General features: G+C 68.6%; 398 protein-coding genes and 1 tRNA gene (2 of these 399 only partly in view). 189 read left to right on the forward strand and 210 right to left on the reverse strand.

Annotation, left to right across the window (positions count from 1 at the left end; translation table 11 throughout):
- From pheT to V5740_RS10610, 7 genes are all read right to left on the reverse strand, one after another.
- Window positions 1-1,628, reverse strand: the 5' portion of a protein-coding gene (gene pheT / locus V5740_RS10580) for a phenylalanine--tRNA ligase subunit beta (protein ID WP_347302442.1). The gene continues 763 nt to the left of window position 1, outside the view; only the first 1,628 of its 2,391 coding nucleotides appear in the window; its start codon is at window positions 1,626-1,628; the stop codon falls past the left edge of the window.
- On the reverse strand, window positions 1,625-2,749 hold the full coding sequence (pheS, locus tag V5740_RS10585; RefSeq protein ID WP_347304505.1) for a phenylalanine--tRNA ligase subunit alpha: 1,125 nt from the start codon (window positions 2,747-2,749) through the stop codon (window positions 1,625-1,627). Before pheS ends, pheT begins: the two co-directional genes overlap by 4 nt.
- Window positions 2,750-2,830: 81 nt before the next feature.
- Complete coding sequence (locus V5740_RS10590) at window positions 2,831-3,748, reverse strand: helix-turn-helix domain-containing protein (protein ID WP_347302443.1); 918 nt, start codon at window positions 3,746-3,748, stop codon at window positions 2,831-2,833.
- Window positions 3,749-3,950: 202 nt separating this feature from the next.
- Window positions 3,951-4,313: a 50S ribosomal protein L20 gene (gene rplT / locus V5740_RS10595; RefSeq protein WP_347302444.1), complete on the reverse strand. Its 363-nt coding sequence runs from the start codon at window positions 4,311-4,313 to the stop codon at window positions 3,951-3,953.
- Window positions 4,314-4,349: 36 nt separating this feature from the next.
- Window positions 4,350-4,553, reverse strand: coding sequence for a 50S ribosomal protein L35 (gene rpmI, locus V5740_RS10600; RefSeq protein ID WP_347302445.1), 204 nt, complete (start codon window positions 4,551-4,553; stop codon window positions 4,350-4,352).
- A 120-nt stretch (window positions 4,554-4,673) separates the two neighbouring features.
- On the reverse strand, window positions 4,674-5,072 hold the full coding sequence (locus tag V5740_RS10605) for a gamma-glutamylcyclotransferase (RefSeq protein WP_347302446.1): 399 nt from the start codon (window positions 5,070-5,072) through the stop codon (window positions 4,674-4,676).
- On the reverse strand, window positions 5,069-5,827 hold the full coding sequence (locus V5740_RS10610; RefSeq protein ID WP_347302447.1) for an SDR family oxidoreductase: 759 nt from the start codon (window positions 5,825-5,827) through the stop codon (window positions 5,069-5,071). Before V5740_RS10610 ends, V5740_RS10605 begins: the two co-directional genes overlap by 4 nt.
- Before the next feature lie 143 nt (window positions 5,828-5,970).
- Here V5740_RS10610 and V5740_RS10615 point away from each other — a divergent pair, with 143 nt between their 5' ends.
- Window positions 5,971-6,723, forward strand: coding sequence for a DUF6683 family protein (locus tag V5740_RS10615; RefSeq protein ID WP_347302448.1), 753 nt, complete (start codon window positions 5,971-5,973; stop codon window positions 6,721-6,723).
- Between the two features lie 33 nt (window positions 6,724-6,756).
- Here the strand turns inward: V5740_RS10615 and V5740_RS10620 are convergent, their stop codons facing one another.
- From V5740_RS10620 to glpX, 5 genes are all read right to left on the reverse strand, one after another.
- Complete coding sequence (locus V5740_RS10620; RefSeq protein WP_347302449.1) at window positions 6,757-7,551, reverse strand: inositol monophosphatase family protein; 795 nt, start codon at window positions 7,549-7,551, stop codon at window positions 6,757-6,759.
- A gap of 204 nt (window positions 7,552-7,755) precedes the next feature.
- Complete coding sequence (locus V5740_RS10625) at window positions 7,756-8,691, reverse strand: ribose-phosphate pyrophosphokinase (RefSeq protein ID WP_347302450.1); 936 nt, start codon at window positions 8,689-8,691, stop codon at window positions 7,756-7,758.
- 78 nt (window positions 8,692-8,769) lie between these two features.
- The gene (locus tag V5740_RS10630) at window positions 8,770-11,301 is read right to left on the reverse strand and encodes a DUF2235 domain-containing protein (protein ID WP_347302451.1); all 2,532 of its coding nucleotides are present in this window, start codon (window positions 11,299-11,301) and stop codon (window positions 8,770-8,772) included.
- Window positions 11,302-11,400: 99 nt separating this feature from the next.
- Window positions 11,401-11,904 carry a hypothetical protein gene (locus tag V5740_RS10635; RefSeq protein ID WP_347302452.1) on the reverse strand — a complete coding sequence of 168 codons (504 nt, stop codon included), beginning with the start codon at window positions 11,902-11,904 and terminating at the stop codon, window positions 11,401-11,403.
- Between the two features lie 59 nt (window positions 11,905-11,963).
- The gene (gene glpX / locus V5740_RS10640) at window positions 11,964-12,965 is read right to left on the reverse strand and encodes a class II fructose-bisphosphatase (RefSeq protein ID WP_347302453.1); all 1,002 of its coding nucleotides are present in this window, start codon (window positions 12,963-12,965) and stop codon (window positions 11,964-11,966) included.
- Between the two features lie 140 nt (window positions 12,966-13,105).
- On the opposite strand from glpX, the gene V5740_RS10645 reads away from it, so the two are divergent.
- Window positions 13,106-13,519, forward strand: a complete 414-nt coding sequence (locus tag V5740_RS10645) for a hypothetical protein (protein ID WP_347302454.1) — start codon at window positions 13,106-13,108, stop codon at window positions 13,517-13,519.
- Here V5740_RS10645 and V5740_RS10650 read toward each other — a convergent pair.
- Together V5740_RS10650 and V5740_RS10655 are read right to left on the reverse strand one after the other, a co-directional pair.
- A complete protein-coding gene (locus tag V5740_RS10650) occupies window positions 13,516-14,817 on the reverse strand; it encodes a homoserine dehydrogenase (RefSeq protein WP_347302455.1) in 1,302 nt (433 codons plus the stop codon). The two genes, V5740_RS10645 and V5740_RS10650, sit on opposite strands and share 4 nt — an antisense overlap.
- A 63-nt stretch (window positions 14,818-14,880) precedes the next feature.
- The gene (locus tag V5740_RS10655; RefSeq protein ID WP_347302456.1) at window positions 14,881-15,828 is read right to left on the reverse strand and encodes a hypothetical protein; all 948 of its coding nucleotides are present in this window, start codon (window positions 15,826-15,828) and stop codon (window positions 14,881-14,883) included.
- Between the two features lie 394 nt (window positions 15,829-16,222).
- On the opposite strand from V5740_RS10655, the gene V5740_RS10660 reads away from it, so the two are divergent.
- From V5740_RS10660 to V5740_RS10675, 4 genes are all read left to right on the forward strand, one after another.
- On the forward strand, window positions 16,223-16,909 hold the full coding sequence (locus tag V5740_RS10660; protein ID WP_347302457.1) for a TonB family protein: 687 nt from the start codon (window positions 16,223-16,225) through the stop codon (window positions 16,907-16,909).
- Window positions 16,910-16,944: 35 nt separating this feature from the next.
- Complete coding sequence (locus tag V5740_RS10665; RefSeq protein ID WP_347302458.1) at window positions 16,945-17,742, forward strand: MotA/TolQ/ExbB proton channel family protein; 798 nt, start codon at window positions 16,945-16,947, stop codon at window positions 17,740-17,742.
- 96 nt (window positions 17,743-17,838) lie between these two features.
- The gene (locus V5740_RS10670) at window positions 17,839-18,378 is read left to right on the forward strand and encodes a biopolymer transporter ExbD (RefSeq protein WP_347302459.1); all 540 of its coding nucleotides are present in this window, start codon (window positions 17,839-17,841) and stop codon (window positions 18,376-18,378) included.
- A gap of 26 nt (window positions 18,379-18,404) precedes the next feature.
- Complete coding sequence (locus V5740_RS10675) at window positions 18,405-18,833, forward strand: biopolymer transporter ExbD (RefSeq protein WP_347302460.1); 429 nt, start codon at window positions 18,405-18,407, stop codon at window positions 18,831-18,833.
- Window positions 18,834-18,926: 93 nt separating this feature from the next.
- Here V5740_RS10675 and V5740_RS10680 read toward each other — a convergent pair whose 3' ends face one another.
- From V5740_RS10680 to V5740_RS10690, 3 genes are all read right to left on the reverse strand, one after another.
- The gene (locus V5740_RS10680) at window positions 18,927-19,304 is read right to left on the reverse strand and encodes a hypothetical protein (RefSeq protein ID WP_347302461.1); all 378 of its coding nucleotides are present in this window, start codon (window positions 19,302-19,304) and stop codon (window positions 18,927-18,929) included.
- Window positions 19,301-20,302 carry a hypothetical protein gene (locus V5740_RS10685; protein WP_347302462.1) on the reverse strand — a complete coding sequence of 334 codons (1,002 nt, stop codon included), beginning with the start codon at window positions 20,300-20,302 and terminating at the stop codon, window positions 19,301-19,303. Before V5740_RS10685 ends, V5740_RS10680 begins: the two co-directional genes overlap by 4 nt.
- A 111-nt stretch (window positions 20,303-20,413) precedes the next feature.
- Entirely contained in the window at window positions 20,414-22,852 is a 2,439-nt protein-coding gene (locus V5740_RS10690) for a ligase-associated DNA damage response DEXH box helicase (RefSeq protein ID WP_347302463.1), read from the reverse strand.
- Between the two features lie 9 nt (window positions 22,853-22,861).
- Between V5740_RS10690 and V5740_RS10695 the strand changes: the two genes are divergently transcribed.
- From V5740_RS10695 to V5740_RS10715, 5 genes are all read left to right on the forward strand, one after another.
- Window positions 22,862-23,077 carry a hypothetical protein gene (locus tag V5740_RS10695; protein WP_347302464.1) on the forward strand — a complete coding sequence of 72 codons (216 nt, stop codon included), beginning with the start codon at window positions 22,862-22,864 and terminating at the stop codon, window positions 23,075-23,077.
- Complete coding sequence (locus tag V5740_RS10700; protein WP_347302465.1) at window positions 23,061-23,936, forward strand: BON domain-containing protein; 876 nt, start codon at window positions 23,061-23,063, stop codon at window positions 23,934-23,936. The genes V5740_RS10695 and V5740_RS10700 overlap by 17 nt, the downstream gene beginning before the upstream one ends.
- Before the next feature lie 108 nt (window positions 23,937-24,044).
- On the forward strand, window positions 24,045-25,535 hold the full coding sequence (locus tag V5740_RS10705; protein ID WP_347302466.1) for a diguanylate cyclase: 1,491 nt from the start codon (window positions 24,045-24,047) through the stop codon (window positions 25,533-25,535).
- A 75-nt stretch (window positions 25,536-25,610) separates the two neighbouring features.
- A complete protein-coding gene (locus tag V5740_RS10710; protein WP_347302467.1) occupies window positions 25,611-26,018 on the forward strand; it encodes a host attachment protein in 408 nt (135 codons plus the stop codon).
- Between the two features lie 105 nt (window positions 26,019-26,123).
- The gene (locus V5740_RS10715) at window positions 26,124-27,185 is read left to right on the forward strand and encodes a serine hydrolase (RefSeq protein WP_347302468.1); all 1,062 of its coding nucleotides are present in this window, start codon (window positions 26,124-26,126) and stop codon (window positions 27,183-27,185) included.
- A 70-nt stretch (window positions 27,186-27,255) separates the two neighbouring features.
- On the opposite strand, the gene V5740_RS10720 is transcribed toward V5740_RS10715, so the two are convergent.
- From V5740_RS10720 to V5740_RS10730, 3 genes are all read right to left on the reverse strand, one after another.
- A tRNA-Leu gene (locus V5740_RS10720) sits at window positions 27,256-27,340 on the reverse strand.
- Between the two features lie 35 nt (window positions 27,341-27,375).
- On the reverse strand, window positions 27,376-27,657 hold the full coding sequence (locus V5740_RS10725) for an integration host factor subunit beta (protein WP_347302469.1): 282 nt from the start codon (window positions 27,655-27,657) through the stop codon (window positions 27,376-27,378).
- A 163-nt stretch (window positions 27,658-27,820) separates the two neighbouring features.
- The gene (locus tag V5740_RS10730; protein WP_347302470.1) at window positions 27,821-28,159 is read right to left on the reverse strand and encodes a GntR family transcriptional regulator; all 339 of its coding nucleotides are present in this window, start codon (window positions 28,157-28,159) and stop codon (window positions 27,821-27,823) included.
- Window positions 28,160-28,304: 145 nt separating this feature from the next.
- Here V5740_RS10730 and V5740_RS10735 point away from each other — a divergent pair, with 145 nt between their 5' ends.
- Window positions 28,305-29,918, forward strand: coding sequence for a peptide MFS transporter (locus V5740_RS10735; RefSeq protein WP_347302471.1), 1,614 nt, complete (start codon window positions 28,305-28,307; stop codon window positions 29,916-29,918).
- Between the two features lie 18 nt (window positions 29,919-29,936).
- Here V5740_RS10735 and V5740_RS10740 read toward each other — a convergent pair whose 3' ends face one another.
- Window positions 29,937-31,259 (reverse strand): VOC family protein, encoded by a 1,323-nt coding sequence (locus V5740_RS10740; protein WP_347302472.1) that lies wholly within the window; start codon window positions 31,257-31,259, stop codon window positions 29,937-29,939.
- A gap of 6 nt (window positions 31,260-31,265) precedes the next feature.
- Window positions 31,266-31,739, reverse strand: coding sequence for a DUF3429 domain-containing protein (locus tag V5740_RS10745; RefSeq protein WP_347302473.1), 474 nt, complete (start codon window positions 31,737-31,739; stop codon window positions 31,266-31,268).
- A gap of 140 nt (window positions 31,740-31,879) precedes the next feature.
- Between V5740_RS10745 and V5740_RS10750 the strand changes: the two genes are divergently transcribed.
- Window positions 31,880-34,372 carry an EAL domain-containing protein gene (locus V5740_RS10750; RefSeq protein WP_347302474.1) on the forward strand — a complete coding sequence of 831 codons (2,493 nt, stop codon included), beginning with the start codon at window positions 31,880-31,882 and terminating at the stop codon, window positions 34,370-34,372.
- Between the two features lie 7 nt (window positions 34,373-34,379).
- Here V5740_RS10750 and V5740_RS10755 read toward each other — a convergent pair whose 3' ends face one another.
- From V5740_RS10755 to V5740_RS10765, 3 genes are read right to left on the reverse strand one after another with little or no spacing between them, the layout of a single operon-like run.
- Window positions 34,380-35,531 (reverse strand): glutathionylspermidine synthase family protein, encoded by a 1,152-nt coding sequence (locus V5740_RS10755; RefSeq protein WP_347302475.1) that lies wholly within the window; start codon window positions 35,529-35,531, stop codon window positions 34,380-34,382.
- Window positions 35,532-35,534: 3 nt separating this feature from the next.
- Window positions 35,535-36,179 carry a DUF1190 domain-containing protein gene (locus tag V5740_RS10760; protein WP_347302476.1) on the reverse strand — a complete coding sequence of 215 codons (645 nt, stop codon included), beginning with the start codon at window positions 36,177-36,179 and terminating at the stop codon, window positions 35,535-35,537.
- Entirely contained in the window at window positions 36,173-36,580 is a 408-nt protein-coding gene (locus V5740_RS10765) for a DUF350 domain-containing protein (RefSeq protein WP_347302477.1), read from the reverse strand. Before V5740_RS10765 ends, V5740_RS10760 begins: the two co-directional genes overlap by 7 nt.
- Window positions 36,581-36,684: 104 nt before the next feature.
- Between V5740_RS10765 and V5740_RS10770 the strand changes: the two genes are divergently transcribed.
- The 3 genes from V5740_RS10770 to V5740_RS10780 are packed head-to-tail and all read left to right on the forward strand — an operon-like array spanning window position 36,685 to window position 38,929.
- The gene (locus tag V5740_RS10770) at window positions 36,685-37,662 is read left to right on the forward strand and encodes a YihY/virulence factor BrkB family protein (protein ID WP_347302478.1); all 978 of its coding nucleotides are present in this window, start codon (window positions 36,685-36,687) and stop codon (window positions 37,660-37,662) included.
- A 23-nt stretch (window positions 37,663-37,685) separates the two neighbouring features.
- Complete coding sequence (gene fabI, locus V5740_RS10775) at window positions 37,686-38,510, forward strand: enoyl-ACP reductase FabI (RefSeq protein ID WP_347302479.1); 825 nt, start codon at window positions 37,686-37,688, stop codon at window positions 38,508-38,510.
- Window positions 38,511-38,527: 17 nt separating this feature from the next.
- Window positions 38,528-38,929, forward strand: a complete 402-nt coding sequence (locus V5740_RS10780; protein WP_347302480.1) for a GFA family protein — start codon at window positions 38,528-38,530, stop codon at window positions 38,927-38,929.
- On the opposite strand, the gene wecB is transcribed toward V5740_RS10780, so the two are convergent.
- The 5 genes from wecB to V5740_RS10805 all read right to left on the reverse strand — a co-directional run bounded on the left by wecB (window position 38,926) and on the right by V5740_RS10805 (window position 43,232).
- Window positions 38,926-40,056 (reverse strand): UDP-N-acetylglucosamine 2-epimerase (non-hydrolyzing), encoded by a 1,131-nt coding sequence (wecB, locus tag V5740_RS10785; RefSeq protein ID WP_347302481.1) that lies wholly within the window; start codon window positions 40,054-40,056, stop codon window positions 38,926-38,928. The two genes, V5740_RS10780 and wecB, sit on opposite strands and share 4 nt — an antisense overlap.
- 42 nt (window positions 40,057-40,098) lie before the next feature.
- A complete protein-coding gene (locus tag V5740_RS10790; RefSeq protein ID WP_347302482.1) occupies window positions 40,099-40,773 on the reverse strand; it encodes a hypothetical protein in 675 nt (224 codons plus the stop codon).
- A gap of 97 nt (window positions 40,774-40,870) precedes the next feature.
- Window positions 40,871-41,416 (reverse strand): demethoxyubiquinone hydroxylase family protein, encoded by a 546-nt coding sequence (locus V5740_RS10795; protein ID WP_347302483.1) that lies wholly within the window; start codon window positions 41,414-41,416, stop codon window positions 40,871-40,873.
- Window positions 41,413-41,889 carry a disulfide bond formation protein B gene (locus tag V5740_RS10800; protein WP_347302484.1) on the reverse strand — a complete coding sequence of 159 codons (477 nt, stop codon included), beginning with the start codon at window positions 41,887-41,889 and terminating at the stop codon, window positions 41,413-41,415. The genes V5740_RS10795 and V5740_RS10800 overlap by 4 nt, the downstream gene beginning before the upstream one ends.
- 5 nt (window positions 41,890-41,894) lie before the next feature.
- On the reverse strand, window positions 41,895-43,232 hold the full coding sequence (locus V5740_RS10805) for a S41 family peptidase (RefSeq protein ID WP_347302485.1): 1,338 nt from the start codon (window positions 43,230-43,232) through the stop codon (window positions 41,895-41,897).
- A 138-nt stretch (window positions 43,233-43,370) separates the two neighbouring features.
- Here V5740_RS10805 and V5740_RS10810 point away from each other — a divergent pair, with 138 nt between their 5' ends.
- Window positions 43,371-43,826 (forward strand): DUF6766 family protein, encoded by a 456-nt coding sequence (locus V5740_RS10810; protein WP_347302486.1) that lies wholly within the window; start codon window positions 43,371-43,373, stop codon window positions 43,824-43,826.
- Here V5740_RS10810 and V5740_RS10815 read toward each other — a convergent pair.
- From V5740_RS10815 to V5740_RS10830, 4 genes are all read right to left on the reverse strand, one after another.
- A complete protein-coding gene (locus tag V5740_RS10815; RefSeq protein WP_347302487.1) occupies window positions 43,811-44,233 on the reverse strand; it encodes a 23S rRNA (pseudouridine(1915)-N(3))-methyltransferase RlmH in 423 nt (140 codons plus the stop codon). The two genes, V5740_RS10810 and V5740_RS10815, sit on opposite strands and share 16 nt — an antisense overlap.
- A gap of 23 nt (window positions 44,234-44,256) precedes the next feature.
- Window positions 44,257-44,658 carry a ribosome silencing factor gene (gene rsfS / locus V5740_RS10820; protein WP_347302488.1) on the reverse strand — a complete coding sequence of 134 codons (402 nt, stop codon included), beginning with the start codon at window positions 44,656-44,658 and terminating at the stop codon, window positions 44,257-44,259.
- A gap of 130 nt (window positions 44,659-44,788) precedes the next feature.
- A complete protein-coding gene (locus tag V5740_RS10825) occupies window positions 44,789-45,487 on the reverse strand; it encodes a nicotinate-nucleotide adenylyltransferase (RefSeq protein ID WP_347302489.1) in 699 nt (232 codons plus the stop codon).
- A gap of 37 nt (window positions 45,488-45,524) precedes the next feature.
- Window positions 45,525-46,802 (reverse strand): glutamate-5-semialdehyde dehydrogenase, encoded by a 1,278-nt coding sequence (locus V5740_RS10830; RefSeq protein ID WP_347302490.1) that lies wholly within the window; start codon window positions 46,800-46,802, stop codon window positions 45,525-45,527.
- 232 nt (window positions 46,803-47,034) lie between these two features.
- Here V5740_RS10830 and V5740_RS10835 point away from each other — a divergent pair, with 232 nt between their 5' ends.
- A complete protein-coding gene (locus tag V5740_RS10835) occupies window positions 47,035-48,180 on the forward strand; it encodes a M23 family metallopeptidase (protein ID WP_347302491.1) in 1,146 nt (381 codons plus the stop codon).
- Between the two features lie 2 nt (window positions 48,181-48,182).
- Here the strand turns inward: V5740_RS10835 and V5740_RS10840 are convergent, their stop codons facing one another.
- Entirely contained in the window at window positions 48,183-49,631 is a 1,449-nt protein-coding gene (locus tag V5740_RS10840; protein ID WP_347302492.1) for an AMP nucleosidase, read from the reverse strand.
- Window positions 49,628-50,074, reverse strand: a complete 447-nt coding sequence (locus tag V5740_RS10845) for a DUF3429 domain-containing protein (RefSeq protein WP_347302493.1) — start codon at window positions 50,072-50,074, stop codon at window positions 49,628-49,630. Before V5740_RS10845 ends, V5740_RS10840 begins: the two co-directional genes overlap by 4 nt.
- Before the next feature lie 84 nt (window positions 50,075-50,158).
- Here V5740_RS10845 and V5740_RS10850 point away from each other — a divergent pair, with 84 nt between their 5' ends.
- Together V5740_RS10850 and V5740_RS10855 are read left to right on the forward strand one after the other, a co-directional pair.
- Window positions 50,159-50,887, forward strand: a complete 729-nt coding sequence (locus V5740_RS10850) for an SDR family NAD(P)-dependent oxidoreductase (RefSeq protein ID WP_347302494.1) — start codon at window positions 50,159-50,161, stop codon at window positions 50,885-50,887.
- A 17-nt stretch (window positions 50,888-50,904) separates the two neighbouring features.
- Entirely contained in the window at window positions 50,905-51,063 is a 159-nt protein-coding gene (locus V5740_RS10855) for a DUF2256 domain-containing protein (RefSeq protein WP_347302495.1), read from the forward strand.
- Window positions 51,064-51,066: 3 nt separating this feature from the next.
- On the opposite strand, the gene V5740_RS10860 is transcribed toward V5740_RS10855, so the two are convergent.
- A complete protein-coding gene (locus V5740_RS10860) occupies window positions 51,067-52,899 on the reverse strand; it encodes a rhamnogalacturonan lyase (protein ID WP_347304506.1) in 1,833 nt (610 codons plus the stop codon).
- A 262-nt stretch (window positions 52,900-53,161) separates the two neighbouring features.
- Window positions 53,162-53,779 (reverse strand): DUF6250 domain-containing protein, encoded by a 618-nt coding sequence (locus V5740_RS10865; RefSeq protein WP_347302496.1) that lies wholly within the window; start codon window positions 53,777-53,779, stop codon window positions 53,162-53,164.
- Between the two features lie 141 nt (window positions 53,780-53,920).
- Here V5740_RS10865 and V5740_RS10870 point away from each other — a divergent pair, with 141 nt between their 5' ends.
- Window positions 53,921-54,889, forward strand: a complete 969-nt coding sequence (locus V5740_RS10870) for an alpha/beta hydrolase (protein WP_347302497.1) — start codon at window positions 53,921-53,923, stop codon at window positions 54,887-54,889.
- On the forward strand, window positions 54,886-55,926 hold the full coding sequence (locus tag V5740_RS10875) for a glycoside hydrolase family 43 (RefSeq protein WP_347302498.1): 1,041 nt from the start codon (window positions 54,886-54,888) through the stop codon (window positions 55,924-55,926). Before V5740_RS10870 ends, V5740_RS10875 begins: the two co-directional genes overlap by 4 nt.
- Here V5740_RS10875 and V5740_RS10880 read toward each other — a convergent pair.
- Entirely contained in the window at window positions 55,891-57,003 is a 1,113-nt protein-coding gene (locus tag V5740_RS10880; RefSeq protein WP_347302499.1) for a glycoside hydrolase family 43 protein, read from the reverse strand. The two genes, V5740_RS10875 and V5740_RS10880, sit on opposite strands and share 36 nt — an antisense overlap.
- Window positions 57,004-57,088: 85 nt before the next feature.
- On the opposite strand from V5740_RS10880, the gene V5740_RS10885 reads away from it, so the two are divergent.
- On the forward strand, window positions 57,089-57,883 hold the full coding sequence (locus tag V5740_RS10885; RefSeq protein WP_347302500.1) for a rhamnogalacturonan acetylesterase: 795 nt from the start codon (window positions 57,089-57,091) through the stop codon (window positions 57,881-57,883).
- Window positions 57,884-57,895: 12 nt separating this feature from the next.
- Here V5740_RS10885 and V5740_RS10890 read toward each other — a convergent pair whose 3' ends face one another.
- The 9 genes from V5740_RS10890 to phhA all read right to left on the reverse strand — a co-directional run bounded on the left by V5740_RS10890 (window position 57,896) and on the right by phhA (window position 66,692).
- Entirely contained in the window at window positions 57,896-58,891 is a 996-nt protein-coding gene (locus tag V5740_RS10890; RefSeq protein ID WP_347302501.1) for a GGDEF domain-containing protein, read from the reverse strand.
- 85 nt (window positions 58,892-58,976) lie between these two features.
- Window positions 58,977-60,536 (reverse strand): alpha,alpha-trehalase TreF, encoded by a 1,560-nt coding sequence (treF, locus tag V5740_RS10895; protein ID WP_347302502.1) that lies wholly within the window; start codon window positions 60,534-60,536, stop codon window positions 58,977-58,979.
- Window positions 60,533-60,835: a 4a-hydroxytetrahydrobiopterin dehydratase gene (locus V5740_RS10900; RefSeq protein ID WP_347302503.1), complete on the reverse strand. Its 303-nt coding sequence runs from the start codon at window positions 60,833-60,835 to the stop codon at window positions 60,533-60,535. The genes treF and V5740_RS10900 overlap by 4 nt, the downstream gene beginning before the upstream one ends.
- Window positions 60,828-61,490 (reverse strand): SDR family oxidoreductase, encoded by a 663-nt coding sequence (locus tag V5740_RS10905; RefSeq protein WP_347302504.1) that lies wholly within the window; start codon window positions 61,488-61,490, stop codon window positions 60,828-60,830. The genes V5740_RS10900 and V5740_RS10905 overlap by 8 nt, the downstream gene beginning before the upstream one ends.
- Window positions 61,491-61,558: 68 nt before the next feature.
- Window positions 61,559-62,209, reverse strand: a complete 651-nt coding sequence (gene maiA, locus V5740_RS10910; RefSeq protein WP_347302505.1) for a maleylacetoacetate isomerase — start codon at window positions 62,207-62,209, stop codon at window positions 61,559-61,561.
- On the reverse strand, window positions 62,206-63,507 hold the full coding sequence (gene fahA, locus V5740_RS10915) for a fumarylacetoacetase (RefSeq protein WP_347302506.1): 1,302 nt from the start codon (window positions 63,505-63,507) through the stop codon (window positions 62,206-62,208). The genes maiA and fahA overlap by 4 nt, the downstream gene beginning before the upstream one ends.
- Window positions 63,504-64,775 carry a homogentisate 1,2-dioxygenase gene (gene hmgA / locus V5740_RS10920; RefSeq protein WP_347302507.1) on the reverse strand — a complete coding sequence of 424 codons (1,272 nt, stop codon included), beginning with the start codon at window positions 64,773-64,775 and terminating at the stop codon, window positions 63,504-63,506. Before hmgA ends, fahA begins: the two co-directional genes overlap by 4 nt.
- A complete protein-coding gene (hppD, locus tag V5740_RS10925; protein WP_347302508.1) occupies window positions 64,768-65,805 on the reverse strand; it encodes a 4-hydroxyphenylpyruvate dioxygenase in 1,038 nt (345 codons plus the stop codon). The genes hmgA and hppD overlap by 8 nt, the downstream gene beginning before the upstream one ends.
- Before the next feature lie 20 nt (window positions 65,806-65,825).
- The gene (phhA, locus tag V5740_RS10930; protein ID WP_347302509.1) at window positions 65,826-66,692 is read right to left on the reverse strand and encodes a phenylalanine 4-monooxygenase; all 867 of its coding nucleotides are present in this window, start codon (window positions 66,690-66,692) and stop codon (window positions 65,826-65,828) included.
- 94 nt (window positions 66,693-66,786) lie between these two features.
- Between phhA and V5740_RS10935 the strand changes: the two genes are divergently transcribed.
- A complete protein-coding gene (locus V5740_RS10935; protein WP_347302510.1) occupies window positions 66,787-67,260 on the forward strand; it encodes an Lrp/AsnC family transcriptional regulator in 474 nt (157 codons plus the stop codon).
- Window positions 67,261-67,267: 7 nt separating this feature from the next.
- On the opposite strand, the gene V5740_RS10940 is transcribed toward V5740_RS10935, so the two are convergent.
- From V5740_RS10940 to V5740_RS10960, 5 genes are all read right to left on the reverse strand, one after another.
- Window positions 67,268-71,782 (reverse strand): hypothetical protein, encoded by a 4,515-nt coding sequence (locus tag V5740_RS10940; RefSeq protein WP_347302511.1) that lies wholly within the window; start codon window positions 71,780-71,782, stop codon window positions 67,268-67,270.
- A 1-nt stretch (window position 71,783) separates the two neighbouring features.
- A complete protein-coding gene (locus V5740_RS10945; RefSeq protein WP_347302512.1) occupies window positions 71,784-75,494 on the reverse strand; it encodes a hypothetical protein in 3,711 nt (1,236 codons plus the stop codon).
- A gap of 199 nt (window positions 75,495-75,693) precedes the next feature.
- On the reverse strand, window positions 75,694-77,004 hold the full coding sequence (locus V5740_RS10950; protein WP_347302513.1) for an MFS transporter: 1,311 nt from the start codon (window positions 77,002-77,004) through the stop codon (window positions 75,694-75,696).
- A 22-nt stretch (window positions 77,005-77,026) separates the two neighbouring features.
- Window positions 77,027-78,475: a mannitol dehydrogenase family protein gene (locus V5740_RS10955; RefSeq protein ID WP_347302514.1), complete on the reverse strand. Its 1,449-nt coding sequence runs from the start codon at window positions 78,473-78,475 to the stop codon at window positions 77,027-77,029.
- Complete coding sequence (locus V5740_RS10960; protein ID WP_347302515.1) at window positions 78,472-79,989, reverse strand: altronate dehydratase family protein; 1,518 nt, start codon at window positions 79,987-79,989, stop codon at window positions 78,472-78,474. The genes V5740_RS10955 and V5740_RS10960 overlap by 4 nt, the downstream gene beginning before the upstream one ends.
- A gap of 67 nt (window positions 79,990-80,056) precedes the next feature.
- On the opposite strand from V5740_RS10960, the gene uxaC reads away from it, so the two are divergent.
- The 3 genes from uxaC (at window position 80,057) to galA (ending at window position 85,055) form a co-directional block, all read left to right on the forward strand.
- Entirely contained in the window at window positions 80,057-81,472 is a 1,416-nt protein-coding gene (gene uxaC / locus V5740_RS10965; RefSeq protein WP_347302516.1) for a glucuronate isomerase, read from the forward strand.
- 14 nt (window positions 81,473-81,486) lie between these two features.
- The gene (locus V5740_RS10970; protein ID WP_347302517.1) at window positions 81,487-82,503 is read left to right on the forward strand and encodes a LacI family DNA-binding transcriptional regulator; all 1,017 of its coding nucleotides are present in this window, start codon (window positions 81,487-81,489) and stop codon (window positions 82,501-82,503) included.
- 71 nt (window positions 82,504-82,574) lie between these two features.
- Window positions 82,575-85,055, forward strand: coding sequence for a beta-galactosidase GalA (gene galA / locus V5740_RS10975; protein ID WP_347302518.1), 2,481 nt, complete (start codon window positions 82,575-82,577; stop codon window positions 85,053-85,055).
- A gap of 31 nt (window positions 85,056-85,086) precedes the next feature.
- Here galA and V5740_RS10980 read toward each other — a convergent pair whose 3' ends face one another.
- The 3 genes from V5740_RS10980 to V5740_RS10990 all read right to left on the reverse strand — a co-directional run bounded on the left by V5740_RS10980 (window position 85,087) and on the right by V5740_RS10990 (window position 87,094).
- A complete protein-coding gene (locus V5740_RS10980) occupies window positions 85,087-85,437 on the reverse strand; it encodes an endonuclease domain-containing protein (RefSeq protein WP_347302519.1) in 351 nt (116 codons plus the stop codon).
- 170 nt (window positions 85,438-85,607) lie between these two features.
- The gene (locus V5740_RS10985) at window positions 85,608-86,237 is read right to left on the reverse strand and encodes a 2-dehydro-3-deoxy-6-phosphogalactonate aldolase (RefSeq protein WP_347302520.1); all 630 of its coding nucleotides are present in this window, start codon (window positions 86,235-86,237) and stop codon (window positions 85,608-85,610) included.
- Window positions 86,234-87,094 carry a 2-dehydro-3-deoxygalactonokinase gene (locus tag V5740_RS10990; RefSeq protein WP_347302521.1) on the reverse strand — a complete coding sequence of 287 codons (861 nt, stop codon included), beginning with the start codon at window positions 87,092-87,094 and terminating at the stop codon, window positions 86,234-86,236. The genes V5740_RS10985 and V5740_RS10990 overlap by 4 nt, the downstream gene beginning before the upstream one ends.
- A gap of 106 nt (window positions 87,095-87,200) precedes the next feature.
- Between V5740_RS10990 and V5740_RS10995 the strand changes: the two genes are divergently transcribed.
- Window positions 87,201-87,929 (forward strand): FCD domain-containing protein, encoded by a 729-nt coding sequence (locus tag V5740_RS10995; RefSeq protein WP_347302522.1) that lies wholly within the window; start codon window positions 87,201-87,203, stop codon window positions 87,927-87,929.
- Window positions 87,930-87,944: 15 nt separating this feature from the next.
- Window positions 87,945-88,397 (forward strand): tRNA (cytidine(34)-2'-O)-methyltransferase, encoded by a 453-nt coding sequence (locus V5740_RS11000; protein WP_347302523.1) that lies wholly within the window; start codon window positions 87,945-87,947, stop codon window positions 88,395-88,397.
- Between the two features lies 1 nt (window position 88,398).
- Here V5740_RS11000 and manD read toward each other — a convergent pair whose 3' ends face one another.
- From manD to V5740_RS11045, 9 genes are all read right to left on the reverse strand, one after another.
- On the reverse strand, window positions 88,399-89,607 hold the full coding sequence (gene manD, locus V5740_RS11005) for a D-mannonate dehydratase ManD (protein ID WP_347302524.1): 1,209 nt from the start codon (window positions 89,605-89,607) through the stop codon (window positions 88,399-88,401).
- A gap of 89 nt (window positions 89,608-89,696) precedes the next feature.
- Complete coding sequence (locus tag V5740_RS11010; RefSeq protein WP_347302525.1) at window positions 89,697-90,056, reverse strand: iron-sulfur cluster assembly accessory protein; 360 nt, start codon at window positions 90,054-90,056, stop codon at window positions 89,697-89,699.
- Window positions 90,056-90,508, reverse strand: coding sequence for an SUF system Fe-S cluster assembly protein (locus tag V5740_RS11015; RefSeq protein WP_347302526.1), 453 nt, complete (start codon window positions 90,506-90,508; stop codon window positions 90,056-90,058). Before V5740_RS11015 ends, V5740_RS11010 begins: the two co-directional genes overlap by 1 nt.
- Window positions 90,505-91,692, reverse strand: coding sequence for a cysteine desulfurase (locus V5740_RS11020; protein ID WP_347302527.1), 1,188 nt, complete (start codon window positions 91,690-91,692; stop codon window positions 90,505-90,507). Before V5740_RS11020 ends, V5740_RS11015 begins: the two co-directional genes overlap by 4 nt.
- On the reverse strand, window positions 91,689-92,435 hold the full coding sequence (locus V5740_RS11025; protein WP_347302528.1) for a SufD family Fe-S cluster assembly protein: 747 nt from the start codon (window positions 92,433-92,435) through the stop codon (window positions 91,689-91,691). Before V5740_RS11025 ends, V5740_RS11020 begins: the two co-directional genes overlap by 4 nt.
- Window positions 92,435-93,175, reverse strand: a complete 741-nt coding sequence (gene sufC / locus V5740_RS11030) for a Fe-S cluster assembly ATPase SufC (RefSeq protein ID WP_347302529.1) — start codon at window positions 93,173-93,175, stop codon at window positions 92,435-92,437. Before sufC ends, V5740_RS11025 begins: the two co-directional genes overlap by 1 nt.
- Window positions 93,159-93,698 carry a DUF559 domain-containing protein gene (locus tag V5740_RS11035; RefSeq protein WP_347302530.1) on the reverse strand — a complete coding sequence of 180 codons (540 nt, stop codon included), beginning with the start codon at window positions 93,696-93,698 and terminating at the stop codon, window positions 93,159-93,161. Before V5740_RS11035 ends, sufC begins: the two co-directional genes overlap by 17 nt.
- On the reverse strand, window positions 93,695-95,194 hold the full coding sequence (gene sufB / locus V5740_RS11040; protein ID WP_347302531.1) for a Fe-S cluster assembly protein SufB: 1,500 nt from the start codon (window positions 95,192-95,194) through the stop codon (window positions 93,695-93,697). Before sufB ends, V5740_RS11035 begins: the two co-directional genes overlap by 4 nt.
- Window positions 95,191-95,607 carry an SUF system Fe-S cluster assembly regulator gene (locus tag V5740_RS11045; RefSeq protein ID WP_347304507.1) on the reverse strand — a complete coding sequence of 139 codons (417 nt, stop codon included), beginning with the start codon at window positions 95,605-95,607 and terminating at the stop codon, window positions 95,191-95,193. Before V5740_RS11045 ends, sufB begins: the two co-directional genes overlap by 4 nt.
- A 389-nt stretch (window positions 95,608-95,996) precedes the next feature.
- Between V5740_RS11045 and V5740_RS11050 the strand changes: the two genes are divergently transcribed.
- Complete coding sequence (locus V5740_RS11050; protein WP_347304508.1) at window positions 95,997-97,022, forward strand: quinone-dependent dihydroorotate dehydrogenase; 1,026 nt, start codon at window positions 95,997-95,999, stop codon at window positions 97,020-97,022.
- Window positions 97,023-97,039: 17 nt separating this feature from the next.
- Here V5740_RS11050 and V5740_RS11055 read toward each other — a convergent pair whose 3' ends face one another.
- Window positions 97,040-98,779 (reverse strand): gamma-glutamyltransferase family protein, encoded by a 1,740-nt coding sequence (locus V5740_RS11055; RefSeq protein ID WP_347302532.1) that lies wholly within the window; start codon window positions 98,777-98,779, stop codon window positions 97,040-97,042.
- A gap of 148 nt (window positions 98,780-98,927) precedes the next feature.
- On the opposite strand from V5740_RS11055, the gene V5740_RS11060 reads away from it, so the two are divergent.
- From V5740_RS11060 to V5740_RS11080, 5 genes are all read left to right on the forward strand, one after another.
- The gene (locus V5740_RS11060) at window positions 98,928-100,736 is read left to right on the forward strand and encodes a long-chain fatty acid--CoA ligase (protein WP_347302533.1); all 1,809 of its coding nucleotides are present in this window, start codon (window positions 98,928-98,930) and stop codon (window positions 100,734-100,736) included.
- 155 nt (window positions 100,737-100,891) lie between these two features.
- Window positions 100,892-102,001 carry a Gfo/Idh/MocA family oxidoreductase gene (locus tag V5740_RS11065; protein ID WP_347304509.1) on the forward strand — a complete coding sequence of 370 codons (1,110 nt, stop codon included), beginning with the start codon at window positions 100,892-100,894 and terminating at the stop codon, window positions 101,999-102,001.
- Window positions 102,001-104,292, forward strand: a complete 2,292-nt coding sequence (locus V5740_RS11070; RefSeq protein ID WP_347302534.1) for a glycoside hydrolase family 3 N-terminal domain-containing protein — start codon at window positions 102,001-102,003, stop codon at window positions 104,290-104,292. The genes V5740_RS11065 and V5740_RS11070 overlap by 1 nt, the downstream gene beginning before the upstream one ends.
- A 3-nt stretch (window positions 104,293-104,295) precedes the next feature.
- On the forward strand, window positions 104,296-105,636 hold the full coding sequence (locus V5740_RS11075; protein ID WP_347302535.1) for a gluconate:H+ symporter: 1,341 nt from the start codon (window positions 104,296-104,298) through the stop codon (window positions 105,634-105,636).
- Window positions 105,633-106,691 (forward strand): SMP-30/gluconolactonase/LRE family protein, encoded by a 1,059-nt coding sequence (locus V5740_RS11080; RefSeq protein ID WP_347302536.1) that lies wholly within the window; start codon window positions 105,633-105,635, stop codon window positions 106,689-106,691. The genes V5740_RS11075 and V5740_RS11080 overlap by 4 nt, the downstream gene beginning before the upstream one ends.
- 34 nt (window positions 106,692-106,725) lie before the next feature.
- On the opposite strand, the gene V5740_RS11085 is transcribed toward V5740_RS11080, so the two are convergent.
- A complete protein-coding gene (locus V5740_RS11085) occupies window positions 106,726-111,237 on the reverse strand; it encodes a Calx-beta domain-containing protein (protein ID WP_347302537.1) in 4,512 nt (1,503 codons plus the stop codon).
- Window positions 111,238-111,443: 206 nt separating this feature from the next.
- Between V5740_RS11085 and V5740_RS11090 the strand changes: the two genes are divergently transcribed.
- Genes V5740_RS11090 through V5740_RS11100 form a run of 3 tightly spaced genes read left to right on the forward strand, consistent with a single transcriptional unit; the run spans window position 111,444 to window position 113,507 of the window.
- On the forward strand, window positions 111,444-112,169 hold the full coding sequence (locus tag V5740_RS11090; RefSeq protein ID WP_347302538.1) for a sterol desaturase family protein: 726 nt from the start codon (window positions 111,444-111,446) through the stop codon (window positions 112,167-112,169).
- Window positions 112,154-112,627: a DUF2141 domain-containing protein gene (locus V5740_RS11095; RefSeq protein ID WP_347302539.1), complete on the forward strand. Its 474-nt coding sequence runs from the start codon at window positions 112,154-112,156 to the stop codon at window positions 112,625-112,627. Before V5740_RS11090 ends, V5740_RS11095 begins: the two co-directional genes overlap by 16 nt.
- A 40-nt stretch (window positions 112,628-112,667) precedes the next feature.
- On the forward strand, window positions 112,668-113,507 hold the full coding sequence (locus V5740_RS11100) for a hypothetical protein (protein ID WP_347302540.1): 840 nt from the start codon (window positions 112,668-112,670) through the stop codon (window positions 113,505-113,507).
- Between the two features lies 1 nt (window position 113,508).
- Here the strand turns inward: V5740_RS11100 and V5740_RS11105 are convergent, their stop codons facing one another.
- Window positions 113,509-115,083, reverse strand: a complete 1,575-nt coding sequence (locus V5740_RS11105) for a M56 family metallopeptidase (protein WP_347302541.1) — start codon at window positions 115,081-115,083, stop codon at window positions 113,509-113,511.
- Window positions 115,080-115,475, reverse strand: coding sequence for a BlaI/MecI/CopY family transcriptional regulator (locus tag V5740_RS11110; RefSeq protein ID WP_347302542.1), 396 nt, complete (start codon window positions 115,473-115,475; stop codon window positions 115,080-115,082). The genes V5740_RS11105 and V5740_RS11110 overlap by 4 nt, the downstream gene beginning before the upstream one ends.
- 114 nt (window positions 115,476-115,589) lie before the next feature.
- On the opposite strand from V5740_RS11110, the gene V5740_RS11115 reads away from it, so the two are divergent.
- From V5740_RS11115 to V5740_RS11130, 4 genes are read left to right on the forward strand one after another with little or no spacing between them, the layout of a single operon-like run.
- Complete coding sequence (locus V5740_RS11115; RefSeq protein WP_347302543.1) at window positions 115,590-116,960, forward strand: M48 family metalloprotease; 1,371 nt, start codon at window positions 115,590-115,592, stop codon at window positions 116,958-116,960.
- Window positions 116,961-116,970: 10 nt separating this feature from the next.
- Window positions 116,971-117,657 (forward strand): DsbA family protein, encoded by a 687-nt coding sequence (locus tag V5740_RS11120; protein ID WP_347302544.1) that lies wholly within the window; start codon window positions 116,971-116,973, stop codon window positions 117,655-117,657.
- Window positions 117,658-117,692: 35 nt separating this feature from the next.
- A complete protein-coding gene (locus tag V5740_RS11125) occupies window positions 117,693-118,919 on the forward strand; it encodes a histidine kinase (RefSeq protein ID WP_347302545.1) in 1,227 nt (408 codons plus the stop codon).
- Entirely contained in the window at window positions 118,916-119,710 is a 795-nt protein-coding gene (locus V5740_RS11130; protein ID WP_347302546.1) for a LytTR family transcriptional regulator DNA-binding domain-containing protein, read from the forward strand. The genes V5740_RS11125 and V5740_RS11130 overlap by 4 nt, the downstream gene beginning before the upstream one ends.
- 15 nt (window positions 119,711-119,725) lie before the next feature.
- Here V5740_RS11130 and V5740_RS11135 read toward each other — a convergent pair whose 3' ends face one another.
- The 13 genes from V5740_RS11135 to V5740_RS11195 form a co-directional block, all read right to left on the reverse strand.
- Window positions 119,726-120,412, reverse strand: coding sequence for a PIG-L family deacetylase (locus tag V5740_RS11135; RefSeq protein ID WP_347302547.1), 687 nt, complete (start codon window positions 120,410-120,412; stop codon window positions 119,726-119,728).
- Complete coding sequence (locus V5740_RS11140) at window positions 120,409-121,617, reverse strand: glycosyltransferase family 4 protein (protein ID WP_347302548.1); 1,209 nt, start codon at window positions 121,615-121,617, stop codon at window positions 120,409-120,411. Before V5740_RS11140 ends, V5740_RS11135 begins: the two co-directional genes overlap by 4 nt.
- Window positions 121,614-122,447: a sugar phosphate isomerase/epimerase family protein gene (locus tag V5740_RS11145; RefSeq protein ID WP_347302549.1), complete on the reverse strand. Its 834-nt coding sequence runs from the start codon at window positions 122,445-122,447 to the stop codon at window positions 121,614-121,616. The genes V5740_RS11140 and V5740_RS11145 overlap by 4 nt, the downstream gene beginning before the upstream one ends.
- A complete protein-coding gene (locus V5740_RS11150; protein WP_347302550.1) occupies window positions 122,444-123,943 on the reverse strand; it encodes a YcaO-like family protein in 1,500 nt (499 codons plus the stop codon). Before V5740_RS11150 ends, V5740_RS11145 begins: the two co-directional genes overlap by 4 nt.
- On the reverse strand, window positions 123,940-124,755 hold the full coding sequence (locus tag V5740_RS11155) for a hypothetical protein (protein ID WP_347302551.1): 816 nt from the start codon (window positions 124,753-124,755) through the stop codon (window positions 123,940-123,942). The genes V5740_RS11150 and V5740_RS11155 overlap by 4 nt, the downstream gene beginning before the upstream one ends.
- On the reverse strand, window positions 124,746-125,738 hold the full coding sequence (locus V5740_RS11160; protein ID WP_347302552.1) for a Gfo/Idh/MocA family oxidoreductase: 993 nt from the start codon (window positions 125,736-125,738) through the stop codon (window positions 124,746-124,748). The genes V5740_RS11155 and V5740_RS11160 overlap by 10 nt, the downstream gene beginning before the upstream one ends.
- Entirely contained in the window at window positions 125,738-126,850 is a 1,113-nt protein-coding gene (locus V5740_RS11165; RefSeq protein ID WP_347302553.1) for a methyltransferase domain-containing protein, read from the reverse strand. Before V5740_RS11165 ends, V5740_RS11160 begins: the two co-directional genes overlap by 1 nt.
- Window positions 126,847-127,734, reverse strand: a complete 888-nt coding sequence (locus tag V5740_RS11170) for a hypothetical protein (protein ID WP_347302554.1) — start codon at window positions 127,732-127,734, stop codon at window positions 126,847-126,849. Before V5740_RS11170 ends, V5740_RS11165 begins: the two co-directional genes overlap by 4 nt.
- The gene (locus tag V5740_RS11175; protein WP_347302555.1) at window positions 127,731-128,918 is read right to left on the reverse strand and encodes an inositol-3-phosphate synthase; all 1,188 of its coding nucleotides are present in this window, start codon (window positions 128,916-128,918) and stop codon (window positions 127,731-127,733) included. The genes V5740_RS11170 and V5740_RS11175 overlap by 4 nt, the downstream gene beginning before the upstream one ends.
- A gap of 116 nt (window positions 128,919-129,034) precedes the next feature.
- Window positions 129,035-129,820 carry a Crp/Fnr family transcriptional regulator gene (locus V5740_RS11180; RefSeq protein ID WP_347302556.1) on the reverse strand — a complete coding sequence of 262 codons (786 nt, stop codon included), beginning with the start codon at window positions 129,818-129,820 and terminating at the stop codon, window positions 129,035-129,037.
- A gap of 10 nt (window positions 129,821-129,830) precedes the next feature.
- Window positions 129,831-133,001: an efflux RND transporter permease subunit gene (locus V5740_RS11185; RefSeq protein WP_347302557.1), complete on the reverse strand. Its 3,171-nt coding sequence runs from the start codon at window positions 132,999-133,001 to the stop codon at window positions 129,831-129,833.
- The gene (locus V5740_RS11190) at window positions 132,998-134,404 is read right to left on the reverse strand and encodes an efflux RND transporter periplasmic adaptor subunit (RefSeq protein ID WP_347302558.1); all 1,407 of its coding nucleotides are present in this window, start codon (window positions 134,402-134,404) and stop codon (window positions 132,998-133,000) included. Before V5740_RS11190 ends, V5740_RS11185 begins: the two co-directional genes overlap by 4 nt.
- Window positions 134,401-135,960, reverse strand: a complete 1,560-nt coding sequence (locus tag V5740_RS11195) for an efflux transporter outer membrane subunit (protein WP_347302559.1) — start codon at window positions 135,958-135,960, stop codon at window positions 134,401-134,403. The genes V5740_RS11190 and V5740_RS11195 overlap by 4 nt, the downstream gene beginning before the upstream one ends.
- Before the next feature lie 80 nt (window positions 135,961-136,040).
- On the opposite strand from V5740_RS11195, the gene nadC reads away from it, so the two are divergent.
- Together nadC and V5740_RS11205 are read left to right on the forward strand one after the other, a co-directional pair.
- Window positions 136,041-136,901, forward strand: coding sequence for a carboxylating nicotinate-nucleotide diphosphorylase (nadC, locus tag V5740_RS11200; RefSeq protein ID WP_347302560.1), 861 nt, complete (start codon window positions 136,041-136,043; stop codon window positions 136,899-136,901).
- 10 nt (window positions 136,902-136,911) lie between these two features.
- Window positions 136,912-137,301, forward strand: a complete 390-nt coding sequence (locus V5740_RS11205; RefSeq protein WP_347302561.1) for a hypothetical protein — start codon at window positions 136,912-136,914, stop codon at window positions 137,299-137,301.
- On the opposite strand, the gene V5740_RS11210 is transcribed toward V5740_RS11205, so the two are convergent.
- Complete coding sequence (locus tag V5740_RS11210; RefSeq protein ID WP_347302562.1) at window positions 137,285-137,740, reverse strand: nucleoside deaminase; 456 nt, start codon at window positions 137,738-137,740, stop codon at window positions 137,285-137,287. The two genes, V5740_RS11205 and V5740_RS11210, sit on opposite strands and share 17 nt — an antisense overlap.
- A 123-nt stretch (window positions 137,741-137,863) precedes the next feature.
- Here V5740_RS11210 and rpmB point away from each other — a divergent pair, with 123 nt between their 5' ends.
- From rpmB to V5740_RS11230, 4 genes are all read left to right on the forward strand, one after another.
- Entirely contained in the window at window positions 137,864-138,154 is a 291-nt protein-coding gene (gene rpmB / locus V5740_RS11215) for a 50S ribosomal protein L28 (RefSeq protein WP_347302563.1), read from the forward strand.
- A gap of 177 nt (window positions 138,155-138,331) precedes the next feature.
- Window positions 138,332-139,240 carry a TonB-dependent receptor plug domain-containing protein gene (locus tag V5740_RS11220; protein ID WP_347302564.1) on the forward strand — a complete coding sequence of 303 codons (909 nt, stop codon included), beginning with the start codon at window positions 138,332-138,334 and terminating at the stop codon, window positions 139,238-139,240.
- Window positions 139,125-140,960, forward strand: a complete 1,836-nt coding sequence (locus V5740_RS11225) for a TonB-dependent receptor (RefSeq protein ID WP_347302565.1) — start codon at window positions 139,125-139,127, stop codon at window positions 140,958-140,960. The genes V5740_RS11220 and V5740_RS11225 overlap by 116 nt, the downstream gene beginning before the upstream one ends.
- Complete coding sequence (locus V5740_RS11230; protein WP_347302566.1) at window positions 140,960-142,057, forward strand: Ca2+-dependent phosphoinositide-specific phospholipase C; 1,098 nt, start codon at window positions 140,960-140,962, stop codon at window positions 142,055-142,057. Before V5740_RS11225 ends, V5740_RS11230 begins: the two co-directional genes overlap by 1 nt.
- Before the next feature lie 3 nt (window positions 142,058-142,060).
- On the opposite strand, the gene V5740_RS11235 is transcribed toward V5740_RS11230, so the two are convergent.
- The 3 genes from V5740_RS11235 to V5740_RS11245 are packed head-to-tail and all read right to left on the reverse strand — an operon-like array spanning window position 142,061 to window position 148,202.
- Window positions 142,061-143,275, reverse strand: coding sequence for a dipeptidase (locus V5740_RS11235; protein ID WP_347302567.1), 1,215 nt, complete (start codon window positions 143,273-143,275; stop codon window positions 142,061-142,063).
- Window positions 143,275-145,392 carry a penicillin acylase family protein gene (locus V5740_RS11240; RefSeq protein WP_347302568.1) on the reverse strand — a complete coding sequence of 706 codons (2,118 nt, stop codon included), beginning with the start codon at window positions 145,390-145,392 and terminating at the stop codon, window positions 143,275-143,277. Before V5740_RS11240 ends, V5740_RS11235 begins: the two co-directional genes overlap by 1 nt.
- A 14-nt stretch (window positions 145,393-145,406) precedes the next feature.
- The gene (locus V5740_RS11245) at window positions 145,407-148,202 is read right to left on the reverse strand and encodes a TonB-dependent receptor (protein WP_347302569.1); all 2,796 of its coding nucleotides are present in this window, start codon (window positions 148,200-148,202) and stop codon (window positions 145,407-145,409) included.
- 177 nt (window positions 148,203-148,379) lie between these two features.
- Between V5740_RS11245 and V5740_RS11250 the strand changes: the two genes are divergently transcribed.
- The 7 genes from V5740_RS11250 (at window position 148,380) to V5740_RS11280 (ending at window position 156,403) form a co-directional block, all read left to right on the forward strand.
- Complete coding sequence (locus V5740_RS11250; protein ID WP_347302570.1) at window positions 148,380-148,988, forward strand: sigma-70 family RNA polymerase sigma factor; 609 nt, start codon at window positions 148,380-148,382, stop codon at window positions 148,986-148,988.
- The gene (locus tag V5740_RS11255) at window positions 148,951-149,883 is read left to right on the forward strand and encodes a FecR domain-containing protein (RefSeq protein ID WP_347302571.1); all 933 of its coding nucleotides are present in this window, start codon (window positions 148,951-148,953) and stop codon (window positions 149,881-149,883) included. Before V5740_RS11250 ends, V5740_RS11255 begins: the two co-directional genes overlap by 38 nt.
- Window positions 149,884-149,933: 50 nt before the next feature.
- Window positions 149,934-151,268 (forward strand): MFS transporter, encoded by a 1,335-nt coding sequence (locus V5740_RS11260; protein WP_347302572.1) that lies wholly within the window; start codon window positions 149,934-149,936, stop codon window positions 151,266-151,268.
- 4 nt (window positions 151,269-151,272) lie between these two features.
- Window positions 151,273-152,832, forward strand: a complete 1,560-nt coding sequence (locus V5740_RS11265) for a CRTAC1 family protein (RefSeq protein ID WP_347302573.1) — start codon at window positions 151,273-151,275, stop codon at window positions 152,830-152,832.
- 151 nt (window positions 152,833-152,983) lie between these two features.
- Window positions 152,984-153,922 (forward strand): 5-dehydro-4-deoxyglucarate dehydratase, encoded by a 939-nt coding sequence (gene kdgD, locus V5740_RS11270; RefSeq protein ID WP_347302574.1) that lies wholly within the window; start codon window positions 152,984-152,986, stop codon window positions 153,920-153,922.
- A gap of 40 nt (window positions 153,923-153,962) precedes the next feature.
- Window positions 153,963-154,850 carry a LysR substrate-binding domain-containing protein gene (locus tag V5740_RS11275; protein ID WP_347302575.1) on the forward strand — a complete coding sequence of 296 codons (888 nt, stop codon included), beginning with the start codon at window positions 153,963-153,965 and terminating at the stop codon, window positions 154,848-154,850.
- Entirely contained in the window at window positions 154,850-156,403 is a 1,554-nt protein-coding gene (locus V5740_RS11280; RefSeq protein WP_347304510.1) for a carboxylesterase/lipase family protein, read from the forward strand. The genes V5740_RS11275 and V5740_RS11280 overlap by 1 nt, the downstream gene beginning before the upstream one ends.
- Before the next feature lie 4 nt (window positions 156,404-156,407).
- Here V5740_RS11280 and V5740_RS11285 read toward each other — a convergent pair whose 3' ends face one another.
- The gene (locus V5740_RS11285; RefSeq protein WP_347302576.1) at window positions 156,408-158,255 is read right to left on the reverse strand and encodes a hypothetical protein; all 1,848 of its coding nucleotides are present in this window, start codon (window positions 158,253-158,255) and stop codon (window positions 156,408-156,410) included.
- On the reverse strand, window positions 158,255-159,568 hold the full coding sequence (locus tag V5740_RS11290; RefSeq protein ID WP_347304511.1) for an MFS transporter: 1,314 nt from the start codon (window positions 159,566-159,568) through the stop codon (window positions 158,255-158,257). Before V5740_RS11290 ends, V5740_RS11285 begins: the two co-directional genes overlap by 1 nt.
- 276 nt (window positions 159,569-159,844) lie before the next feature.
- On the opposite strand from V5740_RS11290, the gene V5740_RS11295 reads away from it, so the two are divergent.
- Together V5740_RS11295 and V5740_RS11300 are read left to right on the forward strand one after the other, a co-directional pair.
- Entirely contained in the window at window positions 159,845-162,673 is a 2,829-nt protein-coding gene (locus tag V5740_RS11295) for a TonB-dependent receptor (protein WP_347302577.1), read from the forward strand.
- A gap of 429 nt (window positions 162,674-163,102) precedes the next feature.
- Window positions 163,103-164,833: an amidohydrolase family protein gene (locus V5740_RS11300; RefSeq protein ID WP_347302578.1), complete on the forward strand. Its 1,731-nt coding sequence runs from the start codon at window positions 163,103-163,105 to the stop codon at window positions 164,831-164,833.
- 23 nt (window positions 164,834-164,856) lie between these two features.
- Here V5740_RS11300 and V5740_RS11305 read toward each other — a convergent pair whose 3' ends face one another.
- The 8 genes from V5740_RS11305 to V5740_RS11340 form a co-directional block, all read right to left on the reverse strand.
- Window positions 164,857-165,783 carry a ParB/RepB/Spo0J family partition protein gene (locus tag V5740_RS11305; protein WP_347302579.1) on the reverse strand — a complete coding sequence of 309 codons (927 nt, stop codon included), beginning with the start codon at window positions 165,781-165,783 and terminating at the stop codon, window positions 164,857-164,859.
- A complete protein-coding gene (locus V5740_RS11310; RefSeq protein ID WP_347302580.1) occupies window positions 165,780-166,550 on the reverse strand; it encodes a ParA family protein in 771 nt (256 codons plus the stop codon). The genes V5740_RS11305 and V5740_RS11310 overlap by 4 nt, the downstream gene beginning before the upstream one ends.
- A complete protein-coding gene (gene rsmG, locus V5740_RS11315; protein ID WP_347302581.1) occupies window positions 166,547-167,170 on the reverse strand; it encodes a 16S rRNA (guanine(527)-N(7))-methyltransferase RsmG in 624 nt (207 codons plus the stop codon). Before rsmG ends, V5740_RS11310 begins: the two co-directional genes overlap by 4 nt.
- Window positions 167,167-169,014 carry a tRNA uridine-5-carboxymethylaminomethyl(34) synthesis enzyme MnmG gene (mnmG, locus tag V5740_RS11320; protein ID WP_347302582.1) on the reverse strand — a complete coding sequence of 616 codons (1,848 nt, stop codon included), beginning with the start codon at window positions 169,012-169,014 and terminating at the stop codon, window positions 167,167-167,169. The genes rsmG and mnmG overlap by 4 nt, the downstream gene beginning before the upstream one ends.
- A 61-nt stretch (window positions 169,015-169,075) precedes the next feature.
- Entirely contained in the window at window positions 169,076-170,344 is a 1,269-nt protein-coding gene (gene mnmE, locus V5740_RS11325) for a tRNA uridine-5-carboxymethylaminomethyl(34) synthesis GTPase MnmE (RefSeq protein WP_347302583.1), read from the reverse strand.
- Window positions 170,345-170,361: 17 nt separating this feature from the next.
- Window positions 170,362-170,628 (reverse strand): DUF6489 family protein, encoded by a 267-nt coding sequence (locus V5740_RS11330; RefSeq protein WP_347302584.1) that lies wholly within the window; start codon window positions 170,626-170,628, stop codon window positions 170,362-170,364.
- A 66-nt stretch (window positions 170,629-170,694) separates the two neighbouring features.
- Window positions 170,695-171,951 (reverse strand): transcription termination factor Rho, encoded by a 1,257-nt coding sequence (gene rho, locus V5740_RS11335; protein ID WP_347302585.1) that lies wholly within the window; start codon window positions 171,949-171,951, stop codon window positions 170,695-170,697.
- A 143-nt stretch (window positions 171,952-172,094) separates the two neighbouring features.
- Window positions 172,095-172,538: a CopD family protein gene (locus tag V5740_RS11340; RefSeq protein ID WP_347304512.1), complete on the reverse strand. Its 444-nt coding sequence runs from the start codon at window positions 172,536-172,538 to the stop codon at window positions 172,095-172,097.
- A gap of 120 nt (window positions 172,539-172,658) precedes the next feature.
- On the opposite strand from V5740_RS11340, the gene V5740_RS11345 reads away from it, so the two are divergent.
- Window positions 172,659-175,052 carry a glycoside hydrolase family 2 TIM barrel-domain containing protein gene (locus V5740_RS11345; protein WP_347302586.1) on the forward strand — a complete coding sequence of 798 codons (2,394 nt, stop codon included), beginning with the start codon at window positions 172,659-172,661 and terminating at the stop codon, window positions 175,050-175,052.
- A 29-nt stretch (window positions 175,053-175,081) separates the two neighbouring features.
- On the opposite strand, the gene V5740_RS11350 is transcribed toward V5740_RS11345, so the two are convergent.
- From V5740_RS11350 to rpoZ, 3 genes are all read right to left on the reverse strand, one after another.
- Entirely contained in the window at window positions 175,082-175,810 is a 729-nt protein-coding gene (locus V5740_RS11350; protein ID WP_347302587.1) for a ParA family protein, read from the reverse strand.
- 54 nt (window positions 175,811-175,864) lie between these two features.
- Complete coding sequence (locus V5740_RS11355; RefSeq protein ID WP_347302588.1) at window positions 175,865-177,112, reverse strand: GGDEF domain-containing protein; 1,248 nt, start codon at window positions 177,110-177,112, stop codon at window positions 175,865-175,867.
- 147 nt (window positions 177,113-177,259) lie between these two features.
- The gene (rpoZ, locus tag V5740_RS11360; protein WP_347302589.1) at window positions 177,260-177,604 is read right to left on the reverse strand and encodes a DNA-directed RNA polymerase subunit omega; all 345 of its coding nucleotides are present in this window, start codon (window positions 177,602-177,604) and stop codon (window positions 177,260-177,262) included.
- A 115-nt stretch (window positions 177,605-177,719) separates the two neighbouring features.
- Here rpoZ and V5740_RS11365 point away from each other — a divergent pair, with 115 nt between their 5' ends.
- Window positions 177,720-178,301, forward strand: a complete 582-nt coding sequence (locus V5740_RS11365) for a hypothetical protein (protein ID WP_347302590.1) — start codon at window positions 177,720-177,722, stop codon at window positions 178,299-178,301.
- Between the two features lie 3 nt (window positions 178,302-178,304).
- Here V5740_RS11365 and V5740_RS11370 read toward each other — a convergent pair whose 3' ends face one another.
- Both V5740_RS11370 and V5740_RS11375 read right to left on the reverse strand, forming a co-directional pair.
- The gene (locus V5740_RS11370; protein WP_347302591.1) at window positions 178,305-179,966 is read right to left on the reverse strand and encodes a M20/M25/M40 family metallo-hydrolase; all 1,662 of its coding nucleotides are present in this window, start codon (window positions 179,964-179,966) and stop codon (window positions 178,305-178,307) included.
- Between the two features lie 32 nt (window positions 179,967-179,998).
- The gene (locus V5740_RS11375; protein WP_347302592.1) at window positions 179,999-181,525 is read right to left on the reverse strand and encodes a replicative DNA helicase; all 1,527 of its coding nucleotides are present in this window, start codon (window positions 181,523-181,525) and stop codon (window positions 179,999-180,001) included.
- Window positions 181,526-181,702: 177 nt separating this feature from the next.
- On the opposite strand from V5740_RS11375, the gene V5740_RS11380 reads away from it, so the two are divergent.
- The 3 genes from V5740_RS11380 to V5740_RS11390 are packed head-to-tail and all read left to right on the forward strand — an operon-like array spanning window position 181,703 to window position 183,358.
- A complete protein-coding gene (locus tag V5740_RS11380) occupies window positions 181,703-182,200 on the forward strand; it encodes a UPF0262 family protein (protein ID WP_347302593.1) in 498 nt (165 codons plus the stop codon).
- A 41-nt stretch (window positions 182,201-182,241) separates the two neighbouring features.
- Window positions 182,242-182,937, forward strand: coding sequence for a glycoside hydrolase family 25 protein (locus tag V5740_RS11385; protein WP_347302594.1), 696 nt, complete (start codon window positions 182,242-182,244; stop codon window positions 182,935-182,937).
- A 10-nt stretch (window positions 182,938-182,947) separates the two neighbouring features.
- The gene (locus V5740_RS11390; RefSeq protein WP_347302595.1) at window positions 182,948-183,358 is read left to right on the forward strand and encodes a cytidine deaminase; all 411 of its coding nucleotides are present in this window, start codon (window positions 182,948-182,950) and stop codon (window positions 183,356-183,358) included.
- A gap of 8 nt (window positions 183,359-183,366) precedes the next feature.
- Here the strand turns inward: V5740_RS11390 and V5740_RS11395 are convergent, their stop codons facing one another.
- The 4 genes from V5740_RS11395 to xseA form a co-directional block, all read right to left on the reverse strand.
- Entirely contained in the window at window positions 183,367-184,350 is a 984-nt protein-coding gene (locus V5740_RS11395; protein ID WP_347302596.1) for an esterase-like activity of phytase family protein, read from the reverse strand.
- A gap of 1 nt (window position 184,351) precedes the next feature.
- On the reverse strand, window positions 184,352-185,176 hold the full coding sequence (locus V5740_RS11400; protein WP_347302597.1) for a M23 family metallopeptidase: 825 nt from the start codon (window positions 185,174-185,176) through the stop codon (window positions 184,352-184,354).
- A gap of 101 nt (window positions 185,177-185,277) precedes the next feature.
- Window positions 185,278-185,481 carry a DUF2093 domain-containing protein gene (locus V5740_RS11405; protein WP_347302598.1) on the reverse strand — a complete coding sequence of 68 codons (204 nt, stop codon included), beginning with the start codon at window positions 185,479-185,481 and terminating at the stop codon, window positions 185,278-185,280.
- A 27-nt stretch (window positions 185,482-185,508) separates the two neighbouring features.
- Window positions 185,509-187,002, reverse strand: coding sequence for an exodeoxyribonuclease VII large subunit (xseA, locus tag V5740_RS11410; protein ID WP_347302599.1), 1,494 nt, complete (start codon window positions 187,000-187,002; stop codon window positions 185,509-185,511).
- On the opposite strand from xseA, the gene purD reads away from it, so the two are divergent.
- The 4 genes from purD (at window position 187,001) to V5740_RS11430 (ending at window position 191,267) form a co-directional block, all read left to right on the forward strand.
- On the forward strand, window positions 187,001-188,275 hold the full coding sequence (purD, locus tag V5740_RS11415; protein WP_347302600.1) for a phosphoribosylamine--glycine ligase: 1,275 nt from the start codon (window positions 187,001-187,003) through the stop codon (window positions 188,273-188,275). The genes xseA and purD overlap by 2 nt on opposite strands.
- Window positions 188,276-188,369: 94 nt before the next feature.
- Complete coding sequence (locus V5740_RS11420) at window positions 188,370-189,464, forward strand: MBL fold metallo-hydrolase (RefSeq protein ID WP_347302601.1); 1,095 nt, start codon at window positions 188,370-188,372, stop codon at window positions 189,462-189,464.
- Window positions 189,465-189,481: 17 nt separating this feature from the next.
- Window positions 189,482-190,492 (forward strand): MBL fold metallo-hydrolase, encoded by a 1,011-nt coding sequence (locus tag V5740_RS11425; protein ID WP_347302602.1) that lies wholly within the window; start codon window positions 189,482-189,484, stop codon window positions 190,490-190,492.
- 37 nt (window positions 190,493-190,529) lie between these two features.
- A complete protein-coding gene (locus tag V5740_RS11430) occupies window positions 190,530-191,267 on the forward strand; it encodes a glutaredoxin (RefSeq protein ID WP_347302603.1) in 738 nt (245 codons plus the stop codon).
- Window position 191,268: 1 nt separating this feature from the next.
- Here the strand turns inward: V5740_RS11430 and mntR are convergent, their stop codons facing one another.
- Window positions 191,269-191,712 (reverse strand): manganese-binding transcriptional regulator MntR, encoded by a 444-nt coding sequence (gene mntR / locus V5740_RS11435; RefSeq protein WP_347302604.1) that lies wholly within the window; start codon window positions 191,710-191,712, stop codon window positions 191,269-191,271.
- Between the two features lie 51 nt (window positions 191,713-191,763).
- Window positions 191,764-192,759: an adenosine kinase gene (locus V5740_RS11440; RefSeq protein ID WP_347302605.1), complete on the reverse strand. Its 996-nt coding sequence runs from the start codon at window positions 192,757-192,759 to the stop codon at window positions 191,764-191,766.
- A gap of 91 nt (window positions 192,760-192,850) precedes the next feature.
- Between V5740_RS11440 and V5740_RS11445 the strand changes: the two genes are divergently transcribed.
- Both V5740_RS11445 and V5740_RS11450 read left to right on the forward strand, forming a co-directional pair.
- Window positions 192,851-193,546, forward strand: coding sequence for an EI24 domain-containing protein (locus V5740_RS11445; protein ID WP_347302606.1), 696 nt, complete (start codon window positions 192,851-192,853; stop codon window positions 193,544-193,546).
- Window positions 193,546-193,992, forward strand: coding sequence for a hypothetical protein (locus tag V5740_RS11450; protein WP_347302607.1), 447 nt, complete (start codon window positions 193,546-193,548; stop codon window positions 193,990-193,992). Before V5740_RS11445 ends, V5740_RS11450 begins: the two co-directional genes overlap by 1 nt.
- Before the next feature lies 1 nt (window position 193,993).
- On the opposite strand, the gene V5740_RS11455 is transcribed toward V5740_RS11450, so the two are convergent.
- The 3 genes from V5740_RS11455 to V5740_RS11465 form a co-directional block, all read right to left on the reverse strand.
- Complete coding sequence (locus V5740_RS11455; RefSeq protein ID WP_347302608.1) at window positions 193,994-195,232, reverse strand: GDSL-type esterase/lipase family protein; 1,239 nt, start codon at window positions 195,230-195,232, stop codon at window positions 193,994-193,996.
- Between the two features lie 13 nt (window positions 195,233-195,245).
- Window positions 195,246-198,293 carry a sugar-binding domain-containing protein gene (locus V5740_RS11460; protein WP_347302609.1) on the reverse strand — a complete coding sequence of 1,016 codons (3,048 nt, stop codon included), beginning with the start codon at window positions 198,291-198,293 and terminating at the stop codon, window positions 195,246-195,248.
- Between the two features lie 90 nt (window positions 198,294-198,383).
- Complete coding sequence (locus V5740_RS11465; RefSeq protein ID WP_347302610.1) at window positions 198,384-200,249, reverse strand: gamma-glutamyltransferase; 1,866 nt, start codon at window positions 200,247-200,249, stop codon at window positions 198,384-198,386.
- 112 nt (window positions 200,250-200,361) lie between these two features.
- Here V5740_RS11465 and lldD point away from each other — a divergent pair, with 112 nt between their 5' ends.
- The 6 genes from lldD (at window position 200,362) to V5740_RS11495 (ending at window position 207,103) form a co-directional block, all read left to right on the forward strand.
- Window positions 200,362-201,519, forward strand: coding sequence for an FMN-dependent L-lactate dehydrogenase LldD (gene lldD, locus V5740_RS11470; RefSeq protein WP_347302611.1), 1,158 nt, complete (start codon window positions 200,362-200,364; stop codon window positions 201,517-201,519).
- The gene (locus tag V5740_RS11475; protein ID WP_347302612.1) at window positions 201,516-202,697 is read left to right on the forward strand and encodes a rhamnogalacturonan acetylesterase; all 1,182 of its coding nucleotides are present in this window, start codon (window positions 201,516-201,518) and stop codon (window positions 202,695-202,697) included. Before lldD ends, V5740_RS11475 begins: the two co-directional genes overlap by 4 nt.
- A gap of 124 nt (window positions 202,698-202,821) precedes the next feature.
- Window positions 202,822-203,115 carry an L-rhamnose mutarotase gene (locus V5740_RS11480; RefSeq protein WP_347302613.1) on the forward strand — a complete coding sequence of 98 codons (294 nt, stop codon included), beginning with the start codon at window positions 202,822-202,824 and terminating at the stop codon, window positions 203,113-203,115.
- Window positions 203,082-204,344 (forward strand): glycosyl hydrolase 53 family protein, encoded by a 1,263-nt coding sequence (locus V5740_RS11485; protein ID WP_347302614.1) that lies wholly within the window; start codon window positions 203,082-203,084, stop codon window positions 204,342-204,344. The genes V5740_RS11480 and V5740_RS11485 overlap by 34 nt, the downstream gene beginning before the upstream one ends.
- A 32-nt stretch (window positions 204,345-204,376) precedes the next feature.
- On the forward strand, window positions 204,377-205,492 hold the full coding sequence (locus V5740_RS11490; RefSeq protein ID WP_347302615.1) for a glycoside hydrolase family 88 protein: 1,116 nt from the start codon (window positions 204,377-204,379) through the stop codon (window positions 205,490-205,492).
- Window positions 205,493-205,588: 96 nt separating this feature from the next.
- Window positions 205,589-207,103: an MFS transporter gene (locus tag V5740_RS11495; RefSeq protein WP_347302616.1), complete on the forward strand. Its 1,515-nt coding sequence runs from the start codon at window positions 205,589-205,591 to the stop codon at window positions 207,101-207,103.
- 70 nt (window positions 207,104-207,173) lie between these two features.
- Here the strand turns inward: V5740_RS11495 and V5740_RS11500 are convergent, their stop codons facing one another.
- From V5740_RS11500 to rhmD, 6 genes are all read right to left on the reverse strand, one after another.
- The gene (locus V5740_RS11500) at window positions 207,174-209,423 is read right to left on the reverse strand and encodes a TonB-dependent receptor (protein ID WP_347302617.1); all 2,250 of its coding nucleotides are present in this window, start codon (window positions 209,421-209,423) and stop codon (window positions 207,174-207,176) included.
- An 80-nt stretch (window positions 209,424-209,503) separates the two neighbouring features.
- Complete coding sequence (locus V5740_RS11505; protein ID WP_347302618.1) at window positions 209,504-212,239, reverse strand: Tat pathway signal sequence domain protein; 2,736 nt, start codon at window positions 212,237-212,239, stop codon at window positions 209,504-209,506.
- Between the two features lie 67 nt (window positions 212,240-212,306).
- A complete protein-coding gene (locus V5740_RS11510; RefSeq protein WP_347302619.1) occupies window positions 212,307-213,212 on the reverse strand; it encodes an amidohydrolase family protein in 906 nt (301 codons plus the stop codon).
- Between the two features lie 16 nt (window positions 213,213-213,228).
- Window positions 213,229-213,981: an SDR family NAD(P)-dependent oxidoreductase gene (locus V5740_RS11515; protein WP_347302620.1), complete on the reverse strand. Its 753-nt coding sequence runs from the start codon at window positions 213,979-213,981 to the stop codon at window positions 213,229-213,231.
- Entirely contained in the window at window positions 213,978-214,835 is an 858-nt protein-coding gene (locus tag V5740_RS11520) for a fumarylacetoacetate hydrolase family protein (RefSeq protein WP_347302621.1), read from the reverse strand. Before V5740_RS11520 ends, V5740_RS11515 begins: the two co-directional genes overlap by 4 nt.
- Window positions 214,836-214,847: 12 nt before the next feature.
- Window positions 214,848-216,035, reverse strand: a complete 1,188-nt coding sequence (gene rhmD, locus V5740_RS11525; RefSeq protein WP_347302622.1) for an L-rhamnonate dehydratase — start codon at window positions 216,033-216,035, stop codon at window positions 214,848-214,850.
- 139 nt (window positions 216,036-216,174) lie between these two features.
- Between rhmD and V5740_RS11530 the strand changes: the two genes are divergently transcribed.
- Together V5740_RS11530 and V5740_RS11535 are read left to right on the forward strand one after the other, a co-directional pair.
- Window positions 216,175-217,008, forward strand: a complete 834-nt coding sequence (locus tag V5740_RS11530) for an IclR family transcriptional regulator (RefSeq protein ID WP_347302623.1) — start codon at window positions 216,175-216,177, stop codon at window positions 217,006-217,008.
- A 29-nt stretch (window positions 217,009-217,037) separates the two neighbouring features.
- Entirely contained in the window at window positions 217,038-217,805 is a 768-nt protein-coding gene (locus tag V5740_RS11535) for an SDR family NAD(P)-dependent oxidoreductase (RefSeq protein WP_347302624.1), read from the forward strand.
- 290 nt (window positions 217,806-218,095) lie between these two features.
- On the opposite strand, the gene V5740_RS11540 is transcribed toward V5740_RS11535, so the two are convergent.
- The 4 genes from V5740_RS11540 to hemE are packed head-to-tail and all read right to left on the reverse strand — an operon-like array spanning window position 218,096 to window position 222,371.
- Entirely contained in the window at window positions 218,096-218,878 is a 783-nt protein-coding gene (locus V5740_RS11540; RefSeq protein WP_347302625.1) for a FadR/GntR family transcriptional regulator, read from the reverse strand.
- Window positions 218,879-218,921: 43 nt separating this feature from the next.
- Window positions 218,922-219,506, reverse strand: coding sequence for an ADP-ribose pyrophosphatase (locus tag V5740_RS11545; protein WP_347302626.1), 585 nt, complete (start codon window positions 219,504-219,506; stop codon window positions 218,922-218,924).
- Window positions 219,503-221,293, reverse strand: coding sequence for a DUF885 family protein (locus V5740_RS11550; protein ID WP_347302627.1), 1,791 nt, complete (start codon window positions 221,291-221,293; stop codon window positions 219,503-219,505). Before V5740_RS11550 ends, V5740_RS11545 begins: the two co-directional genes overlap by 4 nt.
- A gap of 49 nt (window positions 221,294-221,342) precedes the next feature.
- Complete coding sequence (hemE, locus tag V5740_RS11555) at window positions 221,343-222,371, reverse strand: uroporphyrinogen decarboxylase (protein WP_347302628.1); 1,029 nt, start codon at window positions 222,369-222,371, stop codon at window positions 221,343-221,345.
- A 296-nt stretch (window positions 222,372-222,667) separates the two neighbouring features.
- Here hemE and V5740_RS11560 point away from each other — a divergent pair, with 296 nt between their 5' ends.
- The 12 genes from V5740_RS11560 (at window position 222,668) to V5740_RS11615 (ending at window position 232,719) form a co-directional block, all read left to right on the forward strand.
- A complete protein-coding gene (locus tag V5740_RS11560; protein WP_347304513.1) occupies window positions 222,668-223,519 on the forward strand; it encodes a pyruvate, water dikinase regulatory protein in 852 nt (283 codons plus the stop codon).
- A 10-nt stretch (window positions 223,520-223,529) separates the two neighbouring features.
- The gene (locus V5740_RS11565) at window positions 223,530-224,117 is read left to right on the forward strand and encodes a Maf family protein (RefSeq protein ID WP_347302629.1); all 588 of its coding nucleotides are present in this window, start codon (window positions 223,530-223,532) and stop codon (window positions 224,115-224,117) included.
- Entirely contained in the window at window positions 224,114-224,971 is an 858-nt protein-coding gene (locus V5740_RS11570; protein ID WP_347302630.1) for a shikimate dehydrogenase, read from the forward strand. The genes V5740_RS11565 and V5740_RS11570 overlap by 4 nt, the downstream gene beginning before the upstream one ends.
- On the forward strand, window positions 224,968-225,594 hold the full coding sequence (gene coaE / locus V5740_RS11575; RefSeq protein ID WP_347302631.1) for a dephospho-CoA kinase: 627 nt from the start codon (window positions 224,968-224,970) through the stop codon (window positions 225,592-225,594). Before V5740_RS11570 ends, coaE begins: the two co-directional genes overlap by 4 nt.
- 7 nt (window positions 225,595-225,601) lie before the next feature.
- Window positions 225,602-226,300 (forward strand): DNA polymerase III subunit epsilon, encoded by a 699-nt coding sequence (dnaQ, locus tag V5740_RS11580; protein ID WP_347302632.1) that lies wholly within the window; start codon window positions 225,602-225,604, stop codon window positions 226,298-226,300.
- A gap of 86 nt (window positions 226,301-226,386) precedes the next feature.
- Window positions 226,387-226,956: a ribosome-associated translation inhibitor RaiA gene (gene raiA, locus V5740_RS11585; RefSeq protein ID WP_347302633.1), complete on the forward strand. Its 570-nt coding sequence runs from the start codon at window positions 226,387-226,389 to the stop codon at window positions 226,954-226,956.
- A gap of 75 nt (window positions 226,957-227,031) precedes the next feature.
- A complete protein-coding gene (locus V5740_RS11590) occupies window positions 227,032-227,493 on the forward strand; it encodes a PTS sugar transporter subunit IIA (protein ID WP_347302634.1) in 462 nt (153 codons plus the stop codon).
- On the forward strand, window positions 227,494-227,817 hold the full coding sequence (locus V5740_RS11595; protein WP_347302635.1) for a DUF1491 family protein: 324 nt from the start codon (window positions 227,494-227,496) through the stop codon (window positions 227,815-227,817).
- Between the two features lie 228 nt (window positions 227,818-228,045).
- Window positions 228,046-228,681: a cell wall hydrolase gene (locus V5740_RS11600; RefSeq protein WP_347302636.1), complete on the forward strand. Its 636-nt coding sequence runs from the start codon at window positions 228,046-228,048 to the stop codon at window positions 228,679-228,681.
- A 191-nt stretch (window positions 228,682-228,872) separates the two neighbouring features.
- Window positions 228,873-231,218 carry a TonB-dependent receptor gene (locus tag V5740_RS11605; RefSeq protein WP_347302637.1) on the forward strand — a complete coding sequence of 782 codons (2,346 nt, stop codon included), beginning with the start codon at window positions 228,873-228,875 and terminating at the stop codon, window positions 231,216-231,218.
- 76 nt (window positions 231,219-231,294) lie between these two features.
- Window positions 231,295-232,026 (forward strand): TonB family protein, encoded by a 732-nt coding sequence (locus tag V5740_RS11610; RefSeq protein ID WP_347302638.1) that lies wholly within the window; start codon window positions 231,295-231,297, stop codon window positions 232,024-232,026.
- A gap of 9 nt (window positions 232,027-232,035) precedes the next feature.
- Entirely contained in the window at window positions 232,036-232,719 is a 684-nt protein-coding gene (locus tag V5740_RS11615) for a Fe2+-dependent dioxygenase (protein ID WP_347302639.1), read from the forward strand.
- Between the two features lie 9 nt (window positions 232,720-232,728).
- On the opposite strand, the gene thiS is transcribed toward V5740_RS11615, so the two are convergent.
- A complete protein-coding gene (gene thiS / locus V5740_RS11620) occupies window positions 232,729-233,733 on the reverse strand; it encodes a sulfur carrier protein ThiS (RefSeq protein ID WP_347302640.1) in 1,005 nt (334 codons plus the stop codon).
- Window positions 233,734-233,851: 118 nt separating this feature from the next.
- Here thiS and V5740_RS11625 point away from each other — a divergent pair, with 118 nt between their 5' ends.
- The 5 genes from V5740_RS11625 (at window position 233,852) to V5740_RS11645 (ending at window position 237,719) form a co-directional block, all read left to right on the forward strand.
- On the forward strand, window positions 233,852-234,940 hold the full coding sequence (locus V5740_RS11625; RefSeq protein ID WP_347302641.1) for a COX15/CtaA family protein: 1,089 nt from the start codon (window positions 233,852-233,854) through the stop codon (window positions 234,938-234,940).
- A 19-nt stretch (window positions 234,941-234,959) separates the two neighbouring features.
- Window positions 234,960-235,736, forward strand: coding sequence for a hypothetical protein (locus V5740_RS11630; RefSeq protein WP_347302642.1), 777 nt, complete (start codon window positions 234,960-234,962; stop codon window positions 235,734-235,736).
- Between the two features lie 153 nt (window positions 235,737-235,889).
- Entirely contained in the window at window positions 235,890-236,369 is a 480-nt protein-coding gene (gene rplM / locus V5740_RS11635; RefSeq protein ID WP_347302643.1) for a 50S ribosomal protein L13, read from the forward strand.
- The gene (gene rpsI, locus V5740_RS11640) at window positions 236,369-236,902 is read left to right on the forward strand and encodes a 30S ribosomal protein S9 (RefSeq protein WP_347302644.1); all 534 of its coding nucleotides are present in this window, start codon (window positions 236,369-236,371) and stop codon (window positions 236,900-236,902) included. Before rplM ends, rpsI begins: the two co-directional genes overlap by 1 nt.
- Window positions 236,903-237,026: 124 nt before the next feature.
- Window positions 237,027-237,719, forward strand: coding sequence for a hypothetical protein (locus V5740_RS11645; protein WP_347302645.1), 693 nt, complete (start codon window positions 237,027-237,029; stop codon window positions 237,717-237,719).
- Window positions 237,720-237,743: 24 nt separating this feature from the next.
- Here V5740_RS11645 and V5740_RS11650 read toward each other — a convergent pair whose 3' ends face one another.
- From V5740_RS11650 to V5740_RS11660, 3 genes are all read right to left on the reverse strand, one after another.
- Window positions 237,744-238,364, reverse strand: a complete 621-nt coding sequence (locus tag V5740_RS11650) for a hypothetical protein (protein ID WP_347302646.1) — start codon at window positions 238,362-238,364, stop codon at window positions 237,744-237,746.
- Between the two features lie 12 nt (window positions 238,365-238,376).
- The gene (locus tag V5740_RS11655) at window positions 238,377-239,447 is read right to left on the reverse strand and encodes a sterol desaturase family protein (RefSeq protein WP_347302647.1); all 1,071 of its coding nucleotides are present in this window, start codon (window positions 239,445-239,447) and stop codon (window positions 238,377-238,379) included.
- A 110-nt stretch (window positions 239,448-239,557) separates the two neighbouring features.
- Window positions 239,558-240,493, reverse strand: a complete 936-nt coding sequence (locus V5740_RS11660; protein ID WP_347302648.1) for a YncE family protein — start codon at window positions 240,491-240,493, stop codon at window positions 239,558-239,560.
- A 238-nt stretch (window positions 240,494-240,731) separates the two neighbouring features.
- Here V5740_RS11660 and V5740_RS11665 point away from each other — a divergent pair, with 238 nt between their 5' ends.
- Together V5740_RS11665 and V5740_RS11670 are read left to right on the forward strand one after the other, a co-directional pair.
- The gene (locus tag V5740_RS11665; protein WP_347302649.1) at window positions 240,732-241,064 is read left to right on the forward strand and encodes a UrcA family protein; all 333 of its coding nucleotides are present in this window, start codon (window positions 240,732-240,734) and stop codon (window positions 241,062-241,064) included.
- A gap of 292 nt (window positions 241,065-241,356) precedes the next feature.
- Window positions 241,357-243,837 (forward strand): TonB-dependent receptor, encoded by a 2,481-nt coding sequence (locus V5740_RS11670; RefSeq protein ID WP_347302650.1) that lies wholly within the window; start codon window positions 241,357-241,359, stop codon window positions 243,835-243,837.
- 40 nt (window positions 243,838-243,877) lie between these two features.
- On the opposite strand, the gene V5740_RS11675 is transcribed toward V5740_RS11670, so the two are convergent.
- The 3 genes from V5740_RS11675 to V5740_RS11685 are packed head-to-tail and all read right to left on the reverse strand — an operon-like array spanning window position 243,878 to window position 247,822.
- Window positions 243,878-245,434: a sulfotransferase gene (locus tag V5740_RS11675; RefSeq protein WP_347302651.1), complete on the reverse strand. Its 1,557-nt coding sequence runs from the start codon at window positions 245,432-245,434 to the stop codon at window positions 243,878-243,880.
- Entirely contained in the window at window positions 245,431-246,357 is a 927-nt protein-coding gene (locus V5740_RS11680; protein WP_347302652.1) for a response regulator transcription factor, read from the reverse strand. The genes V5740_RS11675 and V5740_RS11680 overlap by 4 nt, the downstream gene beginning before the upstream one ends.
- Window positions 246,347-247,822, reverse strand: coding sequence for an ATP-binding protein (locus tag V5740_RS11685; protein WP_347302653.1), 1,476 nt, complete (start codon window positions 247,820-247,822; stop codon window positions 246,347-246,349). The genes V5740_RS11680 and V5740_RS11685 overlap by 11 nt, the downstream gene beginning before the upstream one ends.
- A 245-nt stretch (window positions 247,823-248,067) precedes the next feature.
- Between V5740_RS11685 and V5740_RS11690 the strand changes: the two genes are divergently transcribed.
- Genes V5740_RS11690 through atzF form a run of 8 tightly spaced genes read left to right on the forward strand, consistent with a single transcriptional unit; the run spans window position 248,068 to window position 258,101 of the window.
- Window positions 248,068-249,126 (forward strand): putative urea ABC transporter substrate-binding protein, encoded by a 1,059-nt coding sequence (locus V5740_RS11690; protein WP_347302654.1) that lies wholly within the window; start codon window positions 248,068-248,070, stop codon window positions 249,124-249,126.
- Between the two features lie 12 nt (window positions 249,127-249,138).
- On the forward strand, window positions 249,139-249,954 hold the full coding sequence (locus V5740_RS11695) for an ABC transporter permease subunit (RefSeq protein ID WP_347302655.1): 816 nt from the start codon (window positions 249,139-249,141) through the stop codon (window positions 249,952-249,954).
- Window positions 249,951-250,730 carry an ABC transporter ATP-binding protein gene (locus V5740_RS11700; protein ID WP_347302656.1) on the forward strand — a complete coding sequence of 260 codons (780 nt, stop codon included), beginning with the start codon at window positions 249,951-249,953 and terminating at the stop codon, window positions 250,728-250,730. The genes V5740_RS11695 and V5740_RS11700 overlap by 4 nt, the downstream gene beginning before the upstream one ends.
- Window positions 250,727-251,218 (forward strand): CopG family ribbon-helix-helix protein, encoded by a 492-nt coding sequence (locus tag V5740_RS11705; RefSeq protein ID WP_347302657.1) that lies wholly within the window; start codon window positions 250,727-250,729, stop codon window positions 251,216-251,218. Before V5740_RS11700 ends, V5740_RS11705 begins: the two co-directional genes overlap by 4 nt.
- Window positions 251,218-252,057 (forward strand): urea amidolyase associated protein UAAP1, encoded by an 840-nt coding sequence (locus V5740_RS11710; protein WP_347304514.1) that lies wholly within the window; start codon window positions 251,218-251,220, stop codon window positions 252,055-252,057. Before V5740_RS11705 ends, V5740_RS11710 begins: the two co-directional genes overlap by 1 nt.
- A 7-nt stretch (window positions 252,058-252,064) precedes the next feature.
- Complete coding sequence (locus V5740_RS11715; protein WP_347302658.1) at window positions 252,065-252,718, forward strand: urea amidolyase associated protein UAAP2; 654 nt, start codon at window positions 252,065-252,067, stop codon at window positions 252,716-252,718.
- Window positions 252,715-256,320: an urea carboxylase gene (gene uca / locus V5740_RS11720; RefSeq protein WP_347302659.1), complete on the forward strand. Its 3,606-nt coding sequence runs from the start codon at window positions 252,715-252,717 to the stop codon at window positions 256,318-256,320. Before V5740_RS11715 ends, uca begins: the two co-directional genes overlap by 4 nt.
- Window positions 256,317-258,101, forward strand: a complete 1,785-nt coding sequence (gene atzF, locus V5740_RS11725) for an allophanate hydrolase (protein ID WP_347302660.1) — start codon at window positions 256,317-256,319, stop codon at window positions 258,099-258,101. The genes uca and atzF overlap by 4 nt, the downstream gene beginning before the upstream one ends.
- 19 nt (window positions 258,102-258,120) lie before the next feature.
- Here atzF and V5740_RS11730 read toward each other — a convergent pair whose 3' ends face one another.
- The 4 genes from V5740_RS11730 to V5740_RS11745 form a co-directional block, all read right to left on the reverse strand.
- Window positions 258,121-258,591 carry a GreA/GreB family elongation factor gene (locus tag V5740_RS11730; protein ID WP_347302661.1) on the reverse strand — a complete coding sequence of 157 codons (471 nt, stop codon included), beginning with the start codon at window positions 258,589-258,591 and terminating at the stop codon, window positions 258,121-258,123.
- Between the two features lie 76 nt (window positions 258,592-258,667).
- Window positions 258,668-259,522, reverse strand: coding sequence for a metallophosphoesterase (locus V5740_RS11735; RefSeq protein WP_347302662.1), 855 nt, complete (start codon window positions 259,520-259,522; stop codon window positions 258,668-258,670).
- Window positions 259,519-260,370, reverse strand: coding sequence for a diacylglycerol kinase family protein (locus tag V5740_RS11740; RefSeq protein ID WP_347302663.1), 852 nt, complete (start codon window positions 260,368-260,370; stop codon window positions 259,519-259,521). Before V5740_RS11740 ends, V5740_RS11735 begins: the two co-directional genes overlap by 4 nt.
- A gap of 55 nt (window positions 260,371-260,425) precedes the next feature.
- On the reverse strand, window positions 260,426-260,686 hold the full coding sequence (locus tag V5740_RS11745; RefSeq protein ID WP_347302664.1) for a hypothetical protein: 261 nt from the start codon (window positions 260,684-260,686) through the stop codon (window positions 260,426-260,428).
- 196 nt (window positions 260,687-260,882) lie between these two features.
- On the opposite strand from V5740_RS11745, the gene V5740_RS11750 reads away from it, so the two are divergent.
- Complete coding sequence (locus V5740_RS11750) at window positions 260,883-261,197, forward strand: UrcA family protein (protein WP_347302665.1); 315 nt, start codon at window positions 260,883-260,885, stop codon at window positions 261,195-261,197.
- 19 nt (window positions 261,198-261,216) lie between these two features.
- On the opposite strand, the gene xth is transcribed toward V5740_RS11750, so the two are convergent.
- The 3 genes from xth to V5740_RS11765 are packed head-to-tail and all read right to left on the reverse strand — an operon-like array spanning window position 261,217 to window position 262,863.
- Window positions 261,217-261,987: an exodeoxyribonuclease III gene (gene xth, locus V5740_RS11755; protein WP_347302666.1), complete on the reverse strand. Its 771-nt coding sequence runs from the start codon at window positions 261,985-261,987 to the stop codon at window positions 261,217-261,219.
- A 19-nt stretch (window positions 261,988-262,006) separates the two neighbouring features.
- Window positions 262,007-262,381 carry an iron-sulfur cluster assembly accessory protein gene (locus V5740_RS11760; RefSeq protein ID WP_347302667.1) on the reverse strand — a complete coding sequence of 125 codons (375 nt, stop codon included), beginning with the start codon at window positions 262,379-262,381 and terminating at the stop codon, window positions 262,007-262,009.
- A 32-nt stretch (window positions 262,382-262,413) separates the two neighbouring features.
- Window positions 262,414-262,863 (reverse strand): CBS domain-containing protein, encoded by a 450-nt coding sequence (locus tag V5740_RS11765; protein ID WP_347302668.1) that lies wholly within the window; start codon window positions 262,861-262,863, stop codon window positions 262,414-262,416.
- Between the two features lie 125 nt (window positions 262,864-262,988).
- On the opposite strand from V5740_RS11765, the gene V5740_RS11770 reads away from it, so the two are divergent.
- Window positions 262,989-263,288: a hypothetical protein gene (locus V5740_RS11770; RefSeq protein ID WP_347302669.1), complete on the forward strand. Its 300-nt coding sequence runs from the start codon at window positions 262,989-262,991 to the stop codon at window positions 263,286-263,288.
- Window positions 263,289-263,291: 3 nt separating this feature from the next.
- Here V5740_RS11770 and V5740_RS11775 read toward each other — a convergent pair whose 3' ends face one another.
- Genes V5740_RS11775 through V5740_RS11790 form a run of 4 tightly spaced genes read right to left on the reverse strand, consistent with a single transcriptional unit; the run spans window position 263,292 to window position 266,367 of the window.
- Entirely contained in the window at window positions 263,292-263,690 is a 399-nt protein-coding gene (locus V5740_RS11775; protein WP_347302670.1) for a (2Fe-2S) ferredoxin domain-containing protein, read from the reverse strand.
- A complete protein-coding gene (locus V5740_RS11780) occupies window positions 263,683-264,126 on the reverse strand; it encodes a DUF2497 domain-containing protein (RefSeq protein ID WP_347302671.1) in 444 nt (147 codons plus the stop codon). Before V5740_RS11780 ends, V5740_RS11775 begins: the two co-directional genes overlap by 8 nt.
- 41 nt (window positions 264,127-264,167) lie before the next feature.
- Window positions 264,168-265,697, reverse strand: coding sequence for a TolC family outer membrane protein (locus V5740_RS11785; RefSeq protein ID WP_347304515.1), 1,530 nt, complete (start codon window positions 265,695-265,697; stop codon window positions 264,168-264,170).
- A gap of 49 nt (window positions 265,698-265,746) precedes the next feature.
- A complete protein-coding gene (locus tag V5740_RS11790; protein WP_347302672.1) occupies window positions 265,747-266,367 on the reverse strand; it encodes a protein-L-isoaspartate O-methyltransferase in 621 nt (206 codons plus the stop codon).
- Between the two features lie 178 nt (window positions 266,368-266,545).
- On the opposite strand from V5740_RS11790, the gene V5740_RS11795 reads away from it, so the two are divergent.
- A complete protein-coding gene (locus V5740_RS11795) occupies window positions 266,546-267,865 on the forward strand; it encodes a histidine kinase (protein WP_347302673.1) in 1,320 nt (439 codons plus the stop codon).
- Window positions 267,862-268,650, forward strand: coding sequence for a LytTR family DNA-binding domain-containing protein (locus tag V5740_RS11800; RefSeq protein ID WP_347302674.1), 789 nt, complete (start codon window positions 267,862-267,864; stop codon window positions 268,648-268,650). Before V5740_RS11795 ends, V5740_RS11800 begins: the two co-directional genes overlap by 4 nt.
- Window positions 268,651-268,695: 45 nt before the next feature.
- Here V5740_RS11800 and galU read toward each other — a convergent pair whose 3' ends face one another.
- Window positions 268,696-269,571 carry a UTP--glucose-1-phosphate uridylyltransferase GalU gene (galU, locus tag V5740_RS11805; protein ID WP_347302675.1) on the reverse strand — a complete coding sequence of 292 codons (876 nt, stop codon included), beginning with the start codon at window positions 269,569-269,571 and terminating at the stop codon, window positions 268,696-268,698.
- Window positions 269,572-269,640: 69 nt separating this feature from the next.
- Window positions 269,641-269,874: a twin-arginine translocase TatA/TatE family subunit gene (locus tag V5740_RS11810; protein WP_347302676.1), complete on the reverse strand. Its 234-nt coding sequence runs from the start codon at window positions 269,872-269,874 to the stop codon at window positions 269,641-269,643.
- A 200-nt stretch (window positions 269,875-270,074) separates the two neighbouring features.
- Here V5740_RS11810 and V5740_RS11815 point away from each other — a divergent pair, with 200 nt between their 5' ends.
- Window positions 270,075-270,314, forward strand: coding sequence for a hypothetical protein (locus V5740_RS11815; RefSeq protein WP_347302677.1), 240 nt, complete (start codon window positions 270,075-270,077; stop codon window positions 270,312-270,314).
- Here the strand turns inward: V5740_RS11815 and V5740_RS11820 are convergent.
- The 4 genes from V5740_RS11820 to V5740_RS11835 form a co-directional block, all read right to left on the reverse strand.
- Window positions 270,308-270,529 (reverse strand): ribbon-helix-helix domain-containing protein, encoded by a 222-nt coding sequence (locus tag V5740_RS11820; RefSeq protein WP_347302678.1) that lies wholly within the window; start codon window positions 270,527-270,529, stop codon window positions 270,308-270,310. The two genes, V5740_RS11815 and V5740_RS11820, sit on opposite strands and share 7 nt — an antisense overlap.
- 35 nt (window positions 270,530-270,564) lie before the next feature.
- Window positions 270,565-271,959 carry a class II fumarate hydratase gene (fumC, locus tag V5740_RS11825; RefSeq protein ID WP_347302679.1) on the reverse strand — a complete coding sequence of 465 codons (1,395 nt, stop codon included), beginning with the start codon at window positions 271,957-271,959 and terminating at the stop codon, window positions 270,565-270,567.
- Between the two features lie 103 nt (window positions 271,960-272,062).
- Window positions 272,063-272,785: an acetoacetyl-CoA reductase gene (gene phbB, locus V5740_RS11830; protein WP_347302680.1), complete on the reverse strand. Its 723-nt coding sequence runs from the start codon at window positions 272,783-272,785 to the stop codon at window positions 272,063-272,065.
- Window positions 272,786-272,909: 124 nt separating this feature from the next.
- Window positions 272,910-273,653: a hypothetical protein gene (locus V5740_RS11835; protein WP_347302681.1), complete on the reverse strand. Its 744-nt coding sequence runs from the start codon at window positions 273,651-273,653 to the stop codon at window positions 272,910-272,912.
- 391 nt (window positions 273,654-274,044) lie between these two features.
- On the opposite strand from V5740_RS11835, the gene V5740_RS11840 reads away from it, so the two are divergent.
- The 6 genes from V5740_RS11840 to asd all read left to right on the forward strand — a co-directional run bounded on the left by V5740_RS11840 (window position 274,045) and on the right by asd (window position 281,059).
- A complete protein-coding gene (locus tag V5740_RS11840; RefSeq protein WP_347302682.1) occupies window positions 274,045-274,494 on the forward strand; it encodes a DUF3576 domain-containing protein in 450 nt (149 codons plus the stop codon).
- A 13-nt stretch (window positions 274,495-274,507) separates the two neighbouring features.
- A complete protein-coding gene (leuS, locus tag V5740_RS11845; protein WP_347302683.1) occupies window positions 274,508-277,048 on the forward strand; it encodes a leucine--tRNA ligase in 2,541 nt (846 codons plus the stop codon).
- A complete protein-coding gene (lptE, locus tag V5740_RS11850; RefSeq protein WP_347302684.1) occupies window positions 277,045-277,539 on the forward strand; it encodes an LPS assembly lipoprotein LptE in 495 nt (164 codons plus the stop codon). Before leuS ends, lptE begins: the two co-directional genes overlap by 4 nt.
- A gap of 10 nt (window positions 277,540-277,549) precedes the next feature.
- On the forward strand, window positions 277,550-278,602 hold the full coding sequence (locus V5740_RS11855; protein WP_347302685.1) for a DNA polymerase III subunit delta: 1,053 nt from the start codon (window positions 277,550-277,552) through the stop codon (window positions 278,600-278,602).
- Between the two features lie 129 nt (window positions 278,603-278,731).
- Entirely contained in the window at window positions 278,732-280,138 is a 1,407-nt protein-coding gene (locus tag V5740_RS11860) for an exopolysaccharide biosynthesis polyprenyl glycosylphosphotransferase (protein WP_347302686.1), read from the forward strand.
- Between the two features lie 69 nt (window positions 280,139-280,207).
- On the forward strand, window positions 280,208-281,059 hold the full coding sequence (gene asd / locus V5740_RS11865; RefSeq protein WP_347302687.1) for an archaetidylserine decarboxylase: 852 nt from the start codon (window positions 280,208-280,210) through the stop codon (window positions 281,057-281,059).
- A 7-nt stretch (window positions 281,060-281,066) separates the two neighbouring features.
- Here the strand turns inward: asd and V5740_RS11870 are convergent, their stop codons facing one another.
- Window positions 281,067-283,541, reverse strand: a complete 2,475-nt coding sequence (locus tag V5740_RS11870; protein WP_347302688.1) for an NAD-dependent epimerase/dehydratase family protein — start codon at window positions 283,539-283,541, stop codon at window positions 281,067-281,069.
- A gap of 125 nt (window positions 283,542-283,666) precedes the next feature.
- Between V5740_RS11870 and V5740_RS11875 the strand changes: the two genes are divergently transcribed.
- Window positions 283,667-284,092 (forward strand): hypothetical protein, encoded by a 426-nt coding sequence (locus V5740_RS11875; RefSeq protein WP_347302689.1) that lies wholly within the window; start codon window positions 283,667-283,669, stop codon window positions 284,090-284,092.
- 71 nt (window positions 284,093-284,163) lie between these two features.
- Complete coding sequence (locus V5740_RS11880; RefSeq protein WP_347302690.1) at window positions 284,164-284,352, forward strand: DUF3008 family protein; 189 nt, start codon at window positions 284,164-284,166, stop codon at window positions 284,350-284,352.
- A 6-nt stretch (window positions 284,353-284,358) separates the two neighbouring features.
- Here V5740_RS11880 and V5740_RS11885 read toward each other — a convergent pair whose 3' ends face one another.
- Genes V5740_RS11885 through V5740_RS11905 form a run of 5 tightly spaced genes read right to left on the reverse strand, consistent with a single transcriptional unit; the run spans window position 284,359 to window position 291,191 of the window.
- Window positions 284,359-285,339 carry a DUF2891 domain-containing protein gene (locus tag V5740_RS11885; protein WP_347304516.1) on the reverse strand — a complete coding sequence of 327 codons (981 nt, stop codon included), beginning with the start codon at window positions 285,337-285,339 and terminating at the stop codon, window positions 284,359-284,361.
- 2 nt (window positions 285,340-285,341) lie between these two features.
- Entirely contained in the window at window positions 285,342-286,295 is a 954-nt protein-coding gene (locus V5740_RS11890; protein ID WP_347302691.1) for a DUF979 domain-containing protein, read from the reverse strand.
- On the reverse strand, window positions 286,292-286,963 hold the full coding sequence (locus V5740_RS11895; protein ID WP_347302692.1) for a DUF969 domain-containing protein: 672 nt from the start codon (window positions 286,961-286,963) through the stop codon (window positions 286,292-286,294). The genes V5740_RS11890 and V5740_RS11895 overlap by 4 nt, the downstream gene beginning before the upstream one ends.
- Window positions 286,960-290,535, reverse strand: a complete 3,576-nt coding sequence (locus V5740_RS11900; RefSeq protein ID WP_347302693.1) for a hydantoinase B/oxoprolinase family protein — start codon at window positions 290,533-290,535, stop codon at window positions 286,960-286,962. Before V5740_RS11900 ends, V5740_RS11895 begins: the two co-directional genes overlap by 4 nt.
- A 14-nt stretch (window positions 290,536-290,549) precedes the next feature.
- Entirely contained in the window at window positions 290,550-291,191 is a 642-nt protein-coding gene (locus V5740_RS11905) for a TetR/AcrR family transcriptional regulator (protein ID WP_347302694.1), read from the reverse strand.
- Window positions 291,192-291,423: 232 nt separating this feature from the next.
- Between V5740_RS11905 and V5740_RS11910 the strand changes: the two genes are divergently transcribed.
- Genes V5740_RS11910 through V5740_RS11925 form a run of 4 tightly spaced genes read left to right on the forward strand, consistent with a single transcriptional unit; the run spans window position 291,424 to window position 297,915 of the window.
- Complete coding sequence (locus V5740_RS11910) at window positions 291,424-292,602, forward strand: efflux RND transporter periplasmic adaptor subunit (RefSeq protein WP_347302695.1); 1,179 nt, start codon at window positions 291,424-291,426, stop codon at window positions 292,600-292,602.
- Between the two features lie 6 nt (window positions 292,603-292,608).
- The gene (locus V5740_RS11915; RefSeq protein ID WP_347302696.1) at window positions 292,609-295,824 is read left to right on the forward strand and encodes an efflux RND transporter permease subunit; all 3,216 of its coding nucleotides are present in this window, start codon (window positions 292,609-292,611) and stop codon (window positions 295,822-295,824) included.
- Window positions 295,825-295,867: 43 nt separating this feature from the next.
- A complete protein-coding gene (locus tag V5740_RS11920) occupies window positions 295,868-297,298 on the forward strand; it encodes an efflux transporter outer membrane subunit (RefSeq protein WP_347304517.1) in 1,431 nt (476 codons plus the stop codon).
- Window positions 297,299-297,315: 17 nt separating this feature from the next.
- Window positions 297,316-297,915, forward strand: coding sequence for a TetR/AcrR family transcriptional regulator (locus tag V5740_RS11925; RefSeq protein WP_347302697.1), 600 nt, complete (start codon window positions 297,316-297,318; stop codon window positions 297,913-297,915).
- Window positions 297,916-297,986: 71 nt separating this feature from the next.
- Here V5740_RS11925 and V5740_RS11930 read toward each other — a convergent pair whose 3' ends face one another.
- Complete coding sequence (locus tag V5740_RS11930; RefSeq protein ID WP_347302698.1) at window positions 297,987-298,271, reverse strand: hypothetical protein; 285 nt, start codon at window positions 298,269-298,271, stop codon at window positions 297,987-297,989.
- Window positions 298,272-298,491: 220 nt separating this feature from the next.
- Here V5740_RS11930 and polA point away from each other — a divergent pair, with 220 nt between their 5' ends.
- Window positions 298,492-301,359, forward strand: coding sequence for a DNA polymerase I (polA, locus tag V5740_RS11935; RefSeq protein WP_347302699.1), 2,868 nt, complete (start codon window positions 298,492-298,494; stop codon window positions 301,357-301,359).
- Window positions 301,360-301,367: 8 nt separating this feature from the next.
- Here polA and V5740_RS11940 read toward each other — a convergent pair whose 3' ends face one another.
- A complete protein-coding gene (locus tag V5740_RS11940; protein WP_347302700.1) occupies window positions 301,368-304,016 on the reverse strand; it encodes a glycoside hydrolase family 3 C-terminal domain-containing protein in 2,649 nt (882 codons plus the stop codon).
- Window positions 304,017-304,151: 135 nt separating this feature from the next.
- A complete protein-coding gene (locus tag V5740_RS11945; RefSeq protein ID WP_347302701.1) occupies window positions 304,152-306,458 on the reverse strand; it encodes a CDC48 family AAA ATPase in 2,307 nt (768 codons plus the stop codon).
- 433 nt (window positions 306,459-306,891) lie between these two features.
- Here V5740_RS11945 and V5740_RS11950 point away from each other — a divergent pair, with 433 nt between their 5' ends.
- Together V5740_RS11950 and V5740_RS11955 are read left to right on the forward strand one after the other, a co-directional pair.
- Window positions 306,892-307,599, forward strand: a complete 708-nt coding sequence (locus V5740_RS11950; RefSeq protein ID WP_347302702.1) for a CoA transferase subunit A — start codon at window positions 306,892-306,894, stop codon at window positions 307,597-307,599.
- A complete protein-coding gene (locus V5740_RS11955) occupies window positions 307,599-308,249 on the forward strand; it encodes a 3-oxoacid CoA-transferase subunit B (protein ID WP_347302703.1) in 651 nt (216 codons plus the stop codon). Before V5740_RS11950 ends, V5740_RS11955 begins: the two co-directional genes overlap by 1 nt.
- Window positions 308,250-308,255: 6 nt before the next feature.
- Here the strand turns inward: V5740_RS11955 and msrB are convergent, their stop codons facing one another.
- Genes msrB through acnD form a run of 9 tightly spaced genes read right to left on the reverse strand, consistent with a single transcriptional unit; the run spans window position 308,256 to window position 322,448 of the window.
- Window positions 308,256-308,732: a peptide-methionine (R)-S-oxide reductase MsrB gene (gene msrB, locus V5740_RS11960; protein ID WP_347302704.1), complete on the reverse strand. Its 477-nt coding sequence runs from the start codon at window positions 308,730-308,732 to the stop codon at window positions 308,256-308,258.
- A gap of 43 nt (window positions 308,733-308,775) precedes the next feature.
- Entirely contained in the window at window positions 308,776-310,032 is a 1,257-nt protein-coding gene (locus V5740_RS11965) for an FAD-dependent oxidoreductase (protein WP_347302705.1), read from the reverse strand.
- On the reverse strand, window positions 310,029-314,702 hold the full coding sequence (locus tag V5740_RS11970) for an NAD-glutamate dehydrogenase domain-containing protein (protein ID WP_347302706.1): 4,674 nt from the start codon (window positions 314,700-314,702) through the stop codon (window positions 310,029-310,031). The genes V5740_RS11965 and V5740_RS11970 overlap by 4 nt, the downstream gene beginning before the upstream one ends.
- A gap of 33 nt (window positions 314,703-314,735) precedes the next feature.
- Window positions 314,736-315,716, reverse strand: coding sequence for an LLM class flavin-dependent oxidoreductase (locus V5740_RS11975; RefSeq protein ID WP_347302707.1), 981 nt, complete (start codon window positions 315,714-315,716; stop codon window positions 314,736-314,738).
- Window positions 315,713-316,450, reverse strand: a complete 738-nt coding sequence (locus V5740_RS11980) for an alpha/beta hydrolase (RefSeq protein ID WP_347302708.1) — start codon at window positions 316,448-316,450, stop codon at window positions 315,713-315,715. Before V5740_RS11980 ends, V5740_RS11975 begins: the two co-directional genes overlap by 4 nt.
- A gap of 52 nt (window positions 316,451-316,502) precedes the next feature.
- Window positions 316,503-317,426 carry a methylisocitrate lyase gene (prpB, locus tag V5740_RS11985; protein ID WP_347302709.1) on the reverse strand — a complete coding sequence of 308 codons (924 nt, stop codon included), beginning with the start codon at window positions 317,424-317,426 and terminating at the stop codon, window positions 316,503-316,505.
- Between the two features lie 48 nt (window positions 317,427-317,474).
- On the reverse strand, window positions 317,475-318,629 hold the full coding sequence (gene prpC / locus V5740_RS11990; protein WP_347302710.1) for a 2-methylcitrate synthase: 1,155 nt from the start codon (window positions 318,627-318,629) through the stop codon (window positions 317,475-317,477).
- Window positions 318,630-318,663: 34 nt separating this feature from the next.
- Window positions 318,664-319,827 carry a 2-methylaconitate cis-trans isomerase PrpF gene (gene prpF / locus V5740_RS11995; RefSeq protein ID WP_347302711.1) on the reverse strand — a complete coding sequence of 388 codons (1,164 nt, stop codon included), beginning with the start codon at window positions 319,825-319,827 and terminating at the stop codon, window positions 318,664-318,666.
- Window positions 319,824-322,448 carry a Fe/S-dependent 2-methylisocitrate dehydratase AcnD gene (gene acnD / locus V5740_RS12000; protein ID WP_347302712.1) on the reverse strand — a complete coding sequence of 875 codons (2,625 nt, stop codon included), beginning with the start codon at window positions 322,446-322,448 and terminating at the stop codon, window positions 319,824-319,826. Before acnD ends, prpF begins: the two co-directional genes overlap by 4 nt.
- 65 nt (window positions 322,449-322,513) lie before the next feature.
- On the opposite strand from acnD, the gene V5740_RS12005 reads away from it, so the two are divergent.
- The 3 genes from V5740_RS12005 (at window position 322,514) to V5740_RS12015 (ending at window position 326,144) form a co-directional block, all read left to right on the forward strand.
- Window positions 322,514-323,950 (forward strand): short-chain fatty acyl-CoA regulator family protein, encoded by a 1,437-nt coding sequence (locus tag V5740_RS12005; RefSeq protein ID WP_347302713.1) that lies wholly within the window; start codon window positions 322,514-322,516, stop codon window positions 323,948-323,950.
- A gap of 230 nt (window positions 323,951-324,180) precedes the next feature.
- Window positions 324,181-325,839, forward strand: a complete 1,659-nt coding sequence (locus tag V5740_RS12010) for a C1 family peptidase (protein ID WP_347302714.1) — start codon at window positions 324,181-324,183, stop codon at window positions 325,837-325,839.
- Entirely contained in the window at window positions 325,827-326,144 is a 318-nt protein-coding gene (locus V5740_RS12015; RefSeq protein WP_347302715.1) for a protease inhibitor I42 family protein, read from the forward strand. Before V5740_RS12010 ends, V5740_RS12015 begins: the two co-directional genes overlap by 13 nt.
- On the opposite strand, the gene V5740_RS12020 is transcribed toward V5740_RS12015, so the two are convergent.
- Genes V5740_RS12020 through V5740_RS12035 form a run of 4 tightly spaced genes read right to left on the reverse strand, consistent with a single transcriptional unit; the run spans window position 326,141 to window position 328,868 of the window.
- Complete coding sequence (locus tag V5740_RS12020) at window positions 326,141-326,434, reverse strand: DUF3325 family protein (protein ID WP_347302716.1); 294 nt, start codon at window positions 326,432-326,434, stop codon at window positions 326,141-326,143. The genes V5740_RS12015 and V5740_RS12020 overlap by 4 nt on opposite strands.
- A complete protein-coding gene (locus V5740_RS12025) occupies window positions 326,427-328,115 on the reverse strand; it encodes a PepSY-associated TM helix domain-containing protein (RefSeq protein ID WP_347302717.1) in 1,689 nt (562 codons plus the stop codon). The genes V5740_RS12020 and V5740_RS12025 overlap by 8 nt, the downstream gene beginning before the upstream one ends.
- 6 nt (window positions 328,116-328,121) lie before the next feature.
- Window positions 328,122-328,430, reverse strand: a complete 309-nt coding sequence (locus V5740_RS12030) for a hypothetical protein (RefSeq protein ID WP_347302718.1) — start codon at window positions 328,428-328,430, stop codon at window positions 328,122-328,124.
- 45 nt (window positions 328,431-328,475) lie between these two features.
- Window positions 328,476-328,868 (reverse strand): DUF6491 family protein, encoded by a 393-nt coding sequence (locus tag V5740_RS12035; RefSeq protein WP_347302719.1) that lies wholly within the window; start codon window positions 328,866-328,868, stop codon window positions 328,476-328,478.
- A gap of 98 nt (window positions 328,869-328,966) precedes the next feature.
- On the opposite strand from V5740_RS12035, the gene V5740_RS12040 reads away from it, so the two are divergent.
- Window positions 328,967-329,716, forward strand: a complete 750-nt coding sequence (locus V5740_RS12040; protein WP_347304518.1) for a sulfite exporter TauE/SafE family protein — start codon at window positions 328,967-328,969, stop codon at window positions 329,714-329,716.
- Here the strand turns inward: V5740_RS12040 and rarD are convergent.
- Both rarD and V5740_RS12050 read right to left on the reverse strand, forming a co-directional pair.
- A complete protein-coding gene (gene rarD / locus V5740_RS12045; protein ID WP_347302720.1) occupies window positions 329,713-330,606 on the reverse strand; it encodes an EamA family transporter RarD in 894 nt (297 codons plus the stop codon). The two genes, V5740_RS12040 and rarD, sit on opposite strands and share 4 nt — an antisense overlap.
- 79 nt (window positions 330,607-330,685) lie before the next feature.
- On the reverse strand, window positions 330,686-331,549 hold the full coding sequence (locus V5740_RS12050) for a BadF/BadG/BcrA/BcrD ATPase family protein (protein ID WP_347302721.1): 864 nt from the start codon (window positions 331,547-331,549) through the stop codon (window positions 330,686-330,688).
- 140 nt (window positions 331,550-331,689) lie between these two features.
- Here V5740_RS12050 and V5740_RS12055 point away from each other — a divergent pair, with 140 nt between their 5' ends.
- From V5740_RS12055 to V5740_RS12085, 7 genes are all read left to right on the forward strand, one after another.
- A complete protein-coding gene (locus tag V5740_RS12055) occupies window positions 331,690-332,577 on the forward strand; it encodes an N-acetylmuramic acid 6-phosphate etherase (protein ID WP_347302722.1) in 888 nt (295 codons plus the stop codon).
- Window positions 332,574-334,022 (forward strand): permease, encoded by a 1,449-nt coding sequence (locus V5740_RS12060; protein ID WP_347302723.1) that lies wholly within the window; start codon window positions 332,574-332,576, stop codon window positions 334,020-334,022. The genes V5740_RS12055 and V5740_RS12060 overlap by 4 nt, the downstream gene beginning before the upstream one ends.
- A complete protein-coding gene (locus V5740_RS12065) occupies window positions 334,019-335,044 on the forward strand; it encodes a serine hydrolase (protein WP_347302724.1) in 1,026 nt (341 codons plus the stop codon). Before V5740_RS12060 ends, V5740_RS12065 begins: the two co-directional genes overlap by 4 nt.
- A gap of 55 nt (window positions 335,045-335,099) precedes the next feature.
- Window positions 335,100-337,145, forward strand: coding sequence for a prolyl oligopeptidase family serine peptidase (locus V5740_RS12070; RefSeq protein ID WP_347302725.1), 2,046 nt, complete (start codon window positions 335,100-335,102; stop codon window positions 337,143-337,145).
- A complete protein-coding gene (locus V5740_RS12075) occupies window positions 337,142-338,980 on the forward strand; it encodes an amidohydrolase family protein (RefSeq protein WP_347302726.1) in 1,839 nt (612 codons plus the stop codon). Before V5740_RS12070 ends, V5740_RS12075 begins: the two co-directional genes overlap by 4 nt.
- Window positions 338,980-340,401, forward strand: a complete 1,422-nt coding sequence (gene dacB, locus V5740_RS12080) for a D-alanyl-D-alanine carboxypeptidase/D-alanyl-D-alanine-endopeptidase (protein WP_347302727.1) — start codon at window positions 338,980-338,982, stop codon at window positions 340,399-340,401. Before V5740_RS12075 ends, dacB begins: the two co-directional genes overlap by 1 nt.
- 275 nt (window positions 340,402-340,676) lie before the next feature.
- Window positions 340,677-343,526, forward strand: coding sequence for a TonB-dependent receptor (locus tag V5740_RS12085; protein WP_347302728.1), 2,850 nt, complete (start codon window positions 340,677-340,679; stop codon window positions 343,524-343,526).
- Here the strand turns inward: V5740_RS12085 and V5740_RS12090 are convergent.
- The gene (locus tag V5740_RS12090; RefSeq protein WP_347302729.1) at window positions 343,523-344,851 is read right to left on the reverse strand and encodes a dicarboxylate/amino acid:cation symporter; all 1,329 of its coding nucleotides are present in this window, start codon (window positions 344,849-344,851) and stop codon (window positions 343,523-343,525) included. The two genes, V5740_RS12085 and V5740_RS12090, sit on opposite strands and share 4 nt — an antisense overlap.
- Before the next feature lie 85 nt (window positions 344,852-344,936).
- Window positions 344,937-346,529, reverse strand: a complete 1,593-nt coding sequence (locus V5740_RS12095) for an amidohydrolase family protein (protein ID WP_347304519.1) — start codon at window positions 346,527-346,529, stop codon at window positions 344,937-344,939.
- Window positions 346,530-346,641: 112 nt separating this feature from the next.
- Here V5740_RS12095 and V5740_RS12100 point away from each other — a divergent pair, with 112 nt between their 5' ends.
- The 4 genes from V5740_RS12100 to V5740_RS12115 all read left to right on the forward strand — a co-directional run bounded on the left by V5740_RS12100 (window position 346,642) and on the right by V5740_RS12115 (window position 350,805).
- A complete protein-coding gene (locus tag V5740_RS12100) occupies window positions 346,642-347,526 on the forward strand; it encodes a LysR family transcriptional regulator (protein WP_347302730.1) in 885 nt (294 codons plus the stop codon).
- A 77-nt stretch (window positions 347,527-347,603) separates the two neighbouring features.
- Entirely contained in the window at window positions 347,604-348,602 is a 999-nt protein-coding gene (gene dgcN / locus V5740_RS12105; protein WP_347302731.1) for an N-acetyltransferase DgcN, read from the forward strand.
- Window positions 348,599-349,576, forward strand: a complete 978-nt coding sequence (dgcA, locus tag V5740_RS12110; protein ID WP_347302732.1) for an N-acetyl-D-Glu racemase DgcA — start codon at window positions 348,599-348,601, stop codon at window positions 349,574-349,576. Before dgcN ends, dgcA begins: the two co-directional genes overlap by 4 nt.
- Before the next feature lie 11 nt (window positions 349,577-349,587).
- Complete coding sequence (locus V5740_RS12115; protein WP_347302733.1) at window positions 349,588-350,805, forward strand: dicarboxylate/amino acid:cation symporter; 1,218 nt, start codon at window positions 349,588-349,590, stop codon at window positions 350,803-350,805.
- Here the strand turns inward: V5740_RS12115 and V5740_RS12120 are convergent.
- Window positions 350,802-351,437: a DedA family protein gene (locus V5740_RS12120; RefSeq protein WP_347302734.1), complete on the reverse strand. Its 636-nt coding sequence runs from the start codon at window positions 351,435-351,437 to the stop codon at window positions 350,802-350,804. The genes V5740_RS12115 and V5740_RS12120 overlap by 4 nt on opposite strands.
- 213 nt (window positions 351,438-351,650) lie before the next feature.
- On the opposite strand from V5740_RS12120, the gene V5740_RS12125 reads away from it, so the two are divergent.
- The 19 genes from V5740_RS12125 to V5740_RS12215 all read left to right on the forward strand — a co-directional run bounded on the left by V5740_RS12125 (window position 351,651) and on the right by V5740_RS12215 (window position 366,169).
- Complete coding sequence (locus V5740_RS12125) at window positions 351,651-352,154, forward strand: hypothetical protein (RefSeq protein ID WP_347302735.1); 504 nt, start codon at window positions 351,651-351,653, stop codon at window positions 352,152-352,154.
- Complete coding sequence (locus tag V5740_RS12130) at window positions 352,141-353,499, forward strand: terminase family protein (protein ID WP_347302736.1); 1,359 nt, start codon at window positions 352,141-352,143, stop codon at window positions 353,497-353,499. The genes V5740_RS12125 and V5740_RS12130 overlap by 14 nt, the downstream gene beginning before the upstream one ends.
- 85 nt (window positions 353,500-353,584) lie before the next feature.
- Window positions 353,585-354,751, forward strand: coding sequence for a phage portal protein (locus tag V5740_RS12135; protein WP_347302737.1), 1,167 nt, complete (start codon window positions 353,585-353,587; stop codon window positions 354,749-354,751).
- 14 nt (window positions 354,752-354,765) lie between these two features.
- Window positions 354,766-355,059, forward strand: coding sequence for a DUF6127 family protein (locus V5740_RS12140; protein WP_347304520.1), 294 nt, complete (start codon window positions 354,766-354,768; stop codon window positions 355,057-355,059).
- Window positions 355,056-355,466: an HK97 family phage prohead protease gene (locus tag V5740_RS12145; RefSeq protein ID WP_347302738.1), complete on the forward strand. Its 411-nt coding sequence runs from the start codon at window positions 355,056-355,058 to the stop codon at window positions 355,464-355,466. Before V5740_RS12140 ends, V5740_RS12145 begins: the two co-directional genes overlap by 4 nt.
- Window positions 355,467-355,591: 125 nt before the next feature.
- Window positions 355,592-355,939 carry a hypothetical protein gene (locus V5740_RS12150; protein ID WP_347302739.1) on the forward strand — a complete coding sequence of 116 codons (348 nt, stop codon included), beginning with the start codon at window positions 355,592-355,594 and terminating at the stop codon, window positions 355,937-355,939.
- A gap of 138 nt (window positions 355,940-356,077) precedes the next feature.
- Entirely contained in the window at window positions 356,078-357,214 is a 1,137-nt protein-coding gene (locus V5740_RS12155; protein ID WP_347302740.1) for a phage major capsid protein, read from the forward strand.
- Window positions 357,215-357,345: 131 nt separating this feature from the next.
- Window positions 357,346-357,891, forward strand: coding sequence for a phage head-tail connector protein (locus V5740_RS12160; RefSeq protein WP_347302741.1), 546 nt, complete (start codon window positions 357,346-357,348; stop codon window positions 357,889-357,891).
- The gene (locus V5740_RS12165) at window positions 357,888-358,046 is read left to right on the forward strand and encodes a hypothetical protein (RefSeq protein WP_347302742.1); all 159 of its coding nucleotides are present in this window, start codon (window positions 357,888-357,890) and stop codon (window positions 358,044-358,046) included. Before V5740_RS12160 ends, V5740_RS12165 begins: the two co-directional genes overlap by 4 nt.
- Before the next feature lie 11 nt (window positions 358,047-358,057).
- A complete protein-coding gene (locus V5740_RS12170) occupies window positions 358,058-358,456 on the forward strand; it encodes a DUF3168 domain-containing protein (RefSeq protein ID WP_347302743.1) in 399 nt (132 codons plus the stop codon).
- Complete coding sequence (locus tag V5740_RS12175) at window positions 358,453-358,854, forward strand: phage tail protein (RefSeq protein WP_347302744.1); 402 nt, start codon at window positions 358,453-358,455, stop codon at window positions 358,852-358,854. Before V5740_RS12170 ends, V5740_RS12175 begins: the two co-directional genes overlap by 4 nt.
- The gene (locus tag V5740_RS12180; protein WP_347302745.1) at window positions 358,851-359,168 is read left to right on the forward strand and encodes a gene transfer agent family protein; all 318 of its coding nucleotides are present in this window, start codon (window positions 358,851-358,853) and stop codon (window positions 359,166-359,168) included. Before V5740_RS12175 ends, V5740_RS12180 begins: the two co-directional genes overlap by 4 nt.
- Complete coding sequence (locus V5740_RS12185; RefSeq protein WP_347302746.1) at window positions 359,169-359,363, forward strand: phage tail assembly chaperone; 195 nt, start codon at window positions 359,169-359,171, stop codon at window positions 359,361-359,363.
- The gene (locus V5740_RS12190; protein WP_347302747.1) at window positions 359,356-359,931 is read left to right on the forward strand and encodes a tail tape measure protein; all 576 of its coding nucleotides are present in this window, start codon (window positions 359,356-359,358) and stop codon (window positions 359,929-359,931) included. The genes V5740_RS12185 and V5740_RS12190 overlap by 8 nt, the downstream gene beginning before the upstream one ends.
- A gap of 19 nt (window positions 359,932-359,950) precedes the next feature.
- Window positions 359,951-362,272, forward strand: a complete 2,322-nt coding sequence (locus V5740_RS12195) for a DUF2460 domain-containing protein (RefSeq protein ID WP_347302748.1) — start codon at window positions 359,951-359,953, stop codon at window positions 362,270-362,272.
- A complete protein-coding gene (locus V5740_RS12200) occupies window positions 362,269-363,090 on the forward strand; it encodes a DUF2163 domain-containing protein (RefSeq protein ID WP_347302749.1) in 822 nt (273 codons plus the stop codon). The genes V5740_RS12195 and V5740_RS12200 overlap by 4 nt, the downstream gene beginning before the upstream one ends.
- Window positions 363,087-363,500 carry an NlpC/P60 family protein gene (locus V5740_RS12205; protein ID WP_347302750.1) on the forward strand — a complete coding sequence of 138 codons (414 nt, stop codon included), beginning with the start codon at window positions 363,087-363,089 and terminating at the stop codon, window positions 363,498-363,500. The genes V5740_RS12200 and V5740_RS12205 overlap by 4 nt, the downstream gene beginning before the upstream one ends.
- Before the next feature lie 13 nt (window positions 363,501-363,513).
- Complete coding sequence (locus V5740_RS12210) at window positions 363,514-365,676, forward strand: hypothetical protein (RefSeq protein ID WP_347302751.1); 2,163 nt, start codon at window positions 363,514-363,516, stop codon at window positions 365,674-365,676.
- A gap of 19 nt (window positions 365,677-365,695) precedes the next feature.
- Window positions 365,696-366,169, forward strand: a complete 474-nt coding sequence (locus V5740_RS12215; protein ID WP_347302752.1) for a DUF2793 domain-containing protein — start codon at window positions 365,696-365,698, stop codon at window positions 366,167-366,169.
- Here the strand turns inward: V5740_RS12215 and queC are convergent.
- From queC to V5740_RS12240, 5 genes are all read right to left on the reverse strand, one after another.
- Window positions 366,157-366,837, reverse strand: coding sequence for a 7-cyano-7-deazaguanine synthase QueC (gene queC, locus V5740_RS12220; protein WP_347304521.1), 681 nt, complete (start codon window positions 366,835-366,837; stop codon window positions 366,157-366,159). The two genes, V5740_RS12215 and queC, sit on opposite strands and share 13 nt — an antisense overlap.
- 4 nt (window positions 366,838-366,841) lie before the next feature.
- Window positions 366,842-367,750, reverse strand: a complete 909-nt coding sequence (locus V5740_RS12225) for an Hsp33 family molecular chaperone HslO (RefSeq protein WP_347302753.1) — start codon at window positions 367,748-367,750, stop codon at window positions 366,842-366,844.
- Window positions 367,751-367,801: 51 nt separating this feature from the next.
- Window positions 367,802-368,734: an ornithine carbamoyltransferase gene (argF, locus tag V5740_RS12230; protein ID WP_347302754.1), complete on the reverse strand. Its 933-nt coding sequence runs from the start codon at window positions 368,732-368,734 to the stop codon at window positions 367,802-367,804.
- Complete coding sequence (locus V5740_RS12235) at window positions 368,734-369,924, reverse strand: aspartate aminotransferase family protein (protein ID WP_347302755.1); 1,191 nt, start codon at window positions 369,922-369,924, stop codon at window positions 368,734-368,736. The genes argF and V5740_RS12235 overlap by 1 nt, the downstream gene beginning before the upstream one ends.
- A 137-nt stretch (window positions 369,925-370,061) precedes the next feature.
- Entirely contained in the window at window positions 370,062-370,865 is an 804-nt protein-coding gene (locus tag V5740_RS12240) for a cold-shock protein (protein WP_347302756.1), read from the reverse strand.
- Window positions 370,866-371,093: 228 nt separating this feature from the next.
- Between V5740_RS12240 and V5740_RS12245 the strand changes: the two genes are divergently transcribed.
- The gene (locus tag V5740_RS12245; protein WP_347302757.1) at window positions 371,094-371,537 is read left to right on the forward strand and encodes a TIGR01244 family sulfur transferase; all 444 of its coding nucleotides are present in this window, start codon (window positions 371,094-371,096) and stop codon (window positions 371,535-371,537) included.
- Here the strand turns inward: V5740_RS12245 and V5740_RS12250 are convergent.
- Together V5740_RS12250 and V5740_RS12255 are read right to left on the reverse strand one after the other, a co-directional pair.
- Entirely contained in the window at window positions 371,534-372,784 is a 1,251-nt protein-coding gene (locus V5740_RS12250; RefSeq protein WP_347302758.1) for an aminotransferase class I/II-fold pyridoxal phosphate-dependent enzyme, read from the reverse strand. The genes V5740_RS12245 and V5740_RS12250 overlap by 4 nt on opposite strands.
- Complete coding sequence (locus tag V5740_RS12255) at window positions 372,784-373,032, reverse strand: acyl carrier protein (protein ID WP_347302759.1); 249 nt, start codon at window positions 373,030-373,032, stop codon at window positions 372,784-372,786. Before V5740_RS12255 ends, V5740_RS12250 begins: the two co-directional genes overlap by 1 nt.
- 141 nt (window positions 373,033-373,173) lie before the next feature.
- Here V5740_RS12255 and V5740_RS12260 point away from each other — a divergent pair, with 141 nt between their 5' ends.
- From V5740_RS12260 to V5740_RS12295, 8 genes are read left to right on the forward strand one after another with little or no spacing between them, the layout of a single operon-like run.
- A complete protein-coding gene (locus tag V5740_RS12260) occupies window positions 373,174-373,449 on the forward strand; it encodes a DUF3572 family protein (RefSeq protein WP_347302760.1) in 276 nt (91 codons plus the stop codon).
- Window positions 373,449-374,075, forward strand: coding sequence for an HAD family hydrolase (locus tag V5740_RS12265; protein WP_347302761.1), 627 nt, complete (start codon window positions 373,449-373,451; stop codon window positions 374,073-374,075). The genes V5740_RS12260 and V5740_RS12265 overlap by 1 nt, the downstream gene beginning before the upstream one ends.
- On the forward strand, window positions 374,072-374,527 hold the full coding sequence (locus V5740_RS12270; protein ID WP_347302762.1) for a RidA family protein: 456 nt from the start codon (window positions 374,072-374,074) through the stop codon (window positions 374,525-374,527). The genes V5740_RS12265 and V5740_RS12270 overlap by 4 nt, the downstream gene beginning before the upstream one ends.
- Window positions 374,528-374,574: 47 nt before the next feature.
- Window positions 374,575-375,702 carry a GNAT family N-acetyltransferase gene (locus tag V5740_RS12275; protein ID WP_347302763.1) on the forward strand — a complete coding sequence of 376 codons (1,128 nt, stop codon included), beginning with the start codon at window positions 374,575-374,577 and terminating at the stop codon, window positions 375,700-375,702.
- An 11-nt stretch (window positions 375,703-375,713) separates the two neighbouring features.
- Window positions 375,714-376,562: a tRNA glutamyl-Q(34) synthetase GluQRS gene (gene gluQRS / locus V5740_RS12280; RefSeq protein WP_347302764.1), complete on the forward strand. Its 849-nt coding sequence runs from the start codon at window positions 375,714-375,716 to the stop codon at window positions 376,560-376,562.
- Window positions 376,559-376,786 (forward strand): hypothetical protein, encoded by a 228-nt coding sequence (locus V5740_RS12285; RefSeq protein ID WP_347302765.1) that lies wholly within the window; start codon window positions 376,559-376,561, stop codon window positions 376,784-376,786. The genes gluQRS and V5740_RS12285 overlap by 4 nt, the downstream gene beginning before the upstream one ends.
- A 55-nt stretch (window positions 376,787-376,841) precedes the next feature.
- Window positions 376,842-377,711, forward strand: coding sequence for a 3-hydroxyacyl-CoA dehydrogenase NAD-binding domain-containing protein (locus tag V5740_RS12290; RefSeq protein ID WP_347302766.1), 870 nt, complete (start codon window positions 376,842-376,844; stop codon window positions 377,709-377,711).
- 56 nt (window positions 377,712-377,767) lie between these two features.
- Window positions 377,768-378,091 carry a hypothetical protein gene (locus V5740_RS12295; protein WP_347302767.1) on the forward strand — a complete coding sequence of 108 codons (324 nt, stop codon included), beginning with the start codon at window positions 377,768-377,770 and terminating at the stop codon, window positions 378,089-378,091.
- A 25-nt stretch (window positions 378,092-378,116) separates the two neighbouring features.
- Here the strand turns inward: V5740_RS12295 and V5740_RS12300 are convergent, their stop codons facing one another.
- Both V5740_RS12300 and V5740_RS12305 read right to left on the reverse strand, forming a co-directional pair.
- Window positions 378,117-379,406 carry an aspartyl/asparaginyl beta-hydroxylase domain-containing protein gene (locus V5740_RS12300; RefSeq protein ID WP_347302768.1) on the reverse strand — a complete coding sequence of 430 codons (1,290 nt, stop codon included), beginning with the start codon at window positions 379,404-379,406 and terminating at the stop codon, window positions 378,117-378,119.
- A gap of 11 nt (window positions 379,407-379,417) precedes the next feature.
- Complete coding sequence (locus V5740_RS12305) at window positions 379,418-379,714, reverse strand: hypothetical protein (protein ID WP_347302769.1); 297 nt, start codon at window positions 379,712-379,714, stop codon at window positions 379,418-379,420.
- Between the two features lie 115 nt (window positions 379,715-379,829).
- Here V5740_RS12305 and V5740_RS12310 point away from each other — a divergent pair, with 115 nt between their 5' ends.
- Window positions 379,830-380,843, forward strand: coding sequence for a hypothetical protein (locus tag V5740_RS12310; RefSeq protein ID WP_347302770.1), 1,014 nt, complete (start codon window positions 379,830-379,832; stop codon window positions 380,841-380,843).
- Between the two features lie 68 nt (window positions 380,844-380,911).
- Here the strand turns inward: V5740_RS12310 and V5740_RS12315 are convergent, their stop codons facing one another.
- Window positions 380,912-384,001 (reverse strand): TonB-dependent receptor, encoded by a 3,090-nt coding sequence (locus V5740_RS12315; RefSeq protein ID WP_347302771.1) that lies wholly within the window; start codon window positions 383,999-384,001, stop codon window positions 380,912-380,914.
- A gap of 211 nt (window positions 384,002-384,212) precedes the next feature.
- Here V5740_RS12315 and V5740_RS12320 point away from each other — a divergent pair, with 211 nt between their 5' ends.
- Window positions 384,213-384,758 (forward strand): hypothetical protein, encoded by a 546-nt coding sequence (locus V5740_RS12320; RefSeq protein ID WP_347302772.1) that lies wholly within the window; start codon window positions 384,213-384,215, stop codon window positions 384,756-384,758.
- Between the two features lie 42 nt (window positions 384,759-384,800).
- Window positions 384,801-386,642: a DUF885 domain-containing protein gene (locus V5740_RS12325; RefSeq protein WP_347302773.1), complete on the forward strand. Its 1,842-nt coding sequence runs from the start codon at window positions 384,801-384,803 to the stop codon at window positions 386,640-386,642.
- Window positions 386,643-386,696: 54 nt separating this feature from the next.
- Here V5740_RS12325 and V5740_RS12330 read toward each other — a convergent pair whose 3' ends face one another.
- Genes V5740_RS12330 through V5740_RS12340 form a run of 3 tightly spaced genes read right to left on the reverse strand, consistent with a single transcriptional unit; the run spans window position 386,697 to window position 393,644 of the window.
- A complete protein-coding gene (locus V5740_RS12330) occupies window positions 386,697-388,517 on the reverse strand; it encodes a DUF885 family protein (RefSeq protein ID WP_347304522.1) in 1,821 nt (606 codons plus the stop codon).
- Window positions 388,518-388,531: 14 nt separating this feature from the next.
- Window positions 388,532-391,753 (reverse strand): amidohydrolase family protein, encoded by a 3,222-nt coding sequence (locus tag V5740_RS12335; RefSeq protein WP_347302774.1) that lies wholly within the window; start codon window positions 391,751-391,753, stop codon window positions 388,532-388,534.
- A gap of 25 nt (window positions 391,754-391,778) precedes the next feature.
- Window positions 391,779-393,644, reverse strand: a complete 1,866-nt coding sequence (locus V5740_RS12340) for a gamma-glutamyltransferase family protein (RefSeq protein WP_347302775.1) — start codon at window positions 393,642-393,644, stop codon at window positions 391,779-391,781.
- A gap of 174 nt (window positions 393,645-393,818) precedes the next feature.
- Here V5740_RS12340 and ubiM point away from each other — a divergent pair, with 174 nt between their 5' ends.
- Both ubiM and V5740_RS12350 read left to right on the forward strand, forming a co-directional pair.
- Window positions 393,819-394,979, forward strand: coding sequence for a 5-demethoxyubiquinol-8 5-hydroxylase UbiM (gene ubiM / locus V5740_RS12345; RefSeq protein ID WP_347302776.1), 1,161 nt, complete (start codon window positions 393,819-393,821; stop codon window positions 394,977-394,979).
- Between the two features lie 84 nt (window positions 394,980-395,063).
- Window positions 395,064-397,253: a TonB-dependent siderophore receptor gene (locus tag V5740_RS12350; protein WP_347302777.1), complete on the forward strand. Its 2,190-nt coding sequence runs from the start codon at window positions 395,064-395,066 to the stop codon at window positions 397,251-397,253.
- Here V5740_RS12350 and V5740_RS12355 read toward each other — a convergent pair.
- Window positions 397,241-398,452, reverse strand: a complete 1,212-nt coding sequence (locus V5740_RS12355) for a M20 family metallopeptidase (RefSeq protein WP_347302778.1) — start codon at window positions 398,450-398,452, stop codon at window positions 397,241-397,243. The genes V5740_RS12350 and V5740_RS12355 overlap by 13 nt on opposite strands.
- A 99-nt stretch (window positions 398,453-398,551) precedes the next feature.
- On the opposite strand from V5740_RS12355, the gene V5740_RS12360 reads away from it, so the two are divergent.
- Both V5740_RS12360 and V5740_RS12365 read left to right on the forward strand, forming a co-directional pair.
- Window positions 398,552-399,586 carry a diacylglycerol kinase family protein gene (locus V5740_RS12360; RefSeq protein WP_347302779.1) on the forward strand — a complete coding sequence of 345 codons (1,035 nt, stop codon included), beginning with the start codon at window positions 398,552-398,554 and terminating at the stop codon, window positions 399,584-399,586.
- Window positions 399,583-400,431: a hypothetical protein gene (locus V5740_RS12365; protein WP_347302780.1), complete on the forward strand. Its 849-nt coding sequence runs from the start codon at window positions 399,583-399,585 to the stop codon at window positions 400,429-400,431. Before V5740_RS12360 ends, V5740_RS12365 begins: the two co-directional genes overlap by 4 nt.
- Before the next feature lie 6 nt (window positions 400,432-400,437).
- Here V5740_RS12365 and V5740_RS12370 read toward each other — a convergent pair whose 3' ends face one another.
- Window positions 400,438-400,980, reverse strand: coding sequence for a hypothetical protein (locus V5740_RS12370; RefSeq protein WP_347302781.1), 543 nt, complete (start codon window positions 400,978-400,980; stop codon window positions 400,438-400,440).
- Window positions 400,981-401,077: 97 nt separating this feature from the next.
- Between V5740_RS12370 and V5740_RS12375 the strand changes: the two genes are divergently transcribed.
- Complete coding sequence (locus V5740_RS12375) at window positions 401,078-402,100, forward strand: transcriptional regulator (protein ID WP_347302782.1); 1,023 nt, start codon at window positions 401,078-401,080, stop codon at window positions 402,098-402,100.
- A gap of 18 nt (window positions 402,101-402,118) precedes the next feature.
- Here the strand turns inward: V5740_RS12375 and V5740_RS12380 are convergent, their stop codons facing one another.
- From V5740_RS12380 to V5740_RS12390, 3 genes are read right to left on the reverse strand one after another with little or no spacing between them, the layout of a single operon-like run.
- On the reverse strand, window positions 402,119-403,714 hold the full coding sequence (locus V5740_RS12380) for a cisplatin damage response ATP-dependent DNA ligase (RefSeq protein WP_347302783.1): 1,596 nt from the start codon (window positions 403,712-403,714) through the stop codon (window positions 402,119-402,121).
- 3 nt (window positions 403,715-403,717) lie between these two features.
- A complete protein-coding gene (locus V5740_RS12385) occupies window positions 403,718-404,722 on the reverse strand; it encodes a ligase-associated DNA damage response exonuclease (RefSeq protein WP_347302784.1) in 1,005 nt (334 codons plus the stop codon).
- 41 nt (window positions 404,723-404,763) lie between these two features.
- Window positions 404,764-406,887 carry an alpha-glucuronidase family glycosyl hydrolase gene (locus V5740_RS12390; protein ID WP_347302785.1) on the reverse strand — a complete coding sequence of 708 codons (2,124 nt, stop codon included), beginning with the start codon at window positions 406,885-406,887 and terminating at the stop codon, window positions 404,764-404,766.
- 142 nt (window positions 406,888-407,029) lie between these two features.
- On the opposite strand from V5740_RS12390, the gene mgrA reads away from it, so the two are divergent.
- Both mgrA and V5740_RS12400 read left to right on the forward strand, forming a co-directional pair.
- Window positions 407,030-408,112, forward strand: coding sequence for an L-glyceraldehyde 3-phosphate reductase (mgrA, locus tag V5740_RS12395; RefSeq protein ID WP_347302786.1), 1,083 nt, complete (start codon window positions 407,030-407,032; stop codon window positions 408,110-408,112).
- 106 nt (window positions 408,113-408,218) lie between these two features.
- On the forward strand, window positions 408,219-408,560 hold the full coding sequence (locus tag V5740_RS12400; protein WP_347302787.1) for a hypothetical protein: 342 nt from the start codon (window positions 408,219-408,221) through the stop codon (window positions 408,558-408,560).
- Between the two features lie 3 nt (window positions 408,561-408,563).
- Here the strand turns inward: V5740_RS12400 and V5740_RS12405 are convergent, their stop codons facing one another.
- Window positions 408,564-409,643 (reverse strand): glycoside hydrolase family 43 protein, encoded by a 1,080-nt coding sequence (locus V5740_RS12405; protein ID WP_347302788.1) that lies wholly within the window; start codon window positions 409,641-409,643, stop codon window positions 408,564-408,566.
- A 62-nt stretch (window positions 409,644-409,705) separates the two neighbouring features.
- Window positions 409,706-412,093 (reverse strand): glycoside hydrolase family 3 N-terminal domain-containing protein, encoded by a 2,388-nt coding sequence (locus tag V5740_RS12410; RefSeq protein WP_347302789.1) that lies wholly within the window; start codon window positions 412,091-412,093, stop codon window positions 409,706-409,708.
- A gap of 137 nt (window positions 412,094-412,230) precedes the next feature.
- Between V5740_RS12410 and V5740_RS12415 the strand changes: the two genes are divergently transcribed.
- The 3 genes from V5740_RS12415 (at window position 412,231) to V5740_RS12425 (ending at window position 416,615) form a co-directional block, all read left to right on the forward strand.
- Window positions 412,231-413,292, forward strand: coding sequence for a LacI family DNA-binding transcriptional regulator (locus tag V5740_RS12415; protein WP_347302790.1), 1,062 nt, complete (start codon window positions 412,231-412,233; stop codon window positions 413,290-413,292).
- A 77-nt stretch (window positions 413,293-413,369) separates the two neighbouring features.
- Window positions 413,370-415,148 (forward strand): IlvD/Edd family dehydratase, encoded by a 1,779-nt coding sequence (locus V5740_RS12420; protein WP_347302791.1) that lies wholly within the window; start codon window positions 413,370-413,372, stop codon window positions 415,146-415,148.
- Between the two features lie 45 nt (window positions 415,149-415,193).
- A complete protein-coding gene (locus tag V5740_RS12425) occupies window positions 415,194-416,615 on the forward strand; it encodes a sugar porter family MFS transporter (protein ID WP_347302792.1) in 1,422 nt (473 codons plus the stop codon).
- 56 nt (window positions 416,616-416,671) lie between these two features.
- Here the strand turns inward: V5740_RS12425 and V5740_RS12430 are convergent, their stop codons facing one another.
- Window positions 416,672-418,750 (reverse strand): SGNH/GDSL hydrolase family protein, encoded by a 2,079-nt coding sequence (locus V5740_RS12430; RefSeq protein WP_347302793.1) that lies wholly within the window; start codon window positions 418,748-418,750, stop codon window positions 416,672-416,674.
- On the reverse strand, window positions 418,750-421,203 hold the full coding sequence (locus V5740_RS12435) for a glycoside hydrolase family 3 N-terminal domain-containing protein (protein WP_347302794.1): 2,454 nt from the start codon (window positions 421,201-421,203) through the stop codon (window positions 418,750-418,752). Before V5740_RS12435 ends, V5740_RS12430 begins: the two co-directional genes overlap by 1 nt.
- Window positions 421,204-421,352: 149 nt before the next feature.
- Here V5740_RS12435 and V5740_RS12440 point away from each other — a divergent pair, with 149 nt between their 5' ends.
- Entirely contained in the window at window positions 421,353-422,894 is a 1,542-nt protein-coding gene (locus V5740_RS12440; RefSeq protein WP_347302795.1) for an aldehyde dehydrogenase (NADP(+)), read from the forward strand.
- 37 nt (window positions 422,895-422,931) lie between these two features.
- On the opposite strand, the gene V5740_RS12445 is transcribed toward V5740_RS12440, so the two are convergent.
- The 11 genes from V5740_RS12445 to V5740_RS12495 all read right to left on the reverse strand — a co-directional run bounded on the left by V5740_RS12445 (window position 422,932) and on the right by V5740_RS12495 (window position 436,435).
- Complete coding sequence (locus V5740_RS12445; protein WP_347302796.1) at window positions 422,932-424,416, reverse strand: tryptophan halogenase family protein; 1,485 nt, start codon at window positions 424,414-424,416, stop codon at window positions 422,932-422,934.
- Window positions 424,413-425,381, reverse strand: coding sequence for a cupin-like domain-containing protein (locus tag V5740_RS12450; protein WP_347304523.1), 969 nt, complete (start codon window positions 425,379-425,381; stop codon window positions 424,413-424,415). Before V5740_RS12450 ends, V5740_RS12445 begins: the two co-directional genes overlap by 4 nt.
- A gap of 43 nt (window positions 425,382-425,424) precedes the next feature.
- The gene (locus tag V5740_RS12455) at window positions 425,425-426,129 is read right to left on the reverse strand and encodes a SapC family protein (RefSeq protein WP_347302797.1); all 705 of its coding nucleotides are present in this window, start codon (window positions 426,127-426,129) and stop codon (window positions 425,425-425,427) included.
- 53 nt (window positions 426,130-426,182) lie between these two features.
- The gene (locus V5740_RS12460) at window positions 426,183-429,338 is read right to left on the reverse strand and encodes a TonB-dependent receptor (protein ID WP_347302798.1); all 3,156 of its coding nucleotides are present in this window, start codon (window positions 429,336-429,338) and stop codon (window positions 426,183-426,185) included.
- A gap of 210 nt (window positions 429,339-429,548) precedes the next feature.
- Window positions 429,549-431,252 carry a M1 family metallopeptidase gene (locus V5740_RS12465; RefSeq protein WP_347302799.1) on the reverse strand — a complete coding sequence of 568 codons (1,704 nt, stop codon included), beginning with the start codon at window positions 431,250-431,252 and terminating at the stop codon, window positions 429,549-429,551.
- On the reverse strand, window positions 431,252-431,590 hold the full coding sequence (locus V5740_RS12470) for a hypothetical protein (protein ID WP_347302800.1): 339 nt from the start codon (window positions 431,588-431,590) through the stop codon (window positions 431,252-431,254). Before V5740_RS12470 ends, V5740_RS12465 begins: the two co-directional genes overlap by 1 nt.
- Before the next feature lie 17 nt (window positions 431,591-431,607).
- Window positions 431,608-432,357, reverse strand: coding sequence for a head GIN domain-containing protein (locus V5740_RS12475; protein ID WP_347302801.1), 750 nt, complete (start codon window positions 432,355-432,357; stop codon window positions 431,608-431,610).
- A 127-nt stretch (window positions 432,358-432,484) separates the two neighbouring features.
- Window positions 432,485-433,018: a CarD family transcriptional regulator gene (locus V5740_RS12480; RefSeq protein ID WP_347302802.1), complete on the reverse strand. Its 534-nt coding sequence runs from the start codon at window positions 433,016-433,018 to the stop codon at window positions 432,485-432,487.
- 243 nt (window positions 433,019-433,261) lie between these two features.
- Window positions 433,262-433,600 (reverse strand): ferredoxin FdxA, encoded by a 339-nt coding sequence (gene fdxA, locus V5740_RS12485; protein WP_347302803.1) that lies wholly within the window; start codon window positions 433,598-433,600, stop codon window positions 433,262-433,264.
- 61 nt (window positions 433,601-433,661) lie between these two features.
- Entirely contained in the window at window positions 433,662-433,976 is a 315-nt protein-coding gene (locus tag V5740_RS12490; protein WP_347302804.1) for a S4 domain-containing protein, read from the reverse strand.
- A complete protein-coding gene (locus V5740_RS12495; RefSeq protein ID WP_347304524.1) occupies window positions 433,973-436,435 on the reverse strand; it encodes a helicase-related protein in 2,463 nt (820 codons plus the stop codon). Before V5740_RS12495 ends, V5740_RS12490 begins: the two co-directional genes overlap by 4 nt.
- Window positions 436,436-436,724: 289 nt before the next feature.
- On the opposite strand from V5740_RS12495, the gene V5740_RS12500 reads away from it, so the two are divergent.
- Genes V5740_RS12500 through V5740_RS12515 form a run of 4 tightly spaced genes read left to right on the forward strand, consistent with a single transcriptional unit; the run spans window position 436,725 to window position 440,355 of the window.
- Entirely contained in the window at window positions 436,725-438,212 is a 1,488-nt protein-coding gene (locus tag V5740_RS12500) for a M23 family metallopeptidase (protein ID WP_347302805.1), read from the forward strand.
- A gap of 37 nt (window positions 438,213-438,249) precedes the next feature.
- Complete coding sequence (gene hemB / locus V5740_RS12505) at window positions 438,250-439,245, forward strand: porphobilinogen synthase (protein WP_347302806.1); 996 nt, start codon at window positions 438,250-438,252, stop codon at window positions 439,243-439,245.
- Window positions 439,238-439,795, forward strand: a complete 558-nt coding sequence (locus tag V5740_RS12510; protein ID WP_347302807.1) for a GNAT family N-acetyltransferase — start codon at window positions 439,238-439,240, stop codon at window positions 439,793-439,795. The genes hemB and V5740_RS12510 overlap by 8 nt, the downstream gene beginning before the upstream one ends.
- Window positions 439,780-440,355, forward strand: a complete 576-nt coding sequence (locus V5740_RS12515) for a gamma carbonic anhydrase family protein (protein ID WP_347302808.1) — start codon at window positions 439,780-439,782, stop codon at window positions 440,353-440,355. The genes V5740_RS12510 and V5740_RS12515 overlap by 16 nt, the downstream gene beginning before the upstream one ends.
- Here the strand turns inward: V5740_RS12515 and V5740_RS12520 are convergent.
- Window positions 440,352-441,308, reverse strand: a complete 957-nt coding sequence (locus V5740_RS12520) for a metalloregulator ArsR/SmtB family transcription factor (protein ID WP_347302809.1) — start codon at window positions 441,306-441,308, stop codon at window positions 440,352-440,354. The two genes, V5740_RS12515 and V5740_RS12520, sit on opposite strands and share 4 nt — an antisense overlap.
- 93 nt (window positions 441,309-441,401) lie before the next feature.
- Here V5740_RS12520 and metF point away from each other — a divergent pair, with 93 nt between their 5' ends.
- The 3 genes from metF (at window position 441,402) to V5740_RS12535 (ending at window position 447,153) form a co-directional block, all read left to right on the forward strand.
- Window positions 441,402-442,334, forward strand: coding sequence for a methylenetetrahydrofolate reductase [NAD(P)H] (metF, locus tag V5740_RS12525; protein ID WP_347302810.1), 933 nt, complete (start codon window positions 441,402-441,404; stop codon window positions 442,332-442,334).
- A gap of 97 nt (window positions 442,335-442,431) precedes the next feature.
- A complete protein-coding gene (locus tag V5740_RS12530; RefSeq protein WP_347304525.1) occupies window positions 442,432-445,416 on the forward strand; it encodes a beta-galactosidase in 2,985 nt (994 codons plus the stop codon).
- Between the two features lie 117 nt (window positions 445,417-445,533).
- The gene (locus tag V5740_RS12535; RefSeq protein ID WP_347302811.1) at window positions 445,534-447,153 is read left to right on the forward strand and encodes a tetratricopeptide repeat protein; all 1,620 of its coding nucleotides are present in this window, start codon (window positions 445,534-445,536) and stop codon (window positions 447,151-447,153) included.
- Window positions 447,154-447,170: 17 nt separating this feature from the next.
- On the opposite strand, the gene rhaT is transcribed toward V5740_RS12535, so the two are convergent.
- From rhaT to V5740_RS12555, 4 genes are all read right to left on the reverse strand, one after another.
- A complete protein-coding gene (gene rhaT / locus V5740_RS12540) occupies window positions 447,171-448,256 on the reverse strand; it encodes an L-rhamnose/proton symporter RhaT (protein ID WP_347302812.1) in 1,086 nt (361 codons plus the stop codon).
- Window positions 448,257-448,369: 113 nt separating this feature from the next.
- Complete coding sequence (locus tag V5740_RS12545; RefSeq protein ID WP_347302813.1) at window positions 448,370-449,557, reverse strand: zinc-dependent alcohol dehydrogenase; 1,188 nt, start codon at window positions 449,555-449,557, stop codon at window positions 448,370-448,372.
- Window positions 449,557-450,207 carry an SRPBCC family protein gene (locus V5740_RS12550; RefSeq protein ID WP_347302814.1) on the reverse strand — a complete coding sequence of 217 codons (651 nt, stop codon included), beginning with the start codon at window positions 450,205-450,207 and terminating at the stop codon, window positions 449,557-449,559. Before V5740_RS12550 ends, V5740_RS12545 begins: the two co-directional genes overlap by 1 nt.
- 123 nt (window positions 450,208-450,330) lie before the next feature.
- On the reverse strand, window positions 450,331-450,822 hold the full coding sequence (locus V5740_RS12555; RefSeq protein WP_347302815.1) for a GAF domain-containing protein: 492 nt from the start codon (window positions 450,820-450,822) through the stop codon (window positions 450,331-450,333).
- Between the two features lie 62 nt (window positions 450,823-450,884).
- Between V5740_RS12555 and V5740_RS12560 the strand changes: the two genes are divergently transcribed.
- Window positions 450,885-452,366, forward strand: a complete 1,482-nt coding sequence (locus V5740_RS12560) for a sorbosone dehydrogenase family protein (RefSeq protein WP_347302816.1) — start codon at window positions 450,885-450,887, stop codon at window positions 452,364-452,366.
- Window positions 452,367-452,370: 4 nt separating this feature from the next.
- On the opposite strand, the gene V5740_RS12565 is transcribed toward V5740_RS12560, so the two are convergent.
- Window positions 452,371-453,396: a LacI family DNA-binding transcriptional regulator gene (locus V5740_RS12565; RefSeq protein ID WP_347302817.1), complete on the reverse strand. Its 1,026-nt coding sequence runs from the start codon at window positions 453,394-453,396 to the stop codon at window positions 452,371-452,373.
- A 140-nt stretch (window positions 453,397-453,536) separates the two neighbouring features.
- On the opposite strand from V5740_RS12565, the gene V5740_RS12570 reads away from it, so the two are divergent.
- On the forward strand, window positions 453,537-456,607 hold the 5' portion of the coding sequence (locus tag V5740_RS12570) for a TonB-dependent receptor (protein WP_347302818.1). The gene runs 163 nt beyond the window's last position; only the first 3,071 of its 3,234 coding nucleotides appear in the window; it begins with the start codon at window positions 453,537-453,539; its stop codon lies beyond the right edge, outside the window.

Here is a 456,607-nt window from a genome sequence, read left to right on the forward strand (position 1 = left end):
GGGCGCATCACCTTCAGCTCCTCGCTGATCGGGTTGTCGAGCACCCAGGGCTGCTCGCCCTCGGCCACGAAGGCATCTGCTGCCGCAACGGGCAGGAACGACCAAGTCACCGCCTCCATCAGCCCGCGCGCCGCCGCCGCGCGGCGCACGCGCCGTTCGGTCAGCTGCGCCGGCGTGGCGGTGGGACGCGCCACGCCATCCGCCCGCGGCAGCGCGACGCTGGCCACATGATCCAGCCCGTGCACCCGCACCACCTCCTCCACCAGGTCGGCCGGGCCGACGATGTCCGGACGCCAGGTCGGCGCGGTCACGGTCCAGTCCGCCGCCACGGCGAAGCCCAGCCGGCCAAGGATGGCGCGCTGTTCCCCTTCCGCCACGTCCACGCCGCCCAGCCGGCGGGTGAGCTGCGGATCGAACGCGATCACGGCGGTTGCCAGCGGCGGCTCGCCCGCGCGCACGACCTCCGACGCTTCGCCGCCGCACATCTCCAGGATCATGGAGGTGAGGATTTCCAGCCCGTCCGCCAGGAAGGCCGGGTCCACGCCCCGCTCGAACCGGGTACGCGCATCGCTGGCGATGCCGAGCTTGCGGCCGGTCGCGCCGATGCTCTCCGGATCGAAGTAGGCGATCTCCAGCAGCACGTCGGTCGTGCCGTCGGTGACGCTCGATTCCTCGCCGCCCATGATGCCGGCGATGTCATGCACGCCCGCATCGTCGGCGATCACCAGCATGTCGGGGTCGAGGCGGTAGGTCTTGCCGTTCAGCGCCAGCACCTCCTCTCCGTAACCGGCGCGCCGCGCCACCACCGGACCCGTCAGCTTCGCCAGATCATAGACATGCGCCGGCCGGCCGAAGCCCAGCGACAGGAAGTTGGTAACGTCCACCAGCGCGCTGATCGGCCGCTGCCCGGCGCTCAGCAGCGCCTGCTGCAACCAGCGCGGGCTCGGCCCGTTGCGGACACCGCGGATCACGCGGGCGAAGAAGGCGGGGCAGCCGGCGGGATCGTCGGTGCGGATCGTCACCGGACAGGGGAAGCTGCCCGCCACCGGCTCCACCGGCAGCGGCTTCAGCGTGCCCAGCCCCCCGGCGGCAAGGTCGCGGGCGATGCCATGCACGCCCATGCAATCGGGCCGGTTGGGCGTGATCGCCACGTCGAACACGGGCGAGGCGTTGAAGAACGCCGCCGCCGCCATGCCGACCTGTGCATCCGCCGGCAGCTCGATGATGCCCTCATGCTCGTCGCCGAGCTGCAGTTCGCGCACGGAGCACATCATGCCGTTGCTCTCGACCCCGCGGATCGCGCTCTTCTTCAGCACCAGGCCGTTCGCCGGCACGGTCGCGCCCGGCAGGCCGAGCACGCCCTTCATCCCCGCGCGGGCATTGGGCGCGCCGCACACCACCTGCAGCGGATCGCCGCTGCCGGTATCGACGGTCAGCACCTGCAACCGGTCGGCTTGCGGGTGCGGCGCGGCGGTCAGCACCTCCGCCACCTGGAACCCCTGCAACGCGACGGCGGGATCGTCCAGCCCCTCGACCTCGATGCCCAGCGCGTTCAGCTTGGCGGCGATCTCGGCGGCGGTCGCCTGCGTGTCGAGGTGGCTGGTCAGCCAGGCGAGCGAAAACTTCATGCGCGTGCTCCCACGCCGGCAGACAAGGTAGGCTGGTCGAACGCGCTGAAGCCGTAATGCGCCAGCCAGCGCACGTCGCCGTCGAAGAAGGCGCGCAGATCGTCCATCCCGTATTTCAGCATGGCCAGCCGATCGACGCCAACGCCGAAGGCGAAGCCCTGCCATTCATCGGGGTCAAGCCCGCTCATCTCGATCACGCGGCGGTTGACCATGCCACTGCCCAGCAATTCCATCCAGCCATGGCCCGGCGCATCGCCGCTGCCACCCAGCACGCGCTTCCCGTCGGCCAGCGCGAAGCCGACATCGACCTCGACGCTCGGTTCCGTGAACGGGAAATAGCTGGGCCGCAGGCGCAGCACGATATCGTCCCGCTCGAAGAACGCCTTCAGGAACGTCTCCAGCGTCCACTTCAGGTGGCCCAGGTGGATGTCGCGGTCGATCACCAGCCCTTCGATCTGGTGGAACATCGGCGTGTGCGTGGCATCGCTGTCGCTGCGGTAGACGCGGCCGGGCGCGATGATCCGCAAGGGCGCGCCCTCCGCCAACATGGTCCGCACCTGCACCGGCGACGTGTGCGTACGCAGCAACATGCGGCCTTGTTGTTGGCCTACCGCTTCGCTGCTTGAGGCCGTACGCCCACCTTTCGGCGCGCCATCCGGAAAGTAGAAGGTGTCGTGCATCGCCCGCGCCGGGTGGCTTTCGGGCATGTTGAGCGCGGTGAAATTGTACCAGTCGTCCTCGATCTCCGGCCCGGTCGCCACGGCGAAGCCCAGATCGGCGAAAATCTCCGCCAGCTCGTCCATCACCTGGCTGACCGGATGCACCGTGCCGCGCGGCGTTTCGGGCGCGGGCAGCGTCAGGTCCAGCGCCTCGGCGGCGAGCTGCGCCTCCAGCGCGGCCCCTTCCAGCGCGGCCTTGCGCGCAGCGATGGCGTCGGCCGCCTCCTGCCGCAATGCCTGGATTGCGGGCGCGCGCGCCTGCCGCTCCTCCGGCGCCATGGCGCCCAAGGTCTTCATCAGTGCGGAGATGCTGCCCTGCTTGCCCAGCAGCGCGACGCGCACCGCCTCCAGCGCGTTGAGATCGGCAGCATCGGCGATACGGGTGCGGGCATCGACGCTCATCGAGGTGAGGTCGGGGGCGGCAGGATCGGTCTCAGTCATCGGGGCGGCGCTGTAACGCCCCGCCGCCGCGCGCCCAAGCCTCTAATTGCGTCGGCGGCCCGCCGGCTGCACCACCGCATCCTTCAGCCGCGCGAGTTCGCCCATGGAGACCACGCCCTGATCGACCAGCCGCTGCGCCAGCATCGGGTGCAGCACCGGGTGCGGCATCTCCGCATATTCGCTGGGCGTCATCTCCATGAAGGAGCGGAAGTCGCGCACGAACTGCGCCTGATCGTAATAGCGTTCGTCTAGCGCATCGCTCCACGACCGGAAATCGGCCAGCATGAAGCGCGCCATGGACCGCAAGAATCGCTGACGGCGCAGTTCCTGCTTGGCGGGGAAGCCGAACCAGCGCGCGCAGATCCGCTCCAGCGTGCGTGTGCCCACGCCCACCCGCTCCGCGATTTCCGATACGTTGGCGATCGCCGGATCACGCAACGCAGTGTGCACCGCGGCCACCTGGTCCGCCCGCCGGGCGGCGGGCCCGGGCGGCAGGCTTTCCAGGTATTCGTTGATCCGGGTCGCCTTGGCCTCCACCGGCTCCCCCGGCTCGCTTACGATGTCGAGCAGCGGGGCGAACGGGGCGAAGGCCGGTTCGCTCAATCCGTCGAACAGGCGATTGGCGAAGTCGCCCGCGGCCGCATCCACGAACCTGGCCCAACCCGCCGGCTGCAGGCCCAGGCCCCAGGCGCAGCACGATCTCGCATCGAAATGCAGCACCCGGCTGGTCGGCCCGGTACACACGAAGTCCCACGTCTCCTGCAGCGGGCCACGGCCTAGTGCGCCCCGCAGCTGCGCCCCGGGGGCGAAGCGCAACGCCGCCCATTCGGGATACAGGCAATCGGAGATCCGCGTGTCGCCGGGCGCGTGGAAGTCGAACAGGTACAGCGCCGTGAAATAGGGCTGCAGCGCGGCGCTCAACTTGAAATAGCGCACCTCGATCGAAGTGCCGGTGTGCATGGTGATGGCGACCCTGTTCCGGCCGGCATCTTTTCCCCCCGATGCCGACTCCCGGACAGCATCGTTCATCAATCCGACAGGTTTGGCAAGATCGCTAATGGTTGGCGCTGCCATGCTCCGTCGATCCGTGACCCGACGCAAAAGGGGCGCGGACAGCCAGCCGGCCATCCGCGCCCCTTTACGGCTCAATCCCGTGGAGGGATCAGGCGGCGGGCAGCGCCGCCTTCGCTTGGGCGATGATCGCGCCGAAGGACGCGCCTTCGTTCATGGCGAGGTCGGCCATGACCTTGCGGTCCAGCTCGATCCCGGCCAGCTTCACGCCGTGCATGAACTGCGAATAGGTTAGGCCTTCGGCCCGCACCGCCGCGTTGATGCGCTGGATCCACAGGGCGCGGAAGTTGCGCTTCTTGATCTTGCGATCGCGGTACGCGTACTGGCCGGCCTTCTCGACCGCCTGCCGCGCGACGCGGATGGTGTTCTTGCGGCGACCCCGATAGCCCTTGGCCTGGTCCAGGATCCGCTTGTGCTTGGCGCGCGTGGTTGTGCCGCGCTTGATACGTGACATGGGTTCAGTTTCCTTCGATCAGCAGCTGCAACGCGCTCAGTCGAGCCCGTACGGGGCCCACTTCTTCACCGTCGCCACGTCCGAATCGGACAGGACGCTGGTGCCGCGGTTCTGGCGGATGTACTTCGCGTTGTGGCTGATCAGCCGGTGCCGCTTGCCCGCGACGCCATGCTTGACCTTGCCGGTGGCGGTGATCTTGAAACGCTTCTTGACCCCGCTCTTGGTCTTCATCTTGGGCATTTTCGTCTCCTGTTCGGGACACGTCCAAACCGGCCCTGGCAGCCCTTGTGGCCAGACCGGCGGCAATTCACGTGTCGGTGAAGCGCGGGCCCTTACCTGCGCCCGCGCGGATTCGCAAGCCTATGGCGCGAATGGCGTGCGACCTGTCTCGGCCAGCCATTCGGCGAAATCGCCATTGGCGATCCGCTCCGCCGTGTTGGGCAGGTCCGCGGTGTAGAGCCACGCGACCGCCGGCAGTTCCCCGCTGGCGCTGGTGACGGTCACGCGCGTCAACGTGTAGTCCGACCCTTCGAACCGGGCGAGCGCATCCATGTCCACGTCGCCCGCTTCGTGGAAGGTGCCCTGCACGATGCCCTCGCCCGGCAGCAGCGCGGGATACCAGCCCTGCGGATCGGGGATGGCCCACAGGCTGCCGGGTACGGTGGCCGACCAGCCGGGGCCGATCCCATCCAGCAGCGGCCGCACCGTTTCGGGGGCGACGTCGGGGCGCAGCACCCCGTACAGGAACAGGGCACTCATGCGTAGATCATCCTCCGGGTCATGCCGCCATCCACCACCAATTGCTGGCCGGTGACGAAGCCGGCCGCGGCAAGGTATTCGATCGCGCGGGCGATGTCGGCCACCTCGCCCACCCGACCTACCGGGTGCTGCGTACGATCGGCCTCGCTGTGCGCGCGCTCCTCACGCACGCCCGCCTTCTGCCAGCGGCCGGTCTCGATCCAGCCGGGCAGGACCGCGTTGACGCGGATCGCCGGCCCCAATGACACGGCGGACGCATGGGTCAGCGCGACCAGCCCGCCCTTCGCCGCGGCGTAGGCGAAGGTGTCGGGTTCGGATTGCAACGCGCGGGTGGACGCGATGTTGACGATGCTGGCGCCCGCTTCCCGGCGCAGCAGCGGCAGTGCCGCCCGACTGCACAGGAAGGCGGCGGTCAGGCTTGCATCGATCCAGCGCTGCCAATCGGCCAGCGCCAGATCCTCCAGTGGTCCACAATGGGGATCGGCGATGCCGCTATTGTTGACGAGGCAGGTCAGCGGATCATCGCCCAGCCAGTTGGTGATCTGCTTGAACGCGGCGAGGACGTCCGCTTCCTGCCCGCAATCGGCCGTGATGGTCAGGCAAGTGTCGCTTGGCAGCAATGCGGCAAGCTCCGCCAACGCCTCCTCGTCCCGGTCCAGCACGATCACTTGCCAGCCCAGGCCATGGAAGTGCAGCGCCGTGCCCCGGCCGATGCCGTTGCCGCCGCCGGTGACGAGGATGGTCCGCTCGCTCATGCCCGCCACAACGACCAGCCACGCCGACGGTGCCGCGAGGCAATCATCATGATTGTCGGCCTGAAAACCATAGCCGGGCGGGCACGTATGTGTAGTCTGCCGGCGGCCAGCCCCAGCGCAGCCATGGGCCTACCCGGCAAAGGATGATCGATTTGCGTCAGTTCAACCCCCTGCGGCTCACGCTATTCCTCGCCGCGGTCTTCGCCGCCATGCCCGCCGGGGCGCAGATCTGGTTCGATACCGCCGCCATCATGCAACCGGTCGTCCTGAACCCGTGCCCCGGCGGGCAGTGTCCCGGTGCGGGCGCCGACGACGAAGCCGATGGCGACGCGGAGCAGCCGGATCGATCCGCCCCCGCCGTCACGGCGCCGCCGTCGGATGCGCTCACCTATGTGCCCTCTCTTCAGCGGCGCAACACGAACCTGGCGGATCTAGTCGCCCAGACCCGCCGGCAGAATCCCGAAAGCGCCTCCGCCATGGAGCGATTGTTCGCCGGCACCGACATCTTCGCGCAGATGGCGGCGGCGTTGGCTCCCCATGGCTATGCCATCGACAATCTCGGCGATGCCTATGCCTTCTGGTGGATGACCGCATGGGAAGGCGCGCGCGGGTCCAACCGCGCCTCTACCCCGGACGAGATGCAGGCGGTGCAGGCGCAGGCACACCGGGCGCTCGCCACTGCCCCGCAGGTGGTACAGGCGGACAACGCGACCAGGCAGCAGATGGCCGAAAGCCTGTGGATCCAGGCCGCGATGATCGACGGCATGGTCGATTTGGCGCGGGAACAACCCGAACTGATGCCACAGTTGCAGCGATCGGTCCGCCAGGGGGCCCGTACGGTGGGCATAGATCTCGATGCCATGCGGCTGACGGCCAATGGCTTCGTCATGCAGTAACGGGCAGGCGGAACCGGCGACCTTCCGCGCCGGTCAATGTGCGTGATTGTGCGCGCCGCCCATCGCCTCCAGCACGTCGTCCAGCCGGGCTGGGTCGCCCAGCGCCAGCACATGGCCCGCGCTGCCGCCGTGTAGCGGCTCCCCGTTCCAGTCGCACATCGTGCCGCCGGCGCCCTCCACCACCGGCACCAAAGCGGCGAAGTCGTGCAGCTTCAGCCCCGCCTCGCACACCAGGTCCAGGTGCCCGCTGGCGAGCAGCGCATAATTGTAGCAGTCGCCGCCCATGATCATCCGCCGGTGATCGGTCTGCTGCGCCAGCGTCATGAAGGTGTCGCCCTCCTCCGCCGTGAAGTAATGCGGCCCGGTGGTGGCGATCGTCGCCTCCGCCAGTTCGCGGCAGCGCCTTGTTTGGACCGGCTGCCCGTTGAAGGTGGTGGGCTGGCCGGTGACACCGACCCAGCGTTCGCGCTGCACCGGCTGGTCGATGATTCCCAGCACGGGAAAGCCGTCTACCAGCAACGCGATAAGCGTGCCGAAGGTCGCACGGCCCGCCAGGAAGCTGGCGGTGCCGTCGATCGGGTCCAGCACCCATTGCCGCCCGCTGCGCCCTTCGCTGACGCCGAACTCCTCCCCATGCACGCCGTCCTGCGGCACCTCCGCCGTCAGGATGCGCCGCATCGCCTCCTCCGCCGCGCGGTCCGCGACAGTGACGGGGCTGGCATCCCCCTTGCGCTCCGCGTCCATGGCGGTGCGGAAATGGGGCAGGATCGCCGCGCCGGCGGCATCGGCCAGCCGGTGCGCGAGGGCAAGTTCGGTGAAAAGGTTCATGGGACGCGATCTAATCGGTGACCCGGTGTTTGGCTACAAAGGGTGGGCGGCGCTGTCCTACAACAAGGATTGCTGGCATGACGCGCCCATGTCGCGCCATGCCCTGCCGCATACGTCCTTACGCCTGCCGACTGCCCGCCACCGATCGCGTCAATGGGGGCCGTGGTAGGTGTCAACTTAGTGTCAACTTCCGGCGCAAACCCGTCAGTCGAACAGGCTCGACACGCTGCTTTCGTCGGCGATGCGGCGGATCGCCTCACCGATCAGCGGGGCCACCGTTAGCACCCGGATGCGGGCGCAGTCGCGCGCAGCGTCGGTCGGCAAGATGGTGTCGGTGATGACCAGTTCGGTCAGCGCGCTGTTCGCCACCCGCGCCACCGCGCCGCCCGACAGAACGCCATGGGTGATGTAGGCCGCCACGCTCTTGGCACCCGCGCCGATCAGCGCCGCGGCCGCGTTGCACAGCGTGCCGCCCGAATCGACGATGTCGTCGATCAGGATGCAGTTACGCCCCGCCACGTCGCCGATGATGTTCATGACCTCCGATTCGCCGGGCCGCTCGCGCCGCTTGTCGACGATCGCCAGCGGGGCATTGTCCAGCCGCTTGGCCAGAGCCCGGGCGCGCACCACGCCCCCCACGTCGGGCGATACGACCATCAGATCCTGGCTGCCGTACCGGGCCAGGATGTCCGCCGCCATGACCGGCGCGGCGTACAGGTTGTCGGTCGGAATGTCGAAGAAGCCCTGGATCTGCCCGGCATGCAGGTCGACGGACAGGACGCGGTTGGCGCCCGCTTCCGTGATGAGGTTCGCCACCAGCTTGGCGCTGATCGGCGTGCGCGGGCCGGGCTTGCGGTCCTGCCGGGCATAGCCGAAATACGGCACCACCGCGGTGATCCGGCGGGCCGAGGCCCGGCGCAGGGCGTCGATCCCGATCAGCAGTTCCATCAGGTTGTCGTTCGCCGGGAAGCTGGTGGACTGGACGATGAAGACGTCCTCCCCCCGCACGTTCTCGTTGATCTCGACGAAGATCTCCTCGTCCGCGAACCGGCGGACGGTGGCATCTGTCAGAGGCAGTTCCAGGTAACCTGCGATCGCACGGGCGAGCGGCAGGTTGGCGTTGCCGGCGAGGATCTTCATGGGGCGGAACCGTTCCCGGATTGCTGCGTTCGGCGCGCCCTTAACGGAGCGTCACACGATTGCAAACCGCGTGACGGATCAGGGGCGTTCCTGCGGCGACGGGATGCCCTGGATCGTGACGTTGGCCCGCCCGCGATTGCCATGGTCCGCGCCGGTGTAGAACCGGTCCGGCCGCCCCCATGGCGGCACCGCCTCGTTCACGAACAAGACCAGTTCACCGCTGCGCGCGGCGGTGAAGCTGCCGCGCCATAGGGTCGGCCGCTCCACGCTCTGGCGCAGCGACAGCGGTTCGATGTGCACCCGGTCCCACCATTGCAGCCTGCCGGCCCCGCGCCGGATGGCGATCATCGGCTGGAGGTACGGCGCGCGGATCACGCGGCGGAACGGCACGCCGAGATAGCCGGCCCAGCCCAGCTCCCCCGCGGAGAGGCCGCGCGGCGTCGCGGCGACAGGGCCGTCGTACCAGCGGTCACTGACCGGCACTTCCAGGAGCACCGAATACCGCTCGTCCCGCTTCACCAGCCGCCGGCTGGTGGTGCAGGTCGCGGCGGTCGCCAGATTGAACGTCACCGTGTCCAGTTGCTGTGCCGCCGACCGCTGTGGGCAAAAGGCGCGGCCCTGCTCCATCCGGGGCAATCGCAATTGGGTGAGGAGGCCCGCCCCGGCCCAGCCCAGCACCAGCACCAGGATGAGGACCGCCAGCAAGGGCAGCACATCCCATTTCAGGCGCCGCAGCGGCCAGCGATACAAGCGGGAGGTTCGCAGGCGCTGGATCCACGAGGGACGGCCATCGCGGTCCACCGGGCCGCCCGGCACCACATCCGCAATGTCGAGTTGCCCGGTGACCACGCGCCAGACCTCGCGCGCCTCCTGCTTCATGCGGCGGTCGAGCCGGCTGCTCCAGAACAGGAGCAGGATGATTGCGCCGACCAGCATGGCGAACCAGAAGCTGTTGTCGGCGGCCGTCTCTATAAGGCCCCGCGCCAGCACCGGCGTGACCACAGCCAGCAGCCGGATTAGCTCGCCCACCCAGGTGCGGCCATCGGCCAGGAACGGCGGCGCGTACCAGGCCTCGATCCACAGCGGCATCGCGACCAGCAGCGCCGTCAGCGCCAGCGTGGTGAAGTAAAGCCCCCGGCGCAGCCAGACGCGGTCCCAGACCCGCTGCAGCGTCGCGACCCGCGCCCGGCCCAGTGCGCCATGCTCCACCAGGGCGCGCAGATGATCGGTGATCATCGGCCGGGGAGGCTGCTGTTCGGGCGGCGGCGGCACGCCGGGCGTCTCGCTGTCGGGCAGCGCCGCCATCTCCCCGCGGCCTTCGGGGATGATGGTGATGGCCGCCGGCAGGTTGAACGGGGCATAGCGGTCGGTGCCGTCGGCGATGCGCGCGATCACGCTTTCGTGCACCTGCACCCGCCGAAGCAATCCCTTCTGCCGGCCATCGGCATGGCGAAGCGCAGGGTCGGCGATGATCGACGTCGGATCGCAACCGTCCAGCCAAGCGGCGATGTTGCGCGGCTGGTACCGGTAATAAGCCCCCACCCCCGCACGACTGTCATGCAGCGGCCCGGCACTGTTGGCGAGGGCACGGAACCGGTCGGTGATGTTGCCCAGCGTGCGCAGCCCCGCCTTCTGCGCTTCCTCCAGCATCCACAGGAACGACACGAAGCTCAGGCTCTCGTCCGGATAGCCGCCGCCCACATCGGCGTGCATCCCGGTGAACCAGACCTGCTGCATCCGGCCGGCACGATCTGGATGGCTGTGCGCGACACTCTCCTCGTTCACCTCGTCCCACAAGAGCGGATGGAAGGCGTCGCGCGCATCGTCGATCGCCAGCGCATGCCGGGCGCACTCAACCCGCGGGCTGAGGCAGTAATCGGGCATGGACAGGGCATAGAACCAGTTGTCGATGCCACGGGTGATCTCCACGATCGGCCCGCCATAGGCGGCGACCGTATCCCACACGCCGACGAAGCTGATCCGCGGGCGGTAGTTCAGGGCCTGATCGTAGACCGACCGGCCGCGCAACCTGCGCCAGCCGACGATCAGCTGCCCCCGCAGCCAGCGCAGCGCCCGCGTCGGCCATTGCAGCTTGCGCGGCAGGAAGTCGGCGCGGAAGGCGCGATAGGCATCGTTGCTGAGCCGGGCGAGATCGGCCTCGTCACGGGCCATAACCAAACCCTGGCTGGCGATCAGCGCGATCACCAAACGGATGGTGAACGCGCCACGGCTGAAGCCGAAGGCGTAGATCGCATCCCCGCCCAGCGGCTCCGCCCCGCGCCCCTGCTCCTCCGCCGGGCGGTAATTGCGGCAGGCGTAGCGGTAGATCTCCAGGATGTTGCGCTTCAGGCCGAAGCCAAAAACGCCGCCCAGCAGCGCCAGCGGGCGGAAGCCCGACGTGCCGACGCCATTGTCGTAGAAGGCGATCTGCTTCCGCTTGCCCCCTTCCACCGGGCCGAGGTCCACCGCCTCGTACATGCGCCAGACATTGGTCTTGAACAGCTTGCCGCTGCTGTTGCCGGTACCGTCGGAGAACAGAACGATCGCCCGGTCGGCGGGCGATGGCTCCGCCCCACCCTCGTCCTTCGATGCGCGGTCCGTGTCAGCCATGGCGTCACCCCTGTGCCCGCAGGGAGGCTGCGCCCGACGATGCCTCCGGTCAAGCGGAGCGGAGAGGCGCCTGCACCAAGCCGCTGATTAGGGGCGCAACTATTTAAGCGCTTTTGCGAGTTCCGCCTTGGTCATCTTTGACCGGCCAGGAATATCGCGCTTGCGCGCCTCTGCCATCAGCTCCGCCTTGGTCGGTTCGCCATCGTGACCATCGCGGTAATGGGCGGTCTTCTCCGCCACGTCATCGGGCTGGGCGGAGAACTGCTTGCCCCGCTTCGTGTCACGCCGCTTCTTGGCGGTCGTGCGGGCGTATTCCTCCGCCGACAAGGCCTCCCGCGCCTTCTTGGGCAGGTAGCGTTCGCCGGTATCGCCGCTTTTCTTGCCGGACTTGGTGCCCCAGTCCTCTTCAGTCCACTGGCTCAGGCTATTGTCGGCATCCTTCTTGCCGATGTAGCCGCCACCTTCGTCCTTGTATTCCTGCACCGCCAGCTGGGCCTTGCGGGCGGACCACTGGCCCTTCTTGCCGCCCTTGTCGCTGGCGATTACCTCTTTCTTGACCTTGTCCCACAGCTTGGGATCGTCGCGCTTGGCCGTCTCGCTCATGGCTCGCACACTCCTGGCCCGTCCGGCGACTGAACGTCGGAGCGGACCGGAAAGTGCCGTCAGCCGATGCGGTGCTCGCCCTTGATCCAGCGCACGGTGCCGGTGCTGGCGCGCATCACCACCGATTCGGTGGTCATCACGCGATCACCGTTGGAACGGCGGCGGCGCTTCACGCCCGCCAGAAGCGATCCGTTGGTGACGCCGGTGGCGGCGAAGATGCAGTCGCCCTTGGCAAGGTCCTCCAGCTTGTAGACGCGGTCGAGGTCGGTGATGCCCCACTTCTTCGCCCGTTCCCGCTCATCATCGTTGCGGAACAGCAGACGGCCATTGAACTGCCCGCCGACGCAACGCAGCGCCGCGGCGGCCAACACGCCTTCGGGGGCGCCGCCCGAGCCCATGTAGATGTCGATGTTGGTTTCAGGATCGGTGGTGGAGATCACACCCGCGACGTCGCCATCGCCGATCAGTACGACGCCGCAGCCCAGAGCGCGCAGCTTGGCGATCATCTCCTCATGCCGCGGGCGATCCAGCACGCAACAGATGATGTCGGACGGCTCCACGCCCTTGGCCGCAGCCACAGCCCGGACATTCTCCTCCACGCTCTTGTCCAGGCTGATGACGTCGGACGGGTAGCCAGGGCCGACCGCGACCTTTTCCATGTAAACGTCCGGCGCGTTCAGCAGGCCGCCCTCCTCCGCCGCGGCCAGCACCGCCAGCGAGTTGGGACCAGCCTTGGCCGTGATGGTGGTACCTTCCAGCGGGTCAAGCGCGATGTCGATCTTGGGCCCCTTGCCCGGCGCGCCGCCGACCTTCTCGCCGATGAACAGCATGGGCGCCTCGTCCCGCTCACCCTCGCCGATCACCACGGTGCCGTCCATGTACAGCTCGTCAAAGGCGCGTCGCATCGCTTCCACCGCGGCGGCATCAGCCGCCTTCTCGTCACCGCGGCCGACCAAGTCGGACGCGGCGATGGCGGCGGCCTCGGTCACGCGAACCATTTCCAGCACGAGAACACGATCGAGCACGTTGCTACCGGGCGGAGTAAGCTTCTGGGTGACCATGGGCAGATGCTCCTTACGCGGGAATGTTGAAGCTACGGGTAAGGTGCGATGCAGCAATTGTCGAGACTGGCTTGCATGTATTGCAAGACCGGGCGAAGACACGTTCCGACACGCGGCACCAGCAGGCGGAACGGGTAAGGATGCGATACCTATTGTGCGCTGCCCTGACCTTCGGAACCGCGCCCGCTTTCGCCCAGACAAGGTCGCCGTCGCTGACGGCGGAGGAGGCGCTGGCGAACGCAGCCGCTCGCTATTCCACCCGGCGGCCCGAGCCGGAGCCATGCCCGCAGGCGACCGGCAACGAGATCGTGGTCTGCCGCCAGGTGGAGGAGTGGGACGGCACTGGCCTCCGCTCGCCGACCGAGCAGGCGATCGTCGATGGCACCATGCCGCCCGATCGGATCCCGCAGGCGCCCGACATGTTCGGCATACCGCCATGCGAGCCTGCCTGCATTCCCGTCGGCGCGAAGCCGGTGGATCCGCTGATCATCGACCTGAAGGCCATACCGGAGGCGCCGCCAGGGTCGGACGCGGCGCGCTACTCCGGCACTTAGTCGATCAGGCGCAGGACCAGCGGAGGACGCGCCAGGCTGGGCGATTCGCGCAGCAGTTCCAGCGCATGGGCGACGGCCCGCTCCGGCCCCTCATGCGTGACCATCGCCACCAGCACCTCGCCACCTTCTGCGGCTTGCCCCTGCTGGATCAGGCTTTCGATAGATACGCCGGCATCGCGCATCGCGGCGGTGATCTCCGCCAGCACGCCCGGCCGGTCGGCGACGATGAAACGCAGATAGGCGCGACCCGTGCGGGTGGCGCCATCGGCGGCGGCGAGCGGCTCCAGCTCCGCCACCGGCACGCTGAACGGCGGCCCCGCATCGCCGCGGGCGATGTCGATCAGGTCGGCCACGACGGCGCTGGCCGTCGGCCCGTCGCCGGCGCCCGCGCCCTGAAACAGCAGGCGCCCGCTGAAATTCCCCTCCGCGACGACCGCGTTGGTGGCGCCATCCACTGCAGCGAGCGGATGGCTGCGCGGCACCAGACAGGGCTGCACCCGTTGGAACATGCGGGTCCCGCCCTCCTCACACTCGGCCATGCCGATCAGCCGGATGACATAGCCCAGCGCCTGCGCCCGGGCGATGTCGGCGGCGCGGATGCGGGTAATGCCGTCCACCTCCACCTGGTCGAACGCGACACCCGCGCCGAAGCCGATTGCGGCGAGGATCGCCAGCTTGTGCGCGGCGTCGGTGCCCTCAATGTCGAAGGCCGGGTCCGCCTCGGCATAGCCCAGCGCCTGCGCTTCCTTCAGCACATCGGCGAAGTCGCGGCCGGTGTCCTCCATGGTGGACAGGATGTAATTGCAGGTGCCGTTGAGGATACCGTAGATCCGGGTCAGCGCGTTTGCCGCGGCCCCTTCGCGCAGGCCCTTGATGACGGGAATGCCGCCGGCCACCGCCGCCTCGAACTTCAAGGGCGCGTTGGCGCTCTCGGCCGCGCCGGCCAATTCCATGCCGTGATGCGCGATCATCGCCTTGTTGGCGGTGACCAGGCCCTTGCCCAAGCCCAGCGTGCGGCGCGCCAGAGCCAGCGCCGGACCGTCTGACCCGCCGATCAGTTCCACCACGATGTCCACATCGTCGCGCTGTGCAAGCAGGGCCAGGTCATCCTCCCACGCGAAGCGCGACAGGTCGACGCCGCGATCCTTGCCCCGGTCGCGGGCGGAAACGGCGACGATCTCGATCGGACGACCCGCGCGCCGCGCAATCAGCGCACCGTTGGCGGTGAGCAGGCGGATCACGCCGCCACCCACCGTGCCAAGGCCAGCCAAGGCGATGCGAAGCGGTTCTGCGGCCATCAAATTTTTCCCCCTGCTTGCTGCGCCCGGCCGGTTAGAGGCGGACGCGGCGCTTGGCCAGCCTCAAGAACGACTGCGCGTGCAGGCCCCCAGGCTGTCGACCACCAGCTGGTAGTCGGCCCGGGCGCGCTCCCGATCGCTGCCCGGATCCTGCAGGAAGGCGTCGGCCGGCAGGTCGCGCGGCAGGCCGCAGGCGAGCCGGTACCAGGCAGGGGTGTCGGGCGCGGGCGCGGTGGCGGACTGGTCGATGATCTCGCTCCACGACACGCCCCATTGAGGGGCCATGCCGGGGCGCCGCACGACGGAGATGGAGGCGGGCAGGCCGGTCGCGGTTTCGACAAACATCTGCGTCTCCGATTCCCCGGCCAGGTTGCCGGGCGTCCACAGCACGTCGCGCACTCCGGTGACCGGCGGCGGCACGTCCGCGCCGGCGAACTGGCCGATGACCTGGCGCAGCCGCGCCTCGAACGCCGGGTCCGCCGGGATCAGCGCGTCAGGCTCGACCAATTGCACCTGCCCGGTCCGGCCGGGCACCGGATCGGCAAAGGCAACGAAGCGCTGCCGCCTCAGGCGCGGCGCGCGGCCCCGGCTGTCGAGCGGCACATCGGCAAGGAAGGTCAGCTCCTGCCCGACGGGACCCGGCGCGGCGAGCAGCGCCTGCACCTCCCCCTGCAGATACAGGCGCGCATGGCCCGGTGCGAGGCCGGGCGCCCGCGCGGCTTCCACCACGGACTGGCGCCGGACCTCCGCGATGGCGATGATTCCGGCATCCTCCACCAGGCCCGCCATGTCGGCATAGGTCAGCCGCGCCGCCGGCCCGGCGGGCAATTGCGCCACTTCTGCGCGAGCGGTACCATTCTGGGGCATGTTGCCCGCGGCACGCTGCTGCGCGGAGCTGCCGGCGGGTGTCGCCGAGCCGCCCGACTGGGCTGCAGCGACTCCGCCAGTGGTCACCAGAATCGCCGCCGTTACGGCGGTGGAGTTAAGAAAATTGCCGAAGCGCGACCTCACCGCCAATATCCGCATTGCCAAACAATTGTCCTCCGCAATAAAGCTTTGTCAGCAAACTATCGGGTCGCATCGCAGCTTTCCAATGGTGAATCGGCGCTGAACCTTCAAAAGCGTTTGCTCAACCCTAAAGTGCTGGTTAAGACCTGCCGCCAAGGGACCCGAACACCACAAAAACATGGGTTCTTGCTGTCCGTTGGGGATGTTCGCAACGCACCGGTCGCATGGCCGGGCGGACCTTCGCGCTGGACAAAGCTTTGCAGCGGCTGGCAGGATGCGAATCCAAGAACACCGTTGCCGACGCCGGGGGGCCCACAAGCCATCTGGCGACATCACATGAGCCGACATTCCGCTGCCCTCTGGCGCGGAATTGATTGAAACGGAGTGAAGGGACTGGATGGCTTACGCTGACCAACAGATGAGCGGCAGTCGCATGGTTGCGATTGCCATCGTTGTCCTTATCCACCTGGCTATCGGTTACGCCCTGATCACCGGCCTTGCCTATTCGGCGGTCAAGTCGGTGGTGGAACGGGTGACCACAGTGGATATCGAGGAACCGCCGCCACCGCCGCCGCCGCCGGACGAACCGCCGCCGCCGCCGGACGAGGTCATCCCGCAGACGGTGCCGCCGCCGGTGGCTCCGCCGCCGCCGGTCAACATCAACACGCAGGCACCGCCGATCCAGACCACCACGGTGATCCCGCCGCCGGCTCCGCCGCTGCGCATCGTGCCGCCTGCGGCTCCCCCGGGTCCGCCGACGCCGCCGGCTCCGCCCGCGCCGTCCCGTGCCCGTGGCGTCGCGCCCGATGGCCAGGGCCGCTGGGCTGCCCGCATTCAGGAAAACTATCCGTCGCGTGCCATTCGCGACGAAGTCGAGGGTCGGGTGGGCGTTCGCGTCCAGGTCGGCGCCAACGGCCGGGTGGAATCGTGCTCCGTCACGGGCAGCAGCGGCTCGTCCGTGCTGGATGAGGCGGCGTGCGAGGGGATGCAACGGTATGCCCGGTTCAATCCCGCGCTGAACGCCGCTGGCGATCCGATCTCCGCCAGCTGGTCGACGACGATCGTCTACACGCTCAACCGCTAGTTCACCTGTTCAGATCTTAGACAAAGGACACCCGCATGCTTATCGACATTCTGGCCGCCGCCGGCGGCGAAGGCCCGGAAAACCAGTTCGGCTTCCTGGAAGCCATGCAACAGGGCGGCGTGATCGCCTGGACCATTCTGACCGTGCTGGTCATCATGTCGGTCGGATCGTTCTACATCCTGATCACTAAGCTGCTGGAGCAGAACAAGATCCTGAACCAGTACAAGGCCATCCGCACGCAGTTTTGGCGCGCGAACACCCTGTCGGAAGGCGCCAGCAAGCTCGACAAGAACAGCGCATGGCGCCAGATCGTCGACGACGCGCTGGCCGCAGAGGCGCAGCACAGCAAGATGACCGACTCGCTGGAAGCGCATGACTGGATGCACGGTTCGCTGGCCCGGTCGGAAGCGTCGATCAACTCCAAGCTGGCGGGCGGCCTGCCGTTCCTCGCCACCGTGGGCGCCACCTCGCCGTTCGTCGGTCTGCTCGGCACCGTGATCGGCATCTACCGCGCGCTGATCAACATCGGTCTCGCCGGCTCCGCCTCCATCGACAAGGTCGCCGGCCCCGTCGGTGAAGCGCTGATCATGACCGCCATCGGTCTGCTGGTCGCCGTTCCCGCCGTGCTTGCCTACAACTGGCTGCAGGCGCGCAACAAGCGCATCGCCGAGCTGCTAAGCGGCTTCTCCACCGACATCCTGGCCAATCTCACCTCGCGCGGTGCGGTGAAGCCGGCTCTGGTGTCCGCCCCGGCCGCTGCCAAGGCTCCGGTGAGCTCCGCCGCCACCAAGCCGACGACCGCGACGACCACCACCGCCGCGCCGAAGGTCTGAGGCCGCAGGTCCACTGAACACCGATCGGGGCGGGCCATGGCATGCGGGCCGCTCGCCCCGACCGGAATGTGACTAATACCAGACAGGAACACACAGATGGCCATTTCAGCAGGCGGAGGCGGCGGCGAACAGTCGATGTCGGACATCAACACCACGCCCCTCGTGGACGTGATGCTGGTGCTCCTGATCATCTTCCTGATCGCCGTCCCCGTCGCCATCCAGACGGTCGAGCAGCTGGAGATCCCGATCTTCGAATCCGTCGAATCGAAGGACAAGGTGGAAAACCTGCTGCTGACGGTGACCACCACCGATGCGGCCGGCAATACCGCCGGCGTGCAGCGCTCCGGCTTCACCGGCGCGGTCCGTGAAGGCGAATGCCGGGTCTACATTAACAACACCACGCTGGTGGACTCGCAGGAACTGTACGACCAGGCCTTTGCCCGGCTGGACGGGATCGTGCAGCGTGCCGGCGGCGCCGATGCGCTGGCGGCCAACCCCGAACTGATCCCACAGGTGCATATCCGCGGCGACAAGGATGCGCCGTGGCGCTGCGTGGCGGGTGCCATCTACAACGTCCAGGCGGCTGGCTACCCCACCGTGGGCTTCATTTCCAACCCGGTCGACCCCAACGGTTGATCGGGCGCAGCAAGGAGTAACACACCATGGCGATGTCCGGCGGCAAGGACGACGGCGCCCCGATGATGGAAATGAACACGACGCCGTTGATCGACGTCCTGCTCGTGCTCCTCATCATGTTCATCATCACCATCCCTGTGGCGACGCACTCGGTCGACATCGACCTGCCGACCCCCAGCAACAACCCGCCCACCGACATCGACCCGATCAAGAACAAGATCGTGCTGACGCCGCAGGGCGAGATCGTCTGGAACGGCGGTCTCATCAACGAGAACCAGCTGGTCACCAATCTGGAAGCCACCAAGGCCATCCAGCCGGAGCCGGAACTGCAGTTCCAGCCGGAAGCGGATGCCAGCTACGACCAGTCCTCCAAGGTGCTCAACATCATCAAGGGCTCGGGCGTCACCAAGTTCGGCTTCGTGGGTAACGAGCAGTTCCGCCAGTTCGGCAAGTAACTGCTTCCCACAGCGGACGCTCGCCGATCCGGCAGCGTCGATCAGGGGCGGGTCATCCCGCCCCTTTTTTGTGCGCCGGCCCGACGCATACCATCACACAAACGGCAGCCGGGCGACGCCCGCAACCACCCCGGCGATCCTGCCGACCACCTGTGCCACATCCGCGATGGTGGCGGACAGCGCACGCAGGCGCCCCGCCTCCTCCTCCGCCGCGAAGGCGCGCTCGGTAAGTTCCGCAACCAGGTCACTGGCGGCGATCTCCTCGTCGATTTGGCGCAGCATGCTGACGGACAGGGCACGCAGCAGCAGCAGCGTGTCGTCGATCACCGCCTTTGCGCGGCGATAGTCCGACTGGGGGTCGAACGAGAACTCCGCCGCCGCCTTCTCCGCCTCTGCCAGGGCCAGAGCGGTCACCAAAGCGTCAAGCGTCGCGGCATGAAGCGGCAGATCGCGGATCGCCACGGCCATCATGGTGTCTCCCCCGCAAAGGCCTTGCGTGTGGCACCGATCGCCTGCGCCAGGCCGATCACCGCCTGCGCCGCAGCGGAGAGGTCGGCAGCATCGGCACCGGCGCGCGCCGCAGCGGCAAGGCCGGCATGCGCCGCGCCGATGGCTGCGTATCGCCTCTCTTCCGCCGGGTAGGCGTTGTAGGTCTCCACGGCATCGAACAGCGCCGCCTGCTGTTCCCCGAGCGCTGCGGGATCGCCCGCCGAACGCGCCGCGCCGGCGGCCTCCACCGCCTGCTCGATCGCCGCGTACCGTGCCACGCTGTCGTAGAGGTCCAGCGCGCCATCAGTGCCGCCCAGCAGACTGGTGGCACGGGCGACCAGCGGGTCCGCCTCCAGGATCAGGCGCTTCAGCACCGCCTGCCGCCGCGCCGTCATGTAGGTTGTACCGAGGCGCGCCAGCAGCCCTCCGGCGGCATCGATCCTGTCGGTGGATGTCGCGCTTTCGTCACCGGTGGCGGCGCGGATCGCGCCGTCAAGTTCGCCGATGGCTATCGTCAGTTCGCTTACCGATTGAGTGAGGACCGCCTCGTCCTCGGCCGAGTTCGCCGCCAGCAGGATCAGCCCCTCGGCATAGCCCGCCAGCGCATCGTTCAGCGCCGCGATATTGTCGAACCGCAATTCGGACGGGAGTTCGACAAGGGTACCGTTCGCTTCCCGCTCGATCACCCGGCAGGTCGCGGTCGATTGGGGCAGCGCGGCCGCCATGGCAACGCGGATGCCGGCGATCGCCTGCGTACAATCCGCTGCCCGCAGATCCGCAGCGCGTTCTGTCAGAGCTTCGCGCGATCGCTCCCGCTCCTCCGCGATCACCACGGCCAACCGTTCGTTCTGCTCTTCCGCGGCATCGCGGGTGAGGGCGCCGAACTGGCCCGCCAGCGGCACGAAGCGGTCGGTCGTGCAGCCCGCCAATATGGCCGCGAGCATCGCCGCCGCACCTGCTGCTGTGACCCGCTGCATCATGCCGCCCCCTTCACGCCACCGGCGCGGATTGCCGGACCGAGTGCGAACGCCCGGTGTGAGCGCCGGCCCTACAGCTCCATCCTATCGCGGGCTGGCAGGGGCGCAAGGCAGCTAATCGCCGCGCATCGCCTCGCCCGCCAGGCTCTCCGCCTCCAGCAGCAGATCGTCGTCTACGGAGCCCTGCGGCAGCGCCTCCCGCCCGATCATCACCATGACCGGCACCGCCAGGGGACTGACACGCTCCAGCCGAACGTGGGTCAGCTGCGCCGCCGCACTGTCCAGCAGATCCCCCAGCCGCCCGACATCCGTCATGCGGGACCGGGCATCGGCCCAGGCAGCCTGGATCAGCAGGTGGTCAGGCTCGTACTTCCTGAGCACGTCGTAGATGAGGTCGGTCGAGAAGGTCACTTGCCGCCCGCTCTTGCGCGTGCCGGGATGCTGGCGTTCCACCAGCCCGCCGATCACCGCAACCTCGCGGAAGGCGCGGCGCAGCAGGTGCGATTGCGTGACCCAGTCGACAAATTCATGTGTCAGGATGTCGGGCGAGAGCAGCGGCGCAGGATAGTCCACCGGCTTCAACCCCCATACCGCCAGCGAGTAGTCGTTGGCGACGAAGCCGCCGGGCATCAGCCCGCGTTCCTCCATCCGCTTGGTGATGAGCATGCCGAGCGACTGGTTCGCGTTCCAGCCGATGAACGTGTAGTAGACGGTATACTCGCGCTTCGCATGCGGGAAGCTTTCCACCAGCAGCGTCTCCGGCCCAGGCATCTCGCTGCGCCAGTCCTGCACCTCCAGCCATTCACGCACGTCATCGGGGAAGCGCGCCCAGCCGGCGCGGTCGACCAGCATGGCGCGAACGCGGTCCGCCAGATGCGTGGTCAGCGGCAGGCGCAGGCCACCATAGGACGGGATCATGGCGGCCTTCGTGCTGGCGCGCACGAACAGCTCCATATCCTGCACCTGCACCACCTCCACATTGACGCCGGCGAACTGGAACGTGTCGCCAGGGCGCAGGGCGGCGGCGAAGCGTTCCTCCACCCGGCCGAGCGAGCGACCCGGCCGGTTAGGTCCGCCAAACCGGACCTCCAGCATTTCCGAATCGACGATGATGCCGGCATTCAGGCGATGGCGGGCGGCCTGTTCCGGATGGCTGAGGCGCCATGTCCCGTCCGCCTCCTGCACGATGCGCCGGAACTTGTCATAGGCGCGAAGAGCATAGCCGCCGGTGGCGACATATTGCAGCACGCGGTCCCACGCCTCCTCATCCAGCCAGGCATAGGACAGGGTGGAGCGGACCTCCGCCAGCAGGGCGGCGCCGTCGAACGGGGCGGCGCAGGCGCAGGCCATCACGTGCTGCGCCAGCACGTCGAGCGAGCCGGGGCGGAACTCCTCCCCGTCGCGCCGCCCCTCGTCCACCGCCTCCTTGGCGGCGGTCGCCTCCAGGAACTCGAACCGGTTGCCGGGCACCAGCAGCGCGCGGCTGGGGATGTCCAGCCGGTGATTGGCGCGGCCGATCCGCTGTAGCAGGCGGCTCGATCCCTTGGGCGCGCCCATCTGCACCACGCAGTCGATGTCGCCCCAATCGATCCCCAGATCCAGGCTGGCGGTGGCGACGAGCGCGCGCAGCTCGCCCCGCGCCATCGCGCCTTCCACCTTGCGGCGCGCCTCCTTGCTGAGCGATCCATGGTGGATGCCGATGGGCAGCGTGTCCTCGTTCGCATCCCACAGGTGCTTGAAGACGTATTCCGCCAGGAAGCGGGTATTGGCGAAGATCAGCGTAATGCGGTTGGCGCGGATACGTTCATAGAGCTGCGGAATCGCCCAGATCGCCGCATGGCCGCCCCACGGCACGCGCGCATCCTGCGGCAGCAGAATCTCCACCTCCGCCGGGGCGCCTGGTTCGCCGTGGACCAGCCGCACCCGGTCGATCTCCCCCCACGGCGCCAGCCAGGCCCGGAACGCCTCCGGATTGGCGAGCGTGGCGGACAGCGCGGCACGTTGCAGCCCAGGTGCGATCGCCTGCAACCGCGCGAGGCTGAGCGCCAGCAGGTCGCCGCGCTTGTCGGTGGCGAAGGCGTGAACCTCGTCGATGACGATCCGCTGCAGTCCGGCGAACAGCGTCAGGCTGTCGGGATAGGACAGCAGCAGGGACAGGCTTTCGGGCGTGGTCAGCAGCACGTTCGGCGGCTTGCTGCGTTGCCGCTTCTTGCGGTCGGACGGGGTGTCACCGCTGCGGGTCTCCACCGTCAGCGGCAGGCCCATCTCCGCCACCGGGGTCATCAGGTTACGCTGAACATCATGCGCCAGCGCCTTCAATGGCGAGACGTAGAGCGTGTGCAGTCCCTCCGGCAGCGTTCCCCCGCTGGGGCAGAAGGCGGCCAGCGTGGGCAGGAACCCTGCCAGCGTCTTGCCCGCGCCGGTATCCGCCACCAGCAGCGCGTGGTCGCCGGCGAGCGCCGCCTCGAACATCTCCTGCTGGTGCCGTCGCACGCGCCAATCCCGACCGGCGAACCAGGTGGCGATTTCCAGCGGCAGCGTGGGGGTGTCCATCCCGTCGATATGGCGATGCGCGCCCTACCGGCCAAGCTGTGCGGCGAGTTGCCGAGCGCATGCGCCGAGACGTGGCACCAGCACGGCTTGCCAATGGTTAAGGTGCCGTATCCCGGCTGCACGCTGGTGTTGCCGGGCGGGGTTGGCCAGCGCGACGCTGCCACGGCCGTCCTCGACAGAACAGGCAGCGAGGAAATGGAGAGAAGCCATGAACCGCAATTATGACCGCCGCGACCGCGAGCATCGTTACGACAACCGCCAGAACGAACAGTTCAGCGATCGTGATTATGGCAGCGGCGACAGCGATCGCCAGTTCAGCCAATTCGGCCAGATGGGTGAAGGTCGTGGCTGGAACCATGATGACGATGACGATTACGGCAGCAGCCGTGGCCGTTATGGGCGTGGCGGTGGCAGCCGCAGCTATGGCGGTGGCCAGGGCTACGGACAGTCGCGCGGTTACGACACGGCGCAGGACGGACGTTCGCGTGGCGGTTACGGCGCGGCGCAGCCCACCAACCGCGAAGGCGGGTTCGGCAGCTTCAACAGCAATTATTACGGTGGCGCCGATTTTGCCGGCCCGCGGCAGAACCGGGCGCCGGGCACCGATTACGACAGCTATGGTCCGTATGGAGCGAGCCAAGGCGTCGGCAGCTTCGGTGCGGCACCCTCCCGCGGCGGCTACAGCGCCCGTGGCGATGACGACCGTGGCTTCTTCGACAAGGCCGGGGACGAGGTGGCCAGCTGGTTCGGCGACCGCGACGCAGCCCGCCGCCGCGATCAGGATCACCGCGGTTCCGGGCCGGCGAACTACACCCGGTCCGACCAGCGTATCCTGGAAGATGTGTGCGACACCATCACCCATGACCGGATGGTGGATGGGCGCCAGATCCAGGTGACGGTGCAGGATGGCGAGGTGACGCTGGACGGCACGGTGACCAGCCGCCAGCAGAAGCGCCGGGCCGAAGACCTGACCGATGACCTGTCCGGCGTGAAGCACGTGCAGAACAACCTGCGCGTGAAGGACAGCGACGATAGCAGCAGCCGCTCCTTCACCCGCGACAGCACCGGCAGCACGCTGGCCTGACGCTTTCTTAACCGGAACGCATAAAGGGCTCGCCGTAAGGCGGGCCCTTTTCGCTGCGTATCGTGGCGAACGGTGCACCGCACAATGACCTTGTGCTAGGGAAGTCAGATGGCTGGTTCCGGTAATATAGCGGCCGATCCCCGGGCGGCGGAGCGATCAGAGGCGCTGGCTGCGCTCGGTCTGCTGGACACCCAGGCGGAACGGGATTTCGACACGATCACCCAGCTCGCCGCGGAACTGCTCGGCTGTCCGATCGCGTTGATGTCGCTGATCGATACGCAACGGCAATGGTTCAAGTCGCGCTACGGTCTGCAGATCTCTGAAACGCCGCTGGAACAATCTTTCTGCCGCGTGCCGGTGCGCATGGATCGGCCGCTGGTCGTCGCAGACGCGCTGGCCGATCCGCAGTTCCGCGACAATCCGCTGGTACGGGGCGATCCCAACATCCGCTTCTATGCCGGCGTGCCGCTGCGCGTCGCCACCCGGCCGGAGGGCGCACCCGTGCCGATCGGCACGCTCTGCGCGATCGACAATCAGGCGCGGGAACCCAGCCCGCAGGATCTTCAGGTGCTGGAAACACTGGCGCGGGTGCTGGAAACCCTGCTCGCCGCCCGCGTGTCAGAGGCGCGGGCGCGGTACGTGGCCGAACAATACCGGCTGGCCCTGACGGAACAGGACCGGCTGCACCGCCAATTGCAGCAGGCCGAGCGCATGGCCCAGATCGGGTCGTGGCGCTACAACCTGGTCGATGGCAGCGTCGAATGGTCGCCGCAGCTTTACGCCATCTACGAACTACCCGTGGGCAAACCGATGAAGGCGGACGAGGCGTACAGCTTCTTCCCGCCGGATGACCGTGACCGACTGCAGGGCGCCCTGGAAGAAACGGTCAGGACCGGTCGCGGCTTCGATGTGGAAGTCACCATGGTCACCGCCATGCTGGAGGAGCGGCGGGTCCGGTCCTTGGGCGAGGTCGAGACCAAGGACGGCGAGGCCGTGGCGGTGTTCGGCGTGTTCCAGGACATCACCGACCGGCACGAGTTGGAGGCCACCCTGCGCCACGCGGCGGAGGTCGACGACCTGACCCATCTCGCCTCACGCAAGCGCTGCACCGCACAGTTGGACGAGACGATCGCCCGATCGGTGGAGGAAGGCACCCCGATGGCGCTGGTGCTGGTCGATCTCGACCACTTCAAGGCGGTGAACGACCGGTGCGGGCACGCGGCGGGTGACGACGTGCTGCGCCGCGCGGGTGCCGCGCTGCGGGCTTCGTGGCTCGCCGGTTCCTTCGCCGGGCGGCTTGGCGGGGATGAGTTCGTGCTGCTGTTGACGGAGCAGGATCTCCTGGCCGACCTGCCTGCCACGCTGGCGCGGCTGCTGGGCACGTTGCGGCAGGTGGTGCCCTGTCACGGTGCGCCTGACGGGCCGCTGCGGGTATCGGGCACGCTGGGCGCGGCCTGGCTGGCGCCTGACTGCGCCGACCGGGCGCAGCTGATGAGCCGGGCGGACGAGGCGCTGTACCGGGCCAAGGCACATGCCCGCGGCACCGGCGCGATCGCGGGGACGGACGGCATCGTCATGGCCGACGTGCTGCCCGCCTGACCCCACCGGTCGGGCACTGCCCCGGATGCCGGCCGTTGGTCGCGCAGAAACGGGCAGAAAAGGAGAGAACCCCCGATGAAGATCCCGCACAAGGCCCATGTCGCACTGGTCGATGGCAACCGCTTCCTGGTGCTGCGCAACACCGGCCAGATGTTCGAACCGTCCCTGGAAGTGGTGGCCCAGCCCGAACTGGAAGCGACGAATTTCAGCGCGGGCATCCGCCATCAGGACCCTGCCGGGCAGCGTACGGGTGCCACCGACCTCAACGAATTGGCGCACGGCGCCGCGGCGGCCGACTGGCTGAACCGCGAGGCCAAGGCGGGTGAGATCGACAGCGTCGTGATCGTCGCCGACCCCAAGACGCTGGGCGAGATGCGCCGGCATTACCACACTGAATTGAAGGACCGCATCTCCGGGGAACTGGCCAAGGCTTTGACCGGGGAGCCGATCCCCACGATCGAGAAGGTGCTCGCCGCCGCCTGATCCCGGTCTGTCGACCCTGCATGGTTCCCCGGTACACCGCATCCACGAACCTGACCGGCGCGCTCCGATTTGCTTCAATCGGCCGAATTGGTTAGGCTCCTGTCAATGGGGCAGCCTTTACAATGGGGAACCATGCAGATCGGGACCTTCGCACGCGGTGCCTTCGCCGCCTTCCTGGCGCTCACGAGCCTGGCCGGTGGGGCCGGTGCGGCACACGCACAGACCGCCAACGGCATCGCGCTGGAGGCACAGTTCGACACCGCTTTCGGGACGGAAGTTCGCGCGCCACGCGACTACACCGCCAGCTATGAAGGCGTACTGCAGCAGCAGCTCGCCCGGTTGGCGGATGGTTCGCGCGGGCGAATCGGCCTGTTCGCGATCGATCTCGCCACCGGGCAGGAGGTCGCTGTATTGGGCGATCAGCGTTTCCCGATGGCTTCCACCAGCAAGATTGCCATCGCCGCCACCTTCATGGAAGGGGTGGAGCGAGGGCGATGGAGCCTGTCGAGCGACTTTCCCCTGCTGCTGCCCGTCGCCAGCAAGCCGTTCTCCAGCCAGGTCGCCCCGGTCCGCGCGGGCGAGCACCTGTCGGCTCGCCAGTTGATCGAACTGATGATCACCCGATCGTCCAACACCGCAACAGACGCGCTGCTGCGCGCTGTGGGTGGGCCGGACGCGGTCAATGCATGGATGCGCCGGGCGGGAATCACCGAATTCAACCTGTCCCGCGACATCGCCACGCTGGTTCGCGATGATGGCGAGGTGAACCCCGCCACCAGCATCGACACCCGCGACAGCGCCACCCCGCGTGCCATGGTGCAACTGATCGCCGGGTTGCATCAGGGCAAGTGGCTGTCGAACAGCAGCCGGCAGGTGATTTTGGGCGCGATGGAACGCTGCCGCACCGGCACCCGCCGCATCCCGGCGCTGCTGCCCGCGGGCGTGACTGTGGCGCACAAGACCGGATCGCTGAACAACACGTCGAGCGACATCGGCATCATGACCGGCCCGGACGGACGGACCATCGCCGTCGCGATCTACGTCACCGGCCAAGGTACGCGCCCGGCGCGGGAAGCAAAGATCGCCAATCTCGCCCGCGCATTGTACGACGGCTATGCCCAGCAGGCGGTGGTCGCCAGCCGGCAGATGGTGAACGCGCAATACTGACGGGCAGACCCGCGCCACGCGATCCATCATCTGTGATCCGGTGGCGCTAGGCACAGCAGCGCAACGGATGTGGTGCGGGCGGCGGGACTCGAACCCGCACATCCAAGGGATAGGGGATTTTAAGTCCCCGGCGTCTACCATTCCGCCACGCCCGCGCCGCCAGGCGGCTTAGGCGAGCGGCAGCCAAGGCTCAATCGGTGTTCAGCCGCTCGCGCATTTCCTTGCCCGGCTTGAAGTAAGGCACGCGCTTCGCCGGCACAGCCACCGCATCGCCGGTGCGCGGATTGCGGCCGGTCCGGGCCTCCCGCGCGCGGGTGGTGAAGGTGCCGAAACCGCGCAGTTCCACCCGGCCGCCTTCGGCAAGACGCATGGCGATCTCGTCGAAGAAGATGTCGACGATCTGTTCGACCTCCTCGGCCTTCAGATCCGGATTGTCGGCCGCGAGCGACTCGACGAGTTCGGAGCGTATCATTGCACTTCCCCTTGGCCGGACGGGGCCCCACGCACCCACCGGCACCACGCGGACCGGCGGCCCCCGCCGCTTGTCCACACCGTTCCCGGTCGCTTATTGCCATATATCAACATGACAGGCAACGAATGCTGCCGAACAGTGCCAAACAGGCACACGGCCCTGTCTACACCCGCTCCAGCAGATCGTCGAGGGCGATACCGAGGCGTGCGATGCGGGCGCGGATCGCCGGCCATTCGGCCGCCAGGAACGCGGCCCGCTCCGCCGCCAGCAGCGCCTCCGCCGCGCCTTCGCGCACGAACATGCCGACGCCGCGCTGCACCCGGATCAGCCCATCGGCCTGGAACTGCTGGTACGCTTTGGCCACCGTCAGCGGATTGGCGCCCTGCTGTGCGGCAAACGCCCGGACGGACGGCAACATCGCCCCTTCCGCATATCGCCCGTCAATGATCGCGGCGGCGATCTCCTCCCGCAAGCGCAGGTAGACGGGGCGGTTGTCAACCATGGGTGCTGCAGTGCCATAATACAGCGTGTCAGGCAAGCGGCAGCCGGTTGCACCGGCAACGAAGGCTTGGAATGTCCAATGTTGTCGCTAGGGTGCCGGGTTTGAGGCTGCAACGGCAGCATGCACGAGGGAAGCAGACACAACTATGGCATCAGCCCCCACCCGCGCAGGTGACACAGGCGGCACGATCCTGGGCCACCCCAAAGGCCTGTTTATCCTGTTCTTCGCCGAAATGTGGGAGCGTTTCTCCTACTACGGCATGCGGGCGTTGCTGATCTTCTACCTGACGAAGCACTGGCTGTTTTCCGACGGGCGCGCCTCGCTGATCTACGGGGCCTACACCTCTCTGGTCTACATCACCCCCGTGCTGGGCGGCTGGCTGGCGGATCGGTACCTGGGCCAGCGCAAGGCGGTGGTGTTCGGCGCGGTGTTGCTGACATTTGGCCATTTCCTGATGGCCTTCGAAGGGAACGGCGGGCAGACCGACCCGGCGATCAACATCTTCTGGCTGGCGCTCAGCTTCATCATCATGGGGACGGGGTTCCTGAAGGGGAACATCTCCACCATCGTGGGCAAGCTGTACCCGCGAACCGACGTCCGGCGCGACGGCGCGTACACGATATTCTACATGGGCATCAATCTCGGCAGCTTCTTCGGCGTGCTGATCGCCGGCTACCTGGGTGAAACCTATGGCTGGGCTTACGGCTTCGGCGCGGCGGGCGTCGGCATGTTGCTGGGACTAGTGGTCTTCGTACTGGGCCGGCCGATGCTGATGGAGCGGGCAGAGGCGCCTGATCCGGCCGCGCTGCGCCGCCGGGTCGCGGGCGCGCCGCTGGAATGGCTGCTGTATGGCGCGGGCCTTGCCGGCGTGCTGCTGATGTGGGTGCTGGTGCAGGCGCAGGAGGTGGTCGGCACGCTGCTGCTGGTATCGGGCGCGGGCCTGCTGCTGTATATCGGCTGGATCGCGGTGACGAAGCTGCCGCGCGAAGATCGCGATCGCATTCTGGTGATCATCTTCCTGCTGCTGCTGCAACCGGTGTTCTGGGGCCTGTTCGAACAGGCGGGCGCCAGCGTCAGCCTGTTCACCGACCGGCATGTCGACCGTACTTTCCTGGGGCAGGTCATCCCCACCACCTGGTTCCAGTCGGTCAACGCCGCCTTCATCATCATGCTGGGCCCGATCTTCGCCGCGCTGTGGACGTTGCTGGGCCGGCGCGGGCTGGAACCGTCCACCCCCGCCAAGTTCGGCTTGGCCATCGTGCAGGTGGGGCTCGGCTTTCTGGTGCTGGTCTGGGGCACGCAGGCGGCGGGCGTCGATACGCCGACCAGCCTGTGGCTGGTCGTGCTGCTCTATTTCCTGCACACCACGGGCGAACTGTGCCTCAGCCCCGTGGGCCTGTCCGCGATGAACCGGCTGGCGCCCTGGCACATGGCGAGCCTGATCATGGGCGCCTGGTTCTTCGCCACTGCCGGGGGCAATTTCGTCGCCGGGCAGATCAGTGCGCTGGCAGGCGCCGAAAATGCCGAAAGCGGCGAAGGTGCCAAGCAGGTGTTCCTCGACGTGTGGACGACGACCGGTTGGGTTGCCGTGGGCATCGGTATCGCGGTGCTGGTGGTCAGCCCGCTGGTGAAGCGCCTGATGCACCTCGACTCGCTGCGCGACTTCGACCGCGATGGGACGGGCCACGATGCGTTGGGAGAGGACGAGCTGGCAGAGCCGGCGGCCGCCGGCTTCCACCCGGCGACCCGGCGGGATTGATCCGGCAGAACCGGGGCGTCAGGCGAGCTTGGCCAGCGCCTCGGCCGCGGAACGCTCCTGCGCTGCGGCGTAGAGCTTGAACGGATCGCGTACCGGCTGGCCAAGCGCCGCCTCGAACGCCGCTTGCGATCCGCCGGCGGCGTAGGTCTCGGGCGCGACCTCGCCCAGATTGGACCGGAAGATGCCAGCGGCGCTGACCGGCAGGAAATCCTCGTAGGTCAGCGGCGCGGGGGCGAGCAGCCGGTTGGCCAGCGCCTGCTCGATCGTATCCGCCCGCCCTGCCCGGCCGGTTGGCAGAAATTGCGCATAGGCGAGGCCGGCGGCGAACAACTCGCCAAAATCATCGGGGAAGCCGGCGAAGGCATCTGCCAGCGTTTCCCCATCCTGCGCCCGCTGTAGGCATCGATCGTACAGCGCCCGGCCCGCGGGGGTCAGCGCGGCGCCGCGCTGCTCGATCTCCCCGAACCGGGCAGTGTGCTGCGCGTCCGCGCCCTCCGCGCCCAGAGGCACGAACGATTCGGACAAAGCGTGGAAGCTGGTCTGCCGCAGCAGGACCGGTACCTCGCGGCGGGGCGGCCCTTCGATGCTGGCCTTCGCCGCCATGCCGCGCCGCTGCATCTCGGCCTGGGCGGCGTCGATATCCAGCGTGCGCGGGGTCAGGTGGTTGATATGAGGTCCGGGAAAGGCGACGATGTCCGCTACCAGACGGTGCTGCGCTAGCAATGCGTCGTAGGTCGCCGCATTTACCAGCGCACGGCCCTGCCAGCGGAACGTTTCCAGCGCCTCCGCGACAAACCGATCGGCCGCTCCGGCATGGAGGCCGCCCTCCTGCTCCGCCTCCTCGATCAGAGCCACGCACGCATCCGTCACGATCCGCCGATCAGCCAGGATCGCGGAGGCCTTGGCGCGCAGGTCAGGGTCGGCGATCAATTCCAGTCGCAGCAGGCTGGTGAAAACCCGGAACGGACTGGTGGCAAGGTCCGCCGCGTCCGTCGCGCGGAATGCGGTCGAATGGACGGGAATGCCGGCCGGCGCTAAGTCGTAATAGCCGACCGGGGCCATGCCCATGATTGCGAAAAGCCGCGCCAGCAGCCTGAGTTCCGCAGGCGTGCCGACGCGGATGGCGCCGTGCCGTTCCTCCCCCAGTCGCACCCCTTCCCCGCTGGCGGCCAGTTGCCGCGCCAATGCGGGCTGAGCCGACAGCACCGCAGCATTCACCGCGGCCACGATCTCCAGCAGGTCGCCATAGAGCGGGACCTCCGCCCGATACATGCGCGACATGGCGGCGGAAAAGGCGGCACGGATGGCGGCGGGGGCGACATGCTGGTCCATCGCCGACATCTACGATCACATGCGCACTTGCGCCACCGTCAGGTCAGCCACCGCCAGGATCACGATGCCGGCCAGCGCGACAAACATCTGCGGGCCGCGCAACCGCGCAAAGAAGCGCGGCGCAGTGCCACGGCGGGCAGCCGGCGGGTCATAGATCAGGACCGTCAGGTAGCCCGCGAACAGCAGCAGCCACGACAGGAACGCCGCGCCGGCGATCGCGAGCGTCGGCAGCGCCAGTGCTCCGAGCCCGCAGCTGAAGCGCACCAGCATGACGATCAACTGCCCCGGGCGCGGCCCGCCTTCCGTGAAGAAGCTGAGCCCGCGGGTGACACCTGCCAGGAACAGCAGGATCGCCGCCGCCCACAGCCGCCCCGCCTCCACCGCCCAGGGCAGCCCGGTCCAGCCGAGCAGGCCGATGGCCACGATGATCGCTGCCGGCCCATAGGCCAGCACCGTTTCCAGCGGCGGTGTATGGGCGGGCGTGTCCATGCGCGGGGACGGAGTTGTTATGTCCGGCATGATACGCCCAATGCGTGGATTAACATTCGTTTCCGTCCGGCAGGCATTCGTGAAATAAGACTGCCTTAACTGTTGGCAAACAAAGTGGCGCGACAAATCACGGAATCGAAGTGCTGCCCTTGCGACTGATCCTGTTCGTGCTGTTCGTGATGCTGGGCGCATGGGCGAACCCGGTAGCAGCGGAGATCGTGCCGCTGCGTGACAGGTTGTGCCATGCGCATGCACCCCGTTCGGCGGCGCAGGACCCCGCGGCTGTCGCGCGGCTGACCTATTCATGCGGGACGCGGCCGCATTCCGCGCCTGGCGAGTGGGTATGGCTGCGGCTGCGCGACCGGGCGGCGCTGGCCGACATGCCTGCCGGATGGCAATTGTTGAGCGACCAGGTGGTCTTCACCCACCATGCAGTGCTGGTGACCGGCACTGACGGGTCGGTGCAGCAGCGCCACTTCGTACCCGGTCAATTGACGCAGAATTGGGCACCGGGCGGACTGCAACGGATCACCGTCGCCCGGCCGGGTGCCAATGTCGGAGAAATCTACCTCGGCTATCAGGGCGTGCCCAGCATGGACACCCTGCACCGGGTGTCCGCCGCAGCGCCCAGCGACCTGTTGCTGCTGGGCGGGCGCTGGCTGGCGGTCATCGGGGTGTTCACCGGCGCCATCGTCACCGTGCTGGTGTTCGGCCTGCTGGTCCGTCCCGGCCCGCTGGTGCTGGCGCAGCGGTGGTATGTCGCCTGGTCGCTGACCACCCTGGTCTATGGCCTTGCCGCCACCAACGCGCTCGCATTGTTCTGGCCGTGGCTGGCCGGGCCGACAACCGCGCGAATGATCTACGCCCTGGTGGGCGGCACCACCGCGACCAACGCCATGGTCGTCGTGACAGTGCTCGAAAGCCGCAGCCTGCCGCGCTGGCTACGCCACGTGCTGGTCTGGACCGCGGCAGGATCCGCCATCACCGGCCTTGGCGCGACGCTTGACTGGCCAGCGCCGCTGACGCTGACCACAGCGGCATTGAACGCGCTGTCCGCCGCCAACTTCCTGGCCATGATCGTGGGCATCGTCATCGCCCTGTTCCGGCGCAGTCGGACGGTCTGGCTGTTGCTGATCAGTTACTTCCCGCTGCTGATCGTGGGATTGCTGTGGCTGATCCAGCCCGGTTCCCTGTCGGACCAGTCCGACTTCATCAGCATGTGCCGGTACCTGGCGCTGGCCGCCGAGTCCGTCGCGCTGGCGCTGCTGTTGGCGGACCGGGTCCGGCAATTGTGGGTGGAGCGCGACCATGCGGAACAGGGGCGCCTGCACCTGGCCGTGGAGAGCGAGGCGTTCCGCCGCGCGGCGATGACCGACCCCCTGACCGGGCTGGGCAACCGCGCCGCGTTCCAGGCGCAGATGCGCCGCCTGACCGAAGATGGCGGTGCGCCCTTCATGCTGCTGCTGGTCGATGTCGATCATCTGAAGGATATAAACGACCGGCTGGGCCATGATGCGGGCGACCGTCTGCTGCTGGCGGTCGGGCAGGGGCTGGAGGCAGTTGCCGGGCCGCAGGCGCATGTGGCCCGGATCGGCGGCGACGAGTTTTCCGTGCTGCTGCCGCATGATGCCCCAGCCACTGCCGGGATCGAAAGCGCGCTGGAGGCACTGCAAGGCACCAGCGTCACCCTGGACGGGCGCAGCTGGACCATGACCTTCAGCGTTGGGCTGGCCTGCTACCCCGAGGATGGCGAGGACACCCAGGTGCTGAAGCGGCACGCCGACCTGGCGCTGTACCAGGTGAAGCGCCATGGTCGGCGCGGTCTCTACCGCTATGACCCGGCGCTCCGCAAAGAGGGCGAACAGCGCCGGCAATATGCGCAGGAGGCGGCGGAGGGCCTGCCCCGCGGCGAGTTCCAGCTGTTCTTCCAACCGATCGTCCGCCTCGCCGATGGCGGCCTGCACGGGTTCGAGGCGCTGCTGCGCTGGCAGCATCCGGAGCACGGCCTGCTGACCCCGGCCAGCTTCGCCGACATGCTGGCCGACGGGCGCACCGGTCATGCGGTGCAGACCCGCGCAGTGGAGCTGGCGCTGGCAGCGTTGCGAGACCAGCCGGAGCTGCTGCCCCGCGCCGCCGTAAATCTCACCGCCGCGGAGCTGGACGGTGCCGCCGCCGCCACCCGCCTGCTGCAGCGCATGACCGCGCACGATGTCGCGCCCGGGCGCCTGTGCGTGGAGGTGACCGAGGATGTGGTGCTCGACCGCCGGCTCGACCGGACGGTGGAGGCGCTGACCGTGCTGCACCGCGCCGGAGTGCCGATCTCGCTGGACGATTTCGGCACCGGCTATGCCAGCCTAATCCACCTGAAGCACCTGCCGTTCGACACGCTGAAGGTCGACCGCTCCTTCACCGCCACCCTGCTGGACGATCATGGGGAGAGCGAGGCGATTATTCGCGCGATCATCGGTCTTGCCCAGGGCCTCGACAAGCAGGTGGTGGTGGAAGGGGTGGAGACCGATGCGCAGCGGCGCAAGCTGATGGCGATGGGCTGCCGGCTGGCGCAGGGGCACCTGTTCGGTCGCCCCGCCCCGGTGGGCGCGCTGCATCGGTCGGAAGCGCTACGCGCGGTTTAGCCCGGCCTCAGCCAGCGATGATGTGGGGTACGAATCGCGCACTGTCCCGCGTGATCCGTCCCGCATCCTCCCGGATACCCAGCCCAGCTGCGCGGTCGCCAACGATCCAGCTGCCCAGCACCGCGTGGTCACCACCGGCTGCGAACAGCGGCGCCAGCGCCTGCACCACCTGCGGACCGGCGCCATACTCACCATCGGTCCGCTCCACGATCGTACCGCCATGGCGGACCGTCACGTTGCTGCCCTCCCGACCGAACTGCGGCTTCACCACCGCGTTGGGCAGCGCATCGGTCCGCGGATCGTCGCCGAAGAAGGCGGGCAGCAGGTTGGGATGGTCGGGGTGCCGGTCCCATAGCAGGGGCAGCAGCCCCTTGTTGGACAGCAGCGCCTTCCACGGCGGCTCCACCCAGATGCCGGGGACGAGCTGGCGGGCGAAGGGCTCGCGCAGCATGTCCTCCCACGGATAAAGCTTGAAGCAGCGGCCGATCGTGCGGTCAGCCGCGTCGGTGAAGCGGCCCGCGGCGTCGATCCCGATCTGCCGGATGTCCAGCAGCGCCACGTCGTGCCCCGCCTGCGCCGCGCAATCCATCAGATAGGCGGCGGTGCCGTGATCCTCCGGATGGTCGGTCCAGCATGCGAAGTGGAACGGCGCGCCCGATGGCCAATGGGCAAAAGCTTCTACCAGGCATTCCTGCAGCAGGTTGAACTGGTCCGCATCCGCCGGCAGTGCGCCCGCCGCCTGCTGGTCCAACAGCCAATTGTGCTGGAAGAACGCCGCCTCGAAAATGCTGGTCGGTGTGTCGGCGTTGTATTCCAGCAGCTTCGCCGGGCCGCCGCCGTCATAGGCAAGATCGAACCGGCCATACAGGTGGAGGTCGCCCGCACGCCAGCTCGCACGCACCAAGTCCCACGCCGGCTCCGGAATGGCGAGCCGGCGCAGCGCCGCATCGTTCCCGATCAGGTCGCCCACCAGATTTATGCATAGTTCGTGGAGCTGTTCGCTCGGCTCCTCGATCCGATCCTCGATCTCCGCGAGGGAGAAGACGTATGCGGCATCGTCCGTCCAGTAGGGCGCGCCATACATGGTATGGAAGCCGAAGCCGACTGCGTGCGCCTGCTCGCGCCAGTCCGGCCGCGGGGGCACGGTGATGCGGTGCATGGCTCAGCCGCCGAAGCGGAAGCCTCCGCTGCGCCCGAACCCGCCACGCGCGACGGTCCGGCTGTTCACCGCCACCGGCCGCAGCCGGGTTCCGGCGCGGGTCAGGTCCATCGCCACCGTGCGCCCGGTGCGATCGCGGTAGAGCGGGCGGCCCTCATTTCCGCGCCGGCCCGGCGAGTAATTGCCAAACCGGTAATTGCGCTCGCAATCCTCGTCCCGCTCGCATTCCTCCCGGTAATTGCGCTGCATCGCGCTGGTGACGACGAAGCCGGCAAGCGCGGGCGCGAACAGCGCCGCCGGTGCCGCCGCGACCAGCCCAGCACCGTTGGGCAGCGCGGGACCGGGCGACAGCGGCAGGCACTGATTCGAGCCCCAATCCTCCTGACAGGCGTCGAGCGAGGTGAAGCGCGGGGCGGTACTCTCATGCTCCAGCACCGCACCGTTATAGCCCGCAGCACACAGGCCCTGCGGATAACCGGCGGCGTTGCATGCGCTGACCGACGTGAACGGCGCATCGGCGATCTCCGCCGGCTCCTCCCCCGCGCATTGCGTCAGCGTAAGACCGACCAGGCCCAAGCCACCCAGCGCCAATGGCAAGGCAACCCCGCTGCTGTATCGCTCCCCACGCAGACGCCGGCCGATCACCATGTCATGCACGCTGCGTTGAGCAGGCCGGTGACGAGGGCGATCCCGCCCGCCCACAGGCCGGCGCACAGCTCGCCATCAGTGATGCGGCTGGCGAGATGGGGCTGTGCCAGCGCGGCGACGCCGAACGCCAGCAACTGCACCGCCGCACCGATCAGCGCCCAGATAACGAAGTCCGCCAGCGACACCGCATGTGCCGCCGCCGACGCGAGGGGCAGGGAGAAGCCGATCAACGCCCCCAGAAAAGCGGTGGCGGCGGCGTAATTGCCGCCCGCGATCAGGCTGAATTCGTGCTGCGGCGTGACGCGGGAATACAGGATGGCGAACAGCACCAGCATTCCGGCGCCGCTGCCGAAATAGGCCAGAAACCCCGGCAAGCCCGCGACATAACCACCCACGCCCATGACCCCCCGGTTGCGTACCGCCCCTTGCTGCGCGAAGCCGGAGCGGGAGTAAAGCCTTCGCGGCGAGGCTCGACAGCCCTGGCATGGCTGCTAAACACCCGCGCATGGCGCCCCCTGCCCCGCCCAGCGAAGCCGCAGAGGTGCCCCGGCCCGACCTGTCGCCAGAAGCGCGGCGCAAGGCGGCGCTGCGCGGCGCGGGCCGATACCAGGCGGAGATGCGGCGGCACATGGGGCCGGGCAGCCGGGCCTGGGAACTGACCAAGCGGGTGCTCGTCGGCACCTACAATGACGGCTTCATCCATGCCGGCAACCTGGCCTACCTCGCCGTGCTGGCGATCTTCCCGTTCTTCATCACCGGCGCCGCGATCTTCAGCCTGATCGGGGACGAGGCGGATCAGCAGGCGACCATCAACGCCGTGCTCTATGCCCTGCCGCGCGATGTGGACGAGGTGATCGGGCCGGTGGCGCGCAGCGTGGTGGAGGGGCGCAGCGGGATCGTCCTGTGGCTGGGTGGCCTCGTCGGGTTGTGGACCGTCGGCAGCCTGGTGGAAACGATCCGCGATATCCTGCGCCGCGCATATGGCACACGGGCGATCCGCTCGTTCTGGCAGTACCGGCTGCTTTCCACCGGGATCATCATCGGCGCGGTCGTTCTGCTGCTGTTGTGCCTGATAGCGCAGGTGCTGATCGGCACGGTACAGGAGGTGATCGATGCGTTCCTGCCGCAGCTCAGCACGCTTCTGGGCCGGCTGGCATGGTCGCGCATTGTGCCGGCACTCGGCCTGTTCGGCTCGCTCTACCTGCTGTTCCTGACCCTGACGCCGCATGCCTATCGCGACCGGCGCTATCCCAAATGGCCGGGTGCCGCGCTGGTGACGGCATGGTGGGTGCTGGTATCGGCGTTCCTGCCCTCGCTGCTTCGGTCCGTCTTTCGCTACGATGCGACCTACGGCTCGCTGGCCGGTATCATGATCGCGCTTTTCTTTTTCTGGCTGGTGGGACTAGGGATGGTGATGGGTGCGGAGCTGAACGCGGCGCTGGCGGTCACGCCGGAAGAAGCCGCCGGCCCGGCAGACGATTGAACGGATTTGAGGATAATGAATCGATGACGGCGCTGATGCAGGGCAAGCGCGGCCTGATCATGGGGCTGGCGAACGACAAGTCGCTGGCCTGGGGCATTGCCCGCAAGCTGGCGGAGGCTGGGGCCGACCTTGCCTTCTCCTACCAGGGGGAAGCCCTGGCGAAGCGGGTGCGCCCGCTGGCGGAGCAGTTGGGCAGCGACTTCCTGTTTGAATGCGACGTCGCCAACATGGACGCGCTCGACGCCGGTTTCGCCACGTTGCAGGAGAGGTGGGACACGCTGGACTTCGTGGTCCACGCGATCGGCTTTTCCGACAAGAACGAATTGCGCGGCAAGTATCTCGACACCAGCCTCGAGAACTTCCTGATGACCATGAACATCTCCGCCTACTCGCTGGTCGCCGTGGCCAAACGCGCGGCGGCGATGATGCCGGCCAAGGCGGAGGACGGCAGCGGTGGCGGCTCGATCCTGACGCTGAGCTATTACGGCGCGGAGAAGGTCATCCCCCATTACAACGTGATGGGCGTGGCCAAGGCGGCGCTGGAAACCAGCGTGCGCTACCTCGCGAACGATCTGGGGCCGGATAACATCCGGGTGAACGCGATCAGCGCCGGCCCGATCAAGACCCTGGCCGCTAGCGGCATCGGCGACTTCCGCTACATCCTGAAGTGGAACGAGCTGAACAGCCCGCTGCGCCGCAACGTCACGATCGACGATGTGGGTGGCGCCGGCCTGTACCTGCTGTCCGACCTCGCCAGCGGGGTCACCGGCGAGGTTCATCATGTCGATGCCGGCTATCACCTGGTCGGCATGAAGCAGGAAGACGCACCGGACATCTCGCTGGTGTGAGCTGAGGAGCAAGGGCGATGGCGTTTGACGGTGGCTGCCGCTGCGGGGCGATCCGCTATTCCAGCACGGCGGACGAACCGCTGCACCACGCGGTGTGCCATTGCACCGATTGCCGGGCCAGCAGCGGCGCGCCGTTGATGGCGTGGCTGGCGGTGCCGGCCGACAGCTTCTCCGTCACGGCCGGCCAGCCGGCGACCTTCGCCGGCCCGACCGGCTCGCAACGCTTCTTCTGCGCAAGCTGCGGAACCGGGCTGTATTTCGTCAACGAGGACATGCTGCTCGGAATCGTCGACATCCAATCCGCCACGCTGGACGATGCCGGCGCCCTGCCCCCCGGCGCACAAATTCAGTGTGCCGAGCGGCTGGACTGGGTGCCCGCGCTGGAGACCCTGCCCGCGTTCGATCGCTACCCGGGCTAGCCCGCCGACCGCAGCGCGGCCATGAGGTCGGTGATCCGGGCGGCGCTGCGGCCATCACCGAAAGGATTGTGCGCGCGGGCCATGGCCGTGTGAGCGGCGGGATCGTCCAGCAGGCGGGTTGCCTCCACCAGGATACGCGCCGGATCGGTCCCGACGAGGCGCGCCGTGCCGGCCGCCACGCCTTCCGGCCGCTCCGTCTTCTCCCGCAGGACCAGCACCGGGGTGCCGAGCGCCGGCGCTTCCTCCTGCACGCCGCCGCTGTCGGTCAGCACCAGATGCGCGATGTCGAGCAGGTGGACGAAGGCGGGATAGTCGAGTGGTTCCAGCAGCGCCACGTTGGGGAACGGACCCAGCCGCTCCTGCATCGTGGCGCGCGCCAGCGGGTTGCTGTGCAACGGGGCGACCAGCGCCACGTCGGGTCGTGCCGCCAACCCGGCCAGAGCGGCGGCGATGTTCTCCATCCCTGCGCCCCAGTTCTCCCGCCGATGGCAGGTCACCGCCACGATGCAGCGCCCGGCGAAACGGGCCGGCAGATCCGCCACCGATCCTGCCAGGGCCGGCTGCCCCTGCAACCGCGCGCGCACCCAGTGCAGGGCATCGACGACCGTGTTGCCGGTGACATGGATCGTCGCAGCCGCGACATTCTCCGCCCGGAGAGCCGCCGCGGCATCCAGGGTCGGCGCACAATGCAGCGACGCCAGCGTGGCGACGATCTTGCGGTTCACCTCCTCCGGCCACGGCTGATGGATGTCGCCACTGCGAAGCCCGGCCTCCACATGCACCACGGGCATGCGCCGATGATAGGCGGCGAGCGCGCCGGCCATCGCTGTGGCGGTGTCGCCCTGCACCACCACCAGGTCGGGATGTTCCGCATCCATCACTGAGCCGATCCCGGTCAGCAGCCGGGCGACCAGCTGGTCGAGCGACTGTCCCGGATGCAGCACCGCAAGGTCATGATCGGGCACAATGCCGGCCAGCGTCAGCACCGCATCCAGCATCGCCCCATGTTGCCCGGTGGCACATACGCGACTGGTGAAGCGGCTGTCCGCGGCCAGCGCGTGCACCAGGGGGAACAGCTTGATCGCTTCGGGCCGGGTGCCGAAGATGGTCAGGACACGGGTCGTCATGCCCGCATCCGTGGCAGAGCCGGCCGGTACTGGCGAGCCCGCTCAGTTCGGGATCGCGCTGCCGTCCACCGGCTGTGCGCCGGCATCGTCGTCATCCTCGAACGGGACATCGGCGGACGGGGTGGCCGGAGGCTGGCGGGTGGGATCGGTGGAGGCGGCAGGCGGCGCGCTGGGGTCCACGGCGGCAGGGGGCGTGCCCTCCTGCGCGGCGCGCTGGCGCGCCTCGTACAGCCGCTCCTGCTCCTCCACCCGCGCCTGCGTGGCGGCGGCTTCCGCATCGATGGTTGCCAGCCGCTCAGCCCGCTCCTGCTCGATCAATTGGCTGAAGCGCACGTCGCTGCCGGCGCGCCGTTCGGCATAAGCAGCCTCGATCAACTGCGGCGTGCAGCCCAGTTCTGACCCGGTGCCCACGGTTGAGCAGGACAGCGGCCCGAAATTGCCTACCGCCTCATACGCGCGCACGCGGCTGGTCCAGGCCTCGTTTGCCGGATCCTGGCTCTGACGCAGACGCTCAGGGATTCGGAAGCGTTCGGCCTCGTCCAGCCGGGCGCAGACCGTGATCTCGTTGCCTTCGGAGGTGGGGCATTCGTCGTCACCATAGATGATGACGGTGTTGACCCGGTCGCCCGCCTGATCCTGCGCCGCTGCGGGCAGCGGCAGCGCCAGGGTGCCGCCGGCAATGGCGGTGGCGAACAGGGCAGCGGCGATGCGGGTCATGCTTCTGGTCTTTCCTCAGGCCCGCCGATCCGGGCAGGCGATGATAGGCTGTTGCGGAATGAACCGGGCTTGAAGGGGTGCGGTTCCCCGCCGGTGCCTAGACCCGTTCGGACAGGCGGATCGCCGCACGGCAACCCAGGCGGATCGCGGCGGACAGCAGCGGATAGGCAGGCGCCCGCTCCGCCCCGGCGGCAAGTGCGGCATCGCGGTGCTCGCGCTCGTCTTCACGAAAGCGCTCGATCATGTCCGCCAGCTCCGGATCGGCATCGCTGGTAGCATGGCTCTCGGCCAGCCGATCGAGCTGCGCGGAGTAATGACGGTCGATCTCCTCCTCCACTGCAGCGGTACAGGCCATCGCCGCCTCCGGACCCATCAGGGCCGTGACAGCGCCCAGTGCATAGCCGGCGGCGGACCAGAACGGCTGCAACGCGGTCGGGCGCACACCGCGACGGGCCAGCAGGGCGTCGAACTCGGCACGGTGCTGCGCCTCCTGCTCCGCCATGCCCCGGATCTCGGCCGAGAGCGGTGAATGTTCGCCCATCACGGCCAGTTGCCCGGCATAGATACGCGTGGCGCCGAACTCGCCCGCCTGGTCGACGCGGATCATCCGCTGGCGTTCCGCTTCTGTTGGCGTGTTGGTCATGCGCGCTTCTCCAGACCCAGCAGGCGGAACACCGCCAAGCCCGCCAACAGCGAAAGCAGTGCGTTCCAACCTGCCAGCGAAACGCCGGCAAGGGTCCACGGTGCCACGTCGCAGCGGACGAGCGGTGCGTCCATGATCGCCGCCAGCGGATCGCCTCCGCCGCCCAGGCCCGCCGGCTGCGCGCAGGTGGTGATGCCCGGCCACCAGCCATATTCCACGCCCGCGTGGAAGCCGCCGATCATGCCCGACACGCAGATCGCCAGCGCCGCCAGCGCCAGCAAGGCCGGCCGCGTCCGCGCCAGCGGCAGAGCCAGCAGCGCAAAGGCCAGCGCGGCGAAATGGGCGTATCGCTGCCACCAGCACATCTCGCACGGGGGCAGGCCAAAGGCGTATTGTGACAGGTATGCGCCCGCCAGCAGCACGGCGGGTACGGCCAGCGCCAGGCGTTGCGCCAGCCGCAGATCGCTGGTCATCAGGCTTAGCGCCGCGCGGTCATGACCGCACCGCCGGTGCGGCGCAGCGTCTTCAGCGCGTAATCGAGCTGGAAGTCCTCCACCCCTTGCGCCTTCAATTCCTCAGCCGTGGCGGTGAAGCGGGGATCGGCCTGACGGTCGCTTTCAAGCGACTCATCCTCCAGATCGACTTCGTTCACCAGATGGCGGCGCAGGTCGCTTTCGCGCATGGCATACTGGCTGCGGGTCGCGGCATCAGGGTCGGAGAGCTGCGGCACGCGAATATCGGGCTCGATCCCGCCTTCCTGCACCGATCGGCCGGACGGGGTGTAGTAGCGCGCGGTGGTCAGCTTCAGCGCGGCATCCTGCGCCAGCGGCAGCAGCGTCTGCACGCTGCCCTTCCCGAAGGAGCGTTCGCCCATGATCAGCGCGCGGTGCTGGTCCTGCAGTGCGCCGGCGACGATCTCGCTGGCGCTGGCGCTGCCGACATCGATCAGCACGATCATCGGCACGCCGCGGGCGGCATCACCGCGATAGACGGTTTCGGCCTGGTACTGGATGGTATCGGCGCGCGACCGGCCCCGCTGCGACACGATCTGCCCCTTGTCGAGGAACAGGTCGGACAGGGCGACCGCCTCGTCCAGCGAGCCGCCGGGATTGCGCCGCAGGTCGAGCACCAGGCCGGCGAGTTGCCCGCCCACCTGCCCGCGCAGGGCATTCAGCGCCCCATTCACGTCCGCGCCGACATCGCGGCTGAACTCGTTCACGCTGATGTAGCCGATGCGGCCCGCCTTCAGCTCGTGCGTGACCGGCTCCAGCTCGATCAGGCCGCGGGTCACGCTAACGTCGAACGGCGCGTCGCGGCCCGCGCGGAAGATCGACAGGCGGATGGCGCTGCCGGCGGGCCCGCGCATCTGCTGCACCGCCTCGTCCAGCTCCAATCCGTAGATCAGCTTGCCGTCGATATGGGTGATGTAATCGCCCGCCTTGATCCCGGCCGCTTCCGCCGGGCTGCCCTTGAACGGCGACACGACCTTCACCGCGCCATCGTCCATCTGCACGGAAATGCCGAGACCCTGGTAATTGCCGTCGATCATCGTTTCCAGGCGCTGCAGCGCGGACCCGTCGAGATAGGCGGAGTGCGGGTCCAGCGCGGCGAGCATGCCGTCGATCGCGCCGCGGATCAGGACATCGTCCGACACCGGCTCCACATAGCTCGCCTTGATCCGCTGGTACGTGGCGAACAGCTTGGCGAACTCAGGGCTGGCGCGCCCTTCGACCTGCGCCAGGCCGGCGGTGGTGGCAGGCACCAGCGCCACGGCGCACAGGAGGGCGGCGGCACGCAGCGGGCGGGCGAGACTCATGCGGACAGGCTTTCGGGTAAGCGACACGGATACCATTCTAAGCACGAAGCGTGCTGAACGCCAGATGAGGCGTGAAGGAGCGGCACCAGGCTGCCGATGGCGAGTTTTCCCGTTGCAACGCCATCAAGGAGCCATGCCATGTCAGATGGTCCCGAACGTACCGCACGCAAGCTCGGCGTGCTTGGCAAGTACAGCTATGCCTGGCTGACCCTCGCCTTCTTTCTGGTGTCACTGGTGCTGCATTGGTATTTCGGCTGGCAGGCCTTCCAGGACGAGGCGCGTCAGCACGGCACGACGCCTGAATTCTCGGAGTTCGTCACGCAGGCGAGCCGCGACACATTCGAGAATTGGCAGTCGGAATTTCTGCAACTGCTCTGGCAGGTGGTCGGCCTTGCCTACTTTCTCTATCTGGGTTCCCCCAGCTCCAAGGAGAATGACGACCGGCTGGAGGCGAAGATCGACGAACTCCTGCGGATGCATGCGGGCGACCAGCAAGGGCAGCGGATCATCGATCAGCTGGACCAATATTATCTGCGCGACACCGGCCACCCGTCTCGCTTCAACCACCTGCGGCAGGATCAACCGGATCGGTGATAGGGATGCCCCGCCACGATGGTCGTCGCGCGGTACAGCTGTTCCAGCAGCATGGCGCGGGCCAGCAGGTGGGGCCACGTCGCGGCGCCGAAGGCCAGCAACAGATCGGCCCCGGCGCGGCCATCATCCCCGTGCCCGTCCGCTGCGCCCAGTTCGAACCGGCATTCGCGCACACCGCCGTCGCGCCAGGCGGCGAGCTGCGCCGCCAGCGCCTCGCTGGTCATTTGCCTGCCCCGCTCGTCCAACAGCACGCGGCGAAGCGGCGTCGTCGGGTCCGCCACGCGGCCTCCGCGTTCGGGCAGCTCCGTCAGCTTCAGCGGCCAGGCGATCCGCTGGGCGTAACGGTCAACCAGCTCCGCTTCCGGCGAGCGGCCGATCTTGCCGCGGGCAATGACGTGGAGCAGCATTGGGAAGCAGGCGGGTCAGGCCGTCAGGCGTGGCCCGCCATGGATGTGGCGGAGCCTTCGTCGCCGAAGCCCCACATGCGTTCCAGATTGTAGAAGGAACGGACTTCGGGGCGGAACAGGTGGACCACCACGTCGCCCGCGTCGATCAGCACCCAGTCCGCGGCGGGCAGGCCTTCGATCCGGGCATTGCCGTGGCCTTCCTTCTTCAACCGCTCCGCTATCTTGCCGGCCATGGCGGCGACCTGCCGGGTCGAGCGGCCCGATGCGATCACCATGTGGTCGGCGATGGAGGACTTGCCGGCGAGCGGGATGGAAACGACGTCCTGCGCCTGATCCTCGTCCAGCTGGTGCAGGACCAGCGCGTGGATGGAGCCGGGCTCCGCATCGATGGCGGCGGCAGGTGCGATTGGGGTAGGTTCGGACATGGTGGAAAGCGTTGCGTGCAAGGTCGTGGTCACGGCCGGGGCCGGCACTTGGTGAACCTGTGTCATCGCAGCGATGGATGCTCCTGTGCGGGTGGGTGGGCGATCGCCCGCGAACGGCACCGTCCCGGGATCACCGGGCATGCACCGCTGTCTGGGCGGGATCGTGAATGGCGTGATGCGTCAATTGATCGCGAAGACCGGCGGCGGATGGCAACCGGGTGTGACGCGCGACCCAGTCCGGATCCGACAGGCGGACCATCGTGGCCGATCGCGGATCGGGATCGAAACGCAACTCTATCAGCGCAGGTGCGCTCCATTCACGCCGGCGGGGCGATGTGGCATCGCGAAGGCTGGCGGCGGGCAGCCGGTAGTGCCTGAGCCAGGCCATCGCGGGGCTCGCGAGGGCAGCCGCATCATAGCCGGGGCGCGCAATCACCGCAATCGGCATCTGCCGGGCGATCCGCCGCCAGCCGCGCCAGCGGTGGAACTGCGCCAGATTGTCCGCGCCCATCAGCCAGACGAAGCGACGCTTCGGATATCGTCGCAGCAGAGCGGCCAGCGTGTTTACGGTGTAAACCTCGCCCAGCTCCCGCTCGATCGCGGTGACGATGATCGGCGCGCGGCGCGCCTGTGCGCGGGCGGAGCGATAGCGCGCGGGCAGCGGCGCCATGCCAGCGCGGGGTTTAAGCGGATTGCCGGGCGAGACCAGCCACCACGCCTCGTCCAGGTCCAGGGCGGCCATCGCAAACTGCGTGATCCGCCGGTGCCCGCCATGGGCCGGGTTGAAGCTGCCGCCCAGCAGCCCGGTAACGGGGCCCCGTCGGTTCATGGCTGCCGGTTCATGGCTGCCGCTGCATCGGGGGCGTTCAGGCCCGCGCCTGGCCCGTCCCGCGCACCTGCCACTTGTAGGTTGTCAGCCCTTCCAGCGCGACGGGACCGCGCGCATGCAGCCGGCCGGTGGCAATGCCGATCTCCGCCCCGAGCCCGAACTCCCCGCCATCGGCGAACTGGGTGGAGGCGTTGACCATCACGATCGCACTGTCGACGCGGGCCAGGAACTCCTCCGCCACGGCCTCGTCGGCGGTGACGATCGCGTCGGTATGGCCGCTGGAATGGCGGGCGATATGCGCCAATGCCTGCTCCAGCCCGTCGACGATCGCCACGGACAGCACCGAATCGAGATATTCGGTGTCCCAGTCATTGGCGCTCGCCGGCACGACGCGCGGGTCGATCGCCTGCGCACGGGCATCGCCGCGCAGGGTACAGCCGCCATCGATCAGGCCCGCCAGCACACCGCCGGCATCGGGAAAAGCGGCATCGATCAGCAGCGTCTCCGTCGCGCCGCAGACGCCGGTGCGGCGCATCTTCCCGTTCAATGCCAACGCCCGCGCCATTTCCGGATCGGCGGCCTGATGGATATAGGTGTGGTTGATGCCGTCCAGATGCGCCAGCACGGGCACCCGCGCCTCCGCCTGCACGCGCGCGACCAGCCCCTTGCCGCCACGCGGGATGATCATGTCGACCAGGCCGGCGGCGCGCAGCATGGCTCCGACGGCGGCGCGGTCCTGCGTCGGCAGCAATTGCACCGCTGCGGCCGGCACGCCTTCAGCCTCCAGCCCCGCGACCAAGGCGCGGTGGATCGCGCGGTTGGTGTTCACCGCCTCGCTCCCCCCGCGCAGCAGTGCGGCATTGCCGCTCATCACGCAGAGCGCCGCGGCATCGGCGGTGACGTTGGGGCGCGATTCGTAGATGATGCCGATCAGGCCGATGGGGATGCGCACGCGCGACAGCGCCATCCCGGCCGTCGCCTCGCTGCGATGAATGACTTCCCCGACCGGATCGGGCAGACCGGCAACCGCTTCCACCGCAGCGGCGATGCCTTCAAGCCGCGCCTCGTCCAGGCGCAGCCGGTCCAGCATGGCGCCGCTGGTGCCGTTCGCCTGCGCGGCGGCATGATCCTGCTGGTTCGCGGAGAGGATCGCTGGTGCCGCATCACGCAAGGCGGCGGCGGCGGCGCGCAGCGCGCGAGCTTTGGCGGCAGTCTCCATGCGGGCAAGCTGGCCTTGAGCGGCGCGACCTTCCCTGGCGAGCTGTTCCACCAGCTGTGCGGGATCGTGGGCGAGAGCTTCGGGCTGGGTAGACATGGGCGCCGCTCTATCAGTCGGTTCTCGGCATGTCAGGGCCGAATCCCCGCACGCTTCTGCCGCCGATGAGTTCCCGCCCAACGTAAAAATACCTGCAAAAAAGTTCTCCCGGCTAACGTTCCGCCGCGAACCCCTGTCGGCTCAGCCCCGTTTCGCGGGTCTGGCGGTCGACTCTGTTCCAATCCTGTGTGTAGCCGCTGATCGGGACGGGACCACAAATACGGATCGCACCTTGCACCACGCCACCATCAAGCCGGCGCGCAGCCGCCTGCATACGCTGTTCGCCCCGCGGGAGTTCTCCTGGCGCACTGACGGCGGTAAGCAGCGCAGCATCGCCTTGTCCACCCGCAAGCAGATGGTGCTGGCGGGAGTCTGCGGCGCGGTGGCGACGGCCTGGATCGCCTCCGTGGGTGCGCTGGCGATGGGCCGGGCGCAAACCGTGGAGCAGCAGGCGCTGGTCGCTGAACGGGAGGCGCTGGTGAGCGGCGAGGCCGCCACGGTGGCCCGCTGGCAGGCGGAGGTCGACCGGGTCGCCGCCGACTTGTCGCAGCGGCAGGAATTGCTTGAATCGGTCGCCGGCATGCTGCCCGCCGATGCCGTCGCGGATCAGGAAGCGGCCGCAGCCGCCGACCTGAGCGAGGCGAGCGGCCGGGCGCAGCGGATCGGCGCCGCCTTGCCGCAGGGCGCCGCGCTGCTGAAGCTGGAGCAGCGGCAACTGGCGCTGGCCGCCCGGCTGACCCGCTATGCCGAGACCCGCGCCGACCGGGCCGAGGGCGCGATCCGCGCGCTGGGTGTCGATCCGCGCACCGTGCGCGCCGGGCGCAACGACCAGCTCGCCATGGGTGGTCCGCTGGAGGCGTTCAGCAGCGGCGCCGATGGCGCTCTCTCCCCCCGGTTCGAGCGGCTGGGCGCCAGCCTGACCCGCATGGCGGAACTGGAACAGTCGATGGCACGCGTCCCGCAGGTGATGCCGGTGGCGGGTGCCCGCTTCTCCTCCTCCTTTGGCTATCGCCGCGATCCGTTCCACGGCACCGCTGCGCTCCACGCCGGGCTGGACTTTGCCGCGCCGATGGGCAGCCCCGTGCTGGCGGCGGCGGATGGCCGGGTGACCTTTGTGGGCACCAAGGGCGGCTATGGCCGCACGGTGGAGGTGACGCACGGCAACGGCATGATGACGCGTTACGGCCACCTGTCCGGTTGGAAGGCCAAGGTCGGCGATCGGGTGAAGGCGGGCGATCAGGTGGCGATGCTGGGCAGCACGGGCCGCTCCACCGGGCCGCACCTCCATTTCGAGGTGCGCGTGCACGGCCGCGCGGTGAACCCCCTGCCGTTCCTGCGCAATGCACCCGCGCTGCTGGCGGACGCGCGCGGGGAATAACCTTACCGGAACGGCGGCTCGTCAAAGGCGCGCAGCTTGCGGCTGTGCAGCCGACCGCCGACCTCGCGCAGTTGCGACACCGTCTCGATGCCGATGGCGATGTGTTCGCGAATCGCGCGTTCGTAGAAGCGGTTCGCCTGGTTGGGCAGCTTGATTTCCCCATGCAGCGGCTTGTCCGACACGCATAGCAGGGTGCCGTGGGGCACCCGGAAGCGCTGCCCCTGCGTGGCGATGGTGGCCGATTCCATGTCCACCGCGACCGCCCGCGACTGATTGAACCGCAGCGCATATTCGGTGTAGCGCAGTTCCCAGTTGCGGTCGTCCACCGTCACCACCGTGCCCGTGCGCAGCCGGTCACGCACACCCACGGCATCCTCCCCCGTCACGATCTCCGTCGCGCGGTGCAGCGCCTGCTGGACCTCCGCGATAGGGGGTACGGGGATTTCCGGCGCCAGGATGTCGTCCAGCACATGGTCGTCGCGCAGATAGGCGTGGGCCAGCACGTAATCGCCGATGATCTGGCTGGCGCGCAGGCCGCCGCAATGGCCGATCATCACCCACGCTTCCGGCCGCAGCACCGCCAGGTGGTCGGTCAGCGTCTTGGCGTTGGATGGGCCGACGCCGATATTGACCAGCGTGATCCCCTCCCCATCGGGTGCGATCAGGTGGTAGGCCGGCATCTGGTGCCGCCGCCAGGCATCCCCCGCCACCTCCCCCGCATGGGCATCACCCCGTTCGTGCCACGCGCCGCCCGCCGCGCTGAACGCGGTGTAGCGGCTGTCGCCCGACAGTTGCTCCCCCGCCCAGGCGGCGAACGCATCGACGTAGCGGTGGTAATTGGTGAACAGGACGTAGCGCTGGAAGTGCTCCGGCGGGGTGCCGGTATAATGCCGCAGCCGCGCCAGGCTGAAATCGGTGCGCAGCGCATCGAAATGCGCCAATGGCCGCCCCTCGCTACCGCCGCGCCACACCCCGTCGCTCACCTCGTCCCCGACCAGCGCGAGCTCGGTGGTGGGCAGGAACATGGCGAGCTCGGCGAAGCGGGTGTCGGCGAGGTCCAGCCCGTCGATGGCGTAGGGGAACGGGATTTCCGCCGATGATTGCCCGACCTCCACGCTGATCGCGTGGTCATGCGCCAGCGCCTTCAGCTGCTCCACCAGATAGCGGCGGAACAGGGCCGGGCGGGTGATGGAGATGCGATATTCGCCGGGCGTCACCAGCTTGCGATCGGCCCGCCGCCGGCCCAGCGGTGCGGGCGATCCGGCGACGGTCACGCGCAGCTCGGGATAGGTGAAGGCGCCGTTCACCCGCATCTCGGGCGCGGGCATGGTGCCGTCGCGCAGCCAGCCGGCCACCGCCCCCCGCAATGCGGCGAGGGCAGTGGCGTGACGCTGCTCCAGCTGGTCGACGATGGCGTCGGGGTCGATGTTGCTCATGGGTGCGGTGCTCATGCGAAAGCCAATCCCAATGTGGTCAGGCCAAGGCCGGTGGACATGGCGCGGCGCAGCCGCAGCCAGTCGGCCGGCAGCGTCGCGTCACGATTTAAAGCCCGGTCGATCAGCGGACTAGCCAGCAGGCAGAACCCGAGGACGGTCAACGACGGCGCCGGCCCGCTCCAGCCCGGCAGGCCGGGCAGTAGCGCGGCCCAGCCGATCAGACTGGGTACCACCGCTAGCAGGTAGATGCCCCAGTCGCGCCGCCCGGTCAGCAGGCCGAGCATCCACCACATGCCGCCCAGGAATGACAGGATGATCGCGGCATAGAAGCATCCCGCCGCCACCGCCGCCCAGCGCCACAGCGGCAGCACCAGGGTGACAAGCAGCAGCGCGGCCTGCGGCAGGATGCCGGCAAGGCCGAGCAGGACGGGCGGTCGGGGCAGCGCGGGGGTTATCACCACAGCGGACTGCACCATGACCGGCCGCCCCGGCAAGGGGGCATCGGCGCTTGCCTCCATCGCGCCAGTCGCCACATTGGCGGGATGGGCGAGCCGGCACGCACCGCGATGATCTTCGGCGCAGGCGGCGGCATCGGCGCGGCGCTGGTCCGGCGGCTGGCGGAAAGCGGCGGGTTCGCCGCCATCCATGCGGGCGCGCGCACAGCGCCAGCGCACCTGCCGGGAAGCGTGGTCCCGTTCCGCTTCGACCTGGAGGATGAGGGCTCGATCGCGGCGGCGGTGGCCGCGCTGGCCGGGCCGCCCGACCTGGTGTTCGTCGCCACCGGCGTGCTGCATGACACGGCCGCCAGCATCGCGCCTGAAAAGAGCTATCGTCAGGTGCGGGGCGACACTCTCGCCCATCTGTTCCAGGTCAATGCGATCGGTCCGGCGATCATCGCCCGCCACACCCTGCCGCTGCTGCCGCGCGACCGGCGGGCGGTGTTCGCGGTGCTGTCGGCCCGCGTCGGCTCGATCGCCGACAACCGGCTGGGCGGCTGGCACAGCTACCGCGCCAGCAAGGCTGCGCTGAACATGCTGGTGCGCAGCTTCGCCATCGAACAGGCGCGCACCCACCCCCAGGCGATCGTCGCCGCGCTGCACCCCGGCACGGTCGATACCGGCCTGTCCGCTCCGTTCCAGCGGGGTGTGCCGGCCGGCAAGCTGTTCTCCCCCGACCAATCCGCCGGCTACCTGCTGGACGTGTTGGACGGCCTCACGCCGGCCGACAGCGGCGGGCTGTTCGCGTGGGACGGCACCCGCATCGCCTATTGAAGCGTTAGCGGCGCATCATGCCCAAGATGCGCCGCAAGGGTGACCTGCCCACCAAGGATTGCCTCAGCTGCCATCGCCCCTTCGCGTGGCGCAAGAAGTGGGAACGCGACTGGGACGAGGTGAAGTACTGTTCCGACCGCTGCCGACGGGCAGGTCCTGCCGCACCCGCCGGCTGAACCTCAGCGGCCCGCCTTCGTCACCATGTCGAAGCTGGTATGCGGCGGCTGGTTGTAGGCGGTGTTCTGCCACGCCACGGCTGCTCGGTAGACCGGATCGTGCATCAGCGTGGTGAGGCGGATGTCGGTCGGGTATGGTGTCGCATAGATGCGCAGGGCACGGCTGTCGGCGGTGCGCACGATCAGCTCTTCCCGCCAGTCGCCCAGGATGTCGGCGGAAAGGCCGGGGTTCTTCTTGGTGCCGTTGTTGCTGGCGACGCCTTTGGGCTGCAGCAGCGTGGTCTCGCGACCGGACTGCCAGTCCCATTTGGTGATGACTTCCCCATCCAGCAGTTCGCGCAAAGGATCGCCGTCCCACCAGATGGCGAAGTTGGCAGCGCGCGGCTTCGCGTCGGCGATCACCTTGCCACGCGCATCGTACAGGCTGGGGCTGTTGCTGGACCACGCCTCCGCCCCCGGATGGCGCGGGTCGATATCGGCGGCGAGGCCGCGGCCGGTGTCGCTGTCCGCCGGCGTGCTCCACAGCACCTCTCCGGTCCGCGCATCCAGCATGGCGCTGCCACGATTGCCGGCCATTCGCATGTTCTCCAACACGCCGAACTTCTCCAGCCCCGGACGCCTGGGGTCGAGGTCGGATACATGCATCGCATCGCCGTGGCCCATGCCGCTGTTCCACAGCCCGGCGCCATTGTCGTCCAGCGCCATGGCGCCATAGACGATCTCGTCCCGGCCATCGGCATCGACGTCGGCGACCGCGAGCTGGTGGTTGCCCTGCCCGCCGTAGCTCTCGTTGCCGGGCACCGCCGAATCGAACAGCCAGCGCTTCGTCAGCGCGCCGTCGCGGAAGTCGTAGGCCGCCACCATGGTATGCGCGTAGTAGCCCCGCGCCATGATGATGGAGGGGCGGACGCCATCCAGCCAGGCGACCCCCGCCAGCATCCGGTCCGCCCGGTTGCCGTACATGTCGCCCCAGGTCGCCTGGGCCTGCTCGGGAGTGGGATTGTCGGTGTCCGGGTGGCGCCTGGGTTCGAACGGGACGGAGGCGAGCGCCCGGCCGGTCGCCCCTTCGAACACGGTCAGGTATTCGGGCCCGGACAAGATGCGTCCAGTGGTGCGCGCCACGCGGGTACCGTCGGCCAGCGTTTCCGATCCGGTGCGGTCGCTGCTCGCCACCGTGGCGTCGCCCGCGCGCCAGTCGGCATCGGCATCGCCCAGGATCTTGCCGGTACCATCGACCGTGCCGTCGGCGGTCTTCACCGCGATCTCCGACCGGCCGTCCCCGTCGAAATCGGCGACCATGAACTGCGTGTAGTGCGCACCCGACCGGACATTGCGGCCCAGGTCGATGCGCCACAGCTTCCGTCCGTCCAGCGTGTAGGCGTCCAGCAGCACCGGTCCGGTATAGCCGCTCTGCGAATTGTCCTTCGCGTTGGATGGATACCACTTCACGATCAGCTCGTATTGGCCGTCCCCATCCAGATCGCCGGCGCTGACGTCGTTGGCGCTCCAGTCATAGCCCTGCCCATCGGGCGTCGTGCCGGGGGCCGGCAGGTCGAGCGGGATGTCAGTATAGCCACCGGTCCAGACGCTGGCGGGCCGGCTCTGCATACCGGGCTGGCCGTTCTCCAGCACCGCGACGGTATAGGTCGCACCGGTGCCGCCCGTATTGTCCACGTAAGCGGTCGCCCCGGTCAGCGGATGCGGCGTGATACGCTGTCCATCACGAAAGACGGCGAAGGCCGTGCCCGCCGCGTCGGTGCCGAGCAGCCGCCAGCTGACCAGCGTACCGCCGCCTTGTGCCGGCACCGCGACAACGCCGCGGTCCAGCCGTTCCATCTGCCGACCGTTCAGCGTGACCGGGCCTGCCATTGATGCGGCGCTGCCCAGCGCGCTCTGCCCGGCGCACGCGGACAGGGCCAACGTGGCGGTGCAGGCGAGAAGGATAGTGGTACGGCGCATCGGCGGCTCTCCCTGGTGACGCCGCTCGCTGGCGGCAGTTCTTCAGGTGGTTGTCGTATAACTCACCGGCATTCGCAAGCACTATCCCAAGATATGAAGCGCCATCCCAATTGTCGCAAAGGGTATCAAGCGCAGAACTTCACAGGCGCCACACCGAGAGGTCGCGCACCTGCAGGTGGCTCCAGGTGGTGCGCAGCGCGAAGTGCCCCTTGGTGTACGGGTCAGGATCGTCCAGCTCGAACATGGGCACGCCATCGCGCAGCAGAGCGATATGGCGACCGTCAGCGATCAGCCGGATACGGTAGGGTCGGTTCGCCTCGATCAACGTGGCGGGCGCGGTCAGGTCGTGGCGGGGCAGCAGCGGCCGGTCGCCGTCCCGCCCGACATAGCGGCGGAACCGGCTGCTGGTGTTCCGGTTGCCGCCGATCCCGGCATAGTAGGTCCGCAGGCGATCATACCCGGCGAAGGCGCCGCTACGCTCCACCGACAGCACGTTGCCGTCCGCTGCGCGGGTGTCCGTCGCCATCCAGAAGGCGTTGATGTCGCTGACCTGATCGTTGGGTCCACCCGCCTCGATGGCCGTCACCGTGTAGTCGATCGCCACCGGTTCGCTGAGTTCAGGCCGGAACCAGACGGAGATGCCCGCCGGCGCATCGATGTCCAGCACCCCACCTGTGGCGGTGACGCGGGATGGTTGCTCCGCCTCTACCAGCCACTGCCCCAGGCCGGCGGTGAAATCGTCGCGATGGAGTGGCATCGCCCCTTGGCGCCGACCGGAGAGGCAACCCGCCAGCAGCGCGGCGCCAAGCCCGGCTACCGCCGCGCGCCGCCCGATTGGCCGTGACAATGCCGTTTTGTCGTGCATGGTGGAACGCATAGTCACGATGTGGAGGATTGCATGGGGCCTGTCGAGGTCGATCGCCGCCGGCTGCTGGCTAGTGCCGGCCTTGGCGCTGCGCTGCTGGGCGGCATGGCGGCGACGCCCGCCCTCGCCGCACCGGCACAGCGTTTCCCCTACCGCACGCTGCCGCTGTGGCCCGGCGCTGCGCCGGGAGCGGAGAATGTCACGGTCACGCAGCGCAGCGTGTTGCGCAGCGCGAATTCCGCGCCCGACGATCTGGCGTGGTACGGCATCACCCGCCCCACATTGACGCTGGTGCAGCCCGCCCGGCCGAACGGCACCGCGCTGCTGATGATCCCGGGCGGCGGATACGAACGGATCGCCGCCAGCCCCGATGGTGGAGGGATCGCGCATCATCTGGCGGGCATGGGCTTTCATGTCGGCATGCTGCTGTACCGCCTGCCCTATGATGGTTGGGCCGCCGGCCCGGACGCACCGTTGCAGGATGCCCAGCGCGCGCTCCGGATACTGCGGGCAGAGACGGGGGCGGGGCGCACCGGCACGATCGGCTTTTCCGCCGGTGGCCACCTGGCCGGTGCGCTGGCCACGCGGCACGGCGACCGGACCTACCCGGCGATCGACGCGATCGACGAAGGCAGCGCCCGACCGGACTTCGCCGCGCTGATGTTTGCGGTGGTGACGATGACCGACCCGCATGCCCATGGGCCCAGCCGCAAGAACCTGATCGGGGCCGAACCATCGGCCGACCTGATCCGCAGGCACTCCATCGAGCAGGACCTGCCCGATGATCTGCCGCCCATGTTCCTGTCCGCCGCGGTCGACGACCGGGTGGTGCCGGTGGAGAACACGCTGATACTGCACGCCGCCTTGAAGGCAAAGGGGGTGAACGCGCCCTGCCACATCTTCGATGTCGGCGGACACGGCTTCGGCTCGGTCGATGATCCGGGCGGCCCGGGCCATTTCTGGCCGCTGCTGCTGGCCGACTGGCTGGGGCGCCAGGCATGAGGCGACTGCTCCCCCTTGCCGCCGCGCTGGTAATCTCGGGCTGCGCCACCTTGCCGCCTGTGGACGGGCGCGTCGCCGTGCCGCTATACCGCGACCCGGTGCATGACGGCGCAGCCGACCCGTCGATCGTGCGCGATCCCGCGACCGGCGAATGGGTGATGTTCTACACCAACCGCCGCGCCGACCTGAAGAGCAGCGATCCCAAGGATGTGAGCTGGGTCCATGGCACCGCCATCGGCGTCGCCCGCTCCGCCGATGGTGCCGACTGGCGCTATACCGGCACGGCGGCGATCCCCGCGCAATGCACCGGCGCGACGCTGTGGGCGCCTGACGTGGCCCGATTCGGCGACAAATGGCACATGTGGCTGACCGTGGTGCCGGGCATCTTCCGCGACTGGAACGCGCCCCGCCGCATCGTCCACCTGACCAGCACCGACCTTGCCACCTGGACCTGCGGCGAGACGCTGGAGCTTGGGTCCGACCGGGTGATCGACGCCGATGTGGTCGAACTCGCACCCGGCAAGTACCGCCTGTTCTTCAATGACGAGCGGCAGGACAAGGCGATCCGCCAGGCCGACAGCACCGACCTCGTCAACTGGCAGCTCGGCCCGGTGCTGGTCGACACGCCGGGCGAAGGGCCGGTCGTGTTCGAATGGCAGGGCCGCTGGTGGATGATCTCCGACGCATGGCGCGGCCTGCTGGTCATGCGGTCGGACGACAATGGCGCGACGTGGCAGCGGCAGGACGGCTACCTGCTCGGCACGGCGGGCACCGCCATCACCGACCGGTCGCTGGGCCACCACCCGGATGTGGTTGTGGCGGGCGGCCGGGCATGGCTGTTCCACTTCGTGCAGCAGGATGGCGAGCCGGAGATGGCCGGCGACCCGCAATGGGGCCGCCGCAGCGTCATCCAGCTGGTCGAACTGGTGGAAGAGGACGGCCGCCTGACCGTCAGCCGTCAGCCGCCGCTGGTGGCCGATGTCGCGGCGGCCTTCGGGTCCTCAGCAATCGGGCAGAACGGCGCCGGTCGGCGATAGCGGCGCGGTACACGGGTGCGTGGGGTAGGCTTCGAGGTCCAGCTCCACCGCCTCCCGCTCCACAGCCACGATGTCGGCATCCTCGCGCATCTCGTACAGCTTGCCCAGCGCGCGGGTGAACGGGCGATGCAGCACCATCATCAGCCGTCCGTCGAAGGTGCGGAACAGCATGCCATGGCCGCTGTCGCGCGTGACGAGGGGGCCGAGCTGCTCCCATGGCCCCGTCACCTCGCCGCTGGCGGACCGCGCCAGCGCCTGGACGTAGCCGCGATCGCCGTAGCTTGACCACAGCATCATCAGCGCGCCGCCCGGCGTGCGCCAGAATTGCGGCCCGTCCGTGACCCACACCGTGTCGCCCGCAGCCTGCTTCTGCCCGCGCGCCCAGGCGGCCTCGTTGGCGCGGAACAGCAGGCGCGGCTCGCCCGCGGCCTGCAGCGCCGTGTCCAGCGGCAGCGCCTCGATCGTGCCTACGGTGGTCTGCATCCATTCGTGGGCATAGACGAACCAGGGCCGCCCCTGCCGGTCCACATGCAGCGTGCCGTCCAGCGTCATCAGGTCGCGCGACACGACCGGCTCGCCATCATTGGCCAGGGTGAAGGGCCCGTCCAGCCTGTCCGCCACCGCGATCAGCGTGCCGCGCCGGTGCGGCCGTCGGCTGCTGCCCGCCTCCGCCGGCAGGGTCGCACCCTCGTTATGGAAGGTGGTGAACAGGTACCACTTGCCCCGCCAGCGATGCACCTCCGGCGCCCAGGCGCCGCCATCGGCCCAGTTGCCGTCCGGCAAGGTGAACACGACGCGCGGCCGGCTCCAGTGCTTCAGGTCACGGCTGGTATAGGCCATGGTGCCCAGCCGCGTATCGCCGGTCATCGCCGCCTCGTTGCGGGTGAACAGATGATAGGTGCCCGTCGCCTCGTCCGGCACGATAAAGGGATCGTGCAACTGCATCTGCGGCAACAGCAGCGGATATTCGGCGGAGGGCGCTGCCGCGGCGCCCTGTGGCGGCACGGCAGGGGCGCAGGCCGTGGTGGCGAGGGCCAGTGCGAGCGCTGGCACAAGCCGGTGGATGATGCGCTGCATTGACCGTACTCCCTGGCATTTTGTCGGCCAGCGCTTTTCACATGCTGGCACTCATGTCTATCCTGCGGGACAAAGGAGAACGGGGATGAGGTTGACGACGATCATGGCCGCAGCGCTCGCGCTGGCGGTATCCGGCGGGGCCGCCGCGCAGGAGGCGCGCGCGCCGACCCTGTTCATCGCCAGCGATTCGACGGCGCAGCACTACAACGACGATCGCTACCCGCAGGCGGGCTGGGGTTCGTTCCTGGGCTGCGTGCTGACCGGCGCAACGGTGGACAACCGCGCGATCGGCGGGCGCAGCACACGCACCTTCGTGTCGGAAGGCCGCTGGAACGGGTTGCTGGCCGACCTGCGGCCTGGCGATGCCGTGCTGATCCAGTTCGGCCATAACGACGCCAGCGAGAACAAGCCCGAACGCTTCGCCGATGCCGCCACGACCTACCGCCAGTTCCTGATGAGCTTCATCGCAGACGTGCGCGCCGCCGGCGCGACACCCGTGCTGCTGACGCCCGTCGCGCGTCGCTCCTTCGACGAGAGCGGCAAGGCCAAGGCCGACTTCCCGACCTATTCAGCGGTGGTGCGGCAATTGGCGGAGGCACGCGGCGTGCCGCTGGTGGATCTGGAAACGTCATCGCGCGCGCTGCTCGACCAGACCGGCTATGACGCGGCGGCCGCGCTGTACCTGCATTATCCGGCGGGCGAGATCGCGCGCTGGCCGGAAGGGGTCAGCGACGACACCCATTTCAGCGAGATCGGCGCCCGGCGCATCGCCAACCTGGTGGCCGACGGGCTGACCGCCACCCCGTTGGCGCCTTATGTCGGCAGCGACCGCAGCGATCTGACACGGGAGACGCCGGTCGGCAGCAGCCGCTGCCGATGACGGTACAGGCCGCTAGTCCACGACCACCTGGTTCCGGCCACCCTGCTTCGCCTGGTACATCGCCGCGTCTGCGCGGTGGAGGGCGGACAGGGTCTCCACCTCCTCCCCCATGGCGACGGCGACTCCGGCGGAAAAGCTGATGCGGCCCAGCGGCTCGTCCGTCTCGCGCAGCTTGAACCGGCGCGATGCCAGGTCGGCGCGGGCCTGGTCCAGCAGGCCGACACAATGCGGCGCGGCGTCGCCCTCGATCACCAGGATGAACTCCTCCCCGCCCCAGCGGCCCACGAAGTGCGGCGCGCAACTGGCGGCGAGCGAGGTGGCCACCATCTTCAGCACCCTGTCGCCCACCGTGTGCCCGAAACGGTCGTTGACCCGCTTGAAATGGTCCACGTCGCACAGGCCGATCGTGCGATTGATGCCGTTCGCCGCCAGATCCTGCAGCCGGCGTTCGATGCAACGGCGATTGGGCAACCCGGTCAGGGGATCGCGCTCGGCCTCGTCCCGCGCGCTGGCGAGTTCGGTCTGCAACGATTCGATCGCCTGCAGCGCGGTGCGGAAATTGTCCTCCGCCAGCTTCGACCGCTCGATCATGCGGGCGACGATCTGCACGGTCCGGGCGGCCTGATCGTCCAGCCGCTGCGCCTCGCTGTCCAGGTCGCGGGTGAAATCCTGCGTCGCGGCGGCGGCATGCGCGGTCAGCTGGCCCAGCCGCGCCGCCTGCGCGTGCAGCCTCTGCCGCTCCCCCGTGTCCTCCTCCGTCGGCGAAGCGATTGCCTCCCGCGGGTGGCGCACGCTGTCGCCGGCATACAGCGCGACGATCTCGTCCGCCTCTTCCTGCCGGATGCGCAATCCATCGTCGGAGATCGCCCGGACCGCGCAGGCGATGCGGGATGCCGGCTCGTGCAGCGCGATATAGGCCAGCGTGTAGTTCTGCGGTGTCGGCGCGAGTCGCTGGCGGGCCAGGAAGGCCAATGCCGCTTCGCCGCTACCGATTGTCGCCGTACCCACCCGTCCGATCCTGTCCGCTGTTCGATGCAGGCGTACGACCGTGAGAATACGAATGAGTTAATGGCGCCGGGCCATTCTACATAATTTACATGGTGGCTGGCGGCGGAGTTCCGTAACTGTCGATCAGCGCCCGGGTCACACCATTGGTCCAGCCAAAGCCGTCCTGCGTCGGATATTCGCCGCCGCCGCCTGCCTTCAGCTCCTCCACGTCATACTTCTCCAGCAGCTTGCCGGTGTCGCGCCACACCCGATCGACATTGGCGATCCAGCGCGTGGCGACGGCCTGTGCCAGCTCGCGCTCGCCATGACGTTCCAGGCCGGCGACGGCGATCCATTGCAGCGGTGCCCAGCCATTGGGCGCATCCCATTGCTGCCCCGTGCGCGCGAGCGTGGTGCGCAGGCCGCCGGGCGCCAGCAGGTGTTGGCGCACCGTAGCGGCGACCGCCGCAGCCTGCTGCTCGCTCGCGTGCCCGGCGAAGAGCGGGTAGAGGGTGGCGGCTGACAGGACGGGGGTGAGCGCCTCGCCCTCCCGGTCCCAATCGCCGAAGCGGGCGTCGTCCGCGCTCCACAGGTAGCGGTCGATCGCCGCGCGGCGCCGCTCGGCCATGCGGGTGAAATCGCGTGCGCAAGGCTGGTCACCCGCTGCGCCGCAGCGTTCCGCCACGGTGGTTTCGAGCACCCACATCAGGCTGTTGAGATCGACCGGCACGATCTGCACTGTGCGGATGGTGGCGAGGCGCGCCGGATCGGCCAGCCAGCGGCTGGAGAAGTCCCACCCGCTCTCCGCTCCGGCGCGCAAGGCGCGCCAGACCTCCGCTGCCGGACGGTTGCTTTCACGCGCGGTGGCGACATCTTCCGCCCAGCTTTCGTCACGGGGCGTGTCCTTGTCGTCCCAGTAGCGGTTGAGCAGGCTGCCATCGGGCATCCGCACCACCCGCCCGCACGCGCCCTCCGCGTGTGCACAGGCGGCATCGCGCATCCACCAGGCATGCTCCGCCCTCAGCGCCGCCAGCCGCTGCGCCGCCAGTGTTGGCGAATCGCTGCCGGATAGGCCGATCATCAGCGCGAGGAAGGGCGGTTGCGACCGGCTGAGGTAATAGGTCCGCGTGCCGTTGGGCACATGGCCGTACCGCTCGACGAGGCTGGTGAAGTCGGCCAGCATCGTTTCCACCAGATCGTCGCGCCCATCCGCCTTCAGGCCCAGCATGGTGAAGTAGCTGTCCCAGTAATATATTTCCCGGAAACGCCCGCCCGGCACCACATAAGGCGCCGGCAGCGCCAACGCAGTGGAGCCGGGCGGCGGGTTCAATGGCGGGCGCGCCAGTTGCGGCCACAGCTCACGGATATGCGTGACCAGATCGGGCGCGGGCGCCTGCTCCGCCGCATCCGGCAGGATGAAGTGCCGCTCGACAAAGGCTCGCAGCGCGTCGGTGCCCTGCGGCTCTTCGCGCTGCCAAGCCTGCATGATCGTGGCCGCATCGCTGCGGGCGATCGCATCGGCGAAGGTTTTGCCGTCTTCGAAGACACGCCCCTCCTGCACCGCGGCGAACAGCGGGCCGTACAGTTCGGCGGGGCTGGCGGGCCGCTCGCCCGCGGCGGTCAGCAGCAGCGCCGCGGCGGCGATCAGCGCGCGGCAGGCCTTCATGCCCCGGCCACGCAGCGGTCGATCACCTGGGCAAGCGCCACGTCGCGCACCGAGACGTCGCCCGCATCATGCGTGGTCAGCCAGATCTCCAGCCGGTTGTAGACGTTGGACCACTCGGGATGGTGGTCCGCCTTTTCCGCATGAACGGCGATCCGCATCATCAGGCCCATCGCTTCCGCGAAGTCGCGCAATACCAGCTTGCGGTAGAAGGCTTTGCGCCCCGCGTCATAGGTCCAGCCGGCGAGGTCGGCCAAAGCGGCGGCGCGTTCGGCGGGCGATAGCGGGGTGACCTCAGGCATTGTTGGTGACCGGCACCAGCGCGCCGTTGATCGCGCGCGCGCCCGGCCCCGCCAGGAACAGCAGGGCATCGGCGATGGCGGCGGGGCTGGTCCACCCGGCGGGGTCGGCATCGGGCATCGCGGCGCGGTTGGCGGGCGTGTCGATGGTGGCGGGCAGCACGGCGTTCACCCGGATGCGCCGCGGCTTCAATTCGGCGGAGAGCGCCTCCACCAGCCGGGCGACGCCGGACTTGGCAGCGGCGTAGGGCGCCATGCCCGCGCCCGCGACCTGCGCGCCCGCCGCGCCCACGCACAGGATCGCCGCCCCGTCGGCCAGCAACGGCAGCACGGCCCGCGTACACGCCACCGCGCTGCCCAGATTGTCGCGCCCCAGCCGCTCCCATTGCGACCACTCGCTGTCTGCGACCTTGGCGAAAGCAAACCCGCCGGCGACATGCAGCAATGCATCAACCGGGCCATCGCCCGCTGCCTCCCGCAGTGCGGCGGCAGCGGCATCCGGGTCCGCAAGGTCGGCGCACAGCACCTGTCGCACGCCGGCGGGCAAATCGGGATTGTGACGGCGCACGATGCCGGCAACCGCGTGCCCCGCATCGGCGAAAGCCTGCACGCACGCGGTGCCGAGCGCTCCGGCGGCTCCGGTGATGATGACACGCATGGCGGCTTATCTCCCCTCGCTGGCGACTGCCCCTTCCCTGCGCCCATCAACAGTCGCGGCGCAAGGCCCTACACCTCGGCGCCGACCTGGCGGGAGGGATGCGCGGCGGCGAAGGCCGGGTGTTCCAGCGCCGTCGTCTCCACCGCCACCAGACGGGGATAGGGGGCAAGGTCGACGCAGAAGCGGCGCGCATTGGCGAGCTGCGGGATCAGGCAGCAATCGGCCAGCGTCGGGGTGTCACCATGGCAGAACCGCCCGCCGCCACGCGCCACCAGCACCTCCAGCGCGGCGAAGCCTTCGTCCATCCAGTGCGCCATCCAGCGGGCGATCTCCGTGCAGGACGCGCCGAAATCCTCGCGCAGCGCCTCCACCACGCGCAGATTGTTCAGCGGGTGGATATCGCACGCGACCAGCAGCGCCATGGCCCGCACATGCGCGGCCGCATCGGGCTCATGCGGCAGCAATGCGGGCGTGGGCCAGCGTGCCTCCAGCCATTCGATAATGGCCAGGCTTTCGATGATCGTGCCGCCGTCATGCTCCAGCGCGGGGACCAGCGCATGCGGCGCAAGGGCGCGGTATTCCGGCGCCCCCTGCGCCCCGGTGCGCAGATCGTGCGGTACGCTGGTATAGGCGATGCCCTTTAGGTTAAGCGCGATCCGCACGCGGAACGCCGCGCTGCTGCGCCAGTAATCGTGCAGGATCAGCCCGCCCCCGTTCATGGCGCGGGCACCACGCGCGCGCGGCACGGACCGAAGCCGATGGGCACGAAGCCGTCCGCCCGCGCCGTCGCGCTCAGCGTCACCTCGTCGCCATCCTCCAGGAAGGAGCGCGTCTCGCCCGAAGGCAGGGGCAGTGGCTGGCGCCCACCTTCCGTCAGTTCCATCAGACTGCCGAAGCCCGCCCGCTCCGGCGCGGAGATGGTGCCGGTGCCCAGCAGGTCGCCGGGCCGGAGGTTGCAGCCACCCGCCGCATGATGCGTCACGATCTGTCCGATAGTCCAGTACATGTGCCTCGCCTCCCCATGGCTCAGGGCCAGTGGGGCCATGCCGGCGGCGCGCATGGCCTCGCTGGTCAGGTGAACCTCCAGCTCCAGCGCCAGCGCGCCATGCGCCTGGTCGCCTTCATCCCACAGATACGGCAGCGGCTGCGGATCGGTTGCAGGGCGCGGCGCCTGCGCCATCCGGAACGGGGCCAGCGCCTCCGCCGTGACGATCCACGGGCTGATCGTGGAGTGGAAATTCTTGGCCGCGAACGGGCCCAGTGGCTGGTACTCCCACGCCTGCAGGTCGCGCGCGGACCAGTCGTTCAGCAGGCACAGGCCGGCGATATGACGCCGCGCCTCCTCGATCGGGATCGGTGTGCCGAGCTCGTTGCCCTCGCCGATCCACACGCCCAGCTCCAGCTCGTAATCCAGCCGCGCGGCCGGGCCGAACACCGGTGCGTCCATGTCCGGCGCCTTGCGCTGTCCATTGGGCCGCACCACCGGCACGCCGGACGGCCGGATGGAGGATGCGCGGCCATGATAGCCGATCGGCACATGCTTGTAGTTCGGCAGCAGCGGATTGTCGGGCCGGAATTGCCGGCCGACATTGCCCGCATGATGGATGCCGACATAGAAGTCGGTGTAGTCGCCGATCCACGCCGGCAGGTGCAACGTGCAATCGGCCGCCTGGTGCAGCAGGTTTTCCAACTGCGGTCGATGCGCGGGATCGGTCAGCAGGCGCGACAGGCAGCGCCGCAGCTCCTGCCGCACCTCTGTCGGCGCACCCAGCAGGCGGTTCAGCCTCGCCCCGCCGCACAGCCCGCCCGCCTCCGCCGGCAGCAACCCGCAAGCGGCGGCAGCGGCGAGGTCGAGGACGTGGCCACCGATTGCGATACCGATGCGCGGACGCCCGCCGGCGGGGGAGAACACGCCCAGCGGCAGGTTCTGAACCGGGAAGTCCGCGTGCCCGTCCGCCCCCGGCACCCAGCTCGACAGCGCGGGATCGTGCGTTTCGTCCACCTGCCACCAGCTCACGGCAGGCGTGCCTTGGGGAAGCCCTGCCAGCAGGCGTCGTAATCGTCCTGCAGCAGCGGGCTGTGCAGCGCGTGGCTGGTCGGGGCGAAGGGCAGGCGCGTCTCGAACATGAAGGCCATGGTATCGGCGATCCGCTGCGGCGTCAGCTCGGCCGCCACCGCCCGGTCGTGGCTCTCCCGGTCGGGTCCGTGCGCCGACAGGCAATTGTGCAGCGATGCCCCGCCGGGCGCGAAGCCGCCGGACTTGGCATCGTAGGTGCCTTCGATCAGGCCCATGAACTCGCTCATCACGTTGCGGTGGAACCAGGGCGGGCGGAACGTATCCTCCGCCACCAGCCAGCGCGGCGGGAAGATGGCGAAGTCGAGGTTCGCCACGCCCGGCGTGTCGCTCGGGCTGGTCAGCACCGTGAAGATCGACGGGTCGGGATGGTCGAAGCTGATCGTTCCCATCGTGTTGAACCGGGTGAGGTCGTACCTGACCGGCGCCAGATTGCCGTGCCAGGCGACCACGTCGAACGGCGAATGGTCCAGCATGGTGGTCCACAACCGCCCGGCCAGCTTGTGGACGATCTCGCATGCGCCATCGCGATCCTCGAACGCGGCCACCGGCGTCTCGAAGTCGCGGGGATTGGCGAGGCCGTTGGCGCCGATCGGCCCCAGTTCGGGCAGGCGCAGCGCAGCGCCATAATTCTCCGCGATGTAGCCGCGCGCGGAACCATCGGGCAGCTCGACCCGGAACTTGCAGCCGCGCGGGATCACCGCGATCTGCAACGGCGCGACGGTGAGGCGGCCCAGCTCCGTCACCAGCAGCAATCGCCCCTGCTGCGGCACGATCAGCAATTCGCCATCGGCGCTGGCAAAGGCGCGATCCACCATCGGTGTCGTCGCGGCATACAGGTGGACTGCGGCGCCGTCGTGCCCGGCCCAGGTGACCAGCCCGTCCACGAAGTCGACCTCGCCCGCCGGCAGCGGCATGGAGTCCCACCGCAAACGATTGGGTGTCGCCGCCTCCTCCATGAACGGTGCCGAGCGGATCAACGTGTCGCGCGGATAGGGCCGGAATGCCGGATGCATGACGCTGGGCCGCATGCGGTAGAGCCAGCTACGCCGGTTCTCCGCTCGCGGCGCGGTGAATGCGGTGCCGGACAACTGCTCCGCATACAGGCCGAACAGGACATGCTGGGGCGAGTTGCGCCCCACCGGCAGCGCGCCCGCAACAGCCTCCGTGCTGAAATGATTGCCGAAGCCAGTCTGCATCCCCTCAGCCATCGACCGCGACCACGCCGCGGCGGATCTGGTCGAGCTCGATGGATTCGAACAGCGCCTGGAAATTGCCGTTGCCGAAGCCTTCATTGCCCTTGCGCTGGATGATCTCGAAGAAGATCGGCCCGAACATCGGTTCCGTAAAGATCTGCAGCAGCAGCCCCTCCTCCCCCACATTGCCATCGATCAGGATGCGGTTGCGCCTGAGGCGCTCCAGGTCCTCCCCATGGCCCGGCACGCGCTTGTCGACCAGTTCGTAATAGGTCTCGATCGTGTCCTGCAGGCGCACGCCCCGCGCGCGCAGCTGTTCCACCGTGGCGTAGATGTCGGGCGTGGTCAGCGCGAGATGCTGGATCCCCTCGCCTTTATACTCGCGGATGAACTCCTCGATCTGGCTGTTCTCGTCCTGACTCTCGTTCAGCGGGATGCGGATGGCGTGGTCGGGGGCGATCATCGCCTGGCTGAACAGGCCAGTCGCCTGCCCTTTAATGTTGAAGAACTTCTGCTCCTCGAACCCGAACAGCACGCGGTAGAATTCGCTCCACACCCGCATCTGCCCGCGCCGGACATTGTGGGTCAGGTGGTCCAGCAGGTCGAGCCCGACATTGTTCTCCGCCTCAGCCTGTTGCCAGCCGGGCACTTCGTGCCAGTCGGCGTAGAGGTCGGTCCCGTCGGCCACGAAGTACAGATACGCACCACCGATGCCGCGGATCACGGTGTCGTCCTCCTCGGTCGGCTCCGCCCCGTTGGCCAGCGCCCATTCCAGCGCGGCGGCGGGATCGGCAACGCGGAAGGCCATGGCGCTGGCCGATGGCCCGTGCGCTGCGCGGAAGGCGGCGGCGCGGCCGGTCTCCTCCCGGTTCAGCATCAGGTTGATGCGCCCCTGCTTGTACCGGGTGATCGCCTTTCGCGGATGGCGGTGGCTGGCGACGAAGCCCAGCTGTTCGAACTGGCGCGCCATGGCGCCGGCATCGGGGCCGGTGAACTCGACGAATTCGAAGCCGTTGAGGCCCAAGGGGTTGAGGGGGTCGGTCATGCTGGCATCCTCTGGTTGTTTTATGATTGTCCGGCCCTTGCCCTGGCCCAGGCCTGCGTACCGCGGGTGAACATGCGATCGCCGGGCAGCACCTCGTCCGTCCCGATGTCCGGCTCCGCCGCCAGCGCGGCGTAGATCGGGGCGAAATCGGTCTCCGCCGTCTGGCGCAGCAGGTCGTCGAAGCTGTCGATGACGAAGTAGGTCTGCTGGTAATCGTCGATCTTGTAGCGGGTGCGCATCACCCGCCTGAGATCGAAGCCGACGCGATTGGGCGAGGGATCGTCCAGCGCGAAGATACTCTCCCCAAAAGACGACACGATGCCCGCGCCATACAGCCGCAAGCCGTCGTTACCGCGGATCAGCCCGAACTCGACCGTGTACCAGTAAAGCCGCGCCAGTCGCTCGATCGCACCGAGGCCGGCGGCGCGCAGCCCGCCCTCGCCATAGGCCTGCATGTAATCGGCGAAAACTGGGTCGGCGAGCAGCGGGACATGGCCGAACACGTCGTGGAAGATGTCGGGTTCCTGCAGGTAATCGATCTGGTCGGGGGTGCGCAGGAAATTGCCGGCGGGAAAGCGACGATGCGCCAGATGGTCGAAGAATACATCGTCGGGCACCAGCCCCGGCACCGCCACTACCTGCCACCCGGTCGCCGCGTTCAACCGGTCGTTCAGCTCGTCGAAGCGCGGGATGCCGGGCTGGGTCATGCGCAGCATGTCCAGGCCGGCGATGAATTGCGGCACCACCCGGCCAGGCAGCATGTCGGCCTGCCGGGCGAACAGCCGGTCCCACAATGCGTGTTCCGCCGCGGTGTAGCGGTCCCAACCCTGTGGGATCGTCCAGTCGGCCGCCGCCCCGTCAGGCGGGCTCTCGCTTGCCTGTGTCATGGACCCATCATGTTTCAGCAGCCGAGAGAATGCTGTTCAAAATTGCAGACAATCAGCTATGGAATGACCAGTCTGCTCACTAACAGGTGGCGCAATGACCGGATCGCTCAAGCTCGACGCGCTGGACCGGCGCATCCTGCGGCAATTGCAGCGCGACGCTCGGCTCAGCAATGCGGAGTTGGCGGAACGCGTCGGCAGCACTGCACCGTCCGTCTGGCGGCGCATCCGCCTGCTGGAGGAGGCGGGCGTGCTCGGCCCCACGGTGCGGCTGGCGGACCAGCAGCGGCTGGGCCACGGGGTCAACATGCTGTGCAATGTCCGCATGCAAAGCTTCGACGCCGATGCCATCGCCGCCTTTGAACGCTTCGTGGACGGGGAGGAGCGGATCATGGAATGCTTCTCCATGTCCGGCGACTGGGACTACCTGCTGCGCGTGATCGCCACGGACGTCGCCGATTACGAGACCTTCCTGATGCAGCGGCTGGTTAAGCACCCGTCCGTCGCCACCGCCTCCAGCCACCTCGCATTGCGCGTGGCCAAGTACCAGACGGCGATCCCGGTCGGGTGACGCGCCGCTAGAACACGACGTGATCCAGGTACGGCGTCCGCTCCTGCCGGGTGGGGACGTTGTTCACCGGGTCGCCTTCCACATATTCGACCTCGCGCACGGCCACGCGCCAGTCGCTGCCTTCCGCCTCCTCCGGCGTGCGCAGCGGCACCGGCTGGCCGGTCGCGATCACCCCGGTCCATGCCCAGTCGCCGGTGGGCGACAGGCCGCCGATCGACAGTTCCTGTTCGCGCACCACCTGCCAGTCAAGGTCGGACGTGCTGCCCGCCGGCCGTTGCTCCACCGCGGCGAACATGCGCCGGCTGGGAGCGATCGTGTTGGTCACGTCCGCCTCTCCGAACGGATAGGGCGATTGCTCCCCTGTATCGAGCAGCTTGCCGCCGCCACCGGTGGCGCGCAGGCCGATGGGTCCAGTCACGGTCACGCGCACATGCCCGTCATCCGGGCGGGAAACGGTGCAGGTGCGTTCGGGCAGCAATTGGGTGAAGTCGCAGGCGACGGGCTTCGACAGCTCCAGCCCCGGCAGTGAATGGGGCTGGTAGCGCGCGACCACCAGCCGCACGAACGGCCACACCGCCGCGCCCGGCTCGATCGCGACGTCGACATACCACAGCTCGCGATCCGCGTTGTATTGCGGGCGATAGCCGACGATTCCTGCACGGCGTCCACCACGCCCGCCCGGCAGGTTCAGCTGCAGCGCCAGCGGGGAAACACGCGGATCATCGCCCACCAGTTCCGTGCCATACCGGTCGTCCAGCTTGTTGGTGCCGGCATACAGATCCTCCAGCGACAGCGCGACGTAGGGTGTTTCCGGCCCGGCATTGAACCACGCAGGGTCCGCGCCCCACAACGACACGTCGGCTTGTGCCCCGCTGGTCGATTGCCCCACACCACCGCCAGTGACGATCACCGCCAGCTGCTCGTCCGCGCCGGTGCGGTACCAGGGTCGCTTCAGGTAGATGCGCAGGCCCGCCCGGCGGCGTCGGGTCAGGCCGAAGGGCTGGCCAACAGCGACCTCCTCGTCCCAGCGCATCAGCGGGATCACGCTGTCGATCTCGGGCACCGGCGGCTCCGCGCTGCTCGGGATCACCAGCTCCGTCTCCGTCCCGATGCGGGAGCGGCTGTCGACCGTGGCCATCAGCTGCGGCGGGAAATATTCGCGGAAGCGGGTCGTCGCGCGGAAGGCGTAGCGGATGCGCCGATGGCGCGTGTCGCCGAACTGGTGGCGCCCGCGATGGACCCGCAACTGGCCGATGCCGGGCACCGGGCCGAAGGGCTGCACCCCGTTCTGGTGCTCCGCCGCGAAGTCCGTCACCTGCCCCAGCAACACCATGTCCTCGTCCGGGTCGGTCTGGATGGTGAAGCCGATCGCGTGCTTGTTTTCCGTCACCGGGCCATCGGCGGCGAGATCGTCGATATGCTCGGTCCAGCGCGCCTCCGCCTCGATCCGGTCGGTGCTGGGCGCGTGGATGTCGATCACGCCATACAGGTCGGCATGGGTCGCGCCGGCGGGGCGCAGCGGCACCAACGCGGCGGTGTACGGCGCCAGCACCGGGCGTGGCACCGCATGGACCAGCGTGATCGGCTCGTACGGGGTCAGCGCCCAGAACTGCCCGTCCGCGGCGGGCCGCTCCACCAGGTCGAGCGCGCGCAAGGCCGGCGGGAACAGGTTCCACAGCGCCAACAGCTTCAGGTCGTCGCGGAGCAGGCTGGACGACAGGCGCAGGTCGATCCTGGTACCGGGCGGCAGCGCGATCGTCAGCACATTGCCGACCATGCCCGTCTCGGCCCCCGCCGCCCCGCTCGCCAGCACCAGCCGCACGGGTTCGGGCGCGGGCCACTGCCCGGCATAGCGGCCGGCGGTGCTTTCCGTCCGGAACAGGCCCGCCAGCTGACTGCCCCGGTTGGCGCCGCTCATGCCCAGAGCCCAGCCGCTGGCCAGCGGATCGGGCAGCCAGGGCAGGTTCAACTGGTCGGTATCGTGCACCACGTAATGGCCGGTCGGGATCGGATCGCCGCGCCTGTCGCCCACGAATTGCTGGAGATCGCTGACCGGGTTCTCCACCTCCGGCCCCGCTTCCAGCGAAAGGCCGGGCTGGTCCAGCATGACCTGCGGATCGTCGGGGCTGACGATCTTCGCATCGTACAGCAGGCCGTCGTCACGCAGCACGGCGGCCAACAGGCGCGGGCGCTGCGCCGGATCGTCGATCCCGGCATCGAACCGGCCATGCAGTTCGTTCAGGTGCTGCGACCCCTTGGGCGCGGCGAGGTGGCGTTCGGATGTCGTATGCCAGTCCGCCGCATCCGTGACGCCGACTTCGGCGATATAGGCGTCCGGCGCGCTCATCGTGCCGTCCGCCGCCACGCCGCTGCGGATCACCAGGTGGTGGACCGATTCGGCCGGGCTGAACCGGTGGCGCGGCACCACCACCGGCGGGGGCACCGGGTCCCAGCGCAGGAACGGCAGCTTGGCGGTGACCGTGTCGGCCCCTTCCGGCGTGCCGACCACAATGTCGTCTCGGTCGAGCTGTTCGGCCTGGCTCGGCCGGGCGAGGTCCAGCGTCACTTCGGCAAAGCCGGCGCGCAGCCGGTCCGCCAGCACGGACGTCGCCTGCGTCGCCTGTGTCGGGGCGGCATTGGTCCGCGCGGCGATGCGGGTGGCGAGCAGCCCGTCCACCGCCGGCTCCCCCACAATGCTGAGGCCACCGCCGATTGCCGGCCCGCGCAGCGCGCGCAATTGCTCCATCGGCGCGGCGACCGGCGCGCGGGCGGCGGCACCCAATTGCTGCACCAGATCGGCGGCCGGCCGCACCTGCTGCGCCAGCCCGACCGCAGGGCGACCCCGCAGCGGCGTGTCTGGTGCGGCCGGTGCCGGAAACGCGCCGCCGCCCACTCCGGGGGTTCCCCGCGGCTTCGACGCACCGCTGCCGCCATGCGAATTGCCGGCGAGGTCCACGCCCCAGGCACGGAATGCGTATGACCGGCCAAAGCGCAGGCGCGGCAGCGTGCCGGGCTGCACCTTGGTGGTCACGGTAACGGGCGTGATCCCGGCGGGGTCATCGACCGGCCGCACATTCTCCACCTGCCGACCGCCGACATCCTCCGGCTCGGCACGCGGACCGGGGCGCGGGGCCGACAGGCTCCAGCCCGACCAGCCGAACAGCGCCTCGTGCAGATAGGCGTCGCCCCCACCCTCCCCCGTGGCGCTGCGCACGGCAGCGGTGCCGACCCAGCCGGCTTCCGCCCGGTCGGCATATTCGATCTGCCCCGCAACCGTCGCGGTGGCGAGGCGGCGGTGCAGGCTGAACCACTTCTTCTCGTGGTCGTCCCACACCTCCACGCGGTAGCCCTGCGTCACATCCTCCGCCGCGATCAACGGCGCAACCCCGCTGGCGAGCTGCGCCGCCATCGCCGCGGCGCGGCCCGCCTGCTCCTTCACGCCATCCACGCGGCCCGTGCGCACGATTGTGAACCCTTCGGACCGGAGCGCTGGCGGCGCGACGTGGCCGGGATCGCCATTGTCCGCCATCCACAGCATGCGCGGCAGCGCGCGGATAAAATTGCCGAGCTTCATTGCCGCCCCGTCGCTGTCCATCGTCAGCGCGGCGAACAGGTCCTCCTCCCCCAGCCGCAACCGGCCGCCGGTCCAGTCCTTGGTGCGCGGGCGGGTCAGCAGCCGATCCCCCCGCCGTTCTACCTCGGTGATGGCGGACACCACCTCCACCCCGTCGATCAGCGCGCCAACCGACAGGCTTTTTGCGTTGCGCAGCCGGGCAAGGTCCGCGACCTTCAGGTCGATCACCAGCCCCAGCCGGCGCAGCAGCTCGGGCTGATCAGACAGATGGGCCACCCGCTCGTGGAAGTCGGGCCGGGGCGTGGGCGGCGGCACCGGCTTGCCATCGCGCACATTGCCACCCGCCGGCTCGTAGAAGCGGCGTGCCCGATGCAATGGGTCCAGCACCGCGCCAAGGCCCCCGGCACCAGCCGTGCCGCCCTTGTCCAGCGCCTGCGTCACCAGGTCATCCCGGAACCGCTTGGGCGTCTTGCTGTCCTGCAATTGCTCTCCGCTCAGCGATCGGATCAGTTGTCGATACGGGTGCTCGCGCGGCAGATCCTGCAGGCTCGGCGGATCGAACGGGAAGAACATGGCGCTGCCCACCGCGGTCAGCGCGGCCAGGTCATGCACCGCCTTCACCGGGAAACTGCGCCAGTGCCGGCTATGCAGGTTGCCGTAATCCGGTCGCCGCACCGGCGTGGTCGCCGGCGGGAACATGCGCGGCCACAAATCCGGCTTTACCTCCGACACCCGCGTCGCCGCCAGGGCCGCGCCGGGCTGGTCGCGCAGCGTCAGCGTGGTCCCGGCGATCGCCGTCCCCCATTTGGCGAAGGCGGCAAACGCCTCCAGCATGCGTTCGGGCTGGTCGGGCGTCAGCTTGGGCGCGACATGGACGGAGACGTGGAACGGCGCATCAGCGCCCGTGCTGAAGGGCAGCGCGGTCAGCACGATCTGTTCGCGGTTCATCTCAGCCCTCCTGCTCGCCGGCGAACGCCGCCAGGTATTCGTCCCACACCTTCGATTGGCCGTCGGCATATTCCAGCATGTCGCGCACGGTCGGGTCGCCGTTCGATCCGGCGAACACGCGTCGCGCCTTCACGCTGACGCTGGTGGAGAAGAACAGCACCTCCACCTTGATGGTCATCTGCGCCTCGCCCACCAGCTTGTCCTGCGGCGCGGTGTAGTAGGTGAGCGCGAGATAGAGCTCGAGCGAGGCGCTGATGAGGCCCAGCACATCGACCTCGCCGCGGATGCGGACATAGCCGGTCAGCTGCCCCGCATCCCCTTCGATTTTGAAGTAGATGCCCGCCATCACGGAGACGGAGCCGGAGGCGACTCCGAAGTCGAGCGCCACGACCGCGCCGAACTCGAACGCGCCCTCCAGCATCACCAGCCCTTCGGGGTCCAGCCGGATACCGATGAAGCCGCCGCCACCGAGGAACGCGACCGCCAGCGTGAAGGGTCGTTCGCGGGTGCAGAAGTTGAAGCCGACGCTGACGGGCGTGTCGCCCAGGAACGGCACCCGCGCATCGGCGCCCAGCGACAGGTTGGTCAGGCTGAACACACCGATGGCGAGATTCGGCAGCGCCAGCGTGAAACCGGCGCTGATGCCTTCGGTGCTGACGTCCAGGAACGGCGGGTCGCTGAAGCCGTCCAGCGGGATCAGGTCCTTCAGCACCTCCACGAAGGACAGTACGCCGACGAATTTCAGTTCGTCGAACACGATGTCGATCTCGGGCCGGCGCGATGCGCTGGCGACGAAGGCGATGCGCTTGAAGCTCACCTCCATCAGCTCGAACCCGGGGACAAGGTTGAAGTGGAAGTCGCTGAGCTGCGCGGTCACCTCCAGCCCGGCGGGCCGGGCACCGGCGGCGCGCGCCTCCACCGTCACGGTCAGCGCGCGGTCATTGGCGAACACCAGCACCGGCACCGCCGCCGCTGGCAATTGCTTCACCAGCCGGGGCCGCCATTCCATCCGTGCGCGGAACTCGCCGCCGCTGACGATCCCTTCGGCGAAGGCGAGCACCGCCTGCACGATCTCGTTCTCCAGCGCGGCGTTCACCGCCTCCACCAGCCGGCCGATGGTGGCGCGGCGGACGGGTTCGAACGCCTTCTTCGCCTCCTCCTCCGCGATGCGTTGCAGGATCGGCGGCAGCGCGGCCAGCGCCGCCTCCACCCGCTGCTTCGCTGCCTCGGTCAGGTCGCCGGCGGTGATGTCGGCGATCGCATCCTTCACCTCGTCGAAGGTCTGGACGATGTCCTTGGGCGTCTGCGGGGTGGGCGGAACCGTGATGCCCCATTCGGCCGCCTGTTCGCGCAGGCGTGCAAGATCGTCCAGCAGCGCGGCGACCGTGTCCAGCGCCTCCGTCACGAATTTGGGGGCGTGGTCCAGCGCCACCTCGGCCACCAGTTCGAACAGATTGTAGATGCCGAACAGCTTGGGCAGCGTGCCGAACAGCTCTGCCGGGTCGAACTTCCCTTCCGCCGCCTTCTGGACATTGCTGACCAGACCATTGGCGCGCGACAGGCCGGCGACGATCACGTCCGGCTTGATGAAGCCGCCCGCCCGCTCGCTCGACCCGAAGGCAAGCTCGGTGGTGTCGGCCACCAGATTGGTGCCGACCGTGCGGACCAGCTCCAGATAGACATTGCCGGCATTGGCTGCGGAAAATCCGCTGTCCTTGTAGACCTTCGGATAGGCGACCTGCCGCCCGCCGCCGCCCTCCGGCGTCAGCCGCTGGATCGCCGGAACGGCAATCTCCGCCCCGCGCATGAACGGCGTGCTGCCGGTCGACCGCGGCTCGCCGCCCAGCAGGATGCGCGCGACCTCCGCGCTGGCGCGGGCCTCCGCCCGGCCCTCTTCCGCCGCCAGCGCGGGGGCGAAGGCGATCTGCTGGCCATTGGCGGGAATGCCGGCGGCGATGGTCGGGTGCCGCTGCGCATACAGGTTGGTGATCGCCGCCTGCTTGGCCGGCTGCGTGTCGATGCCGCCATCCAGCGGCACGAACACCAGCGCGGCCTGCAACTGCACCGGTTGCCCGTCATGGTCCTGTGTCTCGATCTTCCACTCGAACGCCTCGCCCGTGGCCTGCACGATCGGCCAGAACGGATCGCTACCGTTCTGCTGCGTCAGGTCGGGCGAGCGGCTGGGGCCGATCCGGGCATGGACGAAGGGCAGGTCGCGCCGGGTGAAGGTGCGCTCCTTCTCGTTCAGCTGTATATACTGCTTCTGGAACAACGCCGCCTGCGGCCGGGTGGCGCCCACGATCTGGCGATAGGTGATCGTCACCAGCGTCGCCCGGTGGCCCAGCGGGAACAGGTAGCCGGGGATGTCCACCCGCACATACTGGTCGCGGCCCATCGGGGCGATATGTTCCCACCCGCTCAATGCGGTGAGCCGCGGGTCGAGCGGGCGCTTCTTCTGGATTTCGTCGAAGGGCTTCACATAGGGGTCGGGGTTCCACGCGGCGGCAAGGTCGATCCATGCGCCGACGGAACTCAGCGCCATGCGGCGTACCTGCGCCGGCCGGGGACGCACATTGGGCGCGTCCGCACAGCCGGCCGATTGCAGCACAATCGCCTCGCGCCAATTGTGCTTCAGCGAATTGAGGAACGGCAGCTCTGCCTGGCCGTCGCGATCGCGAGTCCAGATGGCGCGGACGATCCGCTCCGCCGCGGCGCCCTCGTCCACCTTGCCGGCATCGTCACGCACACCCAGCCGGCTGTGCCACAGCTCCACCCGGCCGGTCCGCTCGGCATCTTCCACCGGCTGCGCGGCATGGGACCAGCCACCTTTGACGGAAGGGGACAGCAGCAGGCGGAACGGCGCCTCGATCGCGGTCTCGGCACTAGTCGGGGCACGCAGGTTCGGCAGCGTCCACCGCGGGCGTGGGCCAATGTCGGGCAGCCGTTCCAGCAGGCTGTCGTCCACCTCAAGATGATCGGGCCGGCGATCCACCCGGCCCAGCCGGCCGCCCGCATCCAGCAGCTCGCCCATCTGCCCGCGCGCTTGTGCGCCGGCGACCACTGTGTCGCGCGCCGCCACCACGCCGCCGCGCGCCAGCCGGTTGGCCGCGACCATCGCGCGCTGCCCTTCCAGCAGGTTCGCCGCCCCTTGCGGCAGGCGGCGGGCGAGGCCTACCTCGACCTGCTTCAGCGCATCGGCCAGCGGCGCGCCGATCGTGCGCGGGCCGGGGATCAGCACCGGCGGCACGGCGGCGGGCTGCGCGGAAGGGGCCACGACCATGGGCCAGCGCCCGATCGCCGCCAGCAATCCAGCAACCGACCATTCGACCATCTCGCCCGCCGGGATCTCCAGCACCAGCCGGCTCTGCCCGGCGGCGCGTACCGGCACGGGCGGGGTGATGCCGCCCGGCGCCGGATCGCTTAGTGGTGGTGGTGCGGCGAACAGCGCCTGTTCGGCCATGTGCTGGAAATCGAACCGGACCCGCAGCAGGCCGCCGTCGGCCCCTGCCACCAGCGCGTCGCCCTCGCGCCCACGCCCGCCGGGGAAGCTGCCGAGGCCACCCTGCCGCCGCAATTCCAGCCCGCGCCAGCTGACCCACAACGCCACCAGATCACGCGCGCGGGTGACGCGGCGCCAAGCGGTGAAGGCTGGTCTTCCGGGTACGGGTATCCGCTGCCGTCCGATCGGGTCAGCATCAGGTCGTGTCGCCATGGCCCCTCTCCCATCCGGCGTCGCTTGTGTGCGGCGCGACCGGTTTGTCTGGCGACCTGACGATTCTTTTCAGCAGCGCAGCTTGTGCGCCGTGCCCTGGAACTTAGCAAGCTCTCGATTACGCAAAATCAGTAAAAAAGAAGGCGCCCTGCCGGCCACGGCAGGGCGCCTCCTTTCAACCCCGCGGAATTGCCTACCGTTAGGCGGCGGAGCGATCCGGAATGCGCGGCACCAGCAGCTGGATGATGCCCAGCGCGATCAGGTACACGCTGCCCGCGACCAAGAAGATCGGGAAGTAGCTGCCTGTCGTATCCAGGATCCAGCCGGTGAACTGCGCCATCAGCATGCCGCCGATCGCGCCGGAGGTCCCGCCGATGCCGATCGCGCTGCCGATCCCGCTCTGCGGGATGGTGTCGGACGGCAGCGTGTAGAGATTGGCGGACCACGCCTGGTGCCCCGCGGCGGCCAGCGCGATCAGGCCCACGGCCAGCCACAGGCTTTCCACGTACTGCGCGAAGATCACCGGGACCACCAGCAACGCGCACAGGAACATGGTCAGCTTGCGCGCCTTGTTCTGGCTCATGCCGCCCCGCATGAAGCGCATGGACAGCCAGCCGCCGCCGATGCTGCCCACGTCGGCGACGAGGTAGATCACCACCAGCGGCGGGCCGAACTCCGCCAGGCTGAGGCCGTGACGGCGGGCGAAGAAGTCGGGCAGCCAGAACAGGAACAGCCACCAGATCGGATCGGTCAGGAACTTGGCGGAAGCAAAGGCCCAGGTCGCGCGCAGGCGCAGCACGGCCAGCCAGCCGATGCGCGGGGGGACGCCGACCGGCGTGGTCGCGGCGGTGGCGGCGATCGCCGGTGCCTCGATCGCGTTGTCCGCCGGGGCGGGTACGGGCACGTCGGCCGACTGGTCGACCGGCGGGTTCTTGTAGAACACCAGCCACGCGACCAGCCACAGCAGGCTGACGAGGCCGGTGATGATGAAGGTCCATTCCCAGCCATAGGCGATGGTCAGGATGGGGACGAGGATCGGCGTGATGATCGCGCCGATATTGGAACCGGCGTTGAAGATGCCCGTAGCGAAAGCCCGCTCCTTGGGCGGGAACCACTGCGCGATCGCCTTCAGGCTGGCGGGGAAGTTGCCGGATTCACCGATGCCCAGCGCGAAGCGGACGGCGGAAAAGCCCGCAACCGTGTTGACCAGGCCATGCGCGATATGGGCGCCCGTCCAGATCAGGAACGCCATGGCATAGCCGGCCTTGGCGCCGATCCGGTCAATCGTGGCGCCGAAGCCGAGATAGCCGATGGCGTAGGCCGCCTGGAACCACAGCACGATGTTGGCGTAATCGCCTTCCGTCCAGCCGAACTCCGCCTGCAGCGTCGGCTTCAGGAGACCGATCATCTGCCGGTCGACATAGTTGATGATAGTCGCCAGCAGCAGCAGGCCGACAATCACCCAGCGGTAGCGTTGGCCTGTCGCCGCCCCCCGTTCGATCGCGTTCACCAGTTTCCTCTCCCTCCGAAAATCACAGTGCCGTTTTCAGCGTGCTGCGGATCGCCGATTCGTCGGCCAATCCCGCATGCGCCTGCCGCAGCGCGGCCACGAATTCTCCATCCCCGGCCAGTGTGCGCGGGAACACCGCGTCTATCGCCAGCAGCGCGTCGATGTCGCCGGCGGCGGCCAGCGGCGCCAGCTTGCCGCCCAGCGGGTCGACCAGCTTCTCGCCATCACTATGCCGCAATGCCAGGAAACGGAACCACGCCGCGACCGGCACCGCCAGCCGCCCGGTCGGCAGCCCGGCGGCGCGCCGGTCGGCGATCGTGCCCAGGATGCGGAACGGCAGCTTCTGCGACCCATCCCAGGCGATCTGCGCCAGCAGGTGGCGGATCGCCGGATTGCGGAAGCGTTCCAGCACGCTTTCGGCATAATCGCCCACATCCATGCCCTCCAGCGGGCGCAGCGTGGGCGCGATATCCTCGTGCATCATGGTGCGGACGAAATCGGCGAGGTCGGCGTCGCGCATCGCATCCGCCACGGTCTCGTGCCCCAGCAGCACCCCCAGATAGGCGAGCGTGGAGTGCGGCCCGTTCAGCAGGCGCAGCTTCGCTTCCTCGAACGGGGCGACGTCGCTGACGAACTGCACGCCCGCGGCATCAAAGGGGGGACGCGCGCCCTTGAAGTCGTTCTCGACCACCCATTGGGTGAAACGCTCGCGCTGGATCGGCCAGGCATCTTCCAGCCCGGTCGCCTCCGCCACCTGCTCGCGCACGGCATCGGTCGTGGCGGGCGTGATCGAATCGACCATGGAGCTGGGAAAGCTGACATTGCTGGCGACCCATTCGGCCAGCGCCGGATCGGTCGCCTGCGCATATTCGGTCACCGCCCGGCCCAGCCGGCGGCCATTATGCGCCAGATTGTCGCACGACAGCACGGTCAGCGGCCCGCCGCCTTCCGCCATGCGGCGGGCGAGGCCCGCGGCCAGCCAGCCGATGAAGGTGGTGGGCGCACCGCCCGCCAGCTCCGCCGCGATGCCCGGATGGTTCATGTCCAACCCGCCTTCGGGCGAAAGGCAGTACCCCTTCTCCGTCACGGTGGAGGTGACCAGCTGCGTGGTCGGCGCGGCCAGTCGCTGCAGGATCGTCTCGCCGTCGGTGCGCGCGGACAGCAGTTCCGTGATGGAACCGATGATGCAATATTCGGGCTCGGCGGACAGCAGGGCCAGCACGTACAGCCCGTCCTGCGGGCCCAGCGCATCCGCCGTGCCGGTCGAATTCAGCGCCACTTCGCAGATGGACCACCGCGGATCGCTATCCAGCACCGCATCGGCATAGGCTGCCTGGTGCGCCCGGTGGAAGGCGCCGGGGCCGAAATGCACGATTCCGGGCAAGCGCCCTTCCAACTGGTAGGCGGGAGCCGCGATGCCGGGTTTGCGCTGCGCCAGCGTGGCGCGCGACAGACGGGGATGTTCGCTCAAAGGGTCACGCCCCGCTTCCAGATGGCAATGTCACGCTCCTCGTGCACCTCGTTACGCGCTGGTTCGCCGCTGGCAACCTCGCAGATGCGCGCCAGCAGCGCTTCCGCCGTGGCATCCATGCCCCCTTCCGGCGCGGGGTCCAGCACGGAACCCGCGTCGAAGTCGATCCAGTCGGGCTTCCTGGCGGCGAGGCCGTGATTGGTCGCCAGCTTCATGGTCGGCACCGGGCTGCCCAGCGGGGTGCCGCGGCCGGTGGAAAACAGCGTCAGCGTGGCGCCCGCCGCCGCCAGCGCGGTGGTGGAGACGGCATCGTTGCCCGGCGCCTCCAGGATGGACAGGCCGGTCCGCCGCAGCCGTTCGCCGTAACGCAGCACATCGACCACCGCCGCGCGGCCGCCCTTCTGCACCGCGCCCAGCGACTTCTCCTCCAGCGTGGTGATCCCGCCCGCGACATTGCCGGGGCTGGGATTTTCGCTGATCGGCTCGCCATGCTTCAGGAAATACGCCTTGAAGCCGTTCACCAGCTCCACCAGCGCGTGAAACGTCCCCTCATCCTCCGCACGCGCCATCAGCAGGCGCTCCGCGCCGAACACCTCGGGAATCTCGGTCAGGACGGCGGTGCCGCCCGCAGCCACGACCGCATCGGCCGCGCGCCCGATCAGCGGATTGGCGGTGAGGCCGCTGAACCCGTCGGACCCGCCGCATTTCAGGCCGAGGCGCAGCGATTCGAGACCCACCTGCGTACGCGTATCGGCGGCGGCCTGTTCCACCAGCTCGTCGATCGCCTTTGCACCATCGGCCATCTCGTCCAGGCTGAACTGCGCGCCAAGCGTCCGCATCCGGGTGCGGTAGGGTTCGGGGATGCGTTCGATCAGGGCCGACAGCTGGTTCTCCTCGCACCCCAAGCCCAGCAGCAGCACGCCGCCGGCATTGGGATGGCAGGCGAGCGCCGCCAGGATGCGCGCCGTGCCGTCCAGATCGTCGCCCAGCTGCGAACAGCCGAACGGATGCGCGAAGGCGAGCGCGCCGTCGATCTTGCCGCCATGGCGGGCGTTGGCCTGCGCGGCCAGCCGCTGCGCCGTGCGGCCGACGCAGCCGACCGTGGGGATGATCCAAACCTGGTTGCGCGTGCCGACGCTGCCATCGGCGCGGCGATAGCCGTCAAAGGTCCAGCGATTGGCCGCGGGGACCGGCGCTGCCGGGGCGGCGGGCTCGTACCGGTACGGCTCCTCCCCCTTCAGGTTGGTGTGGACGTTGTGGCTGTGGACATGGGCGCCGGCGGGGATGGCCTGCGTCGCGCTGCCGATCGGCCAGCCGTACCGCAGCACCTGTTCCCCCGGTGTCATTTCCACCAGCGCGATCTTGTGCCCCTGTTCGATCGATTCGGTGGCGACCACGCTGGCACCAGCCACATCCACCCGTTCGCCGGGGGCGATGGGACGCAATGCCACGGCGACATTGTCCTGCGGGGCAACGCGCACGGCGGCGATGCCGATCTGCTCGATAACGCTCATTTGCAGCGTGCTACCATTTGTGCCAACGCTGGCACAAGTCGTTTGCCCCCTGTTAGACGAGGATTTCATGCGTCCATTGGTGTTGCACGAAGATCGCCTGCTGCCAGCCGATCCCACCACCCGCGCCATTGCGCGGGAACTGTATTCCGGCATCGCCGGCCTGCCGATCGTCAGCCCGCACGGGCATACCGATCCTGCCTGGTTCGCCACCAACGACCCGTGGACCAACGCGACGGAACTGCTGCTGGCGCCCGACCATTACCTGTACCGCATGCTCTACTCGCAGGGCATCGCGCTGGACGTGCTGGGCGTGCCCGCGCACGGCAAGGCGCCGGCGCATGATCCGCGTGCCGGCTGGCGGGTGTTCGCCGAGAACTACCACCTGTTCCGCGGCACCCCGTCGCGCATGTGGCTGGACTACACCTTCGCCACCGTGTTCGGGATGGATGTCGCGCTGGAAGGGGCGAGCGCCGACCTGTATTACGACACCATCACCAACGCGCTGGCGACGCCGGAATTCCGCCCCCGCGCGCTGTTCGACCGATTCAACATCGATTTCCTGGCCACCACCGAAGGCGCGCAGGACAGCCTCGCCCATCACGAGGCGATCCTGGCATCGGGCTGGAAGGGCCGCGTGACCACCACCTACCGCCCCGACGGCGTGATCGACGTGGAGCACGAGGCGTTCCGCCCGGCGATGCAGCGCCTCGCCGAACTGACGGGGGAGGATGTGTGGAGCTGGCAGGGCTACCTCGCCGCCCATCGCAAGCGCCGCGCCGACTTCCGCGCCGTTGGCGCGACCGCCACCGACCACGGCTTCCCCACGGCGCAGACCGCCAACCTCTCGCCCGCGGAGTGCGAGGCGCTGTTCCGTAAGGTGACGGGTGACGACTGGACCGCGGCCGATGCCGAGCTGTTCCGCGCGCAGATGCTGACGGAGATGGCGGGCATGAGCGCGGAGGACGGCATGGTGATGCAGATCCACCCCGGCGCCTTCCGCAACCACAATGGCGGCCTGTTCGCCAGCCACGGGCGTGACAAGGGGGCGGACATCCCCACCCGCACCGATTACGTCCACGCGCTGAAGCCGCTGCTGGACCGGTTCGGCACCAGCACCACGCTGTCGATCATCCTGTTCACGCTGGACGAAAGCACCTACGCCCGCGAGCTGGCGCCGCTGGCCGGGCATTACCCCTGCCTGAAGCTGGGCCCGCCATGGTGGTTCCACGACAGCCCGGAGGGCATGCTGCGCTTCCGCGAGATGGCGACGGAGACGGCCGGCTTCTACAACACGGTCGGCTTCAACGACGATACGCGCGCCTTCCTGTCGATCCCGGCGCGCCACGACGTCGCCCGCCGGGTCGATTGCGCGTTCCTGGCGCGGCTGGTGGCCGAACACCGGCTGGAGGATTGGGAGGCCGCCGACCTGGCGCAGGAACTGACCAGCGGGTTCGTGCGGCGCGCCTACCGCCTGGACGATTGACCCACTCGCCATCCATGGGCGCGCCCACCATCATCGACGTGGCGGCGGCGGCGGGCGTGTCCGTGCGCACCGTCAGCCGCGTCATCAACCGGTCGCCGAAGGTGGGCGCGCGCACCCGCGACACGGTGGAGCAGGCGATCGCAGGTCTTGGCTTCGCCCCCAGCGCGCGGGCGCAGGCACTGGCCAGCGGCCGCTCGCACCTGATCGGGGTGATCCAGGGGGACGAGAACACCCAGGTCCTCGGCCCCGTCCAGCGCGGCATCGTGGAGGCGTGCTCCGGCAGCGGGTACGAACTGGTGGTTCGCCCGGCGCAGGCCGCCGATGCCGATCTGGTCCGGCAGTTGAGCGACTTCGCCCGCCGCAGCCGGGTGGACGGGCTGGTGGTCCTGTCGCCCGTGTCGGAGGTCGAGGGACTGGCCGAGGCGCTGGAGCGGCTGGGCGTGCCGGCGGTGGCGCTCGCCAGCCGGCCGCTGGCGGGATACCGTGCGATGCTGTGGACCGACGATGCCCGCGCCACCGCCGCGCTGGGCGAACACCTGGCGATGCACGGCCACCGGCGCATCGCCATGATCGCCGGCCCGGCGGCGCGCGCCTCCGCGCAGGAGCGCGCGTCCGGGTTCCGCGACGGGCTCGCCGCCAATCACCTGACGCTGGACCCCGCGCTGGTGGTGGAAAGTGACTACACCTTTGCAGGTGGGCTCGCCGCCGCGGCGCAATTGCTCGACCGGGCGCAGCGGCCGACCGCGATCTTCGCCTGCAACGACCTGATGGCCGCGGGCGTGCTGAAGGCGGCGGAGCAGCGCGGCCTCAGCGTGCCCGCCGACCTGTCGGTCGCGGGTTTCGATGGCGGCGATGTCGCGGCCCTCGTCACGCCCGCGCTTACCACCGTGCGCCGACCCATGCGGCTGATCGCGCGGCGCGCAACGCAGGCGCTGCTGGCGAATATCGGCCAGACCGCGGCGCAACCGCAGCAGACGCTGATCCCGCTGGAGATCATTCACGGCGAGTCCACCGGCCCCGCATCAGCCTGACCGGACACGGACTGGCGCCGGCCGAGACCTTGCGATACCTGCTGGTCGGATAATTGAAGGGGACCGGACACATGGCAGTCGCACGGCGTGACCTGATCGCAAATGCGGTGCTGGCCGGGGCGGTATTGCCCTTGGCGGGCCTGCCGCTGCGGGCGGCGGCGCAGGACCGCGCGGAGCGTCCGCCCGCGCGGCAGGTCACCCGGCTGGCCGAATGGCGGTTCCATCTGGGCCATGCCGCCGATGTGGAGGCGGATTTCGGCTGGGGTCGCAACCAGCGCACCTACGCCAAGGCCGGCGCGGCCACCGCCGATGCGGCGCAGGCGAACTTCGACGACAAGGGGTGGCGGCAGGTGCGGGTGCCGCATGACTGGGCGGTGGAACTGCCCTTCGCCCCGCCCGCCGACCGCGCGCCGGAGGAAACCGCCGATGCCGCCGCCGCCCACGGCTTCAAGGCGATCGGCCGGGCGCACCCCGCCAATTCGATCGGCTGGTATCGCGCCGCCCTGCCGATCGAGAAGACGGACCGCGACCGGGTGATCTGGCTCGCCTTCGATGGCGTGTTCCGCGACGCGACCGTGTTCGTGAACGGCTATGTCGTGGGCACGAACGAAAGCGGCTATGCCCCGTTCACCGTCTCCATCGGGGACTTCCTGGATTATGACGGCGGTCCCAACGTGGTCACCGTCCGGGTCGATGCGACGCTGGGCGAAGGATGGTTCTACGAAGGGGCCGGCATCTACCGCCATGTGGAGCTGGTGCGCGCCAATGCCGTCCACGTGCCCCAATGGGGCAGCTACGTCCGCTGCACCACGCAGAGTGCCGGGGCCGAGGTCGCCGCCACGCTGGAGCTGCGCAACGATGGCGCGGAACCCGCCACCCTGACGCTGCGCCAGCGGATCGAGGGCGCCGATGGTCGGCTGGCCGTGCGGCTGGACGATCAGACGCTGACCGTGCCCGCGCGCGACAGCCTCAGCGCCGAGGCGACGGTGTTGCTGCCCGCCCCGCGCCTGTGGTCCCCGGCGGACCCGGCCATGTACCGCCTCGTCAGCGAGGTGCTGGTGGGGGAGGCGATGGTCGACCGCTACGTCACCCCGTTCGGCGTGCGCACCGTCAAGTTCGATGCCCGGCGCGGTTTCCTGCTGAACGGCGCGGTGACGAAGCTGCTGGGCGTGTGCAACCATCAGGACCACGCCGGCGTCGGCACCGGCATCCCCGACGCGCTGCACCGCTGGCGGATCGCGCGGATGCAGGAGATGGGCTGCAACGCCTGGCGCAGCGCGCACAACCCGCCCGCCGCCGCCTTCCTGGATGCGGCGGACGAGATGGGCATGATGACGGTGGTGGAGACACGCCGGAACAGCAGCGATCCCGTCGCCATGGACGAGCTTGACCGCATCCTGCGCCGCGATCGCAACCACCCGTCGATCATCGCCTGGTCGCTGGGGAACGAGGAGCCGCACCAGGGCAATGCCCGCGGCGCGCGGATCACCAACGTGCAGCAGGATCTGGTGCGCGAACTGGACCCGACCCGCCCCACGACCTTCGCCATGGACAATAGCTGGGACAAGGGCGTGGGGGAGGTGGTCGACGTGGTCGGCTTCAATTACCGCACCGACCGGATGGATGCGTTCCACGCCGCGCATCCCAACGTGCCGGTCTATGGCAGCGAGACGGGCAGCACCGTCGCCACGCGCGGCGCCTACGTCAACGATGCCACCGCCCAGGTGGTGCGCGCCTACGATACGGAGCATCCGTGGTGGGCGAGCACGGCGGAGGATTGGTGGCGCATCGCCGCGACCCGGCCGTGGATCGCGGGCGGCTTCATCTGGACCGGATTCGATTACCGGGGGGAGCCGACGCCCTACCCGCATTTCCCCTCCATCTCCTCCTATTTCGGGGTGACCGACACCTGCGGCTTCCCCAAGGACAATTTCTATTACTACCGCGCCTGGTGGCGCCCGGCGGAGCCGCTGGTTCACCTGCTGCCGCACTGGAACTGGCCGGGGCGCGAGGGCGAGGAGATCGAGGTCTGGGTCCACGGCAACACGCCGGAGGTGGAGCTGCTGCTGAACGGCGATTCCATCGGCCGCAAGCCGATGCCGGTGGACGGGCACCTGGTCTGGCAGGTCCCCTACGAACCCGGCCGGCTGGAGGCGCGCGGCATGGACGGGAAGCTGCGCACGGCCCGGGCCATCGTGCAGACGGCGGACGTGCCGCACCGGATCGAGCTGACCGCCGACCGGCGCCGACTGGCGGCGAGCGGCGACGACGTGGCGATCCTGCGGGCGGAAGTGCTGGACCGGCGCGGCAACCGGGTGCCGACGGGTGACAACCTGATCCGCTTCAAGGTGGATGGCCGCGCCGCGATCATCGGCGTTGGCAACGGCAACCCCACCAGCCTGGAGGCGGACGCGGCCAGCGAACGGCGCGCCTTCAACGGCCTGTGCCAGGCCATCCTGCGCGCCGGGTCACGCAGCGGCACGGTGGTTGTGCGCGCGGAGGCAGAGGGGCTGCAGGCGGGCGAGGTGACGCTGGCGGTGGGCCCGGGCTGAGGGACGGCTGCTTGCGCCCCTTAGCGGGCCTTCAGTCCTCCCCGTGCGCAGCATGGGGAGGGGGACCAGCCGCAGGCTGGTGGAGGGGTGTGGCGCAGCATCTGACGATGGCGCCGGCCACGCGGTCCAGGTCGTTCAGGATGTCTGCTGCGGCAATGCGGATGACCTCAATCCCCTGCTGTCGCAACCAGCTATCCCGGTCGATGTCGCGCGCCGGATTGTCGCCCATGTCGTGGACGATGCCGTCCACCTCCACAGCAATGCGGCAGGCCGGGCAGTAGAAGTCGAGCACGAAGGGCCCGACCGGATGCTGTCGCCTGAACTTGAGACCCGCCGAACGGGTGCGCAGCACGCCCCAGAGCATCAGTTCCGGCTTGGTCATCGTCCGGCGTAAGCGTCGGGCGGTCAGGACTGTCGTGCGCCGTGCCATACCCCTCCACCACCCTGCGGGTGGTCCCCCTCCCCATCTGCGATGGGGAGGATTAAGCCGCCTCGGCTAAAAGCAGTGTCCGCTCTCCACCCATAAAGGACATTGCCGGCGAACAGGCAGCGTTACCCCAGCGCGGCGATGAAGGCGTCGGCCCGCGCGCGCACCTCAGCCGCGCTCAGCCCCTTGGCATAGAGCGCGGAACCGAGGCCGAAGCCCGCCGCGCCCGCCGCGTTCCACGGACCCATATTGTCCGGCGCGATGCCGCCCACCGGCAGCACGCGGGTGCCGGCGGGCAGGACGGCGCGCATCGCCTTCAGCACGGCGGGGCTGGCAGCCTCCGCCGGGAACAGCTTCAGCGCGGCGGCCCCGGCGGCGAGCGCGGCAAACGCCTCCGTCGGGGTGACGATGCCTGGCAGCGCGACCAGGCCGCGGCGCGCGGCCTCCGCGATCACCGCCGTATCGGCGTTGGGCGCGATCACCAGCGTGCCGTCGGCGGCCTCCACGCCCGCGACCTGCTCCACCGTCAGCACCGTGCCCGCCCCGATCACCGCACGGCCGTCCAGCCGCTTCGCCAGCCTGGCGATGCTGTCCAGCGGATCGGGCGAGTTCATCGGCACCTCGATGATCGTGAAGCCGGCGGCGACCAGTTCCTCGCCGATGGCCTCCACCTCGTCCGGCTTCACGCCGCGCAGGATGGCGATCAGCGGGCAGCGGGCGAAGGCGGCGTCGAAGGTGTCGCGATGAATATTCATTGGGCAAGCTCCCGGATGCGGGTGATCCCCGCCAGGAAGGCGGGCTGGCTGTCATGCAGATGGGCGGTGCCGCCCAGTTCGGCCACGGCGGCGTGGTACAGGCCGCCGAGTGTGGGATCGGACAGGATATGGACCGCCTGCCCGCCCGCCTCTTCCAATCGGGCGGCGACATCGGCGCCGATCAGCAGCCCGCTGCAATGCGCGGCGGCATCGGCATCGGCGCGCAGGCCCAGCACGCCGGCGGCGCGGATCGCGAACAGGCTGGCGGCAAGGTCACGCCGCGCCCCTTCCGCGACCCCGGCGCGGAAAGCGGGACCGTCCGCCACCTGCCCGGTCAGTTGCGCCGCCAGCAGGCCGTGGCCGCGCAGCAGGGCGAACAGTTCGCCGGTCATCGCGGTGACGAAGCGGCCGATGCGGCCACCTGTCAGCTCGACCCATTTGCAATGGGTGCCCGGCTGGCACAGCAGCGCGTCAGGCGGCACGGCGCCGCTGGCGACCGCGCCCAGTAGCTGCACCTCCTCGCCCCGCATCACGTCCGCACGGCCAGCGATGTCACAGGATACGCCCGGCACGATGAACACGCCCGGCGCCACCTCGTCCAGCGCGGCGGCCAGATCTTCCGCCCCGGCGGGCGCGGCGGCGTAGGGGACGGCGCGCCAGCCGATATTCGATCCGACCATGCCGGCCAGCAACAGGGGATGATCGCCGAAGCGCGCGCGGATGGCCGCGACCTCCGCCGGATAGTCCGCCACGCTGGTCGCCCCACGATCGTCACGCTGCGTGTCGATCACCGCGCCGTCAGCGTCGATCAGGTAGATGCGGCGGTTGGTGGTGCCCCAGTCGGCGGCGATGAACATGGCGGATGGTGCCCCTCTCTTGCCGTCCCGCATTTATACGATAACCGCCGCCCGTCCAGTTGCGGCGGCGTGACAGACGACGGCGGATGCGGCAAAAGCGCCACCAATGGACAGCGATCTCACAAGCCTGCGCCCCGCGCCCAATCTGGTGCTGGGCCGCAACCTGACCCACGGCATGCTCGACACGCTGGGCAAGGCGATCGTCGTCGGCCGGTACGAGACGCGGCCCTTCCCGACCGAGGCGGAGATCGCCAAGACCTTCGGCGTCAGCCGCTCCGTCACGCGGGAGGCGGTGAAGATGCTGACGGCCAAGGGGCTGGTCAGCGCGCGGCCCAGGCAGGGCACGGTGGTGCAGCCACCGTCGAGCTGGAACCTGTTCGACACCGACGTGCTGCGCTGGCTGCTGGAACGCAAGTTCTCCATCGACCTGCTGCGCCAGTTCAACCAGCTGCGCATCGCGATCGAGCCGGAGGCGGCGGCGCTGGCCGCGCTGCACCACACGGCAGAGGACCTTACCGCGATCCGCGACGGGCTCGACCGGATGGAGCGGGCCGATGCGGGCGACGGCGACCCGCTGGAGGCGGACATCGCGTTCCACATGGCGGTGCTGCGCGCGTCGGGCAATCCGTTCTATGCCCAGTTCCAGCAGATGGTGGCAACGGCGCTCAGGACCTCCATCCGCTTCACCAACCGGATCAAGGGCCGCACCGCCAGCATCGCCGATCATACGGCGGTGGCCGACGCGATCGCCGCGCGCGATGCGGCGGGCAGCCGGGTGGCGATGCAGCGGCTGATCGGCGACGTGCTGGCGCTGATCGGCGACGCCGAGGAATAGTCGGCGCCCTCCGCCATGCGTGTCGCCTTGTTCGAACCGGAGATCGCCGGCAATGTCGGCGCGGTGCTGCGGCTGGGCGCGTGCCTAGGCGCGGACATCGACCTGATCGAGCCGCTGGGCTTCCAGTGGGACGACCGCCGCGTGCGGCGCACGGCGATGGATTACATCGATCATGTCGGCGTGACCCGGCACGCCGGGTTCGGTGCCTTCCGGCAGACGGTCGCGGGCCGGCGGCTGGTGCTGTTCACCACCCGCGCGACCGCCTCGCCCTACTCCTTCGCCTTCCGCCCTGACGATGTGCTGCTGTTCGGCAAGGAAAGCGCCGGCGTGCCGGCGCATGTGGCGGAGGTAGTGGATGAGATGCTGCGCATTCCCATCCGGCGCGAGGTCCGCTCCCTCAATCTCGCCACCTCCGTGACGCTGGCGCTGGGGGAGGCGCTGCGGCAGACCGGCGGCCTGCCGGGCTAGCTCACCAATTCCACAATTGCCCGTCGGCAAGGCGCGCGACCGGCAGGTAGGCGCGCTGATACGGGTACTTGGCCGCCAGCTCCTCGTCGATGTCGACGCCATGGCCCGGCTGCTCGCTGCAGAACAGGTATCCATCCTTGTAATGGTAATCGTGCGGGAAGACCGCGTCGGTCTCCTCCGTATGGCGCATATATTCCTGAATGCCGAAATTGGGCACCCAGGTGTCGAAATGCAGCGCGGTGCCTAGGGTGACCGGCGACAGGTCGGTCGCCCCGTGGCAGCCGGTGCGGATCTGGTACAGGCCGGCAAGGTCGGCGATGCGGCGCAGATGAGTCAGCCCGCCCGCGCCCACGATGGTCGCGCGAATGTAGTCGATCAGCTGGTTCTGGATCAGGTCCTTCGCATCCCAGATGGAATTGAAAATCTCCCCCACGGCGAGCGGCGTCACCGTGTGCTGGCGGATCAGGCGGAATGCCTCCTGGTTCTCCGCCGGGGTCGCATCCTCCAGCCAGAACAGCTGGTATGGCTCCAGCATCTTCCCCAGGTTCGCCGCTTCCTGCGGGGTGTAGCGGTGATGCGCATCATGCAGCAGGTGGTAATCGAAGCCGAACGTGTCGCGCAGCCTGGCGAACAATTGCGGCACGTGATTCAGCGCCTTGCGGGTATCCCAGCCGGTCACGGTCGGCAGGTCGGCATCGGCGGGCTCGTAATGCAGCGTCCCGCCGCTGACGCCGTAGGCCTTCTCCACGCCCGGCACGCCGCTCTGTGCCCGGATCGCCTTGTAGCCCATGTCGATATAGGTGGCGACCGCCGCCACCGTGCGGTCGATGTCGGCGCCGTTGGCGTGGCCATAGACCATGATGCCGTCGCGGCTGCGCCCGCCCAGCAACTGATAGAGCGGCATCCCGGCCATCTTCGCCTTGATGTCCCACAACGCCACGTCCACCGCCGCGATGGCGCGCATCGTCACCGGACCGCGCCGCCAGTATGCCCCACGATAGAGGTACTGCCAGATGTCCTCGACCCGGCGTGGGTCCATCCCGATCAGGCAGGGGATCACGTGGTCTTCCAGGTAGGAGACCACCGACAGTTCCCGCCCGTTCAGCGTACCGTCGCCGATGCCGTGAACGCCCTGGTCCGTCTCGATCTTCAGGGTGACGAAGTTGCGCCCCGGACAGGTAACGATGACGCGGGCGGAGGTGATCTTCACAGGTGCTCTCCCCTTCCGGCATTCAGCCGATGGGGAGCATGTACGTTGGCCTGCCCGGCGCTGGCAAGATCGTTCTTGTTAGCGCTAACTCAGACCATGAAGCTCTCGCCGCAGCCACAGGCGCCCTTGGCGTTGGGGTTGGTGAACACAAAGCCGGCGGTGAAGTCGTCCTCCACCCAGTCCATCGTGCTGCCGACCAGATACAGGACGCTGGCCCCATCGATGTAGAAGGTGCCGCCGGGCGTGGCGATCTTCTCGTCGAACGCCTGTTCCGCGGTCACGTAATCGACCGAATAGGCGAGGCCCGAGCAGCCACGCCGGGGCGTGGACAGCTTCACGCCGATGGCGTTGGCCGGCGCCTTGCCCATCAGTTCGGCGATGCGCGCCTCCGCCGAGGACGTCAGGGTCACCGCGGCAGGCCGCGCGCGAGCAGGTGCAGTCGTCGCCATCACAGCATCCCCAGTTCGAGGCGCGCCTCGTCGCTCATCTTGGACGGGTCCCATGGCGGATCCCAGGTGACGTTGACCTGCGCATCGCGGACGCCCGGCAGGTTGCCGACGCGCAGCTCGATCTCGCCCGGCATGGTCTCGGCCACCGGGCAATGCGGGGTGGTCAGCGTCATGGTGATCGCGACGTCCGCATCAGGGGTGATGTCGACGCCGTAGATCAGACCCAGATCGTAGATGTTCACCGGAATCTCGGGGTCGAAGATGTCCTTTAGTGCCTCGATCACCGCATCGTACATCTCGCCGCCCGGCTCGCCCGCCGATTGTTCCACCGGCTTCTGCGCCAGGAAGCCGGCGAGATAATCCTTCTCGCGCGGAGCCTCGCTTTCCGGCAGCGGCGCATCCGACACGCGGGCGCGGGGGGGCTTCGCCAGTTGCTGTTCGTCCGGGGTCATCCAAAGATCCTTCTGGTCCGCGCGATGCCGCGCAGCAGCGCGGCGACGTCGTCCTCGTCGCTGTAGAGGCCGAAGCTGGCGCGGGCCGTGGCCGGCACGTCCAGCAGCTCCATCAGCGGCTGGGCGCAATGATGCCCGGCGCGGATGGCGACGTCCTCCTCGTCCAATATGGTGCCCAGATCGTGCGGGTGAACCCCATGCATCGCGAAGGAGACGATCCCGGCGCTGTCCTCCGGCCCGAACAGCGTGATGTCGTTGTGCTGGCGCAGCCCATCGCGCAACTGCGCCACCAGCTTCGCCTCATGCGCGTGGATCGCCGGGCGCCCGATCGCGTCCACGTAATCGCACGCCATGGCAAGACCGATCGCCTCGACGATGGCCGGCGTGCCCGCCTCGAACCGGGTGGGCGCGGGCAGGTAGGTGGATTTCGCGAACGTCACCTTCTCGATCATCGACCCGCCGCCCTGCCATGGCGGCATGCGGTCCAACAGCTCGGCCCGGCCCCACAGCGCGCCGATCCCGGTCGGCCCGTACAGCTTGTGGCCCGACAGCGCGTAGAAGTCGCAGCCGAGCGCCGCCACGTCCACCGGCAGGCGCGCGGCGGACTGGCACCCGTCCAGCAGCAGCAGCGCACCAACATTGTGCGCCAGCTCCGCCGCGCGGGGCGCGTCCAGCACGCTGCCCAGCACGTTGGAGACATGGGCGAAGGCCACCATCCGGTGCTCCGTCGTCAGCATCCGCTCCGCCGCGTCGAGGTCGATCAGGCCATCGGCGGTCAGCGGGCAGACATCGACCTGCCAGCCGGCGAGCTGCCAAGGCACGATGTTCGAATGATGCTCCAGGGCGGAGACCAGCACGCGGCCCTTGTCCGGCCATTGGCGCGCGACCAGGTTGATCGCCTCCGTCGCGCCGCGGGTGAAGACCAGCTCGTCTTCCTTGCCGCCGATGAACGCCGCAACGCGCCGCCGCGCCGCCTCGTAACCCAGCGTCATCTCGGCCGAGCGGCCATAGACCCCGCGATGCACGGTGGCGTAATCGGCGCCGATCGCCTTCGTCACCGCGTCGATCACCACTTGCGGCTTCTGCGCGGTGGCGGCGGTGTCGAGGTAATGCCACGGCCCGCCGCTGCCGGTCAGCAGGCCGGGAAAGTCGGCCTTGCGCGACAGGAGCGTGGCCTCGCTCACGCCCGGTCCCCCAGCGCCGCCAGCGCGATGTCCATCAGCCGGGCCTGCTCGCTTTCGTCCTCGAGGGCGGCGAAGGCGTCGCCGATGAAGGCCTGCACCAGCAGCCGCTTGGCAACGTCCGGCGCCAGGCCGCGCGCCGCCATGTAGAACCGCGCCTGTTCGTCCAGCTGGCCGATGGAGGCGCCGTGGGCGCACTTCACGTCGTCGGCGTATATCTCCAGCTCCGGCCGGGCATTCGCCGCCGCACCGCGTTCCAGCAGCAGGCCCTTGAAATCCTGCGCGGCGTCGGTCTTCTGCGCATGGCGCGCGACGTCGATCCTGCCTAGGAAATTGCCGGTTGCGCTGTCCCAGTGGACCGCGCGGATCACCTGGTCGCTGGTCGCGTCCGGCAGCGCATGGTCCATCCGGGTCACGATCTCCCGCACGGCATCGCCGCCGCCGATGGTGACGCCGCCGAACTGGAAATGCGCAGCCTTGCCCAGCGACACGACCACCTCCAGCCGGGCATAGGCCTCGCCCGCGACCACCGCGAACAGCTCCGCAGTGGCGCCGTCACCCACGGTGACGCGCACGCGGATCAGCTCCGGTCCGGCACCGCCGGCCTTGATGGTCCGTCGGGCGCTCTCGCCGGCGGGTACGTCGAAGTCGTCCCACTGCTCCAGCACATCGGGATCGAGCGCCGCCAGCACCGCGCCATCGGCGTAGCGCCAGTTCTCGTCACGCGTTGTGGGAAGCGTGGCCATCACGCGACTGCCTCGTAACCCTCGTGCTCCAGCCGCTGCGCCAGTTCCGGCCCGCCGCTGGTGACGATGCGCCCGGCGGCAAGCACATGCACATGGTCCGGCTTCACGTAATCGAGCAGCCGCTGGTAGTGCGTGATGAGCAGCACCGCCTTATCCGGCCGGCGCATGATGGCATTGATCCCCTCGCCCACCACGCGCAGGGCATCGATGTCGAGGCCGCTATCGGTCTCGTCCAGCACGGCGAACGCGGGGTCGAGGATGCCCATCTGCACCATCTCCGCCCGCTTCTTCTCGCCGCCGGAGAAGCCGACATTCACGTTACGCTTCAGCATCTCCATGTCGAGCCTGAGCAGCCCGGCCTTCTCCCGCGCCAGCTTCAGGAAGTCGCCGCCCGACAGCGGATCAAGTCCGTTGGCCTTACGCTGGCTGTTCAGCGCCTCGCGCAGGAACTGCACATTGCTGACGCCGGGGATCTCCACCGGGTACTGGAAGCCCAGGAACATGCCGGCGGCGGCCCGCTCATGCGGTTCCATGTCGAGGAGGTCCTGCCCGTTGAAGCTGACGGAGCCGCCCGTCACCTCGTAACCGGGCCGGCCGCCCAGCACATAGGCGAGCGTGGACTTGCCCGCGCCGTTCGGGCCCATGATCGCGTGAACCTCCCCGGCATTGACCGTCAGGGTCAGGCCCTTGAGGATCGGCTTGCCGTCGATCTCGGCATGGAGGTCATCGATTACGAGCATTGGGGGTCCTGTCGGTGTTCTTGCGGGGCCCGCGATAAGTGCGGCCCGATGTCTGGTTGGGATTGGCCTGGTGATGCGCGCGGCGGGCCGATTGCTTGTCGCCGATCCGCATGCGCATGCCCGCGGCGATGCGCGGCAGCACCGCGTCGAGATCGGTCAGGATCTCCTCCGCCTTCAGATGCATGGTGCGGATGCCGACCGCCTCCAGCGACTTGTCGCGCCGGGTGGCGAGCGGATCGCCCTCTTCATCGATGGCGATCGCCATGCCCAGTTGCAGGCAGGCGAAATCGACGATGGCGCTGCCGATCACCGGAAACTGCTTCCAGCTATATTGCCCGAAATCGGCGGTGGCGAACCGGTCGGCCAGCGCCTTGTGCGCTTCAGTCGGATGCCGCTTCATGTCGCGCGCGCGGTCGTGCAGCTGGTCCAGCCGCGCATCGCTGATCTCCCAGCCGCGGCCCTTCTTCTTGATGGCAGGCTCCGCCGTGGCGGCGCGCAGGCCCAGGGTCTTGCGTTCGGTCACCCCACGCTCCCCTCAAGACTGATCGCCAGCAGCTTCTGCGCCTCGACTGCGAATTCCATCGGCAGTTCCTTCAGCACTTCCTTGGCGAAGCCGTTGACGATCAGCGCCACCGCCGCCTCAGTCTCCAGCCCGCGCTGCTGGGCGTAGAACAGCTGGTCATCGCTGATCTTGCTGGTGGTCGCCTCGTGCTCGATCTGGGCTGACGGGTTCTTCACCTCGATATAGGGCACGGTGTGCGCGCCGCACTGGTCGCCAAGCAGCAGGCTGTCGCACTGGGTGAAGTTGCGCACGCCTTCCGCATTGGCGGCGACGCGCACCAGCCCGCGATAGGTGTTGTTCGACTTGCCCGCGCTGATCCCCTTGGAGATGATCGTGGAGCGCGATCCGCGCCCGTTGTGGATCATCTTGGTGCCGGTGTCGGCCTGCTGGTAATTGTTGGTCACGGCGACGGAGTAGAACTCGCCCACGCTGTCCTCCCCGTTCAGCACGCAGGACGGGTACTTCCAGGTCACGGCACTGCCGGTTTCCACCTGCGTCCAGCTGACCTTGCTGCGGGCGCCCTGGCACAGCGCGCGCTTGGTCACGAAATTGTAGATGCCACCCTTCCCCTCGGCATCGCCGGGATACCAGTTCTGGACGGTGGAATACTTGATCTCCGCGTCTTCCAGCGCGACCAGCTCCACCACGGCGGCATGCAGCTGGTTCTCGTCCCGCATTGGCGCAGTGCAGCCTTCCAGATAGCTGACGTAGCTGCCCTTGTCGGCGACGATCAGCGTACGTTCGAACTGCCCGGTATTCTCCGCATTGATGCGAAAATAGGTGCTGAGGTCCATCGGGCAGCGGACGCCTTCGGGAATGTAGACGAAGGTGCCGTCGGAAAAGACCGCGCTGTTCAGCGTGGCGAAGAAATTGTCGCGCTGCGGCACCACCCGGCCCAGCCACTTGCGGACCAGATCGGGATGTTCGCGGATCGCCTCGCTGATGGACAGGAAGATGACGCCCGCCTTCTTCAGCTCCTCCCGGAAGGTGGTGGCGACGCTGACGCTGTCAAACACCGCATCCACCGCCACCTTGCGCGCGCCCTCGACGCCGGCCAGCAGCTCCTGCTCCGCCAGCGGGATTCCCAGCTTGTCGTAGACGGCGCGGATTTCCGGATCGAGCTCGTCCAGGCTCTCGATCGTCGGCTTCTTCTTGGGCTCGGCGTAGTAATACGCGTCCTGGTAATCGATCGGCGCGATGTTCAGCTTGGCCCAGTCGGGCGCCTGCATCATCTGCCACAGGCGAAACGCCTTCAGCCGCCAGTCGAGCATCCATTCCGGCTCGCCCTTCTTGGCGGAGATATAGCGGACCGTATCCTCGCTGAGGCCCTTGGGCGCGAACTCGGTCTCGATCTCGCTCGACCAGCCGAACTCATATTCGGCCGCTTTCGCCGCAGCTTCGCGCGCGGCGCGGTCGGTCACCTCGGGGGCGTCGGTCGTCAGGACGTTCTCGCTCATGCCGGTACTTCCATCTGTGCCAGGCGGGTCAGCGGCACATCGGCCAGCGCCCCCCGCAGGGCATCGTTCACAGCGCCCCAGTGCGGGCGCACGGTGCAGCAGCCGTCCAGCGCGCATTCGTGGCGCTGGTGCTGCGTGCAATTGGTCAACGCGATCGGGCCATCCACGGCCTCCACGATCTGCGCCAGCGTGATCTCCCCCGCCGGGCGCGCCAGCAGCAGGCCGCCACGCGCGCCGCGTTCGGATTGCAGCAGGCCCGCCGCGGCCAGCTTGCCCGCCAGCTTCTGCATGGTCGGCAACGGTACCTGCGTCTCCGCCGCCAGGCTGGCCGCCGAAAAGCGCACCCCCGCCGGCTGGCGCGCCGCCGCGGTCATCGCGACTACCGCATAATCGGCAAGGTTGGACAGGCGCACGGCGTTCACGGATCCCGGAAGTGGCAGAAGGGGCAGCGAATCCGAATAGGACCGCTGCGGTCCGATTTCACCTAAGCCGCGTGGCCTGCCTTTTCAACGGCTGCAATGCGCAAAAAAAGCGGCCCGCGCCACGGATGGCGGGGCCGCTTGAAAGTGAGAACTCGCCGCATTGCTGCTTCGAGCCCTTCGGGTCGCAAGGGTGATGTACCCGATTCGACCCGGCGCGGCTTGTAGAAATGCGACAATCGATAGAGGCAGACTATTGCAGTGGTAACGTTTGCCAGCGTTTTTCCGGCCATTTCGCCCGATTCCGGCATTTATGACCGATGGAAGGCACCCGGTCGCGGCAATCGACAGAACAGGCCGGCTTTGCCATAGGCGCGGCCACCATGCTCTATCGCCTGCTCCGGCCTGCCCTGTTCACGCTCGACCCCGAACAGGCGCACGAACTGTCCCTGAAATGGCTCGAACACCGCCCGGCAGGGCCACCGCCCGTTGCCGGCCCGCTGGCAACGGACGTGGCCGGCATTTGCTTCCCCAATCCGGTGGGCCTTGCCGCCGGGTACGACAAGGATGCGCGCGTGCCCGACGCCATGCTGGGCGCCGGCTTCGGCTTCGTGGAGGTCGGCTCCATCACCCCGCGCCCGCAGGCGGGCAATCCGAAGCCCCGCCTGTTTCGGTTGGCGGCTGATCGGGCGGTGGTCAACCGCATGGGTTTCAATAATGGCGGGGCGGAGGCGGCGGCGGCGCGGCTGGCGCGGCGTACCGGAACCGGCATCGTCGGCGTGAACCTTGGCGCCAACAAGGACTCGCCTGACTGGATCGCCGATTACAGCCACATGGCGCGGGTCATGGCGCCGTTCGCCACCTATCTGGCGGTCAATGTCTCTAGCCCTAACACCCCCGGCCTGCGCGCATTGCAGGATGCGGGGGCGCTGGGCGCGCTGCTGGACGCGGTGCTGGCCGCCCGTGGAGCCGACGGCCCGCCGGTGTTCCTGAAGGTCGCGCCCGACCTGCAGCCAGCCGACATCGACGACATCGCCCGCATCGCGCTGGAACGGCGGCTGGGTGCGCTGATCGTGTCCAACACCACGATCACCCGCCCGCCGATGAAGTCGGTGCAGGCGGCGGAGACCGGCGGCCTGTCGGGCGCGCCGCTGCTGCCGCTGGCATTGCAGGCGTTGCGCGACTTTCGCCGCGCGACCGGCGGCGAGATCCCGCTGGTGGGCGTCGGCGGCATCACCAGCGGCGTCGATGCTTGGCAGCGGATCCGCGCCGGCGCCAGCCTGGTGCAGTTGTACAGTGCGCTGGTCTACCGCGGCCCCAACATCGCCCGCACCATCGCCGACGACCTGGAACGGCTGATGCACCGCGACGGGTTCGCCACGATCGCCGAGGCCGTGGGCACCGAATAGCCCAACGCGGCAGGGCCCTAAGGCAGGGTCTCCGCCACCGCGCGCCCTTCGCGCCGGGGGTCGTAGCCGCCGTCGAACACGCCATCGCGGGTCATCACCGCGTGGACGCCCGAATCCTCACCCTGGCCCGGACGCACCGTGACGCCGCGCTGCGCCAGCCCGGCCAACACATCAGCGGAGAACTTCGTCACCTCGCCCTGGAACGCCTCGCCCCTGGCAACCAGGTTGGGCAGCGCCAGCGCTTCCTGCGTCGACAGGCCCCAGTCGATCGCGCCGACCATGCTCTTGCCCACATAGGCAAGGATCGCATTGCCCCCGGCAGAGCCGAACGCCCCGGCGAAGCGGCCCTCCCCATCGATCAGCACCAGCGGCGTCATGGACGAACGCGGACGCTTGCCCGGCGCCACCGCGTTGGCCGCCGGCGCGCCGTCAGGCGCGACCGGATCGAAGGCGAAATCGGTCATCTGGTTGTTGAGGAAGAAGCCATCGACCATCCGCCCGCTGCCGAAGATCGATTCCACCGTGGTGGTCATCGACACGACATTGCCCGCCGCATCGCCGACGATGAAGTGGGACGTACCCGCCGGCTCCCGCGTGCGGTCGGCCCGACGCGGCGGAGCGCCCGGCGGCGTGCCGGCGGCGGGAGGCGGGCCTGCGGTCACGCCGATCAGCGCGGCGCGATCGGCGACGTAGGCAGGGTCGAGCAGCCCGGCGACCGGCACATCGACGAAGGCGCTGTCGCCCACATACAAGTCGCGGTCGGCATACATCAGCCGGCTCGTCTCCGCGAACAGGAACCAGGCCTGTGGGTCCTCGGGGCCGCGCTCCGCGATGTCGGTCCGTTCCAGCAGGGCGAGCAATTGCAGCATGCCGACGCCGCTCGAGGGCGGCGGAGGTACGCAGACGCGATAGACGCGGTACCGGCCACACAGCGCGTCGCGCTTGACCGGCCGGTATTCGGCGAGGTCGGTCAGCGTCATCGTGCCTGGCAGCGGGCCGGCGGTCGTGCGCGCCACGATGCGCTGCGCGGTCTCCCCGCGATACAGCGCATCGACGCCCTGCGCTGCCAGCCGGCGCAGGAAGGCGGCATAAGCGGGGTTGCGCAGCGTATCGCCGGGATCGACCAGCGTGCCGTCCGCCTCCCCGAAATAGGCCTGCACATCCGGCGCCTGCAATTGCGGGTAACGGCCCGTCAGCATCCGGCCGAGACGCGGGGTGACGGTGAAGCCGTCGTCCGCCGTGCGGATCGCATCGGCGAACAGGCTGTCCCAGCTCACCGCGCCATGTTCCGCCTGCACGACGGACAGCATCCCCACCGCGCCGGGAACGCCGGTGGCGCGACCGCTGGTGACGGCGGCGGGGAACGGCAGGGGGCGTCCATTGTCGTCCAGGAACATGTCCGGTGTGGCGCCCGCCGGGGCGGTTTCGCGCCCGTCATAGATGGACACTTCCCCCGTCTCGCCATCGAACCAGGTCAGGAAAGCGCCGCCGCCCATGCCGCTGCTCTGTGGCTCCACCAGCGACAGCATGGCCTGCATCGCGACCGCCGCATCGGCCGCGCTGCCGCCACGGCGCAGGACCGCCATCCCCGCTTCCACCGCCAGCGGATTGGCGGCCGAGACGAAGATCTGCGGCTGGCGCGCGTCCGCCCGGGTGATGGCGGGTTCCGTTGTCAAAGGCGCTGCCGCCGGCAATGTCGCGCAGGCCGTCGTCGCCCATGCGCCCGCCAGCGCCGCCCATGTGCCCAGCCGTGCCATCTTCGTGTCCCCTGTCGCGATCCGGTTACGGGCTGCATGGGGCAGGCAGGCCGATGGTGCAAGGCAGCGTGCCCGATCGGATACGCCCGCTTGCCCGCGCCCCGACGGTCGCTTAACCCGTCGCACCCCGCCTTGTTCGGGCCGCAGGATGAAGGGACGCCGGGTGGATATCGCCGACTTTGCCGCCGCCAGCAGCCTGGTGCGGCTGTTCCTGGATCGCGCCGACGCCGGCGGGGAACAGCCGTTCCTGTCACGCAAGCGCGCCGGCGCCTGGCAGGCGGTGAGCTGGCGACAGGCCGCCGATCGCGCCTGCCTGCTGGCGCAAGCGCTGCGCGACCTCGGCCTCGACAGCGGCGACCGTGTTCTGCTGGTGGCGGAAAACCGGCCGGAATGGTGCATCGCCGACGTCGCGATCATGGCCGCCGGCCTCGTCACCGTGCCCGCCTACACCACCAACACCGCCGCCGATCACGCGCATGTCCTGGCCGACAGCGGCGCGCGGGCGGTGATCGTCAGCGGCGGCAAGCTGCTGCCGCCTTTGCTGGACGCGATGCGGCAAACCGGCGGGGCGGAGCACCTGATCGTGATGGACGGCGACCTGCCCGCCGCTGCCGACCTCCCCTGCCCGGCCCATCGCTGGGACGAGCTGACGGGCGGGGCCGAACCGGACGAGCATGCGGCGAAGGCCGCGCGAACCGCCGCCGAACTGCGCCAGTCGGGCGTGACGCGCGGCGACCTCGCCTGCATCATCTACACCAGCGGCACCGGCGGGCTGCCGCGCGGGGTGATGCTGTCGCATGGTGCGATCATGGCCAATGTCGCCGGTGCGGGCGAGGTGCTGATCGGCGATTACGGGACGGGACCGGACCGGTTCCTCTCGTTCCTGCCGCTGAGCCACGCATACGAACATACCGCCGGGCAATGGCTGCCGATCGGCCTGGGTGCGCAGATCTGGTATGCCGAAAGCCTGGAGAAGCTCGCCGCCAACATGGCGGAGGCAAGCCCCACGCTGATGGTGGTGGTGCCCCGCCTGTTCGAGGTGCTGCGCGCCCGCATGGTGAAGCAGGTGGCGGCGCAGGGGCGCATGGCGCAGCGGCTGATGGCGCAGGCGATCGCGCTGGGCGAACGGCGCGCCGCCGGGCAGTACCGCTTCGGCGACCGGCTGCTGGATATGGTGCTGGAACGCACGCTCAGGCCCAAGGTACGCGCGCGGTTCGGTGGGCGGATCAAGGCGCTGGTATCGGGCGGCGCGCCCCTGAACCCGGAGGTCGGGCGCTTCTTCCAGTCGCTCGGCATCACGATCCTGCAGGGATATGGCCAGACGGAGGCGGCCCCGGTCATAGCCTGCAACTATCCCAGCGCCGGCATTGCCATGGAGACGGTGGGCCCGCCGCTGCCCGGCGTGGAGGTGCGCGTCGCCGATGATGGCGAGCTGCTGGTCCGCGGGGAACTGGTGATGACCGGCTACTGGAACAATGCGGAGGAGACCGCGCGGGCGCTGGTCGATGGCTGGCTGCACACCGGCGACATAGGCCATTTCGACGATGCCGGCCGTATCCTCATCACCGACCGCAAGAAGGACCTGATCGTCAACGACAAGGGCGACAATGTCGCGCCGCAGCGGGTTGAAGGCATGCTGACGCTGCAGCCGGAGATCGCGCAGGCGATGCTGTACGGCGACCGGCGCCCGTACATGGTGGCGCTGCTGGTGCCCGACGCCGACTGGCTGGCGGAACGCGGCATCACGGAGCCGGAGGCGATCCGCAGCGTGCTGGACGTCGCGGTGGAGCGGGTGAACGCCCGCCTTGGCGTGATCGAGCGCGTGCGCCGCTTCGCCGTGGCGGACGAGCCGTTCGCCATCGCCAATGGCGAGATGACCCCCAGCATGAAGATTCGCCGCCACATGATCCGCGCGCGATACGAGGGCCGACTGTCGGCCCTGTACCGCGGGGGCTGAACCCTCGCCCTACCGGGCGAACCGCCACCATCGGTACGATTGAATCACCTGCCTTCCGGCATGGTCCTGCAAACGCTTGCATGACTAAGCGAAGCTGATACCGTTACCACCACTGGACCGGCCGCACAGGCCGGCCGAACGGAGCGGAGATGGGGATGACGGGACAGGCGGATCGCCGGCTGGTGCTGGCCGGAATGGGTGCGACGCTGGCGGCAGGCACGCTGTGGGGCCGGGCGCGCGCGGCGGAGCCCACGCGCAGGTTCGGTTATGCCGTGGTCGGGCTCGGCTCCTACGCCACCAACCAGATCATGCCGCGCCTCGCCGAATGCGAACATGCCCGGCTGACCGCGCTGGTCAGCGGCACGCCGGAGAAGCTGGAACGCTACGGCAGCGAATACGGCATCCCGGCGACGCACCGCTACAGCTACGCCCAGTTCGACCGCATCCGTGACAATCCCGACATCGACATCGTTTACGTCATCCTGCCCAACTCGATGCACGCCGAATATTCGATCCGCGCGGCGCAGGCGGGCAAGCATGTGATGTGCGAGAAGCCGATGGCGGTCAGCGCGGCGGAGGCGGAGGCGATGATCGCCGCGTGCCGGCAGGCGGGGACCAAGCTGATGATCGGCTACCGCTCTCATTTCGAGCCGTACAACCTGCACGCGATGGAGGTGGCGCGATCGGGCGTGCTCGGCCCCACGCGCATCATCACCTCCGAACACGGCTTCTACGCGCAGCCGAACCAGTGGCGGCTCCACCGGCCGCTATCGGGCGGCGGGTCGCTGATGGATATCGGCATCTACGCGCTCAACGCCGCCCGCTACCTGGCGGGGGAGGAGCCGGTGGAGGTCAGCGCGATGGAGCAGACCGACAAGTCCGACCCGCGCTTCGCCACGGTGGAGGACCGGATCGACTTCCATCTGCGCTTCCCCGGCGGCGCGCTGGCGAGCTGCGTTAGTTCGTACAATTCCAACCACAACGCCTACCGCGTGCATGGGCAGGGTGGCTGGCTGCGGGCGGAGCCGGCAACGTCCTACACCGGGCACCAGATGTGGGTGCACCGCGATGGGGAGACGCAGCAGGTGCGCCTGCCGACCCCGGCCAAGAACCAGTTCGTGGCGCAGCTGGACCATCTTCCCGAGGCGATCATGGCCGGGACGGAGCCGCGCGCATCGGGCGAGGAGGGCCTGCGTGACATGCGCTTGATCGAGGCGATCTACCAGTCCGCCCGGGAAGGGCGCGCGATCAAGCTGACCGCCTGATGCCGGTCGAGTTGCGCCGCCGGGAGGTGCTGGTCGCCGGCACGCTGCTGGCCGTGGCTGCGCGCTTCCCGGCGCTGGCATCCGTACCCACACCGCTGCCGGCGGCGGATCAGAGACGGATCGACCGCCTGATCGCCGCCATGACGCTGGACGAGAAGATCGGCCAGATGGTGCAGGTCGCGGGCGGGCGGCAGGTGGCGCTGAACAGCCGGCTGGACTCCGCCGCGCTGGACCGGGTGCGCGCCGGGCGCATCGGATCGTTCCTGCATGTCGCGGGGGCGGAGCCGCTGCGCGAGTTGCAGCGTGTGGCGGTGGAGGAATCGCGCCACGGCATTCCCCTGCTGTTCGCCATGGACGTGGTCCACGGTTATCGCACCATCTTCCCCGTGCCGCTGGCGCTGGCGGCCAGCTTCGATCCCGCGGTTGCCGAGGACGCGGCGCGGGTCGCGGCGGTGGAGGCGTCGGTCAGCGGCCTGCACTGGACCTTCGCCCCGATGATCGACATCGCCCGTGACGCGCGCTGGGGCCGCGTGGTGGAAGGCGCGGGGGAGGACCCGCATCTGGGCGCGACCATGGCGGTGGCGCAGGTCCGCGGGTTTGAGGGGCGCGGTACCGATCTCGGCGAAGATGCGGTGCTCGCCTGCGTGAAGCACCTTGGCGCCTACGGGGCGGGCATGGGCGGGCGCGACTACGACACCGCCGACCTGTCCGAACGCACCCTGCGCGAGGTCTACCTGCAACCCTTCCACGCCGCCGCGCGGGCGCGGGCGGGCACGATGATGACCGCCTTCAACGATCTGGCGGGCGTTCCCACGACCGGCAATGCCGACCTGGTGCGCGGCATCCTGCGCGATCAATGGCATTATCAGGGACTGGTCGTCAGCGATTGGAACGCGATCCGGGAACTGATCGACCACGGTGCCGCCAGCACCCCGGCGGAGGCGGCCGCGCTGGCCCTGCGCGCAAGTGTCGACATGGACATGACCAGCGACACCTATGCCGAATACCTGGCCCCGGCGGTGGCGGCCGATCCCACTCTGCTGCCGCTGGTGGACGAGGCGGTGCAGCGCATCCTGACCACCAAGACCAAGCTCGGCCTGTTCGACGATCCTTACCGCTTCGGCGACCCCGAGCGGGAACGGACCGTGCTGGGCAGCGCGGACCATCGCGCGCGGGCACGGCGAGCAGCGGAGCAATCGATCGTGCTGCTGCGCAACGAAGGCGGCGTGCTGCCGCTGCGGCCTGCGCAACGGGTGGCGCTGATCGGCGCACTGGCGGACGATGCGCGCAGCACCATTGGATCGTGGAAGGCGCGTGGCGTGCCGGAGGATTCGGTCACGCTGCGGGCCGCGCTGGGCGATGTCACCTACGCCCCCGGCGTGGCACCGCGCGGTGAAGACGTGTCGGGCATACCCGCCGCCATCGCCGCGGCGGAAGGCGCCGACGTGGTCGTGCTGGCTCTGGGGGAGGACTGGGACCATTCGGGCGAGGCGCGCAGCCGCGCCGACATCACCCTGCCGGGTGCGCAGATGACGCTGCTTGATGCGCTGAAGGCCACCGGCAAGCCGATCGTCGCGGTGCTGATGAACGGCCGCCCGCTGGCGCTGGAATCGGCGCTGGCCGACGTCCCCGCCGTGGTGGAGACGTGGTTCGGCGGCAACGAGGCGGGGGCGGCGATCGCCGCCGTGCTGCGGGGGGAGGTCAATCCCGGCGGGCGCCTGCCGATGGGCATGCCACGCACCAGCGGGCAGGTGCCGCAATTCTATGCCCATGTGCCCACGGGGCGCCCGGCGAACCCGGACCTGTCGGTGGACAGCGCCCGGTACCACGACACCGACATCGGCCCGCTGTTCCCGTTCGGGCACGGCCTTAGCTACACCAGCTTCGAATACGCCGATCTGGCGATCACCCGGATCGATGGCGGCGCCCGGCATCGCATCGGCTGCTCCATCACCAATACCGGCCCGGTCGCGGGTGACGAGGTGGTGCAATTGTATGTGCGCGTCGCCGTGCCGGGGCTGGCCCGACCGGCGCGCGAGTTGCGCGGCTTCACGCGCCTGACGATCGCGCCGGGTGCGACGCGGCTGGTGACGTTCATCCTGCGCAACCACCATTTCGCGCACTGGGCGGATGACCAATGGCGTGTCCCGGCGGGCCGGGTCGAGGTGATGATCGGCGCATCCAGTGCGGACATCCGCCTGACGGGGGCGCTGTCGGTGGACAGGGAGTTCAACTGGCCCGCTTACGATGGCGCCGGTGCCGCCCTGTTCACCCCGGTCGAGATCCTCTGACGCATGGGCACCGGACCCGTCCTGCTGATCGTCGCGGGCAGCATCGCCGCGCTGATCGTGATGGTGCTGCGGCTGAAGGTGCCTGCCTTCATCGCGCTGCTGGTCGTCGCCCTCGGCACCGGTCTGGTGCTGGGCGGAGAGCCGGGCGCGGTGCTGGAGGCGGTGCGCAAGGGCACGGGGGAGGCGCTGGGCTTCGTCGCGGTGGTGATCGGCCTCGGCGCCATGCTGGGCGGCTTGCTGGAGGCGAGCGGCGGGGTCGCGGCCCTCGCCCACCGGCTGCTCGCCGCCTTTGGTGAGAAACGCGCGCCATGGGCGCTGACCGCGATCGGCATCATCGTCGGCGTGCCGCTGTTCTTCGACGTCGCCTTCATCGTGCTCGCCCCGCTGCTGACCACGCTGTCGCTGCGCGCGGGGCGGCGGGTGACGTTCTTCGCGCTGCCGCTGCTCGCCGCATTGATGACCATGCACGCGCTGCTGCCGCCGCATCCCGGCCCGGTTGCCGTGGCGGAGCTGATCGGCACCGATTATGGCCTGCTCGCCTTCTATGGGCTTCTCTGCGGCATTCCTGCGGCAATCGTCGCCGGTCCGGTCTTCGCGCTGCTGGCGCATGGGACGCCGGGCTTCGGCGACCAGGCGCCGCCGCCGCAATTCGACGAATTGACGCACAGTCTGGCGGCGATCGGCTTCGCCCCGGCGCTGGCGGGAATGCTGGTGCCGCTCGCGCTGATCATGCTGGCCGCGCTGGGCGGCAGCGCACTGCCCGATGGCGCGCTGAAATCCGCGACAGGCTTCATCGGGCATCCATTCACCGCGCTGATCCTGGCCTGCGGCTTCGTCGGGTTCTGGCTGCGGCTGGTCGCGGGCGCGCCGCTGACCACGATCTCCACCGTTATGACCCGCGCGCTGGAACCCGCCGGGCTGATGGTCCTCGTCGTCGGGGCGGGCGCGGCGTACAAGGAGGTGCTGATCCAGTCCGGCGCGGGAGAGCGAATCACGGCGCTGGTCGCCTCCGCCAACCTCAGCGCGCTGGTCTTCGCGTTCCTGCTGGCCGCCTTCGTGCGGGTGGCGCAGGGGTCGGCCACGGTGGCCATGGTCACCGCCGCCGGCCTTGCCGCCCCGCTGATCGCCGCCGCCGGGCTGACGCCGGGGCAGGTCGCGCTGGTCACGGTGGCAATCGGCGGCGGCGCCTCGGTCGCCAGCCATGTCAACGACACCGGCTTCTGGCTGGTCAAGCAGTTCCTGGGCCTGACGGAGGCCCAGACTTTCCGGAGCTGGACGCTATGTTCGACGATCGCCGGCCTTTCCATGTTCGCCATGGCCGCCCTGCTGTGGCGCTGGGCATGACCAGCCGCCGCACGTTGCTGAAAGGCGTGGGGCTGGCCGGCCTCGCCGCGCTGCCGCTGGCCGGATGTGCCCGCCTGCAGGAGGTCCGCGGCCGCATTTCCCCGCCGGCAATGGTGGGCGGGGTCGAGATGTTCGACACCGCCCTGCCCGCGATCATCGATCCCGCCGCGCGGGCGCAGGTGCTGGCGACCAACTACACCTGGGCGGAGGGGCCGGCATGGGTGGCGGACCAGTCGCCCGTCGGCGGCTACCTGCTGTTCAACGATCCCGGCAACAATGTCATGTACCGCTACCGCCCGGGCGAGGAGGTCGAGGAGTTTCTCCGCCCGTCCGGCCTGCAGACGCCTGTTCCGCCCGAGATCCGCGAGCCGGGGGCAAACGGCATGGCGATCGACGGCACCGGCCGGCTGGTGATCGCTGACAGCGGCACCCGTGCGATCGTGGCGATCGATCTTGCCACGCTGGGGCGAACCGTGCTGGCCGACCGGTTCGAAGGGCGGCGGTTCAACAGCCCCAACGACCTCACCATCGCGCGCGACGGCGCGATCTACTTCACCGATCCGCCCTACGGCTTCGCCGCGGCGGACGAGTCCCCCTTGCGGGAGGTGGGGGGCAACGGCCTGTATCGGCGGGCACCGGACGGCACGGTACGGCTGCTGGATACGCAGCGCCGTCCCAACGGTGTCGGCCTGTCGCCTGACGAGCGCACACTGTACCTGGCCCTGTCGGACGAGCAGCGACCGCAAGTGCTGGCTTACCCGCTGGGTCCGGACGGCATGCCGGCGGGCCCAGCGCGGCTGTTCCACGACATGACCCGCTTCCATGCCGAAGGACGGCCGGGCCTGCCCGACGGGATGGATGTGGCGGCGGACGGGACGGTGTTCGCCACCGGGCCGGGCGGGGTGCATGTGCTGACGCCGGATGGCCGGCTGCTCGGCATCATCGGCACGGGCAGCGCGGTGGCCAATTGCGCGATCGGCCGGTTGGAGGATGGCGGGCGCTGCCTGTACCTGACGGCGCACACCACCCTGGCGCGAATTGCGCTGAAGGGGTGAGCGGGGCGGCCGGACCGCCGCCCCACCCTACCTGTCAGGCCCAGGCGAGGTCTTGCATCTGCACCATGGCCGCGGTCTGGCCGACCGTGCCCATCATGTCGGCGGCGGAGACGCCGATGAAGTCGGCGACCAGTTCGCCGCGGAAGAACATCTGCGCGCCTTCGGTGCTGTCCTGGAACGTCACCTGCCGCATGGGCACGCCGAGGGCGAGGCTGTCCTCCGTCACGTCGAAGTCCAGCACCCGGTCGATGCCCTGGTTGGCGCCGCTGAAGCGGAACGTATCCGCCCCGTTGCCGCCCGACAGGATGTCGTTGCCGCGGCCGCCATCCAGGATGTCGTTGCCGTTGCCGCCTTCCAGCGTGTCGGCGCCATTGCCGCCCAGCAGGATGTCGTTGCCGGCACCGCCGAACAGCGAATCGTCGCCCCCGGCACCGTCCAGCAGATCGTCACCAGCATTGCCGAACAGGAAGTCCTGCCCGCTCTTGCCGTTGATGATGTCGTCGCCACCAAGCCCGCTGATGTTGTTGAACTGCCCGGCACGGGCGTTCAGCGTGTCCGCCTGCGCGGTGCCGTAGGCGGTGAAGCCGGCGGCCACGCCGTCGATCACGACCTCGATGGAGGAGACGCGGAACTCGTACTCCTGCGATGCCAGCACCTCGTACACGCCGGTGTCGAGGATCGTCGCCACGGCCACGTTGTTGGCATAGACGATCGTGTCGCCCTCAACCTCCTCGTACCGCACCCGGCCACCGCCCAGCGTGTCGATCCGGAAGCTGTCGCCATCCTCCCAATCGGTGATCGTGGCGTAGCTGGCGTTGAGGAACGCCCCGCTGACCACGAAGGTGTCCGCACCCGCGCCACCTGTCAGCGTGTTGTTGCCGCGACCGGCATACAGCAGGTCGTTGCCGGCAAGACCCTGTAGCACGTCGTCGCCATCCGTCCCGGTCAGCACGTCGTTGCCGTCCGTGCCCACCACCTGATTGCGCAGGTCGAAGTTGAAGCGCGCCACGACCGGATCGTGGTCGCTCGCCCGCTGGGCATCGCTGAATTCGGCATTGATGTGGACGATGTCGACTTCCGCGTTCTGGAACAGCCCGCCGGTTGCCAGCAGGTTGTCGAGCGACTGGGAATTGCCCTCGAACAGGTAGGAATAGACCTCCTCCGGTGCGAGCAGCGCCTCGGGCAGGCTGGTGAACACGCCGCCCTGCGCCGGGTCGGTCAGCTGTTGCTGGAATGCCTCGAAATAGAACCCGTTGAAGTCGCCCGCGACCACGTATTCGCCGTCGGGATCGGTGGCGAGCCGGTCGTTGACCCATGCCTTCACCGCCGCCGCCTGCGCCAGACGCGCCGCCTCCCCGCCATTGGCGGGCGGCTGCGTGTCGCCATACAGCGGGTTGCTGCCGCCGCGCGACGTGAAGTGGACGTTGATGGCGGTGAATTGCTGGCCGAAGAAGTCGAACGTCGCCGCCAGTGGGTTGCGGCTGCCGTTGAAGGCCGCATCCTCGATCAGCTGCAGGCTCCCTTCCACCAGCGTGACCCGTTCCGGATTGTAGAAATATCCGTTGCGGATGTTGCCGCCGGGTTCACCCCCGGTGCTGCCGGGCACGGTCGGCGCGATCTCCGCATAGGCGTAGGTCGGGCCACCGGCATCCTGGATGGCGCGGATCAGCGCATCGGCTGTCGCCTGAGCGGACAGGTTGGGGCCAGCCCCCGCGCCGTCCGCGTCCTGCAGTTCCTGCGCGGCGATGATGTCGGGGCTCTTCAGGTTGTTGACGATATCCGCGGCCAGCGCGTCGAAGCGGTCGGGCGTGCCGTCCGTGCTCTCCTCCGTCGCGGCGAGGTTCTCCATGTTGTAATTGGCGAAGGTGAGGCTGTCGGCATCACCGACGAGGTCCGTCACCTCCCGGTTGAGCGTGGTGTCGCGCGTGACGGTCACCGCCTCCGTCACCTGCACCTCGTAATAGTTGAAGGCGTAGTTCACGACGCCCGTCACATTGGCGAGCTGGTCACCGGTGGTGAAATCGGGCGCGAAGCCTGGCAACAACCCGTCCTCCAGCTGGATCTTCTCCGGATTGTAGTCCCCGTCGGAGATGGTGATGCCGCCGCGATCGTTTAGGCCGGTCGCGCCCTGACCCAGGCTGGCGACCACGTCGGTCTCGCCAAAGCCATTGGTGCTGGCCACCACCTGCGGCGTCTCTACCGTGACGCGCATGCCTTCCAGCGCTTCCCAGAAATCGATGCCGTCGGTCGTGGGGTCGAAGCTGGTCAGGCCATCATCGTCGATCACCTCGCTCGGCGGCAGGATGCCGTTCGCGCCGATCAGCACCGCGCCGGGCAGCGCAACGCCGCTCTCCACCACGGTGACGGTCGGATTGACGATCTCCGTCAGGCTGAGTGCGCCCGGCGCAGCTTGATATTCCGCAACCTGCCCGCCGACGTTGGCTCGGTCGCCCACCGCCACGGTGGGCGCAGTGCCGGTGAACACGAACACCGCGTCGCTGGTGGCGGCATCACCGTCACCGGTGGCATCCTGCAGGTAGAAGCCGTTGCCGGCGACCGCCGTGACCACGCCCGTGGTGGTGACGACCTGCCCGGCATATTCTGACCGGTGTCCGGCGCCCTGGATCTGCATGATGGTCAGCGCCAGCGGATCGTCATTGACGATCAGGCCGATGGCGGAACCGTCGGTGATGGTTATGGCACCCTGCGGGTTGGCGAGCACCAAGCTCAGCGTCTCGTTGCCCTCACCCGCGATGTCGCCCGCGATCTCCACGGTGACGAGCGCGCTGGTCTGGCCCGCGGCGAAGCTGACGGTGCCTGCCAGCACGGCGCCCGGCGCCAGGTCGGCGGCATCGGCGGTGCCGTCCAGCACCACCTGCCAGTCGACGCTCGCCTCCGCGCCCAGGCCGCCCGCGCGGCGGACGGTGAACTGTAGCAGGCTGGTGCCGCTGTCCCCTTCGGTGACGCTGGCATCACCCACGCGCACCTGCCCGGTCTCGCCCGCGCCGATGATGTCCTGCCCGGCATTCAGCGATCCGGCGGTGGCCGTCACCGGCCCGGTCCAGTCGAAATCGGCCCCGGCAGCGCCCGCCCCGGTGCGCTGCAGTGACAGCCCCTCCGGCTCGCCCGCTTCGGCAACGCCCATGTCGATGCTGGTGAGCCCGGCAGCCGGACCGTCGGCGGCGGTGATGACCCCTTCGTAGGACAGGAATTCCAGCACGGTGCCATCCGGCCCGATCAGCGCCAGGCCATCTGCGGCGCCGTTCTGGATCGCGTTGACCGGCAGCGGGAAGGCCAGCGCGCCGTAGCCCTCGCCCTCGTCATCGATCACGCCTGAGAGCGCCAGCGTGCGGTAGCTGACCGCCGCATCGGCACCGTTGCTGCCGTTGTAGAACACCACAGTATAGCCGGTCAGGTCGGTACCCGCGATACCGGCGATCTCCACCAGCTCGTCGATGTCGGTGCCGATGTCGTCGTAATGCAGCTCGTTGATCCAGATATTGGCGAGCGTGGCCGGCGGCGCGATATCATCATTGGTGATCGTGCCGGTTGCCTGCGCGGAGCCGAGCGTGGCGCCACCGACCGGATCGGACAGCGTGACGGTGAAGCTCTCGTCCGCCTCGAAAGCGGTGTCGCCGGCGATCTGCAAGGTGATCGTCGCGCTGGTCGCGCCATCGGCGAAGGCCACCGTGCCGGTCAGCGGCTGCCCGCCCGCGAAATCGGCCGCGTCCGTCGTGCCTAGGCCGAGCGTCCAAGTGGCGGAGACCGCCCCGTCGCTGCCGCCGCTGCGAGTGACGGTGAAGCTGATCGCGGTGGTACCGGCATCGCCCTCCGCAACGGAGGCATCGGCGATCGCCAGCGTTCCCGCCGCGGGTTCCGGCGTGCCGCCGCCGGCGGCGGTAGTGACCACGATATTGTCGAGGCCGAATTCGTCCCGGCTGCCGCTGCCGCCGACATCGTCCCCGGCGAAGCGGACGTAGAACGTCGCGCCCGACGCGATGGTGCTGCCGAAGGTCAGCGTACCGGAACGGGCGAATGCCTGCACGCCCAAGCCGTCCGCCGCTTCGGGAGAGACATAGTCGAATGCGCTGGCCCTCGACCAATTAGTGCCGTCGGCGGAAATCTCCACGAACAGGCTGTTGGACCGTGCCTGATCGTTCAGGACCAGCAGGTCGTACGACAGGGCGAAGCTGGTGCCCGCCGCGCCGCTGTTGACCAGCGCCATGGTGAAGGTGCCCGGCGTCCAGTCCGTGCCGCCCGGCTGAATCCACAGTGCGGTGTCGCCCGCGCCACGGTCCAGCGCATAGAGGCCACCTGTCGTGACGCCGCCCGCCGTGATGCCGCGCGCGAAGTCGCCGCCTGCAAATGTACCGCCGAACGCGCCATCACCATCGCTCATCCCCATCAGGCGATAGGTGTCGCTGTCCAGCTGCCCGGCGCCGGGCTCCGCCGCGAACCCCGCGCCGGCAAAGCCGCTGAAATCCTGGCTCAGCAGGGTGACGATGGACGGATCGCCGATGGCGGCGAGCAGATCGAGATAGGCCATGAGAAATCGTCCCCCGGGAAGGCATGCAGTGCGATTCGCGCGCGGACGGTAATCGGCGCCGCGGCAACCGGCGAGATGGTTAGAAAGGGATTAAGAAAGATATGCGACACTTTGCGTAACTGGCGGATCGCGGCACGCCCCCTGTCGTGCCGCCCGCCCCTTTGCTATGGCGCGGCCATGGATGCCGTCCCCTGCCCCGCCTGGCCATGCTGACCGCGCTGATCCTGTCGGCCGCGGCGATGGTGGGCATCGTGGCGCTGCGTTATTTGCTGGTCAGCGGCGCCTTCGCGCTTGCCACCCGGCGAGTCCGCCCGGGCCTGTACCAGGGGCTGGGGCCGCAGATCCGGCGGGAGATCGCCTGGTCGCTGTCGGCCGCCCTCGTCTATGGCGTGCCGGCGGGGATCGTCGCCTGGGGCTGGCAGGAGCATGGCTGGACGCGGATCTATGCCGATGTCGACGCGTGGCCGCTGTGGTGGTTGCCCGCCTCGCTGTTCGTGTACCTGTTCGCGCACGACACCTGGTTCTACTGGACGCACCGGCTGATGCACCGGCCCCGGCTGTTCAAGGCCATGCATGCGGTGCACCACGCCAGCCGTCCGCCGACGGCGTGGGCAGCGATGGCGTTCCACTGGACCGAGTCGCTGACGGGAGCGCTGGTGATCCCGGTGCTGGTGTTCATCGTGCCGATCCACCTCGCCGTGCTGGGTCTGGTCTTGACGACGATGACGATTATGGGCGTAACCAACCATATGGGGTGGGAATTGTTCCCACGCTGGCTCGTTCACTCCCGGTTGGGCGGATGGCTGATAACGGCCAGCCACCACCAGCGGCATCATGAAGAGTACCAATGCAATTACGGCCTCTATTTCCGATTCTGGGATCGTCTGTGCGGCACGGATCGCGGCCTGTCGCGGCGGTGGCTGCCGCACTGATCTGGCTGGGGACCGGCGGTGCCGCGCCGGCTGATGATGGGGCAGATGTCGGCGCGGTCCGTGCCGCTGGGCGGGGCGTCACGGTGCGGGTGGCGGTGACCGCGCTGCGCAACCACGATGGCGTGGTGATGGCCTGCATGACCACGAACGAGGGACTGTTCCCCCGCTGCCGCGGTGATACCGCATCGTACCGCGCCAACGTGCCTGCGGGCAGCGCGCCGGAGACGGTCACCATCACCTTCACCGATGTGCGCCCCGGCACCTACGCCATCGCGCTGCTGCATGACGAGAACGGCAACGGCAAGGCCGACCGCGCCATCTCCATGATCCCGCGCGAAGGCTACGGCTTCTCCAACGATGCACCCGTGCGGATGGGCCCGCCCAAGTTCGACGCCGCGGCCTTCACCGTCGGGGCGCAGCCGGTGCGCCAGACGATCCGCATGCGCTACATGCTGTAGGCAGGGCCGCTCTTTACCGATCCTTCACCTGCGTCCCGCCATGCTGCGAGCCGGTATCATCGCCGACACGCATTGGGGCACCCGCATGGAATTCCGGCCGATCGTCGCCGAAACACAAGCTTTCCAGGAAGGTGAGGAGGATGGCGGCCTCACCTGCGGCGCCGCCTTCACCGGTCAGGGTGAGCGGCGGATGCAGGTCCGTGCCTATAACCATTGGGTCAGCCTGCTGGCCGATGCCCGTTTGCCGCAGATCGACACGCTGGACCCGGCCGCGCTGCCGGGCTTCGCCGCCAATGCCGTGCTGCTGCACGTGCCCGGCGGCACCGCCGATCCGGCGATCGCCTGGCTGGGTAGCGCCCTGGCGGAGGAGTGCGGTGCCGCCGGCCTTGCGCCCAGCCATCTGCGCGACGCGCCCGCCGGTTCGCTGTTGGCGCGGGTGGCGGATCATTACCGCGCCATCGTGGACAGCGGCGCGCCTGCCGGGTTCGAGGCGGAGTTCGTGGGCCTGCGCGGCGCGACCATGCTGTATCGCGGCATCCTGCTGCCCTTCACCGCCGATGGCCTAACCCCCACCCACGTGCTGGCGGTGATCAACTGGAAGGAGCTGGCGGGCGAGCAGCTGGAGGCGCAGATCGCGCGCGAGATGGCCCGTGCCATGCGCCGCGATCGTGCGCCGCTCAGCGCCACCCTGCTGACCGATTGGGCCGATGGCCCCGGTCTGGACTCGGTGGCATCCGCCGACATCACCGTGGTGGAGCCGGCGGGCGAGCTGGTCCTGCTGCTGGTCCGCCGCGATCCCGCAGGCGGCGAGCACCTGCTGGGCGAGGTGCCCGCCGACCCGCAACTGATCGCCGCGGCGGCGCAGCGGCTTGGCGTGTGACCTAGTGGTGTCCGAGGGCGGCGATCTCGCCGTCCAGCTCCTGCAATACCTCTGCTCGCACCTCGACCGACAGATGGGGATTGCCGGCGATTGAAGCGCGGGCACCGCGCAGCGCCGCAATGGTGCTGCGGTTGACATGGGCTTCGATCGCCCGCTCCGTATCGACCATCGCCATAGCATGCGGCACGGGGCGGCGGCACTCGAACGAGGATGTGCCCGCGACATTCGCGGCCTTGATGCAATCCTCCATGGCCTGCGTGACCTTCGCCGCGGCGGCCGTCTGCCGCTCGATCATGGCATGCAGCGCACCGCCGGGTGCGAGCTGCTGCTCCATCTCCGCAGCCATCGCCTCCGCATCGCGCTCGATCATCGACTCCCTGGCGGCGACATCGCTGGCACGGGCCCCCATGCGTCGGCCCCATTCCTCCATCCGCTGGCTGAATGCGGCCCAGGCGGCGGTGTCGTGCGGCTCAGTGGGCTCGGTCTCGTCATGCTGCATGGTACCCTCCGGCAAGGTGGTATCGGGATCGACGGTGTAGAGCGGAGCGGGAATCGCGGCAGATGCCGGATCCGCCGCCGGCACTGGTTCCGGCCCGGTCGGCACTTCAGGCATCACCACGGTCACGTCCTGCTGCGCGGCATAGGAGATCGATGCGGTCAGCGGCAGCGCCAGTGCGCTCACCCCCAGCAGCATGCGCCCGGCAAGGCGACGGCGCGGTGACGCCTCCCCCCGGGCAAGGCTGCGCAGCCGCTGCACCAGCGTGCCGTCGCCCAGGATGGGGCCCGCCATCGGTGTCGCCAGCGTCATCATCCGGCTGCTCTGCGGCGCGGAATAGCCGACGATCAGCGCGGCGTAGCAGGCCCGGTCCGCCCGGCTGCGACCGGCCATGACCCGCGCATCGCACGCCGCCTCCTGATCCTGCCGCATTGCGCGCCAGCCCAGCCAGGCGACCGGGTTGCACCAGTGCAGCGCCAGCAGCAGCTGTGCCGCCATGTTCGCCAGCAGATCGTGCGCGGCGTGGTGGCTCAGCTCGTGCGCCAGCGCCAGTTCGCGCGCCTGCCGGTCGGCCTGCGTCATGAAGTGGGGCGGCAGCGCCACCACCTGATCGATCACGCCGAACGCCACGGGGGATCGCGCGGCCGGCGTTTCCACCAGCCGCACCCGGCCGACCCGCCCGACTTCCCACGCATCGGCCAGCAGCAGATGGCGCATGCGATGATAGGTGACGGTGCGCAGGAGCAGGAATGCGACGGCCCCCGCCGCCCAGACCACGGCCAGCAGGCTCAGCCACGGGAACGCGGGCGCATGTACCACGGCGGGCGCCATCATCATGGGTGCGAGACCCTCGCCGGTGCCGCTCGGCAACATCATGACCGATGACGGTGCGGGTGCGGGCAGTGCGGGCAGCACCACGGGCGGCAGCAGCAGCCGCGCAAACGGCAGCGCCCACAGCGTATAGGCGACCTGCGGCCCGCAGGCGCGCGCCACGGGGCGGCGCACCAGCAGCACCAGAGCGATCAGCAGGCCGGTCCATAGCACGGTGTCGGCCAGCCATTCCATCCACGCAGCATTCATCGGCGCAGCTCCTGCAACAGGCGTTCGATCTCGCTTAGGTCACGCTCGTCCAGCGCCTCGGCCTCTGCCAGATGCGCGAACAGGGATGCGGCACTGCCGCCGAACAGCCGGTCCACCAGCCGGCGCGATTCGGCGCCGGCCCACGATTGCCGCTGTAACAAGGGGGAATACAAGAAGCGGCGGCCATCGGGCTCCGTCGCCACCGCGCCCTTCGCCACCAGCCGGGCCAGCAGCGTCTTGACCGTCGCCATAGACCAGCCGCGTTGCCCGCAGACATCGTCGCAGACCTCCGCCGCACTCAGCGGATGGCGCGTCCACAGCGCTTCCATCACCGCATGCTCGGCATCGCTGATCCGCTCCGGCTCGGTTCTCTGGTCGTCGTCCTCGGGCAAGGGCTTCTCCTTTACGATTACAGGTGTAGTCGATTCGACTACGCTTGTAAACGTCAAGCTGCCCAGGTGCGCTTTAACGCTGTATTCAGCCGTCCGGGTGTGGGACTTGGGGCAATGCCCGCGACCTTACGCCGCCTGCCCGCGCTCGCCCTTGCCACGCTCGCCCTGCTGCTGCTCGGCACCCGACCGGTCCTGGCGCAATCCGTGCTGCGCGATGCGGAGACAGAGGCGCTGCTGCAGGAACTGATGGCGCCTTTGTCAGAGGCCGCCGGGCTGCAGCCCGACGCGGTGGATGTGGTGCTGCTGAACGATCCGAGCATCAACGCCTTCGTCGCGGGCGGTCAGCGGATCTACATCCATTCGGGCCTGATCAACGCCGCCGATACCGCCAACGAGGTTCAGGGCGTGCTGGCGCACGAGTTGGGCCATATCCAGGGCGGCCACATCGTGCGCTTTTCCGAAGGGATGGGTGCTGCGACCAACATCTCCCTCCTGTCGATGCTGGTCGGCGTCGCCGCGGCGCTGGCGGGCGCGGGGGAGGCGGCGATGGGCGCGATGGCGCTGGGCCAGCAGGCGGCGATGGGATCGTTCCTGTCCTTCAGCCGCGCGCAGGAGGCGAGCGCCGATGCCGCCGGGGTACAGTACCTGTCCGATGCCGGCATCACCGGCAAGGGCAGCCTCGCTTTCTTCGGAAAGCTGCAGAACCTGGAATACCGGTATGGCTACAGCCAGGATGACGATGCGACCTTCAGCCGCACGCACCCGCTGTCGGGTGACCGGATCAGCCGGCTGACCGCAGATTACCAGTCCGATCCCGCGTGGAACACCACCCCCGACGCGGCGCAGCAGCAGCGGTTCGAACGGGTAAAGGCCAAGCTCTACGGCTACCTCGCGCGGCCGGCAGACACGCTGCAGCACTATCCCGAATATCTGACCGATGCGCCCGCGCGCTACGCCCGCGCCTACGCCTATCACAAGGATGCGCGCATGGATAAGGCGCTGGCGGAAACCGACGCGCTGATCGCCAGCGATCCGGACGATCCGTACTTTCTGGAACTGAAGGGTCAGGTGCTGCTGGAATCGGGTCGGCCGGCGGAAGCGCTGCCGCTGCTGCGGCAGGCAACCTTCCTGACAAACAACAATGGCCTGATCGCCGGCACGTTCGGCCATGCGCTGATCGCCACCGAAGATCCCGCCAACCTGCCGGAGGCGGAGCAGGTGCTGCGTGCCGCCGTCGGCCGTGACCGCCAGAACCCGTTCGCCTGGTACCAACTGGGCGTGGTCTACGGGCAGAAGGGTGACATCCCGCGCGCGCAGCTCGCCAGTTCGGAACAATTGGTGATGAGCGGGCAGCCGTCCGCCGCGCTGCAGAACGCGGAGGCGGCAGAGCGGGCACTGCCGCAGGGCACGCCCGACTGGCTGCGGGCACAGGACGTGGCGATGCAGGCGCGCGCGCAGCTTGAACGGGCGCGCGACCGCGACTAGGCGGGTCGCCATGCGCTGGCTGCTGACGATCTGTGTGGCCCTGCTGGCCGGCTTTGCCGGGGCCGCGGGGTGGAGCCTGTCGGGCCTGGGCGACAGCCGCACCCGCGAATACCTGCTGGCGCACCCCGATGTGCTGCCCGAAGCGATCGCCGTGCTGGAACAGCAGCAGCAGCAGACCCGCATCGCACCTTTGCGCGCGCAGCTGGAACGCCCGTTTCCCGGCGCGGTGCTCGGCAATCCGCAGGGTGCGGTCACGCTGGTCGCGTTCAGCGATTACGCCTGCGGCTTCTGCCGGCGAAGCATGGACGATGTCGCCGCGCTGATCGCTGCCAACCCGGACCTGAAGGTGGTGCTGCGCGAATATCCGATCCTCTCGCCCGCCAGCGGCGATGCGGCGCAGATGGCGCTCGCCGCCGCGGCGCAGGGCCGCTACGCCGCGTTCCACGATGCGATGTTCCGCCTCGGCCCGCCCTCGCCCGAAAGCATCGCCGCCGCGGCGAAGACAGCGGGCGTGACAGGCGCCGGCACGGATGATCCGGCGATCCGCCAGGAATTGCAGGCCAACGCCGCCCTCGCCGCGCAGCTCGGCATCAATGGCACGCCGGCCTGGATCGTCGGCGACCGGATGCTGAACGGCGCCGTCGGGGCCGAGGCCCTGGGCGAGGCGATCGCCGCCGCGCGCGGGGCCACGACCTGAGCCTGCTGTCCGCCTATGCGAGGGCGCGGGCCGGCATGGGCGCCAGCGCACGGCCGCGCCTGCACTTCACCCCGGCGGCGCCGTTCTTCGCAGACAAGAACAAGGCGTTCTGGCGGCTGCAACTGATCGGCTGGGCTGGCGCCATGCTGCTGCGCGCGGTTACCAGCCTCGCCAATGGTCGGCCCTTGAGCCTGCTGGTGATCGTGCTGATCGCGACCGTTACCGGCTTTTCCATCAGTCTGATCCTGTCGGTCATCTATGGCCGGCTGATCCACCGGCGCCCGCTGGTGACGTGGAGTGCCACGGCGCTGGTGCTGGCCGTCGCGGTGATCCTGTCCGCCGGCATCAATGGCTGGGTCCTGTCGCTGTACCAGGCGCAGACCAGCGATACCGGGTTCGCCGGCTACGTGCTGGGCGTGTTCTACCTCGACCTGACGCTGCTGGGCGCATGGTCGGCGCTGTATTACGCCATCAACTACTTCCTGCAGGTGGAGGAACAGGCGGACCGGCTTGAACGGCTGGAGGCGCAGGCGACCAGCGCGCAGCTCGCCATGCTGCGTTACCAGCTCAATCCGCATTTCCTGTTCAATACGCTCAATTCCATCAGCACGCTGGTGCTGCTGAAGCAGACGGAACCCGCCAATGCGATGCTGACCCGCCTGTCCGCCTTCCTGCGGCACACGCTGGTGACGCAGGCCGGAGGCAAGGTCACCGTCGCGCAGGAGGTGCACACGCTGCAACTCTACCTCGATATCGAACGCATGCGGTTTGAGGAGCGGCTGCGGACGCAATTCCGGATCGATCCCGCCGCGTCCAACGCGCAGATCCCCAGCCTGCTGCTGCAGCCTTTGGTCGAAAACGCCATCAAATACGCCGTCTCGCCGCAGGAGGAAGGCGCCCGCATCAGCCTGTCGGCGCAGGTGCTGGGCAATCGGCTGCGGCTGGTGGTGGCCGACACCGGGCCGGGCGCACAGGGGCGCGAACTGGCGATGGAGCAGGCAGGCAGCCACACGCAATCGACCGGCGTCGGTCTCGCCAATATCCGCAACCGGCTGGCCCAGGCCTATGGCGAGGAGCACCGGTTCGAGATCAGCACCCCGCCCGAGGGGGGCTTCACCGTCACCATCGAACTGCCGTTCGACCCGCTGCCGGAAGTCCCGATGCGGGGCACTTACCCGCCGCCTGCCGCAGCAGCGAAACCGGCTGTCGATCCGCCCGTTCACAAGCCGCCGGCCCTATGGGCAACGGAGAGCAACACATGACAATCCGCACCATTCTCGTCGACGACGAAAAACTCGCCATCCAGGGCCTCCAGCTGCGGCTGGAGGCATTCCCCGACGTGGAGATCATCGCCACCTGCGCCAACGGGCGGGAGGCTATCCGCGCCATCAAGACGGAGAAGCCCGACCTCGTCTTCCTCGACATCCAGATGCCCGGCTTCGATGGCTTTTCCGTCGTGAAGGGCGTGATGGAGATCGAGCCGCCGCTGTTCGTCTTCGTCACGGCCTATGGCGAACACGCCATCCGCGCGTTCGAGGCGAATGCCGTCCATTACCTGATGAAGCCGGTCGACGCCGACCAGCTGGCCGACACGATCGAGCGGGTGCGTCAGCGCCTGGCCGAGAAGCGGTCGAGCGAGGAAGCGGAGAAGCTGAAGGACGTGCTGGCCGAGGTCGCCCCCGACGCGGTGGAGAACATGCCCCTCGATGACGAGGCGGCCGGTCGTTACGAACGGATCATCAACGTCAAGGATCGCGGGCAGATCTTCCGCGTGGACGTCGGCAGCATCGAGCATATCGAGGCGGCGGGCGACTACATGTGCATCTACACCGGCGACAATTCGCTGATCCTGCGCGAGACGATGAAGGATCTGGAACGCCGGCTGGACCCGAAGGCATTCCAGCGCGTCCACCGCTCCACCATCGTCAACCTGGATCAGGTGCGTCAGGTGAAGCCGCATACGAACGGCGAATGCTTCCTGGTGCTGCAATCGGGGGCGGAGGTGAAGGTCAGCCGGTCGTACCGCGACGTGGTGGCACGCTTCGTTCACTGACCGTCGGAACGACGTTTACAATGTAAACAGGCGCTCCTCCGTCACGCTGGAACTCGCCCGCTCCAGACCCGCGCCACCGCCGAACTGGAAGCCGATCTGCGTGGCAAAGGCGCGGCACATGGCCAGGCGGGCGGCGCGGTCCTCCGCGGTTAGGACATGGACGCGAGCGGCTTGCACGGCGGGCTGATGGATGGCGCGGGTGAGATAGGGCCAGTCCTCCCACAGCTCCACCACCTGCCCGGTCCGTGCCAGTGCGTCGCGCACCAGCCAGTGATCGACATGGTCGCCGATCGCCATCGGCCCCAACAGCAGGTCGGGTTGCAACCGGGTGACCTGCTCCGCCAACTGCCGGGTCAGCGGCGCCAAGGCATTGTCGTCTGGGTGCCGGGTGCCAAACAGCTCCAACGCGTTGGCGTAGCCGCGATGCGGCGCTTCCAGCAACGGCAGGTGGATCGCCTCCGCACCGATCACCGCGCACGCGGCCAGGTCCTCTGCCCGGCGCAGCGCCATGTAGTCCACATCGGACGGCAGGCCCTTGTCGAGCTGGCAGGCGAGCGCGAAGCCGGCGGGCTCAGCGACATTGCCGGTGAAGCAGGTGACGATCGTCACCTGGTCGCCGCCCCGCGCCCGCGCCGCCAGGAAGCCGCCGATCGAGAAGGCCGCATCGTCGAGGTGCGGGGAAACGGCGACGACGTGGCTCACAGCAGATGCGGCTCAGCGCGGAAGCGGCAGGGAGCGAGCGGGATGTAGGGATCGATGCCGGTGGCCGGGCGGGTGCCTTGCAGTGCGGCGTAGATGCCGGCGATCTGTGCGCCGACCGCATGCCAGCTGTAGACCCGGCGGCATTCCGCCAGGGCGGCGTCCGCCAGCCGGTGCCGCAAGGGCGCATCGCTCACCAGCCGGGTAATGGCCGAGGCGAGCGCCGGCACGTCGCCCGGCTCCACCAGCAGGCCGTTCTCGCCGTCACGGATGCAGTCCACGACGCCCACGGCACGGCAGGACAGCACCGCATGGCGGCTCGCCATCGCCTCCAGGATCGTGTTGCTGAACCCTTCGGCATAGGTGGGCGACAGGAACACGTCGTGCTGGCGGTACGATGCTGGCACCGCGTCGTAATCGGCGTAACCGGTGAAGGTGACACGATCCTGCAGGCCCAGTTCCGCCGCCAGCGCCCGTGCCGGCTCCAGGTCCGGGCCGATGCCCGACACGGTGCAACGCCAGTCCCCCGCCACCTGCGGCAGCGCATCGAGCATGTCGAGCACGCCTTTACGCCGGTCGACCCGCCCGTGATAGAACAGCCGCACCGGCCCGTCGGCTACCGTCTCGCCCGGAGTGAAGCGATCGGTGTCGACGGCGCCCGGCACAATGGTGAACCGCTCCATCGGGGTTTCCAGTCGTTCATGCACCTCGGCCGCGAAGCTGGTGCCGCCGATCAGCAGCGCGCCCGCATGGTCGAGCACCCGTTCCATGGCGATGCGGTGGGTGGAGCAGCACGATCCGACCCAGTGACCGTCCCCGCCCTGGATCGACACCACGCAGGGCACGCCCAGCACCTGCGCCGCCAGCAGCGTCGCCCAGCCGGTGGGATAGCCATATTGCGCGTGCAGGATGTCGAACCGCGTGCGCGCATGTTCGCGCACGATCGTTTCCACCATGCAGGCGATGTCACGCTCGAAATCGCCGCCGGCCTGTTCGCCCAGCGCCTCCAGCCCGATGACCCGCACACCTGGCACGTCGGGCGGCGGACCGCCGCCGTACACCTTGGCCCGCTCAGGATCGCCGTAATACTGGCTGATCATGGTGACCTCGTGCCCGGCGGCGACCAGCTGGCGCAGCAGGTTAATGGCGTAGATCGACATGCCGGAGATCGCGGGAAAGAACCGGCGGGAGACGAAGCAGACCCTCACCGTGCAACCAGCCTGGTGAGATAGCCGATCGCTTCCGGGATGGCGGCGTGGGCACGCGGGCTTTCGCGCGACAGTTCGACGCAGACCAGCCGGGCGAAACCGATCTGCTCCAGCGCGGCCAGCACGGCGGGCATGTCCATGTCCCCCTGCCCGAACGGCAGGTGCGTGTGGTCGCCGCGCCGCATATCCTCCACCGCGACCGTGCCGATACGGGGCGCATATTCGCGGATGGCATCCGCCGGGTCGATGTCCTCGGTCACCAGGCAATGCCCGGTGTCGAGCGCCAGGCGGAGGCGCGGGTGGCGTTCGGCCAGGGCGGCATAGTCGCCGACCGTCTCCACCAGCATGCCCGGCTCCGGCTCGAAACTCGCGTCCACGCCGCGCAGCTCCGCATGGTCGAGCACGCGGGCGAGACCATCGTCCAGCCAGCGGAACGCATCTTCACGCACCACGCCGGCCTGCGGCACCCCGGCCCAGAACGACACTGTCTCGCTGCCCAGCAGCGCCGCGATGTCGAGCGCCCGGCACAGGAACTCCACCCGTCTGGCCCGCCCATCCGCCGCCGGGTTCACCAGCGTCGGCTCATGCTTTAGGCGCGGGTCGAGCAGATAGCGCGCGCCGGTTTCGATCACGCTGCCGAGCCGCAGTTCCTCCAGCAGGCGACGTACCCGTTCCGTCTCCCGCTGCCAATCCGGGGCGAAAGGGTCCAGGTGATGATGGTCCAGCGTCAGCGCCACGCCGTCATAGCCGGCATCGGCGATCAGACGCAGCGCATCGTCCAGCCGGTGATTGGCCGCGCCATTGGTGTTGTAGGCGTAGCGCAGGGTCATGCCGCAACCTCCTCCCGCTGATCCCACGCGACATGGTGCGCTTCGGGTTCGCGGTAGAGGGGGTAGAGCGGGCCGACGAGCGCATCGGCCGCGGCGGTGTCGAACAGCGGGTGGCCCAGGCGCTCGGCATCCTGCAGGGTCAGGCGCACGGGTCGCAGCGTGTCCGTTGCCTCACCGAAGCGGATCAACGGAGAATCCAACGCCAGCAGCTTCTCCGAGTTGCGGGCGCCGATCCGATAATAGCTCATCGTCTCGACCTCCATGCCGGGCACGATCACCTTGACCACGCTGACCGCCCGGTCAGGTGGCGACAGGTCGACATAGAGCATGTCGAACCCGGCCTGCTCCACCGCCGCGCGGGCGACCTGCGCGCGTGCATGGCCATCGGTCGCTGCTTGCGACGGCAGCTCGGTAAATTCGTAAGATGACCGTTCCGCCAGCACGCTGCCTGCCAGCCAGCCGCGCAGTTCGGCGGCGTCGCGTGCGGTCCAGTCGCGCATTGCCTGGAAGGCCCGGCTGTCGGTCGACTTCGCTGCACCGCCGGCCTGCGCCATGAAGCGTTCGACATAACCGGCGGGTGCGACCTTCCGCACCAGATCGGCGGGGCCGTGGGCGAAAGCCTTGCGCGCGCGGCTGGCGGCATATTCGGTCAGGCACTTGTCCAGTGCCGCCGCGCGGTCAGGATGGCATCCTTCGCCGCAGGCCGTCACCATGATCGGCGCGGCGGGCGGCGCCCGCTCGTCCACGCCCACGCAGTACAGGTTCGGGATGCCGAACTGGTCGGTGGCGAATTTGGGCATTGCCCGGATGCCCGCCGCGTGGAACCGGCCCAGGATCGCGCGGGTGGATGGGGGCAGTCCGCCATCCCAGTCCAGCGTGACACCGCGGTCGAGCGCGCGGAACAGCAGGCCGTTGCCGTCGCGCTGCAGGATCTCGCACAGGCCATGCCCGATCGCCCAGTCGAGATCCGGCCCCGCGCCCATGCCGTTGGAGATGATGGTGGTGAACGGCTGGTAGCCGGGCGTCAGCTCCTTCGCCGAATAGGCGGCGAGGTCGATCGGCACCAGCACCTCCGCCCCGTCCGCCCACCGGCGCGCTGCCACCCATTCCAGCACCGTATCGCGCCCCACCGGCGATCCAGCGGGCAGGCACAGCGTCAGTGGGTCGGCCACGCCACGTTCGCCCAGCGTCCGCGCCATTTCGCTATAGCTGCCGCGCGTCCGTTTCCGCCCCTGCAACGTCAGCGTCGGCCAGACCATCTCCGCGATCTCGCCCAGCCCGCCCAGCACCGCCGCCTCATCCGTCGCGCCGTAGCCCACGCCGTAGGGCATGATGCCGGCCAGCGCCGGATCGTCCGGGAACAATGCGACCACCCATACCGGCAGGCCCAGCCGGTCGAGTGGGTGGATGGGGAAGGCGACGACATCACCCGCCGGGAAGGCGTCGAGATAGGCCTGCGCCGCCGGGCCGAGCCCCTTGGGAAGACCGGACCTCATAGCGGCAGCCTCCGCACACCCGGCGCCCGTGCCAGCCCGTCATCCAAGGCCGCAAGCGCGACCTCGCTATCGACCTCTGGCGCATATTCGAACGGGGTCAGGACCGCATCGAAGGCGAGCGGGGCGATGGTGTCGCGGTAGCGGCGCAGTTCGGCGTGTGTCAGCGGAATGTCCTTGTGAAACGCCTTGTGGCTGGAGATGGCATGGCTGCGGCCGCCCGCATCCTGGTCGATCTTGAACATGTCGCCGCAGAACAGCCGCCTGCCGGGCACATCGTGCAGGCAGGCCTGCCCTTCGTAATGGCCGCCGACGTGATGCAGGGTGTAGCCGGGGGCGAGTTCCAGCGTGTCGTCGAACGGGGCGGTGACGCGAAATGCCTTGGTCATCCGCAGGTCGTCGCGCTGGATAGCGACCACCGGCGGGTCGAACACCCGCTGCAACTGGAACAACGCGCCATAGCCGTGGGCGTGGCTGGCCGCGAGGCAGGCGATCCCGCCCAGCCGCTCGATCTGCACCAGCATCGCGTCCGAGTAGTATGGCGCCGCCTCGAATGCGATATTGCCGCCGGGACGCACGATCAGCCAGCCCGTGCCGGCGAGACCCAGCGCCGGGCTGGTGGTGAACGCCCACAGGCCAGGCGCGACCTCGCGGGCAGTCCCGGTGTGCGTGGCGGCGACCTCTGCCTCCGGCAGGAAGCGCCAGCCATCCTCCGGCAGGTCGTTGCGGACATCGGTGCAGACGGGGCAGTCGGGCGGGGCGAAATGTCGTTGCCAGAATCCGCAATTGGCGCAGGCGTACCAGTTCAGAGCCATCGGGCAGCCTCCCGGTAGGCGCGATCGAACAACCGCATCAGCTGAAGATCACGAGCCATGGAGAAATCGTGCGGCGCGCCCCCGGCAGCGGCCATGAAGGCGGCCGCCTGCGCGGCGAACGGGCTGGTCGCGGCATCGAACGCCAGCCGCGTTTCCAGGCCGCTGACACCGCACCGACGCAGCAGCGTGCCCCCGGCGGTCTGCCCCATCGTGTCGATGGCGACCAACAGGCCACGTTCGCCCAGCACCTCCAGCCGCCGGCGGGGCAGCACCTCCGCGCAATTATACGCGACATGGCTCTGCACCAGCACCCCGTTACCGGTGCGGCCCATCAGCATGCCGCCATCGTCCACCGGATAGGCATGGACCCGCCGCTGGAGCGCGATGGACAGGTCCGCCAGCGGTTCGTTCACCAGGTACTGCGCCAGGTCCAACCCGTGCAGCGCCAGGTCGATCACCGCGCCGCCCCCGGCACGCGCGGGATCGGTGCGCCAGTTGTCGTGCTCCCCGCCATCCGGCGACCAGGCCGGATCGAGCCAGCATGCATAGACGATCCGCACCGCCAGCACCCGGCCGATCGCATCGCGGTCGATCGCCTCCGCCATCGCCACATGCGCCGGATGGTGCCGCTGGTCGAAGGCGGTGCCGTAGAGTCCGCCGGCGACAGCTTCGGCCATCGCCTCCGCATCCGCCAGGCTGGCGGCGATCGGCTTTTCGCACAGCACCGGCATCCCCGCTGCGGCACAGGCCTCAACCGGGGCGAGATGCGCATCGTTGGGTGTCGCGACATAGACCAGGTCGCACGCATCCGCCGCCAGCATCTCCTGCACGGTGGCGAACGCCGCCATGCCCGCCACCTCCGCCCGCGCGCGCGCTGCCGGCGATGGATCGACCACGGCGGACACCCTACCGCCCGCAGCGGCGATCCCCGGCGCCATGTAATCGCGCGCGACCCAGCCAAAACCGACGATACCCCAGCGCATCACCACCGCTCCGGCAGATCGACCATCCGGCGCAGGCGCACCGGATCGGGCGGGAACGGCAATTCGGCATCGGGGCGCGCCCAGAAGCAGCCGGCGCCATATTCCCGCTGGTAGCGGGCGGACGGCCAATGCGTGTGCCCCTGCCCGTTCAGCAGGGGGTTCGGCCGCAGTGCAGCCGCCACCGGCGGCACCGCGATGCCGCCCACCACCGCGCGCGGACCGGTGCTACCCTCGACCAGGGACCACGCCTCCACCGAAGGATCAGCCTGCCAGTTACCGACAGCGGGCACAGAGCCCGACAGCAGCGCATGCAGCAGGTCGCGCTCGTCATGCACCAGCGCATCTGGGAACAACGCCGCCCATTCCGCCGCCGGCCGCGCCGGGCCCAGCGCGCCCGGCGTATGGCTGGCATTGTGCAGGTGACTGATCGCCAGCACGCCGCCGGGTGCGACCTGCCGGCGCAGGGCAGCGGCGACTGCGGACTGATCGGGCAGGAAGTAGAACGCGTCGTGACACATCACCAAGTCGGCCTGCGCGCCTTCCACCGGCCATGGCGCGGCGGCGTCGAACACCACGTAGCGGGCCGCTGGCGCGACCCAGTGCCGGGCGAGCCAGCACTTGGCAAAGACCACGTCCGCCCCGGTGCAGGCGACCCCGCACCGACCGAGGTCGCGCAGGTAATGACCGATGCCGCAGGCAAGCTCGAACGCGGTCGCGGGCGCACCCCAGTGCGCCTGCAGCAGAGCGAGGCCGGCAAGGTATGTCGGATCGCTCCAGCGATAGGCAAAGTAATCGGCCACCGGGCCAAGCTGCAGCAGCGCCATCGCCGCACGCAGGCTCAGTGCATCACGCTCCCGCACCAGCCGGGCGAGATCGTCCGGCTCGGTCGCCGGTCCGGTCCACCAATCGTCCTGGTCGGCCAGCAGCAGCAGCAATGCGGCCTGGTGCCGCCCGGCATCGAGATGATCTAGGGTGGCGGCGACCAACGCGTCGCGCCCGGTCCGCAGATAGGGGATGCCGTCCACCACCGGCCATCGCTCCCCCGCTGCCGCCAGCGAATGCGGCGTGTCGGGCGTAAGCGGCGCGCCGGAGGTGGGCGAGCGCAGGTTCATAGCAGGCCCGCATCCATCAGGATACGATCGTGGAACGGCTTCACCGGGCCATCGTGCACCAGACCGTATTCACCCAGCACAGTGTTCATCGTCAGCCGCGCGGCACGGGTGTGCTGTTCGATCTCCAGCACGCGGTCGAGCACGTCGGCCACGTGGAAGGCGCGCGCCTCCCCCGTGGCGTCACCGCCAATCGGCGCCAGCGCCGCGGAGACCTGCTGCGCCAACCCGTCAGGTAGTTGCGCCAGTGCGGCATTGCGGGCGTTGGCAATGGCCGTGTCCAGCGCATCGCCCAGCAGTATCTCCCCCGAATAGCCGCTGTCGGGCATGGCGGCATTGTGCAGGTGATGCGCCAGGCCGGACAGGAACACCGGCACGGGATCGGCATCGTGCCACCCGCTCGCCAGCACGCCATAGACGGCGACCATCAGGCAGTGTTCGGCGTGGTTTTCCGCCGGCTGCAACATGATGCGCGGGCGGCCCGGGCACGTGACGCCCGCGCGGGGCTGGCGCGCCAATGCCGCCACGAAGGCGGGCACCTCGCCGGCGTAGGGGCGTCCCTCCGGCAAGGCGGCGCGCAGCCGGTCCCGCACCGCCGAATGAACCTCGCCAGCCACCTCTTCGAAGGCGCGGTCCAGCACCGGCAGCGGATCGAGCCCGAGCGCCTGCAACGTCCCGAAATCGAGATCGCCCAGCCGCGCCGCCACCAGCACGGCGGCCGTCACCTGTTCCATCACGCGGCCCGCCGGCTCGCCGCGCAGCAGGGCGGCCCAGGCATCCGTGAACAGCCGTTGCGCGATCGAGCCAGGCGCATTGGCCGAATGGATGCGCTTCAGATCGCCCAACTCACGGAAGAACGGCAGCGCGGCCGGAGTCAGCCCGCTCACGCGATCTCCGGCGCACGATCCAGCCAGCGGTCCAGCATCGCCTGCTGTTCGGGGAAGCCGTGGATCGGCTCCCGCCCGTTCGCCGTCTGCGGCAGCTTGAAGAACAGGCCGAGCTGTTCCTGCACGCCGCCCTCCCCGCGCTGCTGCGCCAGATCCAGGCAGCGGGCGATCTCGATCGCCAGCGGGGCGGCGAGGATGCTGTCCTTGCACAGGAAGTTCAGCTTCAGCTGCATCTTCTGACCCATGAAGCCGGTCAGATCGATATTGTCCCAGGCTTCCTTGTCGTCGCCGCGCGGGCGGTAATAATGGATCATCACGATGTGATCCTCCACCGGGTAGCCCAGGATCTGGTTCAGCACGCTGCCCTTGGTGCCCAGCTTCGATTGCAGGGACTTGGGATCGTCCAGCGCCAGGCCGTCCGAATTGCCCAGGATGTTGGTGGAGAACCAGCCATCCACATGCAGCGCCCGATCGCGCAGGGCGGGGGCGATGACCGTCTTGATGAAGGTCTGGCCGGTCTTGCCGTCCTTGCCCGCCACCGGCACGTTCCGCTCCGCCGCGAAGGCCGCAAGGGGGGCGATGTCGGCCGCGACGGAGGGCGTGAAATTGGCGTACGGAGTGCCGGCGTCGATCGCGGCATAGGCATAGAGCATCGCCGGGCTGATCGCGGCATCGTCGCTGTCCAGCCCACGCTCGAACCCTTCCAGCGATTGCAGCGCCGGATCGGCGGCGTCGGCCACCCGTTCGGTCGAGGCGAGGTTCACCACCACCACCCGGTCCAGCCCCTTGTCCCGGCGGAACCGCTGGAGATCGGCCTGGATCTGCTCCACCGCCGCGCGATGGCCGCCGGTCAGCTTGTTGCCGCCGTCGATATTGGCGCAGTATCCGGTGCTGCCCGCCGCCTTCCACGGGCGCATGGTGTTGAGGGCGGAAGCGCCGTTCGACAGCTCCTTCTCCCCGATCACGCCATGGCGGATCGCGCAGGCGCCCAGCGTGTCGTCCGCCAGGTCCCAGCCACCGAACTCCAGGTCGCGGTACGCGGCCATGCCGGGCACATCGCGGTCGGCCAGCGGCAGGCCATCCAGGCTGTTGCTGCCCGCCTTGATCATCTCGATACCGGCGATGGCCGTGGTGGCGACAGCACCGCCCACGCCCACGATCGCCACACCCAGCCGTTCAGCCATTATCCTCAACCCCGTCCATGGACGCCCGGTACGGGTCATCCTGACGGGTCAATGGACGGGCGGAAGCGCGGGGTTCACCTTTTGGAAAGGGTTCCGGTAAAAAGTTCGCGTGCCAATTACATATGTGCCTGCGGATCGCGGCTACGCTGATCCATGTCACTTTGTGGCGAGCCGACGGGCGGCAGCCAGTCGGTCGCGACCTCGTGATGGCGGTCGTTGAACTGGACCAGAGCGGCCAGCCGATCGACATCGGTGATCCGGATCACGCGGCCGTCGCGCTCCACGAGACCAGTCTCCTCCAGCGCCTTCAGCGACCGGTTCACATGCGTCTTGGTGAGGCCGACCGCATCGCCCAGGTCCTGCTGCGTCAACGGCAGTTCGAACCGCGAACCGTCCAGCCCATCGACCACGCGCAGGCGGGACCGAATGTCGAGCAGCAGGGTTGCGATGCGGGTGAAGCCGTCAGTCCGCCCAACGGAGGTGAGCCGGTCGGCCATCGCCACCTGTTCCGATGCCGCCACGCCGTACAGCAGCGCGGCAACGCGTGGGTGATCGCGGAACAGCCGTCCCAAATTCTCGCGCGGCACTTCGTACAGCGTCGCATCGCTGACTGCGCGCAGGGTGGCGGCGCTGCGATGCCAGGCGATGGAAAAGGTGGTGGTGATGTCGCCCACGAAATAGAATCGGAGGATCTGCCGCCCGCCATCGGGCAGGCGGACGGACCCGTGCAGCCAGCCGCTGGCGACGACATGCAACTGGTCTGTCGCCTCCCCTTCGTGCACGATCACCTCGCCCGCGCGGTACAGCCGCTCGCGCCTTTCCAGCCAGCGCAGCGCATCCCGCTCCGCAAAGGTGAGCGCCAGATGTTGCGACAGGCGAGTCTCTAGCGCGCTGGGGGTCATGGCTGCGGCTTCAACCCTTCTGCCCGGCGGCGCGTTCCCCGCCGCGCTTCGTCGCCACCACGGTGTACAGCGCCGGCACGACGAACAGCGTGAACAGCGTGCCGATGGCCATGCCGACGCCCAGCACGAAGCTGATGGCGAAACGGCTGTTCGCGCCCGGACCGCTTGCCCCCACCAGCAGCGGGACGAGGCCGATCAGCGTGGCGATGGTGGTCATCAGGATGGAGCGGAGGCGCAGCGCGGCCGCCTTCTCCATCGCCTGCCGCCGGTCGGCACCCTCCTCTTCCTGGATCTGATTGGCGAATTCCACCAGCAGGATGCCGTGGCGGATGATCGATCCGGTCAGCGCGAGCAGGCCGATCTGGGTGTAGATATTGGCGCTGACCACGCCCAGCGCGAAGAACACCAGCGCGCCCGCGAGGCTCATCGGCACGCTGACCAGCATGACGGCGGGGTCGCGGAAGCTTTCGTACTGCGCCGCCAGCGTCAGGAAGACTAGGATGACCGCCAGGCCGAAGGCCAGCAGGATGTTCGATCCTTCCTGCGTGAACTGGCGCGATTGGCCGGCATAATCGACCGTGTAGCCCTGCGGCAGGGCGGCGGCCTGCTCCTCCAGGAAGGTGATGGCCTGCCCCAGCGACACGCCGGGTGCCGGCACGCCGGACAGGATCGCGGCATTGAGCTGGTTGAACCGGCTGAGCGCGTTGGGCCGGATCTCCGTATCGACGGTGGCGAAGGCGGATAGCGGCACCAACTGCCCGCGCCCGGCAGTGGCCTGCGCGCTGGTTGTCCCGCCGGTCGCGCCCGCCTGCCCGCCCGGTCCCGCCGGGGCAGCGGTGGCATTGCCGCCGGCGGCTGCGGCCATGGCCGGGTTGGCCCGGACATAGTAGTCGTCCAGCTGTTCCGGCGTCAGGCGGAAGCTGCGATCCACCTGCGGGATGACGCGGTAGGATCGTTCGTCCAGGCTGAAGAAGTTGACGTACCCTTCAGCCAGCAGGGTCGACAGATCCTGCCCCAGATTGGCGATGTCGACGCCCAGCGCGCTCGCCTTCTCCCGATCGATCGCGACATTGCCCTGCGCCCGGTCGAAGGTCAGGTCGCTGTCGATGAACTGAAACAGCCCGCTGGCGCGTGCGGCCGCCAGCACCTGTTCCGATTGTTCGAAGATTGCGCGCGGATCCTCGATCGAGCCCAGCACGAACTGGATCGGCGGCCCGCCGCCGCCACCGGGCAGCGTCGGCGGCTCGATCACCGTTGTCTCCAGACCCGGCACGCTGGCGACCGCTTCCTGCAATTGCGGCTGCAATTCCTGCTGCGTCTGCTCGCGGTCGGCCCAGTCCTTCATCACCGCGCCGGCGAAAGCGCTGTCGGGCGATTCCCCGCCATTGGTGACGAAGGCCAGCTGCACCGAATCCTGCTGCCGCATGATCTGCCCCAGTTCCGCCGTCCAGCGTTCCAGCTGGTCGAGCGAGCCGTTGGGGTCGCCGCTCGCCTGCACGATCAGGAAGCCGTCATCCTCCGGCGGGGACAGTTCCGCCTGCGCCGCATTGTACAGGAACCAGCAGCTGACCAGCACGGCGACGCCGAAGCCGATCACCACCCAGCGCCCGTCGAGCGCGCGGGACAGCACGCGGGCATAGCCGTCGGACGTCTTGCGGAAGCCTTTGTCGACCCAACGGGTGATGCCCTTCTTCTCGCTGCTGTTGGCCTTCAGCACCTGCGCGCACATCATCGGCGACAGGGTCAGGCCGACAATGCCCGACATCAGCGTGGCGCCAGCGACGGTGTAGGCGAACTCCGTGAACAGGCTGCCGGTCAGCCCGCCGATCAGCCCCACCGGCAGGAACACCGCCAGCACCACCACGTTCATCGCGATGATGGAGGAGGCGAGCTCCTTCACCGTGCGCTTGGCCGCCTCCTCCGGATCGGCGCCATCCTCGATATGGCGCATCGCATTCTCCACGATGACCACGCCGTCATCCACCACCGTGCCGATCGCCAGGATCAGCGCCAGCAGCGTCAGCAGGTTGATGGAATAGCCGAGCATGCTCATCAGGAAGAAGGCGCCGATGATTGACAGCGGCATGGCGATGACCGGCACCAGCGCCGACCGCCACGATCCCAGGAACAGCAGGATCACCACCGTGACGATCAGCAGCGCCTGCCACAGGGAGGAGACCACCTCGTCGATATTGGCGTTCACGGCCTCCGTCGCGTCATAGACGATGGTGGCGGTCATGCCGGCGGGCAATTGCTCCTGCACGCGGGGGAACAGCTCGTTCACCTGGCCGATCGTGTCCAGCAGGTTGGCGTCGGGCGCGACCTCCACCTCCATGAACACGGCGGGCTTGCCGTTGATGAAGGTGGAACTGGCGTAATCCTCCGCCCCCAGTTCGACCCGGCCGATATCCTCCAGCCGGATCAGCGCATCGCCGGTCTGCCGCACGATCAGGCGGCGGAAGCCGTCCACGCTGGTGATGTCGGTGCCCGCGGTCAGCGGCAGGCTGACGGTGGAACCCTTGGTCTCCCCCACCGCCGACAGGTAATTGTTGCTGGCGAGCGCGGCCTGCACATCGGACGGCGCGACATCCAGCGCCGCCATCCGCCGCGGATCCAGCCAGACGCGCAGCGCCAGGCTGGTGGAACCCTGCACCCGCGCCTGCTGCACGCCGTCAACGCCCTCGATCTGCGGGCGGATGGCGCGGTTAATGTAGTCGGTCATCTCCGCCGGGCTCAGCGCCTGGCTCTGGAACGCGATATACATCGCGTCCGTCTCCGCCTCGCTGGTGACGTAGACGATGGAGTTCTCCGCCTCAGGCGGAAGCTGGTTCGACACCTGGTTGATCTTGGTCAGGATCTGCGCGACCGCGTCGTTCGGGTCGTAGTTCAGCTCCAGGAACGCCTCGATCCGGCTCTGCCCCTGCGTGCTGGTGGATTGGAGGTAGTCGATCCCCTCCGCCTCAGAAATCGCCTGTTCCAGCGGAGTGGTGATGAAGCCGCGCACCAGTTCGGCATCGGCGCCGATATAGGGCGTGTTGATGATGATCGTCGCCTGCGTCACCTCCGGATATTCGCGGGTGGTGAGGGAGGTGATCGCCTGCAGCCCCAGCAGCAGGATGACCAGGCTGACGACGCTCGCCAGCACCGGCCGCTCCACGAACCGGGTGAGAAACCGCATCATGGCTGCTGCGGCACCTGCTCGGCCCCTTGCAGCGCGTCGCGCTTCACCACGCGGATCGGCGCGTCATCCTCCAGCTTGAGCTGCCCGGCGGTGACGACCTGCTGGCCTGCCTTCAGCCCCTTGGTGATCTCGGTATAAAGGCCGCGGGTCTCGCCGACCTCCACGAACACTGCGCGGGCGACGATCGGGGGCTGCTGCTGCTGGCCTTCCTCGCCGCCACCCTCGCCTCCGCCACCGCCCTGGCCACCGCCGCCGGCACCCTTCTCGGCTCCGCCCTTCTCCGCCGATCCGCCGCCGAACAGCCCTGACAGGAAACCGCCCTCCTGCTGTTCCGCCTCCTGCTCCTGCTGGCGGCGGCGCTGCTCGATTTCCTGTGGGGTCAGGCGATGGACGACATAGACCAGGTCGCCATAGGAATTGCGGGTCAGCGCGGTGGAGGGGACCACCACCACCTGCCGCGATCCGGGCAGGTCCACCGTCACGTCGGCGAACATGCCGGGGCGCAGCGCCCGATCGGCATTGGCCACCGTCGCCTGCACCTGCACCGCGCGCGTGTCGGCCTCCAGATCCGGATCGATCGCGGTGATCCGCCCTGCGAAGCGGCGGTCGGCGAAGGCTTCGCTGGTCATGGTGACGCCCAAACCCTCCCGCACGCGGGTAAAGGCGCGTTCGGGCAGCGGAAAGTTCACGAAGATCGGCGACAATTGCTGCAAGGAGACGATCGGCGTACCCGGGCTGACATATTGCCCCAGGCTGACGCGGCGGATGCCGAGAGTGCCGGCGAACGGGGCGTCGACGCGCTTCTTCTCGATGATCGTGCCGATCTCGCGCACCTGCGCCACCAGCGCCTGCCATTCGGCCCGGCGCAGTTCGACCTCCGCCTGCGCCACCGCACCCCGCTCCACCAGCCGCAACGCGCGTTGATAGGCCAGCCGCGCCTGTTCCGCCTGCGCGGCCAGTGCCGCGCGTTGCGCGCGTTCGGTCGTCGTGTCGAGGCGCACCAGCGTGCGCCCGGCGCCGGTCGTGCCGCCATTGGTGAAGTCGATGGACACCACCAGCCCATCGATCTGGCTGGTCACGTCGACGCCCTGCACCGCCTGTACGGTGCCGACTGCCATCAGCCGTTCCTGCCAGGTCTGCGCCTGCGCGGGCGCCGCACTGACGGAGGCGATCGGCGGACCGCCGCCGCCCTCTTCCTCGCCGCCGCCTCCCCCGCAGAACGCGGCCATCAGCGCCAGCACCAGCAGGATACCGAGAGCCAGCCAGACCATCGGCCGGCGCCAGAATGGCCGCTCACGCTCCTCGTGATGGTCGGGCGTTGCGGTGCCCTCGGGTGCGGGCAGCGCCTTGTGCTCCTCCGGCGCGGGCAGGGCAGGCCGCCCGTCGATTGTGCGGTCGGTCACAGCCCCTCCTCCGGCACGCGGCCGTCCTCCAATGCGGCGCGTGTCGCATCCAGGTATCCGCGCGCGGTGATCCCGCTCAGCTGCTCGTCCGTCAGTGGGCCAGGGCCGAGCGCGGCGAACAGGGCCGCCGTGCCCTGCAGCCGGGTGGCGACCGCCTCCACATAGGCGAAGCGTGCATCCTGATACGCCTGCTGCACCACCAACACGTCGATCACGTTGATCGCCCCCTCGTCGAAGCGGAAGCGGGCCAGTTCCAGGCTCTCCTCCGCCGCGGCCAGCGCGATCCGCTGTTCGGCCAGCGCCTCGGCATTGGCCTCCAGCGTGCGGATGCCGTCGGCCACCTCGGTAAAGGCGGTCAGCACCTGTTCGCGGTACAGAGCCAGTGCCTCCTGATAGGCCGCCACCGCCGCGTCGCGGTTCGCCCGCCGCCGGCCACCATCGAAGATCGGCGCCAGCAGGTCAGCGCCAAGATCGAACACCGGGGACGGCGACGGCAGCGACAGGCCCGGCGCGCCACCGGCGATGCCGAACGCCGCATTGAGCGTCAGGTTGGGATACAGATCCGCCGTCGCCACGCCGACCTCGGCACTGGCCGTGGCCAGCACCGCCTCCGCCGCCAGGATGTCCGGTCGCCGGCGAACCAAACTGGACGGCAGGCTGATCGGCACCGCCTGCGGCAGGCGGATAGTGTCGAGGGCGAGTGGCGGAATGCCGGCACCGGCCGGCGGCTCACCCACCAGCAGCGCGAGCCGGTTCTCCGCTGCGGCCAATTGGCCGCGCAATGGCGGCACGCTGGCGCGCAGCGACGCGATCTCCGCCTCCTGCGTCACCAGGTCGGCACGGGCATCCTCCCCTTCCGCGACGCGGATGCGCAGCAATTCCAGCCGCTCCGCCTGCACCGCCAGCAGTTCCTCGCGCGTGGCGATCTGCGCCCGCAGGCCGGCGGCATCCAGCGCGGCGCTGACGATGTTACCCGCCAGCGCCAGGTAGGCCGCCTGCACCTCCTGCGCTTGCCGCTGGTATTGGGCCACGGCCGCCTCCACCAGCCGGCGGTTGCGGCCGGCAAGGTCGAGGTCGTAGGTCACCGCCCCGCCGGCGGTATAGACGGTGAAGTCGCTGTCGGCGGCGCCCTGGTTGCTGCCGCCGCCGCTGGAATTGGCACTGTAGGATGCGGTGCCCTGCGCGCCCACTTCGGGCACCAGCACGCCGCGCTGCGCCCGCAATTGCGCCTCCGCTCCACGCAACCGCGCCCGTGCCGCGGCGAGCGTCGGGCTGCGGGCGAAGCCGCGTTCCACCAGCGTGACGATCTCCGGCGTGCCGAACCAGTGCCACCAGCCGGGCGGCAGATCCTGCCCCGGCACGAAATATTGCGAGGCGCCGGCGGGACCGTCGGTGGCGGCGGTGATGGTGGGGGTCTCGCCTGCGACATAGGCGGGAACGGAGGGCGGAGTGGGGCGGGTGAAGTCCGGCCCGGCGACACAACCCGCCAGCGGCAGCACGGCGGCGCCCATCAGGACAAGATGATGCGCGTGCCGGGCGCGCGGATGACCCCCCATAAACTTGGCAAGCTACGAGAATGGTTAGTGTTCCCGGGAAATGCTTGAGAGGCCGGGCAAAAGTCGCCATCGCACGGGTTATGCACTTCGACCTGCCCGGCTTCGACCTTCCCCGGTTCGTCCAGACCACGCTGGCGGAGGATCTGGGCACCGGCTGGCCGGGCGGCGGGCAGGACGTCACGGCGCAGAGCGTGATTCCAGCGGAGGCGCGCTTCGCCGGGATCATGGACAGCCGCGATGCGGTAACCGTCGCTGGCCTGGCGCTCGCCGCCGCGTTCTTCCGCGCGCTGGACCCGAACGTGACGATAGAACCGCTGGTTGCCGATGGCGAACAGGTGCCGGCCGGCACCGCGTTGATGCGTCTGGAAGGCCGTGCGCGGGCGCTGCTGACGGCGGAACGGTCCGCGCTCAACACGCTGCAGCACCTGTCCGGCATCGCCACGCTGACCCGCCGCTACGTCGATGCGATGGGCGATACACACTGCATCCTGCTCGACACACGCAAGACCATCCCGGGGCTGCGGGTGCTGGAGAAATACGCCACCACTATGGGCGGGGCGCAGAACCATAGGATGGGCTTATGGGACGCGGCGATGATCAAGGACAACCATATCGCCGTCGCAGGTGACGTGGGCGAAGCGGTCCGCCGGGCGCGCGCCGCCGGGGTCGCGCGGATCATCTGCGAGGTCGACCGGATCGACCAGATCGAACCCGCGCTGCAGGCCGGCGCCGACCACCTGCTGCTCGACAACATGGCGCCGCCTATGCTGCGGCAGGCGGTCGCACTGATTGCCGGGCGCGCCGCGACGGAGGCATCGGGCGGCGTCACGCTGGACACCATCGCCGCCATCGCCGCCACTGGTGTGGACTACGTCTCCGTTGGTCGCCTGACGCAGAGCGCACCGGCGGCCGATATCGGGCTCGACTTCACGCCCCTGTAAGCCGGTGCCTGTGATCCAGATGGTGAGCCGGCCGGCCTCCATTCGCGCCTTTGCCCTGCTGTTCATCGCGCAGGGGCTGATCGCTTTCGCTGCCTCTCTGGCCGACCTGTCGGCGACACAGGCTGCTTACGCGCAGATGACCGGTATGCCGGTAACCCGCGATGGCGCGATCATTGCCGGCAGCGCGCGATTGACGATCGTGCTGATCCCGGTGGCGCTGGCATGGTGGCGACGGGCACGCCTGGTGCGCTGGCTGGTCCCGGCGATGGTGACGTTGCGCATCGTGCTGGCCGGGCCGGATATGCCGCTGGTGGAATGGATCACCCTTCCCATGGCGATGGCCGCCGCCGCCTGCCTGTTCCTGCCGGGCGCGCGCCGCTGGTTCAGCGCCGTTCGCTGAAGAAGGCGCGCAGCAGCGCGGCCGATTCGCCTTCACCCATGCCGAAATAGACGTCGGGCCGGTGCAGACAACTGGGCTGGTCGAACAACCGCGCCCCGTGCGCCACCGCGCCGCCCTTCGGGTCGGGTGCCGCGTAATAGACCCGGTCCAGCCGGGCATGGGTGATCGCGCCCGCGCACATCGGGCACGGTTCCAGCGTGACCCACAGCTCGCACCCGGTCAGCCGCTCGCGGCCGAGCGCCGCCGCTGCCTGCCGGATGGCGACGATCTCCGCATGGGCGGTGGGATCATGGGTAGCCCGCGGTGCGTTGCGCCCTTCCCCGACGATCCGCCCCGCGTGTACCACTACCGCGCCGACCGGCACCTCGCCCGCGTGTGCAGCCTCCGCCGCCAGGTCCAGCGCGCGGCGCATCGGCGGGGGGAGCGGCCAGCGGGTCATCGCGCCTGTCGCTATCGCCCCGCTTGCTTGACGGCAACCGCCCTCGCCGCTATGCGCGCCGCTTTCCACGAGCCCAGGCCGCCCGCCGCAGCCACATGGCTCAGTCTGATTCGAGAGAGAACCATGTCGCGCATCTGCGAACTGACCGGCAAGGGCCGCCTGACCGGCCACAATGTGAGCCACGCCAACAACAAGACCAAGCGCGTCTATCTGCCCAACCTGCAGAACGTCACGCTGATGAGCGAAGGCCTGGACCGCAGCTTCAAGTTCCGCGTGTCGACCCATGGCTTGCGCTCTGTCGAGCACAATGGCGGCCTCGACAACTGGCTGCTGAAGACCAACGACACGAAGCTTAGCCCGCGCGCCCTGAAGGTGAAGCGCGAGCTGAAGAAGGCCGCTGCCCCGGCCGCCTGATCGGCCCGACAGCCTGCCGACCAAGGGCCGGTTCCCCAGCGGGGGAGCCGGCCCTTGTCGTATCCGCGGCGCATTTTCGCGCTGCCACCAATCTGCAACAGATCGGCCGCGTCGCTGTAACAAACCCCCGGTAGCGGCGCGGGCACTGGCCAAGGGCCTTTCGGGGGTAATCACAACATGTCACGCCATCTGCGCCTGCTCGGCGCGCCGCTTCCGCTCGCCTGCGTTCTGCTGGCCGCTCAACCCGTGCTGGCCCAGTCGGCCACTCCGGCATCGTCCGCGCCGCCGGTCGCCGACGGGGGCGAGATCGTCGTCACCGGCACCTATGCCCGCAGCATCGCCGCCGCGACGGAGACGAAGCGCAACGCGGCCTTCGGCGTCGATTCGATCGCTTCCACCGATATCGGCAAGTTCCCGACGCAGAACGTGGCGGAGGCGCTGCAGCTCGTCACCGGTGTCGCCATCACCCGCCCGCGTGGCGAAGGGCTGTATGTCAGCGTCCGTGGCCTTGGCCCGCAATTCCAGAGCACGCTGGTCAACGGCCGCACCGTGGCGATCAACGACCTGATCGAGAATGGCGGCGCGGCCGGGCGCCAGTTCCGGTTCGAGATGCTGCCGGCGGAATTCGTGTCGCGGATCGACGTCATCAAGACGCCCACGGCCGACATGACCGAAGGTGCGCTGGGCGGCAATATCGATGTCCAGACGTTCAAGCCGCTGGACGTGGGCACGCAGACCACGCTGAACCTGCGCGGCACCTACACCACCATGACCGAAAAGGTGCGGCCCAACGCCACGGTGCTGTCGAGCTACGCCACCGACGATGACAGCTTCGGCATCCTGGCGGGTGTGCAATATTGGGCGAAGTCGGTCCGCAACGACCGGTTCTACAACACCGGTTGGAACCTGATCCCGCGCTTCGCACAGCGGCTAGGCGGCAATTTTTACACCCCCCCGTACCCGTCCGACGGTGGAGACGGAGGAGCGCGACCGGTACTCCGGAATCGTCTCCGCGCAGTGGCGGCCGCTGCCCGATTACGAGGCGACGCTGGACGTGTCGCTGACCCGGCTGGATGTGGAATATGACGAGTTCGGCCTCGACATCTATCCCGACGATCCCGGCACGCAGATCGTGCCTGGCTCCTTCACCGTGGTCGGCGACAGCGTGACCCGCGCGACCATCACCGGCGTGCGCTTCATGGCCTCGCGCGAGCTGAGCCTGAACCGCCACGACCTCGTCAATGTGGGTCTGAAGCAGGTGTGGACGCCGGGTGACTGGAACGTGTCGGCCAACGTCAACTGGTCCTACGCCCATAGCTTCCACCCCAGCTACGACAAGGGCACGGTGCGTAGCCGGATGCAGGTCATCGCGCCGCTGACCTACGACGCATCCGCCGGCTACAAGGTCGCGCCGGACTTCACCGCGCCCGTCAATTTCGACGATCCGGCCAGCTACATCTTCTATCCGTTCAACATTGCGCCCAAGAACAGCAAGGACTGGGATACCTACGGCCGGCTCGACATCGGGCACGATTTCGACGGCTTCATTACGCGGCTGCAGGCCGGCGGCGAGTACCACCGGCGCATCCGCGACTACCAGCGGCGCGACTTCAACGTGAACGTGCCCGGCAATCCGCCGATCACGCAGGTGGTGCCCGGCGGGCAGGAAGCCTTCCCGTTCGACAATGCGCTGAAGGATTTCGGCGGCAACTTCCCGCGCAGCTGGTCGGTGCCGATCACGAGCGCGTTCTATGACCGGCTGTTCACCGATGCGATCGCCAACGCACCGCTGACCGCGGGCGACCTGCGCGCGTCCTATGTGGTGGAGGAGGATATCGTCGCGGGCTACGTGCGCGCCGATTACGGCTTCGACCTCGGCGCGGTGGGCGTCACCGGCAATCTTGGCGTGCGTTTCGTGCATACCGACCAGGTCGCCAGCGGCACGCTGACGCTGGGCACCACGCCCACCCCGGCCAGCTTCCCGCAGACCTTCAACAACTGGCTGCCCAGCTTCAACCTGCGGGCCGAGCTGACGCCCAACCTGATCGGTCGCCTTGCCGCCAGCCGGGTGCTGACGCGCCCGAACATGACGCAGACCGCGCCGCAGATCAGCGTGTCGACCGACGCGCCCACCGCCAGCGGCGGCAACCCGGACCTGCAGCCGTTCCTGGCGACCCAGATGGACGCCTCGCTGGAATGGTATTTCGGCCCCGCCGCGTCGCTGACGGGCGCCGTCTTCTGGAAGAAGATGGACGATTACATCACCCAGCAGAACGTCAACATCGACATTCCTGGCCGCGGCACCGTGCTGCTGAGCACGCAGGTGAATGGCGGCGATGCCAAGGTGTACGGCGCCGAAGCCGCCTACAGCCAGGTGTTCGACTTTTTGCCCGCGCCGTTTGACGGATTGGGCGTGCAGGCGTCCTATACCCACACTTCCGTCCGGTCGAACTACACGGCCGGCGCACGGCCGATCGTCAACCAGCTGATCGGCCTGTCCAAGAACAGCTACAACCTGGTCGGCTTCTACGATTACGGGCCGGTGTCCGCCCGCCTGTCCTATGTCTGGCGCGGTCGCTACCTGTCGAGCAGCGGCAGCACCACGCAGACCGAATCCTACGTCGCCCCGTTCGGGTCGCTGGACGGCAACCTGTCGTTCCGCGTGCTGGAAAACACGCTGCTGAGCCTGGAGGGCATCAACCTGGCGGGCGCGCGCGCCTATTCGTACAACGGGATCGAGCAGCGCTTCAACGAGATCCAGTATTACGGGCGCACCATCCTGTTCGGCGTCAGGACGCAGTTCTGATGCGCGCAGCTGCCGCCCTGCTCCTCGCCGCGCCCGTGCTGCTGGCCGCGGGGGAGCCGTCACCGCTGACGATGAACGACATCCAGGTCGTGGGGTCGCACAACAGCTTCAAGGCGGCGATCCCGCAGGCGGTGATGGCGCGGCTGCGGCAGACAGAACCGAAGCTGGCGGACGGACTCTACTATCATCACCTGTCGCTGGCGGAACAGCTGGATGCAGGGGTGCGCCAGTTCGAGCTCGACATCTTCGCCGATCCCGAGGGCGGGCGCTATGCGGACCCGGCCGGCGAGCAATGGGCGCGGGAGGCGGGGGAGCAGACGGGTTTCGACCGGGTGGCCATGCTGGCGCCGGGATACAAGGTGCTGCACATCCCGGACGTCGATTACATGAGCACCTGCGCCACGCTGGCGGCATGCCTGGGGGAGATCGATGGGTGGTCGCGCGCACATCCCGATCACCTGCCGATCATGATCACGCTGAACGCGGCGGATATGCCGTCGGGGCGCGAGGGCATCACCGTGCCGTTGCCGCTGGATGATGCCGAGCTGCTCGATGCGCTGGATGCGGAGATCAGCGCGGCTCTGCCGGGCGAGCGGCTGATCACGCCGGACGAGGTGCGCGGGGACGCCACCACACTGGCCGACGGTGTGCGAACACGCAGCTGGCCCACGCTGGAGGAGGCGCGCGGGCGGGTCTACGTGCTGCTGGACGTGCGTGATGCGGTGTCCGACGCCTATCGCGCCGGTCATCCCTCCCTCTCGGGCCGCGCGATGTTCGGCTGGTATCCGGACGGGCAGCCGGAAGCGGTGATCCAGATCGTGCAGGACCCGCTGGTCGATGGGGACCGCATCCGCCGCTGGGTGGCAGGCAATACGATCGTGCGCACCCGGACTGACGCCAACACGATGGAGGCGCGAACCGGCGACCATGCCAAGGCCGAGGCGGCGATGGCGAGCGGTGCGCAGGCGGTCAGCACCGATTACTACCCCGGCGCGCCCGATCCGCTGGGCACCGGCTTCACCGTCACTCTGCTTGGTGGCGCGATGGCGCGGTGCAGCCCGGTGCGGGTGCCGGCGGGCTGTCCGCTGGAACCCTGAGCGTCAGTTCACCACCGGGATCGTGACGCGGGCCGCCGGATCGCCGGCCGCCTGCGCCGCCTCCAACACGCGCAGCGCGTTGCCGCCCATCACCTTGGCGACGTCCTCCGCCGAATGACCGTTCGCCAGCATCGCGGCGGTGATGCGCGGGAAGTCGGCGATGGAGTCGAACCCCTCCACCCCGCCGCCGCCGTCGAAGTCGCCGCTGATGCCGACATGGTCGATCCCGGCGACTTCGATGGCATGTTCGATATGCAGCATCACGTCGGCGAAGGTGGCGCGCGGCACCGGCCAGCGTTCGTCGATCCGCTGCCGTTCCGCCAGCAGCGCGCGCCGCTCCGCCGCTGACTGGTTCGCACCCATGCGCCCGTACAGCGCGGCAAGCGCGGCCTGCCGCTCCGGAATGACGGGCTGGTCGATCATGTAGCCATTGAAGGCATTGATCTGCACCACGCCGCCCTCCGCCGCCAGCAGGCGCAGTTCCGCATCGGCCACGTTGCGCGGATGGTCGTACACCGCGCGCACGCCCGAATGGGACAGGATGATCGGCGCGCGCGACAGCTCCAGCATCTGGCGCAGAACATCGTCCGATGCGTGGGAAGCGTCGATCAGGATGCCCAGCCGGTTCGCCTCCGCCACGAATTGCCGGCCCGCATCGGACAAGCCGTTCCATTCGGGCTGGTCCGTCGCGCTGTCGGCCAGCGCGTTGTTGCGGAAGTGGACGGGCGACGCCATCGTCACGCCCAGCCGGTGGAAGGCGGTGAGCAGCGAGACGTCGCGTTCGAACGGGGTGCCGTTCTCCATGCTCATGAACACGAAGCGGCGACCTGCGGCGACCGCCGCACGCGCCTCCTCCGCGGTGGTGACGAAGCGGAACACGTCGGGGTGGCGCGCGGCCATGTCACGGATCTGCGCCGCGCGCACGAAGGCGGCATCGCGCGACGCCTGCACGCCTTCCGGGGTACGCGCGCCTTGCGCGGTGTAGATGGCGAAGAACCCGCCATCCACGCCGCCATCGGCCATGCGCGGCACGTCCACCTGATCGCCGTCACCCTCCGTCGTGTGCCGCTCCAGGATACTCCACCCCTCGCGTCCCAGATTGGCGGGCGTGTCGAAATGGGTGTCGAGCACGATTGCGTCGGCATGGACGGCGGCGACGTCCTGCGCCGCCGCCGGCATGGCGCAGGTGAGCGCGGCGAGGAGCAGCGGCAGGCGCATCAGAAGGGCGTCCGCTCTTCCAGATTGCGCTCCACCTCCGCCCGCGTGATCCACAGGTCGCGGAACTCCTTGCGCGACAGCAGGTCGAGCTGGTCGCTGCGATGCGCGGAGTGCGGCTGACTGGCATTGCCGTAGCTCATCAGCCCGACAGCCTTCATCGGGGTGCCGAACTCCACCATGGACACCCAGGTCTCGCCATGGACGGGGGTACGCTCGCCATTCTTCATCGCACCCCAGGTGATGGTGCGGAACACGCCCGTATTGCCGAAGCCGCCATTGCCCGGAACACTGACGTCGCCGATGTGGAAGCGCGACACCTCCCCGAACGGGCGGTCGATCCGGCCGTACAGCTCCGTCGTGCGGGCGACCGCCTGCTTCAGCAGGGCGACCGCATCGGTGGGGCTCTTCAGCCCGCGCGGTGTATTCAGCGGATCGTCCAGCGTCCACTTGACGGCATAGTGCGACTGGTCGGTGAAGTTGTTCGGCGCAAACAGCGCGGCCCATGTCTCGAACAGCAGCGCGGCCTTGGCGTCGGGTTCGAACCGGCCGTCCCACTCCGACAGCAGCGCGGTGGCCGCGACGATGTCGGGATCGGTGCTGCCTGCGGCGGCCTGCAGCAGGTCAGGCAGGACACGCTCGGGCATCAGCGCCTTGGTTTCCAGCTTGCGATCGACGAACTGGTCGAAGGACAGCTTGGGCGTCAGGTCCATCAGTTCGATCGAATGCTGCGCGCGCAGGCTGAACGGCCCGGTGGGCGCGACATAGCCGGGGAAGGCGGCGGGATCGAGTTGGCGCGGCCAGGTGGCGAGCCATGGCGGATCGTTGGCGTTCTGGACGAAGCCGCTGGCCGGGTCGATGACCTTGGGCAGGTCGGCGAAGCTGTGCAGTTCGCGCCACATTGTCGATGACACATTGCCCGCCACCGGCTTCGACCAGGTGGCAAGGTCGCCGCCATCGTGCTTGGGCAGCAATCCGTTGTCGAGATACATGATGTGCCCCGCACGGTCGGCGTACACGATGTTGAACATCGGCACCTGCATCTGTTCCAGCGCGGCGGTGAAGCCGGCGAAATCATGCGCCTTGCCCATGTCGAGGTACTGCTGCAGTGCGCCCGGCCGGTCGAGCCCCGCCACCTGCAGCGCCACCGTGCCGGCATCGTTCGGCAGGTCGAACACCGGCCCTTGCACGGCATAGCGCTGCTCGAAATGGACGGGCCGCACCACGCCGTCCTCGCCCTTGACCTTGTAGCTCTTCAGCTCGGTGCGGAACGGCAGTTCGATTCCGTCATAGCGGTAGCCGCCCTCGGTCAGCTCCAACTGGTAGCTGGTGAAGCCCAGCATGGTGTTGACCGTGTTGGTGAAGCCCAGATCGTCGTTGAAGGCGAAGCGCAGCACCGGCAGGCCGACCTGCGTGGCGCCATATACGCTGTAGCCGGGCGCGTTCAGGTGCGCCTCCATGTAGGTCAGCTGGCTGGGCGCCCAGGGCAGATGCGGGTTGGCCAGCAGCATGGCATTGCCGCTTTCCGAACGGGATGGCGCGACGGCCCAGGCGTTCGATCCGCCCGCCTCATTCGTGCGCGGATCGACCAGCACCTTGCGGTCCGACGCCACGTAGACATAGTTCATCAGCTTGTGCGCATGGGCCATGATGTCCGTACCCGACAACGGCAGCACCACCCGTACGGCCGGGTCCAGCTTGTCAGGATGCGCGGCGGCGTAGGCGTTGATGCCGTCGGCGAAGGCCTGCAGGTCGGCCTGCATCTCGGGCGTCTGCATCGCGAACCAGGCTGCGGAGCGCTGCGGCACGTCGTTGGCGACCAGCCAGCGGTCGCCATCCGCATACTTGGCGCCCCAATATTCGGCCGCACGGCCGCGCGCCTCCCCCATCATGCGCAGCAGCAGGTCGCCATGGTTCTGCGCCTGGGCATAACCGAAGCCCCAGAAGGCGCCGGCTTCGGTGTTGGCATAGACGTGCGGCACGCCGTAGCTGTCCCACAGGATTTCGCCCCCACCGGCATTGGCCCCGGCGTTCTGGGCGGCGGTGGGCGCCGCTTCCTGTGCCAGCGCCGGCGGGGCGGCAGTGACCAGCAGCAGGGCGGCGAGAAGCGTCGGACGCATGGACAGGTTCCTCATCAGAAGTTCACCGTGACACGGCCGTAATAATAGCCGCCGGTAAAACCGTACGATCCGCTGGTGGCATAGAAGCCGGCCCCGGTATTGACGTTGGTCAGCGTGTCATTGCGATCGGGATAGACGTTGAACAGGTTGTTGGCACCCACCGCCAGCGTCAGCGTATCCGACAGCGCAGCCGACAGTTCCGCATCGGTGATCCACTTGGCGCCAAACTCCCGGTCGTTCGCCACCACGTTGCCGTAGGATTTGAACTCGCCGAAGCGAACCACGCGGGTGGACAGGGTGAAGCGGTCCAGCGTCAGCGTGTTGCCGATGAACAGCTTGGTTTCCGGCAGGTTGACCGTCAGGTTGCTGCGCGACACCCGGTCGAACAGCACGTAATCCGGCCCCAGGGTCGCCAGTTCCGCCGGGTTGGCCTTCACGCCGGTGATCTTGGTCTTGTTGTAGTTGAAGCCGATGTTCCACGACAGGTCGGCAAGATCGCCGATACCGTGGCGGTAAGTGGCGACCACGTCCACGCCGCGCGTCCGGGTGTCGATGGCGTTGGTGTAGTATTGTGCACTGATGTCCGGCGACAGGCCATTCGCCACCAGGATCGCCGACACCGCATTGCCCGTCAGCGTGCTGGTGATGGCAATGCGGTCATCCACCGCGATCTGATAGGCATCGATCGTTATGTTGAGCCGTGGCAGCGGCGTCAGTACGATGCCGGCGCTGATATTGGTAGACTTCTCCGGCGTCAGCGGTTCGGCACCCAATGCCAGCGCCGCCGGACTGCCGACGGGCAGCGTCTTGATCTGCAGCAGCGTCAGCGTGGGCGGCGTGCCCACCGTACGGAACTGCCCCGTGGTAGAGGCATAGATCTGCTGCGCCAGCGATGGCGCGCGGAAGCCGGTGCTGACAGCGCCGCGCACCGACAGCGCCGAGGACAAGGCATAGCGACCGTTGAGCTTGCCGATCAGCGTATCGCCGCTGTCATCGTCGTAATGTTCGAAGCGGAGCGCGCCGCCGATCGTGATGTCGGCGTTCGGATCCCAGGCGAGATCGGCATAAGCGGCGATGTTGTTGCGGCTGGCGGAGCCGGCATCATCCGCGGTGAAGCCGGCGGCGCCCTGCGCGCCGGGCGCCGGGCGGCCGAGCGGCGTGGTGTAGGTGCCCGCGGCGGAACTGGCATCGTCGCCCTGCACCACCTCGTACCGTTCCAGCCGGTGCTGCAGCCCGGCGGACACCTGCAGATTGCCGCCGCCAAGATCGTAGCCGCGCGTCACGTCGAGCGAGTTGACCCATTCGCGCGAGATCAGCGAACCGACGTAGAACTCCGTCGGGCTGGACGGGCCGAGGGTGGCGTTAAGCGTTCCGTCCGCGTTCTGCCGGGCACGGTTGCGGCCCAGCGTGGAGCTGACGTCCCAGTTCCAGCCGGACAGTTCCCCGCGGGCGCCGATCGCAAATTCATAATCCTCCTCCGCAATCACCACTCGCGGACGAAAGCCGTTGGGAAACACCTGCGGTAGCGAATTGGCGTTGGTGGGCGGGCGGTAGGTGTAGTTGAGGTCGGATACACGCTGCGTGTAGGTGCCGAACGAATACAGCTCCACCGATCCCAAATCGTATCCGGCATTGTAGCCGGTGGCGATCGCCTCCGACGGCATGGTGCCGTAATTGTAGGTCACCAGCCGGTCGATCGTCGCCTCCCGCGGGTCGAGCGCGCCGTTCACCAGCGGATACAGCCGGATCGACTGGCTGATCGGCTCCGCGCGGTTGGAAGCCAGCTGCTTCCTGGCGGTGACGGACAGATTCACGAACCCGTCGGAACCCAGCGGCAGGCCCAGGCTGCCCTCCGCCTGGAACAGTTCCCCATCGCTGTGATCGTAGTTCTGGCCGGCCGTGGCGGAGACGAAGCCGCCCTGCGGATCGTCCTTCAGGATGATGTTGATGACGCCCGCGATGGCGTCCGACCCGTACTGCGCCGCCGCACCGTCGCGCAGCACCTCGATCCGCTCAACGGCGGAGGTCGGGATCATGTCGAGGTCGGCCGGGACCGAGCCATTGTAATAGGAGGAGACCGCGTTGATCAGCGAGGTCTTGTGCCGCCGCTTGCCGTTCACCAGGATCAGCGTCTGGTCCGGGTTCAGGCCGCGCAGGCCACCGGTGGCGATCACGGTGGAGGTGCCACCGCCCGCACGGGTCGGCAGGTTGAAGGACGGCACCAGCGTGTTCAGCGCCGACAGCACGCCTGACCGGCCGGTGCGCTGCAGTTCGGTCCCGCTGATGACGTCGATCGGGGTCGGGCTGTCGATCACGCTGCGCGGCTGGCCGCGATTGCCGGTGACGACGATGGGGTCGGACTCCTCCACCGGTGCGGGATCGGCCGCTGCGGCGGAGGCGGTGGTTGCGCCCACGCCGCCCGTCACCTGCATCAACGCGTTCGTTCCGCGGGAAGCGGTGATGGCGACGGGAATGCGCGTCGCCGGCATTTCAGGCAGCGCCAACGAGATCACGCCCGAATTCGTCCGGCGGATGACCAGACCGGTGCCCGCCAGCATGCGGCCGAGGGCCTGGTGCGCCGGCATACGCCCGCGCACCGCCGCGCTGCGCAGGCCAGCGACCCGGTCATGCGGATACAGGATCTGCAGGCCGGACTGATCCGCGAACCTCGCCAGCGCCGCATTGACCGGCTGTGCTGGAATGTCGAACGCGATGGTCGCGGCGGCTGCCTGCGCACCTTCTGCCGGCAACGCCGCCGCAACGATCATCGCGGTCGTTCCCAGCGCGTATCCCAAGGTCCTTGTCACCATCGCTTAAACCCCCACAGTTCCGATCACGGGCGGGTAAACGGGGCTGGCGATCAATTCTGCCACCCGGTGTAAGGATTTTGTAATTTTATTGGACAAACGCCGGCAAAGCTGTTTGGAACCACCACGGGGAGCGGACTCACGGGAGTGAGATCATCGACACATGGTGGGGGATCCGCGGTGCACGCTGTCAGGGCCAGGCTGGAATGGTACAAGGCGGCAATCCTGCCGCACGAGGGCGCGTTGCGCGCACGATTGCGCCGGGTCCTGCCCGATGGCGCGGATGTCGACGACATGGTGGCGGAGGCGATGGCCCGTGCCTACGCCGCGGGCGACATCGCCGAAAGCGCGACCGGCCGTGCCTACCTGTTCCGCATCGCCCGCAACCTGGTGATCGATGCGGCGCGCCGCAGCAAGATCGTCTCTTTCGAGATGGTAGCCGATCTGGAACTGCTCGGCAGCGACACCACCACGCTCGACCGGATCGAGGCGCGCGACGAACTGCGGCACCTGCAGGCCATCATCGACACGCTGCCCCCGCAATGCCGCCGTGCCTTCGTGCTTCGTCGGGTATACGACTGGTCTGTCGGCGCGATAGCAGAGGACATGGGCTTGTCCGTTTCTACAGTGGACAAGCACTTGGCCCGCGCGGCGCTGAAGGTATCGCAGGCGATCGGCCAGTATGAAGGCAACGGGTTTGGCTGGTCTCTCGGAAAGCGCGGCAAAACGGCAGGCGATCGAACGGCAGGCGGTGGAACGCCTTCTGGAGGCGCGCGCCAGCGGGTCTGACGCCGACTGGGACGCAATCTACCGCTGGATCGAGGAGGACCCCGCTCATGGCGTCGCCTTCGCCCGGGCGGAGGCTTCATGGGACCTGGCCGAACGGCTGCGCGAAGATCCCGCCTACCATGATCAGCCGGTGGCAGAGCCTATTGCCGCGCCGCGCACTATCCACCCATGGACGCGCTGGGGCTGGCCGGCGGCGGCGATCGCCGCCTGTGTCGCAATGGTCGGCATCATCACCCTGCAGTTCGGCATGGCGGTGGACACCTACCACACGGCCATAGGGCAGCGGCGCACCGTGCAACTGGCCGATGGCAGCGCCGTCACGCTCAACACCGGCAGCGCGATCGAGGTTGCATTGACCGATCGTACCCGCGCCGTCACCCTGCTGCGTGGGGAGGCAAGCTTCACCGTCGCGCCGGACAGGCAACGCCCCTTCGTGGTTACCACTGACGGGCTGACGGTCCATGCCATCGGCACCGCGTTCAACGTCCGCCTCCGCCCGCAACTGACGGAGGTGACGGTGACCGAAGGGGTTGTGGCGATCAACGGCGCGCGACCCGACGAACAGCTGGTGCGCGCGGGCCGGGCCGCGGCCGTGCGCCCCGGTGCGGTTGCCGTCACATCCCTGCGCGGCGCCGAGATCGACCGCCGCCTCGCCTGGCGTGGCGGCAAGCTGAGCTTCGACGGTGATACGCTGGAACAGGCCGTGGCGGAGTTCAACCGGTACCGCACCAGCCCGATCGTCATCGGCGATCCCGCGCTCGCCGGGCTGCGCATCGGCGGCACGTTCCGCGCCGACGGGTCCGACGATTTCGCCGAAGCGCTGGGCGATCTGTTCGGCATCCGGGTCCTGCGTGGGCAGGATGGCTCGCTGTTGCTGGTCGCGACCGAGCAGTAGCAGAGATCGCCCGGCCGTCCGTTTCGCTGGGCAGGAGACGTGAAGGCACCATGGTGGAGGAACAGCAGGTAATGACCCATGGCGCAGGCCGGCCTGCCACCGACCGGCGGCTGCGTTCGATCATCGGCGGGTCGCTGGGCAATCTGGTCGAATGGTACGACTGGTACGTCTATTCCGCCTTCGCGCTGTATTTCGCGCCGGTCTTCTTCCCCTCCGACGATCCCACCGCCCAGCTGCTGAGTGCGGCGGCGATCTTCGCGGTCGGCTTCCTGATGCGGCCGCTGGGTGCGTGGATGATGGGCATCTATGCCGACCGACATGGCCGCAAGGCGGGTCTGGCGCTGTCGGTCGCGCTGATGGGCGGCGGGTCGGCGCTGATCGCGATCACGCCATCCTACGCCACGATCGGGAATATCGCGCCGCTGTTGCTGCTGTTCGCGCGGTTGATGCAGGGGGCGAGCGTGGGCGGCGAATATGGCGCCAGCGCCACCTACCTGTCGGAAATGGCGACGCCGAAATCGCGCGGCTTCTTCTCCAGCTTCCAGTACGTGACGCTGATCGCCGGGCAATTGCTGGCGCTGTGCGTGCTGCTGGCGTTGCAGGCGGTATTGTCGGAAGCGCAGCTGGAACAATGGGGCTGGCGCATCCCCTTCGCCATCGGTGCCGTCATGGCGATCAGCGTCTATGTCCTGCGCCGTGGATTGCAGGAGACAGAGGCGTTCGAGCGTACGAAGGCCGATCCCGCGCAGCCCAAGTCCAGCGCCTGGGCACTGGTGCGCCGCCACCCGATACCGGCCGCCACAGTGGTGGCGATGACGGCCGGGGGCACGCTCGCCTTCTATGCCTATTCCACCTACATGCAGAAATTCCTGGTCAACACGGCCGGGTTCGGGCGGCAGACCGCCACCGCCATCATGGCGTCCGCATTGTTCATCTACATGCTGATGCAACCGCTGGCGGGTGCCCTGTCCGACCGGATCGGCCGGCGACCGCTGCTGATCGGCTTCGGCTTCGGCGGTGCGCTGTTCACCGTGCCGATCTTCACCCGGCTGGAGACGGTGACATCGTCCTTTACCGCCTTCCTGCTGGTGCTGGCGGGGCTGGTGCTGGTGACCGGCTACACCTCCATCAACGCCATCGTGAAGGCGGAGCTGTTCCCCGCGCATATCCGCGCGCTGGGCGTCGCCCTGCCCTACGCGCTCGCCAACACGCTGTTCGGCGGCACGGCGGAATATGTCGCGCTGCGGCTCAAGAGCGCGGGGCTGGAGGACGGCTTCTACTGGTACGTCTCCGCGCTGATCGCGCTGTCGCTCCTTGTTTACCTGCGTATGCCCGAAACCCGGCTGAACGGCGCCATGGCGGCCGACGGCCTTCCCGAAAGGTGATCCCATGCCCGCCTCCCGTGTAGCGCTTTCGCGTCTCGCCCTCGCCGCTGCCCTGCTGCTGGCTGGTCCCGCCGTCGGGCAGGAAGGGGGCGAACATGGCGGCGTACCGCTGCCCGCCGCCGGCACGCCTCCCGTGCCGTTCGCGCCTGTGCAGGCCAACCTGTTCAACTATCCCGGATCGCTGTCCAACGCCTGGGGCGATTTCGACAATGACGGCGACCTCGACCTCGCGGTCAGCACCAAGGCGGGCGAGGTGCGGCTGTATCGCAACGATGCCGGCACCTTCACCAGCATCGGCGAGGCGGCGGGCCTGCCGCTGAAGGCGCACGAACTGCGCGGCCTCAGCTGGGGGGATTATGACGGCGACGGACTGCTCGACCTTCTGGGCGGGGCGACCGATCCCAAGCAGCCGACGCTGGTGTTCCGCAATGGGGGCGACGGCCGCTTCGCCGAGGTGAGCGCGGACATCGGCCTCAACTTCGCCGGCCGGTCCGCCCGCCAGACCAGCTGGGTCGATATCGACAATGACGGCGACCTGGACCTGTATGCCGCCGACCGGATCGGCCCGAACCGGGTGATGATGAACAATGGCGGCTCCTTCACGCAGGCCCGCGCCGGCGAAGGTATCTCCGACACGCGGGCGACGGTGGGCGCCTGCTGGTTCGACTTCGACACCGATGGTGACCTGGATCTGTTCCTGGCGAACCAGTCGGGCGACACCGATGCGCTGTGGCGCAATGATGGCGATACCTTCGTCGATGTGGCGGCGGCGGCGGGCGTCGCCAGTCCGGGTCGGAGCAAGGCGGCAGGCGGCGTCGGTTGTGCGATCGGCGATTACGACAATGACGGGCGGCTGGACCTGTTCGTGCCCAGCTATGGCGCGAACGGCCTGTACCGCAACAAGGGTGACGGTACGTTCGAGGATGTGTCCGCGAAGACCGGCGTCAGCTTCGTCAACCATTCGGTCGGCGCGGCCTGGGGCGACTACGACAATGACGGTTGGCTGGACCTGTCGCTGATGGCCTATGAAGGGCCGGCGGGCGAACAGGTGCCGACCAACGCCCTGCTGCATAGCGAGAGCGACGGCGCGGGCGGGCGACGCTTCGTCAACGTGCTGGCGCGCGACAGCGTGGTCAATGCCGGCGACCACGGCGTGCAATGGGTCGATTACGATGGCGACGGCCTGCTCGACTTGTCGCTTACCGATGGTTACGGCCCGACCGGCGGGCATCCGGTGTTCCGCAACACGCTAGGCGTCGATGTCGGGCGGCGCAGCCTGTCCGTGCTGGTGCTGGATGCGCAAGGCCGTTTTACGAGAGTCGGCGCGGAGGTGCGGCTGCGTGATGCGGGCGGCACCGTGATTGCCACGCGCCAGGTGGGCAGCGGCGACGGCTACAACACGCAAAGCGCGCTGCCGGCCCACTTCGGTCTTGCCAGCATGGCGCCGGTCAGCGTCGAGGTGACGTTCCTGACACCTGGTGGACGGCGGCCGGTCGTGCAGGAGAATGTCGATCCCGCCGCCTATGCGGGCAAGGCGCTGATCGTGCGGGAGCCTGCTGGCTGACAGTGGTAAACTCGGGCATTTCGCTCATCCAGCCAAGTTGTGCATCGACCGAAACCGCCTTTGGCTTGGACGGCGGCGCGGGCGCGCAATAGCCAGAGGTCAATGCCGCCGCCCGCTTGAATGGCGGCGGATTGACCGGAGAGCCGCTGCGATGTCGAACCTGAGCCCTACCGAAATCGCCGGCCGCATCGGCGGCGGGCTGCTGTCGTTTCCCGTCACCCATTTCGATGAAGGTGGCGCGTTCCTGGAAGATCCCTATCGCGCGCATTGCGCATGGATGCTGGATCATGAACTGGCCGGCCTGTTCGCCGCCGGCGGTACGGGAGAATTCTTCTCCCTGACGCCGCCCGAAGTGCGCGACGTGGTCGCCGCCGCCGTGGCGGAGACGGCCGGGCGCATCCCCGTGATATCCGGCTGCGGTTACGGCACTGCCATCGCCACCGGCATCGCCCGCGATGCGGAGGCAGCGGGCGCGGACGGCCTGCTGTTGCTGCCCCCCTATCTGATGGGTGCATCGCAGGACGGGCTATTCCGCCACATCGATGCCGTGTGCAAGAGCACGGGCATGGGCGTCATCGTCTACAACCGCGACAACGGCGTGGTGGATGACGAGACGCTGGCCCGCCTGTGCGATGCCAACGCCAACCTGATCGGGTTCAAGGACGGGGTCGGCGATATCGAGCTGATGACCCGCATCTATGCCCGCATGGGCGACCGGCTGACCTATATCGGCGGCCTGCCCACGGCCGAGACCTTCGCCACGCCGTACCTGACGATGGGCGTGACGACCTATTCCAGCGCGATCTTCAACTTCATGCCGGAATGGGCGCTGCACTTCTACCGCTCCGTCCGCGCGGACGACCGGGCCGAGGTGCTGAAGCAGCTGCGCGATTTCGTCCTGCCCTACATCACGCTGCGCAACCGAGGTCGCGGCTATGCCGTGTCGATCGTGAAGGCGGGGATGCGGGTGATCGGGCGCGATGCGGGTCCGGTGCGCTCACCGCTGACCGACCTTTCGGCTGCCGAGCAGGAGGAACTGCGCGTGCTGATCGAGCGGGCCAACGCCGGCGTGCTCACCCCGGCGGAGTGAGGCATTGCCGGCCGGGGGAGCGGCCGGTACCCTCCTGCCCATGTTCGAATTGAGCCAGCTGCGCTGCTTCGTCGCCGCCGCGGAGGAACTGCATTTCGGCCGCGCGGCGCAGCGGCTGAACATGACGCAATCCCCCCTCAGCCGGCAGATCCAGCTGCTCGAACGCATCCTCAACGTCACGCTGCTGGAACGTACCAGCCGCTCCGTCAGCCTGACGCCGGCGGGGCAGGTATTCCTGATAGAGGCGCGGCGGATCGTGCGGCTGGCGGAAAGCGCCGCACTGTCCGCCCGCCGCGTGGCCAATGGCGACACCGGCAAGGTGTCGATCGGCTTCACCGCGGTGTCCGGCTACCATCTCGTCCCCAAGATCGTGGCGCAGGCGCGCGCGACCCTGCCCAATGTGGAGCTGGACCTGCGCGAGATGGTCACCGGCGATCAGGTGGACGCGCTGCTGATCGGGCTGATCGATGTCGGCTTCGTCCGCCCGCCGGTGGACCGGGCGGAGTTCGACACGCTGTGCGTCCTGCACGAACCGCTGGTGGCCGCGTTGCCCGCCGGTGATCCGCGATTGGGCAAGGCCAGCCTGACGCCGCAGGATTTCGATGGGCGCCCGCTGATCATGTATGCCCGGCAGGGCGCCGGCTATTTTCATGCCATGCTGCTGCACCTGTTCGACACGGCGGGCGTGGTGCCCGATTACGTGCAGCACGTGACGCAGATCCATTCGATGCTGGGCCTCGTCCACGCCGGCCTCGCCGCAGCGATCGTGCCGGAGTCAGCCGCTGGCCTGCACATGCTGGACGTGCAGTTCCGCCGGTTCGAGACGAACCCGGAAAAGCCGGTGGAGCTGCACATGGCTTGGCGGCGCGACAATGCGAACCCGGCGCTGGAACCGATGCGCCGGCTATGTGCGGAGAGTGTGGGGTGATGCAGCGTCGCGAGGCGATAGGCCTGCTCGCCGCCGCGCCGTTGGTGCTGGCGGCGCGCGGACGGAGGGGCGCCGGCGGCGATCCAGTGGCAACAACGGTTCATGGCCGCGTGCGGGGCCTGCGCGAGGATGGCGTGCTGGCATTCCGCGGCGTGCGCTATGGCGCGGACACCGCCACCACCCGGTTCAGTCGGGCCCTGCCACCTGCCGCGTGGGACGGCATCGCCGATGCGACCCGCTATGGCGCAGCCGCCCCGCAGACCCGCGCGGGCGAGCCGACGTCGGAAGACTGCCTGTTCCTCAATGTCTGGACCCCGGCCACTGACGGCGCGCGGCGGCCGGTCATGGTTTACCTGCATGGCGGTGCGCATGCCCACGGCTCCGGATCGGACCCGCTCTATGATGGCGGCAATCTGGTGCGCCGGGGCGATGTCGTGGTGGTGACGCTGAACCACCGGCTGGCGGGCCTCGGCTATTGCTACCTGGCGCAACTGGGTGGCCCGGCGGAATCGGGCAATGTCGGCAATCTGGACATCGTGCTGGCGCTGCAATGGGTGCGCGCCAACATCGCCGCGTTCGGCGGCGATCCGGATTGCGTGATGCTGTTCGGCCAGTCGGGTGGCGGGGGCAAGGCGATCACGCTGATGGCCATGCCGGAGGCGCGACCGCTGATCCACCGGGTCGCCACCATGAGCGGGCAGCACGTGACGGCCGCCGGTCCCAACAACGCCACCCGCCGCGCCCGCGCCTTCATGGCGGCGGCAGGCGTCGCCGATTACCGCGCACTCGCCACCTTGCCGGTGGAGCGGCTGGTGGAGGCGATGGGCGCCACCGACCCGCTGGAAGGCAAGGGCGATATCAACTTCGTCTCCACACTGGATCACGGCGTACTGCCGCGCCACCCCTTCGTGCCGGACGCCCCGGCGGAGGCGGCGCATATCCCGCTGATCGTGGGCAACACGCATGACGAGACGGGCGGCTGGCTGCGCAGCACGCTGCTGGCGGGCGACACCACATGGGACAACCTGTCCGAACGGCTGATGGGCCAGATGGTGAAGGACGTGGCGCCCGATCACGTCATCCGCGAATATCGCGCCTTCTACCCCGATCGCACGCCGGGACAGATCCTGCTGGCGGCCAGCACCGCCGGCCGATCATGGCCCGGACACCTGATCCAGGCGGAGGAGCGCGCCCGCATCGGGGCGCCGACCTGGATGTACCAACTCGACTGGCCTTCGCCAGAGGCGGACGGCGTGCTGGGCGCGTACCACACGCTCGACATCCCGCTGGTATTCGACAACACGGCCCGGGCCGGGAAGCAGACCGGTAACGGGCCGGAAGCGCGCGCGCTGGCGGGGCGCATGGCCGACAGCTTCATCGCCTTCGCCCGCACCGGCGACCCGAACACCGCCGCCCTGCCCACCTGGCCAACCTATGACCTCGATCGTCGTGGCACGATGATCTTCGATACGACCTGCCGGATCGAGAACGATCCTCGCCGGCAGGAGCGGCTGCTGTTCGCGGTCGCGCCATATATCAAACCGGGCGGCTGACGCTTCAGACGCGGTCCCACGGGAAGGCGAGCGTGGGCAGGTCGGCGTAACGGCGCTGCGTAATCGTCAGCCGCGCGCCGGAGCGGGGCGCCAGCCGCACCGCCACGTCGCGCCCGGCGCCGGCCACCTGCTGCCCGTCTATGGCGACGCTTTCCAGTCGGTGTTCCGCATAGGCGCCGCCCTGCACGATCACGTTGCGGGGCTCATCCGCCAGGTTGACCAGCGTCACCTCCACCGCGTCGTCGCGCATCGTGTGGACCAGGGCGGCGCAATCTGGCGGCAGGCCCGCACGGCGGCGGACCGGATCGAAATAGCGCAGCCGGCAGTGCAACGTCACCCCGCCCTGCGGCGGCGACTGGCGCGACCATGACGGGCGCGCGATCAGCAGGCCTCCGGTCATCTGCTGCACCAGGCTCTTGACGCTGGCGGGGTTCTTGTCGAGCGGCCAGTCGGCCAGGCGCGTCTGTGGGGTGGTGTCGTCCGCCAGGCGGCGGGCGTCGGCCGCCGCGATACGCTCCATGTCCGCCTGCAGCGACTGCACCGGATAATCGGGGTTGCGGCCGTCGAGGAACTCGAGCCACGGATCGTCGCCAGCCACGGCCCGGTCGTCCGCCCGCTGAGTGACATACCAGATTTCGCCCGCGTTCTGTCGGTTCAGGCCGGCGCGCCAGCCGTACCAGCCGTCGGCGCCGTGCATGGTGGGCGTGGAGAACTGCCCATCCACGGTGCGCCCGAGATCGTTCAGCTTGGCCACCTGCCGGCGCCACAACTCGATGAAAGCGGGGTCGCCCCGGCCCAGCAGCGTGCCGTTCATGAACGCGGTGATGGATCGCGGCACGCGGTTGCGGTCCTCCCGCTCCCCTGTCTGCGGCACGATCGGGGAGAAGCCCCAGCCATAGACGCCGCCCCACCAGTTCCCGCCTGCGCTGGAGCCGATCACGCCATCCGGCCCCACATTGCTGGGCAGGATGTCGCCATTGGCGCGGGTGCGCTCCACCCAGGCGCCGAGATAATCCAGCGCCCAGTTGCGGAACCGGTCGCCGCCGCCCAGCGCATAGGCATTGAGGCCCAGCGTGGTCGCCTGCAGGTTCAGCGGGCTGTCGCCAACCACATCGGTGTATTCGACGTAATGGTCCAGCGTCTGCTGGTAGTTCTGCTCCCCGTGTTCCAGGTGAAAGCGGGACGTGTCGAAAGGGTCGCCGGCCCAGTCCAGCGCGGTCGCCGGGCGCATCAGCGGCCCCAAACTGCCGTTCATCATGGACCGGATCACGCGGGTGCGCGGATCGTAGTTCGGCGCGCGTGGGTCGGCCCCGGTGTAGAAATCGGCGAAGCGGCTGGTCCTATCGCGTAGCCGCCGATCGCCGGGCGCGGACAAGCCCATCAGGTTGAAGGAGGACAGCCCTTCCGAATTGTGCTGCCAGTCCATCTGCACCGGGAATTCGAACCGGTACATGCCGTTACGCGCCGCCGGTGTCTCCACCGTGCGGGCGATCGTGTACTGGTCGATGTGCCCTTCCCAGAAGCGCTGCGAGAGGTCCAGGATGCGATCGTCACCGCCCAGGGCATGCAGCAGCAGCCAGTTGTTGGTCGCTTCCGCCGCATCGTCCGGCCCGTCATTAGCGCCCCAACGGACGAACACCTTCAGCCAGTCACGCTCGTCGACATAGGTGCGGTAGTAGTCGACGCAGGACCGGGCATTTGCGTCCAGCAGTTGCCGCTGCATCACCGCCCATTGCGGCGGCGCCATGGGCGTGTCGATGGCGAACTGCGAACGTGCGGCCCGGATGGGGGCGGCCGTCAGCGCCAGCGCGGCGGCCCCGCCGCCCAGCACGGCGCGTCTGGTGGTGGTCATCAGGCAATCTCCAGCCGACGGATCGGGCCGACGATCACCAGGAACGCAAAGATGGTCAGCAGGCAATGCGCGCCCACGAAGATCAGCGCCCCGTCGAACGACCCGGTGGTGGCGACGATGTAGCCGATAACGATCGGGGTGACGATCCCCGCGATATTGCCGAACATGTTGAACACACCGCCGGCCAAGCCCGCGAGCTGCCGGGGCGAGACGTCGGACATCACCGCCCATCCGAGCGACGCGACGCCCTTGCCGAAAAAGGCGACCGACAGCAGCGTGATCACCATCCATTCGCTTTCCGCATAGACGCAGCCGATGATGAGGGTCGCCAGCAGCATGCCCACCACCAGCGGCGCCTTGCGCGCAAGGTCGATATTACCGGTCCGCTTCAACAACCGGTCCGACATAAAGCCGCCCGCCACTCCGCCGACGAAGCCGCACAGCGCCGGCAGAGCCGCGGCAAAACCCGCCTCCAGGATGTTGAGCCCGCGTTCGCGCACCAGGTAGATCGGGAACCAGGTGACGAAGAAATAGGTCAGCACGTTGATGCAGTACTGGCCCAGATAGATGCCCAGCAGCATCCGGTTGGTCAGCAGCTTTGCCAGGTTGGCGCGGGTGAACGTCGCCTCCCGCGGACCCGTAGCAGCATCCTCCATCCGGATCAGCCCGCCGCCGGCCTCGATATACTCCAGTTCCGCCGCATTGATCGACGGGTGCCGCACAGGCGAGTGGATCAGCCGCACGAAGGCGAGCGCTGCCAGCAGACCCAGCGCGCCCATGACCCAGAACACCGATCGCCAGCCGAAATCATGCGCCAGCCATCCCATCAGCGGGGCGAAGGTGACCAGGCTGAAATATTGCGCCGAGTTGAAGATCGCCGATGCCGTGCCCCGCTCCGGCCCTGGAAACCATGCCGCGACCAGGCGGGCGTTGCCGGGAAAGGACGGCGCCTCCGCCGCGCCGACGCAGAAACGCAGCACGAACAGCATGGTGACGGCCGACACGCCCGGCAGCCAGCCGGCAAAGCCCTGCGTGGCGGTGAACAGCGACCAGATGGCGATGGCCCCTGCGTAGATGCGCTTCGTCCCGAACCGGTCCAGCAGCGCGCCACCCGGCACCTGCGCCAGCACATAGGCCCAGGCGAAGGCCGACAGGATGAAGCCGGTCTGGATCTCGCTCAACCCCAGTTCCAGCGAAGCCTGATTACCGGCGATGGAGAAGGTCGCGCGGTCGGCATAATTGATGACGGTGATGATGAAGATCAGGACGATGATCCGGTAGCGGATACGTGTCGGCGCGCTGCTGGTGGCCATCGTCCATTCCTCTCCATCCGGCTGGCCCGCTTGCCTGCGGTCCATGTCCGGTCGGGCGATGCTAGACCGGGGCGGGCACCGCGTCCAAGTCGCAAAGCGGGATAATCGAGCCAAGCCTTGGCATGAAGCCGGGCGGGTGAGGATGGCTGAGCCGGCTTTTGTGCGCAAAGCGCATCGATCAATGCCGGATTGGCGCTGGTTAGTGCGCAGGACTGGCGCCTAACAAAAGATGAGACGGTCCCAAGAGAGACCGCGCATCAAGGAAGAGGTTCAGCCATGACGGGCAATCGCCGCCACAAGTGCATCCTTTCGCTGTCCAGCGCCCTTGCCGGCACCCTGCTGGCCGCGAGCCCGGCCATCGCGCAGGATACTCCTCCACCCGCCAGCGCCGCCACCCCCAGCGAGGCGGAAGCGCAGCAGGGCCTGCCCACGCCCGGCGCGGGCGAGGAGATCGTCGTCACCGGCTTCCGCGAAAGCCTGGCCAGCGCCATCAACCTGAAGCGCAATTCGTCGGGCGTGGTTGATGCCATCAAGGCGGAGGACATCGCCCAGTTCCCCGACCTGAACCTCGCCGAATCCCTGCAGCGCATCCCCGGCGTCGCGATCAGCCGCGTGCAGGGCGAAGGCCGGTCCATCTCCGTGCGCGGCCTCGGCTCCGAATATACCCGCGTGCGTATCAACGGGATGGAGGCGCTGACCACGTCCAGCGGCACCGCCAACAGCGGCGGCACCAATCGCGGCCGCGGTTTCGACTTCAACATCTTCTCCTCCGACCTGTTCAACGAACTGGTTGTGAGGAAGTCCGCCAGCGCGGATGTGGAGGAAGGCTCGCTCGGCGCCACGGTGGACCTGCGCACCGCGCGCCCCTTCGACTTCACCGGCCCGCGCCTCGTCGCTTCCGCCCAGGCGAGCTACAACGACCTGGCCGAGAAGGTCACGCCGCGCCTGTCCGTCCTTGCCAGCGACCGGTTCCTGGACGGGCGGCTGGGCGTGCTCATCTCCGCCGCGTACGAGAAGCGCCGCCTGATCGAGGAAGGCGCCAACATCACCCGCTGGGAACCGGCGGGCGACAATGGCAGCTTCAACGCCGCCTCCACCTTGCCCGGCTACACCATCGCCGACCTGCGCGTGCGCGGCACCGACGCGATCTTCCACCCGCGTATCCCGTCCTACGTCAGCTACGACGTGGAGAACGCGCGGATCGGCGTCACCGGCGCCATCCAGTACGAGGCGACGGACCAGATGGTGATCGGTATCGACGCCCTCTATTCCAAGCTGGAAGGCACCCGCAAGGAAGCGCAATTGCAGGCCATCGGCCTCAGCCGCGGCGGCGCGGGCAAGCCCAACATCATCATCCGCGACGGCGTGGTCGATGAGAACAACAACCTCGTTTACGCCGCGCTCGACAATGTCGATCTGCGCACCCAGACCAGCTATGACGAGTTGAACACCGAATTCCTGCAGGTCACCGGCACGATCGACCAGGATTTCGGCAACGGGCTGAAGATCGGCGCGCTGGCCGGTTATGCCGACAGCAAGTTCACCTCCCCCGTCTCCACTACCGTCACCTTCGACCGGGTGGATAGCGACGGCTTCTCCTACGATTTCCGTAACGACCGCTTTCCAACGCTGTCCTACGGCTTCGACATCACCGATCCGGCCAATTGGTCGCACCTCAACGGTGTGTCCGAAGTGCGCATCCGGCCCAGCAGCGTGCGCAACCGGTTCGAAACGGGCAAGGTGTTCGGCGAATACGAGCTGATGCCGGAGATCACGCTGCGCGCCGGCGTCGATTACCGCCGCTTCCGCTACAATTCCACGGAACGCCGCCGCGCGAGCGAGACGCTGGTGGAGACGCTGACCCCGGCACAGGTGGCCGAGCTGTCCTATGTCTTCGACGATTTCGGCAAGGGTATCGACCTGCCCAGCGGCGTCGGATCGTCCTGGCTGGCCCCCGATCTGGAGGCGTTCGCCGAGGCGCGCGGGATCTACAGCGGACAGGGCATCTACCAGCTGTTCGGGGTGGAGAACAGCTCCGCCCGCGGCAACAATGACAGCGTGCAGGAAAAGACCTGGGGCGCCTACGCCCAGGCCGATTTCAACGTGGAAGCCGGCGTGCCGCTGCGCGGCAATATCGGCGTGCGCTGGTTCCGTACCCGGCAGGACGGCACCGCCTTTGCCGCGGTGGGCACCCAGTTCCAGCAGGTGTCGGTCGGCCGCAGCTACGACATGTTCCTGCCGTCGTTCAACCTGGCGGCGGACCTGACTGATACGCTGGTCGCCCGCTTCGCCGCGGCGCAGACCATCGCCCGGCCAGGCTTGGGCAGCGTGTCGCCCGGCGGCAATGTCAGCGTGCAAGGCGCGAACCGCAACTATTCCACCGGCAACCCCTTCCTGGACCCGACCAAGTCGAACAACATCGACCTGTCGCTGGAATGGTACCCGGAAAGCGGCGCGATCTATGCCATCGGCCTGTTCTACAAGGACATCGACACCTTCGTGCAGACCCTGCGCCGGGATGCGGCGTTCAACACGCTGGGCCTGCCGCTGGAACTGCTGGCCGGCACCGGCGCCACCCCGGACGAAATCTTTCAGGTGACGCAGCCGGTCAATTCCGATGGCGGCCCGCTCAAGGGGCTGGAGGTGAACATCCAGCAGCCCTTCACCTTCCTGCCCGGCGCGCTGGCCAATTTCGGCCTCCAGGCGAACTACACCTTCGTCGATTCCTCCATCGAGTACCTGACCACGACCACGCCGGGCGACCCCACCGTCAACGCCACGCTTGTCGGCCTGTCGAAGCACTCGGCCAACGGCACGCTGTATTACGAGGATACGAAGTTCAGCATCCGCGGATCGATCGCCTATCGCTCCGGCTACCTGACCTCCGTCCCGGCCAGCAACAGCAACGACGTGCAGGGCGTGCGCGGCACGATCAACGTGGACGCGCAGGCATCGTACAACGTGAACGACCGCCTGCAACTCAGCATCGAGGCGGTGAACCTGACCGACCAGTACAATGACGGCTACGTCGACAGCAGCAACCGCCTGAACGTGTACACGCATACCGGCCGGCAGTTCTTCTTCGGCGTACGTTACGCGCTGTAAGCTGCTCTTGATGGCGGGCAGCCCTTCCCCGGGGTGTCCGCCACCGGAAATCATTGCACAGGCAAGCCAAGTTCAGGTGCTAAGTATTACGCTGCTTGCTTTTTGGCCAAGCGTTGAAGAATTTGGCGCGCGTAAGTCATTCGGGGTTTAAAATCGAGCTTCGCAGCTCTTCAGCTTGATCGGCAAGCCGGAATACTGCTTTCACCCTGATAGGCAGCACGCTTTTGTTGACGCATTAGGTTGGGTAAGGTTATGTCGTCAGAAGCCTTGGTAATGGAGCATTGTTTCGTCGCTTGATCACGATGGACGTCTGCTCTGCAGATTGCGGCGCGAGGGGCGCTGCGACCGGGCCCTGAGGGTCGCAAGATAATGAACAAGCATTTGGTCCGCGCTGCTCGGCTGCTTTCAACTGCAGCACTTGGCGCGACGATGGCGTTCCAATCGGCCTCTGCCGCTGAAGAAACGACCGCCATCGTCGGCGCAACGATCTTCGATGCTACGGGCGCCGACCCACATGCGGGCACGGTATTGATACAGGAAGGCCGGATCGTCGCCGTCGGTGACGATGTCACCGTTCCACAGGGTGCCACGGTGATCGACGCTGCCGGCAAGGCGCTGCTGCCCGGCTTCTTCGACGTGCATACGCACTGGACGCCCGGCGGGCAGCCCGGAACGATCCCGCAGATCGCCACCGACTATGTCCAGTCGGGCGTGACCACGGTGAACGACTTCCACCAGCAGCCGGAAAGTTATGCCCCGCGCCGCGAATGGCTGGCGGGCCTTGTGGCGCCGCATGTGAACTTCGCCGCCAGGATAAGCACGCCCGGTGGACATGGCGCCGATTGGGCCGACCAGGCGACGACCATCTGGATCAATACGCCTGATGCTGCACGGGCGGCCATCGCGCGGCTGGAGCCATACCAGCCCGACCTGATCAAAGCCTTTACCGATGGCTGGCGCTATGGCCTGTCGGCCGACAACACCAGCATGGACGAGGCAACAATGGCCGCGCTGGCGGAGGCGGCACATGGCGCCGGGATGCCGGTGCTGACCCACACGGTGACGGTGGATCGTGGTGCGATGGCAGCCCGGGCGGGCATCGATTCGCTGGCCCATGGCCTGCAGGATCGCCAGATGGATCCGGCAACGCTGCAGACAATCGTGCAGTCCGGCATGGCCATGGCGCCGACCTTGGCGGTGTACGAGCCTGGCAAGGGCGGCACGCACCTCGATCCCGCTAATCCGGTCGACCGGCAGCGTATCGCCAAGTTCGACCTTGGCCTTGCCAACGTTAAGATGATGTTCGATGCCGGGGTGCCGATCGCACTGGGCACCGATGCCGGTATGCCGGGCACGCCGCACGGCGTGTCCACGCTGCGCGAAATGGAATTGCTGGTCCGCGCCGGCTTGACGCCGCCGCAGGCGCTGATCGCCGGCACCGCTGCCAGCGCCAAGGTCATGGGGTTGGCCGATGATCGGGGCACCATTGCCCCTGGCCAGCGCGCCGACATCTTACTGATCGATGGCACACCATGGCACGACATCGCGGACGTGCGTAAGATCACCTCGGTGATGATCGACGGGCGCCTCGTCGTGGGTCCGGGCGCTCCGCCCCTCCCTGCCGAGAACAGCGCCACCACGCTGCCGGCCGTAAGCATACCCGCGCTGATCGATGATTTCGAGCGATCGGACGGCCGCACCGCGCTCGACACCTTGCGGCTGCAGGATACCGACGGTGGCATCAGCCGCTCGACTGAGATCGTCCAGATCGTGCCGCGTGGCACCGGCCATGCACTGGCCTTGGCAGCGCAGATGTCGATTGAGGAGGAGCCCTTTGCCGGCGTCTCGTTCCCGCTCACGCGCGGATCGGTACGACCGGCAGACCTCCGGCAATATCAGGGCCTCAGCTTCTCGCTGAAGGGCGAAGGCAGCTACACGGTGCGACTGTCCGGCGAGGGCGGCAGCTGGAGTACTGAGGTTACCGGCAGTCCCGCATGGCAGGATATCACCGTCCCCTTTTCCGCCTTGATGGCGGAGACCTCGCCCCGGTTCTTCAGCGAGCCATGGACCGGCGCCGCGATCCATGAGGTGGAGATCAGCACCAGTCGGCCGGGCGGCAGTACCGTAGCCTTTGAACTGGACGATCTGCGACTGCGCTGACCCTCCAGTGCGAAGAAGGTTCCTTAGATTTCGCCGCCTGACAGACGCTGACACAGCATGTCGAGCTGATCCAGCGTACGGTAACTGACGCTGATCGTGCCCGATCGCGGGTCACCGTCAGGCGCGATCCGAACAGGCAAGCCGAGAAATTCCTCCAAGCTGCTTTGCACAGCTTCAGTGTCGGGGTCGAGCGTCCCCGCCCCCTTGGTCTTCGGGCGCGGCTCGGACTTGAATTCGGCCGGCTGCTTGCGGGCCAACCGCTCGACATCGCGGACCGTAAGTCCCTCAGCCACGGCACGGCTGGCGATGCTGACTGCCTCCCCATGCGCTACCAACGCACGGGCGTGACCCATGTCGAGGCGACCAGCCTCCACATGGTCCAGCACCTCTGCAGGCAAGCTCAGCAGACGCAGAAGATTGGCGACATGACTACGCGATTTCTCGACCAGACGGGCGATTTCTGCCTGCGTCATGCTCTCATGTTCGGATAGCCGATGGTAAGCGCGTGCCTCCTCCACCGGGTTCAGGTCCTCGCGCTGAATATTCTCGATCAGCGCCAATGCCATGACGTCGCGCTCTTCTAGCTCGCGCACTAGGGCCGGAATCTCGTGCAAGCGCGCGCGCTGCGCCGCGCGCCAGCGACGTTCACCGGCGACGAGCTGGTAACGTCCGTCCGTCATTGGCCGCACGATGACCGGCTGGATCACTCCACGTGCGGCAATCGAGGCGGCGAGCTCATCCAGCGCATCTTCATCGAAATGGCGACGCGGCTGATCCGGATGCGGTTCGATCGCACCCACCGGCAGGCTGGCTAGGCCTGCGCGGCTGCTCGCATGTGCGCTTCCCTGCTCCGCTACTGCCTCTTCACCGCGGACCTCTCCCAGTAGCGCGCCAAGGCCCTTGCCCAGCTTGCGCCGCTGCACACGCGCTGCGTCAACTTTGCCGCTCATGCCGTCTCCTTCGCCCCAATCCGCCCGATCAGCTCGCGCGCCAGGTTCATGTAAGCGCGCGATCCGGCGCAGTGATGGTCGTAGATAAGCGCCGGCAGGCCATGGCTCGGCGCCTCCGAAAGGCGGACGTTGCGTGGAATAACCTCTTCGAACACCAGTTCGCCGAGCGTCTCGCGTACATCGTCAGCCACTTGCTCGGTCAGCCGATTACGACGATCATACATGGTCAGGACAATGCCGACGATCACCAAGGGCGGGTTGAACCGCGTCTTCACCTGTTCCACCGTCTGCATCAGTTGGCTGAGGCCTTCCAGCGCAAAAAACTCGCATTGCAGTGGCACCAGCAGACTATCGGCCGCCACCAGCGCGTTCAGAGTCAGCAGACCCAGCGAAGGTGGGCAGTCTATGAAGCAGACGTCGTAAGGCGCATCGGTCAGCGCGTCCCGCAGGCGGTGGGTGCGCCTGTCTCCGCTCACAAGCTCCACCTCAGCCCCGCTCAGGTCGACGGTACCTGGCACCAGCATAAGGTCCGGCACGTCGGTGTTGAGCGTGCATCGGGGCAGCTCCGCCTCGCCCAGCAACAGGTCGTAGGAGGTAAAATCCCGTGCAACCGCACCGATGCCGAGCCCGGTTGAGGCGTTGCCCTGCGGGTCGAGGTCGATCAAGAGCGTACGCCAACCGACCGCGGCCATGGCCGTCGCCAGGTTAATGGCTGTGGTTGTCTTGCCGACTCCACCCTTCTGATTGGCTATTGCGATGGTGATCATGTTGCGGGAACCCCTCGCCCAATCAGGATGCCTGCCTCTGGATCGGTGACGGATTGTTCCACATGGAACATCTGCTGCACGGAAGCTGGCTGCTCCGCCAATTCCTGGACGGCAGACCTACCCTTGGGCAAGAGCCACGTGGTGTTATCCGACGAAAACCGGGCAGCGAGTGACAGCAATCGGCCAAGCGGCGCAAAGGCACGCGCGGAGATCACCAGTGCGGGCTGAGTCACAACCTTCTCCAGCATAGAACCCTCCACCGTAACATTGCGCAGGTCTAGTTCGGTCGCCGCATGCATGAGCCATTCGACACGGCGGCGACGCGACTCAACTAGCACCACTCGCCGCGCCGGCTGGGCCAAGGCGATCACCAGTCCGGGAAAGCCTGCGCCCGTACCGAGGTCAAGCCACTGACCGCCCCCTGAGCCTGCGTGGCTAAGCAGTTGCAAGCTGTCCGCGAAGTGCCTTTGCCAGATTGCTGAGAGACTGCTGGCAGATACCAAATTCTGAAGCTCGTTCTCTTTGACCAACAGCGCAGCGAAGCGATCAAGCCGCTCCAGATCCTTCGCCTTCAGAAATCGACTGCAATATTCTCGCGCCTCGGCTTCGGTCCCGATCATGCCGCCACCTGCAACCGTCGGACATGGACCAGCAACGCTGCCAAGGCTGCCGGTGTGATGCCGCGGATCTGCGCAGCTTGTGCCAGAGTCGCCGGCTGCGCGCCGTGCAATCGCTCGACCATTTCGGACGAAAGGCCCGGTACGGAAGCGTACCGAAACCCGGCTCCAAGCGGCACATGCTGGCTGCTGCGCAGGTCGCGCAATTCGCTTTCCTGCCGCTCCAGATAGGGCGCATAAACCGCGTCCTCAGCGACCTCCAGCGCCACATCGGATTGGCGGTCAAGCGTCGGATCAAGCCATGGAGAAAGCTCCACCAGACCAAGCTGCGGAAAACGGAGCCACTCGCGCAGACTCATCCGACCCGCATCAACCTTGACGCCGAATTGTCCAAGCTCGCCTGCGGTGACCTGCCGCTCCAAGTTCACGTCCCAACGACCACGCTCGTCGGCAGCCCTCAGGAACCAGGCAGCACGCTCTGGCCCGATGCAGCCGAGTGCCATTGCACCAGGGGTCAAGCGGGTTGAGGCGTTGCTGGCGCGTAATCGCAGCCGGTACTCGGCGCGAGAGGTGAGCATACGGTATGGTTCGCTGATGCCATTCAGCACCAGATCGTCAATCATGACCGCGATGTAGCTGTTACCACGATCGAGGGCGGGTGGGTCGCGTCCAAGCAAGGCGGCCGCAGCTGAGAGGCCCGCTACCAGTCCCTGCGCCGCGGCCTCCTCGTAGCCGGTGGTGCCGTTGATCTGACCGGCACAATAAAGGCCTAGCATGGCGCGTACCTCCAGCTGGGGGGACAGCGCGCGTGGATCGATGTGGTCATACTCGACCGCATAGCCGGGCACTGCCATTTCCACCTGCTCCAGCCCTGGCATGCTGCGCAACATCGTCTGCTGAACATCGGCCGGAAGCGACGTGCTGATCCCGTTGGGATAGACGATTGGAGTGTCCAGACCCTCAGGTTCAAGGAAGACCTGATGCCCCTCGCGATCGCCGAACCGGTGAATCTTGTCTTCGATGCTCGGGCAATAACGTGGGCCACTTGCCTCTATCGCACCACTGAACAAGGGCGAGCGATGAAGGTTTGCCCTGATGATATCATGGCTACGAGCCGTCGTCCGGGTGATCGCGCAGGCAAGCTGTGGGTTCTTGCGGGTGCGGCTAAGCGGTGAGAGCGTCCAATCCTCCAGATCCGATGGCTGAACATCCAATTGCGCCCAATTAATCGTTCGCCCATCAAGGCGGGGAGGAGTGCCAGTTTTTAGCCGTGACATCGGCAAAGCCGCTTCGCGCAATTGCGCTGCCATCCGGGTAGCGGCATCCTCCCCGATCCTCCCGCCGGAAAGACGCTCTTCACCGCGGAACAGCCGCCCGCCCAGGAACGTGCCAGTACACAATAAAACTGCAGACGCCTGCAGTTCGGAGCCATCCGCAAGGGTAATGCCGGTCACCCTTCCCCCGTTTTGCCGCAAGGCAGCGGCCTCTCCTTCGACAAGGGTTAGGCTAGGCAATTGGCTGAGCATGTCCTGGATCGCCGCCCGGAACAGCTTGCGATCTGCTTGAATCCGCGGTCCCCAGACCGCACTACCCTTGCTCCGGTTCAGCATGCGATAGTGGATCGCAGCTGCATCGCCTGCCCGGCCGATCAACCCATCGAAGGCATCCACTTCACGAACGAGATGTCCCTTACCAAGGCCACCAATCGCCGGGTTGCAGCTCATTGCCCCGACCGCAGCAAGATCGAAGGTTACCAAGGCCACGCGCACACCCATCCGTGCCGCAGCCGCCGCCGCCTCGCAGCCAGCATGGCCGCCGCCCACCACCACAATGTCGAAGCTGTGCATATGACTGCCTCTACGCGGTCCTTCAGAGTCGGTCAAAAGGCAGGAGTGTTCCACGTGGAACTCACTTCCCGATGCAGAACCGTCCGAACAACGTGTCGAGCACATCCTCTGTGCCACTCCGTCCAACCAGACGATCGAAGCCGAGCCGAGCCTCCCGCAGCAACTCTGCCCGAATCAGAGCGTCATGCTCCGGAAGAGCTTGGGCAAGTGCCGAAGCGGAACCTGCCAACAGGCGGCGCTGGCGAGCATTTAATGCCGCTTGCCCAGGTTTGGGCATGCAGGTGAGCGCGTGTTCCACCAGTTGGTCGCGCAGTTCGGTCATGCCTTCGCCGGTGACCGCCGAGACCGATAAGGCCGGCGCTGGCTTCGAGTCATGGGGGCGATCCGCTTGAGCGTCGATCTCCCACGCATTTACCGGCCCCTCCCCTGAGGGACCAAGCCAGAGCACCAGATCGGCGCGGGTGATCTCTGCTTCGGCCCTCGCGATGCCAATCACCTCCACCGGGTCGGATGAGCCTGTCCTCAATCCTGCCATGTCGATCAGAAGGAACGGTACTCCGCCGATTGCAACCGGTCTGGTCAAGACGTCCCGGGTAGTTCCCGCAATCGGCGCGGTGATGGCAGCTTCATCTCCCACCAACGCGTTGAATAATGTCGATTTCCCGACATTGGGTGGCCCAGCCAGGGCTACACGAAAACCTTCGCGCAGCATCTCTGCCGAAGGTGCCGATAGTGCATCGTGTATTTCACCTGCCAAAGCGCTGAGCTCTAAGTCGAAAGCCGCCGGCAACACGACATCATCCTCATCGGAGAAATCGAGTACCGCTTCCAACTGTGCGGCAAGCTGCAGGAGCCGGAAGCGCCAGCCTTCCACCTTTCGCGACAGTGCACCGCCTGCAAGTGCCAGCGCCGCCTGCCGCTGCAATTCCGTTTCTGCGGCAAGCAGATCGGCCAAGCCTTCGGCCTCCGCCAAATCGATCCGACCGTTGCTGAAGGCCCTGCGGGTGAACTCGCCTGCTGCTGCTCGCCGCAGGCCGGGCAACGCCGCCAGCGCACGTTCGACGGCGGCGATAATCGCCCGTCCGCCGTGCAAGTGCAGTTCGGCAAGATCCTCGCCCGTGGCAGTTTCTGGGCCGGGCAGCCACAAGATCAGCGCCTGATCGAGCGGCTGACCATTCGCATCGCGCAAGGTCCGGTAAGTCGCGCGGCGGGGGGGAGGCAGGCTGCCCGCTAGCGCCTGCAAGGCGGCGCTGGCACCCGGGCCGCTGATCCGCATGACGCCGATGCCGGCGGGCGGTGGCCCGCTCGACAGGGCGAAGATCGTATCCACTTACGGCAACAGCGGCGTTACGGCTGCTTGTTGTCTTTCTGCAGCGTGGCACCGCCTGCCGCCTGCTGCGCGCCTTCGATGAAACTCTTGAAGATGTTCAGGCCGAACTGCCCCATGGGCGCCACCTGCTTGGCGTAGCTTTCCAGCTGGTCGAAGCTGGTGACGCCCTTCATCGCATTGCTCATCGCGTCGAGGTACACACCATTCACCCGTTCCACGTCGGGCAGGCCCATGAAGCGGCGCGCCTCGTCGGGCGAGCAATCGATCTCGATGGTCATCTTCATGGCGTCGTACTCCAGCTTGGCGGAGGGGCAGGAAACAGCAATTGCCTGCCCCCCGCAAGCCGTAACTTACTGGTTCATCGTGGCGAAGAAGTCCGCGTTGGACTTGGAATCCTTCATCTTGTCGAGCAGGAATTCCATGGAATCGATCGTGCCCATCTGCATCAGAATGCGGCGCAGGACCCACATCTTGCTGAGATTGCCCTTGTCCACCAGCAGCTCTTCCTTGCGGGTACCGGACTTGCCGACATCCAGCGCCGGGAAGATGCGCTTGTCCGCAACCTTGCGGTCGAGCACGATTTCCGAGTTACCGGTGCCCTTGAACTCCTCGAAGATGACCTCGTCCATGCGGCTGCCGGTATCGATCAGCGCGGTGGCGATGATGGAAAGCGAGCCGCCCTCCTCGATATTTCGCGCCGCGCCGAAGAAGCGCTTGGGCCGCTGCAGCGCATTGGCATCGACACCGCCGGTCAGCACCTTGCCGGATGACGGCACCACGGTGTTGTAGGCGCGGCCGAGGCGGGTGATCGAGTCCAGCAGGATCACGACATCACGCTTGTGCTCGACCAGGCGCTTCGCCTTTTCGATGACCATTTCAGCGACTTGCACGTGGCGGGAGGCGGGTTCGTCGAAGGTGGAGGAGATCACCTCACCCTTCACCGAACGCTGCATGTCGGTGACTTCCTCCGGCCGTTCGTCGACCAGCAGGACCAGCAGGAACACTTCGGGGTGGTTGTCGGTGATCGCCTTGGCGATGTTCTGCAGCAGCACCGTCTTGCCGGTGCGCGGCGGGGCGACGATCAGCGCACGCTGGCCCTTGCCCTGCGGGCTGATGAGGTCGATCACGCGGGCCGACTTGTCCTTGACCGTCGGGTCCACGGTGTCGAGCACCAGCCGCTGTTCGGGATAGAGCGGCGTAAGATTGTCGAAGTTCGTGCGGTGGCGCACGGCGTCGGGGTCGTCGTAATTGACCTTCAGCAGCTTGGTCAGCGCGAAGTATCGCTCCCCATCCTTGGGCGCGCGGATCTCGCCTTCCACCGTGTCGCCGGTGCGCAGGCCCATCTTGCGGACCTGGTTCGGGGACACATAGATGTCGTCGGGACCGGCGAGGTAGTTCGCCTCGGGCGAGCGCAGGAAGCCGAAGCCATCCTGCAGCACCTCGATCGTGCCGATTCCCAGGATCTCCTCGCCGTCTTCCGCCACTTCCTTCAGGATGGCGAACATCAGGTCCTGCCGGCGCATGGTGCTGGCGCCCTCGACGCCCAGATCCTCCGCCATGGACACCAGTTCTGCCGGCGTCCGTTTCTTCAATTCTTTTAGATGCATGGGTGAGTTTCCATTCGGGAGGCCGGCAGGCCGATCAATGGCAGGGTCATGGGGCTTGGGGAAAGCGACCCGGGCGCCGCATGGGCGGTGCCCCCAGCCGGGTGGTTGCCAGATATGCCTTGCGGGCGATCAGGTCAATCGGATCAGAACGGCTTGACGATCACCAGCACCACGATGACGATTGTGGCAACGCCCGGCACCTCGTTCAGCAGCCGCAGCGCCTTGCCCGACAGCGGCCGTTCTCCCCTCGCCAGCTTCTTGGCATATGCGGCCAGGTAGCCGTGGTACCATGACAGGCCCAGCACGAAGACCAGCTTGGCATGCAGCCACCCATCGGCGAATGCGCCAATCGACAGCGCCAGCGCAATCCCCAACACCCACACCGCGACCAGCGCCGGGCGCAGGATGATCCGCAGCAGCCGACGCTCCCGCTCCACCCAAGCAGCAGCCTCCGCCGATCCGGCGGCAGCCTCCTGGTGGTAGACGAACAGCCGCGGCAACATGAACAGGCCCGCCATCCAGAAGATGACGAAGATGACGTGCCCGGCCTTCAGCCAGGGATATAACGGGGCGAGCGCGGCAACCATGCCGGTGCTGTAATCGCGCGCCAACCGCGCGTCACCTGCGCAAAACACACCATCTTGGCGATTGAACAGGCGTCCCACATGCTGCACCATGGCGCGAAAACGCGGGAGAGAGGAACCGCCATGCTGAGAGCCACCCTGCCCCTGCTGGCCGTGCTGCTGGCCGGTACACTGCACCAGCCTGCTGCCGCACAGCGCACGGTCACGCCGCTGCCGGATGGCTGGCGCTTCCTGCAGGGCGACCCGGAGGGGGCGGAGCGTGCCACCATCGACGAGAGCGGCTGGCAGGAGGTCAGCGTGCCGCATGACTGGGCGATCGCCGGCCCGTTCGATCAAGCGGCGCGCGGCGCGGGGGAGAACGGCTTCCTGCCGACCGGCATCGGCTGGTACCGCCGCGACCTCGGCATCACGCCGCAGCCCGGTCGCCGCTACTTCGTCGAGTTCGACGGGATCATGGAGCGGAGCGGCGTATGGGTGAACGGGCAGCACGTCGGCTACCGGCCGCAGGGCTATGTCAGCCTGCGCTACGACATCACCCGCTATCTGCGCGCTGACGGCCCGAACACCATCGCCGTGCGCAGCGACACGGCGATGGCGCCCTCGTCGCGGTGGTACAACGGGTCGGGCATCTACCGCCACGCGCGGCTGATCGAGACGGGCGCGCTGCACATCACCCAGGGCGGCGCTTTCGTCCATACGCCGGAGATCGGTCAGGACCGGGCGCTGGTCGCGGTGAGTACGGAGGTCGAGAACACCACCGATGCACCGCTGGACGCGCGGATGGAGATCGTACTGACGGATCCCGCCGGCCGGGAAGTCGCACGCACCACCACTGCGGCGCAGCGAGTGGACGAGCGGCGCACCGCGTCGGTCGCAGCACAGCTGCCCATCGCCAGTCCACGCCGCTGGCACACGGACGATCCCGCACTCTATACCGCGACCATCCGCGTGCTCGGACCGGACGGCGCCAGCGATGCGCAGGACGTGCGGTTCGGCATCCGCCAGGCGGAGTTTCGGGCCGACAGCGGCTTCTGGCTGAATGGGGAGAACATCAAGCTGAAGGGCGTCGCGCTGCACCATGACGGCGGCGCGGTTGGCGCGGCGGTGCCGCGCGATGTATGGCGCCAGCGGCTGACCGCGCTAAAGGCGCTGGGCGTCAATGCCATCCGCACCGCGCACAACGTGCCCAGCCCTGAGTTCCTGGACCTGACGGACGAGCTGGGCCTGCTGGTGATGGACGAGCTGTTCGACCAGTGGAACGTCGCCAAGACACCCTACGACTACCACCAGTTCTTCGGCGACTGGCACAAGCGCGACACCGCCGACATGATCCGGCGCGACCGCAACCATCCCAGCATCGTGATCTGGAGTGCGGGGAACGAGATCCACGACACCGCCTACCCGGTGCAGGCCAAGGCGGCGCTGACCAGCATCCTGGGCGTGGCCCATGCCACCGATCCGACCCGCCCCGTTACCATGGGCCTGTTCCGCCCCAATGTGACGGGCGACTACTCCAACGGCTTTGCCGATATGCTGGACGTGGTTGGCCAGAACTACCGCGAAAACGAGCTGATCGCCGCGCACAAGCAGGACCCGACCCGCAAGATCGTGGGGACGGAGAACGGCCACAACCGTACGAACTGGGTCCCGGTGCGCGACACCCCCGCTAATGCCGGCATGTTCCTGTGGACCGGCATCGACTATCTGGGGGAGACGAACCGTGCCGGCTGGCCGTTCATCAGCCGCTATACCGGGCTGCTCGACCGCACCGGCCTGCCGCATATTCGCGGGTTTGAACGGCAGAGCTGGTGGGCGCAGCAGCCGGTGATCCATGTGGTGCGCAACGCCATTCCCGATGCGGCCGGCCCCGCCACCGATGGCGCGGGCGGGCCGAACCAGCCGGTGCTGCCGACGATGATCGCCGTCGCCACCCCGCAGCCGCCGGTTGCGCTGTTCGACGACTGGACGCCCGCCGAGACCTCCCCGCATTCCGAAACGATCGAGGTCTACAGCAATTGCCGGTCGGTCGAGGCGTTCCTCAACGGCGCGAGCCTCGGCACGCTGCCGATCAACGAAGATGCCAGCCCGCGCCGCTGGGCGGTCACGTGGGAGCCGGGTGAGGTACGCGCCGTATGCCGCGACGCCGGGGCCAGCGAGTTGGCGGACACTTTGCGGACCGCCGGCCCGGCGACCCGGATCGAGCTGTCGCCCGACAGTCCCGCCGTCGGCTCCACCTTCGATGATCTCACCTATGTCCGCGCGCGGATCGTCGATGCGAACGGCGTGACGGTGCCCGGGGCGGAGCAGGTGCTGCACTTCGCGGCGGAGGGTACCGGCAAGGTGATCGCCACCGACAACGGCTCGGAAAGCGACCACACGCCCTTCCCCGATCTTTCCCGCAAGCCACGGGGCGGCATCGTGACCGGGCTGGTGCGCGGGACCGGGCCGGGCACCATGGTGGTGCGGGTGAGTGCGGAAGGACTGCCCACCGCCACGATCGAGATGCCGACGCGCTGACAGCTACCGGGTCGGTGGTCGCATGCGCCTCAGGCGGCCAGCTCCCGTTCGATCCGGGTCCACAGCTGCCCCAACGCGATCGCTGCCGGCGATTGCGGGCTCATCGCCCCGACCGGCCGCTGCTCCACCGCGCCCTGTTCCACCACGCTCGCCAGCGGGATCACCGGCCAGTCCGGCTGCGCCGCCGCAAGGTCGCGGTGGAGCGCGCGGCGGCGGTCCAGCATGGACAGCACCGGCAGCAGCCTGACGCCGCTCTTGGTCCGCTGCCGTATCGCCGCCTCAACCGTGACTTGCGCCCGCATCGATAGCGGCGACGGCGGCAACGGCAGCACCACCAGGTCGGCGGCGCGCAGCACCTGTCCCGCCAGCTCGCCCAGGACCGGCGGACAATCGAGAATGATCCGGTCGTAGCGCTGCATCAGCGCGGCGGCGAGCTTGGCCAACCGCTTGCGCTTGCCCAGGCTGGCGAACAATGGGTCGAGATCGTGCAGGCTCTCGTCCGCCGGCAGCAGGTCCAGCCGATCGAACGGCGTGCGGCGGATCAGCCGTTCCGCATCGCCATCAGCGAACACCCGCGCTGCGGCAGCGCCGCTGCCTGGCGGTTCCGCGTCCAGCAGGAAGCCGGCTCCGCCCGCCGGATCGAGGTCCCACAACAGCGTGCGGCGGCAGGAGGTGGTCGCCGCGCACCACGCGAGATTTGCCGCCAGCGTGGTCTTTCCCACGCCGCCCTTTACTGAATAGAGCGCGATCACTGCCATCGCGTCCGATCATGTGCCAGGCAGCTTGTCACCGGCAAGCGCCACCCGGACCGGTCACATACCGGACGCATTCCATGCCGGGCGTTCGCCAGCGCCGCTACCCTGGCCCACGGACCACGGACCATCGCCCATCAAGGCATCCGTATCCGCCAGGATGGTGCAATTACGGCCGCCCCGCTTCGCCGCGTACAACGCAGCGTCGGCAGCGGCCAGCGCAGTGCGCGGCGTAAGGCCCGATGTGTCCAGCGCCACGCCGATGCTGATGGTGCATCGTCGGACGATGCCGTCGCGGTGGTGGCTGCGGTCGGCGAAAGCCTGCCGCAGGCTCTCCGCCTGCCGCACGGCATCGGCGGCGTCGCCGGCGCGGAACAGGACGGCAAACTCCTCGCCACCAGTGCGGAAGACCTGTCGTTCGGCAAACAGTCCACGTGCAACCTCGGCCGCACCGGCAATCACCACATCGCCAAACGGGTGGCCGTGATCGTCATTCACCTGCTTGAAACGGTCGATGTCGAACACCGCGATGGCAAGGTGCCGCTGCCTGCCCGGGCGCGATGGACCCTCCGTCATCGTCAGCGCCTGTTCCAATGCGCGGCGATTGCCGGCGCCGGTCAACGGATCGACCATCGCGAGCGACAGATTGCGGTCCGCCTGCTGTTCCCGCCCCAATGCGGCCAGGAAGTGGCCCAGCAGCAATCCTTCCAGCACCAGCAGGAAGTTGAAGACCGCGATGGACCAGACCTCCGTCGGGGCCGGGCCGAACGGCGCGGGCAGCATCAGCGCCAACGGGGTGCGCGCCAGATCGACCGCCGCATACAGGGTGAACATCCAGCGCAGCGTGATGCCCGCTGCTGGCAGCGTCCGGCTGTCCGCCAGCCAGAACTCGCGCGCGGATAGCAGGTTGAACAGCGCGAACAGCATTACGCGCGGCAGCATCCGGACCTGCGGCCAGCCATCCTCTGAGCCGAGTGTCAGGGAAAAGCCGAGCACGGCCAGGCACGGCAGCAATACGGCCCAGGGCAACGGCGGGCGGCCCAGGCTGACGCGCACTGCGGTCCACGCGGCCCCATAAACCAGCGTCAGCCCGCACCAGCCCAGTTGCAAGCCCCAGCCGCCGGCCAGCAGGTCGGGCCAGGTCAACAGGACGCCTGACGGCACCGCCAGGGCGAATGGCGCAACCTGCCAACCCTGCTGGCTACCGACGCCGAGCCGCGGGAGCGACAGCAGCACGGCGATGCACATGATCACCGCAAGTGCCGTGCTGCACGCGGCGATGGTGGTGCTGTGTGTATCGTCCAGCACTGCCGCGGCTCCCCGTCAACAGCCCGGTCCGGCAGGCATCGGCATGGCCATGATCGCTTCCCTTCCCTGTCCCGCGGCGACCCAAAAAAAAGGGCCGCACCTCGATGGTACGACCCTGTCTGTTGCTGTCCGGTAAGCGGCTGGAAATCAGCCGTCGTAATCGCCGCCCACGCTGGTGTTCCGGGCCGGGGCAGCGGCCGACAGCCGCATCGCTTCCGCCGACTGGCTGAGCGAGCCGATCTCGTCCGCCTCGTCCTCCTCGTCCGGCAGCACGCGCTGCAGGGACTGGACGACGCTTTCATGCAGGTGCTTGGGCCGCACGGTCTCCTCCGCGATCTCGCGCAAGGCGACGACCGGGTTCTTGTCCCGGTCGCGATCGACGGTCAGTTCCGCCCCGCCGGAGATCTCGCGCGCACGCTGGGCCGCCAGCAGCACCAGATCGAAGCGGTTGGGGATCTTGTCGACGCAATCTTCGACCGTGACGCGCGCCATCAGGGCACTCCTTGTCAGAACAGCTTGTGCGGAAAGGGCGCCACCTATGCGACGGACCGCCCGGAGTCAAGGTTTGCGCGGGGCACCAGTCGGCCGATCGCGGGTTTTGGACGGCATGATCCGTCGCAGGCACCCGCTCCTCGCCCTCCTCGCAACAGCCGCCCTCGCCGCCTGTGGCGCGCCGGACGACCAGTCTTTGCCATCGGAGGAGAATACTGCCGTCACCCCGGCGGTGCCGACCGCCACGCCCGTGATGACGCCGGCCCCCCAGTCGGCGACGGCCGAATCCCGCACGGTCGGTGGCGATGGCTCCACCCTCGCCCTGACGCCCCTGACCGGTGCCGAGCTGGAGGGCGTCACCCTTGCCGGCGAGCTGGCCTGCGCCTTCGCCACCCAGGCCGGGGAGCCGCCCTTGCTGCTGGCACGCGGCGATGTGGGCGACGATGACGGGCGCGCCAGCTTCGCGATCAAGATCGGCGATTACGTCGAACAGGGTCTGGCGCTGGAGGATGGCGGGTTCGACGCCATGCTGGATGGCGGCCGTTTCGGTACCAAGGGCATGACCCTGTCGGTGCGCAATGTAGGCGAGCCCGCCCGCGGCGGCGGCGAATCGCCTCCCCGCCAGGCCGAGCTGCTGGCACAGCGTGCCGACGGGGCGGAGCGGGTGTTCGCCGGAACCTGGACCTGCGGGCCGTAGACCCTACTGCCCGGCGCGGCTCTCCTCGCGGATTTGCCGGAACTCCGACCCTTCCTTCCATACGGGCCAAGCGGTGCCGTCCGCGATGTCCCGCCCAACCTCGTAGGCGAGCTGCGTATCCTCTGCCGCGCCGGTGAAGTCCAGCTGCGGCGTCCAGGCGTCACAGGTCTGGTGGTAGCAGGCCATGTAGCCTTCCAGCCACGCCTGCCCCGCCTCCCGCCCGCCGGCGACCAGATCGGGCTCGCCGCTGATGGCCATGAACAACAGCGTCGGCACCCCGCGCTTCGCCAGCGAAAAGTGATCCGCGCGGTAGAACAGGCCGCGTTCGGGCAGCATCTCCGGCGTGACGGTGCGCCCCTGCGCATCCGCCGCCGCGCCCAGCAGGTCCTCCATCGTGCTCTGCCCCTGGCCCACCAGCAGCACGTCCTTTGCCGGACCTCCGGTGTTGAGGATGTCGAGCGTGATGTTCGCGACCGTCTGCGCCGCGGGCCAGGCCGGGTCCTTGGCATAGGTTTCCGATCCCAGGAGGCCGCGCTCCTCCGCCGTCCAGAAGCCGAAGGCGATCGTGCGCTCAGGCGCGGGGCCGGCCTTGAACGCGCGCGCGATTTCCAGGAGCCCGGCGACACCCAGCGCATCGTCATTGGCGCCCGGGCGGATGGTGCGGCCCTGTGCGCCCGGCTCGCCCTCGCCATAGGCGTCCCAGTGCGCGCCATACAGGACGACCTCGTCCGGGCGCGTGGTCCCGGGCAGCTTGGCCAGCACATTGGCGCTCATCAACAGCTCATGCTCCACCGGCAGGGCCGCGCTGAACGTGGTGCCGAGATCGACGGGGCGGAAATCCGGCAGCCGGGCCGCAGTGCTGAGCGCGGCGAGGTCATGCCCGCCCGCAGCGAACAGCCGGGTCGCGGCCTCGCCGCTTAGCCAGCCCTGCAGTGCCAGCCGGTTCTCGGCCCCGGCGACATCGAAGTTCTCCCCGCCGGGCGCGGTAACGGTGGCCCAGCCATAGCCGGCGCCGGGCGTCTCGTGCACGATCAGCGCGGCGATCGCGCCACGTCGGGCGGCCTCCTCGAACTTGTAGGTCCAGCGGCCGTAATAGGTCATCGCCCGCCCACCGAAACGGCCATCGGCCGGGTCGCCGGGGTCGGCATGGAAATCGGGGTCGTTGACCAGAAACACGGCCACCTTGCCCGTCAGGTCGGCGTCTTTGAAGTCGTCCCACTCCCGCTCCGGCGCGGTGACGCCGTGGCCGACGAACACCATCGGCGCATTGTCGACTTCGATCGCAGGCACGGGGCGCAGCGTGCTCATGTAGATGTCCTGCCCCAGAGCCAACGGCATGGTCTCGCCGTCGATCCTGGCGCTGACGTGCCCGGTGCCGAGCTGCGTGCGCACCAGCGGGACGGGCTGCGTCCACTGGCCGTCCTTACCGCCCGGCTCCAGCCCGATGCGCCCGAGTTCGGCGACGAGCCATTCCACCGTGCGCGCTTCTCCGGGGGTGCCGGGCGCGCGGCCGCCGAACGGGTCGGACGCCAACGTACGCACATCGGCCGACAACCGCTCCGCCGAAATGGCGGGTTCGGCAGTGTTCTGCGCAGTGGCAGGTGCGGGCAGCAGGGGCAGGGCGATGAGGGCGGCCGTGGCGGCAAGACGTTGGGACAGGGTCATGCCGTCCCTCTCGCCGCTAACCGGCCCTGCCGTCAATCGTAGCCGCCGCCCCCGGCATATTCACCCTCCGCCAGGTCGGAGAAGCGGGTGATCTTGGGCTCGAACCGCAGGCGCACCTTGCCCGTCGCGCCGTGTCGCTGCTTGGCGACGATCAGCTCCGCCAGACCATAGACCCGCTCCATCTCCGCCTGCCAGGCGGCGTGCGCCTCGTGCCCCTTCATGTCGCCGTCGCCGACCGGCATCTTGGGCTCGCGCGATGCGACATAGTAATCCTCGCGGAAGATGAACCACACCATGTCGGCGTCCTGCTCGATCGACCCGGATTCGCGCAGGTCGGACAGCATCGGGCGCTTGTCCTCGCGCTGCTCCACCGCGCGGCTCAGCTGCGACAAGGCGATCACCGGCACCTGCAATTCCTTGGCCAGCGTCTTCAGGCCGCGGCTGATCTCGGAGATCTCGTTCACGCGGTTGTCTTGGCTGCGTTGGCTGCCTTGCATCAGCTGCAGGTAGTCGAGCACGATCAGGCCGATATCGTGCCGCCGCTTCAGCCGCCGTGCGCGGGTGCGCAAGGCGGCGACGGACAGCGCGGGCGTGTCGTCGATATACAGCGGCAGTTCGGCCAACCGCTGGCTGGCGTAACTGAGCTGCTGGAAATCGTCACGGCTGATCTTGCCCATGCGCAGCGCTTCGGAACTGATGCCCGCCTGTTCGGCCAGGATACGGGTCGCCAGCTGGTCGCTCGACATTTCGAGGCTGAACAGCGCGACCGGGGCGCCGACCGACTTCTCGATCCCGTCGCGCTTGTCGCGCAGCCACCGGTCCGCGCAGTTGAAGGCGATGTTGGTGGCGAGCGAGCTCTTCCCCATGCCGGGACGGCCGGCCAGGATGATGAGGTCGGAATCGTGCAGCCCGCCGACCTTTTCGTTGATGGAGGTGAGGCCGGTGGTCTTGCCGCTGACATGACCGCCGGAATTGATCGCCATCTCGATCATGGACAGCGCCTTGCCCGTGGCGCCGCGGAAGCTTTCCGCCTCGTTCTGGCCGGTCGCACCCTCGGCCACCTTGAACAGGGCCGCCTCCGCCGATTCGATCTGCAGCATCGGCTCGACCGCCTCGGACGTGTCGAGCGCGCCCTCCACCAGTTCGCGCCCCACGCTGACCAGTTCGCGCAGCAACGCGAGGTCGTAGATCTGCTGCGCCAGTTCGCGCGGCGCCAGCAGGCCCTGCCCATCGGCAGTCAGGCGCGCGAGGTAGGACGTGCCGCCCAGCTCCGCCATCGCCGGGTCCGCCTCGAAGAACGGCTTCAGCGTAACCGGCGTCACGACCATCTGCTTGTCGATCTGCAGGTTGATCCGGTCGAAGATACGGCCGTGCAAGGGCTCGAAGAAGTGGTCGGCCCGCAGTGGCACCGCCAGCTCCTCCAGCACCCGGTTGTCGATCATCACCGCGCCGAGAAACGCGGCTTCCGCATCCAGGTTGGCAGGCAGTGCGCGTGGCTGCGGACCGGTCGATTCGCTGGCGGCGGCAGGGTGGCGGAGGATGTCGGGAAGGGTGGCCATGGTCGCCCGATTGTGCCCGCTGCAATGCACCGCGGCAATGGCACCGGCTGGGGACGCGCTGTTGGCCGAGTGTGGACAGCCTGTGGATAGTCTGCAGTCCCCAGCACGCGCCACCGCCGCGATGCGGCGCGTTTCATTGCGCATCGGGCGCCGATTTGCGAAAGGCTGCGGCTCATCATGCACGATCCCGCCACCACCGCCGACCGCATCGCCCATGTCGAACTGGACGAGGCCACGATCCTGTGGCGCAGCGAGGATGTGGAGCGGGAACGGGTGGCGGCGATGACCGACCTCGTGGCGGAGAACCAGTTCGTGCCGCTGCGCGCGGTCGAACGCGGCCACCAGGGGCCATGGTCGCTGCGCCTGTCGGTCGCCGATGGCCGGCTGGACCTGTGGATCAGCGATGCCGAGGGGGCGGATGCCGGCGCGATCGGCCTGGGCCTTGCCCGCTTCCGCCGCGACATCCGCGAATATTTCGCCATCGTCGACAGCTACTACAAGGCGATCCGCAATCCTTCCGCGCAGGAGATCGAGACGATCGACATGGCCCGTCGCGCGATCCACGACCGTGCGACCCGCCAGTTGCAAGAGGCGCTGGAAGGCAAGGTGGATACCGATTTCGCCACCGCGCGCCGCCTGTTCACGCTGATCTGCGTGCTGCACATCCGGGGCTGAGCTTACCGCTTCTTCACGGATCGGCGCGCAAGGCAGGACACATGGGACGGCAACGGACATGGTGGCAGGCACGGCGCTGGCGCGTGGCGCTGGGCGTCGTGCTCGCCAGCCTGCCGGTCACCGCCTGGGGGTGGTGGCAGGCGGCGCACTGGGCGCCCGACGCGGCCGCCTTTCCGGTGCAGGGCGTGGTGCTGGGCGCCGCCGACGGCGCGGTTGACATGCGCGTGCTGGCCGCGACCGGTGCCCGCTTCGCCTATCTGGAGGCGAGCCGTGGCGCGGGCGCGCGCGATCCACTGTTCGCCCGCAACCTCGCTTTGGGGCAGGCAGCGGGCCTGCGGATTGGTGCCATCCACCGCTATGACCCGTGCGTACCGGCGGACATGCAGGCGGCCAGCTTCGTCACCACGGTGCCGCGCCTCCCTGCGATGCTGCCCCCCGCCGTGGCGCTGGTGAAGACGGCGGAGGGCTGCGCCGACCCATTGGCCGCAACCGGGCTGGAAGGGGAGCTGACCACCTTCCTCAACCAGATCGAACATCATACCGGCAGCCGGGCGCTGCTGGCGATCGACCCGGCCTTCGCCGCGCAGCACCCCCAGGCGGCGGATCTGGGACGCAAGCTGTGGGTGACGAGCGATTGGTGGCAACCGGACCAGCCGTGGACATTGTGGACGGCCAATGCCGCCTATCGCAGCGAGGCGAGCGACGCGCCCTTGCGCTGGGTAGTGGCGCAGCCGTAAGCGGCCGCGCATGACGCAAGACGATCTGCTGGCCGCGGCACAGGCCGCGCTGAGCGAGGCCTACGCCCCCTATTCACAGTTCCGCGTGGGCGCGGCGCTGCTGTTCGCCGATGGCGCGGTGGTGACGGGGACCAATGTGGAAAATGCCAGCTACGGCCTGTCGCTGTGTGCGGAGACGGTGGCCGTGGCGCGCGCCTTTGGCGATGGGCGGCGTGGCGGGCTGGTGGCGGTTGCGGTGGCGGCGGAACGGGCCGTCCCGGTGCCCTGTGGCCGTTGCCGGCAGGTACTGCACGAACTCGCCAGCCTGGACGGGGCCGATCCGGCGATCGCCTGCGCCGGCGGGGGGGAGCGGCGCGACCTCAGATTGTCCGTCCTGCTGCCTGAGGCATTCGGGCCGGGCCATCTGGGGATCGCTGGCTAGAGCGCCCGTCAGATCACCAGGTGCAGCTGCCACAGCAGCGTGCGCTGCACGCCTGACTGGTTGTCGTCGGAGATGATCCACAGATGCACGCCGCCGTCCGGCGCGGGGGTCACCGCCAGCCCTTCGTAGTTCTCGCGCGGCAGCGGCGGGGCGAGCTGGGCCAGAGTCTGCCATGGCCACGGCTTGTTCGCACGGATCGCCGCCGGGTCGGCGATCGCCAGCATCGCCCCGAACGGCGGCAGGCCGGGCTCGATCTGCCGCTGCAGGATCAGCGCGCGCCCGTCCGGCAACAGCGCCATGTCGGTGGGGTGAAGCCGGCCCTGCCGTGGGAAGCCGAAGCGGATGGCGGATGCGCCGTCCACCGGATCGCCCGCGAACAGCACGCCGGGGCTGATCGGCGGGCTGCCATCATTCACCCCTTCGCCCAGCACGATGAAGCGTCCGTCAGGCAGACGCACCATCGCCTCGCCCCCCTTGTTGGTGGGCCAGTCACGCATGGCCCGCGGGCGTGAGCCGCCGGCGGGGCGTCCATGGGAATCCAGCCGGCGGATCGCATTGGTGCTTTCGATTGTCAGCCATTGCCTGTTGGTGACGGGATCGCGGGTGGCAGCCTCCAGATCGTCGGACCAGTATCGGGCGTCCGCGTCCCGCTGCAATGTCCCGAGCAACGCACGCCCGCGGCCATGATCAGGGCGGCGGAACAGCAGGTAATCGCCCCGGTCGCTCCACGCCTGCAACCGCCCACCCGGTAGCGGCACCAGAGCCGAATAGCCGCCGAACCGCGCATGATCGCTGCGCAGCACCCACCCGCCGACCAGGCGCAGCGCGGCGGGCCAATCATCTGGTTGGGCAAGCTTGAGCGGCGTGATGCTCAGCGTCGCGGGCACGCCCGGCGGCAGGTCCGGCGTGCGCCACCACGTGCCGGGTGCCAGCAACAGGCATAGCAGCGCCAGTGGGACGAGGCGCAGCCACCGGCGCCGGCGCGCACGCATCTCAGCCCGGCGGCGGCGGCAGGAACAGCAGCGGATCGAGCCGCCGGCCCCGCCACATCAGGCTCCAGTGCAAATGCGGCCCGGTCGCCCGGCCGGTCGCGCCCACGCGACCCAGCACTTCGCCCTGGCGGACCCGCTGCCCTTCGCTGACGGTGATCGACTGCGAATGAAGGAACGCGCTGTTGAGGCCAGCGCCATGGTCGATGATCAGCAGGTTGCCTTCCAGGCTGAACGGGCGATCCGCGACCAGCACCACCGTGCCATCGGCGGGCGCCACGTAAGGCGTGCCCGCGCCGGGCGCGATGTCGAGCCCCGAATGGTAGCTGCCCGGCTCGCCGCGATAGACCCGCTGCGATCCGAACCGGCCGGAGATGCGCCCAGCGACCGGCCAGATGAAGTCCTGCTGCCAGCCGGTCGCGCGCGTGTCCTGCGCCCGCGCAGCGATGATGGCGTCCAGTTCCGGCCTGCGGCGTTCCATGTAGCTGGCAGAGGGCACCCCGCCCGTGGGGGAGGCGTCCACATGCTGTATATCCCAGGCGCGCGGCGCGATCTGCAGCACCTGTTCGACGATGCGACCATCCACCAGCCGGGCGCGCAGCCGCGCCTGTGCCGGGGCATCGCGGTCCAGCGCGGCGAAGAAGCCCCGTTCGAGATCCAGCACCAGCGGCACATCGTCCAGCCAGGCGCCCAGGGTGCCCGCGGGCGCCATACCGCGCAGCCAGCCGCCTTGGGTCAGCTCACCTGCGTAGGTGAAGGTGGTGGGCCCCGGCGGAACCGTTAGCCCGCCGACGTCGCCACCAACCACCGGCGGGTCCGTGACAACCACGGGCGGGGGGACAGGGGCCGGGGCAGGTGCCGCAGGTACGCAGGCAGGCGCCAGCAGCGGCGCGGTGGCGACCAGCAGGCGGGGGAACGGCCGCGTCAGGATCAGGAATCGCCCGCCAGCCGCCGCGTGGCGATGCCGGCGCTGGCATAGGCTTCCTGCCGGTCCACGCTCCAGTAACGCAGCTCCTCTAGCGAGACGGCTTCCCCGCTGACCGCACAGCGCACGAAGCGGCCAGGACGGACCATGCGGAACCCGTTCGGGCCGTAGATCAGGGTGGCGGGCTCTTCACCGGACTTCATCAGCATGGGTTTCATGATAGGGAATGCGACCAGCTAAAGCAATTTCGGCTGCTGCGTTGCAGCATCGCCGGGCGACCGGGCGGGCTTGCGGCGCGGCGGAGCGGGCGGTGCCTCGGCCGGGGCTGCTGCTGTCGGTATCACCTCGACAAGTCCATCCGAGAACTTGAGGGTCAGGCGTTCCTGCCCAACAGCGACGGTACTGCTCTTCACCAGCGGCAGACCCGGTGCTGAGACCCGGGCAAAGCCGCGCTCCAACGGTGCATCGGGGTCAAGCTGCCGCCGCACCCGGTCCAGCGCCGCCAGCCGCTGCCGCCCGCTTTCCAGCTCCCGCGTCAGCAGCGCGGGGCGCAGCCGCACGGCGTTGAGGTCGCGACCGGCGGAACGCACGCGTTCACGCAGCAAGGATAGCGACAGGCGCGCCGCATCGTCCTGCAGGCGGTGGCGTGCGTGGGTCGCCTGGTCGGCGAGGCCGCGGCGCAGCCGATCGCCCAGATCGTCCAGTCGCTGCTGCGCGGCCGCCGCCAGCGCCTCCGGCCTGGGCAGGCGGGCGACCCGCGCCTGCAACCGCTCGCGCCCCAATGCGACAGGCCGCAGCGCGCAGCGGCGCTGGCGCAGCGCATATTCGTCCAGCGTGGCGGCAAGCTCGCGCAAGACCGGCACGGCGATCTCCGCCGCGGCAGTCGGCGTGGGCGCGCGCATGTCCGCGGCGAAGTCGGCCAACGTGGTATCCGTCTCATGCCCCACGGCGCTGATGACGGGGATCGCGCTGCCGGCGATGGCGCGGACCACCGGCTCCTCGTTGAAGGCCCACAGGTCCTCGATCGATCCGCCGCCACGCGCCACGATCAGCAGGTCCGGCCGGGGCACGCGGCCGCCAGCGGCCATTCCATTGAAGCCCTCGATCGCGGCTGCGACCTGCGCGGCGGCGCCATTGCCCTGCACCAGCACCGGCCAGACGAGGACATGCGTCGGGCACCGGTCGGCCAAGCGATGCAGGATGTCGCGGATCACCGCGCCGGTGGGGCTGGTGACGACGCCGATCACCCGCGGCATGAACGGCAGCGCCCGCTTGCGATCGCCTGCGAACAGCCCTTCCGCCTCCAGCCGCTTGCGGGTCTTCTCCAGCAGAGCGAGCAAGGCGCCCTCGCCCGCGATCTCCATGCTGTCGATCACCACTTGGTATTTCGACCGGCCGGGATAGGTCGTCAGCTTGCCGGTGGCGACAATCTCGATCCCGTCCTCCGGCACGAAGCCCAGCCGCTGTGCGCCGGTGCGCCACATCACCCCGTCGATCGTCGCGCCTTCGTCCTTGAGGCAGCAATAGAGATGGCCACTGGCGGCGCGCTTCACGCCCGACAGCTCGCCGCGCAGGCGCACATGGCCGAAGCGATCCTCCACCGTGCGCTTCAGCAGGCCGGAAATCTCCGTGATGGTCAGGGGTGCGGAATTGTCCCCGGGCTTGCCCTTCGCTACCAGCCCCGCCTCTGCATTGCCGTTGTCGTCGAAGAAGGAAGTGGGGCCGGGCATGAATATCCTGCTGCTGGGTGGGGGCGGGCGCGAACATGCGCTGGCATGGAAGCTGGCGCAATCCCGGCTGCTGGCGGATGGCGGCCGGCTGTTCGCCGCGCCGGGCAATCCGGGCATCGCGCAGCATGCCGAACTGGTGATACTGGACGTGACCGATCATGCGGCGATCACCGCCTTCTGCGCCGCCGAGGCGGTGGGGCTGGTCGTCGTCGGCCCGGAGGCGCCGCTGGTAAATGGCCTTGCCGATACCCTGCGCGATGCCGGCGTCCCGGTGTTCGGTCCATCTAAGGCGGCCGCCCAACTGGAAGGCAGCAAGGGCTTCACAAAGGACCTGTGCGCCCGTCACACCATCCCCACCGCCGGATATGTCCGGGTGGAGAGCGTCGCCGACGCGCTGGCCGCGCTGGACCGCTTCGCCGCACCGTTCGTGCTGAAGGCCGACGGCCTCGCCGCGGGCAAGGGCGTGGTGATCGCGGAGACGCGCGCCGATGCGGAGGCGGCGATCCCGGACATGCTGGCCGATGAGGGCGCGGCGCTGGTGATCGAGGAATTCATGCATGGGGAGGAGGCGAGCCTGTTCGCCATTACCGACGGCACGACGATCCTCACCTTCGGCAGCGCGCAGGATCACAAGCGGGTGGGCGACGGCGACACCGGCCCGAATACCGGCGGCATGGGCGCCTACAGCCCCGCGCGTGTCCTGACGGCCGAGCTGGAGGCCGAGGCGATGGAGCGCATCCTGCGGCCGACGGTGGCGGCAATGGCGGCGGAAGGGATGCCCTATTCGGGCGTGCTCTATGCCGGGCTGATGCTGACGGACGAAGGGCCCAAGCTGGTCGAGTACAATTGCCGGTTCGGCGATCCCGAATGCCAGGTGCTGATGCCGCGTCTGCAAGGCGACCTTGGCGAATACCTGTTGGCCTCAGCGCTGGGGCGCCTCGCCGACCTGCCGCCGCCCGCCTTTGCGCCCGATCCGGCGCTGACGGTGGTGCTGGCCGCCAACGGCTATCCGGCGACACCTGAAAAAGGTGGCCCGATCGGCGGGATCGACACGGCGGAGGCGACGGGCGCGCTGGTGTTCCATGCCGGCACCGCAATCGACGGGGAGGGTCGGCTGGTTGCCGCCGGGGGCCGCGTGCTGAACGTCACCGCCAGCGGGCCCGACGTGCGCCATGCCCAGATGACCGCCTACCGGGCAGTCGACGCGATCGACTTTCCCACCGGGTTCTGCCGCCGCGACATCGGTTGGCGGGAGGTCGCACGGGAGGGCTGAGGGCCATCTGACGCACTTGCCCATGGGGTAATCGACTTATCGCTATCCGGCATGACGGTCCTATTCCGGCCAGGGGTTCAGACCGGAGACGATCATGCCGCAGACGCAAAGTCCGCCCGCCAACCAGGTGCCGGGTGTCGCCGTTCCGGCAACGCCGTCGCGCGGCTATCCCAACGGTAACCCGTCCAGCCTCGCCTACAACCCGGCGCTCGCCCGCCATACCGACAGCGCGGTGCCGCTGCGCCGCACAGGGCCGGTCACGCATGATTACGCGCCCGACGGTCCGGCACCGGGCAGCCTGTCGTTCCGCTGGACCTATGGCAGCAATGTCGCGGCGAAGAACCGCGACCCGCGCGTGCAGGTGGTGCAGTATAACGAGGACACCTTCGTCATGCGGCAGAATGTCTGCGTGCATTGGGAGGCGCCCTTCACCTACCTGCTGTTCGGCAATGCCGGCGCGCTGCTGATCGACAGCGGGGCGACCGCCAACCCGGCCTGGTACCCCTTGCGCGAGACGGTGGATGCGGTGATCGCCCGTTGGTGTCAGGCCCGCGGGCGCGCCTCCATCCCGCTCACCATCGCACTGACCAGCGGTGAGGACACCGCCCAGAACCAGGGCTTGCGGCAGTTCGCCGGACGGGCGGACACCACGATCGTGCCCGCACCGCCGGCGGTGATGCAGCGGCACTACGGTTTCGCCAACTGGCCCGAAGGCACCGGCCGCATCGACCTGGGCGACCGGGTAGTGCAGGTCATTCCCACGCCCGGCACGCACCGCGACGGGGTCAGCTTCTACGACCCCTATTGCGATGTGCTGTTCACCGGCGACCTGCTGTTTCCCGGGCGGATCAACATCAGCAACGACCGCGACTACCTCGCCTCGCTCCGGCGGCTGCAATCCTTTTGGGAAGGCAACCCGGTGCATCAGGTCTGGGGCGGGCACGTCGACATGATGTTCGTGCCGGGCAAGTATTACCCGCGCTTCGCCACCTACAAGCCCTATGAACGCGTGCTGGAGATGCAGCCGGCGCTGATCGACGAGGCGGTGACATATGCGGCGGAGGTGCAGGGGCAGCAGATGATGCTGATCCGGCCGGACTTCGTGCTGTTCAACGGCGTCAGCCCCGATGCCCGCACGCGCGTCTGGCCCGACGGCGTGGTCGACATCAACCCGCCCCGCCCCTTCTGACCCGCGAGTTCCGACAGATGACGCTCGATCGCCGCACCTTCCTGCGCCAGAACGCCGCCGCCGCCTCCGCCACGCTGATGCTGACCACCGGGGAGGGCGCCCTGGCGCGGACGCCTGCCGGCCCACCGATCGATTTCAGGAGCAACCTGCCCGCCACCGGCAGCTTCCCCGACCGCTGGATCTGCGGATCGGAATCGCTGATGGACAACACCGACCCGCCGGTACAGGTCCACTGGTACAACGCGCACACCGCCATCCTGCGCCAGAACAAGGCCTACAGCTACGAGGCGCCGTTTGCCCCGCTATACTTCGGCAATGAGCGGGTCCTTCTGCTGGACGAAGGCTTCACCACCTGGCGCAACGACTGGGACCTGCGCGGGGTGGTGGACCAGTGCATCGCCGAATGGTGCGCGCGCCACGGCCGCGATCCTGCGGCGATGGAACTGCTGGTCGCCTTCAGCCACCTGCATGCCGACCATTACGCCGCGGTCAACCAGTTCGCCGACCGGCCGAACACCCGCTACATGGGGCTGACCCATTGGGAGATGCTGGGCTTCTGGGGCATGACCAACTTCCCGGAGGAGGTGGTGACGCTGGACCTCGGCGGGCGTGACATCCTGATCTGGGGATCGCCCGGGCACGTCGTGTCCGAATTCGCCTATTACGACAGCTACACCCAGATCCTCTACACCGGGGACATGTTCTATCGCGGGCGCTGCTACATCAGCTTCTGGGAACCGTGGTTCGACAGCATGACCCGGCTGATCCGGTTCTGCGACACGCACCCCGTCACCCATGTGATGGGTTGCCATGTGGAGATCAGCCGCGACGGGCAGGACTACCCCTACGGCCTGACCTGGCAGCCGGACGAGGCACCGGTGGAGATGAGCGTGCAGCAGCTGCGCGACGCGTACGAGATGGCCAAGACCATCACGGAGCCAGGCATCTACTTCACCGGCACCGTGTTCCTGTGCAACCAGACGCGCGGCACCACCACGATCGACGTGAACCCCTACCGCTACGACTAGCTTGCACCTGCTACCCCGCGACCCCAAGTCGCGGGGCATGAGCGAGAACCGGACCGCGATCGTGTACCGCATGGTGATGGACAAGCATGTCTGTCCATGGGGGCTGAAGACGGTCCACCTGCTGAAGAGCGCCGGCTACAAGGTGGAAGACCACTGGCTGCGCACGCGGGCGGAGACGGACGCCTTCAAGGCGGAGCATGGCGTGAAGACCACGCCGCAGACCTTCATCGGCGGGCGGCGGATCGGCGGGCACGACGATGTGCGACGCCACCTGGGCAGGCCGGTGCGCGATCCCGATGCGGTCAGCTACCGCCCGGTGATCGCGATCTTCGGCATGGCGGCGGCGATGGCGCTGGCGGTCAGCTGGCTGGTGGCGGGCACGATCGCCACCGTGCTGGCGGCGGAGCTGTTCGTCTCGCTCGCCATGTGCCTGCTCGCCGTGCAGAAGCTGCAGGACGTGGACGGCTTTGCCACCATGTTCCTCGGCTATGATCTGCTGGCGCGCCGCTGGGTGCCGTATGCCTCCATCTATCCGTTCGCCGAAGGGCTGGCCGGCGTGCTGATGACCTCCCATGCGCTGGACTGGCTGTCGGTGCCGATCGCGCTCTTCATCGGCGGCATCGGCGCGGTGTCGGTGTTCTACGCGGTCTACATCCAGAAGCGGGAGCTGAAATGCGCCTGTGTCGGCGGCGGCTCCAACGTGCCGCTCGGCTTCGTGTCGCTGACAGAGAACCTGATGATGGTGGCGATGGGCGTGTGGATGCTGGCGCGGTAGATCAGCCCGCTCGCCCGCGCAGCTCCACCGTAAGATTCCGCAGCCGCGTCAGCGTTTCCTCGCTCACGTGGTGCTCCATCCCCTCCGAATCCTCGTGCGCGGTCGCCTCATCCACGCCCAGGGCGCACAGGAAGTCGAACACCACTTGGTGGCGCGCGCGTGACATGGCGGCCATGGCCTGCCCCGCCTCGCTGAGGAAGATGGAACGGTAGCGGCGGTTCTCCACCAGACCGTCGCGGCGCAGGCGGGCGACCACCTTGCTGGCGGTCGCCTGCGTCACCCCCAAATTATCGGCGATGTCGGTCAACCGCGCCTCGCCATGCTGGCGGATGAGGTCGCCGATCAGCTCGACATAATCCTCCGCCATCTCGGTCTGGTGCGCCTCGCGGACCTTGCGGAAGGCGTCCGCCCGCTCAAAGACCTTCTGGGGATCGCCCTCTGCCATGCGCCGACCTTAACCTTGGGCAAGCCGCATGGCCAGAGGACCTGACCCCCCTCAGCCCAGCCGCTCGGCCACCAGTTGCGCCAAGTCCAGTTCGGTCCGCGCGCCGTAATGGCTGATGATCTCGCCCGCGGCGATCGCCCCCATGCGCAGGCACGTGGCGGCGTCTCGGCCGCGGACATGTCCCCACAGGAAGCCGGCGGCGAACAGGTCGCCCGCCCCTGTCGTGTCGACCACCCGCGCCACCGGCTCGGCCGCGACCTCGGCCCGCTGCCCGCGCACGATCGCCACCGCGCCATTGGCGCCGCGCGTGACCACCAGCACCGGCACTTGCGCGCTCACCTTGGCGAGGCCGGCCTCGAAGTCCTGCTCTCCGGTAAGAGCGGCGAGTTCGCCCTGATTGGCGAACAGGATGTCGATCTGCCCGTCGGCGATCAGCGCGCGGAAATCGTCACCATGGCGCGCGATCACGAACTCTTCGGACGGGGTGAACGCCACCAGCCGACCCGCCGCGCGGGCGGCGGCGATCGCCCGGCGCATCGCGGCGCGTGGCTCCTCCGGATCCCACAGGTAACCTTCCAGGTACAGGACGCTGGCATCCGCGATCGCATCCTCGTCGATCAGCTCCGCCGGCAGGAACTGGCTGGCGCCCAGGAACGTGTTCATGGTCCGCTGGCCATCCGGGCTGACGAAGATCAGGCAGCGCGCAGTGCTAGGCTGACCGGCGCGGGCCGGCGTGTCGAAGGCGATACCGGCGGCGCGGATATCGTGCGCGAACACCTGGCCCAGCTGGTCGTCCGCCACCTGCCCGATGAAGGCGCAGCGCGCACCCAGGGCGGCGAGGCCCGCGAGCGTGTTGGCGGCGGAGCCGCCCGAAATCTCCCGCGCGGGGCCCATGGCGTCGTACAGGGTTGCGGCCCCCGCCTCGTCCACCAGGGTCATGCCGCCGCGGTTGAGGCCGAGCCGCGCGATCAGGTCGTCGGCGGCGGGCGCCATCACGTCGACAATCGCATTGCCGATGGCGATCACATCGTAACGGGGTTCAGGCATGAAGCATCCAGATAGGGGAGGGGTGCAGCGCGGCAGGCCTGCCGCAGCGGGCGTTGACTTGCCCTGCCGCTCGCGCGATCGCAACCCCCGTATGCATCACGTCGCCCGATCCCTGCTGCTGGCATTGCGCCAGCTGGCCGAGCGCCAGGTGCTGGCCATCCTGCTCCGCAGCCTGCTGGTATCGCTGGCGCTCTACGCCGTACTGGCAGGTGCCGGCTGGTGGGGGCTGGACCGGCTGTTCGCCTGGGCCGGGCTGGAAGACGCGCTGTTCGCCGGGGCAGGGCCGCTGCGCGGGCTGCTGTCGGTACTGCTGGTCGTCACCGGCCTGTGGCTCGGCTGGCGGATCGTCGCCATGGCGGTGATCGCCTTCTTCGCCGACGAGGTGGTCGCGGTCGTGGAGCGCCAATACTACCCCGCCGCCGCCGCCCGTGCGCGCGAGCCGTCGCTGCCGGTGCAGGCAAGGGTGGCCCTGGCCGGGGCGGGACGCGCATTGCTGGTGAACCTGCTGGTGCTGCCGCTGGCCATCGCGTTGCTGGTGACGGGCGTGGGGACGCTGGCGTTGTTCCTGCTGGTCAACGCCGTGCTGCTGGGGCGGGAGCTGCAGGACATGGTCTGGCTGCGCCATCGGGTCGGGACCGGCGCGCCTGCGCCGTTCACCCGCGCCGAGCGGTTTCTGCTGGGCGGCGCAATCGCCGTGCTGCTGGCGCTGCCGGGTATTGCGTTCATCGCCCCGCTGCTAGGTGCTGCCGCCGCCACCCATCTGCTGCATCGCAAGCCGGAGCCTTGATGAACACGCGTCTGCTCAAACCCCTGCTGCTCGCCGCGCCCATGCTGCTGGCGGCGGGCTGTTCCACCATCCCGCAGGCGGGCAGCGTGCCGCGGCCGCAGCCGCGCCCGCCGGGGCAGACGCAGGTGCCGCCCCCCGCCCGTCCCACTGCGCCGCCGCAGACCGGCTTCCAGGCGCCGCAGATCCAGCGGATCGCCGGGCTGGACCGCGTCATAGAGCGGCCGGCAGGCCAGTTGCAGCAGCTCTTCGGCCAGCCCCGGCTGGACGTACAGGAAGGCGATATGCGCAAGCTGCAATTCAGCGGCCGTGCCTGCGTGCTGGACGTCTATATGTATCCCCTGCGCGCCGGGGCGGAGCCGGTCGCCACCTGGGTGGAGGCGCGCCGTGCCAGTGACGGTCAGGCGGTCGACCGCGCCGCCTGCGTCGCCGCGCTGGGAAGGCGCTAGGTCACGAACAGCCCGGCACCGGCGCGCCCAAGGGGGCGAGCGGGATGGCCTGGCCCAGCACCGCCTGTCCCGTGGGGGAGGGGTGCAGCCCGTCACCCCGATCGACCGACGGCAGCAGGTAGCCGGGCCGGGCCGGATCGGTCAGCGCCGGATCGAGGTCGATCACCGCATCGAAGTGACCCGGCGCGCGGATCCACGCATTCACGGCCTGCCGGTCCTCCTCCGCCAGAGTGTCGGAGCGATAGGTGCGCGTGTCGCGGAACGGCAGGATCGTAATGCCGACAATGCGCACGCCGCGATCATGCGCGCGCGCGATCATCTGGCGGTACCCCTCGATAATCGCGGCGACCGTGCGCGTGCGGCTTTCGCGCGTCACCGCCTCTTCCCGCGACAGCTTGCCGATGTCGTTCACGCCTTCGAACACGAGCACGGTGGCAAGACCGGGCTGCGACAGCACGTCACGCTCGAACCGCGCGGTCGCGGCCTGGCCGGTGTCATGCTTGGCCACGCGCCCGCCGCTGATGCCGAGGTTCACGATGCTCCAGCCCGCCATGCCCGGCTGCGCCCGCAGGCGCGTCGCCAGCACTTCCGTCCAGCGATCGGTCCCGGTCAGCGTGCCGCCGCCATGCGCGGTTATGGAGTCACCGATCGCGGCGATCGTGCGCGCGCACCGACCGCCTTCCACATGCACGCCGGACAATACGGGCAGGCGGTCGCCCGGCGTGCTGGCGGGCAGGGTGGCGGGATCGCCGGCCACTGTGCCGAAGGTGGTGAAGACCATGTTCTGCGGCACGGAGGAGATCGTCTCCGCCGCCTGCGGCAGATGGTAGGTGATGGCCACCGTGCCCCCGGCACTCACCGGCAGCGGCACGGGGTCGGACAGGTAGTCGGCGCCCGGCGGGATCTGGACAAAGGCGGCACCATTGAAGGTCACCGGCCGTGCGGTGGCCGGGTCGATCAGGTCGCGCCCCGGCTCGGGCGCGATGGCGGCGCGTACCTGGTGCACCAGCAGCGGCCCGGTGCCGAACGCGTTGGAGAAGCGCAGGCGGATCTGCGGACCGCCGGCGGTGACCAGCACCTGCGCGCGCACGGTGGTGTCGGGACCGGGGCCATTCCGCACCTCGCTCGCGGCCATCATCGGGCGGGTCCAGCCGGCGATCCATTGCTGCCCGCCATCCTGTGCCAACGCTGGCACCGTCGCCATCAGCAGCGCGCCCGCGACCATCCCGCCCAACTTCATGCCGATATCCTCCCTACGGTGCGACCGGGCCGTGGAAGTCGATCTCCACGATGCCCAGCCGCCAGCCGGGCTGCACCTCGTCCGCCCCGGTGTCGCCCGCTGCGCGGGGCGTGGCAAGCTCCACGATCTGGCCGAAGGCATCGCGATCGGCCACCGGCGCGGTCTGCACGATCCGCAGCACACGGCCGGCAGCGGGCGGGAAGGCGATGTTGGCATAGCCGAGCGATTGCGGCGTCGCCCCTTCCCACACGGTGCGCCCGTCCAGCTCCAGCCGTAGCGGATAGCCGCGCGTGCGCCAGCCGACCGCCTTCATGTCCACTTCGCTCAGCCGAACGACCTTGCCGAAATCGAAGGTGATCTCCGCCCCCCGCTGCGTACCGTCGCTGACCCAGCGGGTCAGTTCGTTGTCGTCATTCAGCATCGCCAGTTCTCCCGCATTGCCGGGGCTGGTGACGGCGACCGGATGGTGCGTTGTGCGCGTGGGGGTCAGCGTCGGTGCCCCCGGTGTGACCCCGCGTGACAGGCTGGCGACCTGATGCCGTTCGGGAAAGTCGGTGGACAGGCCGCCGCTCGCCGCCGCCGGCTGCGCGGTCGGCAGCTCGATCGTGACCGGCGCCATGCCATCCGCCCGCGCGGTCAGGCGCACCGGGCCGGTGCCGCCCGCATTGGCGCGCACCATCACCCGGTTGATGCCGTTCTCCACCGGCAGATCGAGCGACAGGATGTAATTGTCCTCCTCCCGCGCCGTGCCGGGATATCGTTCGTCATGCCCCGCCACAGGCACCGCTGGGCGAGGGCGGCCGGAGGAATCGCCCTGCGCGATGCCGCCACGCCAGCCGGCCGGCCCATCCACTGTCCAGTGGATCATGTCGTTGGCGACAGGCACGCGTCGGCCCGCGGCGTCGACCACCTCCACATCGACCAGCGCCAGATCGGCCCCGTCCAGCACCAGTCCGCGCGGGGAGGTATGCGGCGTCAGCTTCAGCGCGGCGGGTGCGCCGGTGGTCTCCAGCTTGTGCCGGGTGACGGAACGGTCCGCATGCCGCGCCACCGCCTCCAGCACGCCGCCGTTCCATACCACATCGGGCCAGGTGAACAGGAAGCCGTCACTCCTCGCCCCCGGCCCCAGCGACCGGCCGTTGAGGAACAGTTCCACCTCTTCCCCCGTGGAGACGACCTGCACCGGCTTCACCGTGCCCGGCGCGTAGTTCCAGTGGCCGAGGATGTGCGTGCCGGGCGCCGGATCGACCCAGCCGTTCCACATGACCTGGTGCGCGAAGAAGCTGGCCTTGGGCAGGCGCATCGCATCCACCTCTCCCGATCGGCGGTAATTGTTGTCGCCCCGGTAATGCGTGTTGCTGTCGGACCAGATGATGTTCACCCCGCCCGCGCTGACGCGATCACCGGTGCCCGGCCGCACGCGATAATACTCGTACCAGCGCCGCACGTCCTCCACCGCCTGGCTGTCGCCGTTGCGGTTGTAGTCCGGCGCGTCCTGATGGAACGGCGGGGTCCAGTTGTCCTGGTACAGGCGCGCGCTCTCGTCCCGCGAATATTCCATCGCCCACATCGGGATGTCGCCGCTCTTGTTGATGTACAGCATCTCCCCGCCATATTCGGCGATGGTGCTGTCGAGCATCTCCCGGCTGCCGATCGCCCGGCCGCCATGCGGGTCGTAGCGATCGCGGATCGCCTTCAGCTCGGCCATGTGGCCCTCGCTGATGCTCTCGTTGCCGCCTTCCCAGAACACTACGGAGGGATTGTTGCGGTTGTAGATGATGTTGTCGCGCATCAGCGCCACCCGCATCTCCCACCGGCGGTCGTTCACGTCTCGCTCCGAATCGCCGGCCGGCACCGCCTGCAGCAGGCCCACCCGGTCGGCGGATTCCACGTCCTGCTTCGACGGGGTGATGTGCATCCAGCGCACCAGATTGCCGCCGCTGTCGACCAGCAATTGGTTGGAGAAATCGCTGATCCATGGCGGCAGCGACACGCCCACCGCCGGCCATTCGTTGGACGAACGCTGGGCATAGCCGTGCATCTGGATCGCCCGGCCGTTCAGCTGCACGGTGCCGTTGTCGAAGTCGAGTTTGCGGAAGCCGGTGACGACATCCACGCTGTCGATCGGTCGCCCGCCCTCCAGCAGCGTCGTTGTGACGGTGTAGAGGTAGCCATGCCCCCAGCTCCACCACTGGAGGTCGGCCACCACCTGTTCGGCCGAGAGGGAGCGGCTTTCCCCGGCGGCGACCGCTTGCGGCGTGCCATCGAACGTAGCCTTCAGCGTACCGTCGCGGTCGCGCAGCTCCGCCCGCAGGGTCAGCGTGCGCGGCGTCGTCCCATCGTTGCGGACCTGCGTCTCCGCATGTATCGTGGCGCTACGGGCGGCGAGGTCGAAGCCGTCAGCCCAGACATATTGCCCGGTCGTGCCAAGGCCCGCCCACAGGGGCAGGGTCTGGTAGGTATCGCCGGTCAGGTGCAGGCGGACATTCTTGGTGATGCCGCCATAGTTCACGTTGAAGTTGCGGTCGTTCCACTGGAAGCGGCTGCCACTCTCCCGCTCCTTGTAGTCCCATGCATTGTCGACCCGCACCGCCACCACGTTCTCGCCAGGGCGCAGCAGGGGCGTGATATCCGCGCCAAACGCCATGGCCCCGTTTTCCGACAGGACCACCGACGTGCCGTTGACCCAAACCTCCGCCGCCTGGCGCACCCCCTCGAACTCCAGCAGCGCCTTGCCGCCCTGATCAGATACCGGCGCGTCGGACGGCAGCGTGAAGCGCTTGCGGTACCAGGTAATGCCGGTGGAAAGGTCGCGGATGTCGCGGGCGAACGCCTCCGTCTCGTTGAAGGCGTTGGGCAGCACCACCGCCTGCCAACCCGCATCGTCGAAGCGCGGCGTGGCGGCATCGGCCTGCTCGCCATGATGCATCCGCCAACCGGTGTTGAAGTTGAACGTCTGCCGCGGGCTGGCGACATGGACGGACGCATCCTGCGCCAAAACCGGCCACGACGAAGGCGCGGTCAGGCAGGCACCCGCCAGGATAAGGGTTTTCAGACGCATCGTGGCCTCTCCGCCGCCTTTGGTTGACCGCGATGCTAAATTGCCCTGACCAATAGTTCAACATTCGAATTGGCGGTCTACGATGTGGGATCAGTACCCGACCGCGTAACCCATCCGTCGCGGATCGGCGCCTGCCACCCGGCTGCCGGACGGGTCGACCAGAATACCCTGGATGCTGCCGATGGCGTACGGGCCGACCGGCTCGATCCGGTGGCCCATCGCGGAAAGCTGCTGCAGCACTTCGGCCGGGATACGATCCTCCGCCTGAACGGTAATCGCGGCGCCGGGCCGGTAGAAGCTGGGATCGGCGTTGAGGGCGAAGCGCGGCGCCTCGATCGCCTCCTGGATCGGCATGGCGCGATCCACCAGATTGACCAGCGTCTGGAACTGCGTCTGGCCGATCGTCTCCCCGCCGGGGCTGCCGAACACCGCTTTCAGCCGGCCCTGGTCCAGCACGATGGTGGGCCCATTGCCCAGCAGGGGCACCTTGCCCGGCGCCACATGGTTGGGATGTGCCGGGTCGGGCGCCGTGGAGCCGAGCCGAAGGCCGTTGTTGAACAGCACGCCCGTGTCGCCCATCACCAGGAACGTGCCGAAGCCGCCGCCGATCGTGGTGGTGACCGCAATCGCGTTCCCGTCCGCATCCACCGCTGACAGGCTGGTCGTGTCCCCGCCGCGCGAACGCTCGTCCGCCAGATGCGCCAGCTGACGCGGGCGGGTCAGTGCGAATTGCGCCGGGTCCGCGCCTTCGGGGTACAGTCCCGCGCGTGCGGGATCGATCAGCCGCCGCCGGCTCTCCGCGAACCGCTTGGACAGCAGCCCGGCGACTGGCGCATCGGCGAACGCAGGATCGGCCGCCCAGCGATAGACATCGGCCTTGGCGACCTTGATCGCCTCGATCAGCAGGTGGAGCAATCGTGGATCGCCGGCGGGCAGGGCGGCGAGGTCGAAGCCTTCGACCAGGTTCAGCTGCGCGCACATCTCCAGCCCCGTGCGACTGGTCAGCGGGCTGCAATATACGTCCAGACCGCGATAGGTGGTGCTGACGGGATCGGCCCAGCGCGGCTGGTAGCGGGCAAGGTCCTCCGCGCGGAGCCAGCCACCCTGCTGGCGGCTGAACCGGTCGAACTCCTGCGCGATCGGCCCGGTATAGAAGTGGTCGTACGCCGCCTGCAGTGCGCGGTCGCGATCCGCCCCGCCGCGCAGCGCCGCACTCTCCGCATCGGCGAGCGACTGGAAGGTGCGGGCAAGGTCCGGATTGCGGAACGGGGAATAGGCTGCGGGCGCCTGTCCGTCCGGCAGGAACAGCCGGGCGGTGGTGGAATAAAGCGTGATGGTTCGCTGCGCACGGTCGATGAAGCGGACGATCGACGGATCGATCGGGTGCCCGTCGCGGGCATAGCCGATCGCCGGCTCCAGCAGCGTCGCCAGCGGCAGTCGTCCGAACCGGCGGGCGAGCGCGATCCAGCCGCCGAACGCGCCGGGCACGGTCAGCGCTTTCGGCCCATGGTCCAGCACCGCGGGATCGGCGGCGGGGTCCAGCGCCAGCGGCGCGGCACCGGAAAAGGCCAGCGAATGGACGCTGCCGGCCTTGCGGTCGAGACAGGTGGCGAAGCCGTTGCCGCCGATGCTGGAGGCCCACGGCTCCACCACATTCATCACCGCCATCGCCGCGACGACCGCATCGGCCGCGGTGCCGCCCGCCAGCAGCATGCGCGTGCCCGCCATCGCCGCCAGCGGATGGCCCGCGGTAACGCCGCCATGCGGCATCGGCACCCCTGGCCGGTGCGAAGCAACGATTGCCTCCCCCGAACGGGGCGCATCGGGCGCCCGCTGTCCTGATTGAGCCCGCCCGATCTCCGGCAGGGCCGCCATCGCCAGCCCGGCGATGGAGGCGGTCAGCAACTGCCGCCGGTGAAGTCCGCCCGTTGCGCCCGCGCCATCGGTCCCGTTCATCGCCCGCCCCTTTTTTGCCCCTGGAGGCGGGCATGCTGCACCACAGCAAAGCCAAGCGCTAGCGGCGTATTTCATATTGTGGCAGGAAGGCTGCGAATATGAGAGGACAATCATGAAGGCCGCTTCCGCCCTCGACTACCGCGACCTCGCCCGCCGTCGTCTGCCCCCGTTCCTGTTCGAATATGTCGATGGCGGATCCTACGCCGAAGTGACGCTGAAGCGGAACGTCGCCGACCTGGAAGCGATCGCGCTGCGCCAGCGCGTGCTGAAGGACGTATCGCAGATCGACCTGTCGACCACGATCTTCGGGCAGGAATTGTCCATGCCGGTCGCGCTGGCGCCGATCGGCCTTGCCGGCATGAACGCCCGCCGGGGGGAGACGCAGGCGGTACGCGCGGCGGACAAGGCCGGTATCCCGTTCTGCCTGTCCACCGTATCGGCCTGCCCGATCCCCGAAGTGGCGGCGGCGGCCAAGCGCCCGTTCTGGTTCCAGCTCTACATGATCCGCGATCGTGCCTTCATGCGCGACCTGCTGGCGCAGGCGGCGGCGGCGGGCTGCACCACGCTGGTGTTCACCGTGGACATGCCGGTGCCGGGCAGCCGCTACCGCGACTACCGTTCCGGCCTGGCGGGTGCGTCCGGCTTCATGGGCGCGGCGCGGCGTGTGGCGCAGGCGATGATGCATCCGCGCTGGGCATGGGACGTGGGCATCCATGGCCGGCCGCACGCGCTCGGCAATGTCGCCCCGGTGCTGGGCGCGAATACCGGGCTGGAGGATTTCTTCGCCTGGATGCGCAATAATTTCGAACCCGCCGTGGGCTGGGACGATATCGCCTGGATCCGCAGCCAGTGGGCAGGGGAGATCGTGATCAAGGGCATCCTGGACCCCGCCGACGCGCAGGAAGCGGCCAATAACGGTGCGGACGGGCTGGTGGTGTCGAACCATGGCGGGCGGCAGCTGGATGGCGCGCTGTCCTCCACCCGCGCACTGCCGCCGATCGCGCAGGCGGTGGGCGACCGGATGGTGGTGATGGCCGATGGCGGCGTCCGCTCCGGCCTCGACGTGGTGCGGCTGCTGGCGCTGGGCGCGCAGTGCGTGCTGCTGGGTCGGGCCTGGGTCTATGCGCTGGCCGGCGGGGGCGAGGAGGGCATCAGCCACATGCTCGATCTGGTCCGGGCGGAGATGCGCGTCGCCATGGCGCTGACCGGCACGACCCGCATCGCCGATATCGATGCCACCATGCTGCACCTGCCGGGGGACCACGGGTGAAGCGGGCGCTGGTCGCCTTCGCCCTGCTGATGGCAGGCACCCCGGCACTGGCGCAACAGGCATACGATCTGACCGCCGCCACCCCGTACTCCGACACGGCAGGTGCCGGTTGGGAGGATGCGCAGCGCTGGTCCGTGAAGCAGGCGCCCGGCAATTACCGGGTGACGCTGACCGTGACCGGCCCCGCCCGCATCAGCGTGCTGGCCGAGTCGCGGCGCCTGATGCTGGAGGATGTGACGGTCCCCGCCGGGGAGACCTCGCGGCCCAGCTTCATCGTCAATGTCCGCGACACCGCGCTCGCCCCGCCCGAACGCAACGCGCCCGGCGGGCAGCATGTCCGCATCTCCGCCGGGGAGCAGGCCGGGCTCAACTGGGATGACCGGCTGACGCTGGAATTCCTGAGCGACCGGGCCGCAATTCGCGCCATCAGCGTGGAGCCGGTGACGGTGCCGACCCTCTATCTGATGGGCGACTCCACCGTGACGGACCAATCGTCCGATCCGGCCGCCAGCTGGGGGCAGATGCTGCCCCGCTTCATGACCGGCGACATCGCGGTCGCCAATCATGCCTGGTCGGGCGAGACGCTGAAGAGCTCCGTCACCAATTACCGGCTGGCGAAGGTGCTGGCGCTGCTGCGGCCGGGCGACTTCGTGGCGATCCAGTACGGCCACAACGACCAGAAGCAGCAATGGCCGCAGACCTATGTCGCCGCCGGCAGCACCTATGATGCCTGGCTGGCGACCTATATCGCGGAGGTGCGGCTGCGCGGGGCGACGCCGATCCTGATCAACTCGCCCGAGCGGCGCAATTACGACGATGCCGGTCGGATCGTGCCGTCGCACCGCGACTACCCCGCGGCGGTGCGCCGGGTGGCCGAACAGCAGGACGTGCCGTTCGTGGAACTGACCGATGCAACGATCGCCTTCTACGAGGCGCTGGGGCCGGAACAGGCGGCGAAAGGCTTCGCCGATGAGGGCCGCGACCGGACGCATCACAATACTTATGGCGCTTACCAGCTGGCCCGGATTGTCGCGGCCGGGATGGGCGATGTGCCCGGCCTCGGCGGCCACGTCGCGGCGCCGTTCCGGCAATATGATCCGGCCGATCCGCCGCAGCCGGAAAGCTTCACCCTGCCGCCCAGCATCGTTCGCGCGAACACGCAGCAGGCGGGCAGCTGATCGGGCGCTGTCCCACGACGTTCCATAAATTGGGATGCAGTCCCACTTTACGCATCATCCCGCTTGCGGCATAAGCCGCGCCGGGATGATGAGAGGAACGCCTGTGCAGGTTCACGCCTTCCGTATGCAGCTGTCGCCCGGCATGGCGGACGAATATCGCCGCCGGCATGACGAGATCTGGCCCGAGCTGGTTGACCTGCTGCACGATGCCGGGATCAGCGATTACCACATCTTCCTGGACGAACAGACGGGTGCGCTGTTCGCCACCCTGCGCCTTGCGGAGCCGAACAAGCGCGATGCGCTGCCCGGCCATCCGGTGATGAAGCGGTGGTGGGACCACATGGCCGACATCATGGAGGTCGAGCCGGGCAACAAGCCGGTCGAATGGCCGCTGACCCCGATGTTCCACCTGCCGTGACCGACCTGTCGCGCCGCCAGTTCAGCACCGGGGCCGCCGTCGGCGGCGCCGCGATGCTGACTGCCTGCGCGACGGTCCCGCAGCGCGCGGGTGGCGGGGGTGGGCGGCCGTGGCCTTACCTGCTGGGCGCGGACATCACCTGGGTGCCGGAGGATGAGGCGATCGGCGCCACCTACTGGCAGGGCGGCGTACAGCGCGATCCGCTGGCGATCTTCGCCGATGCGGGATTCAACGCGATCAAGCTGCGCACCTTCGTCAATCCCGAAAACGGCTATTCCCGCGGCAAGCCCGGCGGGCCATGGGGCAGCATCGACAGCACGATCGCCTTCGCCCGCCGGATCAAGGCGGCCGGCCTGCACCTGTCCACGACGTTGCATTATTCGGATACCTGGGCCGACCCGCAGAAGCAGACCAAGCCGGCCGCATGGGCCGACCTGCCGCTTGCCGGGCTGGTCGATGCGGTGCACGACCATACGGCGGACGCGCTTGGCCGCATGGAGGCGGCGGGCGTCGCGCCCGATCTGGTGGTGCTGGGTAACGAGACGACATTCGGCATGCTGTGGCCGGAAGGGCGCATTCCGCTGCCCTTCGCCACCGGCAATCCAGTCACCGACCGGGAACACATGGATTCCGCGCCGCCGGGCGGTCTCGATCGGTTCGCCGCGCTGTTGAAGGCCGGCATCGCTGCCAGCCGTAGCGTGCTGCCCGACACCCCCGTGGCGTTGCACAACCATCTGGGCCGCCACTGGCAGATCATCCGCCATTGGACCGACAGCCTGATCGAACGCGATGTCCGCTTCGATGCGCTGGGCATGTCCTGCTACCAGCAGCAGGCGCAGGGCGACTGGGAACGCACGTTCGACGAATTCAGCCGCCGCTACCCGGACCATGGCTTCTTTGCGATCGAGTATTCCAGTCGCAAGCGCTACGTGAACGATCTGGTCCATGCGCATCCCAATGGCTGGGGCAGCTTCATCTGGGAGCCGACCCGGCATCAGGAAGCCATCTTCCTGCAGGGCGGCGTCACCGCGGGAGAGGGGCCCAAGCCCGATCTGCTGAGCCAGGGGCTGAACAGTGCGGAGGCGCCCGGCGCTACCCCGTCCACCGAACCCCCGGCCGAACACCGGGTGAACCCCGGTGGCCGGTTCGACGCCGATCCCGGCTTCATTGATCTTTATCGCCAGATGGCACGCGATTACGGCGTGTCCGGCGTACCCATCCGGCGCTGAACGCCGCAACCTTCGACAGGAGCACAACCGAAGTGGCCGCCCTCAATCACGACATCCCGCAGGCACAGGTGACCGACGCGATCGGCCGCCTGATGCACAACCTCGTCAACATCAAGGACGAGACCGGCGAGTTCCTGCTGCACCTGGAGGACGGCCGGATCATCGACACCAAGGGCTGGGCCGGCTGGGAATGGACCCACGGCGTCGGCCTGTTCGGCATGTGGCGCTATTACGAGCAGACCGGCGACACCGCCGCGCTCGACATCATCAAGGGCTGGTTCGCCGACCGCTTCGCCGAAGGCACGCCGACCAAGAACATCAACACGATGGCCCCGTTCATCACGCTGGCCTATCTGTACGAACGGGAGCCGAACCCGTCCTACATCCCCTATCTCGACACCTGGGCCGAATGGCTGATGGCGCCCGACGGCCTGCCCAAGACGGAGGAAGGCGGCTTCCAGCACATCGTCTACAATGACGAGAATCCGGGCGAGATGTGGGACGACACGCTGATGATGAGCGTGCTGCCGCTGGCCAAGATCGGGCTGCTGCTGGACCGCCCGGAATATGTGGAGGAGGCCAAGCGCCAGTTCCTGGTCCACATCAAGTACCTGTTCGACAAGAAGACCGGCCTGTGGTTCCACGGCTGGGATTTCGGCGGCCGGCACAATTTCGCCGAAGCGCTGTGGGCGCGCGGCAATTGCTGGGTCACGATCGCCATTCCGGAGATCATCGAGATCCTGGACCTGAAGCCGGGTGATGCGTTCCGCACCTTCCTGATCGACACGCTGGCGGCCCAGGTGAAGACGCTGGCGGAGACGCAGGATGCCGAGACCGGCCTGTGGCACACGCTAATCGTCGATCCTACCAGCTATTTGGAAGCCAGCGCCACGGCCGGCTTCGCCTATGGCATCCTGAAGTCCGTGCGGAAGGGCTACCTGCCCCGTCACTACGAGGCGGTCGGCATCAAGGCGGTCGAGGGCGTGCTGGCCAATATCGACGAGAGCGGCGAGCTGCAGCAGGTGTCGTTCGGCACCGCGATGGGCGACACGCAGCAGTTCTACAAGGACATCGCCCTCACCAGCATGCCCTATGGCCAGAGCCTGGCCGTGCTGGCGCTGGCCGAGTTCCTGCGCACCTACATCTGACCTGATGGGTCGCGGCGGGCATCCGGCCCGTCGCGCCCACCTTCTGCGGCAACCCGGCAGCAGACCGGCCGCACCACACAAACGGGAGCAGCGCCGATGGCCCTGACCGGCAGATTCTACACCACCGGAACGAAGCCGGTCCGCTGGTTCAACTTCGCCGCCTACGGCGCGAACGACATCATGGGCGCCGGCTCCATGGCGGTCATCAGCGGCTGGGTGCTGTTCTTCTACACCACCTTCTGCGGGCTGGAGGCATGGCAGGCCGGCCTGATCTTCACCGTCGCCCGCGTGCTGGACGCCATCGCATCGCCGCTGATCGGGCACCTGTCCGACAACATGGCGCATACCCGCATCGGTCAGACGATCGGCCGGCGGCGCATCTTCATCCTGGCGGCGATCCCGCTGCTGCCCAGCTTCGCCATCATGTGGATCAGCGGGCAGAGCTTTTGGTACTACCTCGCCACATACGTCCTGTTCGAGCTGGTCTACGCGATGGAGATCATCCCGTACGAGACGCTCGCGGCGGAAATGGGCAAGGATTATAAGACCAAGGCCAAGTTCGCCGGCATCCGCATCCTGTTCGCGCAGGCGAGCGCCATTCTGGCGGGCTTCCTGCCGGGCATGCTGATCGACGCGCTGGGCGAACAATCCGCCGACACCTTCCTGTATATGGGCATCCTGTTCACCGTCCTGTTCATGGTGACCGCGACGCTGCTGTTCCTGTTCAGCTGGGAACGCCCCCCGGCGGAGGTCGCCGCGGTGAAGCAGGGCGAGGAGAAGCTGGGCCTGTGGGACGCGTTCCGCGCGCTTTACGCTAATCTGTTCTCCACGCTGCGCATCCGGGCCTTCCGACTGCACCTGGGCATGTATCTGGGCGGTTACATCAGCCAGGACGTGTTCAACGCGGCCTTCACCTTCTTCGTGGTGTTTGCCCTTGCCGGCACGATCAGCGTCGCCTCCACGCTGCTGGGCACGATGTATATCGTGCAGTTCGTGGCGGTGATGATCGCCATCACCATGGCGCTGAAGTCCAGCCCGGCGCGCGCCTACCAGCTCGCTGCGCTGAGCTTCGCCATCGGTGTCATCACGCTGCTGGCGATGTGGAGCGCGGGCGTGCGTTCGGGCAACCTGCTGCTGTGGGTGCCGATCGTGTTCGCGGGCCTGGGCCGCGGGGCGCTGAACTTCATCCCCTGGGCGACGTACAATTACATGGCCGACGTGGACGAACTGGTCACCGGCCGCCGGCGGGAAGGCGCCTTTGCCGGCGTCATGACCTTCGTGCGCAAGGTGACGCAATCGGCCGCGATCGCCGGCGTCACCGCGCTGATGAGCGCGGGCGGCTTCGTTTCCGGGGCGGAGGTGCAGAGCGAAGGTGCGATCACCACCCTGGCGCTGGTGCTGGGGATCGGCACGGTGGGCACGCTGATCTTCGGCGTGCTGGTATCCACCCGATTCCGGTTGAATGCGCAGACCCACCAGGTGCTCATGGCGGAGATCGACCGCTTCAAGGCGGAGGAGCCACACCCGGCCGATCCCGCCACGATCACCATTGCGGAGGATCTGACCGGCTGGCGCCACGACCAGCTGTGGGGCCGCAACGCACTGCGCTGATCCGCTCCCAAAAAGAAAGGCCGGCCTTCGCAACGAAGGGCCGGCCCAGTGTGGGGACTGTTGTGAAGCGTCAGAAGGCGTAAGTCGCCCGCACGCCGCCGTGGCGGTAGAAGTCGCGCGGGACGTAGCCCTGAATCGCCGTGGTGCCGTAACGGCTCGACACGTCGTTGATCAGGTAACGATAGTGCTGGTTGAACAGGTTGTTGACGAACGCCACGACCTGCCAGCCGCCGTCCGTATCCTCCAGCCCCAGCCCCAGGTTCACCATGGCATAGCCGGGCTGCACCGTGCGGGGGTTCTGATCGATCGGCACGATCTTCGTCTGCCAGTTGACCGCGACCTGGCTGACCAGCGCCAGCGGCCCGTTGCCGATCTGCGGACTGTAATCAAGGCTGCCGGTCAGCTTCCATTCGGGCGCCTGCAGCAGCTGCACGCCCGTCAGGTCCTGGCTGGCCGGCGTGCCGGTGCAGCCCTGCGCCACCGTCTGCCCCATGTAGCACGGGGCGCCGGGATAGCTGGTGATCTTGGCATCGACATAGCTGCCTGCGCCCGTCAGCGTCAGGTCCGCCACCGGGCGGATCACCGTCTCCACCTCCACGCCGCGGGTGCGCAAGCCGCCAACATTGGTCAGGCGGAAGTTCAGCACGCCTTCGATATCCTCGATCGCCTGGGTCTGGAAGTTTTCGTATTCCGTGTTGAACAGGGTGACGTTCAGCACGACGTCGTTGCCCAGGAACTGGCTGCGCAGGCCGATCTGGTAATCGTCCGCCGTTTCCGGCCGCACTGGTCCTGCATCGGCGCGCGCCCGATTGAACCCGGTGGAGATGTCGTACGCTTCCCCCTTGTGCCCGGTGGCAAAGGTGGCGAATACCATCACATCCGGATTCAGGTCCTGCTGGATGCCCAGCTTCCACGTGCCGAACCAGTCGGTGCTGTCACCGGCGAAGCTCTGTCCGGTGCGCAGATCGTCATAGGTATAGTCGATCCGTTCCCGGCTGTAACGCGCGCCGCCGATCAGCGTGGTCCCATCCAGAACGTCGTATTCCAGCTGGCCGAAGGCCGCGATCTGCTGACTGCCGGTGTTCGCGTCCCAGTTGGCGGCGGAGAACAGCGGCCCGCGGAAGAAGTCGCGATCCACCTCCAGATCGTTGAAGAACAGCCCCAGCGTATACCGGAACCGGTCCGCGCCGGGTGACACGAGGCGGAATTCCTGGCTGAACTGCTCGGCATCGAAATTGCCGTATTGCACGTTCCGGTAGGTCGGGATCGCGGCATCGTCGCTGTCGAATTCGTCCAGGCTGGAATACCGGTCATGCGCGGTGATCGACATCAGCGACGGACCGCCGGTGTCGTAGGTGACGCGCAGCGACTGCGCGAAATCGTCGAACGTGTTGCCCGAGATGAAATCGATCGCGACGTCGGTGTTGTCGCCATCCACCTCGATCCCGGGCGCGAACACAGCGGCGGTAAAGGCGGGGTTGCCACGCAGGATCGCCCCATCGCCCAGCTCGATAAACGGCCGGGTGGAACTGGTGCGCCCCTGCGAATAATCGATGCTCGCATCGATCTGCAGGCTGTCGGTCGGCTCCCACCGGATGCGATTGCGGGAGGAGAAATACTCCCGCCCGTTAATCAGCTCGCCATCGTTCAGGTTGCGGGTGTTGCCATCGAAATGGTTGTAATTGACCGTCGAGCGGACACCCAACGTGTCGGTGATCGGGCCGGAGATGGTGGCGCCGATCTGCTGTTCGTCATCGGTCGTCACCATCCCGCGCAGGCTGAACTCGGGATCGCGCGAGGGCGCCTTGGTCACGATGTTGATCAGGCCGGCGGAGGCAGACTTGCCGTACAGCGTGCTCTGCGGTCCGCGCAGCACCTCGATCCGCTCCACATTGGACAGATCGCTGAAGGCGCGGGACTGGAAGGCGAGCGGCACGTCATCCATCACGATGGCGACGCTCGGCTCCACACTGGGACTGAAAGCCAGCGTGCCGATGCCACGGATCTGGATATTGGCGCTCTGCGGATTCTCCGTCGGACGGATGGTCAGCGACGGGGCGATGCGGTTCAGGTCCTGGAATTCGACCACCGCATGGGCATCGAGCTGGGACTGGTCGATCACCTGCACGGACAGGGGCACGTCCTGTACGTTCTGTTCCCGCTTCTGCGCGGTCACCACGATCACGCCGGCCTGCTCGCCCGCGATCTCCTCCCGGTCAGGGGCGGTCTGCGCCATTGCAGGCCCCGCGCCCAGCACCGCGACGGTGAGCCCCGTTCCGCACAGCAACAACGACGCCTTGCCAACCATGATCTTCTCCATGATGCCCGCCTTATGAAACGGGGTTTCACATGGTGACTATCAGGCCAGACAGGTTATGGCAATTGGTCATGCCGCTATAATCATTCTCGTGGAATCCGGTCACCTACCAGTGCCAGGTTCTGGATGGCGGCAAGACCCCACTGGCTGGCTCCATTTGTGCTGACCATCGCCTGTTCATCCACCGGGTTGAGCACTGCAGGTGGCTCGACCCGAGTGGCACGATCGGCCAGACCCATTCGCAGACCTGCATCGGCGCGGTAGAACTCCGCCCATGCGCGATCGGCCAGTGCGGGATCGTTCAGTGCGTTCGCGGCATAGGCGGTAAGCCGCGAATGACCCTGCCCCAGATTGCCAGGTCGCCGTCGCTCCCCCGTCATGGCCTCGAACTGTTCCGGCGAGGCGTTGTAGGCGATGCAGTAATCGAGCCACGCCCGCCGATAGGCGGGCACGTCCACCAGCGTCAGCAGCTCCGAATTGATCTCGACCGCGCCGAACACGGCGTTCAGGTGGCTGACGCTGACCTCGTCCCCCGGGCCGGTGAAGCGGCCGGTGGCGAGATCGAAATTGGCGCCGCCGGCGAACCACTGTTTCGGCAGGGCGGCCAGCGTGGTCATGCCGTTGACGATCCGGTCGCGCCACTGGCGGTCGCCCGTCCGCTCCCATTCGGCCAGCCAGGCACCCAGCATGGCGCCCCAGCTGGTGCCAAAGCTCATCTCGATCTCGCCATTCTGCGGGTTGGACCGCACGGTCGCGCCGCTGCCCGCCTGCGCCACCCCACCGGGCCGCGCGCCGACCTTGCGTGCGATGTCGACGCGCGTCAGCGCCTCGTCCCCCGCAAGGCATTCGCGCAGGATGTCACCCGTGCGCTCATCCGCGGTCAGGTAGTAATAGATGCGGCGGTACACCGCGTTGGAGACGCGCGGCTGCTTCGATGAATCGCCCCAGTGCTGCACGCCATGCCGGGTGCCGAGGCCCTTCCACGGGCCGAGATGATAGGTGTCGACCTCGCCTGTGTGGCGGGTCATCGCCTCCGCCAGGCGGAACACCTTGGCATCGCCGCTGCGCAGGTAGGAATACCACAGCCACAGATCGGGGGAGAGCTCGCTGTTCGCCCAAGCGAAGCCGCCGATGTCGTAGCGCCAGACATGCCGGTCCCGGTCGTAGGTATGCATCCAGTCGCCATGCGACCAGAACCCGTACCAGCGCCGCTGCTCCACCTGCCCTTCGTAGTAAGAGAGGAGAAAGTCGTTCTGCGCCTCTATCGCGGCCTTGGCCGGCACGCTGCGGTCGGGCAGCGACCAATCGCCGAACACGTTGGCGGCATGGGTGCTGGCGGGCTCCGGCACCAGGCGCGGCGGCACGGACAGGCTGTGCGCCATCGCTGCCATCATCTCCGCCGTCGGGGTGGCGGGCAGGGCATAGAGCGTGAACTCGGTCGTGTGGGCGATGCCGTGGGCCGATCCCCAGCCGGGCTCGTAATCCTCATACGTGACATCGAGGCCGCGGTTCTGTTCGACGAACTCACCCATGCCCATTTCGTCATGGTAGAAGCGCAGGTCCATCGCGGGTGCGTCCGGTGCATGGTACCACAGGCGGAAGGTCGCGGTGTCGGTTGCAGCGTCCCGGATATCGAGCCGCACCGGGCAGCGCTGCCAGAAATCCTGCTGGCCGAAGGCGACCCCGCCCCTTGGCCCGCCGACATAGCCCAGGCCGCGCGCCCGTTCGCCCCCGTCGGCATCGATCCAGCCATGGCCGGTCTTGGTGCGCTTCACGATGGTGAAGCCGTCGGCATTGGGCTGCGACAGGGTGAAGTCACCCCATTCGGGAATGAACTGCAGGTTCTCCCGCACACTGTCCGCCATCTCGGCCAGCGGCGGCGTCGCGCGTCCGGCGACCTGTGCCTGCCGGAACGCCTCGCCCGGATCGCGGCGCAAGCCTGTCAACGGCCGAACCGCCTCCGCCCAGATGCCGTCCCCGCTTCCAGCGAAGCGGACGTGCCGGTCATGGGTGGCGCCCATCATCGGCACCTGCCCCGTCAGCCCCAGCCCGCGAATGAAGTCGGTATCGGCATTACCGTCGAACACGAAGGTATGCTGGATGCGCACCGCCGGGGACCCGGCATGGAAATGCAGCCGCAAGGTGAAGGGCAGCCACTCGCGGCCATTCCCCTGATGCATGCCGCTGACCCGGATGGTGGCGCGAACGGGGCCGTCATGCTCGATCTCGGCGCTCTGGATCAGGCTGTCATAGCGGGTCAGCGGCGCGCCTTCGCCCAGATCGGCATCGGGGGCGGTCTGGGTGCTGGCGGTCAGCGCGACCTCTCCCAGGACCTCCGTGCCGCTACGCCGGGCGGAACGGATGATGGCCTGACCGGTGGTGCCCAATGTCCAGACAAGATCGCCATTGGTGACGGTGATCGCATCACCGCGCCTCGTCGCGCGGACCGGCCGTGCCGGCGCCGCCGGGCGCCCGGGCCCGACCGTCACCGCCGCCGTGTCGATTCCGCCGGGGAAGGCATGTGCGGTCCACTTCACCGAGCCGTCCGGCCAGGTGGCGGTGACCCAGCTCTGCACCGGTACAGCGCTGCCATCGGCGGCGGTGGCGGCAAAACTGCTGCGCGCGGTCACCGTGCCGCGTGGCCAGGCGGCACCGGTGGTCACGCCTTCGTGGGTAGCGGGCGGCGCGCCATCCAGCCAGCGCAGCGCCTGCCCACGGTGGCGACCCGCTTGCGCCAGCAGCGTTGCGGGATCGGTCAGGAAAGCAGCACAGGTGGCGAGCGCGGTCGATTGCACGAACCGGCGGCGGGTGACGGGCATGACAGGTCCTCTCAGTCAGCGTGCCCGCCCCGTTTGCCGGATGCCGGGCAGCGGTCGGATCAGGCGATCAGAGCTGGAGGCCCAGACCGTAGATCCGGTTGGCGTTGCGTCCCCACAGCGCGCGTCGTTCATCATCGCCCATCGTGTCGGCGATCGATTCATAGAATTCGAGATAGGTGGCGATCGGCGCGAACAGCTTGTCCGTCGGCGTGTCGCTGGCGAACATGCAGCGGTCGGTGCCAAACAGTTCGATCGTTTCCAGCACCAGTGGTCGCACCAGGTCGGGCGTCCAGTCGCGGCGGATGAAGCCAAGGCCCGACAGCTTCACCGCCACCTGCGGCAGCGCGGCGAGGGCCGCCATGCCGATGCGCCAGTCGGCGAAGCCATCGGCATCGGTCACGACCGGCATGCCCATGTGATTGATGATGACCGGCACATCGGGATTGCGCGCGATCACCTCTGCCAGCGCAGGCATCTGGCCAGGATAGCATTGCAGGTCGAAGCGCAGGCGGTGCTGCGCCAGCAGGGCGAAACCGGCCTGCCATTGTTCGTCCCGCGTCCAATCCTGCGGGGTATAGCTGCGGCGCGCATCGGGGTGCCAGTTGACGATGTGGCGGATGCCGCGGACGCGGGGATGCGCGGCCTGCTTGGCCAACAGCTCGCCCACGGCCGGGTCATGCAGCGGGGCGAAGGCGACGATGCCGGTGGGCACGCCGTGTTCGGCGGCGAGACCTTCCAGCCACTCGGTCTCTTCCAGCGCGTGGACCGCGTCGGCCCCCGCATCGACATGGACGCTGCCGACGAGGTTCCAGCCATCCATGTCAGCCAGATAATCGGTTGGCGAGTAATGCCGCGCAATCGCCTCGACGCTGCCGTTGGGGCCGTCATCGGCGAAAGGCGGCATCAGCCAGGGGTAGTGCAGGTGATCGAGTTGCCACAGGTGGATGTGGGCATCCACGAAAGGTACGCGCATCGCCTGCACTCCCGGTTCAATAGGTGGTGCGCCCGCCCGACGTGTCGAATACGGACGCGGTGGTGAAGGAGCATTCCTCCGACGCCATGAAGCATACCATGGCGGCGCTCTCGCTCACCTCGCCCAGGCGGCCCATGGGGATCTTGGAGCGCATGTAATCCACCTGGCTCTGCGGCAGCTGCGCCAGGATCGGGCTTTCGAAGGTCGCCGGGGTCAGGGCATTGGCGATCACGCCCTTGCCCGCCAGTTCCTTGCCCAGGCTCTTGGTCAGGCCGATCACCGCCGCCTTGCTGGCCGAATAGGCCGACGCGTTGGGGTTGCCTTCCTTGCCCGCGACGCTGGCGACGTTGACGATCCGGCCATAGCCGCCTTCCAGCATGATCGGCACGATCGCGCGGTTGCAGTAGAACAGGCCGTTCACGTTGACGTCGATCACCCGGCGCCAGCTGTCGAGCGGGTATTCATGCACCGGCGCGGTGGCGCCGGTGATCCCGGCAGACGCGATCAGGATGTCGATCCCGCCGCCGAGCGCGGCACGCGCGTCGGCCGCGGCCTGCGTCACCGCGGCCTCGTCCGACACGTCCAGCGCGGTCACGGCGACCGCGCCCGACTGGTCCTTCGCCGTCGCCAGCGTGTCGGGGTTCATGTCCCACAGCACCACGCTGCCGCCTTCGGCGACGATCCGCGTCGCAACTGCCAGGCCAAGACCGCTGGCCCCGCCGGTGATGACCGCGCGGCGGCCGGCGAAACGTCCGTTATAGGCGCTCATGCCAGCGTCCCCAGACGGGCGCGGTCAAACGCCACGACCTGCTGGCGCTGCGTACCGAGCTTCTCGATCGCCAATTCCATGACGTCGCCGTCCTTCAGGAAGATCTTGGCGGGCTTCTTGCCCTCACCCACGCCCGGAGGGGTGCCGGTGATCATCAGGTCGCCCGGCTTCAGCGTGATATATTCGCTGACATAGGAGATCAGCTCCGCCACGTTGAAGATCATCGTCTTCGTGTTACCGGTCTGCATCCGCTCGCCATTGACGTCGAGGCTCATGTCGAGGTCCTGCGGGTCGCCGACCTCATCCGGGGTCACCAGCCACGGGCCGGTCGGGCAGAAGGTGTCGTGCCCCTTGCCCTTGGACCACTGGCTGCCACGCTCCTTCTGGTTGAAGCGTTCGGACACGTCATTCACCAGCGTGTAGCCGGCGACCGCGTCCAACGCCTCTTCCTGGCTGACGTAGCGGCAGGTCTTGCCGATCACCACGCCCAGCTCGACCTCCCAGTCGCCATGGGTGCTGTCCTTCGGCAGCATCACGTCGTCATTCGGGCCGCTGAGGCTCGACAACGCCTTCATGAACATCATCGGCTCGGTCGGGATCGGCAGGTTCGATTCGATCGCGTGGTCGCGATAGTTCAGGCCGATGGCGACGATCTTGCTGGCGCCGGCGAACGGCACGCCCAGACGCTGCTCACCCTCGACCACCGGCAGGCTGGCGGGATCGATCCCGGCCAGCTGGTCCAGCACGTCGACGGTGATGTCGGCCACGGTGCCCGACAGGTCGCGCAGGGTGCCTTCCGCATCGATCAGGCCCGGCTTCTCGGCGCCGAGGGGGCCGTAACGGCACAGCTTCATGGGATCAGGTCCTTATCGCTCGTAGGGGCGGTGCAGGGGCACGTCGCGGTTCAGTTCCACGCCGAAGCCCGGCTTGTCGAGTTCGCTGGCGCGGATCTTGCCGTTCACCGGCACCGGCTCGCCCAGCAGCTGCGGCGCGAACATCGGCACCACTTCCGTCGGCCCCGGATGCATCATCAGGAATTCGGCGAACGGCGAGTTATGCCGGGTGATGACGAAGTGGTAGGAGTAGACGGACGATCCGTGCGGCACCATCATCACACCCTTGCTGTCGGCGTAATTGGCGATCTTGATCAGTTCCGTCACGCCGCCGCACCAGCCCACGTCGGGCTGGATGATGTCGCAGCATTCCATGTCCATCAGCATGCGGAAGCCCCAGCGAGTCGCCTCATGCTCGCCGGTCGTCACCAGCAGGCCCTTGGGCGCGTTCTTCTTGAGCTGCGCATAGGCCCAGTAATCGTCGGGGCTCAGCGCCTCCTCGATCCACTTCAGCCCGCATTCGTGATAGGCGCGGTGAGCGAGGCGGGTGGCGTAGTCGATGTCGAGCGCCATCCAGCAATCGTACATCAGCCAGAAATCGTCACCGACCTTGGCACGCATGTCCGCCAGCAGCTCGATGTTCTTCTGCATGCCTTCCAGCCCTTCGGCCGGGCCGTGATGCAGCGGCAGCTTGCCGCCGATGAAGCCGAGTTCCTTGGCGACGTCAGGCCGCGCGCCGGTGGCGTAGAACTGCAGCTCGTCGCGTACGGCGCCGCCCAGCATGTGGTACACCGGCTCGCCGCGCAGCTTGCCCAGCAGGTCCCACAGCGCCAAGTCCACGCCGGAGATGGCGTTGATGACCAGGCCCTTGCGGCCATAATACTGGGTGGAGAAGTACATCTGGTCCCAGATCTTCTCGACCTCGACCGGGTTGCGCCCTTCCAGGAAGCGGGCGAGGTGCTTTTCCACGATGTAGCAGGCCGGCTCGCCACCGGTGGTCACCGCGAAGCCGATCGTGCCGTCCTCGGCCTCGATCTCCACCACCAGCGTGCCCAGCACGTTGATGCCGAAGCTCTGCCGGCTCTGGCGGTATTCGGGATACCGGCTCATCGGCGTGGCGATGTGGTCGTCGATCCAGTGGCCGCCGGGCTGATCGTGGTAATCGGCGCCCTTGCCGCGCGCCACGAAGGCACGGACATGCTTGATCCGGGGTAAATTCATGCTGGCAGTCTCCCCCTCAACCCTTTACTTCCCACATCGTGGGATGGCAGTTCGTCCCGTAATCATGTGACCGGTATCACCGCGCGACAAAACGATGAAGGCCTTGCGGCTTTCACATTATGGGATAGGGTATTATTAGATGGAAAATGCCCAGTCAATCGACTCCCTGGCACCCGCGCACGAAAGTGACGAGACGGACGCGAAGGGCAATGGCCGGGTGCCTGCGGGCAGCCAGACATTGCTGCGCGGCCTGGACGTGCTGGAAGCTGTCGTCGCCGGCCCCGTCACGCTGAGCGATCTGGCAGGTGGTCTGGGCCTGACCCGATCGACCACGCACCGTCTCGCCAATGCGCTGATCGAACGCCGCTATCTCTCGGTCGCGCCGGGGCGGGGTTACCAGCTTGGACCCAAGCTGCTGGAACTGGGCTTCCAGGCGCAGCAGCAGATCGATCTGGTGCAGGTCGCGCATCCGCGGCTGGAACAGCTGGCGGAACGCACCGACGATACCGTCCACCTGGGCGTGCGCGACGGTGACCGGGCGCTGTATCTCGACAAGATTCCGGGCCGGCGGCGCATCGCCATCAGCAGCCGCGTCGGCGACCGCCACCCGTTGACCGCCACCGGCCTTGGCAAGGCCATGCTGGTCGACGAGGGGGAGGGCGACTGGCACAAGCTGTTCGCCAGCGATCAGGCGGGCGGTGCCGTGCCGATCGAATGGGACATCTGGCTGGAACGCATGCGGCGCTACGTCGCCGATGGCCGTGCCTACGACCTGGAGGAGAACGAGGACCAGATCCGCTGCGTTGCCGCGCCGATCCGCGACGTGCGCGGGCGCATCGTCGGCGCGCTCAGCGTATCGGGCGCGGCGCAATACATGGATGACGGCCGGATGGAGACGCTGACCCGCGACGTGGTGGATACCGCCCGCCAGGTCAGCCGCGACCTGGGCTGGAACGGCATTTCACCCACCTGACCATTCCAATTTTTCCAAGGAGAGAACGCATGACCCGCCTGCTTGAAGGCAAGACCGTGCTCGTCACTGGCGCATCCGCCGGCATCGGCCGCGCCGCCGCGATCGGCGCCGCGCGCCATGGCGCCGACGTCGCCATCAATTTCAGCCGCGACACCGCCGGCGCCGAAGCCGCGGTGAAGGAGATCGAGGCGCTGGGCCAGCGCGGGCTGGCCGTTCAGGGCGACGTGTCGGACCCGGAAACCGCCACCGCCTTCGTCAAGGCGGCGACCGATGCGTTCGGCAAGGTCGACGTGTTCGTCAACAATGCCGGCATCTGCCCCTTCCACGCCTTCCTGGACATGCCGGTCGAGACGTTCGAGCGGACGATGCGCGTGAACCTGCACGGCGCCTACTTCATGGTGCAGGCGGCCGCGAACCAGATGGTGAAGCAGGGCCATGGCGGCGCGATCATCGCCGTCTCCTCCATCAGCGCGCTGGTCGGAGGCGAGTACCAGACGCACTACACGCCGACCAAGGCAGGCCTCCATTCGCTGATGCAGTCCACCGCCATCGCGCTGGGCCGGCACGGCATCCGCTGCAATTCCGTGCTGCCCGGCACCATCCTGACCGACATCAACAAGGATGACCTCGCCGACATGGACAAGCGCGAGCGGATGGCCGCGCGCGTGCCGCTGGGCCGCCTGGGCGAGCCGGACGATCTGGCCGGCCCGATCGTGTTCCTGGCGAGCGACCTTGCCAAGTACGTCACCGGCGCATCGCTGCTGGTCGATGGCGGCGCCTTCGTGAACCTCCAGTAGAGACTACCTTTCCATCGTCATCCCGGCTTGACCCGGGATCCCGCTGCTTGACGCCATGCTGCGAAGAACAGGCGGGACCCCGGATCAGGTCCGGGGTGACGACCGGGGAGGAGTTGATGCGGCGACTAAGCGCTTTCCTACACCCCCTGACGTGTGCCTCATGCGGCTCATGCACCACCGCACCCCTGCCCTCGATTCATCGCGATCCGCCACCGGGATGCAGGGCGTCGCGGTTGGCCGGAGCGGGCGCGGGAGGTGTCAACTTAGTGTAAACTTCGGAAGAAGATTTCCTACTCGATCGTATGCGCCAGACGGGCGCGACGGGTGAGGGAGGCCTGCCGCGCCTCCTCGATCGCGCGTTCTTCCGTGGCGAACAGCAGGCTGTCCAGCACGGCTGTCAGATGCGCGCGCATGGCCGCGCGCGCGCCGGCAGGATCACCTGCCTCCAGCGCGTGCAGGATGGCGGTGTGCTCGGCCACGACCGGCTGGATGTTGGCCGCACGCGCCTTGGCATAAAGCAGCGCCGTCTCGGCCGAGGCGGCACGCAGCGACCACAGATCCTCCACCATCCGCAGCAGCGCCGCGTTGCGACTGGCGCGGGCGATGGTCAGGTGAAATTCGCGGTCCGCGCTTTCCGTCCCGGCATTGCGGGCATTCTCCTGCGCGATCCCGTCGACTAAAGTGGCAAGCTGCGCCAGTTCCTCCGTCCCGATCTGCGCCGCGGCGAGTGCGGCGACCTCCGGCTCGATCAGCAGGCGCGCCTCGGTCACCTCGAACGCGCTGACACCGAAATCCGCCGGCTGCGCCCCTTCGTCAGGGACCGCGCACAGATAGGCGCCGGACCCGATCCGCACCTCGATCATGCCCTGCACTTCCAGCGCAATCAGCGCCTCGCGCACCGTGGGACGGCTGACATTGTAGCGCTGCGCCAGCTCGCGTTCGGGCGGCAGGCGGTCACCCGGACGGTATCCGGCGGCGGCGAAGTCGGCCAGCAGCGCGCGGGCGAGTTCCTGATACAGGCGATCCCGCCGGGCCGGCCTGGATTCCCCGTCTGCGATGTCCGCATCGTTCATGAGCGGAACCATGCGCGGCGGCGCGATACTTGAAAAGGGGCAATCATGCGTCGCGCGGGGCGGGCCACAGTTCCGGATGACGCAGCAGCAATGCCTGCGCCAGGATCAGCGTCTTGGCGTCGGCCAGCGTGCACCCCAGCACCATCGCCCGCAATTGGTCCAGCCCGACCTCATGCACCGTGATGCACTCGTTCTCGCCCTCTGCACCGCCACCGATGCCGCAATGCCCGTCGATGTCATAGGGCGCGAGGTAGAGCTGCACCCGTTCGGTCGAGATCGGCGGGATCGGCCAGATATTGCCGACCGGCTCCAGGGTGCCGAGCCGGACGCCGGCTTCCTCCCATGCCTCCTCCGCAATGCGCCGGTCGGGCGCCATGCCGTCGAGCCCGCCGGCGATCGCCTCCAGCAGCGGCGCCTCGCCGGCAAAGATCACCGGTGCGCGCGGCTGGCTGACGAGCAGGCACACGCGCCGGGCGGTGTCATAGGGCAGCACGGCGACGGCGCTGCCATTGTCGAGCAAATGGCGTTCCACCAGCGCGCCATCCGGCAGGACCACGGCGAGCCGGTCCAGCCGGTACCACCCGTCATAGACCCGCGTGGCATCGACGATGCGCGCCTCCCCGCTCATGCACCCTCCGGGAACACGGCCGGTCCGCCGGCGGCGATCCAGCGGTCGATCTCCGCCTCCAGCACCGGCAGCGGCACGGACCCCATGTCGAGCACGAGATCGTGGAAGAACCGCTGGTCGAACTGTTCGCCCAATGCGGATTCCGCATCCGCCCGTTTGCGGCGCAAGGTCAGCTCGCCCAGCTTGTAGGCGAGCGCCTGTCCCGGCCAGCTGATGTAGCGGTCCACCTCCGTCTCCACCTCCCGGTGCGACAGAGCGGTGCGGTCGGCGAGATAGGCGATCGCCTGCTCCCGGCTCCAGCCATAATGGTGGACGCCGGTATCGATCACCAGCCGTGCGGCGCGCCACATCTCGTAGGTCTGGCGGCCGAACTTCTCGTATGGGGTGCGGTAGATGTTCATCTGCTGCCCCAGCCATTCGACATACAGGCCCCAGCCCTCGCCATAGCCGCTGAAATAGGTCTGCCGGCGGAAGGCGGGCCGCTCCGGCCCTTCCAGCGCGATCGCCGCCTGCAGACTGTGGCCGGGATTGCATTCGTGCAGCGTCAATGCGGCGATGTTGTAGAGCGGGCGGGACGGCAGATCGTGCGTGTTCATCCAGCACGCTTCCAGCCCGCCGCGCCCGGCGGTGTAGAACGGCGCGATCGCATCGGGCACCGGCAGGATGGTGAAGCGGTAGCGGGGCAGGCGGCCGATCACGTTCTTCAGCTCGCCATCGGCCCGCTTGGCCACCAGCGCGGAATAGCCCAGCAACTCGTCCGGTGTCCGCGCGACGAAGCGTGGGTCGGTGCGCAGGAAGTGCAGGAACTCGGCAAAGGTGCCGGTATGCCCCGCCTCCGCCATGGTCTCCTGCATCTCCGCCTCGATCCGCGCCACTTCGGCCAGGCCCATGCGGTGGATCTCCTCCGCCGACAGGTCGGTGGTGGTGTATTCGCGGATCTGCGCGGCGTAATATTCCGGTCCGTCAGGCAGGTCGCGTGCGGCAAGGGTGGTGCGGGTGCCGGGGAGGTATTCGTCCCTGAAGAAATCCAGCAGTGATCCATAGGCGGGAACTATGGTCTGAGCGATCACCTCTCGCGCCTCGGCCTGCAATCGCCTGCGCTCCGGCTCCGGGATGGTCGCCGGCATGGTCGCAAAGGCGGTCCAGAACGGATTCGCCTCAATATCGGGCACCGCATGGGCGGCAATGGACGCGTCGCGACCGGCCAGCGTTACCCGCGGCACGCTGAAGCCGCGCCGCAGACCGGCGCGCATATTGGCGGTCTGTTCGGCGAAATAGCGCGGTACGTCACGCATCCGGCCCAGATAACGGCGGTATCCGGCGGCATCGCCGAACGGGCGCTGCGATGCGATGCCGGCCCAGAAATTGCTGTCGGCGTTGAGCGGCATCTCCCACCCGCGATAGCGGCCATCGGCGACAAAGGCTTCCAGGCTGGTGCGCAGCACGGCGGCATTGATCCGCTCGGGCGGGGAGAGCTGGTCTGGCGGAATCGCGTCGAGCTGCGCCAGCACGTCCTGCCAATAGGCCTGCCGTTCCGCCTGCGCGCCAGGATCGACCCGCGGCAGGTGGTCGGCCGGTGCATCACCATTCGCGCCATCATCGATCCGGGCGAATTGCTGCTGCCGCCAGGTCCATTCGCGTTCGTACAGCGCGCGCAGGCGCTCATCAGCACTGGCCGTAGCCGGTTCCTGTTGGGCCGCCGCGGGAATGGCGGCCAACGGCACGGTCAGGGCAAGGGCGGCAAGGAGGAAACGCAAGGGCAGGGGACTCCGGCAGACATGCTGCATTGCAACCCTGCCTGCCTGCCCGCCTTCACCGCCGGGCACAAGCGTGCCGCTACCCCCGCTGCCATCCGCGCACGGCGGCGAGCAGGCGCTCCACGTGCGGGATCGGCGTCTCCTTGTCGATGCCGTGCCCCAGGTTGAAGACATGCGGTCGCCCGGCAAAGGCATCCAGAATGGCGGCGGTCTGTCGCTCCAGCTCCGGACTGCCGGCAAGCAGCAGCAGCGGGTCGAGATTGCCCTGCACCGGCATGTCCGCCGGCAGCGCACGCGCCGCCCAGACGGGATCGACCGTCTCGTCCACGCCGACCGCCTGCACACCGGTCTCCCGCGCATAGGCGGGCAGCTTCGCGCCCGCGCCCTTGGGGAAGCCGATCACCGGGACACCGGGGCAGCGCGCGCGGAAGGCATCGACGATGGCCGCATTGGGCGCGATCACCCAGCGTTCGAACTCGGCGGGCGCCAGGCTGCCGGCCCAGCTGTCGAACAGCTGCACCGCCTCCGCCCCCGCCTCAGCCTGCCGCACCAGATATTCGACCGTACAGGCGATGATCGCATCGACGATGGCCTGCACCGCGGCGGGATCGCGATAGGCCATGGCGCGCGCGGCATGCTGGTCGCGGCTGCCCTCGCCCGCGATCATGTAGGTGGCGACGGTCCAGGGCGACCCCGCAAAGCCCAGCAGGGTCACCTCAGGGCTCAATTGCTGCCTGACCAGGGCGACGGTGCGGTACACCGGATCGAGGCGCTGTGGCACGGCCTCCAGCGCCGTCAGCGCGGCATCCACCAGCGGGGGCGACAGCTTCGGCCCCTCGCCGGCCAGGAATTGCAGGTCCTGGCCAAGCGCGTGCGGCACGACCAGGATGTCGGAGAACAGGATCGCGCCATCCATGCCGAAGCGGCGGATCGGCTGCACCGTTACCTCGGCCGCAGCGGGTGAATCATGCACCAGCGCCAGGAACCCGCCCTTGTCCGCCCTGAGAGCGCGATATTCGGGCAGGTAACGTCCCGCCTGGCGCATAAGCCAGACCGGTCGGCGGGGGCCATTGAGCCCGTTCAGCGTGTCGAGAAGCAGGCCGGGCATGGATGGTCCACTATAATCCTAGATTCGATTCAGGTTGCTGGAGTCTGTTGGCCCTGTGGAAAACGGGGACAGCCGCGCCCTGCACCATTTTATCCCGGGGAACCAGCCGCAGTGACTCGGCGCGACTCCCGTCATCCCCTGAGTCGAGTCGAGTCTTTCCGCCTTATCCCCAGCCTGTGGAGGGAAAACTGCCGCTGTGCATTTGGCGACGTGCGAATCAGCGGGCAGCGGGGATGGGCCCCCATGCCGAACTTGTCCCCAGACCTGTGCCGTGGTTTATGCCTGGGATTGTCCACATGGCCCTGCACCTGCACCTTCTCTCCGATTCAACCGGCGAAACGCTGGAGATGATCGCCAAGGCTGCGCTCGCCCAGTTCGAGAATGCGCGCGTGGTGCGCCATTTCTGGCCCATGGTCCGCAGCCAGCAGCACCTCGACCGGATCGTGGAGGAATTGGCGCTTCACCCCGGCTTGGTGCTCTATACCCTGATCAATCCCGACAATCGCGCCCGGCTGGAAGAACGCTGCCGCGCATTGGGCATCGGCCATGTCGCGCCGCTCGATCCGGTGACGGGCGTGCTGGAGGGGTATCTGGGACAGATCGCCGGTGGCCGGCCGGGCCGCCAGCACGTGATGGACGAGGCGTATTTCGCCCGTGTCGACGCGATCCAGTTTACCATCGCGCATGATGACGGCATCGGGTGGGAGGAGTGGGAGGAGGCGGACATCCTGCTGGCGGGCGTTTCCCGCTCGTCCAAGACGCCGACCTCCATCTACCTCGCCAATCGCGGCTACAAGGTCGCCAACATCCCGCTGGTGGTGGAAAGCCCGCCCCCGCCGCACCTGTTCGCGCTGAGGAACCCGCTGGTCGTGGGGCTGACCACCGCGCCCCGGCGTCTGGTGGAGATCCGCCGCAACCGGCTGCTGTCGCTGAACGAGACGGTCGAGACCTCCTATGTCGATCAGGACCGGGTGGAGGAGGAGGTCGCCCTCGCCCGCCGCATGTTCGCCGACAATGGCTGGCCGGTGATCGACGTCACCCGCCGCTCCATCGAGGAGACCGCGGCCGCGATCATCAAGCTTTACCAGGAGCGTGAGGCGCGGATCGCGGAAGGGCGGCAGGCAGGACCCGGTCCCCGGCCCATATGATCGCGCCCCGATGATCGTCCTCGCCTCCGGCAGTGCCAGCCGCCGCGCCATGCTGTCGGCGGCGGGCGTATCCTTCACGGTGACGAAGCCTGTCGGCGTGGACGAACGCGCGCTGGAGGCCGGCCTCGCCGGGGCGGCGCCGCCGGATGTCGCGCGGGCGTTGGCGAGTGCCAAGGCTGAGGCAGTATGGGCGCAGCAGCCCGGCGCGCTGGTGCTGGGGAGCGACTCCCTGGTGGTCGTCGCCGGGCGCCGGTTCGACAAGCCGGCGAGCCGGGCTGAGGCGGCGGAGCACCTGCGCTTCTTCTCCGGCCAGGAACTGCAGCTGCATTCCGCCGCCGCCCTGGTGCGCGGTGGCCAGCCGGTCTGGAGCCATGCCGCGCTGGCGAGGCTGCAGGTGCGCGCATTGAGCGAAGCTTTCATCGAGGCCTATCTCGTCGCCGAATGGCCGGAGATCGGCCATTGCGCGGGCGCGTTCCGCATGGAGGGGTTGGGGGTGCAATTGTTCGAGACTGTCGCGGGCGACCAATTCACCATTCTAGGCATGCCGCTGCTGCCGGTCCTCGGCGCCTTGCGCGAACAGGGAGAGTTGGCGGCATGATCCCTTACGCAGAGGTGATCGGCGATCCGATCGTGCAGTCCAAGTCGCCGGTGATGCACGGCCACTGGCTGGAGCGTGCCGGTATCGCGGGCGAGTACCGCCGTTGCCTGGTCACGGCGGAGGGCTTGGGCGATTACCTCGCCGAACGGCGCGCCGACGCGGCATGGCGTGGCTGCAACGTGACCATGCCGCACAAGCTGGCGGTGCGGCCGCTGCTGGACCGCGTGACCCCGCTGGCGGAGCAGATCGGCGCGGTGAACACGATCCTGCGGGCGGAGGACGGTACGCTGACCGGTGACAACACCGATGCGCCCGGCTTCATGGAGCCATTGCGACCCCTGCTGGCCGAACCGCACCTGTTCCGCATGGCGCGGGTGCTGGGCACCGGCGGTGCCGCACGCGCGGTCGTGACGGGGCTGGCGGCGGAGGGGTTCACCATCGTGCTCGCCGGCCGTGATCCGGCCAAGGCACGCGCGCTGCTGGATGAACTGGTGCCCGATGGAGAGCATCACGCGGTCGACCTGGCCCATTTCGCCGATCCCACCGATTTCGAGTTCGACGACCGGCAGGGCCTGCTGGATCTGGTGGTGAATGCCAGTCCGCTGGGCATGGCCGGGCAGCCGCCCTTGCAGCTCGACATCAGCCACGTGCCGCCGGCCAGCGTGGTCTACGACGTGATCACCTCCCCCGTGCATACGCCCCTGCTGGTGGAGGCGGAGGCGGCGGGGCTGCGGACAGTGGATGGCCTTGCCATGCTGATCGGGCAGGGTGCGGTCGCCTTCCGGCTGTTCTTCGGCGTGCAGCCGGTGCGCGACGATAATGATGCGGAGCTGCGCCGGCTGCTGACCGCGTGACCACCCGTCGCCCGTTCGTGCTGGGCCTCACCGGCTCCATCGGGATGGGCAAGTCGACGGTTGCGGCGATGTTCGCCGAGGCCGGCGTGCCGGTGTTCGATGCTGATGCAGAAGTGCGCCGGCTTCAGGGTCCGGGCGGTGTGTTGCTGCCGAAGATCGAGGCGGCGTTCCCCGGCACGACCGGGGCGGCGGGGGTGGACCGGCAGTTACTGGGCGCGGCGGTGTTCGGCGATGATGCGGCGCTCGCCCGGCTGGAGGGGATCGTCCACCCGGCGGTGCGTGCATCGCGTGCCGCCTTCTTGGAAGCGCATGGCGCCGATCCGCTGGTCGTGTTCGACATTCCGCTGCTGTTCGAGACCGGCGGGGTGACGGATGTGGATGCGGTCGCCGTGGTGTCCGCCCCGGCGGACGTGCAGCGGGCGCGGGTGCTCGCGCGCCCCGGCATGACACCCGAAAAGCTGGCCGCAATCCTGGCGCGGCAGATGCCCGATGCCGACAAGCGCGCCCGCGCCGATCACCTGATCGACACCGGCACCAGTCATGAAGAAACGCGCGCCGCCGTCCGGGCTCTGGTGGAGAAGCTGACAGGCCCGCTTGCCAGCCCGCCGCTCGCGGGCGCATAGGCCCGCCATGCGCGAGATCGTGTTCGATACCGAAACCACCGGCGTGGACCCGGCGACCGGCGACCGCATGGTGGAGATCGGCTGCATCGAGCTGGTCAACCGCATCCCGACAGGCCGCACCTATCACGCCTACTTCAATCCGGGCCGCCCCATGCCGATCGAGGCGGAGCGCATCCATGGCCTGGGCGACGCGTTCCTGGCCGGGCAGCGCCTGTTCCACGAACATGTGCTGGAGCTGATCGACTTCCTGGGCGATTGCCCGCTGGTGGCGCACAATGCGCAGTTCGATTTCGGCTTCCTCAATCACGAGCTGCGGCTGTGCGATCATCCGCTGGTGGCGATGGACCGCATGGTGGATACGCTGGCAATCGCCCGCCGCCGTCACCCGGGCGCCAAGCATTCGCTGGATGCGCTGTGCAGCCGTTACGGCATCGACCGCAGCCACCGCGTGCTGCACGGCGCGCTGCTCGATGCCGAGCTGCTGGCGCAGGTCTATGTCGAGCTGACGGGCGGGCGGCAGATCGGGCTGTCGCTGGCGAGCGAGACGGCGCAGGCCCTCGCTGTCGAGGCAGCCAGTGCCGTCAGCGCCTTCCAGCCGCGCCGCCGCGCCTACCGCACGCCCCGTCCGCATGGGCCAACGGCAGAAGAGCTGGCACGGCACAAAGCCTTCGTCGGCACGTTGTCTTCACCACTCTGGACGCAATAAGGGCGGCGGGCGCATACTGGTCACAGCTTGCCACCGCCGACTCCGTTGCGGCCGGGTGACAACAGACCAAAGGAGTACCCCCACCCATGGAGATCCGCGTGTCCGGCCACCAGATGGATACTGGTTCGGCTCTGCAGGAACATGCCACCGACCGGCTGGAGGCGATCGCTGAAAAGTATTTCAGTCGCGCTTTGTCCGCCACGGTGACCTTCGGCCCGGCGCCCTCCAGCGCCTATTCCTGCGACATTGTGATGCATGTGAACCAGGGTCTGATCCTGAAGAGCCATGGATCGCAGACCGACGTGCACCAAGCGTTCGACCAGGCGGCCGACAAGGTGGAGAAGCAGCTGCGCCGCTACAAGCGACGGCTGACGGATCGCCACCAGCAGGCCGACTTCGCCATGGCGGAACAGGATGCCGCCTACACGGTGTTCGCGGCTGAGGAGCCGGAAGCCGAGGTGGTGAGCGACGCGCCGCCGGTGATCGCCGAAACCCGGATCGACGTGCCGGAAGTCAGCGTGTCCGACGCCGTGATGCTGCTGGACCTGCGGCATACGGTGGCGCTGTTCTTCAAGAACGCGGGTACCGGTCGGCACAACATGGTCTATCGCCGCGATGACGGGTCGATCGGCTGGGTGGAGCCCGCGCGCACCTGACGTCACACCGTTCCCGGCCGGACCGCCCGCGTCCGTCATTTGCGCGAGCGACCGGCCGGCCCTACAGGGCGCGCCATGACCGCCTATTTCAGCCTCAAGCCGGAGGCAATCAGCCTAGCCACCCTGCCCGACAAGGCCGCCGTTCTGGACGCCCTGGCCGGACAGCTGGCGGGTGCATGGGCCCTCGATCCGGCGCTGGTGCTGGATGCGCTGGAGGAACGCGAACGGCTCGGCAGCACCGGTTTTGGACGGGGCGTCGCCATGCCGCATGCGCGCATACCTGGCCTTGCGCGGCCTGTGGTGGCGGTGATCCGGTTGGGCCAGCCGCTCGACTTCGCGGCGGCCGACGGGCTGCCGGTCGTGCTGGTCTTCGGCCTCCTCTCGCCGACCAATAGCGGCGCCACTCACCTTCATGCCCTGGCTGCCTTGTCCCGCCTCGTGCGGGACGAGCGTGTGCAGGAGGCACTGCTCGACGCTCCGAACGCGGAGGTACTGTATGGTATCCTCGCCAACGCCGTCGATCGTGACGTCGCCTGAATGGAGGCGCGACTTCCTGCGCATCTGGAGGTCGGCGGGCTGATCCGCGCGGTGGAGGCAGCCGGCGGGTTCGCCACCGTGCTGCATCGGGGGGAGCGGGAGGCCGGCACGATCATGCTGGTGCTGAGCGAACGGGGCACACCGGCGCAGGCGTACGAACGGATGCCGCAGGCGGATGGCACCCGCCGGTGGTTGCCGAGTCGGGCGCAGAACCCGGAAGATCCACGGGATTTCTGGGACTGGTGCGCGCGCCGCCACCGGCAGGATAGCGATTTGTGGGTGCTGGAACTCGATGTCGCGGATGGGCAACGCTTCATCGCCTGATGTTGCCACATTGCCGCCGCATAGATTGACTCTGCGCTAACCAGGCGTAAACGCGCCTCCACTTCGGCAGCGCAGGCGGTTCGGGGGCGGCAGGATGCCGGTCTGGATCAGCGCGCAGACGGGGGGTGGCCGCCAAGCCGCCGGATGGACGTCTTGCGCGCGGATCGCTGTGCCGATGTCTTCTCGTGCGACTTGGGCAGGTGCCCACCGCCTTGAGCATCGGGATAAATGTCTTTCTTCTCTGCCCGCGCCCGGGTGACCGCCCTGGCGCTGACACTGCTTACTACTCTGTTCGGCGCCGCCGGTTCCGGCGCTTTTGCCCAGGATGATCTGAGCATCCAGGCACAGCCCGTCACAGTCGTGCCGCCTCTGCCTGCCGAGGCCGAGCCGCTGCCGCGCTTCACCGCGGAGCCGGTGATCCAGGCACTGCCCGAACCGACCGAGGCCGAAAGCCTGGCCGAACTGGTCGCCACCCTGCCGACCGAAGCCGATCTTTCCGACGAGATGAAGTGTCTGGCGCAGGCCATCTACTGGGAAGCCCGTGGCGAAGACCTGGACGGACAGCTGGCCGTGGCACAGGTCATCATTAACCGCACCGAGACTGGCCGCTTCCCCGGCAATTATTGCGGCGTGGTGACGCAGCCGGCCCAGTTCTCCTTCGTTCGCGCTGGCCGCATTCCGGCGGTACGTGCCGGGTCGCAGGCTTGGCACCGGGCGAAGGCTATTGCCCGCATCGCGCATGACGCACTGTGGGACAGTGAAGTGGGCGATGCCCTGTATTTCCATGCCCGCCGGGTTCGCCCTTCCTGGGCGCAGACGAAGCTCGCCCGCGGCACCATCGACAGTCACATCTTCTACCGCTGAGCGCATTGGCGCGCTGCCCAGCGCTGCCTTGCCGCCGATCACGCCGCCGCACCCCTCGTGCCGCGGCGTGTCTGCGGTTACGCGGCGAGGATGATACGCTGAACAAACTGTTGCGACGTAGTCGCAATATTAGCTTTGCAACTGCGAATGGTTCGTAGTAGCGGCGCCTCCGAAATCTTCAGGGGGTTCCGATGTCCGCTACACGTACCGTTCCGTCCTATCTCGCGCTCGGTTGCGTCGGCGCGCTGGCGTTCACCCCGCCGACGCATGCGCAGCAGGCGGACCAGCCGCAACGCCTTGGCACCACCACGGTCACCAGCACCGCCATCGATGACGACGAGGTGAAGGTCGAAGAAGCGGAATCGCCCAAGTACACGCAGCCGCTGCTGGACGTGCCGCAAACGATCACCGTGCTCAGCAACACGACGCTCAGGCAGCAGAACCTGCTGACCCTGCGGGAGGCGCTGACCACGATCCCCGGCATCACCTTCGGCGCGGGCGAGGGTGGGGGTGGCTACGGCGACAGCATCAACCTGCGGGGGCAGAGCGCGACCAACGACCTGCAGATCGACGGCGTGCGTGACAGTGCGCAATATAGCCGGTCCGACACCTTCAACCTGGAACAGATCGAGGTCGTGAACGGGGCGAACTCGGTCTATGCCGGCTCCGGGTCGATCGGCGGGACGATCAACCTCGTCACCAAGCGGCCCAAGGCTGACGACCTGACTATCGTGTCCGGCGGGATCGGCACCAACGAGTTCTTCCGCGGTACGATCGACAGCAACATGCGCGTGTCCGACACGATCGCCGTGCGCCTGAACGTGACGGGCCATCGCAACGATGTCGCGGACCGGGATGTGGAGCAGTCCGAACGCTGGGGCATCGCGCCGTCCGTCACTTTCGGCATCGACACGCCGACCAGCCTGACGCTGCTGTACCAGCACCAGGAAGACCAGAACACGCCGGTCTATGGCGTGCCCTACTACTCCGCGCTGGGCGGGCTGCTGCCGGGCGCGAGCTATAGCGGCTATTACGGGTACAAGGATGTCGACCGGCAGGACCAGACCATCGACCTCGCGACCGCGATCCTGGACCACCGGATCAGCGATGCGTTCTCCGTCCGCAACCTGTTCCGCTTAAGCCGGATCGAGGCCGACATCGTAGTGAATCCGCCGCAGGGCGCCTACTGCCTGGCCAACCGGACGACGATCGCCGGAGTCCCGTGCCCCGCCGGCCAGCAGGCCGGGCTCTTCTATCCGTCCGGCCCACGCGGCACGACGCGGCTGACCGAGACGGAGCTGCTGTACAACCAGCTCGACCTGATCGGCGAATTCGACACTGGCGGGATCGGCCACAATCTGACGCTGGGCGTGGCCTACACGACCGAGGATTATCACATGGACAGCGGCAATTCGCTGCGCAATCCGGGCGGCGCCACGCCGAACCCGGCGCTGCCGCCGATCAGCATCGCCAACCCCGATCCGGTCTATGGCGGCCCGGTCAATTTCGTCCGCAATTCCCGCCAGCAGGGCACGACCAACAACATCGCGGTCTATCTGTTCGACGCCATCGAACTGGCCGAGCAGTTCGAAATCAATGGCGGCATCCGATGGGAGCGCAACGAGGCGCGGTTCCGCAGCGACACCGTCACCACCGGCGGCGCCATCACCGCTGGGCGGGATCAGGTGAACAATGACGACCTGTTCAGCTACCGCATTGGCGCGGTGTTCAAGCCGGTGCCCAATGCCAGCCTCTACGCCGCCTATGGCAACAGCCGCACGCCGACTTCCGCCTCCGTTCGTGGCGGGTGCGGCATCGCCACTGCGGAGCAGGCGCTGATCGGCGCCGAACCATGCGGGGTGGAGCCGCAGGAAGCGAAGAACTACGAGATTGGCGGCAAGGTCGACCTGTTCGATGCCGACCTGCAACTGACCGCGGCGCTGTTCCGGAACGAGCGGACGAACTATCCCGTCACCAGCAACGATCCGTCGATCGGCAACCTGCAGGTGCTGGACGGCCGCAACCGGGTGGACGGCATCGCACTGGGCGCCAGCGGGCGGATCACACCCGAATGGACGATCTTCGCCAACTACACCTACCTCGATACGGAGGTGCTGCAGTCGGTGTCGAACTACTGCCTCGCCAATCCGGGCAGCAGCTACACGCCGATCGGTACGACCACCCCGGTGGTCTGCCCGCTGGTGGATGCGCAGGCCGGCAATCCGCTGACCAACAATCCCGAACATTCGGGCAGCCTGTTCACCACCTATACCCTGCCGTTCGGCCTGCAGGTGGGCTACGGCCTCACCTACCAGGGCAGCTTCCTGCTGAGCAACACGACCGATCCGTTCATCAAGTCGGACGACTGGATGACGCATCGTTTTTATCTCGCCTACACCATGGACAATGGCCTGGCGGCGCAGCTGAACGTGCAGAACGCGTTCGAGGAGCGGTACTTCACCGGCATCCGCAACAATGGCTGGGCCGTGCCGGGCGAAGGTCGCTCCGCCGTGCTGACGCTGAGCTACAGCTACTGATCGCCGCTTCTATTGCGAGGTGATTGCATGTAAGCAGTCGTCTCGCCCGGGGGGATGCACGGAGTTGTACACGGCCATGCTGCTGGAACGCGCGGACGGCGTCGCATGGGGCGGGCACATGCCCGCCCCAGTGCCGCAAGCCCGGTATGACGCCGGCGGGCAGGGCCGTTTGTTGGCGATAGGTGTCACCGCTGCGGTTCATGTTGTGCTGTTGCTCGGCCTGCTGGCCCTGGGCATCCATGCGACCCGCACCGACCGGCAGCGCATCGTGGCCATCAACCTGACTCCGGTGGAGAGGCACCCACCACCGCCCGAGCAGGCACCCGAGCCCGCACCGGTGGAACAGCGTCAGCTCGACACCATGGTGCGCACACCCGACGTGCCGCAACCCGTCAACGTTCCGCGCCCGGCGATCGCGCTGGCAGCGCCGGCACCGCAAGCCGTCGCCGCGCCGCCGGCTCCCCCGGCACCTGCGCCGTCCGCGCCCCGGCAAGCGGCACCTGCCGTACCGGCTGAGGTCAGCACCGTTCAGGGCGGCGACCTTGGCGCCCGCGTCCTCTCCGCCCCCGCGCCCCGCTACCCGGTGCAGAGCCGGCGCAAGCGCGAACAGGGCACGGTGGAACTGCTGCTGACGCTGGGGACCGACGGGACGGTGGAGACCATCGCCGTCAGCCGCAGCAGTGGCTTCGATCGACTGGACGATGCCGCGCTGTCGGCGGTGCGCCGCTGGCGGTGGGAGCCGATCATGCAGGCCGGCGCGCCGGTGCGGGTCCGCGGCATCGTCGCGATCCCCTTCGTGCTCGCCTGACCGCCACCCATGCTGATCGCCATTCCCGATGTGCTGGACGCGTCGCGCCTCGCCCGTGTGCGCAGCCTGGTTGATGGCGCCGCCTGGGTCGACGGCAATGTAACCTCCGGTCCGCAGTCCGCGCTTGCCAAGGACAACAACCAATTGCCCGAGGATAGCCCCGCCGCGCAGGAGGCGGGGCGCATCGTGCTGGAGGCGCTGGGCGCCAATCCGCTGTTCATCGCCGCGGCCCTGCCGCTCAGCATCTTCCCGCCATTGTTCAACGCCTATGCCGGTGGGCAGAAGTTCGGCACCCATGTCGACAATGCGGTGCGCATTCATGCCGCCACCGGCCTGCGGGTCCGTTCCGACCTGTCGATGACGGTCTTCCTGGAAGATCCCGCCGCCTATGACGGCGGGGAGCTGGTGGTGGAGACCAATTTCGGCGCGCAGGCGGTCAAGCTGCCCGCCGGCCACGCGGTGCTCTACCCATCGTCATCGCTGCACCGAGTGGAGCCCGTCACAAGGGGGCGCCGGGTGGCGAGCTTCCTGTGGCTGCAATCCATGGTGCGCGACGACGCGGCGCGGGCGATCCTGTTCGATCTCGACCGGTCGGTGCAGGACCTGGTCGTCGCGCAAGGCCATGGCGATCCGGCGGTGATCCGCCTGACAGGCGTATATCACAACCTCCTGCGCCGCTGGGCCGACGCCTAGCAGCGCGCCCTAGATCAGGCCCGCCAGCGGGCTGGACGGATCGGCGTAGCGGCGCGTGGCCATGCGCCCCGCCAGATAGGCGTCGCGGCCCGCCTCCACCGCCAGCTTCATCGCGCGGGCCATGCGCACCGGGTCCTTCGCCTCAGCGATGGCGGTGTTCATCAGCACACCATCGACGCCCAGTTCCATGGCGACGGCCGCGTCGCTGGCGGTGCCGACCCCGGCATCGACCAGCACGGGCACCTTCGCCCCTTCCACGATCAGGCGGATGGTGACGCGGTTCTGGATGCCCAGGCCGCTGCCGATCGGTGCGCCCAGCGGCATGATGGCGACCGCGCCCGCCTCCTCCAGCTGCTTGGCCGCGATTGGATCGTCCACGCAATAGACCATCGGCTTGAATCCTTCGCGCACCAGCACCTCCGTCGCCTTCAGCGTCTCGCGCATGTCGGGATACAGCGTACGCGCCTCCCCCAGCACCTCCAGCTTCACCAGATCCCAGCCGCCCGCCTCCCGCGCCAGGCGCAGCGTGCGGATCGCGCTGTCCGCGTCGAAGCAGCCGGCGGTGTTGGGCAGGTAGGTGACCTTGGCCGGATCGATGAAGTCGGTCAGCATCGGTGCGGACGGATCGGACACGTTCACCCGGCGGACCGCCACCGTCACGATCTCCGCGCCACTTGCCGCCAACGCGGCGGCGTTCTGGGCGAAGTCCTTGTACTTGCCGGTGCCGACGATCAGGCGTGACCTGAAACGATGGCCGGCGACCTCCCAACTGTCATCTTCGGCTGCCACCGGCGGCACCCCATGGTCGCCCCCACCCACGAAATGCACGATCTCCAACACGTCCCCATCGGCCAGCGGCGCCTGGGCCAGCGTAGACCGTGGCACGATCGCCCCGTTGTGCTCCACCGCGACCTTCGCGGGGCTGAGCGACAGTTCGGTCACCAGGTCGGCAATGGTGGCGGCATCGGTCCGGCGGGGCGCGCCGTTGACGGTCAGGGAAAAGGGCTGGGTCATCCCCGGCGAGATAGCGCGGGTCGGCGCGGGCGCAAGGCAGACCGTTGCGACGAAGCGTGGGCAGGGGAAGATGTGCTGTTCTCTTGCGCTTTTTTTCCGCTGTGCCAACACCGGTAACATGGTCGCACACCACACCGCCCAAGCGGATACAGGTGCTAGCCTGATCCGCCAGCCTGCCGTCCGGCCCGGCAAGGCACGCCCATTGGCAATCGCCCGCTGGCTGTGGCTGGTGGCGGTGCTGGTCGTGCTGATGGTGGTTGTCGGCGGGATCACCCGGCTGACCGAATCCGGCCTGTCGATCACCCAGTGGAAGCCGGTAACCGGCGCGATTCCCCCCCTGACGCAGGCGCAATGGCAGGCTGAATTCGACCGTTACCGGCAGATTCCGGAATATGTGCAGGTGACGGGTCCCGCCGGCATGACGCTGGCCGATTACAAGTTCATCTACTTCTGGGAATGGGCCCACCGGTTGCTCGGGCGGGTGATCGGCGTGGCGTTCGCGCTGCCTCTGCTGTGGTTCTGGTGGCGAAAGGCGATCCCGCAGGGTTATGGCCGGCGTCTGGTGGCGCTGCTGGCACTGGGTGCGCTGCAGGGCGTGTTCGGCTGGTTCATGGTCCGGTCCGGCCTTGCCGGCACGCGGACCGATGTCAGCCATCTGTGGCTGTCGATCCACCTGCTGACCGCCTTCTTGACCCTGGCGGGCCTCGCCTGGACGGCGCTGGATCTGCAGGCGGCGGCGCGTACCGGCGATGTCCGGACCCGCGCGCGGGTAACCGGCATGGGTGCTGCCGTGGCACTGGTGCTGTTCGTGCAATTGATGCTGGGAGCGTGGGTTGCGGGCCTTGATGCGGGGCTCGCTTCCGACACCTGGCCGTTGATGCAGGGGCGACTGGTGCCGGAGATCGACTGGACCCAAGGACCCTTGCGTGTCCTGACCGGCGATCCCTTCGCAATTCATTGGCTGCACCGCTGGTGGGCGTTCGTGGCCGTTGCCGCGCTGGTGGTGCTGGCCCGGCAGGTTCGCGCGGCCGGTGGGCGGAAGGCGTCGATTGCAATCCACAGCGCGTCCGGCATTCAGATCCTGCTCGGCATCGCAACCGTGCTGACGGGGGTGGCCCTGCCATTGGCGGTGCTGCACCAGCTGGTGGGGGCACTGCTGGTACTTGCGACGGCGTGGGGCGTGCATGTGGTCGGGCGTCGGGCCTGATGCTGACGGGGGGTGGGGCATGAGGATCGATGTGGCGGAGCCTGCCGGTCGGCGGCTGATGGTGCTGGCGCTGGCCATCCCGGCGCTGGTCACGCTGCCGCTGCCCGTCATGGCCGAACAGGTGCTGGCGCCGCCGCCCGCCGATGGGCAGGCGCCGCGTTTCACGCCGCCGCCGACACCGATGCTCTATACCCGCCGGCTGCAGCGGGAGCTCGCCGATGGCAAGTTGTTCGTCGTCACCAGGTCCTTCGCCATCCGTTTCGAACCGGTGGCGGATGGCTTCCGTGTGACCGGCGAACAGGTTGGGGTGGAGGTGGACGCGCCCCCGTCGCTCGCCCGCTTCGTGCAGCTGGAGCGGCAGCGGGTGGAGCAAGGCCTGTTCCCTTTGCAGTTGACCGCCACCGGGCAGATCGTCGGGCTGAAGGAGGTGAACCAAGCCCCGCAGCTCGACAGCGCGATCGCCCAGGTCCTGACCAACATCGCGGAGGTCGTCCGCCCCGCGGCCGATGCGGCGCAGCTCGCCCGGTTTGCCCGCGCCATTCATGAGAACGCGCTGCTGCTGCTGACCACCCTGCCGCCTGATCTGTTCGCGCCTGAGCGGGAGGAGCACAAGGAAAGCCGCACCCTGAACCTGCCCGATGGTGGGGAGGGTATCGTCACCGCCAGCTATCGTGCCAGTCGGTTGAGCGGCAGCGGCCTGCTGCAAGCGGCGGAGCGGGAGATCGTGACGGAGGTCGACGGGCACCGCAAGCGGACACTGGAAAGCTGGACTTTGACGCCGCTGCCGGCTGCCTGAAAAGGCATGCGGTATTATTTTACCGTGCCGCAAAGCCGCGGCAAACCTTGACTTCTGCGCGCCTGCGCGGTTAGGGCGCGCCCACTTCGCAACGGAAGCGGCTCGTCCGCGCCCCGCGCCGAATCACCTGAGCATTCACGAAACGGAGCAGCCATGAAGGCGCTGAGCAAGCAGACGCGGTCGATCAAGCCGGCTGAAGTCGAGAAGAAGTGGCATGTGATCGATGCCGAAGGCCTGGTCGTCGGCCGGCTGGCGGTGATCGTCGCCAATCACCTGCGCGGTAAGCACAAGCCGAGCTTTACCCCGCACGTCGATTGTGGCGACCACGTGATCGTCATCAACGCCGACAAGGTCCGCTTCACCGGCAACAAGCGCCAGGAGAAGACCTATTACAAGCACACCGGCTATGCCGGCGGCATCAAGGCGGTGACCGCCGCCAAGGTGCTGGATGGCCGTTTCCCGGAACGTGTGCTGGAAAAGGCGGTGGAACGCATGATCCCGCGCGGGCCGCTGGGTCGTGACCAGATGCGTGCCCTGCACCTGTATGTCGGGACCGAGCATCCGCATGCCGGGCAGCAGCCCGAGACGCTCGACATCGTTTCCCTGAACCGCAAGAACAAGGCTGCCGCGTAATGGCCGACACCACCAACACCGTCACCGACCTGGCCGACCTGCAGAACCTGGGCGCCGGCACCACGGACGAAGCCGTCGAGGGTGAGACCGCGGTCCGCACTCCGCGCGTCTCCAACGCGCCGCTGCGCGAGCAGGAGATCGACGCGCAGGGCCGTGCCTATGCCACCGGCCGCCGCAAGGACGCGGTTGCCCGCGTGTGGATCAAGCCCGGCAGCGGCAAGATCGTGGTCAACGGGCGTGAGCAGGAAGTGTACTTCGCCCGTCCGACCCTGCGTCTGGTCATCAACCAGCCGTTCCAGGTTGCCGACCGCGAGGGCCAGTACGACGTGATCGCCACCGTGAAGGGCGGCGGGCTGTCGGGCCAGGCCGGCGCGGTCAAGCACGGGATCAGCCAGGCGCTGTCCAAGTACGAGCCCGCGCTGCGCGCAGAGGTCAAGGCTGCCGGCTTCCTGACCCGCGACAGCCGTACGGTCGAGCGCAAGAAGTACGGCCGCGCCAAGGCGCGCCGGAGCTTCCAGTTCTCCAAGCGCTGACACGGTTCACACCGGACACAAGAAAGGGCGGCCTCGCGGGGCCGCCCTTTTTTGTTGCTGTCCGCCGGTCGCCGCAGGTCCTGGCTCGATGGCGGTGAGCGGCGGTCGATGGCATGGTATGCCCATGCACCGCCTCTCGCCATCTCTCGCCCCGATGTTCCTGCTGGCAGGCTGCATGGATGCAACTGCCATCCCGCCGCAGACGGTAGAGGCGAATACGACATGCACCCGCGACGGGCTGGTGCAGGCCGAGGTCAGCACCGTCATCAGCCGGTATGTCGCCACCTTGGTCACGCCGGCAGACAGCCGTGCCACGCTGCGGGATGCGGCACGGCTGACACTGCCCTGCGGCTTCACGCTGGATGCGCGCTGGTTCCAGCACCTGATCGTGACGGACGGGCGGGAGGTGCGCCAGTATCGGGAGAACAATCCCTTCGGCTTTGCCGTACCCCTCGGCTTCGGACAGCCGGTCACACGCTCGTACAGGTTGCAGCCGTTTGACCAACCATACAGGCTGAAAGCCAATGATTGCGCTGCGGAGCTTGGGAAGGTTGCGGTCGAACTGCCTTGCGGCGCGTTCGGCGGCAGCCTGTTCGCTGCGGAGGCTGACCCGGCTGGCGGGTGGCGGCTGGTGCATTACCGCAAGGATGCGTCCGGCTGGCATCGCATGGCGGAGGCCGGGCGCCTGCGCGTGCGCGTGCGCCCGGTACAGGTGGCTTTCATCCCGGTGCCCGACGCGCCCGGCGGCACGGTGACACTGTATCTGCAGGATGGAGAGGCGCTTTACCGCGTGTTCCTGGACGTAAGCTACGGCTAGGCTTCGTGCTGTGATACCTGATGATCAGGCCTTCCCGCCGCCCAGCGCCTTGCGAAACAGCGCCTTGACCTTGCGGTCTTCCAGCACGCGGCCGATCACGTACAACGCCGCGAAGATACCGGCGAAGACATAGGCCGTAGTGGGGGAGCGAGGATTTTTCTTCTCGCTGTTCTTCTTCTCGTCCTTCTTGTCCGCGCCGGGCTTCTCCGGGACCGGGGCGCCCAGCGCCTTGTCGATCCAGTGCTGCGGCAGCTCCAGATCTTCCTTCTTCTCGTCCTTCTTCTTCTCTTCCGCGCCGGCGCTTTCCAGCGTGCCGATCCACACTGTCGCCTGCGCGATGCCGATGAACAGTAGCGGCAGCAGGAAGCAGAACATCAGCATCCGGCTGTTCAGGCGGTAACGCAGGACCGGCCCGGCCGCATCCTGCTCCACCTTCAGCTCGCCCCGGTCGAACACCGCCATCCGGTCCTGTGCGGCCGGATCCTGCTTGCTGAATGACAGCGTGTTGCCGGCGCGCTGGTGGCTAGTGCCGTAGGCATCGAACAGGGGATCGAGGCGGGTGAAGGTCTCGTCCACGCTCTGCCCATGCGGCAGTCGCAGGCTGCCGGCGACGTGCCAGATCCGGTCCAGGAAACGAGGGGTCACGGCGTGATCCATTCAGGCTGCGGCCAGCGCCGGATCGGCGGCGACGGGTTGCGCGGCAGGAGTGGCCACGGCGGCAGGGCTGGCCGCGAGGGCACCTTCCTGCTCCCGCCCACGGCGTTCCCGCGCCTGGGCCCGGCGTTCGCGATAGGTCTTCAGCCCTTCGGTGAAGGGATAGACCATGGTCTCACGGATGGACATGCGGCGGCCGCCCTCCATGCCCAGCAGCTCCGCCTCGCCATCGACGGCAGTGCCGAACATGCGATCGATGATGACCCAGGTGCTGGAATAGTTGGAGCGCGACGCTTCGAAATCCTGCGAGTGGTGGACGCTGTGATGCTCCGTCGTGTTGAACAGGAAGCGCCACCAACGCGGCGTGTTGAAGCGGACATTGATGTGCTGGTACGTGCCGACCGCCATGCCCAGCGCGCCCGCCAGCAGCGCGGCGCGCGGCAGGAAGTCGAAGAAACCGCCGATGCCGAGGCCGATCAGGAACAGCTCGATCGGGTTGCCGTTCGCGCCCTTGTTGATGTTCAGCTGCGTGATGTAGTGGTGCGGCGCGTGGGTCAGCCACAGCGGGTACCAGTTATGCATCCCGCGATGCATCCAGTACTGCCCGAAATCGAAGATGAACGAGATCAGGAAGGCCTGCAGCAGCAGCGGCATGGCCAGGAACCAGGCCAGCTTGTCCCACGCCATGCTGCCCTGGATCGCCTCGATCATGACGCCGTCGCCGATATAGCTGTCGACCATGCGCAGCACGGTGTAGCCGAGTGAGACGTAGAACAGGTCGGTCGTCAATTCCTTCCACGTAAGCTTCCAGCTTTCGTGGCGCGGCGTCAGCCATTCGAGGCCGAGCAGGAAGACCTTGAAGCCGATCCCGATCCACAGGCCGACGGAAGCGACCGCCCAGTCATTGGGGGCGTAGTACCAGAAGGCGACCAGGGCCAGCAGCACGGCGGGCTGGAACCAGCTGAAGAACAGCCGCTTGGGCAGGCTGCCTTCCACCTTGGGGAGGTTGTCCCACCCGATCGTGACCGGCGCCTGCGCCCCGATCACCCGCTTGCCCACTACCGTACCTGCCATGTTATTCCCCGTTTCGCGGAAGAAGTGGCGCGGCAATTAAAGAAGGATGGGCATGAACGGCATACGTCAGCTGACGTAGGATGCGGGAAAAGCGGCCGATTTCCGCGGGTTCAAGGTTGCGCGGCCGCTTCTGCGGCGGCCCCTGTGCCGGTCCACCAAGACAATGTGTGATTGTCATGGGCGGAGGTCCAGACGCCTTGCGGGGTCCAGCGCAGCGCGCCGCTGCCCGCCGCGGCGCCGTGGCGGCCGACCACCGCCATTGCCAGCGGGTCCACCTCCACAAAGGTCTGCCCCAGCGTGGTGCGCAGCCACACGCGGCCGCCGCCGGTGTCGATGTCACCCCATTTCAATGTCTCGTCCACCGCGACCCGGCCGGTGACCGCGGCAGAACCTGGATCGATTCGCGCCAGCGTGCCGTCGCCCTGTTCCTGCACCCACACCGCACCCTCGCCCGCCGCCAGGAAGCCCGGCGCGCGGCCCATCGCAGTGGTGGCGACGACCTGGTTGGTGGCGGGATCGATCTTCTGCAGCGTCCCCCCCTTCAGGCTGACGGCCCATAAGGCATCGAAGCCATAGGCCAGGGTGAAGCTGCCTTCGTTGACCGGCACGGTGGCGATCACGGCGTTGGTCGCCGGATCGACGCGGGCGAGGGCGGCGGTCTCGCTCGCCACCCAGACCGATCCGGCACCGCTGACGACGTTCAGCTCCCCATCCGGGCTGCCGAGTCCGGTCGGTACGGTGGCCTGCCGCTCTCCGGTGGCAAGGTCCACGCGCACCAGCACCCGTTCCTTGCAATCGGCGACCCACAGAGACCCGTCGGCGACCGCCATGGTGCCGCAGGCGCGGCCGAGCGGTGATTCCGCCAGCTTGCCGTCGCGGCCCCACTTCTCGACCTTCTCGCGGTTGGTGACCCAGACCGCGTCGCCGTCCACCGCCAGGAAATCGGCGAAGCCGGGTACGCTGATCGGGTGTTCCACCGGATCGGCGATCGCCGCGCTGCTGCCGGCGAGAAGGGCTGCGATCACACCAGCCCGGACGATCTTCATGCCGCACGCCTCCCTTTGGTGCACGGGTATGCCGCGGGTGCGGCGGAAGGCAGGTGGGCAAATGACGTATCGCCCGCCGCCGGCAGCTTGCTTATCGTCCCCCCTGTTCTCTCCTGCGACCACCGGAGGCCTTTGCGCCTCCGGTGGCGTCTTTCGTTGCAACGAACGGCCCCGTCGCCTATGTCACACGCGCGCCCGCGCCAGACGGGCTTGTCGTAAGACGCAGGAGAGAATGCCCATGAAGTCCATGCTGCTGGCGCTCTGCGCCGCCGCGACTGTGCTGCCGGGTGCGGCAGCGGTCGCGAACACTGCCGAAAGCCCATTTGTCCGCTCCGAATCCGTTGTCCGCGCGGACGATCTCGACCTCACCCGCCCGGCCGACCGGCTGCGGCTGGAAACACGCCTCGCCACCGCGGCGGAAGAGGTGTGCGGCCGGGGCATGGACCGCCTCCATAATGTCGCCAAGGACAAGGCCCGCACCTGCAAGGCAGAAGTGCTGGCCGAGAGCCGGGCGCAATACCAGACGCTGGTTGCCCGGGCCGAAAGCGCCCGCACGCTGGCGCTGAACTGAGGGGCATCCAGCCCTTTATCCGGGCTGCCCTGTCAGCAGGGTAGCCCGGTCTTCCCACCCGCACCTATCGCCGGCGGAAAGGGAAATTGTGCCGGAACGACCCGGCTTTGCCGCAATGCGGCATCATACGTCAAACACCCCATTGGCCGCCTGACCGCGGCTTCATAGCAAACACCCTCGCGGGATCGATGCGGAGGAGTTCAATCCTCCCGACCACCGGCCATGTCCGGTCCGCGCCAGGGGGACGTCCTGTGAAGCCAAGACATAATGCGCGGACATAAGGGGCAATGATTTGACCAACGGCAGCACTTTCCGGCTTTCCCTGCTTTCGGCGACCATCCTGGGCGGTACAGCCCTGGCGCTGCCGGCCGCTGCGCAGAGCACGGGCGCAAGCGATCCAACCCGGCAGGAGCCGGCAGGCACCCAGATCGCCGCGGCGGACGACAACGCCATTATCGTGACGGCGACCCGCCGCGCGACCACGCTGCTCGACACCCCGATCAACATCACCGCATTGTCGGGCGACACACTGGCGCAGCAGCGCGTGGACGACGTGCGCGACATCGCCGATTTCACCCCGGGCCTGACCATCCCCGACACCGGCCCGCGCAGCACCGGCTCGATCGTCCTTCGTGGCCTGAACGCGGGCGACACCAGCGACACCGGCTCGGGCTATGACAATGCGCTCGGCATCTACCTGGGCGAAGTGCCGCTGTATTACGACTTCAAGCTGCTCGACATCGATCGGGTGGAGGTGCTGCTGGGGCCGCAGGGCACGCTGTATGGCCTCGGCACGCTGGCGGGTGCGATCCGCTACATCCCCAAGCTGCCCGATGCCGACGAGTTCCAGGCGGAGGTGCATGGCCGCGTCTATGCCAAGGCGCATAGCGAGGATGCCGGCGTCCAGGCCGATGCGGTGATCAACATCCCCATCGTCACCGATCACGTCGCCTTCCGCAGCGTGAACGGCTATTACTTCGACCCCGGCTTCATCGACTATCCGCTGCTGCTGCAGACGCCCGGCGTCTCAATCGCGCAGCCTGGTGGGCCGGACGGCTTCTTCACGGACGAGGCGTATGCCGCTAATCTCCGGCGCGAGAACGACCTCAATTACGAACGCACCTACACCAGCCGCAACCAGCTGCTGCTGCAGACCGGGCCGAACTTCCGCGCGATCGTCACCTATGCCTACCAGCAGACGGAGACGGAGGGCGTGCAGGCGAACCATGCCGGCGTGCTGAACACCGGCCGGTACGAAAGCGCCGCCCGCTACACCGAACCGGCAGAGCGTCATGCCCACCTTGCCGCGCTGGAGCTGAACATCAGCGTCGGCGATATCTTCGATATCGTGTCGAGCACCGGCTACACCGAGGTGAAGACCGAAGCGCAGGGCGACGTGACCGACCTGCTGCTCGACCTCGACTACGATTACGAGGCGTTCCCGGCCTTCTCCGGCTTCAACTACAACCGCACGAAGCGCGAGCAGGTGAACCAGGAGGTGCGGTTCGTCTCCACCCATGGCGGCCCGCTCAGCTGGGTGATCGGCGGCTTCTACAACGAACAGAAGCTCGACAGCTATGGGTTCGAGAGCACGCCCGGCCTGTCCGACTTCTACGGGGTGCCCAACAACCCGGACGATCTAGAATATATCAGCTACATCCGCAGCAAGATCGAGGAAAAGGCGGTCTTCGGCGAGGCGACGCTGAACATCACCGATGAATGGCAGGTCACCGGCGGCCTGCGCTATTTCGACTACACGTCGGAGATCACCGGCGCGCTCAGCCTGCCGCTGCTGGGCGATCCGACCGACGTCTATTCGCAGGAGCCGGCGGGCGGCGTCGGCGGCGAGGATGGCGTGGTGTGGAAGTTCAACACCTCCTACCGCTTCGCGCCCGACTTCATGGCCTATGCCACCTACAGCAAGGGCTATCGCATCGGTGGGCCGAACCGTGTGGCGCCGTGCCCCGACCCGGTGCCGGAAGATCAGCAGAACGCCTGCGCGCTGCCCAACGAACAGCAATACGGGCCGGACACGACCAAGAACCTGGAGATCGGCATCCGCGCCGGCCTGTTCGACCGTCGCCTGAACATCAGCGCCAACGTGTTCAACATCGACTGGGAGGGTATCCAGGTCGCCAGCGCCACCTTCTACGGCGTGACCGGCATCACGGTGAACGGCGGCAAGGCGCGCAGCCGCGGGTTCGAGGCGACGTTCAACGCGCAGCCGATCCCGCCGCTGTCGATCGCGGGCAGCTATTCCTTCACCGATGCGGAGCTGCGGTCGGACGTGCCGGACCTGATCGCGGTGCGCACGATCCCGGGCTATTACGGTCCGTACCGGTCGCGCACCCGGCCCGATCTGCCGACCAAGTTCAGCCAGCTCGATGCGCTGAAGGGTGACCGGCTGCCCGGTTCGGCACGCCACACCGCCAGCCTCGGCGCGACCTACACGCATGACCTCAACGACGATGCGGAGCTGATCGCCAACTGGACCGCGACCTATCGCGGCGAGGTGGTGACCCGGCTCGGCGGGGCGCGCACCTCCGGCGAGGTGTTGCCGGATTACCTGACGCACCGGGCATCGCTGACCTACGCGACCGATCGGTTCGACCTGACGCTGTGGGCCAACAACATCTTCGACAAGTATGCCGTGACCTCCATCGGCAACGACCTGTCGCGGGTTGGCGTCAATGACGGGCAGGCCGTCCGCTTCTACAGCCGGGCGGTGCTGAACCCGCGGACCGTGGGCCTGGAAGCGCGCATCCGCATGTAGTGCGTGCGATCCTCCCCATGCCCGGCATGGGGAGGATCATCTACTCGGTACTGATCCCCGCCGCCTGCAGCAGGGCGCGGGCAGGCGCCAGCGCATCGGCCTGCACCTGCCAGCGCCCGACCGCATCGGCATTCATCGGTCGGCGGACCTGCGCCGCGCTGGGGGTCGCCACGGCGGCGCTGTTGCGGTGGAAATGCAGGCACGCCTCGTCCCACGGCAGGCCGCAATGCGCCAGCAGCTGCCGGGTCTCGCCCTCCTGATCGGCGACAAGCCTTTCGTAATCCATTTCCAGCACGCGGCCGGGTAATTGCCGCTGCCAGAACCGCATCAGCCGGTCGAAGCGGATGTAGTACCGCGCCGTGTCCGCCAGATCGTAGGAATAGAAGTAATAGGGCGAGGTGCTGGCGAACAAGTGCTTGTAATTGCTCCATATCGTATCGAGCGGGTGGCGCCGCAGGCACACGATGCTGGCCCGTGGGAAGGCGCGGGCGATGAACCCGGTATAGAGCATATTGGCGGGCAGCTTGTCGGTGAACCGCTCCACCCCCGGCAACACATGCTGGCGCGCGCGCTGCAGATAGAGACGTGCGATGTCCGCCGGATCGGCCGCGACCGCCGCATGGACCGTAGCGGGATCGATGATGCGCCGCGACGGGGTGCCGGCCAACTGCTTCACCGCCAGCGGCATCGCCTGCAGCTCCCCGGCGGACGCGACCTGCGGGTGTGAGGACAGGATGCGATCGACCAAGGTGGTGCCGGTGCGCGGCATTCCGACAACGAAGACCGGCGCGGCATTTTCGTCGGATGGCGGGCCGATCTCGGCGAATGCCTGCTCGATCGCGTCGAAGACCGCCGCGTCATCGGCGAAGTCATAGGCCAGCCGGGCGCGATGCGCGCCGTTTGCGGTGTCGAGGTGGTGGAATGCGGCCTGGTGCTCGCCCAGTTCCTCGCATTCCTTGGCAAGTGCGTAGCGGATGCGCAGCGCATCATCAGGCGCGGGGTCGGCCGCCACCACCGCCTCCAGCCGAGCGATGTGGTTGTGACCGGCGTCGTGACGGCGGAGGCCTGACAGCGCATAATGCGCCCGGCCATGGTCGGGCACGCGGGCGATCACCCCTTCGAACTGCTCGGCCGCCTCCGCCGCCTGCCCGACGAATCCCAGCGCCGCCGCCAGGTTGTAGCGGAACTCGGCATTGTCCGGCGCCGATGCCACCGCCTGTTCGAACAGGCACACTGCCGCGGCATGGTCGCCCAGCCGCACAAGCACGCAGCCGATCGTGTCGGCGGTAAGGGCGTCGGCCGGGCCTGCCGCCTCCGCCCGCGATGCCGCCTGACGCGCCTCCGCATCGCGGCGGGCGGCGATCAGCAGCCGCGCGTGCTGCGCCAGGTATTCGGCGGTTGGGGCGAGTGCCACCGCCTGCGCCAGCAGGGGCAGGGCCCGGCTGACCCGGCCTTCCGCCGCGTCCACGATGCCTTGCAGGAACAGCGCCTCTGCCGAACCGCCCAGTCGCGCGGCGATCCGGCGCACCGCCGCGTGATCGCCTGCGGCCAGCGCCGCGCGGCCCTGCGCGTGCAGGCCCGCCGGCGGATCGCTCAATGCACCAGGCTCAGCGTGCGGACCGCGGCGGCGGCGGCGGCGGCGCGGTTTTCCACCCCCATCTTCTCGAACACCTGCTCCAGATGCTTGTTCACCGTGCGGGGACTGATGCCCAGGATTTCGCTGATCTCGCGGTTGGGCTTGCCGCGGCTGATCCACAGCAGCACCTCCGCCTCGCGCCGGGTCAGGCCGTGGCGGGCGGACAGGGCCTGCTCCTCCTCCGCCTCGCCAGTCTGGCTGATGCGGAACAGCCATTCGTTCGCGCCATTGCGGCCCAGCAGCATCAGGTCGACCCGCTCGCCCGCGACTTCGACGCGCGCAGAGTTCGTGTCGCCCGGTTGTTCGGTCTGCAACCGGCGCAGCGTCTGCAGCAGACCGCCCGGCAGTTCGCGCGCATCGCGCCATTCGGCGAACAGGTCGGACAGCAGCGCGGCCGCCTTCGGCGTGGTCCACACGACCTCCCCCGCCGTGGTCAACGCCAGCACCGCGCGCCCGCTGCTGTCCAGCGCCACCTGGCTGCTGCGGGTGATGCGCGCATTGGCGAGGTGGACGCGCACCCGCGCCAGCAACTCGTCCACGACGACGGGCTTGGCCACGTAATCGACGCCGCCCGCGGCGAAGCCGTCGACGACATGCTCCGTCTCCGTCAGCCCGGTCATGAAGATGACGGGCACATGAGCCCAGCGTGGGTCGGCCTTGATCCGCCGGGTGGTCTCGAACCCGTCCAGCCCCGGCATCACCGCGTCCATCAGGATCAGGTCGGGGATGATATGTTCCAGCAGATCGAGTGCCGCCGCGCCGTCATTGGCGATCAGCACCGTATGATCGGCGCGTTCCAGCGTACTGGTCAGGAAGCTTAGTGATTCGGGCGTGTCGTCCACCACCAGCAGGGTCGGCCGCGGCTGGCCAGCGTCACTCGCCATGGCCGTGCCCCTCCAGGATCTTCAGGTAACCTTTCAGATCGAAGCCGTCCGCATGCGCGCGCAGCCTGGCGGAGAGGGCCGCAGCGGCGGGGACGGCGTGCTCCAGCTCGTCCAGCTTGGGGCCGATCGCGCGGACATGGCCGATCCGGCCAAGATGCCGCAGTTCCGCAAGGAACGGCGCCGCCTCCACCATGGATCCGGGTGGGGCAAGCGCAGCCTGTTCCGGCCCGGCGCCCGTCGACGCCTCGGCGATCCAGTCGAGCCGCAATTGCGCCGCCAGTGCATCCAGCAGCGCCTCCAGCTCCACCGGCTTCATCAGGAAGCCGTCATGCGCGCTGCCGCCATCGCCGCCGGCGGCGAATTCGTGGGCGTTGGCCGACACCATCAGGATGCGCAGCCCCTCACCACCCTGGACCCGCAGCGTTTCCGCCACCTGCCAGCCGCGCATGTCGGGCAGGTGGATGTCGAGCAGCGCGATGTCCGGCCGGTACATCGCGGCTAGCGCGATGCCTTCCGCGCCGTTGCCCGCCGTGTGGACCGTGAAACCCAGCGGCACCAGCAGCGCCTGCAGCACCGCCAGTTGCGCGGGATCGTCATCCACCAGCAGCACGCTGCGGCGTGGGCCGGCATAGCCGGCGACGCGACGGCGGCGGGCGGTTTCGGGCGGCGCCTCCGCCGGTTCGGGCAGCAGCAGGCGCACGCGGAACGTGCTGCCTTCGCCCGGCGTGCTGCGGACGGTGATGTCGCCGCCCATGATCTGCACCAGCACGCGCGTGATCGCGAGGCCGAGGCCCGTGCCCGGCTGCGCATGCCGGTCGTTGATCGCACCCCGGTTGAACGGTTCGAAGATGCGGTCCTGATCTTCGGCCGCGATGCCGATGCCGCTGTCGCTGACCTCCACGTCGACCGTCTGGCTGCGATACCGGACATGGATCGCGGCATGGCCGCTGTCGGTATACTTCACCGCGTTGGACAGCAGGTTGATCAGGATCTGGCGCAGCCGCTTCTCGTCCGTCCGTACGCAGGCGGGGATGCGGCCTTCGGTGGTGAAGCGGAATTCAAGCCCCTTCGCCTCCGCCTGCATGCGGAACATCTCCACCAGCTGGTCCAGCAAAGCGGGGAAGGGCACGAGGTCGCGGCTGAGCTTCAGCACGCCGCTTTCGATCCGGCTGATGTCGAGCAGGCCGTTGACAAGGTTGGTCAGATGCTCGGCCGAGCGACGGATCACGCGCGCCGCCTCCACCGGGGAGACGCCGGCATCGCGTTCCAGCAACTGGGCGTAGCCGTAAATGGCGTTGAGCGGGCTGCGGATCTCGTGGCTGACGCCCACCAGGTACCGGCTCTTGGCCTGGTTCGCCGCGACGGCGGCGTCGCGGGCGCGCTGCAATTGCGCGATCGTCCTGCCTTGCGCAGCAAGCTCCGCCTGCAGGTCGGCGAGCATGTCAGGCGCGTGCGCATCCGTCATGGCCGCGGGGTCGCACCGGGCCAGGCGGGTCGCTCTGCTCCTGATCGGCGGGGGTCCGCCATGCGTCTCCTTTGTCAGCGGCCCGCGATGTGCGGGGCTTCCTGCGCATACAAGCCAGCATGGCAGCCGCGCGGCAAGGTGGTCAAATGGCGTATTACGAAATCCGTGGCGAGTAATAACGGTGTGTCCCAGTTCACGGCAGCGGGAAGCGGGGCTCAATGCGTTTGGCGATCAACAGGTTTCGGATGACCGCCGGCTTGGCGCTGGCTCTGACGCTGACCGCCTGCGGCGGCGGCGCATCCGATCCGGCGGAGCCGCGCACGGACTTCGCCATTGGCTGGTCGATCTATGCCGGGTGGATGCCATGGCCCTACGCCGAACAGACCGGCATCGTGAAGAAGTGGGCCGACAAGTACGGCATCACCATCGATGTGGTGCAGGTCAACGATTACGTCGAATCGGTCAACCAGTACACCGCCGGCAAGCTGGACGGCGTAACCGTCGCCAGCATGGACGCGCTGACCATTCCTGCCGCCAGCGGCAAGGATACCAGTGCGATCATCATCGGCGACTATTCCAACGGCAATGATGGCGTGGTGTTGAAGGGGGCGGGCAACATCGCCGCCATCCGCGGCCGCACCGTGTATCTCGCGGAATTGTCGGTCTCCCATTATCTGCTGGCCCGCGGGCTGGAAAGCGCCGGGCTGGCGCTGACCGACGTGAAGACGGTCAACACGTCCGACGCCGACATCGTCAGCGCCTTTGCCAGCCCGCAGGCGAATGCGGCGGTGGCCTGGAACCCGCAGCTTTCTGAGATCGCCCGGATGCCCGGCGCCAGCGCGGTGTTCACCTCCGCGCAGATCCCGGGCGAGATCCTGGATCTGCTGGCGGTGGATACCGCTACGCTCGCCGCCAATCCGAACCTCGGCAAGGCGCTGGCCGGTATCTGGTACGAGACGATGGCGATCATGACCCGGCAGGACGCCACCGGGGCAGAGGCGCGCGCCGCCATGGCGAAGCTCGCCGGCACCACGCCCGAGGCGTTCGAGGCGCAGCTGAAGACCACCTACCTTTATGCGGAACCCGCCTCCGCCGTGCAGGCCGCCAGCGCACCCGAACTGGTGACGGCGATGACCCGCGTGCGCGATTTCAGCTATTCCAAGGGGCTGTTCGGCCCCGGCGCGCCATCGGCCGACACCGTGGGCATGGCGTTCCCCGGCAACCGCACGCTGGGCAATCCGCAGAACGTGAAGCTGCGCTTCGACGCCAGCTTCATGCAGATGGCGGCCGACGGCAAGCTGTAAGGGGTACCCCGCGTGAGGCTCGTCAACCGCAGACCCACGCCGAAGGGCGGCCTGCTGCTGGGCGCGGTGCCGCTGCTGGTGCTGGCCGTGCTGTATGTCGTCGCCGCCGCGGCGCGCCATGCGGAGAATCCGGCGGACAAGATCCTGCCGACCTTCGGTATGATGGTGCAGGCGATGGGCACGCTGCTGGCGCAGCCCGATCCGTTGAGCGGCCGCCTGATCTTCTGGGCGGACACCTTCGCCAGCCTGCAGCGCCTGGGCCTCGGCCTCGGCATCGCCTCCCTCACCGCATTGCTGCTGGGCCTGGCGCTGGGCGTGCTGCCCCTGCTGCGTGCCAGCCTCGGCCCGGTGGTGACCACGGTGGCGGTGGTGCCGCCGGTGGCGCTGCTGCCTGTCCTGTTCATTGTCTTCGGCCTGGGGGAGACGGCGAAGGTCGCGCTGATCGTGATCGGCGTCGCCCCGTTCATGGTCCGCGATCTGGCGCTGCATGTCTCCGCCATTCCCGCCGAACAGATGCTGAAGGCGCAGACCTTGGGCGCGTCGAGCTGGCAATTGGCGCTGCGCCTGGCGTTGCCGATGGCGATGCCGCGCCTGATCGCGTCGCTGCGCCTCTCGCTCGGCCCGGCATGGGTGTACCTGATCGCGGCGGAGGCGGTCGCGTCCGACATCGGCCTTGGCTATCGCATCTTCCTGGTCCGCCGGTACCTGTCGATGGACATCATCCTGCCCTACGTCGCGTGGATCTCCCTGCTGGCGATCGCCTGCGATCTCGCGCTGCTGTGGCTCAGCCGGTGGGCCTTCCCCTGGGCGCATGGGGCGAAAAGATGAGCGCGCCCGTGCTCTCCTTCCGCGACGTGTCGGTCGAATATGGCGAGAAGCTCGTGCTCGAACGGGTGGACCTCGACATTGCCGAAGGCTCGTTCGTCTCCATCCTCGGCCCGTCGGGCGCGGGCAAGAGCACGTTCCTGCACCTGGTGCTGGGCGACACGCCGCCGTCCAGCGGCACGATCCTGCTGGATGGCGCGCCGATGACGCCGGAATGCGGCCCAGATCGCGGCGTGGTGTTCCAGCGTTATTCGGTGTTCCCGCATCTGTCGGCGCTCGGCAATGTCATGTTCGGGCTCGACTGCGCCGCCCCCGTCACCGCACGGCTGTTCGGCGCGAAGCGGCGTGAGGCGCGGGAACAGGCCGCGGCCATGCTGGAGGCGGTCGGCCTCGGCAGCAATCTCGATACCTACCCCGCGCAGATGTCGGGGGGCATGCAGCAGCGGCTGGCGATCGCGCAGGCGCTGATCATGCGGCCGCGCATCCTGCTGCTGGACGAACCGTTCGGCGCGCTCGACCCTGGTATCCGGCGCGACATGCATGCGCTGATCACCCGGCTGTGGCGCGAACAGGGCCTGACGGTGCTGATGGTGACGCATGACCTGAAGGAGGCGTTTGCGCTCGGCACCCGTGTGCTGGTGTTCGACAAGCGCCGTCACGATCCGCACGCGCCGCACCGCTTCGGCGCCAACGTGATGCACGACCTCTCGCTCGACCGCGCGGAAGGCGGCGACAACAGCGCGGCGCAGGCGCTGGTGGCGGAGCACATGCGCGCATGAGCTCGCTCGCCCCCAACAGCACGCCGGTCGCCCGGCTGAGCATGAGCCTGCCCGCGCCGCTGTCCACCGCATTGGACCGCATGGTGGGCGAGCGCGGCCTGCCGTCGCGTTCGCAACTGATTGCCGAACTGATCCGCAACGCGCTGGCCGAACATGGCGCGGCGACGCGGCCCGACGGCATCCTGGCGGGTACCGTGACGCTGATTTATCGCGGCGACCGCGGCCTCGTCCGCCAGCAATTGGCCCAGACGCAGCAGGATTACCTGAAGGAGGTGATCTCCTCCCAGCACGTGTTCCTGGAAGGGGACCAGTCGCTGGAGGTGATGCTGGTGCAGGGCCCGGCCGAACGGCTGCAGGCGCTGTGCGATGCGCTGCGCGCCGTGCGCGGGGTGCAGCAATTGCACCTGTTCACCACCACCGCACTGCTGCCGCCGCTCCACGAGGACCTGCAAGAAGGCGGGCACTTCCCCGCTCTGCCGGAGGAATGATGAATACCACGCTCCACGACCCGCGCGCCGCGCAGGCGCATGCCCGCGCGCAGGGCGGCTCCACGGCGGAGGCGATGCCGCTGCTGCCGCCGGTCGCCGATGACCTGCCCGCCGGTGTCGCGGCCGACGATCTGGTGTGGGAGGAGGTGATCGCCGCTGGCGGCTATGCTTCCCGCCGGCTGTCCCGCGGCACCCGGCTGCGGCTGGTGGATCGCGACGGCGATGCCTGCGCCAGCCTCCAGCTGTTCAATGCGGAGATGCCGACCGAGCGGCTGAACATCGCCGACACGCTGAAGGTGCAGTGGAACGCCTATCCGGGTGCGGGCAGCCTGCTGCTGTCCGACATGGGCCGCGTGCTGATGAGCATCGTGGAGGACGGAACCGCCGAAGATGACCGGGGCGGCACGCACGATGCCTTCTGCGGCGCCTCCAACGCGGCCAGCAATGCCCGCATCTATGGCGAAGGCGGCAATTGGAGCGCCTATCCCAATGCGCGCGACCGGCTGCTGCTGGGTGTCGCCAAGCATGGATTGGGGCGCAAGGATGTCCACCCCTGCCTCAACCTGTTCAAGGGCGTCCGGATTGAAGAAGACGGGGCAGTCACCCCGCAGCTCGGCCCCTTCGTGCCTGGCCGCAGCGTGGTGCTGCGCGCGGAGATGGAGGTGATCGCCGTCATCGCCAATTGCCCGCACGTGCTGGACCAGCGGAGCTGGAGCGTCACCCCGTTGCGCGCCACCGCCTGGCGCGGCCCCGTGACAAGTGCCGACGACCCGGTGCGCAATGCGACGCCGGAGGGCCAGCGCGCCTTCCGGAACGTCGAAGACCTCTACCGCCGCTAGGACTATCATGACCCTCCCAGCTACCATTGGCGATCCCGCCCTCGCCGGCCTGCCGCCCCGGCTGGTCCATGACGAAACCGTGCCTGCCCGCGCGCCGTGGCTGCACACCATCGCCGCGGGCCACACGCTGCGCATCGTCGATGTGGAGGGGAACCAGGCGGTCGACTTCCTGCTCTATTCCGCCGCCGACGATGCCGAACGCTACAGCGCGCAGGACACCGTCGCGGCGCAGGGCAACATCTTCCTGCGCACCGGATCGGTGCTGCTGTCCAACGAAGGGCGCCCGTTGGCGACGATCACCGGCACCAATGTCGATTACCACGATACGATCGGCGGCGCCTGTTCGTGCGAGAGCAACACGCTGCGTTATGGCCACCACACCAAGGCGCAGCATGCCTGCGTGGACAATTTCCTCGACGCCAACATTCGCGCCGGGCGCGGCAAGCGGGACATGGTGTCCAACATCAACTTCTTCATGAACGTGCCGGTGATGGCAGACGGCGCGCTCGGCATCGTGGACGGCATCTCCGCCCCCGGCCTGACGGTCGACCTGCGCGCGGAGATGGACGTGGTGGTGGTCGTGTCGAACTGCCCGCAGATCAACAATCCGTGCAACGGCTTCAATCCCACGCCCGTGCGCATGATCGTGGCCGCCGAATGAGCATCCGGACCGTCCTCGTCGCCAATCGCGGCGCCATCGCCCGGCGGATCATCCGCACCTTGCGCGCGATGAACATCCGTTCCGTCGCGGTCTATTCCGATGCGGACATCGCCTCTCTCCATGTCGCGGATGCCGACATGGCGGTCAGGATCGGGCCGGCCTCCCCAGCGGAAAGCTACCTCGATGTCGATGCGATCCTGGCGGCGGCGCGGGAGACGAGCGCGGATGCGATCCACCCCGGATACGGCTTCCTGTCGGAGAACGCGGAGTTTGCCGAGCGTTGCGAGGCGGCGGGCATCGCCTTTGTCGGCCCTACGCCCGAGAATATCCGCACCTTCGGCCTGAAGCACACTGCGCGTGCCCTGGCGGAGGAGAGCGGCGTGCCGCTTGCCGCCGGCAGCGGGCTGCTGGCGGGCGCCGAGGACGCGGTCGCAGCGGCCAGCACCATCGGCTATCCGGTCATGCTGAAGGCGACGGCCGGGGGCGGCGGCATCGGCATGCGCGTGTGCGAGGATGCGCGCGCCGTGCGCGAAGGCTTCGCCGCGGTGTCGCGCATGGGCGCCGGTGCCTTCGCCAATGGCGGCGTGTTCCTGGAACGCTTCGTGCCGCGCGCCCGCCATATCGAGGTGCAGATCTTCGGCGACGGGCAGGGCCGCGTGGTCCATCTGGGCGAACGCGACTGCTCGCTCCAGCGGCGCAACCAGAAGGTGGTGGAGGAGGCGCCCGCGCCCGATCTGCCCAACGACATCCGCGATGGCCTGATCGAGGCGGCGGTCCGCCTGGGCAGCGCCGCCCGGTACCGCAATGCCGGTACGGTCGAGTTCCTGTACGATCCCGAACGGCGCGACTGGTTCTTCCTGGAGGTGAACACCCGCCTGCAGGTGGAACATGGCGTCACCGAGGAAGTGACAGGCGTCGATCTCGTCGAATGGATGGTGCGCGGCGCGGCGGGCGATTATTCGGTGATGGACGCGGCCCCCGCCGGCCCGGCAGGCTGGTCGATGCAGGCGCGCCTCTATGCGGAGGACCCGGCCGCCGATTACCGCCCGGCCACCGGCACGCTGATCGCCGCCGACTTCCCGGCGGACGCGCGGGTGGAAACCTGGGTGGAGGCGGGCAGCACCGTCACCAGCCATTACGATCCGATGATCGGCAAGCTGATCGTGCGTGGGGAAGACCGCCCCACCGCCATCGCCGCCTTGCAGCAGGCGCTGGACCAGACGCAACTGGCGGGGATCGAGACCAATGTCCGCTGGCTGCGCGACGTGGCGCGTGACCCGCGCTTCGCCGCGGGCGAGGTGTCGACCCGGCTGCTGGAGACGGTGCCGCACCAGCCCCGTTCGATCAGCGTGCGCGGCGCGGGCACCTTGACGACCGTGCAGGACTGGCCCGGTCGGCAGGGTCTGTGGTCGATCGGCGTGCCGCCATCGGGCCCGATGGACCCGCGCGCCTTCCGCCTCGGCAATGCCTTGCTCGGCAATCCGGCGGAGGCGGCGGGGCTGGAGATGACCGCCACCGGGCCCACGCTGCAGTTCAACAGCGCCACACGCATCTGCCTGACCGGCGCCGACTTCGCCGCCACGCTGGACGGCAAGCCCGTACCGCTGAACCGTCCGGTGGCGGTCGCGGCGGGGCAGGTGCTGACGACCGGCCGCGTCACCGGCGGCGGCATGCGCGGCTACCTGCTGCTGGCGGGCGGGCTGGACGTGCCCCCCTATCTCGGCAGCCGGGCGACCTTCGACCTGGGCGAGTTCGGCGGCCATGCCGGACGCCGTCTGCTGACCGGCGACACGCTGCACCTGAATGCCGCCGCACCCGCGGTGATCCCGGCGGAGCGCGCGGTCGCACCCGTGGCAATGGGCGGCGAATGGACGCTGCGCGTCCTCTACGGCCCGCATGGCGCCCCCGACTTCTTCACGCCCGCGGATGTGGAGATGATCCTGAACGCCGACTGGCGGGTCCACTACAACAGCAACCGCACCGGCGTGCGGCTGGTCGGGCCGAAGCCGCAGTGGGCGCGGACGGACGGTGGCGAGGCCGGGCTCCACCCGTCCAACATCCACGACAATCCCTACGCCATCGGCGCGATCGACTTTACCGGCGACACGCCGATCATCCTGGGGCCGGACGGCCCCTCGCTCGGCGGGTTCGTCTGCCCGTTCACCGTGATCGTCGCCGACCTGTGGAAGGTCGGCCAGCTCGCCCCCGGCGATCGCCTGCGGTTGCAGATGGTCGACATGGCCACGGCCGAGGCCGCGCTGGCGGAGGAGACCGCCGTCATCGACGGGACAGTGCCGCCCGCACCCAAACCGTCCGCACCGCCGGCCGACCCCACCCCGATCCTGGCCGAGCTGCCGGAGGATGGCCGCCGTCCGCGCGTGATCCATCGCCAGCAGGGCGACGACAACATCCTGGTCGAATACGGCCCCATCACGCTCGACCTGGAGCTGCGCTTGCGCGTCCATGCCGCCATCGCGGAGCTTGAGCGGCTGGCCCTGCCGGGCATGCTCGACATCACGCCCGGCATCCGTTCGTTCCAGGTGCATTTCGATCCCGCCGCCATCCGTCAGCGCGAACTGGTCGATGCGCTGCTCGGCATCGAGGAGCGGCTGGGCGACCTCGACGATTTCACCATCCCGTCGCGCATCGTCCACCTGCCGCTGAGCTGGGACGATCCTGCCATCCACCAGACGGTCGAACGGTACATCAGCGCGGTGCGCGACGATGCGCCGTGGTGCCCGGACAATATCGAGTTCATCCGCCGGGTGAACGGCCTCGCCAGCGTGGATGACGTGCAGCGGATCGTGTTCGATGCCAGCTACCTCGTCTATGGCCTGGGCGACGTCTATCTGGGCGCGCCGGTCGCCACCCCGGTCGATCCCCGGCACCGGCTGGTGACCACCAAATACAATCCGGCGCGCACCTGGACCCCGCCCAACGTGGTCGGCATCGGCGGCGCCTACATGTGCATTTACGGCATGGAGGGGCCGGGCGGGTACCAGCTGTTCGGCCGCACCATCCAGGTGTGGAACACCTACCGCCAGACGCCCGCCTTCGCGGACGGGCAACCGTGGCTGCTGCGCTTCTTCGACCAGATCCGCTTCTTCCCAGTCAGCCATGAGGAGCTGACCGAATGGCGGCGCGACTTCCCGTTGGGGCGGCGCACGATCGAGATTGAGGAGACCGAGTTCCGCCTCGCCGACTACCGCGCCTTCCTGGCGGACAATGCCGCCTCCATCACCGAGTTCGAGGAGCAGCGTGGCGCCGCCTTTGCCGCTGAGCGCGAAGACTGGCACCGCCGGGGCGAGTTCGCCCGCGTCGCCAGCCTGGCGGAGGCGGATGCCGGCGCGGCCGCACCCGACACCGCCGACCTGCCCGATGGTGCGGAGTTGGTCGAGGCGCCGTTCGGCGGATCGCTGTGGAAGCTGCTGGTGGGCCCGGGCGACAAGGTCGCCGCAGGGGAGACCATCGCGGTGATCGAGGCGATGAAGACCGAATTTCCCGTCGAGAGCCCCGCCGCCGGCACCGTCGCCGCGCTGTATGTGGCCGAACGCCAGCCGGTCGATCCCGGTGCGCCGATGCTGGCGTTGGTGCGCGAATGACCGACCTGACCCGCCTGTCCGCCGCCGCCATCGCAGCCGATGTCCGCACCGGCACGCGCAGCGCCGCCGCCTGGATGGAGGAGGTGCTGGACCGCCTCGCCACTTACGATCCGGTGCAGCCGGGCGTGTGGATCAGCCGCTTCGATCCCGCGCAATTGCGCGTTGCCGCCGCACGGATCGACCGGCGCGTCGCCGCGGGCGAGAACCTGCCGCTGGCGGGTGTGCCCTTCGCGGTGAAGGACAATATCGACCTCGCCGGCCTCCCCACCACCACCGCCTGCCCGGCCTTTGCCTACGACCCGGCGGAGACCGCGGGCGTGGTCGCCCGGCTGGAAGGGGCGGGTGCCATTGCGGTGGGCAAGACCAATCTCGACCAGTTCGCCACCGGGTTGAACGGCACGCGCAGCCCGTATGGCATTCCCCGCAACGCGCATAATCTCGCCTATGTCAGCGGCGGCTCCTCCTCCGGCTCCGGCACGGCGGTGGCGGCGGGGCTGGTGGCGTTCGCGCTCGGCACCGACACTGCCGGATCGGGCCGCGTGCCCGCCGCCTTCCAGCACCTGTTCGGGCTAAAGCCATCGCGCGGGCGGTGGAGCAGCCACGGTTTGGTGCCCGCCTGTCGCACGCTCGACTGCATCACCGTGCTCGCCAACGACATCGCCGACACGCGGCTGGTGGACGATGTCGCGCATGGCTTCGACGAACGCGACGCCTATTCGCGCGACCTGCCCGATGTGGCTCGTCCGGCGCGGCGCATCGGCGTGCCCCGCCCGCATCAGCTCCGCTGGTTCGGCGATGCCGAGTCGGAATACATCTGGGCCCGCGCGCTCCAGACGCTCGCCGCCGATGGCGTGGAGCTGGTGGAGATCGACCTCGACCCCTTGGATGAAGCGGCGCGGCTGCTGTATGACGGGCCGTGGGTGGCGGAACGCACGGCGGCGGTCGAACCGCTGCTGCGCAGCCAGCCGGAGGCCTTCCACCCGGTCGTGCGCGGGATCATCCAGCCCGGCCTCGCGGTCAGCGCGGTGGAGACCTTCAACGGCATCTACCGCCTGGCGGAGCTGCGCACCGTGGCGGAGCGGATGTGGGGCGCGGTCGATCTGCTGCTGCTGCCGACCACCGGCACCACCTTCCGCGTCGAAGAGATGCTGGCGGCGCCGGTGCAGCTCAATTCTATGCTGGGCGCCTACACCAACTTCGTGAACCTGCTCGACATGGCGGCGCTGGCGCTGCCTGCCGGCATCCGCGCCAACAAGACCGGCTTCGGCATCACGCTGATCGGCCCCGCCGGCACCGACCGCGCGCTGATCGACGCGGCCGGGCAGTTCATTTCCCGTGCGGGGCCGGTCGTGCCGCCGCCAGTCGCCATGGAGGACCAGATGCAGACCGTGAAGCTCGCCGTTGTCGGCGCCCACCTGAAGGACATGCCGCTGCACTGGCAGCTCACATCGCGGGCGGCGGAATTCGTCGGCGCGGCAAAGACCGCGCCGACCTACCGCCTCTACGCCATCGCCGACAGCGTTCCGCCCAAGCCCGCGCTGGTCCACGATGCCGACAATGGCGCGTCCATCGCCATCGAGATCTACGAGCTGGACGTCGCCGCTTTTGGCAGCTTCACGGCGGAGGTGCCCGCGCCGCTGGCGATCGGGACCGTGACGCTGGAGGATGGCAGCAGCGTGAAGGGCTTTGTCAGCGAACCGCGCGCCCTGAACGGGGCGACCGACATTACCCATCTGGGCGGCTGGCGCGCCTACATCGCCAGCCTGACCCCGGCGGAATAGCGCCGCCGCGCGACCCCCGCTATTCCGCCGGCGGGAGGTCCACGGCGACGATTGCGATCGCGTCCTCCGCCCCGCCGAAGGGCAGCACCTCGCCCGGCTCTGCCCCCAGCATCGCCCGCGCGAGCGGGGCGTGGACGCTGATCTGCCCGGCAGCAGGGTCCGCCTCGTCATCGCCCACGATGGCCAGCGTGCGCGGCCGGCCGTTCAGCGTGAAGCTGACGATCGTACCGAACTCCACCCGCGTGCCCGATGGCGGGGCGGCGAGCTGCGCCGTGGCCTGCCGCCTCTGCCAGTAGCGCAGGTCACGCGCCGGCGCGGCGGCGGCTTCCGTGTCGGGTGCGGCGGCGACCGCCGCCTGCAATGCCGCGATCCGTTCGGCGATCAGGTCGAGGCCGCGCCGGGTGACGATGTTGGGACCGGCGGGCAGGGGCCGTTCGAACTTCGGCTCCAGATGTTCCTCGTCGCTTTCGCGGCGGAAGGCGACGCTCACCGGGTGTCCCCGGTGGTGCTGGCGGCGGTGCGGTCGGGCATCATGTTCGGCGCCATCCCACGCGCGGTGCCGGGGATCAATGGACCGGCGGGTCGACCGGCGGAACGGCATGCACCGGCGCGACCGGTTCGCCGGGGGTGCGCGGGGGCAGGGCATCTGGCGGCACGTCGTCGATCTGCATCGCGGGTGTCGGCACCTCCTCCAGATTGCGTGCGCGCACCTGCAGTTCCACCCCGTCCCAGCGCAATTCGTTGAAGCTCGGCGGGGTGGAGCGGACCCGCTGCGACAGCGTGCCTGCGCCGATCATCCGGACGGGACCGTGCGGCGTATCCTCCATGATGTCGAACGGATCATGCACATGGCCGCTCAACACACCCAGCACATTGCGCTTCGCCAGCTCGGCCAGCGCCTTGCTGCCGCCATGGGTCAACGCAGTCCCCTTCGTCCCGACCTCCCGCAGGGGATGATGCACCGCGACCAGCGCGCGAATGCCGGGCGGCAGCGCATCGATCGCCGCCAGGCATTCACGCAGCGCTGCCTGCGTCACCCAGCCCTTCGACCAGTTGAAGCGCGGCTGCGCCCGGATGGCGGTCTTCAGTGGGACGATGTGGATGCCGGGCAGGTCCAGCTCCCGCTCCACCAGCGATTCCACCGCGCCGAACCGGCGATACGGGGCAAAGAAGCGTTCCAGCAGGTTGAAGTACGGCAGGTCGTGATTGCCGACCTCCACGGTCACCGGCGCCTCCAGCGACTGGATCCAGGCCTGCGCTGCGGCAAATTCATGGCGGCGGGCGCGCATCGTCAGGTCGCCGGTCAGCGCGATGCCGGCAGGTTTCTGGCGCGCGACCTCGTCCCGCGCCCAGGCGACCGCACGGGCATCCTCCAGCCCGAAATGCACATCACTGATGTGAAACAGCAGCGTCTGCGTCATGTGGCGGTGGCGATCAGGTCGACCTCGGCCCGGGCCAGGGAGAAGGTTGCCTGTGGCGCGGGATCGGATGGTTCGCCATCGATCAGCATGCCGAACGCCGTGCCCGCCACGCTGGCGAAGGTGACCTGATCCACCATGCCCAGCCGGTCGTGTGGCCCGTCGCGAAAGTTGCGCCGCATCAGGGCCCAGCCCTGCTGCAGGTACTCGCCCACGCCTTCCGCGTGATAGGCGTCGACCTGCAGCCCCTCGTCGGTCGGGGTCAGCATCAGCAGCGGGTATCCTTCGGGACGGCCGAGCGCGGGATCGGTGCAGGCGATCATGTCGCCGCTTACCGTCTCGCCCAGCGCGGCCGCAACACCCGTCGCGACATCCAGCACCGCGATATCGCGCATCGCCTCGCGCACCTGGTTCCAGCTGGTACCGGGGCCGGCCAGCACGCCGGCAAAGGCATCGCCGGCGGGGCTGCGCGCCATGCCGGGGCGGCGGCAGGAATAATCGCCGGCAGCCACCCGCTCGATCACCGCGTCCATCTCCGCCTCGCCATGCAGCCGGTGGAACAGCAGGTTCATGGTGCCGCCCGGCAGCACCAGCACCTGTCCGCCCCAACCGGCAAGGCTGGTGACCAGCGTGTTGATCGTGCCATCGCCCGCGAACACGGCGACGAGGTCGATCCCGGCGGCATCCAGCACCGCGGGTGTCGGCAGGTCCTCCGCCGGGAAGGTGGTGCGCTGCGCCACGCGGAAGCCGTGCGTGCCGCAGCACCGGTGCAGCGCCTCCAGCCCGTCATCGTCATTGCTGCCGCTGGAGGCATTGTTCACCAGCCAGAGGGGGCGCGGTTCGGTCATCATTCGCACAAGCGCGGGCAGGGCCCGACTGTTCCCGGTCCGATGGTCGACAAATGGATCACTGGCGCTGGTTCAGAAGCAGCCAGGCGCCACCCGCATTCGCCAGGGTGTACCCGGCATAGAGCCACACCCAGCGGGCGAAGCCGGCATGGACCAGCAGCAGCGCGCCCACCAGCACCGCGAACTCCGCCGCCATGCTGGCGCGGCCGGCCCAGCGCGGCCAGCCCATCCCGGTCAGCCAGCGCTGCCGCTGGTCCAGCACCGCCGCCTGCAGGGTGAAGTTGGTGACGCCCAGCAGCCAGGCCAGGATCAGCGCCATGCGATTAGCCCTGCATGCACTTGGTCGACCGCGATCGGCGGTTCGTCCTGCCCTGCTGACCGTGGTCGAACGGCATCCATGGCCGATCGATGCCAGCGCGAACGGGCGGCGGCAACAGCCTATTGAAGCTGAGTGCCCCGCCGAACCCCCAAGTCCCGGTCCGGCGGGTCACACCGGAGCCAAGAGGAGAGAGACCATGTTCAAACGTTCTGCCCTGCTGATCGCCGCCGGCGTGCTGTCCGGCATCGCCGCCCTGCCCGCCGCCGCGAAGGCCGGAAGCGAAGATGCCAGCGTCAGCGTATCGCACGCCGATCTCGACCTCACCACCGAAGCCGGCCAGACCACGCTCAACCGTCGCCTGAACAGCGCCGCGCGCCAGGTCTGCGCCTACCATGGTGGCCGTTCGCTGGCGATGTCGCAGGAAGCGGCCCGCTGCTACCGCCAAGCCCGCCGTGACGTGCAGGTCCAGTTCGCCATGGCGACATCCGGCCGGACCCAGCGGGGCGGCTGACCGATATGCGGTACGTGACTCAGGCCAGCTCCACCCAGACGGGCGCGTGGTCGCTGGCCTTTTCCCGTCCGCGATAATCCTTGTCCACGCCGGCTGCCTGCAGCCGGTCCGCCGCCTGCGGGCTCAGCAGCAGGTGATCGATGCGGAAACCATGGTCGCGCTGCCAGGCGCCGGCCTGATAGTCCCAGAAGGTCCACACCCCGCCCCGCGGGTTCAGCGTCCCGATCGCATCCGTCCAGCCATCGGCCAGCAGCCGGGAATAGGCGTCACGGCTCTCGGGCTGCATCAGCGCATCATTGGTCATCGCCCGGACGGAGAAGGTGTCGCTGTCATTGGGGATGACGTTGTAGTCGCCCAGCACCACCACCGGCCGCTCCGTCGCGAGCAATTGCGTCATCCGCGCGCGCAGCCGAGCCATCCAGGCCAGCTTGTAGTCGAACTTGGGCCCGGGCTGCGGATTGCCGTTGGGCAGGTAGATGTTGACGATGTGGACGCCATTCACCTCCGCCTCGATCAGGCGTGCCTGAACATCCTCCGGATCGCCGGGCAGCCCGCGAACCACATCGGTCGGCGCGGCGCCGTCCACGAGGATGGCGACGCCGTTGAACCCCTTCTGCCCGTGCCAGACCGCGTGATAGCCGATGGCCGCGAACTCGTCGGCGGGGAAGGCGTCGTCCTGCGTCTTGATCTCCTGCAGGCAGGCGACGGCAGGGCGCCGCTCCCCCAGCCACTCCAGCAGGCGCGGCAGGCGGGCGCGCACGCCATTGATGTTGAAGCTGGCGATCAGCACGGCGGTGCGCGGCGCCTGCTCAGATGCCGAAGGAGGAGCCGCAGCCGCAGCCGGCCGCCGCCTGCGGATTGTCCACCCGAAACGCCGCGCCGCCCAGCGATTCGACGTAATCCACGGTGCACCCGGCGACGAGGTCTAGGCTGACGGGATCGACCACCAGCCGCACGCCGTCGGTTTCGCTCACCCGGTCGTCGGCCTCCGCCGCATCGGCCAGCGCGAAGCGGTACTGAAAACCGGAGCAGCCGCCCCCTTCCACCGCCAGCCGCAGCAGCGCGGGCTTCCCCTGCCGCTGTCCGATCGCGCGCACACGCGCGGCGGCGGCGGCGGTCAGTACCGGCGTGGCGGGATCGGCGGTCACGAAGTCCGGGGCGGCGGGGGCGGGCGCACTGCTCATGGGTCGCAATGTAAGGCGCGCGCCACCCCGGCTCAAGCGCTGGTGATATAGTCGCGCAGGTCTTGCGCCTCCCGCTCCATCTTCTCCAGCCGGTATTTCACCAGATCGCCGATCGACAGAAAGGCGATCAGCCGCGGCGTTTCCCCGTCACTGGCGTGCAGGACCGGCAGGTGGCGGATGCGCCGTTCCGTCATCAGCGCCAGTGCCTGCAACACGCTGATCTCCCGATGGACGGAGATGACGGGCGCGGTCATCACGTCCGACACCGGTCGGTCCAGCACCGCCACGCCGTGTTCCGCCAGGCAATACAGCAGGTCGCGTTCCGAAAAGATGCCGGTGACCGGACCGTCCGCCCCTTCCAGGACGGGCAAGGCGCCGATCCGCCGCTCCGCCAGCAGGCGGGCGGCATCGCCCACGCTAGTGCCGGGCGAACAATGGACAATGGCCTGCGTGCGGCCGGCCAGAATGGCGGCAATGGTCATGGCTTTCTCTCCCCCAATGGTGTGCCCCCATCGGTACGCACAGGATGCCATGCCGGGCCCGCCCTAACCAGCCGTTTGTTCCGCAAATGTTGCGCAGGCAAACACTTGGGGCCACAATGACTTGCATGTCCCGCCGCTCCCCGCTCGACGATCCGCACAATGCCGCCCATGCCTGGCGGCGGTTCCGGCGGCTGATGTGGGTGATGCTGGGGATCACGATCGCGGTGGTGATCATCGCCATGCTGATCCTGTGGCATGAGGGGGCGCTGGTCTCCGTCCACTTCTTCATCGCCTCCGCCCTCGGCATCGGGCTGACGATGCTGCTGATGAGTGCGCTGATGGGGCTGGTCTTCCTGTCCAACGGAACGGGGCACGACCATTCGATCAGCCACCGGCCGGATCGCGGCGACGATGAGGAACTCTAGGCCCTAGTCGCCCGCCAGCCGGTATTCCGCCACCGGCACGCCGCCGATCAGGTGCTGCTGGATGATTTGTTCCAGCACCTCCGGCGTGCAGGAATGATAATAAACCCGGTCCGGCCACACGAGCGCGATCGGCCCCGCATGGCAGATCTGCAGGCAATCCGCCTTGGTCCGGCGGATGCCGCCCGCGCCGGTCAGGCCCAATTGCTTCAGCCGCGCCTTCAGAAAATTCCAGGCCGCGACGCCGTCCTCCCGCCGGCAGCATTGCTGCTTTTCGGAAATGGCGCACAGGAAGATGTGGCGGCCGATCGCCTCCCCACCCAACTGTTCCAGCGCGTGAGCGGCGCGGGCGACTGCCGCGTCGTCCCAGGCGTCGGGCACGTCGGCCAGCGGATCGTCAGCCATTCGTGCCGGTGATGCGCGCGATTTCCGCCCGGACGAGCCGATCCACGATAGTGGGGAGGTGCGCGTCCAGCCATTCGGCAAGCATCGGGCGCAGCAGTTGCTGCACCTGCAGGTCCAGCCCGCCATGGCCGCTCGTCAGCGCCTGCAGGCTGGCGAAGGCCGCGCGGGAGGCGTCGGTGGCGGCGCTGCCGGCAAGACCGTCCGCGGCCTTCGGAACGGCGGCGACGTTTTCGGAATCGTCCTCCGCCAGCGCCAGAACCTCGCCCGCCTCTTCCGCATCGGCGGGTTCGACCGGCTCCCGGGAGGGGTGCGGAGCGGCTGCGGGAACAACGGCGGGCGCTGCGACCGGGATCGGCGGCGGGATGGTATCGCGGGCGATCACCCGCTTGATGGAGGCCAGGATCTCCTCCACCGAAACGTCACCCGCACCTTGCATTCGCCTGTTCCTCGACTCGTGGGCCGGTCGCGGCCCGGTCGTCAGGGTCGCGGCTGCGCTGTCTGGCCCTGCTGTACCGGCTGCGTGTCTTCCAGGATCTGGTTCGCGCCGGTGCCGGGCTGTTCTTCCGTCGGGATTTCCGCGTCCTGTGCCGGGATGTCAACGGTGCCCGACGTCTGCACCACCGGATCGGGATCGTTGTCCCAATCCCACCACTTGCCCGCGACCCGTTCGTAATTGGCGGCGGGATCGTACAGCGGCACCTCACCATCAAGGCCCAGATCGCGCGCCTCCGCCCGGCCCATCGCCGCCAGCAGCGTGAACGCGGCGACATAGGCGTTGCGCCGGGCGCTGACGAGATCGACCTGCGCGATCTGCAGGTCGCGCTGGGTGTCCAGGATGTCGAGGATGGTGCGGTTGCCGACGGTGTTTTCCGCCTGCACGCCTTCCAGGCTCAGCTCGGCCGCCTCGACCGCGACCTGGCTGGATTCGATCACCGCCAGTGCCGCCTGCCAGTTCGTGAAGGCGGAGCGGACCTGCTGCACCACGTCGCGTTCGATCGCGACGGCGTTCTCCAGCGCGCTGGACGCCTGCGCCTGCGCCTGCCGGCGCTGGGCGGCGACCAGCCCGCCCTGGAACAGCGGCAGGGTCAGCCGTACACCGGCCTGGGCGGAGGTCACGGTTTGCGGGTTCGACGCCTCGCCGGGGATCGAACCCAGCGTGCCCAGGTAGTTCTGGTATCCGCCCTGGGTGAACGCATCGACCTGCGGCAGCCGGTCGGCCCCGGCGACGCGGATGTCATAGCCCGCCGCCTGCGCCCGTTCGATGGAAGCGAGGATGTCGGGGTTGTGCGTCACCGCATAATCCACCGCGTCATCGACATTGGCCGGCAGGCCGGGCAGCGGCGGCGGCGGTTCCAGCGTGATCGGCGCCTGGCCCACCAGCTGGACATAGCGTTCGCGGGCACCGACCAGCGCGGCCTGCGATTCGGCCAGGTCGCTGCGCGCCAGCGCCAGCCGCGATTCGGACTGCGCCACGTCGGTCCGGGTCAGGTCACCGATCTCGAACCGGTCGCTGGTGGCCTGCAGGTTGACCTCCAGCACCTCCACCTGGTTGCGCGACAGGGCCACGATCGCCTCCTGCCCGATCACGTCCATGTAGGCGGCGACCACCTGGTTGAAGATCGCGCTTTCCGTGGCGCGCAGGTCCGCACGGCCGGCGGCGACCCGTTCCTGCGCGGCCCGGATGCCGTTGCGCACCGCGCCACCCCGATACAGCGGGACCGACAGGCTTACCCCGGCATTGACCGACCGGTCCGGGTTGATGAAGTTGGTCTGCGCCTGCTTCAGGATCTCGGTATAGGTGACATCGCTGCTGACATTCGGCCGGCCGAAGGCGCGCTGGATCGGCACGTTCTCGTCCGTCGCGCGCAGGTCGGCACGGGCGCCTTCCAGCACGGGATTGTTCTGGTAGGCGGCGATCAGCGCCTGTTCCAGCGTGTCGGCCGCCGCCGGGCTCGCCAGCAGCGCCAGTGCGCCCAGCGCCGCCGGGGCGAGGCGCACGCGGTGCAACCGGGCCGGGCGGCGCGGCAGGGAGCCTGCGGGGGCGCGGGTCACTGGTTCAGAAGCTCCAGCGGCGGGGCGCGGCGAATTCGGGCAGCACGGGCATGCCGACCTCGATCAGCGGCAGCAGCGCGGGCTCCTGCCCGACGACCTGCCCGGCGGCTAGCCGGGTCACGCCCCCCTGCACGATCCCGGTGACGATCCGCCCGCCCGGCGCCAGCGCCGCCAGCAGGGCAGGCGGCAGCTGTTCGGCCGCACCATCCACCAGCAGCAGGGTATAACCGTCCGCGTCCCCGACGGGCACGTCACCCGCGGCGACTGCGTCCACGCCCACCACCGCGACCGATCCCGCCAGCGGCCGGACCAGGGTGGGCAGGTACCCGCTGCCCCCGTCCACCACCAGCACCCGGTCTGCCGGGCGCGGGCGCGCCTCCTGCAGCATCAGGCCGTGGACCACCGGGGAGGCCAGCCAGCGGCCACCCGCCAGCGGCACCGCCCGGTCCATGTAGGCGGCGGGGCGACGCGCCAGCGGCACGAAATCCTCCCGCGCGACGTCCGCCATCCGTTCCAGCACCCAGGGCGAGTTGACGCCGCTGGGTCGCAGCTGGCTGTCGATCATCGCGCGGCGCGCGGCGGCGAAGCTGTCGGTGGAAGGCGTGCGGTCTTCAACGATGGTCACGGACTATATCGCTCTCGTGGCTGACGAAAATGCTGCAGAGCAATAGGCGCAAACCCGCCCCTGCGCCAAGGGGTTTGACGGCGCGGCCGCCGCCGCCGCCATCGCTGATCGACCAAGCGCAGACAGCGGCCGACAATCGCACTGGCGCGGGCCTGCCCGCCCGCTCTACACCCCGGCGATGGACCTGCCTCCCGCCACGAGCCCCGCCGCCGCCGCGCCCGGCGATGATGGCGCATTGCTGCCGTTCCGCACGGTACTGCTGTCGATCCTGGGCCTGTGGCTGTGCTATTTCCTGCTCACCACCGTTCGGGCGGAGCTGATCGACTTCGGGTTCACGGGGGAAGCATTGTGGCGCCGGGCGCTGGCCTGCGCGATTGGGGTCGTCATCACGCTGGCGCTGTGGCTGCTGCTGCGGCTGTTCGATGCCCGCCCGCTGCCCGCCAAGATTGCCGCCGCGCTGATCCTGTCGCTGCCGGTGTCGGTGGCGCTGGCGCACAGCAACCGGCTGGTCTTCGCCCCGCTGGACATGCGGGTCATGCAGCGGGAGGCGCAGCAGCGCGGGCTGACGGTGACGCGCAACCAGGGCGGCGACCTGCTGGTGGAGCTGCCCGACCTGCCGGCGCCGCCGCCACCCGCACCGCCGCCGCCCGCACCGAACGCGGCACCCGAGGAGCCTGCCGCGCCGGCCACACCCGCGACGGAATTGGGGCAGGTGGTGAAGCTGCCGGCGGGCTCACTGGGCGGTGCGTCCTGGTATTACCTGGTGGAGGTGGTGTTCAGCCGGTACTTCCTGATGCTGGCCTGGTGCGCGCTGTACCTGGCGCTCCTGACCGGCGCGCAGGCCCGCGCGGCGGAGCGGCGCGAGGGCGAGTATCGCCGCGCGGCCAAGGCGGCGGAGCTCAGGTCCCTGCGCTATCAGGTCAATCCGCATTTCCTGTTCAACACGCTGAACAGCCTGTCCGCGCTGGTGCTGACCGGGCGCATCGACCCGGCGGAGCGCATGATCGGCAACCTGTCGACCTTCTACCGCCGCTCGCTGGCGGACGACCCCACGGCGGACGTCCCGCTGCGCGACGAACTGGCGCTGCAGCAGCTCTACCTGGAGATCGAAGCGGTCCGCTTCCCCGACCGGCTGTGTACCCGCTTCGACGTGCCGGCGGAGCTGGCGGATGCCCGTGTGCCGGGCATGATCCTGCAGCCGCTGGTGGAGAATTCGGTCACCCATGCCGTCGCGCGGGTCGTCCGGCCGGTGACGATCGTCATCGCGGCGGAGGTGACCGCGGGCGAGCGGCTGGTGGTCAGCGTCACCGATGACGGCCCCGGACCGGCCGGCGACGCCGTTCATCGCGGGTTCGGCATCGGCCTTGCCAATGTGGGGGACCGGCTCGCCGCCCGCTTCGGCGCCGGGGAGGCGCAGGTGGTGGCGGAACCGCTGCCGGGTGGGGGACACCGGACGCGGCTTTACCTGCCGCTGCAAAGGGGGACGGGACTGGCATGACGGGGTCTGTCGCACAGGCAAGCGCGGATGCGGCCACGGTGCTGCGCACGCTGATCGTGGATGACGAGCCACTGGCGATCGAACGGATGCAGGTCCTGTGCGCCGGGGTGCCGGGCGTGCAGGTGATAGGCACCGCCAGTGACGGCGAATCGGCCCTGCGGCTGGCGGAGCGGCTGCGACCCGATCTGCTGCTGCTCGACATGACCATGCCCGGACCCGACGGGCTCGCCACCGCACGCCGGCTGGCGCAGCTGGTGCCCGATGCGGCGGTGATCTTCGTCACCGCGCATGGCGAGTTTGCCGTGCAGGCCTTCGACATCGATGCGGTCGACTACCTGCTGAAGCCGGTCGCCGCCGACCGGCTGTCACGCGCGGTCGATCGCGCCCTGGCCCGCCACGAACGCGGCGGCGGGGTGGAGCAGGCGGCAGAGGACCCCGCCTGGCTGACCGAATTCTGGGTGCCGCACCGGTCCGAACTGCTGCGAATCGACGCGGGCCAGGTGGAGCGTATCGACGCGGAGCGGGACTATGTCCGCCTGCATGTCACCGCGCCTGACGGGCAGCCGCGCAGCCACCTGCTGCTGCAGACCATCGCCGGGCTGGAGGAGCGGCTGGACCCGCAGCAATTCCTGCGCATCCACCGATCCGTGATCCTGCGGCGCGACCGCATCCACGGTCTGCGCCACGAAGGGCTGGGCGTCTGGTGCGTCGAACTGGCGGACGGCACCGCGCTACGCATCGGGCGAACCTATCTGCGCCGGGTCAAGGCGATGGCCGGCCGCTGAGCGGCCCGCCATCGTTAACGAAAAATCGCCGATCGGACAGCCGGCTTACTGCGCCAGCAGCCGCTCCGCGATCTGGCGGACTTCCGGACCCATGTCGGGGCGTTCCAGCGCCAGCGCCAGCGTCGCTTCCACGAAGCCGGTCTTGCTGCCGCAGTCGAAGCGGCGGCCGGCAAAGGTGACGGCGTGGAACGGCTGCTGGCCGATCATCTGCGCCATCGCGTCGGTCAGCTGGATTTCTCCGCCGGCGCCCTTGCCCTGCGTTTCCAGGATACGCATCACCTCGGGCTGCAGGATGTAGCGGCCGGACACGATCTTGTTGGAAGGGGCATCCGCCACCTTCGGCTTCTCGACCAGGCCCTTCACCTCCGTCAGGGCGCCATCGACCGCGCCCGGCGCGATCACGCCATAGGAGGAGACCTCCTCCTGCGGGACTTCCAGCACGGAGACGAGATTGCCGCCGACCTCGTTATAGGCCTCGACCATCTGCTTGATGCAGCCCGGCTGGCCAACCATCAGTTCGTCCGGCAGCAGGATGGCGAAGGGTTCGTCGCCCACGATGGCGCGCGCGCACCAGATCGCATGGCCCAGGCCCATCGGTTCCTGCTGGCGCACGGTGATGAGATTGCCGGGGGTGAAGCGGGTGGGTTCGAGCACGGAGAGATCCTTGCCCCGTGCCGACATGGTCGCTTCCAGTTCGTAGGCGATGTCGAAATTCTCGACCAGGGCGGTCTTGCCGCGCCCGGTGACGAAGATCATCTGCTCGATCCCCGCTTCCCGCGCCTCGTCCACCGCATACTGGATCAGCGGCCGGTCGACGATCGGCAGCAATTCCTTCGGAATCGCCTTGGTCGCGGGAAGGAAGCGGGTGCCAAGTCCCGCGACGGGGAACACGGCCTTGCGGATCGGTTTGCGGTCGCTCATGCCGCAGTGCAATATAGAACGGTGATGTGCCCTGCAACTACTATCCGGGCGATTATCGCCGCCCTGTGATCAGACGCGAGTGTTCTGCTGATCCTTCACCGGCTCGACGACCGGACCGGTCAGCCGGGCGTCCTTCGCCGCGGGCGGCGTGTCCTGGCTGTGCTCGTCTTCGGACAGCCCCTTGCGGAAGCTTTTCACGCCCTTGCCGAAATCGCCCATGGTTTCGGAGATCTTGCCCCGGCCGAAAAGGACCAGGATCACCAGCGCGACCACGATCCAGTGCATCAAGGAAAAATTGCCCACTTGTCGGCTCCCAGGATTTGATGCGGCAGCTTGCTGACCCATGCACGGCCGCGGATTACCCCGCATCCTACAGCCCCGGCCCACCTTCCGGCAAGAGCGATCGGGCAGGTCGTCCGTCCGCTATCCCCCTGACGGCACTGCTGAACCTTTTTGCCGGGCCAAGCGTTCACCCGGCCAGACCATCAGGAAGGGAGACCACCATGGGATTGCTGCGGATGGCCGTGCTGGGCGCGGCCGGGTACGGAATCTACAAATACGCCACCAGCCAGACGGGCGGCCATGCCGCCTTCGCGCGGGGCGAGGGCGATTCGGACAATTTCTCGAAGGTCCGCAACAGCGGCCCGGCCGCCATGGCCGATCGGGAGGATCGTGAGTGGGACAAGACTGACGAAGGGCTGGATCAGACCTTCCCTGCCAGCGATCCCCCCTCCACCTACTGATCCGCAGCCGGTCCCCGGCGCGCCGCCAGCCACAGGCGGATCGCGCCGGCGAGACCCGGCGGGCGCGGCGCGCCGAGCCGTTCGGCATCGATCCGCGCCACCAGCCTCGCGAGCGGCAGATCCTCGGCTGCCGCTGCCTCCTTCAGCCACTCCCAGAAAAGGGGTTCCAGGCTGATGGAGGTGCGGTGGCCGGCGATCTCCACCGAATGCTTCACCGGTGGGTGGTAGATCGTCGCCGGATAGGCCGCGGTCAGGCGTCTGGCCCCAGCATCGTTTCCGGCCGGACAACCCGGTCGAACTCGTCACCGGTGACGTGACCGCTCTCGATCGCCGCCTCACGTAGGGTCTGCCCGGTCTTGTGCGCCGTCTTGGCGATGGCCGCGGCCTTGTCGTAGCCGATGGACGGCGCCAGTGCCGTCACCAGCATTAGCGAATTGCCAAGCCCGCGGGCGATGTTGTCCTCACGCGGCTGCAGGCCCTTCAGCAGGTTCTCGACGAAGCTGTCGGCGGCATCCGCCATCAGCTTGACCGATTGCAGGAAGTTGTAGCCGAGCACCGGGCGGTACACGTTGAGCTCGAAATGGCCCTGGCTGCCGGCGAAGCTCATGGTGGTCTGGTTGCCCATGATCTGCGCGCAGACCTGCGTCATCGCCTCGCACTGCGTCGGGTTGACCTTGCCCGGCATGATGGAGCTGCCGGGCTCGTTCTCCGGCAGGGCCAGCTCGCCCAGGCCGCTGCGCGGGCCGGAGCCCAGGAAGCGGATGTCGTTGGCGATCTTGTACAGCGCCGATGCCAGCGTCGCGATCGCAGAATGGGCGAAGACCAGCCCGTCCTCGGCGCCCAGCGCCTCGAACTTGTTGGGCGCGGTGACGAAGGGCAGGCCGGTGTCGGCGGCGATCTGCTCCGCCACGCCTTCGGCGAAGCCCTTGGGCGCGTTCAGCCCGGTGCCGACGGCGGTGCCGCCCTGCGCCAGTTCGTACAGGCCGGCCAGCGTCGCTTCGATCCGGGCGATCCCGGCCTCCACCTGGCGGGCATAGCCCGAAAATTCCTGGCCCAGCGTCAGCGGCGTCGCGTCCTGCGTATGCGTGCGGCCGATCTTGATGATGCCGGTCCAGGCCTGCGCCTTGCCGGACAGTTCCGCATGCAACGCCTTCAGGGAGGGGAGCAGCGCGCCCGTCACCTGCTGTGCGGCGGCGATGTGGATCGCGCTGGGGAAGGTGTCGTTGGACGACTGGCTCATATTGACGTGATCGTTGGGGTGGACCGGCTTCTTGGTCCCGACCTCACCGCCCAGCGCCACGCTGGCGCGATTGGCGATCACCTCGTTGGCGTTCATGTTGCTCTGCGTGCCGGACCCGGTCTGCCACACGACCAGTGGGAAGTGATCGTCGAGATCGCCCGCGGCGACTTCCGCGGCGGCGGCGGCGATCGCATCGGCGAGCTGTTGATCCAGCAGGCCCAGCTTCGCATTGGTCAGCGCGGCGGCGCGCTTGATTGTGCCCAGCGCGTGGACGATCGGGAGCGGGATGCGTTCGCCGCCGATGCGGAAGTTCTGGCGGCTGCGCTGCGTCTGCGCGCCCCACAGGCGGTCGGCGGGAACCTCCACCGGGCCCATCGTGTCGCTTTCGGTGCGCGTCTCGGCCATGCTCGTTACGTCCTTCACGCCCCGGCGGTGACAGGCCGGCCGCGTGCCCCGGGGCGGGCAGGGGGCCGTTTCCGCGCCCCTTTGCCCGCCAGCCGGCCACAACTCAATACATGTGCTGCCCACCATTGATCGACAGCGTCGATCCGGTGACGAAGCCACCCTGCTCCGACGCCAGGAAGGCGACGCCGCGCGCGATCTCGCTCGCCTGGCCCAGCCGGCCGACCGGGATCTTGGCGACGATCTTCTCCAGCACCGCTTCCGGCACGGCGGCGACCATCTCCGTATCGATGTAGCCGGGCGCGATGGCGTTGACGGTGATGCCGAAGCGCGCGCCTTCCTGCGCCAGCGCCTTGGTGAAGCCATGGATGCCGCTCTTGGCGGCGGCATAGTTCACCTGGCCGTACTGCCCGGCCTGGCCGTTGATCGATCCGATATTCACGATCCGGCCCCAGCTGCGCGTCTTCATGCCGGGGAACACCGCCTTGGCCATGTTGAAGCAGCCGCCCAGATTGATCCGCATCACCGCGTCCCAATCCTCAAAGCTCATCTTCAGCAAGGTGCCGTCGCGGGTGATGCCGGCATTGTTCACCAGCACGTCGATCGGGCCGACCTCCGCCTCGACCTGTGCGACGCCGTCCAGCGCGGCCTGGTGGTCGCCCACATCCCAGCGGTAGGCGGCAATGCCGGTTTCCGCGGTGAAGGCCTTCGCCTTTTCCTCGTTGCCCGCGTAGTTGGCGACGACGGTGAAGCCGTCATTCGTCAGCGCCTCGCAGATGGCGCGGCCGATGCCCCGGGTACCGCCGGTGACGATTGCTACGCGTGCCATGGTTCTCTCCTTGTCCCTGTCAGCAGAGCAACATGCCTAGACCGACAAACAAGCCGCGCGCAAAGAAAAACCCCGCACAATGGCGGGGTTTTTCAGAAAGATTAATGCTGCAACTGCGAACAGTTCAGAAGCTGAACTGCGTCCCGATATAGACTGCCTGCCCTTCCTTGTGGGAGACGTCCTGCGCGGGCGTGATACGGTGCTGCTGCTGCGAATAGCGGACACCCGCCGTGACGTTGAGGTTGCGCGTCAGGCGATAGCTGCCCGCGACATTGACCGTCTGGTCGCCCCGCGGATCGGCAGGACGCGCCGCCGGTGCACTGCGGCCGTTCTCCTCCACCCCGATGCGCGCGGCGAAGCGGCTTTCGACGGTGTCGGTGTCGGCCGGGCGGAAGTCCGCCAGGTTGGGGATCGCCGCGTCGGACAGCGTCTGCGACAGCACCGGCGCCGGTTTGGCGAAGGGCTGGAAGCCGCGGGCGACACCCAGGTTGTAGCGGGTGGGTGCGATCCGCAATGCGCCGGCATCGGTCGCCGCCACGGCGCCGAGGCTGCGCTGCGCCGGGCGCACGGTGGCGAAGCGGGCCGCGCCGTCGCCATCCACACGCACGGCCACGGTCACGGTGCGCCGTGCCGCCCGTTCGCCGGAACCCGCGGGTGTGAACCGGTCCAGGCCACGGCCGGCACCACGTTGCGCCACCAGATCGGCGACAGCGGGATCGACCGCGCTGGGGGTGAAGACGGAATTGCCGAGCTGGAGGGAGCCGATGCGCGGCGCCGGCTCATCACCGAAGCCGGTGAGCGCCCAGCCGGCAGTCGGGGCGCCGGCGATCAGCGCGGCGGCCACCAGCCCCGACACCGATTTGCGCACTCTGCCTGATCCAGCCTGTTTGCCCACGATGAAACCCTTTTTCCCCCATGACATGCCCAGTACCGCAGACGCCGATCATGCTTAACGGTTCCTTGCGCACCGTTTCGGCCGACCGGAATGGCCTGTAGTGCCGATTCCATGTCCAACATTGCATATGTAGGACAATCCAGGCGATCGCACCAGCATGGGACATGCTTTTCCCGGACCTGTTGCATGGCTTCAACAATCGCGTACCCCACGCACGAGGAATTCAGCGCCGGTTCACCGCCAGACCGCTGGTTGGCGCACCGGCTTGCCGCGCGTGCGCGGAGCGAATAGAGGCGCCCTTGCGGTATCTGCCGCCGGGGACGCGCCCGATCGTGGCCCGCGGCTTCACCTGACAGGATCGACCATGTTCTTTGCCCCTCGCCAACACCCGCTCCGTTCCGCCGCCCTCCTCGCGCTGGTCGCGCTGGCCGGCACCACGGCCGCCTGCGGCGGGCGCGAACGGCCGGAGGCGGACCTCGCCGCCGCGCAGGTTACCTCCATCGGGGTCAATTCCTACCTCTGGCGCGCCACGCTGGATGCGCTGTCGTTCATGCCGCTGACGCAGACGGACAGTGCCGGCGGCGTGATCGTGACCGACTGGTACACCAACCCCGATGCCGCGAACGAGCGGATGAAGGTGTCCGTTGCCATCCTGGACCAGGATCTGCGGGCCGATGCGCTGCGCGTGGCGGCAAGCCGCGAGGTGCTGCAGAACGGCACCTGGGTGGCGGCGCCGGTCCAGGCCGCGACCGTGCAGAAGCTGGAGGACATCATCCTGACGAAGGCGCGCGACCTGCGCCGCGCGGCGCTCTGACCGGCAGCCATTCATGACCGATACCCGGTTCGATGCGCGGTTTGATCCCGGCACCGCCGACACGCGCTGGCAGCGCGCGTGGGACGAAGGGCAGTGCTTCCGCGCGGACAGCGGCAGCGACCGGCCCAAGGCCTATGTGCTGGAGATGTTCCCCTATCCTTCGGGGCGCATCCATATCGGCCACGTGCGCAACTACACGATGGGCGACGTGCTCGCCCGCGCGCGCCGGATGCAGGGGCACGAGGTGCTGCACCCGATGGGGTGGGATGCGTTCGGCATGCCGGCGGAAAACGCCGCCATGGAAAAGGGCGTCCATCCCGGCGGCTGGACCCGCGACAACATCGCCACCATGAAGGCGCAGCTCCAGCGCCTCGGCTTCGCCCTCGACTGGAGCCGGGAGATCGCGACGTGCGAGCCCGATTATTACGGGCACGAGCAGGCGCTGTTCCTGGACCTGTACGATGCCGGTCTGGTCTACCGCCGCGAATCGGCGGTGAACTGGGACCCGGTCGACATGACCGTGCTGGCGAACGAGCAGGTGGTCGATGGCCGCGGCTGGCGTTCGGGCGCGGTGGTGGAGAAGCGCAAGCTCAACCAGTGGTTCCTGAAGATCACCCAGTTCGCGGATGAGCTGCTGGACGGGCTCGGCTCGTTGGATGGCTGGCCGGACAAGGTGCGGCTGATGCAGGAGAACTGGATCGGCAAGTCGCAGGGCCTGCAATTCAGTTTCGCCACCTCTGACGGCGGCAGCGTGGAGGTCTATTCCACCCGGCCCGACACGATCTTCGGCGCCAGCTTCGTGGCGGTCGCCGCCGATCACCCGATCGCGCAAAACGTGGCCGCCACCTCGGTCGAGGCGCAGGCCTTTATCGAGCTGTGCAAGCAGGGCGGCACCACCGCGGCGGAGCTGGAGACGGCGGAGAAGCTGGGCTTCGATACCGGCATCACCGCCCGCCATCCCTTCACCGGCGCGGCGCTGCCGGTCTATATCGCGAACTTCGTGCTGATGGAGTACGGCACCGGCGCGGTGATGGCGGTGCCCGGCCATGATGCCCGTGATTTCGAGTTCGCCACCAAATACGGTCTGCCGATCCTGCGCGTGGTCGCCGCCGATCCCGCCGCCGCCGACGCGCCGCTGATCGAGGCGGAGACCGACGACGGCATCATCGTCAATTCGGACTTCCTGAACGGCGTGGCCGTGGCCGAGGCGAAGGCGGTGGTCATCGCCCGCGCTGAAGGCGAAGGTTGGGGCGAGGGCAAGACCGTGTGGCGCCTGCGCGATTGGGGCGTCAGCCGGCAGCGCTACTGGGGCACGCCGATCCCGTTCATCCACTGCGATGCCTGCGGCGTCGTGCCCGTCCCGCGCGAGCAATTGCCGGTCGTCCTGCCGGAGGATGTCGACTTCGCCACCCCCGGCAACCCGTTGGAACGCCACGCCACCTGGAAGCATGTCGATTGCCCCAGCTGCGGCGGCAAGGCGCGGCGCGAAACCGACACGCTCGACACCTTCGTCAATTCGTCCTGGTATTTCCTGCGCTTCGCCAGCCAGCCCGCCGAAAAGGCGTTCGACCCGGCGGAGGTCGCCGCGTGGATGCCGGTGGCGCAGTATATCGGCGGGATCGAGCATGCGATCCTGCACCTGCTCTATGCCCGGTTCTGGACCCGCGCGCTGGCGCATGTCGGCAAGCTGGACGTGGCGGAGCCGTTCGCGGCCTTGTTCACGCAAGGCATGGTCACGCACGAGACCTACAGCCGCGACCACGATGGCCGCACGATCTACTACGCGCCGAACGAGATCAGCCGCTCCGCCGAAGGCGCGCTGCTGACCGCCGATGGCGGCGCGGTGGAGATCGGCCGCGTGGTCAAGATGTCCAAGTCGAAGAAGAACGTCGTCGACCCGGATGTGATCGTGGCCAAGTACGGCGCCGATGCCGTGCGCTGGTTCATGCTGTCCGATTCGCCGCCCGAACGCGACCTGCCGTGGTCGGAGGCCGGGATCGAGGGCTGCGCCCGCTTCGTGCAGCGGCTGTGGCGGTTGTTCGGGCAGTACGATGCCGCCGCGACGGGTGAGGACCACAAGGAAGATCGGGCGCTCGCCCGCCGTACGCACCAGACCATTGCCGGCATCACCGCCGACATCGACGCGCTGGCCTTCAACAAGGCGGTCGCCCGCCTGTACGAACTGGCCGGCGCGGCGGACAAGGCGGCGCCGTCCGCCACCCGCTCGGAAGCGATCCGCACCCTGCTGCTCCTCGTCTCCCCCATGATGCCGCATCTGGCGGAGGAAGGCTGGGCCGCGATGGGCCAGCAGGGCCTAGTCGCCGACGCCGCCTGGCCCGAGGTCGATCCTGCGCTGCTGGTGGAGGACGAGGTGACGGTGGCGGTGCAGGTTAAGGGCAAGCTGCGCGACACGCTGACCGTGCCCAAGGGCCTGCCCAACCCGGAACTGGAGGCGCTGGCACTGGCGAGCGAGAAGGTGCAGCGCACGCTGGACGGCGCACAGGTGCGCAAGGTCATTGTGGTGCCCGACCGGCTGGTCAATATCGTCGCATGAGGCTGCTCGCCGCCCTTTCGCTTCCCCTGCTGCTGGCCGCCTGCGGGCTTCAGCCGATGTATGGCGGCGGGGGCAGCGGCGCGGTCGCGCGCGGGCTGGGCGCGGTGGACGTGCCCGCGATCGAAGGGCGGGCCGGCTGGCTGGTGCGCGATGCGCTGCGGCAGGAGCTTGGCCAGGGAGCAGACGGCGTCGGCAGCGGCGCCGCCTATCGCCTCGACGTCCTGCTGGACGAACAATTGCAGGGTCTGGGCGTCCTGACCAACGAGACGGTCGGGCGCGAACGCTACATCCTCAGGGCCCGGTACCAGCTGATCGAGCTTGGCACCGGCACCATCCTGCTCGACGCCACCGCGGGGTCCGATGCGGGCATCGATGTCGTGTCCAGCGAATATGCGACCATCGCGGCGGAACAGACCGCGCAGGAGAACCTGGCGCGCGAACTGGCGGACCAGATCGCCAACCGGCTGGCGCTGACGCTGCGCGACCGGTGAGGTCGGCGCGGTGAAGGCCACCGGCAAGGACTGGTTGCAGCAGGCCCAGCGCGCCGGCGCCGCCCTGCGCGTCACCTTCCTGTGCGGACAGGACGAGGCCGGCGCCGCCGCCGCGGCGGAGCGGCTGGTCGCCATGCTGCCCGCCGGCGGCGGCGAGCGGGTCGAATTGACCGGGGGCGAGCTCAGGTCCGATCCCGTGCGCCTGGGGGACGAGGCGCGCTCCACCTCCCTGTTCGGGGCGGAACGGCACATCCGCATCCGCTGCACCGGGGACGAGGCGCATGATGCGCTCGCCAATCTGCTGGCGCTGGTCGATGCGGGGGAGGCGGACGGCGCCTGCCCGGTGATCGTGGTCGCGCTGAACGCCACTGACAAGAGCCGCACGGCGAAGCTGCTGGCCCCCCGGCCCGATTCGCTCATGGTGATGTTCTACCCGCCGGATCTGCGCAGCGTCGCGGCGGAGGTCGGACGCATGGCGGCCGGCGCCGGACTGAAGCTGCCGGCCGAACTGGCGGAGCGGATCGCGCGCGGCGCGGCGCTGGACCTCCGGCTGTGCCAGTCGGAGATCGACAAGCTGGCGCTCTACCTCGATGCATCCGCGCTCGCGCCCAAGCTGGCCGATGCCGACGCGCTGGATGCGGTCGGTGCGCGGACGGAGGAGGATGGCTTCGCCCCGCTGGTCAACGCCGTGCTGGGCGGCGACACGCAGCGCCTGCCCGCCGAACTGGCGCGCATGGCGGAACTCGAACTGAACCCGGTGGGCGTGTTGCTGGCGATCGAGCGGCGCGCCGCGCAACTGGCGCAGCTCACCGCCCGTCTGGCGGGCGGCGGTCAGCGCATCGGCGAGCTGCTCGAATCGGAACAGCGGGCCCGACGGGTGTTCTGGCGCGACCGGGCCGACCTGGAACGGCAATTGCAGCGATGGGATGCGGCGCGACTGCACCGGCTGGTGGGCCGGCTCATGACCCTGCACCGCACCCTGCTGGCTAACAGCGCGGCGGCGCCGCTGCTGCTGGCGCAGGATCTGGCGGAGATAACGCGGTTCGCCTCCACCAGACGTTAATGTCTTGTAATGCACCATTAGGGGACAGGGGCTGTTCGCAACTGCACAATAGCATAGCCAAGCAGGGGTGATGTCAGTATGTCAGGGGGGGACGGGACGCGATTGTCAGCAACTGCATGGGACAACACCGTGAACGCACCTGCTCTCCGGATTGAAGGTGAACGCCTGCTGCCGCGTGTGTCGGCAGGGGGACTCGCGCCTTCGCTCGAACGCAAGCGGCTGCAGGTCTACGCCACGCAGATGGCGCTCGACTCGATCCTGCTGCTGTCCTGTTTCGCCGGTGTGGCGACGCTGTATTTCGGCCACCTGCCTGACGCGGCGGAAATGCTGGCCGGCAATCTGCTGCTGCCGATCTTCCTGACCATCGCGCTGCATAACGGCACCTACTCGCTGGTGACGCTGACCGACTGGAAGCAGGCTGCCGGCCGCATGGCCTCCGCCGTGCTGATCGCCGCGGTGCTGCTGACCTTCATCGCCTATTTCGTGAAGGTGTCAGACAGCTTCTCGCGCATGGTACTGCTGGGCGGGGTCACGTCCTCGCTGCTGGTGCTGAGCGCCACGCGCTTCGTTTCGACCCGGTGGCTGCGCTCGTTGTGGGGCCCCAGCCCCATGAACCTGCTGGTGATCGATGCTGGCGGGCCGCCCATCCGCGTGCCGCACGCCTATCGCATCGACGCGCATGAACACGGGCTGGAACCGGTGCTGGACGATCCGCACATGCTGGATCGCTTCGCCCGGTACCTGCGCAACATGGACCAGGTGGTCGTCAACTGCCCGCCCGAACACCGCGCCGCCTGGGCCATGGTGCTGAAGGGGTCGGGCGTCCATGGGGAAGTCACCAGCGGCATCGTGCGGGAGATCGGCGCGCTCGGCGTGGTTCACCGGGAGGACGCCGATGTATCATCCATCCTGGTATCGACCGGGCCGCTGGGCCTGCGCGACCGGGTGGCTAAGCGGCTGTTCGATATGTTCGTGTCCGGGCTCGCGCTGCTGGCGCTCTCGCCCGTGCTGCTGACCGCCGCCCTGCTCATCAAGCTGGAGGATGGCGGTCCGGTGTTCTTCCGCCAGCGTCGCCTGGGTCAGGGCAACCGCTTCTTCCGCATCTACAAGCTGCGATCGATGCGGGTGGAGCAGTCGGATGCCGACGGCAACCGTTCCGCCAGCAAGGATGATGACCGGATCACCCGTATCGGATCGTTCCTGCGCAAGACCAGCCTGGACGAACTGCCGCAGCTCATCAACGTGCTGCAGGGCGACATGAGCATCGTCGGCCCGCGCCCTCACGCATTGGGCTCGCAGGCCGGCAACAAGCTGTTCTGGCAGGTCGACCGCCGGTACTGGCAGCGGCACTGCCTGCGCCCCGGCATCACCGGCCTCGCGCAGATCCGCGGGTTCCGTGGCGCCACGGACAAGGAAAGTGACCTGACCGGCCGCTTGCAGGCGGACCTGGAATATCTGGCGGGCTGGAGCATCTGGCGCGACATCCGCATCATGTTCGCCACCGCCAGGGTGGTGGTGCACGACCGGGCGTTCTGACGCGCACGTCGGGATAAACGCCCGCCACGATTGGCTTTTGGCGCTCCGTCGTGCAATCTGCCGCCGGTGATGATCGATCGCCTCAAGGTCCTGCTGCAATACGCCCTGCCGAAACAGCGGCTGACCACCTTCGCCGGACGGATCGCGCGGGGTGAGCACGGCCGGACCACGCAGCGGCTGATCCGCTGGTTCGCCCAAAGATACCGCGTGGACATGAGCGAGGCGGCGGAGCCCGACCTTGCCGGCTATCGCAGCTTCAACGCCTTCTTCACCCGGGCCCTGCACCCCGCCGCCCGGCCGATCGCGGCGGCGGATTTCGTCAGCCCAGTGGATGGCACGATCAGCCAGCTCGGCGCGATCGACGACCACCACATCCTGCAGGCCAAGGGCCACCGCTTCACCGTGACGGAGCTGGTCGGCGGGGAGGAGGCGCTGGCCGCGCCGTTCCGCCACGGCAGCTTCGCCAACCTGTACCTCTCCCCGCGCGATTACCACCGGGTCCACATGCCGTGTGCCGGAACCTTGCGGCGCATGGTGCATGTCCCCGGCGCGCTGTTCTCCGTCAATCCGGTCACCGCACGCGGCGTACCGGGCCTGTTCGCGCGTAATGAGCGGGTGGTGTGCCTGTTCGATTCGGCCGAGCATGGCCCCTTCGCCATGGTGCTGGTCGGCGCCACGATCGTCGGCAGCATGGAAACGGTGTGGCACGGCGTGATCAATGCCGCGCGTACGGGCCGCATCGTGCAATGGTCCTACCCGCCGGGCGAGGTGGTGCTGGACCAGGGGGCGGAGATGGGGCGCTTCCTGCTCGGCTCCACCGTGATCCTGCTGTTCCGCCCGGGCACGATCGCCTTTAATCCGGCCTGGGGCCCCGAAGGCGCGGTCAGGCTGGGGCAGCGAATGGGTGACCGCCCCGCCTGACTCGCGATCAGGCGATGCGCCGGGTCCAGTCGCCGTAGCGTTCGTGCACCGCGCCGCGCTTCAGGCTCAGTGCGATCAACAGCAGGCCCGCGACGATGCTGGCGATCGTATGCGTGCCGCCGGCGTCGAACAGGAACGGCGTTACCAGCAGCGCCGCCCCCAGCGGGATCAGCGCATAGCGGACGACGCGCGCCACCTCCGCCGCGGCGATGGAGATCGCGGTCAGCGCCAGGAAGCCGATGATGTGGTCGGCGTCGGCCATCGCGCCGCTCGCGCCGAAGGTCAGGCGGGTGAACAGCAGCGTCGTCGCCACCACGCCCGCCAGCACCAGCGTCCACGGCAGGTTGACCCCGCCGCCCCACATGTCCGCCAGGATCGTGCCAGCGCCACGGTCGAACTCGTCACGGCGGGGGGTACGCTGGCCCTCGTCGGTGTCGCCGAACAGGAAGACGCGCAGCCACGGCTTTCCGGCCTTGGCGCGGCGGCGCACGAACTGGATCGTCGCCAGCAGCTCGTCCAGCGAATAGGGGATCTGCACCAGCATGGCGGCGGCGCCGACCAGCGTCAGCGTGGCCCAGGTGCCGATCACGACCGGCTGGATGATGACAAAGGTGATGGAGACGACGCCCAGCGGCGCGATCATCAGGCCGAACAGGAACACCAGCCACGGCATGGTGCGCCAGCGCGCCTGCGACCCGATGATGCCGGTGACGATCTCCAGCGCGTAGGTGTAGCCACCCAGCGCCGCATCGGGGATCGGGAACGCTTCTGATACGGAGGATGTGACCACCGCCTCCGTCCCGTTCTTGGCGGGTTCGGCGGCGAGGCCGGGGAAGAACGGGTCCCACACGCCGCTGACCTGTCCCAACTGGTAGGCGGTGAGATAGCGGGAGACGAGCAGCCCGACCAGCGCCAGCGCGATGATCGGGATGCGCTGCGTCCAGGTCGACGGGTTGTAGGACCAGCCCGGCGGCACATCCGGTCCGGTGGTGCTGGCGACCATCGACGGCCCCGGTTCCGGCTTGGTGCCGACCGCCAGGCCGAAGGCGAACGCGCCGACCAGCGTGTCCGACAGGAAGGCGGCCGGATTCTCCGTCCAGAACAGGAACGGCACCGCCATGATGCCGGCCGCGGTCGCCGCGCTGGCCCAGCGGGCCCACGTCGCCTGCCACGACAGCGACAGCGCGGCGAACAGCATCAGCGCGCAGCCCAGCGCGATCTCCGACCAGAACAGCGCCGGTTCCGTCACCTCCACGATGACCGGCTGGACCGCGATCCAGGCACCCAGCCCCATATTGGTGAAATGGGCCCAGCGGTTGTCGGCATGCTGGCGCCGCCGCTGCGACTCGTAATGGCGCCGCAGCGTCTCGGGATCGCGGTCGACCTCCTCCGCCTCGCTGACGAAGGCGGGGGGCGGAATGCGGTTCGCCTCGTACCAGCCGGCGGGATCATCCTTCAGCGCCGCGACGATGGCGGGCAGCTCGTCCGCCAGGCGGTGGTGCGGCCGCCAGTCGAGCAATTGGCGGGCGCGGGTCACGTCCGGCTCGTAATGGTCGCTCGCCATGCGCGTCATGAACGGGCGGATGAACGGCCGCTCGCCGCCGTCCAGCGCGTCGGGCACGACCGGCTCCGCCTTGTCCTGCGCCCAGGCACCGACACCCGCCAGCGTCGCCGGCAGGCGGATCGTCGGCCATTCCTCCGCTCCGTGGATCAGCTGGCCCAGGCGGTCCTGCAGGTCGGCATAGCCGATCGCCTCCGGCTCGCTGACCAGGATCGCGGTCAGGCCATCGTCGATCCGCGCCAGTTCCGCCCGCCGGTCCACCGTGCGCACGAAGGCGTCGATCATGTCGTCCCGATGCAGCATCGCCTGCCCGGCATCGGTATCGCCGGAATAGAACACGCTCTGGAAATCGCGTTCGTAAATGCGGGCGATCTGGTTGGCGAAGGTCGGCACGGATGTGCGCTCGTCATACACCCCCGCCAGCCGCAGGAACACGGTGGGGATCGTGCCGCGCTCCTCCCGGATCGCCTGCTCCGCCGCGGCCTTCGATTTGGGGTAGGCCCAGCCGGGGCCGATCGGCGTGTCTTCCGTGATCCGTTCGCCCGCACGGCCCGGTTCGTGGACCAGCATGGTGCCGGAATAGACGAACTGTTCGACGTCCAGCCCCCGCAGCACGCGCATCAGGTTGCGGCTGCCCTCCACGTTCACGGCGCGGTATTGCGGGCGATCCTCCCCGCTGAAGTCGAAGAACGCGGCGAGATGCAGCACGCTGGCGATCTGCCGGCCATGGTCCGCCGCGATCCGGTCCAGCGCGCGGGCGAGGTCGTCCGCTTTCGTCAGGTCGGCATCGATGATGGGGAAGTCCGCCTGGTCACCGCCGCGGTCCAGCCCGACGATGCGGTAATTGTCGGCCAGCGCCGCCGCCAGCGTGCGGCCGAGATTTCCGGCAGCGCCGGTAATGAGCACGAGCGGCTTGGCCATGCAGTGGTTCCCTGTCGGTTCACGTTGGTAGTGCGCTGCAGCGTGATCGGTTCCGCCGGCGCCGCTCGACCATGCTGGCCGGAACCGGCATAAGGGTGGTGAGGCACCCAGCCGGGGAGGGGAAAGTGAAGCGCCTGTTCCGACGAGCATCCGCGGCACCGGACGAAGCGGACGAACCGTTCGCTCCCGTCTCCGCCGACCTGCCTTACGAACTGCAATCGAAGATGCTGGATCAGCTGACCACGGTCAGCGTCGCCGGTGTGGGCCTCGCCATCACGCTGATCGGCAGCCTGCTGCGCGGCGCATCGCATGATGTCTGGCTGTCGGTCGCCTTCTTCGGGCTGGCGGCGATCACCGCGGTGAGCGGGAACATCCGCCTGATCGAAGGCACGTTCCAGCAGCGCGCCGTGCTGCGGCGGAGCAAGCGGGACGTTTCGCTGGTGATGACCTTCATCGGCGTCGCGGTCGGCTTCCTCAGCATGAGCATCTACGATGCCGCGAGCAAAGCGGATGGCGCGGTGACGGCGGTCGAGGCCACCGGGCAGGGCTGACCCTCGCACCGGCGCTGTCGGCACCATGGCCCGGCTGCGGCGTTCCACAGGGGCAGAAAGGAACCCGTGCCATGCCCGCCAAATCCGCCGCCCAGCAGAAGGCCGCCGGCGCCGCGCTCAGCGCCAAACGCGGCGATACGCCGAAATCCAAGCTGAAGGGTGCCTCCATCAGCATGGAGAAATCCATGAGCGAGGACCAGCTTGAAGAGCTTGCGCATACCAGGCGCAAGAACAAGCCGGAGCATGTCGGCGACGATTGACCCCGGTCAGCCGCGCGCCAGCAGGGCCAGCAGCGCGAAGGAGGCGAGCCAGTGTTCACCCATGTAATCGCCCGCCACATGGTCCAGCCCGGCGGCAAGATGGGTCTCGGCCACCGCCCGCAATTCTGCCGCGCGGTCCGGCGTGGCTGCGGCGATGCCGTTCAGGCACCAGGCGCGGCTGAGGTTCAGCCCGTCCAGATGCGCGATCTTGCCGTCGCTGCGATCCGACACGATGGCGGGGGTTAAGCGGCCGGCGATGCGCCCGGCGGGCAGGAACGCATCGAACCACCGGGCGAACTCCCCCGCCGGCATCACCCGCGCCAGCAGCAACGCGGCGGTGAGGGCGGGCGACAGGAACTCGTCCCCACCCGGCTCCCAACCCTGGTAATCGCTGCGCCCGGCATAGCCATCCATGGCATAGCGATCGATCGCGGCGAGCAGCGCGGGATCGCGCCCCACCGCCCATTCGCGCGCCAGCACCAGCGCAAAGGCAGTGTTGAAGTGCGTGCCGGTGGTGATCGGATAGGTCAGGACTTGCAGGTAATCGCCCAGCATGCCGGCGAAGCGGCGCGCCAGCGGCTCCAGCGCGGGGCCGAGAAGGTCGGGGGACAGCCGCTCCGCCGCGTGGTGCAGCGCCAGCAGCCAGGCCCAGCCATAGGGGCGCTCGAATCCGCGCGCGCTCGGCCGGTCGAGATAGGCCAGCTCCACCGCCAGTTTTTCGGCCGTGAAGGTCCCCGCCGCCAGCGTGTCGATCTCGTCCGCCGGGGCCATGTCGGGGAACAGGCGGCGCAGCGTCAGCAGCGTCCACCAGCCATGGACGCAGCTATGCCAGTCGAAGCTGCCGAAGAACACCGGGTGCAGCACGCGCGGGGGCAGGGCGTCGGCATCCGCCACCAGCACATGGTCCAGCTTGTGCGGGTATTCGCGCGCCACATGGCCCAGCGCGATGGGGGCGAAGCGGGCGGCGATGTCGGGGGTCAGGGTCATGGTCATGGAAAGGCCAGCCAGTAGATCAGCAGGAGGTTGCAGGCGAGTAGCGGGACGGCGGTGCCCCATTGCATACGGATGACGCCATACTGGCTCTTCAGGTCGAGCAGCGCGGCGGGCACGATGTTGAAGTTCGCCGCCATCGGCGTCAGCAGCGTGCCGCAAAAGCCCGCCAGCATGCCGATCGCGCCCACCACCGGCGCGTTGCCGCCATATTGCTGCACCAGCACGGGGATGCCGATCGCGGTCGCCATCACCGGGAAGGCGGCGAAGGCGTTGCCCATGATGATCGTGAACCCCGCCATGCCGAGGCAGTAGAGCGCGACCGACAGGAACAGGCTGCCTTCCGGGATGGCCGCGCCGGCGAAGCCGCCGATGATCTCCCCCACGCCCGCCAGCGCGAAGATGCCGCCCAACGCCGCCAGCATCTGCGGCAGCAGCGCGGCCCAGCCGATCGAATCCATCAGCCGCCGCCCTTCCTGCAAGGGGGCTGCCAACGGCGGTCGCAGCGTGCGGAACGCCACCGCCAGCGCCAGCAGCGTGCCGATGCCCAGCAGGATCAGCGTCTCGCGCCGCGCCTCGAACAGGCCGGTCGTGCCCAGCGGGGTGTAGCTGTAGAGCAGCGTGCCGATGACGGCGGTCAGCGGGATGACCAATGCGGGCACGAACAGCCGGTTGCCATGCCGCGCCGCCAGCGCGCTGCGTTCGGCGGGGCTGGTGGTCGCCGGCGCGCTGCGGCCGATCCGCCCGGTCCCGGCCAGCGCCACCAGCGCCAGTACCAGGATACCGTTGGCGAGGTCCGACAGGTGGCTGCCGGCCAGGAAGCTTGCCGCCACCAGCCCCCAGAACGCGCCATTGCCCCACCGCTTCGGATTGGCGCGATCGCGCACGCTCAGCACGCTCCACGCGGCGAACACCGCGCCGGTCAGCAGGTACAGCCATTCCAGCGTGATCATGGCCTGCCACGCCCCAGACGGCGGTCGAACCACAGCACCCGCCCGCCATGGATGGCAAAGGCGCACAGGGCGGTCGGGATCGCCCAGACCGACAGCTGCAGCGGCGTCAGCGGATAGCCGGCGCTCTCGAACACGCCCTGGATCAGCAGAATGGACGCGATGGCGAAGAAGATGTCCTCGCCGAAGAACAGCCCGATATTGTCGGTCGCCGCGGCCATGCCCAGCACCTGCTCGCGCTCGTCCTCCGCCAGGTCGCCATGGCTCGTCTCCGCGGCGGCGAGCGCCATCGGGGCGAGCAGCGGGCGCACGGCCTGCGGGTGGCCGCCGATATCCTTCAGCCCCAGCGCGGCGGTCAGCTGCCGGAACCCGAGATACAGCAGCAGCAGCCGGCCCATCGTCGCGCCCCGGACCGCGCCGATCAGCGCCCGCGCGCGCTCCTGCAGGCCATATCGTTCCAGCAGGCCGATCACCGGCAGCACGATCCAGCTGACGGAGATATAGCGATTGTCGTTGAACGCGCGTCCCAGTGCCTCGATTACCCGCACCAGCTCTAATCCCGCCAGCAGCCCGGTGGCGATACCTGCGACCGCCACCACCAGCAGCGGATTGAACCTGAGAACGAAGCCGACGACGACCAGCACGATGCCGATCAGCGGCAGCGCGCTCATGCCTCCGGCTCCCCGAACCCGCCGCCGCCGGGCGTGTGGATCACGAAGGTGTCGCCCGGCTCCATCTGCGCCGATCCGGTCGCGCCCAGCCGCTCCACGCTGCCGTCGGCGCGGCGCACCCAGTTCTCGCCCGGCAGCGCATCGCCGCCGCCCGCCAGCCCACGCGGCGGCACGGCGCGGCGGTTCGCCAGGATGTTGGCGCGCATGGGCTTCAGGAACGTAACCTCCCGCTCCACCCCGTCGCCGCCGGGATGCAGGCCGCGCCCGCCCGATCCGCGGCGGATGGCGAAGCGATCCAGCCGCACGGGCAGGCGCGTCTCCAGGATTTCGGGATCGGTCAGGCGGCTGTTGGTCATGTGCGTCTGCACCGCATCGGTGCCCGGATGATCCGGCCCCGCGCCCGATCCGCCGCAGATCGTCTCGTAATACTGGCGGGTGTCGTCGCCGAAGGTGAAGTTGTTCATCGTCCCCTGGCTCGGCGCCAGCCGGCCGGTGGCGGCGAACAGTGCATCCGTCACCACCTGGCTTGTCTCCACATTGCCCGCCACCACCGCCGCCGGCGGATGGGGGCTGAGCATGGAGCCGTCGGGCACGATCAGCGTCACCGGTTGCAGGCAGCCGTCGTTCAGCGGCACGGCATCGTCGATCAGCGTGCGCAGCACATACAGCGCGGCGGCGCGGGTGATCGATCGCGGGGCGTTAAAATTGCCCGCCAATTGCGCGCTGGTGCCGGTGAAGTCGAAGACCGCCGTGCGCGCCTGCCGGTCGACGCGGATCGCCACCGTGACCTCCGCCTCGTTGTCCATGGCATAGGTGAACGCGCCGTCATCCATGGTGGCGAGCAGCCGGCGAACGCTCTCTGCCGACTGGTCCAGCACATGACCCATATAGGCCGTGATCACGGCGCCCCCATGCTCCGCCGCCGCGCCGGCCAGCAGCTCCGCCCCGCGGGTACAGGCGGCGAGCTGCGCGGCAAGATCGGCCAGATTGCGGTCGGGGCGGCGGGCCGGCCATTCGCCGCTGCCAAGCACGGCGCGCAGCTCCGGCCCCAGCAGGGTGCCGTTTTCGGCCACCAGCAGGTTGTCGATCAGCACGCCTTCCTGGGTGATATCCGTGCTGCCGGGCGGCATCGATCCGGGGGCGGAACCGCCGACATCGGCATGGTGCCCCCGCGCCGCGACGAAGGCGTCGGGAACCGTCGAATCCTTGTCCCAGAATACCGGCACGATCAACGTGATGTCGGGCAGGTGCGTGCCGCCGTGATAGGGATCGTTCAGGGCATAGGCATCGCCGCGCAGCATGCCCCGGCCATCGCGCGCCCTTCCATCAGTGCCGGAACCGCGCATCGCGATCACATGCGCGACCGATTCGCCCATGCTGCCCAGATGCACCGGGATGTGCGGGGCGTTGGCGATCAGGCGTCCCTGCGCATCGAACAGCGCGCAGGAGAAATCGAGCCGTTCCTTGATGTTCACGGAACTGGCGGTCGCCTGCAGCACCGCGCCCATCTCCTCCGCAATGGCCATGAACAGGTTGCCCATGATCTCCAGCCGCACGGGGTCGCGCGCGGTGTCGGCGGTCCCTCGCGCCATGCGGGCGCCTTCACGGCGGAGCACCAGCGTCCCTTCATCCGCCAGGCTGGCGGTCCAGCCCGGCTCGACCACCGTCGTGCTGCCGGGATCAATCACCAGCGCGGGGCCGGGGATCGCCTGCCCCGCATGCAGCGCACCGCGCGGCAGCGTCCGCCACCCGCTGCCGCTGGCGAAATCGGACACCGGCAGCGGTTCCGCCGCCAGCTCGGCCAGTCCGCCGACGCGGCCCGTCGCCGCCACGCTCAGCGCCTCGACGATCACCGGCGTATGCGCGTCGGCGGTGCCGAAGCGGCGGCGGTGCTCGGCGCGGAAGGCGGTGTCCATCGCGGCGGGGTCGGCGCAGTCCAGCGTCAGCGCGGTGTCGCTGTCGGCGAAGCGCAGCCGTGCGCGCGAGGCCAGGGTGATCGCCTCGTCCGGCACGCTCTGGTCCAGCAAGGACTGTCGTGCCTTTGCCTCCAAGGCCGCAAGGCCGGACCCGAACCCGTCCAGCAGCGGTGTGCCCAGCGTGCGTTCGCGAATCGCCTGTACCGGCGCCAGGCCGATGCCCCAGGCCGACAGGACGGAGGCGAGCGGATGGACCAGCACCGTCTCCATCCCCAACGCATCGGCCACCCGCGCAGCATGCTGCCCGCCCGCCCCGCCGAAGCAGGCAAGGGCATAGCCGCGCACATCGTGTCCGCGCGCCACGCTGATCCGGCGGATCGCGGCGGCCATGTTCTCCACCGCGATGGCCAGGAACCCTTCCGCGATCGCGTCCACATCCATGCCGCCGCCGAGCTGGTCCGCGACCTCCTCCAGCCGCAGCCGGCTGGCTTGCGGGTCGAGCGGCTGCTGCCCGTCGGCCCCGAAGACGCGCGGGAAATGCGCGGGATCGATCCGGCCGAGCGCAAGGTTGCAGTCGGTCACCGTCAGCGGGCCGCCGCGGCCGTAACAGGCGGGGCCGGGCTGCGCGCCTGCGCTGGCCGGGCCGACGGCGAAGCGCACCCCGTCGTAACGGCAGATCGAGCCCCCGCCCGCCGCCACCGTGTGGATGCGCATGGCGGGCGCCGCGACACGCACGCCGGCGACGACCTCCTCCGTCGACAATTCGTGGCGGCCGGCGTAGTGGCACACATCGGTGCTGGTGCCGCCCATGTCGAAGCCGATCAGCCGGTCGTGCCCCAGCGGCGCGGCGGCCGCGACCATCCCGACGACGCCGCCCGCGGGCCCCGACAGGATCGCGTCCTTGCCGCGAAACGCGTCCGCCTGCGCCAGCCCGCCGCCCGATTGCATGAAGGACAGCGCGCGGTGGTCCGGCAAGTTGGCCCGCAAAGTGGCGACATAGCGCGCCAGCACCGGCGAGAGATAGGCATCGACCACCGTGGTATCGCCACGGGGCACGTAGCGGATCAGCGGCGCCACCTCGTGACTGGCGCTGACCTGCGCGAAGCCGGCCTCCCGCGCCAGTTCCGCGATGCGGCGTTCGTGCGCCACATGGGTCCAGCCATGTACCAGCACGATCGCCACCGCCGCGAAGCCGTCGGCGCGCAAGCTTGCCAGCTGCGCGCGCACCGCCCCCTCGTCCAGCGGAACCAGCACGGTGCCGTCAACGCCGACCCGCTCCGCCACCTCGACCACCCGTTCGGCCAACTGGTCGGGCAGCACGATATGGCGGGCGAAGATGTCGGGCCGCGCCTGGGTGCCGATGCGCAGGCCATCGGCAAAGCCCGCGGTGGTCAGCAGCGCCACCCGCTCGCCCGTGCGTTCCAGCAGGGCGTTGGTGGCAACGGTGGTGCCGATGCGCAGCTCCGCGATCGGCCCCGGCCCGTGCTCCGCCATCAAACGGCGAACCGCCTCGCTCGCCGCATCGGCGTAGCGGCCGGGATCCTCCGACAGCAGCTTGGCGACGAGCAGCCGCCCGGCCGGGCTGATCGCGATGACATCGGTGAAGGTCCCCCCGCGGTCGATCGCGAAGCGCCAGGCGGGCTGATCGGGCATCATCGCCCGCCTTTTAGTCATGCATCATCGTGTGTCGATGCGCGGCAATCCTGCGGGCGGTGGCACTTGAACAACGTGGTCATCTCCGACCGGAGGAACCGGTCCATCATCGCGCGGGCCAGTTCCGCACCGGCCTCGCCATGCACGATGGTCCTGCTCGCCACCCCGACGCCGAAGGTCAGGATGAACTGGGCAAAGGCGTTGATCGCCGCCTGGTCCGTATCGGGCGGGGCGATCGCGACCAGCGCGGCGGACAGACTGTCCAGTACCCGGTCGTCCAGCGCGCGGTAGATTTCCGCCACCCGCTCGTTACGGGCAGCCTCCGCAATAATCTCCGCCACCAGGGCGTAATCGTTGGACGTATCCGACTGATTGAACCGGCCGAGCCAAGCCCAGATCGCCTGCGGGTCGGCCTGCTCGACGGCGGCGGCCAGCACGTCCTCCTCCAACCAGGCGGCGACATCCGATTCGCAGATGGCGGCGATGATCGCCTCCTTGCTGGCGAAGTCGCGGTAGATCTGCCCGACCTTGATGCCCGACTCGGTGGCGATCTGCGCGATACCAGTCTGGTGGAAGCCCTGCTGTTCGAACAGGCGCCGCGCCACGGCGAGCAGGTGGCTGCGCCGCTCCTGCGCCCGTCCGGCCCTGTCCGGCTTCACGTTCTGATCGGAAACGATGACTGCTCTCCTTTGGGCTTGCCAAGCCGCAGAACCAGGATTACTCGGCGCACAATAGTGTGAGTGAGCGATCACTCATATGCCTGAGCTTGCCGGTGAAGCAAGCGGGACGTGACTGGAAAGGACCGCCGTCAAAGGATCGCCTCGCACGCATGTGGGGGTGAAAACTTGCGGCTGTTCGCGTGCGTGACAGCAGAGTCAATCGAAGGTGGACATGATCAGGATTGCTTCAGCGGCCGCACTGGCCTTGCTCCTCGCGGCGTGCGGCAGTGGTGCGCAGCAGCCGCCACCCGCCGGTCCGCCGCAGGTCGGCTTCGTCACGGTGACGGCGCAGCCGGTGACACTGAGCACCGAGCTGCCGGGCCGCACGACCGCCTACGAGACATCCGAGGTGCGCCCGCAGGTGAACGGCCTGATCCTGGAACGGCTGTTCCAGGAAGGCGACATGGTCCGCAAGGGGCAGCCGCTCTATCGCATCGATCCCGCGCCGTACCGTGCGCAGGTCGCCAGTGCGCGCGCCGCGCTCTCCCGCGCCCGCGCCGGCATCGCCAACAGCCAGGCGCTGGCCCGCCGCTATGGCGAGCTGGTGGAGATCAACGCCATTTCCCGCCAGCAGGCGGAGGATGCGAGTGCCGCCGCGCAGCAGGCGCGGGCCGACGTCGCCGCACAGCAGGCTGCCTTGCAGGCGGCGGAGATCGATCTCGCCCGTACCACCATCCGCGCGCCCATCAGCGGCCGGATCGGGCGGTCGACCTTCACCACCGGCGCGCTGGTCTCCGCCGCGCAGGTGGAACCGCTCACCACCATCCAGCGGCTCGACCCCATCTTTGTCGACATCCAGCAATCGAGTGCCGAGGTGCTGGACCTGCGCCAGCAGCTCGCCTCCGGCGAACTGGACCGCGGCGGCGCCGCCGCGCGCGTGCAGCTGAAGCTGGAGAATGACAGCACCTACCCCGCGGAAGGGCGGCTCAGCTTCACCGACGTGAGCGTCGATCCGACCACCGGCAGCCAGGTGGTCCGCGCCGTGTTCCCCAACCGGCAGGGCCTGCTGCTGCCCGGCATGTATGTCCGGGCGGAGATGGTGGAAGGCACGCGCGCGGATGCGCTGCTGGTGCCGATCCGTGCCGTCACGCGGGACGAACGGGGCAATCCCACCACCATGGTCGTCGGTCCCGACGGCAAGCTGCAGCTGCGCATCCTGACCGCGCCGCGCACGGTGGGCCAGAACTGGCTGGTCACCGGCGGCCTGAAGGCGGGCGACCGCGTCGTCGTCGAAGGCGGGCAGAACCTGCAGGCGGGCACGGCGGTGAAGGCGGTGCCGTACCGCGCACCCGCGCCGGCCGGCGCCGCCCGGCCGCAACCGGCGGCAGCCGCAACGGCGAAGGCGGACTAAGCCGCCATGTCACGCTATTTCATCGACCGGCCCATCTTCGCATGGGTCATCGCCATCGTGCTGATGCTGTTCGGCGTCATCGCCATCAACAGCCTGCCGATCAGCCAGTTTCCGACGATCGCACCGCCGACGGTCACCATCAGCGCCTCCTATCCGGGCGCCGATGCCGAGACGCTGGAGCAGACGACCACGCAGATCATCGAGCAGCAGCTGAAGGGCATCGACAATCTGCGCTACTTCTCCGCCTCGTCCTCCTCGGCCGGGCGGGTCACGATCACGCTGACCTTCGAACAGGGCACCGATCCCGACATCGCGCAGGTGCAGGTGCAGAACAAGCTGCAGGCGGCGACATCGCTGCTGCCGCAGGAGGTGCAGCGCCAGGGCGTGACGGTGGCCAAGTCCGCCGCCAGCTTCCTGCTGGTCGCTGCGATCTATTCCGAAGACGGCAGCCATACGGCGAACGACCTGTCCGATTACATCGTGTCGCAGGTGGTGGACCCGGTCAGCCGCGTGACCGGCGTTGGCGAATTGCAGGTGTTCGGCACGCAATATGCGATGCGCATCTGGGTCGATCCGCTGAAGCTGCGCAGCTACAACCTGACGATCGCCGACGTGACGGCGGCGGTGCAGGCGCAGAATGCGCAGGTTTCCGCCGGCCAGATCGGCCAGCTGCCCGCCCCGGCGGAGCAGGAGCTGAACGCCACCGTTTCCATCCAGTCGCGCCTGCAGACGCCGGAGGAGTTCGGCAATATCCGCCTGCGCACCGATCAGTCGGGCGCCGTGGTGCGCCTGCGCGATGTGGCGCGGGTGACCAAGGGGGCCGAGATCTACGGCTTCGACACGCAGTACAACGGCAAGGCCGCGTCCGGTTTCGGCGTGCGGCTGGCGACGGGTGCCAACGCGCTCGACACCGTGGACGCGGTAAAGGCGGAGGTGGAGCGGATCGCCGCCGGCTTCCCGCCAGACGTGAAGGTCGTCTACCCGTACGATTCCACGCCGTTCGTCCGCCTGTCGGTGGAACAGGTGATCCACACGCTGGTCGAGGCGGTGGTGCTGGTGTTCCTGGTCATGTTCCTGTTCCTGCAGAACTGGCGCGCGACCATCATCCCGACCATCGCGGTGCCGGTGGTGTTGCTGGGCACCTTCGGCGTGATGGCGATGCTCGGCTATTCCATCAACACGCTGACATTGTTCGGCATGGTGCTGGCCATCGGCCTGCTGGTCGATGACGCTATCGTCGTGGTCGAGAACGTGGAGCGTCTGATCCAGACGGAGCATCTTCCGCCCAGAGAGGCGGCGCGAAAGTCCATGGACGAGATCAGCGGCGCGCTGATCGGCATCGGCATGGTCCTTTCGGCGGTGTTCCTGCCAATGGCGTTCTTCGGCGGATCGACCGGCGTAATCTATCGCCAGTTCTCCGTCACCATCGTCGCATCCATGGTGCTGTCGGTGCTGGTGGCGCTGATCCTGACGCCGGCGCTGTGCGCCACCATCCTGAAGCCGCACAAGGCCGACCAGGCGGAAGGCAAGGGGCCGCTCGCCCGCTTCTTCCGCTGGTTCAACCGCACCTTCGATCGCGGCACGCAGAAGTACGAGCGCGGCGTCGTGCGTACGGCGCGCAGCTGGAAGCGTTCGGGCCTGGTCTACCTGCTGATCGTGGCGGTCATGGCCTTCACCTTCTGGCGCCTGCCCAGCGGCTTCCTGCCGGAAGAGGACCAGGGGTCCATGATCGCGCTGGTCCAGGCACCGCCCGGTGCCACCTTGCCCCGCACGCAGCGGGCGCTGGACGTGGTGCGCGACCATTTCCTTGAGACCGAAGCCGCCAATGTCGCCAGCGTGTTCACCGTCAGCGGCTTCTCCTTCGCCGGCCAGGGGCAGAATGCGGGTCTTGCCTTCATCCGCCTGAAGGATTGGGAGGAGCGCCCGGGTGCCGATAACGGCGCGCAGGCGATCGCCATGCGATCAATGGGCACGTTCGCGCAGTACCGCGACGCCAGCATCTTCGCGCTGGTGCCGCCCGCCGTGCAGGAACTGGGCAACGCCACCGGGTTCGACATGTGGCTGGTGGACACCGGCGGCCTTGGTCACGACGGCCTGCTCGCCGCGCGCAACCAGCTGCTGGGCATGGCGGCGGGCGACACCCGCGTCGCGCAGGTCCGCCCGCTCAGTCTGGAGGATGCGCCGCAGCTGTCGGTCGACATCGACCAGGACAAGGCGGGTGCATTGGGGCTGGACCTCAGCGCCATCAACCAGACGATCTCGACCGCCTGGGGCGGCGCCTACGTCAACGACTTCCTGGATCGTGGCCGGACCAAGCGGGTCTATATCCAGGCGGACGAGCAGTACCGTTCGTCCCCTGACGCGATCGGCGACTTCTATGTGCGCGGCAGCAATGGGGAGATGGCACCGTTCACCGCCTTTTCCGACCTGTCGTGGCAACAGGCGCCGGTGGTCCTGACCCGGTACCAGGGGCAGGCGGCGATGCAGCTGCAGGGCGCGCCGGGTGCCGGCCTCAGCACGGGTGCCGCGATGGAGGCCATGGAGGAGATGCAGGCGAAGCTGCCGCCCGGCACCGCGCTGGAATGGACCGGCCTCTCTTACGAGGAGCAATTGTCCGGCGGCCAGGCTCCGGCGCTGTATGCCCTGTCGCTGCTGATCGTGTTCCTGTGCCTTGCCGCCCTGTACGAAAGCTGGTCCGTGCCGATCGCGGTCATGCTGGTGGTGCCGCTGGGCGTCGTCGGTGCGGTGATCGCCGCCGCGCTGACTGGACTCAACAACGACATCTACCTGCAGGTCGGCCTGATCACGACCATCGGCGTGTCGGCGAAGAACGCGATCCTGATCGTGGAGTTCGCGGAGGAACGGGTGCGTGACGGGATGAACGCCTTCGACGCCGCGATCGAGGCGGCCCGGCTGCGCCTGCGGCCGATCCTGATGACCAGCCTCGCCTTCGTGTTCGGCGTGCTGCCGCTGGCGCTGTCCACCGGCGCGGGCGCGGGCGGGCAGAACGCGATCGGCGGGTCGGTGGTCGGCGGCATGCTGTCCGCCACCGTGTTCGCCATCTTCTTCGTGCCGATGTTCTTCGTGGTGATCGCCCGCCTGTTCAAGCACGGGCAGACCGATCAGCCATCGCTGAACAACGACGTGGAACCTGATGGCGGCAACAAGTCCTCCGACGGCGGCGAGACTGTTCAAGGCGGCCCGGCGCCGCAGGGAGCCTGACGTGAAGACCAAGTCCCTCCTCGCGGTCCTGGCGGCTGCGACGATGCTCGCCGGGTGCAATCTCGCGCCCGATTACAGCCGACCCACCGGCGCCGTGCCGGTCGTGCTGCCCGAAGGCGGCATCTACCCGCCGGCTGCGACCGACGCGCCCGACATCACGCGCGTCGGCTGGCGCGACTTCTTCCTCGATCCCCGGCTTCAGCAAGTGATCGAGACGTCGCTCGCCAACAATCGCGACCTGCGGATCGCGGCGGGCAACGTGCTGCAGACGCGGGCGCAGCTGCGGGTCCAGCGTTCGGCGCTGCTGCCCACCGCCACGATCGGCGGCTCCGCCACCTACACCAACAACCCGCTGGGAGCGGCGGGCGCGGCAGGCGGCGGCGGCGCGCTGCCGGGTGGCGGCGGCGTCAACCCGGGCGCGGGCGTCGGCACCGGCGGCGGTTCGAACCTGGAGATCTATTCGGTCAATGCCGGCATCTCCGCCTTCGAACTCGACCTGTTCGGCCGTATCCGCAATCTCAGCCGCGCGGCCCAGGAACAGGTCTTCGCCAGCGAGGAGGCGCAGCGGTCCACCCGCATCAGCCTGATCGCGGAGATCGCCAATACCTGGCTGACCATGGCCGCCGACCAGGAACAGCTGCGCCTTGCGCGCGAGACGCTGGACACGTTCCAGCAGACGCTGGACCTGACCACCGCCCAGTTCCGCATCGGCGTTGGTTCGGAACTGGAGGTGCGGCAGGCACAGACCAGCTACGACGCCGCGCGGGCCGATATCGCGGCGCTGGAAACGCGCGTGGCGCAGGACCAGAACGCGCTGAACCTGCTGGCGGGCACGACGATCCCGGCGGAGCTGCTGCCGGCCGAGCTTGCCGAGACCGACTACACGCTGGATGCACTGCCGGCGAACCTGTCGTCGGACGTGCTGCTGCGCCGGCCCGACGTGCTGCGGGCCGAACACCTGCTGATCGCGGAAAGCGCCAATATCGGCGCGGCGCGCGCCGCCTTCTTCCCGTCCATCTCGCTGACAGGGACCATCGGCACGATCGGCCTGGCCCTGTCGGGCCTGTTCACCGGCGGCAGCTACACCTACACCGCCGCACCGGCCGTCTCGCTGCCGATCTTCGATGGTGGGGAGCGGCAGGGCAATCTCGATTTCGCCCGCGCATCGCAGCAGGTCGCGCTGGCGACCTACGAGCAGACGATCCAGACCGCCTTCCGCGAGGTGAGCGACGCGCTGGCGCAGCGTGGGCGCATCGGCGACCAGTTGGACGCGCAGGCCAGCCGGGCGGAAGCCGCGTCCGGCGCGGCGCGCCTGTCCGATGCCCGGTTCCGCGCCGGGGTTGATTCGTTCCTGGTCACGCTGGACGCGCAGCGCACCGCCTATGCGGCGGAGCAGCAGCTCGTCACCACCCGCCTGACGCGCGCCAGCAACCTGGTGGAGCTGTACCGTTCGCTCGGCGGCGGGCTGAGCTGACGCGGGCGGGCGCGAGCGTGACCGACGAGCGCCTGGATCGCCGCCGCGAGGGCCTGATCCAGGCGGCCGAGCAGCTGTTCCTGGAACAGGGCGTGGAGCGCACCGCGCTGGCCGACGTGGTCAAGCGCGGGGGCGGGTCGCTGGCGACATTGTACAAGCTGTTCGGCGGCAAGGCCGGCCTGCTGGAAGCGGTGATGCAGGCCCGGGTGGCGCAGAGCGGCGTGCGCATGGTGGCCTTCGCCGCGACCGCGCCGTCCCCGCGCGAGGTGCTGCTGCGGCTGGCGCGTGACCTGCGACGCAGGGCGGACGATCCGGCGGAGGTCGCGCTGTCCCGCGTCCTGATCGCCTCCAGTATCGAGGATCCGGCATTTGCCAGCCGCTTCTATGGCAAGACCTTCGTGGACGCGCGCGCGCATCTGGAACGGCTGTTCGTACGATGGCAGGAGGACGGGCACGCGCTGACGGCGGAACCGTCCCTGCTCGCCGCCATGTTCCTGGGGATGTTCGTGTTCGAGCTGCAATCGCAGGCGATCAGCCATGGCTGCATCGCGGAAGGCGACGAACAATGCCTGGAACAGAAGGTCAGCTTCTTCTGCCACGCTGCAGGGCTAGACTGACCGCATGAAAAAGGGGGCGCCCGGCCAGTGCCGGACGCCCCCTTTCCATATTTCCATATCGGTCGAACCGATCAGTCGGCGGCGGCTTCTTCCACCGACTCGTCCTGCACGTCGGCCTCGATCTTGTCGCCGGCCTCGTCGGTCGCCTTGCCGGCGGCATCGACGGCGCCGCTGATTTCGGCACCGGCTTCGTTGGCGGCACCGGCGACGGCGTCACCGGCCTCGTCCAGGTTGGCTTCGGCGTCGGCGGCGGCGCCCTCAACGGCGGCGCCGGCCGCATCCTCGGTGCTCTCGGAGCAGGCGGCGAGCGACAGGGCGGAGGTGGCGAAAGCGGCGGCGAGAATGATCTTGCGCATGGTCAGACATCCTTGAACTGCGAAACACGAACACGCCGGCAACGCACGGCGTGGGAAAACCGCCATCCGGGCAGCGGATTTCTGCGGCATAGCAATAAACATGTGTCAGGACGGGCACAACCAGATTGTGGCAAAATAAGGGCAAACCCTTGTGGACGTGCCACAATGCGCCAGCGACAAACCGGCTGACCGCCTGCCCCCGGCTTGCTAGAGGACGCCGATGGCGGACACACCGGCTGGCAAGCAGCATCTCTATCTGGTCGACGGATCGGCCTACATCTTCCGGGCCTATCATCGCCTGCCACCGCTGACCAACCCGGCGGGCACGCCGGTGGGCGCGGTCTATGGCTACACCACCATGCTGTGGAAGCTGGCGGAGGATCTCGACAAGGCGGACGGGCCCACGCACCTCGCGGTGATCCTCGACAAGGCGAGCCATTCGTTCCGCAACGAGCTGTATGCCGAATACAAGGCCAACCGGCCCGAGCCGCCGGACGATCTGCGCCCGCAATTCCCGCTGATCCGCGATGCGACCCGCGCCTTCTCCTTGCCCTGTATAGAGGAGGACGGGCTGGAGGCGGACGACCTGATCGCCTCCTACGCGCGCGCCGCCACCCGCCGGGGCTGGGACGTGACCATCGTGTCCAGCGACAAGGACCTGATGCAGCTGGTCGGCCAGTGCGGCGCGCCCGACGATGGCTGCGAGGGCGGCTGCATCGACATGCTCGACACCATGAAGAACCAGCGCATCGACGTGCCCGAAGTGATCGAGAAGTTCGGGGTGGTGCCCGAACTGGTCGGCGACGTGCTGGCGCTAATGGGCGACTCGGTGGACAATGTGCCCGGCATCTTCGGCATCGGGCCCAAGACCGCCAGCAAGCTGATCCAGGATCACGGCTCGCTGACCGCCGCGCTGGACGCGGCGCCCACGATGAAGGCGGGCAAGCTGCGCGACCGGCTGATCGAAGGGCGCGCCATGGCGGAGCTCAGCCGGGTGCTGGTGCAGTTAAAGGAGGATTGTGACCTTCCCATCCCGCTCGACGAGTTCAAGCTGGATGGCGTGCCGCCCGAACCCTTGGCCGCGTTCCTGTTCGAACACGGCTTCACCAGCCTGCTGAAGCGGCTGGATGGCGGGCGCGGCTCCCCCGATCGGCCGATCAACCTCAACCCGGTCAAGATCAGCACCGCGGCCGCCGCGGCGCCGCAGGGCAACCGCCAGCCGCTGCCCGACATGCCGGCGGTGGACCGCAGCGCTTACGAATGTGTGCAGACCGCGGAGCGGCTGGCCCATTGGGTGGAGCGGGCCTTCGCCGCGAGAATGGTGGCCATCGATACGGAGACCAGCGCGCTCGACGCGATGCAGGCGGAACTGTCGGGCATCTCCCTGGCGCTAGGCCCCAATAATGCCTGCTACATCCCGCTGGGCCATGGCGGCGACGACATGTTCGCGGAGAAGCCGCCGCAGGTGGAGCGGCACGTCGCCTACGACCTGCTGCGTCCGCTGCTGGAAAGCGATGCCGTCCTGAAGGTCGGCCAGAACATCAAGTACGACATCAACATCCTGGCCCGCTGCGCCGACATCCACCTGGCGCCGGTGGACGACACCATGATCATCAGCTTCGCGCTCGATGCCGGGCGATCGCTGGATGGGATCGGCGGCGGGCACGGGATGGACGAGCTGGCGACCCGCCACCTCCAGCACACCACCCTTACGTTCAAGGACATCTGCGGCACCGGCAAGAAGGCAATCCCGTTCGGCCAGGTGCCGCTGGACCGCGCGACGCAATATGCGGCGGAGGATGCTGACGTCACCTGGCGGCTGCACCGTCATCTCAAGCCGCGCCTGCTGACCGAAGGCGGCACGCGCGTATATGAAACCGTCGATCGTCCGCTGATTCCGGTGGTCGCCGGCATGGAACGCCACGGCATTCGGGTCGATCGGCAGGCGCTGGAACGCCTGTCGGGCGAGTTCGCGACGGAGATCGCGCGGATCGAGGGCGAGATCTTCGAGACCGCCGGCCAGCAGTTCACCATCGGCAGCCCCAAGCAGCTGGGCGACATCCTGTTCGACAAGATGGGCTACCAGGGCGGGCGCAAAGGCAAGAGCGGGCAATATTCGACCGATCAGACCGTGCTGGAGAAGCTGGCCCAGTCGGGCGCGACGCTGCCCCGGCAGGTGTTGGAATGGCGCCAGCTGTCCAAGCTGAAGACGACCTACACCGACGCTTTGCAGGCAGCGATCGATCCCGATACCGGCCGCGTCCACACCAGCTACAGCCTGGTCGGCGCGCAGACCGGGCGGCTGTCCTCCACCGACCCCAACCTGCAGAACATCCCGATCCGCACCGCCATCGGCCGCCAGATCCGCGAGGCGTTCGTGGCGGAGCCGGGCAACGTGCTGGTCGCCGCCGACTATTCGCAGATCGAGCTGCGCCTTGCCGCGCATATGGCGGACGTGCCGCCGCTGAAGGAGGCGTTCGCCGCCGGGCAGGACATCCACAGCCGCACGGCGGAAGAGATGTTCGGCACGGTCGACCGCGACACCCGCGCGCGGGCCAAGACGATCAACTTCGCCATCCTGTACGGCATCAGCCGCTGGGGCCTGGCCGGTCGGCTGGAGATCGAGGCGGACGAGGCGCAGGCGATGATCGACCGCTATTTCGAACGCTTCCCCGGCATCCAGCGCTACATCGTGCAGACGTTGGAGAGCGTGCGCGAGCGCGGCTATTCGGAAACCCTGCTCGGTCGCAAGACCTGGTTCCCGCGGATCAATTCCAAGCAGATCAACGAACGCCAGGGCAGCGAACGGGCGGCGATCAACGCGCCGATCCAGGGCACCAGCGCCGACATCATCAAGCGGGCCATGGTCCGCATGGGACCGGCTTTGCGCGATGCAGGCCTGCCCGACGTGCGGATGCTGCTGCAGGTGCATGACGAACTGGTGTTCGAGATGCCGGAAGGCGACGTCTCGGCGGCCAAGCCGGTGATCGAACGGGTGATGGCGGAGGCCGCGACGCCGGCGGTGGAACTGACCGTGCCGCTGGCGATCGATATCGGCCACGGCGCGACGTGGGACGCCGCGCACTAGGCCGATATTCAGCGGATGACGTGTTCGTCCGTCACCTGCACCTCGGCGGCCACGCCGGCGACCTGCGGCAGACCGTCGCGCTGGTCCGGCTGGCCGCCGCCGATCCACAGGCGGATCGGACCTGCGGGCACAACCCGCCGGCCGTCGGCATCAACCATGCTCAGCGCCTCGGCATCCAGCGTGAAGCTGACCTCCTGCTCCGCCCCGCGGGCGAGGTCCACCCGGCGGAAGGCGCGCAGCGCGCGCACCGGCGCGCCGGGGGCATCGTGCGTCACATACAGCTGCACCACCTCCGCCCCGTCGCGCGCGCCCGTATTGCGCAGGGTGGCCGTCACCTCCACCGCCTCCCCGGCGGCGATGGTATCGCGGCTGAGGCGCGCGGGGGCGTAGGTGAAGCTGGTATAGCTCAGCCCATGACCGAACGGGTACAGCGCCTCGCCATCGAAATAGCGGTAGGTGCGGTTCGCCATGCCGTATTCCTTGAAGGGCGGCAGGTCGTCGACCGAACGGTAGAAGGTGACCGGCAGACGGCCTGACGGGCTGTAATCGCCCGCGATAAGGTCGGCGACCGCGCGCCCGCCGGTGCCGCCTGGATACCATGCCTCGATGATGGCGGGCACGTTGGCGTCGGCCCAGTTCACCGCCAGCGCGCTGCCGTTCATCAGCACCAGCACCACGGGTTTGCCCGTGGCGTGGAGCTGTTCCAGCAATTCCTGCTGCGGGGCGGGCAGGTCCAGGCTGGTGCGGTCGCCCCCGGCGAAGCCCGCCGCGTTGACGCGCATCTCCTCGCCTTCCAGCTTGGCAGTGAGGCCGGCGGCGTAGACCACCAGGTCGGCGTCGCGCGCGGCGGCGATGGCCGCATCGCTGCGCGTCTCGGCCGCGCTCCACATCAGCATCTGGTCGCCCCGCGTGCCGCTCTGCTTGGCCTCCACCACGATGGCTACGGGCTTGCCCGCGGTCAGCACGGCATCGCGCGAGACGATGTCGCCGGGCTCGCCCGCGTCCCAGGCATTGACGATCTCCTGCCCGTCCACGCTGATCCGGTAACCGTCGAAGCTACGCAGCTGGAACTGATAGGCGCCGCTGTTGGGCGGGGTGATCGTGCCGCTCCACCGGACGGAGCCGGCGCGGTCGGCGCGGGTGGGGTAGCCCCAGCGGAAACGTACCTCCTCCTCCTCCTCGCTCGTCGCCACCGGCGTGCCGGAGAGCGCCGGGTTGTCGAACACCTCCATCCGTACACCGGCCAGCGGTTCGGCGCCGACGGCCTTCAGCGGGGTGCCGGTATGGCCGGTCCCCTCGACATAGGTGACTTCCGCATCCGGGTACCGCGCCCGCAGACCCGCCAGCACGGTGACCGGGGCGGATGGCGTGCCGTTGTAATTGCCGACCAGCGCATCCACGCTGTCCGCATTGGGGCCGATCACCGCGATCCGCCGGGGCGCGGCGGCGAGCGGCAGCAGCCCGTCATTCTTCAGCAGCACGGTGGATGCGCGCGCCACCTGATTGGCCAGCGACGCGTGTTCGGGCGTGTCGAACTGGTCAGCGGTGATTGCGGCGTACGGGCTTGCGGAACGGTCGCCCATCAGGCCCAGCCGGATGCGCGCGGTCACCAGCCGCGTCACCGCGCGGTCCAGCGTCGCTTCCGGCAGCAAGCCCTGTTCCACCGCGCGCACGATGATGGCGGGGTCGCTGCTCTTGTCGAGGCCGAACTCGGCGCAGAACAGGTCGGTGCCGGCGCCGATCGCGGCGGCGGCGGTATGTTCGGGATCAGGCTGCCATTTGTGCGATTCGGGTTTGAAGAAATCGGCAATAGCCGCGCAATCGGACACGATGTGCCCGCGAAAGCCCCAGTCGCGCCGGACAATCTCCTCCAGCATCGGCGTGGCGCAGGCGGGGATGCCGTCGATCGCGTTATAGGCGCACATCAGCCCCTCGGCCCGCGCCTCCGTCACCGCGGCGCGGAAGGCAGGGAGGTAGGTGTCCTCCAGATCGTGGGCGGAAGGGTGCACATCCTCGAAATGGCGATCTGCCTCCGGCCCGGAATGGACCGCGAAGTGCTTGACGGAGGCGAGCGTCTTCAACGCGTTCGGGTCGTCGCCCTGCAGCCCCTGGATGAAGGCCACGCCGAAGCGGCTGGTCAGGAACGGGTCCTCGCCCCAGGTCTCCTGACCCCGGCCCCAGCGCGGATCGCGGAAGATGTTCACGTTGGGCGACCATACGGTCAGGCCGTGGTAGATGGCGGAGCTGCCATCGGGCTTCAGCGTGTCGAGGTACTTGGCCCGAAATTCGGTGGCGATCACGTCGGCGGTCTGCCGGATCAGCGGCACGTCCCAGGTCGCGGCAAGCCCGATCGCCTGCGGGAACACCGTTGCCTCGCCGGCGCGGGCGACGCCGTGCAGCCCCTCGCTCCACCAATTATAGGCGGGTATGCCCAGCCGGGCGATGGCGGGGGACTCGTGCTTGATCTGCGAGGCCTTCTCGGCAAGCGTCATTTCGGCGACGATCGCCGCGGCCCGGCTTTCCGCCTGGTCGATCGCGCTGTTCCACGCCGCCGCATCCATCGGCGCTGGCGCCTCGCGCGAATGGGCCGGCACCGCTGCCGCCATGGCCAGGATGGCCGCACCCCAGCGCAGCGACCGCAATTGTGAACGCACCATCAGCCTTCCTCCCCACGCACCGCAGGTTGCCAGGGCACCCGGTGTTATCGAGAGAGGGTAACGCTATCATTCGCCACGTGCAAGCAGCGGCTGGGGCGTCATCCCGACCCTTGCCGGGATGACGCCGACCTGCCGTCAATGTTTGAATGGCCGGGTGCTTTCCACCATGTCGTCGGTCAGGAAGCCGATCGGCCGCACTTCCATCGCCCGGCGCTTCAGCTCGCCCTGCATGGCCTCGTACTCCTTCTCCGTCGCCTCGCTGACGCTGGCGCGGCTTTCGGTAAGCGCCTGCGCGAAGTCCGCCCCGGTCACCTCCCGCGCATTCTCCCCGTCGCGGCGAATGGCGAGCAGGCCCGCGCGGCGCACCACGTCCTCCAGGTCCGCGCCGGTGTAGCGGTCCGTCTCCGCCGCGACGTGCGCCAGGTCCACATCGCCCGCCAGCGGCATGCCGCGCGTGTGGATCGACAGGATATGCGCACGCCCGGCCTCGTCCGGGGTGCCGACATAGACCAGCTCGTCGAACCGGCCGGGGCGCAGCAGCGCGGGATCGACCAGCGTCGGCCGGTTGGTCGCGCCGATCACGACGATGGAGTTCAGCTCCTCCATCCCGTCCATCTCCGCCAGGATGGTGTTGACCACCCGCGCGGTCACCTGCGGCTCGGCCCCGCCGCTGCCGCGCGCGGGCACCAGCGAATCGATCTCGTCGATGAACACGACGCAGGGCGCCACCTGCCGGGCGCGGGCGAACAGGCGGCTGATCTGCTGCTCGCTCTCGCCATACCACTTGGAGAGCAGGTCCGACGACTTCATGGAGATGAAGTTCGCCTCCGCCTCCTTCGCCACGGCCTTCGCCAGCAGCGTCTTGCCGGTGCCCGGCGGACCATACAGCAGGAAGCCCTTGGCCGGGCGGATGCCCAGCCGATCGAACGCCTGCGGATTGCGCAGCGGCAGTTCCACGCCTTCGCGCAGCTTCTCCTGCGCGGTGCCGAGTCCGCCGATATCGGCCCAGCCCACGGTAGGCGCCTGCACCATCACCTCGCGCATGGCGGATGGCTGCACCCGCTTCAGCGCCTCGCGGAAGTCGCCACGTTCGACGCACAGGCCCTCCAGCACCTCAGGCGGCACGGTGCGTGCGTCGAGGTCGAGACGCGGCATGATCCGCCGCACCGCCTCGATCGCCGCCTCCCGCGCCAATGCGGCAAGGTCCGCGCCGACGAAGCCGTGGGTGGAGCGTGACAGTTCCTTCAGGTCGACTCCTTCACCCAGCGGCATGCCGCGGGTGTGGATGCCCAGGATCTCCCGCCGGCCCTGCTCGTCCGGCACGCCGACGATGATCTCCCGGTCGAACCGGCCCGGCCGGCGCAGCGCCTCGTCAATCGCGTCGGGCCGGTTGGTGGCGGCGATCACCACCAGGTTGGCGCGCGCCTGCAACCCGTCCATCAGCGTCAGCAACTGGGCGACCAGCCGCTTCTCCGCCTCGCCCTGCACGTTCTGCCGCTTGGGCGCGATCGAATCGATTTCGTCGATGAAGACAATGGACGGCTGCGCCCGCTCCGCCTGCTCGAACACCTCGCGCAGCCGCTTCTCGGACTCGCCATAGGCGCTGCCCATGATCTCCGGTCCGTTGATGATGAAGAACTCGGCCTCGCTCTCGTTCGCCACCGCTTGCGCCAGCCGGGTCTTGCCGGTGCCCGGTGGGCCGTGCAGCAGCACGCCCTTGGGCGGATCGACGCCCAGCCGCGTGAACAGTTCGGGATAGCGGAGCGGCAGCTCGACCATCTCGCGCAATTGCTTGATGGTGTCTTCCATGCCGCCGACATCGTCGTAGTTCACGGTGCCGCGGCCATCGCGCACCTCGGCGAACTCGGCCCGCAGCTCCACCTCCGTCTCCGGCCCGATGGTCACGATGCCGCGCGGCACGGTGGAGACCACCTGCAGGCGGATCTGCGTCAGCGCATAGGCGGGCGTGTTGAACATCCGCCGTACTTCCGCCGGCACGTTCTGCACCGGCTGCTGGCCATGTGTCGCCACCAGGTCGCCCTGCACCAGCGGCTTGCCGGTGAAGACGCGCTTCAGCGCCTCCGGCGGGCCCTGCAACCGCATCTGCCGCTGCGCGGGCGCGAACACCACGCGGGTGGCGACGCGCGGCTCGGCGCGGCGGACCTGCACGTGTTCACCCCCCGCGGTCTCCGCATTGGCGCGCTGCAGCCCGTCCAGCCGGACGACGGAGAGCGACTGATCCTCGTCATAGGCGGGCAGGGCGAGGGCGGCGGTGATCCGCTTGCCCTCGATCTCGATCGCGTCGCCTTCGGTGATGCCCAGCGCCTGGAACGCCGCGCGCGGCATCCGGGCGACCCCGCGGCCGCTTTCCTCCTGCCGGGCAGCGGCGACCTGCAGGCGCACGGCCTGATCGCTTGCGCCCCGTGCATCCGCGTCCGCCATCACCCAAGCTCCTTCAACCCATCCAGGACGGGACAGCTAGGAAGCGGCACGGGCGATTGCAAAGGGCCAGCGTGCGTCGGCGCACCCGACGGTGCGGAACGGGGCAAAAAGAAAGCCCGGCCGTTGCCAGCCGGGCTTGGAAAGTTTGGGAGAGGATGCCTGAAAGGCAAGCCCCTTATGATCCGATGCGGGACATCTCGCAAGTGCGAAACGCGCAAAGGTCAGTGCAATTCGTGCAACATAGCGAGGTAAGTAGCAGGAAACATGCTATTGTTCGCGCTATCTTTGGTATAAACACGTAGCTCGACCCCGTTCCCGGCCATTGTGCATCGCAACGGCTGCGCCGATGCGGCAGCAACCCCCGTGACAGCCCCCGCCCGATTGCGTAGCACGCGCCGGTACTGCCCATGGGAACGGCACTGGAGGTCAGGTGATGCGCAAACTCTATCCCGATGCGGCGGCGGCGCTGGACGGTGTGCTGCGGGACGGCATGCTGATCGCGGCCGGCGGTTTTGGCCTCAGCGGCCTGCCCGAACGGCTGCTCGACGCGATCCGCGACAGCGGCGTCACGGGCCTGACCTTCGCCAGCAACAATGCCGGCATCGACAATGAAGGCATCGGCAAGCTGCTGCGCACGCGGCAGGTCGCCAAGATGATCAGCAGCTATGTGGGCGAGAACAAGGAGTTCGAGCGGCAGTTTTTATCCGGAGAGCTGGAGGTGGAGTTCTGCCCGCAGGGCACGCTCGCCGAACGCATGCGCGCTGGTGGTGCAGGTATTCCCGGCTTCTACACCAAGACGGGTGTCGGCACCCAGGTGGCGGAGGGGAAGGAGGTCAAGAACTTCGACGGGCAGGACTACATCCTGGAACGCGGCATCTTCGCCGACCTGTCGATCGTAAAGGCCTGGCGCGCGGACGAGGCGGGCAATTGCGTGTTCCGCAAGACGGCGCGCAACTTCAACGCCCCCGCCGCGACCTGCGGCAAGGTCTGCGTGGTGGAGGTGGAGGAACTGGTGCCGACCGGCAGCCTCGACCCCGACCAGATCCATCTGCCCGGCATCTACGTCCAGCGGCTGATCGTGGGCGCACCCTACGACAAGAAGATCGAATTCGTGACCACGCGCGAGAGGGAGGCGGTCTGATGGCTACGCAGGTGAAGGGCTGGACCCGTGACCAGATGGCCGCCCGCGCCGCGGCGGAGCTGGAGGACGGCTTCTACGTCAATCTGGGCATCGGCATCCCGACCTTGGTGGCGAACCACATCCCCGCCGGGGTGGAGGTGACGCTGCAATCCGAAAACGGCATGCTCGGCATCGGGCCGTTCCCCTACCCGGACGAGGTCGATCCCGACCTCATCAATGCGGGCAAGCAGACGGTCAGCGAACTGCCGCACTCGGTCTATTTCGACAGCGCGCAAAGCTTCGCCATGATCCGCGGCGGGCACATCGACCTGGCGGTGCTGGGGGCGATGGAGGTGAGCGAGGACGGCGACATCGCCAACTGGATGATTCCGGGCAAGATGATCAAGGGCATGGGCGGCGCCATGGACCTGGTCGCGGGGGTCAAGAAGATCATCGTGGTAATGGATCACACCGCGAAGGACGGCACGCCCAAGTTCATTCCCCACTGCACCCTGCCGCTGACGGGCAAGGGCGTGGTCGACATGATCGTCACCGATCTCGCCGTATTCGCCCGGCCCGATCATGCCAGTCCGTTCCGGCTGGTGGAGCTGTCGCCCGGCGTCAGCGCGGAGGAAGTGGCGGCCAAGACAACCGCGAAGTATACGGTGTAGGCAGGCTCACGCCGGGCGAAAGGTCATCGCCACGCCGTTCATGCAATAACGCTTGCCCGTGGGGCGCGGGCCATCGTCGAACACATGGCCCAGATGGCCGCCGCAATCGGCGCAATGCACTTCCGTGCGCGGCAAGCCGATGGTGAAGTCGGTATCGGTGCCGACCGCGCCCGCCAACGGCTGCCAGAAGCTGGGCCAGCCGGTGCCGGATTCGAACTTGGTGCGGCTGGCGAACAGATCGTTGCCGCAGCCCGCGCAGGCGTAGGTGCCGGCGCGCTTCTCCCGGTTCAGCGGAGAGGTATAGGCCCGCTCCGTCGCGTCTTCCCGCAACACCTGGAAGGCTTGCGACGACAGGCGCCGGCGCCACTCCGCCTCGCTCAACTGCACGCGGTAGGGCCGCGCCTCCGCCGTCCCGCACCCCGCCAGCGCCAGCCCGCCCAACAGGGCGGCGAGGAAGGAGCGGCGGTTGGGCGCGTCGATCATTCGCCGGTTCTGCCTATTCAAAGGCGAACCGGCGCTGAACGGCCTAGAGCATCGCCTTCAGCGGGGTTTCGGTGTCCATCAGCAGCTCGGGCGCGATGACCGCGCCCGCTTCCACCAGCTTGCGCCCCTGTGCGTAATCGCGGGTCGCGTTCACGCAATCGAGCGCGATCACCTGCCCTCCGCGCAGATAGATGACGGAGAACGATCGTGCCGCCGGGTCCCCCCGCAGCACGGTGGCGTCGTGGCCTAGCGCCAGACCGACAGTCTGCAGCTTCAGGTCGTACTGGTTGGACCAGAACCACGGGACCGCGTCATAGCCCTGCGGGTCGCCGCAGATCGCGCGTGCGGCGACACTGGCCATATCGTTGGCATTGCCGACGCTTTCCAACCGGATCACGGCATTGCCGGCATAGCGGTTGGCGTGGGCGGCGCAGTCGCCGATCGCGTAGACGTCGGGCAGGCTGGTGCGGCAGAACTCGTCCACGTCCACGCCATTGGCGCCCGCCGCCCCGGCCGCGATCAGCGGGCCGACCGCAGGCACGATGCCGATGCCGACCACCACGATGTCCGCCGGCAGCACGGTGCCGTCCGCCAGTCGCACGCCGGTGACCCGTTCTCCGTCACCTTCGATGCATTCCACCGCCGCGCCCATGTGGAAGCGGACGCCCTGCGCCTCGTGCTCCGCCTGGTAGAAGGCGCTGAGGTCCGCGCCTGCGACACGGGCCAGCACCCGCTCCTGCTGTTCGACCACCCTCACGTCGCAGCCGGCCTTGACCAGCACGGCCGCGCTTTCGAGGCCAATATAGCCGGCGCCGATCACCACCGCGCGCCGCGCGCCCGCATCCAGTTCGGCCAGCAGCCGGTCGGCATCAGCGCGGTCACGCATGGCATGGATCCCGGCGAGGTCCGCCCCGCCGCAGGACAACCGGCGCGGATCGCCACCCGCCGCCCAGATCAGTGTGCCGTACGCGAGCGTGCGCCCGCCGCTGATGCCCAGCTCGTGCGCCACCGGATCGACCCGCGACACATTGGTGCCGGGTAGGAAGGCGATCTGCCGTTCCGCCCAGAAGGCCGGCGGGCGGATCAGGATCCGCTCGAAGCTCTTGGCACCCGTCAGGTATTCCTTGGACAAAGGCGGCCGTTCGTAGGGCAGGTCGCGGTCGCGGCCGACCAGCAGGATCGATCCGGCAAAGCCCTGCTGGCGCAGCGCGATGGCCGCCTGCGCGCCGGCATGGCCGGTGCCGACGATGACGACATCGGCGCCGGTCGGGGTGGTGTTCGGAATGATGTCGGCACTCATCGCTGCAGCAGGCTCCGCGCCTGACTGGCGATATGCGCCAGCATCGCCGGGGTCAGCGGCGTCGCCGCGCGTGCCCGCGCGACCAGCCCGCGCAACGCACGTACTGCGGCGGCGTTGTTGTCCAGCCAGCCGCGCACCTCCGCCAACGGATCGCCCGGCCGGTGGGTGCCGTGCAGCCGCGCGGCCAGGAAGGCGAAGCGCATCTGCTGCAGGTCACGGGCAAGGCCCGATACCAGCACCCGGTCCCACGGGTCGGACGGGTTCATGACCGATGCGCGCGCCTGCGCCCAGTCGAGCCCCAGTTCCTCGCCCAGCGTGATGAAGGCGTTGGCCAGCGCCACCGGGTCCTGCCCGGTGGTGCGCGCCAGGCGGGCAAGGCCGATCGCGCCGTCGATGGCGAACAGACGGGCGACCGCAGCCGCCAGCTCGTCCGGCGCGCCCGCTTCCCGCAGCGCGCCTTCGATCGCGCCGGCATGGTCGCGTGCCTCCGCCGCCAGCAGATCGTCCACATGGTCGACCAGCGCGGCGACATTTTCCGCCATGTCGGTGATCGCCGCGGAGGGCGCGGTGGCCGGCCCGCTGCGCAGCAGGTCCGCCATGTGCCCGCGCAGCGCCAGCGCGGCCGTTTCGAACAGCATCAGGCGCCCCGCCTCCGGCATCGGCGTCGCATCGATCGCGTCCCACAGCGGCTCCATCCGCAGGAGGTCGCATGTACCGACGAAAGCGGCGGCGACATGCGCCAATTCGGAACTTTCCTCCGCCGCCAGCTCGAATGGATGGATGATGCCCATGCGATTGACGATCCGGTTGGCGACCGTGGTCGCCACGATCTCGGTCCGGAGCTGGTGGTGCAGGATCTCCTGGCGGAACCGGTCCTGCATGGTGGCGGGGAAATCGCCCAGCAGCAGCGGCTCCAGCGCGTCGTCATCGGCCAGCTTGCTGTCTTCGATCGCCGCCTGCAGCACCAGCTTGGTGGAGGACAGCAGCACGGCGAGTTCGGGCCGGGTCAGGCCCTTGCCGTCCGCCGCGCGCCGACCCAGCTCCTCCGCCCGCAGCAGGCCTTCGGTCCGGCGGTCCAGGTCGCCGCGCTCCTCCAGCGCGTCGATCAGCGCGGACAGGGATGGCACCGCCGCCGGACCGCCACGTTCGGCGATGGACAGCGCCAGCGCCTGCAGCCGGTTGTCCTCCAGCACCAGCGCCGCGACCTCGTCCGTCATCTCGCGCAGCACGGCGCGGCGGCCATCCTCGTCCAGATGGCCGGCAGCCTTCGCGGCGGCGAGCGCGATCTTGATGTTCACCTCGTTATCCGAACAATCGACCCCTGCCGAATTGTCGATGAAGTCGGTGTTGGACCGGCCACCATTCAGCCCGAATTCGATCCGCGCGGCTTGCGTGATGCCCAGATTGGCACCCTCGCCGATCACCGCGACGCGGAGGTCGGCGGCGTTCACCCGCAGCGCATCGTTGGCCGGGTCGCCGACATCGGAGTTGCTCTCCGTGCTCGCCTTCACATAGGTGCCGATGCCGCCGAACCAGAGGAGGTCTGCCGGCGCCTTCAGGATGGCGGCGATCAGGCCGTCGGGGTCGAGCTCCGCCGCCTCCACGCCGAGGGCGGCGCGGGCCTGTTCGGACAGCTCGATCCGCTTGGCGCTGCGCGGCCAGACGCCGCCGCCGGGTGAGATGATGGCCTCGTCGTAATCCGCCCAGCTCGACCGGGGCAGGTCGAACAGGCGCTGGCGTTCGGCCCAGCTTGCCGCCGGATCGGGATCGGGGTCGATGAAGATGTGCCGGTGATCGAACGCCGCCACCAGCTTCAGAGCCTTGGACAGCAGCATGCCGTTGCCGAACACGTCGCCCGACATGTCGCCGCAACCGACCACGCGCACCGGCTCCGTCTGCACGTTGATGCCGCGTTCCAGGAAGTGCCGCTGGACGGAAAGCCAAGCACCGCGCGCGGTGATGCCCATCGCCTTGTGGTCGTACCCGTTGGAACCGCCGCTGGCGAACGCATCGCCCAGCCAGAAGTCGCGCTCCTCCGCGATGGCGTTGGCCGTGTCGCTGAAGGTCGCCGTGCCCTTGTCCGCCGCGACGACGAAGTACGGATCGGCGCCGTCACGCACCACCACCCCATCGGGGTGCACGGTGCGCCCGCCCACGATGTTGTCGGTGACGGACAGCAGCGTGCGGATGAACAGCTTGTAGCTGGCGGTCCCTTCGGCGAACCATGCATCGCGGTCCACGGCGGGGCTGGGCAGTTGCTTGGGATAGAAGCCGCCCTTGGCTCCGGTCGGCACGATGACGGCGTTCTTCACCCGCTGCGCCTTCATCAGGCCCAGGATCTCCGTCCGGAAATCGTCGCGCCGGTCGGACCAGCGCAGGCCCCCACGCGCGACCGGGCCGGCCCGCAGGTGGATGCCTTCCACCCGGCGCGAATAGACCCAGATCTCCCGCCATGGCACGGGGCGCGGCAGGCGGGGCACAGCCTCGCTGTCCAACTTCAGCGCCAGCGCTTCCTGCCCGGCGGGGATGAAGGCGTTGGTGCGCAGCACGGCGTTGATGACGGCCCAGTACAGCCGCAGCAGCCGGTCGTCGTTCAGCGCGGTCACGCCCGCGAGGCCGGCGGTGATCGCATCGGCCTGCTTCTGCGCGGCGGCATCGCGGTCACCGGAGAAGGCGGGATCGTGCCGCACGCGGAACAACTGCACCAGCGCGGCGGTCACGCCCGGTGCGCCGCGCAGCGCATCGACCACGGTGTAGATGGTGAAGGCGACACCCGTCTGCCGCAGATAGCGATAGAGTGCACGCAGCCAGTCCGCCTCCATGGCGGCGAGGCCGGTGGTGGCGACCAGCCGGTTGAACACGTCATCCTCCGCCCGGCCGTTGATGACGGCGACGATCGCCGGCTCGATCGCGGCGGCGCGGGCCAGCAGCGCGGCCGCATCGCCGCCGCCGGTCAGCAGCAGGCGGAAATCGTGGATTGTGTCGCGGGTGTCGCCGGTCAGCTCCGTCGGCAGTTCCGCCAGCACGCGGAAGCCGAAATTCTCCAGCGCAGGTACCGCATCGGACAGCGGCATCGCGCCGCCTGCCTGGTACAGCTTCAGCCGCAGCTGATCCGCTGGGTCGGAAGCCTCCCGGTACAGCCGCGCATCGCGGCCCAGCGGGCGGTCGGGGTCGGCGTCGGACAGATGGCGCAGCCGGGCGATGTCCGCCGCTGCCTCCGCCGGACCGTAGGCGGTGCGATAGGCCGGCGGGAAGCTTTCGGCATATCGGCTGGCGAGCGCGGGCCCGTCCGTTCCGCCGACCGCATCGGCCACGGCATCGGCCCAGCCGCGCAGCATCGCCTGCAGCCGCGCATCGACCGCCGCCTGATCGACCGGTGCCGCCAGCCCGCGCACGTCCAGCACGAAGCGCAGCGTGGCGAGTGCGCCGCCCTCCACCTCCATCGACCAGTCCAGCGTTTCCGCCCCGATGGCGCGTTCCAGCAATTGCTGCACCTGCAACCGGATTGACGAACCGATCAGGTCGCGCGGCAGCCAGACGAAGGCGAAGACGTGCCGGTCCAGCGGCGCCTGTACCAGTTCCAGTCGCGGACGCGGGCGATCCGTCAGCGCCATCATCGTGGTGGCGACGCGCGCCACGTCATCCGCCGGGAAGCCGATCAGCAGGTCGTGCGGCAGCGCGGTCAGCGCGTGGACCAGCCCCTTGGCATCGTGGCTGCCGCGCGCCAGCCGGTGGCGTTCCAGGATGTCGTGCAGGTGGCGGCGCAGCACCGGCACCTGTTCGGGCGGGGTAGCAAGGGCGGCACTGGTCCAGATGCCGGCATGGATCGACAGGGCGGTAACGCGGCCATCCGCCAGCACCGGCACCAGGAACAGGTCCAGCGGCACGCGGCGATGGACGCGCGCGACGCGGTTGGCCTTCACGATCAGCGGCGCGGCGGCGGCGCGCGCGGGATCGGCATCGAACCAGGCGAAGGCCCGCGACAGCGTCTCCTCCGCCAGCAGGTCAGGTTCCCCCGCGCGGCAGATACCCTTCAGATCGGCCGGGGCGCCTTCCCGGTGGCGCAACTGGTGCCCGAGCAGCGTGACCCGGTCCGCCGCCAGCCAGCGCAGCAGTTCCGCGCCCTCGCTGTCCCCCAGCCTTGCGGCATCGGCGGCAAGCGCCTCCTTCATCTGCGGCCAGTCGGCGACGGCGGCGCGCACATCGGCCAGCGTCAGCGCGAACTGCCGCTCCAGCTCAGTGGCGACGCCGGCATCGATCGCCGCCGTCTCCAGGTAGATCATCGATTCCCGCGGGGCACCTTCGGCGCCGGCGCCCGTCGGCAGCGCCAGCAGCCGCCCGTCGGCATCGCGGTGGACGGGCAGGACGGGATGGACCAGCAGGTCGATCGGCAGTCCATGCGCAGCAAGGGCGCCAGCGATCGAATCCACCAGGAACGGCATGTCGGTGTTTATGAAGACCATGCGCGTGGTCCGCTCGCCGTCGGCGGCGCGGCGGATCAGCACGGCGGGCTCCTCGCCATCGCGCCGGCGGGCAGCCTCCAGCACGCAGGCGGCCGCCTCGGCCAGGCGATCGGGGGACAGTGTCGGGTCGCCGGGCAGCAGCGACCGGGCCATCTGCGCCTGCAACTCCGCGCTCAGCGCCTGCTCGTCGGTGTCGATCGTCGCCATTTCAACGTCCTCTTCTGTTCTGGACCAGCCCTGTCAGGCGAGCGCGGCCTGCGTCAAGCGCAGGGACTCCTCGCGCGCCGCCGGGTCGTATGTCGCACCCGCGACGACGATCTCGTCCGCGCCGGTCCGTTCCGCGAAGCGGCCGATGGCGGCGCGCACGGTGGCGGGGCTGCCAACGGCGCGGACCCGCATCATGCCATCCATCATCGCCAGCGCGGATGGCGGCAGCGTGTCACGATAACCCGGCACCGGTGGCGGCAGCTTGCCCGGATCGCCGCTGCGCAGGCGAACGAAGGACTGTTCCTGACTGCTCGCCAGCAGCTCTGCCTCCGCATCGGTTTCGGCCGTGAACACGTTCATGGCGGCGGCGACATAGGGACGGTCCAGCGCCGCCGACGGGCGGAACTGGCTGCGATAGACGGACAGCGCCTGATCCAGGTGGTCGGGCGCAAAATGGCTGGCGAAGGCGTAGGGCAGGCCGAGCCGCGCGGCGAGCTGCGCGCCGAACAGGCTCGACCCCAGCAGCCACATCTGCACATTGGCGCCCAGTCCCGGCGTCGCCACGATCGGCAATTGCGGCTCCCCCGTCAGCAGCGCCTGCAGCTCCGCCACGTCCTGCGGGAAGGCCTCCGCCGCGCGGTGCAGGTCCTTGCGCAAGGCCTGCCCCAGGATCGGCCCGGCGCCGGGCGCGCGGCCAAGGCCGAGGTCCACGCGGCCGGGGAACAGCGCGTCCAGCGTGCCGAACTGTTCCGCGATCAGCAGCGGCGCATGGTTGGGCAGCATGATCCCGGCGGACCCGATGCGGATGGTGCGCGTGGCGGCGCCGATATGCCCCAGCACGACGGACGTGGCGCCACCGGCGATGCCCACCATCGTGTGATGCTCTGCCACCCAGAACCGGTGATAGCCCACTTCTTCCGCCACCTGCGCCAGGCGGGCGGCGGCGGCGAGCGCCTCGGATGGACCCTCCCCTTCGCGGATGGGCACGAGGTCGAGCACGGACAGCTTGGTCATGATATGCCTTCGATGAGCGCCGCGGCAGTGCGCAGCAGCAATGCGATCTGTTCGGGGGAGGACAGCCGGTGATCGCCGCCTTTCACCAGCGTGACCTCCACATCCGTGGCGTCGAGCCGTTCGGCCAGTTGCAGCGACAGCGAAGCGGGGACGACATCGTCCGCCTGCCCATGCAGCAGGCGCACCGGGCAGGTGAGCGCGATGGGCGCGCCGAGCAGGCGATTGGCCTGCCCGTCGGCCCAGAACAGCGGATGCGTGGGCGTGGGCGGATGGCCGTAGAGGTTGGGCCGCCACAGCGTCTCGCCCCGGGCCAGCTGCGCCTGTTCGGCCGGGTCGAAACCCCAGTCGGTGAAATCGGGTGCTGGCGCGATGCCGATCAGCCCGGCGACACGATCCTGCAGCCGCAGCGCCGCCAGCAGCATCAGCCACCCGCCCATGGACGACCCCACCAGCACCAGCGGCCCGGTGGTGAGCGCGTCGGCCAACGCGGCAACCTCCTCCGCCCAGCGGGTCAGCGTGCCGTCGGCGAAATCGCCCTCGCTGGCGCCGCAGCCGCTGTAATCCAGCAGCAGGCAGCGATGGCCCATCGCCTGCGCTTGCTCGAACAGGGCGGTCGCCTTCCCGCCGGTCATGTCGGACATGTAGCCCGGCAGGAAGATGATCGTCGGCCCGCTATCGCCGGTTAGCCGGTAGGCGATGCGCCGGCCGTCCGGCAGTGCGTGGGTCTCGGCCATGCGCCGCAGATGGAGGCGGGGCTTGCCATCGGCAAGGGCGGGGTGCCCCGTGTCAGCCCCGGTCGGGCGTCCCCTGCGGCACGATTGTCTGCACGATGCTGGCGTCCAGCGCCTCGAAGTCATGGAGGCCGATCGTGTCGTACAGCTCCGCGCGGGTCTGCATGCGGTCCACCATCTTGTGCGTGCCGCCATGTTCGCGGATGGAGGCATACAGGTCCGCCACCGCCTTGTTGGCGACGCGCAGGCTCGACACGGGCCAGATCACCAGCTTGTAGCCCATCTGCTCGAACTCGGTCGCGGTGAAGAACGGCGTCTTGCCGAATTCGGTCATGTTGGCGAGCAGCGGCACGCCGGGCATCGCCGCCGCGAACTTCTCGAACATGTCGCGCGTGTTCAGCGCTTCGGGGAAGATCGCGTCGGCGCCTGCGTCCATGTAGCGCTTGGCCCGGGCCACCGCCGCGTCGAAGCCTTCGACGCCCGCGGCATCGGTGCGGGCGATCACCACCAGATCACGCCGCGCCTTGGCCGCGGCAGCGACCTTGGCGGCCATGTCCTGCGCACTGACCAGGTTCTTGCCGTTCAGGTGGCCGCACTTCTTGGGAAGGATCTGGTCCTCCAGATGCACCGCCCCCGCGCCCGCATCCTCAAACGTGCGGACCATGTGCATGACGTTCAGCGCCTCGCCATAGCCGGTGTCGCCATCCACCAGCAGCGGCAGGCCCGATGCGCGCACGATCTGCCTGATAAAGAAGGCGACCTCGTCCACCGTGATAATGCCCAGATCAGGCAGCCCCATGCTGGCGGTCATCGCCGCGCCCGACAGATACAGCCCGTCGAACCCGGCATTGCGCGCCTGGATCGCCGCCTGCCCGTTATGCGCGCCCGGCAGCTGGTAGATGCCGGGACGGGCAAGCGCATCGCGGAACCGCTTGCCGGCGGGTTCATGGGGCAGGTCGGCGGCGAGGAGGTAGGGCATGACGTTCTTTCAGTAGACGTGTGTGTGCAGCAGATCGAATGTGCGGAGCTAGTTCCGCTCCCCAATCGGCACCCACTGGAGGTTCTCCGGCCCGACATAGTTCGCGCTGGGGCGGATGATCTTGTTGTCCTGGCGCTGCTCGATCGCATGCGCCGCCCAGCCGCTGGTGCGGGCGATGGCGAACAGGGGAGTGAACATCGCCGTCGGCACGCCCATCAGGTGGTAGCTGACGGCGCTGAACCAATCGAGATTGGGGAACATCGCCTTAACCTCGGCCATGACGCTCTCGATCCGTTCGGCGACGGCGTACTGGTTCAGCGCGCCGGCCTCGTCCGCCAGGCCCTTAGCCACACGCTTGATCACCTCGTTGCGTGGGTCGGCCACGGTGTAGACCGGGTGGCCGAAGCCGATGATGACCTCCTTCGCGGCCACCCGCGCGCGGATGTCGGCCTCCGCCTCGTCCGGGTTTGCGTAGCGTTGCTGGATGTCGAACGCGACCTCGTTGGCGCCGCCATGCTTTGGCCCGCGCAGCGCGCCGATCGCGCCGGTGATGGCGGAATGCATGTCGCTGCCCGTCCCCGCGATCACCCTTGCTGCGAAGGTGGAGGCGTTGAACTCGTGCTCCGCATACAGGATCAGCGACGTGTGCATCGCGCGCACATGGCTGTCGGGGGCAGGCGAACCGCGCAGCAGGTGCAGGAAGTGGCCGGCGATGCTGTCATCGTCGGTCTGCACCTCGATCTCGCGGCCATTGTGGCTCCAATGATACCAGTACAGCAGCATCGAGCCCATCGACGCCATCAGCCGGTCGGCGATCGCCCGCGCGCCGGGCAGATTGTGATCGTCCTTCTCCGGCAGGGCGCAGCCCAGCGCGCTGACGCCGGTGCGCAGCACGTCCATCGGATGCGTCGCGGCGGGCAGCGCGGCCAGCGTCTCCCTCACCGGCAACGGCAGGCCGCGCATGGCCTTCAGCTTCAGCTTGTAGGCGTGGAGCTCGCTTTTCGTCGGCAGGCGGCCATGGACCAGCAGGTGGGCGACCTCCTCGAACTCCGCCTCTTCCGCGAAGTCGAGGATGTCGTAGCCGCGATAATGCAGGTCGTTGCCGGTGCGACCGACCGTGCACAAGGCGGTGTTGCCGGCGGCAACTCCGGACAGGGCGACGGATTTCTTCGGCTTGAAGCCGGGGGCAGTGGTGTCGGTCATCCTCTTGGGTCCTGTTTCTTGTTCTTGTTCGGGGTCAGAAGGCGTCGGCGGGCACATGGACCTCGCCGCTCATCAGGATGCGGGCGCTGCGGCTCATCACGGCGCGGGTGATGGTCCATTGTCCATCGCGCTCCGTCGCCTCCGCCCCGACGCGCAAGGTGCCCGACGGGTGGCCGAAGGTGACGCCGGTGCGTGGCCCCCCTGCCGCCTCCGCCACCAGAGTGCCCGGCACGGCGGCGGCGGCAGCGATGGCGACGCTGGCGGTGCCCATCATCGCGTGGTGCAGCTTGCCCATGGAAAGCGCGCGGACATTCAGGTTGATCTCGCCTGCCGCCACCTGCCGGCCGCCGGCTGTGGTGTAGGCGGCGGGGGCGGAGACGAAGGCGATCTTGGGCGTGTGCTGCCGCTGCGCCGCCTCTCCGGCATGCGCGATCAGGCCCATCTTCAGCGCGCCCAGGGTGCGCAGCGCCTCGAACCGGGCGAGCGCCGCCGGATCGCCGTTGATCGCCTCCCGCAGTTCCGTGCCCGTGTAGCCGATGTCGCCTGCACGCACGAAGATGGTGGGGATGCCGGCATTGATGAGCGTCGCATCCAGCGGGCCATCGGGCGTATCCAGCACGTCCACCGGCTTTCCGGTCGGGAACAGCGCGCCCTCCCCCTCCGCCGGGTCCATGAATTCCAGCACGATCTCGGCGGCGGGAAAGGTCACGCCGTCCAGTTCGAAACTGCCGACCTCCTGCACCGCGCCATCCGCCACCGGCACATGGGCAATGATCGTCTTGCCGATGTTCGCCTGCCACAGGCGCACGGTGCAGATGCTTTCCACGGCGTGTGCCGGATCGACCAGCCCGGCATGGATGGCGAAGGCGCCGGCGGCGGCCGAAAGATTGCCGCAATTGCCCGACCAGTCGACGAAATCGTCACCGATCGCCACCTGCCCGTACAGGTAATCCGCATCGTGATCCGCCACTGTCGCCGGCCCCACGATCACGCACTTGCTGGTGGAGGAGGTCGCCCCGCCCATCCCGTCAATCTGCGCGCCATAGGGATCGGGACTGCCGATCACCCGCTGGAACAGCCGGTCGCGTGGCTGTCCCGGCACGCGGCAGCGTTCGGGCAGGTCGGCCATGCGGAAGAACACGCCCTTGCTGGTGCCGCCGCGCATATAGGTGGCGGGAATGCGGACCTGCGCGCTCATGCTGCGGCTCCTTCCGCCAGGAAGTCCTGCGCGAAGCGTTGCAGCACGCCGCCCGCCTGCCAGATCGACACCTCCTCGCCCGTGTCGAGGCGGCAGAGCACCGGCACCTCCTCCACACTGCCGTCGCGGCGATGGATGGCGAGCGTCAGCTCGGCCCCGGCGGCAGGTTCGCCCCGCACATCGTAGGTCTCCGTCCCGTCCAGCCGCAGTCCCAAGCGGGTGGTGCCATGCGTGAATTCCAGCGGCAGCACGCCCATGCCGATCAGGTTGGTGCGGTGGATCCGCTCGAACCCTTCGGCGACGATCGCCTCCACGCCGGCCAGCCGCACGCCCTTTGCCGCCCAGTCGCGGCTGGAGCCTTGCCCGTAATCGGCGCCGGCGATGATGATCAGCGGCTGGCGGCGCTGGAGGTACGTCTCGATCGCCTCCCACATGCGCATCACCGTGCCGTCTGGCTCGACCCGCGCCAGCGATCCGCGCTGCACCGCGCCGTCCACCACCGCCATCTCGTTCACGAGTTGCGGGTTGGCGAAGGTCGCGCGCATCGCGGTCAGGTGGTCGCCGCGATGGGTGGCGTAGCTGTTATAATCCTCCTCCGGCACGCCCATGCTGGTCAGGTACTCGCCCGCCGCGCTGGTCGGCAGGATGGCGTTGGACGGGCTCAGGTGATCGGTGGTGATGTTGTCCGGCAGGATCGCCAGCGGACGCATGCCCTTGAGCGTGCGGGGCGATGCGGCCAGCGCGCCCAGCCCTTCGGTGTCCCAATAGGGCGGGCGGCGAATATAGGTCGATTCCGCGCGCCAATCATACAGCGGGTCCGCCGCCGCATCGCCATGGAGGTCGCGGGCGAACATCGGCTCGTATACCTCGCGGAACTGTTCGGCCTTCACATGGGCGGCGATTACCGCGTCGATCTCCGCATCGGAGGGCCAGATATCGGCGAGGCGCACCGGGCGGCCATCGGGAGTTTCGCCCAGCACGTCAGCCTCGATATCGAAGCGGATCGTGCCGGCGATGGCATAAGCGACCACCAGCGGCGGGGAGGCGAGGAAGGCCTGCTTTGCGTAAGGGTGAATGCGTCCGTCGAAATTGCGGTTGCCCGACAGCACGGCGACGGAGTGCAAATCGCGTTCCACGATCTCGCGCTGGATGACGGGGTTCAGCGCGCCCGACATGCCGTTGCAGGTGGTGCAGGCGAAGCCGACGATGCCGAAGCCGAGCTGCTCCAGCTCCGTCAGCAGGCCCGCCTCCTCCAGGTACAGCGCGGGCACGCGCGAACCGGGGGCGAAGCTGGTCTTGACCCATGGCTTGCGCTGCAATCCCAGCGCATTGGCCTTCTGCGCCACCAGCCCGGCGGCGATCACGTTGCGTGGATTGCTGGTGTTGGTGCAACTGGTGATGGCCGCGATGATCACCGCGCCGTCGGGGATCAGCCTCTCCCGCTCCTGCGCCAGCGCGCCTGGCAGATCATGCGCCACCCCGCGCGCCTGCAGCGCGGCGGTGGGCAGGCGCTTGTGCGGGTTGGAGGGCCCGGCCAGGTTGCGCTCCACGCTGGAGAGGTCGAATTCCAGCACGCGGTCGTATTCGGCCGTCGCCAGCGCATCGGCCCACAGCCCGGTCGCCTTGGCATAGGCCTCCACCAGCCGCACCTGATCGGGCGAACGATTGGTCAGCAACAGGTAGTCGATCGTCTGGCGGTCGATGAAGAACATCGCGGCGGTGGCGCCGTATTCGGGGCACATATTGCTGATCGTCGCCCGGTCGCCCACGGTCAGCCCGTCCGCCCCGGGGCCGAAGAACTCAAGCCACGCGCCCACCACGCGTTCGCTGCGCAGGAATTCGGTGATGGCCAGCACGATGTCGGTCGCGGTGATCCCCTCGGGCCGGGTGCCCGTCAGCCGCACGCCGACGCTGACCGGCAGGCGCATCATGCTGGGCCGGCCGAGCATCACCGTCTCCGCCTCCAAGCCGCCTACGCCGACGGCGATCACGCCCAGCGCTTCGACATGCGGCGTATGGCTGTCGGTGCCGACGCATGTGTCGGGGTAGGCAAGGCCATCCGCCACCTGCACCACCGGGCTCATCTTTTCGAGGTTGATCTGGTGCATGATGCCGTTGCCCGCGGGGATCACGTCCACATTGGCGAAGGCGGACTTGCACCAGTCGATGAAATGGAACCGGTCGGCATTGCGCCGGTCCTCCACCGCGCGGTTCAGGGCGAAGGCGTCCGGGTCATACCCGCCATGCTCCACCGCCAGGCTGTGATCGACAATCAGCTGCGTCGGCACCACCGGGTTGACCTGCCGGGGATCGCCGCCTTCCGCCGCGATCGCGTCGCGCAGGCCGGCGAGATCGACGAAGGCGGTCTGCCCCAGGATGTCGTGGCACACGACGCGCGCCGGGTACCACGGGAAGTCGCGCGTGCGCTGCCGGTTCGCGATCTGCTCCAGATATCCCGGCAGCTCCGCCGGGTCAGCGCGGCGCACCAATTGTTCAGCCAGGACGCGGGCGACATAGGGCAGCCGGTCATAGGCGCCGGGCCGCAGCGCCTCCACCGCCGCGCGGACGTCGATGAAGTCGAGATCGGTGCCGGGCAGCGGTTTGCGATGCGGATTATTCATGGCTACCCTCTTCCATGCAGGCTTGCCCCATGCAAATGTGGATTTGCGAAATTGGGGGTCGTGATTTGCAAATCAACACAGACGAGGAGGCCGGCGCGCCGAAGCAGCCGGTCTTTGCCGGGGCACGGGTCCGGACATTGCGGCGCGGACTGGGCCTCAACCAGCGGACGATGGCGGCGCGGGTCGGTATCTCCGTCAGCTATCTGTCGCAGATCGAATCCGACGCCCGGCCGCTCAGCGATGCGGTGCTGGTCGCCTTCGCCCGCGCCTTCCCCGACGAATGGGGCGACGTCTTTGCGGAGCCTGGGGAGACGATGCTGGCGCGCCTGTCCGCTGCGGTAGGCGATCCCGCGCTGCCCGGTCCCGCGATCAGCGAGGCGGCCATGCGCCGGGCGATCCGGCGGCAGCCCGAACTGGTCGAATGGCTGGTGCTGCTGCACGACGCCCATGCCCGCGGACAGGCGCAATTGCGCACGCTGGACGATGCGCTGGAGCGTGGCGATGCCAACGCCCTGCCGTGGGACGAGGTGCGCGACTGGTTCCACGCACAGGGCAATTACATCGACGCGCTGGACCGGGAGGCGGAGCGGATCGCGGGCGAGATCGATGCCGATGGCCAGGGCGTGGTGCAGGGCGTGCCGGCACGGCTGGCGAAGCTCGGCGTCAGCATCCGCCCCTTGCGCCAGGCCCGCGCGGGTGCACCGGTGCGGCGGTTCGACCGGGCATCGCGCACGCTGATGATCGACCCCGCACTGCCGCCCGAAAGCCAGCATTTCCTGATGGCATACCAGATCGTGCAACTGGAGATCGGCCGGCTGGTCAAGGCGACCATCGCCGCCTCCGGCCTCAGGTCGGAAGAGGCCCGACGGCTGCTGGCGATTGGCCTCAACAACTACACCGCCGGCGCGCTGCTGATGCCATACCGCCCCTTCCGCGCCGCCGCGCGGGAGCTGCGCCACGATGTGGACGCCCTGCGCGTCCGTTTCGGCACCAGCTTCGAACAGGTGTGCCACCGCCTGTCCACGCTGCAGCGGCCGGGCGCGGCGGGGGTGCCGGTATTCTTCGGCCGGGTGGACCTGGCAGGCAACATCACCAAGCGGCATTCGGCGACCCGGCTGCAATTCGCCCGCTTCGGCGGGGCCTGCCCGCTGTGGATCGTGCACGAGGCGGCGGGCATCCCCGACCGGATCCTGACGCAGCTGGCCGAAACGCCGGACGGCGCCCGCTATGTCGTCATGGCCAAGGGGCTCGTGAAGCAGTCCAGCAGCTTCGCCCGGCCCAGCCGCCGCTATGCCGTCACGCTGGGCTGCGAGGCGGAGCATGCGGCCGAGTTCGTCTATGCCGACACGCTGGATGTCGGCGGCAACGGGGCGACGCCGATCGGCATATCGTGCCGCATCTGCCCGCGCGAATTGTGCGAACAGCGCGCCTTTCCGCCGGTCGGGCGGGAGCTGATCGTCAGCGCGGACGAACGCGGAACGGTCCCCTATCGCCTGGGCTGACCGGCCGGCGCCGCCGCCCGACAGGTTCGCAGATGCGGCAATGAAAGGAAATCAGGAAACAATAGATGTCCGCTATCCGACCTTCATGGATCGGCTTGAAGGTGTATCAATTCGGGAGCATAATTGCCGGGCTGTAAAACAGGGCGAGTCGCAAAGAAGGCGATAGTCTACGGGGCAGTTCTTTATTTAATTCAGCTGTTGGCTGCCCATTCTTGTGGGAGAGATGCAGCATGCCTGTGCCAGAACTGCGGGCGATCACCCGCGCCATCGTGGCGGAGCGGGCGGGATGGACCGCGCGCGACAACCTTGTGGCCCGTCTGCCGGACGACCGCCGCCGTGCCCTGCTGGGCGTGGTGGTGGACGAACAGGCCCTCGCCTCCGCCATGGCGGAGGCGCCGCAGGCGCCCGCCGCCCCCGACTTCGCGCCCGCCGTCGATTGGCGCAACCGGAACGGCAACCACGTCACCCCGCCCAAGGACCAGGGCGGCTGCGGGTCATGCGTGTCGTTCTGCTGCGTCGGGCTGGTCGAATCCATGTGCTCCATCGAGCATGGGCAGAGGCCCGATCTGTCGGAGGCGGATTCGCACTTCTGCTCGTCCCACGGGGCCAGTTGCAGCGGCTGGTGGCCGAACGACGCGCTGGGCCAGATCCGCAGCCGCGGCGTCGTGGCGGAGGCGGACTTTCCTTATTCCTCCGCCTTCGGCAGCGGCGGCACGCCCGCCTGCCGCAACGTGGCGGACCGCAACCGCAAGATCTACAAGATCGGCAGCTTCGGCGCGCTGGTCAGCGCGACCGACCGCAAGAACCACCTGACCAATGTGGGCCCATGTTCGGCGGTGCTGCAGGTGTTCAGCGATTTCTTCACCTATGGCAGCGGGGTGTATCGCCATGTCAGCGGCGGGTACGAAGGGCTGCATTGCGTGCTGGTGATCGGCTATTCGGAGGCGCAGCAATGCTGGATCTGCAAGAACAGCTGGGGCACCGGCTGGGGTGACGGCGGCTATTTCCGGATCGGCTACGGCCAGTGCCAGATCGACACCACCTACCCGTTCCACTGGGCGCGCGGCGTCACCCGCCCGGGTGTTAACTGGAGCGGCTGGGAAGGTCTCGGCGGTCAGATCACCTCACGCCCGCAGGCCGTGTCGTGGGGGCCGAACCGGATCGACGTGTTCGCCCGCGGTCTCGATTCCGCCGTGCATCACAAATGGTGGGACGGCAGCGGCTGGCGCGGCTGGGAAAGCATGGGCGGGCTGATCCATGGCGCGCCCGCCGTCAGCTCCTGGGCCAGCGGGCGGCTGGACGTGTTCGGGGTGGGCACCGATCACCGGCTGCACCACAAATGGTACCAGGGCGGGTGGAGCGGGTGGGAAAGCCTGGGCGGCTTCCTGACGTCCGAACCCGCAGCGGTGTCGTGGGGCCGCGACCGGATCGACGTGTTCGCGCGCGGCGGCGACAACGCGCTGTGGCACCTGTGGTGGGACGGCACGGCGTGGCGCGGCTGGGAAAGCCTGGGCGGGCAGATCTCCACCGCGCCCGGCGTATGCAGCTGGGGTCCAAACCGGATCGACGTGTTCGCGGGCGGCATGGACCATCACCTGTGGCACCGCTGGTGGGACGGCACCGCTTGGCGCGGGTGGGAAGATCTGGGCGGCATCATTACGGAGGCGCCGGGTGCCGAATGCTGGGGCGCCAACCGGATCGACGTGTTCGCGCGCGGCACCGACATGCACATGTACCACAAGAACTGGAACGGTTCGGCGTGGTCGGACTATGCCGACCTCGGCGGCGTGCTGGGATCGGGCGTCGGCGTCAGCAGCTGGGGCACCAACCGGCTGGACACCTTCGTCATGGGGACCGACAGCCAGATGTGGCACAAATGGACGCTGTGAACGCAGGGGGCGAGCAGGCGGCGATGGATGTCGAGGTGCGCGCGGGCGAGGCGTTCAACGTCGACCTGCCGCAGCTCGGCGTCGCCGGGTACCAGTGGCTGGTGGCGGAGCTGCCTGCCGGTGTCACGCTGGTGGACGACAGCACCGCGGGGCCGGGGGCGGGCGCCGCGCCCGGCACGCCGGCCCAGCGGCGCTTCCGCTTCATGGTGGAGGCGCCGGGCCGGTACCGGGTGGTGCTGGCGGCGAAACGCGCGTGGGAGGCGCAGCCGGCCCGCCGGCAGGTGGTGGAGGTGACGGCCCGCTAGCTGCGCGCGCGGGCGTGCAGCGTCAGGCCCGCCGCGACCAGCAGCGCGGCGACCATCAGCAGCATGGGCCACACCAGCGCTGCCATGGATGCGGGATCGGCCGCGACACACAGCGCCAGCGACAGGGCACACAGTGCCGCGCCCAGCACGCGCAGCGTCACCTGCACCTCGCCCGTCAGCCGGCGCGCGCCCATCACCTGCCGCCAGTGCGCCTGCATGGCCAGCGCCAGCGCCGCCATCCCGCCGGTCGCCGCCAGCAGCGCGAGCAGCAGCAGCAGCCCGTCAGACATGGGCAGGCCGGCCGTAGGCGGGCGTCGCCGCGACCATCCGGGCGGCCCGGCGGCTGAGGCGCCAGCCGGTAAACGCGGCCAGCCCGCCGCCCGCCAGCAGCACCAGATCGACCCCGGCGACCGGCCAGTAGCCTTCGCCGATCGTCGCCAGCAGGTGGTCGCCGGTGCCCGCCCAATTGACCAGCACCGCCGCGATCGCCAGCGCACCCGCGGCCCAGCACTGCTCGCCCCAGGCGGGTGACAGCCCGGCGGCGGCGGACGGCCGGGCGCGGAACGCGGCATGGATCAGCGCCGCGATCCACGCGCCGCAGAAGATGCCGATCTGCCACTGGTTGTACGCCGCCATGCCGGCCGGCAGCATCCGGTTGGCGAGCAGCATGGCGCAGGTCGCCACCAGCATGCCGGTGACGCTGGTCACCGCCAGCGCATCGGCGACCCGCGCGCCCGGATGGCCGGCGGCGGCATGCTTGCGGCGGCGCTTCTCCACGAAGAACAGGAAGCCGGTGGCAATGCAGGCGCAGCCCATCAGCCCGCCCGCGAACAGCAGCCAGCGCAGCGGCCAGTGGCGGAAGAACTGGAAGTGCAGGCCATACAGGAAGCCGTAGGTGCCCTGGATCGCGGTGGCAGGCGGGTTCTCGTACAACAGGCGGCCGTCCGATGCGGCGTAATGCAGCGTCTCGGCACTCGCCACCCGGTCCACCGTATCGCGGGTGATCGACACGTATGCGTCGGCATCGCCCAGGTGGGTGATCGTCACCATGCCAACGTCGCCCGGCGTACCCTTCGCCGCCCAGCGCGCCCGCGCGTCCGCCATCATCGGATCGACCGGAGCCAGGGGACCAGGCCGGCCCGACGGTTCGAACGGCAGGCCGGTGCCGGCGATCTCCACCCCCTGTTGTTTGACGAGGAGTGGGTTCATCACCTCGTTAGGGCTGGGGAAGAACATGTAGGCGAAGATCAGCAGGCCCGACAGCGTGATCAGGAACAGGAACGGCAGCGCCAGCACGCCGGTCATGTTGTGGACGTCCAGCGTCGATCGCAGCCGCGCCTTCTCGGGCCGGAAGGTGAAGAATTCGCGGAAGATCTTGCGGTGCATGACCACCCCGCTGACCAGCGCCACCAGCATCGCCATGCCCGCGGCGAACACGATCCAGTAGCCTGCGTTCTGCCATTGCAGGTGCAGCATGAAGTGCAGCGGGAAGAAGAACCCGGTGCCCAGCGCCAGCCGGTTCTGCAGCTCCGCCGGCAGCCGCTCCCCGGTCTGCGGGTCGATCGAGGCGTAGCCGTAGACGTGCACGTGATCGAGCAGCGGGTCCGCCGGCTTGTTGGGCACGTCGAACGCGCCGTAGACCCGCCACAGCGGGTCGCGGTGATTAGTGTAGACGCCCATGTCGCCCAGGCGCAGCGCACCCGCCGGGGGCAGGTCGCCGATCACATCACCCTGTGCGATCCGCATGCTGAGCGGATCGGGCCGGATGCCGTCGATCACCGGGCGTACCGCCCGGTCGAAGGACGGGAAGGGCGCGGCGTGGGTGCGGGTTTCGGGCACGCTCCACCGGTCAATCTCCCGGTCGAACACCGACAGCGAGCCGAAGAAGAACACCGCCATCAGCACGAAGCCGACCATGAGGCCAACCCAAGTGTGGAGGTAGGCCATGGAGAGGCGGAAGGTCTCACGCATGGCCGGTCACACCATCTGCCGGGATACGAACCAGCATGCGGCGACCATCGCACAGCCGCCGCCGCCCAGCACCAGCCACACGACGGGCAGGCGCGGTTCGGCGAAGGCCCACAGGACCGCCGCGCCATACAGCAGGAAGGACATGAGCCAGGCCAGGGTCTGCGCCTCGAAGAACGGCAGCCCGGCGGCGAAGCCCGCCAGCGTGATGGCGGCGGTCAGGCCATAGGCGAACAGGTAGCCGCCGATGATCGCCGCGCCGAATCGCGACAGGACGGTGGCCGATCGGGCGACAGAGACACTGGAGGCAAAGGTCACGGGCACCCTCTGCCTCACCCGCGAGTGATTATCAATAGGAGGAAATCAATCCCGTCGTTGCCAGGTCTCCGGCCACTCGGCCTGCGGCAAGGCGCGGATATCGCTGACGAGGCACCGCTCCGCGCCCGTGCCGCTGGCGCGCGGCACCAGCAATTGTGCCGGCCGCCCGGTGCACACCCGGTCCCCTCCGCGCGACACCAGGCCGATGGCGGTGGCGTAACTGGCATTGGGGCAACCGGGCCGCAGTGTCAGCTCGTAAGCCTGGCGGAAGCCCAGCCGCACCAGCACCTTGTCGGGCCCCGCATCGGCAAAGCCGTCCACCTGCGAACTGAAGAAGCATTCCTGCGCTGTGCCGGCCGCGGCCACGTCGCCGGTCCCGTCAGGGGCGGTGCAGGCAGCCAGAGCCGGCAGCGTGGCGAGCAGGGGGAGAAGGCGCATGGGCTGGGTCCTTTCGGCAGGCTGGCCTGTTGCACAGTGCGCGAGCGGGCGGGCCGGTTCCGGTGGCGGATCGCGCGACCGCGCTGTACGGGGCGGGAATGACGGATGGATGGCTGCTCTACATGCTGGCGGTGCCGGCGGTGATCCTGCTCGGCCTGTCGAAGGGCGGGTTCGCGGGGATGGGCGCGCTCGCCATGCCGATGCTGGCACTGGTGGTCGATCCGGTGCGCGCCGCCGCCATCCTGCTGCCGATCCTGATTGCGCAGGACGCGGTCGGCGTCTGGGCGTTCCGCCGCAGCGTGGACTGGCGGCTGATCGGCTGGATGATGCCGGGCGCGCTGCTGGGGGTCTGGCTGGGCTACGTCTTCGCGGCCAGCCTGTCCGCCGCCACGGTGATGACCATGGTGGGCGCGATCTCCATCACCTTTGGCCTGTACCGCCTGTGGGCGGCGCGCCATGCGGCCCCGGTGGCCGTGCGCCGTTGGCCCGAATGGGTCGGCACGCTGTTAGGGGTGGTGTCCGGCTATACCAGCCAGATCGCCCATGCCGGGCAGCCGCCGTTCCAGGTGTGGGTGCTGCCGCGCGGCCTGCCGCGCGACGTGCTGGTCGGCACCACCGCCCTGTTCTTCGCCGCGCTGAACTGGATCAAGGTGCCCGCCTATCTGGCGCTGGGCCAGTTCAGCCCGCAGAACCTGATCGTGTCCGCCGCCCTGTTCCCGCTGGCGATTGCCGCCACCTTCGCGGGCGTGTGGCTGGTGCGGCGCGTGCCCGCCGAACGGTTCTATACCGCGATCTACTGCCTGATGGTGGCGGTCGGCGTCGCGCTGATCTGGGAAGCCGCCGCTTAGGCCGCCACGCGGTTGCGCCGCGCCAGCAGGTTGCCCGCGACATAGACAGCAAGGCCCGCCCAGATCAGGCCGAAGCTCGCGATGCGGCGCGCGTCCAGCGTTTCCCCGAACAGGGTGATCGCCAGCACGAATTGCAGCGACGGCGCGATGAACTGCAACAGGCCCAGCGTGGTCAGGCGCAGCGCGCGGGCAGCCGCGGCGAACAGCAGCAGCGGCACGGTGGTGACCGCGCCCGCCAGCACCAGCAGCGCGGTCAGCCCGGCTTCCTGCCCGAAGCTCATCCCGCCATGTCCCGCCAGCCACCACAGGTAGCCGAGCGCGATCGGCGCCAGCAGCATGGTCTCCACCGTCAGGCCGGACAGCGCGTCCACCGGCGCCAGTTTGCGGATCAGGCCGTAGAAGGCGAAGCTGAGCGCGATCGACAGGCTGAGCCACAGGCCGGTGCCCGCATCCAGCGCCAGCACCGCGACGCCAGCGCCCGCCAGCACCACGGCGGCCGCCTGCGCCCGGCGCAGCCGTTCGCCCAGCAGCGCCACGCCCAGCGCGATGTTGATGAGAGGGTTCAGGAAATAGGCCATGCTGGCCGCCAGCACCTGATGGTGCTGCACCGCCCAGACATACAGCAGCCAGTTGGCCGCGATCAGCGCTGCGCTCGCCGCCAGCATCGCCAGCACGCGCGGCGCCGTCAGCGCCTGCCACACCGCGCCGCCGCGGCGGGCCAGCAGCACCAGCGGCAGCAGCAGCACGACCGACCAGACCACGCGTTGCGCCACGATCTCCGTCCCCGCCACGCTGGCGACGAAATGGAAATAGACCGGCAGCAGGCCCCACAACACGTAAGCGCCCACCCCGCTCGCCAAACCGCGGCGGCTTTCCGGCATGTCGGTCATGGTTCTTGTGCACCTGCGAGAAGAAGCGTCGCTGTCGCCCTGCGCCGGGCGCGCCGCCCTGTCCAGCGGGCTTGTGCTTTCAGGGGCGAAAGCCCGCCAGCAGCAGCGCCCCGTCCAGCGGATCGCCCTCCGGCTCGCTCAGCCGCGCGACGGTACGGGCGCGCAGCCATGGGCGCATGCGCGGGGCCAGGCCGCCGACCAGCGCGCAGGCCGGTGCGCCGCGGGCGAAGATGGTGTCGATGAACCGTTCCAGGTGGCTTGCCGCCTCCTCCACGATGGCGCGCGCATTGGGATCGCCCGCTTCCGCATGGTCCATCACCAGCGGGGCAAAGGCGCCGTAATCGCGCGGGGTCGCGCCATCCATCCAGGCGATCGCCTGCGCAGCATCGTGGTTCCAGCGCTCGCTGACCGCCAGGCTCAGCTCCGTGGCGCGGGTGCGCCCGTCCAGGGCCCGCAGCGCGTGGCGCATGGCCGACAGACCCAGCGCCGCGCCGCTCCCCTCGTCGGAGATGGGGAAGCCGTATCCGCCCAGCGTGAAATCCTCACCACCGACGCGCAGCTGCACCGCGCTGCCGGTGCCTACGATCAGGATCGCCCCGTCGCGCCCGCCATGCGCGCCCAGATTGGCGATCAGCGCGTCGGTGGCGAAGGCGATGCTGGCAAAGCCGAAGGGCAGCGCGGCCAGTTCCGCCCGCACGTCCGCCCGGCCGAGCCCGGCGATGCCCATGCCGGCGCGTACCTCCCCGCGCTGCCCGGCCGTCACGCCCGCCTGCGCCAGCGCCTGCCCGGTGATGTCCAGCAGCCGGGCGTGCAGCGCATCCGCGCCGATGCTGGCATTGGCGGTGCCGTGCGCCTGTGCGCTGCCGATCACCGCGCCGCCCGCATCCACCAGCCGCGCGCGACAATTGCTGCCCCCCGCGTCGACACCCAGGTAGAAGGTCATGTGCCACCTTTCCGTCAGCCAGTGAGGCGCGATACCAGCCCGGCATGACAAATGTCAGCGGAGCCCGCAGATGGCCCATGCCCTGCATCTATGGTGCAGGCGGTGGCGTGCGCGGGTGGCTGCGATACACAGGAGGCGCGATGAACACCGAAGCGTGCGACCCCCGCTACCGCGAGCTGGAACAATGGCCGACCGCGCAGGCGATTGCCGCCATGTGGGAAGGGCAATTGGCGGCCGTGGCCGCGATCGGCCCGGCCGTGCCCGCGATCGCGGCGGCGGCGGAAGATGCCGCCATGCGGCTGGGCCGCCACGATGCGGGCCGGCTGGTCTATGCGGGCGCGGGCACATCCGCCCGGCTGGCGGTGCTCGACGGGACGGAGCTGGGCCCGACCTTCAGCTGGCCGGCGGCGCGGGTGGCATACCTGCCGGCGGGCGGCATGGCGGCGGTGACGCAGGCGGTCGAGGGGGCGGAGGACGACGTGGCGGCGGCGGGCGCGGCGGTGGCGGCGGCGCGGATCGGCCCCGTCGACGTGGTGGTTGCGGTCGCCGCCAGCGGCCGCACGCCGTTCACCTGCGCCATTGTGCAGGCCGCGCGGGCGATGGGCGCGCTGACGATCGCCATCGCCAACAGCCCCGACACTCCGCTGCTGGCCGGTGCCGACCACCCGCTGTGCGCCCCTACCGGGGCGGAGGTGCTGGCCGGATCGACCCGGATGAAGGCGGGCACCGCGCAGAAGGCGGTGCTGAACCTGCTGTCCACCGCCATCATGCTGCGGCTGGGGCGGGTCCATCGCGGGCGGATGGTCGCGCTGCGCGTCGCCAATGCCAAGCTGGCGGCGCGCGCCTTGCGGCTGGTGCAGGATCTCGCCGGGCTGGACGCGCGGGAGGCGGAGCGGGCGCTGGCTCTGGCCGATGGCGACGTGCGCCTGGCGCTGCTGGTCGCCCGCGGCCTCGACCCTGATGGCGCCCGCGCGGCGCTGGCGGAGGCGGAGGGCGACGTGGGCCGCGTCCTGCGGACCGGCGCATGACCACGCTGCCGCGCCGGGTGCTGGCGCTGTACCTGCTGCTGGGCTTTTCCGCCGGGCTGCCGTTCTACATGTTCAATGCCGTGCTGCTGCTGCGCCTGTCGCGGCACGGGGTGGATATCGTGACGATCGGCTTCTTCGCCTGGATCGCGCTGCTGCCGACCTTCAAGTTCGCCTGGGCCCCGCTGCTGGAACGCTGGGGCGTGCCGGGCTTCGACGCGTTCTGGGGCCGGCGGCGCGGCTGGATCATGCTGGCGCAGCTGGGCATCACGGCCAGCATGGTGGCGATGGCCTTCACCGCAGACGATAGCAGCCTGCCGCTGACCGCCCTGTTCGCCACGCTGCTGGCGTTCTGGACCACCACGCTGGAGGTCGCCGCCGATGGCTGGCGGATCGAACTGGCCCCCACGGCGGAAGGCCAGGGACCGCTCGTCGCCGCGAATCTGTGGGGATACCGCAGCGCCATGGTCGCGGCGGGCAGCGGCGCGGTGCTGGTGGCGGCTTGGGCCGACTGGACCGCCGCCTATCTGGTGATCGCCGTGGCGGCCTTTGTGCCCTTCCCCGTGCTGGCCGCGATGCGAGGGGAGCCGGATGCGCCGATCGGTCGGCTGCCGGCGCTGATCGGCGGGTTGCTGGCGAGCGCGGCGATCCTGCTGGCGAGTGCCGCCGTCGCCGCGCTGACAGGCGCGGGGCTGCTGCGCGCCGCCACTGCCGCCGGGATCGGCGCGGGCAGCAATATCACGCCGGTCGTGCTGGCGGTGTGCCTGCTGCCCTTCGTGGCGCTGGCGCTCGCCCTGCCGCGCATCCGCCGCCTGCCGCGCGATGCGGACGAACGGATGAACGGCTGGATCGCCCCCTATGTGGAGCTGTTCTGGCGGCACGGCTACCGCGTGCTGGTGCTGCTCGCCTTCGTGTCGGTGTATCGCATGGGGGACGTGCTGGCGCTGACCCTGTCGCACCCCTTGTGGAACGATCGCGGTTACTCGCTGGCGCAGATCGGCGTGGCCGATGGCGTGGTGTCGCTGCTCGCCAGCATGGCCGGCGTCGCGCTGGGCGGCTGGGCGGCGGCGCGGTTGCGGCTGGGCCTGGCGCTGCTGCTGGGCGCGATCGTGGCGGGCTTGGCGAATTTCGGCTTCGTCTGGCAGACATGGCAGCCGCCCGCCGGCTGGGTGCTGTATCTGGTGGCGGCGGCGGACCAGTTCGGCAACGGCATGGCCGGCGCGGTGTTCGTGGTGTTCCTGTCGCTGCAGGTCAGCGCGAAGTACCCGGCGGCGCAATACGCCTTCCTGTCGGGTTTCGCCTTCCTGCTGCCGCGCCTGCTGGCGGGCGCATCGGGCGCGATCAGCCAGAGCATCGGCTATGACGGGTTCTTCGCGCTGGCGGGCGGTGTCACGCTGGCGGCGGTCCTGTTCCTGCCGTTCCTCCATACCGGTAGGCAGGTCGAATGATGGAGCAGGTGGTGGAGGCCGGCTTCGCCCCGGCGGCGGCGCGGGTGGCGGCAGGCCGCATTCCCGGCGCGGTGCTGGGGGTGGTGACGGCGGATGGCGCGAAGGCGGTTCGGCTGGCTGGCATGGCCGCGCTGGAGCCGGTGCCGGAGGTCCTGACCCGCGATCACTGGTTCGATCTCGCCAGCGTCAGCAAGGTGATCGCCACGACCACGATGGTGCTGCACCTGGCGGAGCAATGGCAGCTCGACCTCGACCGCCCGCTGACCGACGCCATTCCCGATCTGCGGCAATATGACGTGGCGAACGCGGCGGAGCGCCGGCTGACCTTCCGCGATTGCCTGGCGCACCGCACGCATCTGCCCGCGGTGGAGCCGATCTACACCTATGGCGATGATCCCGCACGGCTGCGCGCCTTCGTGCTGCAGCGCGAATGGCGTGCCGGTCCGGCGGTCTATTCCGACATCAACTTCATCCTGCTGGGCATCGCGGTGGAGCGGATCACCGGCGCGCCCCTGAGCGACTGGCCGCTGGGGGCGGGTCTGCAATACGGCCCCGTCACGGCACCCGCCGTCGCCACCGAACATTGCCATTGGCGCGGGCGGGTGATGCGGGGCGAGGTGCATGACGAGAACGCCTGGGCGCTGGGCGGCGCGCCGGGCCATGCCGGGCTGTTCGGCACGGTGGACGGTGTGCTGGACTGGGCGGCGGCGCTGCTGCGCGGGGAGGTGCTGGGACCGGAAGGGCAGGCGGCGATCCGCACGCCCGTCCACGGTGATCGAACCTGCGGCTGGGAACGCGCCTTTTCCGGCTGGCACGGCGGCGAGGCGTGCAGTGCGGAGACGATCGGCCATACCGGCTTCACCGGCACCGGCCTGTGGATCGACTGGCAGCGCGGCCTCGCCTGGACGCTGCTGACCAACCGCGTGCACCCCACGCGCCATGCCGACAGCGGCATCTTCGACCTCAGGCCTGCCGTGGGTGACGCGGTGGTGCGGGCGTTTGACCAGCCGTTGGGGGCATAGCCCGATGGCATGGCGCGCTTGCACCGGGCGTCCCTCGCCCTAGTCTGCGGCGCCGATGCGTTCCTTCCTGCTGCTCCTCGCCGCCGTGCTGCTGTCGCCGGCCCACGCCCTTGCGCAGAGTTCCGCTGAAGCCGCCGCCACCGATCTGCTGGCCCGGCACATGGCCGCGCCGTTTGCCGGCGGTCTGGTCGGCGCGGACGACGCGCCGGTCTTCGCCTGGGTGGAGAACCGGGGCGGCGCGCGCAACGTGCTGGTGGCGACACCCGGGCAGGCGGCGCGCGCGGTGACCGCCTATACCGGGGACGAGGGGATCGAGATTTCGGGCGTGGCGCTCAGTCCCGATGGCCGGCGCGTCGCCTTCGTGCGCGGGGGCGATGCGGAATGGCCGGGGCGCAGCGCGCCCAATACCGGCCTGTTGCCGATCGCGCCGCGCCCCACCGTCTGGCTGGTGCCGGCCGCCGGGGGCGATCCGGTGCGGCTGGGCGAGGGCCATGCACCCGTGTTCAGCGCCGATGGCCGACAGGTGGCGTGGGCCAGCGGCGGGACGGCGTGGCTGCATGATGGCGCGGAGGCACGACGGATCGCGCAACTGCCAGGCAGCGTGGACGACCTGTCCTTCAGCCCCGACGGAACCCGCCTGCTGCTGCGCGATGTCCGTGGCGGGCACGCGCTGGTCGGCGTGCTGCCGCTGGATGCCGGCTCGCTGAACGGGGGGCCGCTGGTCTATGCGACGGCGGCGCTGGCGTACCAGGGTGATCCGGTGTGGTCGCCCGATGGCCGGCACTTCGCCTTTATCCAGTTCCGTGAGCCACCCGGCGACGATCCGAGCGCGGCCGGCTGGTGGTCCGTCCGCGTCGCCGATGCCGCCACCGGCGCGGTGCGGACCGTCTGGTCGGCGGCGGGCGGCGAAGGCGCGCGGTTCTACGGCACGCGCGGGCAGAACCTGTACTGGACCGCGAATGGCACGCTGCTATTCTCGTCGGAGGCGAGCGGCTTCCTGCATGTGCTGGCGGTACCGGCGGCGGGCGGGACGGCGCGAGACCTGACGCCTGATGCCGGCGAGGTGGAGCATTTCCTGCCCGCCGCCGACGCCCTGATCTATAGCGCGGGCGGTGGCGATCCCGACGGGCGGCAGGTGTGGCGCGTGCCGCTGACGGGCGGCACGGCACGGCGAATGACCCCGCCGGAGCAGCTCGCCTTCATGCCCGTGGCGGGCGGCGACACGCTGGCAGCCCTGGCCGCCGACTGGGACAGCCCGGTCCATCCCGTGCTGGTGGAGGGCATGGCGCCGCTTTCCGCCGCGTTGGACCTGCCGGCCATGGTGGAGCCGGAGATCGTCACCTACGAGGCGGCCGATGGCGTCGCCGTCCATGCGCAATTGTTCCGCGCGGCAGGCGAGGGACAGCGCCCGGCGCTGGTGTTCGTGCATGGCGGTCCGCGGCGGCAGATGCTGCCGGGCTTCCACCCGTATTACTATTACCACAACGCCTACCTGATGAACCAGGCGCTGGCCCGTGCCGGGTACCACGTCCTGTCGGTCAATTATCGCAGCGGCACCAATTATGGCCGCGCTTTCCGGGAGGCGCCGGAGACCGGGCGCGGCGGCGCAGCCGAGTACCGCGACGTGCTGGCCGGTGGGCGCTGGCTGGGGGCGCAGGGCTTCGTCGACCCCGACAGGATCGGCATCTGGGGCGGCAGCTGGGGCGGGTACCTGACCGCGCTGGCCCTGGCGCGCGACAGCGACCTGTTCGCCGCCGGGGTGGACCTGCACGGCGTCCACACCCTGCTGCGTCCCGCGCCGACCGATGTCGCGCCGGCAGAGGCGGAGCGGGCGCGGCAATTGCAGTGGGACAGTTCGCCGATGGCGGCGCTCGACCGCTGGCGCTCCCCCGTGCTGCTGGTCCATGGCGATGACGATGCCAACGTGCCGTTCAGCCAGTCGCTGCTGCTGGCGCGCGAGCTGCACGCGCGCGGCGTGCCGTTCGAGGAGCTGGCCTGGCCGAACGAGCGGCACGACTTCTTCCGCAACGATCACTGGCTGGCGACCTATCGCGCCAGCATCGACTTCCTGGACCGGCATCTGAAAGGGCCCGCACGGTGAGGCTGCTGGCCGCCCTGCTGCTGCTGATGCCGGTGCCAGCGCTGGCACAGACGGTGCTGATCCGCGATGCGCGCGTGTTCGACGGGACCGGTACGCCCGCCTACCCGGCGGATGTGCTGGTGCAGGATGGGCGGATCGCGGCGGTCGGCCCGGACCTCGACCGGCCCCGCGGAGCCGTGCTGGTGCGGGCGCGGGGCATGACGCTGATCCCCGGCCTGCACGATCTGCACACCCACCTGCGCGCCAGCGGGCATGGCGGGCCGGAGGATATGGGCAAGGCGTGGCTCGCCCATCTGCTGAACGGCGTCACCACGGTGAACGATTATTCCGTCAGCGGGGAGATGATCGGCCCCATCCGCGCGCTGACCGCCCGGTCGGGCGCGAACGGGCAGATGTGGGCGCCGCACCTGAACCTGGCGGTGCGCACCGGCGTGCCGGGCGGGCATGGCACGGAATATGGCTGGGGCGACGCCTTCACGCTGAAGGCCGCGACCGCGCGCGCCGCGCACCGGGCGATGGAACGCGCGCTGCCCTACAAGCCCGACGTCATCAAGGCGTTCACCGATGGCTGGCGCTATGGCCGGGGCAATGACCTCAACGACATGAATGTGGAGACATTGGCGGCGATGGTCGCCGATGCCCATGCGGCGGGCGTGCCGGTGGTGACGCATACCGTCACCTATGGCGGGGCCATGGATGTGGCGCGCGCCGGGGCCGATGCGGTGGTGCATGGCGTGGCGGACGTGCCGGTGGACGACGCGCTGATCGACGCCTTCCGGCAGCACGGCACCGCCTATGTCGCCACGCTGGCAGTGTACGAGCCGCAGGCGGTGCGGCGGTTCGATCCTGCCGAGTGGGCGGGCCTGCCACCGGCCGCAAGGGCGCGGGAGGAACGCGCCCGCCGCGCGGCGCAGCCGGCGGCGGGGGTCATCTCCGCTGCCAATGCCCATCGCTGGCAGGTGCTGGGCGCCAACATGGCCGCGATCCGCGCCGCCGGCATTCCGGCGGGGATCGGCACCGATGCCGGGATCGGCGGGGTCTATCACGGCCAGTCCGCCGTGCGCGAGGTGGCCCTGCTGGTTGAACGCGGCGGCTATTCCGCAGGCGAGGCGCTGGTCGCCGCCACCGCCACCAGCGCCGCGATCATGGGCCAGGCGGACGGGCACGGCACCATCGCGCCGGGCATGCGCGCGGACCTGGTGCTGGTGGATGGCCGGCCCGATCAGGACATCGCCGACCTGTGGCACACGAAGCGCGTGTGGCTGTCCGGCAGGGAGGTGCCGCTGACGCGGTTGCGCCGGCAGCTGGAGGACACGGCCATGACGCCCATGCCGGTCGTCGCCATGACCGGCCCGATCTGGACGCAGGCGCGCAGCGACGGCCGCACCGATCTCGGCACGCTGCCGGTCGATGCCAGCGAGGCGGGCGCGGATCACAGCCGCATCGCGCTGCACCAGCCCGGCACCGATGGGGCGGACGGCGTGTTCATGATGGCGCAGTTCGGCGCCGCGCCACAGCCTTACGCGCAGGCGGTGGTGCCGCTGACGCCGGGCGCGGTGGCGCTGGCCGATGCGAGCGGGTTCGCCGGCATCGCCTTCACCGCCAGCGGCGCGGGCGAGTATCGGCTGCTGCTGGAAACCTATGGCGCGAATGGCGGCGACTGGCCGGCGGCCACGTTCACCGCGGGGGCGCAGGCGGCGGAGGTGCGGCTGCCGTTCAGCGCCTTCGCCAAGGCGCCCGACCTCGACGCGCTGCGGGCGTTGCGCTTCCAGTTGAACGGGCAGCCGGGCGGGACCGCGTGGCTGGAGCTGGACGATCTGAGATTCTACCGCTGATGCGCCGGTTGCTGCTGGTCGCCGCGTTGCTGCCGCTGCCGGCGCTGGCGCAGGCACCCCTGACGCAGGAGGTGGCGGCGATCCTGGGGGAGGCGCCCGCCGGCACCCGCTTTGGCCTGCTGGTGGAGACGCAGGCGGGGGAGGAGATCGTGGCGGTGTCGCCCGATAACCGGTTCGTGCCGGCATCCAACACCAAGCTGTTCACCACGCTGGGCGCCTATCCCGTGCTGGCGGAGCTGCAGGCGGCGGCGCGGGGCACGGCGGTGCGGCTGGTGCCCGCCGGCGACGGCATGGTGGACGTGGTGCTGGTGGGCCATGGCGATCCAGCGCTGTCCAGTGCGCCCGGTTGCACCGTGCAATGCCTCACCACCCTGGCCGATGCGGTGGCCGGGGAGATGGACGGCGCAACGCGGCGAGTGCGCCATGTGGTGGGTGACGACAGCTGGTACCCGGACGAGCGGTGGCCTTCCGGCATGAGCTGGAACAATATCCCCAGCCGTTCCGGCACCGCGACCAGCGCGCTGACGCTGGACGACAACGAGGCGTTGCTGACCATCACACCCGGCGCGGCGGGCGAGGCGGCGACCGTCGAGGGCAGCGGGTACTACACGATCGACAACCGCGTGCGGACGGTGCCGGGCAGCGCGGAGGCGGTGGCGTTCGAGCGCCTGCCGTTCGACCGGGTGTTGCGGCTGAGCGGTACGATCGGTGCCGAAAGCGGCCCGGTCACGCTGCGCGGCGGGATCGACGATCCGGCGCATCATGCCGCCTGGCACCTCGCCCGCCTGCTGCGCCAGCGCGGCGTGGCGATCGCGGGGGAGGTGCAGGCGCGGCACCTGCCGGCGGAGGCGGCGGACGCGCAGGCGCCGGAAGAAGCATCGCTGCTGGAACTGCCGGCATCCCCCGTGACGGAGGATGTGGTGGTCATCAACAAGGTCAGCCAAAACCTCCATGCCGAATTGCTGCTGCGTCGGCTGGGCCGGCTGGCGGCCAGCGGGTCGGTGGCGGACGGGCAGGCTGCGCTGCATGCCACACTGGACGAGCCAGCTAAGGGTGCCGGCTGGTACCTGGCCGACGGGTCCGGCATGTCGAACTACAACCGGGTCACGCCGCGCGCCGTCGTGGCGCTGCTGCACTGGGCGGGGGCGCAGCCCTGGGGGGAGGCGTGGCGGGCCAGCCTGCCGGTCGCGGGGCAGGACGGCACCTTGCGCAGCCGCTTCGCCGCAACGCCGCTGGCCGGGCGGCTGTGGGCCAAGACCGGATCGCTGAACGCCGCGCGCGCGCTCAGTGGCACGATGCAGGCGGCGAGTGGGCGGGTGCTGGTGTTCTCAGCCTTCGCCAACGACATGCCGCCAGGCGGCGACGCGGCGGCGACCGCCGTGCTGGACCGCGCGCTGCTGGCGATCGCCGCCGCGAACTGACCGTTCCGCTCCTGCGTATCATAGCGGGGGGTTATGGCATGGCCCGCCGCTCGCCCGAGCGACGTTGAACTTTATGCGCAGGGTTTATGGCTCATCCCGCCATCACGCCCGGCGGTTCTATTGACGGACCCCGCCTGCCCTGTAACTTTCCGGTAACGAAGCGGGGCATCCGGCGGCGATCCGGGGCAGGTCGGGCCGCTTTCGCGCAAGAAATCGGACCGCCCGCCATGCGCATCATCAGGGAGATGCCCGGCGGGACAACAGGGGACTTACCAATGTCTGCACGCCATCGCGCATCCACCGGCCGCCTCGATCGCCGTCGTCTCGCCACAAGCGGCGCGCTGCTGGCGCTGGCGATCGGGCTGGTCCAGCCGGCAGCGGCGCAGCAGACCACGACCGACAGTGCCGCGCCCAGCGAGCCGATCGTCGTCACCGGTTCGCGCATCGTCAACAGCGGGGCGGAGGCGCCGACACCGCTGACCGTGCTGTCGGCGGAGGATATCCAGAACCAGTCCCCCACCAACAACATCGCCGACTTCGTGAACCAGATTCCGGCGCTGGCCGGCAGCACCCGCCCGGCGAACAGCCGCCTCGCCATCTCTAGCGGGCTTGCCGGCATCAACGCGCTGAACCTGCGCGCGCTGGGGGAGATCCGTACGCTGGTGCTGCTGGACGGTCGCCGCTCGGTCGGCAGCACGGTGACCGGCCTGGTCGATGTGAACACCTTCCCGCAGCAATTGGTGGAGCGGGTGGAGGTCGTCACCGGTGGCGCGTCCGCCGCCTATGGCTCCGACGCGGTGGCAGGTGTCGTCAACTTCGTGCTCGACAAGGATTTCACCGGACTGCGCGCCAGCGTGGACAGCGGCATGACGACGCGCGGCGACGGGCAGAACTATTCGCTGCAGGTATCAGCGGGCGTGCCGTTCGCGGACGGGCGCGGGCATCTGCTGCTGAGCGGCGAATATGCCCATCGCGACGGCATCTTCAGCGTGAACCCGCGCGATCGCGAGTGGAACTTCGGCGGGCCGCGCTACGTGGTGAACCCGGCCTATGCCGCGGGCAACGCCCAGCCCTATTTCCTGCTGGAGGGGCCCGCCGGCACCAACAACGCGCTGCCCGGCGGCATCATCAACGCGCAGGTGGGCGGCACCCCCAACAGCCTGCGCGGCGTCTATTTCGGCGGTAACGGCGTGGTCGGCCGCTACAATTACGGCACGCAATACGGCACCACCACGGTCGGCGGCGACTGGGCGCTGGCCGACAATGGCCAGAATATCGGCATCGATGCCGATGATGACCGGCGCAACATCTTCGGCCGGCTGTCGTTCGAGGTGGCGCCATGGGCGACGGTGTTCGCCGAAGCGTCGTATAACTGGCAGGAATCGCTGTTCAACGCCGGCCCGCAGCTGATGACGACACGGACGCTCAGCGGCAGCAACGCCTATCTGCAGCAGGCGCTGGGCGCCGCCGCGCTGGCGGGCGTCACCAGCGTGACGCTGGGCACCACCGCACTCGACCTGCCGTACCGCAAGAATAACAACCGGCGCGAAGTGCAGCGTTACGCCATCGGGGCGGAGGGGACGTTCGGCGCCTTCGGCAACGATGCGGTCTGGGACATCTACGCCCAATATGGCGAGACCGACGCGCACGAGCAGTTGCGCGACATCATGAACACCGCTGCCATGAACCTGGCGGTGGATGCGGTCGCCGGGCCGGGCGGCACGATCGTGTGCCGTTCCACCCTGACCAACCCGGGGAATGGCTGCCAGCCGCTGAACCTGCTGGGTGTCGGCGTCGCCAGCCAAGGCGCGATCGACTACGTGCTGGGCGATCCGTACCGTGACCAGGAACTGAAGCAGACGGTGGTGGGCGCGAACCTGTCCGTCACCCCGTTCGCCACCTGGGCGGGCGATGTCGGCATTGCCGTGGGTGCCGAGTACCGCAAGGAAGAGGTGTCGGGCTTCGTCCCGACGGAGTTCCAGACGGGTTGGTCGGTCGGCAATTTCCTGCCGACCTTCGGCAGCTACAATGTGAAGGAAGCCTATCTGGAGGCGCTGGTGCCCGTAGGTGCCGGCATCGTGCTGAACGGGGCGGTGCGCGCGACGGATTATTCCACCAGCGGATACGTCACCACCTGGAAGGCGGGCGCCGTGTGGGAGCCGATCCCCGATATCCGCCTGCGCGTCACGCAATCGCGCGACATCCGCGCGCCCAACCTCAACGAACTGTTCCAGAGCGGCACCAGCCGTACCAACACGCTGACCGACCCGTTCACCAACCGCACCGGCGTCACCTTCCGGGAGACGACCACCGGCAATCTGGCGCTGGAGCCAGAGAAGGCGGATTCGACCGTCGTGGGTGCGGTGTTGCAGCCGTCCTTCATCCCGGGCCTGTCGCTCAGCGTCGACTGGTTCCAGATCAAGGTGAAGGATTCGATCGGTCAGTTCTTCGCACAGGACATCATCAACCGCTGCTTCGAAGGGTTCACCAGCTTCTGCGCCGGCTATGGCCCGGACCCGACGGGGGAGCGGGAGCTGTTCTTCCGCGCCAGCCCGTTCAACTTCAGCCGGGTGATCACGCGGGGCGTCGATTTCGACCTCGCTTACGCCCTGCCGCTGGACGAGCTGTTCGCTGGCAACGATGCCACGCTGCGCCTGCGGGGCCTTGTCACCCGTTACATCGACAATGTGGTGGATGACGGGATCACCCAGCCGATCGACACGGTGGGGTCGCTGGCGGGCGCGGGCCCGTCCAAGTGGATCTATCGCGCCGCGGTCACCTATGATTCGCCGAGCTGGTCGCTGGCGGGCGTGGTGCGCGGGGTGGGCGACGGCACCTATTCCAACGCCTACATCGCCTGCGATGCGGGCAGTTGCCCTGCCTACACCACTGTGCGGCCGACCGCGGTCAGCAACGATGTGGAGGGTGCGACCTATGTCGACCTGAACTTCACCGCGCGCGTCGCCGACACCAGGCTGGGCGAGGCGGAGGCCTTCGTGCAGTTCACCAATCTGTTCGATGCCGATCCGATCGTCCTGCCCGAAAGCGGGCTGGCGGCCAATTCGACCTATTCGGACCTGCTGGGTCGCAGCTTCCGCGTAGGCGTCCGGATCGAGCTGGACTAGGCCGCCACGGCGGGCTGTGCCGGGGTTCCCTGAGGAATCCCGGCCGGCAGCATGCCGTTGCGCCGCGCGACGATCAGCGGCACCAGCGCCTGCCCCGCGACGTTCACCGCGGTGCGACCCATGTCGAGAATCGGATCGATCGCCAGCAGCAGGCCGACACCTTCCAGCGGCAGGCCCAGCGTGGACAGCGTCAGGCTGAGCATCACCACCGCACCGGTCAGCCCGGCGGTTGCGGCGGAGCCGAGCACGGCGACCAGCACGATCAGCCCGTAATCGACCGGCGCCAGCGCGATGCCGTAGAACTGCGCCACGAAGATCGCCGCCACCGCCGGATAGATCGCGGCACAGCCGTCCATCTTGGTGGTGGAGCCCAACGGCACGGCAAAGGCGGCATAGGCGGCGGGAACGCCCAGACCCTGTTCCGTCACGCTCTGCGTCACGGGCAGCGTGCCGACGGAGGAGCGGGAGACGAAGCCGAGCTGGATCGCCGGCCACGCCGCACGGAAGAAGGCGGTGGGCGAGAGGCCGTTCATGCGCAGCAGCAGCGGGTAGACCACGCCGATCACCAGCGCGAGGCCGAGATAGACCGCCAGCACGAACGAACCGAGCGAGCCCAGCGCATCCCAGCCATAGCGCGCGATCGCATCGCCGATCAGCGCGGCCGTGCCGATCGGCGTCAGCCGGATGACCCAGAACAGCAGCCGGCGGAAGACCGCGAGGGCGGAGGCGTTGAAGGCGAGGAAGCCCTCTCCCGCCGGCCCGACACGCACGGCGGCGGCGCCAATGGCGACGGCGATCACGATCAGTTGCAGCACATTGAAGGACAGGGCGGTCGCCGGCGGGTCCCCTTCGATCAGGGTCGTCGTGGCGGCGAGGCCCAGCGCGTTGGCGGGGACGAGACCCTGCAGGAAGGTCAGCCAGCTGCCGGTGGTGGCAGGCGCCGCGGCGCTGGCCGGATCGACCCCGGCGGTCAGACCGGGTTGCAGCACGAGGCCGAGCGCGATGCCGATGCTGACCGCGATCAGCGCGGTCAGCGCGAACCACAGCAGCGTCTGCACCACCAGCCGCGCGGCGTTAGCGAGATCCTTCAGCGCGGCGATGGACCCGACGATGGCGGTGAACACCAGCGGTGGCACCAGCGCGCGCAGCAATTGCACAAAGATCGCGCCGATCGTGCGCAAGGCTTCGGCCAGCGCGCTGCCATCGCCGGCGGACCGGGCCACGAAGCCGAGGGCGACCCCGACCGCAAGCCCGAGCATGACCTGCACGCCGAAGGACGGCAGCCGCAGCGCGGATTGCCGGGGGGAACCTGAGGTCGGCTGCATCTGTCGCTCCATCGGACCGGGCACCTTGCTACGTCCCGCATCTGCTTTCTCTATCTACTTGGTAGAGAATAGCGTCAAGAGCGGTCTACGGGCAGCCGGCGGGTCGGGGGCGGAGCAGCACGCGGCCGGCGGCCGTGCCGGTCGGGTGGCTGCCGTCCACCGCCAGCACGCCGTTCACGAACAAAGCCGTCACCCCCTTGGCAAGTTCCCGCGGGCGCACATAGTCCGCACGCGGCGCGTATTCGGCCGGATCGAACACCAGCACGTCCGCGAAGAAGCCGGGGCGCAGATAGCCGCGTTCTGCCACCCGGTAGATGTCGGCGACGCGGCCGGTGGACTGGCGGATGAAGGTCGCAAGGTCGATCACCTGCCGCTCCACGACGTAGCGGCGGTACTTTTCCGGATAGGTCGCGAACATGCGCGGGTGGCCGTTGGAGCCGTCCGACGCCGTCACCATCCACGGCTGGCGCATCAGCAGGTCGACATCGTCCTGCCGCATGTTGAACGATGCGACGCTGGTGGCCCGCGGCATCCGCTCGCGCGTGGCGCGTTCGATGATGCGCAGCGCCGCGTCGCGCGGGTCGATACTCCACCTGTCGGCCATCTGCTGCAACGTGCGGCCGGTCCATTCATGGCCCTCGTCCGTCAGCAGCAGCGCCTGCGCCCCGCCGCGCCGCCGCAGGTTCTCCGCCATCTCGGCGCGGATGCGCTGCGCGGTGGCGGGATCGGCCAGCCGGTCGAGCAGGGCGGCATTGCCGCCATCGACCGCCCAGCGCGGCAGCAGCGCGGCATCGAGGCTGCTGCCGCTGGCGAGCCAGGGATACTGGTCGGCGGTCACGTCCTGCCCCGCGGCGCGCGCGGCGTCTATGCGGGCGATAACCTCGCCCGCCTGTCCCTGCACGTCCTGCCCGAGCGCCTTCAAGTGCGCGAAATGGACCGGCAGGCCCGCCTCCCGCCCGATGCGCAGCACTTCCTCCACGGAGGCCATGAGGCCGATCGTATAGCTCGATTCGTCGCGCTGATGCGTGTCGTACAGGCCCCCGCGACGGGCGGCCTCCCGCGCAACGGCGATCACCTCTTCCGTCGTGGCGAAGCTTTGCGGGGCGTAGAACAGCCCGGCGGAAAGGCCCGTCGCGCCTTCGCACATGCCTTTCGCGACGAGGGCCTGCATCTGCCGCAGTTCGGCTGCGTCGGGCGCGCCTGCATCCTGCCCCAGCACCCGTTCGCGCACCGCGCCGAAGCCGACGAACGGCACGACATTGGTGCCGATGCCCGAAGCCTGCAACTGTGCCGCGTCCTGCGCCACGTCGGGCGTACCGCCGCCATCGACGCCGATCATCACGGTCGAAACGCCCTGGTTCAGCCAGGCGGCGTTGACGCGCTGCGCCGGCTCACTCGCCCGCAGGAAGATGTCGGCGTGGGTATGCGGGTCGATGAAGCCGGGCGTGACGATCCGGCCTGCCGCCTCCATCACCCGTTCCGCCGTGCCGGGGAAGTGGGGACCGACATAGGTGATCCGATCGCCCGTAAGTGCGACGTCGCCAGTCATGGGCGCGGCGTCGCTGCCGTCGTACACGGTGCCGCCGCGGATCAGGACGTCCGCCTGCATCGGCGGCGTCGTGCCGGCGCAGGCGGCGAGCGAAAGGGCCAGGGCGAGCAGCGGCAGGCGATGGAGCATGACGGCAGCATCGAACCGTGCCGCGCCGCCGTCCAGCGCCGCTTGCATGAATGGCGTATAGACCGCGTGCATGGCTGCGCTATGCTGCCGTTCGGGAAGGAGGGCCGCCAACATGAACCTGCGTCAGCTGGAGGTATTCCACGCGGTGTACCAGCATGGTTCGGTCAGCGCGGCGGCGCGCGCACTGGGCGTGTCGCAACCCTCCGTCACCAAGGTGCTGGCCCATGCGGAACGGGCCGCCGGGCTGACCCTGTTCGACCGGACGCGCGGCCGGCTGGTGCCGACGGAGGATGCGCGCACTCTGTTCAACGAGTTTGCCGACATCCAAGACCGGGTCCGGTCCTTGCGGCAGGCGTGCCAGACCATGCGGCAGGGGCGCGGCAATCTGCTGCGGGTGGCGGCGCTGCCGTCGCTGGGGCTGCACGCGATCCCCGATGCGGTGGCGCGCTTCATCGCCACGCGCGACGACGTGCTGTGCGACCTGCAGACGCTGCACCATGACGAGATGATCCGCCGGTTGTACGAACGCGCAACCGATATCGCCATCAGCTTCGACGTGCCGCCCGGTGCCCCCGTGGCGCATCGCGTGATCGGGGAGGGGGAGCTGGTGGTGCTGTTCCGCCCGGCCGACTGGCCTGACGCGCCAGCGCGCCTGCACCTGGCGGACCTTGCCGGCCGACGCTTCATCAGCCCGGTGCAGAGCGGCCCAGTCGGGCGGATGCTGGAAGGCGAGCTGCGCCGGCAGGACGTGGTGCTGGAGGAGGTGGTGTCCGCCCGCACATACTACATCGCGGCGGCGCTGGTGCAGGCGGGCGTGGGCATGGCGATCGTGGACAATTTCACCGCCGGCTTCTGGCACAATGCGGGGCTTGCCAGCCGGCCGCTGCAACCGGCGATCACCTTTGACATCAATGCCGTGTCGCTGGCCGACCGGCCGCCGGGCGTGCTGGCGGCTGCGTTCCTGGACGTGCTGGCGGGCGTGCTGGAGGAACTATAACCTGCTGTCATGGGGGTGCGTGGGCGCGCGGAGCGGAGCGCGTTAGGGTGGCGCCCCGCTTCGAGGACCGACCGCCGATGATCGCCACGCCGTACCTGCTCTATCTGGGCCATGCCGACGATCCGGTCGGCATCAAGACGTCGCGCGGATTGGCGGTGTTCCGGCCGGAGAGCTGCGTCGGCGAGTTCCGGCATGATGATTGCCCGCTGACACTGGGCCTGCCGCGCCTGTCGCTGGATGAAGCGGTGGCGGCGGGTGCGCGGACGCTGGTCCTGGGGATCGCCAATGCCGGCGGCGTGCTGGGCGATGCGCTGGTGAGGGATGCGGTGGCCGCGCTGGAGGCGGGGCTGGACGTCGCCGCCGGGCTGCACCAGCGCTTGGCGGACAATCCGCTGATCGCCGCCGCCGCCGCCCGCACCGGGCGCCGCCTGCACGACGTGCGCGATGCGCCCGCCGGGCTGCCGGTCGGCACCGGCTACCCCCGTGCCGGGCGGCGGCTGCTGACGGTGGGAACCGATTGTTCGGTGGGGAAGATGTATGCCAGCCTGGCGCTGGTCGCGGGGCTCCGGGCGAAGGGACTACCGGCGGATTTCCGCGCCACCGGGCAGACCGGCATCCTGATCGCGGGCGCCGGCGTGCCGCTGGACGCCGTGGTGGCCGATTTCATCTCCGGCGCGATCGAGCAACTGGCACCGGCGCGCGATGACGGGGGCTGGGACGTGATCGAGGGGCAGGGATCGCTGTTCCATCCCTCCTTCGCCGGCGTCAGCACGGGTCTGCTGCACGGGGCGCAGGCCGGGGTGCTGGTGCTGTGCCACGATCCCGCGCGCCCGCATGTGCGCGGCCTGCCCGGACGGGCGCTGCCGACGATCGCGGAGTGCATCGCGGCGAACCTGCAGGTGGCGCGGCTGACCAGCCCGGCGGTGCGGATGGGTGGCATCGCGCTCAACACCGTATCGCTGGACGAGGACGCCGCGAGGGCCATGTGCGCGGCGCTGGCGGAGGAGCATGGTCTGGCGTGCAGCGATCCGCACCGGTTCGGCGTGGATGATCTGATCGACGGGGTGCTGGCATGAGGACCGTGCAGGCGCGGGCCGAAAGCTTCCCGCTGGCGCGGCCGTTCCGCATCAGCCGGGGCACAACGCTGACCGCCAATGTGGTGGCGGTGACGGTGACGGAGAACGGCCACACCGGCTTCGGCGAGTGTGTGCCCTATACCCGTTACCGCGAGACGGTGGAGAGCACGCTGGCGGCGATCGCCGGGGTGCGCGGCGCTTTGGAGGCGGGCGCCGGCCGGGCGGAGCTGCTGACGCTGCTGCCCGCGGGTGCGGCGCGCAACGCGCTCGATTGCGCGCTGTGGGATCTGGAGGCGCAAGGAGCGGGGCAGGGCCTGCTGCCGACCACGCCGATCGCCACCGCGCTGACCGTGACGATCGACACGCCGGACAAGATGGCGGAGCAGGCGCGCGCGCTGGCGGGTGTGCCGCTCATCAAGGTGAAGCTGGACCGCGACATGATCGCCGAGCGGCTGGCCGCGGTGCGCGGCGCCGCGCCGGGACCGCGGCTGATCGTCGATCCCAATGAAAGCTGGACAATTGCCGAGGTGGAAGGCCTGCAGGGCGTTATGCAGGAACAGCGGGTCGATCTGCTGGAACAGCCCTTGCCCGCAGGCGACGACACGGCGTTGCAGGACTATACCGGCACGATCCCGATCGCGGCGGACGAGAGTGTGCATATCGCCGCCGACCTCGCCACCCTGCCGCGCGGCTACAGCGTGGTGAACATCAAGCTGGACAAGGCGGGTGGGCTGACCGCCGCGCTGGAATTGGCCGACGCGGCGGAAGCTGCCGGCTACACGCTGATGACCGGATGCATGGTGTGCTCGTCCCTGTCGATCGCGCCCGCGATGCTGCCGGCGGCGCGCAGCCGGTTCGTCGATCTGGACGGGCCGGTCTGGCTGCTGCAGGACCGGCCTGGCGGCGTGACCGTGACGGACGGCATGCTGCACCCGCCTGCTCCCGGTTTCTGGGGCGGCGGGCAGCCGCGCTGAGGAGATTGCGATTGCCCCATCTGCTCCGCCGCTGGCTCGCCGTTCCACTGTGGCAGCGGGTGGTGGGGGCGTTGCTGGCGGGCGTCGCGCTGGGTCTGCTGTGGCCGGCGGGCGCGACCGGCATCGCGGTGCTGGGCGAGCTGTTCGTGCGGCTGATCCGGATGCTGGTGGTCCCCGTGGTGTTCGTCAGCCTGTCGGCCGGCGTCGCGGCACTCGGCGATCCGAAACGGCTGGGGTCGGTCGGCGGGCGGACGGTCGCGCTGTTCGCCTTCACCACCCTGTGCGCGGTCGCCATCGGCATGGCGCTGGGCCTGCTGGTGCAGCCGGGGGCAGGCGCGGCGATCGGCAGCGCGACCGACTTCGCGTTGGGCACGCCGGTGTCGGTGCATGACCAGCTGGTGGGCATCGTGCCGCTGAACATCGTCGCCGCGCTGATGGATGGCGACATGCTGGCGATCATCTTCTTCGCGGTGCTGCTGGGCTGCGGGATCGTGCTGGCGGGCGATGAAGGCCGGCCGCTGGCGGCGGTGCTGGAATCGGCGGGGCGGGTGCTGTTCCGCCTGGTCGGCGTGGTGATGGAGCTGACGCCATTCGGCGTGCTGGCGCTGATCGCCAATGCCGTGGCCGCGAACGGCGTGGCGGTGTTCGCCAACATCGCGCTGCTGGCGCTATGCGTGGCGGCGGGAGTGCTGGCGCAGATCGTGGCGGTCCACCTGCCGCTGCTGCGGCTGGTCGCGCGGCGCGGCCTCGTGCGCTTCTTCCGCGATGCGGCCGATGCGCTGGTGGTGGCGTTCTCCACGGCATCCAGCGCGGCCACGTTGCCCGTGGCATTGCGAATTGCGGTCGAGGACATGCGCTTGCTGCCGGCGGTGGCGGGCACGGTGCTGCCGGTGGGGGCGAGCATCGGCAAGGACGGAACGGCGATGTATGTCGGGCTGCTGGCTGTGTTCAGCCTGCAGGCGCTGGGATACCAGCCGGATCTGCTGACGCTGCTGCTGGTGCTGGGCACCGGCGCGCTGGCGGCGTTCGGCACTGCGCCGATCCCGTCCGCGTCGCTGTTCATGCTGGCCGCGGTGTTGAGTGCGGTCGGCGTTCCGGGGGAGCAGACCGCGCTGGTCGTCGGCTTCGTTCTGCCGTTCGACCGGCTGCTGGACATGACGCGCACCGTGGCGAGCGCCAACGCCAACCTGACGGTGACCGCTTGCGTGGCGCGGCTGGACGCCGGTTAGGCGATCAGGCCCGCCTCCGCCCGGCATTCGTCGCGCGTCTCCTCGCCTCCGCCACCCAGGAACATCAGCGCCAGGAAACCGCCGACCACGGCCACGGCGAAGCCTGCGGTGACGAGGCCGAGATACTTGTCGATGAACCGCTTGATCGGGGCACCGAACAGGCGGAACAGCACGCCCACGATCATGAAGCTGATCGACCTGCTGACGATGCTGGCGAGAATGAAGGTGCCGATGTTCATGCCGATGAAGCCGGCGGTGATCGTCAGCAGCTTGAACGGGATGGGCGTCGCACCCTTGATCATGATGATCTCCGCCCCGTAGGCCCGGAGATAGCAGGCGGCGACGGGGAAGCTTTCGGTCATGCCGAGCAGCGCCAGCAATTCCGTGCCGATCGTATCGTACAGCGCATAGCCGATAGCATAGCCGAGCAGCCCGCCGATCACCGAGGCAGCGGTGGCGATCGCGGCGTAGCGGATCGCACGGGCCGGATTGGCGAGGCACATCAGCCCCAGCAACGGATGCGGGGGGATCGGGAAGAAGCTGGCCTCCATAAAGGAGAACAGCGCCAGCCAACCGGTGGCATGGGGGTGCGCCGCCTTGGCCATCACCCATTCGTACAATTTGCGCAGCATGATGCCCCCGGGTGTCTCGCCTGTCCGGCGGAGGGTTACAGCCCCTTCGCACCTGCGGCAAGCAAGGTTCACGAACCACAATGGTTATTCATGCTTGACATCGTCACGCTGTTTGGTTAGTGAAGAGGAACATCGCGATAGACCGATTCGGGACGCACCCGCCGCCACGCAGCGGCCGCGAGGGTGGCGCCCACATCAATCACGGGGGTTTTCATGACACAGGCCGGAGACGGCGCGCCGGAGGCGTGCCGCAGCAGCTGCATGTCCGATGACGAGCGGCAGAGATTTCTGACCACCCTCAGCGAGACATCGAATGTGGACGTCTCCGCCGCGGCGGCGGAGGTCAGCGTGTCGACGGTGCACCGCGTACGGGCCGAGAACCCCGACTTCGCCGCAGCCTGGCAGGCCGCACTGGATGACGGGTACGACCGGCTGGAACTGGAGCTGCTCTACCGGCTGCGCAGCGGCCGGGTGGAAGAGCAGGACGAGACCGGCGCCAAGCGCAAATACGACATCGCGACCGGCTTCCGCATCCTGTCCGCCCACCGGCAGCGACAGCAGGCGGAAGGTGGCGGGGCCGCGGGGCTGGGCAGCGAAGCGGCGGTGATCGCCGCCATCGATGCGCGCCTTGACGAACTGCGCGAACGCCGGCGGGTGGACAATGCGGCCTTGGCGGCCGCCGCAGCGGCGCTGCAGGTGCAAGATGACATCGCCTGACGAGCGGCTGCTGGTGGCCGAGCGGCAGGGATTCTGGCGCGGCCTGGACGATGAAAGTTTTGGCGCATTGCTGGACGGAATGGACCCGCAGCAGCGCACCATGCTGCTATATCACTGGCGCCTGCATGCCCGGGCCGAGCAGCTCCAGCCGCTGGGGGACTGGCGGTTGTGGCTGATCATGGCTGGGCGTGGCTTCGGCAAGAGCCGGGCCGGCGCGGAATGGGTGCGAGAAGTGGCCAAGGCCGACCCCCATGCCCGCATCGCGCTGGTCGGAGCGAACCTGCCTGAAGTGCGGGCGGTGATGGTGGAGGGCGACAACGGCGTGCTGGCCTGCAGCCCGCCGCTGTGGCCGGCCCCACGGTTCGAACCGTCGCTGCGCCGGATCACCTTTCCCAGCGGGGCGCAGGCATATCTGTACTCCGCGGCGGAACCCGACTCCTTGCGTGGACCACAGCATTCGCATGCCTGGTGCGACGAGATCGGCAAGTGGGACAGCACGGGGGAACGGGCGACCATGGCCTGGGACAACCTGCAATTGGGCATGCGCCTAGGCACGAACCCCCGCGTGCTGGCCACGACCACGCCCCGCGCGGTGCCGCTCGTCCGCAGGCTGCATGCCCAGGCGCAAAAGCCGGGCGGCGTGTTGATCCAGGGGAGCACAATGGACAATGCCCGCAACCTGCCCGCCAGCTACCTGCTGAACATGCAGGAGCAGTATGGCGGCACCACGCTGGGTCGGCAGGAATTGAACGGCGAGTTGCTGACCGACGTGGAAGGCGCGCTGTGGAGCCGAGCGCTGATCGAGCGGCTGCGGATCCCGTTGGTGCCCGGCGTGCTGAAGCGGGTGGTAGTGGGCGTCGACCCGCCAGCCAGTGCCCGCGGCGACGAATGCGGCATCGTGGTGGCGGGCGTGTTGGAAGGTCCACGCTATGTGGTGCTGGCGGATGTCAGCGTTGCCAAGGCCAGCCCCGAACGCTGGGCCAGGGCGGTGGCAGCCACGGTCACCGAATGGCAGGCCTGCCGCGTAGTCGCCGAGAGCAACCAGGGCGGCGACATGGTGGAAAGCGTGCTGCGTGCCGCCGACTGCCAGATGCCGGTCAAACAGGTGAAGGCCACCACCAGCAAGAGCGCCCGGGCCGAGCCCGTGTCGACCTTGTACGAAGGCGGCAAGGTCCACCATGTCGGCGTGTTTCCGACGCTGGAGGACCAGCTGTGCGGCATGATCATGGGCGGCGGTTATGAAGGACCGGGGCGCAGCCCCGACCGGGCCGACGCGTTGATCTGGGCCATGATGGACCTGGTCGAAGGCGAGGCAAGGCGGCCGCCGCGCGTATTGCAGCTGTAACCCCGTCGCCACCCAAGTTGACGGTTTGGACCGGCCGCTCCTGACGGAGCCGGCCGGTTTTTCTTTGCCACAAGGAACTCGGGCAATGTCTCTTTTCGATAGCCTGCGCTCCGCCTTCAAGGCGGGCGGCGGGACGCGCGTGCCGCTGACGCATGGCTACGTCCCGCCCTATGCGATGGCGCTGGGCGTGCAGCCCGCGCGCATCGCGTTCGAATATCGCCGCGGCGTGCGCGACGCCTTCCTGGACAATCCGGTGGCCCAGCGCGCGGTCCGGATCGTCGCCGACGGCGTCGCCGCGGCGCCGCTGACGATCAGCGATGCCCGCGTCCGCCGCCTGATCGGGGCGCATTCGGCCGGGCAGTCGCTGCTGGAGACGCTGGCCGCGCAGCTGGTGCTGCACGGCAACGCCTTCGTCCAGATTATGCGCGACGAGAACGGCGCCCCGGCTGAGCTGTTCGCGCTGCGGCCCGAACGCATGGCGGTGGTGGCCGGCGCGGACGGCTGGCCCGTCGCCTATGATTATGGTGTGGGCGGCAGCACGGTGCGCCTGCCGGTGGAGGATGCCGATGGCTGGCCCACGGTGATTCACCTGAAGGCGTTCCACCCAGCGGACGACCATTACGGCGCCGGCTGCCTGTCCGCCGCCGAAGGTGCGGTGCAGATCCACAATGCGGCGGCTGCCTGGAACAAGGCGCTGCTGGACAATGCGGCCCGCCCGTCGGGCGCGCTGGTCTATGCCAATGGCGACAGCAGCCATCTGGCCCCTGAGCAGTTCGACCGGCTCAAGGAGGAACTGGCCCAGGCGTTCAGCGGCAGCGGCAATGCCGGGCGTCCCATGCTGCTGGAAGGCGGCCTGCAGTGGCAGAGCCTGTCGATGAGCCCGGCGGAAATGGATTTCGCCGAGCTGAAGGCGGCAGCGGCGCGCGATATCGCGCTTGCGTTCGGTGTGCCCCCGATGCTGCTGGGCCTGCCGGGCGACAACACCTACGCCAATTACCGCGAGGCGAGCAAAGCGCTGTGGCGGCTGACGCTGCTGCCGCTGGCGGGAAAGATCCTGACCGGCCTGCAGGAAGGGCTGACGCCGTGGTTCCCGCGGCTGAGCCTGGCGGTGGACCTGGATCGCGTGCCGGCGCTCGCCGAGGATCGCGAGCGGTTGTGGGCGCAGGTGAGCGGCGCGGACTTCCTAGACGCGGACGAGAAGCGCGCATTGCTGGGCCTGCCGCCGCGCAAGGGCGGGGAGCCGGTGCGGTGACCCGGCGCGAGGACATGCTGGCTGGGCTGATCGCCCAGGCCGGCGCAAGCGGCGCCGATCTGGTGACGCTGCGCGCCATCATCGAGGAAGCGAGCGAGCTGGGCGCCGAGCGCGTGTTGACCCGGCTGAACCTGGGCGACGACCGCGCGCAGGACGACATCGACGAATTGCGCGACCTGCTGGGCGCGTGGCGCGCGGCGAAGTCGAGCGCGTGGAAGGCGGCCATCGAATGGTTGGTGCGCGGGCTGATGGCGGTGCTGCTGATCGGCATCGCGGTGCGGCTGAACGTGCCGGAGATGCTGAAATGACGGCGATCGACAAACCCCTGCGCTTCGCCGGCTATGCCGCGTTGTTCGATATCCCTGACGGTGCCCGCGACGTGATCCGTCCGGGAGCCTTCGCTCGCACGCTGGCCGCCCGCCGCGAGCCGGTGCCGCTGTTCTGGCAGCATCGCCCGCAGCAGCGGATCGGCACGGTGGAGCTGCTGGCGGAAGACGCCCGTGGCCTGCGGGTGATCGCCCAGATCGACAACCCGCTGAGCCGCGCCGCCGCCGAGCTGACCGCCCGCCGTGTAAGCGGGTTGTCGTTCGGCTACTTCGCGCGTGCCGCAACCGCTTTCCCCGCTGGACGCCTGCTTGAGGACATCGACCTGTTCGAGGTCAGCCTCGTCACCCGCCCGCTCCAGCCGGGAGCGCGGGTTCACCTGATCGGGTGAACCCGTCGCAAGCCGCCAACCGGAACGGAAACTTCCGGTTGGCGGCACTCTGCCTGCCCCGACCCATCCCCTGTTCACAACCCACCCCGCCGGGCGCCGCCCGGCATCAATGGAGACTACCTGCCATGACCATGACCATGCCCGTCGCCGGCCTCCGCATCACCCGTGACCTGCGCGCCGCCGAGGCAGCGCTGGACGAAGCGCTGCTGAAGCACAACGCGCTGTTCGCGACGCTGCTGACCGCTCGCCAGAACATCGAGGAAGCCGGCCCGTTCTCCGGCCACGAAGTCCTGCTGCGCCTGGTTAAGTCGCAGCAGACCCTGCTGGCAGCCGGCAGCGACCTGGCCCGCGTGCATGGCGGCCTAAGCGACATGGGTCGCGAAATGGGTGCCGCCATCCACGATTGCCCGCCGAACCAGCCGATGGGCTTCATCGAGGGTGAGGGCGAGGACCTGGTGCGCGCCGCGGCCTGAGCCGCGCCGGCAGGTCGGTGGGGCCGGGGCAACGGATCGCCCCGGCCCCGATCGAGGCCGGCCAACCCGCTGACCACCGACTGCATCCCCGCTGCGCCTGCAGCGACGAATTCTTCCCAACCGAAAGGCTAGTGCCACATGAGTTCCCCCAACGATCAGGACGTGCTGGCCGCGTCCTTCGACATCGTCGCGCGTCAGGACCGCACCGATGATGCCATTGCCGAGCTGCGTACCGAGATCGACGAGGTGAAGGCCCGTATTGCCCGACTGGGCCGCACCGGCGTTTCGCGCGTTGCGCTGGCCGCCGGTGAGCGCGGTGTCGAGGTCAAGGGCTTCGTCGAGGGTTACCTGCGGCAGGGCCGCGAGACCGAGCTGAAGGGCCTGAACAGCGCGACCGGGACCGAAGGCGGCTTTGCCGTGCCTTCCGAGATCGATGTGGCGATCGCCGCAACGGTGAAGGCGATCAGCCCGCTTCGCCAGGTGGCGCAGGTGGTGAGCGTCGGCAGCGCCGGTTACCGCAAGCTGGTGAGCACCGGCGGTGCGGCCAGTGGCTGGGTCAGCGAGATGGCGCCGCGTCCTGCGACCAATACCTCCGCCTTCAAGGAGGTGAGCCCGCCGAGCGGCGAGCTGTATGCCAACCCGGCCGCCAGCCAGACCATGCTGGACGATGCCGCGTTCGACCTGGAAAGCTGGCTGACTGCCGAGATCGCAGTCGAGTTCGCCCGCGCGGAAGGCGCAGCCTTCATCAACGGCACCGGCAAGAACCAGCCGCTGGGTATCCTGCGGATGCCGACGGCCGACATGCGCGATGACGAGCGCGCCTTCGGCACGCTGGAATACATCAAATCCGGCGCCGATGACGGTTTCGATGTCGGGCCCGACCTGAAGCTGGTGGACATGATCCATTCGTTGAAGTCGAACCTGCGCCAGGGTGCGTGCTGGCTGATGAACAGCCGGACGCTGGCGGAGCTGCGCAAGCTGAAGACGGCCGATGGCGCCTTTGTCTGGCAGGCGAGCCTGTCGGAGGGGCAGCCCGACCGCCTGCTGGGCTATCCGGTGATCGAGGCCGAGGACATGCCCGACATCGACATCGGCGAATATCCGATCGCCTTCGGCAACTTCCAGGCCGGCTATCTGATCACGGAGCGTTCCGCGACGAGCATCCTGCGCGATCCGTTCACGAACAAGCCGTTCGTCCACTTCTACGCCACCAAGCGCGTGGGCGGCCAGGTGCTGGATTCGAACGCCATCAAGCTGCTGCGCATCGAAGCATAAGCGAGCAGCTGGCGGGTCGGCGAAGGGTGCCCCTTTCCCCGCGCCGACCCGCTTTGCTTGCGCCCATGCCGCCCGCTCGAACGGGTCGGCCGCACGGACGCATCGGATTTCTTCCAGACATGGAGACCGCCATGAAGCGGGCAATCGTCACGCCGGCCGACATGGCGGGCGCGGCTCTCGACGAGCTCAAATCCTGGCTCGCCATCACCACCACGCGCGACGATTCCTACCTGACCACCCTGCTGCATGCCGCCACGGACATGTGCGAGGCGTTCACCGGGTTGATGCCGTTGTCGGCGACATGCGAGGAAATGCTGGCACCGGGTACCGGATGGCAGGCGCTGCGCACCCGGCCCGTGCAGTCGATCCTGCAGGTGGACCGGCGCGACGCGGCCGGCACGCTGTCCACCATGCCGGTGGCCGATTACGCGATCGACCTCGAGAGTGAGGGCGGCGGCCGCGTGCGGCTGTTGCGCGATGGCGGCGGCGTGGCGGTTGTCCGCTTCGTCGCGGGTCTGGCCGGCGAATGGTCGACCCTGCCTGCCAGCCTGCGCCACGGAATCGTGCGCCTTGCCGCCGACCAGTTCGAGCAGCGTGGCACCGCGGCGGCGCGCACCGCTCCGCCGGCCTGCGTGGTGGCGCTGTGGCAACCATGGCGCCGGTTGCGCCTGCGATGAACCAGCCATTCGCAAGCGGCGCAGATGCCGCGATCGAGCGACTGACGATCAAGGCCGAGCAGATCGCTCACGCCAATGCGGAGCGGCGCGCCGGCGCCAGCAGCGCCTGGCACCGGCCGGACATGCTGTGGCCGCTGGAAGCGCGCACCGACTGAAGGGACCCCTGATGGAAAACGAACTGCGTATCGCGCTGATCGATTGGCTGCGGACCGACGCGGTGCTGGCCGAGGCGGTGAACATCGTGGCGGAGGAGCATCCGCGGCAGGTCAGCGCACCCTCTATCGGCCTGGTGGCAAGCGCCAGTACCGACTGGAGCACCAAGACGGAGCATGGCCGCGAGGTGCGGATCGCGCTGCAATACCGTTCTCGCGGCGACGAACCGGCAGAAGCCGGTCGTGTCGTTGCAGCTATTGAACGGCGGGTTGAAAGCCTGCCCCGCCGCCAGCCCGGCTGGCAGGTGGTGAGCATCACCTTCCTGCGGGCCCGCGCCGAACAGCGCCCCCGGCAGGACCGCGCCATCCTGCTGGAATACCGATTCCGCATGCTTTCAGGAGAACTGCCATGACTGCCCAGAAGGGTTCCGCCTTCCTGCTGAAGATCGCGGGGGAAGAATCCACCTATCGTACCGTTGCCGGCCTGCGGACGACGCAGATGTCGATCAATGGCGATGCCGTGGTGGTGACGCACAAGGAATCGGGCGGCTGGCGCGAGCTGCTGTCCGGTGCCGGTTCGCGCCACGTCTCGGTCAGCGCGGCGGGCATTTTCCTGGGCAGCGAGGCGGAGAACGCCATTCGCGCCCATGCGCTGGCCGGCACCGTGGCGCCATACGAGCTGTCGTTCGAGCATGGCGAGAAGCTGCAGGGCACGTTCCTAGTGCAGCGCCTCGACTATGCCGGCGATTTCAATGGCGAGCGCAACTACACGCTGCAGCTGGAGAGCAGTGGTCCGGTGGTGCCGGCGTGATCGCCGGTCCGGCGGCAAATCCCATCCGCGGCGAGGCTGAAATGGTGATTGGCGGCGTACCGCATCTGCTGCGCCCGACCTTTGCCGCGCTGGTTGCGGCCGAGGCGGAGCTGGGCTCGCTGTTCGCGCTGGTTGACCGGGCAAGCGACGGGGCCTTGCGGCTGGACGAGATGGCCGCGTTGTTCTGGCATTGCCTGGCAGATAGGGATGAGGTTGCGCGCGAGGCGGTGGGGCAGGCGGTAGTGGCGCAGGGGCTGGCGGCATGTGCCCGGCCCCTTGCCATGTTGCTGCGCCAGATCCTGCAGGGGGCCTGAGTGAGCTCCTTCACCGCTGTCGCAGCGCGGCTGGCCGGGCTGGTCCCGGCCGTTTTGGGGTGGCGGCCAGACGAGTTCTGGACCGCCACCCCGGCGGAGGTAGCCGCCATCCTGGCACCGCAGACACCCGCTGGGGCCGTGCAGGGCCTTGGCCGCGGCGAACTGAATCAATTGCTGGAGCGGGATCATGGATGACGAAACCGAAACGCTGATGATCGATGTGCGCGCCAGCACGGCGGGCCTGCGCGCCGATCTGCAAGCGATGCGCGGCACCCTGGTAAGCGCGGTGGACAGCGCGGGCGCAGAGGCCGGCGCCGCGCTGGAGCGCGGCCTGCTGGGTGCGATCCGCCGGGGCAGCCTGGGGTTCGATGACCTGAAGCGTGCCGCGCTGAGCGCCATGGACGAGATTGCCGCAGGTGCGGTGGAGCGTGGCATCGGTTCACTGGTCGGCCCGGCCGCAACCGGCGCGCAAGGCTCCCTGACCGGGTTGCTGGCTGGCGCCGCGGGCGCGCTGCTTGGCCTGCCGGGTCGCGCGACCGGCGGGCCAGTGTCGCCTGGCCGACCCTATTGGGTAGGCGAGCGCGGACCGGAGATGTTCGTGCCGACCGCGGCCGGGCGGGTCGAAGTACCCGCAGGAGTCCCGCGAGAGGTGCGCGTGTCTATCCAATTGCAGCAGCCACGCGGCGGGGAAGCGCCAACCGCGTTGCGCCGATCGCAGCGGCAGATCGCCAGCCACATCCGCCGCTCCCTGCGCGCAGTCTGACAGAAAGAGGATTGGTCCGATGGCATTCTGGCTTGCTCGCCGCCGTGATGGGCAGCAGACCGACTGGCTGCAGCGGTTCGACCCGCGGTTCTGGAGCGTGGACTTTCCACGCCCGAGCATGGCTAGCATCGTCGACACCGCGCCTGACGCGCTGCGTATCGAGGCCGAGTTCCACAACCGGAACGCGCTGGCCGGGCTGATCTGGGATAGCGTCGACAACTATGACCACCCGCTGATCGGATACGGCACTGACCGCGACTATTCGCATACCGTGCTGAGCTTCCACTGGCGTAGCGGGGGCGTGCTGCCGCTGGATGCGGTGCATGGGCCGACGCTGACGATTGAGGGTCGCGATGCCGCTGGTGCCAAGGCGACCTGGCTCGTGCGGCTGTGGAACTATGCCGAAGGATCACCGGACGACGCGACCATCGTGCTGCCATTCTCCGCCCTGAAGGCGGGATGGGAAGCTGAAGGGCCGCAGGTCGATCCGCGGTTGATCGATCGCATGTTCATCTCCCTGGTGCCGGCCGGCTACGATCCGGCGGATGCCGGGCTGTTGCCGGCGCGGATCGATGGGTGGGTCGAACTGAGCCAAATCCGCTGCGACGGCGAGCGGGCGCTGATTGCGCTGGGCGATGCGATGTTGCCGCCGCATGGCGAGCATGCGGCGAGCGGCTACGACGATTGCTACCATGTCACCCCTGCCCGGCTGCTGCGCGGCGTGCGGGCGCTGGGCTATCGCGGACCGTTGCTGCATTATCTGGGCATGAGCCACTTCTTCCGGCTGGTGCCGGGAGAGGGCGGTCGGCTGGAGGTGGCGCGCGACGGTGCGCTGTGCGGGCCTGCGACAGCATGGCACCGCAGCTTCTTCACCAAGGCCAGAGCATTGCGCTTCGCGCCGATCGCCTCCTTGTCCTACGAGGTGCTGGACCAGCATTGTCCCGCGGAGTGGCGGCAATTGTTCGCCGACGGTTCGCCCGGCCTGACCGGATGGGAACCGCCATCAGCGTTGCTGTCGCCTTGCAACGCGGCCGCCATGGGCTGGCTGCAGGCGGTGGCGGGCAATTTCGTGCGGCTGATGGCGGAGGCTGACGTACCGGTCTCCTTCCAGATCGGCGAGCCATGGTGGTGGGCGCTGCCAGATGGCCGGGTCGCGTTGTACGATGCGGCGGCGCGGTCGGCCTTCAGCGACAAGGCGGCGGAAATCACCGACATGGCGGCACCGATGTCACCGGCGCAGGTGGCCGTGCTGGACCGGGCTGGCGAGGCGCTGGCCGCCTCCACGGCGGCGCTGCGCGACGCGGTGCGCGCGGCGGCGGGCGGCGTGGCGGAGGTCATGCTGCTGCTGTTCACGCCGACGATCCTGGCGCGGCACCACCCCGAACTGCCGCGGGCGAACTGCCCGACGGGTTGGGCGTGGCCAGCCTATGACCGGCTGCAGCTGGAGGATTACGACTGGCTTACGGCAGGGCACGAGGCGGATCGCCGCGCAGCCTACGCCGCGATGGCGGAGCGGCTCAGCTACCCGTTGGCGGTGCAGGATTACCTGGCCGGGTTCGTGCTGCGGGCCGACGATGCGAGCCGGATGTGGCCGCTGATCGATGCAGGGCTGGACGAGGCCGCAGCGCGCGGAGTGCCGCGGCGTTTCGTCTGGGCGATGCCGCAGATCAACCGGGATGGCTATACGCGGCTGCGGCCTGCGGGAGACGACAACATGCAGGCGTTCGATGATCTGCCCTATCCTCTGGCACTTGGCCAGGATGCGGGGGTGAGTGCGGAATTTTCTACCTCCGTGTCACTTACTGCATCAGGGCACGAGCGGCGTGCCAGCCACTGGCAGGATGCACGCCTGCATTTCGACGTAGGTCCCGGCATCCGGTCTGACGCGGAACTGGGCACGCTGCTCGCCTTCTTTCGGGCGCGGCGCGGTGCCGCACGCGGCTTCCGCCTGCGTGACCCGTTCGATCACAGCAGCAACGGCATGACCGGCTTGCCTGGCCCGTTCGATCAGCTGATCGGCATCGGCGACGGCAGATCGGCGCGGTTCCGGCTGGTAAAGACCTATGGCGGAGCGGACCCCCAGCAGCGCGTGATTACCCGGCCAGTTGCCAGCAGCATCAGCGTGAGTGTCGGCGGGGTGGTCACCGACAAGTGGTCGCTGGAGGAGCACGGCCGGATCGTGCTGCGCGATGCGCCGCCAGAGGGTAGCGAGGTTCGCGCAGGATTCCTGTTCGACGTGCCCGTGCGCTTCGCCAGCGACCGGCTGGACATCGTGGGCGCTGCCTTTGCGGCGGGGGAAGCACCCTCCGTCCCGCTGGTCGAGGTACGGGAAGCGACATGACGCGGCGGTTCTTTGCCAGCGAGCTGGAAGGTGTCGCGACCTTCTGGCGCATCGATCGACGCGATGGAGTCACGATCGGGCTGACCAATCATGATCGGGACCTGTGGATCGAAGGGCTGTGCCACCAGGCGAGTCCCGGCATGGTGCCGAGCGCCATCCGCCGCACTCGCGACCTGTCGCCTGACAGCGCGGAAGTAGCCGGTGCCCTGTGCGCATCGGGGCTATGCCCGGATGATCTGGCGGCAGGGCGGTTCGACAATGCGACGATCAGGGTCGGCCTGGTCGATTGGGAAACGGGCGAGCACATGGTGCTCTATCGTGGAAGGCTGGGCGAGGTGTCACAGGGGCGGGGCGGCTTCCAGGCGGAACTGCTGGGCGCGAAGGCGGCACTGGACGTGGATGTGGTGCCGCGTACCACTCCCCTGTGCCGGGCCATCTTCTGCGGCCCTGGCTGCACCTTGTCCGCCGCGATGCACACGCATGAGGCGGTGATCGGCAGCATCGATGTGGAGCGAGGCGCGGTCATCCTTGCCGATGGCCCGGCGGCGGAGCTGCTGGCGGGCGGCTGGATGCGACTGGCCGATGGCGCAGTGACCGGCATGATCCTGCCGATCGTCGGCGTGGAAGAGGATGCGGTGCTGCTGGGGCGGGTGTTGCCGCATGATCTGGCGCCTGGCGACCCGGTCATCGTGCGCGAAGGATGCGACCGGACGCTGGCCACATGTCATGACCGGTTCGCCAATGCGGTGAACTTTCGTGGCGAGCCGTTCCTGCCGGGCAACGATCTTGTCACCCGCCATGGCGGGATGGCGAGATGAGCCCGGCAGAGCGCAGGCGGCTGATTGCCGAAGCTGCCGAGCGGCTGGTAGATGTACCGTTTCGGCTAGGTGGCCGTGACCGGGCGCACGGCCTGGATTGCGTGGGTGTGGTGGTGACGGCGTTGGCGGCATGTGTCGACGGGCCAATCGCGGTGCCACCTTATGCAATGCGCCGAACCCACCTGCGGCCGTTCGACCGGCGGGCCGAGGAGCATGGCCTGCAGCCTGCGAGCGGCCGGCGAGCTGCGGGCGACATCCTGGTCTACAGGGTCGGAACGGCGCAGTTCCATGCCGCAATCGTGCTGGACGATGTGCGCATCGTTCACGCCCATGCCGGTCTGCGACGGGTCGTGTCCGGCCCCGTGCCGAGTGAATGGGCGCTTGTGCGCCAATGGCGGCTACTAACCTGATTGGTGCATCATCATGGCTACACTGCTTCTTTCCACGCTGGGCACAGCCGTCGGCGGCCCGCTGGGCGGTGCTGCCGGAGCGTTGCTGGGCAACCAGGTCGATCGCACGCTGGGCGGCTCTGCCATCCGGAACGGTGCAAGGCTGCAGGATCTGACCGCGACAACCTCCGCCTATGGTCAGGCAGTGCCGCGGCATTTCGGGCGGGTGCGGGCACCGGGAACCATCATCTGGGCAACCGAGCTTGCCGAACAGCGCGCGGTGGATGGAGGCGGGAAGGGGCAGCCGGCCGTGACCTCGTACAGCTACACCGTCTCCTTTGCCGTGGCGCTGGCGAGCCGGCCGATCGTCGGTCTCGGGCGCGTGTGGGCCGATGGTCAACTGCTGCGCGGAGCAGCCGGCGACCTGAAGGTGGGCGGCGTCCTGCGGGTGCATGGAGGTCATGGCGACCAGCAGCCCGACCCGCTGATCGCTGCCGACATCGGTGACGCCTGTCCCGCCTTTCGCGGCATCGCCTACTGCGTGTTCGAGGGGTTGCAGCTGGCATCGTTCGGCAACCGCATCCCGGCGTTGACGTTCGAGATTTTAGCCGACGACGAGGAGGTGACCCTTGCCGAAGTGATCGAGCCGGCGGGAGGGGAGGCGCAGGCAGCTACCGCATTTCCGGGTCTGATCGGCTGGAGCCACGATGGCGGCAGCCTCGCGGGGCAACTGGACGAGATCGGCCAATTGTACCCGCTATGCATCCGGCATGGTGAGAAGGGGATCGAGATCGCCGGTTGCGGCGATGAGGAGGCGGCGATCATGCTGCCTGAGGCCGCACTGTCGAGCGACGTTGCGGACGACGGGACCCTGCTGCTGGCCGGACTTTCGCGCCGGAACACCGAGGCTGCCGTACCCGCAGGCATCCGCTATTACGACGTGGCGCGTGACCACCAGATCGGCACGCAGCTGACAGGAGCCCGCAGCCCAGGCTTCAACCTGCTCGACTTCGCCGGCACGATGGAGTCGGGCTCCGCCCGGCTGCTCGCAAACCGTATGCGGCAGCGGATCGAGGCGCGATCCGACGGGGCCGTGTGGCGGATGGTCGAACTTGATCCGCAGATCGCGCCGGGAGCGATCGTTCAACTGCCGGACCGCCCCGGGCGTTGGTGCGTCGAGACCTGGGAACTGGATGCACAAGGCGTCGTCGTGGAGCTTGTCAGCGTGCCACCGGTCGCGGCGCAGGCTTCCGGCACTGATGCCGGCGCTGCCCTGCCGCAGCCCGACGAGCCGACCGGCCCGACGATCCTTGCCGCGCTGGAACTACCGCCATTCTCCGCCACAGACCAAGGGCGGCAGATCCATGCCGCGGTTTCGGCCGATGCAAATGGCTGGTCCGGTGCGGCATTATACCGCGAGTATGATGGCGATCTTGTCACCGTCGGCCACGCCCGCGCGCCGCGTAGCAGGGTTGGCGTGGTGCTGACGGCTTTGGCGCCATCGAGCAGTATGCTGCTGGACCGCGACAGCTTCGTGGACGTCCGGATCGCGGCCGACCTGCCGCTGGACAGCGTCAGCGCCGATGATCTCGCGGCCGGTGCCAATCGTGCGCTGATCGGCGAGGAGATCATCCAGTTCGTAAAGGCCGATCCATTGGGTAATGGAGGCTGGCGCCTGACCGGCCTGTTGCGTGGACGGGGCGGAACCGAGCAGGCGGCGCGGCAGGGGCAGGCGGCGGGCGGTGGCTTCGTGCTGCTGGATGAAACCCTGGTTCCGATCGACATGCGTCAGGTGCCGCCATCAGGCATGGTGCGGCTTGCGGCGATCGGGCTGGCGGACGACGAGCCGGCGATGGCAGACGTCGCGAATACCGGCGGTTCGATCCGGCCTATGACGCCGGTGCATCTGCGCCGCGTCGATGCGGCTGATGGCGCTATTCGCTTCCGGTGGACGGAACGGATCAGCGGAGCATGGTCGTGGCCGGATGTACCGGCCGCAACCGGCGTTGCCCGCTGGCAGGTCGGCATCGGTCCTGCGGACGCCCCGGTCACGGCCTGGTTTGTCGAAGGCAGCATGTTGGATCTGCCGGCCGCAACGCTGCGCGACCTAAAGGATCGGCACGCCGCTCAGCCAATGTGGGTGCGTCAGGTCGGTCGTGAAGCGATGTCCGATCCCCTGACGCTGATGTCCCTTTGAAGTAGCTGGAGTTAACGTCATGGCCGATACGATAAGCTTCGCAGCGACCAGCGCACGGCACGGGCTGCCGCTGATCTTCCCCGGTCAGGTACAGAAGGAGTTCTTCGTCAACGAAGCCCACGCCCTGATCGATGCACTGCTGCATCCCGTGCTCCTGGGCACGGCGACCTCCCCGCCGTCAAACATGCAGGACGGCGATTGCTGGATCGTCGGCGCCGGCGCCACGGGTGAATGGGCGGGACGGGCCAACATGCTCGCCTGCCGCCAGGCGGGAACGTGGCTGTACGCGAAGCCATGCGAAGGGCTGAAGGCGTACGATCGTAAGACGGGGCAGGAACTGCGGTACAGCAACGGCCGGTGGTCCGGGGCCGTGGCGGTGACCAAGGTTCAGGGCGGGGCCACGGTCGATGCGGAAGCGCGCAGTGCGATCGCCGGATTGATCGCGGCGCTGACGCATGCCGGCATTCTGCCTGCGGCAGATCAGGCGGCGTAACGCGTCGTGTCAGTCAGGTGGGCTTCGGCGAACCCCTTCTTGCGAAGACGGCAGCTGTCGCACGTTCCGCAGGCGAGGCCATCCGGCGTGGGATCGTAGCAGGACCAACTGATGCCCGGATCAAGGCCGAGCGCGGCAGCCTCTTGCGCAATGCGGGCCTTGTTCCAGTGCTGCAATGGGGTATGGATGGTCACGCCATCGCCTTCCACCCCGGCGCGGGTCGCCAAATTTGCGGTCGCGACGAAGCTGGCGATGAATTCCGGACGGCAATCCGGATAGCCGGAATAGTCGAGTGCATTTACGCCGATGAAGATGTCGCGTGCGCCGACTGCTTCCGCCCAGCCCATCGCGAGTGAAAGGAAGATCATGTTGCGCGCAGGGACGTAGGTCACCGGGATGTCGTCGGTCAGTCCATCCTTCGGCACGGCGATGTCGCTGGTGAGGGCCGAGCCGCCGAACTGCCGCAGGTTGAGCGGCAAGGTCACGTGGCGGGAGACGCCTAGTACCTTCGCAATGGTGGCGGCCGCCGCCAGCTCGCACCGATGGCGCTGATTGTAGTCGATGGTCAACGCGTGAACGTCAAACCCGGCCTGCCGGGCGAGCCCGGCGGCCACCATCGAGTCGAGGCCGCCCGAAAGCAGCACGACCGCCTTGCGCGTCCTGGTCATCATGTCAGTCCTGAATAGCGAACTGGCGGGAGCAGAACTGGCAATCGACCAGGATCACGCCATCCTCGTTCTGCATCTCGCGCCGGTCTTCCTTGGGAAAGCGCGAAAGCACGTCGTCGAAGTGCTCCAGGGAGCAGCGGCAGCCTTTCTGCAGCATCTCCGTTTCGTGCACGACGATTGTATCCTCGTCAGGAAAGAGGCGGCGCAGGGCGGGGCGGAATGCGACCTCCTCCAGCAAGACGCTCGGCGCATCGGCAGCCTTCGACAACTGGCTGACACAGGTCCAGCCGAATTCATCGTCCAGGTTGTCGAGCCGGGTGCGACCTTCCTCCCCATCGGGCAGATATTGCAGCAGCGTGCCCGAGGCTGTCGCGCCGTCCGGCCTGATATCGACCGCGGTTTCGAGCATGGTCGGGATCTGTTCGCTTTGTACGAAGTACTGGCGCACCACCTGGGTCAGCGAAGTGCCGCGAAGTTCCACGATGCCCTGATACCGCTCCTTGCTGGCGGCCATGTCGAAGGTGACGACCAGCCGTCCATCGCCAAACAGGCGGCCGAAATCAGGCAGGCGGTCGTGCTGCAGGACAGCGTCGTCGCGAAACTGGACATAGCCGCGCACACGCGATTCGCGAAAGTCGCAGACCAGCAGTTCGACGATGCCGGAGGCGGACTGTACCTGCATGGTCAGCTGCCCACTGCTCTTGCTGATGAGGGTTCCCATCAGCGTCGTCAGGATCAGCGCCTCTGCAAGCAAGCGACGGATGGCGGGCGGGTAGGCATGGGCCTGTAGGATGTCATCCAGTACCGGGCCAATCCGTGCGATGCGGCCGCGCACACTCTTTTCGGGCAGGCTGAAGGACAGCACCTGATCGACGTCGGGGGTGTAAGTGAACTCGATATCCATCGAGGGCATATGGGCACTGCGCCGTGGCAGAGAAGAGGGTTGCCACGGCGCGAAGCCTTGTCAGTTCAGCAAGCCGAAGCACCAGAGCAGAACCGACTTCTGCGCATGGATGCGGTTCTCTGCCTCGTCGAAGACGCGAGACTGCGGGCCTTCGAACACGCTTTCGCTGACCTCCTCCCCCACATGCGCGGGCAGGCAGTGCAGGAATACAGCGTCTGGCCTCGCCAGAGCGAGCAGTTGATCGTTCACCTGATAGGGTGCGAGCGCCGCCAGCTTTTCCTGCTGATGCTCTTGCCCCATTGAAATCCAGGTGTCGGTGACAAGGACGTCCGCATCGCGCGCGGCAAGCGATGGGTCGGCAGTCAGCGTGATCTGCGCGCCACCCGCCCGTGCGGCGGCGATCGTGCGCTCGTCGGGACAGTAACCATCAGGCGCTGCAATGCGCAGGTCAAAGCGCAGCAGCCCTGCGGCCTCGATCAGTGAATGGAGCACATTGTTGCAGTCGCCGAACCAGGCCACCTGCTGGCCGGTGAGAGGACGCTCGTTTTCATGCAGGGTGAGCAGGTCGGCGACGATCTGACACGGATGCGACAGATCGGTCAGGCCATTTATGACCGGCACCGTGGCGTGCCGTGCCATCTCCAGCAGCTTGGCATGATCATCCGTCCGGATCATGATGGCATCAACCATGCGGCTGAGCACGCGCGCAGTATCGGCGATCGATTCCCCGCGGCCGAGTTGCATCCCCGCACTGTCGAGCACCAGAGCGCTGCCGCCGAGCTGGCGCATGGCGATGTCGAAGCTGACCCGTGTGCGAGTTGAGCTTTTTTCGAAGATCATGGCCAGTACATGCCCGGCGAGCGGCTGGTCGGCATCTGGCCGAGCCTTCGGCAGTCCTGCGCGGGCAGCCTTGCGGTTCGCGGCGCCCTCGATCATCCGCTGCAGCGTGGCGGGCTGGAGATCCTTGAGATCCAGAAAATGACGAACCGACATCAGGCCGCCTGCGGCAGATCGTAGCTGGCCGCGCCGGCGGACAGCAGAGTGAAGAATTCCTTGATCTCCGCCTCGCCAATAATCAGCGGCGGCAGCAGGCGCAGCGTGTTGTCACCCGCCGCAACTGTGAGGAGTCGGTGATTGTCACGCAGGTGCTGCATGAAGCCGCGCGGTTCGACCTTGAGCTTCAGGCCAAGCATGAGACCAACACCACGCACTTCCTCAAAGAGGTCCGGATAGTTGCCGATGAATTGAATGAGGCGGCTCTTCAGTCGCTCCCCCGTTGTGCGCACCTGATTAAGGAAAGCCGGGTCGCCCACGACGTCCAGTACGGCGTTGCCGGCTGCCATGGCCAGAGGATTGCCGCCATAGGTGGAACCATGGGTTCCGAAAGTCATGCCGCGAGCAGCCTTCTCGGTCGCGAGGCAGGCACCCAGCGGGAACCCGCCGCCGATCCCCTTCGCCGTGGCTAGGATGTCCGGCCGCAGATTGTATTGTTCGTGCAGATACATGGTGCCGGTGCGGGCGACGCCCGTCTGCACTTCATCCAGGACGAGCATCAGGTCATGTTCGTCTGCCAGGTTGCGCAAGCCCTGCAGGAAAGCTGGCGTCGCTTGCCGGATGCCGCCTTCGCCCTGCATTGGTTCTACCAAGAAGCCCGCGGTTTGTGGGCCTATCGCTGCTTTGACGCCTTCAAGGTCGCCGAATTCGACATAGCGGAAGCCGGGCAGCAGCGGGCTGAAACCGCTGTGCATCTTGGCTTGGTTGGAGGCGCTGATCGTCGCCATCGTACGACCGTGAAAGGCGTTGTCGAAGGTGATCAATTCATACCGGTCGGCATCGCCGCCATGCTGGTGATAGGCGCGCGCCGTCTTGATCGCGCACTCCACAGCTTCCGCACCCGAATTGGTGAAGAACACCGTGTCGGCGAAGGTCAGGTCGACAAGCCGCCGCGCGAGCGACTCGCCCTGTGGGCTGCCGTAGAGGTTTGACACGTGCATCAGCGTGGCAGCCTGTTGCTGGATCGCGCTAATAAGGCCCGGATGCGAATGCCCAAGCAGGTTAACGGCTATGCCGGCGGCGAAATCCAGGTAGCGGGTGCCGTCTTCCCCGATCAAGTGGCAATGATCGCCACGCACCGGACGCACGGCGCATCTGGGATACACGGGCATCAGCGGCGTAATGGTCATGGCAGTGATCCTGATCGCAGGTCTTCAGAAAGGATAATGGCGGCCCTTCCGAAATGGGAAGGGCCGCCGATCAAGGTCGCGGTGCTGGTCGTAGCCGGTATGTCCGGCCGCGGCGGTTCAGCCAACCGCCGGCATGGTTACCCCTGAGCGGGCACCAAATTCACCGCGGAGAACTTGCCGCGTCGATCGATCTCCAGATCGAATTCGAACCGGTCGCCCTCGTTGATGCCGGGCAGACCCGAGCGTTCCACGGCGCTGATGTGGACAAAGGCATCTTCCTTGCCATCGTCGCGCGTGATGAAGCCGAAGCCCTTCATGGCGTTGAAGAACTTGACCGTGCCGCTGGCGCGTTCCCCGGTCAGCTGACGCTGCGGGTTGCTGTCCTGCTGTCGCGGCGCGGCATCAGTCACCGGGATCACGTCACCACTGATCTGCAAATCCGCCGCGGAGATCTTGCCACCACGATCGACGAGATTGAAGGCGACCTCCTGCCCTTCGGCAAGGCCGGTGAGCCCGGCGCGTTCGACTTGGCTGATGTGCACGAACACGTCCGCGCCGCCCTCATCGCGCTGAATGAAGCCGAAGCCCTTCTGCGCATTGAAGAACTTCACCTTGCCCTGACCGGCGCCGACGACCTGGGCAGGCATGCCACCAGCGCCGCCGCCGCCACGTGGGCCGCCACCGAAGCCGCCGCCACCGCGCGGGCCGCCGCCGAAGCCGCCGCCACGCGGTCCACCGCCGCCACGATCACCGCCGCCGAATCGGTCACCGCCACCACCGAAGCGATCGCCGCCACCACCGAAGCGGTCACCGCCGCCACCCCAACTGTCGCCACCACCGAAGCGATCGCCGCCGCCGCTCATGAACGGGTCGAAACCTTCTTCGCCGAAGCTATCCCGCTTGTCGCGTCCCCGGCCGCGACGGCCTTTTTCGTAACCCATTACCCGAACGTACCCTTGCTCTCGTCCGCAACTGCCCCGCAGACGGGATTGTCACCCGCGGGCAGCGGACGCGCATGTCCGCCACTCCACATCAATGGCTATAGCTTACAAATTCCGCCAGTGCGAAACAATAAAATCGCTACTCGTCCGAATGGGTCGAAATGCATGGCAACTTGCCTGTCCCATAAGCCGGCCGCTACACGCGGACGAGGCGACCGAGGAGGACCTGTGAGCGCGTTTGTTGAACTGGAACCGGGCTTTTGCGTCAGCCCGCAGATCGATGCGGACGATGTGAAGCGGGCGGCGGAAAGCGGGTTCGCGCTGATCGTGAACAACCGCCCCGATGGCGAGGAGGACGCGCAGCCGACCGGCGCGGACTTGGCAGAGCAGGCGCGGTGCCTGGGTCTGATATGGGTCGATATTCCCGTGACCCATGCCGGCTTCTCCGCCTCTCAGCTGGAGCGTCTGGCCGAGGCGCTGGACGACGCTGCCGGACCGGTGCTCGCCTATTGCCGTTCCGGCACCCGCTCCACCATGTTGTGGGCGCTGACGAAAGCGCGCGCGGGGCGTCACCCGGCCGAATTGCAGGAGCGGGCGGCCGAGGCGGGTTACGATCTCACCGCCCTACGGCCGCTGCTGGATCAGCAGGCGGCCAGGGCGCCGGGCCGCTAGACGATCCCGACCGCGCGGCCCGCGCGTTCGAACATGCCGAGGATTGTCTCGACCTCTTCCTCGCTATGTTCGGCACACAGCGAGCAGCGCAGCAGCGTCATGCCGGCCGGAGTCGCTGGCGGACGCGCAAGGTTCACGTACAGCCCCTCCCGCAGCAGCGCCTCCCACATGGCGGCGCCCTTTTCCAGATCAGGCATGATCACGGCGACGATCGCGCTCTGCGCTTCCTTCGTCCCGAGCGTGAAACCGTGTGCACGGAGGCCGGCATGCAGCCGCCGCGAATTACGCCACAACCGCTCACGCTTGTCCGCGCCGCCCATAAGCTTGCGGATGCTGGTCGCCGCGGTCGCCACAACCGACGGCGGCAGGCTGGCGGTGAAGACGTAGGGGCGGCACACCAAACGTAGGATCTCGAACTTGGGATGGTTGCTGACACAAAAACCGCCAACCGTGCCGACGCTCTTGGAAAAGGTGCCGATCACGAAATCTACATCGTCCAGCACGCCCTGGTCCTCGGCCACACCGCGACCATTCGGGCCGATGAAGCCCATCGAATGCGCCTCGTCCACCAGCACCATCGCGTCGTATTTCTTGGCGACCGCAATCATCTCCTTGAGCGGAGCAATGTCGCCTAGCATGGAATAAACGCCTTCCAGCACGACCAGCTTGCCTGCGCCTTCGGGAATGCGGCGCAGGCGCTTCTCCATCGCGTCCAGGTCATTGTGCTTGAATGGCACGACCTCCGCATTGCCGAGCGCACATCCATCCCAGATGCTGGCATGACTATCGATGTCGAGGACGATGTAGTCGCCCTTGCCCGCCATCGTGCTGATGATGCCGAGATTGGCCTGGTACCCGGTGGAGAACACCATGGCGCCGTCCATGCCGTAGAACTCGCGCAGGGCCTGCTCGACCTCCCGATGGCCCTGGTAGGTGCCGTTCAGCACGCGGCTGCCGGTGGTGCCGCTGCCGAACTGGTCCAGCGCATCCTTGCCCGCCGCGACGACGTCCCGGTCGAAGGTCATGCCCATGTAATTGTAGGTGCCGAGCAGGATTGTGTCGCGCCCGTTGCAGATGGCGCGTGTCGGGCTGAGCACCCGTTCCATCACCAGATTGAACGGATCGGTGACCCCGCTGTCCAGCAGCGCGGTCCGCATGCCAATCACGTCATCAAACTTGCTGAACAGATCGCGGCCTTCGCCGACGATCACCTCTGGCCGATCCGCCTCGTTCACGCCCTCGCTCATCAGGCGGCATCCCCGGTGAGCTTGCAGACGGCATCGACGAGCTGCCCGTAGTTCTCGATCTCGGCCTGTTGGTTCATGCTGATGATGATGTCGAACTCGTCCTCGATCGCAGCGACGAAATCCATCACGGTCAGGCTGTCGAATTCCAGGTCGCCGGCAAAGGTCGTCGCGTCGGTAATCGTGACATCCTTCTTGTTGAACGGTTCGATCAGCGTCCTGATACGGCTGTCGATGGCGGCGCGGTCCATGGCATAAACTTTCGTTGGCAACAGGTTCGCGGGCAAAGCGGCGGGCACGACGCATGTCAAGCGAAGCGTATTCCGGCCGCCTCGACAAGCGGGATGCGATGCCCCATCTGGCGCGGAGCTGAACAACGGGATCGCCTTTGCGTGCTGCGCACCCCATCATCCGAACCACGCGACGCGGCCGAACTGGCGCTGGAGGCGCTCGGCTGGCTGCTGGCGGACAGCCTGCGGGCGCAGCGCTTCCTCGACCTAACCGGCCTTACGCCGGATTCGCTGCGCGGGTCTCTGCATCACTGCGCCACGCAGGCGGCCGTGCTGGATTTCCTGGCAGCGCATGAGCCTGATCTAGAAGCGGCCGCCGATTCGCTGGGCATCGCGCCTCAGGAACTTGCTGCCGCACGCGCACGGCTTGCCTGCTGATGGCCCGCCCGCTCGTCATCTCCGACTGCGACGAGGTCCTGCTGCATATGGTGCGGCATTTCCGCGACTGGCTGGACGTGGAGCATGGCGTTAGCTTCAGCATGGAAGGAGCGCCGTTCGCCGAATCGATGCGGCGGGGCGAGGCGTTGCTGGAAGCGGAGGAGATGTGGCGGCTGCTGCACGGCTTCTTCGATACGGAAATGCCGCGACAGACCGCGATCGACGGCGCCGTTGAGGCGATGGTCGAACTGCAACGCCATGCCGATGTGGTGATCCTGACCAACCTGCAGGACCGTTACGGCGATGCGCGGCTGAAGCAGTTGCGTGCGTTCGGTCTGGACGTGCCGGTATACACCAACCAGGGGCCGAAGGGCGTGCGCATCCGGCAGATCGCAGAGGCGCACGGCGCGGCCCGCGCCATCTTCATCGACGATCTGGCGCAGCACCATGCCTCCGCCGCGGAGCATATGCCGGACATCACCCGGCTGCATTTCTGCGGCGAGCCGGCCATTGCTCCGCATGTCCCCTGCGCTCTTGTCGCCGGCCATGCGCATGCCCGGATCGACAACTGGGCCGAAGCGGTGCCATGGCTGATCGATCAGCTGCACACGAAGGAGCCCCGATGACCATTCATGCCCGCCTCGCCGAACTCGGCCTCACGCTGCCCAAGGCGGCGGCGCCGGTCGCGTCTTATGTGCCTGTCGTGGTGGCCGGCAACATCGCCTACCTGTCCGGGCAGTTGCCGTTCATCGACGGGCAGCTGGTGACCGGCCGCCTGGGTGAGAGCGTCGCCACCGAACAGGGCGGCGATGCGGCGCGCGCCTGCGGGCTGATGATCCTGGCGCAACTGGATGCGGCCGGCCTGCTCGACCGGGTGGAGCGGGTGGTGAAGCTGGGCGCCTTCGTGAATTCGACGGCCGATTTCACCGACCAGCCCAAGGTCGCCAATGGCGCCTCCGACCTTATGGTTCAGGTGTTCGGCGATGCCGGCAAGCATGCCCGCAGCGCGGTTGGCGTGCCCGCCCTGCCGCTGGGGGCGGCGGTGGAAGTCGACGCGGTCATTGCATTGCGCGACTGAGCGCCGCTCTCGCAATAATGGCGGGTGATCCCTAAACTTGGGGCTGCATGCCCGAACTGGTCGCCCGCCTCGCCCCCAGCTTTGCCTCGCTCGATCCGGTCCAGTGGGATGCGCTGGCCGGGCGCAACCCGTTCGTGCGCCACGCCTTCCTCCTCTCGCTGGAAGAATCAGGCAGCATCGGCCCGCGTACGGGATGGAGCCCGGCGCCAATCGTGCTGGAGGATGGCGAGGGCACGCTGCTGGGTGCCATGCCCTCCTGCCTGAAATCGCACAGCCAGGGCGAATATGTGTTCGACCATGCCTGGGCCGATGCGTGGGAGCGGGCGGGCGGCGACTATTATCCCAAGCTGCAGATCGCCGCGCCTTTCACCCCCGCCACCGGTCCGCGCCTGCTGCTGCGGGATGATGCCCATGCCGCCCCGCTGCTGCGCGCGGCCGAGCAATTGTGCCTGCAGAACGGCATCTCCGGCGCGCACGCGACCTTTGTGGAGCCTGCGCAACTGTCCCTGTTCGAACAGGCCGGCTGGCTGGCGCGCAGCGACATCCAGTTCCACTGGGAGAATCGCGGCTACGCCACCTTCGATGATTTCCTGGGGCAATTGTCCAGCGCCAAGCGCAAGAACCTGCGCAAGGAACGTGCACGCGCTCAGGAAGGCGTCGACATCCGAAGCTTTACCGGCGCGGCAATCACGGAGGCGCATTGGGACGCCTTCTGGGTGTTCTACCAGGACACCGGCGCGCGTAAATGGGGTCGCCCCTACCTGACGCGCGAGGCATTCAGCCTGTTCGGCCAGCGGATGGCTGACGAGATGCTGCTGGTCTTCGCCTATGATGATGACGAGCCGATTGCCGGCGCGCTGAACTTCATCGGCCCCGATGCGCTGTATGGCCGCTACTGGGGCTGTACGGTCGACAAGCCGTTCCTGCATTTCGAGCTGTGCTATTACCAGGCGATCGACCACGCCATTGCGCGCGGTCTGGCCCGGGTGGAGGCGGGCGCGCAGGGCGGGCACAAGCTGGTGCGCGGTTACGAGCCGGTGCAGACCTGGTCGATGCACTTCATTGCCGATCCCGGCTTCCGCCGCGCCATCGCCGATTACCTGGAGCAGGAGCGGGCCGGCATCGCCGCCGACCAGCTGGTGCTGAACGCGCGTACCCCGTTCCGCAAGGTTTGAAGGCGCCACCCGTGCCGGTCACCCGCTTCGCACCCAGCCCTAACGGCCCGCTCCATCTGGGCCATGCGCTGAGCGCGGTCGTTTCGCACGACCTCGCCGGGCCGGACGGCACCTTTCTGTTGCGAATCGAGGATATCGATGGCGATCGCTCCCGTGCGGATCTCGCCACCACCTTCCGCGCCGATCTCGCTTGGCTAGGCCTTCGCTGGCGGGAGGTGCCGGCACAGTCCACCCGCATCGCCGCCTATCGCGCCGCTGCCGACCGACTGCGCGGGTTGGGCCTGCTCTACTCCTGCGCCTGCACCCGCAGCGAGATCGCCGCATCCGCCACGATCATCGGCGCCGAAGGGCCGGTCTATCCCGGCACCTGCCGCGACCGCCCGCCCGATCCCGCGCTTCCTGCTGCCTGGCGACTCGATGTTCCGGCGGCGCTGCGGATCACCGGCCCGCTCACCTGGCATGACGCTCTCGCCGGCGAGCAGCAGGCGCGGCCCCAATTGCTCGGCGATGTGGTGCTGGTGCGCAAGGATCCCTCGACGCCCGCCAGTTATCATCTCGCCGCCACGCTGGACGACGCGGCGGATGGGGTCACGCTGGTTACACGCGGGGCCGACCTGTTCGCCGCAACCCACATCCACCGCCTGTTGCAGGCGCTGCTGGACCTGCCGGTTCCGCGCTGGCACCACCATGCGCTGCTTGCCGAACCAGACGGGCGCAAGCTGGCAAAGCGCCGCGGCTCCCCCGCGCTAGCCGACCTGCGGTTGGCGGGGGAGGATGGCCGCGCGCTCGCCAGGTCCCTGCGCGACGGGCGCTTTCCCGCTGGCCTGCATCTGACGCGAAGCGTAGGGTGCTATCCATGAACACGGTCCTTGTCGTCCTCATCATCATCCTGGCGCTGTTGGTGGTGCTCTCCCTCGTGCGGGGCGTCATCGCCTTCCTGCAGACCACCAAGATCGATCTGGAGAGCGGCGGCACCAACGCTGTCGAGCTGCAGCAGCGCCAGAACAAGATGATGTTCAACCGGATCAAGTATCAGGCGCTCGCCATCGTGGTCGTTACGATCCTGCTGCTGCTGAACCGCTAGCCGCGCCACCCCCCGCCCGCTACGGACCGGGGGAAACAGGCGACAGGAGCAGGCGATGGAAACGATCGGCATCATCGGGGCGGGCCAGATGGGCGCCGGGATCGCGCAGGTGGTCGCCGCCAGCGGCCGCCGCGTCATCCTGACCGATCGGGACCTCGCCATTGCCGAACAGGCGCGCGCCGGCATCGGCAAGCGGCTGCAGCGGCTGGTGGAGAAGGACAAGCTCGGCAGCGCCGATGCCGAGGCTGCGCTCGCCCGGATCGAACCGGCGGGTGATTACTCCCCCATGGCGAACGCCGCCCTCATCATCGAGGCCGCGACGGAGAACGAGCGGATCAAGCAGACGATCTTCGCCGATGCGGCAAAGGTCCTGGCGCCCGATGCGGTGCTGGCCAGCAACACCTCCTCCATCTCGATCACCCGCATGGCGGCGGGCGTGCCCGATCCGGCGCGATTCATCGGGCTGCATTTCTTCAACCCGGTGCCGGTGATGGGGCTGGTCGAGTTGATCCCGGGCCTCGCAACCGATCCGGCGGTCGTCGATCGCATGCGCGCCTTCGCCGCCGATCTGGGCAAGCAGGTGGTGATGAGCCGGGACGCGCCCGGCTTCATCGTCAACCGCGTGCTGATGCCGATGATCAACGAGGCAGTGTTCGTCGCTGGCGACGGCACCGCCAGCATCGCCGACATCGACGCCGGGTGCCGGCTGGGCCTCAATCACCCGATGGGCCCGCTGGAACTTGCGGACTTCATCGGGCTCGACACCTGTCTGGAGATCATGCGCGTGCTGTTCACCGGCACCGGCGACACCAAGTACCGGCCCGCGCCGCTGCTGGTGCAATATGTCGATGCCGGGTGGCTGGGAAAGAAGACCGGCCGCGGCTTCTACGACTGGACTGGTGCGGAGAAGCTGCCGACGCGCTGAGCGGGAGGGAACGGCGTCCACCGGATGCGGGTTGTCAGGGGCAAAGGAGATTCCCCATGATCGACCGTATCACCGCCGATGACGCGCCGCTGACCAACAACGAACAGGATGACGAGGGCGAGCAGACCCGGACCGTCGCCGACGAGGCCCTGCGGGGCGAAGGCCGCGCTGCCAGCCCGCTCGACAGCATCAAGCCCGATGACGAGGGCGAGGTGATGGACGATTCCTCGCAGGATCTGGTCGATCACATGCGCGACATGGAACAGTCTGGCCGGATCGACATGGATGCCTTCCGCGGCGAGGACAATCACGACGACAACGAGGACAAGTTCGGCCCCGGCAGCAAGATCGACCCCGATCTGCCTAGCGACGGCAGCTAAGCACCCGGGCAGGTCGGCGGGCCGATCAGTCCGCCACCTGCCCGCCGGTGCCGGGATCGAACCCGCTGGCATCGGCCACGTCCATGAACCGGCGCAGCAGATCACGCTCCGTCCCGGTCAGATATGGGTTCCAGACATCGAAGATCAGTACGACGCGCGGCTCGCCACTGTCATTCCACGCCTCGTGCTCGATCGTGTCGTCAAAGACGAACGCCTCGCCCTCACGCCACTCGCGCGTCTCCCCGCCCACCCGGAACCCGCAGCCGGGCGGCACGATCAGCGGCAGGTGGACGATGCTGCGGGTGTTGCTGACGCCGCTATGCGCGGGCAGCCGGGTGCGCGGACGCAGGATGGAGAAGAACGCGGTCGGTGCCCTGCGCGGCATGTCGGCGAGCGGCAGACTCTCCAGCAGGGCGGCGGTGCGCGGCGCGCGCGCGCAGGCATCGTCGTGCCGCTGCCCGAAGCGCCGCAGATACAGCACGCTCCAGTCCGGCGATCCGCGCAAGGGACTCCACCGGCTGGGAGGAGCGCCCGGTGCCTCCTCCACATACGGGACAAGCCCTGCGCCATCTCCGGCCAGCAGGAACTTCGCCTCCGCCCGGATGGCGGGGAACGCCCCTTCCAGTTGCGGCAGCCAGGGGAAGTGCTCGCGCCCGAAGAACTCCTCCGCCGGCAGGAACGGGAAGTGCATGCCGTGGCATTCGTTGACGTAGATGCGCCGCCGCCCCAGCAGCGTATCGACGCAGGCATCGAACCGGCGGGTCTCGCTCTGGCCCAACGTCGCGCGATCGGGGGCGAGACCTGCCGTCACGAAATCGGCGAAGCCGCGCATCCCGGTGGTGACCGCCGCGCGCGCATGGTCCAGCACGGCCGCGAACTGCGGCGCGGGGTCGGCGATCCCTTCGGTCAGCCGCAGCAGCGTGTTCCAGCGATGCACCGCCTGCGCCTGCTCACCCATCCGTTCGTGCAATTGCGCCAGCCGGACGATCCCGCCGATATGCCGCCGGTCCCGGTCGAGCACGCGCAGCAGCGCATCACGCTCCCCCGCATCGTCGCCCTGCTGCCGGCGTGCGGTGGCGACGTTGATCCACAGCTCGGCCGCCTGCGGGTCCGCATCGGCGGCGGCGGTGAAATGCCGTTCCGCCTCCGCCGGCTCCCCGGTGTTCAGCGCCAGCACGCCTAGCGCATTATGCGCCGCCGCATGACCGGGCGCCGCGTCCAGCGCCGCCTGGTATGCCGCGCGCGCGGCGGCCACGTCACCACGGCGTGCCGCTTCCTGACCTGCGGCCAGCGATCGCTGCAGGTCAGATGGCAAGGGGGATGCCGTCAATTGCTGACCATGCCGCCCCGGCCACGATCGACCACGTCATTGCCGTGGGCCCTTGCCGCTTCGGCCAACCGATCCCACTCGGCGGCGGTGCGGCATTCGCGCCGGCTGGCGATCATCGAACCCGTCGGCGTCGATCGCTTGCAGATCCGCTTGTTCGCGGCGGCCGTGGTCTCGGCCTCGGCTGCGACCGCGGCGGTCTGAACGGCTTCCGTAGCGGTGGAGGCCGCGACCGGCTGCGCGGCCTGATCGGGCGCCAGCATCAGCAGGCCGGTGGCGATGACGGAAAGCAACATGGCGGATGGTTCCCTCGGATGAGTGCTGCCGACAGATAAACATGCAAATGTCACAAAGGCAAAGGCGTTCACGCCGGCCCTGTTCGCCTGTGCCGGGCCGTGGCATCGCTGCCGCATGACTGTTCCGGCCGAACGCGTGCGCGATCCCGAATGGCTGCTGCACCGCTACGACGCGGTGGGCGACGCCTTCCACTATGTCCCGGCAAACCGCGCGCTGCGCGAAAGCGCCGTGTTCCTGACCGATGCGCAATTGGCCGGTGCCGTGCGGGCGCCGGCCCCGGTACGCAGGCAGGCGGCGCTGGCCGCGGCAGGCGGGCAACCTGCGCCGCTGAAGCTGATCCTCCATTCCGCCTTCTGCTGCTCCACGCTGCTGGCCCGCGCATTCGAGGTGCCGGGCATCGCCCATGCGCTGAAGGAGCCGGTCGTGCTGAACGACATCGCCGGATGGCGCCGACGCGGCGGCGCGCCCCGCGACGTGGCGGCGCGGCTGGGGGATGCGCTGCACCTGCTCGGCGCCGCGCTGCCGGCGGGGGAGGCGCTGGTGGTGAAGCCGTCCAACGCGGTGAACGCGTTGGCGCCGGCCATGCTGGCGCTGCGCGCAGATGCGCGCGCCGTGCTGCTCCACGCACCGCTTCCGACCTTCCTCGCCTCCGTGGCGTCCAAGGGGCTGGAAGGACGGTTGTGGGTGCGCGAGCTTTATACCAAGCTCGCGGCGGACGGATTGTGCGACCTCGCGGTGGAGCCGACGGACCCGCTGCGGCATAGCGACCTGCAGATCGCCGCCCTGGGCTGGCTGGCGCAGCACCGGCTGTTCGCCGGCCTGGTCGATCGATTCGGGTCGCGCGTGCGTACGCTGGACAGCGCGACCCTGCTAGCGCGCCCGGCCGATGCCGTCGGCGCCACGGCCGGCCTGTTCGACCTCGCAATCGATGCCCCTGCAATCGCGGCCGGTCCTGCCTTCACCCGTCACTCCAAGACCGGCACCAGTTTCGGCAGCGGCGAACGCGGCGCGGTCCATGACAATGCGCGTGCCACGCATGGCGAGGAGATCGCGCTGGTGGAACGCTGGGCCATGGCCGTGGCAGAGGCGAACGGCATCCCGCTGGGTTTGCCCGGAGCGCTGCTCTGACACGAAAAAGGGCGGCCCTGTTGCCAGGACCGCCCCCTTTCAGTCTCTCTTGTGGCGAGCGCGTGCGATCAGAACCGCAGGCGCGCACCGACCAGGAACCGGCGACCGACCGGGTCATAGGTCGACGGGAAGGTGTTGCCGCTGTTCTGCGACGTCGTCCCGATCGTGTTGCCGACCAGCGGCGGATCCTTGTCGAACAGGTTGGCGATCTGCGCCGTGTAGGTCAGGTACTCGCCATGCTGGTAACGCGCCGTCAGGTCGAAGTAGTCGTACGCTTCGATCTGGTTGAAGTCGTAGTCACCGCGGCCGACACTCGGCACCGGACCGGAATAGGCCGGATCGCTGTCCGCGAACTCGTACTCCATCTCGCCGATGTGGCGCCACAGCAGCGACACGTCCAGGGCATCGAACGTCAGCGTGGTGCGCTGCGTCCAGCTGAACTCCGGCTGCAGCGAACCACCGATGGCGCCGCAATTGCTGGAATACAGACCCACGCAATCACGGTTGATGCTGCTGGGCGAGAACACGTTCGCGTTGAACGTGTTCTGGTTCGTCCAGTTGCCGATGAAGCCCAGCGACAGGCCGAACCAGTCGAAGTCGCGGGTGTAGTTCACCACCAGGTCGATACCGTCGGTTTCGAACAGACCCTGGTTGGAGAAGCTGATCGGCAGGCCCGGCGTGGTGTTGTAGTCACCCGACAGCGACCCGTCGATCGGGTTGCGGCGGATGGCGGTGCAAGCCGGGTTGCTGGTGCTGAGGTTCGCGACGAAGCAGGCATCGATCACGTCGCCCGGGGTCGGCGTGCTGATCGCGTCCTCGATCTTGATGTTGTAGTAGTCGATCGAGGCGTTGAAGCCCGGCAGCGCGTCCGGCTGGAACACGGCACCCACGGTCCAGCTGTTGGACTTCTCCGGCTGCAGGTTCAGGTTGCCGCCGCCGATCGTGTTGGCCTGGCCGCTGGTCGGCACCGCGATGGCGCCGATCTGGCCCACCGGGGCACCCTGCGCGATACACACGTCACGCAGCGCGCCGGTCGGGACCGGCCGGCCGGGGATCGGCACGCCCGCATCGTCCAGGTTGGCGCACGGATCGTCGGACAGGTTGGTCAGCACGGTGTTGATCGGGCTGAACAGCTCGTTGATGTTCGGCGCGCGGACCGCACGGCTATACGTGCCGCGGAACTTCAGGCCGCTGAACGGTTCGTACTGGCCGCCGACCTTCCAGGTCGTCGTCTCATAGCCCGGCTTGCCCGGCGCATCGACGCGGTACTCCGAATAACGGATGCCACCTTCCAGCTGCAGCAGCTCGATGCCGGGACGATCGGACGCGAGCGGCACGATGGTCTCGCCGATCAGCTCCCACACGTCATAGCCGCCGGTGATATTCGGGTTCGCGCCGCCGGCGCCGCCCAGATCACCCGATGCCGACAGCGAATCGGACAGGCTGGACGCGTCGTACTTGCGGTACTCGGCCGCCGCGGCGAAGCTCACCTGCTCGGCCGCCCACGGCGAACCGAAGCCGGCGCCGCCGCTGATGCCGCCATGCGCCTGGAACTGGCTCACCTGCACCTGCGAGATGCTGGTGCCGGTCAGGAACGCCACCGCGTCCTGGCTGATCGAGCCTTCCGGGCCGAACCAGTTGACGGGAACGCAGCCGAACGAATCGTCCTGGCACGCGGCGGTGCCATCGGCGTTGCGGGTCACCAGCAGGGACTGCTGCACGCGCGAATTCAGCGTGTAGCCGGTGATGATCTGCTGGTTCTGGCTCTCACCATAGGTGCCGTACACGTCGTACTGCAGGTCATCGGTGATGTTGCCGCGCACGCCCGCACGGTAATCGAAGAAGGTCGTCGTGTACTCGGAGACACGCGGGCCGACTTCGGTGGCGCGGCGGAAGATGGAGGTGCTGACCTCGCGATAGGCGGCGTCACCGGGGTTGGCGGTGGCCGCGGCGTTGCACTCCGCCTGGCTGAACAGCGGGGTGTAGCCCACGCCCGGGGTGGTGTCGAAGGCGCAGAACGCGTTGCGCTGCGCGGTCGACAGGAACGGGTTGTTCAGGCTGACGTCGACGCCCAGGCCGAAGGCGCCGGACGGGGCGATGATCGTGCTGACGGAGTTCTTGGAGAAGATCGCCCGGTTGTAGACCTCGACACTGTCAGACACTTCGTAGTTCGCGGCGCCAAAGGCGTTGAACCGCTCGAACGGCGTCAGGAAGATGTTGTCGGGGTTGAAGTTGAACGGATCGAACGCCGCGGTGGAGCGGAAGCCCGTGCCGTCCGCCGTCACCTGCCGCGTGCCCTGCACGATCGGGCCGCCGGTCACCGAATCGGCGCCGGTGGGGTTGATGCCGCTGAAGCGCGACGGGACGGACGTGCCCGAACCGCCGATGCCACCGGTGAACGAATCGACCTGGCTGCGGGAGATGTCGCGATCGCCCTGGAACACCGGATCGACCGACTGGTAGCCGATGGACAGCACCGCGTTGCCGCGATTGTCGTCGAAGTTGGCGCCCACCGTCAGGTCGGCCTTGAAGCTCTTGCCGTCGCCCGCCTCGGGGATGCCGCCCTGGACGCTGAGGTCGATGCCGGCGAAGTCGGTGCGGGTGATGAAGTTGACGATACCGGCGATCGCGTCGGCACCATAGGTGGTGGAGGCACCGCCCGTCAGCGTCTCGACCCGCTGCACCAGCGCCAGCGGAATGTTGTTGAGGTCGAACTGGCCCGACAGGGTGCCGGGCGTCAGGCGCACGCCGTCCAGCAGCACCAGGTTGCGGTTCGGGCCAAGGCCGCGAAGGTCGACGAAGGACGCGCCGCCATTGCCGTTGTTCACAGAGGAGCCGATGGAAGGCACCACGCCCGGCAGCTCGCGCAGCAGCTCTTCGGCGAGCGTGCTCTGCTGCAGGTCGATCTCGTCAGCGCCGATCACGTTGACCGGGTTGGCGGCCAGGAGGTTCGGGTTGCGGATCAGCGAGCCGGTGACGACGATCGCATTGTCATCGGGCAGGGTGACGTCCTGCGTGGTGACCTGTGCGCTCGCGGTGTTGGGCGTGCCGGCGACGGCGCCCGGCGATTGCGGTGCTACTTGGGCAAAGGCCGGTGTGGCGATCGTGCCAACCAGCAGGGTCGAAGCAAGCAGCTTCTGACGCGTCAGCTTCCTCATGAGTCCTGAAGTCCCTTTTTGTCGCGGTGGCCGTCCAATTTGCGGCGCGCGCGTATCCATCGCAGGTTTGAGCGACTGGTAATCTGTCTATTGCTGCGGTGCGGTTGCGTGAAATGGAATTGTGCTGATAGTATCATCTTACACAAGATCGTGGCATTTGCGTCACACCAGCGACAATGTGGCATTGCCGCGACACGCATCAGGAGGGTGCATGACCGGAAGACATGCGGCGATGGGCATGATGGCCATCACCTTGATGGTTGCGCCGCTGCAACATGCTGCAGCGCAACAGAAAAGCGCCGGCGCAGCGTCCGCCACCGGCCTGTCCCAGCGGCTGGCCGCGTGCCGCGCGATCACGGACGATACGGCACGGCTGGCCTGCTTCGATGCCGCGGCAGCGGCCCTGGCCGGGGCGGAAGCTGCGGGAGAGGTGCGGCTGGTGGACCGCGCCACCGTGCAGGAGGCGCGCCGCGCGGTCTTCGGCTTCTCCCTGCCAAGGATCAACCTGCTGGGCGATGACGAGGACGAAGGGGCCCGGGTGCGCGAGATCAGCGGCACGCTGGCTGAGGTGCGCCCGTTCTCCCGCGGGCTGCACCTGTTGGTGCTGGCCGACGGATCGCGCTGGCAGACGACGGAGGAGCGGACCAACTTCTTCCCGCGCTCCGGCGATACCATCACCATCGCCGCCGGCGCGCTCGGCAGCTATGTCGCCCGGATCGACGACGGGCGCAGCATCCGGGTGAAGCGGATCAACTGATCCGCCGCGTCGCCAATCGTCCTTTCAGGAGCAGTCCCAGCCATGCCTTCGACCCGCCACCTCCTCGCCGGCCTGCTAGCCGCCAGCGCCCTCTGCCTGCCGGCGTCCGCGCAGCAGGCCGCCGCGCCCGCCCCCGCCGCGCCCGCGCCGTCCGCCACCGCGGCCGAGGATGCGCGGCTCAACGCGTTCCTGGACGAGGCGTTCATGGCTACCGTCGCCCTCAGCCCGGAATCGCTGACCAGCCTGGGGATCAAGACCGGCTACGACCGGCTGGACGACTACACCCCCGCAGGGGACGAGCGTGCGCTGGCGCTGCGCGAGAGCCATCTGGTGCAGTTGCGGCGTGATTTCGATCCCGCCCGGCTCGGCCCGGCGGCGCAGCTCAGCTACCGCCTGTTCGAACAGTCGGTGGAGGAGGAGCGGCGGCAGTTCCCCTGGATCAACCATGCCTTCCCGGTGTCCACCAATGGCAGCCCCGCCGGCTCTATCCCGGTGTTCCTGATCAACCAGCACAAGATCGACAGTGCCGACAATGCCCGCGCCTACATCGCCCGCATCGTGGAAACTGAGCGCGTGATGGGCGAGGTGGCCGCCCGGATGCGCGCGCAGGCCGTGGCCGGCATCGTGCCGCCGCAGATGGTTTTCGAACCCGCGCGCGCCGATGCGAAGCTCGTCATCACCGGCGCCCCGTTCGACGATGGCGCGGACAGCACGGTGCTGGCCGACTTCCGCGAGAAGGTGGGCAAGCTTGACCTGCCCGCGGCCGAGCGGGACGCGCTGGTGGCACAGGCGAGCGCTGCTTTGACGGGCCCGTTCCGCCGCGGGTTCGACACCCTGTTCGCCGCGCTGGACGAGATCGAGCCGCAGGCGAGCGGCAACAATGGCGCGTGGAGCCTGCCGGATGGGGGCGAGTACTACCAGGCGCGGCTGCGCTACTACACCACCACCGACATGAGCGCGGACGAGATCCACCAGCTCGGCCTCGATCAGGTGGCGGCGATCCGGACGGAGATGGAGGCGGAGATGCGGCAGATCGGCTTTGCCGGCACGCTCGACCAGTTCATCGCCGCGGTGCGTACCGATCCGCAATACCGCTTCCCCAACGATGAAGCCGGGCGGGAACAGTACCTGACGGAATCGCGCGCAGTGATCGCGCGGATGATGGAACGCGCGCCGCAATACTTCCACCGCCTGCCCGAAGCCGCGCTGGAGGTCCGCGCGGTGGAACCTTGGCGGCAGGAAACCGCCAGCGTCGCATTCTACAACCGCCCCGCGCCCGATGGCTCGCGCCCCGGCATCTTCTACGTCAACCTCGCCGACATGACGCAGGTGTCGCGCCTGCAGGTCGCCAGCATCGCCAGCCACGAAGGCGCGCCGGGGCACCATTTCCAGATCGCGCGCGCAATGGAGCTGCCCGGCCTGCCGATGTTCCGCCGGCTGGGCTTTTACGGCAGCTATATCGAAGGCTGGGGTCTCTACAGCGAGCGGCTGGCCGGCGAGATGGGCGCGTATGAGACGGCTGAGCAGCGCTTCGGCATGCTGGCGCTGCAGATGTGGCGCGCGATCCGCATGGTGGCGGACACCGGCATGCATTCCAAGCGGTGGTCGCGCGAGCAGGCGATCGACTATTTCCGGGCGAACTCCCCGGTATCGGAACGCGACATCGTGAAGGAGATCGACCGCTACCTCAACAATCCGGGGCAGGCGACCAGCTACATGGTTGGGCAGCTGCACATAGATGCCCTGCGCAAGAAGGCGGAAGGCGCGCTGGGCGACCGGTTCGATCTGCGCGACTTCCACGAGGTCGTGCTGGGCAACGGTCCCCTGCCACTGGACGTGCTGACGGCTGAGGTCGACACTTACATCGCCAGCAAGCAGGGCTGAACAGACTAACCAGAATGGATCGATGTTTCCCCGGGGAAACATCGATCCGGTTCTTCAGCCAAGCATCTGCGTCGTGATCAGGCGCTCCAGCACGGTCAGCGGCATCGGCCCTGCCCGCAGCACATCGTGGAAAGCGCGCGGATCGAAGGCGGCGCCCTGTTTCGCCTTCACCGCATCGCGCAGGGCGACCCATTGGGTGTGGCCGATCTTGTACGAACATGCCTGTCCCGGCCAGGCGGTGTAGCGGTCGATCTCGTTCTGGCTGCGCTGCCGGGCGAGGCCGGTGGTGGCGATCAGGTAGTCGGTCGCCTTCTCCCGGCTCCATTTCTGGTGGTGCATGCCGCTGTCCACCACCAGCCTGGTGGCGCGGAACAGCAGCGATTGCAGGTAACCGACCTGGCCCAGCGGGTCGCCGTCATACATCCCCATCTCGTCCGCGAGCTGCTCCGAATACAGCGCCCACCCTTCGGTGTAGCCCGAGAAGCCCGCGCGGCGACGGATCAGCGGGATGGCATCGGATTCCAGCGCCGTCATCACCTGCAGGTGATGGCCGGGCACCGCTTCGTGATAGCTGAGCGTGGCGAGGCCGAACTTGGGCCGGTTGAACGTGTCACGCAGATTGATGAAGTATTGCGCCGGCCGCGTGCCGTCGAGCGAGGCGGCCTGGTAATAGCCGCCGGGCGCGCCGTCCTGGATGGACGGGGGCACGCGGCGGACCTCCACCGGCGCGCGGGGCAGGGTGGCGAATTGTTCGGGCAGGCGGGCGGTCATCGCCTCGATCTGCTCGTTCAGCATCGCCAGCAGCGCGGCGCGGCCTTCGTCGGTGTTGGGGAAGAGCTGGTCAGGCCGCTCATTCAGTGCCACCAACCGTTCGCCGACGGTGCCCTGCGTCATGCCCTGGCCTTGCAGGATGGTGTCGATCCGGGCGCCGATCTCCGCCACCTGTTCCAGCCCCAGCCGGTGGATCTCCGCCCCGTCCAGCGCCACGGTGGTCGCGGCCTCCGCGGCGGCGGCGTAGTACGCCTCTCCATCTGGCAGGCGCCAGACGCCGGCATCGTGCGTGGCGCGGGCGCGCAGGTCGGTCAGCAGCGCGCGCTGGCGGTCAAGCGCGGGAAACACCTCCCCTTCCATGATCGCGGCGGCCTGCGCCACCCGGTCCGCGGGCAGCTTCGCCTCCGCCAGCTTGCGGGCGAGCGCCGCCACCGGCACCGTCTCCGCCGCCGGACGGTCGCGCAGTGCGGCCAGCAGGGTCAGCGTCGTGTCGAGAAGGTAATCGGGCGCGAACACGCCGGCCCGCGCGTCATCCGCCTGCCGCTGCGTGTCCTGGTCGATCGCCGCCGCGAAGGCGCCGACGCGGGCCAGATAGGCATCGGCATCGGCGGCATCGCGAATGCGGTGCTGCCCGTCTAGGAAATCGGGCACATCGCGATAGGCGCCGGTCAGCTGGCTCAGCACATAGGGCGCATAGCGACCCATGCTGGAGCCGTAGCGGAACCGTTCCGCCCCGCTGATGGCGTGCTCCAACTGGTAGCTGACGACCTCGTGATCCAGCCGCGCATCGGGCGACAGCGAGGCGGCGGGGACTGCCTGCAATTCGGCCAGCTCCGTCTTCGCTCGCGCCAGTTCGGCAGCGGCCCCGGCGGCGGAGCGGTCGTCCAGTTGCGAGCGCAAGGGCGCCAGCGTGCCGGTGTCGAGCCCGAGCCGGGTCGCCCCTTCCGGGCTTTCGGCCATGCGCGCGGCGAAGAAGCGGTCCAGCATCTCGCGCAATTGCGCATCGGCGGGCGTGGGCACGCCCGCCGTCCCCTGCGCCGCCACCGGCAGCGCCGCGCACATGCCCAGCGCGCTGGTCCCGGCCAGGAACAGGCGGCGATTCATTCGGGTCGTCACACTCACTTCTCCCACCAGTGGCCGCCCAGCTTCGCATCGCCGGTCGCCACTTCGTCCAGCGTGGCGGTGTCGTAGAGACGGCCGCCCAGCATCACGGAATCGATCTTGTCGCTGTTGCGGATGTCGACGCTGGGATCGGCATCCAGCACCAGCAGGTCGGCGAGCTTGCCCGCCTCGAGCGAGCCGATATCGGCTGCCATGCCGAGCGACTGCGCCGCCACGATCGTGCCCGCGCCCAGCGCCTGGACGGGCGTCATCCCGCCACGCACGAAGCTCCACAATTCCCAGTGCGCACCGATGCCGGCCTGCTGGCCATGCGCGCCGATCGACACCTTGACCCCGCGCTCCGCCAGTCGGGCCGCCTCCCGCGCATTGTCGTCATCAACGAAATTGCTTTCGGGCGCGGTGATGCGCCGGGCATTGGCGGCGAGCAATTGGCGCGGCGGGGTGTGGGCCTGCAGCAGCGGATGGGCGAACACGTCGGTCGCCTGCCGCCAATAGGGATCGCCCGCCAGCCCGCCATAGCTGACCACCAGCGTCGGCGTGTAATTGGTGGTGCTGGCGCCGAAGAATTGCAGCACGTCGTCGTAGAACACCTCCAGCGGAACATTGTGTTCCAGCGTGGAATTGCCGTCGGCCACCAGGTTCATGTCCATGCCGAATAGCGAACCCCCTTCGGCCACGACCTGCATGTTCTCCTGCCGGGCGGCCTCCACCACCTGCTGCCGCTGTTCGCGGCGCGGCTGGTTGTAGTTCTTCACCGAATGCGCGCCCTGCGCCTTCAGCCGCCGGACATGCGCCAGCGCATCGTCCAGGCTGTCGATCTGGGCGTACACGTCCGCCGCCTTCGCGCCGTAGACGATCTCCCCGGTGGAGAAGATGCGCGGGGCCAGGATCAGGCCTGCCCGCTGCATCTCCGCCGCGGCGAAGATTTCGCTGCTGGTGTTCGACGGATCGTGCAGCGTCGTGGTGCCCAGCGCCAGGTTCTGCAGCATGGACCAGTTGCGCTGCGGCACCAGCTCGTCCGTGCCGGCGGGGCCGTGGGCATGCGCGTCGATCAGGCCGGGCATCACCACCTTGCCGGTCACGTCGATGACGTTCGCACCCGCCGGGATCGGCGTGCTGGCGCGCGGGCCGACCGCGACGATGCGATCGCCGCGGATCACCACCACGCCATCATCCACGATCCCGCCATCGGCCGTCGCCATGGTCAGCAGGCGCGCACCGGTCAGGACGACGGTGCCGTCGGGCTTCGCCGCATCGACCTCCATCGCCAGCGATATGCCGGTGGCGGGCGGCACGAAGGCGGGATCACCTTCCGCACGCGGAGCATCCGGGAACAGCTGCGCGGCTTCCGCCGTGAACAGCGTCGGCCCCAGGCTCCAGTGCAGGCGCGCGCCGTCGTTGGACCAGTTCATGTAATCCGCGCCCCCTTCGCTGGCGCGCGTGATCGGCAGCGCGGTGGCATCGGGCGACAGCGCAACCTTCTGCCCGCCCGGCATCAACGGCACGACAAAGGCGGCGTAGTTCTGGCGGAAGGCGACGAAGCGGCCATCGGGCGAAACGGCGAAGTCGGTCGCCAGCTCGCCCGTCGCATGGACGCGGCGATCCTGCCCGTTGAGATCGGTGCTGACGAGTTGGCGGCTGCTGGCGCCGTCCGCACTCTCTTCCGCCACCATGAAGATGCGGTCATTGCCCGCGCCCCATTGCGGCGATGCGGCACCCTGCGCGACGCGGGTGATCGCGCCGCCGGTGGCAGCGATGCGGTAGACGCCGGGTTCGGCACCGTATTCGGGCGCCGCCAGCGTGCCGTGATCGACCTGTTCGAATATGATGGTCTCGCCATCCGGGCTGAAGCGCGGGCGGGCATAATGGCCTGGCCGGTCGGTGACGTCACGCGGGCTCCCGCCGCCGGCGGCCACGGTGCGCAGCCGGCCGAGGCCATCGTCCGTCCAGCCGACGAACACGATCTGCCGCCCGTCGCGCGACCAGCTAGGGAACAGCTCGAAGCCGTCATCGCCGCCGCGCGTCAGCCGGCGCGGGGTGCCGCCGGCGACCGGCTTCAGCCACAGCTTGCCCAGCGATTCGAACACCACCTGCCGCCCGTCGGGCGAGACGCTGGCGAAGCGCGGCATGGCCGTGGTGAAACGGTCGGGCGCGACGGGGATCGTCGGGTGCGGCGCGTCGATCACCCCGCGAGTGTCGCTGATGCTGAAGGGGATCACCCGCGCATTGCCGCCATCGGCATCCACCCGGTTGATGTGGCCGCCGGCCCAGAACACCAGCGCGCTGCTGTCGGGCAGCCAGGCCATGTTGGGATAGACGCCGGTGACGGCCCAGGTCTCCTGCACGTCCTGGTCCAGCGCGTCGTGGATCTTGCGCTCCGCCCCGGTGTCGAGGTCCATGACGTAGAGCTTGGACCGCGTCGCCTCCCGCCGCACAAAGGCGATGCTCTTGCCGTCCGGGCTAGGCGTCGGGCGCACCGCGCCGCCCGCGCCGGTGACGACGGTGCGCGTCTCCCCACTGGCGAAATCGTAATAGAGGATGTCGAACAGGTTGGTGTTCGAATCCTGCGCATATTCGAAGATCGGGCCGGGTGTGACGTTCCGGGTGTAGTACACGCCGCTGCCATCGGGCGCGTAGATCGGCTCGCCCAATTCCTTCTGGTGCGTGGGGTTCGGCCGTTCCACCAGCGGCACGCCGGCGCCGCCGCTCAGGTGATAGAGCCACACCTCGCCCGTGCCCAGGGAACGGCCGGTGGTGAAATGCTTCTTCGCCACCAGGAAGCGGCCGTCGGGGCTCCAGCTCGGCTGGTTGAGCAGGCGGAACTCCTCCTTGGTCACCTGCCGCTTGTCGGTCCCATCGCGGTTCATGACCCAGATATTGTCACCGCCGCCACGATCGCTGGTGAAGGCGATCCGCTGACCATCCGGGCTGAAGCGCGGCTGCACCTCCCACGCCAGGCCTTCCGCGATGCGGGTCGGCGTGCCGCCGCCGATCGGCATGGTGTAGATGTCGCCCAGCAGCGTGAACGCGATGGTGCCGCCATCCGGGCTGACGTCCAGGTCCATCCAGCTCCCCTCGCTGGTGCTGATCGGCACCTGCCGGATGGTGGCGCCGGCGGGCGCGTTGACGTCCCACTTGGGCGCGTCGTTCTCCTGCGCGGTGGCGGCATGGGACAGGGCGGTGCCCGCCAGCAGGGCGAGCGTGACAAGACGTAGCATGGGAGTGTTTCCTGTTCGGATCGGATCAGTAGGCGAGCGCGCAGCCATCGGCGCGCATTTCGCTGGCGGCGGCATAGACGCGGGTGTTGCCGTCCATCCGGTGTTCGACGCACTGGTAGCGGCCGAAGCCACCATCGGGGTCGCCGATGTTCCAGCCCATATTGGTGAGCGCGGCGCGGGTCTTGTCCGGCACGCCGCTTTCCAGCCGGAGCAGGCCGGTGGCGGGCAGGTCGGGCGAATCCTCGCCCATGGATTGGGACGACCCCTCGTGATGCCAGCGCGGGGCGTCGCCTGCGGACTGGATCTCCAGCCCGTAATCGACGGTGTTGAGGATGATCTGCACCTGCCCCTGCGGCTGCATGTCGCCGCCCATCACGCCGAAGCTCATCCACGGGTCGCGCCCGCGGGTGGCGAAGCCGGGGATGATGGTCTGGAACGGGCGCTTCCCCGGCGCATAGATGTTGGGGTGGCCATCCTGCAGGCTGAACAATTGCCCGCGGTCCTGGAACATGAAGCCGAGGCCATCGGCGACGAGGCCTGAGCCCATGCCGCGGAAGTTGGACTGGATCAGCGACACCATCATTCCGCTGTCATCGGCGCAGGAAAAATAGGTGGTGTCGCCCTGCGACGGCGCGTTGCCCGGCCGCACCTCGCGCGCGATCCGGTCGGGCCGGATCAGCTTGGCCCGCTCAGCGGCGTATTCCTTCGATACCAGCCATTCGACCGGCACGTCCGCGAACTTGGGATCGGCGTAGTAGCGGGCGCGATCCTCGTAAGCGAGGCGCTTCGCCTCCGCCTGCAGGTGGATGGAGGTTGCCGACTGGAAGCCGGCTCCCTTCAGGTCGAAATGCTCCAGGATGTTGAGCATCTGCAGGGTGGCGATGCCTTGCGTGTTCGCGCCCAGCGCGTGGACGGTGACGCCATGGTAATCGGTCCGGCTCGGCTCGATCCACTCGCTGCTATGCCGGGCCAGATCCTCGGCCCGCAGCCAGCCGCCGATGCGGCGGAAATAGGCATCGATGGTGCGGGCGATCGCCCCTTCGTAGAAGGCGTCGCGCCCGCCTTCGGCGATCATGCGGTAGGTGCGGGCGAGGTCGGGATTGCGGAACACCTGCCCCGTCTGCGGCCCCTTGCCGTCCGCCAGGCCGTAGGTGCGGATGGCGTTGTCCGCTTCCTCCAGCCCGTTGCCGGGCCGGCGGAAGCCGATCAGGCTGCGGCGGATATAATACGCGATCATGTCGGGCACCGGGGTGCCTTCTTCCGCCATGGCGATCGCGGGGGCGAACAGGTCGCGCCAGGGCAGCTTGCCGTATCGCTGGTGCAGGGTCCACCAGGCATCGACCGTGCCGGGGACCGAGACGCTGAGCGCGCCCAGCGCCGGCAGCACGCCATTGCGCGATCGTTCGCGCACCGTCTCCAGCGACAGGCCCATGGGCGATGCGCCGCTGCCGGCGAGACCCATGACCTTCCGTTCCTTCGGATCCCACACCATCGCGTAGCAATCGCCGCCGATGCCGTTGGCCGTCGGTTCCAGCAGGCCGAGGCAGCTGTTGATGGTGATGGCGGCATCCACCGCCGACCCGCCGGCCTTCAGGATGGCGAGGCCCGCCTGTGTCGCCAGCGGATGCGCGGTGCCCGCCGCGCCGTGGAGGCCGTAGGCGGCGGTGCGGCTGGCGAAGCTCGCCCCCACCGGCCGGTCGCCTGCGCCCACATCCGGCCGCAGGAAACGGTCCTCTCCTTTCGGCCAGAACGGTGGTGGGCTGGTGTCGCTCGCCGGCATCGGTGCGCCGCCCTGACCGGGGCCGGGAGGTGCCGTGTTGCTCTGCGCCAGGGCAGCGGGGCCGAGCGTGGCGGCAGCCGGCATGGCGGCGATGAAGGTGCGGCGGCGCATCGGCGGTGTTCCCCTGTCTGCTTTGGCGACGTTGCGCACCTCTTCGACCGAACTGATTTCATTCGCAACGCTTCCGCTGAAAAAACTGCCTGATTTCTGCGTCATCGTTCAAGAACAGCGCTGGAAGCCATGCCTCTCGTTGCAAACGGGTGGGGGCAGACGCACTTGGGCGGCATGGATCACGATTGCATCATCGTCGGCGGCGGGCCGGTCGGGCTGGCGCTGGCGGCGGCGCTGGCGCCCACAGGGCGGCGAATCGCGGTGGTCGAGCGGCAGGACCGCTCCACGCTGGCCGACCCGCAGGAGGATGGCCGGTATATCGCGCTGACCCATCGTTCGATCGCGTTCCTTTCACAGCTTGGCGCGTGGGACCGGATCGACCCGGCCCAGCGCAGCCCCTTGCGCGAGGCGCAGGTGCTGAACGGTACGTCGCCCTTTGCGCTGCAATTCGATCCGGGCGCGGCCGGCGAGGGATGGCTGGGGCAGCTCGTGTCCAACCACCTGATCCGTCGTGCGCTGTTCGATGTGGTGGCGGGCCAGCCGAATGTGGAGCTGCTGACGGGTGCGAGCGTGGAGCAGCTGGCGACCGACCGCCGCGCCGCGCGCGTCACGCTGGCGGACGGGCGGTTGCTGACCGGGCAATTGCTGGTGGGTGCCGACAGCCGGTTCAGCACGGTGCGCGAGGCGCTGGGCATCGTCGCGCAGGTCAATCGGCTGGGCCGGTCCATGCTGCTGGCCCGGGTCGCGCATGAGGGCGAGCACCACGCTGTCGCCACCGAATGGTTTGGCCATGGCCACACGATCGCCATGTTGCCGCTGACCGGCCGACGCTCCTCCGCCGTGGTGACGCTGCCTGACGGGGAGGTCGCCGCCATGGCCGCCTTGCCGCCGGCGGAACTGGGGGCGCAGATCGCGCAGCTCTACGGTCACCGGCTGGGCGCGATGACGGTGGAGGCGGGACCGCATGTCTATCCGCTGGCGACGACCTATGCCGCGCATTTCGCCGCCACCCGCGCGGCCTTGCTGGGTGATGCGGCGGTGGGAATGCACCCGGTGACGGCGCATGGTTTCAACCTGGGGCTGCAGGGCGTCGCCACCCTTTCCGGATTGATCGGGCAGACGCGTGGGGACTGGGGGAGTTCGCTGCTGCTGCGCCGGTTCGAGGCGGCGCATCGGCTGGCGACCCGGCCGCTGTACGAGGCGACGAACCTGCTGGTCGGCCTGTATGCGGACGAGAGCCTGCCCGCCCGGCTGGCGCGGCATGCTACCCTGCGGGTGGGTGCGCGGCTGCCGCTGGCGCGGCGGGCGGTCGCGCGGATGCTGATGCAGCCTTGATGCAAAATCAGCTATTGAGAATTAGACGCAGCAACACTAGGGCGCCCGCACACCCCGGGAGAACGGGGCAGGAGGGAACCGCCAATGTATCTGAAGTCCGCCGCGCTGCGTGGCACCGCCCTTGCGACCGTCATGTCAGCATCCATGCTGCTGTCCGCGCCCACGCTGGCACAGGACGCGCCGGAGGCTGACGACACCCGGCGGCGCGATGCCGATGGCGAGATCATCGTGACCGGCGGCTACACCATTGCCGATGCGATCGACACCGCGACCGGCCTCGGCCTGACCATCCGCGAGACGCCGCAATCGGTCAGCATCATTACCGCGCAGCGCATCCGCGACCAGAACCTCGTCAGCATCGCCGACGTGGTGGACAATGCGGTGGGCGTCACGTCCGAGACGATCGATGACGTGCGCAACAATTTCTACGCCCGCGGCTTCCAGATCACCAATTACCAGATCGACAGCGTGCCGATGGCCTGGACGCTGGCAGGCGGCGCGGGGGAGACGAACATCGACGTCTCCATCTACGACCGGGTGGAGATCGTGCGCGGCGCCACCGGGCTGATGACCGGCGCGGGCGAGCCGTCCGCCAGCATCAACATGGTCCGCAAGCAGGCCAACAGCATCGACTGGACCGGCTATGCCGACGTGCAATACGGATCGTGGGACACGGTGCGCGCCACGGCCGATATCGGCGGTGCGATCTCCGCCGACGGGCGGGTCCGGTTCCGCGGCGTCGCCCGGTATGAGCAGGGCGAGAACTTCATCGACGTTTACGAGAACGAGAAGACCGTGCTGTATGGCACGGTCGAGGCGGACCTGACCCCGGCCACGGAAGTGCGTGCCGGCTACAGCCACCAGATCCACCGGCCCAGCGGCGTTGCCTGGGGCGCGCTGCCGACCTATGACAGCGACGGCAATTTCCTGGACTTCGATCGCAGCCAGACCACTTCGGCCCCGTGGACGCACTGGAACAGCGACAACAGCAACCTGTTCATCAGCGCGGAGCATGATTTCGGCAATGGCTGGCGCGCGCAGGTGCACTACAATTTCGTGCGCAACCAGCAGCAGGCGACGCTGCTGTACTTCTCCGGCTTCGTCGACCCGGACACCGGCACGATCGGGTCGGCCTACCCCTACAAGGATGTGGGCGACAACCGGCAGAGCAGCTTCAACGGGCAGGTCAACGGCCTCGTCAACCTGTTCGGCCGCGATCACGAGATCGTGGTAGGCGGGCTGCACTCCAACCTCGTCCGCGACACCTACACCTTCGCGCCGGTGGCGGGGTACCAAGCGACCGATTACCCGTTCATCGGGTACGAGGGCGAGTATCCCGATCCCGGCTTTACCGACGACACGACGCTGCGGGTGGACGAGCGGGTCAAGCAGACCGGCGTCTATGGCGCGGTGCGGCTGAACGTGTCGGACCGGCTGAAACTGATCGGCGGCGGACGCGTGGCCAGCTGGGAACAGCGGGGCATCAATTATGATGTGCCCAGCGACTTCGGCGATGACGGCGTGTTCATCCCGTATGCCGGCGCGCTGTTCGACCTGACGCCGAACCATCGTCTGTATGCGAGCTATACCGAGATCTTCCAGCCGCAGCGCGAACTGGACCGCAACTTCGTGCAGATCGACCCGCTGCAGGGCGCATCCTACGAAGTCGGGCTGAAGAGCGCCTTCTTCAACGAGGCCTTGCAGACTACGATCGCGCTGTTCCGGATCGAGCAGGACAATGTGCCGATCAACTCGCAGGTGGCGCCGCCCTCCGTACCCGGCGGGCTGCCGCGCACCACCTGGGAAGTTGGCGAAGGCGTCGTCAGCAAGGGGTTCGAGATCGAGGCAACGGGCGAGATCGTGCCCGGCTGGAACATCAATGCCGGCTTCAGCCTGTTCGAAGCTGAGGATGCGGACGGCACCGACGTGCTGACCGACCAGCCGCGCCAGTTGCTGAAGCTGTTCACCACCTGGACGCCCGATGGCGGCATGTCGCCGCTGACGATCGGCGGCGGCGTGAACTATCGCAGCCGCGCCTACCAGGACGGCTCGCTGACGCTGCCGGGTGGTTCCGTCATCACCCCGCGCTTCGAACAGGGCAGCTACGCCCTGGTCAACCTGATGGCGCGGTACCGCGTGACGGACCAGTTGCAGGTACAGGCCAATATCGAGAACCTGCTGGACGAGGAATATTACAGCCAGATCGGCTTCTTCAGCCAGTACCGCTGGGGCACCCCGCGCAACGTGATGGTGGGCGCCAGCTACGTGTTCTGAGATGTCTCGGGCCAGCCGCGTTCCGTGAAGCGGAGCGCGGCCGCGGCCAGCAGTGCGGTGCCGCGGGGCAGCGCCGCCTCGTCCAAGGTCATCCTGACCGAATGGAGGCCAGGGCGGCCGGCAGGATCGTTGCTGTCGGTCGGAGCCACGCCCAGGAAGGCCATGGCGCCCGGCACCTGTTGCAGCACGTAGGAGAAGTCCTCCGCCCCCATCAGCGGGTGGGCCATCGGCACATAATCGGCACCGGGCAGCGCGCCCGCCACTTCCGCCACCAGCGCTGCGGCGCGGTCGTCGTTGACCGTAGGCGGGAAGCCGTCGGTCACGATCACTTCCGCCGTGCAATCATGCGCGGCGGCGATGCCGTCCGCCAGGCGGGCGAGGGCGCCGCGCACCTCCGTCCGGCGTTCGGCGCTGAGCGTGCGGATCGTGCCCGACAGCACCGCCTGGTCCGCGATCACGTTGTGCGCGCTGCCGGCGGATAGCTGGGTGATGGTGATGACCATCGCCTCCGCCGCGGTGAAGCGCCGGGTGACGAGCGCCTGGATCGCCCCGATGATCTCCGCTGCGACGGGCACCGGGTCACGCGTCTGGTGCGGCATGCTGGCATGGCCGCCACGTCCGGTGACGGTGATGCGCAGCATGTCCGCCGACGCCATCATCGTACCCGGGCGGCAGGTCACCTGGCCATGCGGCATGTCAGGCATGATGTGGAGGGCGAAGGCGGCATCGGGCAGGGGGGCGAGCAGCCCGTCCTCGATCATGTGGCGCGCGCCGAAATGCCCCTCCTCCCCCGGCTGGAACATGAAGCGGATCTCGCCCGCCAGTTCCGCCTGATGCGCGGCCAGCAGCCGGGCGGCGCCCGCCAGCATGGCGGTGTGCGCGTCGTGGCCGCAGGCATGCATCCGGCCCGGCACCGTGGAGGCGAAGGGCAGCCCGTCCGGCTCCGTCATGGGCAGCGCATCCATGTCGCCGCGCAGCAGCACGACCGGGCCGGGACGCGCGCCCTTCAGCACGGCGATGGCGCCAGTGGTGGACGGGCCGGTGCGCCATTCCAGCGGCAGGTCGGCCAGCTCGCCACGCACCTTGGCCATTGTCAGCGGCGTGTGCAGCCCCAGCTCGGGTTCTGCATGGATGGTGCGGCGCAGCGCGGTGATGCGGGGGGCGAGCGCGGTGGCTGCGGGCAGCAGATCGGTGGACATGGTGGGGAGACTACCTGCTCCACCCGCGCGGCGGAAGGGCCGGACATGCCAGCGCGGATGGTGGCACGGGCGCGGTTTTGGGGTAAGGGCGGCGGCGACATGCATGGCACCATCCACCTGTTCGACCAGCTGCCGGTCGCGCCCCTGCCGCCCACCGGCGCGGATGGCTGCGCCCCGGCGCCGGTGCGCGCGGTGCCGCTGGTGGGAGTGATCCGCAACCAGCGCAGCCACCGCAATGCGGGCGGCGCGGTGCCGGCGATCAGCGCGGCGGCGACCCTGCTGGTGGAAGCGCCGACGAAGCGCGGCGACCTGCTCGACATCCTGCGCCGCTTCGCGGAAGCGCGGATCGATTACCTGGTGGTCGATGGCGGCGACGGCACGGTGCGCGACGTGCTGACCTGCGGCACGGCGGTGTTCGGCGGCGCCGCCTGGCCCCGGCTGATCCTGCTGCCCGCGGGCAAGACCAACGCGCTGGCGGCGGATCTCAGCCTGCCGCGCGAATGGTCGCTCGACACCGCGCTGGCGGCCGGTGCGGCGGGTCGCGGCGTGGTGCGCCGGCCGATGTTGGTGGCGGAGGCGGACAATCCGCAGGCCCGCGTGGTCGGCTTCGCGCTCGGCGCCGGGCTCTATACCCAGGCGATCGCGCTGGGGCAGCGGGCGCACCGGCATGGCGCGTTCAATTCGGTGGTCGTGGTCGTCACCGCGCTGTGGACGGTGCTGCAGGCGCTGTTCGGATCGGCCGGCAATCCGTTCCGCCGGCCCACGGCGATGCGGCTGGCCGACAGCGCCGGGCGCGCGCTGCCCCATGCGCCGGGCGTGCGGGAGGGGGAGCGGTTCATGCTGTTCGCCTCCACGCTCCGCCGCTTCCCGGGCGGGGTGCGCCCGTTCCACCGGCTGGGCGGTACGCTGCGGCTGGCGATCGTCGACCGCGCGCGCGCCGGGGTGCTGCTGCGCATCCCGCTGGCGATGGCCGGGCTGCTGGGCGGCGGGGCCCCGCGGCGTGGATATCACCTGCTGGGCGGGCAGGACTTCGCGCTGGAACTGGGCGAGCACTTCATCCTGGATGGCGAGGCGTTTCCGCCCGGCCGCTACCGGTTGGGCCTGGGCCCCGCATTGTTCTTCGTGACGCCATGATCCGGCCGGAGGTTGCGGCCTTTGCCGCGATGCTGGCGGCGGAGGAGCCGGCGGCAGGCGCCGTGCTGTTCTACGGCTCCAACCTGCGGACGGGCTCGCTGGACGGCGTGCTCGACTTCTACGTGCTGACCGATGGCCCGGTGGAGCGGGGGCTGTGGCCGCGCGTGTCGTACCGCGAATGGCAGCATGACGGGCACGATCTGCGCGCCAAGATCGCCACCATGCATCTGGCGACGTTTCAGGCGGCGGCTGCCGGCCGCACGCTCGACACCACGATCTGGGCGCGCTTCGTGCAGCCGGCGGCGCTGGCATGGCAACGAGGAGACGCGGACGCGGCGGCCGTCACCCGCGCGCTCGACAGCGCGGCGGGCACCGCCGGCTGGCTCGCGGCGGCGTTGGGGCCGGAGCGCGGGCGGGAGGAGGATTACTGGCGCGCGCTGTTCCGCGCCACCTACCGCGCGGAGCTGCGGGTGGAGGCGCCGGGGCGGGAGGACACGATCCTTGCCACCCATCGCGCGCATTTCAGCGGCCTGCTGCCGGAGGCCTGGACGCGCGAGGGGATCGCCTTCGACCAGGAGGGCGACATGCTGATCCCCTATCTCAGCGCCACGCGCCGCACGCAGGCGCGACGCTGGTGGGCGCGCCGGCGGCGCATGGGCAAGCCGCTGAACGTGGTGCGCCTGATCCGTGCCGCCGCCACCTTCGACGGCGCGGCCCGTTATGCCGTGTGGAAGGTGGAGCGGCATACGGGCGTTGCGGTCGAAGTGACGCCATGGCGCGAACGCCACCCGCTGCTGAGCGCGCCGGCCATGCTGCTGGAACTGGCGAGGAAGCGGCGCGGCTAGGCGCGGTCAGTGTTCCGCGGCCGACTTGCGGAACAGCCAGGCGGACAGCAGCCATGCGCCGGTCCACAATGGCGTGAACACCCAGGTGAAATGCCCGTGCAGCTGGACGATGATGCCCACGGCGACTTGCGCGACGGCCGTGGCCAGCATCGCCGCCGCCATGCCCCCTGGCCGAAAGCGCGCGCCAATTGATGCAAACAGACCAAGCAGCGGCACCAGGGTGAACCACAGATTGATCGGCCGCTCTTCATCCCCGACGATGCCGACCGCGGCATTGGCCCACAGCAGCAGCAGCCCCGCGCCCAGCGCCACCGCCGCCCCGCCGCGATAAGCACGGCTGCCGCTGGCGCGCACGGCCAGTTCGAAGGTCAGCCCCACGCCGCCCAGCATCACGGTGGCGAATACGAAGTCGCTTGCGGTCCAGTCCACCTCGCTGGTGAAGCGCATGGCCACCGCGGGCAGGGCGATCAGCGCAGCGATCGTACCCCAGCCCGCGACGCGTGCCGGATTGAGCAGCCGGCGGCGATTATGCGTCATTGTCTTGTCCATGATCCTGTCTCCACACATTACGGGAGAGGCAGGGATGGCCGGTCCGCGTGTGAGCGGCATGAGCAGGAGGTGAGCAATCGCTGAAAAGAGCACCGATGTGCGCCGGTTCGGCCCGTTCAGCCTGCATGTCGGTGATCGCCGGCTGATGCGCGGGGATCGGCCGGTCGAGCTGCCCGCCCGCTACATGGATGCGCTGATCCTGCTGGTCATGGCGGACGGCGCGCTGGTGACCAAGACGCGCTTCATGGAGGAGGTGTGGCGCGGCGTGCCGGTGACGGACGAGGCGCTGACGCAGGCCATCCGCACCCTGCGCCGATCGCTGGGCGACAGCGCCAACGATCCGCGCTTCATCGAAACAGTGCCCAAGCACGGCTACCGCTTCATCGCGCCGCCCGGCCCGGCGGACGCGGCCACGCCGGTCGCTGCGCCCGGTCGGGGCGTCGCCCGCATGACGCTGGCGGGGGTTGTCGGCGCGGCACTGGCGGGTGCGCTCGTGGGGCTGCTGTACGGCTTTGCCGGTGCCGCGGGGGCGGAAGGCGGCGGCACGGTGTCGCTGCTGCTGGTGATCGTGCTGGTATCAGCCCTGTCCGCCGGAGTGGCCGGTGCGGGCATCGCCGCCGGTATCGCGCTGTCGCGGCGCGCGGCGCACGATGGCTGGTGGTGGCGGGTCGCCGGTGGAGCCGTCGGCGGCGTGACCCTTGGTGCCTTTGCCAACATCATCGGCAAGGACGCCTTCCGGCTGCTGTTCGGCCAGGCGATCGGCCCGTTCACCGGCGCGCCCGAGGGCTTCGTCATCGGCGCTGCGGCCGGGCTGGCGGCCGTGATGCTGGAGCAGCGACGACGCCACGCCATGGCGCTGGCAGCGTTGATCGGGGCCGCATCGGGCGTGGCGATCGTCCTTGCCGGCGGACGCATGATGGCCGGCAGCCTGCAGGCGCTGGTCACGGCTTTCCCCACGTCCCAGTTCCGGCTGGATCAGGTGGGGCGCATGGTGGGGGAACGCGGTTTCGGCACCAATGGCCAGCTCGCCACGGCCATGTTCGAAGGGGCGGTGTTCGTGCTGGCACTGGTATGGGCGATGCACCGCCATGGTGGCGACGACGGGCCTGACCGGCGCTGAGCCGACCGGCCGCGCGTCTCAGTCTCGGACCATGGCCTGCAGGGTGGCGATACGGTCCGCCTCGTGCACCGGCTTGTCCCAGCGGATGCGATGAATGCGCGGGAAGCGCATGGCTAGGCCCGATTTATGCCGCTTGCTGGCGTGGATGGAATCGAACGCCACCTCGAACACCAGGCTGCGATCCGTCTCCCGCACGGGTCCGAAGCGGTTCACCGTGTGCTGCCTGACATGCCGGTCGAGACGCTTCAGCTCCTCGTCCGTGAAGCCCGAATAGGCCTTGCCCACGGGCAGCAGCTCCGCCCCCTGATCCGGGTCGCCATCCCAGCAACCGAACGTGTAGTCGCTGTAGAAGCTCGCCCGCCGGCCGCTGCCGCGCTGCGCGTACATCAGCACGCAATCGACCAGCAGCGGATCGCGCTTCCACTTGTACCACAGGCCGGTGCGGCGTCCGGCGACGTAGGGGCTGTCGCGCTTCTTCAGCATGACCCCCTCGATCGCGTCGTCGCGCGTCCCTTCGCGGATGGTGGCGAGGTGGGCGAAGTGGTCGGCGGCGATCACCGCGCTGATGTCGAACCGGTCGGCCGGCAGCCGCGTCAGCAGCGCTTCCAGCGCGGCACGCCGTTCGCTCCACGGCCGCTCGCGCAGATCCTCCCCATCCAGCTGCAGCACGTCGTACAGGCGCACGAAAGCGGGGTAGTCGGCCAGCATCTTCGCAGTCACGCTCTTGCGGCCGAGCCGCTGTTGCAGCGCGTTGAAGCTAGCCGCGCCGCCCTCTTCCCCGCCCTGATGCGTGCCGCGCACCAGCAATTCGCCGTCAAGCACGGCGGGGATCGTCAGCGCGTCGGCCATTTCGGGGAAGGTGCCGGTGATGTCCTCACCCCCGCGCGAATAGAGCCGCGTCTCGCCACCGGCATGGGCGAGCTGCACGCGGATGCCGTCCCACTTCCATTCGGCCACATAGTCGACAAGATCGAGCTCAAGCTCCTCCAGCGGGTGGGCCAGCATGAACGGGCGGAACAGCGGCAGGGCGCCGGTATCGGGCGGGGGCGCGCCGTTCGCCGCCCAGTCGAACAACGGCGCATACGGGGCGGGGATGGCGTGCCAGTATTCCTCCACTTCCTCGATGCTGACACCGAAGGCTTGCGCAAAGGCGGTCTTGGCGAGGCGCGCGGACACCCCGACGCGCATGGCTCCGGTCGCGAGTTTCAGCAGGGCGTAGCGACCATCCGCGTCCAGCCGGTCGAGCAGCCTGGGCAGTTCGGTCGCGACACTGGCGCGGGTCATCAGTCGCAGCAGGTCCACCGCCTCGCCGACGGTGGGTGGCGGCGCGGTGCGGGCCAGCGGCTCCGGCCATAGCAGGCTCGCGGTCTCCGCCGTGTCGCCCACGAAGTCGCGGCTGAGCGTCCACAGCACCGGATCGACCCGGTCGTGCAGCAGGTTGCGGATGGTGGAGGATTTCACCGCCGGGAAGTCCAGCCCCTCCGTCAGGGCGGCCAGCGCCCAGCCGCGGTCGGGATCGGGCGTGGCGCGCAGGTAATCGGCCACCAGCGCCAGCTTCGCATTGCGGCTGGTGGTGTAGACCAGCGCATCGATCAGGGCGGCGAACTCCTCCACGCCTCAGTCGTCCTCGTCCTCGTAGCCGACCAGCGCCAGGGCGCGGGCGCGGCGTTGGTGGAGCTGGCACCAGCGCAGCAGCGCCTCCTCCCGCCCGTGGGTGATCCAGCTTTCGTAGGGGTTCACCTCCTCGATCGTCCGGATCAGTTCGGGCCAGTCGGCATGGTCCGATATGACCAGCGGCAGCTCCACCCCCCGTTGCCGGGCCCGCTGCCGCACACGCATCCAGCCGCTGGCCATGGCGGTGACGGGATCGGGCAGGCGGCGGCTCCACCGATCGTTCAGGGCGGAAGGCGGGCACATCACCACGCGGCCGCGCATCTCCTCCTTCTTCGCGTCGCTGACCAGGCGCAACTCGCCAAGATCGATGCCCCAGTCCTGGTACAGCCGGCACATGCGTTCGAGTGCACCATGGAGGTAGACGGGTTCGTGATGCCCGGCGCGGCGCAATTCGGCGATGACCCGCTGCGCCTTGCCCAGGGCGTAGGCGCCGACCAGCACGCAGGAATCCGGCTGCGCGTCCAGCCGGGCGATCAGCTTCGCCATCTCCTCCGCGATGGGCGGATGATGGAACACCGGGAGGCCGAAGGTCGCCTCCGTGATGAAGATGTCACAGGGCGTGACCTGAAACGGTGGACAGGTCGGGTCGTCGCGCCGCTTGTAGTCGCCCGTGACGATCACCCGTTCGCCGGCATGTTCCAAGAGGATTTGCGCGCTGCCCAGGACATGGCCCGCCGGCAGGTAGGTCGCATCAACGCCGCCGGGCAGCCGGATTGTTTCCCCGCATTCGACCGGCACGGCGCCTTCGCGCGTGTTGTAGCGCAGGTCCATGATGGCGAGCGTCGCCGGGGTGGCGACCGTCTGCCCGTGGCCGCCGCGCGCATGATCGGCGTGGCCGTGCGTCACCAGCGCATGTGGCACTTCTCGCGCGGGATCGATCCAGCAATCGGCGGGCACGACATGGATGCCCCACGGCTCCGGCCGGATCCACGAGAAGTTGGCGGGCATACCCCCTGCCAATGTGGCAGGAGGTACGAGGTTCCTGCCGGTCAGTCCGGGTGGCCGGGCGCGTAAGGGTAGGCGAGCGACTGGTAATATTCGAGCGGATGGGCCGGCGCCGCTGCCCCCGCCGGCAGCGGCAGGCCGTTCAGCGACTGCCAGTAGGCGATGCTGGCATCGCGCCATTCGGTCGCGTCACGCTGCTGGATTGCCAAAAAGGCGTCGGTCTGCGCGTGCCGTTCCGGATCGACCAGCGGCGCGAGCGTCTGCCATTGGCGGCGCATGTCCGCCACCCCGGCCACGCCCCGATCGTACCGGGCGACCAGCGTGCCCCACAGGCTTTCGCCATCGGCCATCTGCCAGTCCCACGGCAGGTGGTGGAACCACAGCAGGTCCTCCACCGGGGTGGTGCGCGGGTCGGCGTAGCGGGCGGCGACCGGCGCGGCATATTGCGCCACCGCATTGCTGCCGCTTGCCGTCCGGTCGAAGCCGATGCCCTGCCGGTCCGCGCGGTGATAATAGACCGGGTTCCATTCCGGCCGCGCCAGATCCGCCACCCATGGCGCCGGCCCGTGATGGTGGCCGGTGCCCATCAGGTGCGCCAGGCCGAGCGGAGTCATGTAATCGACCACATATTCGCGCGAGGCCATCATCATCGCGGTGACGGGCTGCACCAGCGCGGGATCGGGCGTGAAGGTCAGCGCCGCCCACTCGCGTGCGATCGCCTCCGCCGACAAAGTGTGATCCCAGGCCAGTCGGCCGAAGGCGTACCAGTTCGCCTGATCGAAGGTGGAGCCGGACCAGTCGCGGTCCGCGCCGATATTTGCGACCCCGGCAATGCCGGTCAGCCGGTGCCCTTCCAGCGAACCGTCGACCACACGGGCCACCGTGCTGCCCGCCCCTTGCACCATGGTATCGGCGTCCAGCACCTCCTCCCACATGGTGCCGAGAAAGGCGAGGTGGGTGTTGTAGCCGAGATATTCCTTGGTGATCTGCACCTCCAGCATCAGCGGCGTCTGTGGCATGGCGCCGAACAGCGGGTGGAACGGCTCGCGCGGCTGGAAGTCGATCGCGCCGTTCTTGACCTGCACCAGCACGTTATCGGCAAACTGGCCGTCCAGCGGCTTGAACTCGGTATAGGCCTGCTTCGCGCGGTCGTCCGGGTCGGTGTCGGCATAGACGAAGGCGCGCCACATCACGATGCCGCCATGCGGCGCCACCGCGCGGGCCAGCATGTTGGCGCCGTCCGCATGGCTGCGGCCATAATCGCGCGGACCGGGCTGGCCTTCGCTGTTGGCCTTGACCAGGAAGCCGCCGAAATCGGGAATGGCGCGGTACACCTCCGTCGCCTTCGCATTCCACCATTCCTGCACGCGCGGGTCGAGCGGGTCGGCCGTCGGCAGCCCGCCCAGTTCGACGGGGGCGGAGAATCGCGCGGACAGGTAGACCTTGATACCCCAGGGGCGAAACACGTCCGCCAGCGCCGCAGCCTTGGCGATGTAGGGCGCGGTCAGGCTGTCCGCCTTGGCGTTCACGTTGTTCAGCACCGTGCCGTTGATGCCGAGCGAGGCATTGGCGCGGGCATAGTCGGTGTAGCGCGGGCCGGTATATTCGGGCAGCGTCCACCAGTCCCAGATGCTTTCGCCGGCATAGCCGCGTTCCACCTGACCATCGAGATTGTCCCAGTGGTTGAGGACCCGCAGGCCGATGCGCGGGGTGGAGGTGAGATCGAGGTCGGCGATCCCGGCCGCAGTGCCGAGCTGCCGCAGCAGGGCGAAGGTGCCGTACAGTACTCCGATGTCGCTGTTCGCGGTGACGAGGATCGCGGGCGAATTGCCCAGTCGCACGGAGCGGACGAGATAGCCCTCCGTGCCCAGGTCAGCGGTCGGCAGGCGCAATGCGGCGATCTCGGCATCGGCACTGGTGGCGAGCACGATGCGCGGGCCGCGCGTGCGTCCGTCGCCCGCCATTGCGGCAAGGGCGCGGGTCAGCTCCTCCTCCGCCAGGCGCAGGGTGGGGCTGTCGCCGCGCCGCTCGACCGCGCGCGGCAGGGCGGCGGCATCGGTGACCGGGCGGTAGCGCAGCCATAGATCGTAGCCGTCCTCGGCCCGTGCATGTGCCGGCATCAGCATCACGCACAGGGCGAACAGCAGCAGCCTGACGCCGTTGAACATCCCGTCTTCTCCCACCTCGGTGGCTGTTTGCAGCCTGTTTGTTATCGCTAACAGTTTGGCGGGGGATTGCAATGGCGGTGGCGGAACCATGATCGCCGCCATAGGTCTGATACCTGTCGCACCAACCAGCCGAAGGCCCATCATGAGCAACGCCCCCTACCAGCCCGCAGCCGATCGCTATGACGGGCGCATGCCCTATCGCCGGTGCGGCCGCAGCGGGCTGGACCTCCCTGCGATCTCACTGGGGCTGTGGCAGAATTTCGGCGGGACGGACGTGTTCGAGACGGGTCGCGCGATCCTGCGCCGGGCATTCGACCGCGGCGTCACCCATTTCGACCTCGCCAATAATTATGGGCCACCCTTCGGTTCGGCGGAGGAGAATTTCGGCCGGGTGATGGCGGCGGACTTCGCGGCGCACCGCGATGAGCTGATCATCAGCAGCAAGGCCGGGTGGGACATGTGGCCGGGGCCGTATGGCGGGCCATCAGGTAGCCGCAAATATGTGATCGCCAGTTGCGAACAGAGCCTGAAACGCATGGGCCTGGACTATGTCGACATCTTCTATTCGCACCGGGTGGACGAAAGCACCCCGCTGGAAGAGACGATGGGCGCGCTGGCGCAGCTACACCGGCAGGGCAAGGCGCTGTATGTCGGCATCTCCTCCTACAGCCCTGAACTGACCCGGCAGGCGGCGGCGATCCTGGCGGAGCACAAGGTGCCGCTGCTGATACATCAGCCCAGCTATTCGCTGCTGAACCGCTGGATCGAACGCGGGCTGCTGGACACGCTGGACGATCTTGGCGTCGGCTGCATCGCCTTCTCCCCGCTGGCGCAGGGCATGCTGACCGACAAGTACCTGGACGGCGTGCCGGCAGGGTCGCGCGCCACCAAGGGCCGGTCACTGCGGGAGGGCTTCCTGTCTGAGGACAATCTGGGCCGTGTCCGCCAACTGGCGGAAATCGCCGCAGCGCGCGGGCAGAGCCTGGCGCAGATGGCGATCGCCTGGGTCCTGCGCGATCCGCGCGTGACCAGCGCACTGATCGGCGCGCGCAATGTGGAGCAGCTGGACGACAGCCTCAACGCGCTGAAGCGGGTGGATTTCACCGATGGCGAACTGGCCCGGATCGAAGCGATCGCCGCCGATGGCGGGATCAACCTGTGGGAGGTATCGTCGCGGATTACCGAAGTGCCGCAAGCGGGCGGTATGCCGCGCACCGTTTCATAGTGTTGCGTGACGGACAGAACGCCTGATTGCGGGTTGTAATCATGTGCGTAGCTGAAAGGATAGCGCGCAAGAGGGCAGCTGAAAGGATGATCGGATGTTGAGGATCATGACCGTTCTGGCGTTCGCCACCGCCATCACCGGCGTTCCCGCCGCCGCGCAGAACCTGTCGGGGATGAACTCGGCCTACAATTCCGCCGTTGAACTGCAAGGCCTTGGTGGATCAGGCGAGACGCCCACTATGCGCGCGATCAAGCTGGAGCGGGCGCGGGCGTTGTACGCCGAAGCCGCCGCCCTGCTGGAACTGGATGGCGGCACGCTTACGCCTGAACATGAGACGTATATCCGCGACAAGGCCTGCGACATCATGGGCGGTGCGCGTAAGCAGGGTAATTTCCTGGCTACCTCCGGCTGCGGACGGTTCCGGGAGAGTGCGCAACCCTCCCGCTGATCCTCACCGGAATGGGTCGATCGTGCGGATCGTGCCGTCTGGGTTGTAGGTCAGCTCCGTCACCTTGACGTTGCGCAGCCGCGTCTCGCCCGACAGCTGCGTATCGGCGTAGAACAGCCACCACTTGCCATTGTGCTCCACGATAGAATGGTGCGTCGTCCAGCCTTCCACCGGCTCCAGAATTCGGCCCTGATAGGTGAACGGGCCGTAGGGTGAGGTGCCGGTGGCATAGACCAGGTAATGCGTGTCCCCGGTCGAGTAGCTGAGATAGTACTTGCCGTTGTACTTGTGCATCCACGCCGCCTCGAAGAAGCGGCGATCGGTGTCGCCGCCCAGGATCGGCTTGCCCGTCTGGTCCACGATCTGCACGTCGCGGGGCGCTTCCGCGAAGGTCTTCATGCCCGCATCCATGCGCGCGATCTTGGGGCTAAGGGCCGGGCGGTCCGGCTGCTCCAGATCGGTCTTGGACCCGTTCGGCTGGTAGGTGCCGGTGGCCCAGCGCTGCAATTGCCCGCCCCAGATGCCGCCGAAATACATGTAGCTGGTGCCGTCATCGTCGGTGAACACCGCCGGGTCGATCGAATAGCTGCCGGGGATGGGCTGCGGATCGGGGGTGAACGGGCCGGTCGGGCTGTTGGAAGTGGCGACGCCGATGCGGAATACGCCCTGCCGGTCCTTGGCTGGGAAGTAGAGGTAGTAGGTGCCGTTCTTGAACGCCGCGTCGGGCGCCCACATCTGCCGCTCCGCCCAGGGCACCTGCGCCACGTCCAGCGCGACCGGATGGACCGTCACCGGCGCGCCGACCCGGTCCATCGACAGCACGCGGTAATCGCGCATCTCGAAATGTGCGCCGAGGTCATCCTCCGGCGTGGGTCCGTCGATGTCGTGGCTGTTGTAGACATACAGCCGCCCATTGAAGACGTGGGCGGAAGGGTCGGCCGTGTAGATCTCGCTCACCAACGGCTGCGACAGGTAGTGGCGACCATTCTGCGCCAGCGGCTCGGCATCCTTTTCCGCCGGTGCGTTGGTGCAGGCGGCACACAGGATGGTGGACGCCAGCACGGCGGCGCGGAACAATTGCATGATGGTCTCTCCCAAGACTTGTTACGATAACGCTAACACCTGTCGGACGGTGGGTGCAAGCATCACCCGACTTCCAGCACGACGGTCTGCAGGCTCACGCTATCCGCGCCCGTCATGATGTCGAAGCGGCCCGGCTCGACCACTTCCTTGAGGTCGATGTCCCACATGGAGAAGTCGCGCGGACCCAGGGTGAAACGCACGGTGCGCCGCTCGCCGGGGGCCAGCGTAACCCGCTCAAACCCCTTCAGCTCCTTGACCGGACGGGTGACGCTGGCGACCTGATCATGGAAGTAGAGCTGCACCACCTCGTCTCCGGCGCGATCACCGGTGTTGCGTACCTCCACGGTCACCTCCACCGTGCCGGCGATGCCGATGCGGCTGGCCGACAGGCGCGGCGCGGATAGTTCGAACGTGGTGTAGCTGAGGCCGTGCCCGAACGGGAACAGCGGGGCGGTGGTGTCGAACAGGTAGCCGCGCCCGACGGACGGCTTGCTGTTGTAGTAGAGCGGCAGCTGCCCTTCGTTGCGGGCCACCGTGACCGGCAGCTTGGCGCCAGGGTTCACGTCACCGAACAAAGCGTCGACCATCGCGGTGCCGCCTTCCTGTCCCGGATACCAGCATTCCAGCAGCGCATTGGCGCGCGCGGCGATGCCGGGCCAGCTTGGCGGGCGACCATTGATGGCGCACACCACCACCGGCTTTCCCAGCGCGTGCAGCGCATCGAACAGCTCGTTCTGCTCGCCCACGATGTCGATATCGGTACGGTCGCCCAGGTGATTGCGCGCGAAGCCTTCGCGGCTGGTCTGTTCGGTGTCGCCGATCGCCAGCACGATCACGTCCGCCCCGCGTGCGGCCTCCACCGCCTGCGCGATCATGCGGCGGTTCTCCGCCGGATCGGCCAGCAACACCTCGTCGGCGGAGCGGTCGTCCGACTGGGTGATCCGCACGCCCTGCGCCACCACCAGCCGCTCCGCCGGCAGCCGGGCACGCAGCGCATCGGCCAGCGTCACCACCTGGCGCGGCAGGCCGGAATAGCCGCCCAGCCGGGCGATCTCGGCATTGGGGCCGATCAGCGCGATCGTGCCCGTGCGCGCGGCGTCCAGGGGCAGGGTGCCGTCATTGGTCAGCAGGCAGAGCGACTTCCTCGCCGCCTCCAGCGCCAGCGCACGCCCCTGCGCGTCGCCGGTAATGCGCTGCGCCTCGGCCAGATCGGCGTAGGGATGTTCGAACATGCCGGCGCGGAACTTCAGCCGCAGCATGCGGGCGCAGGCGCGGTCCACATCCGCCATGGCCACGCGGCCTTCCTGCACCTGCTGCACCAGCGTGCGGAACGCCTCGCCATCGGGCAGCTCCGAATCCACCCCGGCATGCAGCGCGCGGCGGGCGGCCTCCTCCTTGTCGGCGGCGACATGGTGGATGCTGGCGAGTTCGGTAACGCCGCCATAATCGCTGACGATCGCCCCATCGAAGCCCCATTCGCCGCGCAGCACATCGCCCAGCAGCCAGCGATTGGCGTGGCTCGGCACCCCGTCCAACTCGTTGTAGGAAGGCATGACCGCGGCGATGCCGGTGCGTTCCACCACGGCGCGGAACGGCGGGAAGAAGAATTCACGCAACTCCCGCTCAGCCAGCGGGGCGGGGCCGATATTGTTGCCGGCCTGCGGCTGACCGTGCCCCGTCATGTGCTTCAGCGTGGCGAAGACGTGGCCGGGTGTCAGCGTCTCGCCGTCGCCTTGCAGGCCCAGCACGCTGGCCACGCCCATCTCGCCGCACAGATACGGGTCCTCGCCGAAAGTTTCCTCGATCCGGCCCCAGCGGGGGTCGCGCGCGATGTCGACCACTGGGGACAGCGTCAGGTGGGCGCCATGCGCGCGCACCTCCCGCCCGGTCTGCCGCTGCACCCGGCGCATCAGGTCGCGGTCGAACGTGCCGGCAAGGCCGATCGCCTGCGGGAACATGGTCGCGTCGGGCGCCATGTAGCCGTGAAGCGATTCCTCGTGGAACAGGACCGGGATGCCCAGCCGGGTCTCCTCCACCGCCCAGCGTTGCACCGCGTTGACGAAGGTGATCGTCGATTCCGCCCCTCGCCAGCGCGCGCCGGTGCCGCCAGCCACCTGCGCCGCCTGCGGCCCACCCCGCCGGTCGGAAGGGCGGGTGATCTGCCCGAACCCGGCGGGGTAGGCGCGCGCGGCCTTGCGCGGGTCGAAGTCGAGGCCGCCCGCCGCCATGATCTCGCTCTTGGTGCCCCATAGCGCGATCATCTGGCCGACCTTCTCCTCCAGGGTCATACGGGCCAGCAGGTCCGCCACGCGCAGATCGATCGGCGCGGCAGGATCGCGGTACAGCGGGCGATCCGTGCCGCCCCCTTGCGCAAAAGCTGCGGGGGCAAGGCCGATGGCGGAGGCGCTGGCAAGCCAGCAGAGCGCGCGGCGGCGGCTGAGGTTCGGCATGGTCTCTCCCGAAGCGATTATCTTGTCTTTGATAGCGCTAACGAACAGGTGCGGGGCACTCCTGTCAAGCGGCTATGGTAACGCGGATGCAGCTTGCCACTTGCCGCGCCCCGTGGATCGTGACAGCAGCTTGCCACATGGTGAAAACCTCCCGCCGACAGCGCTCCGCCCCCACGATCATCGACGTTGCCAAGCGGGCCGGCGTCTCGCCGATGACCGTCTCGCGCGTCATCAACGGGGAAAGCAATGTGCGCCCGGCCACCCGCGAGCTGGTCAATGCCGCGATCACCGCCCTGAACTACGCGCCCAATCCCGCCGCCCGCAGCCTGGCCGGGGCAGGGCAGAACCGGATCGGCCTGCTGTATGCCAATCCCAGCGCCGGGTATCTCAGCGAATTCCTGGTCGGCAGCCTCGATCAGGCGAGCCGGCGTGACGTGCAGCTGATCGTCGAACAATGCGAGCCGGGGGACCATGAGCTGCAGGTTGCTCGGCACCTGATCGAATCAGGTGTGGATGGCGTGCTGCTGCCGCCGCCACTGTGCGATTCGCCCGACCTGATCCGCCTGCTGGCGGAGGAGGAGGTCGCGACCGTACTGGTGGGCAGTGCCGTGCCGCCGGCGAACCAGCTCGCTGTCAGCATCGACGATTGCCAAGCGGCCTATGCCATGACGCGGCACATGCTGGGACTGGGGCATCTGCGCATCGGATTCATCCAGGGCGGACCGACGCTGAAGGCCAGCGCGCACCGTTATGCCGGTTATTGTTCCGCGCTCGAGGACGCGGAGGTCGCGCTCGACCTCGACCTGGTGGCGCCGGGCCTGTTCACCTACCGCTCCGGCCTCGACGCGGCGGAGCAATTGCTGGACTTGGCGGAGCCGCCGACCGCGATCTTCGCCGGCAACGACGACATGGCCGCGGCGACCGTTGCGGTGGCGCATCGGCGCGGGCTGGACGTGCCGGGCGACCTGACGGTGTGCGGGTTCGACGATACTACGCTGGCGACGACCATCTGGCCCGAACTCACCACCATCCATCAGCCGATCGCCGACATGAGCCGGGCTGCGGTGGACATGCTGGTCACGCATATCCGCCGGCAGGCCCCCCCGACGGAACGGCGGCATCAGGTGCTGCCCTACACGCTGATCCGGCGCCAGTCGGACGCGCCGCCCCGCCGCCGGCCACCGGCACGCCACGCCTGACTTGCACTCTGGCGATCATGTGATAGCGCTCACAGTCTGAGGTGGCAGCAGCCACCCTTGCGAGGAGAGTGCCCACCATGGATCGCCGGCCCGTCCGCCCCTTCCGCTCGCGCGAATGGTTTGCCGCGCCGCACCGGTCCGACATGACCGCGCTCTATCTGGAGCGTTTCATGAATTATGGTCTGACGCCGGAGGAGCTGCAGAGCGGCAAGCCGATCATCGGCATCGCGCAATCGGGCAGCGACCTGGCGCCATGCAACCGCATCCACCTGGACCTGGCGAAGCGCGTGAGGGAAGGGATCATCGCCGCGGGCGGCATTCCCATGGAATTCCCCACGGTGCCCATCTTCGAGAATTGCCGCCGGCCGACCGCCGCGCTCGACCGCAACCTGGCGGCGCTCGCCTTGACGGAAACGCTGTACGGCTACCCCATCGACGCCGTCGTGCTGACCACCGGTTGCGACAAGACCACGCCCGCCGGGATCATGGCGGCGATCACCGTCGACATTCCGGCCATCGTCCTGTCCGGCGGGCCGATGCTGGACGGCTGGCACGAAGGCGAGCTGGTGGGTTCGGGCACGGTCATCTGGCGCAGCCGCCGGAAGCTCGCCGCGGGCGAGATCGACGAGGCGGAGTTCCTGCGCCGCGCGACCGACAGCGCGCCATCGCCCGGCCATTGCAACACGATGGGGACCGCCAGCACCATGAACGCCGTGGCGGAGGCGCTGGGCCTGTCGCTGCCCGGCTGCGCGGCGATCCCGGCTCCGTATCGCGAACGTGGGCAGATGGCGTACCGCACCGGGCAGCGCATCGTGGAGATGGCGTATGAGGATCTGCGCCCGCTGACGATCCTGACGCGCGAAAGCTTCCTGAACGCGATCCGCACCTGCACCGCGATCGGCGGGTCGTCCAATGCGCAGCCGCACATCAATGCGATGGCCGCGCATGCGGGAATCACGCTCACCGCCGCCGACTGGATGGAGCATGGCTACGACCTGCCGCTGCTGGCGGACGTCCAGCCCGCCGGCCGCTTCCTGGGCGAACGGTTTCATCGTGCGGGCGGCGTACCGGCGATCCTGTGCGAACTGGCGGGCGCGGGCAAGCTCGACACCGGGTGCATGACCGTGACCGGGCGGACCATCGGGGAGAACATCGCCGGGCGCGAGGCGACGGATCGGGAGGTGATCCGCCCGTTCGACCAGCCGTTGAAGGAGACGGCGGGCTTCCTGGTGATGCACGGCAATCTGTTCGATTTCGGCATCATGAAGACCAGCGTGATCGGTCCCGAGTTCCGCGCCCGCTACCTGTCCGAACCCGGCTGGGAGAACGTGTTCGAGGCGCGCGCGGCCGTGTTCGACGGGTCGGACGATTACCACGACCGCATCAACGATCCGGCGCTGAACATCGACGAGCGCACGATCCTGGTGATCCGCGGTGCCGGCCCGGTCGGCTGGCCCGGCAGTGCGGAGGTGGTGAACATGCAGCCGCCCGATGCGCTGATCCAGCGCGGCGTGCTGACGCTGCCGACGCTGGGCGACGGGCGGCAATCGGGCACGTCGGACAGCCCGTCCATTCTCAACGTCTCGCCCGAGAGCGCGGCGGGTGGCGGGCTTTCCTGGCTGCGCGACGGGGACGTGATCCGCATCGACCTCAACATTGGGCGCGTGGACGCTTTGGTGGAGGAGGCGGAGATCGCCCGTCGCCGGGCGGAGAGCCCTGTGGCGCCGCCCGTCAGCAACACGCCGTGGGAGGAGCTGTACCGCGAAAAGGTCGGCCAGCTCGCCGATGGCGGGGTGATGGAATTTGCGCTCAAATATCGGGGGATTGCGGCGAAAACGCCGCGGCATAATCACTAGAAATTGACATTCAGGAGAGGGTTGGACGCGATGGTAGATGTGGGAGTGGCACGGGGGCCTGCGATCGGCGCGCCGCCCGAACAGGCGAATATGGGCTTCATCGCCGCCATTGTGGCGGTGGCGACGATCGGCGGGCTGCTGTTCGGTTATGACAGCGGCGCGGTGAACGGGACGCAGGAAGGGCTGACCACCGCCTTCGGCCTGTCGGAAGGCGGCCTTGGCTTTACCGTGGGTTCGCTGCTGATCGGCTGCTTCATCGGCGCGTTCTCCGCCGCGACGCTGGCGGACAGTATCGGCCGGCGCAACGTGCTGCGCCTCGCCGCGCTGCTGTTCCTGATCGGCGCGCTGGTGCAGGGCTTTGCCGGCAGCCAGGCGGTGTTCGTGATCGCGCGCATCGCGGGCGGCATCTCCGTCGGCGCGGCCAGCGTGCTGTCGCCCGCCTATATCTCTGAGGTGGCGCCCGCGCATATCCGGGGGCGGATGACCACGGTGCAGCAGATCATGATCATCACCGGGCTAACCACCGCCTTTGTCGTGAACTACTTCCTGGCGCAGGCCGCCGGCGCCTCCACCAATCTGTGGTGGGCGGGGCTGGAGGCGTGGCGTTGGATGTACCTGATGCAGGCCGTGCCCGCCGCGGTGTTCCTGGTCGCGCTGTTCTTCATCCCTGAATCGCCGCGCTTCCTGGTGGCAAAAGGCCGGCACGACCATGCCGGCGCGGTGCTGACCCGTCTGTTCGGGGAGACGGTCGCGCGGGCCAAGCTGGTGGAGATCCAGAACAGCTTCACCGGCGGTCGCCCGCCCAGCCTGTCGGACGTGCGCGCCCCCGGCACCTTCCTGCGCCCGATCGTGTGGGCGGGGCTGGTGCTCGCGGTGTTCCAGCAGCTCGTCGGCATCAACGTGATCTTCTATTATGGCTCCACCCTGTGGCAGCTGGCCGGCTTCACGGAGGATCAGTCGCTGCTGATCAACATCGTGTCGGGCGCGGTGTCGATCGCGGCCTGTTTCCTGACCATCGCGCTGGTGGACAGGATCGGGCGCAAGCCGTTGCTGCTGATCGGGTCCGCCGGCATGACGGTCACGCTGTTCGCGCTGGTCTACGCCTTTTCCAACGGCACGCTGGATGCCGCGGGGCAGCTGCAGCTGTCATCCGGCCTTGGCACACTGGCGCTGGTGGCGGCCAATCTCTACGTCATCTTCTTCAACATTAGCTGGGGCCCGATCATGTGGGTCATGCTGGGCGAGATGTTCCCCAACCAGATCCGCGGTTCCGCGTTGGCGGTGTGCGGCTTCGCGCAGTGGTTTTCCAACTACCTGATCGCGCAGAGCTTCCCCGTGATGGCGTCGGCCCTGGGGCTGGCGGCATCGTACAGCTTCTACGCCGTCTGTGCGCTGATCAGCTTCTTCCTGGTGAAGCGCTACATCCACGAGACCAAGGGCGTGGAGCTGGAGCAGATGCAGGGCTGAGCCCTTCTGCCGCAAGCTGAACAGGGGCGGGGCGCCGGTGGGTGCCCCGCCCCGTTTTATCGTGCGCAAACCTCCGCGCCGGGCCGTTCGCTACGCGGTGGGACCGGGATGCCCTTTGCCTCCGCGGAGGCTTCCAGCCGTGGACTGGGACCGGGCAGAGTGAGGTCGTTCGCGGTGGCGTAGAACGGGTCCGCCTGCGCCTCCGCCAGCGGTACGAAGCGAAAGTCGAGCTCGCGGTACAGCGCCAGCAGCCGGGGCATCATCCGGGCGTCGAACGCGCCGGCATGCAGCAGCAGCACATAGGGGATGTCGCCCCCTGTCGCGCCCTGCGCCAGCGCACGGGCCCGCAAAGCTTCCGCCCGGGCGGAGGCGAGGTAGCTGTCTTCCAGCGCGGTGATCGCCGCCTGGTCGCCCCGCGCCAGGCAGCGGGCGTACGGCGCATTCCACGCCCAGTCGCTGAAATCCATCGTCACCGCCGCGACGCGGTAGCCGCGCTGGCGCAGGGTCTCCCGCACCGCCGCCAGCCGGGCCGGATCGCGCCCTTCCGACAGGAAGGGATAGCGGAACCAGCGCCAGTCCTGCCCGGCCATCAGCCGGTCGAGCACCGGCTCGTTGCGGGCGATCTCCTCCGCGAAGGCGGCTGGTGGCAGCGCCTCGACATTCGCGTGGGACCACGCATGATTGCCCAGCGGGAAACCAGCCTGCCGCCAGGCGCGCAGCACCGCCTCTCCATCAGCGCCGCCCTTGCCGGCATTGATGAAGCCCATCGGGCGGGTGACGCCGGCATTGCCGAAGGCGGCGATCAGCGCGCGGGTGACCGCGAGGTGCGTCTCGCCCGCGGGCAGCGGATCATGCGCGGGGATGTCGTCCACCGTGATCGCCAGCAGCGGCGCATCCCCGGCGTCACCGGCAAACAGGTCGATCGGTACCGCCGCCGCCATCGCCGCGTATCCCGCCGTCGATGGGTGGAGATGGTCGCCCGAGTCGAGTGCCGGCAGCATCCGCGACGGATCGGCCGGATTGCGGATCGCGGCGTCGAAGTCGATCACCGCGTCGAACACGCCGCTGGTGCGGATGAACGCGTTGATCGCCTGCCGGTCGGCCTCGCTCTCCGGGCCCGGATGGTAGTAGTCGTTGCCGACGAAGGGCGTGATCGTGCCGCCGATCAGGCGGATGCCGTGTGTATGGGCACGCGCCGCCAGCTGGCGATAGGCGCCGGTGATCTCCGCCACGATGCGGGCATGGGCTTCCGCACTGGCGGGCGCCTCCCGCGTCAGGGTGCCAAGGTCGTTGATCCCTTCCAGCAGGATCGCATCGGTCACTCCGCTGCGGGCGATCACGTCGCGGTCGAACCGGGCGAGCAGGTTGGGGCCGATCCCGTCCAGCAATATGCGATTGCCACCGATCCCGGCATTGATCACGCCGACATGGCGCGTGGCGGCATTCGCGCCAAGGCGGGTGAGCAGGTAATCGGTCCAGCGCCGGTTGGTGTCGGGCTGCACGCCGTACCCGTCGGTGATTGAATCACCGATCGCCACGATCGTGCGCGCGGGCGCGACCTCTGCGGTGGCAGCGATCTCCACATCGGCCAGCAGGTGCCAGCCGGGGATCGGCGTCGCACCGGCAAAGGTCGGGTCCTCCAGATGCTCGCCCGCCATGGTGAAGGCGGTCGCGCGCGATCCGGGATGGCCGGTCCGCACCGCCGGCGCGGCGGGCAGGTGCAGCGTGACGGCAAGGTCGCTGCCGCCCTGCGTCGCCAGCATGACCGGATCGGAATAGACCTCCGCCCCCGCCGGGATGCGCACCCACGATGCGCCGGCGAAGGTTAGCGCCCGGTGGCTGCCGTCCACCAGTGCGGGTTGGCCGGTCGCGGCGACCAGGCCCACGGCGGCGCCGTCCACGACCAGCGGCTGCGTGCCGAAGATGTTGGACAGGCGCACCCGCAGGGTCGGCCCGCCGATCGACAGGCGCACTACCTGCCGCACGCTGACGGGGCCGGGCAGCGGGGCCTTGTCCGCCTCCGCCCCTTCGACCCGGATTTGTGCCGTACCCCAGCTGGCGGTCCAGTCCTGCGCGCCCGCGCCGCTGCCCGCCAGCAGCAGCGCGGCGGCACTGCCCAGCCAGAGGCGGCGCATCACTGCCCTGGGCAAACCGCACCCTCCGGATCGGTCACCAGCCGGGCATCGGCGATGGCGAGGGTGAAGGGCGCATTCGCCGCCACCTTCACCGGCACCGCCATGGTGGTCATGTCGCTGCCGGCCGCGCGGAAGCACTTCAGCGGCACGCGCAAGGTGCGCCAGGCGGGATCGGCGCCCATCTGCGGCGTCACGTCCACCAGGCCGTCGCCCATGCCCACGCGCACGGCCCCGGTCGGCGCGGCATCCACGCGGTACTGCAATTGCAGCAGCACGTCGGCGTTCGTCTCCCGCGTTAGGTCCAGCGTCGGTCCCACGATCATCGCGGTGGCAGGTGCGCTCCAGGTCAGTTGCACCGCGCCCTCCTGCGTCTCCGGCCCGTCCACCGGACGCTGCGCCAGACCCTCTGCCTGTTCCAGCGCAAACGGTTGCGGCACACGGCCGCGGGCGAAATACAGGCTGGTATTGGCCAGGCTGGCATCGACGCCCGCCACCTCGCCCAATTGCGGCACGGTGCCGCCCTGCGCATAGCTGAGCCCGTAGCCGAGCGGGAACAGCGGGTCGTAGCCGGCCTGCCCGGCATTCAGCGTGAACTGCCCGGCATTCTTGGGCCAGCTGAAGGACAGCTTGCCAACGAAGTCATTGCGGGGCGTGCCATCGGCGCCGGCGATCAGCACGTCGGCGATGCCGCCGCCTTCGGTGCCGGGCAGCCAGCCGGCGACGAACGCATCGGATTGGTTCAGCTCCGGATTCACCCATAGCGGCCGGCCGGACAGGAACACCGAGATGGTCGGGATACCCGCCGCCTTCAGCCGCTTGAGCACCTCCAGCGCCTGCTTGTCGCCGGCCTCGAACTCCAGCGTGCGGATGTCGCCGCGCATCTCTGCGTAGGGCAACTCGCCAAACACCACGATCGCGGCATCGGGCTTGGCGGTGAAGCTGCCGTCGACGCTCAACGTCGCGGAGCCGCCGCCTGCCTGCATCGCTTCCGCAATGCCGGCATAGATCGACTGCCCGTTGGGAAAATCGGCATTGGTGTTGCCGTCACCCTGCCAGCTCAGCGTCCATCCGCCGGACTGCTTGCCGATATCGTCCGCATGGGTGCCGGCGACCAGCAGGCGCGCGCTTGGCTTCAGCGGCAGGACCCCGTCATTCTTCAGCAGGACCAGCGACTGGCGCACCGCCTCGCGCGCGATCGCCCGGTGTTCCGGCGCGCCGATCACGCCCGCACGGTCCGTCCAGGGCCGCGCCGGATCGAACAGTCCCAACCGGTGCTTGACGCGCAGGATGCGGCGCACGGCATCGTCCACCCGCTCCATCGGGATGGTGCCCGCGCGCACCTGCGTGATGGTGCTGTCGAACAGGCCTTTCCAGCTGTCGGGCGCCATCGCCATGTCGAGCCCGGCGGTGAAGGTCTGCGCGCAATCGGTGGTGGTGCAGCCGGGAATCTGGCCATGACCGTTCCAGTCGCCGACGATGAACCCGTCGAACCCCATCCGGCCCTTCAACACGTCGGTCAGCAGCGACCGGTTGCCGTGCATCTTCTGCCCCTGCCATGAATTGAACGATGCCATGACGGTCATCGCGCCGGCCGCGATCGCTGGGGGGTAGCCGGCGGAATGGATGCGGATCAGCTCCGCCTCCGGAATGTTCGTCTCCCCCTGGTCCACGCCGTCCGTGGTGCCGCCATCGCCCAGGAAGTGCTTGACGCTGCCTGCCAGCCGCCCGTCCTGGATCGTGCCCGAGGCATTGGCACCCTGCAGCCCTTCGACCATGGCGCCGGCAAAGGCGCGGACCACGGCGGGGTCTTCCGAATAGCCTTCGTAGGTGCGGCCCCATCGATCGTCCTGCGGCACGGCCACGGTGGGCGCGAAGGTCCAGTTGATACCGGCGGCAGCCGCCTCCTTCGCCGTCGCTTCCCCGATCCGGCGGATCAGGTCCGGGTTGCGGGTGGCGCCGAGTGCGACATTGTGGGGGAAGAGCACGGCGCCCACGATGTTGTTGTTGCCGTGCACGGCATCCACGCCGAACAGCAGCGGTATGGCGTTGTGCCCGTCGCGCCGTTCCATGGCCACCGCCTCGAACGCCTTGGACGTGGCCGCCCAGTCAGCGCCATTGGCGCGGTCGCCCTTGCCCAGCGGCGGGGACGACCCGCCCGCCAGGACGGAGCCGAGCGGATAGCGGCGCAGATCCTCCGGCACGATGGAGGCGATGTCCGCCTGCACCATCTGGCCGACCTTCTCCTCCAGGCTCATGCGCGCCATCAGTTCGGTGACGAACGCCTCCGTCTCCGGCACGATCAGCCCGCGGCTGTCCACCTCTGGCCACATGGCGGGATTGGCGACGCCGCGCTCCTCCCCGGCGGGCGCCGCCTGCTGCGCCGCGGCGGCACCGGCCAGCAAGGCCGCAACGGGCAGTGCCGCCCACCCGATGGATCGAAACGCCTTCTTCATGTCCTCAGCTCCTTGCCCATCCGGCTTGTAATTGATAACGTTACCGCGAACTGCAGGCTATGCCCGTCCAAGCATGGCATTGCGCCTGCCGACGATCGGCCTACATGGCGCGGCAGCTGTCCCTTCCACGCGTGAAAAGGATCTATTCCATGGCGACACTCACCGCACCTGCCGCAGGCGAACTGCGCTCCATCGACGCTGCCACCGGGGAGCCGTTCGGCGAGCCCTTCGCCACCAACAGCGCGGACGACGTGGATGCCGCCTGCGCGGCCGCGGCTGCCGCGTTCGACGATTACCGCAGCCGCCCGCTGGAAGAACGCGCCGCGTTCCTGGACCGCATCGCGGACGAGATCATGGGCATCGGCGATCCGCTGATCGAGGCGGCCATGCGCGAATCCGGCCTGCCGCGCGCCCGGCTGGAAGGCGAGCGAGGCCGCACTGTCGGCCAGCTGAAGCTGTTCGCGCAGGTGGTGCGTGACGGGCACTTCCTGGGTCTGCGCGTCGATCCCGCGCTGCCCGAACGCCAGCCGCTGCCCCGCCCGGACCTGCGCCTGCGCAAGGTACCGCTCGGCCCCGTGGCCGTGTTCGGCGCGTCCAACTTCCCGCTCGCCTTCTCCACTGCGGGCGGCGACACCGCCTCCGCCTTGGCGGCGGGCTGCCCGGTGATCGTGAAGGGTCATGGCGCCCACCCCAAGACCGGCTCGCTCGTCGCCGATGCGATCAAGCGCGCCGTCACCGCCTGTAACATGCCCGAAGGCGTGTTCGGCCATGTGCTTGGGTCCGGCAACACGGTCGGCGGCGCGCTGGTGAAGGATCCGCGCATCGCCGCGGTCGGCTTCACCGGTTCGCGTGGCGGCGGCACCGCGCTGATGAAGCTGGCGCAGGCCCGCCCGGTGCCGATCCCGGTCTATGCCGAGATGTCGAGCATCAACCCCGTGCTGCTGATGCCGGAGGCGCTGAAGGCGCGCGGCGCCGCGCTCGGCACCGCGTTCGTCGCCTCGCTGACCATGGGCGCCGGCCAGTTCTGCACCAATCCCGGCCTGCTGCTGGCGGTCGAGGGTGAGGGGCTGGACGCCTTCCTGGACGCGGCGCGCGCCGCGATGGGCGATGCGCCGGCCTCCACCATGCTGACGCCGGGCATACACGCCGCCTACAACGAAGGTGTCGAGGAACTGGCGAAGCACGCCAAGGTGGAGACGATCGCGCGTGGCCAGGCCGGGCAGGGCGTCACCTGTGGGCAGGCCGCGCTGTTCGCCACCACGGCGGAGGCGTTCCTGGCCGATGCGGCGCTGGGCCATGAAGTGTTCGGCGCATCCAGCCTGCTGGTCCGCTGCCGTGACGAGGCGGAGCTGGTGCGCGTGCTGCAGGAGGCCGAGGGCCAGCTGACCGCGACCATCCAGATGGATGCGGGCGACACCGCCATGGCGCAGCGGCTGCTGCCCGAGCTGGAGCTGAAGGCCGGCCGCGTGCTTGCCAATGGCTGGCCGACCGGCGTGGAAGTGGCGCATGCCATGGTCCATGGAGGGCCGTTCCCGTCCACCAGCGACGGGCGCACCACCAGCGTCGGCACCATGGCGATCGACCGCTATCTGCGGCCGGTCTCCTACCAGAACCTGCCGGAGGAGCTGCTGCCGGTAGAGCTGCGCGACGGCGCCGCCCTGCCGAAGCTGGTGGACGGCAAGCCGGCCTGAGCCACCTGCGATACCTGGGCCGACCATCCCGGTCGGCTCAGGCCATCGCCACTGCCGGGTGCGGCCCGGCATAATGGTCGAGGAATTGCTGGTGCGCCGGCAGCCGATCGACCGCGGCGGCGGTGCCCGCCTGCATGTCGGCCAGTGCCTGCCGCAGCCGATCCGGCGACATCAGCCGGGCGAGGTGGTGATGGCCGGCAGGTTCCAGCCGCTGGCCCAGCATCACCTGCACCCAGCTGTCGACCCGGAAAAGGTCGTCCGCCCCCTGCCACGCCTGCGCGCCTTCACGCCACAGCGCGATCCGTTCGACCAGCGTGGCGGGCAGGTCCATCGCGCGCGCGCGCTGCCAGAACGGCTCCGGCCGCTGATTTAGCGCGTAATGCAGGACAACAAAATCGCGCACCCGCTCCAGCTCCCGGCTGGCCAGATCGTTGAACCGCGCGGCGCGGGCGGTGGTGGCGCCGTCGAAGGGGAATAGCTGCAACAGGCGGGTAATGGCGATCATGGTCAGGTGGATGCTGGTTGATTCCAGCGGCTCCACAAACCCGCTCGCCAGGCTCAGCGCCACGCAATTGTTGATCCACACGCGCTTGCGCCGGCCGGTGGCGAAGCGGATCAGGCGCGGCTCCGTCAGCGGCTCGCCCTCGACGCTCGCCAGCAGGCGGGCATGCGCCTCGTCGTCGGACAGGTGATCGGCGGCATAGACCAGCCCGTTGCCCACGCGGTGCTGTAACGGGATCTGCCAGCGCCAGCCGGCATCGTGCGCCACCGCGCGGGTGAACGGCACCGCCGGCCCGGTGGCGCGCGTCTGCATGGCGAGCGCGCGGTTGGTGGGCAGCCAGTGGCCCCAATCCTCCCACCCGGCGGCGAACTCTCCCTCAATCAGCAGCGCACGAAAGCCGGTGCAATCTATGAACAGGTCGCCTTCGATGCGCTCGCCGCCCTCCAGCACCAGCGCCGCGATGTCGCCGCTGGCGCCATCCCGCTCGACCCGGTTGATGCGCCCTTCCACGCGGGTCAATCCCTGCGTCTCCGCCCGTTGACGCAGATACGCGGCGTAGCGGCCGGCATCGAAGTGGTAGGCGTAGGACAAGGCGGCGCCTTCGTCCGCGGTGAAGCGGCCGGCGCGCGCCGCCTCGTGCTCCACGCAGCAGGCGCCGATGTCACCGGCGACGCCCTGCCGGCGCGCTTCCAGCCACAAATGATGGAACTCCGCCATCCAGGTGCCCCGGCCCAGCGTGCCGAAGGAGTGGATGTAGCGGTCGCCGACCCGTGCCCAATCCTCGAAACTGATGCCTAGCTTGAAGGTGGCGCCGGTGGCGCGCAGGAACTCGCGCTCGTCCAATCCCAGCAGGGCATGGAACGGGCGGATGGTAGGGATGGTCGCCTCGCCCACGCCAACCGTGCCGATCGCATCCGATTCCACCAGCGTCACGGCGACCTGGTCGCGCAACTGCCGCGTCAGCGCGGCCGCCGCCAGCCAGCCGGCGGTGCCGCCGCCTGCGATTACCACGCGCTTCATCGGTTCAGCCTTTGCAGCAGCCGCGCGCGCAGGCGGCGGGCGGCGATGTCATCCAGCGGGGCGAGCGGACCCTGCGCATGCTCCGGCAGATGCGCGGCGGGCAGGTCAGGCGGACCCCACAGGTAATAGTCGAACATGGCGCGCCACGCCTGCTTCTCCGCTTCCGGCCGGTCGCGCAGGCTGAGGAGGCCCGACAGCAGCGTGTTCATCGGCGTGTCGAGGAAGCGCGGCACCGGGTTCCACCAGTAATTGATCATGGCGTTGAACCCGTCCAGCGCCTCCACATTGTGCCACCACAGTGCGGGGTAGAGCAGCACGTCGCCCCCCTCCATCTCCGCCACCTGCGCCCGTGCCAGTGCTTGCGCGAAGCGCGGATAGCGGATGTGGTCGGGTGCGTTAAGGTCCACCATGGACACGACCTGCCCGCCAGGTGTCGGCTCCAGCGGGCCGGGATAGAGATTGGCGATCTGGTCCGGCGGGAACAGGGTGAAACGGCGCCGGCCGACCATGCAGCAGGCGATGTTGTTCGACATGTCGTAATGCGTGGCGGCGATCGTGCGATTGCCCAGCCAGATGCTGATTGTCGGTTCCCCGCCCAACGTGGCGGCGTCCAGCGCTGGCCCGTTCTCCGCGCGCAGCCCTGGCAGGAAGGTGTCGAGATCGGCGGAACCGAGATAGATCGCTGGCGCGGCCGGGTCGCCCAGTGTCGCGGCGATACGGCCGAGGTAATCGGCCAGGGGCGCCTGCTCCGCCCGGAAGTTCAGGCCGGTTATGTCGTCATTGTAGAAGAAGCGCCCGCCGATCGCCGGGTCGCCGGTATAGCCGACCATGGCATGCCCGGCGTCGAACCGGCGCAGGTAGTCCATCGCGGCGTGCGGCCCCGCCAGCCCGGCGCGTACCAGCGGCCAGTCCCGGCCGAATCCACGCAGCAGCACCGGCTGCCCGTCCGCCAGCAGCTCCGCCATCGGGATCGTGTCCCAACCGTCGGAGTCGATCTTGCGCACCGCCTCAGTCACCGCGCGCCTGCTTCAATTCGATCAGCCGGGCCATGTTGCCAAGCGATGCCTGCTGCAGGAAGGCGAGCCGCAGCACGCCTGTGCGGTTCAGCCGTTCCAGCGTGGCGCCGTCCAGCGCCGCCAGCCGGTCCGCGCCGACGGTGTGGTACTGGTTCAGCACTACCTCCCGCCCGCTGCCCAACGTGACGGTGATCGCCACCGGTTCGATCAGGCCGGCCTCCTCCAGCGCGGCGAACATCGCCTGCGCCGCCGGCAGTCCTTCGCCGATGACCCGCAGGTGGCGTGTCGCCTGCTGCAATGCCGGCGCGTTGCCACCATGGGGCAGGAACAGCGGTTCCCCCACCTCGCGCCCGATACGTGGATCGGCGAGGTCCACATGGAGGGTCGCCTCCCCGGTCTGCGGCCGCAGGGCGACGCTGAACGGCCCACGCGCCTGCACCGCGGGCACGATGCGGCTGGTCCAGCGGGTGCCGTCCAGGAACAGGTTCTCCCCCCGCTCCAGCCCCAGCAGCACGACCGCATGCCAGGCGCCGGCATCGTCGCGCCGGAACAGGATCGGAAACTCGCGGGCCAGCCCCTCGAACTCGCCGGGCAGGGCCAGCATCTGGTTCACCGCATCGCCGAATTCCGGACCGTGGCGCCAGGCCACGCGCAAATCGTGATGGTCGATGCTGTCGAGTGCGACGGGTGCGTTCATGAAAGAAGTCCAGTTGCAACGGGGCCGCTCGCAAGCGGCCCCGTCACCCCCGCTCAGAAGCGGAACCGCGCGCCCAGGAAATAGCGCGGCTTCAGCTCCGATGCGAAGAACATCTGCCGTTCGCTGCGCCCGTAGGTCCGGACCGTCGCGCTCAGCAGGTTGATCGCTTCGAACGACACCGCGATGTTATCCGTGATGTCGTAGCTTGTGGCGAGGTCGAGCGTGCCGAAAGCCTTGGTGAAGACCGGGTTGCGGTTCACGCCGCCCCGGTTCAGCCCCGACAGGAAGCTGGCGCGCCAGTTGTAAGCCAGCCTGGCGGAGAAGCCGTACTTTTCGAAGATGCCGGTCACGTTCAGCGTGTCCGACAGGCCGATCAGCGCGAACTGGTCCACCCCGATCGGCGCGCCGCGATCCGCATCCACGTCGCCATTGACGTTGGTGTAGGAGCCCGAGACGCCGAAGCCGCTGTCGCCGAAGAAGTGCTGCGCCTGCAATTCAAAACCGTAGATGTTGGCCGACCGGTTGTTGATCGGCGTGGTCACCTGGAAATTGAACAGCGGGTCGGCCGCATTGGCGGTGACGTCGAACTGCGCCAGGATGCTGTCAACATAGGTCTGCGACAGGTTGCCGTTGACGATGTTCCCCTGGAACTCCGCCGAGGCGGCCTGCAGGTTGCCGTTATATTTGTCGAGCAAGGCGGTCAGCGTGAACAGCTCCGCCTCCGTCCCGTCGAGACCCAGGCGCTGGAGTTCGCCCAGCGCGGCGCCGGAACGGGTGCCCGGCGCACCGCTGGTGGGATCGCGCAGGCCGAACAGGTTCTGTTCGACCACGCCGGAGCCGACGAAATTGTTCACCTTCTTGGCGAAGAAGCCGAACGAGACGTAGCTCGACCGGTCGTAATACCATTCCAGCGACACGTCGAAATTGTCGGAGATCAGCGGGCGCAGACCCGGATTGCCGGTCGTGCCGGTCGCCTGCCCGTCCAGCGCCGTCGGCCGCCCCGGCGCCTGTGCGCTGGTGGAGGCGAACAGGTTGCCGTAATCGGGACGGGCCAGCGTGCGGCTGTACGACACGCGGGCGACCACATCGTCCGCCGGTTCGATCTGGAAATCGATGGACGGCAGCAGGTTGTTGTACTCGCCATCCGCCACGACGTCCTGCAGGTCGTTGCCGACATTGACGCTGAAGTCGTTGTCGGACGTCCAGATGATCGCGTTGGGGATCGCCTGCTGCGCGACCGAATCCACCTTGGTGTTCTCGTACCGGACGCCGGCCGTGATCCGGGCATCACGCCCGCCGATGTCGAAGCCGAAGGTCGTCTGCGCATAGACCGCCAGGATCTTCTCCGACACCTCGTCGAAGTCGTTGGAGGTGACGCGCCGCTGGTTGGTGGCCGTGGGCGCCTGCGTGCCGGGGATCAGCGGCTGCCGGTCCTGCGCGTAGATGGGCGAGAAGATGTTCAGCAGGTCCACGGCGTTGCCACGGAACGAGATCTCGTTGCTGGTGGCGTCGAACTTGTCGAACTTACAGCCCTGGCAGAACTGTTCGACCAGATCGCCGGCGAATTGCTGGATGTCGCCGGCTTGCGTGATGCCCCAGTCGCCCAAGATCTGTTCGGTCTGGCTGCGCGCGCTGGTCATCTTGGAATCGATGTAGGTCGCGCCCACGTCGAACCGGTCGCCATCGCCGAAGTCCCAGCCCAGGTCCGCACGCAGCTGGTTGATCCGCTGTTCCTGGCGCGAGGCATTGGTGCGCCCGACCTGGGAGCCCAAGTCGCCAATGTCGAGCACGCCGTTGCGATTGCCGTTGATGTCGTTCAGCACATAGCTTTGCGCCGGAATGTCACCGGTGTGATCCGCCGAGTGGCGATCAATCACCGGGGCGCCCATGCTGAACAGCGTGGAGCTGGCACCATTGACGGCGTCAGGCTTCGTCTCTGACTTGGAATGGTTGCCATCCAGGCTCAGCGTCAGCCCTTCGGCAATATCGTAGGTGGCGTTCAGGCCATAGGATTGCAGCTCGCTCTTGGTGGCGCGGTACTGCTGCTCGAACCCCATGTCCTTGGTGACGTAGCGGCTGCCTTCCTCCAGGAAGACGGCGGTGCGCACCACCGGGTCATCGTCGAACACCACGCGGTCGAACGGCGTGTTGAACCAGTTGGTCTGGTCGTTGCGCGCCTCGCTCACGGCATTCTGCGCATACAGCGCGTCACCCGTGATCGTCAGCCCGTCGAAGGGGCGGAACTGCATGGTGAGCGAGCCATTGATGCGCTCACGTTCGAAGGTGGAGTAGTTGTACCGGCTGTCGTCGGGGATGCCCACCAGCTGGCTGGCATCGCTGGGCGCGTTCTCCACCACCGTCGGATTGTTGCCGGTGCGCACGATAGTGGCGACATCGGAGTAGGGGCGGATGGTCCAGCCATTGATGGTGGAGCTCGCCGCCGCGCTCTTGCGCAGCTGATATGCGCCGAAGGCGGATACACCGAATGTGTCGGCGGGGTTGGACCAGCTGACGACGCCGGTGACCTCCGGCGTGACGCTGAAGCCGTCGCGGCTGGCGTCGTACAGCCCCTTGGCGCCGACGGAGCCGCGCAGCCCTTCCGCCGGGCCTTCCAGCGGGCGCTGCGTCACGACGTTGATGCTGGCGCCGATGCCGCCGGTCGGCACTGCGGCGCGGCCGGTCTTGTACACTTCCAGCCGGGTGACGCCTTCCGACGCCAGGTTCTGGAAGTCGAACGAACGGCTGGTCGCACGCCCGAAATCGACGGAGGCGTCGCCGCCGATCGCGTTGACGTCGGATGTCGCCAGCTGGCGACCATTGACGGTGACGAGGTTGAACGACGGGCCGAAGCCGCGCACCGTGACCTGCGACCCTTCGCCATTGCGGCGGTCGATCGACACGCCGGGAATACGCTGCAGCGACTCGGCCAGGTTGGTGTCGGGGAACTTGCCGATATCCTCAGCACTGATCGCATCGACCACGCCGACCGAGTTGCGCTTGATCTCCGCCGCCGCCTCCAGGCTGGCGCGCACGCCGGTGACGATGATCTCGTCACCCTCGACACTGTCAGCCGCGGGTAGGCCGGTGGGCAGCGTGCCCACACCCTGTCCGCCGGTTTCCGTCTCGCTGCCGGGTTGCGGGTTGGTCGGCTCGCCCGTCGCCTGGGCGAGTGCCGGCGCCAGCGGAAGCGCAGCGGTTAACGCTAACACAGACGCGGACAGCGTCAGCCTCGAAATAGCCATTACCCTCATGGGGATCCCCTCTGTTCTTGCGGCACATCGCGCATGCCAGCTTTGTGGCCGTGTGAATCCGGCCTGTGTGCAAGCTAACCGGTAACGATTGCATGTCAACGGGTGAGGAGGCTATCTTTGATAGCGTTATCTCGCTTTTTCAGGATGCTGCGGCTTTTGTGCCGCGCCTTATCGGGCGGCGTCTTCCTGCGCCTGCCATGCGGTGATCGCCGGATCGTCGCGCAGGATACGGGCGGCGGGATCGAGCCGGTAGGGAATGTCCGCTGCACCCAGATCGACGCTGCCGCGACCGCCCGGCATCGGTACGGTGCGAACCGCGCCGGTGAGCGGATCGCCGACTCGCACCTCCACCGGCATGGCGAAGGGGCGGGCGGCGCCGCTGTCCCACCGCAGCAGCAGCCGGGTGCCGTCCCGTTCCGCCACCAGCCGCGGCAAGGCGGCCTGCCGCAGGTAGGTGTCGAAGAACCAGCGATGATCCGCACCCGTCACCTCGCCGACGATCCGCGCCAGATCCTCGCTGCTGCGGCGCACGGGCACGAAATTGCCCGGCTGCGGGTCATCCCGATCATAGACGAGCCGGCGCAGCACCTGCCGGAAAGCCACGTCGCCGATCAGGCCGCGCAGCGTATGGGCGATCCAGCTTCCCTTGTAATAGATGTCGTTGCCCCAGCCGGCTTCCTCATCGAGGTAATTCCCGGTCGCGGCGGGGTCGGCGGGTACCAGCGGCACGCGATTGAGGATGCGCTTGCGCTGATCCCACAGCGCGGCGTTGTAAGCCACCTCGCTACCCTGCCACAGCAGGTAGAGCGGCTGCATGTAGCTGTCGAAGCCCTCGTGCAGCCACATCTCGCCATCGGTGGCATTGGTCATCTGGTTGGCGAACCATTCGTGACCGAATTCATGCTGCGCCAGCCAGTCATAGCCCTCCGGCGCCAGCTTGTAGCCATTGCCGTAGGCGTTGATCGTCTGGTGCTCCATGCCGAGATGCGGTGTTTCCGCCAGCCCCACCTTTTCGTCGGCGAAGGGGTAAGGGCCGACGACCTCCTCGAAGAAGCGGAGATAGCGCTGCGTCTCCGCCAGCAGGCGCGCGACATCGTCCGGCTTGTCGCCGGGCAGGTGCCAGTACTGCACGGGGATGATGTTGCCGTAGGCGCTGCGATAGCTCGCCTCCGCCAGCAGGTACGCGCCGATCTGCAGCGTTACGCCATAGGCGTTCGGTTGCCGTGCGCGCCAGCGCCAGGTGGCCCAGCCGTTCGCATGCGTTTCTTCCACCAGCGTGCCGTTGGCGGCGGCGACCAGCCCGTCGGGTACGCGGATGGCCAGGTCCAGCAGCGCGACCCGCTTTGCCGGGTGGTCGAGGCAGGGCCATAGCAGGTCGCATCCCTCGCCCTGGATAGCGCTGGCGATCCAGGGCTGCCCGTCCGGCGTCCGCGCCCAGGTCATGCCGCCATCCCATGGCGCGCGCGCCGCGACATGCGGTGCGCCGTGCCAGCGGATACCGACCTGCGCCGTGCCGCCCGCCGGCATGGAGCGGGGCAGGGTGATGCGCAGCAGCCCGTCGGGATTGCGCCATGCTGACGGGGGCAGCGCCTGTCCGTCCACGCTGATCCCGTCGATGGCGAACCGCGGGTCGAGGTCGAAGGCGACCTCCCGCTGCGGGGCGTCGACCGTCACCGTGTAATCGGCGCTCCCCGCGATGCTGCGGGTCGCGGGATCGACGGTGAAGCCCAGCGCCAGATGCGGCAGGGTCATGCCGGCGCGTACGGGATCGAGCGGCAGCCCGCTCTGGCGCGTCCGCTCCGCCAGGGCGGGCTCCTGCGCCATGGCGGGCTGCGCGCATGCCAGCGCCAGCAGCGCCAGCAGGCCGCGCATCAGCGTTCCAGCGGAACAGTCGGGCTCAGGCGCTGGATCTCCGCATACAGCGCTTGAGCCCGGCGGCACGCATCCTCGTTGCCATCCTCGCAGCGTTCGCGCTGCCGGCGATAGTCACGGTCCAGCTTGCCCAGCTGTTCCTCCCGCCGGCGGATTTCCCGGCCGCGCGCCTCGTCCGCCTCGCTCTGGCTGGTGGTCGCAAGGTCGACGGCGCCCGATGCGGCCCGCACGGGCAGCGTCGCGACGTTGTAGGCCGCCTTGGCCAGGCACCCGCCCAGCAGGCAGGGCAGCAACGCGGCGGCGAACAGCAGGGGCGAACGGATGGGGAGGGAGCGCATGGCGCAACCGTCTGCCATCACGGCGTGCAGGTCAAGTTGCCCGATCCCGCGCGCCTCACATCGCATTGCGCAGTGCCGCGCACCTGCACGTCGCCCGATCCGGCGATGGCGCCACTGACCTTACCGTTGCTGGCGAAGGCGGCATCGCCCGATCCGCTGACCCTCACCTCCGCCGCGCCGACCTGCAGCCTGGCCATGTTGGCGGAGCCGCTGCCGGCGATGCCGAGTTCCAGGGTCTCCGCCGTGCCACCCGCGGCGATGTCGCCGCTGCCCGCCAGCGCCACCTTCAGCCGGCTGGCGGTGACCTGCGGCGCGGACAGGTTGCCCGAACCGCTCAACCGCAGCTCCGCCTCGCCGCTCAGGGCATCGCTCGAAAGATCGCCCGATCCGCTAAGCGCCAGACTACGAATGTTGGGCAGGGTCACCCGCACGATTGCCGCAGGTCCGCCGCGCGGCCCGTCACCCTCCCGCCCGATCGCCAAGGTATCGCCCGTCCGGTTGAAGCGCAGCCGTTCGGTAGCCGTTGCCGGCCCTTCCGCCCGAACGCTGAAGGTCGCGCCGGTGGTGACCAGCACCGTGTCCGCCCCGGCCAGCGCGACGCCCGTCGGCGGCGTTCCGTCAAGGTCGAACTCGGCCAGCGGCACGCCCGTGCTGATGTTGCCCGCGCCGACCTTGACTCCGCATGCCGCCAGCATGGCGGTGACCGCCACCAGCACGCCGCCACGTATCCACCCGGTGCGTATCGACCTGCTTCCTGTCACCCGCATCGCGCTCACCTCCTCAAGTGTGTTGCCGTGGTAATACGGCAAGATAGCGGAGTGTGCAAAGGGAAACGCGCAACGAAAAAGGGGCCGCCCTGGCGGGCAGCCCCTTCTGGTTCAGCGATCCCGTCGCTCAGGCGACTTCGGCGCTGTCGTAATATTGCGGCGCGTGCTGGCGCAGCACGTCCAGGATCTTGGTCAGCGCGGTCGGCTCGTCCGTCTTCTCCATCGCGGCCAGCTCGCGGGCGAGGCGGCTGGATGCGGCTTCGAAGATCTGCCGTTCGGAATAGCTCTGCTCGGGCTGGTCATCCGGCCGGAACAGGTCGCGCGTGACCTCCGCGATGGAGACGAGGTCGCCCGAATTGATCTTGGCCTCGTATTCCTGCGCGCGGCGCGACCACATGGTGCGCTTGATCCGGGGCTTGCCCTTCAGTGTCTCCATCGCTTCCTTCAGCGTCTTGTCGCTGGAAAGCTTGCGCATGCCGATCGCTTCCACCTTGTTCACGGGGACGCGCAGGGTCATGCGTTCCTTTTCGAAGCGGAGCACGTACAACTCCAGCTTCATGCCGGCGATCTCCTCGCTCTGCAGCTCGATCACCCGGCCGACACCATGCTTGGGGTAAACAACATAATCGCCAACGTCGAATGCGGGGGCGTTGGAAGCCATTAAGCAGTCCTTTCTTGTCGGACAGGCAGGCTGGCAGCTGTCATCAGGCGGGGCACCGTCATCTGCGGGTGACCTGCCGTTCGCGCGCGCGACGCTGCTGCGTTTGGGGAGATTATCCTGCCTTCCTTGTCACCCTGCTGCCGGCGCGTGCGACAACGCGCGCCGGAACAGTTGATGAAGTGTGTAGCAGATTCGCCACACAAATTCCACCCTTGTGCGTCGCAACCTTCCAGAATTGAACGATCAATCGCCTTCGCCCGGCTCCGCACTGAAATACTTGTCCAGCTTGTCCGTCTCGCCCTTCATCTCGTCCGCGTCGGCGGGCGCGTCCTTGCGCTGCGTGATGTTGGGCCATTCGGCGGAGTACTTGGCGTTCAGTTCCAGCCAGGTTTCCAGCCCGCTTTCAGTATCAGGCAGGATCGCTTCCGCCGGGCATTCGGGCTCGCACACGCCGCAATCGATGCATTCGGACGGATTGATGACGAGCATGTTCTCGCCCTCGTAGAAACAGTCCACCGGACACACTTCGACGCAATCGGTGTACTTGCACCGGATGCAGGCGTCCGTGACGACATAGGTCATGCTATTCTTCCGTTCCTTCATGCGCGCGCCGGCTGGTACGGCGGCAGCGGGGGCGGGCCTGCTATGGTGAGTGATCGGCGCCAGTCAAGGCCGGCCTCGCCATGGGCCCTACCTCCCGGTAGTGCGTGCGCGCCTCCGTAGCCGGACCGCGCCGCAAAGGCAGCGACAGGATTTCTATCACCAGCACATGGCGCGCCATCGGCAGGGTCAGCGTGTCGCCGGGGCAGACCGGCTGGTCGGTGCGCAGCACGCGGATCCCGTTGCGGCGCATGTGCCCTTCGGCGATCCAGCGCTGCGCGAGCGTGCGGCTCTTGGCCAGGCGCAGCGCGAACAGCAGCTTGTCCAGCCGCATCGCGCCGCACGCGGCCTCCGTCACCGGACCAGCCCCGCAAGCGCGGCGAAGGCGTTGCCCTCGGGCAGCGGCACGGCGCGCGTATCCTCCGGCGGTTTGCCGTGTCGCTCGTTCCGGCGCTCGTCGGCGCGAACCGGCCGCCAGGTCCAGCGTTGCGGCGCGGGCGGGCCGAACTGCCCGTCGGCCAGCGGGCGGGGATTGCCCGCCGGGCGGAAGCCTGCATCGCGCAGCAGCGCCTGCAGCGTCGGGGCCTGCAGCCCCATCGACGTGGCGAGCGACAGGTCGAGCACAAAGGGCCGCCGCCCGCCCGCGCCGCGCGCATCGAAGGCGGCGCGCACCACCCGCTCCACCATGTCGAGCCGCACCTGCTGCCGCCCGGCCCGGCGATAACCGGCGAAGCGTTCGCGGGCGCCGGTCACCACCGGTTCCATGCCGGGGTTGAGCGGAGCCACCGGCGCCAATGCGTGCAGCAAAGCCCGCGCCGCCGGCTTCAGCAAGGCCGGCACGAACAGGTCGAGTGCCCCCACGGTGACGCCCAGCCGGCGCAGCAGCGGGCGGCGATCCTTGGGCAGATGCTGCATGCCGGCATCCGCGCGCGGCACGATCCCGCCGCCCGCCGCCAGCGTCAGCAGCACGGCGCGCAGTTCGGTGCCGGTGGCGGGATCCGCCGCCGCATCCTCGATCCGGCGCAGCGGGGCGAGCAGGGCCAGCCGCGCCTCCAGCCAGGCGGCCAGCGCATCGGCCAGCCGGGTGCGTTGGCCCGCCTCCAATTGCGTCAGTTCGCGCGCCAGCTTCAGCCTGGGGCGGCTCAAGGTGCGTCCGCGTTCCAGCGTGGCGATCGCGCGTCCGCCGCTCCACAACTGACCATCGCGCAGTTCCACCGCGCCAAGTTCCGCGCCGATCAGCGCCTCGGCCCGCTGGGCAAGCAATTGCGGCAGGTGCTTTTCCGCCGCGGCCAGCATCAGCCGCCGGTCCTCGTGTCCGGCGCTCGCATCGACCACGAAGCGGAAGCCTTCCAGGTGACCGATCGGCTCCCCTTCCACCAGCACGCGGCCATCCGCGTCCGCCTCAACCCGCATCAATCCCCCATCCTTCCCCAGGCCGCGCATCAGGACGGCGGTGCGCCGGTTGACGAAGCGCTCGGTCAGTCGCTGGTGCAGCGCGTCGGACAGCCGCGCCTCCACGCCCCGCGCCCGCGCCGCCATCTCGTCGCGCGCCAGCACCCAATCGGGTCGCTGGCAGATATAGGCCCAGGAACGGATCGCGGCGATGCGGCCCTGCAGCGTGTCGATATCGCCGCCGGTGCGGTCCAGCTCCGCGATCCGCGCGGCCACGAAATCCGCGCCCAGGTGCCCGGCACGCAGGTCGTCCCACAGCCGCGCGACAAAGCGGCTGTGCGTCTCCGCACCCTGCTGGCGGAAGTCAGGCAGCTGGCACGCCTCCCAGAAGCGCCGCACGCTGCCGGCCCCCCGCACCGTGCCGGCGATGGCGGGATCCTCCGCCAGCCGCTTCAGCACGGCGAGGTCGATCGCCTCGGGCGCGGGCGCCAGCTCGGGCCGGTCAGGCTTCGCCTCCAGGTCGGCGATCAACTGCCCGATGGAGCCGGTGCGCGGTTCGGCATTGCGCCAGTAGAGTTTCGTCAGCGGCGCGAAGCGGTGCTGCTCGATGGCAAACACCTCGTCCTCCGTGAACTCGGGCTCCCCGCCGCGGCTGCCGCCCGCCCCTGAGCCCCCAAGCGTGCCGAAGGTGCCATCCTGCTGGTGCCGCCCGGCGCGGCCGGCGATCTGCGCCATCTCCGCCGGGGTCAGGCGCCGCTGGCGCACCCCGTCGAACTTGCTGAGGCCCGCGAAGGCGACATGCGTGACATCGAGGTTCAGCCCCATGCCGATCGCATCGGTGGCGACGATGTAATCGACCTCGCCCGACTGGAACAGCGCCACCTGCCGGTTGCGCGTCTCCGGGCTCAGCGCGCCCATCACCACCGCCGCGCCGCCGCGGAAGCGGCGCAGCATCTCCGCCACCTGGTACACCTGCTCCACACTGAAGGCGACGATGGCGCTCCTGGGCGGCAGTCGGCTGAGCTTGCGCGGGCCGACATGCGTGAGGGTGGAGAAGCGCGGCCGTTCCACCAGCTCGGCCCTGGGGTACAGCGCGCGGACCAGCGGCTCGAGGGTTGAGGAGCCCAGCAGCATCGTCTCCTCCCGCCCGCGCGCATGCAGCAGCCGATCGGTGAAGATGTGCCCGCGTTCGCGATCCGCCGCGATCTGCGCCTCGTCCAGCGCCACGAAGGCATGGCCGCCGCCGTCACGCGGCATCGCTTCCGCCGTGCACAGGAAATAGCGCGCGCCCGGCGGCTCGATCCGCTCCTCCCCGGTGATCAGCGCGACCTTGTCATCGCCCTTGATCGCGCGCACCCGGTCGTACACCTCTCGCGCCAGCAGGCGCAGCGGGAAGCCGATCGCGCCGCTGGAATGCGCCACCATCCGTTCGATCGCCAGATGCGTCTTGCCGGTATTGGTGGGGCCGAGCACGGCCCGGAGGCGGCTGTCTGTCGGGGGAAACAACACGATGGATGCAGTGTGGCGACACCCGGGCACGGGTGCAAGCGGCGCGGCAGGTTCATCCCGTCGCAACACAGCCCCGGCTCATCGTCGTTAACGGCCGCGCAACTTCAAGCGGATAGCGGCTTGCGGCACGGGTGGCGCACGGAGGGGGCGAGGGGCCGGCTTGGGCACTATGCAGCCAGTTGCGAAGAATGTGGCGACACCGCTGGTGGACCGCGGCCAACGCCGCCGCGCCGCCGTCGGCCAGCCGCGCCGTCGCATCCTGCGTCGCCCGCGCATCGCGGTGGACCTCGGCCGCGGGATCGGCTCGCGCCGCTGGCTGACCGGTCTCGCCGCATTGGTCGCGCTCGCCACGCTGGCGTTGGTCGCCGTGCCCGATTTCTCGCCGCTGGTCGCGGCACCGCCGGTCGCCTTGCAGGAGCGGGAGGCGGACGAGTTCCGCTCGCTCGGCATCGCGCCGCTGGCCTTGGGCGCGGATAGCGGCCGGCACATGGGGGCGAGCCTTTCCGTCACCCGCCTGAAGGCGACGCCCGATCGCCCGCGCATCGACGTGCAGGCGCGCTTCGCCAGTGGCGACACCTACGAACGGTTGCTGGCGCGCGCCGGGGTCGGCGGGGCGGAGGCGGCGTTCGTTTCCCGGCTGATCGGGCAACGCGTGCCCGCAGCCCAGGTGGCGGCGGGCACGCCGGTCGACCTGACGCTGGGCCGCCGCGCCGCGCCGGGAATGTCGCGCCCGCTGGAACAGCTGGAGTTCCGCGCCCGCTTTGACCTCGCGCTCGGCATTGAGCGGCGTGGCGGCACGCTGGCGCTGGTGCCCCGGCCGATCCGCACCGACGCGACCCCGCTGCGTCTGACCGGCAAAGTGGGCGATGGCCTCTACCGCTCCGCCCGCGCTGCCGGTGCCCCCGCGCGGGCCGTGCAGCAATATCTGCGCGCGCTGGGGCCGAATGCCGGCGTCGCCGCGGGGGACGAATACGACATGGTCATCGCTTGGCGGCGTGCGGCGACGGGCGAGGTGGAGGAGGGGGAGCTGCTGTATGCCGGCCTCACCCGCAACGGCCGCCCGCGCCACCAATTGCTGCGCTGGGGCCGAGAAGGCCGCTTCTTCGAAGCGAGCGGCGTAGGCCAGCAGCGCGAAGGGATGGCGCAGCCGGTGCCAGGCCCGATCACCAGCCGTTACGGCCCGCGCCGGCACCCCATCCTGCGGTTCACCCGGATGCATGCCGGCAATGATTACCGTGCCGGCCACGGCACGCCGATCCGGGCGGTGACCGATGGCACCGTCACCTATGCCGGGCGACATGGCGGCCATGGAAATTTCGTTCGCCTGCGCCATGCGGGGGGACTTGGCACCGGCTACGCGCATATGAGCCGCATCGCGGTTCGCAACGGCGCATCGGTCAAGCGCGGGCAGGTGATCGGCTATGTCGGTTCCACCGGCCTTTCCACCGGACCGCATCTTCATTTCGAGGTCTATCGCGGGGGCAGGACGGTCAATCCGTCCTCCGTCCGCTTCACCACCCGCGCCCAGCTGGAAGGGCGCGAGCTGGCGAACTTCCGCGCCCGCCTGGCAGAGCTGCGCCGCGTGACGCCCGGCGCCGCATTGCAGCCGCTGCCGCCGGAGCCGGCGGCGGCCGTCGAGGCGAAGCCGCTGCGCGAGATCGATCGGGTGGACACGACGCAGGTGGTCGGCTGACCTTGCAGGGCGGGGCCGGATGGGGCACGCCGCCCCGATGACCGGAGCCTACCCCGCCACCCGCCTGCGCCGCCCCCGCGCCACCCAGTGGAGCCGGGCCATGCATCGGGAGACCGTGCTGACCCCCGCGGACCTGATCTGGCCGCTGTTCGTGACCGACGGCACCGGGGTGGAACAGCCCGTCGCCTCTCTGCCCGGCGTGTCGCGCTGGTCGGTCGACGGCATCGTCGCGCGGGCGAAGGAGGCGGTGGCGCTCGGCATTCCATGTCTGGCGCTGTTCCCCAACACGCCCGCGACAGCGCGCAGCACGGACGCGGCGGAGGCGCTGAACCCCGACAACCTGATGTGCCGCGCGATCCGCGCGATCCGCGATGCCTGCGGCGATGCAATCGGCGTACTGACCGATGTGGCGCTCGACCCCTATACCAGCCACGGGCAGGACGGGTTGCTGGATGACAGGGGCTACGTCGCCAACGACGTCACCGTGGACGTGCTGGTGCAGCAGGCGCTGGTGCAGGCCGCCGCCGGTGCGGACATCGTGGCGCCGTCGGACATGATGGATGGCCGCATCGCCGCGATCCGCGCCGGGCTGGAAGGCGCCGGCCACCACAATGTCCAGATCATGAGCTACGCCGCCAAGTACGCCAGCGCCTTCTACGGCCCGTTCCGCGACGCGGTGGGCAGCTCGGGCGTGCTGCAGGGCGACAAGAAGACCTACCAGATGGATCCTGCGAATGGAGACGAGGCCCTGCGGGAGGTCGCGCTCGACCTGGCGGAGGGGGCCGACAGCGTGATGGTGAAGCCGGGCCTCGCCTATCTCGACATCATCTGGCGGGTGAAGGAACGTTTCGGCGTGCCGGTCTTCGCCTATCAGGTCAGCGGCGAATATGCCCTGATCGAGGCGGGCGTGGCGGCCGGGATCGCCACGCGGGAGGCGCTGGTGTTGGAAAAGCTGATCGGGTTCAAGCGGGCGGGCTGTTCCGGCATCCTGACCTACCATGCCCCGCTTGCCGCGCGGCTGCTGAATGCGTGAGTTCACCCTTGCGACGCCCCGGCTGGTCCTGCGCGACTGGCAGGAGGCCGATCTCGCGCCGTTCCACATCATGTGCCGCGATCCGCGGGTGATGCGCTTCGTCGGGCCGGACCTCACCCGGCGGCAGGCCGCTGGGGAGATCGCCCGCTATCGCCGCGAACAGGAGCGCGACGGCCACAGCTTCCGGGCGCTGGAGCATCGGCAGACGGGCGGCTTCATCGGCTATTGCGGGGTCCGGCTGGGCTGTCCCGGCACGCCGCTCGCCGGGCAGCCGGAACTGGGCTGGCGGCTCGCCACGCATCTGTGGGGGCAGGGCTACGCGCACGAGGCGGCGGTGGCCGCGATCGACTGGGCGTTCGGCAATCTGGGCAAGGACCGCGTGATGGCGATGACCTCGCCCCGCAATGCGCGATCCTGGCGATTGATGCTGCGGCTTGGGATGCGGCACCGGCCGGAGCTGGATTTCGGCCATTCCCGCCGCACTGGCGCCGCGCGGCATCGGCCGCATGTGGTGTTCAGCATGGACCGCAGCGCATGGCAGGCGGCATGAGCCCGCAGGACCGCTTCCCCTGGGCCACGATCCTGCCGTTCGGCGGCAAGGTGCCCGTCATCCACGAAACCGCGTTCGTCGCGCCCGGCGCGCGGATCATCGGCGATGTCACGATCGGGCCGCAGGCGAGCGTGTGGTACAATTGCGTGCTGCGCGGCGACATCCACCGCATCGTCATCGGTGCGCGCAGCAACGTGCAGGACGGCAGCGTCTTCCATGTGGAGGGGCCGCGCCCCGACACGGACGGCCAGCCGACGATCCTGGGCGAGGATTGCGTGATCGGCCACATGGCCGTGGTCCATGGCGCCGTCGTGGAGGATCGCGGCTTCGTCGGCATGGGTGCGGTGGCGATGGACGGGGCGGTGATCGGCGCGGGCGCGATGCTGGGCGCTGGTGCGCTGCTCGGCCCCGGCAAGGCGATCCCCCCGGCGGAGATCTGGGTCGGCCGCCCGGCGAAGTTCCTGCGTGCGCAGACGCCGGACCAGGTGAACAAGATCCGCTTCCAGACCGAACGCTATTGCCGGCTGGCAGAGGCGCATCTGGCGGAGCTGCGCGGTTAGGCGACCGCGCTGATCCGGGCGGGGCGGCGTTCGGCGGCCCACACGCTGATCGTCAGTTCCCCCGGCAGGTGGCCGACCACGCGCGCCTCCAGCCCCAGCGCGGTCAGCCAGTCCAGCACCGCCTGATCGGTGAAGCCCAGGCGCGCATGGGCGAAGCGGCGGCGGAAATCGTCGCGGTCATGGCTGGCCATGTCGGCCACCACCATCGTGCCGCCCCGCGCCAGCACCCGCGCCGCCTCCGCGATCACTGCCTCCGGATGGTGGGCGTAATGCAGCACCTGGTGCAGGATCACGGTGTCGAACGCGCCATCTTCCATCGGCAGGGCATACATGTCTGCCTGCGCCAGTTCGGCGGTGATGCCGCGCTCCGCCAGCCGTGCCCGGGCGAAGCGCAGCATCTCGGGCGAACGGTCGACGCCAAGCGCCGCCGTGGCCCGCGCCGCCAGCTGTTCCAGCATGCGCCCGGTGCCGGTCCCGATGTCGAGCAGCCGGCCCAACGGTCGCCGGCCCAGCGCCGCGTCGATCACCCGGTCGACCTCGCTGTCGGGCACATGCAGGCGGCGCAGCTCGTCCCAGCGCCAGGCATTGCGTTCGAAGAAGCGCTGCGCCTCCGCCGCGCGATCGGCACGGATCGCCTTCAGCCGGGCGCGGTCGGCGGCGAACAGCGGCGTCTCGCCGCCAGTCTCGGCCCAGGCGTCCAGCAGCGCGAAGATCGGCTGCACCCGCGCGGGCGGGCCCAGCCGCAGGAACACGGCGGTGCCTTCCTTGCGCCGGCGCACCAGCCCCGCCTCCTGCAAGGCCTTCACATGCTGCGACATGCGCGGCTGGCTCTGCCCCAGCACCTGCGCCAGTTCGCCCACGGTCAGTTCCAGGCTGCGCAGCAGCATCAGCGTGCGCAGGCGCATGGCATCGCCCAGCACGCGGAACATGTCTTCGGGCGGAACCGTGTTCATCGCGGCATTGTTATCGCCCTCGCGGCGCGTCGTCAAAGCTGCTTGCGTATATAAGCAATCGCTTATATTGGGTCGCACCAAAGGAGCAGCGGCATGAGTGTCCCGGCGATGTTCGACCATTATCCCGCCCCGCTGTTCGCGTCCGCGGCGGGCGATGTGGAGGTCTCTTTCGAGTTCTTCCCGCCCAAGAGCGACGCGGCCATGGCGTCCCTGCTGGCGACCGCCGACAGCCTCGCCTCGCTCGGCCCCCGCTTCGTGTCCGTCACCTATGGCGCGGGCGGTTCGACCCGTGGGCGGACGGAGGAGGCGGTGCTCGGCATCGCGCGCGAGACCGGCCTCGCCGCCGCCGCGCACCTGACCTGCGTGGGCGCTTCGCGGGCGGAGGTGGACGCCATTGCGGACCAGTACTGGCACGCCGGCGTCCGTCATATCGTCGCCCTGCGTGGCGACATGCCCGAACCGCATCTGCCCTACGCCCCGCATGATGATGGCTACGCCAATGCCGCCGCGCTAGTCGCCGGGCTGAAGCGGCTGCATCCGTTCGAGATTTCGGTCGCCGCCTATCCCGAATGCCACCCCGATTCCGCCGACCTCAGTGCCGATCTCGACAATCTGTGGCGCAAGGTCGATGCCGGGGCGGACCGGGCGCTGACCCAGTTCTTCTTCTCCGCCGACACGTTCTTCCGCTTCCGTGACGAGGCGGCGGCGCGCGGCATCAAGGCGGAGATCGTGCCCGGCATCCTGCCGGTCGCCAATGTGGGCCAGCTGCGCCGTTTCGCCGGCATGTGCGGTGCGGCGATCCCGCCATGGATCGATCGCCTGCTGGACGGGCTCGACGAACGGCCGGCCGCGCGCCAGCTCGTCGCGGTGACGATCGCGGCGGAGCTGTGCGCCGCGCTCTATGCCGGCGGGGTGCGGCAGTTCCATTTCTACACGCTCAACCGGGCCGAACTGACCTACGCCATCTGCCATCTTCTGGGCTTGCGTCCCGCTGCCCAAGCCACAGGAACCATCCACCCGCGTTGACCGCGTGCCATATTGTAGTACAAATGCCCGCCATGTGAGATGACCGCCCAGCAAGGGGCGGATGGTGGGAGAACTTAACGATATGACCCGACGGATGATGCGCACGCTGGCATTGGCGGCGACGATGCTGGCGGGTGCGCTCGCCGTGCCGGCACAGGCGCAGACCGTGCGGCCCGATCTGCAGCTCGGCAGCGAGGTCCAGACTTTCGGCCGGGTTTCCTTCGACGGGCGCTCGCTGATGATCGATGGCGAGCGCAAGGTGATCTGGAGTGCGGAGGTCCATGCCTTCCGCCTGCCCAGCCCCGATCTGTGGCGCGACATCCTGCAGAAGATGAAGGCAACCGGCTTCAACACGGTGGCGTTCTACTTCGACTGGGGCTTCCACAGCCCCGCCCCTGGCGTGTATGATTTTACCGGCATCCGCGACATCGACCGGCTGCTGACCGTGGCGGAGGAGGAAGGCCTCTACGTCATGACCCGCGCCGGGCCGTATGTGAATGCGGAACTGACGCGGGGCGGCTATCCCGGCTACCTCGTCAATCAGCGGGTCCGTGCGCGGACCGACGATCCCGCCTATCTGGCGTCCGTCGATGAATGGCTGACGCGGGTCAACGCGATCATCGCCAAGCACCAGATCAACAATGGCGGGAACGTGATCCTGCACCAGATCGAAAACGAGCTGGCGCTGACCACCCCGGCGCAGCGTCGCTACATGGATCACCTCTACGCCCGCGCGAAGGCGGACGGGATCACCGTGCCGATCTTCCACAACGACCAGGGTCGCAACGGCTATTGGGTGCCCGAAGGGTCGGGGGTCCCCAAGGTCGTCGATGGGCCGCAGGACATGTACGCGTTCGACGCCTATCCCGGCGGCACCTGCACCGTCGGCGGCGAACCGACGCGCGGCTCTGCAGCGCCCGATTGGGGCTATTACGGCGTTGGCGGGGCCAAGGGCGGCGCATCGGCCAGCCCGAACACCCCCGGCTTCGCGGCCGAATTCGGCGGCGGCTGGTTCGATTACTGGGGCAGCAATGGCGGCTACGAATGCAACGCGGTACAGCGCGGCCGCCGCTACCAGCGGGTGTTCTACGGCACCAACCTGGCGAACGGCATCGGCATCCAGAGCTTCTACATGGGCTATGGCGGCACCAGCTGGGGCTGGCTGCCCGCGCCGGTCGTGTTCACGTCCTACGATTACGGCGCCGCCATCGCGGAAACGCGGGAGGTGCGCGACAAGGCGCTGGAGCTGAAGCAGCTTGGCGGCCTGATCGCCGCGGTTCCGGCCATGGCGGGCATGATCCCCGCCGCGCCGGTGGAAAAGTCCACCGACCAGGTGCAGGTCTATCACAACCGCTCCCCCGAAACGGATACGCGGTTCATGCTGGTGACGCAGAACCCCAGCAACAATAGCGGCGACCACAGCTTCACGGTTACCGCCGACCTGCCCGACGGCCGCTACACCATGCCGCTGCGGTTGCACGGCTTCGATGCCAAGTGGCTGGTGGCGGGGGCGGACGTCGCCGGGCAGCGGCTGGTCTGGTCCAGCAGCGAACTGCAATACGGCTTCATCCAGGACGATGCCGCCCTGATGCTGATGTATGGCCGCAAGGGAGAGGAAGGGCGCACCCTGCTGCGCTACACCAGTGCGCCGACCGTCACCGTGCTGGATGGCGATGTGCGCCACAGCTTCGACGCGGCCAAGGGCGACCTGCAGCTCGACTATACCCATGGCGGGCTGGCTCGCGTCAGGATCGAAGGCGGCGGGCGTCCGGCGATGACGCTGCTGATCGCGGACGAGGAGGAAGGCTGGCGCTTCTGGAAGGATGGCGACGTGCTGGTGCGCGGGCCGCAATTGCTGCGCTCCGCCGAACTCAAGGGCGGGCGGCTGGCGCTGACCGGCGACACCGCGACGGCCAGCCCGCTGGAGATATGGGCACCGCGCGCCGCGCGCTCCGTCACCTGGAACGGCACCCGCGTGCGGCTGGCGGCCGGGCAGGGCGGCAGCCGGGTCGCCACGGCCGAGCTTGCCGGGCCGCGCGACTTCGGCCTGCCGGCGCTGGATGACTGGCGCGTTGCCGCCGGCTCGCCGGAAATCGCGCCGGACTTCGACGACAGCGGGTGGCAGGCGATCGACCGCCGCGCCTATGCCAGCACCACCGCGCGCCCCGATGGCGAACCCAACATGCTGATGGACGCCTACGGCTTCCACGAAGGCGACGTATGGTATCGCGGCCGCTTCACCGGCACGCCCGATGCCGAACGCATCCGCCTGTATTACGGCGCGGGCGGCAGCGGCATGGTGCAGGTGTTCCTGGATGGGCAGCTGGTGGGGCAGGACGACCTGCCCTGGGGCCTGCCGCGGCCGATCACCACCGGCACCGCGAACTTCGACCTGCCCGACGCCGCCCGCCAGCCGGGCGAGCACGTCATTGCCGTGATGGTGCGTAACAACGGCCATAACTGGGACCTCGACGCCGACGACTTCCACAAGGAGGCGCGCGGCCTCGTCTCCGTCTCCGTGGAGCCAAAGGGCGGCCGGTCCTTCGCCATCCCGCTCTCCTGGAAGATCCAGGGGCGGCAGGGGGGCGAGGATATCGTCGACCCGGTCCGCGGTGTGCCCAACAATGGCGGCCTGTACGGCGAACGGCAGGGCTGGCACCTGCCCGGCTTCGACGATCGCCGGTGGCAGCGGCAGGCCGCACCTGCGACCGACATCGAACCCGGCACGACGTGGTACCGCACGAACTTCGATCTCGCCGTGCCGGAAGGGCAGGATGCGACGATCGGCGTGCAGTTCGGCGACCCTTCGGTGCCCCGCTCCGAAGGCGAGTACCGCGTGCTGGTCTTCGTCAATGGCTGGCACATGGGCCAGTTCATCGCCCATGTCGGCCCGCAGCGGACCTTCCCCATCCCCGAAGGCATCCTGAACCATCGCGGCGGCAACACGCTGGCGCTGGCGGTGACGAGCGATGGCGAACCCGGCAACACGCTGGAACCGGTGCGCCTAGTCACCATGCGCAATGTGCGCGGCGGCCTGAAGGTGGACGCGGTCGAGGCGCCGGAGACACTGGCGGCGGACTGATTGCGGCGGCGGTTTGCGGGCGAAGGTCGGCCCGCAGACCGCCGCTTTCTCCGCCTGGCGCGAAATGATATCCTTCGCCTGCAAAGGGCGTGCGACGATACGCCAGGCGGAGGAAACATGGACGGCACCATCCGGATGCGGCGCGGCCGCGACTTGTTGACGGCATGGCTGCTGGCCGCATCCATCCTGCTGCCGCTGCCCGCCGCCGCACAGGACCGCGCCGCCGCGGCAGTGGAAACGGACGAGAATGTGGTCGTCAGCGCCGACGCGCTCCCCCCGGCGGAGGCGCCGCGTTCCGCCACGTGCGAGGCGCTGGCACGGGATGGCTACGCCCAGGCCTTGTTGCAGGCCACTGCCGCTGGCGCCGGGCTGGCGCCGCAGATCCTGCAGCCGACCCGCCCGCCGCGTAATCCCGACTGGACGGCCGCGCCGCTCAGCGCGCCGGGTTCCCCGCTGCCCGACCCTTCCGACCGCCGCTTCGGCCTGTCGACGTCGGACCTGCGCGGCTTGCAGGGCGATCTCGTCGTTGGCCCGGAAGGTGCGCCGGTCGCCAGCGCCACGGTCGCGAACGGCGCCGACGTGGTGATCACCATGTGCCGGCAGATGTACCAGCGCGGCGACTTCGCCCCGACCTATACTCCGGCCGAGGTGCGGGGCGAGGGCGAACTGGTGTCCAGCCCCGGCGGCATCAGCTCACCCGGCCGCACCATGCTGGTGCGGCGGGACAAGACGCTGCCGACCGCCTTCGCCATGTTTGACGAGGGCCGTTATCAGGAGGCGCTCGACTGGTTCCGCCGCGCGCAGCGACGCCTGCAACCCGCCGACGGCGGGGACGAGGCATCGCTGTTCATCGGCAAGATCAACCTGCTGGCACCGGGCGACTGGGCCGACCGGCAGGAGGGCATCCGCTGGCTGAAGCGGACCGCGACCTCACCCTATAATCCCATGACCGACATGCCCCGCTTCGATCCAGCCAGGGCGGACTGGACCACCGCCATCGGCGAGGCGGCCATCATCCTCGGCAATCTGTACCGCAGCGGATATGACGAAATCCCGGCCGACCCGGCGGAGGCGCGCCGCTGGTTCGACCAGGCGCTGGATGTCGGCTACCTGCCCGCCGCGCAGGTGCTGGGCGACATGTGCTTTGCCGGGGAGGGCGGGCAGCGCGATGCCCGCCGCGCGGTCCGCTTCTACCGCCGCGCGGCGGAGTTCGGCCTGCCCGGCGCGCAGTTCGCGCTGGGGCAGATCCTGGAATTCGGCGACGACAGGGTGGAGGCCGACTTGCCCGAGGCGTTGCGCTGGTATCGGGAGGCGGCACGGGCCAAACATCCGGGCGCGCAGTTCGCGCTGGCGGTGGCATATGATCGGGGTAACGGCGTGCCGGCGGACCGGACGCTCGCCACCGGTTTCTACAAGCAGGCCGCAATCCAGGGCCATGCTGGCGCGATGGCGGCACTGGGCACGTCGTTCTACACCGGTGACGGGGTGACGCAGGACCACGCCGCAGCGCGCCAGTGGTTTGCGCAGGCGGCAGAGCGGGGCGATGCGGACGGCATGGTCAACCTGGCGGTCATGGCCGCCAGGGGCGAGGGCGGCGATCCCGACCGGGTCGCCGCCTGGCGTCTGCTCCACAGCGCGACCCTGCTGCGCCATCAGCGCGCCCCGCAGGTGCTCGCCGCGCTAGAGGCGCAGATGTCGCCGGACGAACGCCGCGGTGCGGCGGCGACGCTGAACTGAGCCGCCGCCTGCCGGTTCTACTGCGCCAGGCTGTTGCCGTAGCCGATGATCACCGTCGCCAGCACCAGCAGGCCGACGCCCGTCCAGACCAGCGCGCGCACACCCGGCGCGGCGTCCTTCCATTCGCGGAAGGCGAAGCCCCACAGCGTGCCGAAGATGATGATCGATGCCATGTGCAGCGTCCAGCTGGAGAAGCCGAGCGCCCCCATCTGGCTCTCGCCCATGGTGTAGAAGAAGAACTGGAAGTACCACAGCGTGCCGCCCAGCGCCGCCAGCAGGTAGTTGCGCAGCAGCGGCGGACGGCCGGGCAGCACGCCTGCGGTACCCGTGCCGGTGGTCCCGGCGCTTGCCCCCACCCACTGCGCGGCGGAACGGTTGCGGCGGATCAGGTGCGCGCACCAGACCGCATTCGTCACCAGCCCGCCGAACATCACCAGGCACAATACCGGCAGCCCGACCCACAGCGGCCCCGTGCCGGCCTGTGCCGACAGCACGCGCACCGGCTCCCCCGCGGCGAGGCCGAAGGCGAAGCAGGACGACATGATGCCGGAGAAGATCGCCACGGCCAGCCCCTTGCGGAAGTTGAACTCCGCAATCGCCGCCGCTTTCTGCTCAGCGGAAAGCGAGCTGTCCTTGCGCGCGCCGGCCACCGCCACGGTGATAATGCCCGCCAGCGTGACCAGCAGGCCCAGCAGCACGATGCGCCCGCTGGCGGTACCCAGCAGCGTGCTGGCGAAGTCGCCTTCCACGATCGGCGGGATCAGCGTGCCGAACACGGTGGAAAGGCCCAGCACCACGGCCATGCCCAACGACAGGCCCAGATAGCGCATGGTCAGGCCATAGGTCAGCCCGCCGAAGCCCCACAGCAGGCCGAACAGGACGCACAGCATCGCGGTGCGATCGGGCGTCGCCGCGATCACGCCCAGCAGGTCTTCGGTCATCAGCCCGGCGAACAGCCACGGGGCGATCAGCCAGGAGAACAGCCCGCCCGTCAGCCAGAAGATCTCCCAGCTCCATTGCCGGATACCGCGATAGGGCACGTAGAAGGTGGCCGAGGCGAAGCCGCCCAGCCAGTGGTAGATGACGCCAACAAGCGGATTCATGCGTGTCGTACCTCTCGTGTCAGACGAGTGGCACCCACGCACGGGACCCCCGTTCCATATTCTGGAACGGGGGTCTAATTCGTGAAAATCGGGCCGTCAATCGGCCTCGGCCATCAGGTGGCGGGCTGCATTCCCGGCTTCAGCACCACCTTGGTCCAGGTGTCCTGCTCCTCCTTGAAGTGCTTGTAGCCGTCGGGCGCCTGTTCCAGCGGCAGGCGGTGGCTGATGAGGAAGGTGGTGTCGAGCTTGCCCTCCTCGATCATCTTCAGCAGCTTGCCGGTGTATTTCTGCACATGGGTCTGCCCGGTGCGCAGCTGCACGCCCTTTTCCATCATGGCGCCCAGCGGGAACTTGTCGGTCATCCCGCCATAGACGCCGGGGATCGACACCTTGCCGCCGAACCGGACGGACAGCAGCGCCTGCTTCAGCGCGGATGCCCGGTCCGCGCCGAAGCCGACCTTCTGCTTCACGACGTCCAGCATGTTGTCGATGGCAAAGCCATGCGCCTCCATGCCGACGGCATCGATCACCACGTCGACGCCGATCCCGCCGCTCATCTCCATCAATGCGGCGCGCACATCCGTTTCGCGAAAGTTGATGGTGGTGGCGCCCAGCTTGCGCGCCAGTTCCAGCCGGTGTGGGTAATGGTCGATGGCGATCACCTGCGCCGCGCCCATCACGATGGCCGACTGGATGGCGAACAGGCCGACCGGCCCGCAGCCCCATACCGCCACGGTGTCGTCGGGCTGGATGTCGGCATTGTCCGCCGCCATCCACCCCGTCGGCAGGATGTCCGACAGGAACAGCACGGTGTCATCGTCCAGGTGGTCGGGCACGACCACCGGGCCGACATCGCTGAACGGCACGCGGACATATTCCGCCTGTCCGCCCGAATATCCGCCGGTCAGGTGGGAATAGCCGAACAGCCCGGCCATCGGCTGGCCGTACAGGGTTTCGGACATGTCCTGCTTTTCGGCCGGGTTGCTGTTCTCGCAGGCGGAATATTGCTGCACCTTGCAGTGGAAGCAGCCGCCGCACGAGATGGTGAAGGGCACCACCACGCGCTGCCCCTTCTTCAGGGTGCTGGCGGATCCGGTCTCCACCACCTCGCCCATGAATTCGTGGCCCAGGATGTCGCCCGGCTGCAGCGACGGGATCACGCCGTCATACAGGTGCAGGTCCGATCCGCAGATGGCGGTGCTCGTCACCTTGATGATCGCATCGCGCGGATTGACGATCTCGGGATCGGGTACGGAGTCCACGCGCACGTCATGCGTGCCGTGCCAGGTCAGTGCGCGCATCAGGCGGCCTCCTCTTCCATCTTGGCGGCGCGCGTCTGGTCCTTGCGCCGCGCGCTGGTGGCGATCTCGCCGGTTTCCATGAACATCTTCAACCGCTTCAGGTCGTGGCGAGCCTGCACCGCCGGCTCGCGCCCGGCGATCTTTGCCACCATGCGGCCGAGTTCGCCCAGCGGGGGCGCATAATCGATCACCAGCGTCACCCGCGTACCGCGTTCCCCCGGCGCATCGGCGAAGGTAACGCGGCCATGTGTGGTGATCTGCGATCCTTCGACGGACCGCCAGGCGATCACCTCGCCCGCCCGATCCTCGGTCACCTCGGTCTCGACCTCCACGGTCCCGCCACCGGGTGCCCGGATCGTCCACACGGTGCGCTCGCCCCTCACCTGGATGGCAGTGACGTTCTCCATCACGCCCACCAAGTTGGGGAAGTTCCGCCAGAAGTCGTAGAGCTCCTGCCGCCCCTTGCGGATCGTCACGGTGCGTCCGGCTACATCGCTGCCGGTCCGCCGCGCGGAATAGCCGGGCGCGTCGTCGCCATCATTGCCGCTGCTGCGCCGGGTCGCCAGATAGCCCAGCGCGGCGGTGCCAAGGGCCAGGCCGACCGCGGCCGCCTTGCCCAATGTCGCCAATCCTTCATCCTGTCCTGCCACGCTGCGCCTCCTCGTGCTTGCGGGTGGGTGTTGGCAGGGGAAGGACCGGGCCGGGTGGGAGGTTCCCGACCTGATATGGCTTAAACACTTGTTACATTAGCACATCCTGACGGGCGCTGGCCCTCACCCCTCGGCGATGCGCGCCGCGATCAACGCCGCCAGCGCCTCGAACCCCTGCCGGTCGCCGTCGGTGAAGCGTGCGGGTGTCGGGCTGTCGAGATCGATCACGGCGATCACCACCCCGTCATGCAGCACCGGCACCACCAGCTCGCTGCGGCTGGCGGCGTCGCAGGCGATGTGCCCGGGGAAGGCATGGACATCGTCCACCAACTGGCTCTCGCCCGTCCCGGCGGCGGCCCCGCACACGCCCCGGCCCAGCGGGATGCGGATGCAGGCGGGCCGGCCGCAGAACGGTCCCAGCACCAGCGTGTCGCCTTGCCGGCGGTAGAAGCCCGCCCAGTTCAGGTCCGGCACCAATTGCCAGATCAGGGCGGCTAGATTGGCCATGTTGGCGACCGGATCGGGCTCGCCCGCGGTCAGCGCATCGGCCGCCTCCTGCAATTCGGCATGGAAGGCGGGCGATCCGGCGGGGTGGGCGATGGCATAGTCGAACATGGCCGTGCATCTAGGCGCTGATCCCATTGCCGGAAAGTGGCGCGCCGCCTATTCATGCGGGCATGAGAACTCGCACGAAGATCGGCCTCGCCGTCCTGATCGTCATCCTGCTGCTGGGCGCCCTCGCCTGGTGGCTGACGCGCGGCGATCGCGCCGAACTGCCGCTGGATCAGGTGACCGGCACCGATCCGGTGATCGCGCAACCCGACGCGCAGACCTTCCCCACGGTCGGCGTCGCCAAGCCGATCGGCTGGGACGGCAATGCCGCGCCGACGCCCGCGCCGGGCCTCGTCGTCAACCGCTTCGCCGAAGGGCTGGACCACCCGCGCATCCTCTACACCCTGCCCAATGGCGACGTGCTGGTGGCGCAGGCCAACCGCCCGGAAAACGATCCGGCGGCGGAGGAATCGCCGGGGCTGATCGAACGGGTCACCGGCTGGGTGCAGGGCCTGCTGTTCCGCCGCGCCGGCGCCGCGGTGCCGTCGCCCAATTCGCTGGTGCTGCTGCGCGATGCTGATGCCAACGGCATGGCGGAGGAACGCCACCTGCTGCGCGACGACCTCAACAGCCCGGGCGGCATGGTCTGGCGCGACGGCCACCTCTACGTCGCCAACACCGATGCCGTGCTCCGCTACGACTACCAGCTGGGGCAGGATGTCGTCACGGGGGAGCCGGTGAAGCTGATGTCCCTGCCGGGCGGCGGCAATCACTGGATGCGCAACATCGTCCTGAACGATGACGGCACGCGCCTCTACGTCACGGTCGGCTCCGCCTCCAATATTGGCGAAAAGGGCATGGAGATCGAGGAAGGCCGCGCCGCCATTCACGAACTCAACCTGCAGAACGGGCAGACGCGCATCTACGCCGCGGGCCTGCGCAACGCCAATGGGCTCGACTGGAACCCGTGGAGCGGGGAATTGTGGACCACCGTGAACGAGCGGGATATGCTCGGCAGCGACCTTGTGCCCGACTACCTCACCAACGTGCCGGTCGGGGCCAATTACGGCTGGCCCTGGGTCTATTGGGACGAGGTGATCGACGAGCGGGTGAAGGCGCCCATGCCGCAATACCTGACCGAATATACCCGCACGCCCGAATACGCGCTGGGGCCGCACGTCGCGGCGCTCGGCCTCGCCTTCACGCAGGAAGGCGCGCGCATGGGGCCGCGCTTCAGCCACGGCGCCTTTATCGCCCGCCACGGCTCATGGAACCGCAAGCCGCTGGTCGGCTATGACGTGGTTTATGTGGCGTTCGATGATCGCGGCAATCCCGTGGGCAAGCCGCAGCCGGTGCTGCAGCCGTTCCTGGCCGATCAGGACACGACCCGCGGCCGGCCCACCTGGGTGACGTGGGACCGGACGGGCGGCCTGCTGGTCAGCGACGATACCGCCAACATCATCTGGCGCGTCATCGCGCCGAACGCGCCGCCGGCGCCCGCGGCTCAGCGTTTGCGCAACGCCTCGCTGCCGCCGGTGCGCGAACTGACCGGCGATCCGCGCCGCGCGTTCGAGAACCCGCCGGCCGACATCCAGCCGACGATGTAGGCCGTCAGCGGCGCGGCGCGACCGACTCGCGCTGCACCAGCTCGAACGGCAGGATGGCGTGCGGCGCGGGCGTGTCCGGCCCGGTGCCGGCGATCTCCTGCAGCAGCAGGGCGAAGGCGTGCCGTGTCAGGTCGCGGGTGGGCGAGCGCACGGTGGTCAGCGCCGGCCAGACTGCGGTGGCGAGCACGTTGTCGTCGAACCCCGCGACCGACAGCTCGCCCGGCACATCCAGGCCCAGCCGGTGCGCCACGGCCAGCGTCGCGGCGGCCATGTCGTCATTGCTGGCGAACACCGCGCTGGGCGGCGTGGCCGCTTCCAGCAGGGTTTCCGCCGCGGCCAGTCCGGACTGGTAGGTGTAACGGCCGTCCGCCACGATCGCCGCTTCCGCGCCGGCCTCCGCCATCGCTTCACGGAAACCCTCCAGCCGCAGCTTGCTGCTGGCATGGTCGGGATGGCCGGTGATGAAGCCGATGCGCCGATGACCCAGTTCCAGCAGGTGCCGCGTCATCGCCCCGGCGGCGGCATGATCGTCGATCCCGACGGAGGTGATGGTCGGGTCGTGTCGCATCGATCCGATTGCGACGATGGCCATGCCCTGCGCGCGCAGTAATGCGACCAGCGCCGGATCGTCCGCCAGCGGCGGCGCCAGCAGCACGCCGCGCACCCCGCGCGCGACCAGCTCCTCCGCCACCGCGCCGTCCTGCGCCGGCGAGGGAATCTGCCGCACCACCAGGTTGGCGTAGGTTTCGGCCGACCGGTCCAGCAGGTGCAGCAGCAATTCGCCCAGCGTGCCGGGATTGGGATGGCGGTGCAGCAGCGCGATGCGCGGCGGCTCTCCCGCGGTCAGCGCCCGCGCCAGCGCGTTGGGGGTGAAGTTCAGCGTTGCCATCGCCTGCTCCACCGCCCGGCGCGTCTCCGGCTTGACGGAGCGGTAGCCGTTCACCACCCGGCTGACCGTCATGTGCGACACGCCGGCAAGCTGGGCGACATCCTGCATGGTAGCGCTGCGCACGCTTTTCACCTCGTCCATCCCGCTCCCCTTCGTCCCTGACGCGTAGCAACCAGTGCGCTTGGGCGGAAGTGTCGCCAAGGTGATTGCATGCCGTCGATGTTCACGCTAACACGAACAGTGACCGGCTACCAACAAAGTCGGCGCCCAGGAGAGGTATCATGCACACCACGCCCATCGTGAGCCGGGCTGCCGCCCTTGTCGCCACCCTGCTGGCCGGCGCCGCCTGGCCCGCCTTCGCGCAGACCGCGCCCGCCCCGTCCGCCTCCGCCAGCAGCACCACGCAGGTGCCGCCGCAGCCCGAGGCGGCACGCGGCGCCGGCCAGACCGCGCCGACGCAGATCGACGATGCCGCCGGCCCGCCGGCCGACCCGTCCGCCACCGGCAATAACGAGATCGTCGTCACCGGCTTCCGCGCCAGCCTTGAAAGCCAGACCGCGGCGAAGCGCGACTCGATCGGCTTCACCGACACCATCTTCGCGGAAGATATCGGCAAGTTCCCCGACACCAACATCGCCGAATCGGTGAACCGCATCCCCGGCGTCACCATCGCGCGCGAGGTGACGGGCGAGGGGACCAGCGTCGCCATCCGCGGCCTCGGCACCAATTTCACCCGCGTGCTGCTGAACGGCGCTCCCGTGGCGGTCGCCTCCGTCCGGTTCGACGCGCAGAGCACCAATCGCGAGGTCGATCTGGACCTGCTGCCGACGGAGCTGTTCACCCAGCTGACCGTCAGCAAATCCCCCCTCGCCAGCCAGGTGGAAGGCGGCGCAGCGGGCACGGTGAACCTGCGCTCCGCCCGGCCGTTCGACAATCCGCGCCCCTATGTCAGCTACGGTCTGCAAGGGTCCAAGAACAGCCAGGCGGACAAGTGGGGCTACCGCGCCTACGCCATCGGCAGCGCGACATTCGGCGATTTCGGCATCCTGCTGGGCGGCACCGCGGTGCGCAACCAGTTCCAGGTCGAAGGGTACGAGACGATCGGCTGGACCAACGCCAACCTGTCCGCCGCCCAGCGCACCGGCGCCACGCGCAACAACACCGGCGGCGGCAATTACACGATCCCCGCCACCGTGCCCGCCAATGCCGGCGCGGGCCTGACCACCGGCACGGTGATCGATGAGGCATTCCTGCTGGCGAACAATCCCGGCGCCAATATCGCGCAGCTCGACAACGGCATCATCCCGCGCCTCAGCCGCCCCCGGTTCGAGGAAGGCTACCGCCAGCGCTACAATGCCATCGGCAGCCTGGAATGGCGCCCCAGCGATGCGCTGCACTTCTACCTCGACGGCCTGTATTCCGAACGCAAGACGGAGTTCGAGCGGGGGTCGATGAACTGGGTCGGCCGCAACGGCGCGGTGATCCCGCTCAACACTACCTACGACCGCGACGATTGCAATGCCGGCTGCGTGGTCACCGGCGGCACCTTCGCCAATGCGCAGTTCTTCCTGGAATACCGCCCCTACCTGGACGAGGTCGACTTCTGGGGCATCAATCCCGGCCTCGATTTCCAGGTGAACGACTGGATCAAGGGCGACTTCCAGCTGAACTGGACGGAAAGCAATTTCCGCCGCGAAAGCCCCACCGTGCTGGTCATCACCCCCGCGGGCAGCGGCATCGTCGTCGACTACACCAATGATGGCGGCATCCCGCAGGTGGAATCGAACATCGACCTGAACGATCCCGCCCGCTTCGGCTGGGCCGGCGGCGGGCGCGTGAACCTGAATGGGGAGGAACGCTTCACCCGCACCAAGGGCGTGCGCGGCAGCCTGCTGTTCGGGGACGAGACGCGCTTCAGCGTGCGCACCGGCGGCGCCTATGACGACGTGCAGCGCCGCATCCGCCCGTTCGACAACACGCCGCCATGGCAGAACCTGATCTGCGGCAACGGCCCCAGCATCGACCTGCCCGGCCCCAACCGGCAGCCGCCGTGCGACGGCGCCAATGTCGTGGGCACGCAGGTGCCCGGCACGCCGATCGCGCCCGGCTACCCGTCCTACCCCGCCTATGGCACCGCCTATTCCGCGGGCTTCGCCCCGCTGCAATGGAACGGCTCCGCCATCCCCACAGCGGCTGTGCCCGGTTACCTGCGGCCGGGCGACAACGGCTTCATCACCGTCGACTGGAACCGGTTCAAGGCCGACACCAATTACGACGAGCTGCTGGCCGGCGCATCGGAGACGGGCGCGGGCAGCAGCGGCGCAGCCGGCGGCCTGATCCGCGAAAAGGTGCTGGGCCTGTTCGTCGAAGGGAACGGTATCTTCGATATCGACGACAACAAGACGCTGCGGCTGAACGGCGGCGTCCGCTACGTCCGCACCGATCAGGAGGTCAGCGGCCGCATCACCGGCACCGATCCGCGCAACATCCGCGGGCCGCTGGTGTGTCCGGGCGCCAGCCCCGCCTTCACGCTGGACGGCTCATGCTACCCCACGGTGGTGACGTTCCTTGATTCCGATCGCCGCTACACCAACTGGCTGCCGTCGCTCAGCGCGGCGCTCTCCTTCGGGGACGAGGCGGTGCTGCGCGCCTCCGTCTCCCGCTCCCTGACCCGGCCCGATCCCAACCAGTTGCTGCCCGGCGCGAACTTCACTTCGCCCTCCGCCGACATCGGCACGGTCGGCAACGGCGCGCTGGACCCGTACCTGTCCGACAACATCGACCTGGGCTTCGAATACTACACCGGTGGGGAGGGCGTGATCGCGGTCGCCGCCTTCCGCAAGTCGATCACCGGCTTCACCGTCAACCAGAACAGCGAGGTGCCGCTGTCCTTCCTGGCGCCGTATGGCATCACCTTCGGCACGCTGACGCAGCAGCAGCAATTGGCGCTGACGCAGCGGGCACCGGGCGTTGCGCCGGAAAACATCCCGATCGTCATCACGCAGCAGGTCAATTCGGACGGCAAGCTGATCGTGAACGGGCTGGAATTCCAGCTGACCCAGCCGCTCGATTTCGCGACCGAATGGGCCGGAATCACCGGCTTCGGCTTCCAAGGCAACCTGACGATCATCGACCAGGACGGGCAGGGCACCGGCGCGCCGGCGGTGGCGCTGGGCGTCGCGCCGACGACCTATACCGCGACCGGCTATTACGAGGGGAACGGCCTGTCCGCGCGGCTGACCTATACCTTCAACGAAGGGTCGCAAGGATCGAACCCCAACCAGAACGGCATCACCGACGCGGCGATCTTCGGGCGCGATTTCGGCCAGCTCGACTTTTCCGGCAATATCGA

It is taken from the genome of Croceibacterium sp. TMG7-5b_MA50, from assembly GCF_039830145.1.
Classification (GTDB): Bacteria; Pseudomonadota; Alphaproteobacteria; order Sphingomonadales; family Sphingomonadaceae; genus Croceibacterium.

What these genes read in the sequence shown, in the direction of transcription:
- V5740_RS11570 (WP_347302630.1), top strand. Translation starts at nt 224,114, where the DNA reads ATGATCCCTTACGCAGAGGTGATCGGCGATCCGATCGTGCAGTCCAAG.
- nadC (WP_347302560.1), top strand. Translation starts at nt 136,041, where the DNA reads ATGCACTTCGACCTGCCCGGCTTCGACCTTCCCCGGTTCGTCCAGACC.
- V5740_RS11155 (WP_347302551.1), bottom strand. Translation starts at nt 124,755, where the DNA reads ATGGCTCTGAACTGGTACGCCTGCGCCAATTGCGGATTCTGGCAACGA.
- V5740_RS11445 (WP_347302606.1), top strand. Translation starts at nt 192,851, where the DNA reads ATGCATCACGTCGCCCGATCCCTGCTGCTGGCATTGCGCCAGCTGGCC.
- rpmB (WP_347302563.1), top strand. Translation starts at nt 137,864, where the DNA reads ATGTCGCGCATCTGCGAACTGACCGGCAAGGGCCGCCTGACCGGCCAC.
- V5740_RS11440 (WP_347302605.1), bottom strand. Translation starts at nt 192,759, where the DNA reads ATGCCTGAACCCCGTTACGATGTGATCGCCATCGGCAATGCGATTGTC.
- ubiM (WP_347302776.1), top strand. Translation starts at nt 393,819, where the DNA reads ATGGATCACGATTGCATCATCGTCGGCGGCGGGCCGGTCGGGCTGGCG.
- V5740_RS12320 (WP_347302772.1), top strand. Translation starts at nt 384,213, where the DNA reads ATGACCGGAAGACATGCGGCGATGGGCATGATGGCCATCACCTTGATG.
- V5740_RS10780 (WP_347302480.1), top strand. Translation starts at nt 38,528, where the DNA reads ATGGCGTTTGACGGTGGCTGCCGCTGCGGGGCGATCCGCTATTCCAGC.
- V5740_RS12100 (WP_347302730.1), top strand. Translation starts at nt 346,642, where the DNA reads ATGAACCTGCGTCAGCTGGAGGTATTCCACGCGGTGTACCAGCATGGT.
- V5740_RS12025 (WP_347302717.1), bottom strand. Translation starts at nt 328,115, where the DNA reads ATGCGTGAGACCTTCCGCCTCTCCATGGCCTACCTCCACACTTGGGTT.
- V5740_RS11760 (WP_347302667.1), bottom strand. Translation starts at nt 262,381, where the DNA reads ATGAGCAGTGCGCCCGCCCCCGCCGCCCCGGACTTCGTGACCGCCGAT.
- V5740_RS11300 (WP_347302578.1), top strand. Translation starts at nt 163,103, where the DNA reads ATGGCGTTCCAATCGGCCTCTGCCGCTGAAGAAACGACCGCCATCGTC.
- V5740_RS10705 (WP_347302466.1), top strand. Translation starts at nt 24,045, where the DNA reads ATGGCTGGTTCCGGTAATATAGCGGCCGATCCCCGGGCGGCGGAGCGA.
- V5740_RS12055 (WP_347302722.1), top strand. Translation starts at nt 331,690, where the DNA reads ATGAACACCGAAGCGTGCGACCCCCGCTACCGCGAGCTGGAACAATGG.
- V5740_RS12415 (WP_347302790.1), top strand. Translation starts at nt 412,231, where the DNA reads ATGGTGAAAACCTCCCGCCGACAGCGCTCCGCCCCCACGATCATCGAC.
- V5740_RS12480 (WP_347302802.1), bottom strand. Translation starts at nt 433,018, where the DNA reads ATGGCTTCCAACGCCCCCGCATTCGACGTTGGCGATTATGTTGTTTAC.
- V5740_RS12515 (WP_347302808.1), top strand. Translation starts at nt 439,780, where the DNA reads ATGGCAGGCGGCATGAGCCCGCAGGACCGCTTCCCCTGGGCCACGATC.
- V5740_RS11275 (WP_347302575.1), top strand. Translation starts at nt 153,963, where the DNA reads ATGTTCGAATTGAGCCAGCTGCGCTGCTTCGTCGCCGCCGCGGAGGAA.
- V5740_RS10625 (WP_347302450.1), bottom strand. Translation starts at nt 8,691, where the DNA reads ATGAAGATCCTCGCCGGCAACGCCAACCTGCCGCTCGCCCGTGCGATC.
- asd (WP_347302687.1), top strand. Translation starts at nt 280,208, where the DNA reads ATGATCGATCGCCTCAAGGTCCTGCTGCAATACGCCCTGCCGAAACAG.
- V5740_RS10650 (WP_347302455.1), bottom strand. Translation starts at nt 14,817, where the DNA reads ATGGCCGCAGAACCGCTTCGCATCGCCTTGGCTGGCCTTGGCACGGTG.
- V5740_RS11450 (WP_347302607.1), top strand. Translation starts at nt 193,546, where the DNA reads ATGAACACGCGTCTGCTCAAACCCCTGCTGCTCGCCGCGCCCATGCTG.
- V5740_RS12065 (WP_347302724.1), top strand. Translation starts at nt 334,019, where the DNA reads ATGATGGAGCAGGTGGTGGAGGCCGGCTTCGCCCCGGCGGCGGCGCGG.
- uca (WP_347302659.1), top strand. Translation starts at nt 252,715, where the DNA reads ATGAGCATCCGGACCGTCCTCGTCGCCAATCGCGGCGCCATCGCCCGG.
- V5740_RS12545 (WP_347302813.1), bottom strand. Translation starts at nt 449,557, where the DNA reads ATGCGCGCACTGACCTGGCACGGCACGCATGACGTGCGCGTGGACTCC.
- V5740_RS12195 (WP_347302748.1), top strand. Translation starts at nt 359,951, where the DNA reads ATGGCATTCTGGCTTGCTCGCCGCCGTGATGGGCAGCAGACCGACTGG.
- V5740_RS11610 (WP_347302638.1), top strand. Translation starts at nt 231,295, where the DNA reads ATGCTGCTGGAACGCGCGGACGGCGTCGCATGGGGCGGGCACATGCCC.
- V5740_RS11535 (WP_347302624.1), top strand. Translation starts at nt 217,038, where the DNA reads ATGACCCGCCTGCTTGAAGGCAAGACCGTGCTCGTCACTGGCGCATCC.
- V5740_RS11900 (WP_347302693.1), bottom strand. Translation starts at nt 290,535, where the DNA reads ATGATGCCCGATCAGCCCGCCTGGCGCTTCGCGATCGACCGCGGGGGG.
- V5740_RS11340 (WP_347304512.1), bottom strand. Translation starts at nt 172,538, where the DNA reads ATGGTTGCCGCGCTCGCCCCGTTATATCCCTGGCTGAAGGCCGGGCAC.
- V5740_RS12310 (WP_347302770.1), top strand. Translation starts at nt 379,830, where the DNA reads ATGACTGTTCCGGCCGAACGCGTGCGCGATCCCGAATGGCTGCTGCAC.
- V5740_RS10605 (WP_347302446.1), bottom strand. Translation starts at nt 5,072, where the DNA reads ATGAGTGCCCTGTTCCTGTACGGGGTGCTGCGCCCCGACGTCGCCCCC.
- dgcA (WP_347302732.1), top strand. Translation starts at nt 348,599, where the DNA reads ATGAGGACCGTGCAGGCGCGGGCCGAAAGCTTCCCGCTGGCGCGGCCG.
- V5740_RS12150 (WP_347302739.1), top strand. Translation starts at nt 355,592, where the DNA reads ATGACCATGACCATGCCCGTCGCCGGCCTCCGCATCACCCGTGACCTG.
- acnD (WP_347302712.1), bottom strand. Translation starts at nt 322,448, where the DNA reads ATGAATAATCCGCATCGCAAACCGCTGCCCGGCACCGATCTCGACTTC.
- V5740_RS11550 (WP_347302627.1), bottom strand. Translation starts at nt 221,293, where the DNA reads ATGCAGCATGTCTGCCGGAGTCCCCTGCCCTTGCGTTTCCTCCTTGCC.
- V5740_RS11480 (WP_347302613.1), top strand. Translation starts at nt 202,822, where the DNA reads ATGCAGCTGTCGCCCGGCATGGCGGACGAATATCGCCGCCGGCATGAC.
- V5740_RS11115 (WP_347302543.1), top strand. Translation starts at nt 115,590, where the DNA reads ATGCCCGCGACCTTACGCCGCCTGCCCGCGCTCGCCCTTGCCACGCTC.
- V5740_RS10620 (WP_347302449.1), bottom strand. Translation starts at nt 7,551, where the DNA reads ATGAACCTTTTCACCGAACTTGCCCTCGCGCACCGGCTGGCCGATGCC.
- V5740_RS12235 (WP_347302755.1), bottom strand. Translation starts at nt 369,924, where the DNA reads ATGACCATTACGCCGCTGATGCCCGTGTATCCCAGATGCGCCGTGCGT.
- V5740_RS11485 (WP_347302614.1), top strand. Translation starts at nt 203,082, where the DNA reads ATGGCCGCTGACCCCGATGTTCCACCTGCCGTGACCGACCTGTCGCGC.
- rpmI (WP_347302445.1), bottom strand. Translation starts at nt 4,553, where the DNA reads ATGCCCAAGATGAAGACCAAGAGCGGGGTCAAGAAGCGTTTCAAGATC.
- hemE (WP_347302628.1), bottom strand. Translation starts at nt 222,371, where the DNA reads ATGCCCGGCCTGCTTCTCGACACGCTGAACGGGCTCAATGGCCCCCGC.
- V5740_RS11715 (WP_347302658.1), top strand. Translation starts at nt 252,065, where the DNA reads ATGACCCTCCCAGCTACCATTGGCGATCCCGCCCTCGCCGGCCTGCCG.
- V5740_RS11385 (WP_347302594.1), top strand. Translation starts at nt 182,242, where the DNA reads ATGGGACGGCAACGGACATGGTGGCAGGCACGGCGCTGGCGCGTGGCG.
- V5740_RS11370 (WP_347302591.1), bottom strand. Translation starts at nt 179,966, where the DNA reads ATGACCCTGTCCCAACGTCTTGCCGCCACGGCCGCCCTCATCGCCCTG.
- pheS (WP_347304505.1), bottom strand. Translation starts at nt 2,749, where the DNA reads ATGAGCGTCGATGCCCGCACCCGTATCGCCGATGCTGCCGATCTCAAC.
- V5740_RS11455 (WP_347302608.1), bottom strand. Translation starts at nt 195,232, where the DNA reads ATGAAGTTGGGCGGGATGGTCGCGGGCGCGCTGCTGATGGCGACGGTG.
- V5740_RS12305 (WP_347302769.1), bottom strand. Translation starts at nt 379,714, where the DNA reads ATGTTGCTTTCCGTCATCGCCACCGGCCTGCTGATGCTGGCGCCCGAT.
- V5740_RS12475 (WP_347302801.1), bottom strand. Translation starts at nt 432,357, where the DNA reads ATGCGGGTGACAGGAAGCAGGTCGATACGCACCGGGTGGATACGTGGC.
- V5740_RS11465 (WP_347302610.1), bottom strand. Translation starts at nt 200,249, where the DNA reads ATGAACGGGACCGATGGCGCGGGCGCAACGGGCGGACTTCACCGGCGG.
- V5740_RS11940 (WP_347302700.1), bottom strand. Translation starts at nt 304,016, where the DNA reads ATGGTGCGTTCACAATTGCGGTCGCTGCGCTGGGGTGCGGCCATCCTG.
- rpsI (WP_347302644.1), top strand. Translation starts at nt 236,369, where the DNA reads ATGGCCGACACCACCAACACCGTCACCGACCTGGCCGACCTGCAGAAC.
- V5740_RS10675 (WP_347302460.1), top strand. Translation starts at nt 18,405, where the DNA reads ATGGCGATGTCCGGCGGCAAGGACGACGGCGCCCCGATGATGGAAATG.
- V5740_RS11615 (WP_347302639.1), top strand. Translation starts at nt 232,036, where the DNA reads ATGCTGATCGCCATTCCCGATGTGCTGGACGCGTCGCGCCTCGCCCGT.
- V5740_RS10665 (WP_347302458.1), top strand. Translation starts at nt 16,945, where the DNA reads ATGCTTATCGACATTCTGGCCGCCGCCGGCGGCGAAGGCCCGGAAAAC.
- rplM (WP_347302643.1), top strand. Translation starts at nt 235,890, where the DNA reads ATGAAGGCGCTGAGCAAGCAGACGCGGTCGATCAAGCCGGCTGAAGTC.
- rsfS (WP_347302488.1), bottom strand. Translation starts at nt 44,658, where the DNA reads ATGTCCGAACCTACCCCAATCGCACCTGCCGCCGCCATCGATGCGGAG.
- V5740_RS11880 (WP_347302690.1), top strand. Translation starts at nt 284,164, where the DNA reads ATGCCCGCCAAATCCGCCGCCCAGCAGAAGGCCGCCGGCGCCGCGCTC.
- V5740_RS10935 (WP_347302510.1), top strand. Translation starts at nt 66,787, where the DNA reads ATGACCGGATCGCTCAAGCTCGACGCGCTGGACCGGCGCATCCTGCGG.
- V5740_RS12210 (WP_347302751.1), top strand. Translation starts at nt 363,514, where the DNA reads ATGGCTACACTGCTTCTTTCCACGCTGGGCACAGCCGTCGGCGGCCCG.
- V5740_RS10610 (WP_347302447.1), bottom strand. Translation starts at nt 5,827, where the DNA reads ATGAGCGAGCGGACCATCCTCGTCACCGGCGGCGGCAACGGCATCGGC.
- V5740_RS11430 (WP_347302603.1), top strand. Translation starts at nt 190,530, where the DNA reads ATGAGCGAGAACCGGACCGCGATCGTGTACCGCATGGTGATGGACAAG.
- V5740_RS11245 (WP_347302569.1), bottom strand. Translation starts at nt 148,202, where the DNA reads ATGGTGACAAGGACCTTGGGATACGCGCTGGGAACGACCGCGATGATC.
- xseA (WP_347302599.1), bottom strand. Translation starts at nt 187,002, where the DNA reads ATGCCCGGCCCCACTTCCTTCTTCGACGACAACGGCAATGCAGAGGCG.
- V5740_RS11380 (WP_347302593.1), top strand. Translation starts at nt 181,703, where the DNA reads ATGCACGATCCCGCCACCACCGCCGACCGCATCGCCCATGTCGAACTG.
- V5740_RS12060 (WP_347302723.1), top strand. Translation starts at nt 332,574, where the DNA reads ATGACCACGCTGCCGCGCCGGGTGCTGGCGCTGTACCTGCTGCTGGGC.
- V5740_RS12410 (WP_347302789.1), bottom strand. Translation starts at nt 412,093, where the DNA reads ATGCCGAACCTCAGCCGCCGCCGCGCGCTCTGCTGGCTTGCCAGCGCC.
- V5740_RS10690 (WP_347302463.1), bottom strand. Translation starts at nt 22,852, where the DNA reads ATGGACACCCCCACGCTGCCGCTGGAAATCGCCACCTGGTTCGCCGGT.
- V5740_RS11260 (WP_347302572.1), top strand. Translation starts at nt 149,934, where the DNA reads ATGGTGGAGGAACAGCAGGTAATGACCCATGGCGCAGGCCGGCCTGCC.
- V5740_RS11510 (WP_347302619.1), bottom strand. Translation starts at nt 213,212, where the DNA reads ATGCGCGTACCTTTCGTGGATGCCCACATCCACCTGTGGCAACTCGAT.
- V5740_RS10745 (WP_347302473.1), bottom strand. Translation starts at nt 31,739, where the DNA reads ATGGACACGCCCGCCCATACACCGCCGCTGGAAACGGTGCTGGCCTAT.
- V5740_RS11565 (WP_347302629.1), top strand. Translation starts at nt 223,530, where the DNA reads ATGATCGTCCTCGCCTCCGGCAGTGCCAGCCGCCGCGCCATGCTGTCG.
- V5740_RS12170 (WP_347302743.1), top strand. Translation starts at nt 358,058, where the DNA reads ATGGAAAACGAACTGCGTATCGCGCTGATCGATTGGCTGCGGACCGAC.
- V5740_RS12290 (WP_347302766.1), top strand. Translation starts at nt 376,842, where the DNA reads ATGGAAACGATCGGCATCATCGGGGCGGGCCAGATGGGCGCCGGGATC.
- V5740_RS11690 (WP_347302654.1), top strand. Translation starts at nt 248,068, where the DNA reads ATGACCGCCGGCTTGGCGCTGGCTCTGACGCTGACCGCCTGCGGCGGC.
- V5740_RS11930 (WP_347302698.1), bottom strand. Translation starts at nt 298,271, where the DNA reads ATGCGCAAGATCATTCTCGCCGCCGCTTTCGCCACCTCCGCCCTGTCG.
- V5740_RS11310 (WP_347302580.1), bottom strand. Translation starts at nt 166,550, where the DNA reads ATGATCACCATCGCAATAGCCAATCAGAAGGGTGGAGTCGGCAAGACA.
- V5740_RS11625 (WP_347302641.1), top strand. Translation starts at nt 233,852, where the DNA reads ATGGTCGCACACCACACCGCCCAAGCGGATACAGGTGCTAGCCTGATC.
- V5740_RS11795 (WP_347302673.1), top strand. Translation starts at nt 266,546, where the DNA reads ATGGACCTGCCTCCCGCCACGAGCCCCGCCGCCGCCGCGCCCGGCGAT.
- V5740_RS10695 (WP_347302464.1), top strand. Translation starts at nt 22,862, where the DNA reads ATGGCGATGCGCGCCCTACCGGCCAAGCTGTGCGGCGAGTTGCCGAGC.
- V5740_RS12440 (WP_347302795.1), top strand. Translation starts at nt 421,353, where the DNA reads ATGGCGACACTCACCGCACCTGCCGCAGGCGAACTGCGCTCCATCGAC.
- V5740_RS11290 (WP_347304511.1), bottom strand. Translation starts at nt 159,568, where the DNA reads ATGGCCACCAGCAGCGCGCCGACACGTATCCGCTACCGGATCATCGTC.
- V5740_RS12435 (WP_347302794.1), bottom strand. Translation starts at nt 421,203, where the DNA reads ATGAAGAAGGCGTTTCGATCCATCGGGTGGGCGGCACTGCCCGTTGCG.
- V5740_RS10790 (WP_347302482.1), bottom strand. Translation starts at nt 40,773, where the DNA reads ATGACCCGCATCGCCGCTGCCCTGTTCGCCACCGCCATTGCCGGCGGC.
- V5740_RS10800 (WP_347302484.1), bottom strand. Translation starts at nt 41,889, where the DNA reads ATGACCAGCGATCTGCGGCTGGCGCAACGCCTGGCGCTGGCCGTACCC.
- V5740_RS12340 (WP_347302775.1), bottom strand. Translation starts at nt 393,644, where the DNA reads ATGCGCCGCCGCACCTTCATCGCCGCCATGCCGGCTGCCGCCACGCTC.
- V5740_RS11515 (WP_347302620.1), bottom strand. Translation starts at nt 213,981, where the DNA reads ATGAGCGCCTATAACGGACGTTTCGCCGGCCGCCGCGCGGTCATCACC.
- V5740_RS10865 (WP_347302496.1), bottom strand. Translation starts at nt 53,779, where the DNA reads ATGCCACTCCATCGCGACGATTTCACCGCCGGCCTGGGGCAGTGGCTG.
- dacB (WP_347302727.1), top strand. Translation starts at nt 338,980, where the DNA reads ATGCGCCGGTTGCTGCTGGTCGCCGCGTTGCTGCCGCTGCCGGCGCTG.
- V5740_RS11770 (WP_347302669.1), top strand. Translation starts at nt 262,989, where the DNA reads ATGTCCCGCCGCTCCCCGCTCGACGATCCGCACAATGCCGCCCATGCC.
- V5740_RS11395 (WP_347302596.1), bottom strand. Translation starts at nt 184,350, where the DNA reads ATGCGTGCGCGCCGGCGCCGGTGGCTGCGCCTCGTCCCACTGGCGCTG.
- V5740_RS10760 (WP_347302476.1), bottom strand. Translation starts at nt 36,179, where the DNA reads ATGGTGATCGGCCGGCGTCTGCGTGGGGAGCGATACAGCAGCGGGGTT.
- V5740_RS11150 (WP_347302550.1), bottom strand. Translation starts at nt 123,943, where the DNA reads ATGAGGTCCGGTCTTCCCAAGGGGCTCGGCCCGGCGGCGCAGGCCTAT.
- V5740_RS10725 (WP_347302469.1), bottom strand. Translation starts at nt 27,657, where the DNA reads ATGATACGCTCCGAACTCGTCGAGTCGCTCGCGGCCGACAATCCGGAT.
- V5740_RS12355 (WP_347302778.1), bottom strand. Translation starts at nt 398,452, where the DNA reads ATGTCCACCGATCTGCTGCCCGCAGCCACCGCGCTCGCCCCCCGCATC.
- V5740_RS11010 (WP_347302525.1), bottom strand. Translation starts at nt 90,056, where the DNA reads ATGGCGACGACTGCACCTGCTCGCGCGCGGCCTGCCGCGGTGACCCTG.
- mgrA (WP_347302786.1), top strand. Translation starts at nt 407,030, where the DNA reads ATGAGCAACGCCCCCTACCAGCCCGCAGCCGATCGCTATGACGGGCGC.
- V5740_RS11710 (WP_347304514.1), top strand. Translation starts at nt 251,218, where the DNA reads ATGAATACCACGCTCCACGACCCGCGCGCCGCGCAGGCGCATGCCCGC.
- V5740_RS12155 (WP_347302740.1), top strand. Translation starts at nt 356,078, where the DNA reads ATGAGTTCCCCCAACGATCAGGACGTGCTGGCCGCGTCCTTCGACATC.
- V5740_RS12215 (WP_347302752.1), top strand. Translation starts at nt 365,696, where the DNA reads ATGGCCGATACGATAAGCTTCGCAGCGACCAGCGCACGGCACGGGCTG.
- V5740_RS10715 (WP_347302468.1), top strand. Translation starts at nt 26,124, where the DNA reads ATGGGGCAGCCTTTACAATGGGGAACCATGCAGATCGGGACCTTCGCA.
- V5740_RS12250 (WP_347302758.1), bottom strand. Translation starts at nt 372,784, where the DNA reads ATGAGCGAGGGCGTGAACGAGGCGGATCGGCCAGAGGTGATCGTCGGC.
- V5740_RS11955 (WP_347302703.1), top strand. Translation starts at nt 307,599, where the DNA reads ATGGCTACGCAGGTGAAGGGCTGGACCCGTGACCAGATGGCCGCCCGC.
- V5740_RS11595 (WP_347302635.1), top strand. Translation starts at nt 227,494, where the DNA reads ATGGAGGCGCGACTTCCTGCGCATCTGGAGGTCGGCGGGCTGATCCGC.
- V5740_RS11630 (WP_347302642.1), top strand. Translation starts at nt 234,960, where the DNA reads ATGAGGATCGATGTGGCGGAGCCTGCCGGTCGGCGGCTGATGGTGCTG.
- V5740_RS11000 (WP_347302523.1), top strand. Translation starts at nt 87,945, where the DNA reads ATGCGTGTCGCCTTGTTCGAACCGGAGATCGCCGGCAATGTCGGCGCG.
- V5740_RS11600 (WP_347302636.1), top strand. Translation starts at nt 228,046, where the DNA reads ATGTCTTTCTTCTCTGCCCGCGCCCGGGTGACCGCCCTGGCGCTGACA.
- V5740_RS11500 (WP_347302617.1), bottom strand. Translation starts at nt 209,423, where the DNA reads ATGGAGAAGATCATGGTTGGCAAGGCGTCGTTGTTGCTGTGCGGAACG.
- lptE (WP_347302684.1), top strand. Translation starts at nt 277,045, where the DNA reads ATGAGGCTGCTCGCCGCCCTTTCGCTTCCCCTGCTGCTGGCCGCCTGC.
- galU (WP_347302675.1), bottom strand. Translation starts at nt 269,571, where the DNA reads ATGAGCGACCGCAAACCGATCCGCAAGGCCGTGTTCCCCGTCGCGGGA.
- dnaQ (WP_347302632.1), top strand. Translation starts at nt 225,602, where the DNA reads ATGCGCGAGATCGTGTTCGATACCGAAACCACCGGCGTGGACCCGGCG.
- V5740_RS12455 (WP_347302797.1), bottom strand. Translation starts at nt 426,129, where the DNA reads ATGAACGCACCCGTCGCACTCGACAGCATCGACCATCACGATTTGCGC.
- V5740_RS12285 (WP_347302765.1), top strand. Translation starts at nt 376,559, where the DNA reads ATGAACACGGTCCTTGTCGTCCTCATCATCATCCTGGCGCTGTTGGTG.
- mntR (WP_347302604.1), bottom strand. Translation starts at nt 191,712, where the DNA reads ATGGCAGAGGGCGATCCCCAGAAGGTCTTTGAGCGGGCGGACGCCTTC.
- V5740_RS11165 (WP_347302553.1), bottom strand. Translation starts at nt 126,850, where the DNA reads ATGAACCTGCGCTCGCCCACCTCCGGCGCGCCGCTTACGCCCGACACG.
- V5740_RS11305 (WP_347302579.1), bottom strand. Translation starts at nt 165,783, where the DNA reads ATGAGCGGCAAAGTTGACGCAGCGCGTGTGCAGCGGCGCAAGCTGGGC.
- V5740_RS12040 (WP_347304518.1), top strand. Translation starts at nt 328,967, where the DNA reads ATGACGGATGGATGGCTGCTCTACATGCTGGCGGTGCCGGCGGTGATC.
- V5740_RS11505 (WP_347302618.1), bottom strand. Translation starts at nt 212,239, where the DNA reads ATGCCCGTCACCCGCCGCCGGTTCGTGCAATCGACCGCGCTCGCCACC.
- V5740_RS11055 (WP_347302532.1), bottom strand. Translation starts at nt 98,779, where the DNA reads ATGGCACGGCTGGGCACATGGGCGGCGCTGGCGGGCGCATGGGCGACG.
- V5740_RS10875 (WP_347302498.1), top strand. Translation starts at nt 54,886, where the DNA reads ATGAGGCGACTGCTCCCCCTTGCCGCCGCGCTGGTAATCTCGGGCTGC.
- sufC (WP_347302529.1), bottom strand. Translation starts at nt 93,175, where the DNA reads ATGCTCGTAATCGATGACCTCCATGCCGAGATCGACGGCAAGCCGATC.
- V5740_RS10940 (WP_347302511.1), bottom strand. Translation starts at nt 71,782, where the DNA reads ATGAACCGCGAACAGATCGTGCTGACCGCGCTGCCCTTCAGCACGGGC.
- V5740_RS11895 (WP_347302692.1), bottom strand. Translation starts at nt 286,963, where the DNA reads ATGAGCGCGCTGCCGCTGATCGGCATCGTGCTGGTCGTCGTCGGCTTC.
- V5740_RS12420 (WP_347302791.1), top strand. Translation starts at nt 413,370, where the DNA reads ATGGATCGCCGGCCCGTCCGCCCCTTCCGCTCGCGCGAATGGTTTGCC.
- V5740_RS10680 (WP_347302461.1), bottom strand. Translation starts at nt 19,304, where the DNA reads ATGATGGCCGTGGCGATCCGCGATCTGCCGCTTCATGCCGCGACGCTT.
- V5740_RS10645 (WP_347302454.1), top strand. Translation starts at nt 13,106, where the DNA reads ATGCGATACCTATTGTGCGCTGCCCTGACCTTCGGAACCGCGCCCGCT.
- V5740_RS12130 (WP_347302736.1), top strand. Translation starts at nt 352,141, where the DNA reads ATGACATCGCCTGACGAGCGGCTGCTGGTGGCCGAGCGGCAGGGATTC.
- V5740_RS10735 (WP_347302471.1), top strand. Translation starts at nt 28,305, where the DNA reads ATGGCATCAGCCCCCACCCGCGCAGGTGACACAGGCGGCACGATCCTG.
- galA (WP_347302518.1), top strand. Translation starts at nt 82,575, where the DNA reads ATGGCAGTCGCACGGCGTGACCTGATCGCAAATGCGGTGCTGGCCGGG.
- V5740_RS11645 (WP_347302645.1), top strand. Translation starts at nt 237,027, where the DNA reads ATGCACCGCCTCTCGCCATCTCTCGCCCCGATGTTCCTGCTGGCAGGC.
- V5740_RS12095 (WP_347304519.1), bottom strand. Translation starts at nt 346,529, where the DNA reads ATGCTCCATCGCCTGCCGCTGCTCGCCCTGGCCCTTTCGCTCGCCGCC.
- V5740_RS11420 (WP_347302601.1), top strand. Translation starts at nt 188,370, where the DNA reads ATGCCGCAGACGCAAAGTCCGCCCGCCAACCAGGTGCCGGGTGTCGCC.
- V5740_RS11870 (WP_347302688.1), bottom strand. Translation starts at nt 283,541, where the DNA reads ATGGCCAAGCCGCTCGTGCTCATTACCGGCGCTGCCGGAAATCTCGGC.
- V5740_RS12085 (WP_347302728.1), top strand. Translation starts at nt 340,677, where the DNA reads ATGTCTGCACGCCATCGCGCATCCACCGGCCGCCTCGATCGCCGTCGT.
- V5740_RS12010 (WP_347302714.1), top strand. Translation starts at nt 324,181, where the DNA reads ATGCCTGTGCCAGAACTGCGGGCGATCACCCGCGCCATCGTGGCGGAG.
- V5740_RS12050 (WP_347302721.1), bottom strand. Translation starts at nt 331,549, where the DNA reads ATGACCTTCTACCTGGGTGTCGACGCGGGGGGCAGCAATTGTCGCGCG.
- V5740_RS11070 (WP_347302534.1), top strand. Translation starts at nt 102,001, where the DNA reads ATGCCGGTCGAGTTGCGCCGCCGGGAGGTGCTGGTCGCCGGCACGCTG.
- rhmD (WP_347302622.1), bottom strand. Translation starts at nt 216,035, where the DNA reads ATGAATTTACCCCGGATCAAGCATGTCCGTGCCTTCGTGGCGCGCGGC.
- V5740_RS10860 (WP_347304506.1), bottom strand. Translation starts at nt 52,899, where the DNA reads ATGGAACGGCTGGACCGCGGCGTTGTCGCGGTGCCGGCACAAGGCGGC.
- V5740_RS12350 (WP_347302777.1), top strand. Translation starts at nt 395,064, where the DNA reads ATGTATCTGAAGTCCGCCGCGCTGCGTGGCACCGCCCTTGCGACCGTC.
- V5740_RS12365 (WP_347302780.1), top strand. Translation starts at nt 399,583, where the DNA reads ATGATCCGGCCGGAGGTTGCGGCCTTTGCCGCGATGCTGGCGGCGGAG.
- phbB (WP_347302680.1), bottom strand. Translation starts at nt 272,785, where the DNA reads ATGGCACGCGTAGCAATCGTCACCGGCGGTACCCGGGGCATCGGCCGC.
- prpF (WP_347302711.1), bottom strand. Translation starts at nt 319,827, where the DNA reads ATGAGCGCGCAGGTCCGCATTCCCGCCACCTATATGCGCGGCGGCACC.
- V5740_RS11655 (WP_347302647.1), bottom strand. Translation starts at nt 239,447, where the DNA reads ATGGCAGGTACGGTAGTGGGCAAGCGGGTGATCGGGGCGCAGGCGCCG.
- hppD (WP_347302508.1), bottom strand. Translation starts at nt 65,805, where the DNA reads ATGACCGACCCCCTCAACCCCTTGGGCCTCAACGGCTTCGAATTCGTC.
- V5740_RS12070 (WP_347302725.1), top strand. Translation starts at nt 335,100, where the DNA reads ATGCGTTCCTTCCTGCTGCTCCTCGCCGCCGTGCTGCTGTCGCCGGCC.
- V5740_RS11105 (WP_347302541.1), bottom strand. Translation starts at nt 115,083, where the DNA reads ATGAATGCTGCGTGGATGGAATGGCTGGCCGACACCGTGCTATGGACC.
- V5740_RS12520 (WP_347302809.1), bottom strand. Translation starts at nt 441,308, where the DNA reads ATGAACACGGTTCCGCCCGAAGACATGTTCCGCGTGCTGGGCGATGCC.
- V5740_RS11025 (WP_347302528.1), bottom strand. Translation starts at nt 92,435, where the DNA reads ATGGCCACGCTTCCCACAACGCGTGACGAGAACTGGCGCTACGCCGAT.
- wecB (WP_347302481.1), bottom strand. Translation starts at nt 40,056, where the DNA reads ATGACGACCCGTGTCCTGACCATCTTCGGCACCCGGCCCGAAGCGATC.
- V5740_RS12530 (WP_347304525.1), top strand. Translation starts at nt 442,432, where the DNA reads ATGCGCACGCTGGCATTGGCGGCGACGATGCTGGCGGGTGCGCTCGCC.
- V5740_RS12020 (WP_347302716.1), bottom strand. Translation starts at nt 326,434, where the DNA reads ATGTCTGACGGGCTGCTGCTGCTGCTCGCGCTGCTGGCGGCGACCGGC.
- phhA (WP_347302509.1), bottom strand. Translation starts at nt 66,692, where the DNA reads ATGACACAGGCAAGCGAGAGCCCGCCTGACGGGGCGGCGGCCGACTGG.
- fumC (WP_347302679.1), bottom strand. Translation starts at nt 271,959, where the DNA reads ATGGCCGAGACGCGCACCGAAAGCGACACGATGGGCCCGGTGGAGGTT.
- rhaT (WP_347302812.1), bottom strand. Translation starts at nt 448,256, where the DNA reads ATGAATCCGCTTGTTGGCGTCATCTACCACTGGCTGGGCGGCTTCGCC.
- rsmG (WP_347302581.1), bottom strand. Translation starts at nt 167,170, where the DNA reads ATGATCGGGACCGAAGCCGAGGCGCGAGAATATTGCAGTCGATTTCTG.
- V5740_RS12495 (WP_347304524.1), bottom strand. Translation starts at nt 436,435, where the DNA reads ATGGTGGCGCATTCCAGCGGCGCGATCGGCTTCCCGCTGCGCCTGCTG.
- V5740_RS12390 (WP_347302785.1), bottom strand. Translation starts at nt 406,887, where the DNA reads ATGTTCAACGGCGTCAGGCTGCTGCTGTTCGCCCTGTGCGTGATGCTG.
- V5740_RS10815 (WP_347302487.1), bottom strand. Translation starts at nt 44,233, where the DNA reads ATGCTGCTCCACGTCATTGCCCGCGGCAAGATCGGCCGCTCGCCGGAA.
- V5740_RS11285 (WP_347302576.1), bottom strand. Translation starts at nt 158,255, where the DNA reads ATGACCACCACCAGACGCGCCGTGCTGGGCGGCGGGGCCGCCGCGCTG.
- V5740_RS12560 (WP_347302816.1), top strand. Translation starts at nt 450,885, where the DNA reads ATGAGAACTCGCACGAAGATCGGCCTCGCCGTCCTGATCGTCATCCTG.
- V5740_RS10985 (WP_347302520.1), bottom strand. Translation starts at nt 86,237, where the DNA reads ATGAATATTCATCGCGACACCTTCGACGCCGCCTTCGCCCGCTGCCCG.
- V5740_RS10825 (WP_347302489.1), bottom strand. Translation starts at nt 45,487, where the DNA reads ATGAACCGACGGGGCCCCGTTACCGGGCTGCTGGGCGGCAGCTTCAAC.
- mnmG (WP_347302582.1), bottom strand. Translation starts at nt 169,014, where the DNA reads ATGCACAGCTTCGACATTGTGGTGGTGGGCGGCGGCCATGCTGGCTGC.
- V5740_RS12315 (WP_347302771.1), bottom strand. Translation starts at nt 384,001, where the DNA reads ATGAGGAAGCTGACGCGTCAGAAGCTGCTTGCTTCGACCCTGCTGGTT.
- V5740_RS10810 (WP_347302486.1), top strand. Translation starts at nt 43,371, where the DNA reads ATGTCAGATGGTCCCGAACGTACCGCACGCAAGCTCGGCGTGCTTGGC.
- V5740_RS11195 (WP_347302559.1), bottom strand. Translation starts at nt 135,960, where the DNA reads ATGGGGGGTCATCCGCGCGCCCGGCACGCGCATCATCTTGTCCTGATG.
- V5740_RS11775 (WP_347302670.1), bottom strand. Translation starts at nt 263,690, where the DNA reads ATGGCTGACGATCCGCTGGCCGACGTGCCCGACGCCTGGGACGACGCG.
- V5740_RS10945 (WP_347302512.1), bottom strand. Translation starts at nt 75,494, where the DNA reads ATGGCGACACGACCTGATGCTGACCCGATCGGACGGCAGCGGATACCC.
- V5740_RS11945 (WP_347302701.1), bottom strand. Translation starts at nt 306,458, where the DNA reads ATGGCGGACGCGGATGCACGGGGCGCAAGCGATCAGGCCGTGCGCCTG.
- V5740_RS12470 (WP_347302800.1), bottom strand. Translation starts at nt 431,590, where the DNA reads ATGCGCTCCCTCCCCATCCGTTCGCCCCTGCTGTTCGCCGCCGCGTTG.
- V5740_RS11175 (WP_347302555.1), bottom strand. Translation starts at nt 128,918, where the DNA reads ATGGCTGAACGGCTGGGTGTGGCGATCGTGGGCGTGGGCGGTGCTGTC.
- msrB (WP_347302704.1), bottom strand. Translation starts at nt 308,732, where the DNA reads ATGATCGACGCGCCCAACCGCCGCTCCTTCCTCGCCGCCCTGTTGGGC.
- V5740_RS12325 (WP_347302773.1), top strand. Translation starts at nt 384,801, where the DNA reads ATGCCTTCGACCCGCCACCTCCTCGCCGGCCTGCTAGCCGCCAGCGCC.
- V5740_RS12445 (WP_347302796.1), bottom strand. Translation starts at nt 424,416, where the DNA reads ATGAAGCGCGTGGTAATCGCAGGCGGCGGCACCGCCGGCTGGCTGGCG.
- V5740_RS11240 (WP_347302568.1), bottom strand. Translation starts at nt 145,392, where the DNA reads ATGCGTCCGACGCTTCTCGCCGCCCTGCTGCTGGTCACTGCCGCCCCG.
- V5740_RS12120 (WP_347302734.1), bottom strand. Translation starts at nt 351,437, where the DNA reads ATGCTGCGCAAATTGTACGAATGGGTGATGGCCAAGGCGGCGCACCCC.
- V5740_RS10980 (WP_347302519.1), bottom strand. Translation starts at nt 85,437, where the DNA reads ATGACCAAGCCGGAACTGATGCTCTGGGGCGTGCTGCGCACCCGTTCG.
- V5740_RS10685 (WP_347302462.1), bottom strand. Translation starts at nt 20,302, where the DNA reads ATGATGCAGCGGGTCACAGCAGCAGGTGCGGCGGCGATGCTCGCGGCC.
- V5740_RS10990 (WP_347302521.1), bottom strand. Translation starts at nt 87,094, where the DNA reads ATGTTCATCGCCGCCGACTGGGGCACCACCAACCGCCGCATCTACCTG.
- metF (WP_347302810.1), top strand. Translation starts at nt 441,402, where the DNA reads ATGAGTGTCCCGGCGATGTTCGACCATTATCCCGCCCCGCTGTTCGCG.
- V5740_RS11220 (WP_347302564.1), top strand. Translation starts at nt 138,332, where the DNA reads ATGTCACGCCATCTGCGCCTGCTCGGCGCGCCGCTTCCGCTCGCCTGC.
- V5740_RS12565 (WP_347302817.1), bottom strand. Translation starts at nt 453,396, where the DNA reads ATGGACGAGGTGAAAAGCGTGCGCAGCGCTACCATGCAGGATGTCGCC.
- V5740_RS10905 (WP_347302504.1), bottom strand. Translation starts at nt 61,490, where the DNA reads ATGCGTGTCATCATCACCGGAGCCGCCGGAGCGCTCGGCACCGCGTGC.
- V5740_RS12140 (WP_347304520.1), top strand. Translation starts at nt 354,766, where the DNA reads ATGCTGGCTGGGCTGATCGCCCAGGCCGGCGCAAGCGGCGCCGATCTG.
- V5740_RS12275 (WP_347302763.1), top strand. Translation starts at nt 374,575, where the DNA reads ATGCCCGAACTGGTCGCCCGCCTCGCCCCCAGCTTTGCCTCGCTCGAT.
- V5740_RS12335 (WP_347302774.1), bottom strand. Translation starts at nt 391,753, where the DNA reads ATGCTACGTCTTGTCACGCTCGCCCTGCTGGCGGGCACCGCCCTGTCC.
- V5740_RS12205 (WP_347302750.1), top strand. Translation starts at nt 363,087, where the DNA reads ATGAGCCCGGCAGAGCGCAGGCGGCTGATTGCCGAAGCTGCCGAGCGG.
- rho (WP_347302585.1), bottom strand. Translation starts at nt 171,951, where the DNA reads ATGCATCTAAAAGAATTGAAGAAACGGACGCCGGCAGAACTGGTGTCC.
- V5740_RS10755 (WP_347302475.1), bottom strand. Translation starts at nt 35,531, where the DNA reads ATGCACCGCATCACCGTGCCCCCGCGGCCGGACTGGCGCGAGCAGGCG.
- V5740_RS12360 (WP_347302779.1), top strand. Translation starts at nt 398,552, where the DNA reads ATGCATGGCACCATCCACCTGTTCGACCAGCTGCCGGTCGCGCCCCTG.
- V5740_RS10615 (WP_347302448.1), top strand. Translation starts at nt 5,971, where the DNA reads ATGATCGATTTGCGTCAGTTCAACCCCCTGCGGCTCACGCTATTCCTC.
- V5740_RS12430 (WP_347302793.1), bottom strand. Translation starts at nt 418,750, where the DNA reads ATGCGCCGCCTCTGGCTGGGCAGTGCCGCCGCGCTGCTGCTGGCGGGC.
- V5740_RS12200 (WP_347302749.1), top strand. Translation starts at nt 362,269, where the DNA reads ATGACGCGGCGGTTCTTTGCCAGCGAGCTGGAAGGTGTCGCGACCTTC.
- V5740_RS11050 (WP_347304508.1), top strand. Translation starts at nt 95,997, where the DNA reads ATGCTCTATCGCCTGCTCCGGCCTGCCCTGTTCACGCTCGACCCCGAA.
- V5740_RS11425 (WP_347302602.1), top strand. Translation starts at nt 189,482, where the DNA reads ATGACGCTCGATCGCCGCACCTTCCTGCGCCAGAACGCCGCCGCCGCC.
- V5740_RS10660 (WP_347302457.1), top strand. Translation starts at nt 16,223, where the DNA reads ATGGCTTACGCTGACCAACAGATGAGCGGCAGTCGCATGGTTGCGATT.
- fdxA (WP_347302803.1), bottom strand. Translation starts at nt 433,600, where the DNA reads ATGACCTATGTCGTCACGGACGCCTGCATCCGGTGCAAGTACACCGAT.
- V5740_RS10850 (WP_347302494.1), top strand. Translation starts at nt 50,159, where the DNA reads ATGGGCGAGCCGGCACGCACCGCGATGATCTTCGGCGCAGGCGGCGGC.
- V5740_RS11765 (WP_347302668.1), bottom strand. Translation starts at nt 262,863, where the DNA reads ATGACCATTGCCGCCATTCTGGCCGGCCGCACGCAGGCCATTGTCCAT.
- V5740_RS11685 (WP_347302653.1), bottom strand. Translation starts at nt 247,822, where the DNA reads ATGACGGATGCGCACGCGCCTGACATGCTCGCCGACCTGCAGGCGGAG.
- V5740_RS11295 (WP_347302577.1), top strand. Translation starts at nt 159,845, where the DNA reads ATGACGGGCAATCGCCGCCACAAGTGCATCCTTTCGCTGTCCAGCGCC.
- V5740_RS11885 (WP_347304516.1), bottom strand. Translation starts at nt 285,339, where the DNA reads ATGACCCTGACCCCCGACATCGCCGCCCGCTTCGCCCCCATCGCGCTG.
- V5740_RS12190 (WP_347302747.1), top strand. Translation starts at nt 359,356, where the DNA reads ATGGATGACGAAACCGAAACGCTGATGATCGATGTGCGCGCCAGCACG.
- V5740_RS11665 (WP_347302649.1), top strand. Translation starts at nt 240,732, where the DNA reads ATGAAGTCCATGCTGCTGGCGCTCTGCGCCGCCGCGACTGTGCTGCCG.
- V5740_RS11390 (WP_347302595.1), top strand. Translation starts at nt 182,948, where the DNA reads ATGACGCAAGACGATCTGCTGGCCGCGGCACAGGCCGCGCTGAGCGAG.
- V5740_RS10855 (WP_347302495.1), top strand. Translation starts at nt 50,905, where the DNA reads ATGCCCAAGATGCGCCGCAAGGGTGACCTGCCCACCAAGGATTGCCTC.
- V5740_RS11265 (WP_347302573.1), top strand. Translation starts at nt 151,273, where the DNA reads ATGCCCGCCTCCCGTGTAGCGCTTTCGCGTCTCGCCCTCGCCGCTGCC.
- V5740_RS12035 (WP_347302719.1), bottom strand. Translation starts at nt 328,868, where the DNA reads ATGCGCCTTCTCCCCCTGCTCGCCACGCTGCCGGCTCTGGCTGCCTGC.
- V5740_RS11085 (WP_347302537.1), bottom strand. Translation starts at nt 111,237, where the DNA reads ATGGCCTATCTCGATCTGCTCGCCGCCATCGGCGATCCGTCCATCGTC.
- V5740_RS11540 (WP_347302625.1), bottom strand. Translation starts at nt 218,878, where the DNA reads ATGAACGATGCGGACATCGCAGACGGGGAATCCAGGCCGGCCCGGCGG.
- fabI (WP_347302479.1), top strand. Translation starts at nt 37,686, where the DNA reads ATGACGGCGCTGATGCAGGGCAAGCGCGGCCTGATCATGGGGCTGGCG.
- V5740_RS11800 (WP_347302674.1), top strand. Translation starts at nt 267,862, where the DNA reads ATGACGGGGTCTGTCGCACAGGCAAGCGCGGATGCGGCCACGGTGCTG.
- V5740_RS11965 (WP_347302705.1), bottom strand. Translation starts at nt 310,032, where the DNA reads ATGAGTGCCGACATCATTCCGAACACCACCCCGACCGGCGCCGATGTC.
- V5740_RS10805 (WP_347302485.1), bottom strand. Translation starts at nt 43,232, where the DNA reads ATGAGTCTCGCCCGCCCGCTGCGTGCCGCCGCCCTCCTGTGCGCCGTG.
- V5740_RS11210 (WP_347302562.1), bottom strand. Translation starts at nt 137,740, where the DNA reads ATGACCCGCTGGCCGCTCCCCCCGCCGATGCGCCGCGCGCTGGACCTG.
- V5740_RS10635 (WP_347302452.1), bottom strand. Translation starts at nt 11,904, where the DNA reads ATGAGCGAGACGGCCAAGCGCGACGATCCCAAGCTGTGGGACAAGGTC.
- V5740_RS11745 (WP_347302664.1), bottom strand. Translation starts at nt 260,686, where the DNA reads ATGGCGCTGATCCTGGCCTGGCTGCTGGGCGTCACCAACTTCACCCTG.
- V5740_RS11405 (WP_347302598.1), bottom strand. Translation starts at nt 185,481, where the DNA reads ATGCTGATGAAGTCCGGTGAAGAGCCCGCCACCCTGATCTACGGCCCG.
- V5740_RS12255 (WP_347302759.1), bottom strand. Translation starts at nt 373,032, where the DNA reads ATGGACCGCGCCGCCATCGACAGCCGTATCAGGACGCTGATCGAACCG.
- thiS (WP_347302640.1), bottom strand. Translation starts at nt 233,733, where the DNA reads ATGACCCAGCCCTTTTCCCTGACCGTCAACGGCGCGCCCCGCCGGACC.
- V5740_RS11230 (WP_347302566.1), top strand. Translation starts at nt 140,960, where the DNA reads ATGCGCGCAGCTGCCGCCCTGCTCCTCGCCGCGCCCGTGCTGCTGGCC.
- V5740_RS12295 (WP_347302767.1), top strand. Translation starts at nt 377,768, where the DNA reads ATGATCGACCGTATCACCGCCGATGACGCGCCGCTGACCAACAACGAA.
- V5740_RS12535 (WP_347302811.1), top strand. Translation starts at nt 445,534, where the DNA reads ATGGACGGCACCATCCGGATGCGGCGCGGCCGCGACTTGTTGACGGCA.
- V5740_RS10590 (WP_347302443.1), bottom strand. Translation starts at nt 3,748, where the DNA reads ATGCACACCGGCACTTCGATCGAGGTGCGCTATTTCAAGTTGAGCGCC.
- lldD (WP_347302611.1), top strand. Translation starts at nt 200,362, where the DNA reads ATGAAGGCCGCTTCCGCCCTCGACTACCGCGACCTCGCCCGCCGTCGT.
- leuS (WP_347302683.1), top strand. Translation starts at nt 274,508, where the DNA reads ATGACCGATACCCGGTTCGATGCGCGGTTTGATCCCGGCACCGCCGAC.
- V5740_RS11970 (WP_347302706.1), bottom strand. Translation starts at nt 314,702, where the DNA reads ATGGCGACGATCGACACCGACGAGCAGGCGCTGAGCGCGGAGTTGCAG.
- queC (WP_347304521.1), bottom strand. Translation starts at nt 366,837, where the DNA reads ATGACCAGGACGCGCAAGGCGGTCGTGCTGCTTTCGGGCGGCCTCGAC.
- V5740_RS11915 (WP_347302696.1), top strand. Translation starts at nt 292,609, where the DNA reads ATGTCACGCTATTTCATCGACCGGCCCATCTTCGCATGGGTCATCGCC.
- V5740_RS11120 (WP_347302544.1), top strand. Translation starts at nt 116,971, where the DNA reads ATGCGCTGGCTGCTGACGATCTGTGTGGCCCTGCTGGCCGGCTTTGCC.
- V5740_RS11160 (WP_347302552.1), bottom strand. Translation starts at nt 125,738, where the DNA reads ATGCGCTGGGGTATCGTCGGTTTTGGCTGGGTCGCGCGCGATTACATG.
- V5740_RS11890 (WP_347302691.1), bottom strand. Translation starts at nt 286,295, where the DNA reads ATGATCACGCTGGAATGGCTGTACCTGCTGACCGGCGCGGTGTTCGCC.
- V5740_RS12450 (WP_347304523.1), bottom strand. Translation starts at nt 425,381, where the DNA reads ATGGCGGAGCTGCTGGCGGACGGGCAGCCGGTGCTGCTGCGTGGATTC.
- V5740_RS12265 (WP_347302761.1), top strand. Translation starts at nt 373,449, where the DNA reads ATGGCCCGCCCGCTCGTCATCTCCGACTGCGACGAGGTCCTGCTGCAT.
- atzF (WP_347302660.1), top strand. Translation starts at nt 256,317, where the DNA reads ATGACCGACCTGACCCGCCTGTCCGCCGCCGCCATCGCAGCCGATGTC.
- V5740_RS12270 (WP_347302762.1), top strand. Translation starts at nt 374,072, where the DNA reads ATGACCATTCATGCCCGCCTCGCCGAACTCGGCCTCACGCTGCCCAAG.
- V5740_RS11545 (WP_347302626.1), bottom strand. Translation starts at nt 219,506, where the DNA reads ATGAGCGGGGAGGCGCGCATCGTCGATGCCACGCGGGTCTATGACGGG.
- V5740_RS10710 (WP_347302467.1), top strand. Translation starts at nt 25,611, where the DNA reads ATGAAGATCCCGCACAAGGCCCATGTCGCACTGGTCGATGGCAACCGC.
- V5740_RS12225 (WP_347302753.1), bottom strand. Translation starts at nt 367,750, where the DNA reads ATGCCCTCGATGGATATCGAGTTCACTTACACCCCCGACGTCGATCAG.
- V5740_RS11280 (WP_347304510.1), top strand. Translation starts at nt 154,850, where the DNA reads ATGCAGCGTCGCGAGGCGATAGGCCTGCTCGCCGCCGCGCCGTTGGTG.
- V5740_RS12165 (WP_347302742.1), top strand. Translation starts at nt 357,888, where the DNA reads ATGAACCAGCCATTCGCAAGCGGCGCAGATGCCGCGATCGAGCGACTG.
- V5740_RS11660 (WP_347302648.1), bottom strand. Translation starts at nt 240,493, where the DNA reads ATGAAGATCGTCCGGGCTGGTGTGATCGCAGCCCTTCTCGCCGGCAGC.
- V5740_RS11530 (WP_347302623.1), top strand. Translation starts at nt 216,175, where the DNA reads ATGGAAAATGCCCAGTCAATCGACTCCCTGGCACCCGCGCACGAAAGT.
- V5740_RS11980 (WP_347302708.1), bottom strand. Translation starts at nt 316,450, where the DNA reads ATGGCCGAGACCCACGCACTGCCGGACGGCCGGCGCATCGCCTACCGG.
- purD (WP_347302600.1), top strand. Translation starts at nt 187,001, where the DNA reads ATGAATATCCTGCTGCTGGGTGGGGGCGGGCGCGAACATGCGCTGGCA.
- prpC (WP_347302710.1), bottom strand. Translation starts at nt 318,629, where the DNA reads ATGACCGACACCACTGCCCCCGGCTTCAAGCCGAAGAAATCCGTCGCC.
- V5740_RS11605 (WP_347302637.1), top strand. Translation starts at nt 228,873, where the DNA reads ATGTCCGCTACACGTACCGTTCCGTCCTATCTCGCGCTCGGTTGCGTC.
- hmgA (WP_347302507.1), bottom strand. Translation starts at nt 64,775, where the DNA reads ATGGCTGAGGGGATGCAGACTGGCTTCGGCAATCATTTCAGCACGGAG.
- uxaC (WP_347302516.1), top strand. Translation starts at nt 80,057, where the DNA reads ATGCGTCCATTGGTGTTGCACGAAGATCGCCTGCTGCCAGCCGATCCC.
- V5740_RS11460 (WP_347302609.1), bottom strand. Translation starts at nt 198,293, where the DNA reads ATGCGTCTGAAAACCCTTATCCTGGCGGGTGCCTGCCTGACCGCGCCT.
- V5740_RS10730 (WP_347302470.1), bottom strand. Translation starts at nt 28,159, where the DNA reads ATGGTTGACAACCGCCCCGTCTACCTGCGCTTGCGGGAGGAGATCGCC.
- V5740_RS12145 (WP_347302738.1), top strand. Translation starts at nt 355,056, where the DNA reads ATGACGGCGATCGACAAACCCCTGCGCTTCGCCGGCTATGCCGCGTTG.
- V5740_RS10740 (WP_347302472.1), bottom strand. Translation starts at nt 31,259, where the DNA reads ATGTCGGCGATGGACCAGCATGTCGCCCCCGCCGCCATCCGTGCCGCC.
- V5740_RS11090 (WP_347302538.1), top strand. Translation starts at nt 111,444, where the DNA reads ATGCTGACCGCGCTGATCCTGTCGGCCGCGGCGATGGTGGGCATCGTG.
- V5740_RS12135 (WP_347302737.1), top strand. Translation starts at nt 353,585, where the DNA reads ATGTCTCTTTTCGATAGCCTGCGCTCCGCCTTCAAGGCGGGCGGCGGG.
- V5740_RS10830 (WP_347302490.1), bottom strand. Translation starts at nt 46,802, where the DNA reads ATGTCTACCCAGCCCGAAGCTCTCGCCCACGATCCCGCACAGCTGGTG.
- V5740_RS11185 (WP_347302557.1), bottom strand. Translation starts at nt 133,001, where the DNA reads ATGATGCGGTTTCTCACCCGGTTCGTGGAGCGGCCGGTGCTGGCGAGC.
- V5740_RS11815 (WP_347302677.1), top strand. Translation starts at nt 270,075, where the DNA reads ATGGGATTGCTGCGGATGGCCGTGCTGGGCGCGGCCGGGTACGGAATC.
- V5740_RS10795 (WP_347302483.1), bottom strand. Translation starts at nt 41,416, where the DNA reads ATGACCAACACGCCAACAGAAGCGGAACGCCAGCGGATGATCCGCGTC.
- prpB (WP_347302709.1), bottom strand. Translation starts at nt 317,426, where the DNA reads ATGCCCTACCTCCTCGCCGCCGACCTGCCCCATGAACCCGCCGGCAAG.
- V5740_RS11100 (WP_347302540.1), top strand. Translation starts at nt 112,668, where the DNA reads ATGCTGCGAGCCGGTATCATCGCCGACACGCATTGGGGCACCCGCATG.
- V5740_RS12090 (WP_347302729.1), bottom strand. Translation starts at nt 344,851, where the DNA reads ATGCAGCCGACCTCAGGTTCCCCCCGGCAATCCGCGCTGCGGCTGCCG.
- V5740_RS11065 (WP_347304509.1), top strand. Translation starts at nt 100,892, where the DNA reads ATGACGGGACAGGCGGATCGCCGGCTGGTGCTGGCCGGAATGGGTGCG.
- V5740_RS12370 (WP_347302781.1), bottom strand. Translation starts at nt 400,980, where the DNA reads ATGGACAAGACAATGACGCATAATCGCCGCCGGCTGCTCAATCCGGCA.
- treF (WP_347302502.1), bottom strand. Translation starts at nt 60,536, where the DNA reads ATGAAGGCCTGCCGCGCGCTGATCGCCGCCGCGGCGCTGCTGCTGACC.
- V5740_RS10880 (WP_347302499.1), bottom strand. Translation starts at nt 57,003, where the DNA reads ATGCAGCGCATCATCCACCGGCTTGTGCCAGCGCTCGCACTGGCCCTC.
- V5740_RS11750 (WP_347302665.1), top strand. Translation starts at nt 260,883, where the DNA reads ATGTTCAAACGTTCTGCCCTGCTGATCGCCGCCGGCGTGCTGTCCGGC.
- V5740_RS12330 (WP_347304522.1), bottom strand. Translation starts at nt 388,517, where the DNA reads ATGAATCGCCGCCTGTTCCTGGCCGGGACCAGCGCGCTGGGCATGTGC.
- V5740_RS11125 (WP_347302545.1), top strand. Translation starts at nt 117,693, where the DNA reads ATGGGCGCCAGCGCACGGCCGCGCCTGCACTTCACCCCGGCGGCGCCG.
- V5740_RS11735 (WP_347302662.1), bottom strand. Translation starts at nt 259,522, where the DNA reads ATGACGCAGACGCTGCTGTTTCACATCAGTGATGTGCATTTCGGGCTG.
- V5740_RS10960 (WP_347302515.1), bottom strand. Translation starts at nt 79,989, where the DNA reads ATGAGCGTTATCGAGCAGATCGGCATCGCCGCCGTGCGCGTTGCCCCG.
- V5740_RS11910 (WP_347302695.1), top strand. Translation starts at nt 291,424, where the DNA reads ATGATCAGGATTGCTTCAGCGGCCGCACTGGCCTTGCTCCTCGCGGCG.
- V5740_RS11080 (WP_347302536.1), top strand. Translation starts at nt 105,633, where the DNA reads ATGACCAGCCGCCGCACGTTGCTGAAAGGCGTGGGGCTGGCCGGCCTC.
- argF (WP_347302754.1), bottom strand. Translation starts at nt 368,734, where the DNA reads ATGTCGGTTCGTCATTTTCTGGATCTCAAGGATCTCCAGCCCGCCACG.
- V5740_RS11350 (WP_347302587.1), bottom strand. Translation starts at nt 175,810, where the DNA reads ATGGCAGTGATCGCGCTCTATTCAGTAAAGGGCGGCGTGGGAAAGACC.
- V5740_RS11015 (WP_347302526.1), bottom strand. Translation starts at nt 90,508, where the DNA reads ATGACCCCGGACGAACAGCAACTGGCGAAGCCCCCCCGCGCCCGCGTG.
- V5740_RS11520 (WP_347302621.1), bottom strand. Translation starts at nt 214,835, where the DNA reads ATGAAGCTGTGCCGTTACGGCCCCCTCGGCGCCGAGAAGCCGGGCCTG.
- V5740_RS11180 (WP_347302556.1), bottom strand. Translation starts at nt 129,820, where the DNA reads ATGACCCCCAGCGCGCTAGAGACTCGCCTGTCGCAACATCTGGCGCTC.
- V5740_RS11060 (WP_347302533.1), top strand. Translation starts at nt 98,928, where the DNA reads ATGAAGGGACGCCGGGTGGATATCGCCGACTTTGCCGCCGCCAGCAGC.
- maiA (WP_347302505.1), bottom strand. Translation starts at nt 62,209, where the DNA reads ATGAACGGGGGCGGGCTGATCCTGCACGATTACTGGCGCAGCAGCGCG.
- hemB (WP_347302806.1), top strand. Translation starts at nt 438,250, where the DNA reads ATGACCGGAGCCTACCCCGCCACCCGCCTGCGCCGCCCCCGCGCCACC.
- kdgD (WP_347302574.1), top strand. Translation starts at nt 152,984, where the DNA reads ATGTCGAACCTGAGCCCTACCGAAATCGCCGGCCGCATCGGCGGCGGG.
- V5740_RS12160 (WP_347302741.1), top strand. Translation starts at nt 357,346, where the DNA reads ATGAAGCGGGCAATCGTCACGCCGGCCGACATGGCGGGCGCGGCTCTC.
- V5740_RS11590 (WP_347302634.1), top strand. Translation starts at nt 227,032, where the DNA reads ATGACCGCCTATTTCAGCCTCAAGCCGGAGGCAATCAGCCTAGCCACC.
- V5740_RS11235 (WP_347302567.1), bottom strand. Translation starts at nt 143,275, where the DNA reads ATGCGCCTGCCGCTGCTCCTCGCCGCGCTCACCTGCGCCATGCCGGCG.
- V5740_RS12510 (WP_347302807.1), top strand. Translation starts at nt 439,238, where the DNA reads ATGCGTGAGTTCACCCTTGCGACGCCCCGGCTGGTCCTGCGCGACTGG.
- rpoZ (WP_347302589.1), bottom strand. Translation starts at nt 177,604, where the DNA reads ATGGCGCGCGTCACGGTCGAAGATTGCGTCGACAAGATCCCCAACCGC.
- V5740_RS12465 (WP_347302799.1), bottom strand. Translation starts at nt 431,252, where the DNA reads ATGCGCGGCCTGCTGGCGCTGCTGGCGCTGGCATGCGCGCAGCCCGCC.
- V5740_RS12405 (WP_347302788.1), bottom strand. Translation starts at nt 409,643, where the DNA reads ATGCAATTGTTCCGCGCCGCCGTGCTGGCGTCCACCATCCTGTGTGCC.
- V5740_RS11840 (WP_347302682.1), top strand. Translation starts at nt 274,045, where the DNA reads ATGTTCTTTGCCCCTCGCCAACACCCGCTCCGTTCCGCCGCCCTCCTC.
- V5740_RS10670 (WP_347302459.1), top strand. Translation starts at nt 17,839, where the DNA reads ATGGCCATTTCAGCAGGCGGAGGCGGCGGCGAACAGTCGATGTCGGAC.
- V5740_RS10900 (WP_347302503.1), bottom strand. Translation starts at nt 60,835, where the DNA reads ATGCCTGAGGTCACCCCGCTATCGCCCGCCGAACGCGCCGCCGCTTTG.
- V5740_RS12240 (WP_347302756.1), bottom strand. Translation starts at nt 370,865, where the DNA reads ATGGGTTACGAAAAAGGCCGTCGCGGCCGGGGACGCGACAAGCGGGAT.
- V5740_RS11950 (WP_347302702.1), top strand. Translation starts at nt 306,892, where the DNA reads ATGCGCAAACTCTATCCCGATGCGGCGGCGGCGCTGGACGGTGTGCTG.
- V5740_RS10995 (WP_347302522.1), top strand. Translation starts at nt 87,201, where the DNA reads ATGGACAGCGATCTCACAAGCCTGCGCCCCGCGCCCAATCTGGTGCTG.
- V5740_RS11975 (WP_347302707.1), bottom strand. Translation starts at nt 315,716, where the DNA reads ATGACCAAGCTGTCCGTGCTCGACCTCGTGCCCATCCGCGAAGGGGAG.
- rplT (WP_347302444.1), bottom strand. Translation starts at nt 4,313, where the DNA reads ATGTCACGTATCAAGCGCGGCACAACCACGCGCGCCAAGCACAAGCGG.
- polA (WP_347302699.1), top strand. Translation starts at nt 298,492, where the DNA reads ATGGCGGACACACCGGCTGGCAAGCAGCATCTCTATCTGGTCGACGGA.
- V5740_RS12175 (WP_347302744.1), top strand. Translation starts at nt 358,453, where the DNA reads ATGACTGCCCAGAAGGGTTCCGCCTTCCTGCTGAAGATCGCGGGGGAA.
- V5740_RS10765 (WP_347302477.1), bottom strand. Translation starts at nt 36,580, where the DNA reads ATGGGCGTGGGTGGTTATGTCGCGGGCTTGCCGGGGTTTCTGGCCTAT.
- V5740_RS11365 (WP_347302590.1), top strand. Translation starts at nt 177,720, where the DNA reads ATGATCCGTCGCAGGCACCCGCTCCTCGCCCTCCTCGCAACAGCCGCC.
- V5740_RS12555 (WP_347302815.1), bottom strand. Translation starts at nt 450,822, where the DNA reads ATGTTCGACTATGCCATCGCCCACCCCGCCGGATCGCCCGCCTTCCAT.
- V5740_RS11130 (WP_347302546.1), top strand. Translation starts at nt 118,916, where the DNA reads ATGACAATCCGCACCATTCTCGTCGACGACGAAAAACTCGCCATCCAG.
- V5740_RS11780 (WP_347302671.1), bottom strand. Translation starts at nt 264,126, where the DNA reads ATGCAAGGTGCGGGTGACGTTTCGGTGGAGGAGATCCTGGCCTCCATC.
- V5740_RS10700 (WP_347302465.1), top strand. Translation starts at nt 23,061, where the DNA reads ATGAACCGCAATTATGACCGCCGCGACCGCGAGCATCGTTACGACAAC.
- V5740_RS11705 (WP_347302657.1), top strand. Translation starts at nt 250,727, where the DNA reads ATGAGCTCGCTCGCCCCCAACAGCACGCCGGTCGCCCGGCTGAGCATG.
- V5740_RS11345 (WP_347302586.1), top strand. Translation starts at nt 172,659, where the DNA reads ATGCTGAGAGCCACCCTGCCCCTGCTGGCCGTGCTGCTGGCCGGTACA.
- V5740_RS12385 (WP_347302784.1), bottom strand. Translation starts at nt 404,722, where the DNA reads ATGCCCGCCAACTTCTCGTGGATCCGGCCGGAGCCGTGGGGCATCCAT.
- V5740_RS10840 (WP_347302492.1), bottom strand. Translation starts at nt 49,631, where the DNA reads ATGAGCACCGCACCCATGAGCAACATCGACCCCGACGCCATCGTCGAC.
- dgcN (WP_347302731.1), top strand. Translation starts at nt 347,604, where the DNA reads ATGATCGCCACGCCGTACCTGCTCTATCTGGGCCATGCCGACGATCCG.
- V5740_RS11700 (WP_347302656.1), top strand. Translation starts at nt 249,951, where the DNA reads ATGAGCGCGCCCGTGCTCTCCTTCCGCGACGTGTCGGTCGAATATGGC.
- V5740_RS11375 (WP_347302592.1), bottom strand. Translation starts at nt 181,525, where the DNA reads ATGGCCACCCTTCCCGACATCCTCCGCCACCCTGCCGCCGCCAGCGAA.
- V5740_RS11920 (WP_347304517.1), top strand. Translation starts at nt 295,868, where the DNA reads ATGCTCGCCGGGTGCAATCTCGCGCCCGATTACAGCCGACCCACCGGC.
- V5740_RS12015 (WP_347302715.1), top strand. Translation starts at nt 325,827, where the DNA reads ATGGACGCTGTGAACGCAGGGGGCGAGCAGGCGGCGATGGATGTCGAG.
- V5740_RS11740 (WP_347302663.1), bottom strand. Translation starts at nt 260,370, where the DNA reads ATGATGACCGAACCGCGCCCCCTCTGGCTGGTGAACAATGCCTCCAGC.
- sufB (WP_347302531.1), bottom strand. Translation starts at nt 95,194, where the DNA reads ATGAGCGAGAACGTCCTGACGACCGACGCCCCCGAGGTGACCGACCGC.
- V5740_RS12125 (WP_347302735.1), top strand. Translation starts at nt 351,651, where the DNA reads ATGACACAGGCCGGAGACGGCGCGCCGGAGGCGTGCCGCAGCAGCTGC.
- V5740_RS10870 (WP_347302497.1), top strand. Translation starts at nt 53,921, where the DNA reads ATGGGGCCTGTCGAGGTCGATCGCCGCCGGCTGCTGGCTAGTGCCGGC.
- V5740_RS10630 (WP_347302451.1), bottom strand. Translation starts at nt 11,301, where the DNA reads ATGGCTGACACGGACCGCGCATCGAAGGACGAGGGTGGGGCGGAGCCA.
- V5740_RS11330 (WP_347302584.1), bottom strand. Translation starts at nt 170,628, where the DNA reads ATGAAGATGACCATCGAGATCGATTGCTCGCCCGACGAGGCGCGCCGC.
- V5740_RS12400 (WP_347302787.1), top strand. Translation starts at nt 408,219, where the DNA reads ATGACCGTTCTGGCGTTCGCCACCGCCATCACCGGCGTTCCCGCCGCC.
- V5740_RS10970 (WP_347302517.1), top strand. Translation starts at nt 81,487, where the DNA reads ATGGGCGCGCCCACCATCATCGACGTGGCGGCGGCGGCGGGCGTGTCC.
- V5740_RS11495 (WP_347302616.1), top strand. Translation starts at nt 205,589, where the DNA reads ATGGCCCTGACCGGCAGATTCTACACCACCGGAACGAAGCCGGTCCGC.
- V5740_RS11075 (WP_347302535.1), top strand. Translation starts at nt 104,296, where the DNA reads ATGGGCACCGGACCCGTCCTGCTGATCGTCGCGGGCAGCATCGCCGCG.
- V5740_RS11145 (WP_347302549.1), bottom strand. Translation starts at nt 122,447, where the DNA reads ATGACCCTGCGCTACGCCTACAACACCAATGGCGCGGCCAATCACCGG.
- V5740_RS11680 (WP_347302652.1), bottom strand. Translation starts at nt 246,357, where the DNA reads ATGGCGAGTGACGCTGGCCAGCCGCGGCCGACCCTGCTGGTGGTGGAC.
- rarD (WP_347302720.1), bottom strand. Translation starts at nt 330,606, where the DNA reads ATGACCGACATGCCGGAAAGCCGCCGCGGTTTGGCGAGCGGGGTGGGC.
- glpX (WP_347302453.1), bottom strand. Translation starts at nt 12,965, where the DNA reads ATGGTCACCCAGAAGCTTACTCCGCCCGGTAGCAACGTGCTCGATCGT.
- V5740_RS10770 (WP_347302478.1), top strand. Translation starts at nt 36,685, where the DNA reads ATGGCGCCCCCTGCCCCGCCCAGCGAAGCCGCAGAGGTGCCCCGGCCC.
- V5740_RS11560 (WP_347304513.1), top strand. Translation starts at nt 222,668, where the DNA reads ATGGCCCTGCACCTGCACCTTCTCTCCGATTCAACCGGCGAAACGCTG.
- V5740_RS10885 (WP_347302500.1), top strand. Translation starts at nt 57,089, where the DNA reads ATGAGGTTGACGACGATCATGGCCGCAGCGCTCGCGCTGGCGGTATCC.
- raiA (WP_347302633.1), top strand. Translation starts at nt 226,387, where the DNA reads ATGGAGATCCGCGTGTCCGGCCACCAGATGGATACTGGTTCGGCTCTG.